At 35.8% G+C, this 371,130-nt stretch carries 318 protein-coding genes, 1 tRNA gene, 8 pseudogenes, 1 riboswitch and 4 other annotated features (1 of these 332 running past the window's edge); of the genes and pseudogenes, 81 read left to right on the forward strand and 246 right to left on the reverse strand.

Going from position 1 to position 371,130, the window contains the following annotated elements:
* The 13 genes from AC4BBX_RS06840 to AC4BBX_RS06900 form a co-directional block, all read right to left on the reverse strand.
* A protein-coding gene (locus AC4BBX_RS06840) for a gluconokinase (RefSeq protein WP_490455691.1) crosses the window boundary here: on the reverse strand, positions 1-1,061 show its 5' portion. Its footprint begins 295 nt before the window's first position; 1,061 of the gene's 1,356 nt are visible here — the first part of the coding sequence; the start codon lies at positions 1,059-1,061; its stop codon lies beyond the left edge, outside the window.
* 154 nt (positions 1,062-1,215) lie between these two features.
* Complete coding sequence (trmB, locus tag AC4BBX_RS06845) at positions 1,216-1,869, reverse strand: tRNA (guanosine(46)-N7)-methyltransferase TrmB (protein ID WP_490455692.1); 654 nt, start codon at positions 1,867-1,869, stop codon at positions 1,216-1,218.
* Positions 1,870-1,913: 44 nt separating this feature from the next.
* Complete coding sequence (locus tag AC4BBX_RS06850; RefSeq protein ID WP_490455693.1) at positions 1,914-2,693, reverse strand: phosphotransferase family protein; 780 nt, start codon at positions 2,691-2,693, stop codon at positions 1,914-1,916.
* Between the two features lie 102 nt (positions 2,694-2,795).
* Positions 2,796-4,013, reverse strand: a complete 1,218-nt coding sequence (locus AC4BBX_RS06855; RefSeq protein ID WP_490455694.1) for an ABC transporter permease — start codon at positions 4,011-4,013, stop codon at positions 2,796-2,798.
* A gap of 3 nt (positions 4,014-4,016) precedes the next feature.
* A complete protein-coding gene (locus tag AC4BBX_RS06860) occupies positions 4,017-4,745 on the reverse strand; it encodes an ABC transporter ATP-binding protein (RefSeq protein WP_490455695.1) in 729 nt (242 codons plus the stop codon).
* A 624-nt stretch (positions 4,746-5,369) separates the two neighbouring features.
* On the reverse strand, positions 5,370-6,641 hold the full coding sequence (locus AC4BBX_RS06865) for an aspartate aminotransferase family protein (protein WP_490455696.1): 1,272 nt from the start codon (positions 6,639-6,641) through the stop codon (positions 5,370-5,372).
* A gap of 13 nt (positions 6,642-6,654) precedes the next feature.
* Positions 6,655-7,767: an iron-containing alcohol dehydrogenase family protein gene (locus AC4BBX_RS06870; protein ID WP_490455697.1), complete on the reverse strand. Its 1,113-nt coding sequence runs from the start codon at positions 7,765-7,767 to the stop codon at positions 6,655-6,657.
* Positions 7,764-8,717, reverse strand: coding sequence for a C-terminal binding protein (locus tag AC4BBX_RS06875; RefSeq protein WP_490455698.1), 954 nt, complete (start codon positions 8,715-8,717; stop codon positions 7,764-7,766). The genes AC4BBX_RS06870 and AC4BBX_RS06875 overlap by 4 nt, the downstream gene beginning before the upstream one ends.
* A 67-nt stretch (positions 8,718-8,784) precedes the next feature.
* Positions 8,785-10,425, reverse strand: coding sequence for a peptidase M20 (locus AC4BBX_RS06880; RefSeq protein WP_490455699.1), 1,641 nt, complete (start codon positions 10,423-10,425; stop codon positions 8,785-8,787).
* A 13-nt stretch (positions 10,426-10,438) separates the two neighbouring features.
* A complete protein-coding gene (locus AC4BBX_RS06885) occupies positions 10,439-11,281 on the reverse strand; it encodes a dimethylarginine dimethylaminohydrolase family protein (RefSeq protein WP_490455700.1) in 843 nt (280 codons plus the stop codon).
* 21 nt (positions 11,282-11,302) lie between these two features.
* Positions 11,303-12,154, reverse strand: a complete 852-nt coding sequence (locus tag AC4BBX_RS06890) for a transporter substrate-binding domain-containing protein (RefSeq protein WP_490455701.1) — start codon at positions 12,152-12,154, stop codon at positions 11,303-11,305.
* The gene (locus AC4BBX_RS06895) at positions 12,151-12,855 is read right to left on the reverse strand and encodes an amino acid ABC transporter permease (protein ID WP_490455702.1); all 705 of its coding nucleotides are present in this window, start codon (positions 12,853-12,855) and stop codon (positions 12,151-12,153) included. Before AC4BBX_RS06895 ends, AC4BBX_RS06890 begins: the two co-directional genes overlap by 4 nt.
* An 11-nt stretch (positions 12,856-12,866) precedes the next feature.
* Positions 12,867-13,610 (reverse strand): amino acid ABC transporter ATP-binding protein, encoded by a 744-nt coding sequence (locus AC4BBX_RS06900; protein WP_490455776.1) that lies wholly within the window; start codon positions 13,608-13,610, stop codon positions 12,867-12,869.
* A gap of 255 nt (positions 13,611-13,865) precedes the next feature.
* Between AC4BBX_RS06900 and AC4BBX_RS06905 the strand changes: the two genes are divergently transcribed.
* Entirely contained in the window at positions 13,866-14,747 is an 882-nt protein-coding gene (locus AC4BBX_RS06905; protein WP_490455703.1) for a LysR family transcriptional regulator, read from the forward strand.
* Between the two features lie 46 nt (positions 14,748-14,793).
* On the opposite strand, the gene AC4BBX_RS06910 is transcribed toward AC4BBX_RS06905, so the two are convergent.
* The 6 genes from AC4BBX_RS06910 to AC4BBX_RS06935 all read right to left on the reverse strand — a co-directional run bounded on the left by AC4BBX_RS06910 (position 14,794) and on the right by AC4BBX_RS06935 (position 20,313).
* Complete coding sequence (locus AC4BBX_RS06910; RefSeq protein WP_490455704.1) at positions 14,794-16,665, reverse strand: ABC transporter ATP-binding protein; 1,872 nt, start codon at positions 16,663-16,665, stop codon at positions 14,794-14,796.
* Entirely contained in the window at positions 16,662-18,389 is a 1,728-nt protein-coding gene (locus AC4BBX_RS06915) for an ABC transporter ATP-binding protein (protein ID WP_490455705.1), read from the reverse strand. The genes AC4BBX_RS06910 and AC4BBX_RS06915 overlap by 4 nt, the downstream gene beginning before the upstream one ends.
* Complete coding sequence (locus AC4BBX_RS06920) at positions 18,386-19,048, reverse strand: TetR/AcrR family transcriptional regulator (RefSeq protein ID WP_490455706.1); 663 nt, start codon at positions 19,046-19,048, stop codon at positions 18,386-18,388. Before AC4BBX_RS06920 ends, AC4BBX_RS06915 begins: the two co-directional genes overlap by 4 nt.
* Positions 19,049-19,187: 139 nt before the next feature.
* Positions 19,188-19,427 carry a hypothetical protein gene (locus tag AC4BBX_RS06925; RefSeq protein WP_490455707.1) on the reverse strand — a complete coding sequence of 80 codons (240 nt, stop codon included), beginning with the start codon at positions 19,425-19,427 and terminating at the stop codon, positions 19,188-19,190.
* Between the two features lie 107 nt (positions 19,428-19,534).
* Positions 19,535-19,738: a hypothetical protein gene (locus tag AC4BBX_RS06930; protein ID WP_490455708.1), complete on the reverse strand. Its 204-nt coding sequence runs from the start codon at positions 19,736-19,738 to the stop codon at positions 19,535-19,537.
* Positions 19,739-19,821: 83 nt separating this feature from the next.
* On the reverse strand, positions 19,822-20,313 hold the full coding sequence (locus tag AC4BBX_RS06935) for an AAA family ATPase (protein WP_490455709.1): 492 nt from the start codon (positions 20,311-20,313) through the stop codon (positions 19,822-19,824).
* A 172-nt stretch (positions 20,314-20,485) separates the two neighbouring features.
* Here AC4BBX_RS06935 and def point away from each other — a divergent pair, with 172 nt between their 5' ends.
* Positions 20,486-21,049: a peptide deformylase gene (def, locus tag AC4BBX_RS06940; protein ID WP_490455710.1), complete on the forward strand. Its 564-nt coding sequence runs from the start codon at positions 20,486-20,488 to the stop codon at positions 21,047-21,049.
* Positions 21,050-21,094: 45 nt separating this feature from the next.
* Here the strand turns inward: def and AC4BBX_RS06945 are convergent, their stop codons facing one another.
* The 11 genes from AC4BBX_RS06945 to AC4BBX_RS06995 form a co-directional block, all read right to left on the reverse strand.
* A complete protein-coding gene (locus tag AC4BBX_RS06945) occupies positions 21,095-22,300 on the reverse strand; it encodes a M20 family metallopeptidase (protein ID WP_490455711.1) in 1,206 nt (401 codons plus the stop codon).
* 39 nt (positions 22,301-22,339) lie between these two features.
* Positions 22,340-23,191, reverse strand: a complete 852-nt coding sequence (locus AC4BBX_RS06950; RefSeq protein WP_490455712.1) for a MetQ/NlpA family ABC transporter substrate-binding protein — start codon at positions 23,189-23,191, stop codon at positions 22,340-22,342.
* Between the two features lie 26 nt (positions 23,192-23,217).
* Positions 23,218-23,898, reverse strand: coding sequence for a methionine ABC transporter permease (locus AC4BBX_RS06955; protein WP_490455713.1), 681 nt, complete (start codon positions 23,896-23,898; stop codon positions 23,218-23,220).
* A gap of 1 nt (position 23,899) precedes the next feature.
* A complete protein-coding gene (locus tag AC4BBX_RS06960) occupies positions 23,900-24,967 on the reverse strand; it encodes a methionine ABC transporter ATP-binding protein (protein ID WP_490455714.1) in 1,068 nt (355 codons plus the stop codon).
* Between the two features lie 88 nt (positions 24,968-25,055).
* Positions 25,056-25,285 (reverse strand) — a binding site (T-box leader).
* A 33-nt stretch (positions 25,286-25,318) separates the two neighbouring features.
* Positions 25,319-25,556 (reverse strand) — a binding site (T-box leader).
* 317 nt (positions 25,557-25,873) lie between these two features.
* Complete coding sequence (locus tag AC4BBX_RS06965; RefSeq protein WP_490455715.1) at positions 25,874-26,545, reverse strand: hypothetical protein; 672 nt, start codon at positions 26,543-26,545, stop codon at positions 25,874-25,876.
* Positions 26,523-27,392, reverse strand: a complete 870-nt coding sequence (locus tag AC4BBX_RS06970) for an ABC transporter ATP-binding protein (protein WP_490455716.1) — start codon at positions 27,390-27,392, stop codon at positions 26,523-26,525. The genes AC4BBX_RS06965 and AC4BBX_RS06970 overlap by 23 nt, the downstream gene beginning before the upstream one ends.
* 21 nt (positions 27,393-27,413) lie before the next feature.
* Positions 27,414-28,871, reverse strand: a complete 1,458-nt coding sequence (locus AC4BBX_RS06975) for a hypothetical protein (RefSeq protein WP_490455717.1) — start codon at positions 28,869-28,871, stop codon at positions 27,414-27,416.
* Positions 28,872-28,968: 97 nt separating this feature from the next.
* Positions 28,969-29,379, reverse strand: a complete 411-nt coding sequence (locus AC4BBX_RS06980) for a hypothetical protein (RefSeq protein WP_490455718.1) — start codon at positions 29,377-29,379, stop codon at positions 28,969-28,971.
* A gap of 270 nt (positions 29,380-29,649) precedes the next feature.
* Entirely contained in the window at positions 29,650-30,186 is a 537-nt protein-coding gene (locus AC4BBX_RS06985) for a transcription repressor NadR (protein ID WP_490455719.1), read from the reverse strand.
* 2 nt (positions 30,187-30,188) lie between these two features.
* Positions 30,189-31,028 (reverse strand): chorismate mutase, encoded by an 840-nt coding sequence (locus AC4BBX_RS06990; protein ID WP_490455720.1) that lies wholly within the window; start codon positions 31,026-31,028, stop codon positions 30,189-30,191.
* Between the two features lie 47 nt (positions 31,029-31,075).
* Positions 31,076-31,783, reverse strand: coding sequence for an NAD-dependent protein deacylase (locus tag AC4BBX_RS06995; RefSeq protein ID WP_490455721.1), 708 nt, complete (start codon positions 31,781-31,783; stop codon positions 31,076-31,078).
* Between the two features lie 372 nt (positions 31,784-32,155).
* Here AC4BBX_RS06995 and AC4BBX_RS07000 point away from each other — a divergent pair, with 372 nt between their 5' ends.
* The 5 genes from AC4BBX_RS07000 to AC4BBX_RS07020 all read left to right on the forward strand — a co-directional run bounded on the left by AC4BBX_RS07000 (position 32,156) and on the right by AC4BBX_RS07020 (position 39,332).
* On the forward strand, positions 32,156-32,452 hold the full coding sequence (locus tag AC4BBX_RS07000; protein ID WP_490455722.1) for a hypothetical protein: 297 nt from the start codon (positions 32,156-32,158) through the stop codon (positions 32,450-32,452).
* 77 nt (positions 32,453-32,529) lie between these two features.
* A riboswitch (Lysine riboswitch) is annotated at positions 32,530-32,701 on the forward strand.
* Between the two features lie 97 nt (positions 32,702-32,798).
* A complete protein-coding gene (locus tag AC4BBX_RS07005; protein ID WP_490455723.1) occupies positions 32,799-34,382 on the forward strand; it encodes an ABC transporter permease subunit in 1,584 nt (527 codons plus the stop codon).
* Between the two features lie 6 nt (positions 34,383-34,388).
* A complete protein-coding gene (locus tag AC4BBX_RS07010) occupies positions 34,389-35,126 on the forward strand; it encodes an amino acid ABC transporter ATP-binding protein (protein ID WP_490455724.1) in 738 nt (245 codons plus the stop codon).
* A 127-nt stretch (positions 35,127-35,253) separates the two neighbouring features.
* Positions 35,254-36,594, forward strand: coding sequence for a branched-chain amino acid transport system II carrier protein (brnQ, locus tag AC4BBX_RS07015; protein WP_490455725.1), 1,341 nt, complete (start codon positions 35,254-35,256; stop codon positions 36,592-36,594).
* Between the two features lie 575 nt (positions 36,595-37,169).
* Positions 37,170-39,332, forward strand: a complete 2,163-nt coding sequence (locus AC4BBX_RS07020; RefSeq protein ID WP_490455726.1) for a heavy metal translocating P-type ATPase — start codon at positions 37,170-37,172, stop codon at positions 39,330-39,332.
* Between the two features lie 57 nt (positions 39,333-39,389).
* On the opposite strand, the gene AC4BBX_RS07025 is transcribed toward AC4BBX_RS07020, so the two are convergent.
* The 7 genes from AC4BBX_RS07025 to AC4BBX_RS07055 form a co-directional block, all read right to left on the reverse strand.
* Positions 39,390-40,769, reverse strand: a complete 1,380-nt coding sequence (locus tag AC4BBX_RS07025) for a helix-turn-helix domain-containing protein (RefSeq protein ID WP_490455727.1) — start codon at positions 40,767-40,769, stop codon at positions 39,390-39,392.
* 17 nt (positions 40,770-40,786) lie between these two features.
* Positions 40,787-41,917, reverse strand: coding sequence for a class C sortase (locus AC4BBX_RS07030; protein ID WP_490453180.1), 1,131 nt, complete (start codon positions 41,915-41,917; stop codon positions 40,787-40,789).
* Positions 41,914-43,128, reverse strand: coding sequence for a class C sortase (locus AC4BBX_RS07035; protein WP_490453181.1), 1,215 nt, complete (start codon positions 43,126-43,128; stop codon positions 41,914-41,916). Before AC4BBX_RS07035 ends, AC4BBX_RS07030 begins: the two co-directional genes overlap by 4 nt.
* 87 nt (positions 43,129-43,215) lie before the next feature.
* The gene (locus tag AC4BBX_RS07040) at positions 43,216-44,901 is read right to left on the reverse strand and encodes a SpaH/EbpB family LPXTG-anchored major pilin (RefSeq protein ID WP_490453182.1); all 1,686 of its coding nucleotides are present in this window, start codon (positions 44,899-44,901) and stop codon (positions 43,216-43,218) included.
* A 45-nt stretch (positions 44,902-44,946) separates the two neighbouring features.
* The gene (locus tag AC4BBX_RS07045; RefSeq protein ID WP_490453183.1) at positions 44,947-45,705 is read right to left on the reverse strand and encodes a pilin N-terminal domain-containing protein; all 759 of its coding nucleotides are present in this window, start codon (positions 45,703-45,705) and stop codon (positions 44,947-44,949) included.
* Positions 45,706-49,440 (reverse strand): SpaA isopeptide-forming pilin-related protein, encoded by a 3,735-nt coding sequence (locus AC4BBX_RS07050; RefSeq protein ID WP_490453184.1) that lies wholly within the window; start codon positions 49,438-49,440, stop codon positions 45,706-45,708. It lies immediately after the preceding gene.
* A gap of 179 nt (positions 49,441-49,619) precedes the next feature.
* The gene (locus AC4BBX_RS07055; protein ID WP_490453185.1) at positions 49,620-49,895 is read right to left on the reverse strand and encodes an XRE family transcriptional regulator; all 276 of its coding nucleotides are present in this window, start codon (positions 49,893-49,895) and stop codon (positions 49,620-49,622) included.
* Between the two features lie 122 nt (positions 49,896-50,017).
* Here AC4BBX_RS07055 and AC4BBX_RS07060 point away from each other — a divergent pair, with 122 nt between their 5' ends.
* The 3 genes from AC4BBX_RS07060 (at position 50,018) to pepG1 (ending at position 51,336) form a co-directional block, all read left to right on the forward strand.
* Positions 50,018-50,389, forward strand: coding sequence for a helix-turn-helix domain-containing protein (locus AC4BBX_RS07060; RefSeq protein WP_490453186.1), 372 nt, complete (start codon positions 50,018-50,020; stop codon positions 50,387-50,389).
* A 373-nt stretch (positions 50,390-50,762) separates the two neighbouring features.
* Complete coding sequence (locus AC4BBX_RS07065; protein ID WP_490453187.1) at positions 50,763-50,921, forward strand: hypothetical protein; 159 nt, start codon at positions 50,763-50,765, stop codon at positions 50,919-50,921.
* A 274-nt stretch (positions 50,922-51,195) separates the two neighbouring features.
* On the forward strand, positions 51,196-51,336 hold the full coding sequence (pepG1, locus tag AC4BBX_RS07070) for a type I toxin-antitoxin system toxin PepG1 (RefSeq protein ID WP_490453188.1): 141 nt from the start codon (positions 51,196-51,198) through the stop codon (positions 51,334-51,336).
* 193 nt (positions 51,337-51,529) lie between these two features.
* On the opposite strand, the gene AC4BBX_RS07075 is transcribed toward pepG1, so the two are convergent.
* From AC4BBX_RS07075 to AC4BBX_RS07125, 11 genes are all read right to left on the reverse strand, one after another.
* A complete protein-coding gene (locus AC4BBX_RS07075) occupies positions 51,530-52,072 on the reverse strand; it encodes a DUF2179 domain-containing protein (RefSeq protein ID WP_490453189.1) in 543 nt (180 codons plus the stop codon).
* A 284-nt stretch (positions 52,073-52,356) separates the two neighbouring features.
* Positions 52,357-53,814, reverse strand: a complete 1,458-nt coding sequence (gene gtfA, locus AC4BBX_RS07080; RefSeq protein WP_490453190.1) for a sucrose phosphorylase — start codon at positions 53,812-53,814, stop codon at positions 52,357-52,359.
* 75 nt (positions 53,815-53,889) lie between these two features.
* Positions 53,890-56,073 (reverse strand): alpha-galactosidase, encoded by a 2,184-nt coding sequence (locus AC4BBX_RS07085; protein WP_490453191.1) that lies wholly within the window; start codon positions 56,071-56,073, stop codon positions 53,890-53,892.
* 72 nt (positions 56,074-56,145) lie between these two features.
* Positions 56,146-57,456: an alpha-glucosidase/alpha-galactosidase gene (locus AC4BBX_RS07090; protein ID WP_490453192.1), complete on the reverse strand. Its 1,311-nt coding sequence runs from the start codon at positions 57,454-57,456 to the stop codon at positions 56,146-56,148.
* A 26-nt stretch (positions 57,457-57,482) separates the two neighbouring features.
* Entirely contained in the window at positions 57,483-58,307 is an 825-nt protein-coding gene (locus AC4BBX_RS07095; protein WP_490453193.1) for a carbohydrate ABC transporter permease, read from the reverse strand.
* Between the two features lie 15 nt (positions 58,308-58,322).
* Entirely contained in the window at positions 58,323-59,219 is an 897-nt protein-coding gene (locus AC4BBX_RS07100) for a carbohydrate ABC transporter permease (protein WP_490453194.1), read from the reverse strand.
* Between the two features lie 69 nt (positions 59,220-59,288).
* A complete protein-coding gene (locus AC4BBX_RS07105; protein WP_490453195.1) occupies positions 59,289-60,548 on the reverse strand; it encodes an ABC transporter substrate-binding protein in 1,260 nt (419 codons plus the stop codon).
* Between the two features lie 138 nt (positions 60,549-60,686).
* On the reverse strand, positions 60,687-61,706 hold the full coding sequence (locus AC4BBX_RS07110) for a LacI family DNA-binding transcriptional regulator (protein ID WP_490453196.1): 1,020 nt from the start codon (positions 61,704-61,706) through the stop codon (positions 60,687-60,689).
* Between the two features lie 171 nt (positions 61,707-61,877).
* Positions 61,878-62,204: a hypothetical protein gene (locus tag AC4BBX_RS07115; RefSeq protein WP_490453197.1), complete on the reverse strand. Its 327-nt coding sequence runs from the start codon at positions 62,202-62,204 to the stop codon at positions 61,878-61,880.
* A 217-nt stretch (positions 62,205-62,421) separates the two neighbouring features.
* Positions 62,422-63,234: a MetQ/NlpA family ABC transporter substrate-binding protein gene (locus tag AC4BBX_RS07120; protein WP_490453198.1), complete on the reverse strand. Its 813-nt coding sequence runs from the start codon at positions 63,232-63,234 to the stop codon at positions 62,422-62,424.
* 220 nt (positions 63,235-63,454) lie between these two features.
* Positions 63,455-64,108 carry a deoxynucleoside kinase gene (locus AC4BBX_RS07125; RefSeq protein ID WP_490453199.1) on the reverse strand — a complete coding sequence of 218 codons (654 nt, stop codon included), beginning with the start codon at positions 64,106-64,108 and terminating at the stop codon, positions 63,455-63,457.
* A 233-nt stretch (positions 64,109-64,341) separates the two neighbouring features.
* Here AC4BBX_RS07125 and mvk point away from each other — a divergent pair, with 233 nt between their 5' ends.
* The 4 genes from mvk to fni all read left to right on the forward strand — a co-directional run bounded on the left by mvk (position 64,342) and on the right by fni (position 68,687).
* On the forward strand, positions 64,342-65,322 hold the full coding sequence (mvk, locus tag AC4BBX_RS07130; protein ID WP_490453200.1) for a mevalonate kinase: 981 nt from the start codon (positions 64,342-64,344) through the stop codon (positions 65,320-65,322).
* Positions 65,323-65,566: 244 nt separating this feature from the next.
* Positions 65,567-66,559, forward strand: a complete 993-nt coding sequence (mvaD, locus tag AC4BBX_RS07135) for a diphosphomevalonate decarboxylase (RefSeq protein WP_490453201.1) — start codon at positions 65,567-65,569, stop codon at positions 66,557-66,559.
* Positions 66,556-67,647 carry a phosphomevalonate kinase gene (locus AC4BBX_RS07140; RefSeq protein ID WP_490453202.1) on the forward strand — a complete coding sequence of 364 codons (1,092 nt, stop codon included), beginning with the start codon at positions 66,556-66,558 and terminating at the stop codon, positions 67,645-67,647. The genes mvaD and AC4BBX_RS07140 overlap by 4 nt, the downstream gene beginning before the upstream one ends.
* Positions 67,644-68,687 carry a type 2 isopentenyl-diphosphate Delta-isomerase gene (gene fni / locus AC4BBX_RS07145; RefSeq protein WP_490453203.1) on the forward strand — a complete coding sequence of 348 codons (1,044 nt, stop codon included), beginning with the start codon at positions 67,644-67,646 and terminating at the stop codon, positions 68,685-68,687. The genes AC4BBX_RS07140 and fni overlap by 4 nt, the downstream gene beginning before the upstream one ends.
* A 63-nt stretch (positions 68,688-68,750) precedes the next feature.
* On the opposite strand, the gene AC4BBX_RS07150 is transcribed toward fni, so the two are convergent.
* The 9 genes from AC4BBX_RS07150 to tgt form a co-directional block, all read right to left on the reverse strand.
* Positions 68,751-69,683, reverse strand: a complete 933-nt coding sequence (locus tag AC4BBX_RS07150; protein ID WP_490453204.1) for an ABC transporter ATP-binding protein — start codon at positions 69,681-69,683, stop codon at positions 68,751-68,753.
* Positions 69,664-71,154 (reverse strand): ATP-binding cassette domain-containing protein, encoded by a 1,491-nt coding sequence (locus tag AC4BBX_RS07155; protein ID WP_490453205.1) that lies wholly within the window; start codon positions 71,152-71,154, stop codon positions 69,664-69,666. Before AC4BBX_RS07155 ends, AC4BBX_RS07150 begins: the two co-directional genes overlap by 20 nt.
* A gap of 7 nt (positions 71,155-71,161) precedes the next feature.
* The gene (locus tag AC4BBX_RS07160) at positions 71,162-72,061 is read right to left on the reverse strand and encodes an ABC transporter permease (protein ID WP_490453206.1); all 900 of its coding nucleotides are present in this window, start codon (positions 72,059-72,061) and stop codon (positions 71,162-71,164) included.
* Positions 72,062-72,073: 12 nt separating this feature from the next.
* Positions 72,074-73,003 carry an ABC transporter permease gene (locus AC4BBX_RS07165; protein WP_490453207.1) on the reverse strand — a complete coding sequence of 310 codons (930 nt, stop codon included), beginning with the start codon at positions 73,001-73,003 and terminating at the stop codon, positions 72,074-72,076.
* Positions 73,004-73,070: 67 nt separating this feature from the next.
* Positions 73,071-74,648 carry an ABC transporter substrate-binding protein gene (locus AC4BBX_RS07170; protein ID WP_490453208.1) on the reverse strand — a complete coding sequence of 526 codons (1,578 nt, stop codon included), beginning with the start codon at positions 74,646-74,648 and terminating at the stop codon, positions 73,071-73,073.
* A 252-nt stretch (positions 74,649-74,900) separates the two neighbouring features.
* On the reverse strand, positions 74,901-75,389 hold the full coding sequence (locus AC4BBX_RS07175) for a hypothetical protein (RefSeq protein WP_490453209.1): 489 nt from the start codon (positions 75,387-75,389) through the stop codon (positions 74,901-74,903).
* 466 nt (positions 75,390-75,855) lie between these two features.
* The gene (gene adhE / locus AC4BBX_RS07180; protein ID WP_490453210.1) at positions 75,856-78,450 is read right to left on the reverse strand and encodes a bifunctional acetaldehyde-CoA/alcohol dehydrogenase; all 2,595 of its coding nucleotides are present in this window, start codon (positions 78,448-78,450) and stop codon (positions 75,856-75,858) included.
* A gap of 629 nt (positions 78,451-79,079) precedes the next feature.
* On the reverse strand, positions 79,080-79,379 hold the full coding sequence (gene yajC, locus AC4BBX_RS07185; RefSeq protein WP_490453211.1) for a preprotein translocase subunit YajC: 300 nt from the start codon (positions 79,377-79,379) through the stop codon (positions 79,080-79,082).
* Positions 79,380-79,462: 83 nt separating this feature from the next.
* Positions 79,463-80,608 (reverse strand): tRNA guanosine(34) transglycosylase Tgt, encoded by a 1,146-nt coding sequence (gene tgt / locus AC4BBX_RS07190; RefSeq protein ID WP_490453212.1) that lies wholly within the window; start codon positions 80,606-80,608, stop codon positions 79,463-79,465.
* A 687-nt stretch (positions 80,609-81,295) separates the two neighbouring features.
* Between tgt and AC4BBX_RS07195 the strand changes: the two genes are divergently transcribed.
* Positions 81,296-82,003 (forward strand): DUF975 family protein, encoded by a 708-nt coding sequence (locus AC4BBX_RS07195; RefSeq protein ID WP_490453213.1) that lies wholly within the window; start codon positions 81,296-81,298, stop codon positions 82,001-82,003.
* Positions 82,004-82,069: 66 nt separating this feature from the next.
* Here the strand turns inward: AC4BBX_RS07195 and AC4BBX_RS07200 are convergent, their stop codons facing one another.
* From AC4BBX_RS07200 to AC4BBX_RS07210, 3 genes are all read right to left on the reverse strand, one after another.
* Positions 82,070-84,700 carry a calcium-translocating P-type ATPase, PMCA-type gene (locus tag AC4BBX_RS07200; protein ID WP_490453214.1) on the reverse strand — a complete coding sequence of 877 codons (2,631 nt, stop codon included), beginning with the start codon at positions 84,698-84,700 and terminating at the stop codon, positions 82,070-82,072.
* 653 nt (positions 84,701-85,353) lie between these two features.
* Entirely contained in the window at positions 85,354-85,608 is a 255-nt protein-coding gene (locus tag AC4BBX_RS07205; protein WP_490453215.1) for a hypothetical protein, read from the reverse strand.
* Between the two features lie 160 nt (positions 85,609-85,768).
* Positions 85,769-86,014 (reverse strand): GlsB/YeaQ/YmgE family stress response membrane protein, encoded by a 246-nt coding sequence (locus tag AC4BBX_RS07210; RefSeq protein WP_490453216.1) that lies wholly within the window; start codon positions 86,012-86,014, stop codon positions 85,769-85,771.
* A 960-nt stretch (positions 86,015-86,974) separates the two neighbouring features.
* On the opposite strand from AC4BBX_RS07210, the gene AC4BBX_RS07215 reads away from it, so the two are divergent.
* Complete coding sequence (locus AC4BBX_RS07215) at positions 86,975-88,450, forward strand: helix-turn-helix domain-containing protein (protein WP_490453217.1); 1,476 nt, start codon at positions 86,975-86,977, stop codon at positions 88,448-88,450.
* A gap of 107 nt (positions 88,451-88,557) precedes the next feature.
* On the opposite strand, the gene AC4BBX_RS07220 is transcribed toward AC4BBX_RS07215, so the two are convergent.
* Positions 88,558-88,827, reverse strand: coding sequence for a hypothetical protein (locus tag AC4BBX_RS07220; RefSeq protein WP_490453218.1), 270 nt, complete (start codon positions 88,825-88,827; stop codon positions 88,558-88,560).
* A gap of 200 nt (positions 88,828-89,027) precedes the next feature.
* Complete coding sequence (gene queA / locus AC4BBX_RS07225; protein WP_490453219.1) at positions 89,028-90,062, reverse strand: tRNA preQ1(34) S-adenosylmethionine ribosyltransferase-isomerase QueA; 1,035 nt, start codon at positions 90,060-90,062, stop codon at positions 89,028-89,030.
* 280 nt (positions 90,063-90,342) lie between these two features.
* Between queA and AC4BBX_RS07230 the strand changes: the two genes are divergently transcribed.
* From AC4BBX_RS07230 to AC4BBX_RS07245, 4 genes are read left to right on the forward strand one after another with little or no spacing between them, the layout of a single operon-like run.
* The gene (locus AC4BBX_RS07230; RefSeq protein ID WP_490453220.1) at positions 90,343-91,515 is read left to right on the forward strand and encodes a betaine/proline/choline family ABC transporter ATP-binding protein; all 1,173 of its coding nucleotides are present in this window, start codon (positions 90,343-90,345) and stop codon (positions 91,513-91,515) included.
* 4 nt (positions 91,516-91,519) lie between these two features.
* On the forward strand, positions 91,520-92,158 hold the full coding sequence (locus AC4BBX_RS07235) for an ABC transporter permease (RefSeq protein WP_490453221.1): 639 nt from the start codon (positions 91,520-91,522) through the stop codon (positions 92,156-92,158).
* Positions 92,158-93,081 (forward strand): osmoprotectant ABC transporter substrate-binding protein, encoded by a 924-nt coding sequence (locus AC4BBX_RS07240; RefSeq protein WP_490453222.1) that lies wholly within the window; start codon positions 92,158-92,160, stop codon positions 93,079-93,081. The genes AC4BBX_RS07235 and AC4BBX_RS07240 overlap by 1 nt, the downstream gene beginning before the upstream one ends.
* Positions 93,082-93,083: 2 nt before the next feature.
* Complete coding sequence (locus tag AC4BBX_RS07245) at positions 93,084-93,746, forward strand: ABC transporter permease (RefSeq protein ID WP_490455777.1); 663 nt, start codon at positions 93,084-93,086, stop codon at positions 93,744-93,746.
* Positions 93,747-93,807: 61 nt separating this feature from the next.
* Here AC4BBX_RS07245 and AC4BBX_RS07250 read toward each other — a convergent pair whose 3' ends face one another.
* Together AC4BBX_RS07250 and AC4BBX_RS07255 are read right to left on the reverse strand one after the other, a co-directional pair.
* Positions 93,808-96,516, reverse strand: a complete 2,709-nt coding sequence (locus AC4BBX_RS07250; RefSeq protein WP_490453223.1) for a YhgE/Pip family protein — start codon at positions 96,514-96,516, stop codon at positions 93,808-93,810.
* 194 nt (positions 96,517-96,710) lie between these two features.
* Entirely contained in the window at positions 96,711-97,028 is a 318-nt protein-coding gene (locus AC4BBX_RS07255; protein WP_490453224.1) for a hypothetical protein, read from the reverse strand.
* 686 nt (positions 97,029-97,714) lie between these two features.
* Between AC4BBX_RS07255 and AC4BBX_RS07260 the strand changes: the two genes are divergently transcribed.
* The gene (locus AC4BBX_RS07260; protein WP_490453225.1) at positions 97,715-98,506 is read left to right on the forward strand and encodes an ABC transporter ATP-binding protein; all 792 of its coding nucleotides are present in this window, start codon (positions 97,715-97,717) and stop codon (positions 98,504-98,506) included.
* A 74-nt stretch (positions 98,507-98,580) separates the two neighbouring features.
* Here AC4BBX_RS07260 and proC read toward each other — a convergent pair whose 3' ends face one another.
* The 23 genes from proC to AC4BBX_RS07375 all read right to left on the reverse strand — a co-directional run bounded on the left by proC (position 98,581) and on the right by AC4BBX_RS07375 (position 120,185).
* Entirely contained in the window at positions 98,581-99,375 is a 795-nt protein-coding gene (gene proC, locus AC4BBX_RS07265) for a pyrroline-5-carboxylate reductase (protein WP_490453226.1), read from the reverse strand.
* Positions 99,376-99,390: 15 nt separating this feature from the next.
* Positions 99,391-99,663, reverse strand: a complete 273-nt coding sequence (locus tag AC4BBX_RS07270) for a hypothetical protein (protein ID WP_490453227.1) — start codon at positions 99,661-99,663, stop codon at positions 99,391-99,393.
* A gap of 5 nt (positions 99,664-99,668) precedes the next feature.
* A complete protein-coding gene (locus AC4BBX_RS07275; RefSeq protein WP_490453228.1) occupies positions 99,669-100,007 on the reverse strand; it encodes a type II toxin-antitoxin system PemK/MazF family toxin in 339 nt (112 codons plus the stop codon).
* A 5-nt stretch (positions 100,008-100,012) separates the two neighbouring features.
* Positions 100,013-101,128, reverse strand: coding sequence for an alanine racemase (gene alr, locus AC4BBX_RS07280; protein ID WP_490453229.1), 1,116 nt, complete (start codon positions 101,126-101,128; stop codon positions 100,013-100,015).
* Positions 101,129-101,143: 15 nt separating this feature from the next.
* Entirely contained in the window at positions 101,144-101,497 is a 354-nt protein-coding gene (gene acpS, locus AC4BBX_RS07285) for a holo-ACP synthase (protein ID WP_490453230.1), read from the reverse strand.
* A 168-nt stretch (positions 101,498-101,665) separates the two neighbouring features.
* Positions 101,666-103,240, reverse strand: a complete 1,575-nt coding sequence (gene cshA / locus AC4BBX_RS07290) for a degradosome RNA helicase CshA (RefSeq protein WP_490453231.1) — start codon at positions 103,238-103,240, stop codon at positions 101,666-101,668.
* Between the two features lie 591 nt (positions 103,241-103,831).
* On the reverse strand, positions 103,832-104,398 hold the full coding sequence (locus AC4BBX_RS07295) for a hypothetical protein (protein WP_490453232.1): 567 nt from the start codon (positions 104,396-104,398) through the stop codon (positions 103,832-103,834).
* Between the two features lie 88 nt (positions 104,399-104,486).
* Positions 104,487-105,824, reverse strand: a complete 1,338-nt coding sequence (locus AC4BBX_RS07300) for a UDP-N-acetylmuramoyl-tripeptide--D-alanyl-D-alanine ligase (protein ID WP_490453233.1) — start codon at positions 105,822-105,824, stop codon at positions 104,487-104,489.
* Positions 105,825-105,899: 75 nt separating this feature from the next.
* Entirely contained in the window at positions 105,900-106,973 is a 1,074-nt protein-coding gene (locus AC4BBX_RS07305) for a D-alanine--D-alanine ligase (RefSeq protein ID WP_490453234.1), read from the reverse strand.
* 106 nt (positions 106,974-107,079) lie between these two features.
* A complete protein-coding gene (locus AC4BBX_RS07310) occupies positions 107,080-107,526 on the reverse strand; it encodes a YaiI/YqxD family protein (RefSeq protein WP_490453235.1) in 447 nt (148 codons plus the stop codon).
* 135 nt (positions 107,527-107,661) lie between these two features.
* Positions 107,662-108,675: a sugar kinase gene (locus AC4BBX_RS07315; RefSeq protein ID WP_490455778.1), complete on the reverse strand. Its 1,014-nt coding sequence runs from the start codon at positions 108,673-108,675 to the stop codon at positions 107,662-107,664.
* A gap of 9 nt (positions 108,676-108,684) precedes the next feature.
* A complete protein-coding gene (dagF, locus tag AC4BBX_RS07320) occupies positions 108,685-109,425 on the reverse strand; it encodes a 2-dehydro-3-deoxy-phosphogluconate aldolase (protein ID WP_490453236.1) in 741 nt (246 codons plus the stop codon).
* A gap of 4 nt (positions 109,426-109,429) precedes the next feature.
* The gene (locus AC4BBX_RS07325) at positions 109,430-110,536 is read right to left on the reverse strand and encodes a DgaE family pyridoxal phosphate-dependent ammonia lyase (RefSeq protein ID WP_490453237.1); all 1,107 of its coding nucleotides are present in this window, start codon (positions 110,534-110,536) and stop codon (positions 109,430-109,432) included.
* Positions 110,526-111,632: an amidohydrolase/deacetylase family metallohydrolase gene (locus AC4BBX_RS07330; protein WP_490453238.1), complete on the reverse strand. Its 1,107-nt coding sequence runs from the start codon at positions 111,630-111,632 to the stop codon at positions 110,526-110,528. Before AC4BBX_RS07330 ends, AC4BBX_RS07325 begins: the two co-directional genes overlap by 11 nt.
* 11 nt (positions 111,633-111,643) lie before the next feature.
* Entirely contained in the window at positions 111,644-112,732 is a 1,089-nt protein-coding gene (locus AC4BBX_RS07335) for a DUF871 domain-containing protein (RefSeq protein WP_490453239.1), read from the reverse strand.
* A complete protein-coding gene (locus AC4BBX_RS07340; RefSeq protein WP_490453240.1) occupies positions 112,732-112,989 on the reverse strand; it encodes a hypothetical protein in 258 nt (85 codons plus the stop codon). Before AC4BBX_RS07340 ends, AC4BBX_RS07335 begins: the two co-directional genes overlap by 1 nt.
* 109 nt (positions 112,990-113,098) lie before the next feature.
* A complete protein-coding gene (locus tag AC4BBX_RS07345; protein WP_490453241.1) occupies positions 113,099-114,388 on the reverse strand; it encodes a PTS sugar transporter subunit IIC in 1,290 nt (429 codons plus the stop codon).
* Between the two features lie 222 nt (positions 114,389-114,610).
* Positions 114,611-115,312, reverse strand: a complete 702-nt coding sequence (locus AC4BBX_RS07350) for a GntR family transcriptional regulator (protein ID WP_490453242.1) — start codon at positions 115,310-115,312, stop codon at positions 114,611-114,613.
* Between the two features lie 60 nt (positions 115,313-115,372).
* On the reverse strand, positions 115,373-116,332 hold the full coding sequence (locus AC4BBX_RS07355; RefSeq protein WP_490453243.1) for a Gfo/Idh/MocA family protein: 960 nt from the start codon (positions 116,330-116,332) through the stop codon (positions 115,373-115,375).
* A gap of 622 nt (positions 116,333-116,954) precedes the next feature.
* Complete coding sequence (gene udk, locus AC4BBX_RS07360) at positions 116,955-117,578, reverse strand: uridine kinase (protein WP_490453244.1); 624 nt, start codon at positions 117,576-117,578, stop codon at positions 116,955-116,957.
* 82 nt (positions 117,579-117,660) lie between these two features.
* Positions 117,661-118,341, reverse strand: a complete 681-nt coding sequence (locus AC4BBX_RS07365; RefSeq protein ID WP_490453245.1) for a YjjG family noncanonical pyrimidine nucleotidase — start codon at positions 118,339-118,341, stop codon at positions 117,661-117,663.
* 20 nt (positions 118,342-118,361) lie between these two features.
* Positions 118,362-119,072, reverse strand: a complete 711-nt coding sequence (locus tag AC4BBX_RS07370; RefSeq protein WP_490453246.1) for a pseudouridine synthase — start codon at positions 119,070-119,072, stop codon at positions 118,362-118,364.
* Between the two features lie 192 nt (positions 119,073-119,264).
* Positions 119,265-120,185, reverse strand: a complete 921-nt coding sequence (locus AC4BBX_RS07375) for a DUF7916 family protein (RefSeq protein ID WP_490453247.1) — start codon at positions 120,183-120,185, stop codon at positions 119,265-119,267.
* A gap of 334 nt (positions 120,186-120,519) precedes the next feature.
* Between AC4BBX_RS07375 and AC4BBX_RS07380 the strand changes: the two genes are divergently transcribed.
* The 3 genes from AC4BBX_RS07380 to AC4BBX_RS07390 all read left to right on the forward strand — a co-directional run bounded on the left by AC4BBX_RS07380 (position 120,520) and on the right by AC4BBX_RS07390 (position 122,454).
* A complete protein-coding gene (locus AC4BBX_RS07380; protein WP_490453248.1) occupies positions 120,520-121,140 on the forward strand; it encodes a 50S ribosomal protein L25/general stress protein Ctc in 621 nt (206 codons plus the stop codon).
* A 280-nt stretch (positions 121,141-121,420) separates the two neighbouring features.
* Complete coding sequence (locus AC4BBX_RS07385; protein ID WP_490453249.1) at positions 121,421-121,726, forward strand: hypothetical protein; 306 nt, start codon at positions 121,421-121,423, stop codon at positions 121,724-121,726.
* A gap of 320 nt (positions 121,727-122,046) precedes the next feature.
* Positions 122,047-122,454 carry a DUF3267 domain-containing protein gene (locus tag AC4BBX_RS07390; RefSeq protein WP_490453250.1) on the forward strand — a complete coding sequence of 136 codons (408 nt, stop codon included), beginning with the start codon at positions 122,047-122,049 and terminating at the stop codon, positions 122,452-122,454.
* A 120-nt stretch (positions 122,455-122,574) separates the two neighbouring features.
* On the opposite strand, the gene AC4BBX_RS07395 is transcribed toward AC4BBX_RS07390, so the two are convergent.
* The 7 genes from AC4BBX_RS07395 to AC4BBX_RS07425 all read right to left on the reverse strand — a co-directional run bounded on the left by AC4BBX_RS07395 (position 122,575) and on the right by AC4BBX_RS07425 (position 126,083).
* Complete coding sequence (locus AC4BBX_RS07395; protein WP_490453251.1) at positions 122,575-122,907, reverse strand: hypothetical protein; 333 nt, start codon at positions 122,905-122,907, stop codon at positions 122,575-122,577.
* Between the two features lie 18 nt (positions 122,908-122,925).
* Entirely contained in the window at positions 122,926-123,237 is a 312-nt protein-coding gene (locus AC4BBX_RS07400; RefSeq protein WP_490453252.1) for a hypothetical protein, read from the reverse strand.
* Positions 123,238-123,240: 3 nt separating this feature from the next.
* Positions 123,241-123,564: a PadR family transcriptional regulator gene (locus AC4BBX_RS07405; protein ID WP_490453253.1), complete on the reverse strand. Its 324-nt coding sequence runs from the start codon at positions 123,562-123,564 to the stop codon at positions 123,241-123,243.
* A 154-nt stretch (positions 123,565-123,718) separates the two neighbouring features.
* Positions 123,719-124,057, reverse strand: a complete 339-nt coding sequence (locus AC4BBX_RS07410) for a glycine cleavage system H family protein (RefSeq protein WP_490453254.1) — start codon at positions 124,055-124,057, stop codon at positions 123,719-123,721.
* Position 124,058: 1 nt separating this feature from the next.
* Positions 124,059-124,412 carry an arsenate reductase family protein gene (locus AC4BBX_RS07415; RefSeq protein ID WP_490453255.1) on the reverse strand — a complete coding sequence of 118 codons (354 nt, stop codon included), beginning with the start codon at positions 124,410-124,412 and terminating at the stop codon, positions 124,059-124,061.
* Positions 124,413-124,417: 5 nt separating this feature from the next.
* Positions 124,418-125,602 carry an FtsW/RodA/SpoVE family cell cycle protein gene (locus tag AC4BBX_RS07420; RefSeq protein ID WP_490453256.1) on the reverse strand — a complete coding sequence of 395 codons (1,185 nt, stop codon included), beginning with the start codon at positions 125,600-125,602 and terminating at the stop codon, positions 124,418-124,420.
* Positions 125,603-126,010: 408 nt separating this feature from the next.
* Positions 126,011-126,083, reverse strand: a tRNA-Thr gene (locus tag AC4BBX_RS07425).
* A gap of 128 nt (positions 126,084-126,211) precedes the next feature.
* Here AC4BBX_RS07425 and AC4BBX_RS07430 point away from each other — a divergent pair.
* The gene (locus AC4BBX_RS07430) at positions 126,212-126,445 is read left to right on the forward strand and encodes a hypothetical protein (protein ID WP_490453257.1); all 234 of its coding nucleotides are present in this window, start codon (positions 126,212-126,214) and stop codon (positions 126,443-126,445) included.
* Positions 126,446-126,543: 98 nt separating this feature from the next.
* On the opposite strand, the gene upp is transcribed toward AC4BBX_RS07430, so the two are convergent.
* The 7 genes from upp to AC4BBX_RS07465 all read right to left on the reverse strand — a co-directional run bounded on the left by upp (position 126,544) and on the right by AC4BBX_RS07465 (position 134,538).
* Positions 126,544-127,173: a uracil phosphoribosyltransferase gene (gene upp / locus AC4BBX_RS07435; protein WP_490453258.1), complete on the reverse strand. Its 630-nt coding sequence runs from the start codon at positions 127,171-127,173 to the stop codon at positions 126,544-126,546.
* A gap of 157 nt (positions 127,174-127,330) precedes the next feature.
* Positions 127,331-128,716 (reverse strand): helix-turn-helix domain-containing protein, encoded by a 1,386-nt coding sequence (locus AC4BBX_RS07440; protein ID WP_490453259.1) that lies wholly within the window; start codon positions 128,714-128,716, stop codon positions 127,331-127,333.
* 200 nt (positions 128,717-128,916) lie between these two features.
* Positions 128,917-130,158, reverse strand: a complete 1,242-nt coding sequence (gene glyA, locus AC4BBX_RS07445) for a serine hydroxymethyltransferase (protein ID WP_490453260.1) — start codon at positions 130,156-130,158, stop codon at positions 128,917-128,919.
* A 277-nt stretch (positions 130,159-130,435) separates the two neighbouring features.
* Positions 130,436-131,473: an L-threonylcarbamoyladenylate synthase gene (locus AC4BBX_RS07450; RefSeq protein WP_490453261.1), complete on the reverse strand. Its 1,038-nt coding sequence runs from the start codon at positions 131,471-131,473 to the stop codon at positions 130,436-130,438.
* A gap of 200 nt (positions 131,474-131,673) precedes the next feature.
* A complete protein-coding gene (prmC, locus tag AC4BBX_RS07455; RefSeq protein ID WP_490453262.1) occupies positions 131,674-132,504 on the reverse strand; it encodes a peptide chain release factor N(5)-glutamine methyltransferase in 831 nt (276 codons plus the stop codon).
* Positions 132,497-133,570, reverse strand: coding sequence for a peptide chain release factor 1 (gene prfA, locus AC4BBX_RS07460; protein ID WP_490453263.1), 1,074 nt, complete (start codon positions 133,568-133,570; stop codon positions 132,497-132,499). The genes prmC and prfA overlap by 8 nt, the downstream gene beginning before the upstream one ends.
* A 398-nt stretch (positions 133,571-133,968) precedes the next feature.
* Positions 133,969-134,538, reverse strand: coding sequence for a thymidine kinase (locus tag AC4BBX_RS07465; protein WP_490453264.1), 570 nt, complete (start codon positions 134,536-134,538; stop codon positions 133,969-133,971).
* A gap of 436 nt (positions 134,539-134,974) precedes the next feature.
* Between AC4BBX_RS07465 and AC4BBX_RS07470 the strand changes: the two genes are divergently transcribed.
* Entirely contained in the window at positions 134,975-136,123 is a 1,149-nt protein-coding gene (locus AC4BBX_RS07470) for a peptidoglycan-binding protein (RefSeq protein WP_490453265.1), read from the forward strand.
* A 130-nt stretch (positions 136,124-136,253) separates the two neighbouring features.
* Positions 136,254-136,962, forward strand: a pseudogene (locus tag AC4BBX_RS07475) (glucosamine-6-phosphate deaminase).
* A gap of 90 nt (positions 136,963-137,052) precedes the next feature.
* On the opposite strand, the gene AC4BBX_RS07480 reads toward AC4BBX_RS07475, so the two are convergent.
* The 14 genes from AC4BBX_RS07480 to lepB form a co-directional block, all read right to left on the reverse strand.
* Positions 137,053-137,907 (reverse strand): prolyl oligopeptidase family serine peptidase, encoded by an 855-nt coding sequence (locus AC4BBX_RS07480; RefSeq protein WP_490453266.1) that lies wholly within the window; start codon positions 137,905-137,907, stop codon positions 137,053-137,055.
* 12 nt (positions 137,908-137,919) lie between these two features.
* Positions 137,920-138,546, reverse strand: a complete 627-nt coding sequence (locus AC4BBX_RS07485) for a GDSL-type esterase/lipase family protein (RefSeq protein ID WP_490453267.1) — start codon at positions 138,544-138,546, stop codon at positions 137,920-137,922.
* Between the two features lie 661 nt (positions 138,547-139,207).
* Positions 139,208-140,530, reverse strand: a complete 1,323-nt coding sequence (locus AC4BBX_RS07490) for a glycoside hydrolase family 30 protein (RefSeq protein WP_490453268.1) — start codon at positions 140,528-140,530, stop codon at positions 139,208-139,210.
* Positions 140,530-141,147 carry a DUF624 domain-containing protein gene (locus AC4BBX_RS07495; protein ID WP_490453269.1) on the reverse strand — a complete coding sequence of 206 codons (618 nt, stop codon included), beginning with the start codon at positions 141,145-141,147 and terminating at the stop codon, positions 140,530-140,532. The genes AC4BBX_RS07490 and AC4BBX_RS07495 overlap by 1 nt, the downstream gene beginning before the upstream one ends.
* Before the next feature lie 19 nt (positions 141,148-141,166).
* Positions 141,167-142,786 carry a type 2 periplasmic-binding domain-containing protein gene (locus tag AC4BBX_RS07500; RefSeq protein ID WP_490453270.1) on the reverse strand — a complete coding sequence of 540 codons (1,620 nt, stop codon included), beginning with the start codon at positions 142,784-142,786 and terminating at the stop codon, positions 141,167-141,169.
* Between the two features lie 26 nt (positions 142,787-142,812).
* Entirely contained in the window at positions 142,813-143,697 is an 885-nt protein-coding gene (locus AC4BBX_RS07505; RefSeq protein ID WP_490453271.1) for a carbohydrate ABC transporter permease, read from the reverse strand.
* Positions 143,698-143,711: 14 nt separating this feature from the next.
* Entirely contained in the window at positions 143,712-144,575 is an 864-nt protein-coding gene (locus AC4BBX_RS07510) for an ABC transporter permease (RefSeq protein WP_490455779.1), read from the reverse strand.
* Positions 144,576-144,725: 150 nt separating this feature from the next.
* Complete coding sequence (locus tag AC4BBX_RS07515; protein WP_490453272.1) at positions 144,726-145,691, reverse strand: ROK family protein; 966 nt, start codon at positions 145,689-145,691, stop codon at positions 144,726-144,728.
* 5 nt (positions 145,692-145,696) lie between these two features.
* Complete coding sequence (locus AC4BBX_RS07520; RefSeq protein WP_490453273.1) at positions 145,697-146,707, reverse strand: LacI family DNA-binding transcriptional regulator; 1,011 nt, start codon at positions 146,705-146,707, stop codon at positions 145,697-145,699.
* Between the two features lie 151 nt (positions 146,708-146,858).
* Positions 146,859-148,298: a 6-phospho-beta-glucosidase gene (locus AC4BBX_RS07525; RefSeq protein ID WP_490453274.1), complete on the reverse strand. Its 1,440-nt coding sequence runs from the start codon at positions 148,296-148,298 to the stop codon at positions 146,859-146,861.
* 143 nt (positions 148,299-148,441) lie between these two features.
* On the reverse strand, positions 148,442-149,176 hold the full coding sequence (locus AC4BBX_RS07530) for a MurR/RpiR family transcriptional regulator (protein ID WP_490453275.1): 735 nt from the start codon (positions 149,174-149,176) through the stop codon (positions 148,442-148,444).
* Positions 149,177-149,210: 34 nt separating this feature from the next.
* Positions 149,211-150,956, reverse strand: a complete 1,746-nt coding sequence (gene recQ / locus AC4BBX_RS07535) for a DNA helicase RecQ (protein WP_490453276.1) — start codon at positions 150,954-150,956, stop codon at positions 149,211-149,213.
* A gap of 209 nt (positions 150,957-151,165) precedes the next feature.
* Positions 151,166-151,558 (reverse strand): OsmC family protein, encoded by a 393-nt coding sequence (locus tag AC4BBX_RS07540; protein ID WP_490453277.1) that lies wholly within the window; start codon positions 151,556-151,558, stop codon positions 151,166-151,168.
* Between the two features lie 51 nt (positions 151,559-151,609).
* Entirely contained in the window at positions 151,610-152,182 is a 573-nt protein-coding gene (lepB, locus tag AC4BBX_RS07545) for a signal peptidase I (RefSeq protein WP_490453278.1), read from the reverse strand.
* A 735-nt stretch (positions 152,183-152,917) separates the two neighbouring features.
* Here lepB and AC4BBX_RS07550 point away from each other — a divergent pair.
* Positions 152,918-154,324, forward strand: a complete 1,407-nt coding sequence (locus tag AC4BBX_RS07550; protein WP_490453279.1) for a TrkH family potassium uptake protein — start codon at positions 152,918-152,920, stop codon at positions 154,322-154,324.
* A 135-nt stretch (positions 154,325-154,459) separates the two neighbouring features.
* Here AC4BBX_RS07550 and AC4BBX_RS07555 read toward each other — a convergent pair whose 3' ends face one another.
* The 4 genes from AC4BBX_RS07555 to AC4BBX_RS07570 form a co-directional block, all read right to left on the reverse strand.
* Positions 154,460-155,821: a TrkH family potassium uptake protein gene (locus AC4BBX_RS07555; protein WP_490453280.1), complete on the reverse strand. Its 1,362-nt coding sequence runs from the start codon at positions 155,819-155,821 to the stop codon at positions 154,460-154,462.
* Between the two features lie 223 nt (positions 155,822-156,044).
* Entirely contained in the window at positions 156,045-157,658 is a 1,614-nt protein-coding gene (locus AC4BBX_RS07560; protein ID WP_490453281.1) for an ABC transporter permease, read from the reverse strand.
* A gap of 17 nt (positions 157,659-157,675) precedes the next feature.
* Positions 157,676-158,560: an ABC transporter ATP-binding protein gene (locus AC4BBX_RS07565; protein WP_490453282.1), complete on the reverse strand. Its 885-nt coding sequence runs from the start codon at positions 158,558-158,560 to the stop codon at positions 157,676-157,678.
* Positions 158,561-158,823: 263 nt separating this feature from the next.
* A complete protein-coding gene (locus AC4BBX_RS07570) occupies positions 158,824-159,192 on the reverse strand; it encodes an MmcQ/YjbR family DNA-binding protein (protein WP_490453283.1) in 369 nt (122 codons plus the stop codon).
* Between the two features lie 329 nt (positions 159,193-159,521).
* Between AC4BBX_RS07570 and AC4BBX_RS07575 the strand changes: the two genes are divergently transcribed.
* The 6 genes and pseudogenes from AC4BBX_RS07575 to AC4BBX_RS07600 all read left to right on the forward strand — a co-directional run bounded on the left by AC4BBX_RS07575 (position 159,522) and on the right by AC4BBX_RS07600 (position 166,034).
* Entirely contained in the window at positions 159,522-160,871 is a 1,350-nt protein-coding gene (locus AC4BBX_RS07575) for a MurT ligase domain-containing protein (protein WP_490453284.1), read from the forward strand.
* Positions 160,864-161,523, forward strand: coding sequence for a type 1 glutamine amidotransferase (locus AC4BBX_RS07580; protein WP_490453285.1), 660 nt, complete (start codon positions 160,864-160,866; stop codon positions 161,521-161,523). Before AC4BBX_RS07575 ends, AC4BBX_RS07580 begins: the two co-directional genes overlap by 8 nt.
* A gap of 221 nt (positions 161,524-161,744) precedes the next feature.
* A complete protein-coding gene (locus AC4BBX_RS07585) occupies positions 161,745-163,340 on the forward strand; it encodes an alpha-glucoside-specific PTS transporter subunit IIBC (protein ID WP_490453286.1) in 1,596 nt (531 codons plus the stop codon).
* Between the two features lie 72 nt (positions 163,341-163,412).
* Positions 163,413-164,745 (forward strand): annotated as a pseudogene (locus tag AC4BBX_RS07590) (6-phospho-alpha-glucosidase).
* Between the two features lie 63 nt (positions 164,746-164,808).
* The gene (locus AC4BBX_RS07595) at positions 164,809-165,579 is read left to right on the forward strand and encodes a MurR/RpiR family transcriptional regulator (RefSeq protein ID WP_490453287.1); all 771 of its coding nucleotides are present in this window, start codon (positions 164,809-164,811) and stop codon (positions 165,577-165,579) included.
* Entirely contained in the window at positions 165,576-166,034 is a 459-nt protein-coding gene (locus AC4BBX_RS07600; RefSeq protein ID WP_490453288.1) for a hypothetical protein, read from the forward strand. The genes AC4BBX_RS07595 and AC4BBX_RS07600 overlap by 4 nt, the downstream gene beginning before the upstream one ends.
* A gap of 119 nt (positions 166,035-166,153) precedes the next feature.
* On the opposite strand, the gene AC4BBX_RS07605 is transcribed toward AC4BBX_RS07600, so the two are convergent.
* Together AC4BBX_RS07605 and AC4BBX_RS07610 are read right to left on the reverse strand one after the other, a co-directional pair.
* Complete coding sequence (locus AC4BBX_RS07605) at positions 166,154-166,345, reverse strand: hypothetical protein (RefSeq protein WP_490453289.1); 192 nt, start codon at positions 166,343-166,345, stop codon at positions 166,154-166,156.
* Positions 166,346-166,471: 126 nt separating this feature from the next.
* Positions 166,472-167,299, reverse strand: coding sequence for an endonuclease/exonuclease/phosphatase family protein (locus tag AC4BBX_RS07610; RefSeq protein ID WP_490453290.1), 828 nt, complete (start codon positions 167,297-167,299; stop codon positions 166,472-166,474).
* 279 nt (positions 167,300-167,578) lie between these two features.
* Here AC4BBX_RS07610 and AC4BBX_RS07615 point away from each other — a divergent pair, with 279 nt between their 5' ends.
* The 6 genes from AC4BBX_RS07615 to AC4BBX_RS07640 all read left to right on the forward strand — a co-directional run bounded on the left by AC4BBX_RS07615 (position 167,579) and on the right by AC4BBX_RS07640 (position 175,742).
* Positions 167,579-169,852, forward strand: coding sequence for a glycoside hydrolase family 65 protein (locus AC4BBX_RS07615; protein WP_490453291.1), 2,274 nt, complete (start codon positions 167,579-167,581; stop codon positions 169,850-169,852).
* A 65-nt stretch (positions 169,853-169,917) separates the two neighbouring features.
* A complete protein-coding gene (locus tag AC4BBX_RS07620; protein ID WP_490453292.1) occupies positions 169,918-170,928 on the forward strand; it encodes a LacI family DNA-binding transcriptional regulator in 1,011 nt (336 codons plus the stop codon).
* 631 nt (positions 170,929-171,559) lie between these two features.
* On the forward strand, positions 171,560-172,423 hold the full coding sequence (locus AC4BBX_RS07625) for a DUF8171 family membrane protein (protein WP_490453293.1): 864 nt from the start codon (positions 171,560-171,562) through the stop codon (positions 172,421-172,423).
* Between the two features lie 2 nt (positions 172,424-172,425).
* Entirely contained in the window at positions 172,426-174,132 is a 1,707-nt protein-coding gene (locus AC4BBX_RS07630; RefSeq protein WP_490453294.1) for an ABC transporter ATP-binding protein, read from the forward strand.
* Entirely contained in the window at positions 174,122-174,943 is an 822-nt protein-coding gene (locus AC4BBX_RS07635; RefSeq protein ID WP_490453295.1) for an energy-coupling factor transporter transmembrane component T family protein, read from the forward strand. Before AC4BBX_RS07630 ends, AC4BBX_RS07635 begins: the two co-directional genes overlap by 11 nt.
* A 13-nt stretch (positions 174,944-174,956) precedes the next feature.
* A complete protein-coding gene (locus tag AC4BBX_RS07640) occupies positions 174,957-175,742 on the forward strand; it encodes a PHP domain-containing protein (RefSeq protein ID WP_490453296.1) in 786 nt (261 codons plus the stop codon).
* Between the two features lie 438 nt (positions 175,743-176,180).
* On the opposite strand, the gene AC4BBX_RS07645 is transcribed toward AC4BBX_RS07640, so the two are convergent.
* The 10 genes and pseudogenes from AC4BBX_RS07645 to AC4BBX_RS07690 form a co-directional block, all read right to left on the reverse strand.
* Entirely contained in the window at positions 176,181-176,306 is a 126-nt protein-coding gene (locus AC4BBX_RS07645; RefSeq protein ID WP_490453297.1) for a hypothetical protein, read from the reverse strand.
* Positions 176,307-176,456: 150 nt separating this feature from the next.
* Positions 176,457-177,407, reverse strand: coding sequence for a mannose-6-phosphate isomerase, class I (gene manA / locus AC4BBX_RS07650; RefSeq protein WP_490453298.1), 951 nt, complete (start codon positions 177,405-177,407; stop codon positions 176,457-176,459).
* Between the two features lie 19 nt (positions 177,408-177,426).
* The gene (locus tag AC4BBX_RS07655) at positions 177,427-178,407 is read right to left on the reverse strand and encodes a serine hydrolase domain-containing protein (protein WP_490453299.1); all 981 of its coding nucleotides are present in this window, start codon (positions 178,405-178,407) and stop codon (positions 177,427-177,429) included.
* A 130-nt stretch (positions 178,408-178,537) separates the two neighbouring features.
* Positions 178,538-179,338, reverse strand: coding sequence for a VOC family protein (locus tag AC4BBX_RS07660; RefSeq protein ID WP_490453300.1), 801 nt, complete (start codon positions 179,336-179,338; stop codon positions 178,538-178,540).
* Between the two features lie 128 nt (positions 179,339-179,466).
* Positions 179,467-180,379 (reverse strand): annotated as a pseudogene (locus tag AC4BBX_RS07665) (ROK family protein).
* A gap of 205 nt (positions 180,380-180,584) precedes the next feature.
* Complete coding sequence (locus AC4BBX_RS07670; RefSeq protein ID WP_490453301.1) at positions 180,585-182,135, reverse strand: ClC family H(+)/Cl(-) exchange transporter; 1,551 nt, start codon at positions 182,133-182,135, stop codon at positions 180,585-180,587.
* 664 nt (positions 182,136-182,799) lie between these two features.
* Positions 182,800-183,714, reverse strand: coding sequence for a hypothetical protein (locus tag AC4BBX_RS07675; RefSeq protein ID WP_490453302.1), 915 nt, complete (start codon positions 183,712-183,714; stop codon positions 182,800-182,802).
* A gap of 320 nt (positions 183,715-184,034) precedes the next feature.
* Positions 184,035-185,141 (reverse strand): annotated as a pseudogene (locus AC4BBX_RS07680) (IS4 family transposase).
* A gap of 177 nt (positions 185,142-185,318) precedes the next feature.
* Positions 185,319-186,179 (reverse strand): ABC transporter permease, encoded by an 861-nt coding sequence (locus AC4BBX_RS07685; RefSeq protein ID WP_490455780.1) that lies wholly within the window; start codon positions 186,177-186,179, stop codon positions 185,319-185,321.
* A gap of 438 nt (positions 186,180-186,617) precedes the next feature.
* Positions 186,618-188,771 (reverse strand): glycoside hydrolase family 3 N-terminal domain-containing protein, encoded by a 2,154-nt coding sequence (locus AC4BBX_RS07690; protein ID WP_490453303.1) that lies wholly within the window; start codon positions 188,769-188,771, stop codon positions 186,618-186,620.
* A gap of 229 nt (positions 188,772-189,000) precedes the next feature.
* Between AC4BBX_RS07690 and AC4BBX_RS07695 the strand changes: the two genes are divergently transcribed.
* The 3 genes from AC4BBX_RS07695 to AC4BBX_RS07705 all read left to right on the forward strand — a co-directional run bounded on the left by AC4BBX_RS07695 (position 189,001) and on the right by AC4BBX_RS07705 (position 190,875).
* Positions 189,001-189,435: an HIT family protein gene (locus tag AC4BBX_RS07695; RefSeq protein ID WP_490453304.1), complete on the forward strand. Its 435-nt coding sequence runs from the start codon at positions 189,001-189,003 to the stop codon at positions 189,433-189,435.
* Positions 189,428-189,781 carry a YtxH domain-containing protein gene (locus tag AC4BBX_RS07700; RefSeq protein ID WP_490453305.1) on the forward strand — a complete coding sequence of 118 codons (354 nt, stop codon included), beginning with the start codon at positions 189,428-189,430 and terminating at the stop codon, positions 189,779-189,781. Before AC4BBX_RS07695 ends, AC4BBX_RS07700 begins: the two co-directional genes overlap by 8 nt.
* A gap of 119 nt (positions 189,782-189,900) precedes the next feature.
* Positions 189,901-190,875, forward strand: coding sequence for a peptidylprolyl isomerase (locus tag AC4BBX_RS07705; RefSeq protein WP_490453306.1), 975 nt, complete (start codon positions 189,901-189,903; stop codon positions 190,873-190,875).
* A gap of 80 nt (positions 190,876-190,955) precedes the next feature.
* Here AC4BBX_RS07705 and bglS read toward each other — a convergent pair whose 3' ends face one another.
* The 16 genes and pseudogenes from bglS to AC4BBX_RS07785 all read right to left on the reverse strand — a co-directional run bounded on the left by bglS (position 190,956) and on the right by AC4BBX_RS07785 (position 212,093).
* Positions 190,956-192,236 (reverse strand): beta-glucanase, encoded by a 1,281-nt coding sequence (gene bglS / locus AC4BBX_RS07710; RefSeq protein WP_490453307.1) that lies wholly within the window; start codon positions 192,234-192,236, stop codon positions 190,956-190,958.
* A 66-nt stretch (positions 192,237-192,302) separates the two neighbouring features.
* A complete protein-coding gene (locus tag AC4BBX_RS07715; protein WP_490453308.1) occupies positions 192,303-193,667 on the reverse strand; it encodes a glycoside hydrolase family 1 protein in 1,365 nt (454 codons plus the stop codon).
* Between the two features lie 67 nt (positions 193,668-193,734).
* Entirely contained in the window at positions 193,735-194,322 is a 588-nt protein-coding gene (locus AC4BBX_RS07720; protein ID WP_490453309.1) for a DUF624 domain-containing protein, read from the reverse strand.
* A 32-nt stretch (positions 194,323-194,354) separates the two neighbouring features.
* Positions 194,355-196,013, reverse strand: a complete 1,659-nt coding sequence (locus tag AC4BBX_RS07725; protein WP_490453310.1) for a type 2 periplasmic-binding domain-containing protein — start codon at positions 196,011-196,013, stop codon at positions 194,355-194,357.
* Between the two features lie 27 nt (positions 196,014-196,040).
* Positions 196,041-196,916: a carbohydrate ABC transporter permease gene (locus AC4BBX_RS07730; RefSeq protein WP_490453311.1), complete on the reverse strand. Its 876-nt coding sequence runs from the start codon at positions 196,914-196,916 to the stop codon at positions 196,041-196,043.
* A 16-nt stretch (positions 196,917-196,932) separates the two neighbouring features.
* The gene (locus AC4BBX_RS07735) at positions 196,933-197,865 is read right to left on the reverse strand and encodes an ABC transporter permease (RefSeq protein ID WP_490453312.1); all 933 of its coding nucleotides are present in this window, start codon (positions 197,863-197,865) and stop codon (positions 196,933-196,935) included.
* 20 nt (positions 197,866-197,885) lie between these two features.
* On the reverse strand, positions 197,886-198,821 hold the full coding sequence (locus AC4BBX_RS07740) for an ROK family protein (protein WP_490453313.1): 936 nt from the start codon (positions 198,819-198,821) through the stop codon (positions 197,886-197,888).
* A gap of 1 nt (position 198,822) precedes the next feature.
* Positions 198,823-199,842: a LacI family DNA-binding transcriptional regulator gene (locus AC4BBX_RS07745; RefSeq protein ID WP_490453314.1), complete on the reverse strand. Its 1,020-nt coding sequence runs from the start codon at positions 199,840-199,842 to the stop codon at positions 198,823-198,825.
* A 401-nt stretch (positions 199,843-200,243) separates the two neighbouring features.
* Positions 200,244-201,131: an ABC transporter ATP-binding protein gene (locus AC4BBX_RS07750; protein WP_490455781.1), complete on the reverse strand. Its 888-nt coding sequence runs from the start codon at positions 201,129-201,131 to the stop codon at positions 200,244-200,246.
* Positions 201,132-201,959 (reverse strand): annotated as a pseudogene (locus tag AC4BBX_RS07755) (ATP-binding cassette domain-containing protein); the annotation flags it as partial. It lies immediately after the preceding gene.
* 146 nt (positions 201,960-202,105) lie between these two features.
* Positions 202,106-203,923 carry an ABC transporter substrate-binding protein gene (locus tag AC4BBX_RS07760; RefSeq protein ID WP_490453315.1) on the reverse strand — a complete coding sequence of 606 codons (1,818 nt, stop codon included), beginning with the start codon at positions 203,921-203,923 and terminating at the stop codon, positions 202,106-202,108.
* Between the two features lie 32 nt (positions 203,924-203,955).
* Entirely contained in the window at positions 203,956-205,404 is a 1,449-nt protein-coding gene (locus AC4BBX_RS07765; protein WP_490453316.1) for an ABC transporter permease, read from the reverse strand.
* A 24-nt stretch (positions 205,405-205,428) separates the two neighbouring features.
* A complete protein-coding gene (locus tag AC4BBX_RS07770) occupies positions 205,429-206,841 on the reverse strand; it encodes an ABC transporter permease (RefSeq protein ID WP_490453317.1) in 1,413 nt (470 codons plus the stop codon).
* A gap of 427 nt (positions 206,842-207,268) precedes the next feature.
* Positions 207,269-208,213: a 3'-5' exoribonuclease YhaM family protein gene (locus AC4BBX_RS07775; RefSeq protein ID WP_490453318.1), complete on the reverse strand. Its 945-nt coding sequence runs from the start codon at positions 208,211-208,213 to the stop codon at positions 207,269-207,271.
* A 32-nt stretch (positions 208,214-208,245) separates the two neighbouring features.
* Entirely contained in the window at positions 208,246-210,909 is a 2,664-nt protein-coding gene (locus tag AC4BBX_RS07780) for an ATP-binding protein (protein WP_490453319.1), read from the reverse strand.
* Positions 210,906-212,093: a metallophosphoesterase family protein gene (locus AC4BBX_RS07785; RefSeq protein ID WP_490453320.1), complete on the reverse strand. Its 1,188-nt coding sequence runs from the start codon at positions 212,091-212,093 to the stop codon at positions 210,906-210,908. The genes AC4BBX_RS07780 and AC4BBX_RS07785 overlap by 4 nt, the downstream gene beginning before the upstream one ends.
* A 249-nt stretch (positions 212,094-212,342) precedes the next feature.
* Here AC4BBX_RS07785 and AC4BBX_RS07790 point away from each other — a divergent pair, with 249 nt between their 5' ends.
* A complete protein-coding gene (locus AC4BBX_RS07790; RefSeq protein ID WP_490453321.1) occupies positions 212,343-212,903 on the forward strand; it encodes a hypothetical protein in 561 nt (186 codons plus the stop codon).
* Between the two features lie 98 nt (positions 212,904-213,001).
* Here AC4BBX_RS07790 and AC4BBX_RS07795 read toward each other — a convergent pair whose 3' ends face one another.
* The 3 genes from AC4BBX_RS07795 to AC4BBX_RS07805 form a co-directional block, all read right to left on the reverse strand.
* Positions 213,002-214,759, reverse strand: coding sequence for a DUF2207 domain-containing protein (locus AC4BBX_RS07795; RefSeq protein WP_490453322.1), 1,758 nt, complete (start codon positions 214,757-214,759; stop codon positions 213,002-213,004).
* A gap of 349 nt (positions 214,760-215,108) precedes the next feature.
* A complete protein-coding gene (locus AC4BBX_RS07800; RefSeq protein ID WP_490453323.1) occupies positions 215,109-215,450 on the reverse strand; it encodes a YlbF/YmcA family competence regulator in 342 nt (113 codons plus the stop codon).
* Positions 215,451-215,515: 65 nt separating this feature from the next.
* Positions 215,516-217,672: a transglycosylase domain-containing protein gene (locus AC4BBX_RS07805; protein WP_490453324.1), complete on the reverse strand. Its 2,157-nt coding sequence runs from the start codon at positions 217,670-217,672 to the stop codon at positions 215,516-215,518.
* Between the two features lie 221 nt (positions 217,673-217,893).
* Between AC4BBX_RS07805 and AC4BBX_RS07810 the strand changes: the two genes are divergently transcribed.
* Positions 217,894-218,748 (forward strand): RluA family pseudouridine synthase, encoded by an 855-nt coding sequence (locus AC4BBX_RS07810; protein WP_490453325.1) that lies wholly within the window; start codon positions 217,894-217,896, stop codon positions 218,746-218,748.
* 37 nt (positions 218,749-218,785) lie between these two features.
* Here AC4BBX_RS07810 and AC4BBX_RS07815 read toward each other — a convergent pair whose 3' ends face one another.
* Positions 218,786-218,992 (reverse strand): hypothetical protein, encoded by a 207-nt coding sequence (locus tag AC4BBX_RS07815; protein WP_490453326.1) that lies wholly within the window; start codon positions 218,990-218,992, stop codon positions 218,786-218,788.
* Between the two features lie 115 nt (positions 218,993-219,107).
* Positions 219,108-219,731, reverse strand: a complete 624-nt coding sequence (locus AC4BBX_RS07820) for a hypothetical protein (protein WP_490453327.1) — start codon at positions 219,729-219,731, stop codon at positions 219,108-219,110.
* A 271-nt stretch (positions 219,732-220,002) separates the two neighbouring features.
* On the opposite strand from AC4BBX_RS07820, the gene AC4BBX_RS07825 reads away from it, so the two are divergent.
* The gene (locus tag AC4BBX_RS07825) at positions 220,003-221,175 is read left to right on the forward strand and encodes an IS256-like element IS256 family transposase (protein WP_049055330.1); all 1,173 of its coding nucleotides are present in this window, start codon (positions 220,003-220,005) and stop codon (positions 221,173-221,175) included.
* Between the two features lie 143 nt (positions 221,176-221,318).
* Positions 221,319-221,837: a helix-turn-helix domain-containing protein gene (locus AC4BBX_RS07830; protein ID WP_490453328.1), complete on the forward strand. Its 519-nt coding sequence runs from the start codon at positions 221,319-221,321 to the stop codon at positions 221,835-221,837.
* Positions 221,838-221,895: 58 nt separating this feature from the next.
* Here the strand turns inward: AC4BBX_RS07830 and AC4BBX_RS07835 are convergent, their stop codons facing one another.
* The 3 genes from AC4BBX_RS07835 to AC4BBX_RS07845 all read right to left on the reverse strand — a co-directional run bounded on the left by AC4BBX_RS07835 (position 221,896) and on the right by AC4BBX_RS07845 (position 225,533).
* Positions 221,896-222,852: a peptidoglycan DD-metalloendopeptidase family protein gene (locus AC4BBX_RS07835; RefSeq protein ID WP_490453329.1), complete on the reverse strand. Its 957-nt coding sequence runs from the start codon at positions 222,850-222,852 to the stop codon at positions 221,896-221,898.
* A 161-nt stretch (positions 222,853-223,013) separates the two neighbouring features.
* On the reverse strand, positions 223,014-223,736 hold the full coding sequence (locus tag AC4BBX_RS07840; RefSeq protein ID WP_490453330.1) for a pseudouridine synthase: 723 nt from the start codon (positions 223,734-223,736) through the stop codon (positions 223,014-223,016).
* A 150-nt stretch (positions 223,737-223,886) separates the two neighbouring features.
* Positions 223,887-225,533 carry a putative polysaccharide biosynthesis protein gene (locus AC4BBX_RS07845; protein WP_490453331.1) on the reverse strand — a complete coding sequence of 549 codons (1,647 nt, stop codon included), beginning with the start codon at positions 225,531-225,533 and terminating at the stop codon, positions 223,887-223,889.
* Between the two features lie 178 nt (positions 225,534-225,711).
* Here AC4BBX_RS07845 and murE point away from each other — a divergent pair, with 178 nt between their 5' ends.
* The 3 genes from murE to AC4BBX_RS07860 all read left to right on the forward strand — a co-directional run bounded on the left by murE (position 225,712) and on the right by AC4BBX_RS07860 (position 228,057).
* Positions 225,712-227,211 (forward strand): UDP-N-acetylmuramyl-tripeptide synthetase, encoded by a 1,500-nt coding sequence (gene murE / locus AC4BBX_RS07850; RefSeq protein ID WP_490453332.1) that lies wholly within the window; start codon positions 225,712-225,714, stop codon positions 227,209-227,211.
* Between the two features lie 109 nt (positions 227,212-227,320).
* Entirely contained in the window at positions 227,321-227,545 is a 225-nt protein-coding gene (locus tag AC4BBX_RS07855; protein WP_490453333.1) for a hypothetical protein, read from the forward strand.
* A gap of 98 nt (positions 227,546-227,643) precedes the next feature.
* A complete protein-coding gene (locus AC4BBX_RS07860; RefSeq protein WP_490453334.1) occupies positions 227,644-228,057 on the forward strand; it encodes an Ohr family peroxiredoxin in 414 nt (137 codons plus the stop codon).
* Positions 228,058-228,149: 92 nt separating this feature from the next.
* Here AC4BBX_RS07860 and AC4BBX_RS07865 read toward each other — a convergent pair whose 3' ends face one another.
* On the reverse strand, positions 228,150-229,259 hold the full coding sequence (locus AC4BBX_RS07865; RefSeq protein WP_490453335.1) for a glycerate kinase family protein: 1,110 nt from the start codon (positions 229,257-229,259) through the stop codon (positions 228,150-228,152).
* A 194-nt stretch (positions 229,260-229,453) separates the two neighbouring features.
* Here AC4BBX_RS07865 and AC4BBX_RS07870 point away from each other — a divergent pair, with 194 nt between their 5' ends.
* Complete coding sequence (locus tag AC4BBX_RS07870) at positions 229,454-230,983, forward strand: TPM domain-containing protein (protein ID WP_490453336.1); 1,530 nt, start codon at positions 229,454-229,456, stop codon at positions 230,981-230,983.
* A 159-nt stretch (positions 230,984-231,142) separates the two neighbouring features.
* A complete protein-coding gene (locus tag AC4BBX_RS07875; protein ID WP_490453337.1) occupies positions 231,143-231,679 on the forward strand; it encodes a helix-turn-helix domain-containing protein in 537 nt (178 codons plus the stop codon).
* 64 nt (positions 231,680-231,743) lie between these two features.
* Here AC4BBX_RS07875 and leuS read toward each other — a convergent pair whose 3' ends face one another.
* The 3 genes from leuS to AC4BBX_RS07890 all read right to left on the reverse strand — a co-directional run bounded on the left by leuS (position 231,744) and on the right by AC4BBX_RS07890 (position 237,591).
* A complete protein-coding gene (leuS, locus tag AC4BBX_RS07880) occupies positions 231,744-234,158 on the reverse strand; it encodes a leucine--tRNA ligase (protein ID WP_490453338.1) in 2,415 nt (804 codons plus the stop codon).
* A 66-nt stretch (positions 234,159-234,224) separates the two neighbouring features.
* Positions 234,225-234,432, reverse strand: a binding site (T-box leader).
* A gap of 46 nt (positions 234,433-234,478) precedes the next feature.
* Positions 234,479-235,390: a LysR family transcriptional regulator gene (locus tag AC4BBX_RS07885; RefSeq protein ID WP_490453339.1), complete on the reverse strand. Its 912-nt coding sequence runs from the start codon at positions 235,388-235,390 to the stop codon at positions 234,479-234,481.
* Positions 235,391-235,539: 149 nt separating this feature from the next.
* Positions 235,540-237,591 (reverse strand): LysM peptidoglycan-binding domain-containing protein, encoded by a 2,052-nt coding sequence (locus AC4BBX_RS07890; protein WP_490453340.1) that lies wholly within the window; start codon positions 237,589-237,591, stop codon positions 235,540-235,542.
* Positions 237,592-237,832: 241 nt separating this feature from the next.
* On the opposite strand from AC4BBX_RS07890, the gene AC4BBX_RS07895 reads away from it, so the two are divergent.
* Genes AC4BBX_RS07895 through mnmM form a run of 3 tightly spaced genes read left to right on the forward strand, consistent with a single transcriptional unit; the run spans position 237,833 to position 240,004 of the window.
* Complete coding sequence (locus tag AC4BBX_RS07895) at positions 237,833-238,474, forward strand: phosphatase PAP2 family protein (RefSeq protein ID WP_490455782.1); 642 nt, start codon at positions 237,833-237,835, stop codon at positions 238,472-238,474.
* Positions 238,475-238,479: 5 nt separating this feature from the next.
* Positions 238,480-239,466 carry a tRNA modification radical SAM protein MnmL/YtqA gene (gene mnmL, locus AC4BBX_RS07900; RefSeq protein WP_490453341.1) on the forward strand — a complete coding sequence of 329 codons (987 nt, stop codon included), beginning with the start codon at positions 238,480-238,482 and terminating at the stop codon, positions 239,464-239,466.
* Positions 239,441-240,004 carry a tRNA 5-(aminomethyl)-2-thiouridylate-methyltransferase MnmM gene (gene mnmM, locus AC4BBX_RS07905; protein WP_490453342.1) on the forward strand — a complete coding sequence of 188 codons (564 nt, stop codon included), beginning with the start codon at positions 239,441-239,443 and terminating at the stop codon, positions 240,002-240,004. Before mnmL ends, mnmM begins: the two co-directional genes overlap by 26 nt.
* A gap of 158 nt (positions 240,005-240,162) precedes the next feature.
* Here mnmM and AC4BBX_RS07910 read toward each other — a convergent pair whose 3' ends face one another.
* From AC4BBX_RS07910 to AC4BBX_RS07925, 4 genes are all read right to left on the reverse strand, one after another.
* Positions 240,163-240,654, reverse strand: coding sequence for a helix-turn-helix domain-containing protein (locus AC4BBX_RS07910; protein WP_490453343.1), 492 nt, complete (start codon positions 240,652-240,654; stop codon positions 240,163-240,165).
* A gap of 122 nt (positions 240,655-240,776) precedes the next feature.
* Positions 240,777-241,448 carry a MerR family transcriptional regulator gene (locus AC4BBX_RS07915; protein ID WP_490453344.1) on the reverse strand — a complete coding sequence of 224 codons (672 nt, stop codon included), beginning with the start codon at positions 241,446-241,448 and terminating at the stop codon, positions 240,777-240,779.
* On the reverse strand, positions 241,441-242,055 hold the full coding sequence (locus AC4BBX_RS07920) for an Hsp33 family molecular chaperone HslO (RefSeq protein ID WP_490453345.1): 615 nt from the start codon (positions 242,053-242,055) through the stop codon (positions 241,441-241,443). The genes AC4BBX_RS07915 and AC4BBX_RS07920 overlap by 8 nt, the downstream gene beginning before the upstream one ends.
* 55 nt (positions 242,056-242,110) lie before the next feature.
* On the reverse strand, positions 242,111-242,506 hold the full coding sequence (locus AC4BBX_RS07925) for a DUF4809 family protein (RefSeq protein ID WP_490453346.1): 396 nt from the start codon (positions 242,504-242,506) through the stop codon (positions 242,111-242,113).
* Positions 242,507-242,668: 162 nt separating this feature from the next.
* Between AC4BBX_RS07925 and pcp the strand changes: the two genes are divergently transcribed.
* Positions 242,669-243,316 carry a pyroglutamyl-peptidase I gene (gene pcp / locus AC4BBX_RS07930; RefSeq protein ID WP_490453347.1) on the forward strand — a complete coding sequence of 216 codons (648 nt, stop codon included), beginning with the start codon at positions 242,669-242,671 and terminating at the stop codon, positions 243,314-243,316.
* A 100-nt stretch (positions 243,317-243,416) separates the two neighbouring features.
* Here the strand turns inward: pcp and AC4BBX_RS07935 are convergent, their stop codons facing one another.
* Positions 243,417-243,794: a helix-turn-helix domain-containing protein gene (locus AC4BBX_RS07935; protein WP_490453348.1), complete on the reverse strand. Its 378-nt coding sequence runs from the start codon at positions 243,792-243,794 to the stop codon at positions 243,417-243,419.
* Between the two features lie 356 nt (positions 243,795-244,150).
* On the opposite strand from AC4BBX_RS07935, the gene AC4BBX_RS07940 reads away from it, so the two are divergent.
* The gene (locus tag AC4BBX_RS07940) at positions 244,151-244,588 is read left to right on the forward strand and encodes a helix-turn-helix domain-containing protein (RefSeq protein ID WP_490453349.1); all 438 of its coding nucleotides are present in this window, start codon (positions 244,151-244,153) and stop codon (positions 244,586-244,588) included.
* A gap of 1 nt (position 244,589) precedes the next feature.
* Complete coding sequence (locus AC4BBX_RS07945) at positions 244,590-244,946, forward strand: hypothetical protein (protein ID WP_490453350.1); 357 nt, start codon at positions 244,590-244,592, stop codon at positions 244,944-244,946.
* A gap of 131 nt (positions 244,947-245,077) precedes the next feature.
* On the opposite strand, the gene AC4BBX_RS07950 is transcribed toward AC4BBX_RS07945, so the two are convergent.
* Positions 245,078-247,027 (reverse strand): GTP-binding protein, encoded by a 1,950-nt coding sequence (locus AC4BBX_RS07950; RefSeq protein WP_490453351.1) that lies wholly within the window; start codon positions 247,025-247,027, stop codon positions 245,078-245,080.
* Positions 247,028-247,194: 167 nt separating this feature from the next.
* Between AC4BBX_RS07950 and AC4BBX_RS07955 the strand changes: the two genes are divergently transcribed.
* Positions 247,195-247,923, forward strand: coding sequence for a DUF554 domain-containing protein (locus AC4BBX_RS07955; RefSeq protein WP_490455783.1), 729 nt, complete (start codon positions 247,195-247,197; stop codon positions 247,921-247,923).
* Between the two features lie 83 nt (positions 247,924-248,006).
* The gene (locus AC4BBX_RS07960; RefSeq protein ID WP_490453352.1) at positions 248,007-249,488 is read left to right on the forward strand and encodes a DUF1958 domain-containing protein; all 1,482 of its coding nucleotides are present in this window, start codon (positions 248,007-248,009) and stop codon (positions 249,486-249,488) included.
* Positions 249,489-249,828: 340 nt separating this feature from the next.
* Here AC4BBX_RS07960 and AC4BBX_RS07965 read toward each other — a convergent pair whose 3' ends face one another.
* From AC4BBX_RS07965 to AC4BBX_RS07980, 4 genes and pseudogenes are all read right to left on the reverse strand, one after another.
* Positions 249,829-250,125, reverse strand: a complete 297-nt coding sequence (locus tag AC4BBX_RS07965; protein ID WP_490453353.1) for a hypothetical protein — start codon at positions 250,123-250,125, stop codon at positions 249,829-249,831.
* Positions 250,126-250,129: 4 nt separating this feature from the next.
* Positions 250,130-251,653 carry an ABC-F family ATP-binding cassette domain-containing protein gene (locus AC4BBX_RS07970; protein WP_490453354.1) on the reverse strand — a complete coding sequence of 508 codons (1,524 nt, stop codon included), beginning with the start codon at positions 251,651-251,653 and terminating at the stop codon, positions 250,130-250,132.
* Between the two features lie 348 nt (positions 251,654-252,001).
* Positions 252,002-252,481, reverse strand: coding sequence for an S-ribosylhomocysteine lyase (locus tag AC4BBX_RS07975; protein ID WP_490453355.1), 480 nt, complete (start codon positions 252,479-252,481; stop codon positions 252,002-252,004).
* A gap of 31 nt (positions 252,482-252,512) precedes the next feature.
* Positions 252,513-253,604, reverse strand: a pseudogene (locus AC4BBX_RS07980) (5-methyltetrahydropteroyltriglutamate--homocysteine S-methyltransferase).
* Positions 253,605-253,672: 68 nt separating this feature from the next.
* Positions 253,673-253,906: a binding site (T-box leader), on the reverse strand.
* 269 nt (positions 253,907-254,175) lie between these two features.
* On the opposite strand from AC4BBX_RS07980, the gene AC4BBX_RS07985 reads away from it, so the two are divergent.
* On the forward strand, positions 254,176-256,227 hold the full coding sequence (locus tag AC4BBX_RS07985; RefSeq protein WP_490453356.1) for a methyl-accepting chemotaxis protein: 2,052 nt from the start codon (positions 254,176-254,178) through the stop codon (positions 256,225-256,227).
* A 161-nt stretch (positions 256,228-256,388) separates the two neighbouring features.
* Here the strand turns inward: AC4BBX_RS07985 and rpoC are convergent, their stop codons facing one another.
* Both rpoC and rpoB read right to left on the reverse strand, forming a co-directional pair.
* Entirely contained in the window at positions 256,389-260,039 is a 3,651-nt protein-coding gene (rpoC, locus tag AC4BBX_RS07990; RefSeq protein WP_490453357.1) for a DNA-directed RNA polymerase subunit beta', read from the reverse strand.
* A 108-nt stretch (positions 260,040-260,147) separates the two neighbouring features.
* Positions 260,148-263,750 (reverse strand): DNA-directed RNA polymerase subunit beta, encoded by a 3,603-nt coding sequence (rpoB, locus tag AC4BBX_RS07995; RefSeq protein ID WP_490455784.1) that lies wholly within the window; start codon positions 263,748-263,750, stop codon positions 260,148-260,150.
* Positions 263,751-264,933: 1,183 nt separating this feature from the next.
* On the opposite strand from rpoB, the gene AC4BBX_RS08000 reads away from it, so the two are divergent.
* Genes AC4BBX_RS08000 through AC4BBX_RS08010 form a run of 3 tightly spaced genes read left to right on the forward strand, consistent with a single transcriptional unit; the run spans position 264,934 to position 267,551 of the window.
* On the forward strand, positions 264,934-266,253 hold the full coding sequence (locus AC4BBX_RS08000) for a DUF1576 domain-containing protein (protein ID WP_490453358.1): 1,320 nt from the start codon (positions 264,934-264,936) through the stop codon (positions 266,251-266,253).
* Positions 266,231-266,578, forward strand: a complete 348-nt coding sequence (locus AC4BBX_RS08005; RefSeq protein ID WP_490453359.1) for a hypothetical protein — start codon at positions 266,231-266,233, stop codon at positions 266,576-266,578. Before AC4BBX_RS08000 ends, AC4BBX_RS08005 begins: the two co-directional genes overlap by 23 nt.
* Before the next feature lie 16 nt (positions 266,579-266,594).
* Positions 266,595-267,551: a biotin--[acetyl-CoA-carboxylase] ligase gene (locus tag AC4BBX_RS08010; protein WP_490453360.1), complete on the forward strand. Its 957-nt coding sequence runs from the start codon at positions 266,595-266,597 to the stop codon at positions 267,549-267,551.
* 58 nt (positions 267,552-267,609) lie between these two features.
* On the opposite strand, the gene menA is transcribed toward AC4BBX_RS08010, so the two are convergent.
* Together menA and AC4BBX_RS08020 are read right to left on the reverse strand one after the other, a co-directional pair.
* Positions 267,610-268,554 (reverse strand): 1,4-dihydroxy-2-naphthoate polyprenyltransferase, encoded by a 945-nt coding sequence (gene menA / locus AC4BBX_RS08015; RefSeq protein ID WP_490453361.1) that lies wholly within the window; start codon positions 268,552-268,554, stop codon positions 267,610-267,612.
* Positions 268,555-268,589: 35 nt separating this feature from the next.
* The gene (locus AC4BBX_RS08020) at positions 268,590-269,696 is read right to left on the reverse strand and encodes an FAD:protein FMN transferase (RefSeq protein WP_490453362.1); all 1,107 of its coding nucleotides are present in this window, start codon (positions 269,694-269,696) and stop codon (positions 268,590-268,592) included.
* Positions 269,697-270,275: 579 nt separating this feature from the next.
* Between AC4BBX_RS08020 and AC4BBX_RS08025 the strand changes: the two genes are divergently transcribed.
* From AC4BBX_RS08025 to AC4BBX_RS08040, 4 genes are all read left to right on the forward strand, one after another.
* Entirely contained in the window at positions 270,276-272,192 is a 1,917-nt protein-coding gene (locus AC4BBX_RS08025; RefSeq protein WP_490453363.1) for an FAD-dependent oxidoreductase, read from the forward strand.
* Between the two features lie 352 nt (positions 272,193-272,544).
* Positions 272,545-272,961, forward strand: a complete 417-nt coding sequence (locus AC4BBX_RS08030) for a NusG domain II-containing protein (RefSeq protein ID WP_490453364.1) — start codon at positions 272,545-272,547, stop codon at positions 272,959-272,961.
* Between the two features lie 12 nt (positions 272,962-272,973).
* Positions 272,974-273,528: a Gx transporter family protein gene (locus AC4BBX_RS08035; protein ID WP_490453365.1), complete on the forward strand. Its 555-nt coding sequence runs from the start codon at positions 272,974-272,976 to the stop codon at positions 273,526-273,528.
* Positions 273,529-273,546: 18 nt separating this feature from the next.
* Positions 273,547-274,533, forward strand: coding sequence for a polyprenyl synthetase family protein (locus AC4BBX_RS08040; RefSeq protein ID WP_490453366.1), 987 nt, complete (start codon positions 273,547-273,549; stop codon positions 274,531-274,533).
* A gap of 518 nt (positions 274,534-275,051) precedes the next feature.
* Here the strand turns inward: AC4BBX_RS08040 and AC4BBX_RS08045 are convergent.
* The 18 genes from AC4BBX_RS08045 to AC4BBX_RS08130 form a co-directional block, all read right to left on the reverse strand.
* A complete protein-coding gene (locus AC4BBX_RS08045) occupies positions 275,052-275,885 on the reverse strand; it encodes an energy-coupling factor transporter transmembrane component T family protein (RefSeq protein WP_490453367.1) in 834 nt (277 codons plus the stop codon).
* Positions 275,882-277,588, reverse strand: coding sequence for an ABC transporter ATP-binding protein (locus AC4BBX_RS08050; protein WP_490455785.1), 1,707 nt, complete (start codon positions 277,586-277,588; stop codon positions 275,882-275,884). The genes AC4BBX_RS08045 and AC4BBX_RS08050 overlap by 4 nt, the downstream gene beginning before the upstream one ends.
* Before the next feature lie 67 nt (positions 277,589-277,655).
* Positions 277,656-278,288: a DNA alkylation repair protein gene (locus tag AC4BBX_RS08055; protein WP_490453368.1), complete on the reverse strand. Its 633-nt coding sequence runs from the start codon at positions 278,286-278,288 to the stop codon at positions 277,656-277,658.
* A 394-nt stretch (positions 278,289-278,682) separates the two neighbouring features.
* Positions 278,683-279,237: an ECF-type riboflavin transporter substrate-binding protein gene (locus tag AC4BBX_RS08060; RefSeq protein WP_490453369.1), complete on the reverse strand. Its 555-nt coding sequence runs from the start codon at positions 279,235-279,237 to the stop codon at positions 278,683-278,685.
* Between the two features lie 17 nt (positions 279,238-279,254).
* Positions 279,255-280,115 carry an SAM hydrolase/SAM-dependent halogenase family protein gene (locus AC4BBX_RS08065; protein WP_490453370.1) on the reverse strand — a complete coding sequence of 287 codons (861 nt, stop codon included), beginning with the start codon at positions 280,113-280,115 and terminating at the stop codon, positions 279,255-279,257.
* Positions 280,116-280,397: 282 nt separating this feature from the next.
* Positions 280,398-281,741: a glutathione-disulfide reductase gene (gene gor / locus AC4BBX_RS08070; RefSeq protein WP_490455786.1), complete on the reverse strand. Its 1,344-nt coding sequence runs from the start codon at positions 281,739-281,741 to the stop codon at positions 280,398-280,400.
* Positions 281,742-281,805: 64 nt separating this feature from the next.
* Positions 281,806-282,255, reverse strand: coding sequence for a GNAT family N-acetyltransferase (locus AC4BBX_RS08075; RefSeq protein ID WP_490453371.1), 450 nt, complete (start codon positions 282,253-282,255; stop codon positions 281,806-281,808).
* Positions 282,256-282,298: 43 nt separating this feature from the next.
* Positions 282,299-282,712 (reverse strand): hypothetical protein, encoded by a 414-nt coding sequence (locus AC4BBX_RS08080; protein ID WP_490453372.1) that lies wholly within the window; start codon positions 282,710-282,712, stop codon positions 282,299-282,301.
* Positions 282,713-282,804: 92 nt separating this feature from the next.
* The gene (locus tag AC4BBX_RS08085; RefSeq protein ID WP_490453373.1) at positions 282,805-284,046 is read right to left on the reverse strand and encodes a peptidase U32 family protein; all 1,242 of its coding nucleotides are present in this window, start codon (positions 284,044-284,046) and stop codon (positions 282,805-282,807) included.
* Between the two features lie 14 nt (positions 284,047-284,060).
* Entirely contained in the window at positions 284,061-284,981 is a 921-nt protein-coding gene (locus AC4BBX_RS08090) for a peptidase U32 family protein (protein WP_490453374.1), read from the reverse strand.
* Between the two features lie 375 nt (positions 284,982-285,356).
* Positions 285,357-285,998, reverse strand: a complete 642-nt coding sequence (locus AC4BBX_RS08095) for an HAD family hydrolase (RefSeq protein WP_490453375.1) — start codon at positions 285,996-285,998, stop codon at positions 285,357-285,359.
* A 3-nt stretch (positions 285,999-286,001) separates the two neighbouring features.
* Entirely contained in the window at positions 286,002-288,743 is a 2,742-nt protein-coding gene (locus AC4BBX_RS08100; RefSeq protein WP_490453376.1) for a sigma 54-interacting transcriptional regulator, read from the reverse strand.
* Positions 288,744-288,883: 140 nt separating this feature from the next.
* Positions 288,884-289,861 carry an SIS domain-containing protein gene (locus tag AC4BBX_RS08105; RefSeq protein WP_490453377.1) on the reverse strand — a complete coding sequence of 326 codons (978 nt, stop codon included), beginning with the start codon at positions 289,859-289,861 and terminating at the stop codon, positions 288,884-288,886.
* A gap of 72 nt (positions 289,862-289,933) precedes the next feature.
* Positions 289,934-290,743 carry a PTS system mannose/fructose/sorbose family transporter subunit IID gene (locus AC4BBX_RS08110; RefSeq protein WP_490453378.1) on the reverse strand — a complete coding sequence of 270 codons (810 nt, stop codon included), beginning with the start codon at positions 290,741-290,743 and terminating at the stop codon, positions 289,934-289,936.
* Between the two features lie 63 nt (positions 290,744-290,806).
* Entirely contained in the window at positions 290,807-291,592 is a 786-nt protein-coding gene (locus tag AC4BBX_RS08115; protein WP_490453379.1) for a PTS mannose/fructose/sorbose/N-acetylgalactosamine transporter subunit IIC, read from the reverse strand.
* Positions 291,593-291,608: 16 nt separating this feature from the next.
* A complete protein-coding gene (locus AC4BBX_RS08120; protein ID WP_490453380.1) occupies positions 291,609-292,079 on the reverse strand; it encodes a PTS sugar transporter subunit IIB in 471 nt (156 codons plus the stop codon).
* Entirely contained in the window at positions 292,076-292,495 is a 420-nt protein-coding gene (locus AC4BBX_RS08125) for a PTS sugar transporter subunit IIA (RefSeq protein ID WP_490453381.1), read from the reverse strand. Before AC4BBX_RS08125 ends, AC4BBX_RS08120 begins: the two co-directional genes overlap by 4 nt.
* 226 nt (positions 292,496-292,721) lie before the next feature.
* A complete protein-coding gene (locus tag AC4BBX_RS08130; RefSeq protein WP_490453382.1) occupies positions 292,722-293,708 on the reverse strand; it encodes a sugar isomerase in 987 nt (328 codons plus the stop codon).
* 157 nt (positions 293,709-293,865) lie between these two features.
* On the opposite strand from AC4BBX_RS08130, the gene AC4BBX_RS08135 reads away from it, so the two are divergent.
* Together AC4BBX_RS08135 and AC4BBX_RS08140 are read left to right on the forward strand one after the other, a co-directional pair.
* Positions 293,866-294,573: a GntR family transcriptional regulator gene (locus AC4BBX_RS08135; RefSeq protein ID WP_490453383.1), complete on the forward strand. Its 708-nt coding sequence runs from the start codon at positions 293,866-293,868 to the stop codon at positions 294,571-294,573.
* 350 nt (positions 294,574-294,923) lie between these two features.
* Positions 294,924-296,252 (forward strand): annotated as a pseudogene (locus AC4BBX_RS08140) (ISL3 family transposase).
* Between the two features lie 93 nt (positions 296,253-296,345).
* On the opposite strand, the gene AC4BBX_RS08145 reads toward AC4BBX_RS08140, so the two are convergent.
* Both AC4BBX_RS08145 and AC4BBX_RS08150 read right to left on the reverse strand, forming a co-directional pair.
* Complete coding sequence (locus AC4BBX_RS08145) at positions 296,346-297,176, reverse strand: endonuclease/exonuclease/phosphatase family protein (protein ID WP_490453384.1); 831 nt, start codon at positions 297,174-297,176, stop codon at positions 296,346-296,348.
* A gap of 36 nt (positions 297,177-297,212) precedes the next feature.
* Complete coding sequence (locus AC4BBX_RS08150; RefSeq protein WP_490453385.1) at positions 297,213-299,381, reverse strand: PTS transporter subunit IIBC; 2,169 nt, start codon at positions 299,379-299,381, stop codon at positions 297,213-297,215.
* Positions 299,382-299,671: 290 nt separating this feature from the next.
* Here AC4BBX_RS08150 and AC4BBX_RS08155 point away from each other — a divergent pair, with 290 nt between their 5' ends.
* The 4 genes and pseudogenes from AC4BBX_RS08155 to AC4BBX_RS08170 all read left to right on the forward strand — a co-directional run.
* The gene (locus AC4BBX_RS08155; protein ID WP_490453386.1) at positions 299,672-301,966 is read left to right on the forward strand and encodes a glycoside hydrolase family 65 protein; all 2,295 of its coding nucleotides are present in this window, start codon (positions 299,672-299,674) and stop codon (positions 301,964-301,966) included.
* Positions 301,959-302,624, forward strand: coding sequence for a beta-phosphoglucomutase (pgmB, locus tag AC4BBX_RS08160; RefSeq protein WP_455322071.1), 666 nt, complete (start codon positions 301,959-301,961; stop codon positions 302,622-302,624). Before AC4BBX_RS08155 ends, pgmB begins: the two co-directional genes overlap by 8 nt.
* Entirely contained in the window at positions 302,617-303,624 is a 1,008-nt protein-coding gene (locus AC4BBX_RS08165; protein WP_455322070.1) for an aldose epimerase family protein, read from the forward strand. Before pgmB ends, AC4BBX_RS08165 begins: the two co-directional genes overlap by 8 nt.
* A gap of 24 nt (positions 303,625-303,648) precedes the next feature.
* A pseudogene (locus AC4BBX_RS08170) lies at positions 303,649-304,182 on the forward strand (LacI family DNA-binding transcriptional regulator); the annotation flags it as partial.
* A gap of 204 nt (positions 304,183-304,386) precedes the next feature.
* Here AC4BBX_RS08170 and AC4BBX_RS08175 read toward each other — a convergent pair.
* Positions 304,387-304,689, reverse strand: a complete 303-nt coding sequence (locus tag AC4BBX_RS08175) for a nucleotide pyrophosphohydrolase (protein ID WP_490453387.1) — start codon at positions 304,687-304,689, stop codon at positions 304,387-304,389.
* Positions 304,690-304,850: 161 nt separating this feature from the next.
* On the opposite strand from AC4BBX_RS08175, the gene AC4BBX_RS08180 reads away from it, so the two are divergent.
* On the forward strand, positions 304,851-306,137 hold the full coding sequence (locus tag AC4BBX_RS08180; RefSeq protein WP_490453388.1) for a DNA cytosine methyltransferase: 1,287 nt from the start codon (positions 304,851-304,853) through the stop codon (positions 306,135-306,137).
* Between the two features lie 27 nt (positions 306,138-306,164).
* Here AC4BBX_RS08180 and AC4BBX_RS08185 read toward each other — a convergent pair whose 3' ends face one another.
* The 13 genes from AC4BBX_RS08185 to AC4BBX_RS08245 all read right to left on the reverse strand — a co-directional run bounded on the left by AC4BBX_RS08185 (position 306,165) and on the right by AC4BBX_RS08245 (position 318,739).
* On the reverse strand, positions 306,165-307,670 hold the full coding sequence (locus tag AC4BBX_RS08185) for a Sau3AI family type II restriction endonuclease (protein WP_490453389.1): 1,506 nt from the start codon (positions 307,668-307,670) through the stop codon (positions 306,165-306,167).
* A gap of 23 nt (positions 307,671-307,693) precedes the next feature.
* Positions 307,694-308,812, reverse strand: coding sequence for a hypothetical protein (locus AC4BBX_RS08190; protein ID WP_490453390.1), 1,119 nt, complete (start codon positions 308,810-308,812; stop codon positions 307,694-307,696).
* A gap of 203 nt (positions 308,813-309,015) precedes the next feature.
* Entirely contained in the window at positions 309,016-309,894 is an 879-nt protein-coding gene (locus tag AC4BBX_RS08195; protein WP_490453391.1) for a caspase family protein, read from the reverse strand.
* 128 nt (positions 309,895-310,022) lie between these two features.
* Entirely contained in the window at positions 310,023-310,895 is an 873-nt protein-coding gene (locus tag AC4BBX_RS08200; protein WP_490453392.1) for an Rgg family transcriptional regulator, read from the reverse strand.
* Between the two features lie 302 nt (positions 310,896-311,197).
* Positions 311,198-312,160 carry a CehA/McbA family metallohydrolase gene (locus AC4BBX_RS08205; RefSeq protein ID WP_490453393.1) on the reverse strand — a complete coding sequence of 321 codons (963 nt, stop codon included), beginning with the start codon at positions 312,158-312,160 and terminating at the stop codon, positions 311,198-311,200.
* A complete protein-coding gene (locus tag AC4BBX_RS08210; RefSeq protein WP_490453394.1) occupies positions 312,157-312,600 on the reverse strand; it encodes a hypothetical protein in 444 nt (147 codons plus the stop codon). The genes AC4BBX_RS08205 and AC4BBX_RS08210 overlap by 4 nt, the downstream gene beginning before the upstream one ends.
* An 81-nt stretch (positions 312,601-312,681) precedes the next feature.
* Positions 312,682-313,581 carry an ABC transporter permease gene (locus AC4BBX_RS08215; RefSeq protein WP_490453395.1) on the reverse strand — a complete coding sequence of 300 codons (900 nt, stop codon included), beginning with the start codon at positions 313,579-313,581 and terminating at the stop codon, positions 312,682-312,684.
* Positions 313,578-314,741 carry an extracellular solute-binding protein gene (locus AC4BBX_RS08220; RefSeq protein WP_490453396.1) on the reverse strand — a complete coding sequence of 388 codons (1,164 nt, stop codon included), beginning with the start codon at positions 314,739-314,741 and terminating at the stop codon, positions 313,578-313,580. The genes AC4BBX_RS08215 and AC4BBX_RS08220 overlap by 4 nt, the downstream gene beginning before the upstream one ends.
* 27 nt (positions 314,742-314,768) lie before the next feature.
* On the reverse strand, positions 314,769-315,725 hold the full coding sequence (locus tag AC4BBX_RS08225; protein ID WP_490453397.1) for an ABC transporter ATP-binding protein: 957 nt from the start codon (positions 315,723-315,725) through the stop codon (positions 314,769-314,771).
* A gap of 38 nt (positions 315,726-315,763) precedes the next feature.
* Entirely contained in the window at positions 315,764-316,600 is an 837-nt protein-coding gene (locus AC4BBX_RS08230) for an ABC transporter permease (protein ID WP_490453398.1), read from the reverse strand.
* Positions 316,566-317,240, reverse strand: coding sequence for a glycerophosphodiester phosphodiesterase (locus tag AC4BBX_RS08235; RefSeq protein ID WP_490453399.1), 675 nt, complete (start codon positions 317,238-317,240; stop codon positions 316,566-316,568). The genes AC4BBX_RS08230 and AC4BBX_RS08235 overlap by 35 nt, the downstream gene beginning before the upstream one ends.
* A gap of 215 nt (positions 317,241-317,455) precedes the next feature.
* Positions 317,456-318,061, reverse strand: a complete 606-nt coding sequence (locus AC4BBX_RS08240) for an NAD(P)H-dependent oxidoreductase (protein ID WP_490453400.1) — start codon at positions 318,059-318,061, stop codon at positions 317,456-317,458.
* Positions 318,062-318,073: 12 nt separating this feature from the next.
* Positions 318,074-318,739, reverse strand: coding sequence for an NUDIX hydrolase (locus AC4BBX_RS08245; protein ID WP_490453401.1), 666 nt, complete (start codon positions 318,737-318,739; stop codon positions 318,074-318,076).
* A gap of 345 nt (positions 318,740-319,084) precedes the next feature.
* Here AC4BBX_RS08245 and AC4BBX_RS08250 point away from each other — a divergent pair, with 345 nt between their 5' ends.
* Positions 319,085-319,630, forward strand: coding sequence for a PRD domain-containing protein (locus tag AC4BBX_RS08250; RefSeq protein ID WP_490453402.1), 546 nt, complete (start codon positions 319,085-319,087; stop codon positions 319,628-319,630).
* A gap of 5 nt (positions 319,631-319,635) precedes the next feature.
* Here AC4BBX_RS08250 and AC4BBX_RS08255 read toward each other — a convergent pair whose 3' ends face one another.
* From AC4BBX_RS08255 to AC4BBX_RS08270, 4 genes are read right to left on the reverse strand one after another with little or no spacing between them, the layout of a single operon-like run.
* Positions 319,636-320,868, reverse strand: coding sequence for a DUF2399 domain-containing protein (locus AC4BBX_RS08255; RefSeq protein ID WP_490453403.1), 1,233 nt, complete (start codon positions 320,866-320,868; stop codon positions 319,636-319,638).
* Positions 320,861-324,925, reverse strand: coding sequence for a TIGR02680 family protein (locus AC4BBX_RS08260; protein WP_490453404.1), 4,065 nt, complete (start codon positions 324,923-324,925; stop codon positions 320,861-320,863). The genes AC4BBX_RS08255 and AC4BBX_RS08260 overlap by 8 nt, the downstream gene beginning before the upstream one ends.
* The gene (locus AC4BBX_RS08265; protein ID WP_490453405.1) at positions 324,918-326,033 is read right to left on the reverse strand and encodes a TIGR02678 family protein; all 1,116 of its coding nucleotides are present in this window, start codon (positions 326,031-326,033) and stop codon (positions 324,918-324,920) included. Before AC4BBX_RS08265 ends, AC4BBX_RS08260 begins: the two co-directional genes overlap by 8 nt.
* The gene (locus AC4BBX_RS08270) at positions 326,030-327,514 is read right to left on the reverse strand and encodes a TIGR02677 family protein (RefSeq protein WP_490453406.1); all 1,485 of its coding nucleotides are present in this window, start codon (positions 327,512-327,514) and stop codon (positions 326,030-326,032) included. The genes AC4BBX_RS08265 and AC4BBX_RS08270 overlap by 4 nt, the downstream gene beginning before the upstream one ends.
* Before the next feature lie 443 nt (positions 327,515-327,957).
* On the opposite strand from AC4BBX_RS08270, the gene AC4BBX_RS08275 reads away from it, so the two are divergent.
* Positions 327,958-329,109, forward strand: a complete 1,152-nt coding sequence (locus tag AC4BBX_RS08275) for a cobalamin-independent methionine synthase II family protein (RefSeq protein ID WP_490453407.1) — start codon at positions 327,958-327,960, stop codon at positions 329,107-329,109.
* A gap of 205 nt (positions 329,110-329,314) precedes the next feature.
* On the opposite strand, the gene AC4BBX_RS08280 is transcribed toward AC4BBX_RS08275, so the two are convergent.
* From AC4BBX_RS08280 to AC4BBX_RS08310, 7 genes are all read right to left on the reverse strand, one after another.
* Positions 329,315-329,836: an ATP-binding protein gene (locus AC4BBX_RS08280; protein ID WP_490453408.1), complete on the reverse strand. Its 522-nt coding sequence runs from the start codon at positions 329,834-329,836 to the stop codon at positions 329,315-329,317.
* Positions 329,837-329,905: 69 nt separating this feature from the next.
* Entirely contained in the window at positions 329,906-330,184 is a 279-nt protein-coding gene (locus AC4BBX_RS08285) for a hypothetical protein (protein WP_490453409.1), read from the reverse strand.
* On the reverse strand, positions 330,181-330,501 hold the full coding sequence (locus AC4BBX_RS08290; RefSeq protein ID WP_490453410.1) for a type II toxin-antitoxin system RelB/DinJ family antitoxin: 321 nt from the start codon (positions 330,499-330,501) through the stop codon (positions 330,181-330,183). Before AC4BBX_RS08290 ends, AC4BBX_RS08285 begins: the two co-directional genes overlap by 4 nt.
* An 84-nt stretch (positions 330,502-330,585) precedes the next feature.
* The gene (locus tag AC4BBX_RS08295) at positions 330,586-330,918 is read right to left on the reverse strand and encodes a nucleotide pyrophosphohydrolase (protein WP_490453411.1); all 333 of its coding nucleotides are present in this window, start codon (positions 330,916-330,918) and stop codon (positions 330,586-330,588) included.
* Positions 330,915-332,678 carry a DUF2075 domain-containing protein gene (locus AC4BBX_RS08300; protein ID WP_490453412.1) on the reverse strand — a complete coding sequence of 588 codons (1,764 nt, stop codon included), beginning with the start codon at positions 332,676-332,678 and terminating at the stop codon, positions 330,915-330,917. The genes AC4BBX_RS08295 and AC4BBX_RS08300 overlap by 4 nt, the downstream gene beginning before the upstream one ends.
* Before the next feature lie 196 nt (positions 332,679-332,874).
* Entirely contained in the window at positions 332,875-333,777 is a 903-nt protein-coding gene (gene rarD, locus AC4BBX_RS08305; protein WP_490455787.1) for an EamA family transporter RarD, read from the reverse strand.
* Between the two features lie 167 nt (positions 333,778-333,944).
* Positions 333,945-334,895, reverse strand: coding sequence for a tRNA dihydrouridine synthase (locus tag AC4BBX_RS08310; protein WP_490453413.1), 951 nt, complete (start codon positions 334,893-334,895; stop codon positions 333,945-333,947).
* Positions 334,896-335,086: 191 nt separating this feature from the next.
* Between AC4BBX_RS08310 and AC4BBX_RS08315 the strand changes: the two genes are divergently transcribed.
* Positions 335,087-335,557: a nucleoside deaminase gene (locus AC4BBX_RS08315; protein WP_490453414.1), complete on the forward strand. Its 471-nt coding sequence runs from the start codon at positions 335,087-335,089 to the stop codon at positions 335,555-335,557.
* Here the strand turns inward: AC4BBX_RS08315 and AC4BBX_RS08320 are convergent.
* From AC4BBX_RS08320 to AC4BBX_RS08355, 8 genes are all read right to left on the reverse strand, one after another.
* Complete coding sequence (locus AC4BBX_RS08320) at positions 335,547-336,035, reverse strand: CatA-like O-acetyltransferase (protein ID WP_490455788.1); 489 nt, start codon at positions 336,033-336,035, stop codon at positions 335,547-335,549. The two genes, AC4BBX_RS08315 and AC4BBX_RS08320, sit on opposite strands and share 11 nt — an antisense overlap.
* A 216-nt stretch (positions 336,036-336,251) precedes the next feature.
* Positions 336,252-337,229, reverse strand: a complete 978-nt coding sequence (locus AC4BBX_RS08325) for a dipeptidase (protein WP_490453415.1) — start codon at positions 337,227-337,229, stop codon at positions 336,252-336,254.
* Between the two features lie 839 nt (positions 337,230-338,068).
* A complete protein-coding gene (locus AC4BBX_RS08330; protein ID WP_490453416.1) occupies positions 338,069-338,569 on the reverse strand; it encodes a Fic family protein in 501 nt (166 codons plus the stop codon).
* Between the two features lie 118 nt (positions 338,570-338,687).
* Positions 338,688-338,885, reverse strand: coding sequence for a hypothetical protein (locus tag AC4BBX_RS08335; RefSeq protein ID WP_490453417.1), 198 nt, complete (start codon positions 338,883-338,885; stop codon positions 338,688-338,690).
* A 224-nt stretch (positions 338,886-339,109) separates the two neighbouring features.
* Positions 339,110-339,967 (reverse strand): HNH endonuclease, encoded by an 858-nt coding sequence (locus AC4BBX_RS08340; RefSeq protein ID WP_490453418.1) that lies wholly within the window; start codon positions 339,965-339,967, stop codon positions 339,110-339,112.
* A 50-nt stretch (positions 339,968-340,017) separates the two neighbouring features.
* Positions 340,018-341,922, reverse strand: coding sequence for a DrmB family protein (gene drmB / locus AC4BBX_RS08345; RefSeq protein WP_490453419.1), 1,905 nt, complete (start codon positions 341,920-341,922; stop codon positions 340,018-340,020).
* A 13-nt stretch (positions 341,923-341,935) separates the two neighbouring features.
* Positions 341,936-345,397 (reverse strand): helicase-related protein, encoded by a 3,462-nt coding sequence (locus AC4BBX_RS08350; protein ID WP_490453420.1) that lies wholly within the window; start codon positions 345,395-345,397, stop codon positions 341,936-341,938.
* Positions 345,378-347,807, reverse strand: coding sequence for a hypothetical protein (locus tag AC4BBX_RS08355; protein ID WP_490453421.1), 2,430 nt, complete (start codon positions 347,805-347,807; stop codon positions 345,378-345,380). The genes AC4BBX_RS08350 and AC4BBX_RS08355 overlap by 20 nt, the downstream gene beginning before the upstream one ends.
* Positions 347,808-347,937: 130 nt before the next feature.
* Between AC4BBX_RS08355 and AC4BBX_RS08360 the strand changes: the two genes are divergently transcribed.
* Positions 347,938-349,203: a DNA cytosine methyltransferase gene (locus AC4BBX_RS08360; protein WP_490453422.1), complete on the forward strand. Its 1,266-nt coding sequence runs from the start codon at positions 347,938-347,940 to the stop codon at positions 349,201-349,203.
* A gap of 622 nt (positions 349,204-349,825) precedes the next feature.
* Positions 349,826-351,058: a DNA cytosine methyltransferase gene (locus AC4BBX_RS08365; RefSeq protein ID WP_490453423.1), complete on the forward strand. Its 1,233-nt coding sequence runs from the start codon at positions 349,826-349,828 to the stop codon at positions 351,056-351,058.
* 110 nt (positions 351,059-351,168) lie between these two features.
* On the opposite strand, the gene AC4BBX_RS08370 is transcribed toward AC4BBX_RS08365, so the two are convergent.
* From AC4BBX_RS08370 to AC4BBX_RS08390, 5 genes are all read right to left on the reverse strand, one after another.
* Entirely contained in the window at positions 351,169-352,392 is a 1,224-nt protein-coding gene (locus AC4BBX_RS08370) for an MspI family type II restriction endonuclease (RefSeq protein WP_490453424.1), read from the reverse strand.
* A 176-nt stretch (positions 352,393-352,568) separates the two neighbouring features.
* A complete protein-coding gene (gene rpsI, locus AC4BBX_RS08375) occupies positions 352,569-352,961 on the reverse strand; it encodes a 30S ribosomal protein S9 (RefSeq protein WP_490453425.1) in 393 nt (130 codons plus the stop codon).
* Between the two features lie 15 nt (positions 352,962-352,976).
* Positions 352,977-353,423 carry a 50S ribosomal protein L13 gene (gene rplM, locus AC4BBX_RS08380; protein WP_490455789.1) on the reverse strand — a complete coding sequence of 149 codons (447 nt, stop codon included), beginning with the start codon at positions 353,421-353,423 and terminating at the stop codon, positions 352,977-352,979.
* A gap of 178 nt (positions 353,424-353,601) precedes the next feature.
* The gene (locus tag AC4BBX_RS08385; RefSeq protein ID WP_490453426.1) at positions 353,602-354,087 is read right to left on the reverse strand and encodes a Dps family protein; all 486 of its coding nucleotides are present in this window, start codon (positions 354,085-354,087) and stop codon (positions 353,602-353,604) included.
* A gap of 96 nt (positions 354,088-354,183) precedes the next feature.
* On the reverse strand, positions 354,184-354,885 hold the full coding sequence (locus AC4BBX_RS08390) for a DUF5105 domain-containing protein (RefSeq protein WP_490453427.1): 702 nt from the start codon (positions 354,883-354,885) through the stop codon (positions 354,184-354,186).
* A gap of 191 nt (positions 354,886-355,076) precedes the next feature.
* On the opposite strand from AC4BBX_RS08390, the gene AC4BBX_RS08395 reads away from it, so the two are divergent.
* Positions 355,077-355,757, forward strand: coding sequence for a prepilin peptidase (locus AC4BBX_RS08395; RefSeq protein ID WP_490453428.1), 681 nt, complete (start codon positions 355,077-355,079; stop codon positions 355,755-355,757).
* Positions 355,758-355,810: 53 nt separating this feature from the next.
* On the opposite strand, the gene AC4BBX_RS08400 is transcribed toward AC4BBX_RS08395, so the two are convergent.
* The 15 genes from AC4BBX_RS08400 to AC4BBX_RS08470 form a co-directional block, all read right to left on the reverse strand.
* Positions 355,811-357,154: a C40 family peptidase gene (locus AC4BBX_RS08400; RefSeq protein WP_490453429.1), complete on the reverse strand. Its 1,344-nt coding sequence runs from the start codon at positions 357,152-357,154 to the stop codon at positions 355,811-355,813.
* 157 nt (positions 357,155-357,311) lie between these two features.
* Positions 357,312-357,821, reverse strand: a complete 510-nt coding sequence (mreD, locus tag AC4BBX_RS08405; protein ID WP_490455790.1) for a rod shape-determining protein MreD — start codon at positions 357,819-357,821, stop codon at positions 357,312-357,314.
* A gap of 2 nt (positions 357,822-357,823) precedes the next feature.
* Positions 357,824-358,681 (reverse strand): rod shape-determining protein MreC, encoded by an 858-nt coding sequence (gene mreC / locus AC4BBX_RS08410; RefSeq protein WP_490453430.1) that lies wholly within the window; start codon positions 358,679-358,681, stop codon positions 357,824-357,826.
* A gap of 183 nt (positions 358,682-358,864) precedes the next feature.
* Positions 358,865-359,506 (reverse strand): thiamine diphosphokinase, encoded by a 642-nt coding sequence (locus AC4BBX_RS08415; RefSeq protein ID WP_490453431.1) that lies wholly within the window; start codon positions 359,504-359,506, stop codon positions 358,865-358,867.
* Positions 359,507-360,157 carry a ribulose-phosphate 3-epimerase gene (gene rpe, locus AC4BBX_RS08420; protein WP_490453432.1) on the reverse strand — a complete coding sequence of 217 codons (651 nt, stop codon included), beginning with the start codon at positions 360,155-360,157 and terminating at the stop codon, positions 359,507-359,509. It abuts the gene before it with no gap.
* A gap of 56 nt (positions 360,158-360,213) precedes the next feature.
* The gene (gene rsgA, locus AC4BBX_RS08425) at positions 360,214-361,101 is read right to left on the reverse strand and encodes a ribosome small subunit-dependent GTPase A (RefSeq protein ID WP_490453433.1); all 888 of its coding nucleotides are present in this window, start codon (positions 361,099-361,101) and stop codon (positions 360,214-360,216) included.
* Positions 361,102-361,260: 159 nt separating this feature from the next.
* Positions 361,261-361,977 (reverse strand): HAD family hydrolase, encoded by a 717-nt coding sequence (locus AC4BBX_RS08430; protein ID WP_490453434.1) that lies wholly within the window; start codon positions 361,975-361,977, stop codon positions 361,261-361,263.
* A 65-nt stretch (positions 361,978-362,042) separates the two neighbouring features.
* Complete coding sequence (locus tag AC4BBX_RS08435) at positions 362,043-362,753, reverse strand: HAD family hydrolase (protein ID WP_490453435.1); 711 nt, start codon at positions 362,751-362,753, stop codon at positions 362,043-362,045.
* Positions 362,754-362,839: 86 nt separating this feature from the next.
* Complete coding sequence (tkt, locus tag AC4BBX_RS08440) at positions 362,840-364,837, reverse strand: transketolase (RefSeq protein ID WP_490453436.1); 1,998 nt, start codon at positions 364,835-364,837, stop codon at positions 362,840-362,842.
* 65 nt (positions 364,838-364,902) lie between these two features.
* Complete coding sequence (locus AC4BBX_RS08445; RefSeq protein WP_490453437.1) at positions 364,903-366,177, reverse strand: class II D-tagatose-bisphosphate aldolase non-catalytic subunit; 1,275 nt, start codon at positions 366,175-366,177, stop codon at positions 364,903-364,905.
* A 36-nt stretch (positions 366,178-366,213) separates the two neighbouring features.
* A complete protein-coding gene (locus AC4BBX_RS08450) occupies positions 366,214-367,263 on the reverse strand; it encodes a PTS fructose transporter subunit IIC (RefSeq protein ID WP_490453438.1) in 1,050 nt (349 codons plus the stop codon).
* A 21-nt stretch (positions 367,264-367,284) separates the two neighbouring features.
* A complete protein-coding gene (locus AC4BBX_RS08455) occupies positions 367,285-367,599 on the reverse strand; it encodes a PTS fructose transporter subunit IIB (RefSeq protein ID WP_490453439.1) in 315 nt (104 codons plus the stop codon).
* 14 nt (positions 367,600-367,613) lie between these two features.
* Positions 367,614-368,087, reverse strand: a complete 474-nt coding sequence (locus AC4BBX_RS08460; RefSeq protein ID WP_490453440.1) for a PTS sugar transporter subunit IIA — start codon at positions 368,085-368,087, stop codon at positions 367,614-367,616.
* The gene (locus AC4BBX_RS08465; RefSeq protein ID WP_490453441.1) at positions 368,062-370,008 is read right to left on the reverse strand and encodes a BglG family transcription antiterminator; all 1,947 of its coding nucleotides are present in this window, start codon (positions 370,006-370,008) and stop codon (positions 368,062-368,064) included. Before AC4BBX_RS08465 ends, AC4BBX_RS08460 begins: the two co-directional genes overlap by 26 nt.
* Positions 370,009-370,213: 205 nt before the next feature.
* Positions 370,214-371,104, reverse strand: a complete 891-nt coding sequence (locus tag AC4BBX_RS08470; protein WP_490453442.1) for a hypothetical protein — start codon at positions 371,102-371,104, stop codon at positions 370,214-370,216.
* Positions 371,105-371,130: the final 26 nt, after the last annotated feature.

A 371,130-nucleotide genomic window follows, 5' to 3' on the forward strand; every position in this document is an offset into this window, starting at 1 on the left:
TGAATGATTCGCAAATTTTCAAAACTTCCCGAAACATCTTCTTGCCATAAGGGCGCTCGTTCACCATTGATAAAGGGTAAAAAGCGTAAACCTTTTGCACCAATGTCTGATTCAGCTAATATCTCTGGTAACTCTTCAAAGAATTCTTCAGGATATTTGCTAAAGATATGACTTGCCCATTCTAAAACACATCCTCCATTATTTGAAGGTGCACCAGTGACATAATAATTATCTTTCAAATAGTAACAGAAATTTTGGTGTTGATTGAAGGTCGGTGTATTCGTCACTCTACGAACAGCCGCACTCGTACCAATTGTTAAACTATTAGGAATTCCAGTTGCTACATAACTTGCAAAAGCAGCTAAACAGCCATCACTCGCTCCAATTACCACTTCTACTGTTTCTGAAAGTTTTAATTCTTCAGCTACACGAGCCTGAATAGCAAAACTAGCAGTTGTATCAACTAATTCAGCGAATTGATCTCTTTGAACATCCAGATAATCTAAAATTTCTTGATCCCAATCTCTTGTTTCCAAATTAAAGAGTCCCGTGGCGGAAGCTGTTGAATAATCAACAACAAAATCTCCTGTCATATAATACATAACTAATTCTTTGATACCATAATATTTTGTTTGTCTTTTAACGTTTTGTTGATTAAAATGAAGAATTTTTGCAAAAGGAGACATTGGATGCAGTGGCGTGCCTGTCTTTTGGTAAAAATTTTCTGCCATCGGTTCTTTTTTAAAGGCTTCCATCCTTTGAGCAGCTTGCGTATCTGACCAAAGATAAAGTTCATCAGAGTATAGATCTTCATAGGGTAACAAGCTATGCATAGCTACACTAAAACTTATTTTTGTAATTTCATTTCGAGTATCTTTGGGAATCGTTTGAATCCCTTGTTGTAATATAACTAAAAGTTCACTCCAACGTTGATAACACTTACCTTCTTCTTCGCGATAAGTCGTAACTGGACTAGACTGTTGAAATTTAATTTTTCCTTCATCAATCACAGCAAATTTCATTGCTGTTGTACCGATATCAATCCCTAAAAACAACGTCATCCCTCCTTGTTTATCCATTTTAGCATAGAAATACTAAAAACGAGGCTCTAACACAAGTAAAAAATCAAACAAAAAAATATTCGAGAGATAGAAGATATTCACTACAAGTTCTCTTCTATCCTTCGAATATTTTGCTGTCGTAATCTAGTTGTTCTTATTTTTTAGTTTTATCTGGAAATCTCGCTTCCACTCGATAGATTCGTTGACCTCTTGAAGAGAATTTTTCTTCATATTCCGTCATAATGTTGCCTTCAAAAGTACTAGTATGCAAATCTAACCAAACTTTTTGAATGATTAATCCATATTGAGAAAAACTAGCTAACGAATATTCAAATAGTCCTTGATTATCCGTTTTAAAATGAATTTCACCTGCCGGACGCAAAATCTGTTCATCTACTTCTAAAAATGTTTTGTAAGTTAAGCGACGTTTTTCGTGGCGGGATTTTGGCCATGGATCTGAAAAATTCAAATAAATCTGATCGACTTCACTGTCTGCAAAATATTCTGTTAAAGCTGAGCCGTCCACATGCAATAGTTGTAAATTAGGAATTTCTTCATCAATTAATTTATCCAGTGCAAAAGAAACCACACTGATCTGCATATCAATTCCGATATAATTGATTTCAGGATGTGCTTTTGCCATTTTGGAGATAAACTGTCCTTTTCCCATGCCAATTTCGATATGAATTGGTTGGTCATTACCAAATCGTTCTTGCCAGCGTCCTCGCCATTCCTGTGGTTGATCCACAACAAATTGTGGATGAGAGGCAATCAATTCTTCTGCACCTGTACGTTTTCTAACTCTCATAATTCTTCCTTTCCATAAAACAAGACGGCTATTACACCGTCTCTTTATCCCGTATAAATTCGTTTTAATTGTAAAATTTCTTGATTCATTTCTTTTGATGCATTGCGTTTATAATACTTTTTAATTTCTTGTAGCATACTCAGTAATGCATACCAGTAAATTTTTTCCATATTTTCGGTATTTCCATGAATACCATAGCTCATTAACCAATGATTCCAACTAGATAAAGGTAAATAATGTCCTAAAATGATGCCGATATCTACTGCTGGATCGGCAAACATCACAGAATCCCAATCCACTAAATAAAGATAGTTTTGGCAAACTAACCAGTTTCGATAATTGACATCTCCATGCACGACTACTTTTTGACTTTCCTTGAACTCAGGGATATTCTGACCTAAGTAACGATGAACCAACGCTAAAAAGGAATTATTCATCAAAGCCTGTGGTAAGCCCTTTTCATACTCAAGTAACATCTTTTGAGGAGTCATAACTACGCCACCTATTTTTTCAAGCATATCTTTTAGTGAATGAGAGTGATGCAGATGATACAAAACATCAATCACATCATTTCGTTGCCCGATTTCTTCTGGATCGAGGATACGACCTTCTAACCATTCTTGTGCAGTCAGTGTATCGCCATTCCCCGTACGTTTCGTCCAAACTAATTTAGGTGTGATTCCTTCTTTAGATAAGGCAGCAAGCATTGGCGTCGTATTGCGTTTGATAAATACTTTGCTTTCTGCTTTTAACCCAACGTAAGCTTTTCCAGTATCGCCTTTAATTGGATGTAAATCCCAGTCATTATCTAAACGAATCGCCATCTTACTTCCCTCCTTCTTTTTTTTACAGTAATTATTATTCTATAGCCCTAACTAGCAGTCGTCAAGCACATGTATGTTCGTTTTTCCATTCTCAGCAAATTTTTAGTTTGAAAGCGTCTTTTTTATTCGATATGGCAGATAAACTTCGACAAACAAACCCAAAATAATCCAAAAACCCAATATAACGATGCCTCGATCCAACCAGTTTGGCAGAACCAACAAACTAATCAAAGAAAAAACAGCTACAGATACACTAAGAATCACGCGTAATAATTGTTTGATAGCCACTAATTTTTGCGCTTCAGGAACAGGATAAAGCTGAGTTGCGGTCATATAACGAAATTGCTGATATAAGGGAAGCATTTGAAAACCAATCAAATAAATAAACAAAGCTCCGATTGTTAAAGCAAACCAGCGATCGCCAATAAAAAACAAAGCCAAGCTTCCTATTGCAGTCAGTCGCAAGTACAACCCACTATATTCAGTCCCTCTCAAAAATCTTCGGACATATAAATAAAGATACGTATGGTTGAAACTATACGTAATTTTTTTCAAGATTACATCAAAATATTTTCGACGTTTAATTTCTGGTGTAATTTCGGGTACATCTGTAAATAAATTAATAAAACGATACAAACGATGTAGGCGATGCTCTTCTACTGCAATCATTTTTTCCCAATCTAACGGAGCGTACATTCTTCTCCAGCACAGATTATGAAATAAATAGATCTGTAGCCCAGACATAATCAGCCCAACAATTGGATGCAGAAAAATACTTAAGCCTAAGATAGCAATACTGACAATCGTCCATAAAATATAAGCATTTTTGGTGGCTTTTTCCATATCTTGAAATAAAGCCATTCGTTGAATTTCTAGCTGACTAAATTTCAACCCCCAAAGCATCAATAGATAAAAAATAAATAAAGAAAACCTCTGATTTAGAGAGACAACCAACAATGGCATCATCGCTCCACCAATCAACAATAACACGACAAAAGGAAAGTAACAGCTATATTGAAAAGCTTTGACCAAATACTCTCGCATTTGTTGCTCTTTTGGTAATAAAAAAACTTTGTCTGCTGGTTGAGTCAAGGTAGTAAATTGACCTACATGTAAGGCAATCAGCCAAACAAGTAATACAATCACTCCACCCCAAGTAAAGTTTGTTGGTAAAGCTTGTAAGGAGTTGGAATAATATAGACCTAATCCCCCTACTAAAAAAGTCATTGTTAAAGCAAAATGATCATTCACAACATATTTTAAGTAACGTTGCATCTTCTTTTGATGCCCACTCACCCTTTGCTGAAAAAATTTCCGCATACTTTAAGCCTCCCTTGTTAATGCCAGATAAATATTATCCAAGGAAGCATTTTCTAAATGAAATTCTTGTTGTAACTCGGCCATCGTCCCTTGCGCTCGAATTTCACCATTATGCAACATAATAAAACGATCACAATATTTTTCTGCCGTAGCTAATACATGGGTAGACATTAGGATAGATGCCCCGCCATCTTTCATATCTTGCATTAGTTCTAAAAGTGCATGAATTGCTAAAGGGTCCAAACCCAAAAAGGGTTCATCAATAATATATAAGCTTGGCTGAACTAAAAAAGCACATAAAATCATTACTTTTTGTTTCATTCCTTTAGAGAAATTCGCAGGGAACCACTCTAAACGATTTTCCAAACGAAATGTTTTTAGTAAGATTTCTGCTCTTTGTAAGGCTGTTTCTTTAGGAATATCGTAAGCCATCGCCGTTACTTCTAAGTGCTCTCTAAGTGTTAATTCTTCATATAATGCCGGGCTTTCTGGTATGTAGCCAATTTTTTTACGATATTCTTCCGGATTGTCCTTTAAAGTCAATCCGTCAATTTCAATCGTTCCTTTTTGTGGTAGCAATAAACCAATAATTTCTTTAATAGTCGTGCTTTTTCCTGCACCGTTTAAGCCAATTAAGCCAATTAATTCACCATTATTTATTTCAAAGTTAATATCTTTTAAGACAGGAAACTGGCCGTAACCACCTGTTAAGTTTTTAATCGTTAATGTCATTTGTGTTCCTCCAAAAGTTGGTGAGTCTATTATAACACGAACCTTTAGAGAAATAATTTAAAGAGTGAAGTTATTTTTATTTCAATCTTTACAGCTATGTTATTCAAGATTATTTACAACCAAACAAACTTCCAATCCATCTGTCCGTAAAGAACAGACATTGTGAGAGACCGGTCTGAGTCTCAAACCTTTCGGCGTTCAAACGCAATGTGAGAAAGTAGCAATACACTACTTTCCAAACTGCATAATTCATCCTCATCTTTAGCTCACGATGTCTGTCTTCTCTCCCAAATGGATTTCCAATTTTGACAGATTGTTCTAATCGAATACAGCAATAAACCCTTCACTAAAACTGAAAGAACAAAACAGAGAAACTCATTGGTCGTGTCTTACAGAGCTGAATGAATTAAACTGACTTAGTGCGATTAGCGCTTAGTCAGTGTTTGAACGTCAGCAGCCAAAGAGACTCTACAAGATGCTCGTGGCGGTCTCACACGACCAATGAGCTTTCGGAGTTTTGTTCTGGAAGTTTCATGTAGAGTTTCGGCTGTAAATAATGTCTAATCAAGAACTGTATTTTCATAAAACGAGACTATCAAACGGTAAAAACAAACTGAGCAGCGTTTATACGCTGCCCAGTACTTCATCTAGTATTTTCAGTGCTTCATCAATTTCTTCCACCGAAACAGTTGTTGGTGGGATAAAACGTACTGTGTTTTTTTGAGGTCCGCAAGAAAGTAAAAGCAGTTTTTTTTCCAAACATTGGGCAATCACTGTTTTTAAAATTTCTTGTGAAGTGGTTGTAGCTGTGTCCTTAAATTCCATCGCAAGCATCAAACCAACTCCCCGTATCTCAGAGATGAAAGAATATTTCTCTTTTAAATGGTGAAGCTGCTCAATAAAGTAACTTCCTTGCTTTTTGGCATTAGTGATTCCTTCTTCTTCAAGCACTTCGATAGTCGCTAGAGCAGCCGCACAGGCCACTGGGTTCCCACCAAAGGTTCCTCCATGAGCACCAGGTTCCCATTGATCCATGATTTCTTCTTTGGCTAAAATCGCACTTAACGGAAAACCATTGGCGATTCCTTTAGCAACTGTACGAATATCTGGTTCCACTTCAAAATATTCCGAAGCAAACATATAACCCGTTCTACCAAAGCCGGTTTGAATCTCATCAAATATTAGAAAGATTCCATATTTATCGCATAGTTCTCTCAAATATTGAACAAACTCTTTTGTCGGAACCACATAGCCACCTTCTCCTTGAATTGGTTCTAAAATAATTGCAGCAACTGAATAAGGATCAATCAAAGAGTGAAACATCTCCTCAAACTGATCAAAATACGGCTGAGGTGTCTCATCATCAATGACAGGATAGGGACTTTTGGATAAATTAGGAAATTCGGCGAAGTAAACACTTGGCATCATCCCTTCGTAATTTTTGCGATAGGCAGCATTTGAAGCTGTAATCGACATTGCTCCGATTGTTCGCCCATGAAAACTATTCTTAAAGGAAATAATCGCTGGTCGTTTGGTCACATATTTCGCCAACTTTATGGCACCATCATTGGCTTCTGCACCACTATTACTAAAATAGACTTTTGTAGGTACCTTGGAAATTGCCACTAATTTTTCAGCTAGAGCGACATAACTTTCGTAGTAAACAACATTGTGTCCGCCATGAATTAATTGATCCATCTGAGCTTTGGCAGCCTCAATAACTTTTGGATGGTTATGCCCCAAGTTATTTACCGCAACACCGCTGGCAAAATCCAAAATCTTACGACCATCTTCTGTAAATACATAGCTACCCTTTCCTTCAGTAACGCCCAGTGTCGTTGCCCGACTCGAGACAGGTGATAAGACTTTTTGTGCTCGTTCATATAAAGATACCATCGACTTCCTCCTTCTAACTACTTGTTACCAAATTTGTCTTAGCCCACAAAGAAGCAACTACTTCTTCTGTTACTTCTCCAGCAGTATTAGAAAGACTTCTTGCTTGGATCATTGTTTTTGTTGTGTAGGTCGTAATTTCTTCCGCCGTTAGCGTCCTCGGCCTACCAATCAGTCTTTCAATTTGTGATAAAAACTCTTCCGTTTCAGGAAACCCCATGATATTCATTGCCCGTTGAATTTTATCTTTTTTAAATTTTTGTACATAATCCAAATAACTCCGCAGTAAAAAAGCATTTGCTTGTCCATGAGGAATTCCTTGATAGTAAGTATAACAATAGCCCATTCCATGAACACTCGTTACTCCCGTATGGGTAATGACAATACCACCCACTAAAGAAACGTACATTAATTTCTCACGAATTTCTGTTGAGAACTCTTTATTGAGGAGAGCTGGCAGACATTGCCCAAAGACCTCTATAGCACTTAAAGCTAGAGCATCACTCAAAGGTGTTGCACGTTTGCTCAAATAACCTTCGAAAGAATGAGTGAAAGCATCGACTGCGGTAAAAAGAATAGTTTCTATCGGAGCAGCCTCTGTATATTTTGGATCAACCAATGCTAATTTTGGAAAAGTCCATTCATTTCCGAAACTAATCTTGGTTTCAATATCATTTTTTACTAAAACACTATACGGTGTCACTTCGCTACCAGTTCCAGCAGTTGTTGGTACAGCAACAATTGGTAAAGCACGGGTGAATGTATTTCCCAATAATGTCTCTGTATCAAGATTATTGACTGCTAAAACAGCAATCGCCTTGGCTGCATCTAACGGGGAACCTCCGCCAATTCCGATTACAAAATCCGCTTGGTTTTCTTTTGCGTATACTGCACCTTCAAGAACTGTCTCCAAAGAAGGATTATTCTCTACTTTATCAAATAAAACATAAGAGACTTCTTCAGCCTTCAATACGTTCACGACATCCTCATAAGCACCACTAAGTTTTGCAGAAGATCTCCCCGTTACAATTATTGCTTTGGTTCCAAAGTTTTTTAAGGGAGCTGGTTGTTTTTGAATAATATTTTCTTCTAAGAAAACCTGTGTCGGCATAAAAAATGGGACATTCATTCTACTACCTCCAAATTTTCTACTAAGTTTGATACTGATTGCAATTGCAGACTTCGCAAGGACTCTTCAGAATAAAAAGAAGCATGTGGTGTGATAATTACATTCTCTCTATAAAGCAAGGGTTCATCCTTCAAATCAGGCTTTTCACTGAAAAGAACATCCAAGCCTGCCCCACGAATCCATCCTTTGTCTAAAGCTTGGAGTAACGCACCTTCCACCACATTTTCCCCACGTCCGAGATTTAAAAACAGCGGACTTTTCTCTAAATTTTCAAAAAATTTATGATTGAAAAGCGCTTTATTTTCTGACGTCGTTGCTACATGATTGCTGATAATATCTGCTCGTAATTGGATTTCAGACCAATCTACTTTTTTGATTCCGAACTGTTTTAATTCAGCTTCTGTCTTGTAAGGATCATAACCAATTATTTCCATCCCAAATACTTGTGCTCGTTTTGCTACAGCACAGCCTATTTTACCGCAACCGATAATTCCAAGTGTTTGTGTGGATAACCGATGCATTGATCCAACAGATTTATATCGCCAGACATGATTTTGTTCAATTTGTTTCGTATATGCTTTTAACTTGCGATTTAAACTTAAAAGTAGAGCTAGTGTATGATCTGCAACATCCTCCGTACAATAATCAACTAAAGGGACGACCTGAATATTTTTATTTGCAGCAGCTTCTAAGTCTACTTTATCAAAACCAGTTGCGTTGATTGAAATACATTGAAGTTTCAAATTATTTTTAAAAAAAGTAGCATCTAAATCCAGAAAAGCTGTAAGTAAGCCATCTGCTGTCTGTGCTTTTTGAATAAATTCTTGGTAACTCTGATAAGGATAGACTTCCACTTCAATACGATTGTCAAAATCATGAATTGCCTGAATTTCAACAGCTAAATCTCTACTTGCTAAAACATCTGGATAATCACTAATTAATATCCTCATAAAAATACTCCCCTTGTCTTCTTCCCTTAATTTCGTTAACGAACAATCAAACAATAGCGGAAGACAACTATTCTGACTTTTTCAACATTGTTAAAACTTCTCGAATCAATACTGGGAGTACTTCATAAGAATAGGGTTTGTAGATTCGTTCTTTCCATGTATGTGCTCCTTTACCAAAAACACCCAAATTGACTGCTGGGATGGATAGTTGTTGAATCGTTTGAACGGGTAAAGGATAAATATCAGCCATTCCAGGAAAATTCTCCTCGATTGCCTTAATTTCTTGATCCGTCTCATTCATCGCCAAATAACTACTATCAGATAAAAATGGGAAAAAGCGTCGTTTCTTGAAAACTTCTCCCGTTCTCTCAGCTATTTTCTCTGCAGCTGATGTCACAGCGACATCTAAACGTGTATTCTGTTCAATTTCGTTATGAGGACAGAAGGGTGGTGCTAGAAACAAAATAACTTTAGGAGAGTCATCCCCTGTGGCTTGTTCCAATGCATCGATAAAAGCAAACCCTAATTCTCTTTTATCTAATTTTTCCGTTTTTGTCAGTAGCGTCTGCAAGATAGCATCTGGATCGATTTTTTCACGACAAAATGCTACATACTCTTCAAAAAGATAGATTTTGACCGAGTGCTCGATACTCCCTTGAGGTACATGAATGTTCTTTCGATGGGCTGTCAAACGTTCATCTAACATACTAATGACTTGATCTACCGCCTGTTTTGTCGCATCTAATAAGGTGTCTAAAACATCTTTGGCTGATTTTTCATATAAAAAAGTATTAAAATACAAATGTGCCGTTTTCGCTGTCTGAACATTATAAAAATCTTTTTGATCTCTTTGATAAAGTGCTGACGAAGGAAGAATTTCTTCATCATCAATTTCTTCACATAAAGCAGGGTTCGTATTAATCGCCAAGTTAATCGCACTAGACAATAACGTAGGATCAATCCCTTGGAGTGTATTTCCTACATGGGCTTCTCGTCCTTTAATATAAAAACATGACAGCATTTTGCCGGCAGCTCCCGTATAAAGATAACGAGTAGTGTCTGCTTCGTGTAAAGGAGACACAAAATCCGTATTAATTGCTGCGATAAATTCATACCCTTGTTGCTTGAATTTAATCAATTCAGGCAAGGATTCAATCATCCCTGTATGATCATTTTCTTCTACAGGATTTCCCATAAATAAGAGGTTAAATGGCAGTTCTTCTAAATGCTCGGTATAAAACAACAAATTCATCAAATGAACCGCCATACCACTCTTCATATCTAACATTCCTCTGCCAAATGCCCAATCACCTGATAAGGCTTCTTCCTTAACCTCAGAATCTTCTTCATACTCTTTGAAAAAATCTAATAGTTTATCCGGATCAAAAGCCATTGATTTTATTTTCCCAAAGTCCTCGACGCCTACTGTGTCCATATGGGCATGGAGTAATACTGTTTGTTTAATCCCTTGTTTGGGTAGAAAAGCAAACACATTTTTTCTTTGATAAGGATCTGCTGGAAGGTCTGTCGTCCAAACAAGATCTGAATTTTGTTCAAAATAAGGAAACGATAATAGAATTTCTTTAATTTTTTCGCTGGCATCCGCTTCTCCATGTAAAGAATTATTGATACTAGGAATTTTTACCAACTCTTGTGCTATTTTTTCGATTTGCTGGGGCATTGATAACTGACTGATTTGTTGATACATTTGTGGTCACCTCCTAGATTCGTTTCAAAGGAAATGTCATACAATGTATGCCTCCTCCAAGTTTAAGTGTTTCAGTGATATCTATCTCATGTACTGTGATTCCTTTTTGACACATCGCCTGATTAATGGTTGTATTTTGTTTTAAAGAGATCACTTGTTGATTACCTATGGCTTGAACATTGTATCCATGATTGAATACTTCTGATTCGCCCGCTTCAATTAAAGTGATTCCCAAATCCTCTAGTACATGTAAAAAGTCCAATGGTAATCCTTTTTTATAGGCAATCGCCGTGTCTGAGGTAACTAAATTGAAGCACATATCCAAATGAAGATATTCCGATTTCATGGGAACTGGATGAACAACGTATCCCAAAGGCTCCAAGATTGATCGTACTTGCTGAAAGCCTGCTTCATTGGTTCGATCCAACAATCCAACTGCGATTGTTTTTTCATTTAGAAAAGCAAAATCGCCCCCTTCAAACGTTCCCTCACCAACAACTTTACCAATAATCGGAATCTCTAATTCTTCTAAGACAGATTGAAAAAATTGTGTTTCTGCTTTACGAATCTTTCGCTTAAAATTACCCAAAACGACACCTTCTTTAACACAACCACCTAAATCACGAGCAAAAACCGCATGAGGCATAGTTTCAGGTGGTGTAACAACTTTAACTTCAATTCCTAACTTGACGTACAATTCCTTTAATTGACGGAATTCTTGTTTAACAAGCCTTTCGTCAATGGCTTCCATTTCCCATTTTTTAGCTATTTCATTCAACTGTTCTGCTTTCTGAACATTACTTGGTTCAGATAAAAGGACTTGTTTTAATTCATCGGTTCCACTGATAACATACATATAATCTACCTACTTACTTATTTATTCACTCGCTGTTTTAGCTGATTCTGCAGCAATTTCTGAATACTCTTCTATCCACTTATCAAAATCACCATTTGCTTGGCTTTCTTCAATAACTTTATTAATCGCATCCACTAATTCCTGATTTCCCTTTTTAATTGCTACAGCTGTTTCTTTATAACGATATTCTTCTGGAATCTCCACATCAGTAAATACAATATCTGGATTAGAAATCAAGTACTGTTGTGCTACAGTGTCTTCAATCACAACACCGTCAATTTTTTCTGTCAATAATTCTAAAATCAAATCTGGAATTTTCTCCAAGGTGATCACTTGTCTTGGAGACATCGCTTCTCTAATAATTGTTTCCTGTGTTGTAGACTGTTGTGCACCCAAACGAGTATCATCCAAATCTTCAAGTGTCTTAAATTTATCTGCATTTTTACTTAGCGCAATTACACGATTCTCTGATTTTAAATATGGTTCTGAAAAATCTACTGACTGTTTTCTTTCCTCAGTAATACTCATTCCAGCAATCCCAACATCTACTGCACCTTGAGTTAATGAACCTAGAATTGAGCCAAAAGTCATATCCTGAACAATCAATTCCACACCTAGTTCTTCAGCAATTTTTGCAGCAAAAGCCATATCCACACCAACCACTTCTGTTGAAGAGGAATTCAAATCAATAAATTCATACGGAGCATAACCTGAAGATGTAGCAACTCGTAATTCTTTTCTTTCCATAATTTTATCAAAATCTGCATTACCTGTCCCTGCATTCTCTGAATCATTAGTACTTCCAGAACCACATCCTACCAAAACACCGATACTTAACATAATCAAAAAACTATTTACAATAAACTTTTTCATGTTGATGTTCCTCCTTTATTTGTTCGTTTTAATTTAATTTCCATGAACACCGTCAATCTTGTAATGACCACAGAAAGAATTAAATAAATGATTGCGATTGCTAGAATTGGAGTAAAAGGTTGATAACTGATTCCTCGTATTACATTTGCTTGATACATCAAATCAGCGATTCCAATAACTGATGCTTGAGAAGATGCCTTGATTGTACTCGCAAATTCATTACCCAAAGCTGGTAAAATGTTTCTCAAAGCTTGTGGAAAAACAATAAAGTACATTGTTTGAAAACGAGAGAATCCAATAGAACGACCACCTTCAAACTGTCCGTGATCAATTGATTGGATACCTGAACGAAAAATCTCTGCAATATATACAGAACTTCCGATTGACAATGCGATTAACGCCGCAATGAAACGACTCATTTCTACTCCGAAGATAATTGCTTCAGGAAACCTAACTCCTGTCAGCGGGATTCCATAAAAACAAATCGATAGTAAAACCAAAATTGGTAATGCACGAACAATTTCAATGTAAAGAACTGCGATACGTTTTATCCACCTATTTTTACTCATTCTCATCGCTGCAACAATCATCCCCAAAAAAATCGCGAAAATCATGGTAAGAATACTCAAGGACAATGTCATTATCGTTCCCTGTATAAGATAATTGCCAAATCTTTCTAAAAACACCATAGTTCGTTCCATATTTCCGCCTCCTAAAGAATTTTTTGTAGAAAGTTAGCGATACGTGGGTTTTTATGCGCAGAGTTCAACTCATCTGGTGTCATCTCTTCTACTATTTTCCCTTCATCCATAAAGATGATACGATCTGCCACTTCTTTGGCAAAGTTCATTTCGTGAGTGACAATCACAGCAGTCATACCATCTTGCACCGTTTCTTTCATAACATTTAACACTTCTCCAACCATTTCCGGGTCCAAGGCACTTGTCGGTTCGTCGAACAAAATTACTTTTGGTTTCATGGCTAGTGCCCTTGCAATTGCAATTCGTTGCTTCTGTCCTCCTGAAAGACTCTCAGGATAAAAATCTTTCTTTTCATATAAACCAACACGATTTAACAAAACTTCACTCAATGTATCCAATTCTTCTTGAGATAAACCGCGTAGTTTTTCCGGCCCAATCGTTATGTTCTTTTTCACAGTCAAATTTGAAAACAAATTAAAATGTTGGAACACCATAACAACTTTTTCTCTAATCGAATTGTTGTTGATTTGTTTTCGATAAATGTCTTCCTCTTCAATAAAAATTTTACCTTGATTAATCTTTTCTAATTTATTCATACATCTAAGCAAGGTCGATTTTCCAGAGCCTGAAGGTCCAATGATCACCACTACTTCGTTTTCACGAACAGATAGTGATACATCGTCTAGAACAACATGTTCATCAAATTTCTTTTGAATATTTTGAATTTGAATAACTTCTTTTCTTTCTGTATTCATCATGTGATATCACCTTTCGCCTCTTGATGTATCTAAGTATATTTCCCCAAAAAGGAGACGTCTAACCTACGTCATATCAAGTAAAACGCTCTCACGCTTTTGAAATATAAGAATATTCAGAATAAAAAAAATTTCTCCTCTCCCAAATTTATGTTATATTTCATAACACTGAACAACGCTAATATTTATTAATTGCTTTATTTATAATTAAAAGTTATATTGTATGTTATAAAACCTTACATGGAGGTCCTTGCGATGGACATGATCAACTTAAAAACCTTTCATTATTGTGCGACTTACTTGAGTTTTTCCAAAGCAGCCCAGTATTTAAACATCAGCCAACCAGCAGTAACGAATCAAATCAAAAAAATAGAACAGAATCTGGATCACGAATTGTTCATCCGTGCTGGCAGAAAACTGTTCTTGACCGATACAGGCGAGATTTTGTTCGCCTGCTCGACAAATATTTTTGATTTGCTGGATACCGCACTCAACGAAATGGATACTCGTTCAAAAGAAATGCTTCGTTTACGAATCGCAGGAGATTTGAACTATCTTTCTATGCATTTAGCTAATTTTGTCCCTAAATTATATGAGATTTTACCCCATATCCAGATTGAAGTTAGCGCTGTAGAGCATTCAAAAAAGATTTTTGATGGGGTACGCGATTCCAAATATGACATCGGAATTATGAGTGGAAACTACTCTACCTTTGGCATTCGTCAGCGGCTTCTTAGTGAAGACAATGTTTCTTTGGTCACTTCAAAAAAAATAGCCCTTGCTTTAAAAGAGAATCCTACTCTAGATTTTCCCTTACTTGAATACCAATCAAAATCCTCTTACAGCAGTTTTCTGATGGATTTTATGATTCAAAATAAACTAAGTCAGAAAAAACGGATCACTTTCAATAATTTAGAATTAGTTCGAACCGCTCTTTTGAATGATGCTGGAATCGCTATTTTATCTGAAGATGTTTTAAAAAAAGATCTTCTTAACGGTAAGATTCAAGTACTACCCACAAAAAATTTTAAAGAAGTGAAAATCAAAACTCGTTTAATTTTTAGAACAGATAATCCTATGCACAGCCAAATCGAACGTTGCTCCGAATTAATAATGAAAGAAATCAGTCTTGTTTGAAAAAAGAGCCATGTCCCCTCAATCAATGAGTAGACATAGCTCTTTTTTATGCAGCTTCTTCAGAAAACTGACTATTGTACAAATCAGCATAGAAGCCATTTTTTTCCATTAATTCATCATGATTCCCTGTTTCGACAATCGAACCATTGTTCATTACGATAATGTTATCGGCATCACGGATCGTAGAAAGTCTATGGGCAACTACAAAACTTGTCCGATTTTCTAATAAGCGTTGCATCGCTTGTTGAATCAAGATTTCAGTTCTTGTATCCACGCTAGAAGTTGCTTCATCTAAGATAAGAACCTCTGGATTCGCTAGAAATGCTCGGGCAATCGTAATTAATTGACGTTGTCCTTGAGAAATATTGCTGGCTTCTTCATTCAAAATCGTGTCGTAGCCATCTGGTAATTTGCGGACAAATTCATCCACGTGAGCTGCTTTTGCTGCAGCAATCACTTGCTCATGAGTCGCTGATTCATATCCATAATGAATATTCTCATAAATGGAACCAGTGAATAACCAAGTATCTTGAAGTACCATCGAAAGATGACTACGAAGTTCTTCACGAGTTAAATCGCGAGTGTCTTTCCCGTCATAACGGATACTTCCTCCAGAAACATCATAGAAACGTTGCAATAAATTAATTAAGGTTGTCTTCCCTGCACCAGTTGGTCCAACGATTGCAACCATTTCACCTTCTTTGACATCTAAACTAAAATCAGTCATCAATAACTTATCAGGTGAATAACCAAATTGTACGTTTTCAAAACGAACTTTATACTCGTCAGATTCAACCGGCAGACCGCTTGCTTCATTGATCATCTCTTCTTCATCCAACACTTCAAATACCCGTTCAGCAGAAGCAATTGTCGATTGTATCGTATTGATTAAACTAGCAATTTGAGTGATTGGTTGTGAAAATTGGTTGGTATATTGCAAGAAAGCTTGAACATCCCCAAGATTCATATTCCCATTTGCTACCTTAATCCCACCAAGAACTGCCACGAAAACATAACCTAAGTTTTTGACAAAGTTCATTAGCGGCATAATCATCGCTGAAATAAATTGTGCTTTCCAACCTGATTCATAAAGACGTTCATTTTCTACTTCAAAAACTGCTTGATCGGCAGCTTCATGATTAAAGGTTTTAACTACCATATGACCGCCATAAGTTTCTTCTACTTGGTCATTTAGCAATCCCAAACTCTTTTGTTGGGTAGCAAAATGTTTTTGAGATTTTGGTGCAACTAACATAACTACGATTAGACTCAATGGTACCGTTGCTAAAGCGACCAATGTTAATTGACCACTGATTGATAACATCATCCAAAAAACCCCTATAAAAGTCACAATACTAGTAACAAACTGAGTTAAATTTTGTTGTAACGTTCCAGCAATGTTGTCCATATCATTAATCGCACGAGACATGATATCTCCATTTGAATGCGTGTCAAAGTAGGAAATCGGTAAGCGATTCATTTTTTCTTCCAAGTCTCGACGCATTTCATAAACTGTTCGTTGTGACACTCGGGTCATAATGTATTGTTGTAAAAAGTTAAAGGCAGCAGATATTAAATACATACCAATAACAATCAAAATAATGTTAAGGATTTTCTCGAAATCAATCGGAAAAGAGGTAATTTGTTCACCTTCTTGCATTTGTCGAACCCCAGCCATCACACCATTAAAAATTTCTGTAGTGGCACGACCCAATACTTTTGGTGTTTGGATTTGGAAAACAACTGCAGCAATCGCTAAGACAAAGACCAATAGAATCGCGTAAGAACGCGTAGACATATAACGTAACAAACGTTTCATTGTTCCCCAGAAATTATCAGCTTTTTCAGCCTTCATTCCTACGCCATGTCCCGGACCTTGCGGACCACGTTGAGCAGGTTTATTTTTCTCTTCACTCATACCAAATCCTCCTCTCTTAATTGTGAATGAACGATTTCTTGATAAGTTTCGTTCGTAGCTAATAAAGTTTTATGTGTTCCTTTACCCACGACTTCACCTTCATCTAAAACTAAAATCAAGTCGGCATCCATTACTGTACTAACTCGTTGTGCAACAATGACCATAATTCCATCCCTCATTGATTCGCTTAACGCTTTACGTAAGTTTGCATCTGTTTTAAAATCTAGCGCTGAGAAGGAATCATCAAAGACATAAACATCCGCTTCTTTAATCAACGCTCTAGCGATGGCTAGACGTTGACGTTGCCCACCAGAGAAATTGCCTCCACCTTGTTCCACATGGCTATCTAAGCCATCAGATAAACCAGAAACAAACTCCTTAGCTTGCGCAATTTCCAATGCTCGCCAAATCTCTTCATCAGTCGCTTGCGGACGACCGTAATGCATATTTTCACGAATCGTTCCGGAGAATAACACAGCTTTTTGAGGTACAAAACCAATCATTTCTCGTAAGTCATGTTGCGTTACTTTAGAAATATCTTGACCATTTAATAAAATAGTCCCTGATTCTACATCATACAAACGAGGCAATAAATTAACCAAGGTTGTCTTCCCAGAACCAGTTCCTCCGATAATCGCAACGGTTTCTCCAGATTTCACTGAAAAATCAATGTTTTCTAAGGCTAATTTTTCCGCCCCTTCAAAACGGTAGTTGACTTGGTTAAAAGCTAAAGTTGCATTTTTACCAAGCAGTTCAATTTTTTCAGGCTGAGGAACATCTGTAATTTCTTCTGTTTCATCCAAAATTTCATTAATCCGATCAGCAGATGCTTGGGCTCTTGGCACCATAATAAAAATCATGGAAAGCATCATAAAACTAATCAAAATTTGCATTGCATAAGTCATAAAGGCAATTAAATTACCAACTTCTAAAGTCATATTCGCAATGTAATGCCCACCAAACCAAGTGATAGCAATATTAGTACCACTCATAATCAAAGTCATCAACGGCATCATTATCGCCACAATCGTATTTACTTTGACAGCTGTTTGTGTGTAATCTTTGTTGGCAGCATCAAAACGATTTTCTTCATAACCGGCTTTGTTAAAGGCGCGAATAACACGAACACCAGTCAAACCTTCACGAAAGACTAAATTCAATTTGTCTGTTTTTTTCTGCATGCTCTTAAATAATGGAACCGCAAAATACATAATTCCACCAATCGCGATAATAATTATTGGAATAACTACTAGGAAGATACGTGTTAGTTGCGGATCTTTACGATAGGCTAAAAAACTAGCTCCAATTAAAGTAATCGGTGCATTAATCATCATGCGTAAAAACATTTGAGTCACCATTTGAATTTGGTTAACATCGTTAGTTGTACGCGTGATTAATGATGCTGTTCCGTATTTATCAAAAGTTTTCGTTGACGCATTTTCTACTTTTCGGTAAATATCTGTGCGTAGCTCTTTTCCTAATTTTTGAGATTCTCTTGTAGCAAAAAAAGTATTTCCCACAGCTGCTACAATACTTAATAATGAAAATCCAATCATATAGAATCCAGTTTGCCAAATATAATCAATATCCCCTAAGGCAACTCCTTTATCTATAATATTAGAGGTTAATGTTGGTAAATATAAATCCGAAAGTACTTGAACAATCATAAATACTACTGCCATGATTGCAGAAGTGATGGAAATCTTTTTCCATATTTTTATCATTTATCCGGCTCCTTTCCTGCACCATTTTTTAACCAGCTCAATTTGAGTTGGTATTTTTTGATTGCTGTCTCTACATCGTAATTACCATCCAATTTTTGGCAACGATAACCATCGGCAATCGAAGTAAAACCGATATGCATTAACATCTGTAGCAGCAGTTGTAACTCTTCTGTTTGGTGTATTTTCAAATTGCTTACATCAATACTATCCAATAACTCCTTCTGATCCTTTTTAAATTCGACTCTTCTTTTTTCTGGAGAATTTTGATTTTCAATATGAGGAGCAACACGATGAAATCCATGATAGTCCATATTCATAAAAAGATTTTTATAGAACAAAGCATCTTCTCCACTAAAAACAGCAGGAATCAAGTGAGAAAAATAGGCTTCAAATCCCTTAAAAACATCTCCATCATTTTGTTGAATCACTTGGATTAAAAAACGATGGCTGTCCCTTCGAAGTGTTTTAAAGTAGTAATAATACAAATCATCTTTATCTTGAAAATACTGATAAAAACTACCTCTAGGAATCCCTGCTTCTTTGATAACATTCGCAATTGAGGCTTCATTCAAAGATGCACGAGAAAATTCTTTTCTAGCAGCTGACAAGATGCGCTGCTGTTTTTCTTTGGATAAATTAAAAAATGTTTCACTTGGCATATCTTCTATACTCCTTTCAATGAGTGACAGACTGTCATATGACACTGTGTCATTATATCTTAAAATAAAAAAGATGCAAAGAAAAAAGACTGAAAAAAAGTATGAACTCTTTCATCACAAGAATTCATACCTTCCATTTTTAAAAATAACCATTCTCTTCATAAAATTCTTTTGCCAGTCTTTCACCATGCTGATCAAAGAAAATTGTTGCTTGAGAAATATTATCAGAAACTCCCCTTTCCAAAACGCTTTCTCCATTTGAAAAACTGATAAAAACTACCGCAGATTCATTGACCGTTTCCCTATCTCCCCACCAGTAAGGATAAACAACTAAGAATTGGTTCTGTTGATCGTCAATATAAGCGGCAATTCCTCTCATCAAAGCAACTACTGAGAGAATCTGTCCAAAATTTGCATCAATATGCAGATGAAAAAATTGAATGCTCTTGGTTGATACATCGTAATGATACTGAATACCAGCTTCTTTTAATGCCTCTTCTGTCGTAGTATCAATCGTTTTCCTATTTTCCCCACCAGTAATTGAGGATTACTAATCATTCTTTCTTCAGCACTCAACCAAGGAAGCCAGTCATGGTAATTTTCAATTTTTTGACTAGGGCTTTTAAGAAAATTTGTAAGATTGGCTTTACTAATTGACGCTTCAAGATACAAAGAAACAAATTCACTCATCTTAATTCCTCCCTTTTATTAACACCTTTAACTGGGGGTAAAGTCAGCTTTATTCTTAGCTTTTTCTTCTCAAAGCTAAACTACTACTGAATAACCTCCAAAATCATCTGCATGATTTCTTTTTCTGTCTTTGCTTGCGGGATTCTTTTTTCAAATTCAAAATTTAGGAGGTCATTGTCATTCCACCAACGTTTCAAGTCTTCTCGACTAATTTCTTGTGCATTTGGACGTTGACTGTGTCTACGAACCGTTTCTTCAAAAGGCAAATCAAAGTAATAACAGTAAGTTTGATCAAAAATTGCGAGTAATTCTTCAAAGAAATTTTTGTAAACTTCCTTACGAGTAATGCCTTCGATAATGACATATTCACAGGTTTCATTACCATACAAAGCCATTCTTTTCATCAATTCAATAGCTAGATTGTCAGGATAATCTTTGACACGCAACATTTCTCTACGGACAACATCTTGTGAAATCAATAAAGACTGTTTTTCAGAAAGTGCTTGTTTGAGATTTTTAGCCGCCGTTGTTTTCCCACTACCAGAGTTGCCTCTTAAGATGATTAATTTGGTCAATTTTCTCACATCCTTAACAAATAGGAACCCTTTATTGATAGTAAAGCACGTTCTTTTCATGCAGCTTTGGAATAACAAAACATTCTATACACTTCCTAGTTTGTTTTGTGTTAAACTAATGGATGGGAATCATCGAATTCTAGGTAAATATTTGAAGGGGGATTTGTCATCAATGATTACTATGGATGATATTATTCGAGAAGGTCACCCTACGTTACGTAAGGTAGCTGAAGAAGTCTCTTTTCCATTGAGTGAAGAAGATCGTCAATTAGGAAAAGATATGATGGAATTTTTAGAAAATAGTCAAGATCCTGAAAAAGCAGAAGAATTACAATTGCGTGGTGGTGTAGGTTTAGCCGCACCTCAGCTCAACATCGAAAAAAGAATGACCGCAGTCTTAATTCCAAGCTCAGATTCAGAGCGAGAAGAACCAGATTTTAAAGCGGTTCTTTATAATCCTAAAATTGTGAGCCACTCTGTTCAAGAGGCTTGCTTAGGAGAAGGCGAAGGTTGCCTTTCTGTAGATCGTGAAGTACCCGGCTACGTTCCGCGTGCTGCACGAATTACGTTAACTTACTTCAATGAAGAAGGCGAAAAGCAAAAAATTCGTTTAAAAAATTATTCAGCGATTGTTGTTCAGCATGAATTGGATCATTTAAATGGGATAATGTTCTACGACCACATCAACGAAAGTAATCCATTTGCGTTAAAACAAGGTATTTTAGTCATTGAATAAACAAAAAAACAAGGACTTCCATCGTTTGGAAGTCCTTGTTTTTGCTTAATTTCCTTTTGCTAAGCTTTCTTTGTGCTCTGCTTTAATTTTTTCTAGCAACTCTGGTTCTTCAATTAAATCTAAGGCTGTTTTTGCTAAAAGTTCGGCAGCAATTGCAATCGAATTTAACCCTTTTTCACTACGAGCGGCTGCTTTAAATTCAATTGAATGTCCAGCAATATAATCATCAGAAATTGAAACAGTTGGTTGAATAGTTGGAACTACTTGACTAATATTACCCACATCAGAAGATCCTAGACTTGGACGAATCTTTGTGTCAATCTCCTCTGCTGGAACGCCAGCTGCTTCTGCATGGCTAAAGAATACATCATCAAAGCTTGGGGTCAAAATAATATCATCCACTGAATTTTGGAATAAACCAAATTCGTAAGTTGCTCCTGTTGATAATGCCGCTGCTTTCACAATATTTTCAACTTTTTTATAAACATCATTTAAAGTAGAACGATTCGCTGCTCTTAAATAAAAACGTCCGGCAGCATATTCAGGAATAACATTGGCAGCTACCCCACCATCAGTAATAATCCCATGAATATTGACATCTTTCGGTAAATACAAGCGTAAACCATTAATGCCATTAAAAACTTGTAGCAAGGCTTCCAAGGCACTAATTCCTTTTTCAGGAGAGCCAGCCGCATGAGAAGCAACACCATAAAATTTAATATCAACAGGATCATTTGCTAAGCCTTTTGATGTGTAACTATATAAGTGAGCTGGATGGACACACAAGGCTGCATCTACATCATCAAGGAAACCTTCACGAACAAAACTTCCCTTCGCTGAACCATTTTCTCCACCTTCTTCACCAGGTGTACCATAAACACGGATTTCTCCACCGACTTCATCGATTACTTGCTTTAAAGCACTTCCTGCTAAAACAGCATAAGTACCAAATAGGTTGTGTCCACAAGCATGACCGATTCCTGGTAAAGCATCATACTCCGCTAAAAATGCAATGGTTGGACCAGCTTTTTCTGCTTTATAGCGTGCATCAAAACCCGTGTGGTGACCAGCGACATCTTTAACTACTTCGAATCCTTCTTTTTTCAACTGATTAATTAAGGCATCGGATGAATACACTTCATAGTTACTAACTTCTGGATGATCGTGAATATCTAAGGCGATTTCTTTGTATTGTGTTAATCTTTCTTGAACAAATGACTTGATCGTTGCGTATTTTTCTTCTCTTGCCATAATTATTTTTCTCTCCTTTATTTTCTCAACAATAACGTATTATTTCGTACCAAAAGTTTCCCAAGCTGGAATACTTGAACCTTTTGATGTTTCTTCAATAACTTTCGCTGTTTCATCTGTTTGGTAAGCTGCAACAATTTTTTTGTAGACTTCATTTTCTGCATCTTCTGAACGGGCAGCGATAATATTTACATATGGACGAGAAGTATCATCTACTGGTTCTAAATAAATGGCATCCTCAGTAGGAATAAAGCCAGCATCTACAGCCATCCCACTGTTAATAACTGAAATATCGACATCTTGTAAGGCACGTGCTGTTTGAGAAGCTTCCAATTCTTCAATCACTAAGTTTTTAGGATTTGAAGTGATATCTGAAACAGTCGGTGCTTGCGATTTCGCTTCATTTACTGTGATTAAACCAGCCGTTTGTAATAATAACAAGGCACGTCCACCATTTGTTACATCATTAGGAATTGCTACAATTCCGCCATCTTCTAACTCATCCACAGAAGTCAACTTGTCAGAATAAATTCCTAACGGAGCATTGACTGTGTTTCCAATTGATACTAAGTCTGTATCATGCTCAGCATTAAAATTATCCAAGAAATATTGATGTTGGAAAGAATTTATATCAATGTCTCCATTTGCTAAAGCGGTGTTTGGTTGACTATATTCAGTAAATTTCACGTATTCAAGATTAATTCCTTCATCTTTCAAGCGCTCTTGCACACTATCCCAAACATCAGTGTCTGCACCAATCACACCTAGTTTTACTGTTACTTCTTCTTCGGATGAGCCACTTCCGCTAGTACTTGTTCCTCCGTTGCCGCATCCTGCTGCAAATGCCAATACTGCTAAACCTGCTGTTGCTAATTTTATCCATTTTTTCATTGTAATTTCCCCCATTTTTTATTATTTTAATGACTAATTTTTTTAACGATCCAATTACTGATTGACTGACTAATGAAGACTAAAATTAAAATAATAATCATCGCTACCCAAGTTACATCTGTTTGGAATCGATTGTACCCTCTTGTTACGGCTAAACTTCCTAATCCACCTGCACCTACAGCACCCGCCATCGCTGTCAGACCAATGACATTGATAATCGTTAGGGCAGATACTCGGACAATTCCTGGTAATCCTTCTAATAAATAGACTCTGAAAATAATTCCAAATGGACTAGTTCCCATGGCTTCCGCTGCTTCAATTACCCCTGGATCAACTTCCAGTAAAGCAATCTCAATTTGTCTGGCAAAGAAAGGAATCACTCCTACTGTCAAAGGAACAATCGCAGCAGTTGGTCCAATAGATGTTCCCACGATTGCTCGTGTCATCACAACTAATAGAGAAATCAAAATAATGAACGGAATCGAGCGGAAAATATTAACGACTTTGTCCAAAAAGCCAAAGATTAGTTTATTTTCTAAAATCCCTCTCTCCCGGGTAACTAACAAAACAACTCCAAAAAATACGCCTAACACACCACCAATTAAAGAAGTGAAAAATGTCATATATAAGGTATCAATGGTTGCTTCAATAAACTCATTTGGTATTTCAATAACATTTGGTAAAAAACGTTCTAATATAGCCTGCATCCTAATATTCTCCTTTCACTGTATCTTGATTTTCTTCAGCTTTTTTCAATATATTTACGTAAACTCCTTGCGCAATCAAGTAGTCAAAAGCTTCATAACGTTTTTCTAACTCACCTGCAAGAGTAACTACTAAACTACCTAGTGGAACCTCTTGAATGATTTCGACATTTCCATATAGAATATTTGTCGTAATTTGATACTCTCGATAAAGTTGAGCAATCAATGGTTCACTGGTTGAATCCCCTACATAGGAAAGTTCTACCAACCACTCGTTAGTCTCTAAATGAGAGAAGCTTTCGCTACTTAAAATGGTGTCTAAGGCTTGGTCAATATGAGTCGCTGTCCGAATGAAATCTCTGGTTAATGGTTCTTCTGGAGAGCTAAAGATTTGAACACTGTCACCTTGCTCAATAATTTCTCCATCCTCCATCACAGCTACCTTATTACAGATTTCTTTTACTACTTGCATTTCATGGGTGATTAAAACGATTGTCAAACCTAATTTTTTGTTCAAATCACGAAGTAAAGCTAAAATTTGTAAAGTTGTTTTTGGATCTAGCGCACTGGTCGCTTCATCACAAAGTAAAATTTCAGGATCATTTGCTAAAGCACGGGCAATCGCTACCCGTTGTTTTTGACCTCCAGAGAGTTGGCTCGGATAAGCATCAATTTTATCCGATAAACCAACTAACTCTAGTAAATCCGTTACTTTTTGACGAACCTCCTGTTTTGATTTTCCTTGATATTTCAAAGGGAAAGCAATGTTCTCAAAAATTGAACGACTTTTCATTAAATTAAAGTGCTGGAAAATCATCCCAATTGATTTTCTTTTAGCTCTTAGTTCTTTGGGACTCAATTCTGTATATTCCACACCATTTATTTGGACAGAACCTTGTGTGGGTGGTTGTAGTAAATTAATTACCCGAACCAGAGTACTTTTCCCTGCTCCTGAATAACCTACAATTCCATAAACATCTCCTGGCTCTACCAGCAAGTTAACGTTTTTTACCGCGAATACATCTCGATTTCCTTGATTAAATGTTACGGAAATATCTTTTAATTCAATCATTTTTTGTTTCCTCCTATTTTTTCACTTTCTTGAAAGATCGCTTCTACAAAAAAAAGCATCCTCAAGAAAACAAAGCTTCGCTTGTTTTCTTGAGGACGCCTTTTTGCGTGGTACCACCTCAGTTTGAGCTGACAGACAGCTCCTCTACGAGTACAAAATACTCTGGCAATATAACGGTTGCTCCCGTCATTTCCTAACATTTGCTCAGAAATGAATACTCAATAGCCATTTTCAAAAAGTGTTTACTTGCTTCTTTTCAGCTACCGAAGCTCTCTGTTAAAGTATCTGCTTTTTTACTTCCCATTTCAACGTATTATTGTATAAAAAAAGTCCTTTTACTAGTCTAACTAGTAAAAGGACGATTGTATCGTGTTACCACCTTTGTTCGGAAGTTTCCTTCCCTCAGCCCAACATTTCTCTTATCAGAAAGATTGGTGTTCCTTTTAACGGTAGAACGCTCCGAGAATGCCTACATATCGACATCCTTTCCTCCAAGGCCATTTTTCAACTTATCTGAACTTAACTCTTCTCACCAACCAGAGTCTCTCTTAAAAGCATCCAAGTTTACTTTCCTTATCTTCGGAAGTTTTATATGTGTTATTGTGATTAATTTACAGTAACTAACAACAAAAGTCAACAGCATTGTTCTAAATTTTTTGATTATTTTCCCATTACAGTTATCTGTCTCATCTCTTCGCTATACGATACAACGAAATCTGCTTTTGTCTATACTGAAACCAACTTGAGCTTATCCTCTTCAAGTCTGCCCGCCTTTTATTGAAGGGAGACGATCTTTGATTTAACACTTTTTACGCAAATGTTTCACTTTTTTTTTAAACATTTTCAAAAATGATTGATACTTAGATATAATCAAGAATCGTTGGTTTTAGCTAAGTGGTGAGTAGTTCACCTCTCTCTAAAACGCTCTGTATAAAGCCAAAGTTTTGCTCGAGAACCTACATAAAAAAGAATCATGCTGACCAATAATATAAAAGAAGTATTTCCACTCCAGTTTGTTTTATAAGAATGAATACCTAGAGAAAATGGCCCAAATACTCTAGCGTTCATAAAATAATCAAGTAAAAGATAGGAGGCAATTATAATAATACACTGCACAGAATTTTTTAATATCATATTCAAGCATAAAATTAAACTATTCAAAAAAATAATGTTAGGAACAAAAGACAATGCTAAGGAAATAACTTTCGACATACTTCCCGTATCTATATAAAAAAGATAGGCTCCTACAAATATAAATAAAGAGGACCAAATTGTATAAAAACAGGATAAATAAATTATTGTTGGAAAGGATTTTCGATTGCTTAAAAAAAACAGCGTATTTATAATCCCACTTTGATTGTACGGCATAAGCGCAATCACAAAACTTAATGAGAACAGGAATGGGGCAATATAATCATAAAAATACGAGTTTCCAATGTCGTTGCCATCAAAACTTAAATATCCAATAGGAGCCTTATTAATCACTCCATAAGAAATGACAATTAATCCAGCAAGTAACAGAGTATACTTATTCCATTTCTGAATTCCAATTAGTTCAACTTTTCTGATAGTAAACATAGGCGTTCTCCAAAGTAACATCATGATTCTGATGGCTCTTATCTAAAACCTTTCCTGCTTTAGGAATATACTTTATACTAACTTCTTCATTATTTATACGTTTTTTTTCGACTATCTGTTCAGGATTAATTCTATCTATTTCATTAATTGGCAAAGTGATCGAATAAATATGAGCTTTTGATTGATTGATGAACAAATTTATATCTCCTTGGAAAGATATGCGATTGTTTTTTAATAACAACAGATTAGCATTAAATATTTCAACATCTTCAATAATATGCGTTGAAATCAATGTAGTTGTGGATTCGGATAACTTCATCAAAAGGCCTCTAAAATACTCTCGTTGTTCCGGATCTAATCCCACAGTAGGTTCATCCAAAATAACAAATTTCGGATCGCCAATATATGCCTGAGCAATCCCTAAACGTTGTCTGAAACCTCCTGAATATTTTCCTATTTTTTTATTTATAACAGATTCTAGACTCAATACTTGAATAATTGTATCCAAATATTCTTTTTCCTGTTCCTTTGGATAATTTTTCATTCGATAAACATATTTCAAAAAATCTTTTCCTGTTAAAGTATGAAACATATCAAAATTTTGAGATAAGAATCCTACTTGTCCAATTGGGTAATTCTCAAAGTTAATTTGTTTATTATTAAACAGAATCTTTCCATCAAAGTTTTTGTCTAAACCAGCCAGTATATTAATTAGTGTAGTTTTTCCTGCGCCATTAGGTCCTAATAATGCATTGATTCCTTTATGACAAGTGAAAGAAACACTATCTAAAACTTTTTTCCTGCCATATGATTTACTTAACTGATCAACTTGGACTAAAAAATCCATCTAGATACCTCCTTTTAAATTTTAGAAAATAATTAATGTCTCATTTTCTATATAGTAATAGGTATTTTCCAAATAAATTGCCGCAATTATTACTTTTTCAAATGAATGCTCTTCATCCTTCAATTCATCCACAATATTGAAAATATTTTCTTTCATAAATGAGGTAGCAAGGGTCGGGACAACAAACTCTATTCCTTCCCTTTCAAACGTGCTATAAGCTCCTGCAAAGATACTAATTCCATCTTTAAAATTGCTACTAGTATCTATTGTAGTATATACAGGAAAACTACTATCAAATTCCATTTCGACCGTAGGATTGGTATTCGTTTCAATAATAGGATACCAAGCAATATTATAGGCTGGAAAATTGATATTATCCCCAGATGAGTATACAATCGGAAATCCCAAAGAATCAATTTTATAAGGAGATCCTTGATAGCTAATAGTCAGAATGAAACTATTTTCTGGAATAATTGATAGATCAATTATATAACTATCCTTAATATTATTGAATGGTATGGTCTTCTCATTCACTTTTATAGTTGAAATTGTAAAGGATTCATCTAAAAAAAACTCTAACTCTTTTGAATGAGATTTGTTCATCTCAATAGATACACTATTTTCAAACCTATTCCCTATTTTCCCTGTCATTTTATACGTTTCAATTTCGATGTCTTGTGAGACGATTGGACTTGTTCTCTCTTGTACTGAGCTAAATTTTCCTAAAGACAAGTGATAAATAATCCCTCCCGAAAGTAAAAGAACGTTTATAATTAATAAGCTATATTTAAGAAATGATTTTTTTCTTTGAACAATGACTATAGCTAGTTGATAAATTAAAAACAAGAATAATAAGATTAACACATGCTTAAAGAAATAGGTCTCATTCCATATTAGTCCAGAAATAAAGTTATTAGAAATTATTGTCGTTGGGTCAAATATATTTAGAATGTAGTGAATTGGAGATACAGGAAACTCAAATGCAAAAGAAATGAACAGTCCGTATGTTAAATAAGATAGAACATATACCATTAAATTAGGAAGAACAGAGGCGTAGAGTAATCCAATTAAAATGGATAACATATTAGTTTCAGTGAATATTAATACAAAATTTAAAATCCCTCTAAGATTGTAAATAAACGGGACTGATTTATCCACCCAAACAACTAAGATACAGAAAAAAATAATTCCTATCATTATATTGAGTGTTGCGAAAGACACTAGTACATTTTTCAATTTTAATACACGATTTCTCTCTAAAAATTGGATTTCTTCGTAAGAATGTCTATACGCATGTATCGGGTAACTAATAAATAAAACATTCATTGCTATAAACCCGTACAAACCGGACTGACTTATTTGAAATGCTGAATGAATAGGCATTGTTAATAAGCGACCAAAGATAAATAGAGTAAATGAGAATCCCATCCAAAAAAACAAACTTTTTACCAGTAGTTTCATATAAAATGATTGTTTCAATTAACAGACATCCTTTCAATTAGTAATAATTCGAGCTCGGAATACATCCGAGCTTGCATATTAATTATTTGTTGTTTACAGAATATTCGACACATTTCTAATCAGTAAATTTAACTGTTGCAGAAGAAGTATTTGTCCCTTTCCATCTAATATAGTAACTCTGGTTTGCTCCACTAGATGTTGTTCCCACTGAAGTAAAAGATTTAGATTTCTCTCCTTGACCATTAGTAACACCCGACAAAGTAGCCACAGATACATCGGGAGCCCAAGCATTAATTTTAAAAGCATAGGCAGAACCATTTGAATAACTGGCTTTAGCTTTTAAATATCTAGTACCGCTACCAAGCTTTACGTAACTAGTTGTCTGATCAACACCACCAACAGTTCGCTCTAAATAAGTTGTAGCACTAACCGATAGTGTTGGTAAAAAAACAAATCCCAAAGATAAAATAGCAAAACATCGTTTAAAGTTGATTTTTTTCCTCCTAAATATAAGCATTTCTAACATATCTCTGCAATACAACAAATAATTGAAGAAATAGTAACACAGAAAATGAAAAAGAAACCATTTTTATCCTAAACGTTGAATATTTTGTCCTGAACGCTAGAAAATTTCAGAATAAAACAATAATTTCCCTTATGTTCTAATCATCCACCTGAATAATTCACGAAAAACAGGTTTCTCTCGAGAAACCTGTTTTTCGTGAATTATTCGTACGCCAATCGACTGTTTTCAGCTCAGATAAATTAATGAAGAATAAATTTAAGCTGAATCGCTTCAGATGCTAGCATCGGCTTTTTCATTCCCTTGGTACAAAATACCTTCTTTAGTTAAAGACTCCTTGATATTTTCCAATACACTATCTTCTGTATAGCTGATTGTGTGTAAATGAATGCCATTTGTCAGCTGGGATAATAAGGAGGCCTGACTTCCTTCATAAGTAAGCATAAAGGCCTCCACATCTTCTTGTGTACTTATATGCAGTCCACCTACCAGTTCACCATAAATATCATGTTCCACAATCACATCGATAATCTCGCCACCTAAAGAGACAATCGTTTCTAATTCTTGTCTCGTTTGATCTGCTCGATGTTGCACCGCAATTTTACTGATTTTTTTTCCTGAAGTATCTTCTTTCTTATACCCTCTAGCAGTTGCGATGATTTCTTCTCCGCTCGCTCTTAGTAGCGCAATGTCGCCTACAATCACTTGACGACTCACCCCAAATTGTTTTGCAAAGCGACTAGCGCTAATGGGCTTTGTTGTTTCAGCTAATTGACTTAAAATTTCCTGTCGACGTGCAGCTCCCTCCATAACTACTCCTCCATTTGTTGATTTTGATAATTTCTAGAATGTTTCATCACATCTTTAAATGTTTCAACAATCGTTTCTGTATAAGCTTGATTACTAACTGTCTGGCGAATATTGTCCAGCACTCGTTCTTCACGGCTTGTATCTAAGACTTCTGTTTGTGAGGCTTTTTTGATATTGGCAATTTCTGCTACCGCATCCATTCGTTCTTCTAATAAAATCGCTAATTTTCGATCCAAGTCGTCAATTTGTTTGCGTTGAACCGTCAATGGATCTTCCGTCATTTTCAAATCGATTTCTTTAATCACTCTAGCTGGATTTCCGGCAATCACTACATTATCTGGAAATGATTTCGTCACAACACTACCTGCTCCGACAACAACATTATTTCCTAAAGTTACACCAGGAATAATCACTGAACCGCCGCCTAGCCAGACGTTGTCCCCAATTGATACGGGTGCTCCATTTTCTAACCCACTATTTCTTTTCACTGGATGCAAGGGATGGGATGCTGTATAAATTTGAACACTTGGTGCCAGCATACAATTATCTCCAAAGGTAATTGGGCAAACATCTAATAATACACAATCATAATTCGCATAGAAATTTTTCCCTACTGAAATATTATACCCATAATCAAAACGAAGATTTGGTTCTACATAAGGTCTATTCCCAGAATAACCAAATGTTTCTTCTAAAATTTGACTACGTATTTCCGTATCAGCCATTTCATTAATTAAACGCATTTGCTCTCTCGCATATTTACGATCGGCAATCAATTCTGGATCTGCAGAAAAATATAATTCTCCAGCAATCATTTTTTCTTTTTCGCTACGAATACTCATATAACATTCTCCTCTTAGTGCTTGTTTTAAGTTTAATTTTCAAAATGCTAGTAATTAAGACTAGCAAATACTGTTTGGGCATCTTCTTTTAGAAAAGAAAAAGGATACGGCAAATAAATATTTTCTTGGTTAATCACTAAAATTTCTGCGGAAGAATTTTTGTAGTGAATCAAATCGCAAAATGGATGCACTTGAAAACTCGTTCCCACGATAATAATTAACTCCGCTCGTTGAACAGCCTCAATCGCTTGCTCCACACAAATTTGAGAGATTCCTTCGCCGTATAAAACAATCCCTGGTCGTATTTGTCCCAAACATTTCTGATGTTGGTCACTTTGCATGTAGTCTTGCCATGAAATTTTTTCGCCACAGTTTCTACAATAACAATCATATAATGAACCATGAAAATGTACACAGTTTTTGCTTCCAGCTTGTTCATGTAAACCATCAATATTTTGCGTGACCACATGAATATTCTTTTCCTTCGCTAACTTCGCAATTCCCTTGTGAATAATATTTGCTTGAGCCTCAGGATGATATAACTGTTGGACAAACGTATAAAATTTCTGTGGTTCATTTTCCAAACAGTCACTACTCAATAAATATTCCGGTGTTTCCATTCCTTGATAGACACCTTGCAAAGATCGATAATCAGGAATACCCGATGGTGTAGAGATACCTGCACCAGTTAGAAAGGTAATCCTAGAGGTTTGCTTGATTTTGTCTACTGCCGCTTTTCGTGAACAAGTTTGCATTACCTCACCTCATTAATACTTCTAATACCTCCTATTATACGTGGTAAAGCATCGTTTGTGGGAACAAAATCTATTTCTCCCTTTCTTTGTTTCATAACAGTAAAAAAATTTAAAGCATCTCTCTATGTCATCGCTAAATTAGGCAGTATACATGTCAAAAAGTTTAAATTATCTAGAAAAACCAGTCTCCTACAGCGAGGGATTTTCTGGACAGATGAGTTGAATATGTTTAATTTTCTTATTTGGTTATGAGTAATAAGAATGAATATACATTTTTTCACAAATTAAGGAGTTTTTTGCGATTTTTTCATGACACCTCTTCAGAAACGTGGTAAAATAGTTTTTGATTGAACAAAGTGAGGTGAAAATTACATGTTAGCATCTATTATTTATTGGGCTATTATTTTGGTTTGTATCGCATGGACTGCGCTAAGCGTATGGTTCACTATCTTCTACTTATCTCGTAAAGAAAACGGCAATCTTTGGGCATTTTCACTATTTAACGTGATTGCAGCAATCGTTCTTGCTATTTCTTTATTTGTTTTCCGTACTTGGAAATTTGGTGTGACACAATACTCAAGCTTAATTTACGTGATATTAGCTGTTATGTTAGTTTTATCTGTAGCTCAAGCAATTCTTGGTCGTGAACCAAAAACAAAAGCTGCTTAATCATCAAATTATCGGTTGACAAATATGCACGATTCTTCTAAAATCGTAAAGAATAAAAATTTAAATACGAAATACCTTCACCAGGTAGAGGTCGCGAGGTTCATTAACACTGTGGAGTGAAGTAACACGCCGAAACAGAACTAGGGAACATCGCCGAAACCATCCTTTTTTACTTAAAAGAAATGGTTGGGTCACAAGTGAAAAATTTGTGAACTGTCTTAGCAATTGCTAAGGTGCGCTATGTTTTGTGAGAAGTTTGTTGACGATGTCTACAGCCGTTTTCCAATCATGGAGTACGGCTGTTTTTTTGTTTGTATTCGTATGAAATAGAAAGAGGGAAATAAAAATGAGAAAAAAATCGATTGTATTTTTGTTGGTAGCTCTATTTGCTTCATTGTTTACAGCAGCAACGCCAACTTTTGCAGACGAGGAGGACAATGGTGTCTTTCGCGTAGGAATGGAGACGGCTTATGCGCCATTTAACTGGACGCAAACAACGGATGCCAATGGCGCTGTTCCAATAACAGGTAACAATGCTTATGCTGGTGGTTACGATGTGGAGATTGCTAAACGAATCGCAGAAGGATTAGGCAAAGAATTAGAAATCATCCCAATTCAATGGGAAGGACTGGTTCCTGCTCTTCAATCTAATACGATTGATGCCATTATCGCAGGGATGTCTCCAACTGAAGAACGTAGAAAAGAAATTGATTTCACTGATTCTTACTATGAATCACATTTGGTCGTAGTTGTTCAAAAAGAGAGCGACTATGCAGATGCAAAAAGCTTAGAAGATTTAGAAGGAGCAAGAATTACTGCTCAATTAAATACTTTCCATTACACAGTTATTGATCAAATCCCTGGTGTCGATCGCCAGCAAGCACAACAAAATTTTTCTGCTATGCGTGTAGCTTTAGGCTCTGGTGTAATTGATGGTTACGTAAGTGAACGCCCTGAAGGGGTGACTGCTACGAATGTAAATAAAAATCTAGCAATGGTTGAATTTGATGAAGCGGACGGTTTCCAAACTGAACCTGAAGATGTTCAAGTTGCTGTTGGGTTACGTAAAAACGATGCGATGCTGGAACAAATCAATGCTATTTTAGCTGAGATTCCACAAGAAGAACGCAATGACATTATGGATGCTGCGGTTGCTAATCAACCCTCTTCCTCAGATGAAGAAGAAACAACTTTCTTCCAACGTTTGCAACAAATCGTTAAACAATATGGTAATTTATTCTTACGCGGTGCTGGAATTACCGTCTTTATTGCCATTTTCTCAACAATTGCTGGTACCTTAATCGGTTTGTTAGTCGGTGTATTTCGTAGTTTACCAAACTCAGAAAATCCACTAGCTCGTTTCTTGCAAAAATTAGTGAATATCTTATTAACTGTCTATATTGAAGTTTTCCGTGGTACACCGATGATGGTACAAGCAATGGTTATCTTCTATGGATTAGCTCAAGCTTTCCAATTTGATTTAAACCGAACTGTAGCAGCCTTATTAATTGTTTCGGTTAATACCGGTGCCTATATGGCTGAAATTGTACGAGGTGGTATTTTCGCTGTTGATAAAGGGCAATTCGAAGCAGCTCAAGCAATGGGGATGACTCACGCTCAAACAATGACTAAAGTTGTCTTACCTCAAGTCATTCGTAATATTTTACCAGCCATCGGAAATGAAACTGTGATTAACATTAAAGATACTGCTGTATTGAGCGTTATCAGTGTAGGAGACTTATTCTTCCAAGGAACAGCTGCCTCAGGTACAACGCTATTGTTCTTTGAAACATTTACGATTATCGGTATCATCTATCTAGTCTTGACAATCACTGCCACTCGTCTATTACGCTTAATGGAAAAAAGAATCGATGGGCCATCCGCTTATGTACAAGCTGATGAATCATTAGAAAAACAAGCCAAGGGGTGAACGTAAATGTCAGCAATTATTGAAATCAATCATTTGAAAAAAAGCTTCGGTAATAATGAAGTCTTAAAAGATATCAACGCAACTGTCAATAAAGGAGAAGTTCTGACAATCATTGGTTCTTCTGGTTCAGGAAAATCAACTTTATTACGCTGCATTAATTTATTAGAAAAACCAACAAGTGGTGAAATTCGTTACGAGGGAACCAATGTCTTAGAAAAAGGCTATAGTTTAACCAAATATCGCACACACTTGGGAATGGTGTTTCAATCCTTTAATTTATTTAACAACATGAACGTCTTAGAAAATTGCCTTTCTGGACAATTGACCGTTCTTAAACGTAACCGCCAAGAAGCCAAAGAAATTGCTTTGGAAAACTTAAAAAAAGTTGGAATGGAACGTTATGTCAATGCCAAACCTTCTCAACTTTCTGGTGGACAAAAGCAACGGGTAGCTATCGCTCGTGCCTTGTCAATGAATCCTGATGTTATGCTTTTTGATGAACCAACTTCTGCACTAGATCCAGAAATGGTCGGCGAAGTTTTAGCCGTAATGAAATCTTTAGCTGAAAACGGCATGACTATGGTTGTTGTAACACATGAAATGGGCTTTGCTAAAGAAGTCTCTGATCGTGTCATCTTTATGGATCAAGGTGTCATCGCTGAAGAAGGAACACCAGAAGATATCTTTGTTCATCCAAAAGAAGTCCGCACCAAAGCATTTCTTCATCGAGTATTAAACGACTAAATTTTTAATAACGCAAAAGGGAGAAGAAGGACTTCGGTTCTTCTTTTTTTATACAAATAATTCCATTGCTATCCTCGCGATAATTTGTTATTTTTATTACAGTCATTTATTAGAAAGTGAGTTTATTATGGAAAAAAAATTACAATTTAAAGATTATCTAACCATTGGCTCGATGTTATTTGGTTTATTTTTTGGTGCAGGAAATTTAATTTTCCCTGTACATATGGGACAAGAAGCTGGCTCAGCAGTGTTGCTTGCCAATCTAGGCTTTTTAGTTACCGGTATCGGTCTACCCTTTTTAGGTGTTATCGCTATTGGAAGTTCTCAAAGCAATGGATTGTTTGATTTAGCTTCTAAAGTCAACAAACGATATGCTTTTATTTTTACTATTTTATTGTATTTAGTGATTGGTCCTTTTTTTGCGCTACCACGTTTGGCCACTACTTCTTTTGAGATTGGTCTGTCGCCTTTTATTCCAAAAGAATTTACAACATTGGGTCTAGCCATTTTTAGTGTTGCTTTTTTTGTTGTTGCTTGGTTATTTTCCAGAAAACCATCTAAGCTATTAGATTATGTAGGAAAATTTTTAAATCCTTTATTTTTAGTCCTGCTTGGTATTTTATTAGTTTTGGCATTTACTCGCCCCATGGGGTCTGTCGCTACTGCTCCTGTACAAACAGCTTATGAAAACACACCGTTTATCACTGGTTTTATCGAAGGGTATAATACTCTAGATGCCTTGGCTTCATTAGCCTTTGGAATTATTATTGTTACAACCATTCGACAACGTGGAGTAACAAAACCTAGCACTGTCGCCTTAGATACGATTAAATCTGGTGCCGTGAGTATTTTGTTGATGGGCTTAATCTACAGTCTGTTAGCTTATATGGGAACGATGAGTCTGGGAACTTTTCCTTTGAGTGACAATGGCGGCATCGCCTTGGCACAAATTGCAAATCATTACTTAGGAACTTTTGGCAGTCTCATCCTTGCTTTAATTGTGATTGTCGCTTGTTTAAAAACTGGTATCGGCTTGATTTCTGCCTTTTCTGAAACCTTTATCGAACTTTTCCCTAAACAAAATTATCTCTTTTTTGCAACGGGTGTAAGCATTATGGCTTGTCTATTTGCCAATATTGGACTAACCAAAATCATTGAATTTTCGATTCCCGTTTTGATGTTTTTGTACCCATTAGCAATGACTTTAATTTTATTAGCTATTCTTGGACCCTTGTTTTCACATAGTTCTCGTGTCTATCAAATGACCACCTACTTCACTCTGATTGCTTCAGTCGTGGATGGATTAAATGCCAGTCCAGCTTTTATTTCAACTTCCACAGTAGCAAAAACAATTATTTCATTTGGAGAAAACTATTTACCACTCTTTTCAATTGGTATGGGTTGGGTACTCCCTGCTAGTATTGGTTTTGTGATTGGATTATTGTGGCATTTTATAAAACGTCGTTAAAAAACCTCCAGAAGCTTTCTGACAGACAATGTTGGAATTCTTCGGGTGGTTTTTCTTTTTTGTGAAGTTGAATAAGTTCTGCGTTTGATTTTCCTTTTTTTCAAACAGTGGATCTTTCCCGCGTTTGATTTTTCACTTTTTTCGAACAGTGGATCTTTCCACCGTTTGATTTTTCACTTTTTTCGAACGGTGGACCTTTCCCGCGTTTGATTTTTCCCTTTTTTCGAACAGTGGATCATTCCACCGTTTGATTTTTCCCTTTTTTCGAACAGTGGATCATTCCACCGTTTGATTTCCCCTCTTTTTCGAACGGTGGACCTTTCCCGCGTTTGATTTTTCCCTTTTTTCGAACAGTGGATCATTCCACCGTTTGATTTCCCCTCTTTTTCGAACGGTGGATTACAATTCTATTTTTTTCTTAAGAAAAGGTTGTGACATTCACTTTTTGCTATCAATTAAAAAAATCATCGAATAATTTAATTACCACAATTGCTTTTGTTTGACACAAATGAAAATCAGTCTTACAATTTAATCACAACGACTACATACGTAAACATAAAAGGAGGAATTTACAAATGAATCATGACAACCACAAAAATGATACCAATCAATCACACATGAATCACCAGCATTCAGATGAACACACGCATCACCATGAGGATCATATGAATCATAACCATCATGAAATGCATGATATGGATCATTCCATGCATACAGGCAATAAACAGAGTCATGAAGGACACATGAATCATGATCACCACGAAATGGGTGGGATGGATCACTCTATGCATATGGGTAACTTTAAACAAAAATTTTGGCTTTCGTTAATTTTGGCAATTCCGATTATCGTTCTTTCGCCAATGATGGGGATGGAACTGCCTTTTCAATTTACTTTCCCTGGTTCTGACTGGGTCGTTTTAGTTTTAGCAACTATTTTATTTTTCTATGGTGGACAACCATTCTTAAGTGGCGCAAAAATGGAATTACAACAAAAAAATCCTGCTATGATGACTTTGATTTCTATGGGGATTAGTGTTTCCTATATTTATAGTATTTATTCATTTATTGCTAATAATTTTTTACATCAACACGTAATGGATTTCTTTTGGGAATTAGCAACGTTGATTGTTATTATGTTGCTAGGACATTGGATTGAGATGAATGCTGTATCAAATGCGAGTGATGCTTTAAAAAAATTGGCAGAACTACTCCCTGATGAAGTCACTCGATTATTAGCAAATGGAAAAGAAGAAAAAGTCTCTCTACAAGAAGTCCAAAGCGGAGATCATTTGGTAGTCAGAGCTGGCGATAAAATGCCAACTGATGGCAAAATTATTCAAGGAGAATCGATTGTCGATGAAGCTGCTGTTACAGGAGAATCTCGTGGAGTTGCCAAAAGTAAAGGTGATTCGGTAATTGGCGGATCGGTCAATGGGGATGGAACCATTCAAATCGAAGTTACAGCAACTGGCGAAAGTGGCTACTTAGCCAAAGTAATGGACATGGTGCGAAAAGCACAGGCTGAAAAATCAAACTTAGAAGCCCTTTCTGATAAAGTCGCTAAATGGTTGTTTTATATCGCTTTAGTTACAGGATTAACTGCCTTTGTCTTATGGCTATTTTTTGATGATCTACCAGTCGCCCTTGAACGAATGGTTACCGTATTTATTATCGCTTGTCCTCATGCACTTGGCTTAGCCATTCCTTTAGTTGTTGCTCGCTCCACGTCAATCGCAGCTAGTAACGGTTTACTATTAAAAAATCGCAATGCCCTAGAAAATTCGCATGACATTGATATGGTGTTATTAGACAAAACTGGAACTTTGACTCAAGGAACTTTTTCAGTCACTGGTGTGGAAAGCATTAGCTCAGCTTATACCAAAGAAGAATCCTTAAAATACATCGGTGCATTGGAAGCTTCCGCAAACCATCCAATTGCAACCGGAATTATGAAATATTTAGCATCGGAAAATGTGGAGCATTACACCGCTCAAGATCAAAAAAATATTTCCGGTGTGGGACTTTCTGGTACTGTCGAAGGAAAAACAGTAAAAATTGTGAATCAAAAAGAATTGCAACGTCAAGAAATTAGTGTAGATACGACCCTTACTCAACAGTATCAAGAACAAGGAAATACGATTAGTTACTTAATGATTGAGAATGAATTAGTCGCTTTAATTGCTTTAGGTGACAAAATTAAACCTGAAGCTAAAAACTTTATCACCCAATTAAAAGAACGTGGCATCGAACCAGTCATGTTGACAGGAGATAACGAAGATGCTGCCAAAAACGTTGCCAATTATTTAGGTATTACTAATTATCGTGCTGGTTTACTTCCTGACGGTAAAGAAAAAATTGTCGGTGATTGGACTAAAGAAGGTAAGCGAATTATGATGGTTGGTGATGGAATTAATGACGCGCCTAGTTTGGCTAGAGCAACGATTGGTGTAGCCATTGGTGCCGGAACAGATGTGGCGATTGATTCTGCTGATGTGGTTTTAACGAACAGTAATCCAGAAGATATCCTACACTTCCTAGATTTGGCCAAAGAAACACGGAAAAAAATGATTCAAAATATTTGGTGGGGAGCCGGCTATAATATCGTTGCTATTCCATTAGCTGCTGGTGTGTTAGCACCAATCGGTATTCTATTAAGCCCTGCAGTCGGTGCCATCTTAATGTCATTGAGTACCGTGATTGTTGCCTTAAATGCGATGACTTTGAAAATCAAAAAATAAATCGTACTACAAAAAAACTAATGGCATTCATGACTACAAATGAATGCCATTAGTTTTTTAATTTTTTTTGAACCCACGAACAAAATCTTTCACAGTTTGAATATCTTTTTTAGTAAGAAGTGGAGAAACTGTAATAGTTGAATCGTTAGACGTTTCTGTCGAGAGAATTAAATCCGCCTTTTCTGCTTCATTCGTAAAAAATACATTTGCTTCCTTTTTCAATCTGTACTGAAGAATTTTCCCTATTTGACAAACATTCATCGTCGGCAAATTACTCTTCCAATAGATAGTAATAGTAGGTAATAACTCTTGTAAGGGTGTGTATTGGAAACTCCACGTCATTAGAATTTCTCTTATTTCTTCAGTTTCAAACTTTGGTAAAGAAAAGCTAAATTGTTGCCACATTTTTTCAAATACACACACAAAGTATGGTTGCGTTTCTTCGATTAAGAAACTATTTTGGGTACCAAATACCTGATGGATATCACTTAGAGTCGGAAGAATTCTCGCTAATAAGTCACATTTGTACATTCTTCTATAGAGTGTTTCTTTTTCTTTAGGTAATAAGGAACAAACATTTTTTTCAAACAAACTGATCCATTGTTTAACCATATTAGAAAAATGATTTTCATGGATGACTTCAAATGACGTTTTTGGAACAAAATCTGCAAAATCTAGCCCGTACATGATGAGTAAAACATACTTCCAAGAATTGATAGAAAAATAATTTTCTGGTAAATCAACAGAAAAATTTTCTTCAAAAAGATTTTCTTCTAAATAATCTCCATGATTGTCTGAATACTGATTAATAAATAACCACAAAGCAAATAATTCTGTCTGTTCCTCATCAATATAGAATGCTTCATAAACTAGTTTTGCTAACTTTAGATAGTGCTCTGGCTCCACCCAATCGACACTCATAATCCCTCGATGAATATAAAATAAAAACATAAAATAGAGCATTCTGATTTGACTTTCTTTTCCTGAAATACTTATCTGTAAGCCAGCTTTAATTGAAATTTGATAGGGTTCAACAGCATCATTCATTCGTCTAACAATTCTTCGAAGAGTAGAAAAACTGACTTCATGCTCTCTACAAAAATATTCTGTAGTAAAAGAACGGTTTAATATCAATAATCGAAAAATTTCATACACTAAGTCTTCTCTGTATATTTTTTCAAGTAAGTCATTCAGATTAGTTTCATTTCTATTTAAACGAATACCATTACGTGTATCTATTTGTAAATTCAGTTTATTTGTTGAATAATCTTTTGTAATTATTTTCCTGACATCTCTTAAATATTTTAAAATTGTTTGCTCTGTGACCGTATTATTAAGATGATGTTTTAATTCTTTACTGGTTACATATCGTTCTTGGCTATCTAAAAATAAAATTAACTTTCTTTTGATTTGTACTTCTTTAGAAAATCCAAACATCTCCACTCACCCCATGTTTATTTAATAACAAGAACTAACTCTTTACCCTTTTGTTCCAGTTGAACGACTCTGTGATTAACTTTTTTGACTATGACCAATTTTTTACTAGACAATTTCACTCTTATCAACCATTCTTCTTCAAGTTTGATTGTGTAACTATCCATTGGAATATTATTAAAAATCAACTGACTTTCACTGTTGATTGACTCCTGATAAAGTTTTTTATTTCTTAATTTTGGTTTTTTTCCAGCATAATTATACAATCCAAATAATTGAGTTGCTGTTCCATTTTTAATAGTAAAAATAAGATCCCTTGTTTTTTTACGACGACGATAATTTCGAACTAACATGGCAAAAATAATCAATGTCAGTAGAACAAGAAGGACTACAGAAAGAATAATCAGACATTGTTTTAATTTTCGTGCTTGATTGCCTTTGTCTTTTTCAATTTTAATTTCTGGTGAATAGGCTATTCGCTCCCCCGTCACTAATAGGCGATGGGAATTAATCATATATGGGGTACACGTCACTAAGGTTACCAAGTCTTTTTCAGCTACAATTTTTAGTGAAGAAGTTTCATGAGGTTCAACAACTTCAATCTCCCTGACTTCATAAGCTAATATTTCATCCAAAACTTCCAATAAAAAAATATCCCCAAAGGTTAATTTAGGTAGATTAGTGAATAATTCTCTTTGAGGTAAACCACGATGAGCAGAAATCACAGAATGGGTACTCCCCCCACCTACTGGATAGGACGTGCCTTGTAAGACAGTTGCACCTATTTCCAGTAATTCATTATTGGTGGTATCAAAAAGCGGAATTTCCAAAGCAAGCTTGGGAATATTTACTTTGCCGATCATATGTTGCTGATAATATTCTTCCGAGACCATTTGAGCCTCTTCTTCATTAAAAGGATCTGCTCCGGGATTAATGCCAGAATTTTTAAATTGCTCATTCTCTTCCAGCATACGTTGGCGTTCAGCTTTATATTCTTCTTGATTCTTTTTCAAACTACTCTCCATCCGTTTTTGATCCAAAAAATTGTTTAATTCATTGACATAAAAAGGATAGGTCATCGTTAATACTCCTGCAACAAAAAGCAAAAGAACCATCAACTGAGAAATTAATTGCTTGGTTTGTTTTTTCATTGTTTTCCTCGTTCAATTTGATAAATAATGTGTCCATTGCATTTTTTCTTAGTTAGCGATTTTCTTCGACTACGAATTCTAAATTGTTGATGCTTTAATAGATAAATGTAGCCTTTGATTTTAGGCAATGATTTTTGATTTTCTGCATGTGCCCAATAGATGCCGCCTCTAATTTGACTAAAACGCACCACACCTTGTTCATCACTTACTGTTGTGATGACTTTACCATCTTCAATCAGCGGTTCTTTCCGACGATTGACTAAAGTAAAGACAACGCCATTTTCTGGCTGACCATTTTTCATCAAGATAAAACAGAAATCATAATTGTATTTTCCACTTTGATAGAAGACAAATTTGCGCCACATCCAATAAAAGATTAGACCAAAGAAAATAGGAATACCTAACATAAATAAACGGAAACGATTTTTATGATAGACTTGCGTCTGCTCTTTTTCTTTCTCCATGACTTCTTCTACATACGGAATTCGTACCGCTGTAACTAACAAACGATGAGTATTAATCATATAAGGTGTACAAGTTAGTAAGGTCACTAAATCACGTCCATCTTGGATAACTAAATCATCTATCTCGTGAGGTAAGACTGTTTTAAAACTCTCTATTTGATAGGCTAATTTTTCTCCGGCAATATCAATATAAAATTGATCACCTTTAACCAATTTTTCTAATTCTGTAAATAATAATTTGTTGGGTAGACCACTATGTCCAGTAATCACCGAATGAGTATTTTCTCCGCCAATCGGAAAAGAAGTGCCTTGTAAAACCGTTGCACCTTTTTCTAAAAGGGTATAATTGGTTTCATTAAATAAAGGCAAACTCACATGGATGGCGGGAATATAGATTGCTCCTACCGTATGTTCCTCAAAATATTCTCGACCAGGATTGGTATCTTGTCCTACGGCTGCTTCAAAAGGATCTTCTACCAAGCCCATTCCAGGAACATTGGTGGTTTGTTTATTTTTTAATAATTCTTCATTTTGGCGAGCCATTTCTGCCAGTCGCTCTTCCCTTTCTTGCAAAAAATTCTTTTCATTTTCTTGTTGAATACGTTCAATCATTTTTTGATCGTAATAATTATTAATGGCATCCACCACAAAAGGATAGCTAAAAATAACCGCTCCTGTCATGAACAAGATCGCCATCACTAGTTTTAATAGTAGGTTGATTCGTTCATTTTTTTGTCGCTCATTCATCGCTATCCCTAACTTTCTATGTAGAAGGGTAACTCCACTTGGAAGTTACCCTTTATAAACTTATTTGTCTGACATATATCTAGTGTCTTATACTTCAGCCTGAACTTTAGATCTTTTGAACCAGATATAAGAACCAATCATCAGTACCGCACCTACTGCTAGGAAAGCGTAAATTCCGTTACCACCTGTAGATGGAAGTAGGCCTTTAGGTGTATTCGGAACTGATTGTAATTCTTGCTCTTCATAGTTTCCGTGAGTTACTGTAAATGCAACATCTGCAGTATTTAATACATAACCATCTGGTGCAGTTACTTCTTCTAAGTTGTAATCGCCATTTTTAAGACCTTTCAACCAGAATGTACCTTTTGCTTTAGTACCAGAAACAACTTCAGTTGCGTCAGCTTTATCTGTTACCCATGAAACGAATACATATTCATCAGCATCATTTAATTCAAATGTTGCAAATTCACCAGCAGCATTTTTCACAACAAAACCTGCGTCATCCAATGCATCTGCTGTTTGAGAATCTTGTTTCACAAATTTACGTCCACCTGTACCAAATTGAACTGGTGGTGTTGGGTTTTCTGGATCTTCTGGTTTGTTTGGATCATTTGGATCTTCTGGATCATTTGGATCATTTGGATCTTGTGGGTCTTTCGGATCGTTTGGATCATTTGGTTCGTCCGGATCTGTTGGATCTTCTGGATCTCTTGGTGGTTTTGGACGAGTAATCATTTCTTTTTGAGGTACATTATTTACATGTACTTGTGCTTTATTTTCTTGTAAGTCATCAGGATTTACATCAGCAGTTAATTGCATTTTATAGCTAACAACAATTCCTCTACCTGCTAATTGATGAACTTTTGCACTGTTTGTGTTTAATGCCAATGAGAAGCCATTGCCAACTTCAGTTAGTGTATAGTCAACACCTGCTTCTAAATCTGCTGAAGCTAAGAATGTTGCAATTGATAAAGAATCAGAAATGTACGCTAAACCTTCTGAAGGTGTATCTGTCAATACATAAGAATCTTTTTGAGCAATATCAGTTGGGATAAATAAAGTTACATCAAAAGGTAACTCATCGCCAGTTGTTACGTTATAGTATGGTTCACCGTTAATTTCTGCTTGAGTAGCACCAACATTATTATCGAATTCTTTCGTATCAAACATTTTGATGTTTTTTGGATATAATTGAATATTTCTGTTAATTGTACCAGCAGCTTCGCCAGTAGATTCATAAGCAGTATAAATTGGCATTGCTACTACTACTGGAACTGATTTTGTTGTGATAGACACAGTATTTGGTGTTTTTGTTTCCACAAACACATATACTTTATCAGTTGTTCCATCCGTATCTTTTAAATCTAAATCTGCAAAGGTTACTTGTCCGTTTGCTCCTGTAGTTAGTGGAATTCCGACTTGTGTTGCTACTTCTGGTGCGAATGGAGTGTAATCATCTTGGATTGAAGCAATAACTGCTCTTTGTTTGTCTTTTAGAGAATCTCCAGATTGAGTTGCCATCCGTGTTCGATAAATTTCAGTTACATCATAGGCTGTAAATTCTGCACCTGCTAAAGGTGTTCCAGTAAAACCATTGTCAGTAACCCCATCATTTTCTGTCTCGTTTAAGGCTGTTTCATCATAAACAAGTTTGTGCAGAGTAACATCTGCAGTTCCAGTTTCATCAGCGTTGACTGTTGCAACACCAAAGACACTAACTAGCAATGGCAATACAAGTAAAGCCGCCATTACATTTCTCAAAATCTTTTTCATTCCTTTTCCTCCTAATTGTTTTTTCGATTTAAGTTTAAGAAAATTCTATTTTGGTGTAACTCTTTTTCTCCAGAAAATAATTGCTGTTGCAACCAATACAATTCCAACTAACCCTAACATTGTTTTTGCTTCCCCAGTTTGAGGTAGCGATGGTCTTTTTGGTTTTTCAGGTTTTGGTTGTTGTGGCTTCTCTGGTTTTGGATCTTTAGGCTTCTCCGGTTTTTCCGGCTCCTCAGGTTTTTCTGGAATCGGTTGGTAGCCTATATTTTTCGGATATAAATGAACTTCGTCTAGTAGCTGCTCACTGAAGCTGCCATCTGCGTTCATTTTATAAACAGGTAAGGTTAGAATTAACGGTGTTGCACGTTTAATGATGACGAAATCAGTTGGTAGCTGACTTTCGACAAACACATAGACTGCATCTTTTTCTCCATTTTTGGTAGGCAACGTAAAGTGTGCCTCACCTTGCGTATTAGTTGTGGCAGTCGCAAGTGCTTTAGCCTCTGTTAATTGCGCATATTTTGTTTGAAGATTTTCTAATGCTTCTCCCTGTGAAATTTTTGTTACTAAATCGTGATACTCATCCGTTACATCAAATACTTGAAACTCAACTTCTGCTAAAGGATTTCCTACAAAGTCTATCTTTTCGCCTGTATTTTGAATTTCTTCAGTGACATCTTCTTCAAGCAATTGTTTATGAATCGTTACTTGAATCGTGTCCGCTGATGTATCGGCAAAAACGGTTGTTACTCCGCTAAAGATGGTTGCGAGCATTAAAAGCACGCTTATGCGTAATCGTTTCATCTACTGCGCCCCCTTTCGATTGCGGTAGACATAGTAACCACCGATTAAACCGGTCATTCCTAAGATTGCGATAGAACCAATCAAGAAGATTTGACGACCTGTGCCACCTGTTGATGGTAGAAGTCCTTTTGGTGTGTTAGCAATGGTCAATTCAATTGTATTGTTTCCTTCATCATTTAAAGAAACATCAATTGTATCTTGATTCATTTGATCACCGTCATACGTAACCGTAACCTCGCCTTCATCAGACACTACAACTTGGAAAATACCACTTAGAACCACATAGCCATTTGGCGCAGCAATTTCTTGCAATGTGTACTCTCCTGGTTGTAATAAGAAGACCTCTTCTGGATCTGATTCAGAAACAATAAATTTGCCTAAACCATTCTCATCAGTTGTCAATGTAGCAAGAATGTCATCAGAGCCTAATTCACTCAGTTCAAATGTCGCATTTTGTAATAACTGATTTGATTGTGAATCTTTCTTAAGAATCGAAAACTCAAATTTGCGTAATTCATTAAACTTAGCAAAAACAAAAGTCGTCGTATCATTTGAATCGGAAATATACCAGCCATCAGATGTTGGACGAGTATCGGAACTTATTACATTTCCTTCTTCATCCTTTAATTCGCCTTCTAAGGTGACTTCAAATTTGTATAGTGTATCATCTTCCTGATAACCAGTCGGTACCGTTGTTTCTTGAAGGCTGTAATAACCAGGTTCTAATTCTTTTGTCAAAGTTGAATCATTGGCAATCAATTCATGTTCATCACCAACAACTACGCCGTCATCTTCCCAGTTTTCTGTATGTTTCTTAAGAGTTAGTCTCGCTCCATCAAGTTGCTCATCTGTTTCTTGAGCATATTTTTCCGTTGCAATTACTAACTTATCGAACTCGTTTTCAATGATATAGTTAATCGTATTATCTTCAATCACAATATCGGTATCTTCATCATTAATGGTGACAACACCCGTTTCACTGACTTTAATAAGCCACGGAGCTGTAGAAGCCTTATGACCAGCTGGCGGTTCTATTTCAGTTAAAGTATATTCACTATCTAATTGAAGCTTATCGCTTGTATCAGGTAATTCGTAAATCCCTTCGCCTTTGTCTTCCAGAATTATTCCCTCGTCCGGTAAGTCGACACCCGTCAATCTGAATGTAGCACCAGTTAGAGTTTCCTGGTCTTGATCTGATACTTTGATGATCTTCAAGCCAAGCGGGACAAAGATTTTAGTATTGGTCCAAATCGTACCATCATCATTTGGAGAAGATTCATATCCATCAGGTACATTTAATTCAGTAAAGGTATAATCAAAATTTGTTCCCTCGTTATTGAATTGAGGCAACCACATCTCAACTGCTCCACCTTCAGTTTTAGCCACTTGTTCAAACTCTTCTTGTTTCCAGTCGTTTTCGTCATCTAGTCGAACGTATCCTGTCCAATCACCGCTAACATTCGTCTCTCTTTCAACAGAGAAATCCAAGTACTCTGGCCGTGATGACTCATCGTTATCATACTCTTCCCAAAGTTTTTCTAGATTTAGTTTTATTCCAGGTGCTTTTGCAGACGGAACAGCAAAGTCTACTTGGTTACTTGGATTGTTACCATCAGGAGTCAGTTTCGTTGGACCGTTGATTTGATACCATCTTTCTGGAACAAAATCTGGATCCTCAGTATCTATTCTTACTTGATAATGAAATTGTAATTCTTGACCTTCACCTATAAACAATTCATCAACATTCATTTGACCATCTGTAATCGTCGGTTCTGGAAGATCAGTTATTTCGGTTTCCCCTACACTACGAACTGTCACATTGTTTGATTCATAAAAGAACTGATCACCTATTGGATCAGAGATTGAGCCATTGTGAATCGTAGCAAATTTTAAATATTTAATCAGTTGATCTGCTTGTCTCACCAAATAATCCGTAACATCTTGCGTTGATTCTGCATCTTCATACAAACCTGATGATGCGATTAAACTGGCTCTATCTCTTACTTGACCAGCATTCAAGTAACCCGTATCTGCTCCTAACTGAATTCCTAGAGTATTAACAGTTATTCCATCATCTTTTGCTATCTTGGCTTGTCCTAAAGTTGCTGCCCAAGTATCCCAAATTCTGACATTATTTGATGTATCATAATAATATCCAGTACTTCCAATTGCAGGATTCCATCCCGAAGAATATCCCGACCATGAACCCCATGCACCATATAATAACCTTGCAGTGCTTCCTGGCTCATCTTGATCTGATGAGTGGAAATCTGTACCATAAACAGTTCCATCTATAGTAGTGGCATTCATTACTCGTTTTGACCAAGTTGGTACACCATCTGTTATCACAATCATGATTTTGTCATTCGAGCTACTAGCTAACATATTATGAGCTACTTCAATCCCGTGTTGAGTAAACGTTCCACCACTAAACGTGGGACTTAATGCAGTATTAATGTTATTTACATGTGTAACGTCTGAAGCAGGCTTAATGGGTTCTTGGACTAAATCAATGTAGCCTGGACTAGAATATCCTACAAAACCAACATTGACATAATCCCCCATACTCTGACCAGCAATCTGTGTATTGTTTATGTTGGCAAAAAAGTCTTTCACACCATCCCGAACAGCTCCTGCACGGTCGTTATATCCGTTATTAGCAGAAGACTCCATACTTCCTGACATGTCGATAACTAGCACAATATCGATTGGTTCAATAGGTGTATATTGATTGCCTCGCACATTCAAATAAACATCATATAACCCTGGAGTAGCTGTTTCTCTGGCATATTTACGTAAGGAAAAAGCATTCTCTCCATCAGTATTGGCATATTCTATATAAGAGTCAGTAATATTATCAGGATTGCCATCCCAACTAATATTGCCATCCCAATTTTCTGTACCAAATTCTTTCCCTTGATGATTAATGACATCGGAATTTCCAGTTGGTGTCCAACTACTTGATGGATAAATTCCATCCTCATCATTTTCATAGTCGGGGACTACATTGGGATAGTCCATAGGTTCATAAAAAGGCACGATTCCACCGGCTAATGCTCGGCGATTGCTTGACTCATAAATATTTTGATTATTGATTTTTTCTTCTACTACTGTAGTTTCATTTACCAAGTCTTTTGACTCCTCAGTCTCACTTGGTTCAGTTGCTTCTTGTTGACTCTCAGTAGTACTTTCTGTCTCTTCATCAACCACAGAATCAACATCTTCTGTTGATTGTTCAATTACTGGAACAGCTAATTGATGTGGTCCTTCTGTATCAGATGAAAAAATATTTTTTTCTATAATAGCGTCAGTTTTTTCATCTTGTATTTCAGTATCTGCTTGTACCCTCAATGAAACCTTAGTAACTTCTTTGGTTGTATTTAAATTAATAGTTCCCGATGATTTTTCATTAAAATCATCCTGTACAAACCATGAATCACTATAATTCCATCCAGTTGATTGATTAAAAGCGATTGATTGACCATCTGCAGTAAATTCAAATTTTAAACGTTGACTCGTTTCAGAATCTGAATTAGCAGTATAATCAAACTTCCATTCAATTCCATCGTTTGTTTCTTTGGCAGTATAACCTATACTTACATTGGAATTATCTATGATAGTTCCAGATGTGGTATTTTGTTCATCCGCAAAAACGTCATACATTTGTTTGAACGGCATCAACACATTAGTAATCAGTATAAATAAAGCAATCCAAGCAAAGTGTTTTTTCTTCATTCTCATCCTCCTAACATTTCTTACAATCCTTAGTAACCATTTATCAGAAGACTGAGCATCCTCTGTAAATACTCCATTTAAAAAATCAAATCTACCTATTAGGTTTAGATTTCTTAACTATTTCGTAATTAAGCTCGTTTTATTTGCTCACATATCAAAAATTTGTTATTTTATATTACTTATGATAGATGTATTTCTATTTTAGAAACTTCTTTTTTAAAAATTTTTTCTAGAGGAATCTCTAAAACAAGAGCGACAACAGGTAATTCTTCTGGTTTAAAATTTACCTCACCTATCTCTCGCCTGTAGTATTTTGTTTTATCTAGAATCCCCATTAAATTAACCATTTTTTGAAGAGAATAACCTTTTCTTATTCTGATTCTTTTTATGTATTCTAAGTCTATTGTAAAGATTTCATCCACCTCCGTTTCGGTTTTGGAAACTCTTTTCACCATTATAAGGTTTCCTTTTCAGAATCGTCAATAGATTTAGTTTCTATTTAAGATATTTCTCGTATCTTTTTTAGATACGATGATAAAATTATCCTAGGATTATAATGAAAAGAGGCTTGATACCTATGGATACGAATATAACTTGTCGTCGAATTATTGATTTGCGAGAAAAAAGAGACTGGTCTCAAACAAAGCTTGCCTCAGAATTAGGTATTAGCAAATCCACAATGAGTAAAATTGAAAATGGTTCTCGAAAACTCTCTACTGAAGAACTAGATAAACTTTCCGATATATTTAATGTCACCGCAGATTATTTGTTGGGTAGAAGCGACTATCCTTTGAATCATCAGAAAAACATTCAATATGACTTGGAGCTGTTACTAAGTTCAGAAGCAAAGTTAACTTACTCTGATGAATATGTTATTTCTGAAGAAGAAAAGAAATTTTTTAACGATATTATTGCGGGACATTTCCAATTGTCCGACAAAAAAGAATAGATAGATGAGCGTTTATTCCACTCATCTATCTATTCTTTTATTTTATGATCTGTTCTAAATTAAAAATAAAATCTTTATATTTTCCCAAGTTTTTCGTCACAGTTAATTCATATTTATTCTTTATATTATATGTATACCACAAACACCCTAACACTTTTTCATTTTTAACTCCTTTGTCCACTGGTTCCCCGACCAGTGGACTATTTTTTTGTGGAGAATGTTGTAAAAGAGCACAAAAAAGAACTAGTGTTCCTATGTATTTTTAGTTATACTATAAATGACAGTAAAGTTTATGACGGTGGCGATTCTTTGAGAGGTGGTGGTGCTTATGTATGTAAGTACTAAAATCTATGAAAGGAGTAGCCTTTTGCAAATGGCAGAAATAATCGTTGTCTTAGTGACTATTATACCGCTACTAGTAGCCCTAGTTGGTTTACTAGAAGCGTGCGTAAAGTTAGTGACAACAATTATAGAAGCTCGTTCCGCTCGCTCTAAAAGCCAGCGGAAGACGAAAAAAAAGCAGAAAAAATAACCGTCTAACTTTGGCCAGTTACGGTTATTTTTTGAAATAATCACTATGCCACCATCTTAATCGGTGCTGTCTAGGGGAGTTGTTGATGCAACTCCTCTTTACACTTTTATTATAGTCAATGAAGTCAAACGATGTCAAACGTTATATTCAAATACTTATGTTTTGCCAATTAACAACAAAAAAAGAACTAGTGTTCCTACCCATTTTTAGATATACTAATAGATAACAGTAAAGTTTATGACGGTGGCGATTCTTTGAAAGTGAGGTGGTGCTTATGTATGTAAGTACTAAACTCTATGAAAGGAGTAGCCTTTTGTCTGCATTGGAAACAATTCAGCTAATCTTAGCATTTGGTACATTTACCATTGCTTTGATCAAACTGATTGTAGATTTGCTTAAAAACGACAAAAAATAACCGTCTACTTTAGCAGGTTACGGTTATTTTTTAACTAAACACTTGCCACCGTCTTAATCGGTGCTGTCTAGGGGAGTTGTTCGCGCAACTCCTCTTTACATTTTTATTATAGTCAATGAACTTGATAAACGTCAATTATTTTATCTAGTTTCCTTTAAACAAGTTCAGTGGTTAAGAAAATCGTAAAGAATTTTTACTTATTTTTCATTCTTCGTTTGACTCTTTTTGTCCAGAAACCACCTGAAATATTTTTAGGTTCGTGACTAACGATAAAGGCTCGTTTTTCGACTTCTTTAATAGTTTGATACAAACTTTTTTCTTTGCTTCTTGGAGATAAAATTTCTAGGATAATTCGTGGCCCTTCCAATCCTTCACCTTGAACAACGGTAACACCAAACCCTTTTTCTCTCAATATTTTGGGTAGATTTTCCTCTTCTTCTGTAGTCGTAGGTAATATAGCAGTGACCATGGTGTACCCTAACGCCAATTTATCTTCTATTTTGATTCCCACACTAATCCCAATTGCATATCCAAGTGCGTAGATAATCAAATTTAGTGGATTATCCAGTCTGTCCAATACCATGGACAATCCTAAAACATAAATGATAATTTCCACCATACTTACTAAAGGTGCAACTACACGATACCCTTTCATAGTCAATAAAAGGCGGATCGTACTCAAAGTGACATAGGCAAAGTTTACCAGAAAAATCATTGCTAACATTTTTAATTCCATTCAATATCCTCCTTTTTCTACTATAATGTGATCGTTCAAAAAACTCGCTTCCTAATCTTTTTCATAAAAATTTTAATCCAGTAATCATTGAAAGTATATAATAATACTAAATGACTATATATGAAAATAACAATATTTTGTTTGAGCGTATCTTTTACATTAAAATTTCCTTAATCACATTTATTGTAGATCTGCTTAAAAACAAAAAAATAACTGTCGACTTTAACAAATCACAGTTATTTTTTGATTAATTTAAATATTGTTCAGTGTCTTAAGCGGAGTTATTAGAAGGAGTTTTTTTGTTCTATAATAATGGCTTCACCATCTCCAACAACAAAATCCTTTGTTAAAAGATTTGCACTTAAGGTAGCAATAGCTGTACCTTCTCCATTGTTTCTAGTGATTGTTATTTCTGAATCACTGGGAGTGTTTACTTCAATGGATCCCTCTAAATCAAAAGCTTCGGACTGATTACGGAATTGCAAGAGTTTAAATAAATTCGCTACTACTGGACGCTCAACTTCTCCAGAAATTTCTTCTAAAGAATAATAATGTCGATTGATATTCCGACCTTCTTTGGTTGCTTCCAACAATTCAATATCATTTTTCCCAGCAAGTAGTCCTACATAATAAATTTGTGGGATACCTGGTGCAAAAATTTGGATTGCTCGCGCTAACAAATAGCTTCGGTCGTTGTCTCCCAACGCACTATAATAGGTACTATTAATTTGATAGATATCTAAATTATTATAATTAGCACTTGAATAGACTTTATTAACGTTTGCTCCTACTTTGTATAATTCTTCTGAGGTATAATCTAACTCTTCATCACTTAATAAATCTCTCGCATCGACTACTCCAATCCCATCGTGGGTATCTAAGGTGGTAAATTGTTTCATCGGACTCATTTTTAACCAATTTGCTAGGCGATTGGATTTGCCACTATATAAAGAATATAGAGTTACCATTGGCAAGGCAAAATCATAGATATAATAATCATGCTCAGCGATTTTCATTTGAATAGTGTAATGTTCATGAATTTCCGGTAACAATTCCACGTCATACTTCGCAGCTTCTTTCCGTACTTCGTCTAATAATTCCCAAATCTCTGGTTCAACAAAAAAATCATTCGTATCTAATTTTTTGATCGCATACGCGAAGGCATCCAAACGAATCAAAGAACACCCATGATTTGCCATATCCTGAATGGTTTCACGAATAAATTTTTTCACAACTTCCTTTGTCACATCCAAATCAATTTGTTCTTCACCAAAGGTATTCCAGACTTCTTCTGCCTTACCATCTGCAAATTCTACACTTTGAAAAGGCGCTTTGTCTTTTCGTTTATAGATTAAATCAATATCTTCTTGGGTAGGGCGTCCTTCTGGAAAAAATTCATGAATACGAATAAACATGTCTTTATAAGGAGAATTTTCATGATTGGCTTTAAAATCTTGGAAAAACTTGGATTCTCTAGAAATATGATTAATCATAAAATCAAACATCAAATAATACTCTTCTCCCAATGCTTCAACATCTTCCCAAGAACCTAAGTCAGAGTCTACTGAGGTATAGTCACTCGGTGCAAAGCCTCGATCTCCGGTTGATGGAAAAAAGGGCAACAAATGAACGCCTCCAATGACTCCTTGTAGATGTTCATCCAATACTTGTTTTAATTCTCCCATATTTTTTCCAAGACTGTCGGCATAAGTGATTAACATTGCTTCATTTTTTATTTTCATCTCGCTCATCCTTCCTACTAACATCTATTTTTCAAAAACAACCAACTCTGAAATATTCAAAGTTGGTTGATTCGTTTATATTTTTTTCAAATAAAATCTTTGAGTTGCATAATCGCCGTGCAATTCTGGATCAATATAAAAGCCGACATTCATCAATTCATCTCCACCAACTTGATCGTCTCCAAATTGATAGCTTGCTTCAGTATCCAAGCCCGCCAATTTTAGAGTAACTAATGGATGACTAGCTTCAGCTAATACACGGAAATAGAAAACCATCGCTTCTGATTGATCTTCAGAAACAAACATCCAAGCCGTATCATTCCCGTCAAAGGGACTCTTTAGTCGATAAAATTGTCCAAATTGTAGTAAGCGACGATGGGTTTTGTAGAAGGCTACTTGGTCTTTTATTTCATTTTTTTCATCAGTAGATAGTTCCGTCAAATCTAATTCATATCCAAAAACGCCTGACATGGCAACATTGCCTCGAATTTCCAAGCTTGTGTTTCTACCCGTCTGATGATTTGGTACGGCAGAAACATGGGCACCCATACTAGAGATTGGATAAACCAAACTTGTTGAATACTGAATTTTCAAACGAGCAATGGCATCTGTGTTATCACTTGTCCATGTTTGAGGCATATAATAAAGCAAGGCTGGATCAAAACGTCCTCCTCCACCAGAACAACTTTCAAACAAAACATTTGGAAAATCCTGCGTTAATTTTTCTAAAAACTCATAGAGTCCTAACATATAACGATGAGCAACTTCTCCTTGCATGGAAGCATCTAACAAGACGGAATAAACCTCAGTCATATTACGATTCATGTCCCATTTCACATAATCAATCGGCACACGACGAAAGAAATCTGCCATTTGTTTATAAATATGATCGCGCACGTCTGCTCTAGAAAAGTCCAATACATATTGATTCCGACTGATAGATCTCGGACGATCAGGAATACCTAAAGCCCAGTCAGGATGGGCACGGAATAGCTCACTATCCTCAGAAATCATTTCTGGCTCAAACCAAATACCAAATTTCATCCCTTTTGAATGGATTTCTTTAGCTAACTCTTCTAAACCATTAGCAATTTTACCTTCTGTTTCGACCCAATCACCTAAAGAAGTATAATCACTTTCACGATTACCAAACCAACCATCATCTAAAACAAACATTTCAATGCCTAAATCATTGGCTTCTTCCACAATATTCATGATTTTCTCTTCATCAAAATCGAAATAGGTCGCTTCCCAGTTATTAATTAACGTTGGTCGCTCTTGCAATTTATATTTCCCACGAACTAAATGATGATTGTATAAATCATGATAGGTATGAGACAAGGCATTTAACCCTGTTTCACTGTAAGTCATCACAACTTCTGGCGTTTGAAAAGCAGCTCCTTTTGCTAATTGCCAGCCAAAATTAAATGAATTAAGCCCCATAATCACACGCGTTTGATCAAAAGGGTCTTTTTGAATGACTGTCTCATGATTACCACTGTAGACTAAGCTAAAACCATACGCTTCTCCTTGGAACTCAGTCGTTTGCGGCTCCACTATTGCGACAAAAGGATTTTGTTGGTGGCTACTTGAACCACGTTTACTGTCCAATACTTTGATACCAGTTTGAACTTTTTCTCTAGTCAATTGACGTTCTTTCGCCCAAGTTCCATTTAAGTGTACTAATTCAAGTTCACGATTAGGAAAATCAAGCGACTGACTAGCTAAACGATTGATTTCTACTGATTCTTCTCCTTCATTGATTAATTGAGAAGAACGAATAATTGCTGGATAATCTTCAAAAATTGTATAGAAAAGTTTAAGGGTTAGTTGAGAAATTTCATCTTTCAAAAAGACAATTAACGTCTCTGCTTCTTCTGTCTGTTCAGTATAAAGAGCAGGTAAGCCTTCCAATGAAGGTTTGCCTGTTTCAACTTCATAATGATCGTAACGAAAATCGTGTACTCGACTCCCATTCGCTCCTTTAATATTATGAGCAGGCTCTCTAAAATCACCAAACCCGTGTCCAGGAAATTCTAACGGTAACGTATCTAATGACAACAGACGATCATTCGCTTTTGAATCATTGGGTGAAAACGAGCGATCCGTTCTAGGATAACGATAGCTCCCAGAATAATTTTTGACAGCCTTTCCAAAATAAAGATGTGCTAAATAGTTATTTTCTTCTATCTGTAAGATGTAACTAACTTTCTTGTTGCTTAAATGAAATGTTTTTTGTTCTGAATTAAAATCAATCATGTTTTCACTCCTTGCATTCTTAATCAGAAAAGAAGAGCCAGAGAACGGGTTCCCTCTCTCTTCTTTTCATTTTTATTTGTAAGTTGGTAAGTAATCTCCGTGTGCTTCAATTAAATCATCCACAAGATTTTTGATATCTTCTAAAGATAATTCAGAAGACAAATGTGGATCTAAATAAGCAGCTTGGTAAATTTTACTTTTCTCTAAGGTTAATGCAGCTTCTACAGTTAGCTCTTGCACATTAATGTTCGTACGGTTTAAGGCTGCTAATTGTGTTGGTAATTCTCCTACATAGGTTGGTTGAACGCCATTCTTGTCTACTAAACAAGGAACTTCCACACAGACATCTTCTGGTAAATTAGTAATCAAGCCTTTGTTTAATACATTACCTGCAATCACAGATGGTGTACCTGTCACAATCGAATCCATAATATAAGAAGCATATTCTCTACTTCTAATATGTGTTAAATCTCCATTATTGACAATCTCATCTCTCATCGCTTCCCAATCGGAAATTTGTTGTTCACATCTTCTTAAATATTCATCTAATGGAATGCTCAACTCATCAATTAATTCAGGATACTTAGACTTGATGAAGTATGGATGATACTCGGCATTATGCTCACTAGACTCCGTGATATAGTAACCAAAACGTTTCATTAATTCAAAACGAACCGAATCTTTGTGAGGATTGGGTTTTTCCTCTGCTAATTTTCGAATCGTTGGATAAAAATCTTCACCATTTTTAGTGATTTCTAACAAGAAAGCCATATGGTTGATACCAGCAATCTTCCATTGGAAATCATTTAAATCATATTCTTCCGCAATTCCTAAATGTTCAAATAACTCCGGGACACAAACTTGGACACTATGACATAAACCAACTGTTTTAATATTAGTTGCTTTTAAAACACCCATCGTTAGCATCGCCATTGGGTTTGTGTAGTTTAATAACCAAGCATTCGGACACAATTCTTCCATTTCTTTGGCGAATTCTAGCATTACTGGTAAAGTTCGTAATGTTCTAAAAATCCCTCCAATGCCCATTGTATCCCCAATGGTTTGTTGCAATCCATATTTTTTAGGAATTTCAAAGTCAATTACCGTGGATGGTTTGTAGCCACCAACTTGAATCGCATTAATTACAAAGTCCGCATCACGAAGTGCATCTCTACGATCATGATAAGAAACAATTTCTGCACGATTATCATTCGAATTTTTATTGATATTTTTTAACATTAATTCTGATTCATTCAATCTTTTTTCATCAATGTCATACAAGGCAATGTGTGCATCTGCCAGACTAGGCGTTAGCATTGCATCCCCTAAAACATTTTTTGCAAAGATTGTACTACCAGCACCAATAAAAGTTATTTTCGTCATTTTGTATTCTCCAATCCAACTGAGTTTTATAATTTTCCGCCTGTCGTTGCAATACCTTCGATAAATTTACGTTGAAAGACAATAAAGATAACCACCATTGGCCAAATAGCTAACAACGAACCTGCCATTAATTGAGGGAAATTGGTTGCATATTGTCCTTGTAAATTAGCCAATCCAGAAGCAAGTGGCATTTTATCAATAGAGGTATTCACAATCAACGGCCACATTAAGTCTTTGAAAGCAAACAATGCGGTAAAAATACCTAAAGCAATCAAACCTGATCTGGCCAATGGCAACATGATTTTAAAGAAAATCGTCCAAACATTAGCCCCCTCCATATAAGCGGCTTCTTCTAATTCATCTGGCAATCCCATAAAGAATTGACGCAATAAAAAGGTTCCAAAAGCACTGACAATCCCTGGCAAGATTAAAGCCGGCATCGAATTTAGAATTCCTAAATTTTGTGCCAATAAATATTGCGGAGTGATAAAAATCGAACCAGGAATCATCATTTGAATTAATACCATTCCAAAAAAGAGATTTTTCCCTGGAAAATTAAGTCTTGCACAGGCATACGCTGCCATTGCTGAAAAAATTACTGAACCAGCAACTCGGCCGAGGACCATAAAAAACGTATTTACATAAAATGCACCAAAAGGTAATAAATTTAATACATCTTGATAATTATCAAATTGAAACTTTTCAGGAAAAATCGTTGGTGGAATTTGCGTTGATTCTACCAGTGTTTTACCGGAAGTTAAAATCATCCAAATAAATGGCAGTGCCATAATTATTCCACCTAATATGAGCAGTACATGTGACCATATATTTGAAGTTGCTCTTTTTTTCATTCCTCCACACTCTCCTTAATAGTTTACCCATTTTTTCTGTAACTTCATTTGAATCCCTGTAATAACTAAGATAATCACTAGCAATAACATGACAATCGCAGAACCATAACCTTTATCATTCAAGATAAATGAGTGTTTGTAGAATAAATATGCCAGTGATTGCGAATGGAACATTGCTTCACTATTTGGAGTAATCATCATAAAAATTACGTCAAATACTTGAAAAGAGTTAATAACTGTTGTTACGACTACAAAGAATAAGGTCGGTGTTACTAGAGGTAAAGTGATATTAAAAAACTGTTGCACAGGACTAGCACCATCAATGTCAGCTGCCTCATAATAATCTTTAGGAATTTCTTGTAGACCTGCTAATAGCAAGACCATATTATGTCCAATCGCGCTCCAGACCCCAACAATAATGATGGAGTAAATCGCAATAGACGGATTGGTCAACCAAGAAGGACCGTCAATTCCAATTTTTGCTAACATATTATTAATCAATCCATAATCATTATTAAACATCCAACGCCAAATCATCGCAACAGCAGATGGCGCAGCTACAACCGGAAGAAAATAAATCGTTCGGTAAATAGATAAACCCTTGATTTTCTTATTCATTAATACTGCAACTAATAAAGATAAAATAACAATACTAGGGATAGATACAACTGCATAAATCAGCGTATTAATTAATGAACGAAATACTTCTCTGTCTGAAAATAATTTTGTATAATTTGCCAAACCGACCCATTGTGTATTACCAAAGCCCACTGTTCTTTGAAAACTTAAGATAGCCGTTTGAATTGCTGGCCAAATATTTAATAAAAGTAAACCTAATGCTGTTGGGAAAATAAATATGTAACCCCATATCACTTGGTCTTTGCGATATTTTCCAAAAAGTTTATTCTTCATAATATCCCCCTTTAAATTTAATCAATATTCGTAAAGATGAGCATTCTCATCTTTACGAATAACATTTACTTACTCTACGCCTAAAATTGTATTCACTTCTTGTTCAATTTGAGCGGTTCCTTCTTCTACACTGACACTACCTGACAAAATTCGATTAATAATTTGTACTTCTGCTTGCTCTGCACGCAAACCATCTTTATTGTAAGGACGAGGAACACCGTATTCCAACATTTGACCAAATGCACTTAAATCAATCGAATCAGAAGAATTTGCCCACACATCTTCAAATCCTTTTAAGGCAGGAATAGATGCACCTGTTTCAGCTTGAATTTGATTCGCTTCTTCACTTGCTAAAAATGTCATTAATTTTTTCACTTCGTCAGGATGTTTCGTATTTGAACTAGCTGCCCAACCTAAACCATTTGTAATGGTTGCATTGATTTTTCCTTTTGGTAAAACGGCAGCTGATGCATTTTCAACCATGTAGTCGTTTTTCAAGAAACCTGGTGCAAACCAGTTTCCTTCAACCATCATCGCTAGTCTTCCTGATTCAAAACGACTTAATTTGTCTGGATCTTGCAACTCTTGAATCGTTGGTGATGAATGATCAACTAAAGCAATATCACGATAAAATGCCAAAGCTTCTTGCGCTTCAGGAGTATTTAAACCTGAACGAGTATTATCATCAGCAAATACTTCTCCACCATTTTGGTAAATAAATGGCCAGTAACCTGTCTCTGTTCCAATATGAGAAGCAAAACCATAAATTCCAGCTGATTCATCTGTTAACTCAATCGCGGCTTCTCTTAGTGTTTCCCATGTCCAAGTATCATCTGGATAATCAACACCTGCATTATCAAAAATTTCTTTGTTATACCAAAGACCGACAACTGATGCATCTTTAGGAATCGCATAAAGTTCATCTTCTAAAGTATAGAAATCAGCCAACCCTTCAGTAAATTCATTCATATCAATATTGTTCTCTTCTACTACTTCATTTAATCCCATCAATACATCTTGAGACATGTATTTATATGATTCACTTGAATGCATGGTAACCACATCTGGCATATTGCCTCCAGTTGTTGCTGCTTCTAATTTCACCCAATATTGATCCCATGGTGTTGTTTCCATTTCTACTTTGATATCAGGATTTTGATTTTCAAATTCATCTAACATTGCTCTTAAACCAGGAGCTTGTTCTGTATCCCAGCTAGCATAACTTAACGTTACTTGATCACTATTATTACTACCTCCTCCACATGCAGCTAATAAAGTTGTTGCCACTAAAGCCATTCCCGTTAAAGCTAATCGTTTTCCACTTCTCATTTTGTTACCTCCTAAAATTTGAATGCGTTTTCTTTTATTAACAACAGTATAAATGTTAACTTAACGTTTAGTCAATATATTTTAGTAAAATAAATAAAAAAGTTAGTAAACACTACGTTTAGTGTTTACTAACTTTTTTTAAATTTCTTTTTCACTTTCTCTAACAATTACATTATTAGCAACGATTACTCGAATCGGGATGTCTCTTATTTTCTTTAATCTGGCATGCATTACACGAACAGCGATTTTCCCTAATTCCTCTGTGTTTACATTAACTGTACTTAAGGAAGGTGTTAAAAATTCAGCTACTTCGATGTTGTCAAAACTAGCAATCGAAATATCATCCGGAATTGTTAATCCTTGTTTTTGTAAAGCTCTATACGCTCCTACAGCTATAGGATCATTCCCAACAATTAGTGCTGTCGGAAGTTTATCTCGATTTCTTTGAAGCATTTCTTCTGTGGCTTTCATTCCATCCAAGGTGGTCCATCCTCTAAGATAGGTCTGAATTGATTCGCTTAAATTTTTTTCACTCATCCATTGTTCATAAGCAACTTTCCGGTAATCATCTTCCGAAGCATGACTCCGACTATTTTCATCTATTCGAACTCTACGACCACCAATAAAGGCAATATTTCGATGACCTTTATCATATAAACGATCTAAATGCTCTCTAGTCGCTTGTGCCAAATCTGTATAAACTGCGTCCCATTTAGAACTTGCACTTGGATCATCAATAATCACAATATTGTTATTAACAGTTGCTACCATTTCAATCACTGAAGACAACACTTGACCAATAATCAATACTCCTGAGCAATCTCTTAGTTCATCCACATGCAAGACATCTTCTGAAAGACGGATTGTTTTATACAAGTTCACTTTACTTTGTTCCGCTTCAAGTTGGATGCCTCTGCGAATCGCTCGGAAGTAAGGATCTTCTAATTCGTCAATTTCAGAAACTGTGGTAATTACCGCAATACTACTTAATTTTTTGCCTGAAGCCTTCTTAAGTGAGTAATTATAAAAATTTACAGATTCAGCTATTTTCTGACGTGTCTCTTCTGTCACAGAAAGGGTCGGATCTTCATTTAATACACGAGAAACAGTTGCAATAGATACTCCTGCTCTCTTGGCTACATCTCTTATACCCGCCATACCCTTTTCACCTTCTTACTCCGTTTACTAAAATATAAGCACAAAAAAGGTAAATAAGCAAATAGCAAAAGGCTAAAAACTGTAGAAATAACTGATATTATCGGTAATTTTCAATAAATTACTTAATCTCCTCATTAAACAAAGTTTCATCCGCTTGAAGATCAATTACTTTCAAACGACCTGTGTTTTTAACATAGAGCTTTTAACCACTTTTTGTCCTGTGGCGTTCTCAAATAGCATCACTCGATTATTTCGATTGTCCGTTACGACTTCATACTGTAAGGACTCAATTGGTGTAACCGCATTAATTGCTGACCATTCTTCCATCGCTTCATTTTCTTCATTCGTCGTAGCTTCTGTAAAATCAGAATCGACAACGGTTTCCTCTGTTGTTTGGTTTACACCTGATTGTTGAGTTTCTTCCAATGAGGAGGTTTGACAACCTACCAATAAAAGCAAACTCATTGCAACAGACACCATTCCCACTACTATTTTCAACTAACTCCAACTCCTTTTTTCTATTTACTAATAGGCTATTATAGTCCTTCTGCTCACCCAATTTATTTGCTAGAAAATGAAAAATAATTAGCGAAATGTTTTTTCTAGTACTCGGACGCCCTACCTGCCAATAACTATATTAAATTATGTGAATGATAAAAATAGGTAAAAAAAGTCCGACAATCCTATAGACTGTCAGACTTTACTTTCTGTTTTCTTAAAAAGAAGGAATCATTGTATCGCCATGTTTTTCTTCCATAAAATCGCGAACTTCTTTGCTTGTCATCGCTTTTTTCAAGACTTCTATTTTTTCAGAATCACGGATATCTTCACGAGTAACAATTTGTAGCGCAAAATGATCCGTTTTACTTTCCTCTAGAAATATTGCATCATCTGGTGTTAAATTCACTTTTTTGATATACGCTGGATAATTATATACAAGTGCTACACCAGGTTCATTATAACTTTCTGATAGGTTCAGTAAATCAACAGACAACCATTTAAAGTTTTTCGGATTTTCTACAACATCTCTGATGCGGCCTTCCACACCTACACCATCTGCTAATTTAATTAAACCTTGCTCTTCTAAAATAGCTAACGCACGACCTTCATTTGTTGGATCATTTGGAAGTGCAACTTGTACATTGTCAGGAATTTCATCTATTGTTTGATAGTCTTTCGAATAAAAACCAATTTTCACGTCATAAATTGGTTGTACCGCAACTAAATGTGCATTTTTTTCTTCGTTATATTGTTCCATAAATGGTTTATGTTGAGCAAAATTTGCATCTGCTTCTTCGTGTTCAACCATGTCATTGTAAGCAACGTTATCCGTTACAGACACATTTTTGATTTCCCAACCATCTTTTTCCGCGACTTCTGAAGCAATTTTGACCATCTCTGCACTCGTTTCAAGTTGAGTAGCAACAGTGATAACTTTCTCCTCAGATCCTTCGCTTTCTTGATTTCCACAAGCACTTAATGTTGCAATCGCGATTAATGAAAGCATCGCTCCATACCATTTTTTCATTTCTTTCCCCCATTATTTCTGAATTTTGTTTGTTAGACCAAACAAAATCAGTATAACATAACAAAAATCGACTAATCGATTTTTAAGCTCTCTCATAGAATCCCTAACTAATGAGATACTACTCTGAGTGGTATTGATTGATTTAAAAAAATTTTTCGTGGAACAGATTCACAAGCTAAAATAAATATTCTCTAAAAAAAAACGATTTGAGTTAATCTACTCAAATCGTCTCTTTGCGTACTTCTTTTAATTTTTCGTCAATCAATTCAATGACTTTCTTCGCTGCTTCTGTATCTTCGACGAAATTTAATACATCGCCATCGATTTGAATTTTAGGACTAGCATCATAGTCGTTATACCACTGATCGTAACGCCGATTTAACTCTTCATAGTAATCATATAGACTTGGATCATATGAGATTTGTTCAAAGTCACGACCTCGTTTTTCAATACGATCTAGCATAGTCTTAAAGGATACTCGAATATGGATTAATAAATCTGGATGCTTTTTGTGCGCGGCATAAGGCAGTTCTTCCAACATATTTTTTAATAGCTCATCATATACTCGGACTTCTGTTTCTGTCGCACGACCTAAATCGGCATTTAGATGAAATAATAACGAGTCCTCATAAATCGAGCGGTCCAAAATATTGTTATCATCTTTTAATGCTTGTTTGATACTATCAAAACGTTTATTTAAAAAATAAATTTGTAGTAAAAATGCATATTTATTTGGGTCTGCATAAAAAAGTGGCAACACTTCATTGTCATCTACAGACTCATAAAATGCCTGACTTCCCAAATGTTCTGCTAATAATGCCGTCAAGCTAGATTTTCCTGCTCCTATTGTTCCTGCTAATACAATCACACTCATTGCCTCCAACTCACTTATCACTAAATATTGTACTTTTTTTCAACTTATATACTTTAACCTACTATATCTAGTGGAGTCAAGAAGAATTATTGAAAGAATTTTATTAGGAAATCTCAAATAAAGTTTTAAGATTTCAATTTTTTTTATCGAATATGCGCGGAACCCTTAACGTGAGCACATTTATCTAGTAAAATAGCTAGAGGATTCGAAACTAGTATAGAAAGAGGCCAATCATGTCAACAAAAGGTATTGGTAAGGCTACCGGAAAAATTATTCTAATGGGCGAACACGCTGTTGTTTATGGAGAACCCGCTATTGCTTTTCCTTTTAGTGGAACACAAGTCACAGCGACTGTGCAATCAGCTAAGGAAAATTCTTTAACATCTATTTACCATATCGGACTTTTAGCAGATGTTCCTGAAGAATTAACAAATATCCAACAATTAGCTACTTGCTTACAACAAAAATTACATACTGAAAATTTCCATCTAGTGATTGAAAGCACCATCCCTTCAGAACGAGGCATGGGTTCTAGCGCAGCCGTGGCAGTTGCCATTACTAGAGCTTTTTTTGACTGGCAAAAAATAACTTTGTCACAAGAAGAACTATTGGACTATGTCAATTTTTCCGAAAATATTGCCCATGGAAATCCCAGCGGTATCGATGCAGCAGCAACCAGTGGAGAGCAACCCATCTATTTTAGAAAAGACCATGATTACCTTTCTTTTCCACTTAATATTGACGCCTACTTATTAGTTGCAGACACAGGTATCAAAGGACAAACGCGTTCAGCTGTTCGTTCAGTCGCAAAACTTTTTGAAAAGGCTCCTGATGAAATAAGTGTAGAAATTAAAGCATTAGGTCGATTAACCGAACAAGCCAAAGAAGCCATCATTTACAATCAGAAATCGCGATTGGGTAAAGCGATGAATCAGGCACAACAGCATTTGAAAAATTTAACCGTGAGTAACGAAGCTATTGATCAGTATATCCAATTAGCTCTAGAACATCATGCCTTAGGTGCGAAATTAACTGGTGGCGGCAGAGGTGGTTGCTTGCTTGTCTTACTTGAGAATAAGCAACAAGCAGAAGAATTAGCTAGCATCCTAAAAGACCAAGGCGTTAAAAATACTTGGTTACAAGGACTAGGGAGATTTGCCCATTCTGTTGAAACAACCGCTAATAAATACGAAGTGACACTTGAAGAAGCATAAAAATCGAACACAGGATTGCTCTTTTGTTCGAAAAATCAAAAATATCGAACACAAGATCAGCCTTTTGTTCGAAAAATCAAAAATATCGAACACAAGATCAGCCTTTTGTTCGAAAAATCAAAAATATCGAACACAAGATCAGTCTTTTGTTCGAAAAGCCAAAATTATCGAACACAAGATCAGCCTTTTGTTCGAAAAATCAAAATTATTGAACAAAAGATTATTTTAAAGGAGTTTATCATACATGTATCAAGGAAAAGCACGGGCGTATACAAATATTGCGCTCATTAAATACTGGGGCAAAAAAGATCAGGAACTGATTCTTCCGATGAATAATAGTTTATCTCTTACACTAGATGCCTTTTATACGGAGACGAGTGTCCGTTTTTCTTCTGAATATACGCAAGATAGCTTTTCACTAGATGGTGACATCCAAGATGAAAAAGCAACTAAAAAAATCAGTAAATTTTTAGATTTAGCCCGTAAAAAAGCTGGAATTCAACTTCATGCCCAGGTGCAAAGTCAAAATTTTGTTCCGACTGCAGCTGGTTTAGCTTCTTCAGCCAGTGGTTTAGCTGCTTTGGTGGGTGCTTGTAACGATGCCCTGCAATTAGGTTTATCCGAAAAAGAATTATCTATGTTGGCTCGTCGTGGGTCTGGATCTGCTTGCCGAAGTATTTTTGGTGGTTTTGTTGAATGGGAGAAAGGGGATTCTGATACGAGTTCTTTTGCTCAAGTTGTTCCTTCTGATGATTGGGAACAAGAATTAGCCATGATTTTCATTTTGATTAATGATCAACAAAAAGATGTTTCCAGTCGTGATGGTATGCAACGAACGGTGGAGACTTCTGATTTTTATGATGCTTGGTTGGATGCGGTCAGTCAAGATATACAAACTGCTAAAACGGCGATTACGAATAAAAATTTCCTTGCTTTAGGAGAAGTGACGGAAGCAAATGGTCTAAAAATGCATGCAACAACTTTAGCTGCTACACCTCCTTTCACTTATTGGTCTCCTGATAGTCTAAAAGCTATGAACAGTGTTCGTCGCATTCGTAATGAAGGAACTCCTTGTTATTTTACAATGGATGCAGGACCTAACGTTAAAGTTCTTTGTCAAAAACAAGATGTCTCAACTATTTTAGAAAAACTATCTGATGAATTTGCTAGTGAACAATTAACAGTCGCTTATGCTGGAAAAGGCTTAGAAACTTTAGAAATGGAAGTGTCAAAATGATTGAAGTATCGACACCTGGAAAACTTTATATTGCTGGAGAATACGCAGTCGTTGAACCTGGACATCCTGCTTTAATTATAGCAGTAGACCAGTTTATTACCGTTACGATTGAAAGTGCGACTCGTAATGGAAGTATTCAATCACAACAATACAGTGAATTACCCATTAAGTGGACCCGTAGAAATGGCGAACTGATTCTCGATCATCGAGAAAATCCTTTCCACTATATTTTGGCTGCCATTCGTCTAACAGAAAAATATGCATTAGAACAAGGCACACTTTTATCTTTTTATGATTTAAAAGTGACCAGTGAATTGGATAATTCTAACGGACGTAAATATGGTTTAGGTTCAAGTGGTGCGGTTACTGTCGGTACCGTCAAAGCTCTTAACCTCTTTTATGACTTAAAAATGGACAAACTTACACAATTTAAAATTGCAGCTTTAGCCCATTTGGAAGTGCAAGGAAATGGTTCTTGCGGAGATATCGCTGCTAGTTGTTATGGCGGATGGTTGGCTTTTTCGACCTTTGATCATAACTGGGTCAATGAAAAACGCAACAGCTGGTCCTTGTCTCATCTATTAGAAAATGATTGGCCGGAATTATCTATTCAGCCGTTAGAAACACCTAAAAATTTACGCCTATTAATTGGATGGACTGGTAGTCCAGCATCTACCTCAGATTTAGTCGATCAGGTAAATCAATCTACTCAAAATGAAAAAGAAAAACAGCTAGCTTATCAACAATTCCTAGAAAATAGTCGCGTTTGTGTAGAAGATTTAATCGAAGCTTTTCAAAATGAAGATGTTCGAACCATTAAAAAAATGATTACTCGAAATCGTCAACTATTATCTCAACTTTCTAGCATTACCGGAGTTCAAATTGAGACGCCTGCTTTAAAACAACTTTGTGATTTAGCGGAAGCTTGTGGTGGAGCTGCCAAATCTTCTGGTGCTGGCGGTGGCGATTGTGGCATTGTGATTGCCGATCAAAAAACAGGTATTTTACCTTTAATGAGTAGCTGGGAAAAAGCTGAAATCACGCCGCTTCCTTTACACGTTTATCACTATCGAGGAGGAACAAAATGAATCGCAAAGATGAACACGTTGGCTTAGCAAAAGCTTTTCATAAAGAAAAACCAAATGACTTTGATGCTGTTTCATTAATTCATCATTCTTTTCCAAATACACGAGTAGCAGATATTTCGATTGCTACTAAATTATTTGATCAAACACTGTCTAGTCCTTTTTTCATTAATGCCATGACAGGTGGTAGTGAAAAAACGAAGGAATACAATCAACAATTAGCTATTTTAGCTAGAGAAACAAATTTGATGATAGCTACAGGGTCCGTATCAGCAGCGTTAAAAAATCCTGACGTAGCAGATTCTTATAAAATCGTTCGCCAAGAATATCCAGAAGGTATTGTATTAGCAAATATTGGTGCAGGATCGACCTTAGATGACGCTCAACGTGCCGTAGAACTTTTTGAAGCAGATGGACTGCAGATTCATTTAAACGCCCCACAGGAACTAGTAATGCCAGAAGGGGATCGCGATTTTTCTCATTGGTTAAAAAATTTAGAAGACATCGCTACTCATCTAGATGTACCCGTAATCGTTAAAGAAGTCGGTTTTGGTATGACGAGAGAAACTATTCAACAATTGCTAGCTCTCGGAATTACAATTATTGATGTGGCTGGAAGCGGTGGAACTAGCTTTTCACAAATCGAAAATGCTCGTCGTAAAAAACGAGAATTTGATTATTTAAATAACTTTGGTGTTTCTAATGTAGCTTCTTTATTGGAAGCTAAAGAAGTACCTGTTCCATTTGAATTGATTGCTTCTGGTGGCATTCGAAATGCCTATGATATCTTCAAGGCCCTGTGCTTCGGCGCTCAAACTGTTGGAGTTTCTGGCACTATTTTGAACCACCTCCTTACCCATGGGTTGGAAAGTACGATAGAATTGGTTCAGCAATGGCAAACAGAACTAACTACGCTTTATGCAATGGTTGGTGCTAACGAGACCTCAAAGCTAAAAAAAGTCCCACTTTTAATCAGCGGGCATCCTAAAGAGTGGGCGGAAGCACGTAATATTGACTTACGAAGATATAGTATGCGTGCGTAATCATACTTATAACACAGCAAAAAAGAATCCCGAAAAACTAACCAGTTTTTCGGAATTCTTTTTTTATTTTGCAGTTGCAGCAACAAAATGATTTTTTCCAACTTCAATCCAATCAGGATCTGCTTCAGCATAATCTCTAAATCTTGAGAAATCAAATTGCTCACATTCACTGCTGTAGAAGTCTAACGTTTCATCATTTTTTCTTTGACGAATATCTGTCCTTAAGAAGGCCGCTAAAAGTCGTTTCGTGTAAGGATGATAAGCATGTTTGAAAATCTCTTTAATCGGAGCACTTTCCACAACTTTCCCACCATACATAACAATGACATCATCTGCCATTTGACTAATAACTCCTAAATCATGGGTGATAAATAAAATACTCGTATTCAATTCATCTTTTAAATCATTCATTAGTTTTAAAATTTCTGCTTGGATAATTACATCCAAGGCTGTCGTCGGTTCATCGGCAATCAATAGTTTTGGACTACAAGCCAAAGCCATCGCAATCATTACCCGCTGACTCATTCCCCCAGATAACTGATGAGGAAACTGTTTCGCTACTCGTTCAGGGTCAGGAATCTTTACCTCACCAAGCAATTCAATCGTTCTTTTAAGAGCAGCTTTATTGTCTAGCTTTTGATGAAGTTGCAAAGCTTCCATAATCTGAGCTTTCACGGTAAAAACAGGGTTTAAACTAGTCATTGGTTCTTGGAAAATCATCGAAATATCATTGCCTCGAATTTTCAGTAATTCCTTTTTAGAGTAAGCTAACATATCTTGCCCGTCAAAGGTAATTGAACCTTCTGCAATATATTGATTCTTTTGAAACAATTTTAGAATAGACATCGCCGTTTGGCTTTTTCCACTACCACTTTCACCAACGATTCCTAAAGTTCTTCCTTCTTCTAAAGAAAAACTTACACCATTTACTGCCTTGACTGTTCCTCGGCGAGTATCAAAATATGTGTGTAAATTCTCAACTTGTAATAAACTCATCTAATCGCTCCTCCCTTGTTTCATAGTAAGACTCACGATCTTTCAAGGTACATTTAACAAAATGATTCGGTTCTACTTCAATCCAATCAGGATCATTTTCTGCTTCACGAGAATATAAGAATTCAAAATCATCAAAGGTTTGAGTCGCATCCCATAAGCTATCTTCATCAACTTCCATTGATGGAATAGCATTCAATAATTGTTTTGTATACGGATGGATTGGATTATTAAAAATATCCTGTGCTGAAGCCAATTCTACTAAATGACCAAAGTACATTACACCAATACGGTCAGAGATATATTTAACTACCCCTAAATCATGAGTAATAAACAAGTAAGTCAAGTTTTGTTCTTCTCGTAAATCTTGAAGCAAGTTAATAATTTGAGACTGAATGGAAACATCCAGTGCAGATACAGCTTCATCACAAACAATAAATTTTGGACGTAGAGCTAACGCACGAGCAATCCCAATCCGTTGTCTTTGTCCACCAGAAAATTGATGAGGATAACGATGAATAAATTCTCGATTTAATCCACATTTTTCCATGATGTCCAAAATATACGGTTCATAAGCAGGATCATTTTTACTCTTAAAGAAATTATGAATCAATAAACCTTCACCAATAATCTCTCCGACACTCAAACGAGGATCTAAAGAAGAATATGGATCTTGGAAAATAATTTGCAAGTCTTTTCTCAAAATTCGAGTTTCCTTTTTGGTTAAAGCCGCTAAGTCAATTCCCTCATCCAAGTATTTTTCATAACGTTCAAATTTAGGTGTTCCTTGAAGTGGTGCTCTTAATTCATCCAATTGAGCGTTGACATCACGCAAATGACGTTCCTCCACTTCAATTCCTTGTTGAATTTTAGCAATCTCTTCTTTATCCACATCGATATTCATTGCTTGTCGTTGATTTTCAAACTCTAGTTCACGTCGATATTCAGCAAGTTTTGAAGCTGTTGCATAACGGGACAACAAAATCGTACTGACTTTTTGTAAATCATCATGAACGACTAAGCCACCCACCAAACGAAAAGTGTTTCCGTAAGAGTTATCAAAAGCAATTTTTTTCAAGCGAAGTTCTTCAAACAAGGCTTCTTGTTCTTTGCCCTCTAATTGCTCCAAACGACTTTCTAACTCTTCAATTTCATTTAAGTCTTGATCGTATTTATCTGAAGTTTTAGGTAAAGCACGATAAACTTTTTGAACGTACGCTGGCATAAAGTTTTCAATGGTATCGCCATAATAAAGTGTAGAACCACCTGTTTGACGTTGTAATTGAATAATAGTTCGACCAAAAGTTGATTTCCCGCATCCACTTTCTCCAACAATTCCCAACGTCTCACCTTCAAAGATATCAATCGTGATATCTTTATTGGCTTTTACATATTCTTTACCAATCTGGAAGAAGTTTTTCTTATTAACGGGAAAGTATTTTTGAAGATTTTTTATACTCATTAATGTTTTCATAAGCAAACTACCTTTCTCTCATCTTCGGATCAATCGCATCCCGAATTCCGTCTCCCAATAAATTGAAAGACAAAATAGTAATCATGATTACTAAACCTGGATATAAAGTTAGATAAGAATGAGTACGGATATAACCTCTTCCGGCATTTAACATGGTTCCCCACTCTGCCACAGAAGCTTCTAACCCTAACCCGATAAAACCTAATCCAACCGCAGACAAAATAGCCGTTGCAATACCCATTGATGATTGAACAATAATTGGAGACATGATATTAGGGAGAATGTGTTTAAAAATAATTAAACCATCACTCGCACCCAAGGCTTCTCCAGCTTCGATAAATTGTTTTTCTTTAACTGACATAACTCCTGCACGAATAATGCGGGCAAAAACTGGAATATTTGATAACCCAATCGCCATAATCATATTTTGCAGACTTGATCCTAAAGATGCGACAATCGCAATTGCCAATAAAATCGATGGAATCGAAAGTAAAATATCACAAAAACGCATGATTAAGGTATCAATCCAACCTTTGTAGTAACCAGAAAGTACGCCTAAAATCCCACCAACAATCAAGGCCACAAAAACTGCACTAACTCCAACTGTTAAAGAAATTCTTGTTCCATAAATTAAACGACTCAACACATCACGACCTAAGTCATCTGTTCCTAACCAATGAGTCATATTTGGTGATTGTAACGCATTAGACAAATTTTGTTGACGCATCCCATAAGGAGCAATAAAATTTGCAAAAACAGCAACTAGAACCAATAAAATAATGAATGTTAAACCGAGCATTGCACGTCGATTACGTCTTAATGCATGCCAAATTTCCCGCCAAGACCCTTGAGGAATATTCATCATTTCTTCTGTTGCTTGTATTTTCTTTTTATTAAAAAATAACATACTATTCCTCCTCTAATCGTATTGTGATCTTATTCGCGGATCGATATAAGCATACAAAATATCTACACATAAATTGACGATACTAAAGACAAATGCAATGAATAGTACGCCCCCTTGCACGGTCATCGAGTCACGTGTACGGATGGCATTTACCATCATTGTTCCTAATCCATTAATGCTAAAAATTGTCTCAGTTAATACGGCTCCTCCTAAAAGTGCGCCAAATTGTAAACCAATAACTGTCACTACTGGAATCAATGCATTTCTTAATGCATGATGGAAAGTCACCTTTCGCTCTGATACCCCTTTAGCATGAGCTGTACGAATATAATCTTGGTCTAATACATCCATCATACTCGACCGAGTAATTCTAGCAATGGTTCCAACTGAAGAAGTCGCCAAAGCAAACACTGGCATAATCATTTGTTGCCATGTTGTAAAACCTGTTGCAGGTAACCAGCCTAATGTAGATGTAAATAAAATAATTAATAATAACGCTTGCCAGAATGTTGGCATAGATACACCAATCAATGAAATAAACATCACGACATTATCCGTTTTTGAATAGGGACGTGTTGCAGAAATAACCCCCATAGGAATACCGATTAATGAAGCAAATAAAATACTCCAACTAGCCAAACGCATCGTGTTTGGTAAACGAACCAAAATTTCATCTAAAACAACCCTTCTTGAAACATAAGATCTACCTAGATCAAATTCTAAAAAGACTCTTCTAATATAGTTAAAATATTGTTCGATAAAGCTACGATCAAGGCCCATTTGCGCTCTTAACGCTGTATAGGCTTCTTCTGTTGCCCCCTCACCTAGAATCATTGTTACAGGATCACCTGGTGAAAGAAACATAATTGTAAATACGATAAATGAAACCCCTAGTAAGATCGGGATCAGCCATAAAATTCTCTTCAGAATGTACTGAAACACGAAACCACCTCCTAATTAAATAAAGGGCCGTTTTCAAGCGGCCCCCTAAAAACATTTCTAATTAATCTTAATCAAGAGTAACCACATCTAAGAAATAACTTCCTGTTGGATGGTGGTCGAAACCTTTCACCCAATTTCTATAACCAGTTACATTTTCACGAGTTTGTAAGAATACCCATGGAGCATCTTCAACAATCAACTCTTGAGCTTCACGATAGTACTCTAAACGCTCGTCTTGATCAGAAGTAAAACGACCTAACTCTAATAACTCGTCTACACGATCATTTTTGTAGAAAGTTCTATTTCCGGCTTGTCCAAAACTGCTTGAATGGAACAATGGGAATAGACCGTAGTCAGCATCTGTTGTTACAGTTGTCCAACCTAATAAGAACATATCAGGCTCACCTACTGCTGCTGCATCTAGGAATGCACCCCATTCCATTTGAGTTACTTCAACAGTAATACCAATTTCAGCCAATGCTTCAGCTACAACTTGAGAAACACGGATACGTTCTTGGTTATTGTCACCTACATATAATGACAATGTGAATCCATCTTCATAACCGGCTTCAGCTAATAATTCTTTAGCTGTTTCAACATCATATGGAGTTGGAGTTAAATCTTCGTTATAACCAAATACCAATTCATTGATTGGTCCAGCCATGTGGTCTCCGACATTCATATAAACAGTGTTAATAATTGCATCTACATCAATTGCATGAGAAATCGCTTGACGCACTTTCACATCTTGCAATGGTGTATCATTTTGAGTATTTAAACCTAAATACTCAGCACCTAAGTTTGGTGTGTTTAGTAGTGTTAAATCTGCATTGTCTTCAACTGCTGGTAAGTCAGATGGTGAAATATCGTATGCAATATCTACAGAACCGCTTTCTAGTTCGATTAAACGAACACTTGGATCAGCGATTGTTCTGAATTCGATACGTTCTACGCCTGCTTCATCTCCCCAATAGTCTTCAAAACGTTCAGCAACTACTTGAGTATCTGCTACCCATTCAACAAATTTAAATGGACCTGTTCCGACTACTTCAGAAATACCATAGTCTTCGCCAGCTTCTTCCACAGCTTTTTCATTTAAGATACCTACTGCTGGATGAGCTAAGTGAGTTAAAAATGGACCAAATGTATCGCTTGTTCCTACTCGAATTGTGTAATCATCTACCACTTCAATCGTAGCTGGATCAATTGATCCTACGATATGTCCGATAGTTGGAGATTCTACAGCACGAGTTAATGTATAAGCAACATCATTTGCTGTAAATGGTTCTCCATTATGAAAAACAACGCCTTCTCTTAATTTAAATTCGAAAAGATTTTCTTCCACTTCTTCCCATTCAGTTGCAAGACCTGGAACTAATTCTAGATCATTTGTTTGAACAATCAGAGTGTCGTAGATTTGTTTAGCTACACGAGTTGTCGCTTGGTCATTTGTAGCTTGAATATCAAATGTTACTGGATCTGCCCCATTCGCAACTACTAAGACCGTTGGATCTGCTTTCCCTGCAGACGTGCCTCCTTCATCTCCACTAGTACCACTTCCGTTATCCCCTGAACCTGAACATGCTGTTAAAACAGCTACAGTAGCTAACAACGCTAGCCACAATTTACTTTTATTCCTTTTCATAACATCCCTCCTCAATAATTAATTATTCTATCAGACTCATTACAGTATTTCAACAAAATAATGAGTAAATTATTAAAAAATTCTCAACGTATGTTAACTTTTGTAACACATAAATTACAAAATTCTCATAATATAAATATTTGTGCATTAAAACAAAGTTGAATTCATGCTCATTTTTATTATTTTCTGCTGAAAAAAAATAGAGCCTGTAATCACAGACTCTGTTTGATAGCTGGCTTAAATAGTAACCAATCATTGTTTTCTTCCAAAGATTCGTTGAAAAAATCCTTGCTTTTCATTCGTCTCAGAAATTGGTGCGGCTGACAAAGAGATATCTTTCATTCTTCTTTGAAAAGCTAGATTATCTTGAAGCATCAAACCGTTTAATTCTAAAATTCCTTTTAATCCGATTAATGTTCGTCGCAGTTCACCTTCTTGTTGCCCTAAGAATACTTGATCGTTTTCCACATTTTCTTCTATATGATGAAGGATTGTTTGCATCAATTGATTTTGTTCGCTTAATAAGGTTGATATCTCTGTTAAAACGACTTCTTTTGTTTCAACTTGTTCAACAAAATCTGTTATCAGTGACAAACTATCTACATAATCACGTAGCTCTAAAATAAACGTTTGATTTTCTTCTTGTTTCATCACAATTGACTGCTGACTTAATTTTTGTTGCAATTTACGTAAACTTGCTTGTGAATTAGCCAAAGCTTGTAATGATTCTTCAATTGTCATCTTTTAACCCCCAATCTACTCTACAAATCTGTAATTTCCTACTCTTTAAGTCTACCCTATCTACAGATTCCGTCAAGCAAAGAAAAACTCCTTCTAACAAACAATTATTCCTCAAGAGAAATAGAAGCTTCCAGAATAAAGCTCCGAAAAATGCCCTTATTGTGTGAGATCGCCACGAGCCTCTTAACAGAGTCTCTTTGGCTGCTGACGTTCAAACTCTGACTAAAAGTGCTAAACGCACTAAGTCAGAGTAATTCATTCAGCTCTTTGACACACAACAAGGGTATTTTGAGAGACTTGTTCTGGAAGTTTCAACATCTACCCAATTACTCTTGTTTTGATTGGAAACATAAAAACATCCAAACTTGTTAGAGTTTCAACTATTAGCGAAAATTTAAGCCACTAACAGTCGATTGCTCTAAAAAGTTCGGATGTTTTACTTATATAGTAATTTTAGTACAATTGATTAGCCTTTATAAGCATCCACGATGATTTGTTTTAATTCAGAAATCAATGGTTCTTTTGGATTTGCTGTTGTACATTGATCTTCATAAGCTAGTTCAGCCATACGATCAACTGTTGAATCCAAGATTTCTTGAGTTACGCCTTGAGCTTTCAAATTCATGTCGATACCAACTTTTTTCCCTAATTCATAAACAGCCGTTGCTAATGCTTCGACTAATTCTTCTGTCGTTTCACCTTTCAGACCTAAGAATTTAGCAATGTCTGCATAGTCAGTGTCTGCACGGAAGTAATCATATTTAGGGAACATTGCATGTTTTTGTGGATCTTTGGCATTGTAACGGATGATATGTGGCAATAGAATTGCATTTGTACGTCCGTGTGGAATACCATATTCTCCACCAATTTTATGAGCAACTGAGTGACAAATTCCTAAGAAAGCATTTGCAAAGGCCATACCAGCCATTGTTGAAGCATTATGCATTTTCTCACGAGATTCCATATCTGGTGTATTTGTTGATTTTTCTAAATAGTCAAAGACTAATTTAATCGCTTGTAAACTCAATCCGCGAGTATAATCAGATGCCATTACTGAAACATATGACTCAATCGCATGCGTTAATACGTCCATTCCTGTATCAGCTGTTACTGATGCTGGTACAGATAAAACGAATTGTGGGTCAATAATCGCCACATCTGGTGTCAACGCATAGTCAGCTAATGGGTACTTCACATGAGTATCGCTATCTGTGATAACCGCAAATGGCGTTACTTCAGAACCTGTACCAGAAGTTGTTGGAATACATACAAATTGTGTTTTTTCTGGTTTATCAATTTTGTAGGTACGTTTGCGAATATCTAAGAATTTTTGTTTCGCTCCAAAGAATGAAGTATCTGGGTGCTCATAGAACATCCACATTCCCTTAGCCGCATCCATTGCTGATCCCCCACCTAATGCAATCACTGTATCTGGTTTGAAGTTCGCCATCATTTCAGTTCCTTTGTAAACTGTGTTGGTAGATGGATTTGGTTCTACATCAGAGAATACTTCAATTTGAACAGCATTTTTACGACGAGCTAATACTTCTCTCACTGTATCTGCGTAACCAAATTGAACCATTCCTGGATCACATACAATCATGACACGCTCAACATTTTCCATTTTTTCAAGATACATTAGTGAGTTTTTTTCAAAAAAGATTTTTGATGGCAATTTAAACCACTGCATATTGTTTCTCCGTTTCGCTAAAGTTTTTACGTTAATTAAATTCACTGCAGATACGTTACGAGAAACTGAGTTTTTACCATATGATCCACAACCAAGCGTTAATGATGGAATCATTTCATTGTAGATATTACCAATTCCACCTTCTGCTGATGGAGTATTGACTAAAATACGACAAGCTTTCATTCGTAAACCAAATTGTACGTGTAATTCTTCATTTTCAGAGTGAATCACTGCAGTATGTCCTAACCCACCAAGATTTAACATACCTTCACATAATTTCAAACCATCTTCGGTATTTTTCGCTTTAATCATTGCTAATACTGGTGATAGTTTTTCACGAGATAGTGGATATTCTTCTCCAACACCTTCTAATTCAGCAATCAATAATTTTGTTCCTTCAGGGACTTTAATTCCTGCTAATTTTGCAATATCCATTGCAGAATGGCCTACGATCGCTGGATTAACAGCATATTTTCCTTCGTTCATTACTACGTCTTCTAATTTTTGTAATTCACTTGGTTTTACAAAGTACACTTGATGCGCTTGGAATTCAGCTTTTACTGCTGCATAAACTTCACGGTCAACAATCACTGCTTGTTCAGAAGCACAAATCATTCCATTATCGAAAGTTTTTGAAACGATTAAGTCATTGACTGCACGTTTGATTTTCGCTGTTTTTTCAATATAGGCTGGTACGTTACCAGGACCTACACCTAATGCTGGTTTTCCTGTTGAGTAAGCTGATTTCACCATGCCAGCACCACCTGTTGCTAAAACAATGGCAATTCCTGGGTGATTCATTAAGCCTTGTGTTGCTTCAATCGATGGATGTTCAATCCATTGAATACAATTTTCAGGAGCTCCCGCAGCAATCGCTGCATCACGAACTACTCGTGCAGCTTCAGCAGAACATTTTTGTGCACTTGGATGGAAAGCAAATACGATTGGATTACGTGTTTTTAAAGCAATCATCGCTTTAAAAATAGTTGTTGACGTTGGATTGGTTGTTGGTGTTACCCCACAGACAACTCCGACTGGTTCAGCAATTTCAATAATCCCTTTTTGCTTATCTTCACTAATAACCCCTACCGTTTTGTCATATTTGATACTATTCCAAATATATTCAGAAGCGTACATATTTTTAATAGCTTTGTCTTCGTAAATTCCTCGTCCAGTTTCTTCCACTGCCATTTTTGCTAAAGCCATGTGTTGGTCTAAAGCTGCCATTGCCATTTCATGCACAATGTGATCTACTTTTTCCTGATCAAAATTCTCCATTTCCTTCAACGCAGCGTTTCCCTTAACAGCCAAATCATCAATCATCACTGACACATCAATCGTTCCAACTTCTTTTTCTACTGTTTTAGCCATCGTAATCCTCCTAAAGATTATCTACTTTTATTTGTTAACTACTTCACATATAGAATAATACAGGATTCTTTTTTATTTGTAAACCCCTTTTAGTGATTTTTTTCACAATAATTTTTAAATCACAATATTTATTGATTAATGAATGTTTACGCAAACGAACAATTTTGTCACTTAGCTTCTTTCATGGTTTATTTCACGTTATACTCATTTCAAGACACATAGCTACACGAGATTGACTTGATTAAGTCAATTCGTACTTTTTCTAAGTTTCTACATAATTACCCTTTGTTAACGATTGATTTTAATAGATTAAAGGAGAACAATATGTTAAAAAAATATAAGAAACCCATCATACTAACTATCGTTACTTTATTTATTTTCTTTACACTATATGGATTAGTCCAGTACCTAAATCAACCACCTATCTCCATCTTAAAAGACTCGGTCTCTTTATTTTGGTATATTTGCTTGTTACTGATTGAATTCGGCACTTTGTTTTTTATTTCACGAAAAACAAAGTTATAAGTAATTAACAGCTAGGCACACAACCAAGAAGTTACCAAGGTTATAAAACAAAGCTTTTTACAAAAAAATGCTAGAACAGAGAATTCTCTGCTCTAGCATTTTTATTATTCATTGTTTTCTTCAACCGTCACTTCTACTTCGTCTTCCCCAACAAGAGCTGGTTTAACCGTACGAATCGCTGAACGATCAAATTCTAGATAGATTCCATCGCAATCAAGTTCTACTGTATCTTTGCCGGCATTCACTGCTGAAATAACGCCATGCAAGCCACCGATTGTGATTACTCGGCTACCAACTTCCATGCTATTTAATAAATCTTGACGTTGTTGTTGTTGTTTCTTTTGAGAACGTTGCATGAAAAACATCATCGCTATCAAAGGAACAATCATGATAAGTATTTGCATTTTTTTCACCTCAATATATTTAGCTATCTTAATAACTGTATCAGATACATATAGAATTCACTAGTCTTTTTTCATGAATTTTTTTAGAAATTTTTAGCGTTTTCTTTATTAAATCCATATTCTTCAAAGAAATGTTGACGGAATTCTAACAAATTATCATCCATAATTGCTTGACGGACTTGTTTCATTAAGTTCAACAAGAAATGCAAGTTGTGATAAGAAGTTAATCGAATTCCAAACGTTTCATCACATTTAATCAAATGACGAATATACGCTCTTGAATAATTGCGACAAGTGTAACAATCACATTTCTCATCAATCGGACGGAAATCACGGGCAAATTTAGCGTTTTTAACGACCAATCGACCTTTAGAAGTCATACAAGTTCCATTACGGGCAATTCTAGTAGGTAACACACAATCAAACATATCAATCCCACGAATCACACCATCAATTAAAGAATCGGCAGTTCCCACACCCATTAGGTAGCGTGGTTTATTTTCAGGAATTAATGGAGTTGTAAATTCTAGCACACGGTTCATTTCTGATTTAGGTTCCCCTACAGACAAACCACCTATCGAATAGCCTGGGAAATCCATACTAATTAGATCATGAGCACTTTGGCGACGTAAATCCTCAAAACCTGCCCCTTGGACAATCCCAAATAAACCTTGACGATCTGGATTGGCATGAGCTTTTAAACCACGTTCAGCCCAACGAGAAGTTCGTTCTACTGAATTTTTAACATAATCATAGCTTTCATCAAATGGTGGACATTCATCAAAACTCATCATAATATCAGAGCCTAATTTGTTTTGAATATCAATGGCTTTTTCTGGTGAAAGGAATAGTGGCGAACCGTTCAAATGATTTTTAAAATGAACGCCTTCTTCGACAATATTACGCATATCCGCAAGTGAAAATACTTGGAAACCACCAGAATCAGTTAAAATTGGCTGATCCCAATTCATAAATTTATGCAAGCCGCCCGCTTCTGCAACAATATCTTCTCCTGGGCGCAACCATAAATGATACGTATTACTTAAAATAATGCCCGCTCCCATAGCTTTTAATTCCTCAGGGGCAATAGTTTTAACAGTGGCTAAAGTTCCAACTGGCATAAACATTGGCGTTGGAAATGTTCCATGGGGAGTAATGATTTCGCCTAAGCGTGCACCAGTGTGTTTTTCTTTTTTTATTAAACGATAACGAATGGCAGGTTCCGACATTCATTTCCCTACTTTCTCTATTTAATCTACAGCTCTTCTAATGATAAAGGCTCAACTGTGATTTTGCAACATTATGGCTAATAAAGGAGAAAATTCTTAGTTATTATTTTACTAACTAGTCATAAACAAATTTGAGATTGAAACTTCCAGAATAAAGTTCCAAAAGTTTCTTTGTTGTGGAAGACCGCCACGATCCTCTTATGAGTCTCTTAGGCTGCTGACGTTCAAACTCTGACTATGTGCTATTCGCACTAACTCAGAGTAATTCATTCAGCTCTTTAGTACACAACAAGGAACTTTATCCACTTTATTCTTACAGTTTCTGCACTCTATTTTTGCAGATATCAACTGTATTTTTCTTGATATAAAATATCTATTGTCAAAACCGGAAGTTCAAATGGTAGAAAAAGACTTATTATAGACTAAAGATGAGGATGACTTACACGGTGTTTGAATGCTGAAAGCTTCGAAATTCCTAAAAGTAGGATCGGAATAGTCTTTTACACAGAGTCTCTTTTTTGAACAGATGAACTGATGGTTTCTAACTTAAAATCCAAAATGATAATGTTATTTTTTATTCTTCTATATAGGAAGTTATTTTTTCACTTTTATGTCAGAGCTGTAAAATACTAACTATTTTTTATGTTATCTGTTAAACTGTAGAAAAGTAAAGGAGGTTTTTTTTTATTGAAATCAAATGCTGAATTAAAAGCTGAAGCAAAAGAAATGCTACAAGGACGTTGGAGAGAAAGTATTTTATTAGCCCTTATTCCTACTTTAATTTCGCTAATTCTTTCATTTGTACTTATTATTGCTATTGCCATTCCAAGTTATGCATTATTTAGAGATAATATTAGTCAAATGGTAGATAGTGGAAATGTCTCTGTGAACGTAGATCTGGGTGGGGGAAATTCTTCTGGTGGTATCATTGGAGGTTTAATTGCAGCCTTGTTTACTGCTGGAATTAGTTGGACATTTTTGGATGTTTTACGCGGTAGAAAAATGGCTATCGAACCTTTTAGAGACGTTTTTCGAGGATTCCGTTCTCCTTATGCACTAGGAGTCATTGTTATCTTCATTATTTCTTATGTCTTCCAAACATTGTGGGCACTCTTATTCATTATTCCAGGAATTGTAAAAAGTTATGCTTATTCTCAAGCCTATAATATTTTTTACGATGCCTATGAAAGCACAGGACAAGTACCTAAATATGTTGATACAATTACAGCTAGTCGTCGTCTGATGGATGGTTATAAAGGACAGTTATTCATTCTTGATCTAAGCTTTATCGGTTGGCATATCTTGGCTGTCATGACGTTAGGTATTGGTTATTTGTGGTTAAATCCTTATATCTACGCAACTAAAGCTGCATTTTATAATAATCTACCAAAATAAAACCAATGAACAACAAAACCCCCGAAGGAAAGTGAACGCATCACTTTTCTTCGAGGGGTTTTTATATTATTCCTCATCTGGTAATTGATGGAATTTAATCATTTCGTTAACAAATACTGGAATAATCGATAATGCAATAGCTAACATCCAGTGATTTAAACTGATTGGCACTAGGTTAAACAAACCTTGTGTAAATGGTAGTAAAGCAATCAAAGTTGTAATGATAATTGCCAAAATGGCCATCTCAACCAATGATTTATTGGATGAAAGTTTGACTTGGAAAATTGATTTCCCACTACGTACATTAAAGACATGTAAAATAGAAGAATATGCCAAAACTAAGAAAGCAACCGTTTGTCCAACTGGTTGACTGGCACTAATCCAAGGACTCACGCCATCTACAAAAGTACTTAGGTAATAACCTAATAAAGTAACTACCGTGAATATTCCCGCATTGATCCCAATTTTTTGCCATAAACCACGTGAAAAGATACTTTCTTGTGGTGGAATAGGTGCTTGATCCATAATTCCTTCTTCCGCTGGTTCTCTACCTAAAGCAAAACCAGGTAGTCCATCGGCAACGACGTTCACAAATAGGAGTTGTACTGCCGTAAATGGTGATCCCCAACCAAATAAAATCGCTAATAATACAATAAAAATTTCTGAAATATTACAGCTCAATAAGAAGTTGACCGCTTTACGAATATTTTGATAAACAGTACGTCCCTCTTCAATGGCATCAACAATTGTCGCAAAGTTATCATCCGTTAAGACAATATCTGCGGCACCTTTTGCCACATCCGTTCCGGTAATTCCCATAGCACAACCTACATCACTAGCATTTAATGCCGGTGCATCATTCACACCATCACCTGTCATGGCAACAGTAGCGCCTGTTCTTTGCCAAGATTGCACAATTCTGATTTTATCTTCCGGTGTTACACGAGCATAAACTGAATTCTCTTTGACTGTTTGGTCTAATTCTTCATCAGACATTGCTTGGAGTTTTGCGCCAGTAACCGCCTTGTCTCCTTTTTCAAGAATCCCTAGTTCTCTAGCAATCGCACTGGCAGTCACCACATGGTCTCCAGTAATCATCACTGTACGAACACCAGCTTTTTTAGCACGAGCGATAGCATCTTTACTTTCAGGACGTGGTGGATCAATCATTCCTACAAGTCCAATCAAAGTTAGCTCATGTTCTAAAAACTCAGGAGTAATTTCGGTAGGTTCTTCATCAAATACCCGATAGCCTACTGCGATAACACGTAACGCTTTTTGTCCGAAGCGATCATTGACAATCGCAGCTTGTTCCACATCTCCAAAGCGGAAACGAGGTAAGAGTACATCGAAGGCTCCTTTGGTAATTGAAAGATATTTTTTACCACTTTTGTGTACGGTGGTCATCATTTTTCTAGTAGAATCAAAAGGTATTTCTGCAACTCTTGGCATTTGCTCTTGGAACTCTGCCAAAGAATGATAGTTTTCTTCCACTGCACGAACAATCGCGATTTCAGTAGGATTCCCGATATAATTTTTTTCATCATTTTCTTCGTCAATCACAACATCAGAATTTAAGGCTGCAGCTCTTAAAACTTCCATTGCACCTTCAGTCATGGTGTCCTCAATATCGATTACTTCATCCCCGCGTGTCCAAACACGTCGAACGGTCATCTTATTTTGAGTCAAAGTTCCTGTTTTATCTGAGGCAATGACACTTGCAGATCCCAAGGTTTCAACGGCTGGTAAACGACGAATAATCGCATGTTTTTTTGCCATTTTTTGAACACCAAATGCCAAGGCAAGAGTAACGATAACCATCAATGTTTCTGGCACCGCTGCTACAGCTAAAGAAACAGCTGTCATAAACATATCTAACAAAGGTTCGCCTTGCATATAGCCTAAAACAAATACAAGCGCAGCTGCTGCTAAAGCAATTAAACTAATTCGTTTCCCTAACTTATTTAAACGTACTTGTAACGGTGTTGCCCCAGCTGTGTTTTGATTCAACAATCCAGCAATTTTACCCATTTCGGTATCCATTCCTGCTGCTGTAACAATCGCACGACCACGACCATTCACTACAGTTGTTCCATTAAAGACCATATTCACTTGATCGCCTAATGGTTGATCTTCCGTCGCTACAAAATCAGCATCTTTTTCAACTGGTTCACTTTCACCCGTCAATGCTGACTCTTCTACACGCATCTGTGAACTTTGAATTAATCGTGCATCTGCTGGAATCAATGTTCCATTTTCAATAATCAACGTATCACCAACAACCAAATCTTCTGCATCAATTTCTATAACTTGATTGTCTCGAAAAACGGTCGCCGACTGTTTGTTCATATCCTGTAAAGCTGCTAATGCTCGTTCCGCATTTCCTTCTTGAACAATAGCTAAAACTGAATTAATAATGACAATCGCAATAATCAAAATACCTTCAAATAAATCTCCATGATCTGTAGCAATTGCTGTATAAAATGAAATTGCTGCAGCTACTAACAACACAATAGTCGTAAAGTCCGATAAGCTATGCAAAATTTTACTTAACACAGATTGTTTTGGCGCTTCATCAAAGCGATTCGGTCCGTTCTCTTTTAACCGTTTTTCCGCTTCTTGTCTTGTTAATCCCTCTGGACTAGTTGCATCTAATTCTTGACGTATTTCCTCTGCCGTTTTTTTGTATGTTTCCATCCTATTCCTCCTTTTTTTACTTGATAGAAAAATTGAGACAGCTAGCTATGTCATAGCTTAAGAAGTTCTCTCAGTCTTTCTAACAAGTCCTCTCAAAAAAAGCCATTTGATTGAATACTCAATTTTGAGTTTCAGTCTCATGACTGTAATAATACTATACCATGCATTTTCTACCAGAATCAATAAATTAACTTAGGTTTACCAAAAAAATTAAATTTTTTGGATTTTCTCCACAATTATGAATATTTTATTCGAAAAGAAAGAACTAAAATTTCATAGATTCTTCAATTTTTTAGAGCAAATTATTTGAAAGCGGTGTCATTTCATGGTAAGATTTAAGCATAAGGAAGGTAATCAACTTGATAGATTGTTTTTAACAATGAGTGTCAAAACAATAAACGTTGTCAAAGCTACAAGTTTTACTAAAGTATTTCAAGAGCAAAGTAATTCATGTTTCAAGTTATACCCTTCTGTTTAATGAATGAACCCCATTTAAGAACTAGAACAGAATAAGCGTCAAGTTTGTAATTCAAGGCAAAATTTTTTGTTTCGTGTAAAGTTAACATTGCTTTGCTAGTGTACCATGACAATCTACCAATACCTTCCGAAAGCAATAACCGCTCGTCAAGTAATCTCGACGAGCGGTCTTTTTTTTAACTAATTTTTTCAAATGGTTGTGGTACTCGATCTTCTTTCCATGTAAGAAGATGAATTCTCGTGTCCGTTTCTTTATATTCAGGACATGAAAATCCCAGTTCAATAATTTGTTCTTTTTTAACTAAAAAACGATTTAACTGTTGATCAACAAGAATCACTGTATTTTTTAAAAACTTCTCTACTTTACCAGAAACAGATTCTTCATTAGCATCTCTTGTTGATAATTTATCGCCGATTTTTAATTCCCGCATAATGTTCCACTTCCTTCTGATATTTTTTTAATGCTTATTCTAAGTATAAGAACAGACATCTTCTAATGATGAAAAAAGATGTCTGTTCTAGACGTTTCTATAAATTCTTTTTCCTGTTTAAAAGAATTTCTGGGGAAGATAGCTAAAAACGTCTATAGGTTTAAGCAGTTTTTCTTAAAAAGAATGATACGACTGCAATAACAATAATTGCTCCTAAAATTGATGGGAAAACTGCCATACCTGCGACAACCCAACCCCAAGAACCGAATAGAGCTTGACCAACTGCTGATCCAACTAATCCTGCAACAACGTTCGCAATGATTCCCATAGAACCACCTTTATTCATGATCGCTCCTGCAACTGCACCAATAACTCCACCTACGATTAATGACCATAATAAACCCATAAAACTCCACTCCATTTCTATTTTTTATTTATATATATAAATATATATGCTAAATTATTTATTGCTCTTGATTCTGCGATTCTCTTAACTTATAATCAACAAAACAAGAGACTTTTAAGACGATCCTTATATTCATTGTGTTGACTATTTTTTAGTCAGATTAAGGAAAATTCTACTATTATTATGAATAGACCACCAATTTCTTCTAATACATGATACAAGAATAGTATTTCGACATTTTGGATAACTTCATTCACAAGTTATAGATACCAAATTTAACGACTTTACATGATAAGATAAAACAAGATAGTACAAATATTGAAAACAATAGACAAGGTTGAAAGACGACGGACTCTTAAAAGGTTTTTTAAGCTATATCTTTGATCTATTGAAAGACGGTGTCAGAACCATCTTCTTAAAAATGGTGTGACGATAGATTTGTAGCAAGACTGATTCATTAGATCATAAGTAGATACAATTCATTGATTCTTTCAATTGTCCCAATTCGTATACGAATATAGTTATTGCAATAAAAGTGAAAACCCTTTGTCTTGAAATTCTTTTGTTCTTGTCTTGTCATCTCTATCGTTAATTCCATTTTACCTATTTTTTTTGTAAATAACCTTCAAATTTTAACCTACAGTGGACAATGAACTATTTGAAACTGAGAATTAGTCTTTTTTTTATTAAAAAAACACATGGGTAATTTTTGAGCATCTAATTACTATACAATGAATGCTGATATACCAGCATTTCAAGGATGGTATCGCTTTATTCCCAAACTATTTTATTTATTTTTTCGTTTTTTACTCCATAGTGGATAATTAGCAAAATAACTATCTTTTTTCATCAAACAGTGTCTATAATAGAGCGTGGCTTAGAACCAATAATTCGGCATTTTTGAATGCATTCGCCTAGTTATCAATCTAAAGCAATAAAATAGAAAGGAGACTACTTATTATGATGTACGGAATTTCTTCAAACGCATGGTTGAAACAGACTATTTTATTTGCTTTAGAAGAAGAAACAGAATTTATTTCTAGTCGAGAACTCACCTATATTGTAGGCGATTACAGCCAATCGACCATTAAAAAGATCTGTAGAGATATTCAAGAAGATATTGAGTCCCTCTACCCCAGCGACTTAGTAACTTTAATTATTGATCAACGAAATGGAATCAAACTAATTCGTAAACCTTATGTAAATCTTCAGAAACTTTTGTCTACCATTTTTTCTGCAGAACTTGGTTATGAATTATTACAACAACTACTCTTACAGCGGACAATTTCTACAATTGATTTTTGCAATACATACTATATTAGTGAATCACAACTTAGGAGAAAAATTAAAGATATTAATGCTTCTTTAGTGAAACACGATATCTCTATCTCTCTCTCTTCAACCATTACTATTTTTGGTGAAGAACATAAACTGCGAGCGTTTTTCTATGTTTTTCTTTTTGCTATTCATCGGCAGTTTTCACATATTGAATGGATTGAAAATAAGGAAGGTTTTGCCACCGTTGCAACACAAATTGCCCAAGAACTAGAAATTGAAACGGATAGTCGTACAATAGAGCTCCTATCTATTTGGTGTTTTATCACAATGGCATCGATTAAAAGTCATTTGTCGATTATTTTTAATGAAAATGAGCAACAGATTCTCCAAAGTATCTCTCTACCGCAGCGTCCTGACTTTCTAACAGATTGGATGGAAGAAGATTGGCAATTGTTAGTGGTTGCTATTTACGCTTCGGATATTATTGACTTTCATTTAACAGTCAATCTACAACAAATGGAAAAAGTTACTCACTTGGATGATGCCTCCATCTGGATTACGTTATTTGAATACCATTTTCTACCATTAACAGACGTTCAACAGGAATTTGTTTACAAAAAATTTGTTAAACAGCTGCTTTCCTATTATTTTTTTGAACCCGATGAGAATGTGCTAAATAATTTTACTGAACAATATGCAGAAGAACTCAAGGTCCATTATCCATTGCTGTTCTCCAAATATGAATTTTTATGGGATCAGTTTATTGAAAAAGTCTCTGAACCTGCCTACGAGTATTTCCGCATTGAAAGTCTATTACTTTGCTTCTATTTAGTTCCTAACGAAATTTATTATCCACAAATTAAATTATTTATCCTATCAGATTTGACTTTTTTGAATACAAAACACCTAGAATTCCGTGTCAGTACTCGGTTTTGTGACAAGTATTCCTTAAAATTTACCCGAGACATCCATCAAGCAGATATTATTTTAAGTACGGTATCTGTTAATGGAATGGAAGAGTACACAACAAGTTTTAAAAACCTAGTTCCTATTGTGCTAATTAATTCAAAAATTTCTGAAACTGATTTTGCTAAAATTGAAGCAGAGCTACTCACTATTACTCATAGTTTATTAGCAAACGAAAACGCCGCTGACTAGCAACGGCGTTTTTTATTTTAACTATACTTTGCTAAATGCTTGCTTGCGGCAGACAAAGATAATCATCATTGGGCGACGCCACTCATCTGGCATGCTCTCAAGATACTTTAATTCAGGGTAGGTTCAACAATACTATCCAAAATGAATCCTGGATCTTTTAGCAACTTAACAAGCGTGGTCAAAATACGATGAACTTTAGTAATTGTGTGACCAAGAAACTCAGATTGACGCTCACCATCTTTGAAGTATGTATCCACTGGCCAAACAATCTTTCCATCCTCCTTTTTCACCCAATTCTGAGAATCTTCAGCAGTAAAAATTGGATGTTCTATTGAAAATATGAACGAGCCTTCTTCTCGTAAAGCACTCATAATCATTTGAATACTTTACCTAAATCATTAATGTAATGAAAGGTCACTAGTCGTGTTCTAAAGAGCTGATTGAATTACGCTGACTTAGTGTCTTTAGCACTTAGTCAGCGTTTGAACATCAGCAGCCAAAGAGACTCTGAAAAGAGATTCGTGGCGGTCTCACACGACTAGTGAGTTTTCGAAGTTTTGACTGGAAATTATCAAACTCATTTTTTGACGAACATTGCATCACCAAAGCTAAAGAAGCGATAGCGTTCGTCTACAGCGTGTTTGTAAGCAGCCAAAGTTTGATCGCGACCAGCAAAAGCACTGACTAGCATGACTAAAGTTGATTTAGGTAAATGGAAATTAGTAGAAAAAGCATCAACCACTTTAAATTCATAACCTGGAGTAATGAAGATACTGGTCCAACCACTGTCCGCTTGGATAGCGCCATCGAATTTGCTACCAATAGTTTCTAAGGTGCGGATAGATGTCGTTCCAACAGCGACAATTTTACCACCATTTGCTTTTACTTGATTTAACTTATCTGCCGCCTCTTCCGTCAAACGATAAAATTCACTGTGCATTTCATGCTCAGCAATATTATCCACGCTGACAGGTCGGAAAGTCCCCAATCCAACATGAAGTGTCAAATAGACTAATTTAATTCCCTTTGCTTGAATTTTCTCTAATAATTCATTAGTAAAATGCAGACCTGCAGTCGGTGCTGCGGCTGAACCACTTTCTTTGGCATAAACCGTTTGATAACGATCTGGATCTTCCAAACGTTCTTTAATGTATGGCGGTAAAGGCATCTCTCCCAAAGATTCGATAATTTCTAAGAAAATTCCTTCATAACTAAACTGAATCATACGTCCGCCATGATTTAATTCTTCTGTGACAATTGCTTTTAAACGACCATCACCAAAACTAATTTTCGTGCCGACTTTTGCTCTTTTAGCAGGTTTAATTAAAGTTTCCCAAGTATCTCCCTCGGTATTGTTTAATAATAGAATCTCTAGATGCGCACCAGTTTCTACTTTTTCTCCATATAAACGAGCCGGTAACACACGAGTATCATTCATGACTAAAGCATCGCCTGGATGTAATTCATCAATAATATCGTAAAAATGTTTGTCTTCCATCTTTCCCGTCTGGGCATCTAATACTAATAATCGAGAACTTGCACGATCTTTTAACGGTGTCTGTGCAATTAATTCTTCCGGTAATTCAAAATCAAAATCTTCTGTTGTTAACATATTATCCACTCTTTCCTCTCATTGTGCTCTCTCATTTTAGCACTTTTTACTGAATTGTTTCAAAAAAATGAATTTTAATCTTAATTTTTTTTGTGAAATCGTTTTTTCCTTAGATACATATAGGTTTATCTATCATCAATCTACTCCGAAAATCCAATAAAAAGGCTATATCTCACGCTTATAAAGCGTTTTCTTAATCATTGTCATTTGAAATCTTTCGTGTTTTCCCTCATACTTATAGTATAGGATACGCAAAAATTGAACACGAGGTGAAGAAAAAATGATTGAATTTCAACAAGTATCAAAAATTTATAAAGGCGGAAAAATCGCGGTAGAAGACATTAATCTCTCTTTTGATAAAGGTGAGTTTATTTGTTTTATCGGAACCAGTGGAAGTGGTAAGACGACTTCTATGCGGATGATTAACCGAATGACTGAACCCTCAGAAGGAACCATCTTAATTGATGGTAAAGATATTCAATCCTTCAATCCAGTTGAGTTACGTCGTAAAATCGGCTACGTTATCCAAAGTATTGGACTAATGCCACATATGACGATTCGCGAAAACATCACACTCGTTCCAAAGTTACTAAAAGTATCTAAAGACGAACGGGATAAGATTGCCGAGCGAATGATTGACTTAGTCGAATTACCAAGAGAAATGTTGGATCGTTATCCCCATGAACTTTCTGGTGGACAACAACAAAGAATCGGTGTTATCCGAGCACTTGCAGCGGATCAAGATATTATTTTAATGGATGAGCCATTTGGAGCCTTGGACCCTATTACCAGAGATTCTTTACAAGATCTTGTTAAAGATTTACAAGAACGCTTAGGAAAAACCATTGTCTTTGTTACTCATGATATGGATGAAGCGCTAAAATTATCTAGCCGTATTGCAATCATGAGTGAGGGGCGTGTCATTCAATTTGATACACCAGACAATATCTTAAAAGCACCTGCTAATGAATTTGTTGAAGAATTAATTGGTGAAGATCGCTTAATGCAAGCCAAACCAGATACTACACCAGTTAGTGAAGTGATGCTAAATACCGCTGTCACTATCACTCCTGAAAAATCATTGCAAGAAGCAATTAGTTTGATGCGCCAAAAGCGTGTTGATACCCTTTTAGTTACCGACAATCAAAATATTTTAAAAGGTTATATTGATGTCGAATCAATCAATCAACGCCGAGGAAAAAGTAGTAGTGTTGGAGATATTTTAAAAACTGATGTCTTTTTCGTAAAAGAATCAGCACTGCTTAGAGATACCTTACAACGAATTTTAAAACGTGGCTTAAAATATGTGCCAGTAGTGGATGAACAACAACGTGTGGTCGGTATTATTACCCGTGCTTCTCTAGTGGACATCGTCTATGATGTACTATGGGGCGAAGAAAGTTCTATCTCAGAGGCAGCCGTGTCATTCGACCCTGAAATAGAGGAGGTCTAGTCTTATGCAAGCCTTTTTCTCAGAATATGGTACACAACTTTTTGAAAATATTATGCAACACATCTATATTTCGTTTATTTCTTTATTTTTAGGTGCTCTAGTAGCTATTCCGTTAGGGATTTTATTAACAAGAACGCCTAAAATTGCCAATGTTGTTATTGGTATTACAAGTGCCTTACAAACAATTCCTTCTTTAGCTTTGCTGACGTTAATGATTCCATTTCTAGGAGTCGGAACAGCTCCAGCAATCGTCGCTTTATTTATCTACTCGCTATTGCCAATTATGCGAAACACGTATATTGGCATGAAAAATGTCGATCCAAATTACCTAGATGTTGCTAAAGGCATGGGTATGACCAATTTTGAATCGATTTATAGTGTCGAAATTCCGATTGCTTTACCAACCATTATGGCGGGCGTTCGTTTAGCGGCCGTCTATGTCATTGCTTGGGCGACCTTAGCTTCGTATATTGGTGCAGGAGGCTTAGGGGTGTTAATCTTTAGTGGTTTAGACAACTATCAACCACCATTGATTATTGCAGGGACCATTCCAGTTATTCTTCTAGCAGTTATTTCCGATTTTCTTTTAGGTTTGCTAGAAAATAAATTAACCCCATCTGCTTTAAGGGAGGAGAATGAATAATGAATAAATTAAAAAAAATCTTCCTGACACTAGCAGGTGTCCTAATGCTATCTGCTTGTTCTCTTCCAGGGTTGGCTTCCAATAACGACGAAGATACCATTGCTGTGACTGGCGGAATTACTACTGAATCACAAATTCTCGGTAGCATGGTCGCAGGGATGATTGAACATTATACAGATAAACAAACCACGATTATCAATAACTTAGGAACGACCAACATCAATCATCAGGCAATGTTAAATGGTGATGCGGATGTTTCATCTACTCGTTATACAGGAACAGATATTGCTTCTACTTTACTTTTAGAACCTGTGATGGATCCTGATCAAGCAATGGAAGTAGTTCAAAAAGAATTTAAAGAACGTTACAATCAAGTTTGGTTTCCTTCTTATGGCTTTGATAATACCTATGTCTTTTTAGTCAGAAAAGATACGGCTGAAGAATACGGATTAGAAAAAGTCAGTGATTTAGAGCCAATTGCCGATGAATTGGTTGTCGGTGCAGACCGAGCTTGGATGACTCGTGAAGGAGACGGTTATGACGGCTTTACTCAAGCCTATGGATTTGAATTTAGCTCGATTTTACCCATGCAAATTGGTTTAGTATATGATGCAGTTGATGCTCATCGAATGGATGTCGTTCTAGGCTATTCCACAGATGGACGAATTGCCAGCTATGATTTGGTCATGCTAGAAGATGATCGACAATTTTTCCCACCATATGATGCTTCACCAATTGTCAATCAAGAACTTTTAGATGAAGTGCCCGAATTGTATGATGCTATTAATCGTTTAGCTGGAAAAATCGATACCGAAACCATGCAACGATTAAATTACGAATCAGACAATGATTTGGTCGAACCTTCTATCGTAGCGGAACGCTTTTTAGAAGAAAATAATTACTTTGAGGGGGATGCGCAATGAATATGAATGAGATGAATATATTCCAACAATTTGTCTATTATTTTCAAGAAAATGGCAGCTATGTCTTTTCACAATTCATTCGTCATTTTCTGATTTCAATTTATGGTGTATTGTTTGCGGCCATTGTCGGGATACCGATTGGCATTATGATTTCTCGTAGAACGAAATTAGCAGATTGGGTGATTCGAATTGCAAATGTCATTCAAACAATCCCATCCTTGGCTATGGTTTCGATTCTTATGTTTGCTTTTGGTCTAGGGGTTAATGTGGTAATCATCACCGTTTTTCTTTATTCTCTTTTACCGATTATCAAAAATACTTATACAGGCATGATTCAAGTTGATAAAAATGCCTTAGATGTCGGAAAAGGAATGGGTATGACTGCTTGGCAAAGACTCTATATGATTGAATTACCGCTTTCTATTTCTGTTATTATGGCAGGGATTAGAAATGCTTTAGTTGTCGCTATTGGTATTACTGCTATTGGTACCTTTGTGGGTGCAGGTGGTTTAGGTGATATCATTGTTCGAGGAACCAATGCAACGGACGGTGCTGCGATTATTTTAGCCGGTGCCTTACCAACTGCGGTAATGTCTATTTTTACCGATTGGATTTTAGGAATTGTAGAGAAACGTTTAGATCCAGCTAGTCACTCAAGTGAATAAAACAAAAACCTGTCTGAAAAATTTCAGACAGGTTTTTTCGTAATCAACTTTATACGTTTTATTAATGGAAAAAATGACTTTCTTTCGTTAAAGCATTCATTTTTTTCAACGGTTTCTCCATTAAAGGACTAACTAATGTACCCACTATTCCAAAAATAAGACCTAAAATCAGTAGAACACTGGCATTACGTACGGCATTTGGCCAATAGATTCCCCCTGCAGATTCTCTTAATAAATCAACAGCGTACGTAAATGGCAATAAAGGATTGATAAATTGAAAAAATTTTCCAGAAACTTGGATCGGGTAATTTCCTCCCCCACCGGAAATCGACAAGACTAACAAAATAATTCCTATGCCTTTACCAAGATTGCCAAATAAGCTGGCGAAAACATAAATCATAGTCATAAAGACCCATCCTACAAGTAGGGCAAAAAGAATACTATACACTGGATTTCTTACATCTACTCCTAAGACAAAATAATTTCCCAAAGTCACAATCAAGGATTGTGCCAAACCAATCGTCAAGAAGGTACCCATTCGAGCGAGGAACATTTCTCTTTGACTAAAACGTTGTCGGTCCTTTTTGTCTAAATGAAAATCAGTAGCTGCCACACTAGACAACAGCAAAGCACCCACCCATAAACAAAGCGCTGTATAAAACGGCGTGCTTGCGGAACCATTATTTTCCATAGGATACATCGCTGTGGTATTTAGTTCTACAGGTTGCGTAAAGAAATCACTCTCAGCTTGCACATCATTTTTTAGTAAAGAAATGATATCGTTCAAATCAGCAAATTCTTCTCCTTTATGAATGGCCATTGCTGCTTTGTGGATTCCTCGTTTCATTGATGGCCAATCTTCTTCAATTAATTGACTGGCTGTATTCAGTGCCGTTTCGACTTTTGGAAATTTCTCATCGACCATCTCCAAAGTAGTGACTACTTCGCTTTTTACTGTCGGATATTCATTCGTGACAAAATCAGCTGCTTTAGCTAATTTTTCTTGCAATTCGGGCAGTTCTTCATTATAAAGTGAAACACCTTTATTGATACCATTGACGATTTGATCCATATGTCCGTTTAGCAAAAGATTAGCGTCATGTATTTCTTTGCCAATTGCGGGCAGCTCTTCTTGATATTTTTCTAAAATTGTCACCGCATTACTAACTGTTTTTTCTGTCGCTTGAAGTAGAGCTTCTAAATCAACGTTTTTTGAGGCTTCTAATAACTCTTGGGTATTTTCTAAAGCTGGTAGTAGTTTGTTTTCTAACAATACATGTACCTGACGACTAACAGCTTCCACATCAATACTATTTCCCAAAGAAGCTAGACGTTCGGTTAACGACTGTAAATCATTTAGAAATTGTTGAAGTTCGGTTTTACTAATTGAATCGGTAATTTCAGCTAGTTGTGTGGCAGACTGACTAGTGACTGCCAATAATTCATTGACTTGGTTCAAATGTTGGATAATCTCACTAAAATCGCCTTCTAGTTGTTGTTGCAATTGTTGAAACCAATCAATTAAGTCACTGATCATTGCTTGTTGTTTTGCTAGAACATCGGCAATTCCTAGCAAAGTTTGTTTAATAATTGTTCGTTGCTCTGGCGTCCAATCTTCTGTTTGGCTTAATAAGGAATTCAAGGTTACTGCGTAATGATTGATCGTTTCAGCCAGACTAGTCACCATATTCAGATTGATTTGAACTGTTTGAGTAATTTCATCTAAATGCGTATCTAATTTTTCTCCAGCAGCGATTGTTTGATCTGTAAAATCTGAGGCATTGTCTCTTAGCTCTACTATCTTAGGTAATAAACTTTCCACTTCTTGCATAATCATTAAAGCTTGATTAGCCTCAGCAATTCCTTCGGTTAAAGTTGTTGATACTTGATCAAAATCTTCATCCACCATCGCTAACTGTTTGCCAGCATTCTGAATCTCAGGTATTTTATCCTGTAAAGTCAAAATAATTTTTGCTTCCTCAGTTATTTGAGGCATTTTTTGATTTAAAACAACTAATTTTTCTGCCATTTGATCAACTTCAGGTAAATACTCCGTAAACTCTTCTGCTTTATTAAATTTGTTTTTTATATCAGGCAATTTTTCATGTAACGCTAAAATTTCTTGCGTATAGCCTTCAATATTATCGCTATTTTGATCCATTTCTAAAATTAAATTTTTTACTTTGTTTATGGAGACTAAATTTGATTCTACTTCATACCCCACTAGATTAAACACTTCTAGTAGTGTAGAACTTGCTGTATTGATAAAATTTTCAGTAATTTGATCTTGTAAACTACTTGCTCCTTTATCGGTAATCTTTGGAGCAATCGCATTAATTTTTTCATTAAAATAATAATCAATTGTTGGTTTTTGAATTTCTCCGCTGGTAAAACTCAATAAGTCTTCTGAAAAATTAGTTGGTAAATAGATTCCTGCGTAAAATTTTCCTGATTGCACACCTTCTTTTAAGACCTTTTCAGATTTCACAAAACGCCAACCTAGTTGTTCATTTTTCTGAAGATTCTCGATGACTTCATCACCAACGTTAATCTTTTTCCCATTAAAATCTGTACCAGTATCACCACTAAATACAGCAATCGGAATTTCTTTCGTATTTCCATAAGGATCCCACAAAGCTTTAATGTTAAACCAAGCATACAAAGACGGTAGAAACATTAAGGCGATGACTAAAAAAGTGGTCATAGGATTTTTAAAAATTCGTTTCCAATCTAATCGATATAATTTTATTATATTTTTAAAATGTTGCATTTTATTCACCATCATTTCTTTGATATCGTTGGATAATTTATCATGATTTACCAAGACTTTCCAATGATGAACACGGTGATTTGTTGCTTTTTAGACAGATTCATCAATTTGTCTAAAAAATTACTTGGTATAAAGAAAAAAGGATAAAAAACTGTCGCTACAGTTCTTTACCCTTTTAAATTATTCTTAAATAGTTATTCTTCTTGATTTTTAGCCTCTAGAAAAGCAGTCAATACATTTTGAAACTCTTGGTCAAGAAAAGTTGGATCATCTTCACGTTTTAGCGTTTTGATGGGTGTCACAAAATTATCAAAATAGTCTGTAGCAACAAACATTGATTTTACTAATTTTAATGAAATTTGTGGATGATAATAAAAATCGCCACATTTTCCAAGTACTAGACGCGCAATTTGATAGTTTTTTTCATCAACTTTACGGAAACGATAGTAATTATCTTCAAAAAAGATTTTTTCAGAACTAGCCAAAGCAATAATTTCCTTTACATTTGCCAAAGTATTTCCCTTCTTTCCACGAATTTTTAGTTACTTTACAGTCAGACAAGCACATCACAAACTTCCAGTCCGTCTGTCCAGAAAATTTCTCATTGCAGGAGACCGCTATGAGCCTTCAAGAAGTCTCATAGCTTTCGGCGTTCAAACGCAGAGTAGGAAGTAGCGAATCACTCCTTCCAACACTGCGTAATTCATCCTCATCTTTAAGCCTGCGATGAGAATTTTCTTCCCAATAGGACTTCCAATTTGTGATGTTGATTACTTTTAAGTTTACACATAAGAAATCCTCTACTTAAAAGAAAAAAATTATCGTTAGAAACTGGAAGAACAAAGTGGAGAAAACTCACAGGTCGTGTTCTAAAGAGCTGAATGAATTACGCTGACTTAGTGCGACTAGCACTTAGTCAGTCGTTTGAACGTCAGCAGCCGAAGAGACTCTGGAAAAAGAGGCTCTTGGCGATCTTACACGACACCAGTGAGCTTTCGGAGCTTTGTTCTGGAAGTTATAACTTTCATTTTCTTACTTAACTGTAAAAAGTAACAATTTTATCTATTTTAACATATATCTATCTAAAAAAACTGGCTCACCTCTCTTTCAAACAATCAGGGTTGGTATATCCTAAAAAGACTGGTATGATAAATCAAAAGAAGTAGTCCCTATGTATTATTTTAAAAGGAGGGTTTTTATGGCAATTCTAACATTTGAAGAGGTTTCTTTCATTCGTAATCAGCAACCCTTGTTAGATCAAATTAACTGGCAAATTAATGAGGGCGAAAATTGGGCAATTTTAGGTTTAAACGGAGCGGGTAAAACATTACTACTACAATTAATTACAGGGAGCCTTTGGCCATCCAAAGGAAGATTAACCGTCCTAGATCAAGTGTTTGGGCAAACTTCTATTCCTGAATTATCGAAACGAATTGGTTGGGTTAGTACTGCCTTACAGTATCGTTTAAATGTTCAAGATACTGCGGAAAGAATTGTTTTGTCTGGAAAATTCGCCAGTATCGGTATCTATCAAAGCTTTACTGAGGATGATTTAAATAAAGCTAAGGACTTCTTAATTTCACTGGATGCTGAAAGTTTGATTGGTAAAAACTATCATTTCTTATCTCAGGGAGAACGTCAAATAGTTCTGATTGCTCGAGCTTTGATGGCGGAGCCTGAGTTATTGATTTTAGATGAGCCTTGTAATGGATTGGACCTATTTGCTAGAGAAGAGCTCTTGTTAAAAATCGATCATTTGATGAAACAAAAAGATGCCCCAAGTTTATTATTCGTCACCCACCATACAGAAGAAATTTTACCCTTAATCAGTCATGTCATGATGTTAAAAGACGGTGCTATTTTCCAAAAAGGGTTTCGAGAAGAAATGATGACTGCTGAGGTTTTACCAAAATTTTATGATAAACCAATTACGATGTATACTTTATCTGAACATCGTAAAATGGTACTGCCGATTAATCATTTGAATTGATTATCTCAAAAAAGACAAAAAAGAAGATTCTAGTTCTTCTTTTTTGTCTTTTTCATCTACTATTTTTTTGAAAACTAGATTTCTTGATTCTTTTTAGCTGCTGCTTGTACTGCTTGGATAACCGCTGATCGGAAGCCATTTTCTTCTAAGTTACGAACTGCCTCAATCGTTGTTCCTCCTGGTGAGCAAACTTGATCTTTTAATTCGCCAGGATGTTTTCCTGTTTCTAAAACCATTTTCGCTGCCCCAAAAACAGCTTGTGCAGCAAATTCATACGCATGAGGACGACTCATTCCTGATAGAACAGCTCCATCTGCTAAGGCTTCGATAAATAAGTACGCATAGGCCGGAGAAGAGCCACTTACGCCAACCACTGCATCAATTTGGCTTTCTGGTAGTACCACTGCTCGTCCAAAACTTTGGAAAATAGCAACCACTGTCTCTGTTTCTTCAGCACTGACTTCTTGATTTGTAGAGACAGAAGCCATACCCGCATTAACGGTAGACGGCGTATTCGGCATGACACGAATAATTTTTTTCTCACCTAATATTTCTTCCATTTGATGAATAGTCACGCCAGCAGCAATCGATACTAGTAATTGAGTGTCTATCCATTGGGCAACCTCTGGTAATCTTTTTAATAAAATAGCTGGCTTCACCGCAAAAATAACAATATCTACTTGTTGAAAAAATTCTTTCTCATCCAGAATAGGAATAATTTGAAACTGTTCTTCGACTTTTTTTAGTGTCGGTTCGTAACGATGGTTATAGACTAAAATATCTTCTTTTGCGTAACTATCTGTAGCAAGCATGCCATGAATAATGGCTTGTGCCATATTTCCTGCACCATAAAATCCAATTTTACTCATATCTGTCACTCCATTCTAATCAAACTGTTGCACTTTCCCTTCGATCACTCGTAGATATCCTCTGACTGGTTCCTGCAGACGAACATATAAATTGGCTGGTATTTCCAAAGTGAGTTCTTTCTCTCCTTGTTGAAAAATACCATAATAAATTCCTGCTTGTTCAAATTTACGAACCAATAAATAATAGCCTTCTTCTTCAGGTGGTCGGATCGAAAATTGATCTTTACGGCGATACAAAGTGAAAATCAATAAAATTACTGTCGCTATAACGATTAGATATCCAAACATTTTAGTTATAATCCTACACTAATTTTTAATGCCGAATTAACTGACTCCATAATAGAGTCTTCCAAACGACAAATTTTTTCTTTGAGTCGGGATTTATCAATGGTTCGGATTTGTTCCATTAAAATAACAGAATCTCGTCCTAAACCCGTTCCCTCCGCAGTAATTCCAACATGGGTAGGTAATTTAGGTTTCGCCATCTTAGCAGTAATTGCAGCGATAATTACTGTTGGGCTAAAGTGATTTCCCAAATCATTTTGAATAATTAAGACGGGTCTTACACCGCCTTGTTCTGAGCCAACAACCGGAGATAAATCGGCAAAATATATTTCTCCACGTTTGACCATGGACATCAATCCTTTTCTATTAAATATTCTCTAGGTATACGTTCTGATAACAAACAAATAACTTCATAATGAATAGTATCTAAATGATCAGCGATCGCTTGAAGGGTAATCTCTTCTCCACCATTTTTACCAATCAACGTAACTTTAGTGCCTACTTTGAATTCTTTTGGTAAACGAATCATCAACTGATCCATACAAACACGACCAACGATTTCACAGCGTTGTCCGTCAACAAGCACGCTAAAACCTTGCATTTTTCTAACATAACCATCTGCATAACCGATTGGTACCGTACCAATCCATTCTTCTGTTGGTGTCACATAGGTTTTTCCATAACCAATTCCCTCACCTACAGAAACTTTTTTCACTTGAATTAGTTCAGACTCAAGGGTTAATGCTGGTTGTAATGGATAAGTTTCCGATAAAGAGGTTCCTGATGGATTTAAACCATACAGAGCAATTCCGTAACGGACTAAATTACCCATATCTTCATGCCATAAAGAGGTTGCACTATTGCTACAGTGAATATACTTGGGTTTTTCCGTTAATACTGCTATCGCTTCTTTAAAACGATAATTTTGCTTTTCCCAATAATCTGTATCTGCTTGATCAGCAGTCGCAAAGTGAGTAAAAATCCCTTCTAATTCAAAACGTGAATCCATGTCAATTTGTTTGGCAACTTCTGAAACTTCTTCAGGACTCTGTAAACCAATTCTTCCCATTCCAGTATCTACAGCAATATGTACAGTTAAACAAGCTTCTTTTGACAGAATGTTTTGTGCTTCTTCAAACCATTCTTTGGTAGCTATGGGCAGAACAACTTGATATTTTTGTGCTAAGGAAAGAGCCGATAAATCCAATATTCCCAACAATAAGATGGGGGCTTCAATTCCTTGCTCCCGCAATTCAATCGCCTCATCAAGTGTGGCTACACACAGTCCTTTCGCCCCCGCTTCTAAAACGGTTCTTGCTACAGGTACTGCGCCATGCCCATAACCGTTGGCTTTGACTGCTACATAGACTGCCTTTCCCTGATTATGTTTGATCTCATTGACGAGATTTTGTTTAATTGCCTCTAAATCAACAATAATTTTGGTAGGACGATGATAAGATATTGCCATCTAAAAACCTTCCCTCTACTTCTCTAAAATAATTTGAGCAAAAGCCATATCCTCTGTATGCGTAATGCTTACAAAAACCTTGCCTTCTTTATGCGGTGACTTGGTCACAATTGGTGCACCAGCATTATCTGCCAGAATTTCTAATTCTTGAAAGGTAATTTTTCCAATCCCTGTACCCCAAGCTTTTGAAAAAGCTTCTTTACACGCATAACGTCCACCTAAAAATTCCACTTGTCTTTTCTCAGGTAAGCGGTCATAGATACGATATTCCTCTAATGTTAAAATTCTTGTGATGAACTTGGGCTTGTCTTGAATAAGTTTTTTTATACGATGCAAATCAACTGCATCAATACCAATTCCCTGAATCATGATCAATTACTCTTTTCTTTAAAGTTAGTCTTATTCTACCAAAGATTGGACAAAAAACCACTTAAAAACATAACCGAATCAGAAAAACATCTAAGAATATTTTATTCTTAGATGTTTTTTCTTATAACGTAAGACTTCGTAAAGACTTAGTTCAGTGTTAAGTTTTTATTAATCTTGATTGTTGCGGATAACGAAGCTACGTTTTTTATCGCTTGGACGACGACTAGGTTTGCGAGAACCTTCTTTGTTGCTACCATAACTTCCTTTGTTTCCATTACTACGACGGCTTCCATTTCCATCTCTGCTACCATCGCGGTCACGATTTCTACGATCGTCACGACCACCACGTCCGCCATCACGACGGCCTCCGCGATTGTTGTTACGACGATTTCCGCCACCTTTATTAAAGGATTTTTTCCCTTGTGGTAATGGACGTTCTGGCGTGATTTTTACAGGAACTAAATCAGCTGGATCTTTTGCTAAAGTTTTTAATAACAATGCAGCTAGATCTTGCGCTGAATAGCGTGCTACTAAATCATCAGCACCTTGCAAGTATTTATCTAAGCCATTTTCATCCATTTTTTCTTCAATTTTTTCCATCGCAGCACCAACTTGGCCTTTGAAGGCTTCTGTTTCGGTTGGTGGACGTAGAGGAGTCATACGTTTTTTCGTTAAGTTCTCGATAACGTGTAAGTAACTCATTTCATTTGGTGTTACAAAAGTAACTGACATTCCACCTTTTCCGGCACGACCTGTACGACCGATACGGTGAACGTAACTTTCTGGATCTTGAGGAATATCATAGTTATAAACATGGGTAACGCCTGAAATATCTAATCCACGGGCTGCAACGTCTGTTGCAACTAAAATGTCTAAGTTACCACTCTTGAATGAACGCAAGACACTCATACGTTTTTGTTGAGATAAATCACCATGAATACCTTCTGCTTTATAACCACGAGCTTCTAATCCACGGGCTAATTCATCTACACGACGTTTTGTACGACCAAAAACAATCGTCAATTCTGGTGTTTGTACATCTAATAAGCGAGTCATGATATCAAATTTTTCATAATCTTTTGAACGTACATAGTACTGATCAATCAAATCAGCTGTCATTTCTTTAGATTTAATTTGAACATGCTCAGGGTTTTTCATAAATTTCACGCCGATATTTTTAATTGCTGGTGGCATGGTTGCAGAGAACAATAATGTTTGTCTTTCTGCAGGGACTTGGGCAATAATTGTTTCAATATCTTCTAAAAAGCCCATATTTAGCATTTCATCTGCTTCATCTAATACTAACGTTTCAACCGTACCTAATTTTAAGGTGTGACGATTAATGTGATCCAACATACGTCCTGGTGTTCCTACAACGATGTGTGGACGATCTTTTAATTGGCGAATTTGACGGCCAATATCTGCTCCACCGTAAACAGCTTGTACGCGAATTTTTTTGTCTTTACCTAAACGGTATAACTCTTCTTGCGTTTGGATAGCTAATTCACGAGTTGGTGCAATAACTAAACCTTGTAATTGTTGTTTTTTCGGGTCAATTTTTTCTAACATTGGCAAACCAAAAGCGGCAGTTTTACCTGTACCTGTTTGCGCTTGGCCGATGACATCTTTTCCTGCCAAAGCCAAGGGAATTGTTGCTCCTTGAATAGGTGTTGCTTCTTCAAAGCCGGCACGCTCAACAGAAGTCAATAATTCTTGTGATAATTCTAATTCTTTAAATTTCAAATGGATCCTCCTAATTGTGATCGTAGATGATACTTCATCTCGTCTTTTTAAACCAATTTCTTGGTTTTTAATAGTTTGAAGTGTTCGTCTTTTCCACAAGCGACTAAACATGGTCCCTAACATATTTAGTTTCTTATTTCTCACCGAAAAACCACTTCTTGAAGGCATTAGAAAAGGCTATGACAAACACTACTTAATTTTTGTCTAGCCTCATTTTGAATTTATGATGACATTGTCAGTTCTTATATATCTAAACTTTTTCAAGTTCAGTTTATCCGTTATTCCAATTTTTACTTCATCTTTCGGCACTTAAATACTATAACATGAAACTATGTTTTCAGCAAGTTTCAGAACTTATTTCATTTGAAAGTTCTTAAACATTACCATCTAATCTAAAAAAAATTTAAAACTTCCATAATAAATCTCCGAAACCACCCTTGCTGTGAGAGACCGCCACGAGCCTCTTTACAGAGTCTCTTCGGCTGCTGACGTTTGAACGCCGAAAGGTCTAAGACTCTCAAAAGAGGCTCAGACCAATCTCTCGCAATGTATACTCTTTACGGACAGACGGAGTGGAAGTAGAAAAATAATTTATTCTTGTGTTAAGGAGTTCAAGATTGTTTCTAAATCTGTACGAGCTTCTTCTTCCACACTTTTTAGTGACCAGCCTATGCTTTGGACAAACTGTGTATCACTTTCAACGATGTCAAATATATACACTAAATTCATCCCTTGTATTTGTAAATCAAAGTTTTTACGAATACCATTCATTCCATTGATAGTGATCGCTTCTTCACTTAGGTTGGTTGCTTGTCCTTCTAAATTGCCTGTAACTAACTCAACATAGGTGTCTAAGTCTGCAAAATCAACTTTATTTTCAGCAATGACCATATAATAGGAGTTAAAATCTGATTTTTCTAAAGCAAATGACGCATCTGGATTTAGTTCTGTTGGATCTGCCAGTTCAGCCCATTCTTCAGGAATTGATACAGAATAGTTAGTTCCTTCTACACTGAAAGCTGATTCCCCTGATGATGGTTCTAAAACTTCGATACTATCACTGCTTTGTGGTGTTTCTGTATCAAAAGGCTCTCTAGAAGAAGTACAACCGGCTAACATTCCTACAAAAACAAAACCTAACATAACTATTTTTTTCATGCTTCTCATCCTTTCCTACTCTTTATATAAAGTATAACGAAAAAAAGAAGATTCCACACCTGATTTGGTCTAGGATCTTCTTTTCTTCTTACAATAAGGCCACGACTTCTGCTAAACCCATGCCGTTGCTACCTTTTAATAAAATACTGTCGGTTGGTTGTAATTCTTGTTTAATCTTACGAACTAAAGCTGATTTGTCTTCTGTTTTAAAATGATAAACTTCAACCGAATTTGCTAACTCTTCTTTTAATCCTTCCATCTCTGTCCCATATAAAAAAATAAGGTCATATTTGTCACCAATATGAGTTGCCATTGAACGATGCATCGCTGAAGAATCTGGTCCCAACTCTAGCATGTCCGCCAATACCGCAAAGCGACGTCCTGGTAATTCCAATTGTCCAAAACTATCCAATACTAAGCCCATAGCTGTTGGATTTGCATTATAGACATCACTAAGAATGTCCGCTCCATTTGAAGCTTTTAACCATTCTGTTCGATTTTTTGTTAGTTGAAACTCAGCTAATCCACGAGCGATTTCAGCTGTCGTCAAACCAAAGTAGCGACCTAAACCATAAGCAATCAATGCATTTTTAACGTTATATCCACCTAAAACTGGAATCTTAAAAATTTCTTCATCAATTTCGAATGTCGTTTGATTTTTGGTTTCTTTAATAATCGTTCCTTGAATATCTCCCTCATTTAACCCAAACGTCTCTACTTGCTGAGATAATGCCTTCGTCAAAGGAGTCAATAAGGGTTCATCAGCTGGAACTATCAATAGCCCTTCTGGATTTAGTCCAGAAGTAATTTCCATTTTAGCTTTAGCAATTCCTTCACGAGAACCTAAATTTTCAATATGGGCTTCACCTATTAAAGTAATCGCGGCAGCATCTGGTTGAGCCATTTTTGATAGAAAAGCAATCTCACCCGCATGATCCATACCCATTTCTAGAATCAACAGTTCGGTTGCCTCTGACATATGGAGAATGGTATAAGGCATTCCTAAATCATTGTTATAATTCCCTTGTGTTTTGTAGGTGGAAAACTTTTGGGCTAAAACAGCTTCCGTCATATCTTTAGTTGTCGTTTTTCCATTGCTACCTGTAATTGCTACAATTTTTGGTGCGATCTTTTCTTTATAATAAACGGCTAATTGCTGAAAAGCTTTGGTCGTATCTTCGACAGGTAAAAGGGTAACCCCTGCAGGTGCCAAGGCTAAATCTCTACTCCAAAGAGCCGCAATCGCTCCTTTCTCCATTGCTTGCTCAATAAATTCGTGTCCATCTCTTGTTCCAGGTAATGGTACAAACAAGCTACCGTCAGAAATTAACCGACTATCAAATTCTACACTAGTGATTACCGTCTCTAGATTACTTTGGATATCCACATCTAATGCTTCAGCGACTTCTTTAATGGTTAGATTCATTTTCCGAGTTCTCCTTCGATTAACAAAAACAAGGCACTTGAAGCCCTTCTGTCTCCAATGTGCCTTGTTAGTGATTTATTCCACATCTGTTAAAAAGCTTTGTCTTTGTTTGTAGCGATTTAAACCTAATTGAATTAACTCTTCGATTAAATCACCATATGGCAAGCCAGTTTTTTCCCATAAAGAGGGATACATACTAAATTGAGTAAAGCCTGGCATGGTATTTAGTTCATTTAAAAATAGTTCATTTTTATTCGTTAAGAAGAAATCACAACGACTCAAGCCACTACCACCCAACATTGTATAGGCTTTTTTAGCATATTCTTGGGCTTTTTCTTGTACTTCATCTGGAACTTGGGCTGGAATTTGCATTTCAATTTTATTATCAATGTACTTAGAATTATAATCATAAAAAGCGACATCTTTAACTATTTCTCCAGCTACTGTCGTACGAACATCTTCATTTCCCAAAATGGCTACTTCAATCTCACGAGCTTCAATTCCTTGCTCGATGATTGCTCGTGTATCATAACGATAGGCTTCTTCTAAAGCTTGTTGCAATTCTGCACGATTTTCAGCTTTTGAGACACCTACACTTGAACCCATATTCGCTGGTTTCACAAACATTGGAAACAGTAATGAACCCTCACAATGTTCGAAAATTTGTTTCGGATTTTCTTTCCATTGATTTTTCAAAACTGGAACATAAGGGACCTGAGGAATTCCTGCCGCCTGTAAGATGTATTTGGTCATGATTTTATCCATTCCACAAGCACTAGTTAATACACCTGCACCTACATAAGGCATGTCGATTGTTTCAAGGAAACCTTGAATCGTTCCATCTTCACCATTAGGACCATGTAACAGAGGAAAGACAATCGCATCCTCTTCTTGAATTTCTCCTGGCTGAATTTTTACACCTGTAAAATCACCAGGCTCATTATTTTTAGCCCAAGTTAAGTGCAATACCTCTTCACTGATTGGTTTATCTTCCAATAAAGGTCCTTTTACCCATTGCCCCTCTTTAGAAATGAAAACAAGTTGAACTTGATAGTAATTATAATATATTGCATTAAGTACAGAAAATGCCGATAAAATAGAGACATCGTGTTCCGCACTTTGCCCACCGTATAATAAGATTATTTTCAAGGTTTTTCCTCCTGTATATAAAAGCTCTTTTCACGTATGATTCTCACATATTTTAGCACAAAATGAAATTATCGAACAACCAAAACTGTGATTTTAAGAGAATTCATTACAAAGTTTCCTCTACAACTCTTTGCATAATCTCGTAAAACTGAGCACGATCCTCATTGGTAAAGGCTTTTGGTCCTTTTGTTCGTTTACCCGCCTTTCGCATTTGTGCACTCAAATAGCGTTGATTTAACAAATAATCAATGGTTTCAAGTAGATATTCTTTTCCAGAATGATGGAAAACCCGCGCCTTTTTAGGCAGTACTAATGAAGCCAAACCATAGTCTTGAGTAATTAGAATATCCCCTACTTCAATTTCTTTTACAATTTGATAATCTGCACGATCGGCTCCTTTATCTACATAAATAAATTCTACAAAATCAGGATATTCTTTAGTTGTATAATGGTCAACACTCGTGACGATTAATACAGGGATGGCAAATTCCCCTCCTAATTGAATAATCTTTTCTTTTACCGGAGAGCCATCGCCATCTATCACAAATCGCATATCTATCACCTTCTTTTCATTTGACCTTTTGATACTCTCTTACTAACTTAAAAATGCAAAAACACGTCTCATCTATTATCCTAAAAAACAGCCCTCTTGTCCAACGAACGCTTAGACAAATAGGACTGTTTTTATTTAACGTAAAATATCAATTCCAGGATTTTCAATCACTTGTTCCACTTGTTCTCTAGTAGTTAAAGACACATCTCCCATCATCGTATGTGCTAAGACTGTATTGGTAGTGGCAAATTTTGCTGTTTTTTCTAATGACCATCCCTCTGCATAACCTAGAAGGACTCCAGAAGCATAGGCATCACCTGCACCAATTCGATCGAGAACTTTTAATGAGTGAGGTTCCGTTTCAATGGCTTTATCTTTTGTCACAATTCTTCCAGCAATCAGTTGTTTATCTACTTGAAAAATTCGTCTAGTTGCAGCAAACCATTCAATATCATAAGACGCCAAAAAATTCTGAATTAATTGAATTTCTTCTTTTTCTGAAACCATAGGCTGATCGGATAACATTAATAATTCGGTCAAATCTCGAACTGAACCAAAAACCACGTCACAATAGGGTAAAATTTCTTCGTATCTTGCTTTCATGAGCGCTTTTTTACCTTCTTCAGTATTTAAACTTGGACGAAAATTAAAATCAAAACATACTTTTTTCCCTTGGGAATGGGCTGCTTTTGCCAAGTCTCTTGCCGAGAGCCAAGTTTCTTCCGTTAGACTTAAAGAGATCCCACAGATATGCACTAAATCCACTGTATTCAAAAATTCTTCAAAAGGATAGTTCTCCGGTTTTGACACACCAAAGGAACTACTATGACGATTTTGATAGGTTACATAGGTTGGACGAGCACCATAACCGACTTCTGCAAAATAAATCCCCATATGGTTATGATACTTCCCAACAAAATCTGTATTCATTCCTAACTGTCTTAAGTTTGCTTTGGCAGCATCCCCTAAACGATTATCTGGTACATTCGTCAACATCCAAGTTGAAAGACCAAAATGAGCCAAGTTTCCTAATATGTTGACTCCTGTCCCTGTATACTCCATACGGATAGTGTGGCCTTGTTCTAACAACAGATAATTTGGCGGTGTCAGTCGCAGCATCACTTCACCAAATGCGCCAATTTTCATAATTATCCTCCCTTATTTTAAGGTATTTTTCATCATCTCTAATAATGCTTTTACATCCTCAGTTTTAGTGTCCCCTGTCTCTGAGTCGATGATTGAACTGTATACATGAGGAATAATTTTTTTCACGCCAGCATCTACAGCAATTTGGACGATTTCTTCAAAGTTTTCTAAATCGATGCCACCCGTTGGTTCTAAGTAAAAATCATTGCGGGCACAGGCTTTAGCAACTTTCACATACTCGTCTTTGTGAGCTAATCCTTTCATCGGGAAATATTTAATTGAACTTGCACCTAGATCTTTTAACAAAGCAATTGCCGTATCAACAGGTACCTCTGCTGCTTCTGCTTTAGAACTAAGTGGACCAGTCGCAATATTTACATAACCTACTTTGCCTGTTGGTGAAACTAGCGCATTAACAACCGTTTCATCTTGACCTAATAAGGCACGAGAAGTCGCTGCTCCTGTAAAGACTTGGTTAACGTGTTGCGGTTGTAAAACAGCAGAAATTCGTGAAACCATCGCGCTTTGATTAGGATCCCCTGCACCTAAACCAACAGATAACGCATTTTCTGTTGCTTCTTGGTATTTTTTCATGTCTTTAATCGCTGCTTCATTGCTATCATAATTTTTTGATAATACACCTAAAATGACATGTCCTTCTGCTGCTTCGTAACATTCTTTCGCATTTTCCACTGAGTTAGCTAAAACATTTAAACAGATACGTTCTTCTAAATAATTTGGTGTTAATAACATAGTATTATTCTCCTTTTTTATCCATAATTTGTTGTAATCGTTGCACGATTTTATCCATTTCTTCAGCATTGACTGAGCGAATATCAAACTCGATAATCCCATTATTCGCTTGATATTCACGTGTATAAACTGCTGGATTCTCTGCTTTTAATTCAGCAATCACTTCCTTGGCTGTTTTAGCGCCACTCACTTTGACGCTACCACGATAGATATCTCGTCCAGCACCATCTTGCACAACTGTTGCGGTTAAGCCTGAAATTGCATTTACGCCTTCAATAAATGGTGCTAGGCGTGTTTTCATCGAATCTCCAGCTTCGCTCCCATTGTTTAGGTAATCTTCCACTGCTTGCGTAAACCCTAGAATATTATCTTTTCCAATTTTCATTGCACGACCGATACTCTTTCCTTGTAATCGAACCCATTCAATGAATTCTTTTTTACCGATCACTAAGCCGGCACTAGGGCCTTCAATGGCTTTCGCACCTGAATAAATGACTAAATCCGCACCAGCTTTTACATATTGGAATAAATCTTCTTCCGCAGCGGCATCAACAATTAGTGGTACCCCTGCTTTTTTAGCAACCTCAGCAGCTTCTCCAACAGTCAGCATGCTTTTTTGAACCGTGTGATGACTCTTGATATAAAGAATCGCTGCTGTATGTTCCGTAATCATCATTTCTAGATGTTCAGGTGAGCACATATTGGCATAACCAGCTTCGATAACTTTTCCACCACCTTGTTGAACCATCACTTCAACCGGTGTCCCATAATCAACATTATGGCCCTTGGGTAAAATGATTTCACGTTTCCTGATTTTTTCAGTGTACGGATGATAAGCATGATAGAGATTTCCTTCACCAATCACTGCCGCAACAGATTGAGCAATTCCAGCAGAAGCCGAGGAAACAATTTGGGCATCTTCGACTTTTAACAGCTTTGCTAAGTAAGCACCTGTTTGAACCGCTAAGTCAGCCATTTCAAAAAAATGTTCGCCACCAAAACGTTGTGCTTCTAACACGCGTTCTGAAACCTTGGATACGCCTAAAATCGTCATGCGACCAGAAGCATTAATGACTTCTTTTAAACCAAATTTTTCATAACTAATTGTCATAAATTGCGCCTCCAATAATCGTTTTAACTGGTTTAATCTGCTGTGTTGTTTGACGGATATTGCCATTAGAATCTGTCAATTCTTTTTCTTCATTGATAAATTCAAAAACCGTAATATCTGCATCATAGCCGACTTGTAATTTCCCTTTATTTGTTAAGTGGAAATATTTTGCTGGAGCAGTCGTTACTTTTTCAATAATTTCTGCCCATGTATAACCAACAACAAATAATTTTTCCATCGTTGTTGCTAAATCATAGACTGGACCATTCGTCCGATTGCGAATATAAATATCTGTGCTAATTGTCGTAGCCCGCATATTTTCTTTGAAAGCTGTCTCTGCAACATCAAAATTAAAACTATCTGTACCATGACCAATATCAAAAACAATGCCTTTACGATAAGCATCCCAAGCAAAGTCTTTGATCTTATGTTTTTCTCTGTCCAGAATACCATTCGCCTTGCCATTAAAACAATGGGTCAAAATATCCCCTTGCTCCATCGTTTCCAAAATTTCATGTAATTCAGGAGGAGCCGAGCCTACGTGAACCATTAATGGTAACTTTTGATTTTCTGCTTGAATTTTTTTTGCCAATTCTAAAGGAGCAATTCCATTTTCTCCAATAACGGTTTTACTCATACGTGCTTTGATACCTACGATAAACTGGGGAAGTTCATTCAACGCTTGTTTAATCAAATTTTCTTCAATTTTACTTAAATCAGCTAGCTCATCTTGTTCGACAATTCCCCATTTAGAAATATTTAACAAAGCATACACATTTGTTTTTGCTTGCATGGCTATTTTGTAAAATTGACCAATATTCTCCGCCCCGGTTGTTCCAGCATCAATCACCGTTGTTACACCTTTTTCTACTCCAATTTGATCTGGGTAGTCATAATACAAGGTCATTTCTTCATAACAATGCACATGGTCATCAATCCAACCTGCTGAGAGGTACTGATTTTCTGAAAGATAAATTGTCTGATTTGCTTCCTCTAAAATTTCTGTTTCGATCTTTTGGATTTGCCCATCTGCAATGCCAATTTCAAAAAATTGACCATCTACAGTTCGGGCTTTTTTTATCACTAAATCTAACATCTCTACTCAGCCTACTTTTCTGTAAATTTAAACTTCGACCATGGATGAACAAAAGGTAACAACAAATGTTCTGTCTCAACAATTCGTCCAACTTTATTTTTTCGTGAATCACTATGTGGTTCTAAAACTACTTGTAATTCATTCTTGTATTTACCAAAGTTATCGTTCCCAACGACTACATCACCAATTTCAAATTCTCCCTCATGATTATGCGTAGAATTCGCTTCATTTTTGTAGACCTTACGCACCTCTGTTGATCGGATAACTTGATGTGTAATATCTCCTCGTCGATAGTGTTGTGCATTTAGGACAATCTCTTTTTCAACTGGATTCACATCAGCAACAAATTCAATGGCAAATTCTGTTTGATAACGATTGACTTTGCTTAGGGCAGCAAGCTCTTCCTCTGAGGCATAGGCATTGCCAATAATGACATCATCAATTAAGTTTGTCGCAAATAAATGTTTTGCTGCCACTTCTACTGGTAGATGGCGATGCATCTCTAATGTTGGCAAGCCATCATTAATATCCCATGGACCAATGTCACCCGCTTGAGATGTAATAAAAGCTGCAGTTCGTATTCCTTGATTTTTAAATCGTTTACTGCATGCTTCAAAAAAATCATAAGGTAGCGCAGTACCCTCTTGAGGATAAAAATTATGGCAACCATATAAATAAGGACGATTCGCTTGATAGGTTAAAATATTATCCAAATAAGCGACATCATTACTCATATTCAACTCAATCGCCAAACCAAAAGAATTGTAAGTTAGCATTGCTTCTTTATTCCCATCAAAACCTAAATCTAAACGAATACCATCTGCTCCTAACTCATGGAAAAAAGTTAAATCATCGTATGAAATACCTAATTCTTCAAAAATATTTGGTGCAACGTCTAGAATTGTTTCAAAGCCTAGGTCTTTTGCAAATAAAATTAATTCTTTAAATTTTTGGGCAACCGCTTCTTTACCTTCTGTTACCTCTAACATACTCATAAAAATGCGAGAAAATCCATATTTACCAGCTAATTTTAGGTAATTTTTATCTTCTTGAATTTCACTATGGTCTGGGTAAACAGACACTCCTAGTTGACGTTTCATTATTTTCCACGCTCCATTTCTGCATATTTAAACTGAAATCGATAAATCAATAATGAACTGGACAAAACAGTTGCTGTCACAATCCAAAAATCACTAAATCCTACTAATTGCCCAAGTATTACTGAAAAAATAATAAGCGAGATAGCTAGTAATAAGTAATAACGAAACTTTACTGCTGCATATTTTTTCGGTAGGTGGGCTTTATTCAAATAAATCTGACTGCTAAAAAACAAAATTAATACATAAATTAATATCATACTCTCACCTTATAAAATAGTAACCGCAATTACTTCTTGCCTGCCACCTCATTTATTTGACGACAGGGAGACATGACACACTGGTTGTCACATCTCCCTTATCTAATTATTAAACTTCTTCTGCTTCACGTTCTAACTGTTGTTTTTCAAACACTTTGAAGAATGGATAGTAAATAGTTAGAGTAATTAAGAAGTTAATTACTACTAGGACACCTGCCATTATACTCCAGTTAGTACTCATCCAAGCTGCAATTGGGGCTGGAATAGCAAAACCTAAACGAGCCGCCATCATTGGAACCACTCCAGAAATAGTCAAGAAGTATGACAAAGTAGTTGTGACTAATGGCGCTACAAGGAATGGAATCCCTAAAATTGGATTCATCACAATTGGAGCACCAAAAATTACTGGCTCATTGATGTTAAAAATACCTGGCAAGAAGGAAAGTCGTCCTAATTGTTTCAAATATTTAGATTTTGAAAATAAGAATAATACAACTAATGCAAGGGTTGTTCCTGCTCCACCAATCCAGACAAACCATTGTAGAAATTGCTCTGTAAAGATATTTGGCAATTCATGTGCATTACCTGTCGCTTGGAAAACGTCCATATTTTCAGCAATCGAGATATCCCAGAATGGACGAATGACTGGACCTAGAATAGCCGGTCCATGAATCCCCAATACCCAGAAGAAACAGATAAGGAAAACTGTTAATAAACCACCAAATAAACTATTTCCTGCTAAAACGTCTTTTAAAGGCATTAAAATATTACTCAAGAACGCATTGATATCAAAACCAATGATATGACGAATAATCCAGAATAGAATTAAAATAGCTCCTCCAGGAATCAGTGCCATAAACGAATTAGTTACTTCTGGTGGAACACCATCAGGCATTTTAATCGTAATATTTTTTACAATAAATAAACGATAAATTTCTACAGAAACAATTGCTGTAACAATAGCACCAAACAAAGAACCAGATCCTAAATTAGCAATATTAATATATCGACCAGCATTGATAACACCTTCTACATTATCAAATACTCGTAGTGGTGGCGCAGCTGTGACTAAAAACGCCATCGTTGAGATAATTCCAGCAGTTAAAGAATCTAATTTATAATGTTTCGCTAAGGATGAAGCAATACCAAATGTTGAATATAACGCCAACAAACCGACTGTGTATCGGAACGGAATATCTAATACTTCGCGATAAGGTTCGATAAATGCAGCCACTGCATCAATTGGGAAATTTAAAAGCACTGTAAAAAATGATCCTACAATTGTTAATGGCAACGTAGCAATAATCCCTTTTCTAATAGCAACCATGTGTGGCTGCATCCCCACTTTATTAGCAATCGGCATTAATTTTCCTTCAATAAAACCAACAAAACCATTCATAACTATACCTCCATATTATATCATTATAATGTTTACAAGTGGATAATAGCATAGTTGTTTTATAAAGTAAATCGTTTTCTTAAACAAACCTTCTGATGCTAGCTTATTTACAAATTAAAAAATATCCAAACTATATAGAGTTTATTACTTCTTTTTAGCATATCCTCATCACAGATTTGCTAAGATTAACAGCCAAAGTTCTTTTATAGCTTGAATATTTTTTTAAACTTCATATTTAATCAAATAAGGATGTTGCTTGGTATCATAAATAGCTTCAGAATACTCAATAACATTCCCTTGTAAATCAATCGATTTACGTATACGAAGAATTCCTAAGTCTTCCTTAGTCGCTAATTTTTCTTTTTGTTCTTTTGTCAATATCACTGCAGAAAAGGCATCTTCGAAGGAAACAATTTCAAAGCCTTTTTGATTCATTAAACGGTACAATGAATCATCTTTAAATTCATTTTCCGATAGATCTGCTAATTGAAAAGGAAGAAAATGTTTAAAGTAAATGTAGGGTTGTTGGTCAAGTAAATACAAACGTTCCATACAGATGGCATCTTTTCCTAAATATTTATAAGCATTGTCTTCAGAAGTTAAAGTTATTTTAGAAACATCAATCATTAATTTTTGAACATTAAAATTAGAGGTTTCTAAAATCTGAGTGAAACTGTCTGCACGGGAAAGTTTGTTATAGGGACGATCACTTAAAACCGTTGTTCCTTTTCCACTTTTCTTTTGCACATACTCATCTGAAGCCAGTAGTTCAATGGCTTTTCGAACCGTAATTTTACTTACTTCAAATAATTCTTCTAATTCATTCTCCGTTGGTAGCATGGAGCCCACTGGATATTTACCAGAAAAAATATCTGCTTTAATTTTATCTGCTACTTCTAAATACAACACACGATTTCTTTTCATTTTTTCACCTTCGTCATTTATATATCTAAAGAATACCATGCTAGGAAAAGGTTTGCAAAATCACCCCTCAATTAACCACTGCGCATACAACTGATCTGCTAATTCTACCGACTGCAACGTCAGTTCTTTAGTCATAACTGGACTCTCAATCAGTCCTTTTTTCAAACATTCATTTACGTGGTTAATTTCGTAAACAAACTCACTTTCATAGTCGAATGAAAAGTTCTGAGTTTCCCCATTAATCTCGATTAGAACTTCACTGGCTTTCCAGAAATAAGGTACCACAATTTTTCCTTTGTCACCATAAATTGCCAACTCACTAGGAATGTCTAAATGAGTCGTCACAAAAATATTCCCTTGAACTTGGTTTTCAAACAAGATACTGACATCACACTGTGTATCGGTTTCTTTCGGCTGTCTCAAGACAGTTCCTGCCGCTTCCGCAATTTCTGAATCTGTCATGTAAAGCATATATTGAACGGGGTAGCTTCCTGAGCTACGCATCGCTCCTCCTCCTGCGTCAATTGAATGAAACCAACTAATGTGATCCACATTTGGATAGGCAGTTGTCGAACGAATATATTGCACATTACCTAATGCACCCGATTGAATCTTTTCTTTTACAAAATTAGTCGTTGGTAAAAAAAGCGCTTTTTGAGCTTCCATCAAAAAGACTGCTTGCTCCTTAGCCAAATGAAATAGTTCATCCGCCTCATCCCAAGTCAATGTAAATGGTTTTTCGACTAAAACATGCTTCCCTGCTAAAATTGCCTCTTTCGCGACTTCATAATGTCCTCGGTTATAGGTTGCCACATATACGATATCTACATTGTCGTCCTCTAGTAACTCTTGATAACTGCCATAAGCAGTTGGTATAGCTAACTTTTCAGCCATTTTCTGTGCCCTATCTAAGGTTCTAGAAGCAATTGCAGTCACTTCTCCTTCATCACTTTCACGTATTCCTGCAACAAATCGTGGAACGATTTGAGCAGTACTGATAATACCGTAACGAACAGTCATTGTTATTCACTCCTTGTAAAATATATTTTAGAAAGTAATAATAAAATATTAAGCTATTTCGTTTCAATGTAATTAAATTTTTAAAAACCAAAAATTTAAATTCGATTCTCTCCACTCATACCATCTCACTAGCTGGGAGGTCCTAGTAAGTGAGACTGGCAAATTTTAGTTTGATTGAAATGCCGTATACCATTCCACTAATTTGAAGGTCCTAGTAAGTGGAACTGGTATCCTTATTTCTAATTAAGCTATTTCGTTTCAACGTAATTAAATTTTCAAAAATCGAAAATTTACATTCGATTCTCTCTACGCATACCATCTCACTAATTTGGAGGTCCTGGCAAGTGAGACTGGCAACGAGTATTCTTTATTTTTCATTGTACTATAAACATAAACAAAAAAAGAGCGAAAATCCTGTAAACAAGATTTTCGCTCTTTTTTGAGACAGTACTATTGCTAGTAGACGATTCCATCTCCACAAAAGAATCATCCGACACCCTGCAAATCCGGCAGGTTGAGTTTCCTCGGTGTGCCTCTGTTTGAGTTGACTAGCAACTGCTAGTCGTCTCGGCTCATCGCATGAAACTTACTTTAGCACAATTTTTACTCGTTGGCTAGTTTTTTAATTGGCTAAAATAGAACTTACCTTGGTGTTGATTAAATCAATGGCTACATGATTTTTCCCACCCTCAGGTACAACTACATCTGCATAACGTTTAGTTGGTTCAATAAACTGATGGTACATTGGTTTTACCACGGTTAAATACTGATCGATTACTGAATCCAATGTACGGCCACGTTCTTCCATATCTCGCTTGATACGACGGATAATACGAATATCATCATCTGTATCAACGTACACTTTAATATCCATCATATTACGCAAACGTTCATCTTCCAAAATCAAAATACCTTCAAGAATAATCACATCTCTTGGTTCTTGAATCACCGTTTCTTCACTACGTGTGTGGTGCACGTAATCATACACGGGTTTCTCAATCGTTTCATAATTCAATAAAACTTCTAAATGTTCGATCAACAGATCCGTATCGAATGCAAAAGGATGGTCGTAATTTGTTTTTAAACGTTCCTCAAATTCTAGATGACTTTGATCTTTGTAGTAGGAATCATGTTCTAACATCATAATCGAATGTTCTGGAAAATGATTTAAAATTGCACGGCTAACACTGGTTTTCCCACTTCCTGATCCTCCAGTTACTCCAATGATAATCGGTCTTTTTTTCATCAACTTTCCCTCTTTCATTTCTTTTTCACGCTTCTTATAAATTATAGCGGAAATATCAAAAATTACTATAAAAAACCATAGATTAATTTGCTAAAATCGTATAAATTTCCTCTAAAGATTCAATTTGGAAGGTTGGCTGAATAGGTTCTGGTTTTTCAGTACTATTTAACCAAATCGTATCAATCCCTGCATTGTGCCCTCCTTGAATATCGGAAGTCAAAGAATCACCGATAATGACCGTCTCTGTTTTATTTAATTTTGGGATTCGTGCAAAGGCATAATCAAAAAACTCTTTTTTAGGTTTTTGTGCACCGGCTACTTCTGAAATGAAGATGTCTTTAAAATAAGGCAACAATTCCGAATCAGTCAATCGTTGCATCTGTGTCGCTTCTACGCCATTTGTAACAACATACAAATCAGCTTTTTGCGACAAATCTTGAATAATTTCTAAACTATTCCCCAGACGTTTGTGTCCTTGATTCAAATAATGACGATAGCGTTTTTCCATTGCTGGACTATCGACTTTTTTGTCTAGTTTTTCAAATAATAAACCAAATCGACCATTTACGACTTCCTCAGAGCTCATGTTTCCTTTTTCGTATTCTTGCCAACGTTGATGATTTAATGTTTTATAAATTTTTTCAATTTCTGGTGTTAAATGAATACCGACTTCTTTAAACAAAGAATGTAGGGCTTGGTTTTCTGCATCTTTAAAATCTAACAATGTGTCATCCACATCAAATAATAGTGTCTTATATTTCATCTTGCTCTCCTTAACTATTTTTAACGAAAATAGGCTTTTAACTGGTTTAACTCTTCTAAAGTTAGTGAACGATAGGTTCCAACTGGTAAATTTTGTAACTCTAACGGTCCCATAGCTATACGTTTTAAGTAAATCACTTTTTTTCCCGTTGTGAGAAACATCTTTTTCACTTGATGAAATTTGCCTTCACGAATCGTCAAATGCACCCGACTTTCTAAAGAGGTAGAAGTGAGTATTTTTAATTTAGCCGGCTGACAAGTGATTCCTCCATGAAAAGTAATTCCTTTAGCGAATCGCTCCACATCTTCTTCCGTCACCACTTCATTCACACGTACTTCATAAGTTTTTGTGACTTTCTTTTTCGGCTGCAATAGTTCATAGCTGAGTTGTCCATTACTTGTCAGCAATAACAACCCCTCTGTATCTCGATCCAAACGACCTACTGCCGTTAAATCTTCTCGCCAATCTTCTGGTTTCAGTAAGTCAAAAACAGTCGGTAATTGATCTTGATTCGCTGTTACCACACCTTGAGGTTTGTTCAACAAATAGTAGACCTCATTGGTAGATAGACTCTTTTTGTCCACTTCAATGACATGTAATGTACTATCCACATTTCTATTTTCCTGATAAATTACTTCTCCATCCACTTTGACCTTTCCCATCAGAAAGAGTCGCTTCATCTGCTTACGAGAAGTCTTTAAGTTTGTCTCTATTAATTTATCTAATCGCATGAGTCTTTCCTTTCTCAATTATTATAGCGTTTTTTGCTGGAAAATGAAGTCTCGTGTTTTTGATATCTTTATGGAGGTTTCATTCTATTCTATAAAAAGAAAGTATCTAAATACTCATTAAGAAAAACTTTAGGAAATCCGTAAAAAAGAATTTTCTAAAGTTTTTCACTGTTTGTTATTTTTCTGCTACTACTATCGTTTCACTGAGCGAGCAATTCTAGCGACGGTATGTCTAGCTCCACGAATGGCGTCAGACAAAACGGTAATATTGCGAATTCCGACCAATCCCATATTGGCATCACCAATATGTTGAATGTCTACCCCCAACGTTTTATTGTGCAAGGCAATTTGTTTGATAATATCTGGATCTGAACTTTCTTGACTAGTTCCAATCGCACTCATGACTAAAGCATCGGCTTCATGAGCCAAATCAATCGCTTTACGAACTTCTTCTTCACGTACACCCCAAACAGTTCCAACTGCTGGAACTAATAAAATATCTGCCCCACGTTCAATAAACTCTTTGGCAGCTTCTAAATTCACGACAGGTTCATTTACTCCTGCCCCGTGCATTTTTCCAGCAATAATAACTCCGTCAAAATGTTCTTTGGCTAAAGATACTGCCTGAGCGATTTCTTTATTCGTCACACCAGTTCCTGGATTTCCAGTTAATAAAACAAAATCAAAACCTAATTGACTGGCTTTTTTTAACGTTTCTGCACTTGCTTGACGCCCTTTTGCAATACTTGTTTGGTCTTCTGCCATTTCTGCATTTGGATCGATAGGTTCCAAATTCAATCCAACAGGGAGACCGATTAATTCTTTTAATTCACGGACAACATTTTCATTTGGTTTAGCATTAGCTAAATGAGATTGTCCGGGCATTCCTAAAATGATTGGATTATACACATCAAATACATTTAATAAAATCAGATCTGCTCCAAAGGCTTTGGCTAACTCACTGGACGTGATATCTCCAATAATTGGTTCTTGTAAGACGACATTTTCACTTAGAACGACACGTCCCTCACTAGCTTTAATACTTTGTTTTAAGTCTTCTTTAGTGAACTTAGCAACCTCACTAGCATTTGCACTTATCAATCGTTTCACCATCTAATTTTGTCTCCCTTACATTTTAATTTATTCCCCTTCAAGTATAACAAAAGAGCCTTCCAAGACAAAATCTTCAAAATCGTCCATATTCAAATCAGTTGACTTATTTCCAAATCATGCGTATGGTTAAAGAGTAAAGTAAATAAAGTTCTCACAACACACAGCGTTATAAACTGGTGGAGAAGGATGAAATTAACCTTTCTGGGTAGCTGTGTATTCATAGCTACCCTTTTGCGTGTTCTCAATCACGTACCCCTATTTAATGTGCATGAGTTAACGAAAATTTGCTTAAAAACACTGTCAAATGACAGAAAATTTTAGGAGGAATTAAGTTATGTCAGTATCATTGGAAGTAAGTAAGAGAGAAGTTCGCCCACGTTCTATTAGAAACAAATTACGTCACGAAGGAAAAATCCCTGCTGTAGTTAATGGGTATAAAGTTGAAAGTACCCCTATTTCAGTAGATGCTAAAGATTTTAGCCGGATTTTACGTGAAGAAGGTTTAAATACTGTTATTACTATCAAAATTGATGGTAAAAAAGTAAATACTTTAGTGCAAGAGTATTCATCTGATACTTTTACATCTGAAATTACCCATGTTTCATTTATTTCAGTAAATATGAAAGAAGAAACAGAAGTAGACGCGGATGTTGTATTAGTTGGTGACGCTGCTGGCGTTAAAGTTGGTGGTATCTTAGCACAAACTCTATACACAGTAACTGTTTCAGCAACACCTGATAAATTGCCTGAAAATGTTGAACTTGATGTTTCAGCATTAGAAATTGGTGACTCAGTAACCGTTGCAGATATTCCAGAATCAGATGACTATACTATTTTAAATGATCCAGAAGAGCAAGTTGCCTCTGTATCTGAACCTCGTGTTGAAGAGGAAGTAGAAGAACCAGGGGAAGAAATTACTCCTGAAGTAATCGGTGAAGATGCCGAAGAAGAATAACAATAAGTAACTACCTGACTCGAGGAACTTTTCCTCGAGTCTTTTTATATAGATTGAAAGGATTATTTTTCAAATAATAAGTAGCCTTGATATTTAGGTTTACTCTCAAACTAAACATCAGTTATTTTTACTCTCGATAAATTCAAAGAATATTTAGATAATTTTGATAATATGACATTATATGGTACAATAAATACATACATTTAGTTATTTGGACCACTTTTTCTACTACATAACTTATTTCCATATTTGAACAAATAGAAAGGAGGCTATTCATAAAATGAAGAAGATACTACGTATAATAAGAAATATTGTCATACACGATGAAGGTCGATGGTTAACAGATTTTTCAAAGACACACCCTGACTTAAACATTTATGAAAAAACACTCATTGATGTTACGGCTAAAAAATTAGAAAACCCGAAAGTTTCTCAGCAAAAAGAAGTATACATTGTCATTGACTCACTCCGTAAATTATCGCTTAGTGGCAATCTATCAGATGATGGTAAAACCTTATTAGCCAAGTTAAATCGTCGTCAATGGATTATGATACTTCCATATGCTGCTCCTTTTTTTGGTCGTTAAATTGATACATATCTGAAAATAGCTACTTTTCGAAACTGGCCAAAAATTGAATTGGTTTGAATACCTTATTGAACATATCGAACGATTGTCTCGAGGAGCGCTTCCTCGAGGCTTTTTTGATAGGCTCCAACTATAAATGTTGCTATACTAAAATAAAATCAACAATTACTATAAGGAGGTTTTGATAAATGAAACTCATTCAAAGAGTCAATCTACTTGAGAATAAAAAAGTGATTTTTTGGCTAAATGTTGTATCTATTCCTTTGATAGCACTTTTTTTCGTCTTGTTTTCTAGTATTTCGCTCTAAAAAAAAGACGCTATGTCTAATGAACTTCACTGGTTTGCTTACGTAATCATTCTTGCAGGTTTTTTCCTCCTGTTAACTATTCATGAACTGATTCATGGAATATTTTTCAAACTGTTTCAACCAGAAAGAAAAGTAAAATTTGGGTTCAAAAATGGGATGGCATATGCAACCAGTCCGAATTCTTTTTACACAAAGATCCAATTTAGTATCATCTGTCTAGCACCCTTTGTTTTGATTAGCTTAGCCTTGTTTATCTGCTATCTCAGTGGTTGGATTCCCACAAGCTCTTTTGTTTTTCTAAGTGCATTACACGGTGCTGGCTGTGTGGGAGATTTTCACCTTATTTATTTAGTTATAACTGCTCCAAAAAAAGCAAAAATAGAAGATACTGAACAAGGAATTAATTTGTATCAAGATTAAATAAAAAGGCTAAGCATCGCCCAAACGGTTGGTGCCTAGCCATTTTTCTATTCTTTCATTTTTTTCTAGCAGAAACTGGCCTAATCTTTTTAAACGAACACAAAAATATTCTCCTTAACTTCAAAGACTTTTTCTAAATAGGTAACCAGTTAACAATGCGATGGCTGCAATAATACCATATAAAATAAGATAACCAATAGCTGAACTATTCCAAACAACGAAGCAAGACACTAGATACAGAATAGTGATAATAACTATATTCAACCAATCCAGTCCGTACTTATACGTAATGTAACAAACGCCAAAAAAGACTGCTGCAGAATTGCCAAGAAGTATATTAATGATAATCAGACCGAATCCGTCGTCTACATATCCCCTTGCAAGAACCGGTATGATAAAAAATGCGAATAGATAAATGGATACAGGTAACCAATATTTACGAACTAAATTCATCTTAAACTTCCTCTCTTTTTAAGCAAAAACAAAGAATAACAACAGGTACAGCACGATGAGAAAAATAAAACTAGTGCTAAGAATAATCAACCAAGATTTACGATTAAGTGGTTTGATATGCGCTTGTTTCAATTCATCTTCCATTTCTTTAGACTCTCCAAAATGCTCAATACTCATTTTTAGAGCTTCTTTATGAGTATAACTTTCCTCTCTAAATTCTTCATAAGATTCCAATAAGTGTTGATAGATTTCGTTAACCGCTTCTTTACGCTCAATTGGATCATTGATTGCACTCGCCATTTTTTTGGCAACCTTTTTTAACTCCTTCATTACCTAACCTCCCAATACACTTTTCATCGCCTGTTCGAGATACTGCCACTTTTCGATTAACTCTGTTAAGGTTTGTTCCCCTTGTTTAGTAATCTGGTAGTACTTCCTTTTTCTACCACTCTCACTTTCTTCCCAATAACTCTTAATATCTTTTGATTGTTCAAACTTATGAAGAACTGGATATAAGGTTCCTTCTTTAATAGATATGAGTCCTTGTGTTTGATGATTTAGCTCTTTAACCAAAGCATAGCCGTACAAATTTTCATTACTAATCAGTTTTAAAACTAAAATTTTTAGAACTCCCTTTAACATTTCACTCTCAATCATATATACCACCTACCTAAGTATGTTGTATTACTATATACATAGTAATACGATGTATAAAACAAGTCAATCTCTATCTATTTAGATAATTAAAAAATCTATCCAATCAAACTCAATTCGGGTTTGATTGGATAGATTATTCTTGTATTATTCGTTTTTAAAGTGCTTCAAACTCAGCTGCATCTACGTCTTTTAAGCTAATAATCCAGGCAACCATTTCGTCTTCAGAATTTAAAACATCTATGTTTGCATCGATTTTTTCATTTACAGAAGAAACAACACCAGTTAACGGACTTACGTATTCATTGACTGCTTTTTCAGCTTCCAATTCAACTAAAGTATCACCTGTAGTAAAACTTTGCCCTACTTTTGGTACAGAAGCAAAAGTAATTGCCCCCAAATCATCTTGCGCTTCTTTCGTCAAACCAACTACATATTCTTTACCATTAAATAAAACCCATAGATTATCTTTTTTCTTCAAACATTTCTTTTCCATCTCAGAGGACGCCTCCATATTCTTTCTCTTTAAATCCATTCACTAAAAAATGACCATCTTTTACTAAAATTGGTCGTTTAATTAACATTCCATCCGTTGCCAATACCTGACAAGCTTCTTCTAGTGTATACCCGTCAATCTTATCTTTCAAGCCTAATGCTCGATATTTCACTCCACTTGTATTGAAAAAACGACGAATTGGTAAACCACTTTCTTGAACCCATTGTGCAAGTAACTCTGGACTAGGTACCTCTTGAATCATATCAATCGTTTCAACTACCTGTCCTTGTGATTCTAACCATTTTTTTGCATCTCTACAAGTACTACACTTCGGATACCAGTATAATGTAACCAATTTTTTCATCCTCTCGTTGTTTTTGGCACTGTTTCTGCCTGATAGCGCATGGAAAGAATCAAACCAATTCCTATCATATTACTTAACAATGCGGATCCCCCTTGACTAATAAAAGGCAACGGAATCCCTGTCAAGGGTAACAAACCAATGTTGGCACCAATATTTTCAAAGACATGGAATAAAATCATCATGATAATTCCTGTCGCAATATACGCATAAAATTCATTGTTTGTGTCAAAACAAACTCGAATCATTCGATAAATTAAAATAAAATAAAGTAAAATAACAAAGCTACTACCTACGAAACCAAAATTTTCACCAATCACAGAGAAAATCATATCTGATTCACGAACGGGTACATACACTTCACTAACGTTAAAGCCTTTCCCGAAAATTCCACCTGAACCAATCGCCATAATCGAACGAGCTACTTGGTTTCCCGGTGTACTAAAAGGGTCTCTCCATAAATCAATCCGTTCGAATTGATGAGGTCTTACCCCAACCATATTTAGTAGTTCTCGTCCAGTATCTGTTAGTGCTAGAAAAATTACCCCTGCCCCCAATAGACCTACAGCAATAAATACTGGCAAAACAATTTTCCAAGAAATTCCTGACATTAAAAATACGCCACCAAAAATAGCTAAAAAGACTAACATGGTACCAAAATCTTCTTGAATTAAAACAAGCGCTAAAACTGGAATTGTTGCAATCAACATTTTAGCAATTAAAATACCGTCCGTTTTCAAAGTACGGATCCGATTTTTGGCATTATGAGTGGTGATAATAAAAGCCAACATTAAAATTAAAGCAATTTTCATTAACTCCGCGGGTTGGACACTAAACGGACCAAAGCGGAACCAGTTTTTAGAACCAGTATTATTATAAGTTTCCTGATCGTAAAACTTCACTAACAAACCCATTACAATCAAACCTGCGCCATAGATATATGGTGTCAAACGCCAAATCCATTTTGATTTCATGTGCATAATAATGACCACAGCTACTACGCCCAATAAATACCATACACCTTGTTGCATCGCCCCTTTTAGAGGATTGGCATCATTTGCTGCTTGATCAATTGCCACATACAGGGAAGCTAAACCAACTAAACACAATAGAAAGACGGGTAAAATTACGCCATAATCTATACGGTTATCATTTCTAAGAACATTTCTATTTTTATTATTCATCTTCAATCTCTTTTCATGTTAAAAAATACTCTTTTCATTATATAGAGTTTCCCCTAGAAATGAAAGTATTCATCTGTGAGATTTAAAAATTCTTAGGAAGAAGAATGACTATCTACAGTTAAAACCAAACAAAAATTGAAAGCTTCATAACATGTCACACTATTCAAAATAAAAAATTTGGAGAGATACAAATTTTCCGTTTATGCCTCTTTTTCTTATTGTTTGGAATGATATTTTAGCGGTTTCCACTATCCCCACTCTTTTCACGAGTTTGAATGCAATGTCTACAAATGAAAAGGGATAAAAAAAACTATCATACTAAGCTCTTATCCCTTTGAAAATATATTTCCTTTAACGTCTAAAAAACCACTGGCATTCTTCTAGCAAAGAATATCAGCGGTTTAATTATGCCAGCTATAGGAATCGAACCTATGACCTACGCGTTACGAATGCGTTGCTCTACCAACTGAGCTAAGCTGGCAAAATTACACTGGAAATTATATGCCTCTTGTCAATTTTTGTAAAGGAAAATCACTGGACAATCCTACTTTCTGAAAAAATTCATAAAATGTGCTATAATTATTAATAGGAAAGGGAGGTTTTTTGAATATGTCTTTTGGTAAATTTGAAACAACTATCGTCCCGTCAGAAATTGGTGAAGCATTTACAGTCAACACACCTGTCGTTTTTAAGATTCATAATCATTTAGAAACAGGTACCGTCACGAAACAATTAAAAAATTCAGCCGTGGTGGAATTGGACGAAACAGCTGATAACCAACATTTAATGGTCCAAAGTAATGGTGTCGTAATTATCAACTATAAGCAAATGCGAAAAATATAGAAAATGTTGAAACATAAGTCTTCTAATTAAAAAATAGCCCCCACTTAGAGCATCTTTAGAGAATGTCTAAGTGGGGGCTATTTTTTAATTACTCTTAACTATTTTGTACCAAATAAACGGTCACCAGCATCGCCCAAACCTGGAACGATATAACCATGTTCATTCAAATGGTCATCTAAAGCTGCCGTATAGATGTCTACATCTGGATGAGCATCTTGTAAGGCCTTGACTCCTTCTGGTGCGGCAACTAAACAAACAAATTTAATATTTGATGCCCCACGTTTTTTCAATGAATCAATTGCCATGATTGCTGAACCACCTGTCGCTAACATTGGATCAACAACTAATAATTGACGACTATCAATATCTTCAGGTAATTTCATGAAATATTCATGTGGCTCTAAAGTTTCTTCATCACGATACATTCCCACGTGCCCTACTTTAGCTGCCGGAATTAATTCTAAAATACCATCAACCATTCCTAGACCTGCACGTAAAATTGGGATGATTGCCACTTTTTTACCAGCTAGTGTTTTTTGAGTTGTTTTAGTGATTGGTGTTTCAATAACCACGTCTTCTACTGGCATATCACGAGAAATTTCGTAAGCCATTAACATGGCAATTTCATCAACTACCTCACGAAAAACTTTTGTTCCACAGTCTTTATCACGAATGATTGACACTTTATGCTGAATTAACGGATGATCAATTACTTGAAATTTTCCCATTATAAAACTCCCCTTTTGGTTTTCCTTTATTGTAATTCAAATGAAATAATCATACAACTAATTTAAGTACATTTGACGATTTCTAACTCAAATCTTATCCGCATTTATAGTCAATACACACCTATACAAAAAAATCCTTCGCAATAGACAAGAGTCTTTACAGAGGATTAGTAGATAAAATAGTTTTCATTGATTGATCTAGTTCATTTAAATCGGTCATTGAAAGTACAGCATTTACCATCACAACCGTCTGATTTAGATCAACATTCTCCCTATTCATATATTCAGTCATAATCACCAAATCCGCCTCAATGCTTTCTTTAACAAACTCTAGATTAAAACGTCCTAAAAAACGCTGTTGAATTTTCAACTGAATAAACTGTCGATGCGTTTCTGGTAAAGAAGAATAAATAAATAATTGAATAGTTGGAAGTGTTTGTTCGATAGAAGTAAAGTTATAACACAATAAAAAGCTTTTCTTATGAACTAATTCGTCCTTTTGAGAGCTCACTCTATGAAATTCCGTCCAAAATGCTTCAAAGTGTTCTTCAAAAGGGGTATTTTTTAATAGTCGATCAAGTCTCCAAGGCTGAAGAATTTCATAAACATCTTGATGAAAAAAATGAAGTTTGCGAACACCTTCCATCTGATTAAATTGCTGATGAATGCTATTTTTTTCATAAGGAGTTAACGGACGAAAATACTTTTCAAAAATTCGAATCCAAATACTTCCAGTTTCAGATAAACCGAAGGATAATTTTGGCAAAGAAATAATCTCGAAATTTACTAAAATACAAACAAAAAAATACCAATTCCTTTCATTCCAGCTCTTAAGTTTCAGAGGGGGTGAGCAGTGAACCTCTTGTTTTGTGTAGGAAAGTTCAAAATCATACTCTATGGCAAACTGATTAATAAAATACCAAATGGCCAATAACTCAATAGTCAAATTGTTCGGTTCAAGCTTTAATTTTTCCGCAATTAACCATGCACTTTTCTGGCTTTCTAACTTCGATTCTTTCGGTATCATATCCAACTGATTGATTGGTAGGTAACAGGCAAATAAGAAAAATAACGTGCGAATACGTTCTTCCTCTCCAGTAATCTTTACCATATGAGAGACACTAATGTGTAAATTGAATTGATGAATAAAATCATTTATTCGAGCAACCGTTCTTCGGAGTTTGGATAGACTCACTTGGTTCTCTTTACAAAATGTTTCTGCTAGAAAATCCCGTGATTGAATTAACTGTTTGAATATTGCATAGGGTAATTCCTTTTGTAACAACACACCCACGATTGGATCAAAATTTACCTTAGTACGTATCAAACGAATCCCATATCTGGTCGACGTATCAATAATCATCTCACCATCAATTGTCAATTGCTTCAAATTTTCATTGATTTCACGACAATACTTTAAAACAGTCTGATTTTGGATATCTAATTGCTCAGCAATCAAGCTACTTTGAGTATAAGAAGCTTGTTCATCCAAATAGTGCAACATTCTTATTTTTTTTATAACATTATCTGGAAAACCGAACATAAATACCCCCCATTTCGTTTGTTTAAATCGGAATAAAGATACAAATAACTTTTACACCTGCTTGATAGATATCTATCCATATAATATGAAAAAAATAAAGAAGAAGACTACTCCAACTTTCACCTAACTGTTCTTCGTTTTTTGACTTTTTCTACAAAAAAACGAACATTTTTCTTTTTGAAAAATGCTCGTTTCTTCAATTATTTTGTATATAATGGGTGCGCATCCGTCAATTCTTTAACAGCTGCTCTTACTTCTTCTAAAATAGCTTCATTGTCTTTGTTTTCTAGAACTTTAATAATTAATTTTGCGATTTCTGCAGAAGCTTCTTCGCCAAATCCACGGCTAGTAATTGCTGGCGTTCCAATACGAATACCGCTTGTTTTAAATGGACTTAATGATTCAAATGGAATAGAGTTTTTATTCACGGTAATGTTAACTGAATCCAATAACTGTTCAGCTTCTTTTCCATTCATTTCAAAGCCAGTCACTTCTACTAGTAGTAAGTGATTATCCGTTGCTCCTGAAACCAAACGAGCTTGAGGTGCTTGATTAAAGACCTTTGCCATCGCTTGAGCATTTTTAATAACTTGCTCTCCGTATTCTTTAAAGCTTGGATCTAGAGCCTCTTTAAAGGCTACGGCTTTTGCAGCAATCACATGTTCCAATGGTCCACCTTGAATACCTGGAAACACGGCGCTATTGATTTTTTTCGCTAACTCTTCATCATTCGTTAAAACAAGTCCACCACGAGGACCACGTAACGTTTTATGAGTAGTCGAGGTTGTGATATCCGCATAAGGGACTGGATTTGGATGTAAGCCTGTCGCAACTAAGCCTGCAATATGAGCCATATCTACCATTAACTTAGCGCCCACTTCATCCGCAATTTCTCTGAATTTTGCAAAATCGATTGTTCGAGAATAGGCACTCGCACCAGCAACAATTAATTTAGGCTGATGTTTACGCGCTAAAATACGTAAAACTTCATAATCAATTACTTCTGTGGTTGGATCTACGCCATAGCTCACAAATTGATAAGTCTTACCACTAAAGTTTACTGGTGAACCATGAGTCAAATGACCTCCCGCTGAAAGGTCCATTCCTAAAACAGTATCGCCAGACTCAATCAATGCTAAATAAGCAGCTGTATTCGCTTGTGAACCTGAATGAGGTTGAACATTGGCAAATTTTGCGCCGAAAATTTCCTTTGCGCGTTCAATCGCCAAAGTTTCAACAACGTCCACATATTCACAACCACCATAATAACGACGGCCTGGATAACCTTCTGCGTATTTGTTCGTCAAAATACTTCCTTGAGCCGCCTGTACTCCTTCAGAAACAATATTTTCAGAAGCAATTAATTCCAAATTATTTTGTTGACGAGTTCCCTCTTTTTCAATTGCCGTCCATAATTCTGTATCAAAATTCTTATAATCCATTTTACACGAACACCCCTTTACTCTGATGTAAGCATTGTATCATAAGATTTTAGAGAAAGCTTTAAAAAATATCCACATTAAAAGATTCTCTTTTCAAAATAGCTCAAAACACGAACGAAAAATAAAAACTATACATAATTGTTCAATTAAAGTAAGTCTATTTTACTCATTTCGGCTTGATACAAAGTAAATATCAGTACAAACATCAAGATAACAAAAATGATTTCTTTGTTCATGAATTTTTCCTTCCGACAAACTAAAAAAGCCATGACCCTCGTCATAGCTTTTCAGATGGTTCAAAATATTGTTGGGCAGCAGCTTTTTTTAGACGATTCATATAAGCAACACCCAAATGATCTTCTGAGAAAGTGGCAACCAAAATTAAATCTAAATCAATAGTAGATTCATCTAAGGCACGTAAACCTGCGAATAGACCTCTCGTAGCTGCTTCCACAGAGTCATCTGTATACATAAACACTGCTGCTACATCTGATTGTAGAGATTCTGCAATGCTTGGCCCTGCCATGATACCTACTTTTAACTTATTCATCTGTGTATAAGTAATCGCTTGTTGCCAGTCATTCTCTCGAACCATCAATACTTTCGTATCTGGTGAATAGTGCTTGTATTTCATTCCTGGTGATTTTGGAGCTTCCGATTCTTTGATTAAATGTTTGTCCAAAAGAATTTCAATGCCTAAATCTTGTTCCAATTGTTCTTTAGTAATTGCCCCTGGTCGCAAAATCATCGGTGCTTGTTTTGGATCACTAATATCCAAGACCGTCGATTCGACACCAATTGCTGTCGCACCATCATCCAAAATTGCTTCAATTTTCCCCTTCAAATCATGATAGACATGGTCTGCTGATGTTGGGCTCGGTTTTCCTGAAGTATTGGCGCTCGGTCCCACTAAAGGTAAATGAGACTCCTTTAACAGACGTAAGGTTTTTTGATTGTTAGGCATTCGAAAAGAAATCGTTGGTAACCCTGCAGAAACTTCTTTTGGAAAAATTCCTGTTCTTGGTTTACAAATCAAGGTTAATGGACCAGGCCAGTATTTTTCAACTAAGGTTTCTATCAATGGATGAAATTCATCCACATATTCTTTTACTTGTTCAAAATTTGCTACGTGGACAATTAAAGGATTGTCACTGGGACGACCTTTGACTTCAAATACTTTTTTTACAGCCTTTGCTGATAAAGCATTTCCACCTAGACCATAAACTGTTTCAGTTGGAAAAGCGACTAAGCCATCCGCTTTTAAAAATTCAATTGCTTCTGAAAGTTGATTTTCATTTAAGCGTTTCGTTTCCACAGCTTATTCACATCCTTCCATTTATTTTCTTGTGAGTTATCAACATTTTTCAAGACTTTTCCACATTTTGTGGAAAACTATCCTTCAAATAGTGGATAACTCTGTGTATATCTGACTATTTCAACTTTTCTTTGATATTACTTGTTTTCATTTGTCTTATTTTCATAAAAAATAATTTTATCCACAAACTTGTGGATAACTTAGTACACATGGACCATTCGATCATTCCCTGATAAATCTTGGCGAATGTCTATTTGCTTATGTGGAAATTGCTTTTGAAAAATAGCTTTTACAGCTGTCGCTTGTTTAAATCCTATTTCCAAAAAGATTTCTCCATCTGGTTTCAATTTATCTTTGGCTTGTTCTGCCAACTTCTGATAAATAGCTAATCCTTGATTTTCAGCAAATAAGGCGATTTTAGGCTCAAAGCTACGCACACTCTCATCCATTAATTCCCATTCGTCTTCACTAATATAGGGTGGATTAGAAACCAACAAGTCTATTGGTTTGTCAATGGGAGCTAACGTATCGCCTAAATAAAAGGCCACATCAGCACATAGTCTTTGATTATTGTCCATTGCTACGGCTAAAGCATCTTCTGAAATATCTACTGCAGAAACTTGCCAATTAGGACATTCTAGGCTTAATGACACAGCGATTGCACCGGTTCCTGTACCCACATCGACAACATGTAAGGGTGAACTTTTACGAGTTTGTAAACACCACTCGACAAGCTCTTCGGTTTCAGGTCGTGGAATTAAGGTTGCTGGAGTGACTGTGAAGGTCCTTCCATAAAATTCCTCAAAACCAACTAAATACTGTGGTGGATGATTTTGGACTAATAACTCTAAATCTTTCTTGAGTTGTTGCTCTTCACTTTCAGAAATCTCTTGATTCATCTTTAAAAGCCAGTCCGTTTTATTCCATCCTTTGCGAGCAAGGAATACATATTGAATGCTGTAACCTTCTTTTCCTTGTTCTTCTAAAAAAGAAGAAGCCCATGACAGGACTTCTCGATAAGTTTTAGCCATTTTGCAACTCTTCTAACTTCGATGTTTGATCGTAAACAATCAAAGCATCAATAATTTCATCCATTTTCCCTGCTAAGATTTGATCTAATTTTTGAATCGTCAAACCAATTCGATGATCTGTCACACGGTTTTGTGGGAAATTATAGGTACGGATACGCTCAGAACGATCTCCAGTACCGACTGCTGATTTACGATTGGCATCGTATTCGCTCTGCGCTTCTTGTGAAATTTGATCATAGACACGGGCACGTAAGACCTTCATTGCTTTCTCACGGTTTTTCAGCTGAGAACGTTCATCTTGCATCGCTACAACGATTCCTGTAGGTAAATGAGTTAAGCGAACGGCAGATGCGGTCTTATTGACGTGCTGTCCACCAGCTCCTGATGCATGGTAAATATCTGTACGAATGTCTTTGTCTGCGATATCAATTTCTACTTCTTCTGCTTCTGGCATAACAACAACTGTTGCTGTTGATGTATGAATACGACCTTGTGACTCAGTAGAAGGAACGCGTTGAACACGGTGAGCGCCACTTTCATATTTTAATTTAGAAAAAACGTTATCTCCAGTAATCATCATAATCACTTCTTTGTAACCACCGATTCCAGTCACGTTAGCTTCCAGAACTTCTGTTTTCCAACCTTGAGACTCTGCATAACGCTGATACATGCTAAATAAATCTCCTGCAAATAAAGCAGCTTCATCTCCGCCGGCAGCTCCACGAATCTCCATAATGATATTTTTGTCGTCATTAGGATCTTTGGGTAGTAACAAGATTTTAATTTGTTCTTCTAATTGCTCTTTTTCTTTTTTTAAATCAGATAATTCTTCCTTCGCTAATTCTGCCATTTCATCATCTAAATTTTCACCCAGCATCTCTTCTGCATCTGAAATGCCTGTGACTACTTCTTTATAACGACGATACACAGCAACAGTTTCACGAGTATTCGCTTCTTCTTTTGAAAGTTCCATAAAGCGTTTTGTATCAGAAACCACTTCTGGGTCACTTAACAATTCGCCTAATTCTTCGTAACGGTCTTCAATAGATTGTAACTGATCGTACATAATTTCTCTCCTCTAGTTTTCTTTCTATTTTACTCTTGTTGGGGATACATTTTCTAGTTTTGCACCTTTTTTTCTGCTTTTTTGGTGCATAATTCCTAACTTTGCACCTTTTCTCTGCTTTTTTGGTGCATAATTCCTAACTTTGCACCTTTTCTCTGCTTTTTTGGTGCATAATTCCTAACTTTGCACCATTTTCCTACTTTTTTGGTGCATAATTCCTAACTTTGCACCATTTTCCTACTTTTTTGGTGCATAATTCCTAACTTTGCACCTTTTCTCTGCTTTTTTGGTGCATAATTCCTAACTTTGCACCTTTTCTCTGCTTTTTTGGTGCATAATTCCTAACTTTGCACCATTTTCCTACTTTTTTGGTGCATATCTCACTCTTTATGCAAAAATTAAATTTCTGGATGGTTGTAATGGTGACGACACACTGGGTAATAGGCTTCATTGCCACCGATTTGAACTTGTGCGCCTTCATAGACAGGTTTACCATCTATATAATGTAGATTCATAATTGCCTTTTTGTGGCAGAACCAACAGATTGTTTTCATCTCTTCAATTTTGTCGGCATATAATAGTAAATATTTTGAACCCTCGAATAATTCATTTCGAAAATCATTTTTTAAGCCAAATGCCATAACAGGAATTTGTAACTCATCGACTACGCGGGTAAAAGCAAGCACATGCTCTTTGCTTAGAAATTGGGCTTCATCAATTAACACACAATACGGTTTATAATCCAAAGCTTGAATCACATCAAAAACATTCGTTTCCTCAAAAATCGGAATGGCTTTTTCCTCTAAACCAATTCTACTGGACACTTGTCCTACACCTGAACGTGTATCTAACCCACTTGTCATCAAGACAACGGGCTTCTTTTGTTCTTCATAATTATGCGCGACTTTCAAAATTTCAATCGACTTGCCACTATTCATTGCTCCGTACTTAAAAAAAAGTTGTGCCATCTTCTTATCCTCCGTTTTCTCCTTTGATAGTATACTTGAAAATCACGATTTTTTACAGTATTAAATTTGCAGAGCTAGGACAAAATCTCACTTTTACCTAAATAAGATAAAATATATAACCAATATTGTTAATTTTTACGTTCAATAATAAAAAATTTATTTTTTCATTTGTCAGAAAAATAACACGCTTTCATTTCCTTCGCTTAAAACATATTCATTGAAAATATTTACACAAGTTAATAATTCAAAGATTCGGCAATTTCATTTAGTGAATAAATGAACTTTATATCGCTATAAAAATAACTAAATTCACATTATTATATATAAATAGATGGAAAATTCATATATTTTTTTTCACAAAATGTATTGCTATCATCCCACCCTCATGCTAAAATGTGAATGAATGAACAATTTATTTAATTTTAGGAGGATTACAATGAAAAAGAATCGAATTGCAACAGTTTTACTTTTGGCAAGTTTTAGTTTAGCAGCTTGCTCACCAGACTCATCAGGAGGGGAATCAACTGCTGAAACAACTACAGCGACAACGACTGTAGAAACAGCTGAAAGCTCAGAGACTGCGGCTCCAGTTGCAATTACTATCGCAGATGGATCAGACGCAAGTGCTGAAGTGCCAGCTGAAGGAACAGTTTATATGCGTCAAATGTACACTGCACCACATGGAACAAGATCTTTTGCAGTAGTAAACGTAATTATGAATGGCGACACAATTATTGACTCAGTATTAGATGAGTTCCAATATGTTGATCCAGCAACGAATACAGGTGTACCAAATTCTGATGGTGGTTTTGGAGAAGCTTATCCAGAAGGCGTGGTATTAGCAAGTAAAGTAGCTAACAACGAATCTTACTCAGCAATGATGGCTGAAAAAGGTGGCGCTACTCAAACATGGCAAGAAAGTGTAGACGCTATTACAGATTTCACTAAAGGTAAAACGGTAGAGGAACTTGAAACAGCTCTTACTGAATTAGATGCTTTAGGTGAAGAAGGCAATCCAGCAGACGTCGTTTCTGGTGCAACTTTCTCTGATACTCATGGTTACTTACAAGCAATTGTTGATACCGCTAAAAGTGGTAAAGTAACTGTTGGTGCAGAAACTTCTGCGACAGATTTAAAAGTAGCTCAAGTATATAGCGCTCCTCATGGCGATAAATCTTTCGCAGTGACAACTGTCGCTTTAGACGGTGACACAGTAGCTGCAGTTGTATTGGATGAATTCCAATTTGTAGCAGCTGATACTTTCGGCGGCGTACCAAACTCTGATGCAGATTTTGGTGAAGGCGTAGGCGAAGGTTTAGTATTAGCTTCAAAAATTGCTAATGATGATGCTTATTCAGCAATGATGGCTGAAAAAGGCGGTTCTACTCAAAACTATTCAGTAAACATGGGCGCAGTTCAAGACTTTACAATTGGTAAAACAGTTGCTGAACTTGAAGATGCACTTACTGAATTAGACGCTTTAGGTGAAGAAGGCAATCCAGCAGACGTCGTTTCTGGTGCAACTTTCTCTGATACTCATGGTTACTTAGCAGCTATGGTTGAAGCAGCAAAAGCAGCTGAATAAAATAGTAAAAAGTAGCGGATTTTTCCGCTACTTTTTTTTTCTATTTACAGAGCTGTCAGAACTTTTTCGTGTTTATTTTTGTTATACTAAAGAAAACGCTTTACGATTCAGTGAACAAGGATGAAACACAATGAAAATTATCAAAACAGCTAACGAAATAGAAATGAGCCAAGTTGCAACAGAAATTTTATTAGGAACCATGTATGAAGATTGACGGGTAAATTTATCGATTACTGCCGGAAAATCTCCAATCAAAACCTATGAATTATTGGCCCCCATTGTCAGTAGACGTGGACATTTCGATAATGTTCATTATTATAATTTTGATGAAATTCCATACAAACACGCACAAAGAGATGGAATTACTCTATCTGATTTAAGAAAGCTTTATTACTCTCCAGCAAAAATTGATGAAGAAAATATTCATATTCTAAATTGCGAAAATTATCAAGGGCAAGATCAACGAATTATAGAAGATGGTGGACTTGACTTGATGCTCTTGGGAATCGGAACTGACGGATATTATTGTGGAAATTTACCCGGTACAACTAAATTTGGTGATAAAACCACTTTGGTTCACATGGATGACTACCTAAAAAGTCGAGTGGCACCACATTTTTCTGATAAAAAACGAAGTACCTGATGTATATGTAACTATGGGACCAGCTAGTGTCATGCAAACAAAAAAATTAGTCATGATTGCCACCGGTAAACACAAAGCCGAGATAGTGAAAAGAATCGTCGAAGGTCCCGTAGATGAGCTTATACCCGCTACTTTATTAACTTTACATCCTAACTTTACTCTACTTGTTGACACAGAGGCTGGAAGTTTGTTGTAAGCTATCCTTGAATCTAAATGAACCATAAAAAATCCGAAAAAGAGAGCATTCTAGAATGAACCACATTCGTCTCTCTTTCGGATTTTTTGTTTATTTCAAATGCTTATCAAAAAAAGCTAAAATTCGTTCATGGACAGCTTCTGACCAAAAGTCAGCTTCATGATCAGCCTCTTCTACTAAAATTAAATCAGATTCAATCTCTGCACTTTGTAAGGCTTCATACATTCTAGTTGCTTGTTCATAGGGAACCAACTTATCTCCCGTTCCATGTAACAATAGCAAAGGTGTTGTGGTATCTCGATTAGGAATGACTGAAATCGGACTCATCTTTTGAATCAATTCTTTCTTTTCAGAGATTCCTCCGCCAATCATCATTTCATAATTAATTGCTCGTTCATTTCCAGCAGCTTTTAATTCCTCATAAAGCAAAGTTAAATCAGTTGGACCAAAACAAGACACTGCACAAGTTACTGCGTCAGATTGCTCCTGCCACTCTTTTGTTTGATACTCTTGATTATCTCCTGTTAAGCTGACCAATTGCGCGGTATTCCCTCCAGATGAAGTCCCCCAGAAACCAATACGTGTCGGATCAATACCATATTGATCTGCATGTGCTCGCAAATAACGAATCGCGGTTTTAGCATCTTCAAGAAAGGCTGGCATCGCATAGCCATCATGATAGTTGCGATGAGTAATTGTCGCCACAATATAGCCTTTGCGGGCATATTCACTTAGTTGCGGCAATTCATGGTAGACATCTGGAAAGGTCCAACCACTTCCTTGTAAGAAAACAATTGTTGGAAAATTAGTTTGCATTTTTTCTGCCGCTGCCCAAGGAAGTAAAATTTGCATTTTTAAACCTTGATCTACATTAGAAAACACAACATCTGGAAATAGGCGAGCATTTCCTTGTAACGTTGGATTGTTAGGTATTTTTTCAATCATTTTTTTGCCTCCTTATTTCTCTTGTTCAATCAATTTCGATAATTCATTGGCAATCAATCGATAGGCTTTTCGGTTTAAATGGATCCCATCTGTTGATAATTCACCTTGTAAATTGCCATCTTTGTCAACCAGCACATGATTGACAGAATAACTTTCATAGTCATACTCGGTCATTAATGCACGGATTTTTTGATTGGCCACCATTAGTTTTTGATTGGTTCGAAATGGAATTACTTCTTTTAACCAAGGAGTGTTTTCACCAATTTTTGCCATTTTATCTGGATAAACTGGATAAAATTCAAGAAACGTGACTCGAGTACTGGGTAACTTCTCTTTAATCTGTTGTAAAATAATTTGATAATTAGCGAGCAGCTCATCTAACTGATAGTCAGGATTATTCAAATCATTGGTGCCAATATTAATAAAAATCCAATTTGGTTTCAAATCAAAAATTAGTGTGTCCAACACTTGTAAATATTCAGGTGTCGTAAAGCCACTAACTCCTCGGTTATAAATATTTCCAGTTAAAAATTCTTCGACAGGAAATTGCTCCATTAATGAAGAACCAGTAAAGATAATTCCCTGTTTTTTTACTGTTTTATTTAAAATTTGATAACGTTCTACGACTTCATTTGTCAAAAAAAATCACCTCTCATCCATTATACACCTTCAAAAAGGGGCTGTGACTTAAGTAAAAACAAAATGAAGATATCCGAACAAAATAGAATGGTTGCCTTTAATCAAGGTCAAATTGCGACGAGGCCCCACAGGACCGCAGAAGCAATCTTCTATCGTTCGGATACTTCACTGTTAAAACGGTTATCATTCGCAACATATTTGACGCTTCACTGCTAGAGAGGCTTGCTTAGGTCAGCCCGGAACCGCTCCAAGCCTGTAGTCTTGGAGCTTTCAAGCTTCACACGCACAGTAAGCCAATCAATTGGCAACTGTGCGTTGTTCACATTGAATTCTTGACGTGGCTACAATACAAGCCTCTCTCTTCGTTACGCTAAGAACTGATTGATAAGCGTAATCTATTGCAATGATTTTTCCCTGCGTCACTAACTTTTGATAGTTAACTAGCGTAACAGAACAACGAAAGCTGCGGCGTCACCGTGAAAGAGGAGCCAATGTGAACTACTGTAACTTAGCGCTAATGCGATTAGTTACAGTTTGAAGCTTGGCAGACTGGAGACGAATGGCTCCAGTTGATCCCAGGTCGACAAAAGCAGATTTTGTTGTGGAGTAAAGCGCATAGATGAATAAGGTAGCTGCGAAAGGTAACGGTAAATTACTTATTTCATACCCCTTTAACAAATGTTCCTGCTGCTTTAGCTGGCAAACAAATTTTTCCTAAGGTTTGGTCTGCTTCAGCTAATTCGATTACTTGTTCTTCTTTTGAATCGTTAAAAATAATCCAGACCAGTGAACCATCAGTATTTTCAAAAGCAACATTTTTCATTTTATTGGTTTGTTGTGTTTGAATTCGTCTAGCTCCTGGATGCACAAATTTACTAAAATGTGCCAATCCATAATAATCTAACGTATATTCTAAAGTTTTTTCGACTTGATGAACTTTTAACAATCCACGACACGTACTTCTTCCAAAACCAGGTACAGCTGGACCATTATTTTCATCAAGGGCAATATTCCACAAAATAAAGGACTTTGATCCATTGCGTAAGATCTCAATTCCTGTTCGTAGCAAATTGCTAAAGGCTGGTTCAAAAGCTGGAATCCATTCCCCGCCAGAACCTTCTGTAAAATGAATCTCTTTTTCTGGAAATACATCGCCTACTCTCGATTGACTAATCGGACGGCCGCCATACCAATGCCAAGCAATTCCATCGAAAGCATCTTCCGCTTTGTCTAACAAATCAAAAGCATAATCGATACGATCCCAATTATGGTCGTACCCAAACACTTTGGTTGTTATACCTGCTTTTTTAAAAGCGGGCTTTAAGTATTCTCGAACAAATTTGGCTTCCGACTCTGCTGGAAAAAACATCCCTGGATAAGTTGGAGGCTCAAATAATGGCTCATTTTGTGGGGTCACGGCATAGACATCCAAATTTTCTTCTTGATAAGCCTGGATAAAACGCACAAAATATTCCGCATAAGCTTGATAGTACTCCGACAACAATTGTCCTGTCACCATTTTCCCTGTATCTTTCATCCAACCGGGAGCACTCCATGGAGATGCAAAAAATTTTAATTCAGGATTTAATTCTTTTGCCCATTTTGTTAAAGGTAAAATACTTTCACGATCATGGTCAATCGAAAAATCGTTTAACTCAGGATCAAAATGACCCTCAAACTGATCATCATAACTGTAAATAAAGCGGGCATAATCAGAAGCACCCATGGGATTTCGGATTAAAGACAAACCAATTCCTTCTTCGAGATCAAACAATTGAGTCATCGCTTGTTTTTTCTGTTCTTCGTCTAAGACTTTGTCTACTAAAAAAGCTGCTGAGTCAGTAAAAGAAGCACCAAATCCATCAATTGATTGTCCATAGATTCGCTCCTCTAGTTGAAGCGTTGCTGTTTTTTCTACTTCAGAAAAAGAAGTTTCTTCAAATAAATGTTGCTCATCGCTTGTTCTAAAAAATTGAGTGGTCACTATTCTTCTCCTTTTGGAAAATATTGGGTATTAAAACGTGCCATACAGGCTAAATAAATTTTCGTTTGAATAAATAAAGGTAAACTAAAAGCAAAAAAGAACCATAAAAACATTAATTTTGGCAAAAAAATGGGTACTAGTAAAGAAAGAACTAAACTGGTCAAGCTAAGACAAAATAGTCCCGTATATTTCATGCTCACACTGATAGCTGTAATCACTGTTTCTTTCAGAGTCAGTTGTTTATAAGCCACTGTTGTCAATAAATTCATCACCAAAATCAACATAAAAGCCGCCAGTAGCAAACTTAAAAATTGAAAAGGAGTCTGTAAGGTAGCTCTTACTAATAAGACGATTACTCCAAAAATAGCCAGACTTCCTAAAAATAAAAGCGTGCTTGATTTAAAATGCTGTTTGAAGTAATGATAAAACGTGCTGACAATTTTTGCTCCAGCGCCCTCTTCAGTATCCATCAATAAATGAAAGGCAGCACTTATGGCGCTACCCATCGTAATGATTGGGATGCTAAAAAGTATTACCAGCAGATTGATTAACAGCAAATCTGCCATTTTCGAAAGGAATTGGTAGACTCCACCTTCTAGTTGAAATACTTTTTTCATAAGTACTGCCTCATTTCTATTAGTTCAAGTTTAATTTTTCTTTGTTTTCTTGCATTTTTTCATCACGGATTGCTTCAATATCTTCCCATCCATTTTGATTCAAGAAGGATTGATGGTCTTCTAAAATTTTATCAAATTCTTCATCAGAAGAAGAACGAATCAAGCTTACTAAAGTAGTATACCAGTTCGTATCAATTCCTGATAAGTTACGTGATTCTGGTGTTCCTGTTTCTGGATTAATATTTTCTAAGATAAAGTGTGGATATAATTTTCCTACACCCCATGATCTTGGTTGAACCAAAGCAGGTGTTTGTGTTGACTCACTTGCTAGTGCTTGATATTTATCATGTCCGAAGAAGATAAATTCGCTTAAACGATATTCTTTTTTGAAACGATCAGAATCTGTGTCTTTGATTTCTTGCACTTCAGGTAATAAGGCAATTTTTCCATCGGCATCGTATTCAAATGTTTCGCCTTCTATACCAAAGGTTGTTAATATGCCACCTTCTTCACTTTGTAAGTAAGTAAAGATTTGCATTGCTTTTGCCGGATCCGAAGCTGTCTCACTGATGTAGTTAATCATCCAACCAGTAATTCCACTTTGATTTAATTTTGGCTCATTGCCTTCGCTGTGTTGTGGTCCATCGATTGCAATATACTGGCCATCAGGATTTCCAGCCATCCAGTTTTGTAAGAAACCACTCATTTGAGCTGTTCCTCCCGCCATAATTGTTGCATATTGACCCGATTTCACACGCTCTTCAAAAGCAGTACCGTCGTCAGAGAAACTATCATCAGAAATATTGCCATCTGAATGAACTTGACGGAACGTACGTAACCAGTCAATATATTCTGAATCTAAATTACGATTGTAGTATGCACCATCTTCTGTTTCTAAATCCACACCGATAAAGTCTTGGAAGACATCTCCTAATGAACCTGCACCATCACCAAAAGCGTTAAAGCCAAAAGGTATTAATTCAGGAAATTCCTCTTTAATTTTTTGCATCCCAGCTACAAATTCTTCTTGTGTACCAAAGCTTGGCTCACCAATCGCTTCATAGACATCTTTGCGAATCAAGAAATTAGTATTTGCCGGAATCAAACCACTATCATAGTCATCTGCCGTATTTGAATAGTTTGGATAACCATATGTGTTACCATCTGCTAATTGGAACCAATTAAACGTATCTTCTGCTGCTACTTCATACCAATAAGGATCGTATTTGTCAGCCAAATCATTTAGTGAAAATGCCCATGAATCTGCTTTTTGTGCTACTTGTGAGTTTGAATCAAAAATAGTAACAATATCTGCCATGTCGTTACTTGAAAACATGGTATTTAAGTTCGTATCGTCTCCTTTAATGAAGTTGATTTTTACATTTAAATCTTCTTCCATTTTGCGTGTAACTGTATCATTACCCCATTCATCGTTCCACCAATCGGCATTTACATACCAAGTTAATTCTGTGACCTCTTCTTTTGAATCTAGTTTCCATGCAGGAGTAGAAGCATCTAGTTCATAGCGTTCATCTAAGTCCACTTCCACGCTTTCTTTGTTGTCTCCTCCGCCACATGCAGCTAGTAAAAAGAATGAGCTAGCTAATGTCATACCACTTACAATTTTCTTGTAATTCATGTTGTTTGTCCCCTTTTCCTTATTTTTTATTCTTTTACAGCCCCAACCATCATGCCAGCAATAAAATGCTTCTGAAGTAGAGGGTAAATGATCAAGATTGGTACAGTTGTTACAATAATTGTTGCCAATTGAATCCCTTTGGTTGTTGATTGGGCAACAGTTGTTCCAATATTTTCCATTCCTTGTGTTTGTGATTGTACAATGATTTCATACAATTTCATTTGCAAAGGATACAATGATTTATCGGTAATATATAAACGAGCAGTCATAAAGTCATTCCACTGATTCACACCATTAAACAAAGCGATTGTTGCCAAAGCTGGTTTAGATAATGGTAAGAAGATTTGCAAGAACACACGCCAGTGACCTGCACCATCAATCATCGCTGATTCTTCCAACGAGCTTGGTACGCTACGGAAGAAGTTCATCAAAATAATTACGTCATAATAACTTAACAACGCTGGAATGATGTACACCCAGAAACTGTTTAACATGCCTAACTCCCGAAGTAACAAGTACATTGGAATCATTCCACCTGAGAAAAACATTGTAGTAATTCCCATTGCTGAATACAATTTGCGTCCTTTTAGATAGGATTTACTCATGGCATAGGCCATCATGGCACAGAAGAAGACGTGGGTCACTACACCAATGACTGTTTTTAAAACTGAGATCATAAAAGCTCTAAGCATTGAGCTATCTCGGAATACTGCACGATAGTTTTCCAAAGATAATTCTGATGGCCAAAAGATGAAATCTCCTTTTGCTAATGCCGGTCCTGAGGCAAAAGATGACACTAATACATTCCAAAGAGGAATCACAATAATAATGGTAAAAATAGATAAAATAGCTACGTTGACAATGTCGAAAATGCGACTATCCACGTCTTTTCTCATTGTTTTTCTTTCCATGGTTCTCCCTCTTTCTATAAGACTGATTGGTTATCATTCAAACGTTTTGTCATTTGGTTAGACGTTACCAGTAAAATAACTGATACAATCGAAACACCTAAACCAACTGCCGTTGCATAAGAGAAATCTCCTTGAGCAATCCCCATTCTAAACACATAGGAATTGATTACCTCTGCTTTGGCTTGGTTTTGGTTATTCATTAAAACCATTGTTTGATCTAAGTTGGAACCTAACAAACCACTAATGGTTAAAATTAAGTTCAAGCTGATAATTCCTTTTAACATCGGTAAAGTAATATTCAGCATTTGTTGCATCCGTGAAGCACCATCAATTTTGGCCGCTTCATAATAGGATGGATCAATCTTAGACAAGGTTGCTAGATACAAAATTGTCCCCCAACCTGTGTTCTTCCAAATATCAGAAAGAACAGCAATCCACCAATATTTATTAGCTGACAATAGATAGTTTTCATTCTTAATGGCAAATCCTAAACCTGACAAGATTGAATTCAATAGACCCGTCGTTGATAACCAGTTGATTAACATCCCACCTAAAACAATCCATGATAAGAAGTACGGCATATAAGAAATTGTTTGAACCAATTTCTTGAATGGACCTTGGCGTAGTTCAAAAATTAAAATGGCTAAAATTACTGGTAGAATGAAACCAATTGCCAATTTTAGAAAACTAATTCCCATCGTATTAACTACCGAATCCCAGAAGAAACGGTCTTTCATGATAATACGAAAATTCTCTAGTCCAACCCAGGGTGCAGTGTCCATTGTGTCGATTACTGTATACCGTTTGAAAGCCATTGTTAAGCCATAAATAGGAATAAAGTTGAAGATAATCATAAAGATCACTCCCGGCCAAACCATTGTTTGTAATTCCCATTGTTCAAAAAACTTTTGGAACCAATTTTTTGTTTTTTTTACTTGTAGTGTTTTGTGTGCTTCCACTATTGCTCCTCCTTTTGAGTATCAAGTGAGTTTTTCACCTTTCTTGATAGTTATTTCCTTTGTCAATTCTTATCGAACTTCAGAAATAAAAACGTTTTTAATTTTTTCATTAGCCAATAATTGATGTACCTGAAAGACTGCGCCAATCAATCCAGCATCGTTTTTCAATTTAGCTTGACGAATCGGTGCAATTGTTTGACCTTTCAAATAGGCAATACTTGAATGACGATTTCCTAATCGATCCACCTCTTCTTCTAAACGTTGGAAAAAGATTTCATTTTCACTAACCCCTCCACCGATTAAGACAACTTCTGGATCAAAGCAACTAATCAAGTTAAGTAAACCTGTTGCTAAATCTTCAAAAAATTGTCGAATTATTTCGGCTGCGATTGGATTTGTTGCTTCCTGTTCAAAAATACTTTTGGCGTCGTAAGTTGGTTCAAAGTCAGTATCTACAGCTTGCATCTTTTGGTTGAATCTCAAGCAAAGTCCGCCGACAATGGCTGCTCGCTGATTCAGAGAAACGCTTTCAAGTTCACCCTCAGCAGGTAAACGATCAATCATCATCCAACCAAACTCTCCGGCCATTCCATGACCACCTCGATAGATATCTCCGTTGATGACAATGCCTCCACCAATTCCTGTTCCTAACACAATACATAAATAATTTTCAATATTTTGAGCATTCCCAATCCAGCGCTCAGCAATCGCGGCTGCATTCGCATCATTTTCAATACAAACTGGTAAGTGAACTACTGACTCAATTTCTTCTTTCAAATTTGTTCCATACAGTGTTTTAATTGCTCCAGCAGTGGTCATTAAGCCATTTTTTTTGATAATACCTGGCGCACTGATTCCGATTCCACGAATGTCTGCACGTGCTCCTTGAAACTGTTGAATGAGTTGAATTAACTCTTGAATAAATGGTTCTTTCTGATGACTTGTGGACATTGCACCACGTTGCGTTACATTTCCTAATTCATCTACTAAACCGTATTTAACTTTTGTTCCTCCTATATCAATTCCAATATACATAAACTTCACTCTTTCTCTTTATACTTCTTAACAGATTGACCTTCTAACAGTTTTCCTGAAAGTTCAAATGACTGCCCTTCTTGTTCACCTGTGATTAAAGCAATCAGATGTTGTACGGCTAATTGAGCTTGTTGTTCAATCGGATTTTCAATCGTAGTCAATCTTGGTTCAAAATATTCTAATAGGTCAATCCCATCAAAGCCAATCACACTAAAATCTTGTGGCACTTGATAGCCTAAATCTCGTAATCCTTTAATCACACCAATAGCACTTAAATCATTTCCTGCTAAAAAAGCACTTGGCTTTTCAACTGCATCTTGCTTTAAAAATTCTTGTACTGCATGATAGGCATCCTTTTCTTCAAAACTACCTTGTAAGACAATATCTTTATCAAATGAAATCTTCGCATTTGCTAAAGCTGCCTGATACCCTTTAAATCGTTCATCACTATCATAAACGCCTTCGAAACCTAACACGAAAGCAATTCGCTGATGACCTTTAGTTAATAAGTAGTTGGTTGCAGTCTGACCTGTTTGAAAAGAATCAAAAACAACACTACCAATCGTCTCACTACACGTTCTTCGATCAATAAAGACTGCCTTGATTTTTTCACGTTTGATGGCCTCTAACTCTTGCTCATCAATTAAATCTTCAAAACCAATAATGCCATCCACCATGTTTCCTCGAATGCTATTGGTAATAATCTGTTTATCATTTGTAATAAAGACATTGATTCCATAACCTAGTCGTTCTGCTTCTTTCGCCATCGCCTCTACTAAAGGACTAAAGTACGGACCACTAATCGTATTCGTATAAAAGCCTAACATTTTTGTTCGACCAGATTTTAATTGTTTCCCCATCACATTGGGAACATAATGTAGTTTTTCTGCGGTTTCTAAAATTCTTTTTTTGGTAGCAGGTTTTACAACATCTACACCATTTAATGCTTTAGAAACGGTCGCTATCGAAACATTTGCTGCTTTTGCTACATCATGTATCGTTATTCTATTTGTCATATTGATCACCATAAAAACGTTTTTATTTTCTAACACAATCATAATTAAAACCGCTTTCATAATCAATAGTTTTTATGATTTAGGTTCATGTACCAATCAATTGAAACTTGTTTCCAAGCTGGTACATCTTGTACCAGCTTGGAAATACTTTCTATAACTCTTCTCCCTTAGAAGCAATCACTTTTTGATACCAATCAAAGGAATCTTTTTTCCGACGATTTAATGTTCCGTTACCTTGATTATCCTTGTCCACATGGATGAAGCCGTAACGCTTTTCCATTTCTCCAGTTCCAAAGCTGACAATATCGATAATGCCCCAAGGTGTATAGCCTAGTAAATCAACGCCATCTTCTAAAACCGCCAATTTCATCTGCTCGATGTGGGCTTTAATATAGGCTACACGATAGGGATCATGAATTTTGCCTTCTGGGGTCACTTCATCATAGGCACCAAAGCCATTTTCTACAATAAACATTGGTAATTGATAACGTTCATAAACGACATTTAAAGTATATCGCAAACCAACGGGATCAATTTGCCAACCCCAATCACTGGCTTTAACATAGGTATTTTTAATCATTTTTGCTTGCTCAAAATCAGGAATATCATAGCCTTCACTATCTTCTACCGTAGTGACTGCTCCTGACATGTAATAACTAAAGCCAATGTAATCGACCGTTCCTTCTTTTAACACTTGTTCTTCCTCAGCGGTAATGTCAATTTTATAACCTTTATTTGCCCATTCATTTTTGGCATAACTTGGCACGATTCCACGAGCATGAATATCACTATAAAAGAAGCGACGATTCATGACTTTCAACGCAGCCATTTGATCTTCTGGTTTGCTAGAGGCTGGATAAACCGGAACATAGGCCATCATACAACCAATTTGGAAGTCTGGATTAATTTCATGTCCTAATTTGACCACTTTCGCACTGGCAATCAATTCATTGACTGCTGCTTGGAAAACAATTTCTTCCCGAATTTCGCCTTCTTCAAAAAGAATTGCAGAATTCGTCCAGGTGTGTAGTTCATGTTGTCCATCTGCTTGATTGTTGATTTCATTAAAAGTCATCCAATATTTTACTTTGTCTTTGTAACGAGTCATGACTGTTTTTGCATAATGGGCAAAAAAGTCGATTAATTTTTTATTGCGGAAACCACCATATTCTTTGTACAAGTGATAAGGAATTTCAAAATGAGATAAAGTAATGACTGGTTCAATGCCATTTTTTTTCAATTCATCAAATAAATCATCATAGTACGCTAGACCTGCTTCGTTAGGTTCTGTTTCATCTCCGTTTGGAAAAATACGTGTCCAGTTAATTGATGTACGGAAAGCTTTTAAACCTAATTCTTTAAACAATTGAATATCCTCTTTGTAACGATGATAGAAGTCAATCGCTTCGTGGTTGGGATAATTTTCTCCCTCTAATACACCATCTGTAATGCGACGAGCCACTCCGTTCGCACCGGCTGTCATAACATCTGCCGTACTTACTCCTTTACCCTCGACATTCCAAGCACCTTCTATTTGATGGGCAGCTACTGCTCCTCCCCATAAAAAATTTTCTGGCATAGATTTATTCATCGACACTCTCTCCTTTACAACTAATCGTTACACTCAGTATAAAGAAATTATCCTTAAAGTGGTGCTTTTTTTTATGAATTGGTTATCGTTCCTAAAGAAAGAAAAAAACATCAGCATGGTACACGAAGTACCACACTAATGTTTTATTTATTCTCTTCTAACTGACTCACCGCTTCAGATAAAGTTTCAATCAAAAATAAACAAGGAATTTGACTCGTTAAATCTTCGTGACGATTCACACGCCGAATATCTACATCATATTCTAAAATATAATCAGACATCTTGGCTAATGTACTGTTAGCATCGCTAGTAATAGCCACCGTCGTACAATCTGGTTGATTCCAAAATCCATGGACCATCTCAACAATTTCTGTTGTTGTTCCTGTAATTGATAAGGTAATCAGCATATTGTCAGAGGTGTTTCGCAATTTCGAAAAAATGGGATAGGTCGAGTCAATCAAAGGATAGCTATTAAACCCTATCGTAGCAAAGCGTCTAGCAGCATATTCACACATCGCTCCTGAAGCTCCTATTCCAAAAAAGATGACATTCTCACATTCCGTCATTTTTTCAGCAATTTGCCAAATCTTTGTCTCAATATCTCGAGGGAAATTTTCTTCTTTTAAGCGTTCTAAACCGTTCAATAACGAACGATTTTCACTTTCAGGAACTTTGAATTGTGTTCGAAACTCGGTAAAACTCTCGTAACCAATTTTACGAATAAAGCGCATTACAGAAGATGCGGAGGTATGAGATTCACTGGCGATTTCTCGAACACGCATATAAGGAATTTTATCACTATGACTAGACATATAGTGATAAATAGCTCGATCTGTTTCTGATAATTCATTGAAGTCTAATTTTCCAAAAAAAGACACTATTACTCACCTCTCAATTATTGTTAACAATTTTTTATGAATTAAGGACAGCTAAAAATGCTTCTCCGTACTTGTCTAATTTATTTTGTCCCACTCCTTTGATTTGTAAAAATTCCAATGGATTTTTGGGTTGTTTTTCTGCCAGTTCTTGCAAAGTTTTATCAGAAAATATCACGTAAGGTGGTAGATTTTGTGTTTGTGCTAAGGATAAACGCAATTCTCGCAAGCGTTCAAATAATTCATTATCCATAACCAATTGTTTCACGGCTGTTTGTTTTCGATAGACTTTACTTTTACCCAATAAAATTTCGACACCTTCTGTGGACAGAGACAACAAAGGATACTGTCCTTCTGATGGTACTAAATAATGTTCTGCGGTTAAATAATCAATCAGTTGTACGACATCTTTTTGGGTCCAATCTTTCATAAGACCATACGTACTTAATTGATCAAAACGCCATTGAGTAATTTTTTTATCTTTTGAGCCTGTTAGTACTTTACCCACAAAAGATTTTCCAAATCGTTCACCCATTCGTTTGACACAGGAAAGAATTTTTTGAGCTTCCAAAGTAATATCGACTGCTTCCCGATCGTCTAAACAATTGCTACAACGTCCGCAATCCTGACCACTTTCACCAAAATAACGTAAAATGTAACTTTGCAAACAAGTTTGGGTATGCCCATATTGATTCATCTCTCGTAGTTTTAAATACTCATTTTGTTGGTATTCAATTGTAGATTCCGATTGTTCAATAAAAAATTGTTGGACTTGCAAATCTTGTGGTGCATACAGTAACACGGCCTCACTAGGTAGACCATCCCTTCCTGCTCGTCCAGCTTCTTGATAATAAGATTCTAAATTTCCTGGAATTTGAGCATGAATCACAAAACGTACATTACTTTTATTAATCCCCATACCAAAGGCATTCGTCGCAACCATTACTTGAATACGATCAAACAAGAAATCCTCTTGATTTTTAGAACGTTCTTGCTCCGACAAACCTCCATGATACAGTCCTACTGCAACATCATGATGCTTCAACAAATGAAAAATACGTTCAACTTCTTTACGAGTACTCGCATAAATGATTCCCGATTGACCCTTGTTCATTTTTAAATATTCCAAAAGATAGATATCTTTTTGTTCTTTTACCACTTGAAAAGCCAAGTTTTCTCGGGCAAATCCCGTTGTAATTAGGTTTTCTTTAGGAATAGACAATAGTTGGCAAATATCTTCTGCTACTTGGGGTGTTGCAGTGGCAGTTAAGGCAATAATTGTTGGTTTTTGAATAAAAGAATGAATGGTCTCTGTTAATTTTAAGTAACTAGGGCGAAAATCATGCCCCCATTGCGAAATACAGTGGGCTTCATCAATCGCAACTAAATCGACGGTCACATGACGTAACATTTCTAAAAAGTCACTGGTTTCTAATCGTTCTGGAGCCACATAGAGAAGTTTGATTTCTCCTCTTACGGCTAATCCTAAGCGATGCTGGATTTCTGGAAAAGTCAAAGTACTGTTGATATAAGTTGCGGACACACCCATTTCATTTAGACTATCGACTTGATCTTTCATTAATGAAATAAGTGGGGAAATGACAATCGTTAGCCCATCAAAAATCAAAGCTGGCAACTGATAACAAATAGATTTCCCTCCACCTGTCGGCATGATACCTAATACATCTTCTCCACGCAAAACTCGATCAATCATTTCTTCTTGTCCAGCACGAAAATGAGGGTAGCCAAATACTTCTGTTAATAATTGTGTACGTTTATCCATAAAAACTCCTTTTTTGCCCTCCTCCACAAGTGAATAAAGGGACTTTCACTAAAAAAGGCTGTAGCATAAGTCAAAACAAGACAAAAATATCTAAACAAAATAGAATGACTACCTTCAAATCAAGGTTAATTTGCGACGAGGACCCGCAGTAGCAATTCTCTATCATTTGGATATTTTACTGTTAAACGACCTTATGTCACAGTCCCTGCTTAAATAAATTTAACCTTTTTAGTTACTTCAATTGCTGGGTCCAAAGATTGTATTACAGGGCAATTTTTGGAAACTAATTTCACGCAACGTTCTGCTTTTTCATGTAGTTCATCTGAAATTTCTACAAAAAAAGTAATTGCTATTGATTGGACTGGTTGTGCTTGACGTTCCTCGTTGCGAGTATAACTAACTTCAATTTTTTCAAACGTATAAGGAATATGAGAATTATCTAAAACAGATTGGTAGACGTAACCCCCACAAGCAGCTACGGCACTCACTAACATTTGAACGGGAGAATAACCGACTTCTCTTGCTAAAACCCAGTTCCCATTTTCTCTTGGTAATTCGATTTTATCATTTCCTTGAATTAAGGTAATCGTTTCCACACTCATCTGTATCGCTCCTTCTTAAACTGATAACTATTATTCGTCAAATTGACTGGTTTATTTAACTAACTCGATTTGATTTAGTGGCCAATAACGGAGAAAAACTTCTCCTTGAATCAACGACTCATCCACAAAGCCAAAAATACGACTGTCTTTGGAGATTAAGCGATTGTCTCCCAAAACAAAATATTGCCCCTCTGGTACGACATATTCAAAATCATTGGTAAAACGATCTGCACGTTCTGCTACTGCTTGAAAATTCTCACTATATGCGTATTCATCTTGTAATTTATCTTCAGCAAATTTTGCTTGAAATTCAGCTAAATAAGTCTCTTCAATCACTTCTCCATTGACTGTCAACACATCATCTACCATGCTGACGGTATCGCCAGGTAATCCGATCACTCTTTTAACTGCCAATTTCTCTAATTCATCTGGTTCTTGCGTAGTAATTATATCCAAGCGTTCGATTTTAGGTAATTTGTAAACCATTAATTTTTGCCCATCTGCTAATGTTGGGTCCATCGAATGTCCATTCACCGAGACAGGTGTTATGATAAATAGGCGCAAAGCTAGAAAAAGTACAGCAAAAAAAAGAAATACGCCCCAATTTTTAATAAATTCTTTCAATAGATTCTCTCCCATCTGTATTGACTGATTATAACACTTTGTACGTAAGAAAAAAACAACTAGACCACTTTTCAACTACCTAAACATCCACAGCATTTACTATTTACAGTCGAACAAAAAACTGAAACTTGAAACTTTCAGAACAAAACTCCAAAAGCTAATTGGTCGTGTGAGACCGCCACGAGCCTCTTTACAGAGTCTCTTAGGCTGCTGACGTTCAAACACTGACTAAGTGCTGAACGCACTAAGTCAGTGTAATTCATTCAGCTCCTTAGAACACGACCGATGACTTTCTACGTTTGGTCCTTCCAGTTTCTTATCAGTATATTAGCTGAGAAAATTTGTCTAACCTGGAAAGCCATCTGGGAGCAAAGACAGACGTCGTGAGCTAAAGTTGAGGATGAATTATGCAGTGTTGAAAGTAGTGGATTACTACTTTCTTACACTGAGTTTGAACGCCGAAAGGTTTGAGACTCATAAGACGCTCAGACCGGTCTCTCACAACGTCTGTTCTTTACGGACAGATGACTTGGAAGTTTTGCCAAATTTTCTTATTCGACTATAAGTCATACAAGCACCTTCGAAAAACAGATTAATTTCACTTAAAAAGTTTGATTTGGAAGGTCAAAGGTTACCTCTAAGTAGCACTCTTTGAGCCAACTCTTCTTCTGCTTTCTAATTTATTTAGTTACTGATATACTGTGTGTATTCACATTTAGGATTGGAGAATTTATTATGAATTTAAGTCGGTTTCTTCGTCTTTACTCACGCCGAGGAAAATCATTTTTTTCAAAAAATATTTCCTCTATACAAGTTATTGTTTCTTATTATATCTTTATGACCTTATTATCTCTTGTCTTATTCTACCTGCCTTTTTTTAGACAACCTGATTCTAAAGTGGCCTTTATCGACATGTTTTTTATGGCTGTCAGTACCGTTAGTGTCACCGGCTTAGTCACTTTTCCAATTGCCGAAGTTTTTAATGAACATGGCATTCGACTTTTGGAACTTCTTTTTCAAATTGGTGGTTTAGGAATTATGATGATTTCTACCTTCTTTTTCATTGTATCTAGGCGTAAAATTTCTTTAAAGCAGCGACAATTAATTATGACTGATATGAATCAACCTCGATTAAGTGGGATTGTTCGCTTAATTCGAACAACTTTTACAATCATTTTAGTTTTTCAGCTAATTTTCGGCATTATTTTTTCTTTCTATTTCAAATCGAAAGGCTATTTTGACCAGTGGCCCGATGCAATCTTCCATGGATTTTATCAAGCTATTTCTGCTGTAACAAATGCAGGATTTGATATCACTGGCAATTCACTATTACCCTTTGCAAATGACTATTTATTCTTACACATTATTATGTTTTTAATTTTTGTCGGTGGAATTGGTTTCCCTGCGATTATGGATTTTCATGAATGGATTAAATTTCACCGGATAAAAGAACGCAGAAGACTCCCTTTTCGTTTTACCTTGTTTACTAAAATCGCTGCTCTTTCTTTTGTCATTTTATTTATCGGCGGAGCGATTTCTATCTTCTTTTTAGAACACAATCATTTGTTTAAAGACTTATCACCTCTTGGTAAATGGACCAGCAGCTTGTTTTATTCAATTACAACCAGAAGTGCTGGTATGCAAGTCCATAACTTAAATCAATTTCAAGTGACCACCTTACTAGTTCTTTCAGCATTAATGTTTGTTGGTTGTAGCCCTAGTTCCGTTGGTGGAGGAATTCGAACGACCACCTTGGCAATTATTGGCTTATACCTATTTTCTTTTTTAAAAGGAGAAAGTCATGTGAATATCTTCGGCCGTAAAATTGATGAAGAAGATGTCCGCAAATCAATTGTCGTCTTTATGCTCTCTTTATTAATGTGTTTTGCTTGTGTCGTCTTTTTATCAGCGATAGAAGAAGTTTCACTGATTTCAATTATTGTGGAGGTAGCAGCTGCCTTTGGTACAACTGGACTTTCATTAGGAATAACTCCCAGTCTATCCACTCTTGGGAAACTCGTAATTGCTTTATTGATGTTTATCGGAAGAATTAGTATGCTCTATACCCTGCAATTATTCGTACCAAAAGAAACTCGTGATTTAGGCTATGAATATCCTACTGAAAAAATCATTATTGGTTAGATACTATTAAACCTACTAATCAAAACATTTTATAAAAAATACCGTATGAAATCTATTTTTGTTTATAGATTTCATACGGTATTTACATTTCTATTATTAAGGTATAGCTACTCATACTTGCTTCTATTTCCTCATTTATCCAATAATTACTCGTTCTTCTGGATATTTAAAACGCGCCTCATTTTTATTGGCTTTAAGAGCAAAGGAATAAAAAACAGTCATTACACCAACTCTACCTAAAAACATCAGTAATAAAATAATTACCTTACCAATAACCGTTAAATCTGGTGTTAAGCCCATCGTTAAGCCTACAGTTCCGATAGCAGAAATGACTTCAAAGACAATGTATTCTAAACCCAACTGGTCAACATCTGGAATTGTTTCCGTCACAGACAAGATCATCGTACTGGTGATAATAACGGTTAAAAAGAGAAAGAATAAGGTCAATGCACTTGAAATCGTCTCTTCTTTAATCGTTCTTTCCCTAAACTCGGCATGGCTTCTTCCTCTGAAAATACTGCGAATCTTAAGTAAAAGTACTCCTAATGTCGTAGTTTTAAACCCGCCTGCTGTGGAACCTGACGTCCCACCGATAAACATCAGTACCATTGTCAAAACTAATCCAGCATGAGACATTGAAAAATAGTTCATTGAAAAGAAACCAGCTGTTCTAGGCGTCACTGCCATAAAAAGTGTATTAAAAAAACGATCCACCAAAGTTCCTTCAACCAAAAACTTCCCATTTGCTTCCGTAATCAAAAAACCAATAATCCCAAAAATCAGTAAGCCCGTCGTCATCAATAGTGCAATTTGACTATGAAGGCTTAAACGTTTTTTGGCTTTATCCATTTTTAAGACGTCATGCCAAACAAAAAAACCTAGACCACCTGAAATAATTAATAAACTAATTACTGAAAGTACCCATGGATCATTTTGAAAACCAATCAAACTGTTACCAAACAAATCAAAGCCGGCATTACAAAAGCTAGAAATTGCATGAAAAACACTATACCACAAGCCTTTACTCCAACCAAATAGAGGAATAAACCGGAAAGACAATAAAATAGCTCCCATTCCTTGAATAAAAAAAGCTATTTTTAGCATGTATAATAATAAATTCAGTTCCCCTGACATTTGTTGAGAATTCAAAGCTTCTCGTAAAATCATTCTTGTACTCAACGTGACTTTTCTTCTAGCTAGAATTGAGAAATAAACTGGGATAGACATAAAACCTAAGCCACCAATCTCAATCAATGTCAAAATTATGCCTTGACCAAATAAACTCCAATGTTGATTCGTCTGCAAAGTTGTCAAACCAGTGACACAGATTGCTGAAGTTGCCGTGAACAAAGCATCCAAAAAATGAGTGATTTCTCCACTTTTAGAGGCAAAGGGTGTCATTAATAATAATGTACCGACTAAAATCAAACTTCCAAAACCTAAAGTAATCATTTGTGAAGCCGTTAAACGAATCCTAAGTTGCTTCTTGCGTTTCATGTTCTATCTCCTTAAGACAATCCATCTATTTTTTATTTTACTAAATGTCTTTGCATAACAATTAAAATAAAAAAATTGATTACTCGATTCTTCCAGAAATACTCCTTCATTTGTTTGAAGAAAATAAAAAAAAGTTGACCAATCAATCCCTCTATTCCATAAATTTGATAATAGTATAGCAAAACAAATAAAAAAATCTAGTCTTTCACTTGTTTTTATTTTATTAAGCCCCCTCAATCAAATCACGTTGCTGATAACCAAGCAAACCAATAACTATGAGCACTAAGCTAAGAATTGAAATCACTCCGAAAATAAGCAAATTAAAATCTTCTACTGGAAGTGCCGGAATCCAATTTAAGATTGCCGTTTTTTTGAACCATTCTGGCAGATTAAGCAAATTACCAAAATAATTTAAAATAAATGTGTATACCAAATAGATGTACGTTAATTTGTTCCATTTTGGCAACCAGCCCAATAGTACCGAAGCAATTCCGATAAAGAAAAGCATGGCTGGTAAAAAATTATAGCCCGCCTTAAAAAAATCAGCAACGTTCAAACTGTTTGTATTTCCAATCGACAATACAGCAGCAGTACCCAGACTTCCTGCAGCAAGACAAATAGCCACTAAACCAACAGTCAACGCTAAACCAATCGCTGTACAAAAAACGCGGGTACGTGAAACTTTTGTAGCATACAATTGACTTAAGCGTAATTCTGACTCTTCTGTGAATAACTTATTGATTATTGCAATCGGTAATATGATGGTCAATAAAATTAAAATAGACATAATTGACTGAGTGAAAGAATCTTCTATAGATATTCCCGCTTGGGTGAACATTGCTTCAATCAGCTCATTACTCGAAAGAAATGTTCCCATATCGCCATAAATAGAACCATATGCGATTCCCATAAGAAAAAAGCCAACTGACCAACTTAGTATCATCCATCGATTCATGCGAAACAGTAATCCTCGAACAGACAATAAAGACTGCTTTGCTTCAGGTCGACCCATCCTTTCAGGTAAGTATCCCGCTCCCATATCTCGAAAATTTTCCAATAAATTTGCAATGAAAAACAACAGGATCATTAGAATAAAACTATACAGCAATGGACTTAAATTATTTTCTGTAAATGGATGAGTTAGATAAATCCAACTCATGGGATTAAATATGCTTAATTCAGGATAAGAAGTATCCGTTGCTGCTCTCCAAATATACAATACTCCAATAACTCCCAAAGTTCCACTCGTGGCACCAGAAGATGTTGTCATTAGTTGGGCAAAAACCAACGCTAGAACAGCTCCAAACATCCCTGCCATGCCGATTGAGCTAGCGAACAATAAACTTCCTTTTAAATCAATCCCCTTGATATTGAAAAAAATCATTAATCCAGTAATGAAACCTATTAACAGAAGGTTTATCACCACAGTTTCCTTAAGCACTGCCAAAGAATTAGCTTGTCGTCCTACACGAAAAGACCGAACCAATTCCGCCATTCCCAAATCTTCCTCTTTACGAGTATGGCTGATAACATGTAATCCAGAAATTACCATAGAGAATAAGCCACAAAATAATAACATTTCATGAGCATACATTGCTCCCAAAGTGTAATCAGCTACATTTTTTACAGGTGTCGGACCAATCATGGAAATCATCGCTGGGTTTTTTAAAGTTTCAAACATACCAACTAACCCATCTCCTTTGGCAATTTCTTCAAATGCAGGAACAAAGCCTCCACAAAAAACACCTAGTCCTAAGATCCAAAGTAGAATTTTTTTCCAATCACGTCTCATATACTGACTAAATAAAATGTTCCAACCAGTAAATTTTTCTTTCATTTTCCTCACTCCTTCGACTAACCTTCATAATGACGCATAAACAAGTCTTCAAGAGTTGGTGGAATGGATTCGAACTTTTCTACTCCCAGTTTAGTTGCCTCTAAAAGAATAGTATTAACAGCTTGACTGTCTACAGAAAAAGTCGCTTGTGATAATGACTTCAGCTTAAAATCATGAACACCAGGTATTTTAGCCATACTCTCTACTGGCTTTTTAGTCACTAAAGTCATTGTTGCACGTGTCAAGTGACGTAATTCGCTCAATGTACCGGTCTCAACTATTTTGCCTTGTCGAATAATTACCACTTTGTCTGCTAAGCGCTCCACCTCACTTAAAATATGAGAAGAGAGCAATATCGCCTTTCCTTCAGCTTTTAATTTCTCTACTTCCTCTTGGAAAACTGCCTCCATTAAAGGATCCAAACCAGAAGTGGGTTCATCAAATATATAAAGATCCGAATCCACAGACAATGCTGCAATCAAGCCTACTTTTTGACGATTTCCTTTAGAATAACCTTTCGCTTTTTTCTTTGGATCCAACTCAAATCTCTTAATTAAATAATCTCTTTTTTCTTTATTTCCTTTTCCATGCAGTTTGATAAATAAATCGATAATTTCACCACCAGATAAATTGCCCCACAAAGACACATCTCCAGGTACATAAGAAATTCTTTTATGAATTTCCAAACTTTCTTTCCAGACGTCCTTGCCGAAAATCGTAACCTCGCCTGCATTTCGTTTGATTATTCCTAACAAAGTACGAATTGTTGTAGATTTTCCTGCTCCATTTGGACCAATAAATCCTACTACTTCTCCAGAGTTCACTGAAAAGGACACATCCACAAGTGCCTCTGTTTTCCCAAATCTTTTTTGTAGATTTTGAATCTTTACAATTTCTGTCATCACGCAAAACTCCTTTTCTATTTGCTTGTAACGTGCTTTCCAGTCTAAAGCAAAGTATTCTATGGAAAACAAGATATCTTACTCTCTAGCTTTTCATCTAGCTACTTTGTTAACTAAAGTTCATTTACAAAATGATTATATCTAGCAGAAAAACTAGCGTCAATTTAAATAAGCAGTAGTTGCGAACTTTATCAGATTGATACTACCTATTTTCCCCTTTACAATATATGAAGAAAAATTGTCAGTGAATGGATTGGTATTAGTCAGTCGCTCAATTCTTTTCGAATTTTAGCAGGGAGGTTTTTCCAAACCAACTCATAGGACAACTTCAGCATTTGTTCTAACTCTTCATCAGACAATATTTGGCTTTTTAAAGCAATAGAATTCCAGTGCTTTTTATTCATGTGATACCCTGCTGAAATATCCTCGTAGATTTCTCTTAGTTCTTCATTTTTTTCAGGTAACCCTTTTACTGTCAGCGTGGCACTTTCATTAGGAGCAGGGCTCATTAACGCAAACATTTTTCCTTGTAACTCAAAATAAATAACTTCCCAATCTGTACGAAAATAAACCTTGGCAAATGGCAGAGAATTTCCGTAATGTTGTAATCTTTGCATTCGTTCTTTTAGCATATTTCCACCTCGTTTCTTTAGATCTTTTATAGTATATAACATCTCTTACTGCAAGCAGAACAAGCGTCAATTTGAATAAATGGCATTCTATGTTTTCAATTATTGTTTTTATAAATATTAAAATTGAAAATACAAATTTTAATACCTGAGGACTTATTTTTTAATGATCGAAGAAACTATTTTCTCTTCATTCACTTTAATATAGTTAAAAATACCTACGATTTTTTTCTTATTCTTTAAGAATGCTTCTAGCCATTTAATCTTTTTTCGAAGTTGTGTTATGATTAGATGAATTATTTTTAACTATGTATAAAATTTGGAGGCAGTCTATGGGAATCCGAAGTTATTTTGCCGCATTCGTTGGTAAAACCTCACAATGGATATTAAAGAACTTTTTTAAAGGTGGCTCTAGCTATCCTGGAAAATTAGCATTAAGTATTGATCCACATATTTTGGATTATTTAGCAAAAGATTATCAAGTGGTTGTTGTAACTGGTACGAACGGAAAAACCTTAACAACTGCTTTAACGGTAAATATTTTACGTCAAGAATTTGATAATGTCTTAACGAATCCCACTGGAGCAAATATGGTGCAAGGAATCGTCTCTACTTTTCTTTCTGCTAAAAAAACCAAAGGGAAAAAATTCGCTATTTTAGAAATTGATGAAGCTAGTTTAAGTAAGGTAACAGAGTATATCAAACCTGAACTTTTTGTGTTTACAAATATTTTCCGCGATCAAATGGACCGTTATGGCGAAATTTATACAACTTATAAATTTATTGTTGATGGGGCGGCTAAATCACCCAATGCCACTATTTTAACCAACGGGGACTCCCCAATTTTCGACTCAATTGAAACAGTGAATCCACGAAAATATTATGGCTTTGACCATCAAGAAGATCATGAACAGATGGCACATTACAATACCGATGGCGTTCTTTGTCCTAAGTGTGAGCATATTCTTCATTATAAAATGAATACTTACGCCAACTTAGGCAAATATTACTGTCCAAATTGTGATTTCCAACGTCCTGAGTTGGATTACAAACTAACTGAACTAAAAAACATGACCAATACTTCGGCAGAATTTGTGATTGATGGCAATGAGTACAAATTAGAAGTTGGTGGCATGTACAACATCTATAACGCTTTAGCAGCAACTGCCGTGGCTGAATACTATACGATTAACCCTGATAAAATCCGATCCGGTCTTGGTTATGACGAAAAAGTATTTGGTCGCCAAGAAGTCATTCAAATAGGCGATAAAAAATGTACCCTTGTCTTAGTAAAAAATCCTGTAGGCTTAAACCAAGTGATCGATATGATTGGTTTATCTCCTTATCCATTTTCTGTAGTTTGTTTGTTGAATGCCAATTATGCAGATGGTATTGACGTTAGTTGGATTTGGGATGGAGATCACGAAGCTTTTGCTGAAATGAATTTACCAAAAGTAATTGCTGGTGGTGACCGTCACAAAGACATGGCTTTACGATTAAAAGTAGCTGGTATTGAAGAAGACAAAATCACAGAAGTCCAAAGCTTAGATGCCGTGATTCAAGAAATTCAAAAATTGCCAACTGAAAATGTTTATATTTTAGCGACCTATACTGCTGTTTTGCAATTACGAAAAAAATTAGCAGAACAAGGCTTCATGGAGGGGGGAATGTCTCGTGACTAAGCAAGTCTTAAAGCTAGCCCATCTTTATGGTAATTTATTAAACACATATGGTGATAACGGTAATATCCTTATGCTAAAATATGTGGCAAAAAAAATGAACATTGATTTACAGACAGAAATCGTCAGTATTCATGAACCCTTTGAGCCTGAAAAATTTGACCTAGTCTTTTTTGGTGGTGGACAAGATTACGAGCAAAAGATCGTGTCTGAGGATATTCAATCGAAAAAAGATAGCTTGACAACCTACATTGAAAATAATGGCGTCATGTTAGCTATTTGTGGTGGTTATCAATTATTAGGTCATTACTACATGGGGGCTCAAGGAGAAAAAATCGAAGGCATCAGCGCCTTAGATCATTACACTTTAAGCCAAGATAACAATCGTTTTATTGGTGACGTAAAAATTTACAATGAAGAATTTGACGAAACCTATGAAGGTTTTGAAAACCACAACGGTCGAACTTTTTTAGGTAAAGGAGAACGACCACTAGGTAAAATCGTTGAAGGTTATGGTAATAATGGAGAAGATCAATCTGAAGGTGCCATTTACAAAAATACGTTCTGTTCCTACTTCCATGGTCCAATCCTTGCTCGTAATGAAAACCTAGCTACTCGCTTAATTCAGTTAGCTTTGGAAAATAAAGTCCTTTAAATTATGAAATATATACGTCCTGTAGCTGTGAATCGTTTATCGACTCCTTTTGCAGGGCTTTTTTAGTCTTTCTGTTTCTTCTCCAGGGAATTTTCCCACAGTCTGACACATTGTTCCAAAGTTTTTCTTCACTTCCCATAAATAACGAAATATATTGTAAACGCTAACATTTCGTTGTAAAGTTCATTTCGTAATACAAATTAGAAGGGAGTTTTATCGTTATGATGGAAAAAGTTCAACGTTTTGGCGGGGCAATGTTTACCCCTGTTCTACTCTTCTCGTTCTCTGGACTAATGGTCTCATTAGCTATTGTTTTCAAGAACCCGATGTTAGTAGGAAGCATTGCCAATGAAGGTACAGTTTGGTATGGAATTTGGTCAATCATTGAAGACGGAGCATGGACTGTCTTTAATCAAATGGAATTATTATTTGTTATTGGGTTACCGATTGGCCTTGCTAAAAAAGCCAATGCCCGTGCTGTGATGGAAGCCTTTGTTGTTTATGTTACCTTCCAATATTTTGTCGGTGGCATGTTAAATAACTTCGGTAGTTTCTTCGGTGTTGATTATGCAATGGAGGCTGGCGGAACAAGTGGCTTAAAAATGATTGCTAATATCAAAACACTAGACACTGGAATTATTGGAGCAATTGCGATTTCAGCAATTGTTGTGTGGCTTCATAATCGATACTTTGAAACAAAATTACCTGATTGGTTAGGTATTTTCCAAGGTTCATCCTTTGTTGTTATTCTTGGTTTCTTCTTAATGTTACCGATTGCTTTCCTTGTTGCTTTAGTTTGGCCAAGAATTCAAGGCGGTATTAACTCGATGCAAGGTTTCTTAGCTAGTTCTGGTGTGTTAGGTGTTTGGATCTATACCTTCTTAGAACGAATTTTGATTCCAACAGGCTTGCATCACTTTATTTATTCGCCATTTGTATTCGGACCAGCAGTGACTCCTGAGGGAATTACTCGAGCATGGATGACAAACTTAAATGATTTTGCGGCTTCTACCCAACCGTTAAAAACCCTTTTCCCAGAAGGTGGTTTTGCGATGCATGGGAACTCAAAAATGTTTGGCTCTTTAGGGATTGCGACAGCCTTCTACTTAACAGCCAAACCAGAAAACAAAAAACGCGTCATTTCTATTTTAATTCCAGTTACATTAACTGCCTTTTTAGCAGGAATTACGGAACCACTTGAATTTACTTTCTTATTTATTTCTCCTCCATTGTTTGCGATTCATGCTGTCTTAGCAGCAAGTATGACGGCAACTATGTATGCCTTTGGTGTAACTGGTGATATGGGTGGTGGTTTCCTAGACTTATTAGCAAAAAACTGGATTCCAATGTTTGCCAACCATAAAACGGAAATTTTCACGCAACTATTGATTGGTTTAGCTTTTACTGCTTTATATATCCTCATCTTCCGTTTCCTAATCAAAAAATGGGATTTACCAACTCCAGGTCGGGAAGCTGTTTCTGAAGACATTAAATTGTTTACGAAGAAAGATTACAAAGAGAAAAAAACAAGCGGAACTGAAGCTGGTGCAGCAACAGAAGGGAATCGTTACCGTGAATCAGCTGCAATTTATTTAGAAGCTTTTGGTGGAGCGGACAATATCGCCAAAGTCAATAACTGTGCCACACGTTTGCGTATTACCGTTAATGATGCCGCTATTGTTGCTGCGGATGACGTTTTCCGAGCTGGTGGTGCTCACGGTGTCGTAAGAAATGGCACTGCCTTCCAAGTCATCGTTGGTCTGGATGTTCCTCAAGTCAGAGATCAATTTGAACAACTTTTAAAGATTCAAAATTAATCCCTTCCACCTACTATTTTAAATAGTAGGTGGATATAAAAATTTTAATGAAAAATAAGGAGCTAAACTATTATGAAGAAATTTTCAATCGTCGTAGCCGGTGGAGGAAGTACATTCACTCCTGGAATTGTCTTAATGCTTTTAGACAATTTGGAACGATTCCCAATCCGTCAGATAAAATTTTACGATAATAATGAAGAGAGACAAAAACAAATTGCGGATGCCTGTGAAATTTTATTAAAAGAAAAAGCATCAGATATCAAATTTGTAGCAACAACTGATCCAGAAACAGCCTTTACGGATGTAGATTTTGTTATGGCTCATATCCGTGTAGGTCTCTATGCAATGCGTGAACAAGATGAAAAAATTCCATTAAAATATGGTGTCGTTGGACAAGAAACTTGTGGTCCTGGTGGAATTGCCTATGGTATGCGTTCAATTGGCGGTGTTTTAGAAATTCTAGACTACATGGAAAAATATTCTCCTGATGCGTGGATGTTAAACTATTCTAATCCAGCAGCAATTGTTGCTGAAGCCACACGCAAATTACGCCCAACTTCTAAGATTATCAATATTTGCGATATGCCTGTTGCTATCGAAGAATTAATGGCTCGTGCGATTGGTTTAAGCTCTCGTAAAGACATGGTCGTTCGTTATTACGGTTTAAATCACTTTGGTTGGTGGACTGATATTCGCGACAAAAAAGGCAATGATTTAATGCCACAAATTAAAGCACATGTTGCTGACAACGGCTATTCAATCCCGCCAAGTGGTGAATCTGCTCAACATGTAGACAATAGTTGGATGCATACTTTTGCGAAAGCAAGAGAAGTTTATGCAGTAGATCCCGATACCCTGCCAAACACTTATTTAAAATATTACTTCTTCCCACAAGATGAAGTCGCACATTCTAATCCTGATTTCACCCGTGCCAATGAAGTTATGGCTGGTCGTGAAAGACACGTCTTTGGCGAATGTAATTCGATTACTGCTAGAGGAAATACAGAAGGTACCACTTTAGAAATTGATGAACACGCAAGTTATATTGTGGATTTGGCTCGTGCGATTGCTTATAACACAGGTGAAAGAATGCTCTTAATCGTCCCAAATAATGGAGCTATCGTAAACTTTGATGAAACAGCTATGGTGGAAGTCCCTTGTATTGTTGGAGCAAATGGTCCTGAACCATTGACCCAAGGAAAAATTCCACAGTTCCAAAAAGGATTGATGGAGCAACAAGTTTCAGTTGAAAAATTAGTAGTCGAAGCCTGGGTGGAAGGCTCTTATCAAAAATTATGGCAAGCATTAACACTTTCTAGAATTGTGCCAAATTGCCCGTGTAGCAAAACAATTATTAGATGATTTAATTGAAGCTAATAAAGAATATTGGCCAGAATTAAATTAACATACAAACAACTTCTTCTCTCGCTTTCATTTTCAGTTATAATATAAAGAAAGGAGGCGGGAGATGAAACTTCAAAGTTTAATTCACCAACATTCAAATGAACTAAGTGATTCAGATTTAATTATCCTTCAGTATATTGTCGAAAACACAAAAGAAGTCAGTCAATTAAGCATTCTTGACTTGGCAGAACGAGTGCATTCTTCAAAATCATCGGTCTTACGTTTATCAAAAAAGTTAGGATTCACTGGGTATTCAGAATTCAAGTATTTCTTGCGTCAAGAAGAACAAAATGTTCTTTTAGAAGATAACGAACGATTTATTTATGATAAACAAGTGGATGATATTAAACGAACCTTGGATTATATTCAATCTGTTGATCTTAAACCTATTAATGAATTGCTAGACAGAAGTAAAACAATCTATTGTTACTCGACTGGTTTTTCACAGAAAAAACCTTTAGAAGAATTTTCCAAAATGATGCTGTCTTTAGGAAAACGAGTGCTAATTTTGCCAAATAAAACGGAGTTGGACATGGCCATGCCGATGATTACTCGTGAGGACTGTTTTTTAATCTCCTCTGTAAGTGGAGAAACAGAAGATGTAAAAGAAAATTTGACGACTTTTAACATGCGAAATATCCCTGTGGTTTCAATGACTACTGCGGGTAATAACTATTTTGCACGACATAGCACACATCATTTAAACTATTACTGCACGCCATTTACAATTGGTAAGCAGCACGGTGAGGTGATTTCTTTAGTTACCCTACATTGTTTAATCGATTACTTGTACCGTTCTTATGGAATATATCAGTTATTGGAGGCTGAAAAATGATTAAATGGCTCAATCAACCTAAAAAATTACAAACAATTCTGATGGGTTACTGGTTAGTTGCTCCGGTCTTATTTTATGCTTACCTGTTTTTGTCTAGCTTACAATCACAGGTATCGGTGCAAACACTCATTCAACAAGTCCCTGAAATTGCACTGGGCAATCTAACGATTAGTCTTATGCTCCTACAAGCTTGTTTGCTCTTTTTTATTAGTCGTCTTTCTCAAAGCAAGGACGGACTTTTGGGACACTTTATGATAATAGCAATCTTACAACAACTGATAACAGTTAACCTAATTGGTGTTGGTCTAGGTTTTCTATTCTACCGTTCATTACTTCCTGTAGATGAAAAAATAGAATCTAAAATCAAATTGATTTTCTATTTGTTAGCAGGATTTGTTTTATTGATTAGCGGTTTGCTTTTCTTCGTCATTCTACGATTAAGATTATTTAGTTAAAATAACAAAAAACATCAAGAACCGTCAGTTTGTTGACTGTCATGTTCTTGATGTTTTTATTTACGTTCTGACTGCAAAGGTGTGGGTACCCATTTCAATATTTTTGATATAGAAGAGCTCTATCTAAACTTAAGATATATTCCTCTAATAATTGCTGCTAAAAACAGAATTACTGATATATAAAATAATAATAACCCTAACGGACGATTGAGTGAACCAGCTTCAAGAATTTCTCTTTTTTGTTCGACACTCAGACCTTTAGGATTCACTGGAAGCCAATTTACAGAAAGAAACATACCTATGAATGCCATGATTATACTCAAGATAAACATTGTCCGAACTTTCAATATCTATCCACCAACTCTCTAATAGTCTATCTAAATTAAAAATGGGTGTAGGACTAGCCTCACACCCATTCATATTCTTCATTTTTTAAGTTATTCTTCTTCAAACTGAACAGCTACACCAAAATGATCGCTGACTACAGGACCACTAATTCCATCGAACATCACTTGATAATGAGCTGCTTTTAATTCTGGTGAAGCAAAGACGTAATCTATTCTTAACAATCCTTTGTTCTCACTCCAACCATCAATCGATTTGGCTACAGTAAAAGAACCTGTTTGCTCTTCTGAGGTAACAAAGGTATCTTGAATACCCAATTCACTATTAACGACTAACTGATAGCCTTGTGTGCCTTCTGGATTGTTAAAATCGCCCATCACAAGTAAGGGATAGTCAACATCTGCTAAAAACTGTTCTGTATGTTCCCACTCCACCTTAAAGCCTTCTTCGCTACCTCCAGCAGACCACCATGAATAGTGACCACTACAAGCACAAATCATTTTTCCATCGACTTCGGTCACACCTGTCAAAATAATGCGACGACGCACATCCTCTACATCATCGACTTTTGAAACTAAATGACTACTTGGCAAAATAGGATTCTTTGATAATAACGCCAAACCTTCTTGATAAATACCATATCCAGTGTGACTAAATTCCCACGTCCAATAATACTCTGCACCTAATACTTGCAAACGTTCCGCCAAGCGAAGAGCAAAATTATCTTCCAAAATAACGTAGTCCGTCACTGGGCAATAAAAATCATCGACAATCGCAGGCGCCGCTTTTTTAAGTTGATTGACCTCTTGTAAGGCAATCACATCATAGTCTTCTTCACTAATTTTCTTCGCTAACTGTTCTAATTTTTCTTCAGGGTCATCTTCTATCCAACTGTGTGTGTTTAACGTTAATACTTTCATTTTTCCATCCTTTGAACACTATTTTCCTACTCATTGTAGTACACTTACTTCTTTCTAACAACTCTCCAATTTATAAACCATACAAAATGCAACCGATTTCCTTTTTTCACGCTTTTGTTCCATTCCAGTTTTAATTTAATTTTTCATTAAATTCAACCTATTTATAATCCTAAATATCCTTTCTTTAAATTCTCTTTCAAAAAGCAATTTACTCCTTGACTAACGCAACCGTTTGCGTATACTATTAGAGTATAAAATAACCCTTTTGGAGGAGAAAAAATGAATCACATTCAACGTCTTTTTGACATCGACCCATGGAAAATTTCAACAACAACTTTAGATAAAGAAAATCGTCGCTTACAAGAATCATTAACTAGTATTGGTAATGGTTATATGGGCATGCGAGGAAATTTTGAAGAACAATATACTGGGGACCATCATTTAGGAACGTACCTTGCCGGTGTCTGGTTTCCTGATAAAACGCGTGTAGGTTGGTGGAAAAACGGATATCCTGAATATTTCGGCAAAGTGATTAATGCCGTTAACTTTTTAGCACTGGATATTACAGTAAACGGTGAAATCTTAGATTTAGCAACACTTGAACCGACTGACTTTTACTTAGAATTAGATATGGAAGCAGGAATTCTTTCTCGTCAATTTACCGTAACTATTGGTGGAGCAACCGTTCAATTTGCTTTCGAACGTTTTTTAAGTATTACCAAAAAAGAATTAGCTGCTATTCGTTTAGATGCAAAAGTTCTTAACGGTGAGGCAACTATTCAAATTGTTTCTAAACTTGATAACAATGTCCAAAATGAAGATAGCAACTACGAGGAAATGTTTTGGGAGGAAATTGGAAAAGATACCACTGATGAAGTCAGCCATTTAACTGCTAGAACTGTTGCTAACCCTTTTGGCATCGAACAATTTACCGTTACTTCAAGTATGAAGCACAATAGCCGCCCAACAACAATTGAAACTAGCCCATTAGCTATCAGCAATATTTTTGATTATACATTAGCAGAAAATGAAACACTACGCTTTGAAAAAGAAGTGATTATTCTGACTAGTCGTGATGTGCCGGCAGAGGCCCATGTTAATAAAGTCTTAGAATTATTTGCTGATTACGGGCAAGATTATGATGCCCTGCGGAGTGAACAAGTTGCTGCTTGGAAAAAACGCTGGAATTTAGCAGACGTTATCATCACTGGTGATGAAGCAGCACAACAAGGGATTCGTTTTAATCTCTTCCAACTATTCTCTACTTATTACGGTGAGGATGAACGCTTAAATATTGGACCTAAAGGTTTTACAGGAGAAAAATACGGTGGTGCGACTTACTGGGATACCGAAGCTTATGCAGTCCCTTTATACTTGGCACTTGCCAAACCAGAAGTTACTAAAAATCTCTTAAAATATCGTCACAATCAATTACCACAAGCACAACATAACGCTCGTCAACAAGGGCTAAAAGGCGCCTTATATCCAATGGTAACTTTCACGGGAATTGAGTGCCACAATGAATGGGAAATCACTTTTGAAGAAATTCATCGGAATGGTGCTATTGCCTATGCCATTTACAATTATACAAATTACACTGGCGATACTAATTATTTAAAAACACAAGGTTTGGAAGTTTTAAGTGAGATTGCTCGTTTCTGGGCAGATCGTGTGCATTATTCCAAACGTAAAGATGCCTATATGATTCACGGGGTGACTGGTCCAAATGAATACGAAAATAATATCAACAACAACTGGTACACCAACACCATCGCCACTTGGGTATTACGCTATACATTAGAAAACTACCTACGTTTCCAAAAAGAAACAACTGTGACTATTTCAGAAGAAGAACAAACCTATTGGCAAGAAATTATTGATAAAATGTATTTCCCTTACGATGAAGAATTAGAGGTTTTTGTTCAACATGATACCTTCTTGGATAAAGATTTAATGACCGTTTCTGATCTAGATCCTGTTCACTTGCCATTAAATCAAAAATGGTCTTGGGATCGTATTCTACGCTCTCGTTTTATTAAACAAGCAGATGTTTTACAAGGAATCTATTTCTTTGGGGATCAATATACAGAAGAAGAAAAACGCCGTAACTTTGAATTTTATGAACCAATGACCGTTCATGAATCTTCTTTATCTCCTTCTATTCATGCTATTTTAGCCGCGGAATTAGGAATGGAAGACAAAGCCTTAGAAATGTATGAACGCACTGCTCGTTTAGACTTAGATAACTATAACAACGATACAGAAGATGGTTTGCATATCACTTCGATGACTGGGAGCTGGTTAGGAATTGTTCAAGGCTTCGCTCAAATGAAAACTTTCAACGAACAGTTAAGTTTTGCACCATTTGTACCAAAAAAATGGGATTCTTATGCCTTTCATATTAATTATCGTGAAAGATTGCTTTCAGTCACAGTCAATCAAGAAATGGTTACCTTAGAATTACTTGAAGGAACACCTCTTCAGTTAACCATTTATCAAGAAAAGCATCTTTTAGAGAATACATTACAAGTACCACTTGCAAAAAATAACTAATTTATAAAAAACGAACTAGTCGCTTATCTAAGCCTGTGATAATATATACGAGAGGAGGGAAAACAATGAGCATAACTGTCAAAGAAGTAGCAAAAAAAGCTGGCGTGGCAACTTCTACTGTCTCTCGTGTCATTAATGACCACCCGAGCATTTCAGAAGAAACCAAGAAAAAGGTGCGCAAAGTTATGGAAGAGCTGGGGTATATTCCTAATCTAGCCGCCCGTAATTTAGGCAAACAAATTTCTAGTGCCTTAGGTGTCGTTTTGCCTCCACTGGATTCCAAAGAACGAATCGGTAATCCTTTCCATTTAGAAACCATTCAAACAATCAATGAAGAAGCCAGACACTACGGTATGTCCGTAGCAATTGCTTCTGCCAGAAATTTTAAAACCTTATTAGATCACGTAGAACGAATGCATCGCCAAAAACAAGTCGATGGTTTCATTCTAACTTATTCAGACAAAAGCGATCCTGTTATTCGTTACTTGTTGAGAAATGATATTCCATTTACAATTATTGGACAACCTTATCTGGACGAAGAAAAAATTGTTTACGTGGACAATGACAATCAATTATTAGGCAAACAAGCCACGGAATATTTAATTTCAGAAGGACATGAACGCATCCTTTTCGCTAGTAATATTACCCACGAGAATCTTTATTTCGAACGGTTCTTCGGGTATCAAAAGGCCTTGATGATGGCGGATTTGCCCACAGCTCCTGCAGCGACCTTTGAAACGCCTGAGGACTATGTCAATTTTGAAGATACCTTAAAAGAACTTCAACCAACCGCTCTGGTCGTGATTGACGATTTATTTGCAGTCAGAATGATGCAATTAGTTAATTTATATGGTTATCGTGTACCAGAAGATATTTCTGTTGTCAGTTTTAACAATTCGATCTTCGCAACCTTGATCCATCCGTATTTAACTAGCATTGACATTGATATTCCATCTTTAGGAAAGCTGGCAACCCAACGTCTAATGGAACAATTAAAACAAAAATCACAAAATGGTGTTCGCGTCGTCGTTCCTCATCGTTTAATCAAACGAGAGTCAGTGATGAAACGAAATTAATTCAAATCTTATCGCAGAAGTTTATTCAGAAGCTTCTGCGATTTTTTTGCTAAATATTCAATCTCTTCGGCAAAATACTTTTGCTTATAGAAAGTATTTACATCAAGCAGAGTTTGATAATTGAGTCAATTTCATAATTAATTGACCCTTCCAACAACTGGTAGAACACCCCTTTCAAAAGACACAAAAAAGGAACAACTAAATCATCGAGGGTATCAAAGTTGATCGGGTTCATAATATCAATGACTACTTTATTTACTAGCTCTTCCTCGTAGTTTGTAAGAGTCGATTTCACTGCAGTATAATGAACATCCAAAACAATCAGCTCTTCCAAGCCATTCTTTGGAGAAGTGGATTGAATATAAGTCACTTTATTACCGGTATCTTCACAATTCTTGCCAATTGCTACTCCCTATTCTCTTTACCAAAAATACTAATTTTAACCATCATTAATTTCCTTGACTAATTTATGATGTTAGCATACTCCCCTTACTTAAAGTAAAGGAGTAATCCGCTCATAGATTAAGTAATATGAAAATGAATAAAATTTTTACATTATTTTTACAGAAAGCGCGAGATGGAATTAATATTCATCTTATATAATGGTTACATAATTAAAGGAGGTTATTTAATGTCTAAAAACAAAGAAATTTATCGCTTAAGTCAATCAAAAAAAATGATGGTATTTGTGTTATCAATGTCGCTTTTTGGGATTGCAACACTATTTACTGAGTTAATACCATCAATCAATTTAGGTATTATTGAGTTTTCAGTCGAGTATCTCGCTTTTATTCCTTTGACCTTAGCGATTCTATTTGATCCTTTATCGGCCGCTCTAGGCGCTGCAACTGGAGAAGTGATTTTTAGCGAAATTATGTTAGGTCAGTTTGGTGGCTTTGGCGAAATTGAGAAGTTTATTTTATTCTCATTGGGAATTTATATTGCAGGTATGATGGTTAAGGATCCTTTGAATAAAAAACAAGTTGGGATCGCGGCTATTAGTGGTGTTGCTATTCATCAAGTTCTGGGCGCTATTGTTGATATTTTAAAAGTTGTCTTAGCAGTCGAAGAATTTGAAGTTGTTCCAGGTTTGCCCGAATCAATTTTTCTGACAGAAGGATTCTCGGCAGTGAATGATATTTTATTCTCAGGGATTTTATTTTGTATGTTGCCAACAATATACTTGGTGCCACGTTTGTATGGAAAAATCGAACCTTTGTTAGGAATGAAAAAAAGAACCCCAGCATTACGTCCTTTAATCAGTGACACTTTTAATGGAAAGTTTCTTTTGATTGGTTTTGCGTTACTTGTTTTGGCCTCTACGGCAGAACTACTCAGCACGAGAGGATTTAATGGAATAGAATTTGAAGCTTCTTGGGCAGAATCACCGATGGCTTTTGCAGTAGCAATTATTGTTGGAATAATTGTCTTACTCCTTGTACTAAATTGGATGAAAGGTAAGAATAAGGTAACTATTGAAGAGGAAGTACATTAATTATGATTGAATTAAAAAATGTCAGCTTCTCATACTCAGATACAGATAAAACCATTCTCGACGATCTTTGTGTTACCATTCCTACGGGTGCTTTTGTAGCCGTGGTAGGAGATAATGGGGCGGGAAAATCAACTTTTTGTAAGATGCTAAATGGTATTATTCCTCATTTTATCGATGGCGAGATTTCAGGAGAAATTTTTATCGATGAACAAGCCATTCATAACCAAACACCGGCTAAATTAGCTCATCAAGTAGGATATGTCTATCAAGATTTTGAAAATCAGCTTCTTCGTCCAAAAGTGTTGGATGACGCTTCTTATGGTTTATTAAATGAAGGCAATGAAAATTATCTAGAAGAAACATTGGCCGTGTTAGAAAACTTGGATTTAGCCCATCTATCGGATGATTTTATTTGGCAGTTATCAGGAGGACAAAAGCATTTACTTGCGCTAGCAGGAGTGATTGTGATGTCACCGAATACGATAGTTCTTGATGAACCAATTGCCCAATTAGATCCTCTTCATGCCAAGAAAATTTATGATACATTGGCATATTTAAATCAAGAATTAGGTAAAACAATCATTGTGATAGAGCATCACTCAGAATATATTGGGAAGTATTGTAATTATGTGCTGTTCTTGAAACAAGGAAAGATTCATTGGTTCTTACCGGTCAAAGAAGCCTTGCAAAAGGTGGATGAATTGATTTCCGGTGGGGTGTTTCCGCCACAAGTAACGTTATTAGCCCATGAGATGATAAAACAAGGGTACAGCCCAAAAACGTTATTACCGATTAATATGTCTGAAGCTGTGGAATATATGCAACAAAGACAAATAAAGTCCGAATTAAAGCCGGTTTCTACCGAGAAAAAAGAAATAGCAAAAGAACCCTTGATAGAACTAAAAGACTTACTAGTTAAATACCCTCGAATCAACGAAGACCCTAAAGTAGTCTTAGATCAGTTGAATTTAACGATTAATCAGGGTGAGAAAGTGGCAATTATTGGCAATAATGGTGCTGGAAAGTCTAGCTTGATGAAAGTAATTGTCGGTTTAACTAAGCCAATTAGCGGTCAAATTTCTATTGATCGGCAAGATGCAATGAAGATGAATCCAGAAGAAATTTCAGATATTATTGGTTATGTCTATCAAAATGCTGAGAATATGTTTATTGAAGATTCTATTGAAAAAGACATTGCATTTTCTTTGAAAGCCCGTGGTTTAGCTGATTATCAAGAAAGAACCAATCATCTATTAGAACAATTTGATTTAGTGGCTATTCGAAATCGAGATGGTCGCCTATTAAGCGGGGGACAAATGCGTCGTGCTTCATTAGCAGTCGGTATTGCTTGTTCACCAAAATGTTTACTTTTAGACGAACCAACGGCAAGTTTGGACATGGCCACTCGGAAAAGAATTACTTTGACCTTACAAGAGTTATCCAGTTCAATTGAAACAGTTGTGATTGCCACGCACGATATTCAATTAGTGGCTGAATGGGCGACTAGAGTCGTTGTGATGAGTCACGGGAAAGTGATTGGAGATGGAACAAAAGAAACCATCTTCCATGATGCCAACTTGTTGCAACGAGCAGGTGTGAAAGTTCCTGAAATGATTCAACTAGGCCAAGAACTAGATCGTCATCTAGGTTATAGTATTCCAGAATTCATAGCCCATTTAAAAAAGGAGGCGATTGCTGTTGGGAAGTAGCAAATTTCTAGACAAAATAAATGTGGAAACTATTAAAGGTCAAGTATTAAAAAATGCTTATGGAAACAATAATACTTTGATTGCCCGACTTGATCCACGGACGATGTTTATTTGGTATATTGCCTTTGGTGTGGTTCCTTGGTTTATCTCGAATGTGTTTGTCTTAGGGGCACTCTTCTTATTTGTCGCAGGGGTAACTAAACTAGCAAATACCGTTCCTTTAATTTTGGTTGTCTTTTGCTTAGGGATTTTTTCTCAAACAGGTTTTTTATTTCTCTTTGCTGTCTTTTTTAGTGGAGATTTCGCCAGCTTGCTCCCACTACTTAAGTTGACATTAAAAATAGCGGTAGTGTCTTTAGCAGCCATTTGTGCTTTTGCAGGGATGGATCCCGATAAACTAGCGAATGGCTTGATGGCAATTGGTTTGCCCGAAAAATTTGCCTTTAGTATTTCTTTTTCTTACCGAATTCTACCTATTTTAATCGAGGAATATCAATCGATTCTGATGTCCTACAAGATTCGTGGTATTCGCCCTAGTTCAAAGGGAATAAAAGGAAAAGGACATAATTTAGTCTATCAGGTAAAAATTATGATGAAAGCTTTTTATCCATTAATGTTAAATATGGCCAAACGGAGTCGAACCACAGTGGAAGTTTTGGAAATTAAAGGCTTTCATGAATCTCTAGAAAATAAAAAAGTTCGCAAAATGAAGCTTCAAAATTTATCTTTTCAAAGTAGAGACGGTCTATTCTTGTTTCTATCAGGCAGTTATTTTATTTTAGTTCTGCTGATATCAAATTCAATTATGTAAAGGAGTCCTTTTATTGTTAATCGACACACATACTCACGGAAAACTAGCAAAATATTTGCCCTTTTCAGAATCTTATACGAGAAATATTTACCAAGAAGCAAAGAAAAGAGGTCTAGATGCTCTTTGTTTAACTGAGCATTTTAATACGCAAGAATTTGATAAAATTTACGACTTTATCCATGATAACTATGAACAAGATGGTGATAGTTTTTTTGTAGAAGGTGTCCGGGTTTTCCCCGGTCTAGAAGTGGATATTCAAGAAGGTGGGCATAATTTAGTAATCGGAAATTATGAAACCATTCGTTCATTGCGAAAAGAAATTCTTGCGTTGAGTCCCAGTGATCAATTCTTACCAGCGGCTAAATTGTTTCCATTAATCAAGCAGTACGATGTAATCTTTGGTGCGGCACATGTTTATCGTAAAGGCATGCATAATCTAGATTTACCTGATGAACTAATAGCTTTTTATGATTTTTTTGATATGAACGGTAAAGATACCGGTCTGATGGGAGAAGAAAATTATCATAAAATTTTGCAGATTGCTCAGAAATATCAAAAACCCGTCCTAGCAGGAAGTGATACCCATCAATATCTTCAATTTGGTTCGGTTTATAATGATTTTAGTCGGGAATTTTCAACAATTGCCGCTTTTCGGGAAGAAATGATTGCAGGAAACTATAATTTATATGTGAATCCAGCAATTAGAGAAAAAATTGAAGGTGCTAATTTGTTGAAGAAAGCTTTAAAGTTATTACAAAGTCAAGGTGGCAGTTATGATACGCCATTAATAATTGAATAATATCTAGAAATAGCATTGATTAGATTGAATTCATTTTTCTATGAATTCAATCTAATCAACTTTTTTAACACTGCGTATACTTTTTGGTATTGTTTTACTAAAAAAAAGTAAACCAAAACGTTCTAAGCATTCATTGGTTATCATGGTGGTTAACAGCTACGAATAGCTATTCTGGTAATATTTTTGCTAGAACAGCTATTTTGTTTGCCCATGTTGGGTAAAGTCAAGTAGGAGGTGAGGAATTAATCCCCTCACAGACCTCTCACAGTACCGTTCCGTATACGGCGCTTCGGTAAATCAGTCTTTTTTTGCTTTCATTTCCGCTTCATTTACCCGCTACAACTATGCTCCCCACGAGTGTGCTTTTGATTTCTCATCTCTACTCGCACTATACCTCTATGAAGCGTTTCTTCTATTTTCTACACTACGTTTTCACGACTATAATGCTGCATTCGTCAGCATACTATAAACAAACCCTGTTCCGGCAAAAATTAATGCATAAATAATTGAAACAACAATATAAACAAGCAACTGCCATTTGTGGACTTTAAAATACGATTTCATGGTCTCTCCTTCTTTAACTCAAATACTAAGATAGCACCCATTCTTCTGTTTTCTGGATGGTGCTTCTTGAATATTTGGCTGAATGAGTTCTTTGAGCAGAAAAAACAGGCATTAAGTATGGGACTTATGTTACAGTCCCTGTGTTTTTGATTATTCCCTCCCTGGTTCAGAAGCGATTAAGCGTAAATCCCCTTCGATTTCCCAAGACTGAATTTGGTCAGGTAAGATAAAACTTGTTCCTAGTTCAAGCTCGTAAGCTACACCATCCACTAACAAACTTCCGTAACCTTCAATTACAGTTACCAAGGTGTAAGGTGCTTTTTTACTAAATGACAGATGCCCTTTCACTTGCCACTCATAGACAGTAAAGAATTCAGTTTCAACGTAAGTAATAACTGAAGATTGACCCTTTCTCACTTCAGAAATACTATTTTCTGGTTTCAAAGCAGGAACCGTTGTTACATCCACCGATTGTTGGACGTGTAATTCTCGCGTATTCCCTTGATCGTCTTTGCGATCATAATCATAGACACGATAAGTCGTATCTGAGCTTTGTTGCGTTTCTAAAATCAAAATTCCTTTACCAATCGCATGAATCGTTCCACTTGGAACAAAGAAGAAATCACCTTTTTTCACAGGGACATGAACAAATAAATCAGCCCAGCGTTCATCTTCAATCATTTCAGATAATTCTTCTTTGGTCTTAGCCGTATGACCATAAATAATTTCAGCTCCCGGTGCAGCATCGATTACATACCAGCATTCCGTTTTACCAAGTTCTCCTTCGTGTTTCAGTCCATAAGCATCATCTGGATGGACTTGAACCGACAAGTCATCTTCCGCATCTAAAATTTTTATCAATAACGGAAAAACGTCTTCTATAGGCTGGCCAAATAATTCTTTGTGCTCTTGCCATAATTGATCCAATGTTTTTCCTTTAAAATCACCATTTTTTACTACACTAACACCATGAGGATGGGCGCTAATCGCCCAATCTTCCCCAATTTTATCGCTAGGGATATCAAAACCGAAAACAGTTTTTAGACGGTTGCCTCCCCAAATTTTTTCTTGAAATACTGGTTCCATAAATAATGGTTGCATGTTGTTATTCCTCCTCTATTCAGATAGTTTCATTTAAAAATTCTTGTATAATTTCATCGCGATGTTGAATATAGGTTTCACGATAATCATTGGGATGGACACGATTTGATAAGAAAATAAAACTTTCTCGTCTTTCAGGATGGATCAGGATAAAAGTTCCTGTATAACCCGTGTGAAAAAGCCAACCTGATTTCAAATCCCAACCAAGGGAACGATTTCCTTTACGATTAGGGGTCTGATCTGTCATCAATTCTGTAATTGTACTCGCCTTTAAGAACTCATTACCGAAATAGGCGGTGGCAAATTTCGTCATATCAGATAAGTTGGTAAATAAACCTGCATTGCCTGCATGTTTTCCTAAAACACGTGCTTTCGGATCGTGGGTCACTCCTCGTAAAACCGTCCCATTCGTTAACTGCTGTGTAGGTACGACTTTATTTAGATCAATAATTGGCGGAAAATAACTATTTTTCATTTCTAAAGGGTCTAATACCTCTCGTTGAAAAATCGTCGTCAAATCGTCTTGATACCATTCTTCCAACATGAATCCTAATAAAATCGTCCCAGCATCCGTGTACTTTACCACCTTACCTAAATCTTTACCTGGTTGTAAAGTTAAATAGGCTTTTCGTAACTCATCAGCGTTTAACTGGTCACGATTGTTAATCCAAGTTTGAATATCTGATGTATGCGTCAGTAAATGACGAATCGTCAATTTTTTATTTATAAATGCTGGTAAATAACTATTTAATGGTTGATCCAAGTTGATTTCTTGTCGCTCCCACAAACGTAAAATGACACTAGTCGTACAAATTACTTTGGTCAAAGAAGCCACATCAAAAAGGTGCTCTATCGTCATTGCTTCTTCTTTTGGCAAAATAGCTGCTTTCCCTATAACTTCGGTATCCATCACATCATTCTGAATAAAACAAAAAACAGCACCTGAAAAAATCCCCGCTTGTTGTTTTTGTAAAATCAGTTTTTTGGTTTTAGGATACATGCTAATCACCACAATCCTTTATAGTATTCACGCTATTGTACAATAAAATATCCGAACTATTGGGGAGAATCCTACTTTTTTGTAGGCTTCAATGAATGACTCGCACCAGATATAGCTCGGATATTTAATTTTACTTTCTCACAAACCACCACTCAACGCCTACCGCATCATAAATCGTTAAGATTGATTTCTTTTTATCGATGAAAAAATCTTGTTTTAAATTTTGTAAATGACTCTCTAGGGCAAGAATTGTCTCTTCACTTATCAAAAATTTCAAAATTTCTAGTCCTAAAATTTTGTCACTATCCACTTGTACCACCGAACTATTGGATGGAGTTAAATTTACTTTTAAGGTTTGCTCACCAATCTCGAATTGTCCCTGATTATCTTCTAAACCTAAGATATCATTCAAAAATGCAGCTTGCGCTTCGACATCATCTACATTTAATTGAATTTTTTTGATATGAACATTTTTAGACAGACTAGGAAATTCAGCTGAATCTTGATCAAGTAAGGCTTTTTCATCTACGAGACTATTTGGTTCTTCTGTATAAATTTCTAATTGATTTTCTTCTGGATCAACTAATAAAATAACTACACTTTTTTCATCAATACTAATTTTTTTAACTGAGTATTCTGCTTTTTTTAAGCGAGCATAGATAGCTGCTATTTCAGTAATCGTCGGAATGTATACCGAAAAAGATTGTAGCTTTTTTGTCTCACCAAAATAATCATCCGCACGCGGACTTTCTTCTAACCAAATTTTTTCGCTATTATCTTCGACAGTACCCATAATTGCTAAAGCATTTTCTTCACCTTTTAAAACAAAGCCAATTAAATCACGATAAAAATCAATCATCTTGTCTCTGTCTTTTACCCGAATAGCTACAGTGGATAATTCAGCAACTTTACCTAAATTAAAACCAGTCATTTTCCTTTCTCCCCCTTGTTTCTTCTAAAGTAATTGTACTATAAAAAAACATTCACGCAACTACATTTCTTACTAATCAAGAAAAGAATCCTTAATCAAAACGATTGTTATTGATACTTGTTGTTGCGTTACTTTTGTACGAAGGGATACACTGCCCCAACAATTCCAGCATTGTTTGTCAATTTTGCTGGCAAAATTGGTGCCCATCCATATTTTTTTATTCCACGAATAGAATCATGTTTTTCTTCTAGAGTTGTTGCTTCTTGTTTTAATCGTTTAATGAATGCGTCGCTATTGCTAATTCCACCACCAATTAAAATCGCCTCTGGATCAAAATTTGCTGCTAAATTTAGTAATCCCACAGCCAAATCTTGATAAAATTGAGCAATGATTTCTTTGGCAATTGGGTCCACTGTCTCTCGCTCAAAAATAACACGAGCATCCATCGTTTGTTCAATTCCGAACGGTTAGCTACTAAGGCTTCATTGTACAAACGACATAGACCTCCGACCACTGCTGCTCGTTTGTTTAAAGAGGCATCTTCTACTCCTGAATCAGGAATATTAGCTACGACGGCTAACCCAAATTCCCCTGCAATGCCTCGTGCTCCTCGATAAACTTGACCATTAATCACTATCCCGCCACCGACTCCAGTTCCTAAAACCAAACAAATATAATGATCAAAGCTGGTGGCATTTTCTAACCAACGTTCCGCTATAGCCACAGCATTCGCATCGCTTTCAATAATGACTGGCACCTGACAACGCGCTTCCATTTCTTCTTTTAAATTGGTTCCATACAAAGAATAAATCGCTCCTGCCGTCGTCATCATACCATCTTTTTGAGTAATTCCTGGTGCACTAATTCCTACACCTTGAATTGTTTGTTCCTCTTTAAGCCCATTCACTAGCTCTGCCATCGTTCTTAAAAATTCTTCTTATCTTGAGGTGTCGGTACCGATTGGACACTAGAAACCTCACCTTTTTCATTTACAAAACCGTATTTAATGGTTGTTCCACCTACATCAATCCCTACATACATCTAAAAAAACTCCCCAACTTACATTTTTTTCTTAGTATAGAAGAAACAAAGCGCTTTAACAAGTTATTGTCTAAAAGCCTCTAGCGTAAGTTCCTTTCTATTTATAGTTAACGTAAGAAACAGCATTTTTAATAGAAAGCACCTGTATTCTCTCTTTATGAATAAAAAAAGACTTGCCACCATAGCAAGCCTTCTATTTTGTTAATTAATAATAAGTCAGTTGTTCTTTTGCTTGTAATTCTACTTTGATTTTTTGAGAAATACCCGAATCAGTTAAAATAATCAAGGTATCTCCACCTAAGATAAGGGTGTCTCCATGAGTCAGAAGCTCTTTTTCTCCTCGTCTAATAGAAGTTAGTAACATATCCTCTGGCCAGTCAATATCTCGAACCATACGCTCATCAAATCCACCTGTAGCATCCACTGGATATTCAACAAGTGTTTTTCTCCCAGAAATATCACCAAAATCAGGTCGAACAATTCTTTCAAGCAATGTTTCATATATCGGTTTTCCACCTAAGTAGTCTACTACGATATAACTAAATAACACAACCACTCCAATAGACATCAGATGGGTTAAATTCCCGACCATTTCAGTCACCAAAACCATAGCAGTTAGCGGTGCTTTCCCTATAGCCGCAAAATAACCAGCCATCGAAAAAATAATGAAGTTTTTAACAAAAAGGATTTCAATCCCCAGTGTATAATGCAAAACCATTCCATAAATAGCTCCTAAAATTGCTCCTAATGAAAGAATTGGCAGAAAAATCCCCCCAGGAAGATTGGAGCCGTAAGAAATCATTGAAAAAACAAAACGTAAAGCAAAAATTCCTAGTAAAAATAAGATTCCTGGCGAAGCTTCCGCTAAGTAAAAAACAATCTGACTTCCTCCACCTAAAAACTGTGGAGCAATCAAACCAATTGGAATAATTAATAAGAAAGGAATCATGCCATAATAATTAGGCGACAGCTTCGGAAGTTTGCCATAAATTTTTGGCAGGCTCAATAAAACTTTTTGGTACACCCAGCCTGCAACTCCTAAAAATCCTCCTAACACTGGTAACATCCAGTAGTATCCTAGTGGAAGTTTCTCAATTTCTCCTAAAAAAAGAACCGGCGTCAAACCAAAAAAATGCAAAGAAACAAAGTTAGCAGTAATAGCTGCCGAAAAAGAAGTCAACCAAATCAATGGGGAAAAAGAATGATGAATTTCTTCCAGTACAAATAATAATCCAGCAATTGGAGCATTAAAAGCTGCTGCTAACCCAGCGCTTGCACCACTTGAAATGAGAATTTTTTCTTCTGATTTTGTCTGTCCAAGTTTTTTACTCAAACCTTGCGCGACTACTGCTCCTAATTGAATCGAAGGACCCTCTCTACCAAGAAATAGTCCCGATCCAATCGACAATACACCACCAACAAATTTTTTCCAAAGAACAGAAAACCAATTCATCTCTAATTGACCATGCAACTGACCTTCTACTTGCGGAATACCACTTCCCTTAATATTTGGTTCGCTGGCGATTAATTTCCCAACAAACAAAGCAACTAAAAGAGAAACAACTGTCCAAGGAATCAACCACAAGGGTTGCTCTTGCATCAAGACATATCCTCGAATCACCCACTGAAAGACTTCTTCGACTAGTACTCGAAATAGACTAATCACTATTCCAACAACAGCACCCACAATAATTCCTTTAACGATAAATCTCGTTTTTGTTCCATCAAGTTTTGTAATCTCATTTTCAGAGTTCATATTATCCCCTACCTGTCCATGTTCTACTATACACCCCAATATTTTTTCATTCAAGAAATTTTCAGAAAAAAAGAGCTAACAAGTCCATACTTGTTAGCTCTCCTCAATTAAATTCATCTTTACAAGACTGCGTTTCACAGTCTTTACGTAAAAATAAATGGGGACACTCATTCCTAAAAGATACACCACTACAGGTAAATAGGAAAACAACACAAAATAAAAAACTGTGAAAATAAGTAGGATAAAGTCCTTATAATTGTGTAAAAGTAAAAAGGCCATATAACAGTCCTTTTACGGTACAATGTTTTTAACGACAAAAACATACCCAGGAGGACTTTATCGGAATTTACTTCATTTTTTATCTAAAAACTAGGATTTGTTTATTGTTTTTAGTTTAAGATAGATATACCTAACAATAGCTACTACGAAAAGAGCAATTGACCCATAAATTAAAAATAAACCTAAAGGACGGTTAATTGATCCTATTTCAAGTAGTTCTTTTTTCTGTTCGATTGTCAATCCTTTCGGATTAACAGGTATCCAATTTACAATGAGAAGAAAACCTACGAATCCACTAATAAAACTCAAAATTATCATTGTTCTAGTTCTCAATATTATCCACCTCTCACATAATTAAAAGAGCAATTTAACGTAAAGATAGAAATTATAGACGTGCAATTTCTCTTATAATTTCTATCTTGAAAGGCTTGATAACACCTAGCTCTTGCATAGCATAAGCGTAATTATTTCCGAAGCCTACTGCAATACTTTGATCATATCCATTTTTTTCCCATTCAAAGTCAAATATATCTGTGATTTTTATCTGTGTCCAATAATTACGATTTGCTTGACGTTTGTAGGTGATTGTGTAATTTACTCCTCTTAATGCTGTTAAAAGATGTCCTGAAGTAAATGTGTAACTGCTTGACCATGAACCAGACTCTCTTTCACCACTAAAAACTTCACTTTTCATTCTTGAGTAATAATGATGTATCAGCTCTGTACTATCTACAGTACGTGCCCATTCGTCATTTTTGTTAACATAGGTTGAAGGAGTCCAACTTGGATTGAATGTATAATCACTCAATGATACAATAGCGTGTTTCATATAATTTGCAGTTTGCCAATGTCCGGCCATATTGACTAATAAAATTCCAGCTTCATACGCAGATCTTGCCGCTGCATATGCAGGGTTAGCAGGTGGTTTTATGTCCGCATGTGGCATAATTGGAGTAGAAAAAGGGGTAAGCACTTCTAAATTATCTTGGGCTTGCCTTGTTTTTTCTTCTAATAAAATATCTTGTTCTGCATCATAACGTTTAAGTTCTGTTAAAGAATCCTTCAAGAACTCATTAAAATCTTCTTCTGAGTCATTTTCTCCTGGTACTGTCAAATACATTTCAATAACCCCATCGATATAATCTCTATTACCGGGTTCTCTTTCAACAGCTTCTTCAATTAATAATTCATTTTCATTATTAATATTAAAACTATTTTCTGAAGCATGAATCGTAGTACTCCAAAAAGTGACTAGTAATAATCCTACAAAAAACGGCCAACATTTCTTATTTTTTTTCATTTATTTCCCTCCTTGTTTCTTTAAAAACCGTACCATAAAAAAAATAATGATTACAAAAATACCCTGAACGTGGAATATCTTGTCCTGAACGTTACCTAAAGTTTAAGTTTTCCTAAAATAAACACAATTGATTTTTTTTAAATTTACTATAAAAATAAACACTAGTGTTGCACAAAAGTATTTTAGAATATTCTGAAAACTATTTTCTCTGGAAATAGGTCAAAAGAAACTGTGCTGACGCAGAGGATGACTTTTTCCAGAAAAATTTTTACCTGTTATTCAACTGAAAACCAAAAGTAACGGGCCATTTTTCTTTTTTCTCATGTGGGAATCAACTGTTCTAGCCAACATTCAAAGGGCTGAAACAGTAAATAACGAAAGAATCGTTTGATTTGGAACACCGATTTTTCCGTCTTCGTCTCCAATTTGATGAGAAACGTGAGGAGAGCGGAAATCATCGTTAAAATCAATTGATTCTGCACGCCTTTTTCGCTTTGAGAAAAGAAGGTTTTACTGGTCATGTGTTGTTTGATGTGTTTGAAAAACAATTCGATTTGCCAACGCGCGTGATACATATCAGAGATTTCTTTTGAAGAGACGTCCATTCGATTGGTGATAAATTGAAACACACGTCCGTTCTTATCTTGAACAGTGACTAGTCGGAAATTGGCGGTCAGACAGGTTTTAGATCCTAAACGAACCAGCTCGTCTCGTAGAATTTCTGTTTCTGGCGATGTTTCCAGAGTATCTATCACGTGAACTTTGGTGTTTTTTTTAATCCGAGTGACGAAGAAATAGCCATCCCAATGCATCTGATCCATCTTTTCAAAGTCCAAATACCCACGATCAAACACGTAAGTTGCCTCTGGTTGATTCACCAATACTGGCAGTTGATTGAGATCATGTTCATGGGCATTTGCTAAGGTAAAGTCAGCTAGATACATCGTAGTATCGTCCATATAAAAATAGTTTAAGTGTAACTTGACACCTGATTTTGTTTGACGGAAAGTCGCCCACTTATGACGGTTCAAGCTGAGCGAAAAGGTACTGGAATCAATCAAATACAGATGATTTCGCTTGGTCGGTTTTGTCTGATGTTGGACTTTTTCTAAAAGCCGTTGGAAGATTTCCTCTAATACTTTAGGTTCAAGGACATTAAATGCCCGAGATAATTGGCTATGACTAATCGTTGCCACATCGGTTTCTAGTTGAAGTGATTCGTTGATGAGAGACGTACTCAAGTCACGCAAACTTTCTTTTTCTTCGTTAATCGCGCAGAGAAAAAGCTTCAATACTGCTTCAAAAGAGAGTTTTTTCCGATAGGAATCGTAACTGGCAACGAACTGTTTGGAATAAACAGAAAGATTTTTTTAATTTATGGCAGAAAACCATTTATTAAATGCAGAATTTGTTTTATACTTATCCATGTTGTAGTCCTTTTTATTGGTCTTGGATAAGTCATCCAAGTGCTAGTATAAAGGATTTTTTTGTTTCATGGAATAGGTTATAAATTTAATGCAACACTAGTGAAAGATCACATTAAAAACATTAAATATTTTTTCGTCTTTTGAATACGCTAGTTTCAACAAAATTTCCCCCTCTCATTAGAATACCGATTCATCACTAATTTTCTTCGTTAACAAATGGCTTCCCACTACTAAAATTAACGATACGACAGATACAAACAAACCTATCGCAGTGGCATATGAAAAATCACCTTGACGAATTCCCATTTTGTAAACAAATGAATTAATAACTTCTCTTGCTTGATAATTGACTGAGTTTTGTAAGACCAAAGTTTGATCTAAGTTTGAACCCAACAATCCCCCTACGGATAATACGAAAGTTAACGCAATAATATGTCGAATTGAAGGAATTGTGATATTAATAATCTGCTGGATCTTACTGGCTCCGTCCATGCGTGCGGCTTCGTAAAGTGCTGGATTAATTCCGGTCATCGCAGCAATGTATAAAATTGTATTCCAGCCCACTTCTTTCCAAATATCTGAAATAACAGCAATTGCCCAATATTTATCTGGATCTGTTAAGAAACGGATTGGCATATGAATCAGCCCAAAATCTATCATTAAATTATTTACTAAGCCTGTATCAGATAACCAAGTAATAAACATCCCACCTAAGATAACCCATGATAAGAAATGGGGCAGATACGAGATTGTTTGAACAACTTTTTTCAAACGGACACTGACTATTTCATTGATTAATACCGCTAAGATAATGGCTGCTGGAAATCCGATTAATAATTTGAAAAAACTAATTCCTAACGTATTTTTCATCACGGTCCAAAATATTGAGTCAGCAAAAAATTCTTTAAAGTATTCTAATCCTACCCATTCTGAATTAGCGATTGTATCCAAAACAGAATAGTCTTTAAAAGCAATGATAATTCCGTATAATGGAATAAAATTAAAGATAATCATTAATAAGATTCCCGGCCACACCATTACTTGATAAAAACTTTGCCCTTTTAGCCGCTGCCAAATACTCTTTCTTTTTTTATTTGGTACAGGATTAACAGGTGAAACATTTTTACTTTGCATCTTTTTTCCTCCTCGTAAGCTATTTGTTTCTATTTACTAATCCAATAAATCTTGTTCTAAGTACTAAAAATTAATTACCCATAAAAACGTTTTTATTCGATAAGACAACTATATATAAAACCGTTTTCAATAACAATAGATTTTTCCATACTCGGTGATAGTGTCATTACATTGATACCGGAACCGCGATGGTACAGTTTGTACCGCAATGGTTCTCTACTTATTCTAAAAAACTAATTTCATACTACCGACGCTCTCCTCTATTCTTCTAATAGATGCAAAATAAGCCCTACAACTCGCTACCTTTCGAATTGTGGGGCTATTTCTAGAATTTCATTCGTATTATCCTAAATATTTCACGCGCTCTTCAATCAAACTTTCGTTACTATCATACCCTACATAGAGGATAAATTCTCCTGAATCTGCTATGCGATTTAAATCACTGTGAACATAGGCTATGTCTCTATTGTCTAGTGTAAAAATAATAGTTGTTTCTGATTGTGGATCTAATGTCACTTGTCGCCATTTTTTTAATTCTTTCATTGGTCGGGCAATTTTAGTCACACAATCTTGAATATATAATTGTACAACTTGAGTACCGACAATCTTACTAGTATTCTTGATTTTTACTGAAATTTCTAATGGTTTATCTACAGAAAATTCTTTGTCGATTTCGCTTAATTCCATTTCAAAAGAACTATAAGACAAACCATAACCAAATGGAAATAGTGCTTCATTTTCTTCGTCCATATATCGAGAAATATATTTTTGATCTTTATTGAATTCATTCATTGGACGACCGGTCGATAATTGAGCATAAGTCAATGGTAATTGTCCCACAGAATGAGGGAAACTCATTGGTAATTTCCCTGTTGGATTAGCCTCTCCGACTAAAAGATCGGCAATTCCATTTCCACCTTCAGAACCAGGGAACCAAACTTCCAATAGACCTTTTACTTCATCCACAATATTCGTTAATGCCAGTGGTCGGCCGTTAAATAAAATAACTACCACATTTTTATTTACTTTAGCTACTTCTTGGACTAATTTTTCTTGATTCCGCGAAAGAGAGATGTCTGCTAAACTTGCTGCCTCCCCTGACTCTTCACTTGTTTCTCCTATCGCTAATAAAACAATTTCCGTTTCTTTAGCTAATGCGACAGCTTTTTTTATATCTGTTTCGGAAATAGGTTCTCCGTCAGCCATAGACAAGACGGATAAATCTAATTCTTTTTCACCTAAGCCCTCAGCTAAAGAAACTGCTTCTTCTGTTTTCCCAATCCATGACCAAGCCCCTAAAAGATCTTTCGAAGTCGCTTTTGGTCCAATCAGTGCAATTTTTTGATTTTTTTGTAGCGGTAAAATGTTCTCCTTATTTTTCAATAAAACCGATGTTTGATGAATACTTTTTCGTATTGACTTTCTCAAAGTTGCTTCTGTCGTTTGTCTATTTACAAAGCTTTCATCGGTTAGTCCTCGATAAGGATCTTCAAATAAACCTAGACGATTTTTTAAGGTTAAAATACGCAACACTGCCTTGTCTAAGGCTTGTGTTTGTTCATCTGTCTGGATAATTTCTTCCAAGAATAGTTGGTAACAGTCACTCATCATATCCATGTCTACACCAGCTTCAAAAGCAAGTTCAGCGGCTTCTTTTTTATCGGCCGCCACACGATGGGCAACCATTTCAATCACCGCTGCCCAATCAGAAATAACGACACCATCAAATCCCAACTTTTCACGCAGAACGGTTTGCAACAATTCGCGATTTCCTGTTGCTGGCACACCATGGACGGTATTAAATGACGTCATGACTAATTCTACACCTGCTTCAATTGCTGCTTGGAAAGCCGGCAAATAGTTCTGAATCATTTCAACATCTGAAAAATCGACTGTATGATAGTCTCTTCCCCCTTGAGCTGCCCCATAACCAATAAAGTGTTTCACACAAGCCGCCATTCGGTGTTTTTCTTGAGTTAAATCTGTTCCTTGATAACCTCTAACATAGGCAGAAGTTAATGCTGAAGAAAGCGCTGGATCTTCGCCATTACTTTCCATTACTCGGCCCCAGCGTGCATCTCGCACATAATCGGCCATTGGAGAAAAAGTGACATGCACGCCAGCTTCTGTGGCTTCTCTAGCAGATAACTCTGCCACTTCCTCAATCAATTCTTCATTAAACGAAGAAGCCAAAGCTAGTGGCATGGGATAAATCGTTTCATAACCATGAATCACATCGGCCATAAAAACCAAAGGAATCTTTAAACGACTTTTTTCTAAATACTTCTCTTGAATTTGTTTGACTTGCTCGGCAGTGTGAGTACCTAAAACCGAACCAATTTGATATAACTTGTCAGAAGTCATATTCCATTCTTGCATTGGACCCGTAATCTCTCCTCCTGATGAGAAAAATTCTGGCGTTAATTGAACAAGTTGACCCACTTTTTCAGCAAGTGTCATTTGGTTTAATATTTTTTTTAATTCCATTGTTTTCATGATTATTTCCTTTCGTAGTGAGCTTTTAATTTAAGTATAACTATAGCTTTCAGTTGAGACAATCTCTCTTCTTAGTTCTGGTAATTGTTTCTAAAAGTTGTTACGTTATTCATGGTGGTACTGGATGTACCATTTTAACAAGCTTTTTACTCTCGTTTAGGTAACAGAAAATACAAGAATATGGTAAAGTAATTATATAGAAGTGAAATTAATTTTAGGAGGAACCTTAATGGACAATTGTATTTTTTGTAAAATCATTAATCAAGAAATTCCCAGTTATAAAGTATACGAGGATGATAAAGTTTATGCCTTCTTAGATATTACCCAAGTGACTAAAGGACACACACTAGTAATTCCTAAAAAACACGTGACTGATATCTTTGAATACGATCCTGAATTGGCTTCAGATATTTTTGCTCGTATTCCCAAAATTGCTCGTGGAATTGAACAAGCATTTCCTGATTTAGAAGGTTTAAATATAATTAACAATAACAAAGAAGTGGCTTACCAAACAGTCTTCCATTCTCATATCCACTTGATTCCTCGTTATAGCAAAGAAGACGATTTTTCGATGCATTTTGGTAAACATACAGATGACTATACAACAGAAGACATGAAAGAAATTGCAAAACAAATTAAGGAGCAGGTGAAAGAGAATGTTTAATTTTATCAAAGGTTTATTATTTGGTGCAGCTGTCGGTGGTGCTGGTGGTTTATTAATGGCTCCACGTAGCGGAAAAGAAACACAAAAGATGGTTGAAGTTTACATTGATGATGTAACCGATGCAACAAAAGAATTCAACGGAAAATTGCAAAACTTTCAAGAAGCCGTTTCTCATACCCAAGAGACCCTTCAAGAGACTATTCCAGTTATTACAACTTCTTTAAATAAGAGTATCGAAGCATTCAAATTTCAAGCAGAACCTAGAATCGATCGAATTACCGAACAAGTAGAACAACTACAAGGCCACATTGCGACACTCCCTGTCCAAGATGCTGATAAAAAGTGAAGAATCAGTTAAAACTATGAATTTTGTTTGAAAGATTCCTCCCAAACTTTCCATTCTAAAAAGGATTGTGGTATAGTTAGAGCTGTGATAATTTTGAAAAATGGGAGTGCATTTACAACATGAAGAAAAAAATAATTTTAGCTCTAGTGGGTGCCATGAGTATTTTTACACTAGCTGCTTGCTCTAACAATTCAGATGCAGAAATCGCTACAATGAAAGGTGCAAAATTAACCGTTTCAGATTTCTATGAAAGAGCTAAAACTGAACAAAGTAGCCAACAAGTCGTTTTTGATATGATTTTATCAGAAGTATTTACTTCAAAATATGGCGATCAAGTAACTGACGAGATGGTTGAAGACGAAATTACCAACGTATTTGGTGATAACTTTGAAGAACAACTAAAAGCTTCAGGTTTGACTCGTAAAGAAGTAGAAACTAGCATTAAAGAACGTCTAGCTTTCCAAGAAGGATTAAAAGCTCACGTTGAATTAACAGATGAAGATTTAAAAGCAGCTTGGGATAGTTTCCATCCAGAAGTAGAAGCACAAATCATCGCTGTTTTAGATCAAGATGAAGCAACTGAAATTCATAGCGATGTTTTAGCTGATGATGCAGACTTTGGCGCAATCGCTGCTGAAAAATCTTCTTTGCCTTCAGCTGAAGATAACGGTAATGTAACTTTTGATTCAAGTGTTTCTGTTAATGAAGTTCCTAGTGAAGTACAACAAGTTGCTTGGACTTTATCTGACGGCCAAGTATCTGATGTAATTCCTGTAAACTCAGCTTATGGAACAAGTTACTACATTATTAAAATGGTAAAATCACAAGCTAAAGGAAATGACATGGAACCATTTGAAGACACTGTTCGTCAAATCGCGACAGATGCAAAATTAAATGATTCTGCTTTTACCACAAAAGCAATCGGTCAAGAATTAGTTGATGCAAATGTTAAAATTAAAGACGAGTCTTTCTCTGGAATCTTAACAAACTTTATCGAAGCAGCTGAACCACAAACAACTGATTCAAGCGAAGCGACGGACGATACTGTTGAAGCAACTGATAATACAGTAGAAGCGACGGACGAAACTAATTAATTTTTATCAAAAGAAAGTTCCCCTCCTATTTACTAGAAATTTAGTAAGATGAGGGGAACTTTTTACTTGCTTTAAATTACTCAGTTTTTCTTCTCTTTCATTTTAAAGATTGCTAAAAATCCCACACTTGCCATAATAGTCATTCCCAAAATTGAAATTAATACACTATTTCGGTTGCTTTCACCGGTTTTAGGTAGTTCTCTTTCTTTAGTAGTTGGTTTTGACTTATCTTGTTCTTTAGACTTATCTTGTTCTTTAGACTTATCTTGTTCTTTAGACTTATCTTGTTCTTTAGACTTATCTTGTTCTTTAGATTTATCAATTCTAACTCCTTCATCTTTAGTGGAACTACTCTCATTGACTTCATTTTCATTATTATCTGTATTTACATTTGTTTCGCTACTTGTGCTATTTTCTTTTTCATCTGCATTTCCATTATTTTCATTTTCTGAAGGTCGTTCATTATCATCTGAATTCGATGTCTCTTCATCTATCGTCTCATCTACAACTCCGTCATCGCCAACTTCTTCAACTTCTGTTTCTTCATTCACTGTTTCTTCATCTGTTCCTAGAATTTCATACTGCGTAATTCTAAACCAATCATATTCTGCACTTAATGGTGTCTGTCCATCAAAAACTCCCAACCAGTCATCGACATTGATTCCTGGCCAAACGTTCATCATCAAGCGTCCTGGGGTACTAGGGATATTATCTGTCACACTATGCACAATTTCTCCATCTACAAACCACGTAATACCATCAGGTAACCATTCAAAAGCATAGGTATGAAACTCTTCTGAAGCGTCAAAGCCTAAGTCATGATAATACTCATTGTGTCCTCTTCCATCTGTGAAATAATTGAACTGAACTTTTGAAGTATCTTTACCAACAAACTCAATATCTATTTCATCCCATGGATTACCATCACTTTCGCCCGTATAGGTAAAGAATGACGAAACGACACCACTGTGATTAATAGGTTTCATACTTACTTCATACAAACCATAATGATAAAAATCATGGGTACGGTATTCAGCACCAGAATAGATATGCTCGCCACCTTCATCGTCAATATCAATACGAAGCCGCATCTTACCATCTACAAAAGTGACATTCTTTTCTCTCCACGTACAGTCAAACATTGAACCATTTGACCATCCATTTGAACGATACATCAATGCATCCACATGGTTATCTAAAGAAAAATCTAACACTGTCGCATTTTCTTTAGATATAATTATCTCCTGATCAAGTAGTTGATCCGAATCCTCATCTATATCATCCGCATACCCATTAGCTATACCAAAACCAGATAATATAAGACCACAAGTCAACATGACTAAACCTAACTTTTTCTTCAAGCTTTCTCCTCCATTTCTCTAAACCACTAAAAATACTATTTTTTTCAGCATCATGTCAGTAAAAAACTATAGATTACTTCCATTGGATTCAATTATTTTTTTATACCAAAAATAACTATCTTTTTTGATGCGATTCAAACTGCCTTCTTGTTTTTCATCTTGATCCACATAAACAAATCCATATCTTTTCTTGTAACCATTTAACCAACTCAATAAGTCTGTAAAAGACCACGCACAATAACCCAATACTTCACAACCATCTGTAATAGCTTCTTCAACAGCTTTAATATGAGTACTCAAAAAATCAATTCGATAGTCATCATGAATTTGATTTTTTTCTGTCAGAACATCAATTTCTCCCAGTCCATTTTCAGTAATCATAATTGGTAAATTATATCTACTAGTGATGCGTCTTAACGCAATTTTCAAACCAGTGGGATCAATTTCCCAATTCCATTTTGTCCTTTTCAAGAATGGATTGTTCACTTTACTATTTACTTGATTTTCTTTGTTTTGTTGATTCGTTGCGCTTTGATAATAGTTTACTCCCATAAAATCAGGTACGCCTGCTTTTAACAAAAGGAAATCTTCTGCTCTCGTTTCAGGTAGCCAACCATTTTTTTCCAAGTATTTCCAAGCATATTTAGGATATTCACCTCTTGCGTAAATATCCATCCAAAAATTAGCATTTAGTTCTTCTGCATTTTCAGCAGATAATACATTTTCCGGATGGGAATTTAAACTGTAATTAGGTGTATAAGCAAAACTTGGTCCAATTTTCCCTGGAATATTTAGCTCTCGGAATTTTTTGATAACTGTTGCATTTGCTAAATTTGCATAATGGTTTGCTTGGTACATTCGTTTAAGATCAGTCACACCCGGTGGATGTGAGGCAAAAGCATAACCTAATTGAATAAAAATATTTTGTTCATTCAAGCTCACCCAATACTTAACTTTCCCCTTAAAAGTTTCAAAGAGAACTGTCGCATAGTTTTCAAAATCTTGAATAACTTTTCTAGATTCCCAACCACCATACGCTTCTTGCAAAGCCTGTGGTAAGTCCCAATGATACAAAGTTAAAACAGGTTCAATCCCAGCTACTAACAATTCATCTACCAAATTTATATAGAACTCCAAACCTTTTTGATTTATTTCTCCACTACCTTCTGGAAAAATTCTGGTCCATGCAACTGAAAAACGATACGCTTTTAATTTTTGTTCTTTCATCAATTGTATGTCTTCTTTAAAGCGATTGTAATGGTCTACCGCAATATCACCATTGGATCCTTCGAATGTTTTTCCAGGAATACGCACAAATTCATCCCATACGGATTTGCCTTTTCCATCTTCATCCCAAGCACCTTCTATTTGATAAGCTGCGGAAGAAGCACCCCAAAGAAAATCTTTTGAAAAAACCGAATACTCTGACAATCATGCCACCCTCTTCTATTTCATATACTTCACTATAAAATTTTTAAAATTATGCCAAATAAACTATTTAATGAGGAATGATCCCTTTATATTGTTTCATACTAGTAATAAACACGGATTGAAACACATAGCATAATGTACCAATACCAAAGAAAATAACTGTGTTACTCAAAAATAAATCAATAATATAGCAAGTAATTCCTAGTACTAAAATAATCAGAAACACTCTATGAAAGGTCATAATTGTCCAAATGAATGCATTTCTAAACAGCCAAAAATAATTTTTCTGATTTGTTTCATTCTGAAATAAATAAATATTGATGTTATAAGCGAGTAAAAACAGACAGACAATCCCCAATAGTAATTGCATCACCAATGATTTTGTTTGTAATCCATATAAAATAGACAACATCGTAAAGAACGAAAAAATATTGACGAACCCTAAAGGAATGGTCTTAAAAAAATAATCTTTAAAATGCTTAAAATATCTACGCATAACGGAAGTCTCCTCTCCACTCAATGTATATAAAAGAGCAGAGATAGACGCTGGGATTGTCACAATTGGCAAACAAGTAATTAAGAATAAAAGATTTGCAAAAACCACCTTATAAATTACTGTTGTTGCTTGATAAAATTTACTTTCTATTCCAAACACAGCGTCCACTCCCTTATTCAAAACTAAATAATTTATTCCATTTTTTCTAGATTTTCTTTCACACGTTCATTACGAAATTCCGTAATTTCTTCCCAACCGTTAGTATTACGAGATTCAAGGAATTCATTCCAAATTGCCTGTCCCTCTTCTTCAGAGCTTGCTTGAATCACATTTACAATCGCTTGTACACGTTCCGTATTCACTTTTGTCAGATTACGGTTTGCAGTTCCTGTCTTAGGTTCAATATCTTCCATTTCAAAACGAGGCGCCAGTTTATCTGCTGCCCACTCAACCATTTGACGAATAGAAGTCGATGGTTTTTGCCCCATTTCAATTGCATAATTATCATTCGAAACTTGCCAGTATGAACCAAAACCAATTTCTTTGTCGAATTTAGCAATGTCAGAGTTTCTAATTTCTTCAATGTCTTCAGTATAAACTGCTTGTCCATCCACCATCGTATATGTTTCATCTTCAACACCAAATGCTGTGACCATTGTTCCATATTCACTTGCTAAATAAGTCAATAACTCAATAGCTTTTTGAGGTTCTTCGGTATCAGTTGTGATAAATGTTTGTGTCCATCCACCAATATTGCCACCTGAGAATGTATGGTCTTCACCTTGTGAGTTTTTAGGTCCGTCAATAGCAATATATGTTTCTTCATAATTACTACGGGCATTGTTTTCAGACATTACTTCGTTAATTCCCTTGGTATTAGAATGTAAGTATGCGAAATATTTCCCTTGAGCTAATTTTTCTTTCATCGTGTTGTCGTTATCAGAAAATTGATCGTTACTCATTAAATCATCGTTAAATGCTTTACGGAATACTTCCAGCCAAGCAACATATTCTGCATCACTATCACGATCATTTACTTCTCCATCAACTGAAGGAGCAATATTCAAGAAATCTTGCAATACCCATCCAAAAGCACCATCACCACCATTAGCAATGTCTAACGCAGTTGCTGCAAATGGGACTAAATCAGAGCCATCTTCCACTTGGGGTTGTACTTCTTTGGCTTTCTTCAATGCATCTAAGAATCCTTCTGGGGTAGACATATCTGGTGAACCAATTTTTTCATAGATATCTTTTCTTACGATAAAGACTTGGTCTCCTTGAACACCACCACTTTCATAATCTGCCGTCGTTGTAGAGAAACTTGGATAGCCATAAATATTACCATCTTCTAATGTGTACCAGTTAATTGTTTCTGATTTTGCTGCGTGTTCTAAGAAGTACGGATCATACTTTTCTGCTAATTTATTTAAAGGCAGAGCGAACTTAGCTGCTTCATTTGATGCTGATAAGTTTCTATCAAAGGTCATCAAATCTGGTAAATCTCCACCAGCCAACATTGTATTTAAGTTTTCATCGTTTCCATTGATGAATTCTACTTCAATATTCATATCTTCTTTAATTTTTTTAGATACTACATCCATTCCCCAATCTGCACGTGCGTACCAATCAAAGTTCATATACCATTTTAATTTCGCAGGTGTTTCGGTATCTAATTGCCAACTAGGTGTCTCAGCATCAGGTTCAAAACGAGCTTCAGGCGTTTCACCCATTGCTTTTTCTCCTCGTGAAGATCCACCTCCTGAATCTCCGTTGCTACCACCACAGGCAGCTAGTGTTAGTGCACTGATCAAAGTTAGTCCTAATAAATAAAATTTTCTTTTTTGCATATTCTATTTCTCCCTTATTTATAATTTTTATTCTTTTACTGAACCCAAAGTCATTCCTTGGATAAAGTATTTTTGTAGGAATGGATAAATCACTACAACGGGCACCGTTGTACAAACCATAGTTGCTAGCTGTAAAGATTGTGATGTTGTTTGTCTAACTACTCGAGTTCCTGTTGCTACTCCTGCAGATAGATTCTCTGAAACAATTCTATATAACAACATTTGCAACGGATATAAATCTCTGTCTTCAATAAAAATATTGGCTGTCATATAGTCATTCCATTGATACACACCATGGAATAAAGCAATTGTCGCTAACACTGGTAACGATAAAGGCAAAATGATTTTAACAAATACAACCAATGGATTTGCTCCATCCATCATTGCCGATTCTTCTAAAGAATACGGAATACTTCTAAAGAAATTCATTAAAATAATCATGTCATAAAATGAGAACGCTACCGGCAATATATACACCCAAAAGCTATTTAATAAGCCCAAGTTCTTAAATAACAAGAATGTCGGAATCAGACCACCTGAAACAAACATGGCTAAAACACCTAGTTTCATGTAAAATCCTCTAAAAACTAAATCTTTGCGTGAAATACCATAAGCTACACAAGCACAGACTGCTGTGTGAACAACAACACCTACAATCGTTTTTAACACAGATATAATAAACGCCTTGTATATAGAACTATCTTCAAAAACAGTATAGTAGCTTTCCAATGAAAATTTTCTTGGCCAAAAATAAATACCACCACGAATTGCATCTTTCGCATCATTAAACGACAGTGCCAAAATATTCCACAAAGGTAGTGCAATAATTGCTATAAAAAATATCATGAATATGACGTTAAATGCATTAAATATTTTCTCGTCTTTCGAAAAGTTTTTGTTCATTTCTTACACTCCCTTCTTAAAATACTGACTCATCACTGATTCGTTTGGTTACTAAATGACTTGTGACTACCAAAATTAGTGATACAACGGAAACAAATAAACCAACCGCTGTTGCATATGAGAAGTCCCCTTGTTGGATCCCCATTTTGTATACAAATGAATTTAATACCTCACTCGTTTGATAATTCACTGGATTTTGTAAGACTAGCGTTTGATCTAAGTTTGAACCTAGCAATCCACCCACAGATAATACAAATGTCAACGCAATAATATGTCTAATTGAGGGAATCGTGATATTGATGATTTGTTGGATTTTAGAAGCACCGTCCATTCGAGCAGCTTCATATAATGCAGGATTAATTCCTGTCATTGCTGCAATATATAAAATCGTATTCCAACCAACTTCTTTCCATACATCTGAAATAACTGCGATTGCCCAATATTTATCGGGGTCTGTTAAAAATCGAATCGGCTTATCAATTAAACCTAAATCACGCAAGAAATTATTGACCAATCCTGCATCAGATAGCCACATAATAAACATCCCACCTAATATTACCCAAGATAAGAAATGTGGTAGATAAGAAATTGTTTGAACTAATTTTTTTAATCTTACACTTACAATTTCATTAATTAAAACTGCTAGAATAATTGCTGCTGGAAATCCAATCAATAGTTTCAAGAAACTAATTCCTAACGTATTTTTCATAACAGTCCAAAACATGCTATCTGAGAAAAATTCTTGAAAATACTGCAACCCAATCCAAGGGGAACCGAAAATTCCATCAAAAACAGAATACTCTTTAAATGCAATAATAATTCCATACATAGGTACAAAATTAAACAGAATCATCAAAAAAATCCCAGGAAAGACCATCATTTGATAAAGACTTTGCTTTTTAAGCGTTTTCAAAATAGTTCCTTTTTCATCCTTTTTACGACGTGACATTTTAATGTATGCCTCCTTCTTCATTTTATGTTTTTAATTACTTCTTGTACTTGATACACAGCACCTAAAATACCCGCATCGTTTTTTAGCCCTGTAGCAATAACAGGCGGTAAAATTTTCCCAAGTAAAAAACTCATACTTTCATGACGAACTTCCATTTCGATTAATCGTTCATAAATTCTTTGAATAATTTCTTCACTACTACTAATTGCACCACCTATAAGAATAGCTTCAGGGTCAAAACAACCAATTAGATTCAACAGACCAATTGCTAGATCATCCAAAAATTGTTCAATAATTTCGGCAGCATGCCGGTCTCCAGAAAGTTCTTTTTTAAATATTTCTCGCGCATCAGTTAGCTCGTGAAGCCCATTTTTTCTAGCACTGATATTATATTGATTAATCAACCCACCCACTACTGCCGCTTTTTGTGTCATAGATTGTTTTTCAATCTCTTCAATGTCTTTTACGCCATCAATAATCATCCAACCAAATTCGCCAGCCATTCCATGCGATCCTCGATAAACTTGATTATTAATAACAATTCCACCACCTACTCCTGTTCCTAAAGTTAAACAAAGATAATTCTTGTAAGTCTTAGCATTTCCCAACCATTTTTCAGAAATAGCAACGGCATTGGCATCATTTTCTATCTTTGTTATAACTCCTGTTCTATCCTCTATTTCTTTTTGAAGATTTATCCCATAACAAGAACGAATAGCACCAGCTGTCAATAAAAATCCATCTTCTTGAACAATCCCCGGCATACTAATTCCAATTCCTTGAATAGGTTCGGTCTTATCTTTGGAATAATTTTTGATAATTCGGGTTAAAGAATCTAACAATGCTTCTTTTTCTACTTGAGTTTCAATTAATCCTTTATGAAGTATCTCTCCGCTTGAATTAACTAGTCCATACTTTATACTTGTGCCACCAACATCAATCCCGACATACATATCATTTATCACTTCCCATTAATTCTGCTGTTGTTTCTCGAATAATCAAAGTTCCTTTCACTTCAATTACATTACCTTCTGTCTTACCATCCATCATTTCTAACAAATGTTCAATCGCTTTTTTTCCTTGTTCTTCAGTAGAATTACGTATTGTTGTCAAACTTGGTCTGAAGTACTCTAAAATTTCTGCATCATCAAAACCAACTACACTAAAATCTTCTGGCACAGAAAACCCTTTCAATTTCAGAGCTTTAATTAAACCCACTGCACTCAAATCATTTGCTGCTAAAAAAGCAGTAGGCATTTCTTTAGGAGGGTTCTCTAAAAATTCAATTGAATAGCCGTAAGCATCTTCTTCAACAAAATTCCCTTGAATTGTATTTTCTTCTGAATATACAATTCCAGCTTTTGATAAAGCTGCCTTAAATCCTTGAAAACGTTGGTCATTATCATAAATTCCATCTGTACCATTAATATAGCCAATATTTTTATGTCCTAAACTCAATAGATACTTTCCTGCTAGGTATCCTTTTTCGAAAGAATCAAATACGACACTTCCAACTTTTCTATTTGCTACAATTTTATTAATAAAAACTGTTGAAATGCCATTTGAATTAATTGTTTCAATATCCTTTTGATTCAAAACATCTTCAACAATAATTGCACCATCTACAAAATTCCCTAAAAGACTACTCATAATGACATTCCGTTCATCTGTAACGATGACATTTAATCCATACCCATGTTTTTTAGATTCTAATGCAATTTCATCGATCAATGAATTAAAATACGGACCACGAATTCTGTTAGTATACACACCTATCATTTGGGTTTTTCCAGATTTTAGTTGTTTGCCCATTAGATTAGGTACATAATTTAAACGACTGGCTACATTTTGAATCATGATTCTTGTGTCAGCAGTTACTCCACCGACACCATTTAATGCTTTTGATACTGTAGAAATGGAAACACCTGCTTCTTTTGCAACATCTTTAATGGTCACTCGATTTTTCTCATCCATTCTTATCACCTCATAAAATCCATATTAAGAAAAACGTTTTTTTGTTTTCGATAATTGAATTGTATCATGTAGGATATTAACCAACAAGTCTTTTATGATGATTTCAATCAACTTTGGAATTTTCAGTTGCTTATAAGCATATATATCTAGCTTTAATCAATAAACTTTTTAGAAATAGTTGACTTTTTTAAGCTCTCTCCCTTCATTTTTCATTATAGAAAAAATATAAGAAAACGTTTTCTTCAAAATGAGTATACCATTTCACTTTTTAATTTACAAGCTATTTTAAATAAAAAATTTAAATCTCTATAGAATTTCCTAGAATAATAAAAAAAGAAAGCTAGAAATTTCTACTTTCTTTTTTTATAAGAATCACTATTTTTCAATTCATTTTACACTTATCACTCTAACACCCAGTGATGGGCATTGATTTCACGCCAATTTTCTCCCAAAGCAATGTCTGTAATACCAGAAACAGATTCATTAAAGACTGGATAGTGTGGATCTGGGACTGGGATAGCTGAAAGAAGTTTTTTGGTATATGGATGGATCGGATTTGCGAACAATTCTTCTGAATCCGCTAACTCCACAATTGTTCCCTTATACATAACGGCTACCCGATCTGAAATCTTTTTAACCATCGCCAAATCATGGGCAATAAATAGATAGGTTAGACTTAATTTGTTTTGTAGACTTTCCAATAATTCTACCACTTTGGCTTGAACAGAAGCATCTAAAGCAGATAGAGGTTCATCTAAAACGATAAACTCTGGGTCAACTGCTAAAGCTCTGGCAATTCCGATTCGTTGACGTTGTCCTCCAGAAAATTCATGTGGATAACGTTGGGCAAAGCTTGGATCTAATTCAACCAAAGTTAACAGTTCACGAATTCTCGCTTTTCGTTCTTCCCTTGTTGGTGTCAAATGATGAATATCTAAGGCTTCACCAATGATGTCCTCGATTTTTTTACGAGGATCAAGAGAAGCATATGGATCTTGAAAGACAATCTGCATATGTTTGCGCATATCTTTCATTTCGTCTTTATCCAAGCGATTCAAATCAAAACCTTCAAAATTGACTTCCCCACTTGAAGCATCTAATAATCGTAGAATCGTTCTTCCAGTAGTTGATTTTCCAGAACCGGATTCTCCCACTAATCCCAATGTCTCACCTTTATATATATCAAAGGAAATATCGTTGACTGCTTTAACAGTTAGATTGCGCCCCAGAGAAAATTCTTTTTTCAGATTTGTCACTTGCAATAATTTTTCACGTTTACCAGTGTGAATTTCTGCCAATTTTTCTTTTGCTTGCTTATTTTTTTGTTCGTAAAGATCTGGAATAGCGGCTAACAAAGTTTTCGTATAGGCTTCTTTTGGATGTTCAAAAATTTCTTGGGTTGAGCCTTTTTCAACGATTTTACCATGTTGCATTACCACCACTCGATTACACATATTGGCTACGACACCAAAATCATGGGTAATCAATAGGATGGACGTTCCTAATTGTTTTTGAATCTTTTTAAGTAGCTCTAAAATTTGAGCTTGAATCGTCACATCTAAGGCAGTCGTTGGCTCATCGGCGATTAATAATTTTGGATTGCAGGCTAAAGACAAGGCAATCATAATTCGTTGGCGCATGCCTCCAGAAAATTCATGAGGAAATTGTTTATAACGCTCTTCTACATTGGTAATACCAACTAATTCCATCATTTCTATTGCTCTTTTCTTAGCTGCCTTACGATTGATTTTCTCATGAAAACGAATCGTTTCAGCAATTTGAGACCCAACTGTCATCGTTGGATTTAACGAAGTCATTGGATCTTGGAAAATCATTCCAATGTCGTTTCCACGAATTTTTCGCATGGTTTCTTCCGATAAGGTTAATAACTCTTTGTCTTGGAAGATGATGTTACTTTCTGGATGGATATAGGCGTTACTTGCCAATAATTGCATGATAGAACGGGCAGTTACACTTTTACCACTGCCTGATTCTCCGACAACACCTACTGTTTCTCCCGGTAAAATATCAAAAGACACATCGGAAACGACTGTCTGAAGATCGTTCGCAGAAAAAGAGACGGATAAATTTTCTATTTGTAGTAATGGTTGTTTCATAAGGTCGCTCCTTGTACATGTCTGTTGAACTATTTGCGGCTACTTTCGACATGTTCATTGAATTCATGTGAATCAATTTATTCACTATGTAAAAGGAAAAGCACTTGAGAGCTCTCAAATGCTTCTTCCTCAATTCTACTTATTTTTTATTTTGATTCCAAGAAATTCGCATAAAATTCTTCCACTTTTTCTGGATCAGCAACTAAACGGTTACCAGTATCTACTAATGGTGATAAAGTGGTATACGCTGGTAATTTTAAGCCATTATAAGAAGCGTTGATATCTTCTTGATTGATCGAATACAATAATGCTTTTCGTAAATCAGCACTTGCAGCCACTTCACGACCTTCTGTATTCGTATTAACTAGCATATAAGTTACTCCGTTACTTGGCATATCTTGTAACGTTAAGTTGTCGTCCCCTTCAACGATTTCGTATTGTGTTTCAGGAACTCCATAAGTTAAATGCAATTCTCCTGCACGTAGAGCAGATAATTGACTGTCTGCATCGCCAATAAAGCGAACAATCACTTCAGAAATTTTTGCAGCATTATCTGTGTCTGCTTGATAAGCTGGATTTTTCTTGAAAACTGCTTGATAATCATTTTTTGATGCTAAGATATATGGACCACTTGCATACAAATGATTGTCAAAATTCGCATTTCCTTCTGTCACTGCACGTTGATCTCCGTAAGCAATATCTGTATCCACATTGTATGAATCAATATCATACGTATTAATTCGTTCTACTTGCGCTTGAGATACAATCCCTGCAGATTGATGCGCTAGGTAGTTTAATACTTGTGGGAATGGTGTAGTTGTCGTTAATTTAATAACTTGATAGTTACCAGCAGCGTTATCGACATCCGTTGCTGCATCAACAACTGAACTAATTGGTGTATCTAATCCATCGTTTAAGGCATCCAAGATTGAGCCATCACCTGTAGAGGTATTTACTTCTTCCAACTCACTTAAATCATTGACAATTTCAACCGTATCAATGTGTTCATGTAAGCTATAGGTACGATGATCCGGAACAGAAGTCGGATCGCTAGCACGATCTAATGAGAATACTACGTCTTGTCCACTTACTAATTCTCCTGTATCAACAGCTTCTCCGTCTTCGATACGAGCAAAATTAATATCATCTCTTAATACAAAGTAATACTCAGAGTTTCCTTCAGCAATTACGTGATTGTAACTCAATGAACCATCAGAAACAACTTGGTCATCATCTGTTAAGTTCACTAAACGAACATACATATTCGTATTTAATTGGTTGATTGAACCATCGTTTCCTTTAATTGGATCCAATGAAGTTAATTCTCCATTTGCTTGGGCTAAAACCAATGCTTGACTTTCATTTGCAGACGCATCATTAAATGATACTGGTTCCCACGCAAAGGCACGTGATTTAGACAAACGAATAGTCGCTGGATCTAAGTCGTTGTGGTTAAATGCTTGTCCTTTTAAAGACGTATACAATGGAATAATGTAGGCATTTTCAGTGACTAAAGCATCTTCCAAATCTTTGTAAGTTGAAGTGAACTCATCTGGCGTTTGTAAAGCAGCTTCATCAATTAATTGATCCACTCGGTCATCTGTGATGTTGCTATAGTTATAGTCTCCATCTGATTTGAATAGTGAACGTACCGCATAGTCTGGGTTACCAGTAACTGTCGTCCAACCAGAAATTGCTAAATCGTAATTCCCTGCATCACGTTGAGCACTGAATGCAGAAAAGTCAGGTTGTGTATTCAAATTCACTTTGAAACCATTCTGAATTAATTGATCACGAACAATGTTCATATCATTTTCATTGCTGGCCATTCCTAAAATTTCAATGGTTGTATCTTTATCGGTAATTTCAACTGAACCTCCACTTGAGTTGTTTTCAGTTTGAACATTACATCCTGCCAAAGTCACCGCAGAGACTAACGTTAATACGGATAGTGCTTTTTTCATAAATATTCCCCCATTTTTCTTTTTTTCTATTATTAAGCTTGAAACCTTGGATCTGTTGCATCGCGAACGCCATCCCCCATAAAGTTGAAAGACAAAACTAGCAAAATAATCGCTAATCCGGGATAAATGGCTAAGTGTGGTTGTGTTTCTAAATATTGACTACCAATTCGTAAAATATTTCCCCATTCAGGAACATGAGATTCCACACCTAAACCTAAGAAACTTAAACTACTAGTTGAAATAACAGCCGTTCCGATAGTCAGTGTTGCACGAACAATCATCGGAGCCATAGCATTCGGAATAATATGTTGGGTAATAATCTCCTTGTTACTTTGTCCCAACGCTCTTGAAGCTTCAATAAATTCATAATTGGTCACTTGCAAGACATTAGCCCGCATCGTTCTGGCATAAGCTGGAATCGAACCAATACTTAAGGCTAAAACCAAATTCGTTACTGAAGTGCCAAAAGCTGCCACAATTGTAATGGCTAATAAAATTCCTGGTATGGCATAAAGTACATCTAAAAAGCGCATAATGACATTATCTGTCCGATTGCCATAATAACCTGAAATTGCGCCTAGACCTCCGCCAATTACAAAAGGAACAACGGTGGTGACAAGTCCGACCGTCAGAGAAATGCGAGTACCAAAAACAATTCTTGAAAAAACATCACGTCCAAAATTGTCTGTTCCAAACGGATATTTCAAAGTTGGTGCTTGTAAAATCAAACCATAATTATTTTGTACAGCAAAACTATAACTAAAGGTTAAGTAACTCATTACTGCCAACATAATTAAAAAGGTGATAAAGGTTAATCCTAACAAAGCTGCCTGATTGCGAATTAATTTCTCGCGGATACTCGTCTCACGATAATCGGCTTCTTGATGTTTGCGACGATAATAAAAGGACATGGCAGTAAATAACGCTAAAATATTTCCTGTTAAACTACTCAGCGTTAATACTACTAATAAAAGGTTCTGGATTTTGTCCGAAAATTTTTCCCATCTGCCATGTAAAAATAAAATGCTAATATGAAACAACAGCACGATACTCAAAACAATCAGACCTAGAAAGAAATTATTAGCGACATAGGGTTTAAAGAAGTTAAGTAACGTAACAAAAATGACTAGTATATCGACAATTACCATATAAACGGCATAAATAAAATCTGATTTTCCACTTTTTTTCAAATAGACAATGCCTGATATGAGTCCTACTGGGTTTCCTAGTAAAATACCAAATACTAGTAGGATACCTAAAAATTTATTGTCTTTATTACGAGTGAATAAAAGATACAAAATTTGATGAATTCCCGCTAAAACAAGATTTGCCCCACCCAAACCAACAAGGATTGGATTTAATGCAAATGGCTGAAATTGAATCCCTAGAAATAGGAACAATAGCGCTAGTCCCCACATCAAACCATTGTTAAAGCGTAATTGGTTGTAGACATATCTTTCAGATGAAGTTTGGAACCTCAAGACAACGTCCCCTTTCTTTAAAAATTACGAACCACTCTTAATTCGTGAGCGAATTCTTGGGTCTAACAGATTGTATAACAAGTCAATCAATAAATTGACTAAGGAAATCGTAATCGCCACGTAAATCACGCCACCCATCACTGCGGGAGTATCCGGAATAAATTGACGATCGACAATAAAACTACCGATACCGTTGATGTTAAAGACTTTTTCAGTAATAGCCGCACCGCCCAACATACCACCAAATTGTAAGCCAATTAAGGTAATAATTGGAATCAAAGCATTTAACACTGCATGACGGAAAATAATCCGCATTTGTGACAAACCTTTGGAACGCGCCGTCAAAATATAATCCTCATGCATGACTTCCAACATAGATGAACGTGTCATCCGCGCTAAAGCAGCCATCAAACCCGTCCCTAATACCACTGCTGGCATTAAAAGTGATGTCCAGTTTCCTACATGATAAGTAGCTGGTAACCAGCCTAAACGAATAGAGAAGGTCAAAATGAAAACCAAGCCTTGCCAGAAACTTGGAATAGAAATTCCCACTAAGGCAACCAACATAAATAAATGATCAAAAACAGTATTCGTTTTTAAAGCCGCATAAATTCCAGCTGGTAAAGCAATCACAATCGAAATAATCAAAGCGAAAATCGTTAAATCCCAAGTAACAGGGAAACGTCTAAAGAGAATCGTTACTACACTCTCGTTCCCTACATAAGAATTTCCTAAGTCAAAAGTGAATACACCTTTCACTGTACGGAATAACTGCACCAGATATGGATCATCCAGTCCATGTAGACGATTGAAGTTTTCAATTTGTTGGGTCGTTGCTTGTTCCCCAATAATATTTTGTGCTGGATTAGAAGGAGACAAGTGCAATAAAGTAAAGACAATAATCGTTACCCCAATAATTACGATAAAGGTATAAAACAAACGATTCACTACATAATAAACTAACGGTCGTGAGTAGATAAATAATAAAATATGCATAGGAAAACCTAATAATACAGATAAAATAAAACCTGATGTGGTTTGCATATCCTTTATAGAAGCTTCTAAATGATCATAATATTTCGTTTGATCCTCTACAGTATTAGTTACCTCATCTTTAGCTAGTTGAGCATAATGTTCCCTTGCTTTTGCCTCAATGGACTGACTCGTACGCCCTTGTTTCAAAAAGTCATTTTTTCGTTCTTCTTCTTGAATCAATTTTTCTAACAAAGTTTTACCAGCTTCCGATTGATCGAACAAAGCTAGTTGTTCTTTAATATGTTGATTTTTTGTTGACGAATAACGTCGTCGATTTTTCAACCAAATAATCAATTGATACGGAAAGCTAAGTATCATTAAAATCGCTATTGATAAGCGACTGCGTAGATACATCTTTTTATATTCTTGAATTTGTTTATTTAGAAAAAAAGAATTCGACAATTCTTTCACCTCATATCTTTTTCTTGTCCTAAAAAAATGCAGAACAAATGATTGCCCGTTCATTTTACCAATATTTAAGATGGAACCCAAGAATTATCGACGCTCCTTGTGATAGAAAAAAGCTATATTTATTCTTGTTTATCTCTATCATACTTAGTTAATAAGTTTTTAGCTAATAAATAGTCCTTAAAATTCCTTGATTTCTGGCGTTATTTTGACTACTCTTTCATTTTTTCATGCATTTTCGATGATAGTTTTTATCTATATTTGTAAATTTTACTAAAAAAACCTAGATGAATTAGGCTGGCTTAGATGCGACTAGCGTTTAGTCAGCACTGGAACATCAAAAAAACAGACATCCTACTGATAGGAATGCCTGTTTTGTTTCGTATTTATCTTTGTTTGACTGACTGCTATCGAAAAGATCCTAAATATCTTTCGGAATATAAAAACTACGATTATCCATACCAAAAATACGATCGGTATATTCTCCAGGTTGTTTTTGTCGAATTGAGGTCAGCATCATTTGCATAGACGCATCTAAATTATCAATTTGATGGAGAATTTCAGCTTCCATAATTCGCGGACGAACAGGGGACCCGTATTCTAGTAATCCATGATGTGCCAATACCATGTGTCTTAATACTACAACATCTTCCGCTGCTTCATCGATCTTTAAAGCAACACATGCTTTGGTAATTTCTTCGTCTACTAACACTAAGTGACCCACTAAATTACCCACTAAAGTGTACTCTGTTCCCATTGCTCCACTTAATTCAATCACTTTCCCTAGGTCATGTAGGATAATTCCTGCATATAAAAGGGAAGCATTTAATTCAGGATATTCTTTAACAATCGCTTTTCCTAATCGTAGCATAGTGATTGTATGGTAAGCCAATCCACCGGCAAAAGCATGGTGATTGCGTTTAGCTGCTGGAAATTCGAAAAATTCTTGCTTATATTTTGTCATCAGATGACGCACAATTCGATTCCAATGTGGATTTAAAATTTCAAACAAGGTTTGACTAATTTCTTCTTCCATTTCTTCCTTACGTAAAGGTGCACGTTCCATATACAAACTAGGATCTCCTGGTTCTTCTGGACGGACATTTCTTAGCTGCATAATTTTTACCTGGGGATTCCCTTGGTAAACTTCTCTTTTTCCTGCTAGAAAAACTACTTTTCCGGCTTCAAAACGTTGAATTTCCTCTTCTGAAGCTCCCCAAAACTTCCCATCAATTGTTCCCGAAGTATCTTGGAATGTAAAGGCAATAAATTTTTTGCCATTTTTTGCCATGCGAACATCGGCATTTTTAATTAATACAAATGCTTGAAAATCTTCATCTACTGCTAATTCTCTAATTTTTTTCATTCATCAAACATTCTCTATCAGAAAATGTCTTCTCACATCCTTTGCTGAATTTCTGTGACTGGTTGCTGAATCTCTTGATAATAGCTTACCATTTCTTTGTCAGAAGACAAACAGATGACCTGATGTTTTTCACCGAATGTAGCCAATAGTTTAGCTAAATTCGCCTTTCGTTGACTGTCGTAATGTAACCAACCATCATCTATCATTACAGGACAAGCACTTGTTCCTTCTTGTAAAGACAAATAAGCAAAACGAATGGCCATGATTAGCTGATCTTTGGTGCCTGTTGATAAAGTATAGATATTCACTAGTTCTTGTTTAGATGAAACATGTAAAATCCCTTCTTTTAAAACTACTTGTTGATAACGGTCATTGGTTAAAATAGCAAAATAATAAGAAGCTTGCTGAATCAGTTGTGGTAATTGTTGTTCAGAAAGCTCTGTTGCTAAATCATTTAAAGTAGCCATCATGACTTGGTTTGTACTCCAAGTTACCGCTAATTCTTCAATTTCAGATAATAGACGACTTTCTGTTTGATACAATTCATCCAAGGTTCCACTATTCTGTAAATTTTCAATCTGTAGCTGAACACGTTGTTTCTCTTCTAGTACCTCGGTCATTTCTTGATTAAACTGTTGCACTTGATTTTCAGTTTTCATCATTTGATTAGATAGTTCCTGCCGCTGGATTTTTTCAGGAAAAATTTCTTGCAATAGTTGTGTTAATTCAGTTTTTCTGGCAATTTGTTTTTGCTCTTCCTCCCAACGCTTAATCCACCATGGAATATCCGTTGGCCGGTCCAAACCAAACATTGTAAATAATGTTTGATGCTCTTTAAACAAAGCTTGGCGGCTCTCTTTACTACGTTTTAATTGCTGAGCCAACAACGTACTTGGCTGTTGCAAACGAGTCATTTTGATAGCATTCATTTGATTGGCAAAGTCTGCCAACAAAGTAAACTTTTCTGATAATTTTTTGTTCCCTAGCGGCAGCCACTCATGATAACTTTCAAACTGACTCACTAACTTATTTATTTCTTTTACTAAAAGTTTTTGTTGCTCTTCAAGTAGGGCCATTTCTTCAGTTTGTTGACGAAAATCATTTGTCGCTTGTTGGTATGCCACTAAAGTCTGTCGCCAACTTAAATAATTAGTATTGTTGCCAAAAGAAGGTTGTAAGTATTTTATTAGTTGTTCCAACTCTGCTTGCATTTCTGCCAACTTGTCGCTTTCCGTCTGCCATTCATGATTTGCTCCATCTAATTGCACAAGTTTTTCTTGCCATAAGGATTTTTCCGTCGTTTTTTGTTTCTTAGGACTGTAAAAAATACTTACCATTCCACCAATAATCAAACCACTCCCTAAAAGAAGAAAGCCACTTTTTAAGATAGGGGTAAACCAAGCTACAATTAGTAAAAGTATCCCTGTCACAAGACTTACTATAGAAATAGGTGAAGTTTTTGAGGTCTTAAACCACTCTGGATGTTTTTTTTCTAATTTTGTGATCTCAGCTTCTAATAACTGAACTCGTTCTTCAAGCCATTGAATACGAGCCTTTTGTTGATCTGTCTGTTTTTGTAATTCTTCTAAACGATCTAATAATTCATATACTTGGTCATCCAATTCATCAGGTACCGAACGCCAGCCCCATTTATGAGCTGTTTCTTCTAGAATCTTCCCAATTTTTGCTTGTTGAACCACCAGACGTTGTTCTTCATCTGATAAGCGAGCTCCTTGTACTTCTTGACGCAACAATTCTTGAATTTCTGCCTCATGATCCAAGTAAAAAAAGTAACGATCCGATTCTTGCCCTTGTTCCAAACGAGCTAATTCATCTTCTTTTTTCTGAATTTCTTCGGTTAATTGCTGATACTCTTGATAAAAGTGCTTTAATTGGTTTTGTTCTTCGATACTATTCTGAGCAAACTTGATTTGTTGCAACTCTTGCCACTCTTCATACAACGACCAATAATGTTCTTGTTGGCGTAAAGCTTGCAGTTTTACTTGCAATTGATTTAAAGCATCATGAACATCTGCTTGCTTTTTTTGATAGGAAGAAAGTTGTTGATAGGCGCTTTGAATTCTTGCTTCTTGCGATTCTTGCTCGTGGATAATTTCTTTTAATTTTTGCCATTCATTTAACCGTTGATTCAATTCAGGTTTGTGAGCTCGCCGTTTATAAAGTTTGTCATTTTCTTTTTTATATTCCGCAATTTTGCCCATCCATTGTTGACTTCCAGTTATTCCTAAAGAAATCAAGGCATTGTGTAGCTCAGTTTCTTGTAGATGATCTACTGCCGTTAATTGTTCTTGTTGAAAAGTAAATACTTCCTGAAAAGTTTCCAAAGTTAACGGTGTAAGCAAATCTTTTAGCAATTCTTCATTGCCCTCTTGATTACCTAGGTAAACTTTAGCTTGTCCACGATTTTTTTGCTGGTAACGTTCCACGAGAATTTCGCCATGTGGGGCGATATCGATCCAAAGTTTCCCACCATAAGCAGCGCCATCTTGAGGTTGATAATCTCGCTTGCGACTATTTTTCTTGGGAAAACCAAATAACATTGTTTGAATGAAATGATATAAAGTTGATTTGCCCACTTCATTATTACCAAAAAAAAGTTGATTTCCAGATAAAAAATCAAACGTGCGTTGGCGATAATGACCAAATCCACTAATTTCTGCTTTAATTAATTTCATTTATCTGCCTCTCTCCAATGAAATTCACGGTGGAACTTCTCTTTAACTTGGTTTAATGTTGTTTCTTTTAGCTCTTCAATAGCTAGAGTACGTTGAATCAGTTGATGGCTTGCGAGTTCCTCAACAATCGTAGTAAACACCCTTTCATCTTGATAGGCAGCCAAAATCTGAGATAAAACCTCTTTTCCAGATAATTGAATGGATTCAAATTCCTCTCCCTTGATTTCGATTTGATAAACAATCGGGGGATTGGCTTTTTTCCTAACTACATCATTTAAATACGCAATAATTTCTGATTTTTCTTTATTATTTAACCAATTTTTTGGCAATTCTTCTGTATCGACTAAAATAATTTTTATCAATTGTTTGGCTTGATTCTCAAGGTTTTCGATAATGCTATCCAGAGCTGCTTGTTGTTTACGAATACTTTTTAGAGAAATTTTTGTCTCCGTCCATTGAATTGCCGCAACTTCTCGTGTCTCAAAAGTAGTCTCCATTTCATTTAATGTAACCAACTGAATGCCAGCGACTTGTTGTTCTTTTTGTGTATGACCTTGGGGAGTCCCTGGGTAAATAACTGGTGGCTGTTGTGAAAGTACAGTAGGAACATGGACGTGTCCCAACGCCCAGTAATCGTAATTTTTTTGTTTCATTTCACTGATTTGAAAAGGTGCATATTGGGCACCTTTATTATCCCCGTGATACATACCAATGTGATATTTTGCTTGTCTTGCTGGAAATTCACTTACTTTTGCTTCTTGAATCCAAGGATGTAAATAACTAAAGCCACTAATTGCATAAGACTCGCCACTAGTTGTTTGCCCCAAAAGAGTCGTAACCGTCTCATCAACAAACAAATGAACATTTTCTGGAAATTCAAACCAGTAACGTTCAGCCTCATAATAATCATGGTTGCCAAAAATCAAATACACGGGAATATCTTGCTGATTTAACCGTTGCATTTGTTGGAAAAATTGATGTTGGGTTTTTAAGGTCGGTCGATTTTGATGAAATGTATCTCCTGCAAATAACATGAAGTCCACTTCTTCTTCCAACGCAAGATTTACGATATTTTCTAAAACTTGACCGTTGCTGTCAGCTAAACTTTTTGTTTCTGAAACCAAGTGTAGTCCCTCAAACGAACGATCAAAGTGCAAATCAGCACAATGAATAAAACGTAGCATTTCTTCAAAACCTCCTTATGATGTCTCTTTATTTTAGCATTTTATTTTGTTTCCGTCAGCAAAATACGAAAATTTGTTCCCATGTTGATTTTTAAGAATTTTAATGAAAATGACTCTATCCCCTAGGTAAAACATCCCTTTCAAAGAAAAGAAGTATTTTTCAAGATTTATTTTAAAAAGTATGCTACACTTTACCTAATCAATACTTAGATAATACCTAAGTAATCACCTAGACAAGGAGCATTCTACATGACTGAAGAAAACGGCAAAACATTGACACAACTAGCAAACGAGCTAGGTGTATCAAGAGATAAAATTATCTATCGCTACAAAAAATTACCTAAGGATCACTATTTTAAAGAAAACAATACTATCTATATTAAAGAGGTCGGCGTACAACAAATCATCGAGGAGCTGGGAGATGATATTGGCGAATTAACGCCTAGTGAACAAAGCAGTGCTCCTTCCATTGATGCCTACTTAATCGAGCAATTAAATAAAAAAGATGAGCAGATCGAACAATTACAAAAATTAATTGATCAGCAACAACAATTAAATGCTGAAGACAAAAAATTGATCAAAGAATTACATCAATTCTTTGCTCTGGAAGCACCAAAAGAAAAAGAAGCACCTCTTCCTGAAGAAGATACAGAAGTTGTTGAAGAAACAGAAGACCACTCTTACGAAGAACAACTAGCTAAACTGGAAGAGCAGCTGGCAAAAGCAGAAAAATTAAATGCTGAAAAAGCATTGTTAGAGAAAGAATTAGCTGATTTAAAACAAAAAAAATGGTTTCAATTTTGGAAATAAACACACACTAACATTCATAATAAAAAAATCCAAACGATATAGAAGGAATTGCACTTACATCGCCTTCTATCGTTTGGATATTTTTTCGTTAATTTTTATTAGCGGGCGCCACCGCCACCACCTCCGCCGGCACCTCCACCTCCGCCACCAGAGGTAGATCCTCCAGCGCCTGATGAGCCGTAACCACTACTACCAAATCCTTGAGAGAAACTATTATTAAAGCCATGATAGCCATGAAATCCTCCGTAAAAATAAGGATATTCCTGTGACCATTCTTGCCAGACTTCAGGATAAAATGATTCTAACTGCTTAACGATCAATTCTGCACGTCCATATAAGGCTGCCCAGATAACTAAATCTTCCCAAGGCATATTTTGTTTATATGTCGCAGCCTCTTTCAGATTCATTTGTTTCAAATAATTTTCAAATTGTTTTAGACGAACTGCTAATTCTTGACCTTTCTCAGTTGGAGAAACAATCGGAATTTTAATTCCTAAAACTTTGGTCTCATTATTGATTACATAGCCTTTACGCTCCAGTGCTTTCATTGAATACTCTGGTAATTTTCGTTCTAATTCTTGAATTTCTTCACCGTGTTTTTCTGCCCATTTTTTCATCGCCTTGTCAGTAACAATCCCTTGCTCATCCGCCGCTTCTAAAACCGTACGCCAGACAGCTGACTCGAAACTTAACTCCCCTTCACTTGCTAGTACGTGTTCGATATAGCCATCCAAGAAGCTTTCTACAGCCTCCATTTCTGCTTCATAATTCAAAATACGAATCGTTGCTTCTGATTTACTAGATAAGAATTTTTTAACTTCTTCCGTTTCGATATGAATTCGGTCTTCTCGTGCCCATTTTAATAGATAGGCAAAGAAGTATTTATCAAAGGAACCTACATAAGAACGATGGAGTAGGTAAGCAATATCCGCAATATCATCTTCATAAGGAACTTGGTCATAAATAAGACCTTTGTTCTCTTTGTTTAGTTTCCGTTGGGATTTAAATTGAGGAATACCTTTTGTCTTTACCCGAATCAATCGAACAAAAGCAATATATAATACAGTGACCACACCAATAATTGAAAGGATTACTCGTAAAACAATATTAGCTGTATTTCCCGAGCTGCTTTGATTATAAGCTGATCCATCCATCGCTTTTTCTCTTTGTTTTTCCAAAGTTGTTCTTTCTGATTCCTCTGGAGAAAAAATTTCTTCAGAAAATTGGGCTAAAACTGTCGCATAACTGCTGCGATTCAAGACGCCTGTTGAACGCCAAATGATCTTTCCGTTTTCTAGTTGAATATCTCCCGGTAAGCCATAACCCCAAATTTTCGTATTCTCCATCGTAAAAGGTTCTGGACCTTCAATTTCCATCGTAAATTCTGATGGAGGGATATCACCAAAACTATTAAAATCCCATAACAAGCTTTGCCCATCTCTTAATTGTCGAACCAGATTGGATAAAGTATAGGTCAATTCATATTCATTTACCCCATATTCACCAATTCCCCACACTAACTCATGACCTTTTCTTTTATCAATCACTCCGTAGTGACCCGCTTTATCTTCTCTGCTATCATTACTATTCCATTCTTCTTGCAATTGAAAGCCAGTCACTTCAAAATCAAGTAACTCTGCTTTTTGTAAATTTTCTAAAACGATGTATAGTTCGGTTCCTTCTTGCATATCCATCTCACGTTGCTCCGTGATAATCCCCGTCCCATTTTCCAACAATTGAACATGAATATTCATACGAGGCATGCTATTACTTGCAGCATTCACCTCATGATTCATCACAAAGAAACTTAAGAAAAATAGGAAAAGAAAACCGCTTGCTCCTAACATTTTTTTCATTTTTTTGTCCTCCTTCGTTCTTTTTGTTGTATTCAAATGCCTGATTTCCCTCCTCTAATTTAGTGTGAAGCTGGCATTTTTTGTTTTATCAATCAAACTGATATTACCTTAATTGTACCATAGATAGAAAAACAGGAATATTTTGACAGATTTCTATATTAGTAATATTTACGAACTCGAATAAAATGAATAGTAAAAAATTTTATCTTTTTTTACTTAGCGAAGAGATTAGAAAGATAACTGTGAATAGTAACTACCTAGGAAATCACTAGGTAATTTTTCACTTTAAAAACTTGTTTTCTTTCACAAAAAAAGCTGTAGGTCTCCCTACAGCTTTAAGTGACTATTCTTATCCTTCGTACAACTCTCTTAATGGAGTCATGATAATGCGGTTTAAATCGTTAATAACTAAGCTAAATGCTTGTTCTGTTTGCATTAAATCAGCAATCAGTGGTTCTTGTTGAATGCTTTCTGATAAACTTTGTGCTTGTTCAGCATCTGCATCAGTCATTTCTTCCCCTGCTTGCATTTTTTGTTGCACCGCCATTTGGAACTCTTGAAATTCTTTAAATAATCCGTACGCTTTTTCATCTGCTTTTAGGTTAGTAAAAGAAGTGGCTAAAGCTTGAAATTGTTCCATTTCACGAATTTCACGTTCTAGTTGATTGGCTGTGTCATAAATGTTAGACATATTGGTTCCTCACTTTTCTTTGAATTATATTTATTGTAACATGTTCTATTTCTGTTGGCTAATGCTTAACGGAATCGATCTCTAAGTCCACGTAAAATATCCTTCGTTTTTTCCACGGCTTTGTCACCAAATTCTTGTAAACCATTTTTGGCTTTTTCCGCAAAGCGATCAATCTCTTCTTGCCAGTCAGTACCATTGTTATTGCTTTCTCCCTCGGTAGGTACTTCATCGACTGCCATTACTTTACCATCCGTCCAATAAGCATCTGCTACTTTAAAGGAGTTTCCTTGTGTATAAGGTAAAATTCGCTCGGCGGCGGCTTTAAAAGCCACTCCTACACTGACAGAGGAACTATCCAAATAGTGTTGCTCCGATGTTTGTTCAAATCCTAACCAAGTGGAAATTACGACATCAGGTGTATAACCAATTAACCATTGGTCATTAATTTTATTTGCATCAAAATCTGTTTCAGTTGTTCCTGTTTTTCCGGCAATTGTGTAGCCGTAAGGATTGGCAGAAATAGCAGTTCCGTTAGAGAAAGTACCAAGCAACATACTAGTCATTTCATCAGCCGTTTCTTGAGAAATAACTCGCTTGCCTTTCGGATTGGTTTTATCTACAATCACTGCTCCCGTAGCATCGACAATTCTCGTAATCAAGAATGGTTCGTATAGCGTACCTCCGTTAGCAAATACACCATAAGCGCCTGCCATCGTCATTGGCGAAGCACCACGTTCTAAACCACCTAACGCAACGCCCCAATATTTATCAGACTCCGTTAAATTTAGTCCAAAATCTTTGGCTTTATTATAGCCTTTGTCTAAGCCGATTTCATGCAATAACCAAATAGCCGGTAAGTTCAAACTACGAGCAACCGCTTGATACATTGGAACTTCCCCTTGATAAGTGCCATCATAATTTTTTGCTTCATAATAGTCTTGTGGCTCATCTTTCAAGAGACTGTCTGGCATATAGCCTGATTCAAGAGCTGGTGCATATACACTCAAAGGTTTGATCGTAGAACCCGGCGAACGAGTCATGTCTGTCGCAAAATTATAACCAGTAAATACGTAATCCTCACGACGACCTACTAATGCTCGAATACCACCAGTATTAGGATCAACTGCAATTGATGCCGACTCTACCACTGTACCGTCTGCAGCATTTGCTGGAAAATAACCTGCATTCGCATAAACTTCTTCTAAACCTACTTGATAATTTTGATCTAAATTCGTATAAATTTTATATCCGCGATTTAATACTTCATCCATTTTTAAGCCATACAAACGCTCTGCTTCTTTTAACACAGCATCAAAATAATGCGGATAGAAATAACCACTAGCTGCTGGATCATGTGTATCGTAAAGTAGAGAAGTCATATCAATCTGATTTTCTTGATCTGCAATTCCTTGATCTAATTTCTCATTATCAACCATTAATGCCAATACAGTTGCTCGACGATTTGTCGCTGCTTCTGGTTCATCAATAGGATTAAAGATAGTCGGTCCTTTTAACAAGCCCACCAATGTCGCTGCTTCACCTACAGATAAATCCGTCGCATCAACACCAAAGTATTTTCTAGAAGCATCTTGGATTCCCCAAACCCCATTACCGAAGTAAGAGGTATTTAAATACATTGATAAAATTTCATCTTTGGAGTATTTTTTTTCAATTTCAATCGCCAAAAATAGTTCTTTCGCTTTTCGTACAAAGGTTTGATCCAATGCTAGATAGGCATTTTTCGCCAACTGCTGAGTGATGGTACTTCCGCCACCCCCGATAGTACTGCGATTAATCACTAATCGAACACCCGCTCGGGCAATCCCTTTTAAATCAAATCCTGGATGGGTATAAAAACGACGGTCCTCGGTAGAAATCAACGCATCAATGACATAAGGAGAGATTTCTTCCAAGTCAACATAGGTTCCCTTACTTTGACCAGCTGCTCGACTAGCCTCTTCTCCGTTAATATCATATAGTACCGTTGTTTCTCGTAAACCGGCATCTAAATCCTCTACCTTGGTTGATTTTGCCAAGAAGTACAGATAGACACTAGTAACTAGAATCGCAACCAAACTAATTAATATAATGATTTTATTAACATGGTATTTTTTCCATATCCGTTTTCTCCATTGGTGGAACTGAATCAAATACGGTTTTACCCATTGCCAAAAAATAAGCCAATATTCTTTTACTTTATTAAAAAAATGCCGAAAGTCCACGGTATTCTCCCCGTTTCTGTAGTTTTCTTATGTATAACAGTGCTAGAACAAAGTCTAACACACTTTTTTTGATTTGAAATACAACTTAAGATGTAACTTTTCATAAAAAAAATCATAATCTGTTACAATCTTGCTTATTTTACCACCGAAATATCATGAATCCATTATTTTTTCCTTAAAAAAGAGTAAAGATGGTATAATTTTAGCGAAAGGAGTGCGTTATGGACTATTCAATAACTTTACCCAACAATCAAAAAACACTCACTCTAAGAGATTTACTTGAAAAAGAATGGCTCGTTCCTCGTAAGGTTCGTCATTTTCTTAGAATACGCAAAAACGTTTGGATAAATGGCGAACAGGCTATGTTTCATCAAGAGGTTCACGCAGGAGATGTGATTACTTTACGAGTGGAAGAAAGTGATTATAGCTATCAGCCGATTCACCTAGGTAATCCCGATGGAATACAACTACTCTACGAAGATGAACATTTACTTGTCGTTAATAAATCAGCTGGTATTAAAACTCATCCTAATCAACCAGACGAAACAGATACTTTACTAAACGATGTCGCAGCTTATTTGGCTGAGTCCAACGAGCGAGGATACGTGGTGCATCGCCTAGATAAAGAAACCAGTGGTGCGATTCTTTTTGCCAAAAACCCTCTAGTTTTACCGATTTTAGGACGTTTATTAGAACAAAAAGCAATTCGTAGACGGTATCAAGCAATCGTTTATGGGAATGTAAAACAAAATCAAACCATCAATAAAAAAATTGGACGAGACCGTCATGATCGTAGAAAACGAGTGATTGATGAAAGAAAAGGCAAACCAGCAGTTACACATATTAGTGTACACAAAAATAGTCAACGGACCAGCGAAATCTATTGCGAACTTGATACTGGTCGTACCCATCAAATCCGTGTACATCTAACGAGTATCGGTCACCCGATTGTCGGTGATCCTTTGTATCAAAACAAAGCAAGCGAACGTCTTATGCTTCACGCCTATGAAATGACATTTCCTCATCCTTTTACTCAAGAAACGATTACCGTCACCGCTTTACCGGGATTATGGTAAATACTCATCAAACAGAAAAACCTAAGAAAATCAGTGCTTAAACACCGATTTTCTTAGGTTTTTGAAATTTGTAAGTTGTTTCCACCTTAATAATCGTTTCTTTATACCAAAAGTAGATTAAACCGATGGCTGTCACTAATGCTAAGACAATTGTAAATCCTTTTCTTAGCGAACTTTGTGGTAATAAATAGAGAATGAAAAATAGTGGAAAAACAATCATCGAAAACTTGGTAGATGTTCTCATTTTTGTCACTTCCTAAAAAAGTATTTAACCCTCTGTTCACTATCTAAGTACTATTATATCTTAGCTTCGAGTTCTGTTCAAATTGAATAAGTAGGAAGATAAATCACCTAGGTAATTAGTTAGAACCATCTTTACTATCTAATTTGCTTATCACTTGCTTACTTAGTTCTATTGCTTCGAAGTAATCAACACTATTTACAGTATCTTGCAATGTAGTTAGAATAATAATATTTTCATACGTCATAACTAACGGCACCGCATAAACTTCTTTTTCAGCATACAACCAATCAGAACCTTGAAAGTCATTTCCGATATACTGATCATTAATCATTACAGCAACCGTAAATATTTTAGAACCATTAACATATGAAAAAGTTTTCTCTGTTGAATTTTCTTTTGCAAGATCAATTTTTCCTGTTGTAGTTAAAATCTCTCGCTTGTTAAATGATAATTCTTTATTCATCGCGCGTGCTGATGCGCCAAAATTACTTAACTCCGATGAAAATTCATAGTCCATCAAGTCCATCTCTTTAAAAATTGATGCCCATTGATCAAAGCTTTCTTGATTTACAATTTCTTGGTGCACTTCAGTATCTTTATCATTTTCTAAATTTTCTACCTTATCCTTATTTTCTGTAACTGATTTTTCTTTATTTGAACCAATGTTAAAGAATGTACCTACAACAAATCCAAACAAAACTAATGAAAATATGACTAAATATTTTTTTATCTTTTTCAATGCACTTTCCCCCTTTAATTTACTTTTATACTACTAATAGTTACTTAATAAAAAAAGAACCTATTCATTTACATAGATAAAAAGTTCAAAAAACTTGATGTAAACCAGCAGTTACCCCCATGTAAACAAAAAAATTCTTTTTATCTTTAGGAATCACTAGTATATTTAAAGATAAAGTCCGTATAATTGTGTAAAAGTAAAAAGGCCATATAACAGTCCTTTTACGGTACAATGTTTTTAACGACAAAAACATACCCAGGAGGACTTTTACATGACCCAAGTACATTTTACACTGAAAAGCGAAGAGATTCAAAGCATTATTGAATATTCTGTAAAGGATGACGTTTCTAAAAATATTTTAACAACGGTATTTAATCAACTAATGGAAAATCAACGAACAGAATATATTCAAGCAAAAGAATATGAACGAACAGAAAACCGACAAAGTCAACGAAATGGCTATTATGAGCGCAGCTTTACGACACGTATAGGCACGCTAGAATTAAAAGTACCCAGAACACGTGATGGCCATTTTTCACCCACAGTGTTTGAACGTTATCAACGAAACGAAAAAGCCCTCATTGCTTCAATGTTGGAAATGTATGTATCAGGCGTTTCAACTCGTAAAGTATCAAAAATTGTGGAAGAACTTTGTGGTAAATCCGTCTCTAAGTCCTTCGTTTCTAGCTTAACAGAACAGCTAGAACCAATGGTTAACGAGTGGCAGAATCGTTTATTATCAGAAAAAAATTATCCTTACTTAATGACCGATGTACTCTATATAAAAGTACGAGAAGAAAATCGAGTACTCTCAAAAAGCTGTCATATAGCGATTGGAATAACCAAAGATGGCGACCGTGAAATTATCGGCTTCATGATTCAAAGTGGCGAAAGCGAAGAGACCTGGACAACATTTTTTGAATACCTAAAAGAACGCGGTTTACAAGGTACGGAACTCGTTATTTCTGATGCGCACAAAGGATTAGTCTCTGCCATTAGAAAATCCTTCACCAACGTAAGTTGGCAAAGATGCCAAGTTCACTTCCTAAGAAATATCTTTACCACCATTCCTAAAAAAAATTCAAAATCTTTCAGAGAAGCTGTTAAAGGAATTTTTAAGTTCACAGATATTAACTTAGCGCGTGAGGCTAAAAATCGATTGATTCATGATTATATCGATCAACCAAAATATTCAAAAGCTTGCGCATCATTGGATGATGGATTCGAAGACGCCTTTCAATATACCGTACAAGGAAATTCCCACAATCGACTAAAGAGTACCAATCTAATTGAACGACTGAATCAAGAAGTACGCAGAAGAGAAAAGATTATTCGCATCTTCCCCAATCAAACATCAGCCAATCGCTTAATTGGAGCCGTTCTTATGGACCTGCATGATGAATGGATTTATTCTTCAAGAAAATACATCAATTTTGATAAGTAGAAATGGTAAAAACATTGTATAGCATTTTACACAGGAGTCTGGACTTGACTTATTTAAAGTAATTAAAATATAGAACATTATAATTACAGCAACCATATCTAATGGTAAACTAACAGTAAAATAAAACAATGAGGTGAATCTATATGTCACTTGCGTCACAGTTAAAAATACATCGAATTGAAAGCGGTCTATCACAAAATGACGTAGCTAGCAAACTAAATCTATCCCGACAGTCCATTTCTAAGTGGGAAAATGGTCATAGTGTTCCAGACATCGAACATTTGCTTATTTTAAGTGATCTGTATCAAGTTTCTATTGATGACTTATTACGTGAAAATGAAGCCTTATCTAATCAAATAGAGTTAAACAATGAAGAAATAAAAGATAAAAAGAAAGAAATTCGTTTTATCAGACAAAAAATAGAACAAAAAAATGACGAAGGTTTGATGTTGCTCGTTTTAGCAAGTATCTCTTCATTTATCTTTCCTCTAGGACTACTCACAAGTGGATTCTGTATATGGAGAAATAAAAAAACAAATTCTTTTTATAAATTAGTTTATCTTGTGTGCATTGTTGCTATCTTTTTTAATTTATTTGCAGCGTACGGTCATATTGCAAATTATTTAGATTGGGGAGAGGTCCAAATCGAAAAAATAAACTAACCTAAAAAAACCAATCCTCACAATCAGGATTGGTTTTTAATCTATATATAGTTACTCTCTATCCCAAACCAATCAATGACGTTGGATCAACATAATCACTCCACATGCCTCGGCTCAAACCAAAGTGTAGATGAACACCTGTTGATGAACCGGTTGTCCCCATGGTTCCAACTTGTTCGCCTACAGAAACAGTTTGTCCAACAGCGACTGAAATATCTGTTAAATGCATATAATACGAGTAATAACCATTGTCGTGTTGGATAATTACGCAATTTCCTTGAGAATAACCAAATTCTGCCTCTACTACCACGCCATCACGTGCCGCCAAAATCGGTGTCCCCATAGCACCCGTAAAATCAATACCATTATGCATAACTGTCCCATAACCAAAAGGATCTTGACGGTAACCAAAGGGACTACTGATTGGTAATGTCCCTGCAAAGGGTGGTTGAAAAACCATTTCAGCTAATTTCTTCTGCTTCGCTTTTAATTCTGATAGAAGCGTTTCTTCTGACTGATATTCTTTTTCTAATACTTTTGCATCGTCTATCAAATTTTCTTGGCGATTTTGAATTGTACGTATTTGCTCAGTAATCAATGTCAGCGTACTTTGTTCTGTCTGTAGCGCTTTTCTCGTGTCGATATATTCAGCTAACACTTCTCTAAAAGCTGCTCTACGAAAGAAATTCACTTTAAAATCTGCAACTTCCGCATCCAAACGAATGTCTTCAATTTCGGTTGGAGAAAGATACGCTTCTAACTTTTCTGTTAAAGTGTCCAAAGTTTCTACTAAGGCTTGAATACGCTCTTCATTTACTTCAATAGTATCTGTTTTTTCTAGTAATTGATTTTCTGTATGCTCAATTTCATTGGCAATTGTCTCTTGTTTGGTTTCAATAGTGACGATATTTTGTTCAATAGCCACAACTTCCTCATCAAGCTCTGTAGCTTTGACAGTTGTCGGCAAAAGAAAAGCTGCGATGACCGCAGCGAATAAGATTGATTTGTTTTTCAATACGAACGCTCCTCTGTTTTTATAGCTTACCCACTTTAGCACTTATTTTGGATAAGTAAATAACAGAGAATTAACAATTTTGTTTCAGGTCAATCTCTTTGTTACAATGAGAGCGTTTTTCTCGTAACATCATAACAAGTATTACGAAAAAAAGTCAGAAATCAAGTCTTTCGATACTCCAATAATTGAAGTTCTTCAGCTGTCAATACTCGATATTCTCCTAAAGATAATGATTCATCTAAGCTTAAATTACCCATACGAATCCGTTTTAAATAGATAACTTCTTTGCCGACAAACTGGACCATTCGTTTTACTTGATGAAATTTTCCCTCGTGCAAAATCAAACGAATGACTGATGTTTCATTTACTTCATCCACTGAATCAATCATTAGTTTTGCCGGTAAACACATTTCTCCGTCCAAGGGAATTCCCTCGGTAAACTGTTGAATGTCTGCTTCGGTCATCATCCCTGCTACCTCGGCATAATATTCTTTTTCCACGTGACGTTTAGGCGAAAGCAATCGGTGAGCTAATGCTCCATCATTGGTAATCACTAATAAGCCTTCTGTATCTTTATCCAAACGCCCAACAGGAAATAGATCCTCTCGATAGGCTTCATCGTCAAATAAATCCAAAACTGTTTCATCATAATCATCAATCGTTGCTGAAATGACGCCAGCAGGTTTGTTCAGTAGGTAATAAAAATCTTTTTGATAGGTAATTAGTTCCCCGTCAAAAAGCACTTCGTCTATCATTTCTTTCACTTGAAATTTATCTGACTTAACTACTTCTCCATTCACTGAAACTAAGCCTTTTTTGATAAAGGTTTTAACTTCTTTTCGTGAACCTAAATCCATGTCAGCTAAATATTTATCTAAACGCATCTTCTTTGCTCCTCATATAAAAAAAGATTGCGACTTAAGTCTATTTAACAACAAAATATCCAAACTTTAGAAAGTTGCTTTTCAGAGCAGTCTCATCTATTTTTATTCAGATATTCTATCTTATTTTGACTTAAGCCACAGTCCTCTTAATTATTTAATTCTTAATCTTGCTCTTAATTGTTGCATTCTAGAACCTAACAATTTATCCGCTAAGCGAATTTTTAATCCCATATAAACATAAACAATGACACCAACTAAGCCAACAATTCCACTTAAAACAAAGGCTTGGAATTTGCTGTCTTGATTTAAAAACAGACCAAAGATTCCTTTTGTGATAGCTGCAGCTAAGACCATAACCACGGACATTAATAGGATTAAGACCGTTCTTCTAACAGTTAAGCCTAAATTAAAATTCGTTTTTTTGCGAATTTTTCTGATATTTAAGTAACAAGTAACCCCAAGTCCAATTGTTGTTGAAAGAATTGGGCCATATGATTCTAGTAAATGAATACTCAACGATTGTGTTAACAACTTAACGACTAATCCAATCGCAAAAAAGATGACTGCGGATTTATTTTCATAAATTCCTTGTAACATCACAGAAGTAACCATAAATAAACCTTGAACTAAACCTGATAGACAAACCGCGATTAATAAGTTTGCTCCTAAACGATTTGGATCATAAAAAACAGTATTTAAAGGGTAAGCTAACAGCATCATACCAAAAGTAGCTGGTAACATAATGAACGTATACAATTGGAGATTATTACTAACTAATTTAGCTAGTTCTCTACGATCGCCTTTTGCGTAAGTTTCAGTAATTAACGGTAAGCCCACAATCGCTACCGATGTTGCCAAACCAATCACGACCATTGACAATTTATCTGGATTTCCGTTAAACAAAGCTATCAATCGTAATAACTGTGTGTTTGAATACTCGGTAAAGCTACTCATCACTCGGACAAAAGTAAATTGATCGACTAATTTATAAATCGTAATCCCTGCACCTAAAATAATGAACGGAATCGCTTCTTTGATAATTGATATAAACAGTCTCATTGTGTCGATTTCAACTGTTTCTGTACTCATTTCTGCAAGAACATCCATTTTTACTTTTTCTTTTCGGAAATAATAAAGTAAAATACCCAGACCTGCAATGGCTCCAACAAACGCACCAAAGGTCGAATGTGTGACTGCAGTTACATAATTTCCACTACCCATTCTCATGATAATAAACGTTGAAAGTAAAATATAAGCCACTCGTACAATCTGTTCTATTAATTGAGAAATAGCATACGGAGCTATGTTATGTATCCCTTGGAAATATCCTCTGATTACACTCATTACAGGGATAACAAGTAAGGCAATACTCAATGATTTCATTGATGGAATCAAATCGTCTCCACCGCCTGCTCCGTGCGCTAGAGCGGGAGCTAATAAATACATAAGTAAAGCGCTAATGACACCTAAGCCAATCATAAACTGAACTGTCCGATTAAAAAGAACCTGACTAGTTCGATATTCTTTTCTAGAGTTATGAAAAGCAACTTGTTTGGCAATCGCTGCTGGAATTCCGGCTGTTGAAATCATGATAAATAGTGCATAAACAGTATATCCCATGTTAAACAGAGTATTACCAACTTCTCTATTTTCTCCTAGCCAATGATACCAAGGTAAAATATATACAATTCCCAACAAACGAGAACCAATATTACCAATCGTCATCCAAGCGGAACCTTGAGCCATCTTATCCTCATTGGTTAATTCGGGTGATGCTTGTGTTGTAGTATTTGTCATTGAATTCTTCTCTACTTTCTTTTATACATATCTACCATTTTAATGCGAAAAGGCGATTGTCGCAATCAATTTTTTGATTAGTTACGTTGATTTAACAAATGTAACAGACAAAAGCCCAGATTTTTCGATCCTATGCTATAATTATTTAGAAATTTAAGACAAGGAGTAGGGAAAGCGAATGTATAATTTAACACTCAATCAACTTTACAAACTTTTGAATAAACATCAGCTTCTAGCCAGTCAACCACAGCGGGAAACCTCAAATCAAGAGTTGGAGGCTACCACATTTACTTATCTTTCTTATGATTCAAGAAATATTAAAGGACAGACTTTATTCTTTTGTAAGGGAGTAAATTTTAAAGAAGAATTGCTCACTTCGGCTGTCAAAGAAGGAGTCACTGTCTATCTGTCTGAAGTAGCTTACTCTGTAAATGCTAAAGCTATTCTAGTCACTGACATTCGAGAGGCTATGGCTGTTGTCGCACAAGCTTTTTATCAAAATCCCCAAGACAAATTGTATAAAATTGGGATTACTGGTACGAAAGGAAAAACAACTGCTGCTTATTTTATCAAAAAAATATTAGATACAGCTTATGAAAATAAGGTGGCTTTATTTTCTTCAGAAGAAACCACTCTTGATGGAACGACCTTTGAAGCATCTAAATTAACCACTCCGGAAGCGTTAGATTTATATCGACAAATGGCATTAGCTGTTTCCAATGGTGTGACTCATTTAGTCATGGAGGTTTCTTCTCAAGCCTATAAAACAAAACGTGTGCACCAACTGACTTTTGAAATTGGCATTTTCTTAAATATCAGCCCTGACCATATCAGTCCTATTGAACATGCAACGTTTGAAGAATATTTAGAATGCAAACGACAACTGCTCCTAAATAGTAAACAAATGATTATTAACCATGAGACGGATCACTTTGATATTTTGAAAGATACATGCGAAACAGAAAACATTTCTTATGTAACTTTTGGGAGAAATGCAGGAGATTATTTGATTCAGGAAACAAATGAACCAAGAGAATTTGAGCTCACTACTGAAGAGGATACCTCTCATTTGAATGGGTCCTATCAAATCAGTCAATTCGGTCGTTTTAATCATGACAATGCAACTGCCGCTATTTTGACGGCAGGCTTTGCTAAAGTATCAAAAGAAATCATTCAAAAAAGTTTACCCCACGCATATATTCCAGGGAGAATGAACTTACTAGAAAAAAATAATGGCGCATTTATCTTTGTTGACTATGCCCACAATTACCTAAGTATTAAAGCCATGGGTGATTTGGCCAGAGAATTACGCCCTGAAGGAAAAGTCATTATCGTGACTGGAAGCGCCGGAGACAAAGCTTTGTCCCGTCGTCCAGATATTGGCAAAGCTTTGTCTGAAACTGCAGACATCGCCATTCTAACCAGTGATGATCCAGGATTCGAAGATGCGGCGGATATTGCTAAAGAAATTGCTGCTCATATTACGAATTCCAAGCTACAGGTACAAACAGAATTAGATCGATCAAAAGCAGTAACAATGGCCTTCCAGATGGCTGACGCAAAAGATACTGTCATTCTTGCTGGAAAAGGAACCGAACAAATGATGAAAGTACGTGGCAAAGAAGCTTCTTATGAAGGAGATTTTCATATTACACAGCGCTTAATCCAAGAATCTTAATTTTTTTATTTCAATAATGTTACAAATTTTACTTTATGAAAACATTCATTTTCTTTCATTTATTTTTCTGTATAATGAGTTGAATAATGAAATAAAGGGGATCTATTTCATGAGTAGAACACAAAAGAAACTGCTGTTTTTTTCAGGAGTCGGCTTAATCGCAATCACTAGTCTTTTCCTATTTTGGAAATTACTGATAGCTCTTGGAGTTGTCGGTATATCCACAACACCTTATACTCGTTCCGCAGCTCCACATGGCTTTATCTGGGTACTTTTCATACCAGCCGTGGCGACGAGCACACTTTTCTTAGGAATCGCACGAACAAAAAAGTAAGGAAGTCTTTAGGCTTTCTTTTTTTGTGCAGTTTATTTTTCATTCTCGGTCTTTTGTACTATAGTTAAATTAGATACAAAAGAAAGGGTGATAGCTTTATGAGTAAAAAAATGGGCGTTGCAACTGTAATTAACGAAGGTGGTCGTGAAGGTGTTAGTAAATCACTAAATGGCGATTTCGAAGTTAAAACAACTGGAACGAAAAAATCTGGATATACAAATCCGGAAGAACTTTTTGCAGCAGGATTTTCCGCTTGCTTCAACGGAGCTTTAATTTTTCCTTTAGAACGTGACGGACACGGTGATTTACCAAGATCGATTCGTGCAGAAGTTACCTTGCTAGGAGATTTACCAGATTTTAATACTTTACATTTGGCTGTACATTTAGTTGGTAAAATCGAAGGACTTTCTAAAGAAGAAACTCTTAAATATATGCAAGAAACAGAGGATATCTGTCCTTATTCTAAAGCAGTTAAAGGAAATGTTGAATTAACTTTTGAGGCAGAAGAATAACCATAACGTCTAAAAAATAAAGAACAGTCAAATACCCGAGCAAAGAGGAGCTTACTCGCAAAATGAGCGAACCTTCTTTGTTCGGGTCTTTTTTATTTTATAAAAATTGCTGCCAAATCACTTGCGATATCAGCTATATTTTTTAAAGTTTGTTGCGTATCCAGCGCTTCTTCTAAAGAAATCGGCCCTTTTTGGATACTAAATGCTCCGATTAACAAATCCTCCATCTCACCTAGGGAATCCCCTCGACTTCCACACAAAGCGATTACTGGAATATTGTATTTTTTTGCCAAAGAAGCCACACCAAAAGGAACTTTACCTTGATTCGTTTGTTCATCCAACATCCCCTCACCAGTAAAAATTAAATCCGCATCTTTTATTGAATGTTCTAAACCAATCATTTCTTGAATTGCTTGAAATCCTGGAATAATTCTTCCACCCATGCTAATAATAGCACCGCCTAAACCACCAGCAGCCCCTGTACCAGAAATATTCCCTAGGGAATGTCCTGTTTGTTCTTGAATAATTTGAGCAACTTTAGCTGCTTGTTGATCCATTTTGAGAATCGTTTCTTTCGAAGCGCCTTTTTGTTTAGCAAACACTTCTGCAAAACCTTTTTCACCAAAGTATGTATTGGTTACATCTGCCAAAGCGACTATCTCTATTTGTTGTAACTCTTCCAATAAAGAATCAAAGTTCAACTTTTCGACAGACAACAATGGATTCGCTTTTGTTTTAGGATTTAATTGTACTCCCAATGCAGATAACATGCCTAATCCTCCATCAGAAGTGGCACTTCCACCTAAACTAACATAAACTTGTTGGACTTTTTTACCTAGGACATCTTTAATCACCATTCCCAGACCATACGAACTTGCTTGCTGAATCGTTGAATCAGAAGGAGTCACTAAATGCAAACCAATAAAACGGGCAGACTCAATGATAGCTACTTTTTTCTCTTCTATTTCAGTAATTAAATACGAATCCTTCAATGGGTTTCCCAGAGGATCACAGCTCTCTACTTGAATCCAGTCACCAGCTAATGCTGATTGAATAGCCGTTAAAGTTCCCTCACCACCATCTGCAATCGGAAGGTTTACTTTCTCGGAAAATTCTTTCGGTAGCTTAGATAAGACCGCTCTATTTAATTCTTTTGACGTAGCACAACCTTTAAAAGAGTCAATCACAGCAACTGCTTTCATTCTTATCTCTCCCTTCTGTCTTCTCTCCTTATTATAACATGGCGAAGAATTTCCTAACCTATTTACCTTTACCTAGGTAATTACAGAGATACTGAATTTCATCTGGAAACTTCCCTCAATAGGACCTAGGACCAATGACAACTGGTCTTTCACAAGATACAATAAGGATAAATAACTTGTTAGGAGGCGTTAAAATGAAAAAATTCGGACTCTTTATTGCCTTATTATTTACCAGTTTTATTTTAGGAACAAAAATTGTGGCTGCAGATTCTTCTGTATTAGACCAAGCGACCGTTTTGTCAGAACAAACCATTCAACAATTAAATCAAATAAATACAGAAAAATTTGGAACTCTTTATGGACAACCTGAATATGCCGTTGTTACTTTGTCCAATCTGAATGGAGATTCTATTGAAGAAGTGACTCAGGCGCTTTTTGATCAGTATGGCTTTGGAAATCCTGAATACAATAATGGATTAGTATTTGTTTTTGCCATTGAAGATCGAGAATTTCGTTTAGGATATGGAGATGGTTTAGCATTTGTCTTTGAAAATCTGACAGAAGATGACTTGGTAGATAATCAAGCCAAGGATATGTTGCGAGACGAAAACTATGACGGTGCTATTTTAAGAGCCTCAGAAACAGTCTATAACTATCTTTTAGAAGCCGATAAACAAACAGGATTGGCAACTATTTATCAAGAGGGCGCTTATTTACTTCAAGTACAACGAGATGCGATCAGACAGCAAAATCGCCAAATCTTCTTTAGTTTTGTAGGTGGTTTTCTAGCTATCGTGACCGGTTTACTAAGCTTGTTTGGAGTCAATCGTTTTAAGATCAAAAGACGTTGGTTAAACAATCACGAGCTCCCTCGATGGATTATAAATGATCCACTCTTTGATCAACAAGAATTTATTACTTGGGGTTATAAAAACCGAAAACAATTTGACGCTTATAAAACACAAGATGATGTCAATGCTGGTGCCCATGCTTATTTATTAGAAAGTTTCTTACCAAAGAAAATCAAGCAGTCACCCCTCTCTTCTGAAAGTCGACAACTCTTATTCAAAGGCTTGAAAAACGAAGAGATAGAACTCTATTTTGCAGACAAAGCTCTGATTGATTCCAACTATATGAAACAAATGGAAACCGAGCTAACTTTTGCACAGGATGAGTTAGGTAATTTCTACCCATCCTTGCAGTCGGCATTAAACCAAAATATCAAACACTATGATTTATCTGCTGATATTTTAAATGAAAATAAACATTTGATTCCTGATTATAAACAAAAAATCAAAGAACTAGCAGCTCAACAGCTAAAAGAAAAAATTAAGCAAGGTGAATATCTAGCAGCTATTCTTTTACATGGAGAAACCTACGGAACATTGCAAGAGAAAAAAACAAAAGAAGTTTCTGACGCAATTGAACAAGTAAAAGATAACGCTTTGTTTGAAGTTGACTTGGAAAAACTTTACCAAGTACATCCTGATTTGAAAGAACGAATGGATCAATTTGAAAACGATGATTACCAAGAAGTGCTTGGAAACGTTCATCGTCAATACCACTCTTCTTCAACAGATACCGCATTACTCTATTTAATGATGACAAATCAAGTCACTCAACAAGAGGAGAGTATCGCTGCTGCAACGACTAATAGCTCTGGAGATTTTGGTGGCTTCAGTGGTGGTGGAAGTAGTGGCGGAGGTGTTTCAGGTAGCTGGTAAGCAAAAAACTATCTAGGGAGTACCTAGGTAGTTTTTGTTTTTGGTGGAAAATGAGCTTGTCCGTGATTTGGACAAGGGATTTCTTTATATTTGCTATCTATTTTTATGCTATTTTGTATACTTTAAATAGGGTTTATTTTATTATGTGAGGGGAAACAATTGTCGACTATCGGAGAACAAATTAAAGAATTACGCAACAAACATCACTTAACTCAAAGTGAGTTAGGCGAAAAGCTACATATTTCTCATTCGACTATCGCAAATTGGGAAAGTAATCAAAATTATCCCGACATTCAAACGAAAAAAATAACTGTACTTTATGTATTAGCTACTATGCTACTTTCAGTCATATTACTTTTCTTATTACCAAGAATTATTAACAAAGACATAACCGATGATAGCATGATTGCATCTGCAAAAATCGAAAATAATATTCTCATAGTAGAGACAGATTTACCCTTCTACCGTTCGTATAGTGGATATATGATGGGAAGTTCCACAACAAATAATGCCGTAGAACTAGTAATCAGTACGACATTAGATTTATCAAAAGATGAAAACAAAATAATCGAAATTCCTTTAGAACATGAATGGCTAAAAGAAATAACTACAATTGAACTTACGAGTTCCACATTTGGCTATAGAAAAATTTATTCTACAGTAGAAAGAGACACAGTTGACTCTAATAATCCCTAACCCGATAAATACAAACTCAAATAAAAACACCTCCCTAAGTATTACCTAGGGAGATGTTTTTTGTCTAATTTGCTACAATATTTACCAATTTACCAGGTACTGCAATCACTTTACGGATTGTTTTACCAGCAATATTTTCTTGAATGACTTCATTGTTTTTAGCAATTTCTTCTAGTTCTTCACGAGTAGCTTTCGCAGGAACATTGACTTTGGCACGAACTTTTCCGTTGATTTGTAGGACAATTTCAACTTCATCTTCTACCAAGGCTGCTTCATCAAATGTTGGCCATGTAACATAACTAATGCCTTCATCATTTCCTAGGATTGCCCATAGTTCTTCACCAATATGAGGTACGATTGGTGCTAACAATTGAACAAAACCTTCAACATATTCGTATGGCAATGCATCTGCTTTATACGCTTCATTAACAAAAACCATCATTTGAGAAATCGCCGTGTTAAAGTGTAGTTGCTCATAATCTTCTGTTACTTTTTTAACTGTTTGGTTATAAGCTTTTGTCAGTTTACCGTCATTCACAGTCGTAATACGATCACGCATTTTGCCGTTTTCATCAACAATCAAACGCCACACACGATCCAAGAATTTACGGCTTCCTTCCAAACCATTTTCACTCCAAGCAATGGATGCATCCAATGGTCCCATAAACATTTCATACAAACGTAGAGTATCTGCTCCATATTGTTCAACAACATCATCTGGATTGACAACATTCCCACGAGATTTAGACATCTTTTCATTATTTGAACCCAGGATCATCCCTTGGTTGTATAGTTTTTGGAAAGGTTCTTTTGTTGGAACCACACCGATATCATACAAGAATTTATGCCAGAAACGGGCGTACAATAGATGCAAGACCGCATGTTCAGCTCCACCAATATAGATATCCACTGGCAACCAACGTTCTAGTTTTTCATAGCTTGCCAATTCTGTTTTATTATGAGGATCGATAAAACGTAGGAAATACCATGAACTTCCTGCCCATTGTGGCATTGTATTCGTTTCACGACGGCCTTTTTTGCCTGTTTCAGGATCAACAACATTTACCCAATCATCAATATTTGCCAGTGGAGATTCTCCTGTACCACTTGGACGAATATCCTCTGTTTTTGGTAAACGCAATGGCAATTCTGATTCTGGAACAGTCGTTGTTGTGCCATCTTCCCAATGAATAACTGGAATTGGTTCACCCCAGTAACGTTGACGAGAAAACAACCAATCACGTAGGCGATAACTAATTTCTTTTTTCCCAACCGCTTTTTCTTCCAACCACGCAACAATTTTTTCGATTGCGTCTTCTTTATTCAATCCATCCAGGAAATCAGAATTGATGTGTAGTCCGTCTTCGGTAAAGGCCGCTTCTTCGACATTGCTACCTTCAAGAACTGGAATAATTTCCAAATCAAAGGTTTTTGCAAATTCATAATCACGTTCATCATGGGCTGGAACTGCCATAATTGCTCCTGTACCGTAAGTTGCTAGTACATAGTCGGCAATCCAAATTGGAATTTCTTTACCATTGACTGGATTAATAGCATAAGCTCCTGTAAAGACGCCTGTTTTTTCTTTCGACAAATCCGTACGATTTAGGTCTGATTTTTTCGAAGCTTCATCGACATAAGCCTCAACTGCTGCACGTTGTTCATCAGTTGTAATTGCTTGAACCAAATCTAATTCTGGAGCCAAGACAGCATAAGTTGCACCAAACAAGGTATCTGGACGTGTCGTAAAGACTGTAAAATCTTTATCTGATTCTGCCACTTTAAAGGTCACGTTAGCCCCAACTGAGCGACCAATCCAATTACGTTGCATATCTTTAATGCTTTCTGGCCAATCTAGCTCTTCCAAGTCGTCAATCAAACGATCCGCATAAGCGGTGATTTTTAGCATCCATTGACGCATTGGACGGCGAATAACATCATAGCCCCCACGTTCACTCTTGCCATCAATCACTTCTTCATTCGCAATAACTGTGCCTAATTCTGGTACCCAGTTTACTGGAACTTCTGCTTCATAAGCCAAGCCATGCTCATATAGCTTAGTAAAAATCCATTGCGTCCATTTGTAATATTCTGGATCAGTTGTATTAATTTCACGATTCCAATCATAACTGAAGCCCAATGAATTGATTTGACGGCGGAAGGTTTCAATATTTTTTTTCGTAAATTCAGCAGGATCATTTCCTGTGTCTAGGGCATATTGCTCCGCTGGTAATCCAAAGGCATCCCAACCCATTGGATGCAATACATTATAGCCCTGGCTACGTTTGAAACGAGCTAAAATATCCGTTGCCGTATAACCTTCAGGATGACCTACATGTAGCCCTTGCCCTGATGGATATGGAAACATATCTAATGCGTAAAATTTTGGTTTTCCTTCTTTATCAAGTGTATTGAAGGCATTTGTTTTGGCCCAATTTTTTTGCCATTTCTTTTCAACTTCTTTGTGATTATAATTCACCACTGACTCCCCCTAATTGCAATAGTATAAAATTAAAAAGCCCTATAAGAAGCACAAAAAAGCCTCTTATAGGACGTAATTACGTGGTACCACCTATCTTCACTGGAATATCCAGCCTCAAACGTTTTAACGGTCGTCACCGTATTTTCTCTACTATTCGTTCAAGAAAACAATCACTCAAAGGCGAGTTCAAAAGGTCTTTTGCACATTTCCACCACCCATGTGCTCTCTGTAAAAAGATCGCTATTTACTATTCCTTCTCAAGCGTGAGATTATCATTGAATACATACTATCAAAAATAAGTAGTGAATTCAATTTATTTATTTAGATTGCGAAAATTCATCTAAATATTGCTTTAAATTCGTTAAAAAAGCCGTCCCGATGGCTGAAATTTTACGTTTTTTCTTTTTAATCATCACCATCTTATTCTCAGGAGAGTCCACCAGTGGAATTAATACAATTCCTTGGTTTTGAGGATTTTCCACTAGTCCTGAACCAGATCCATAGGCATTGGTTCGTTGTAAGATTCCCGTCAGTGTTGCACGATCACTCGTATGAATGACTTGGGAAATCCCTGGGAAATCAATTAAGTCCTCCGCAAAGTAAGTATAATTATTGGTTTCTTGCGTAAAACGAACTTGAGCAAAATCATGTAAGTCATCCAAATGAATTTCTTTTTTTGTTGCCAATGGATGCTGAACCCCCATAAAAATATGCGTGCGAAAAGTTGTTAATTCTTCATACTCTAACTCTCCGTTTTCTAGTAAGCGGCTTAAACCAGCTTGGTTGGATTCATTAAAGAGCAAAATGCCAATTTCACTACGGTATTGCTCAACATCTTTGATAACATTCAATGTTGTACTTTCAAAAATACGAAAGTCCTCATACTCGGGGAAATCATGAATCATTTGACTCATAATAATCGCTAAGAAATCATAGTGTTGACTAGAAATCGAAAAATGTTTTTCATTGGAATCATTGGCTAAATAACGATTCTCTAAGAGCTCTACTTGTGCCAGTATGGGTTGAGTATACTGGAAGAAGTCCATCCCCTCAGAAGTTAAAGAGGCTCCTTGTCTCGTCCGCTCAAAAAGTTGGACATCCAACTCTTTTTCCAATTCCTTAATCGCATGAGACAAGCTCGGTTGAGAAATATATAACTTTTTAGCTGCTTCTCTAAAACTCCCATTATTGGCAATCGCTGCTACATAACGCATTTGTTGGATATTCAATTTCTCTTCCCCCTGCTTCATTGATTTTAACTAATATAGTACGGTGTGAATCAAGGAAGGTCAATGTTTTTATGAATTTAATAAAAAATCCAAACAATATAGCGTCCGAAAACTACTATATCGTTTGGATATGTTTAAACTACCATTCACTATTTTACTCTTAAATTTTGACCAACATAAATCGTATCTGATTTCAAATTATTCCATGATTTCAATTGATTGATTGTTGTTCCATTACTTTCAGCCAGTGACCAAAGACTATCTCCACTTTTTACACTATATCTTCCATTCGAGTTACTATTTGTTGAAGTAGAATTAGAAGCTTGTGGTGTAGAAGGAGTCGATGTTCCTTGTTTCACCACTAATTTTTGCCCTGGGAAAATCAAATCACCACTTATATTATTCCAGTTGCGTAGTTGAGTTAACGTGATTCCATGTCTTGAAGCAATTGTTGATAAGAAATCGCCAGACTTCACTGTATACGTTTGGGAACTTGTATTATTGTTCGTATTTGTATTCGTATTATTGTTAGTATTTGTCGGTGTTGATGGTGTGCTTGGTGTCGTGCTACCACTGGCACTACCTTGTTTCACCACTAATTTTTGGCCTGGGAAAATCAAATCACCACTTATATTATTCCAGTTGCGTAGTTGAGTTAACGTGATTCCATGTCTTGAAGCAATTGTTGATAAGAAATCGCCAGACTTCACTGTATACGTTTGGGAACTTGTATTATTGTTCGTATTTGTATTCGTATTATTGTTAGTATTTGTCGGTGTTGATGGTGTACTTGGTGTCGTACTACCACTGCTACTACCTTGTTTTACCACTAATTTTTGCCCTGGGAAAATCAAATCGCCACTTATATTATTCCAGTTACGCAGTTGAGTTAACGTGATTCCATGTCTTGAAGCAATTGTTGATAAGAAATCGCCAGACTTCACTGTATACGTTTGGGAACTTGTATTATTGTTGGTATTTGTATTTGTATTCGTATTATTGTTAGTATTTGTCGGTGTTGATGGTGTGCTTGGTGTCGTGCTACCACTGGCACTACCTTGTTTCACCACTAATTTTTGGCCTGGATAAATTAAATCACCAGAAATGCTATTCCAACTTCTCAACTGACTTAACGTAATTCCATGTCTTGAGGCAATCGCTGACAAAGTATCCCCAGAACTTACTGTATAAGTAGTACCATTTGTTGGTGTAGACGGTGTATTCGTACCAGAATTTCCTGAACTACCTGATCCACCTGTACCAGTATTGGTCATCCCACCCGGTACACCTGAAGCTGGAGAATCAAAACGAGTTAAATTATACTGAGAAATCACTCGATTCAAAGTAGTATTGTAATTTGGATCTGTAGCATAACGTCCTGTTAACCAAGCAGTTGCATCTTGATAAGAATTTGTATTACTTTTCCATGCACCCGCATAATAATAAACACCAGATTGGAAAGAAACAGTTTTAATCGTTCGTGCATTATCTTGGAAAGATTCTAGGAAAGAAGGATACTTTCTAAATGGTTCTTTCATCGTAACAAATTGACCATTAAGATACTCTTGAGTATTCATATACACACTTTCGCCGTTATAACTTCCTTTAATTCCAAATAAGTTATGGTATGGAGCTCTAGATAATAAGCTTTGTCCCCACGCACTTTCAATAATAGCTTGAGCAATCATTACAGATGCATATAAATCATTGGCATCAGCAATCGGTTTGGCATGAACCGCCATATCTTCAATAAACGCAGCTGGGCTTGGCGCAGAAAAAGCAGTTAGTGTTGCTGTAACTGGTGCAGCAACAACCTCCACGAGCGCATCTTCGGCTGTTTCTTCTTCAACTACTGAAGATTCCACAACTGTTTCAACAGTCTCCTCTACCGGTGCTTCCGCTTGATCTTCTACACTCTCTTCAATAATTTCTTTTGCAGTATCTATGTTTTCGGATGATTCAACTGGGACTTCACTAGTAACGATTTCTAATTCAACGGTGGATTCCTCTGTATCAGCAGGAGTAACAATTTCTGTATCAATTTCATCTGCATGAATTTGTACTAATGGTAATAAGGGCGTAACAACAGAAGAAGCAGTAACAGTTAAACTTAAAACTGTGGCACTTTTTTTCATATTCTTCTGAAATTCTGTTTGTTCAGCAAGCTTTCTTCGCTCTTTTCTTGATAAATTCTCTCCCATTATTAAACCTCCGATATTTATATAATAATGATGAACTTAGTATACATGGTTCTGTGATTGAATTAAAGATTTACAACAACAATTTCATAATTGTAAAGTGTCTGTAATATGCTTTTCTTTTTACTCTTTCTTGAACATAAAAAAAAGGCACGCAATTTACTTATAATTTTTCCAGAACCCGCACACTTAGTCGTCTGTGGTATAATAATCGGATGAAAAATAAATGTTTAAAGGAGCTGCTATGAAAAATAAAACTCACTTTTACTTATCTGGAATCATCGCTTTAACTGTCTTTGCTTTTTTTAGCTATCTCGTTAGGTTCTCTACAGATCGGCTATCTTCCATCGATCAATCATTAACTGATGCCATTCGATATTTCTATCCCATTGGAACTTCTTTTTTCCTAGGAGTAACTAAATTTGGCAATCCTGCAGTCGTCATTATTATCTTTCTGATTATTCTGCCTCTACTCATTTACAAAAAATATTCGATTGAAGCCATCTGGTTTGGTGCTGGCGTAGTTGGTATTGCTGGAATTTTAAATTTTTTGATTAAATTGATATTTATGCGTGAACGACCAACTTTAGAACATTTGGTTACTGAACATAGTTATAGTTTCCCTAGTGGACACTCGACTGGTAGTATGGTCCTTTACGGAACCCTGATTTTTTTACTTCCAATTTTTATCCAAAATAAAACCTTATTACGCAGTTTACAGTTCTTTTTGGGTCTTTTTATTTTGTCAATTGGTGTTAGTCGAATCTTCATTGGTGTCCATTTTCCAAGTGATGTTCTAGGAGGTTTTTCTTTAGGTCTTGCTTGGTTACTACTGACCTATCCTATCTATAAAAATGCTAAAGACAAACATATAATAAAGGAGTAAGCCCTGTGAATTCTTTTCTTTATTCAGATGATAAAAATAAACGTTACCATTCTTGGAATTACGCCTTACGAAACGAATTTGGTGGAAAAATATTCAAAGTCGTAATTGATGGTGGTTTTGATTGCCCAAATCGTGATGGAACAGTGGCTCATGGCGGTTGTACCTTCTGCAGTGTTTCTGGTTCAGGAGATATGATTATTGCTCCTGAAGATCCACTTCCGGTGCAATTTCACAAAGAAATTAATCGTATGCATAAAAAATGGCCTCAAGTGGACCAATATATTGTTTATTTCCAAAATTTTACTAATACCCACGCACCGTTAAAAGATATCAAAGAACGTTTTGAACAAGTGATTAATTTACCTGGAGTCGTTGGCCTATCAATCGGTACTCGTCCTGATTGCTTACCTGATGACGTAATAGACTATTTAGCCGAACTAAATGAACGCCTTTACCTTTGGGTAGAATTAGGTCTACAATCTACTTTTGAAGAAACCAGTCATTTAATCAATCGTGCCCACGACTATCAAACATATCTTGATGGTGTGGAAAAATTACGCAAGCATAATATCCGTGTCTGCACTCATTTAATCAATGGTTTACCTGGGGAAACGGATGAAATGATGTTAGAAAATGTCCGACGAACGATTTTAGATAGTGATATCCAAGGAATAAAATTACATTTACTTCACTTGATGCGCAATACACGTATGCTCCGTGATTATCACGAAGGACGTTTGCAATTATTGTCTCGTGAGCGTTATGTCAATTTAATTTGCGACCAGCTAGAAATGATCCCTCAAGAAATCGTGATTCACCGTTTAACAGGGGATGCTCCAAGAGATACCTTAGTTGGTCCAATGTGGAGTTTGAAAAAATGGGAAACATTAAATGCCATTGATGCTGAAATGTTACACCGAGGTTCTTACCAAGGTAAAAATGACATACGAAAGGCAGGTAACATTCATGTTACAAACAGCCTTACATTTTAGCCACACACTTTTAAAAGAATGTATCCAACCGGGTAATCATGTAGTAGATGCAACGATGGGCAATGGGAATGACACCTTATTATTAGCTGAATTAGTTGGAAAAACAGGTAAAGCATTTGCTTTTGACGTTCAAGAACAAGCAGTCACTACCACTACAGAACGATTAAAAGAGCAAAAATTGCTAGAAAGAGTTCGCGTCATTCATGATGGGCATCAAAACCTAGGTGATTACCTAGAGACTACCGAGGAAATCCAAGCGGCTGTTTTTAACTTGGGTTATTTACCAAAAAGTAACAAACAAGTGATCACTTTACCTGAAACAACAAAACAAGCCTTGGATATTTTACTAAAACATCTTGCCCGCCGAGGTCGGATTATTATCGTTGCTTATTATGGACATGAGGGTGGATCTGAAGAATTGTCCACTATCCGTGACTATTGTGAAGCTCTACCACAAAAAGAATTCAATGTTTTAAACTATCAATTCATCAATCAACAGAATCAACCACCCATTTTATTTTGTATTGAGCGGAAGTAGTTAGTTTTATAGTAAAAAAGACAAAAGTAACGAGTACTAATGTCTTTTTTGCTATTTTTTTGAATAATCTTTGACTTTAGAAATTGAATAGAGTTAAAAAACATCTACTACGATTTTTACGCTTCCTTTGTCTGAAGCAGGTATCTATTTTGATTTAATCAATAATCATATTTTTCATCGAAGAAAGCAACAATATCTTTATATTTGTGAAGATCATATTTTTTTCTATAAAATTGTATTGGTATTGTGACTATTACAGCAAGAATCAATATAAAAATTGGAATCAAAAACCAAAACCCATCAAAATATGTATACACAGGATACGCCAGTAATGCACCTACAAATACTAATATAAATCTTAAAAAGTTTAGGCGATTTAATACTTCTCTATCTTTATTTTTAGCTCTTTTCTTTGCTTTTTCATCAGCATCCAAACTCTCTCTCATAATTTCAACATCCTCCTTTATCAAAACTTCTATAGAGACATTAAACAAATTGCTTAATATAGTAATTTGTTTAATACTTGGATATGTTTTGCCATTTTCCCAACTTGAAATAGTTTGCCTAGAAGTATCTAACTTTTCAGCTAAGTCTTCTTGGGACAAACCACTTTCCATTCGGCAAGTTTTAATTTTTTCTCCTATAAACATTTTTAATCCCCTCCAATCTCTACGTTCAAGATAGCCAAAATACTTTAAGAAGTCTATCAAATTTTCTTTACATCGTATAAAAATGAGCCATCTCAACATTTGAGTTGGCTCATTTTTTCAATTTATTGTGCTTCATTCAACCGTTTAAGTAAATATTGATACCATTCGGCTTTCATTCCATAGGCTTCATTTGGATGCTCAGCATAATAGTTTTCGGCAAACTCTGTCCATTCAGACGCAGGAGCGAATGACAATACTGTCCGCCAATAAGAAAGACACTTTTGTACTTCGGGATGCTCCAATGGCAAGTCCTTTTCATAACACATTTCTAATCTTTCAAAAAAATTCTGTGCTTGTTGCAAATCAAAATTTGTCGAGACAGTTTCTATTTCAGTCAGGACTTCATCCGAGAAATCACTTTCACCCAAAATAGTGATTAATTCAGGAGTGACTTCTTTTCCTTCCTCCAAATAATCCGCAATTTTCGTTAACTTCATTAAACGATGGTGGATTTCCATTAATTCCGTTTCAGTTCTTTGTTTCTCTTTTAAAATAAAATCTGCTAAAGACGTTCCTTCATTCAAAACATTTTGAATATCTTTTAGAGACATACCAATTCTTTTTAGCGAAGCAATCATAAATACTTTCGAAAAAGAAGCATCATCATATAATCGATGACCTTGTTTGGTAATTTTAGCAGGCTTCAATAAGTCAATTTCATCATAATATTGCAGTGTTCTAACACTAAGTCCAACTAAATTGCCAAAATTTTTTATTTTTACGTAATTAGTCATTTACTTCGATCCTTTTTTGCCAAATTTGTTCACCAAACTTCGTGGAATTTTCTTGCCACCATTTAAATGTGTGTTTATCTAGATCTTTCATACGATTCAATAACTGATCCACAGCTTCTTGCTCTGTAAAGGGTAATTCTTGTAAAAGGGTCCCTTTCGATTTAGAAGAAATCACATAATGACTATTCAATTGCTCACTTTGTTTAGAAAAAAATGTCAACATTTCCGCAGGTTTATTACTAGTAATTGGCACTGTTCCAGTATGCAAACCTATCGACCAATCACCTACAGTCACGGATAATAAGCCTTGATTCAAGTTCCATTCTTCCATAGATTGTCCGTTTTTTGGATAACTCAAGGAAACTTCTTGATTTTTCAGTTCACAAAAAATAGTTTTTCCTTTACCAAAATGGAACAACATGCTGACTTTTGTATAAAAATCATTGACTGCTGCAAACAATACTACTACAGTTACTAATTCTTCTAAGAAATTACGCATTGTTGGTGTTCCGGCAAAGTCTGCCAGTAATTTTTCATTGATTTTAGAAGTATCGGCTACAACCATTCGAAAATCTTTTTCTTGGGATAATAATTTTAAACAATTCATTTTCTTCACCTCATATTTACCATACTCTATCACGTAACGTGAGGTGCAAGAAAATTTATTCTATTACTTCAAATTCCACTGTCGCTAAGTGAAAGATCTCAGTCAGAACTTGATTGACTTTTTCAAATAATTTTTCATTATTTCCAAATTTTTCTGATGTTTGAATCATCTTGTCTATTGTTTGATAATGAAGAACACCGTAATCTTCTTTAACTTCTACTTGCTTATGCTCTTTTTCGAAAATTACATACTCATCCATAAAATCCATCACTAACTTCTGACGGTAACCCTTTTTTAAAGCAATCGCCATTACTAATGAAGAAACATTTAAATCCTCCAGTGGCGTGTTCATTCCATCTATTTCCAATGTATAAGAGGTTGTTGCCACTGTAGGACAAGCATTACAACCACCATTTATTAAATCCGTGGAACTACTAATTACTGCTTTCATTCCAATCCCCCTATCTTGATTAACATTTCACATGCATCTTCATTTTAACTTTTTTCTTCCCTTCCATGCAACCTTAAACAATCACCTAGGTAATTACCTACTTGATAAAGTTTATCGAGCAAGCTATCATTGAGATTAGCTATAGGAAAGGAATTTTTCCAAATGAAACTATTAATAACAGGTTTTGATCCCTTTGGAGGAGAAACAATCAACCCTGCATGGGAAGCCATCAAGAATTTACCTAATCAAATAGATAAAGCCACCATAATCAAACTTGAAATCCCTACTGTTTTTCATCAATCTGCCGAGGTAGTCAAAAAGGCTATTCTCAAGCACCAACCCGATATTGTTTTAAATATCGGACAAGCAGGTGGACGTCATTGTGTGACACCTGAACGATTGGCTATCAATATCGATGATGCACGCATTCCAGATAACATTGGCAATCAACCAATTGATCAGAAAATCCAGCCAACAGGTGATGCTGCCTACTTTAGTCAACTGCCAGTCAAAGCCATGGTACAGAAAATCAAAGAAGCTGGCTTACCTAGTAGTTTGTCCAACTCAGCTGGAACTTTTGTCTGCAATCACATTATGTATCAAGTTCAATATTTAATTGCAACGGAATTTCCAGCACTAAAGGGTGGTTTTATCCACGTTCCTTTCATCCCCGCACAAATAGTTGATAAACCTCAATACCCTTCGATGAGTCTTGAAGATATCACACAATCTTTACTTGCTGCGATTAAAGCGATTATTGCATTCGATCAACAAGCAGATTTAAAAACAGTTGAGGGGACAACGCATTAAGAATTGTACTACCTAAAAACATCCAAACGAGAGAGACTAGAGTATCATTTCAGCTCGTTTGGATGTTTTTATGATTCTTCTTACTGGAAATATCCCCTTTTCACTTCATCTTTTCAAAATCCTCTTTTTCAACGAAAAATTTTACTTCGCCAGTTTCCATATTCACATTCGCTTTTACTTCTACTCCTTTAGAAGTCCACAAGCTTTTACCTGTGTCTAATCTCAATGGGGTAATTTTATTATTATACGTCATCATTTTAAATGTTTTTGTTGTCATCACTTTATCCTCCTTCAATAATTCGTCTATGCTACAACCAAAAAGCACACTTAATTTCAACATATTTGATACATCTGGAATGGTTCGATTACTCTCCCAATTGGAAATCGTTGGTCGGCTAACACCTAATTTTTCTGCCAGATATTCCTGACTCCATTCCAAATGTTTTCGCTGATTTTGAATCTGCTTACCTAACTCCATTGACTTCCTACTCTGCTTTTATCATAAAAATACTTTTTGAATGATTTCAGCTCAAATCCTTTTCATTTAATGTCTGTCAAAGGAATTTTACAAAGCACTCAAGTATCTTCGGTGTCTCTTGTAAATCCCCTGATAAGATACCTTCTATTTAAACAATGTTCCTTCTGATATTTACCTAGGGAATAACCAAGGTAAACTTTAAATTTCAATTATCACTGTTGGAAGAACTTTTCTTTATTTCTTACATCCTCAACAAATTATTTTTAAAATGTAAAATATATTGGCGCAAATGATAATGACATTTGATAGAATCTAATTAATAGTTTACCGTATTATATGGCTAGGAGGCGATCAAAATGAAAAATTTTGGCGAAGGTATCTATCATTTAAGAAAAGCATATGGTTTTTCTCAAGAAGAAATCGCTGAAAAACTACAAGTATCAAGACAAACAATCTCTAATTGGGAAAATAATCTAGCAACACCTACCATTGACAAGGCTGTTGATTTGGCTAATCTATTTGAAATATCTCTAGATGAACTGGTGGGGAAACAAAAAGTTGTACAAAAAGAATCTAGTCAACTGCTACTAAGCTTGTTACACCAACCACTCATCATTTATCTAAAGCCTGGTTCCACTACATGGATTTCGATTACAAAAACTACCCTAAAACATTGTGAAATCACCGAGGTAAGTCCCTATAGTATTCGGGTAATCACTTTAGAGAAAAAACAGCGAATCGAACGACTCATCTTTTTGAAGGATGTCATTGGATTTCAAAGAGAGGAGAATTAATATGTGGTGGTTAGTCGGTATTTATGTAGCAATCATACTCTTTTCAAGATTAGATGATTTGATTGAACTTTTTAAAAGCAAGGATCCAAACTATCAAAAAATAAAGCAACAAGAGCAAACCGATTCTGACTTGGAACGACAGGAAATTTTGCAACAATTAAAAGATTTTCAAGGTTGTGACTGTCAGATTAGAGGAACTTATTTACACTTGATGAATGAGTCTAACCAATTGAACGGAACAATTGTTAATATAGAGCAGGATTGGGTGGAAATCACTTCGAATAAAGGAAAGAAAACCAAGCACTACATCATCAATATCAATGATATTGACAGTATTTCCAGAGTACTTTCGCAATAGATCACAGAGTATCTGTTCCTACTTAACAAACTGTAATCTAACTTGATTACACAATTAAAATCCGAACTATAGAAAAAAGAATATATTTCATCCAATATAGTTCGGACACCCTGTTTTTATTACCTAAATCGTTACCTGTCTTTCAACTGAATATGACACTTACTATCCACATCCTGCCATTTCACATCGTATCCTTTGCCTTTGGTAAAAAAGATTGAATTTGGTGTATGATACAAGTCACTTTCTGGATCATAATTAAAAACAGCAACGACTTCATCTTGATTATGACAAGGATAATAACCTTTGACAATTGCAGTTAAGCGTCCTTTATTTTTAGTAAATGAAGCAAATTCAATTGGATAATCCATAAATGTTGCTACAGGGACCAAAGCTTCAATTGTGGTCATTTCTTCGTCAACTTCTTCAATCGGTAATAACTCTCCTTGATTCTTTTGAATATCCGTCACGACTTTACCGACCATTTCGGTAGGTACAGCAATTTTCACTTGATACCATGGTTCCAACACTTGGTTTTTGGCTTTCATCAAACCTTGGCGAACGGCACGATAAGTAGCTTCTCGAAAATCCCCGCCTTTGGTTTCTGGATTGTGTGCAGCTCCTGCCAATAAAGTAATCGTTACGTCCGTTAAAGGAGCCCCAATTAACACACCTCGATGAACTCGTTCTTGTAGATGATGGAGAATCCCTTTTTGATAGTTTGCTGATAATTGTTCTAAGGTACAATTATTTTTTAACACAATTCCTTGACCTATTTCTCCCGGTTCCATCCATAATGCTACCTCTGCATAATGTCGTAAGGGTTCATAATGTCCATTTCCACGAGTAGCAGATACAAGCGTTTCTTTATAGAGAACACTTGGTTTAGAAAAAGTGATGGCTTGATTAAAACGTGATTGATAACTCTCCTGCAAGTATTCCATCTGAATAGGCCCAACCACTTGGACAAAAATTTCTTTGGTTTCTTCGACATAACGAACATGCAAAGAGGGATCTTCCATTTCTAACCATTTGAAATTTTGTAGCAGTTCATCTACTTCCACTTCCGACAACACCTGGACTTCTAAAGCTGGTTCTCGTGTTAGTTCAACTTTTGCTGGTACTTTTTCCATTGGAACATCCATTGAAGCAATTTTATCGCCAATTACCAACTCACCTAGCCCTTGAATACCCACAATATCACCAGCTTTTGCTGACTGAGTGGGAGTGACTTTCTCACCATTAAGAATAAATAATTGATTGACTTTTAACTCAACCTCTTTGTGTTGTGGACTGTAAATTTTATCCTTTACAGAAAATTCTCCTGATACTGTTTTAACTAAGTGGTAACGTTGGTCTTTAGTGGTCGCAATTTTATAAACCTGCCCTACATTCCCAAGCTCTGATTGAGGAAGCTCGATGAAAGATAAAGCATCTAATAACATATCTACCCCTATCGTCTGGGCTGCCGAACCTTTAATAACTGGAAATATTTTGCGCGCTAATACGGATTGATTAAACTCTTCTTTTTGCTCTTCTGGCGTACTCTCTGCCATTTTTTCAAACCAATCTTCATCTAACAGCGCCCAATTTTCTTGAAACTCTTGACTAAAAGTTAGATGATCCATTTCTATAAATCGTTCATCTAAAGCCTCTAATTCTTGTAAAACTTTTTCTGGTCGGCTGGTGTCTAAATCACATTTATTCATAAAAACAAGGAGCGGAATTTGATAGATTTGGCACAATTCAAAAATAGTTTCAGTATAACCTGTAACTCCCTCTGCTGCACTGACTAATAATATGGCTAAATCCGTTACTTGCAGACTTCGCTCCATCTCAAAAGTTAAATCAATGTGTCCAGGTGTATCAATTAATGTAACTTCCGCCTCTTCTAAAAAAATCGGTTTACTTAAAAAAGTAATTCCTCTTTTTCGCTCAATTGGATTGTGGTCAAAAAAAGTTGTTCCTTTATTAACATTTCCTAATTCATTAATTTGTCCACTTTTATATAATAAAGCTTCTGTTAGTGTTGTTTTTCCTGCATCTACGTGAGAAAAAATACCGACTACCTTTTTTCTATTCATCGCTTTCCCTCATTCAGTTAGTTTATTCCTCTATTGTATAGTAAAATAGCAAAAACTTCTCGCCGAACTAAAGAATACTTACTTTCGTAAATAATAAAAAAGAGCTTCAGGTATATTTAAAATTTGTTATACTGGTAACAATCGTAGCAAAGAAAGGTCGAATGAAAATGCCAGTAGGAATCATTATTAACACATTGTCTATCTTTTTAGGAGGAATTTTGGGTGGTCTATTAGGCCAACGCTTGGATGAGGATTTAAATAATAATCTAACGATGATTTTTGGTGTGTGTTCGATGGGAATGGGGATTTACGCCATTACTCCGATGCAAAATATGCCTGCAGTTATTTTTGCTGTCGTCATCGGAACAGGATTGGGACTATTAATAAATTTAGGAAAGCTGATTAATCAAGGAGCTGCACTTATGCAAAAACCAATCGCTAAGCTTTTTCCGGTTGAACAATCAGCTATCTCAGAAAAGGAATTTTTGCAAAGTTTAGTCACTATCATTGTCTTATTCTGTGCCAGTGGAACAGGAATTTATGGAAGTTTGGATTCAGGCATGACTGGAGACCATTCTATTTTAATTTCAAAATCAGTATTAGACTTTTTTACAGCTGCTATTTTTGCCTGTAATTTAGGCTTTGTCGTTTCTATAATCGCCATTCCGCAATTTATTATTTTTTATATTCTATTTTTAATGGCAAAAATTATTTTCCCAATGACCACGCCAGACATGATTCTTGATTTTAAAGCTTGTGGAGGCTTTTTGATGTTAGCAACAGGCTTTCGAATGATTCAAGTCAAAATGTTTCCGACTGCAGACATGATTCCAGCCATGATACTGGTTATGCCTTTTACCTGGATCTGGGTGAATTGGTTTTTACCTCTTATGTAAGTCAATAACTCAACTCAAAAATTCTTTTTTTCGAAAATTATGGTAAAATAAGGAATACATTTCACCGATAAAGGAGAACACTTTTGAAATCACATACTCTTAAATTATTCGTTGGTCTAGTCGCTTTTTTCTGCTTCTTTAGCAGTTCTGTGGTTCTTGCGGATGACTTGTTGGAGAAAACACAACAAGCCGGTTATGAAGTTCCTGAAAATGATCTTCCAGAAGCAGCCATCGTTTTCGAAGCTACACACGGTCAAATACTTTATGAAAACAATGCCGAACAAATCATTGATGCAACGGATCTTTCTAACTTAATGACCATTTATCTTGTTTTAGAAGCTATCCAGAATGGTACGTTAAGCATGGATACTCCGATAGTCGCGACTGCCAATCATGAAGCAATTTCAAATTTAAATATGAAAAACAAACCCATCTATGCTGGAGTTGAATATACGATCAAAGATTTGATTCAACTCGCATTGATTTCTTCAGCCAATGCTGCCAGTGTAATGCTATCTAACGCTTTAGAGGAGCAAGATGGTGCTTTTGTCGTTAAAATGAACGAAAAAGCCGAAGAACTGGGCATGACAAACACTACTTTTAATACAGCAACTGGCTTATCTGCCGTTCAATTTGAGGGCTATTATCAACCTGAAGGATTTGATATATACACTGGTAATCAGACGACTGTCACAGATTTAGCTATTTTGACATACCATTTGTTGGATACTTTCCCAGATATTTTAGACCTTTCCAAACAAACAGCCTTTACAATTTTGCCAGATTCTTTGTATCAAGTCGAAATATTTACCGATAACGAATCTTTATTTGGACAAGACTTCGCTCAAAAAGGAGTAGATGGTCTTAAAACTGGAACTAGTCCTGACTCGGGTTTTAGTTATATTTCAACAGCTCGTCAAAACGGTTTAAGAATTGTCACGATTTTAACTGGCGTGGGCGATGCTTGGAATATTGAAAGTAAGTCTTCACTCTTTAAAATTAGTAACACGTTAACTCAAGAAATCTATAATACCTATGAATATAAAGACCTGTTAGAAGCTGGAGAACAAGTGCTTAATGATGAAGAGATTATTGTAGAAAAAGATTTGTATGGTGTTCTAAAAATTAATGAAGAGCCTTCCTTCGTTGCAAGTGATGGTTTAGTGGAATGGATGAATCACCTTCCATTAATTTCCGAAGATTTAGCGGAAACGACCGTTGCTTACCAAGCAGCAGCTGAAGAAGTTCCTGTTGAATTAGAACGGTATACCTTCCTTGCTTTCTTAATCGAAACGGTAGAAATTACAAAACTCACAATTGTCGCGTTAGGAATGTTATTGTTATCACCAATTTTACTATTGATGTCCTTATTCATTCCCCGTAAAAAAACTGATACCACAGATGATTTTGAACATCTAGAAATGGAAGAAGAAGCATTCTCTCGTTCAGATAAACATCAGAAAAAAACAACTAGTCTTGTGCCATATAAATCAATTGTGGCTTGGACCGGTGTATGCTTACTATTAGCTGGAGCTGGAATCTTAATTATTCAGTATTTATTATAATAGAACCTTCAAAGGATTGTGACGCAGTTTGTCACAGTCTTTTTTTCGACTAGAATACATCTTCTTTTTTTAGTATATTCATGCTCACTAGTGTTGCATTAAAATTATAAACTTATTCCATGAAACGACCCTTAAAAAATTTGATTTTGGTCGGGTTTAGTTCAGTGCGCTTCAAAACTAAGTAATCATGGAAAATCTTTTGATATTTTATCTTGACTTATTACCACTAGACTTTATTGTTTGTGTGGTAACTTCAATAATAAATGAATTTTTACGATGACGTTTTTAATGCTCAGACCTGGCTAAGTTCATTATAAAATACGAGTTGAATGACCTAGACTCATTTATCCGTGTCAATTTCGAAACCATCAAAGACTTCACCATCATAATATTTCAATAATTGATCAATTGATAATAAAGAAGAGGTCATTTCTTCCGTGGATTCTTCTACTATTTGGCTTTCAGCATACTCTTGATAGTTTTCTAACAACTGTCGGTACATTTCTTTTTTCGAGTGACCACTACCTGTAATAAAAGGAAGCTCTCGTAAATAACCACTATATAACGGTACATCTTCTGTAAATTCAATCGGTAGTTCCATAACGGTTAAATGTAATTCGTTAAATTGTTCGTTCATTTGCTTACCCCTCGATTTCAATCACACGTTCAACAAAGGTTTCATAAAATTCTTGTTCATGAGAAACCACAATAACAGTTCCTGGATAAGCTGCTAAACTCTCTTGCAGGCTTTCCTTCGCTTCTTGATCAATATGGTTGGTCGGTTCATCTAAAATCAATAAATTACCTTCCGTCATTGTCATTTGCGCTAACTTGACCTTCGTTTGCTCCCCACCACTTAACATTTTTAATGGTTCTTGTGCCAACTGATTGACTAATCCCGCTCGTGATAATTGGCGACGCAAATCTTTAATGGTTGCTTTTTCGTAAAGGTTTCCTAAATACTGCAAAGGTGTTTCTAATGGTGATTCCCAAACCAATTCTTGAGAAAAATAATTGACTTTCGTGTTTGCAGGAAAATGAAATTCTCCAGAAATAGCTGGAATTTCTCCGATTAAGGTTTTTAATAAAGTTGATTTCCCAATTCCATTAAATCCTCGAATCGCAATCTTTTCTCCATAACGAATCGTCAAATTGATTGGATTTAACAATGGTCGATCATAACCAACCACTAATTGATCCGTTGTCAAAGCCAAAGTGCTGACAATTGGTTTGTATGGAAATTGAAAATTCGGTTTTGGCGCTTCTCCTGGAGGCGTTAAACGCTCAATTTTATCCAATTGTTTTTCACGACTTTTTGCCATTGTTGAGCGAGAACCTGCTTTGTATTTACGGATATAAGCTTCGGTTTTTTCAATATGACGTTTCTGTGATTCGTACTGACGCAAATAGCTTTCACGATTGGCTTCTTTTTGTTTCAAGGCCTTGGTTAGATTCCCCGTATATTTAGTCATTTTTCCAAACTCAATATCGGCAATATGGGTTGTGATTTCGTTCAAGAAGACACGGTCATGGGAAATAACCAAAAAGGTACCATTAAACTCTTTCAAAAAGTCCGTCAACCATTGAACATGAGTATCATCCAAGTGATTCGTTGGTTCATCTAAAACCAGAACATCTGGTTTTTCTAGTAATAGTTTAGCCAAAATTACTTTTGAACGTTGCCCACCACTTAAGTTTTTCAGCAAACTATCTAAACCTAAGACATCAATTCCTAAACCTGTCGCCATTTCTTGAATCAACGTACCCATTTGGTAAAATTCTCCTTGATCCAATTCCGTTTGCAGACGACCCGCTCTTTCTAATAACTTATCTTCAAAAGTTTCACTGTAATTTGTATATAATTCAGTAATTTCTTGTTCAATATCTAATTCTTTTTGGAAAGCCGTCTTTAAAAATTCTTCAATTGTCAGGGTTTCATTGACTCGAACATATTGATCCAAATAACCTAAGTGACAATTTTTCGCAATTTCTACCCGACCTTCATCAGGTAATTGTTCTCCGGTAATAATTTTAATTAGGGTAGATTTTCCCGCACCGTTTTGTCCAATCAGTCCGACATGTTCCCCGCGATTTACTTGTAAATTCAAATCCTCATATAAAATTTTATCTCCAAATTGTTGCGTAATTCCATTTAAACTTAGCATTTCTCTCTCCATTTCTTAGCAAATAAACAGCCGCAGACGCATTGTCTACGGCTTCGCTACACATTATCTAATTCATCAAAAAAGGCCAACTTAAAGAAGCTTAGTCTTTTTTGATGAAGGCAATAGCTCGCTTTTAACAATGCTTCATCTCTAATTGTTAAAAGTAGCTTCTCTTACAAATTTCAAATAGGATTTAAAAAACATCTTCAACATCCTTTCTGTCATTGGTAAGTCTAACATGCAGGTTTGAAAAAGTCCACTTGGTAAGACTAAGATATTGTCAGGAAATCCCTAACCAATAAAAACATCCCTCTGACTAAATCAAAAGAGATGCTTTACTCTTATTTATTAAATTTTGACTACATGTCTTTCAAACGCATCATCACTAATTCCTGCTTCAAGCACTAATTTAGCATATTCTTTTGCACCAAACAAAGAATGATCGCGGAAATTTCCACATTCTTTTTCTGATACGCCTTGAATATCTTCAAATTTTGTTTCGTTCGCAATAATTGTTAATACTTCTGTTAGCACTTTGGCTACCTCGGTAGAGCTAGGTACTCCCCAGGTAATTAAATGGAAGCCTGTACGACATCCAAAAGGAGAAATATCAATAATTCCTTCTAAACGATCTCGCATTAAATCAGCTAATAAATGCTCTAGTGTATGGATTGCACCAGTTGGCATTTCTTTTAGATTCGGTTGTAAAAAACGTAAATCGTAATTCGCAATTACATCTCCTTTACTTCCTGTCTCCTCGGCAATTAGTCGGACATACGGTGCTTTTACCTCGGTGTGATCTAGTGTGAAACTTTCTACTTCTGCCATTCTTTGTAACCTCCTATTTTTAGTGATAAGCTTATGCTTCTCCCCAAACTTCTTTTGCTACTTCAATAATCAAAGCAAATTTTTTCCATTGATCTTCTTCACTTACTTTATTTCCTTCATGTGTTGAAGAAAAACCACATTGTGGACTTAAACATAATTGATTTAATGGAACATATTTTGTCGCTTCTTTAATGCGTACCTTTAGTTCTTCTTTATCCTCTAATTCTGGTGTTTTAGTCGTAACTAACCCTAAAACAATTCGTTGATCTTTGATATTTTTTAGTGGTTCAAAACTACCTGAACGTTCATCATCAAATTCCAAAAAGAAACCATCGAATTGTGTAATTGACAATTAACACTCTGCAATTTTATCATAGGAACCATTGTAAAGCCAATGAGACTGGAAGTTTCCTTTGCAGAAATGGAAGGTTACAGTTAAATCAGCTGGCTTGTCTGCCAAAACAGCTTCCATAATGTCGCCAAACTCTTGAATTAATTCATCAGGATTGTAACCATTACTGGCAATCAAACCACGGAAACGATCATCAAACAAACCACCCCAACTTGTATCATCTAACTGTAGATAACGGCAACCTGCATCATAAAAAGCTTGAATAGCTGCACGATAATTCGTAATCAAATCAACTACAAAGGCTTCTTTCGTTTCGTACACAGGATTTTCATGGTAGTGTTTAGATAAGATAAATGAATCCAGATAAATCATATTTGGCCCAGGAATGGTTTGTTTCGCATCCACCTCTCCTGCATGTTCTTTAGTAAATCGAAAATGATCTAAAAAGGGATGCTCTTCATTAAATGACAAGTCTCCACTCACATAGGTTCCTTGTGCTTCAGTCGTAATACCAAAAGCAGTCGTTTCAAAATCGTAAACTGTAATTCCATTTAAACCAGCAATAAAATCTAAATGCCACCAACGACGACGAAATTCACCATCAGTTACAGCTTTTAAGCCGATTTCCTTTTGCTTAGCAATTAATTCAATAATTGCCGCGTTTTCCATTTCTGTTAGTTCGTCTTTTGTAATTGTTCCTTGTTTATAGGCTTCTCTAGCTTCCTTCAATTCTTGTGGACGTAAAAAACTACCCACTTGATCCAACGATATGGTCTAGTTATAAATACCAGTCTCCTTCTTTTATTAAATAAAAAAGCCCTTAGACATCTTAAAAGACATCTAAGGGCTACACGTTACCACCTTAATCTATAGTATTTTCACAAATACTACCTCATTCAGTACCCAAATCATTTGGAGACTGTGGTTTATTAACGGAACCGACCGTATTCTCTTAATTATTCAGAGAATCCACTCAAAAGCCATTTTCAAACAATTCTTTTTTATCTCTTTTCAGCAAACCGAGACTCTCTAAGAAAAAATAATTGATTTACTTTCTTTCTCACTGTGTTTAGTTATAAATTTGTAATGACTATATCAGAAATAGAGAGACAAAGTCAAGTCGAAAAAAAAGACTTTCAAAAAAACACAGCTGAAATTATAGCGCTCTTCTTAAATAAATTCGTACGATTTGCTGCAACGATGATTATCTTGGGAGGGAAATAGCAGAATTTTTTTCTATATTATGGTAAACACTATTATCTATTTGATTAAATTTTCTGAAAGTTCAGCCGATTATCTTAATAGGTATTTATCTTTGTATTAAGAGAAGGGGAACTACACTATGAAGCAAAAAAGAAAAAGTATTGGGGGACTCATTACGACGGTGTTATTATTAACTGCTTTGATTCCTTTGATCATTATGTTTTTAATCAGCTCCGCTAGTACAAAAAGTTTATTACAAGAACGGAATCATTCTGCACAAATCAGTGCAGCTAATACCGTGATGGCTATTCAAGAAGATTTAATGGAATCAACTACTTATCGTATCGAAACACTAGCTGCTACACCTGAATTACAAAATGCATTTGATTTAGAAGCTATCGACCAATTACTGAAAACTTCTGGTGCTGCCGATAAAAATGTAAAATACATGATTTTTGCTACTACGGATAATCTTTATGTGGAAAGTATTGATTATCCCTTTGATCCTACTTACATTCCTGATGAAAGACCTTGGTTTATCGAAGCCATGAAGCATAAGGGCGAAGTCATTCAAACGCAACCTTACTTAAGTGAAGGAACAGATAAAAGTGAATATGTCACCACTTTGGCAAAAGTCATTACAAATAATGCCGGAGAAGAAGGAGTACTAGCAATTGATGTTTCTTATCACACTGTTAGTGCGGCAATCAATAACCAATCCGTTGGCCGAACTGGCGAAATATACTTTACCTCATCGGAAGGAATTGTTTTAGATGCTACAGATCAATCCTTAATCGATGCAGATATTTCTGATTATGAAAATTTTATTGCTATCCGTGAATCTTCAGAAATCTCTGGGAATCTGGCAGCAAATAATGGTTCAGACGCGGTTTATTTTGAAAAAGGCAACGAAAATAATCCAACATGGGTCTTTATTACTTGGAAAAGTAATGAATACCAGGCAGAAAGTCTTTCTCTTTTATGGAACTCTGGAATTGTTGGACTAGGTATGACGATTGTTCTAATCATTATGGTTATTTTCGTGGTTGCTTTTGTCCGAAATATTCTTAATTCAATTTCTATTGAATTTGAAAAAATTAGTCAAGGTCGTTTAGAAACGATGAAAAAATTAGATAAAAAAGAAAAAGGTCGTGGAATTGCTGGCTTAGCTAGAAAAGTAACCTATCCGGATAAACAAGGTAATGAAATTCAACAATTAGTGGCGCAATTTAACGGAATGGTTGAAATAGTTGGTTCACTGATTGGACGAGTACAAGGTGAAAGTTTACATGTCGCAAGCATGTCGGATTCTTTATTAGAGCTATCTAAACAAACGAGCAGTGCCACAGAAGAAGTGACTGAGACAATCACTGGTATTGCCGAGGTAACAGGTAGTCAAGCACAAGAAACAGAATTAAGTGTTACGCAAGTCCATCAACTTTCGGACATCGTTCAAGAGCTGCTAACCAATGTGACTCACATGAATCAACAATCAAGAGAGTCGGCTGGAATCAACCAGCAAAGCTTGGAAGTCATGGATGAAGTGAATCATAACTGGCAAACAGAGCTTTCACAAATGGGTCAACTGATGGGTAATATGAACGAGATGAATGGTAATATTCAAAATATCAATCAAATCATTAGTGTTATTAACGATATTTCTTATCAAACAAATCTTTTAGCTTTGAATGCCTCGATTGAAGCTTCTCGTGCGGGTGAGTCTGGCAAAGGATTTGCTGTCGTCGCTAGTGAAATTCGAAAATTAGCGGAGCAAAGCAAAGCTTCAACTCTAGAAATCGAAACGATTATTGCTAAAATCCAAAATCAATCCAAAGAGATGGTCACTCAAACGTCCCGTTCATTGGATGGCGGAGAGAAACAATCTCAATTGATTCAACAAGCAATCACTTCTTCGAACGAAGTCTTTACCCACAATAGCAACTTGATTACTAGTATTGGAACCATTCAACTAGCGACTGATCAAATTGTCGGAATTCAAAATATTGTATTAGAAAATTTAGAGAATATTTCTGCTTCTACAGAAGAAAATGCCGCTGGTACCCAAGAGGTCTCTGCCAATGCAGAAGAAGTTTTAGCAACTATGGAAGAATTTATTGGACATGTGTCAGAATTACAAGCTATTTCTGACGGGTTAAAAACTTTGACCAATCAATTTATTATCGAAAAATAGGTTTCCCTAATCATTTCATTACAAAAACTCCTTTATCAAGTGGCTTCAGCTGCCTTAAACATGATAAAGGAGTTTTTTTAATTTATAGTCAGAAAATTTACTGATTATATAATAACATTCAAAAAAAGCCTCTCGCAAAAACGAGAGGCTTTTCATTAAGTTTATTTTAATTCATTCAAGGCATCTTCAGCAGCCATTTGGGCTTCGATGTCTGAAATGCTATAAACATTTTCGCTTGCAACTGTTACTTCTTTTGGCTCCATGTTACGGTAGCGAGGCATACCAGTACCAGCTGGAATGATTTTACCGATAATAACATTTTCTTTCAAGCCTAGAAGTGGGTCTTTCTTACCACGGATTGCCGCATCAGTTAACACACGAGTTGTTTCTTGGAAGGAAGCAGCAGATAAGAAGCTGTTTGTTTCCAATGATGCTTTAGTAATACCTAGTAATACTGGACGAGAAGTCGCAGGTACACGACCTGAAACAATCGCTTCATAGTTACGATCTTTAAAGTCAGCAATATCTAATAAAGTTCCTGGTAAGATATCTGTTTCACCTGGATCCATGATACGAACTTTACGCAACATTTGACGAACCATTACTTCGATATGTTTATCGCCGATTTCTACCCCTTGCATACGGTACACGCGTTGTACTTCACGCAATAGATAGTTTTCTACTGTCAACACATCACTTACTTGTAGCAAGTGTTTTGGCTCAATTGAACCTTCTGTCAATGCTTCACCACGTTCGATCATATCACCTTCAGCGACTTTCATACGCGCTGTAAATGGTACGACATACGTACGAGTATCAGTTTCACCTTTGATAGTTACTTCTTTCGTACGAGTTGCTGCATCTTCAGAAATATCAATAACGTCACCTGTTACTTCAGTAATAACAGCTTGACCTTTTGGATTACGTGCTTCGAAAATTTCTTGGACACGAGGTAGACCTTGAGTGATATCATCTCCGGCAACCCCACCTGTATGGAAAGTACGCATTGTTAACTGAGTACCAGGTTCACCGATAGATTGGGCAGCGATAGTACCAACTGCTTCTCCCACTTCAACTTGGTTACCAGTTGCTAGGTTACGACCATAACAATGTTTACATACACCATGTTTTGTATTACATGTAAATACAGAACGGATTGAAACTCTTTCAATTCCTGCATCCACGATTTGTCTTGCAATATCTTCGGTAATTAATTCATTAGCGCCAATCATTACTTCACCAGATTCTGGATGAGCGACTAATTTACGAGTGTAACGTCCAATTAGACGTTCTTCTAATGATTCAATAATTTCGTTACCTTCACGAATTGCTTTAATATCTAGTCCACGGTCAGTACCACAATCGTCTTCACGAATGATAACATCTTGGGCTACGTCTACCAGACGACGAGTCAAGTAACCTGAATCGGCTGTCTTCAAGGCTGTATCGGTCATTCCTTTACGAGCTCCATGGGTAGAGATAAACATTTCCAAGACGGTTAATCCTTCGCGGAAGTTTGAGATGATTGGTAATTCCATGATTTTACCACTCGGAGCGGCCATCAATCCACGCATACCAGCAAGCTGAGTAAAGTTGGAGATGTTACCACGGGCACCAGAATCAGACATCATGAAGATTGGGTTTTTCGCATCTAAAGATTCCATCAGTTTTAATTGAATTTCATCTTTGGCTGTGTTCCAAACACCAATAACACGTTCATAACGTTCGTCATCTGTAATCAAACCACGACGGAATTGTTTAGTAATATTTTCTACTTGTTTATGGGCAGCATCGATAATATCATGTTTTTCAGTTAAAACCATGATGTCAGCAATACCTACAGTAATACCTGCATGAGTAGAATGTTTGTATCCTAAGTCTTTCATACGGTCCAACATACGAGATGTTTCAGTTACACGGAAACGTTTGAAGACTTCGGCAATAATATTTCCTAAGTTTTTCTTTTTGAATGGTCCAACTAGTTCTTGTTCTTTGATAAATGCTGGAATATCAGTTCCAGGTTTAACAAAATACTTATCAGGAGTTTGAACTGTTAAGTTAAAGTCTGTTGGTTCGTTCAAGTAAGGGAATTCTGGTGGCATAATTGAGTTAAAGATAATTTTACCAACTGTTGTCACCATCAAGTTTTGTTTTTGTTCTTCAGTGAATGGTTTTTCACCTAAGTTTGCTGGATTTACAGCAACACGAGAGTGTAAATGGACATAACCATTACGCCATGCAGTAACTGCTTCATCCATATCACGGAAGATCATACCTTCGCCTTCACGATCGTCTTCTTCCATTGTTAAGTAATAGTTACCCAAGACCATATCCTGAGATGGTGTAACAACTGGTTTACCATCTTTTGGATTTAAGATGTTTTGAGCAGCTAGCATTAACATACGAGCTTCAGCTTGTGCTTCTTCGTTTAATGGTACGTGAACCGCCATTTGGTCTCCATCGAAATCGGCATTGTAAGCTTCACACACAAGTGGATGCAAACGAATCGCACGACCTTCAACTAAAACTGGTTCAAAGGCTTGGATACCTAATCTATGCAAAGTAGGTGCCCGGTTCAATAGAACTGGATGTTCTTTGATTACGTCTTCTAATACATCCCAGACGTCATCTTCTCCACGTTCAATTTTACGTTTCGCATTTTTGATGTTTGATGCTAATTCACGTTGAACAAGTTCGCGCATCACAAATGGTTTGAACAATTCAATTGCCATTTCTTTTGGCAATCCACATTGGTACATGTTCAAGTTTGGTCCAACTACGATAACTGAACGACCAGAGTAGTCAACACGTTTACCTAGTAAGTTTTGACGGAAACGACCTTGTTTCCCTTTCAACATATGAGAAAGAGATTTTAATGGACGGTTACCTGGTCCAGTAACTGGACGGCCACGACGACCATTATCAATCAAAGCATCTACTGCTTCTTGAAGCATACGTTTTTCATTTTGAACAATGATATTTGGTGCATTCAAATCTAACAAACGTTTTAGACGATTGTTACGGTTGATTACACGACGATATAAATCGTTCAAATCAGATGTTGCAAAACGTCCACCTTCCAATTGAACCATCGGACGCAAATCAGGCGGGATAACTGGAACAACGTCCATAACCATCCAACTTGGTTTGTTTCCAGAAGTACGGAAAGCTTCTAAAATATCTAAACGACGAATCGCACGTGTACGTTTTTGACCAGAAGCTGTTTTTAAGTCTTCTTTTAATTCAACAACTTCACCATCTAAGTCAACAGAATCAAGTAATTGCTTAATTGCTTCTGCACCCATTGCTGCATTAAATTCTTGGCCATATTGATCACGTTTTTCACGGTATTCACGTTCTGTTAATAATTGTTTTTTCTCTAGGCTTGTATTTCCAGCATCAATCACGACGTAAGAGGCAAAATAGATGATTTCCTCTAAAGCACGAGGGCTCATGTCTAAAACTAGACCCATACGTGATGGAATACCTTTGAAATACCAGATGTGAGAAACCGGAGCAGCTAATTCGATATGACCCATACGTTCACGACGAACTTTTGAACGAGTCACTTCTACACCACAGCGATCACAAACAATCCCTTTGTAACGGATACGTTTGTATTTTCCACATGCACATTCCCAGTCTTTTGTAGGACCGAAAATACGCTCGTCAAACAACCCTTCACGTTCAGGTTTTAAAGTACGATAGTTAATAGTCTCTGGTTTTTTTACTTCACCATAAGACCAGCTTCTGATTTTTTCTGAAGAAGCTAAACCTATTTGCATACTTTCGAATTTATTTACATCGATCAAAAGGGGTTCCCTCCATTTCATTTCATGGCTACATACAGACTAACAAATTTCCAATTGAAAGGATGGGTATTAGGGGAAACCTAATACCTCTCCTTAAAAGGGACTTGTTTAATCTAACGGAGCATCTACAGGTGCATTTTCTTCATCTGCAGGTTTCTTTGTTGCGTTTTGTTCTGCTTCACGGGCATTTTGTTGTTCCGCAAACTTAGTCAACGCATCTACAGTAATCAAATCATCATCGTCATCGTCCATGTCACGAAGTTCAATTTCTTGTTCTTCGATGTCTAACACACGCATGTCTAACCCAAGTGATTGTAATTCTTTCACCAATACGCGGAATGATTCCGGTACGCCTGGTTTTGGAATTGGTTCACCTTTGACAATCGCTTCGTATGTTTTCACACGTCCAACCACGTCATCAGATTTGTAAGTTAAGATTTCTTGTAAGGTATAAGCAGCACCATATGCTTCCAATGCCCAAACTTCCATCTCTCCGAAACGTTGTCCCCCAAATTGAGCTTTACCACCAAGAGGTTGTTGAGTAACCAATGAGTAAGGTCCAATTGAACGAGCATGAAGTTTATCATCAACCATGTGAGCAAGTTTAATCATGTACATAACCCCAACGGAGATACGTCCATCAAATGGCTCACCGGTACGTCCATCATAAAGAACAGTTTTTGCATCGCTAGCCATGCCAGCTTCACGAACAGTGTCCCAAACGTCATCATCGTCAGCACCATCAAATACTGGTGTTGCTACGTGAATACCTAATTGACGTGCTGCCATCCCTAAGTGCAATTCTAATACTTGACCAATATTCATACGAGATGGTACCCCTAATGGGTTCAACATGATATCAACTGGTGTTCCGTCTGGTAAGAATGGCATATCTTCTTCAGGCATAATACGGGAAACAACCCCTTTATTACCATGACGACCCGCCATCTTATCTCCTTCGTTAATTTTACGTTTTTGAACAATATACACACGAACTAACATGTTAACGCCTGGTGATAATTCATCGCCAGCTTCACGGGTAAAGATTTTCACATCATGAACGATACCGCCACCGCCGTGAGGTACACGTAGAGAAGTATCACGTACTTCACGTGCTTTTTCACCAAAGATAGCATGCAATAGACGCTCTTCAGCAGATAATTCTGTTACTCCTTTAGGCGTAACTTTCCCTACTAATAAATCACCATCTTGCACTTCCGCACCAATACGGATAATACCCATTTCATCTAAATCTTTTAATGCGTCTTCCCCAACGTTAGGAATTTCGCGCGTAATTTCTTCAGGTCCTAATTTTGTATCACGAGCTTCTGATTCGTATTCTTCAATATGAACAGAAGTGTAGACGTCATCTTTTACTAAACGACGACTCATGATAACGGCATCCTCGTAGTTGTAACCTTCCCATGTCATGAAGGCAACCAATACGTTTTGTCCTAGCGCCATCTCGCCACTTTCCATTGAAGGTCCATCAGCTAAGATATCGCCTTTGTCTACTTTTTCGCCTAATAAAACTAATGGGCGTTGGTTGTAGCTTGTTCCTGAGTTTGAACGACGGAATTTTGTTACGTGGTATACATCTAATGCTCCATTGTCACGACGAACGCGAACTTCAGAAGCATCTACATATTCTACAACTCCATCATGTTTACATAGTAATGCAGCACCTGAGTCATGAGCTGATTTGTATTCCATACCAGTTCCTACCCATGGAGCTTGAGGATTAATCAATGGCACAGCTTGACGCTGCATGTTGGCACCCATCAAGGCACGGTTGGAGTCATCGTTTTCCAAGAAAGGAATACATGCTGTCGCAACGGCAACTACCTGTTTAGGTGATACGTCCATATAATCCACTTTATCAATAGATACTTCGATGTTTTCACTTGTTGCACGAGCCATAACAATATCGTTCACAAATTTTCCATCTTCATCTAATAAACTGTTTGCTTGGGCCACAACATAGTGGTCCTCAGTATCCGCTGTTAAGTAGTCAATTTGATCTGTTACACGACCAGATTCACGATCTACACGACGGAATGGTGTTTCAATAAATCCATAACGATTTACTTTTGCGTAAGAAGCCAAACTATTAATCAAACCGATATTCGGTCCCTCAGGCGTTTCGATTGGACACATACGACCATAGTGGGAATAGTGAACGTCTCGAACTTCATATCCAGCACGGTCACGAGTCAAACCACCAGGTCCTAAGGCAGAAAGACGACGTTTATGAGTCAATTCTCCTAGAGGATTTGTTTGGTCCATGAACTGTGATAACTGAGAAGAACCAAAGAATTCTTTGATACTTGCTACTACTGGACGGATATTGATTAATTGTTGTGGTGTTAACGTTTCTGTATCTTGAATAGACATACGTTCACGTACAACACGTTCCATACGAGCTAAACCGATACGGAATTGGTTTTGTAATAATTCACCAACCGAACGAATACGACGATTTCCTAAATGGTCAATATCATCCACGTTTCCGATATTTTCCATTAAGTTGAAGAAATAGTTCATTGAAGCAACGATATCTGCTGGACGCACGGTGCGTACTTCAGATGTTGGATAAGCATTACCAATCACGTTCACTTCACGTTCTGGATCTCTTGGTGAAAATACTTTAATCACTTGCACGGTCATTGGATCAGTAACTACACCGTCTTCTGATGGATAATAAGTTACAGAATTCAAGCCATTTACCAAGTAATCTCCTAAAGTATCTTCCATTACTTGATGTGTTAGAACTGTTCCTTTTTCAGCAATGATTTCGCCTGTTTCTGGGTCTACCAATGTTTCTGCTAAAGTTAAGTTCAACAGACGTGTTCTAAGGTCTAATTTTTTGTTGACTTTGTAACGTCCAACAGCAGCTAAATCATAGCGGCGTGGATCAAAGAAACGAGCATTTAACAAGTTACGAGAACTGTCTGCTGTTTTTGGTTCTCCTGGACGAAGACGCTCGTAAACATCTTTTAAGCCTTCTTCGGTACGAGAATCACTTGCGTTTTTATGCAAGTCTTTTTCAATCGTGTTGCGTAATGATTCGCTATCGCCAAAAATTTCAAAAATTGTATCATCTGAGCCAAAACCTAAGGCACGAACTAATACAGTCAATGGGATTTTACGAGTACGGTCAATACGTACGTAAGAAATATCTTTGGCATCTGTTTCCATTTCTAACCATGCGCCACGGTTAGGAATCACAGTTGAACCAAAACCTTCTTTTCCGTTTTTGTCTACTTTTCCATGGAAATATACACCAGGTGAACGTACTAATTGAGATACAATTACACGCTCTGCTCCGTTAATGATGAATGTTCCTTGCTCAGTCATTAGTGGGAAATCTCCGAAGAATACTTCTTGTGATTTGATTTCACCAGTTTCACGGTTTGTTAAACGTAAAGTTACGTGTAACGGTGCAGAATAGTTTGCGTCATGTGCGCGTGCTTCTTCTACTGTGTATTTTGGTGTTTTCAACTCATAATCTACAAATTCCAAGGACAGGTTTCCATTAAAGTCATCAATTGGCAAGATGTCTTCAAACATTTCTCTTAGCCCTTCGTCTAAGAACCATTGGTAAGAGTCTGTTTGAATTTCAATCAAATTCGGTAATTCCAACACTTCACTGATACGTGCGAAACTTCTACGTTCGCGATGCTTTCCGTATTTTACTACGTGTCCAGCCAAGTTCTTCACCCCTCTAAAAAGTCTTTCAAAATACATATCCAAATATTACGTTTCAGTTACAAATATTAAACATGTGTAACATCGAACATTTTTTGCGGCATTTGAGCAAAAAAAAACCAAAAATAGACTTGCTTCTTTTTTGAAGTTCTACTTTTGTTTTCCCTATTCCCAAGCCGAAACGGACAATATTTCGTTTCTGCTCATTCGTTATTAGATAGTTTTTGCAACTATTAATTATACATACTTTTTCTTCTTGCGTCAAGGTCTAACCTTCTCGTTGTCAAGTGCTATTTTTTGTCATTTTACTATTCATGGCAAACTTGACGCTTCACTACGAGAGAGTCTTGCTTAGGTCAGCCCGGAACCGCTTCAAGCCTGTAGTCTTGAAGCTTTCAAGCTTCACACGCACAGTAACCAATCAATTGGCAACTGTGCGTTGTTCACATTGAATTCTTGACGTGGCGACAACACAAGCCTCTCTCTTCGTTACGCTGTAGGTTGCTTGACAAGTGGTACTATTGAATTCATTTCTGCAATTACTTTTAACGTACGTGATAACTTTATTATTGCATTTACGAAAATTTTGACATCTATCTAGCGTAACGGAACAACGAAGACTGCGCTGTCACCGTGAAAAGGAGTCAATGTGAAATACTGTCACTTAGCGCAGCAATTAGTGACAGTTTGAAGCTTGACAGACTGGAGACTACAGGCTCCAGTTGGTCCCACGGTCGACAAAAGCAGACTTCGTTGTGCAGTGTAGCGAAGAGATTAGAAAGATAACTGGGAATGGTAACTTTGTCATTTTTCTTGTAACTATTTAAAACTCAACGAAGCTTGAAAACTAAATGAGGCTCAAAAACTGGAAGATCAACTGGGAAAAAAATCCTCATCGCATACTAAAGATGAGGATGAATTACGCAGTGTTGGAAGAAGTGATTACCTACTTCCTACTCTACGTTTGAACGCCGAAAGTTTTGAGACTTCTAAAAGAAGGCTCAAAGCGGTCTCCTGCAATGAGGAAGTTTTGACTGTTAACAAATGAAACATTACTGGTTTAAGTCACGCATTCGATATAACAAGAACGTTTTCAAAAATTAATCAAGTTACGTAAAATTCGATTGGCGAAAGCGAAAAAATCTTATATAGTAGATATAACCTATTTTAGGAGTGGAAGTGACTTATGAAAAGCAACTCTGTTATTCTTCATACGGAAAACAAAAGTCTTGATTTAAAATCACAAATTTCCAAATACCGATTATTAATTGGTTTTTGTTTACTTTTGATTGGGGTAGGTCTTATCAGTGAAACACCTTTGGAAATTTGGCAAGGAACCTTGCGCATCTTAGCTTCACCGAGTAACTTAATCACCGACTATTTCGAAGTAGGCAACTTTGGTAGCGCCTTTGTCAATAGTGGTGTATTGACCTTGACCAGTGTTTTGCTAGCGAAAGCAAGAGGAGCGACGGTCAGCGGTCCATTAATTGCTGCTTTCTTTACCGTATCTGGTTTTTCTTTTTTCGGAAAAAATTTCTATAACTCAATACCGATCTTTGTCGGTGTTTATCTTTATTCTCTCTTCGTTAAAAAGCCCTATTCTCAACATATCTTAGTTGCCTTATTTGGTAGCGCCATTTCTCCGGTCATCAGCTACTTAACTTTTGGTACGAATCTACCTTTATATTTAGGTATTCCCTTAGGCTATAGCATCGGAATACTAATCGGTTTTATTCTTCCACCCTTGGCTGCACAATTCTTACTCTTTCACCAAGGTTTTTCTTTATACAATATTGGTTTTACAGCAGGTATTGTAGGCATGATTTTTACCAGCCTCTATCGTTTGACTGGCAACGAAATCAGTACGGTATCTATTCTATCTACAACGTATCATCAAGAGTCGACGATTTTTTTACTTGTTTTATTCTCAATTATTTTTGTTCTTGGTTTTTATTTTAATAAAAAATCTTTCAAGGGCTTAAAAATCATTTCTGAATCCTCTGGTACGCTAGTGACCGATTTTGTAGCAATTGCCGGATTTGGGGCTTCTTTAATCAATATGGCTTTACTTGGTTTTATGTTACTTGCTTTTGTGTATTTAATGGGTGGAATCCTTTCTGGACCTATTGTTGGTGGAATTTTTACCGTTATTGGTTTTGGAGCTTTTGGGAATCACCTCAAAAACAGTATTCCAGTATTAATTGGAGTAGTATTAGCTGCAACCTTCGCTCCCAGTGAGACCTATAACCCTTTTAGTATCATTCTAACTGCTATTTTTGGGACAACGCTTGCGCCAATTAGTGGTTACTATGGTCCGTTGTTTGGAATTTTAGCTGGGTATATTCATATGACTTTAGTTCCGAATATTGGTTACTTACATGGTGGATTAAATTTGTATAACAATGGATTTTCTGGTGGTTTTGTAGCGGCGTTTATGGTACCTTTGTTAGACACAATTACTAAAGGACGTAGGGGGAAAAAGAATGCTAGAAAGAGAAAAGTCTAGACGAATTGTTGATGAGTTATTGACCTATTTCTTTTCCAATGATATCGATCAAGTTTCTCTTGAATTAAGTTTTTCAGAAGAGGGGTTTTTAGCTTCTATTGAGGGTTACTGTGAAGAGTTACCTGAAGATGTCTATCAATTTGCTGAAAACCTAAATATTCCTAGAAATTTAGATATCGAATCTTATTACGATGAACTTTTAGGAGGACACCAAAGTCTTCACGAGGAAAAAGATTATCAGCTATTAGGAATGATGATTGATAATGCAGATATTATGTACGAAGATGAAAAACTAATGGTAGAAGTTTTTCGCCGTAGTTACTAATAAAGGAGGCTTTTGAATGAATACCAAACAAAAAGTCTTGCAATTACTCAAGCAGACACAAGAAGTCTTATCTGGAGAAAAATTAGCTCAAGAAATCGGTGTTTCTCGTACAGCCATCTGGAAATCAGTACGAGAACTAGAAAAATTAGGATATCAGATTGAACATCATCCAAATGGTTATCAGTATCTAACTTCTGATGTTTTGGAAGCATCCTCGATGGCCCAAAAGCATTTGCCTGATCAACAAATTTTTATCATGGATGATACAGACTCTACTATGAAAGATGCAAAATTAGCCGCGATTAATGGGCAAAAAACACCTGCCTTATATCTTGCAGAGACACAAACTGGTGGACACGGACGTTTTGGACGGCCTTTTTTCTCACCAAGAGGGCAAATTTATATGAGTTTGTTGCTTAATCCTAACCAATCCTTTGAGGAGCTGCCACAATATACTTTGTTAGCTGCTGTCGCGGTTTCACTAGCAATTGATGAAGTAACGGGACAAAAAAGCGACATCAAGTGGGTAAATGATATTTATCTGAATGGCAAAAAAGTCTGCGGTATTTTATCAGAAGCAACTAGCGATTTTGAAACTGGACGCATTTCCCACGTGATTTTAGGTATGGGGATTAATTTTGCGATTGCGCCAGAAGATTTTCCAGAAGAGCTAGCCAATAAAGCTGGTTCACTTTTCCCGAATGGTGCTGAGATAACTAGAAATCAACTGATTCAACTTATCTGGCAAAACTTTTTCGAACTTCTAGACGGCCTACCTGCCAATGATTACTTACGTATTTATCGAGAAAAATCTTTTGTTTTAGGAAAAACTGTTCATTTTGTTCAACAGGGTACTTCTTATACCGGAATTGCTCAAAGCATTTCGGACACTGGAGAATTAATTGTAGCTACATCCGAAGGGAATAAGGTACTCTCTTCTGGTGAAATTAGTCTGCAAGCCATTGAACTTTAAAAAATAAGTCCAACAACTCTTGCGATAAAATGATTGCGAGAATTGTCGGACTTTTTTATTAAAAGAAAATACTTAACAACAATCCTAAAGCATAGCTACTATTAAACAGAATCATGTTTTTAATGGAGTAACCAAAGCTTTTTGGATGAGGCAAACTTGCTTTATGCTCCTGCAAATTTTTATAAATCTTCGGTAAAGTCAAGAAAGTAACTAAAATCGGCCAATGATAAGTACCAAATAATAGTCCCAAGATAATCACTAGATAACAACCATACATCAAGCCTTGAAATAAATAAGTCCCTGTTTTACGACCAATATAATAAACGAGGGTGTAGCGATGGTTTTTGATATCTGTTTCTAAATCTCGTAAATTGTTGGCTAACATAATATTGGCAATCGTAAAAATCAAAGGCAAAGAGGCCCAAACAATGGCTAAAACTGCCCAGAAATTTCCTGAAAGCAAGAAGGTACCTGCTTTAAAATCAAGTGTTAGGAAAAAGACCTTTTGTTTGAGAGTGTTTAAATAAATGGTGATTGCGAAAATACCTAAACCCATTGTTACCCCACTAAAAATTTCACCCAAAGGCATCCGAGACAAAGGAATCGGTCCAAATGTATAAAAGACACCAATAAAACAAACAATAAAGCCCATAATCAAGAGTAACCAGCCCGTTTTCCAACTTAAAAATAGCCCTAAAAGTAGCGTAAATCCTAACATACCTAAAATTAAATTACGAACTAACGTTGGCGATAGATCTTCTCGACCAATCACATTTTGTTGATACTTGTATTCATCTACTTTGGCTTTTTGAAAATCCATGTAATTATTAATGGCCGTTGTGGTCATATCAAAGACTAACATCGCAATAAAAAATAGCAGAGTATAACCCCAGTGTACTTCATTAAAGTAGGTAATTGAGAATAAAATTCCCATGACAAATGGGAAAAAACTCGCTACTTTCGTACGAATCTCAACTAATTCCAAAAAACTTTTTACAGACATCTTATCCTCCTTTGTTAAATAGTATAGTAATTTTTTTACTCTAATTCGCTACGATCACCCATGGTATAACCTGATTCATCGGACAAAACAAACGTATCTTGAATCGCTTCTGTTACATAAACTTTACCCTCTTTTGTAACAAAAACAGCGTCTGTACCTTCAGGTGTATTTTGTTCAATATAGGCTAAACCTTCTTTAACTCCCTTGTCGAAAATCACTGTCGTTAAACCATCCCCATCAATTGAATGGTCTGTAATTACCGTCACACTCGCAATGTCATTGTCGTAAGGATAACCTGTTTTAGAATCAAAAATGTGATGATACTGTACACCATCTACTTCTAAATAACGTTCGTAAATTCCTGAAGTAACGACAGTCTTGTCGGTTTCTTTGATTGAACCTAAGATGGTTCCCCGTGCATTGTTTGGATCTTGAATCCCAATATTCCAAGGTTCATCTGTTCCACGCCAACTATGACCCAGTACTAAAACATTTCCTCCTAGGTCAATAACAGCTGAAGTTACACCATTTTCTTTCAATACTTCGGCCACTTCATCCGCGATATACCCTTTAGCAATCGCTCCTAGATCCAAAATCATTTCAGGTTCTTCTAAATAAACCGTTTGTTCAGCATCATTTAATTGAATTTTTTGATAATCAATATGTTGTAAGGCTTCGTCTATCTCTTCTTGACTTGGTTTACGGGCATCATCGAAACCAATGCGCCACAATTGAGTAATTGCTCCAATCGCTAAGTTATAGCCTCCCTCTGATTCCACGGTATAATCATAAGCTTGTTTGATTAATCCATAAATGTCATCAGAAACTTGTACGGGAGCAACACCGGCTTGCTCATTAATCGCATCAATTTCAGAGCCCGCTTGGTTAATGGTAATGCGATCCCCTAAGTCACGAATGCGATCAAACGCAGGTTCTAAGGCCGCTTCTTTTCCCTCGTCATATACGCGAATACGGGTGTAGGTTCCTAATAAAAATTCTTCCCCTGCATAAGGGTCTTTTTGTAATCCGGGAGCAACACCGGTTTCTGATTGGTTCGTATTGGTTGTGTCTTCATCTTTGTTACAAGCAACTAAACCCGTTGTTAGCAACAAAGTCGTGAGAAGTAATAGTACTTTTTTCATAACAATCCTCTTTCTATTTTGATTACTAGTGTATTTATCATAGCTTTTTTTGTAGGTTTTGAACAGTTTTTCAAAAAAAGAAATAACTAAATGTATCCCCACCCTCTGCTCAAAAGCAAGTTGAAAAGAGGATACATTATTCATTTTTTCACAAGTTTTGTGATACATCTAACATTCTATCTAAATGTTTAAATAAGTCAATAACTTGTCTTTAAAAACAAGTATTACAAGGTCTTTCTTCATTCAAATCCAATCACCAATTACATGAAAATAAAAAATCATTTTTTCCAACATCTCAGGACCCGTCTAAGTAGATAACTAAGAACAAATTTCTCTGGAAAGTATGATTAATTGCTCATTTAATACTCTTTTGTGAACTTTACAAAAGGTTTAATCTAACGGTTTGTGTGGCTCGTTTCCATCCTGTTTTATTCTTGAACAACGAAATTCATTTTTTTCTGATCACTTTTTTTGTGAAAGTTTTAAAAAAGTTTAGACAAATGAGGAATTTCCTTATATAATGTAATAGATTGTGTAATTATTACTTTTTATTTTTTATCTATTAAGGAGAGATTTTCAATGACTAAGAAAAATATTGTCGTTGTCGGTGCTGGGTATGCGGGCGTTTCAGCTACAAAGCATTTAGCGAAAAAGCTAAAGAAAGACAATGACGTAGCGATTACTTTAATCGACCGTCACTCTTATCATACGATGATGACTGAACTTCACGAAGTTGCCGGTGGCCGTGTGGAACCTGAAGCCATCCAATATGATTTGCAACGTCTTTTTTCTCGTAAGAAAAACGTTCAGTTGGTAACAGATACTGTCACTGCAATTGACAAAGAGAACAAAGTAGTTCAAACAAAATTAGGTTCATATCCATTTGATTACCTTGTATTAGGTATGGGTGGCGAGCCAAATGACTTCGGTACTCCAGGTGTGAAAGAACATGGATTCACATTATGGTCATTTGAAGATTCTGTACGTATTCGCGAACACATTTTAACAACTGTTCAAAAAGCAGCGATTGAACCTAATGCCGCTTTACGTAAGGCAATGTTAACTTTTGTTGTCTGTGGATCTGGATTTACAGGAATCGAAATGATCGGTGAATTAATTGACTGGAAAGATCGTTTAGCAAAAGATTACAAACTTGATCCAAGTGAAATCACTCTTAAAGTGGTTGAAGCAATGCCAACTATCTTAAACATGTTAGGTCGTAACGATGCTGCCAAAGCAGAACGTTATCTAAAAGAAAAAGATGTTGAGCTAGTATTAAACGCACCAATCGTTGAAGTAGCTCCTGACCACATCAAATTAAAAGATGGTTCACAAATCCCAACACATACCTTAATTTGGACCGCTGGGGTAAAAGGAACTACCGATGCTGCTGACTTTGGTTTAGAATCAGCACGTGGAAATCGCTTGATTGCAAATGAATTTATGGAAGCAAAAGGATATGAAGACAAAAACCTTTATATCATTGGTGACTTAGTGTACTACGAAGAATTTCCAAATACACCAACACCACAAATCGTTCAAGCAGCAGAGCAAACTGGTCATACTGCAGCAACAAATATCGTTGCTGACATTAAAGGTGGCGAAAAACACAAGTTCAAAGGAAACTACCAAGGTTTCATGGTATCAATCGGTGCCAAATGGGGTGTTGCGAACTTATTCAACAAAATTCACTTAAGTGGTTTCTTAGCAATTATCATGAAACACATTGTGAACTTGAAATACTTCTTTGACATTCGTTCTGGATATTATATGTTCCAATACTTGATGCACGAAATCTTCCATATTAAAGATGATCGTACAGTTGCTCGTGGACATACTTCTCGTTACGGTAATGTGCTTTGGAGTGTGCCATTACGTGTTTTCTATGGATTAACTTGGTTCATCGAAGCCTTCAAGAAAATTGTTGGTGAAGGTGAATGGTTAAAACCTAGTACTTGGTTTGGTGAAGGTTCTTGGTTCACTGGTAACAGCGTATTCCCTTGGACTTGGGATTATGCGGCTGATGCGGCAAGTGGCGCGACTGACGCTGCTAGTGCTGCTAGTGGTGCTGTTGACGAAACCGTTGAAGCAGTTGCTCATTTCGGTTTAAGTTATGCTTATGGTGAGGAACCAATGGCTGTTTTAGATGCTGCTCCAGACTGGTTCTCAAGTGTCATGAAAGTCTTTATGCCAAATATGGAAGTCGCTATGTTCTTCCAAAAAATGATGGTATTTGTTGAAATCGGTATTGCTCTTGCATTAATGGCAGGATTATTTACTTGGTTATTCAGTGCTTCAACTATTGTATTGGTTGTTACTTTCTGTCTATCAGGTATGTTCTTCTGGGTAAATATCTGGTTCATTCCAGTTGCCTTTGCTCTAATGAACGGTTCTGGTCGTGCGGTTGGTTTAGACCGTTGGGTAATTCCATGGTTACAACGCACATTAGGAAAATGGTGGTATGGAACACCTAAATCCATGTACGGACAAAAATAATCACTTAAAAATGAGAATGGAGGGGGTGTGACGATTGGCTGTCACACCCCTTTTTATCCACATTTGCTAACTAACAAATATAGCGATTTTCTTGATTTAGGTGATTGCTACGGTTCCTTTTGAAATGCCGTATTTAGACAAAAAAACTAGGAAATTTACTTTTGGCAACTAGTACCCACGTAACGTTTTTTACTCGTGTTTCTTTTTGAAATCTTTATACAGAAAAGGTCATTTATGCTAGAATGAGGAAGAATATAACGAAATTGGTGATTTTATTTTTCTTAGCCTTTTATGCGAGTATGCCTCTAAATAGGTTTGTGAAAAAAAGTCATTAGTTAAAGGAGGACCACTCATGAATATCAAACAATTTATTAAAGATAGTCATTTAAAACCATGGGATGGTGTCATTATTTTTCTACTAATTCTCAGTTCATTCTTACCTATTATCGTATTTGGCATGCAACAGACGCCAGAAAATGTGGCAAAACAAGCTGTACTAAGGGTGGATGGCGAAGAAATTCGTACATTTGATTTATATGAAGGACAAGAAAGTTATACATTCTTATATGAAGATCCTCATGGTGATTATAATTTAATTGAAGTTGAGGGTGAACGTGTACGTATTAAAGAAGCTGACTGCGGTGATCAAATTTGCGTCAGACGAGGTTGGGCATCCAAACATGGTGAAACCATTGTCTGCCTTCCTCACAGAGTAGTCATTGAAATCCAAGCAATAGATGGGAGTGACAGTGGCGATTATGATGTATAAATCGCTGGTTTTATGAATCGTTTAAGAAAAATTATTTTTATCGCATTATTAGTGGCCCAAGGTGTCATTATCGGACTTATTGAAAATATGATTCCCTATCCTTTTGCTTTTGCTCCAGGAGCAAAATTAGGTTTAGCCAATCTGATCACGATCATTGCTATTTTTACGATGCCTAAAAAAGAAAGTTTTCTTTTAGTTTGGATGCGTCTAATTTTGACAACTTTACTCGGAGGAACCGTCTCAACTTTCCTATATAGTATGAGTGGCGCCTTACTTAGCTACTTTAGTATGTTGTTAGTAAAAAAATTGGGACCTAAAAGAGTCAGTATTATTGGTATCAGTGCCACAGGTGGTTTTATGCATAACGTTGGACAGTTAGTGACTGCTTCATGGATTGCACAATCTTGGTCGGTTATGCTCTACCTACCCATCCTATCTTTCTTGGGCATTCTATCAGGAATTGCCATTGGGATTGCTGCAAATTATCTACTACAAAGAGTCGATACCTTGCGTCGTTTCCAAACAGAATATGAAGAACAAACCCACGTCTCATGGAAAACCGATTGATTAACAAAGGAGCTTTTTATGAAAATTCATCCAATGTGGAAAGACTATCCGCAACTCCAATCAGAATTAGCACAAACCTTAACTTTGATGGAAGACTCTATTCAACTTAAAAATAAACCTGTAGAAAAAGCAATTTTACGTATGATTCAAGCAGGCGGCAAATTGTTGCGTCCTGCTTACCAACTATTGTTCGCTCAACTTGGGACTGAACAAGACCGAGATAAAACCGTGGCTTTAGCGGCTGCGGTTGAAATGTTGCATACAGCAACATTGATCCATGACGATATTGTGGACGAGGCAGACTTACGTCGCAATTTACCTACAATTCGCTCAACCTTTGGCAATAGTACGGCAGTTTATGCTGGCGATTACCTCTTTGTGACTTGTTTTAAATTAATGGCTGATTATGCTAGTTCAATGCATGGCCTGCAAAAAAATTCTCGTAGTATGGAGAAAATTTTGTCTGGCGAACTAGGTCAGATGGATTATCGTTACAATTACAATGTTTCATTAGAAGCATACTTAGATAATATTTCTGGTAAAACCGCAGAATTGTTTGCACTCAGCTGTTCAATGGGTGCTTTAGAAAGTGGCGCTAATTCCTTATTAACCAAAAAAGCGTCCGATATTGGTCATAATATTGGAATGGCTTTTCAAATTATTGATGACGTTCTTGATTATACTCAATCAGAAACTTCGATTGGTAAACCCGTTTTGGAAGATGTAAAACAAGGGGTGTATTCTCTCCCGCTCATCTATGCCTTGGAAAACGGTCGCCAAGAACTCTTACCTTTGTTGGAAAAACGCGAGGCTTTGTCTAACGAGGAAGCCAATGAAGTTTACCGTCTCGTTCATGAGTTTGATGGTGTAAAAAAAGCTCAAGCTTTAGCCGATGATTATACACAGCAAGCACTAAAAAAAATCAACAGCTTACCAAAAAACCAAAATCAAACAAAAGAGACACTATACACCATCACCGAAAGTATTCTTACCAGACAAAACTAAAAGAGAGCTGCTGACAATCGTCACAGCTCTCTTTTCTCATTTAAGTTAAAGTAACAGCGTAAACTTCCAAACTAAGCGTCCAACTGTCCGTATAGAACAACCATTGCGAGAGACCGGTCTGAGCCTCTTTAAAAAGAGTCTCAAACCTTTCGGCATTCAAACACAGTGTAGGAAGTAGAAACCCACTACTTCCAACGCTGTGTAATTCATCCTCATCTTTTTGCTCGCGATGGTGTCTTTTCTACCAGTTGGACGTTTAGTTTTTAATAAGATGTTAGCGTTACTCAATCAAATAGAGAGACATGTCTAGCAGATACTGGAAGAACAAAATGGAGAAAACTCCCTTGTAGTGAGCTAAAGAGCTGAATGAATTACTCTGAGTGAGTGTGACTAGCACTTAGTCAGAGTTTGAACGTCAGCAGTCGAAGAGACTCCTTGGAGGCTCTCGACGGTCTCTCACAACAAGGGAGTTTTTGGAAATTTGTTTTGGAAGTATCATTAACATTGCTCTCTAAGTACTAGGTAAATGGATTGTAGAATCTGCCTCCGTTTAGGTAGATTAAGGCTAAAGTGGTGCCGCATAGTAGGATACCTAGAGCTATTAAGCAGTAGTCTTTGAATTGGAAGGGTTCTTCTACATACCAAGTACGTTTTTTCTTTTGCCCGAAACGACGCAGTTCCATCGCAGTACTTATCGTTTCAATTCGATCTAAGCTTGAAAAAATTAAAGGTAAAACAATTTGCGCCATCCCTTTTAATCGTTGCGTCAACTTACCTTTTTTAGACATCTCTAAACCACGCGCTTGTTGGGCTTGAGAGATATTAAAAAAATCTTCTTGAATATCTGGAATATAACGCAAAGCTAAAGCGACAGCATAACTAATTTTATAACTCACGCCGATCTTACTTAAACTAGAAGCAAAGCTGCTTGGATTGGTGGTCATTAAAAAGGCAATCGCCAAAGGAATCGTACAGAAATACTTCAATGCCAAATTAGCTAAATAAAATAATTCCTCTTGTGTCACAGTATAACGTCCCCATCCTTCTACCAAGACATGACGTGTTCCATATAAACGAACACCAAATTCCGGCTCAAAAATATAGGACGTAATTAAATTTAACACGGAAAAAAAGAAAATAAATTTCATTACAAAAGAAATTTGATGCCACTTTATATTCCCTAATTTAAATAACAACGGGGAACCCAGAGCAACAAGCAATAAGAAGCGAGTATCATAGGTTGTCATTGTTGCCACAGTTGCCAGTAATAAAAAGAGCATTTTAGCTGTGGCATTCAAGCGATGAAGTAAGGTGTTGTCTTCATGATAGCCTAATGTTTGATAATTATTCATTTTTGACGCACCTCACGATCATATTGAATAAATTTGCGAGTAAAGGCAACGGGATCAGGTAAGCCGATTTTATTCGCAAAAGTAAACAAGCTAGTCTCTTTTAATGACGCTTGCTCTACTAAAGAGACGTCCGTTAAAATTTGGATCGGGCTAGCATCTGCAATAACTTGCCCGCCACTAATAACCAAAGCACGGTCTGTATATTCTAACATCAAATGCATATCGTGAGTAATCATGACAATCGTTTTACCTAGTTGATTCAATTCTTCTACAAATGCCATCATTTCTGAGTAATTACGGAAATCTTGCCCCGCAGTCGGCTCATCCAATACTAACATTTCTGGTTCTAAGACTAAAATTGCTGCAATAGTTACTCGTTTTTTCTGCCCATAACTCAAGGCTGCAATCGGCCAATTTCTAAACGGGTACAACCCACAGATGGTCAGTACTTTGTGGACACGCTCTTTTACCTCCGTTTCAGGTACTACTCGTAATTGTAAGCCTAATGCCACTTCGTCGAAAATCATTTTTTGCGAAATCATTTGATTCGGATTTTGCATGACATAGCCAATCTTATCCGCTCGTTCTTTGATTGACTCTTGCCCTACATCTTTCCCTTCCCACAGTAAATTACCTGTTGGACGGATAAAACCACATAATGCCTTAAACAAGGTCGATTTTCCCGCACCATTTTTCCCAACGATACTAATTTTTTCCCCTTTTCGAAAGGTAGCGGTTAGGTCATTTAGTACCAAAGGATCTTGTTTACGATAACGATAATTCAAATTTTTTAATTCAAACAGTGGTGCTTCTTCTGCCGGTTGTTCTAAATCAAATAAGCCACTTTGCCAAGTCAACATTTTTTCAGATAATCCTGTACCTGATAATTTTTCTAAATCAGATATATGCTGAACTGTTTGCAAATCAACACCTGCATACTTTAATGCTGTTACATACAAGGGTTCACGAATCCCATTTTCTGCTAAAATTGGTGAAATCAAAAGCTCATCTGGGGTTTGATTGGCAACAATTTGCCCATCATTAAAAACAATAATTCGATCCACCGGCTTAGCTAACGCATCTTCCAAGCGATGTTCAATGATTAAAACTGTCGCATCTGATTGTTGGTGAATCGTGTCAATCAAGCCAATTGCCGCTTTTCCTGCAGCAGGATCTAGATTGGCTAAAGGTTCATCAAATAATAAAATAGGTGCCTCATTAATCATGACTCCCGCCATGGAGACCCGTTGTTTTTGCCCTCCCGATAAATCTTGAGGACGTTTATTCAAATGATTCGCCACATCAACCATTTCAGACCATCTATGGACTTTTTCACGCATTTCTTGTTGAGACACTTCATCATTTTCTAAAACAAAAGCAATATCTTCTGCCACAGTTAAACCAATAAATTGTCCATCGGTATCTTGCAAAACAGTACTAGTAACAAAAGATAAATCAAATAAAGACGTTTCTGCGATGTTTTTGCCATCAATCAAGGCTTCCCCTGTCACTTGTCCTTGATATTGATTAGGAATCAAGCCGTTAATACAATGAGCAAAGGTCGATTTGCCACTACCAGAAGGTCCTACGATGAGAATTTTTTCCCCTTGATAAATTGTCAAATTCAGATTTTTTAAAGTAGGCTCTGACTGACTATCGTATTGAAATGAAAAATTTTTAAATTCAATCATCGGTCTCATAATTTGCTCCTCGTTTGTGTAAATATAAAAAGTGATACTAGCTAAATGTTGCTAGACTCTTTAAGTGTTCTCATTTGTTTAGTTTGGCTACTTGCATTTCAATATATTGTGGTAAATAATTTGGCGTACAATTTTTAGAGACCATTTCATCTTTGAAAAGCCCCGTCTCTTCTCCAAGTCGAACACAACGCTGACGGTATTCTTCCTGGAAAATGCCAATTTGTGCAGCGGTAAAATTCATCGCCCATTGAACCAAAGGATTTTCTTCCAAAATTCTTTCTTCAATTTTTTCTATTAAAAATTCAGTGTTAGACGGTGGTGTTTGACCCATCCAGCGCAAACGACCTTGATAATACCAGTAAATTCTTCTTTGCAAAGGAGAATGACTATCCATCCAAGATTCCATCAAAAGTTTGGTTGATTTACTCTTCGCTAGTTGATTCGCCATTAACCAGTCAATCAGTTGTTTGCTTTCTTCTTCAGGATGCTCTTGCATATCTCGATCCAATGCATCAATCACTTCTGCGGTTAATAATTTTTTATCCATAATCAAAATCGCCAACTGACGAGCTAAAAATTCTTTCGATTGCCACAATTCCATTGCCAACTGATGATCTGTTTTGATTTCTTTGGCTATTTTTCGTAAATCACCTAGTCTGGTATTTGGCTCACTAATTTGTTGAAGTATCTCAGATGTATTCATTATTTCCCTCCTTATTTCTATTTATGTAATAAAATTTCTAAAGAACAAAATTTTAGTCGGATTGAAATGCCGTATACCATTCCACTATTTTGTAGTTCCTAGTGCTATTTCGTTTTAGAGTAATCAAATTTTCATTACCCATATCATTCTACTAATTTGAAGTTTTGGCTAAGTAGGACTCAAAGTGGAACTGGTATCCTTATACAGTCTATCTTCATTAAGTAATCTTACCAAAATTTCAAGGAAATTGGTATGTCTTCTTCTCTAAAAAAATAGAACTGTGACGTAAGTAGGTTAACAATAAAATATCTGAACAATAGAAAACTAGATTTGAGGTGATTCATTCTCTTTTGTTCAGATATCTTTGTTTCTACTTATGTGACAGTTCTAAGTTCTATGCGTCTTTTGATAAACTTCCTTTTTTCGTTTGGGTAGAAGCATAAACTTTCATCAATAATGTTCCAACCACACCTACTGCTATAGAATTAACAATCGCTGAAACGCCACCTTGGGCAAATACACGACTTGCGGGTTCTGCATAGAATAGGATATCCAATAATGGCGCAAGTAATCCCCAAATAACTCCATTTGCAACAATTTGTACAACATTAAAATAAATCATTTCTCGAAGGGTGAACTCGCCTTTTTTCAAATCAATTTTACGCAAAGCCCAACCATAAATAAAACCAATAATTCCTGAACAAATAATCCATGACCACCATGGAGAACCGTAAAAAATTAAATCCTTTAAAGCATGTCCAATGAAACCAATCAATGCTGCTGCCACTGGTCCGAACAATGCCGCCATCAATGCTAAAAATGGATATGTCATTTCGGCAAAAGTATTTGGTATCGGTACCGGCACTGAAGCAAAACGTCCTAAAATAACAAATACCGCTGAACCAATCCCAATTGCAACAATCGTTTTAACAGAAAATTCTTTTTTCATCTCATTCTTTCCTCCTCTTAATCTTCAAAAATAATTTTTGGTGCTTTTCGTAACTGAATTTGCCATTGGGTACCAGTACCAATATGATATAAATCTGAAAATGAGTCCTGATTAACTGCTACACCAATATTCACTAGTGAATTGACATACACTAAAGGTTCGCCTACTTGCACGTCGGCAAAAGAGCGCGCAAATTGCAAAATATTTTGATAAATTTTCTTTCCTTGATGGAAAATAGTGACTTGTAAAGAATCGCCATGAGCAATTCCCGCTTCTTGTAGAAAAGCCAAAGGAATATTTGTCCATAATGATCCAAAACGAATATCTAAGACATCAATACTTCCTTTTAATACATGATTTTGACTAGTCGCTTCAACAATTTCTAAATATTCAATACTCGCTGTAGAAACAACCTCTCCCAAGTCTTCAAAAGTGATTTCTCCACTCGCCAAACGTGCACCATTATAAGCGTAAATATCTCTACCATGAAAGGTATGACTTTCCTCTGAATGAGGTAGTCGACTTTTCACTTCATTGATGACACGAACTTCTTCAATACCATCATAGTGTTGAATATGAGTCAACGAACCATTGTCAGGAGTGATCACCACATGACCTGACTTGGTTTTACAAGCGATACTTTGACGTTCACTTCCTACGCCAGGATCGACGACCGATACAAAAACCGTTCCCTTAGGCCAATATTTAACAGTCTGATATAAACGATACGATGCCACCCAAATATCATAGGGGGGAATATCGTGAGTTAAATCATGAATCGTAATTTCCGGACTAACCATATGTCCGACCCCATGCATCGCACTCACTGCACCATCACTTAAACCAAAATCTGTTTGTAATACCAAATACTTCTCCATTTTATTCCTCCTTTCTGACTAAGCCTTGGAAATATCCTACAATTTTTAACTCTAAAGGTCAATCTATCAGAGAATCTTCTGTTATAGAAAACCGGAGAATGTTCGTAAACAGCAAAAAAAGGACTGCGACATAAGTAATTTAACAGCAAAATATTTGAACAATAAAAGATTACCTCTGTGGTCCAATTGGTCTACGTCGCAATTTCGCCTCGAATGGAGGAAATTCATTCTATTTTATTCGAATATTTTTTGTTTTTACTTATATCACAGTCCCAGACTATTTTAGCGCATCGTTACAAATTCTTCTGAACCTGTTGGATGGATAGCTACTGTATTGTCAAAATCTGCTTTGGTAGCACCCATTTTAATGGCCACTGCAAAACCTTGTAGCATTTCATCCACACCAATACCAATGCCATGTAAACCAATAATTTTTTCTTCTTTCCCTAAACAAACTAATTTCATTTCACATTTTTGACGGTATTCATTCAAAGCAAAGTACATTGGTGTAAAACGTGAACGATATACTTTGACTTGATCGCCGTACTCTTCCACAGCTTCTTCTTCTGATAAACCAATCGTTGCAATTGGTGGATGAGTGAAAATGACTGTCGGAACAAGATTGTAATCTAAATACAAATCTGTTTGACCATTAAACAAACGTTCAGATAAGCGACGACCAGCGGCAATTGCGACAGGTGTTAAATCAAGTTTGCCAATCACGTCCCCTACTGCGTAAATCCCTTTAGCTGTTGTGTTTTGGAATTTATCCACCTCAATATAACCTGCTTCAGTTAAGGAAATATCCGTATTTTCTAAGCCTAAGTTATCCACATTTGCTTGACGACCACCAGCAAATAAAACACAATCTCCCGTCAAAGTTTCTCCATTTTCAAAAGTAACTGTGTATAAGTCGTCTGTTTTTTCAATTTTTTGAGGAACATAGTGTGCATAAGTTTTTAAGCCGGCTTCTTGATAGATCTCAAGTAAATTATCCGAAAGCATTTTATCGAAACTACGCAATGGACGCTCTTTACGGAAAGCCCAAGAAACTTCACTGCCTAAACCATGAATCACTCCCGCAATTTCTGCAGCAATATAGCCTGCTCCCAATACAATCATCTGCTTAGGTGCTGCCGTTAGCTCAAAGAAACCATCGGAATCAATCGCATATTCCCCACCAGGAATATCTAAATGACTCGCTTTTCCACCTGTCGCAATCAAGATATTCTCAGCTGTAAATTGTTCTCCAGCAACTTCGACAGTTTGGTTATCCACAAACTGTGCATAACCTTTAATAACTTCAACTTTATTACTATCAAGCCCTTTTTGATAGGCACCATGTAGGAAATCAATATATTTTTCTCGTTTATCCACAAGTTCTTTGAAATCAAACTTTTCCACTTGTGGATAGATGCCATAGCTAGATGCATCTCGACGAAGTGTCTCAAAAATTTCACTCGCTTGCCACATCACTTTTTTTGGCACACAACCCACATTGACACAGGTGCCACCTAATTCGTTTCCTTCAATTAGTAATACCTTTGCTCCATGCATTCCTGCACGATTCGCAGAAGCAATCCCGCCACTTCCGCCACCAATGACTATATAATCAAATGTTTTCACCATGATTCCTCCATTCTTTTTCTTATCTTCAAGCTATCACTGGGAATTTCTTTCGTCAAGAAATTCAAATATCTAAGGATAAACGTACCATATCTCGCAAAACCAACCCATTTTCCACAATAGGTTCTGAATAATGTCTGACAAAAAAATCCCGATCAATATGTGTCATACGAAAGCCACATTTTTGGTATAAATAAAGCTGTTCGACACCCGTACTACCAGTACCAACTTCCACGGTTTTTATCCCTTTTTTACGAGCCATCTCTAAGGTATGAGCAATCAATTGTTGGGCAATTCCTTGACCACGATATTCCACAGCTACCGCTAGATTAACAATCTCCAATGTATCCGGACGAGTTGGCAATAATACTAAAACACCCACTAGCTTTTCTTTTTTCGCTTCTAGTAAAGTACCTCTTTGTAAGTAATTATCCACCAATTCCTTGGATGGATCAGCATCCAGCAGCAGTCCATAGTGCTCTGAAGTTATTTCATTCGTCATCCTAATTTCCATTTTTGTTCACCTTATTTCCATTCTCTCTGTGCAGACCATCTTACTATTCTGAATACTCTATTAAGTAGGAGTACAAGCTCTTGATTTCATCATACACGAAAGCTTGATAAAAAACAGTCCTCTCACTATTCGACTCAATTCTATTCAATTTTTTTGGATTTTTGTCAGTAGTAAGGTTTTTGCACTGTTTTTCTTTTTTTTTTTGGTGCATATCTTCTTCTTTTGCACCATTTCGTCTGAGTTTTAGTGCATATTTTCTTCTTTTGCACCATTTCGTCTGAGTTTTGGTGCATATTTTCTTCTTTTGCACCATTTCGTCTGAGTTTTGGTGCATACTTTTCTGTTTTGCACCTTTTTGTCTGGATTTTGGTGCATACTTTCCTTTTTTGCACCATTTCGTCTGAGTTTTGGTGCATATTTTTCTGTTTTGCACCTTTTTGTCTGGATTTTGGTGCATATCTCTATTTTCACCAGCCTGTTTTTAGTCAAATTGGTTCGATTGCTCAAAAAAGCTAAAGTCGATTCTACTCGACTTTAGCTTTCAAATAATTATTTCTTCTTACGCATCATATCGCCGATTTGCACGGGTTCTGCAACGGGCATGGTCACAATCATCATTGGATTTGGCGCTCGGTCAATGCTTTCGCCGGTTTCATCCTGCATTTCGGTTACTGTTTGCTCAAAATGATGGAAATTTGGTCCGTAAAATTCAATTTCATCGCCGACTTCAAATAAGTTTCGTTGACGAATCGTTGCCATTTTAGTGTCTTCGTCATAACTTAATACTTCACCAATAAATTTGTATTCAGGAATTTTTCGACGTGCACCAAATAATTGTTCATTTTCAGAAGGAGTATTGTAGTAGAAACCAGTTGCTAACTCACGTTGAGCGACTTTCCACAATTCATCCACCCATTCTTGCTTACAGACATAATTTTCGGGATCTTCCATGTAGCTATCGACTGCAGCTTTATAAACATTTGCCACCGTTGACACATAATGAATCGACTTCATACGCCCTTCAATTTTAAAACTGTCTACACCATTTTGAATTAAGTCTGGAATATGTTCGATCATAGACATATCCACTGCACTCATGGAATATTCTTCCGCCACGGCACCATTTTCCGTTAAACTGCGACGTTCTCCACCGAAAGGCATATCGAATAAATCATATTTCCAACGACAAGACTGAGAGCAACCACCACGATTGGCATCCCGCATGGACATGTGATTAGATAGCGTACAACGACCTGAGTAAGAAATACACATCGCTCCATGAATAAACGCTTCAATTTCGACATCGGTATTTTGACGGATTTCTGCAACTTCTTCCATCGATACTTCACGAGCTAACACCACTCGTTCCAAGCCTTCTTCTTTCCAAAATTCTAAAGTTTCAAAATTGGTTGCTGAAGCTTGTGTCGATAAATGAATCGGTAGTCCTGGTGCTTCTGTGGCACAAATCTCAATTAAAGCTGGATCAGACACAATCACAGCTGAAATACCTACATCACGTAATTCACGGAAAAATTCTCCCGCGCCTTCTTGGTTTTGCTCGTGGGTCACCATGTTCGCTGCCACATAAACTTTTGCATTATGTGCTCTGGCAAACTCCACACCTTCTGCCATTTGTTCATAAGTAAAATTTCCTGCGCGACTGCGTAAGCCATAGGCATTCCCACCAATGTAAACTGCATCTGCTCCATAATGAATCGCTGTTTTTAATTTTTCCAAAGTCCCAGCTGGAGCTAAGACTTCTGGGCGTTTTAAAGCTGTTTTGACTGTCATTTTATCTGCTCCTCTTATTTAATTTTACTTGGTTCAATATAGTAAAAACCAGTGTCCAATTCACGATTTTCAGGATGTAAGATTTGCACTTTTTCGTACAAATCTTGCGCCAAGGCTTCAGACCACTCACCCGCAATAACACGTTGTCTTGCTTCATTGTACAAACGAGCAATCTCGACAAAATCTTTGCCTGGCGTGAAAATTCCATCTAACTTCCACGTTTGATAGCCCACTTCATTCAAATGGGATAACTCTTGGATTAAGCAAACATCATTGCTGGCAAAAATATGCGTTCCGTGACTGTCTTCAAAAATAGAATAATGCGTATGCTCTTTTTTCGGTTCAGATAAGAACAAACCACGCTCACGATCTTTTTCTTCTTCTTGTTGAGTAAAGTTATAGTAGTTTTGTAACAGTGGACGTTTTGATTGATGAATACAAGTCGCCCCATAAACCAATACTTCTACTGGAACTTTGACTGTTTGAATCAATACTTCCATTTCTTGCATAGGAACTTCTCTGGCTAAGACTGCTCCTGATGCTCCTTTTTTATGCCAAAAATTGATTTGACGAGCACTTGTCACCAAAGTTTCTCCATCATAAACAAAAGGCAAATTCCATTCTGGATGCTTGTTTAACACGTAAACCACACCTGCATCTCCCACGGAAATTTTATCTGCCTTGATATCATTTAAAAATGCTAAATATTCTGGTACAAGTTTCATTTTTTCCGGATGCATTAAGCCATTGACCGCAACCATCGCCCTTTTTCCAGATTGATGCGCCAACTCTACTAATGCTTTTTGTTCCTCTCTTGAAAAAGAATGGGGCAAGCGTAGGCCAAACGTTTCTTCTCCAAAGAAAATCGTATCGACAATTGGTAATAATTCTTGCGCTTGTGCTAGTGATTCCACTGTAGCAATCAACTCAATCATTTGATTACCTCCTTGATTAAATAATTGTTCATTTTCGTTGTATATCTTTTCACTTGATGTACTAAAAGTGTCTTTAAATCCTTGCAACTCTATCATATTATCATAGGAAATAATCTTTTCCAATAGGTTTAGTGTTTTTTTTCACTAAATTTTCACGTAGAGAAATAGTAGTATGTAGATTAAATCATTAGGAATCACTCATATAACTAGGGATAATTCGGTTTAATAAGGGAATTTTGAAGAATAAATCACGTTTTAAATTATTCTAATATGTGAAAAAAGAGGTAAAAATAGACAAACGATGTAGAAATGGATTAAGAGAGTCCTTTCAACATCGTTTGGGCCTACTAATATAACTATCTTTTAGTGGATCCATTATGAAAGTAATGGTAGTTCCAATAACTGGATTAGGTTTTCTATTACTATATCTGCCTCCTGCTGATTTAGTGGATATCTCTGAGCCAATGCGACCGTGTATGCCCCTGAAGCCTTAGCAGCCTTAATTCCTATAGGAGAATCTTCAACTGCAATATAGGTTTCACAACCTAATTCGGCCATTGCTTTCAAATATATTTCTGGATTAGGTTTGCTTTCCTTAAAAGATTCCCCACTTATCACATAATCGAAGTAATTCGACAAATTAGTAGCTCGCATCATTTTTTCAATTTCGAATATTGCTGCAGATGAAGCTAGACCAATTGGAATGTTCTTTTCTTTTAAAATAGTTAGTATTTTTTTAACATCATCATTTAAAGCTTCTATATAATCAATCGGATGCTCTTCTCGATAAGGTAAATATTCCTTATGCAATTTACTTCGCAAAGCTTCATCGTCGGGAACCAACACTTCCCAAATTCCCTGATCTGTTTTTCCTACATAATCCAAGAGATTAGACGATCCAGGTTTCAGTCCTTTTTTTTGTAAAAAATTTAATCTACGTTGGAGATAAAAAGATTCGCTGTCTACCAATACACCATCCATATCAAATATCACACCGATTTTGAGATCTTTCATCATTTTCTATTCCCCCAAAATTATTTCATGTATTAACCGTAATTCATAGATAGGTATCTCAATTTTATATTCATTTTCTAAATTTGAGAAAGCACGATGAATGAGTTCTAGTTCATGACCGAAATTTTGTATATATTCCTCAATATCCACCTGTTCATCAATCCCTTCCTTACGTAAAATTCTTTCAACCATACAGCTACAATGTAGGTATAACAAGAAGAGTTGACTGTTATTTAGTTCCATATCCATCAAAGATTGAACTGAATCTATGGCTTTTTGAACAAATCTTAATAACTTAGTTCCGTCAAGTATTGTCAGATTTTGGACAATTTTACTTATTGAGAAATTAAACAGTACTTCATTATGAATATCTTTTTCATTTATCGTGAAATATTGTTGAAGAATCGTAATAAATTCTTCAATCTTTTCTCCATTAATCAATTGATCTAAGCCAATATACGGAATATTAGGGATCTGAGGATTTTCAGTCCCAACAATCATTAGCACATCATACATTTGAAAAGGTGTTTCATACGTCTTATTTTGTACTAATTTTTTATAGTCATATGGAATAATCATACACTCACTTGCACTTTGTCTGAGACATTCCTGTAAAATCTCCTGAATTTGAATAGCACTACCAATTCCAGTATAACAACAGGTCAATATAGCTTTTGTTTTTTCCAGTTGAGGCAAAATTAATTGTTTCTGTATATGCAAATTCTCTTCAATTGCCATATCAATTTTTTGAAGGCTTTGCTCTTGAAGGATTAATTGTCCTACTTCTAACACTAACGGTGTTGAGACATGGTCAATAATCAGTAATGGACATGTTAATCGCTTTTCTAAGCGCTTACCAAGCTGATTTAGAGATCCCATATCTACCAACAGAACTAAGCCAGTTTCCAATAGATTATCATTTAAATAGCTAATCAACAATTTTTCAATTTGATCTAGAGTAATATCAATCGGCATATCGTATGCTTGAAAAACATTCTTTTTAAGCATTCGATTTGCTACATTCGCTAAACTGCTAGCTGTGGAATATCCATGAGCTAATACCAAACCTTTTATCTCTGTTTTTATATTCGAAAACTTTAAACTTTGAAAATAGAGAGCAATAAAAATTACATTATTTAATTCTACCTCTTGATCTAACTGTTGAGATAATTTTGTTAATAATTGTTTCGAATACCAATATGAAGTACCTAAAATATCCGAAAAGTACTCATTTAGCTCTTCTTGAAGCGTATATTCAGGTAACTCTTCTTTGGGTAGTGTTTTATTACTATTCACATATAAATAATTAGCCAAAGCTACAATCAAATTGCCATCATGATTAAATCCATGCGTATCAGACATATACTCAAATGTCTGACGAACCTGATGAGTTAACATTGAGTATAAATTGTCTTGCTTCTCGTAAGAACCGTTAAACATAAACTCATCCATTAAGATAACTGCATTTTTTTGACTTCTTTCAATAAAATCTTTAGAATCTAGCTCTCGTTTCCTTACTTTTTGAAAATCAACATAAAGTAATTTATAAAAATTAGTCATTAACTGTTCTTCTCTAGTTGTTAGATATACTTGGGTTTCTTCATGAGGTAGGTATCTACGTTTTTCGGAATCTTCGCGAAGATTTTTAAATCGAACCATTTGAATCTTCTCAATATATTCTTTAGGAATATCCAGCAATCTTACGCTTATAATTTCTTGATCTTTTTGATGAACATAGGCGTTTCCACAGGCATATTTAATAATATTTTTTATTTTACCGACATTTCCTTCTAAATCCGCATTAATTAAAAATTCCAGTAGTTTATCAGAAACTTGTACTTCTCTATTCAAGATATTACTTTCTCGAATAAAGAAGCTATCAATCAATTGTAACCTTTCTACTTGTGGACGATTTTGAAACTTTGGCAAACTAACTATTACCGGAATACGACGCAAAAATGTTGGCAAAAACGAAGAATAAATATTTTCTGTCGTTGCAAAGACGAGTCGAACATTCGATCTGTATTTAATTGAATTATCGCCTACTGGTGAAAACTCTCCCGTATCCATAAATGTAAAAAGTTTTTCTTGGCCTTCCTCTGATAAGCGATGAACTTCATCTAAAAAAAGAACGCCTCCATCTGCTTTTTCAAATAATCCCGCCTTTGTTTCATCCGCACCAGTAAAAGCTCCCTTTGTATGACCAAATAATACAGAAGATAATAATTCAGGATTGCTATAATATTGTGCACAATTGTAAGAGATGAAAGGTGCGTCTCCTGGAATAACTTTCTCTTCTTTGGCAAACTCATATACTTTACTTGCCAAAAAAGTTTTCCCCGAACCACTAGACCCAATTAAAAGTACTGGTAACCCTTTATCAGGGTATAAAACAGCAGTCTTAATCTGGTCAATTGCTTCTCTTAAACTTCGATTTGCACCAATAATATTGTCTAAAACACTAGTATTTTTCTGTGGACTAACAAATAGTTCATCTAACGTGTCATATTCTTCCTGACTCGCTAGAATTCCTAAATCACTAAGAACTTTTTTGCTGAAAAAAAGTACAGGATATTGTTTGATTTTGACTAGTTTTCCCTCACGACATCCTTGATTCAAGTAACTACTTACCGTGCTCCTATTCAATCTCATATGAGCACTGATAGACTGAGCAGAAAACTTTTCAAGAGAAGTATCGGGATATTTAGAGGTTATCTGGCAAATATAATCATAAATTTCTTGCTTCATTTTCTCACCTTCTTAGATGTTTGCTTACTACTTTTCCCCTTTTTTATTATCATACTTTTTCACAAGCCAATAATGCAAGTAAAACCAAAGCAGTTAATGATAAAACTGCTTTGGCTATAAAATTTAATACACGAATCTGTTTAATACTCTAATTTCCACATATAACGACGTTTAGTCAGTGGATGCTCTCTCGCAATTGATAGCTCCTCTGCATAAACACGGAAGACCGCAGACAGTACAAATGGGTTAAAGTAATCAATGACTGATTTATCCACAGCCGATGCCAATCCCCAATCCAATGCATCCACTGTTTCCACTTTAGCATCAAAACGATTTAAGAATGTTAACGCACGTTGGTCAATTGGGCGAGTTTTCCCATCATTCATTAATAGAATAAATGGAACATCTTTATCCACAATTTCAAATGGTCCGTGGAAAAATTCTCCTGCATGGAACGTACCAGAATTAATCCATTGCATCTCCATCATTAAGCAGATAGACGTTGCATAAGCTACTTCATGTGTTGCTCCACTACTCATTACATAAATATTTGTGTCATCTTTGAATCGTTCAGCGAATTGTCTACCAACTTTTCTAGCCTTATTGGCACAAGATTCAATAAATGAATAGATATTTTGGAAGCCATCCATCATTTTATCGTAATCTTCATAACCTTCCACTTGGTTTAATAATTCAACAGCTAATTCCAAGCAATAACCCATTTTTTCCAGTTTAGCTCCATAATTTTCCATAAATCCATGGACAATTACTTCATCTGCATCTTTAGTCAAAGCCGAACCTGCACTCATAGTCAAACTAATCACATGTGCATTTTTTGCCTTCGCAACTGCATTTGCTTCAACTGTCTCAGGAGTTGTCCCACCTAAAGATGCTGAGATTACTACTGTACTTTCATTTACATCTACTGGAGTTGAATAGTTAAATTCATTTGCCGTATAATGACTGACACGTAATTTCTTCGCATTTTGATCTAAAAAATACTTCGCAGGATACAAATCTGCTTTTGAAGCACCACAACCTACAAAAATGATATGATTGATATCTGCTTTCTTAACAATACTTTCGATTATTTCTTTTGGTTTAATATTTGAATTCATTATAGAATTCCTCCTCATTTATTTTAATTTTATTATGAACCATTCAAAAATATTTCTTGCTTCTCAGTTTACCTAGACGAAAATACCTAATAAGCTAAGAACCAAACCTCCGACAATACAAATGATTAACATAAGGCTGGTATTTACTTTTTTCTGTAGTAACCAATACATAAACATTGTTAAGCCTAGTGGTAGCATCTGCGGTAAAATATTATCTAACACATCTTGTAAAACAAATGTTTCCCCAAATTTTAACGGTGTGGTAATTCCAATCATACTTGCAATCATCGCACCAATTACCATTAATCCGACAATCGAACAAACATACATTAAACGATCCATTAATCCGCCTTCATACAATTTAGTTAAGTACTTCTCTCCTAAATTGTAGCCAAATTTTCCACCATAGTAGGTTACTAAGAATGAAGGGATGAACGAAATAATCATAGCTAGGATTGGGCCTAAAATACTTCCTTGTTGTGCTAAATTAATACCTAATCCAAAAGCTAATACACGGATGGTCCCTTGGAAGAAAGAATCTCCAATCCCTGACAGAGGGCCCATTAACGATGTTTTTACTGAACTAATTGTTTCAGGATTAAAACCTTCTTGATCTTCGTAATATTGCTCCTCCATCGATGCTGCTAATCCAAGAACAAAAGCACTAGTTTGCGGTGTGCAATTGTAGTACAACATATGTCGATTGTATGCCTCTTTTTTTAGTTCAAGATCTTTAGGATCTGAATAAATTTTATCTAATGTTGGGGCTATTCCATATAAAAATCCCATATTCATTGCGCGTTCGTAGTTCCAAGAGTCCTGGATTGCCCATGATCTCCAAAAAAATTGCCAATATTTTCTTTGATTTGGATCTTTTGCCATTTTTTGTCTTCCTCCTTTGTTCTGTTAAAAATACTTTTTTCGTTAATCACCAACTAGTTTTGCTTATAAATCATCTAATGGATCAAGTTCATCTGTTGAACCACCACTTCCATTACCAAATTTATTAGACTCAATTAAATACATGACATATGCAACGATACAAGCGAATAAGGCTACTGGCATAATACCTAAACCTAGATATGCAGTAAGTAAGAATCCTAAGAATAGGAATGGCATCATCTTAACTGAAAGCATCGTTTGTAGTAATAAAGCAAAACCATACGCTGGTAATAATTTACTTGCTAGATTTAATCCATTGGTAATCCATTCCGGAATTGCTTCAACAATAACTTTTACCAAATCTGTTCCAAAATACACAGCTAAAAATACTGGTACAAAATACATCAACGAGTAAATGATTGTTCCCCAAACGATATGAATATGTTGTGCTCTTTTGAATTTCGCTTCTTCAATTAAAACATCTGCTCGGTGAGTTAAACTGGCTAAAATTGTACGCATTAGAATCCCTAGTAATTGTCCTAATACAGCCACTGGAATCGCGATAGTTAAGGCAGTCTCAGCATTCGTATTTGATAAAATAGCAAAAGCAGTAGCGATGATTGCTCCTAAAGTCATATCTGCTGGTACAGCAGCACCTACTTGAACAACCCCTAGCGAAATTAATTCAATCGCCGCACCAACCATTAATCCCTTTTCTAAATCTCCCAAAGCCAAGCCAACCATTGTCCCAACAATTAATGGACGTTCAAAGTTCAATCGACCCAACAAACGTGAATCTAACATTGCGAATACTGCTACAAGTCCTAAAACAATTGACTGAATCAACATCTATATTTCCTCCTTTTTATAACATCTTATTTAAGTCTTCTAGTTTTGAAGTTGGTACTTGTTGAATGTACTGTTTAATTCCCATTTCTTTTAATTTCATTGCATCTTGTTGCTCTTCCTGGTTTAAGAAAATGGCACTACCAAATTGTTTCGCATCTCCGCTTTTTGGAATTCCACCATAATTGATTTCTTTAATTTTTGTATATTGTTGGCAGAAAGCCAATGTTTCCTTCGTATTTCCAAAAATCATCATAATATTTTCATTTAAAGCATCCACTTTTTCCATTCGTGCTAAGGTGTCTTCCACACTGAAAATATTCAATTTAACTCCTGATGGTTTAGCTAACTTCAAAGACATCTTTTTAAATTCATCTTTTGCTGCTTCATCATTAACAACAATAATTCGATTAATTCCTAATGATTTTGTCCAAGAAAATACTACTTGTCCGTGCAACAGTCGATAATCAATTCGTGTAATCTTAATCATAGGTCGTCTCCTTCATCTTTTATTTTTGTAGAAAGTAGTTTTTTACAATCAATTATTCCTTGACGGCTTTCCTCTAACATCTGATCTAACTGATTTTGACTAATTTTGTCTGATTGTGTTGCGATTGAAATGACTAATGGTAGATTCATTCCTGCGATTAAATGAATATCTGGATACTTATTTTGTAATACCAACAACTCATTATTGACACTTCCACCAAAGATATCTGTCAGAATATAAAGACTTTCAGTTCCAATCTTGCTAATAAGGTCTTCTGCTCCCTTTTCAATGGACTCATCCTCATCTCGAAAAGCTGATAAAGCAAAAACATTCTCACAATCACCTAATAACATCGATACTGTCTGTTTTAGTCCTTGAGACATTTCACCGTGACTTGCCAAAATAATATTATTCATTAACTCCCCTCCTTAATCATTTGTTTTTTCATTTTTATATAAAGCAATAACCGTGCCAAAGTTTGTTTTCTTTTATAAATCAAGGTTTTCACTTCTTTCTCAACACTTTTCTAAACAAAAACAAGAGTGTGGATGAACAGTGTTGAAACTTTCACAAGCAATAAGACGAACATACCAAGAATAGATAACTATTCTTGGTATGTTCGTCTTATAAACTAAAAATTTTCTATTCGTATCTTGCTTTCCACATATAGGTGCGCGTATTATAATCTTTTTTAATCTGATAAGCCAGTTCTCTCATAAATACATTGTTTAGAATCGGAGAATAAATTAAATGATTAAAATACTCACTTACTTTTTCATCAAATTTATTAATTCCAATCTCCTCAGCATCTAATAAGAAGACTTTGTTACCACCAAAATCATTTAAAAATCTTACGACACGTTCATCATTCGGTTTTCCACGACCATGACCCACTAATACGAAGATAGAAGTACCCTCATCGACAACTTCAAATGGCCCATGAAAAAATTCACAGCTATTAACGGTAGGTGAATCGATCTGCAACATCTCCATTACATTGCAGATAGAGAAAATATATGCTGCTCCATACGTTGCTCCACTGCCTAATACATGAATAGATTGAGATTTACGATTTTGTAATCCCCACTTAATTGCTCGCGGATGGATATCAGTAACTGCTTGTCGATAAATAGCATCAATTTTCTCAAACTCTGCCAAAGCAATGTCAATGAAAGGGTATCCTTCTACTTTATCCAATAACACCATTGCAATTTTCAGAGCAAATGCTGAGTTTGTTTTTGAAAAATCACTACTATCAATAGCAACAGATTCATAATGTATTTTGTAGTCGCTGATTGCTGTTAATTCTGACTCATCGACATACAAGGCGATCGTCGAAGCACCTAGTTTTTTTGCAAGTCTGGCAGCTTCAATCGTCTCAGGTGTTCCTCGCATCGAACAAGCAACAACCAACGTACTCTCGTTAACAAAAGCAGGAGGCATAGCTACAAATTCATTACTTGTCATATTTTTAGAACGAAGAACTTTTGCTTCTGAATCAATAAAAAATTGTCCCGGATAAAAACCACCATGACTACCACCTGCTGCTACCCAAACAACATCTTTAATCCCACCAATACTTGCCTTTTCTCCAACAACCGCTTCGATAATTTCTTCTACTTTCATCATAAGCCTCCTGATTAGTTAATCAAAACTCATTTTTACAATACAACTATAATACAAATTACAACAAATGTAAATACGTGTTTAATACAATTGTCCGGTAGTTGTATTGAAGTTGATTTATTTAATATTTAATCTATAATAAAAAAAGGAGCGTGATTGCATGATTTCAAAAGATATGACTAGTAAGAAGCCACTTTATATACAATTAAAAAACACAATTATTCAACAGATTGAAGAAAAGAAACTATTACCTGGAGATAGATTACTTTCTGAAGCACAATTTCAAAAAGAGTTTCATATTAGTAGAGTGACCGTTAGAAAAGCGATTGATGAATTGATTTCAGAAGGATATCTAACTAGAATTCATGGGAAAGGGACCTTTGTAAAGCAGAACGAACAGAGTATGCAAAGAACACTATCTTTGACCGATGTCTGTCAAATGCAAGGAAAATCTTTATCATCCGAAGTTCTGTATGCTGATTTAGTTCCCACATCCGAAGAATTAAGTACAACTTTTTCCACTGATCAGCTGATAAAAATTGAACGAATTAGAAAAATCGATGGTGTGGCTATTATGCTTGAAACATGTTTTTTCACTAATGAATTTTCATTCTTACTTGATCAGGATTTAACAGGCTCTCTGTATCAGATTCTTGAAGAAAATGGTATTAAGCCAGAATATAAAGGAATGAATCAAGTAACTATAAGCGAACTAAATTCTTCTCAATCTAAATTGTTTAATGTCCAAGACGGTATCTCAGTTATTCGCCACAAGGGCACTGTCTATGACTCAAATAATCACCTTGTACTTGCAACTGAGGAATTAGTTCGTGTGGATTTGCCAGATTTGTTTAAGTATTATTTGTGAGTTTAGAAAGAAGAAAATGGATATTTATAAATAGCTTTCGCCGATTCCTAATTTTTTATTTTATCCGAACGGGAAATTAAAAAGCAATTTCCGGCAAATGCTCACATGTCCGCTTGAATAATTACTTAAAATCCTTTCTTCCGCATTTTTGTTAAGCTAAAAAGTTATTAGAATAGATTTTTTCTAATTATACACAAAGAGATAAAAATAGGTTCTATAATATTTAGTGTTGATGGAAAACTTTCTGGTTTTCTCTCAACACTTTTTTACTAGTCAAAAAAATAGAAAAGAGATATCCAACTTGATAAAATGTTAATCACCACAAAAAACATTCAAGAAAGGATATCTCCATGGATAATCATACTAGAAAATTGACTGGCTTAACAGATAAACATATTATTTTTGAAGAAAATTGGTTGGAGGAACAAACAATCGACGGACAAAGAACTTTTATCATTCACGGAAAATTGACCTATATACCCACGTTCTGTCGGAAATGTGGCTGTAAAAACTAAGGATAAATCGTTAAAAATGGCACCCATCTCACTCGTTCACAACTCGTCCCTTTTCGTGGTAGAAAAACGGTCCTACACTTGAAACGTTCTCGTTTTATGTGCAGTGAGTGCGGATCGACCTTCAATGCACAAACACCGTTGATTAAAGAAAAGCATCATCTGTCGAGAGAATTGGTGTACAAGATTGCCAGAGAACTTAAAAAGAACCGTAGCCGGAAAGAAATCGCCGAAGACAACTTTGTCTCTGACGTGACAGTGATGCGGGTATTGCGTTCATTTGCCAATGAATTCAAGCCCAATTACAAGTACCTTCCCAGCGTTCTATGTATTGATGAATTTCGTTCGTTGAATGCGTCCGATTCACCCATGAGCTTTATTTTTATGAACGGACATATGAATAAAATCATCGAAATTCTTGAAAGTCGCCGATTGGCTTTTTTAAAGACGCATTTTATGCGTTATTCACGTAAAGCTCGGTTAAACGTTCGCTATCTAGTCATGGACATGAATGCGCCTTACACCGAATTAATCAAAGTCGTCTTTCCAAATGCACAAATTGTTACGGATCGTTTCCATATTGTCCAACATATCAATCGCACGTTGAATCAGTTTCGCACACAGGTGATGAACGGCTTTTCCAAAAGAAAAACGGAGGAGGACAAGAAACACTATCGGAGATTAAAACGTTTTTGGCGATTATTTCTTAAAGACTCAGAAGAACTCAACAGTTCTAATTATCATTACGATCGTAGTTTCCGAAGACCCATGACACAAAAAGCAATCATGGACGAAGTACTTTCTTATAATAAAGAGTTGAAATTAGCATATTATACCTGTCAACTTCTACTTTATCATTATCGCCGAAGACAAACGAATCATTTTTTCAACTTAATCAATCAACTGGATAAACAGCTACCTGAATGGTTTCGTATAAAGCTGACCTTCTTTAAAAGATATAAACAAGGGATTACGAACGCCTTCAAACTTACCTACAACAACGGCGCTGTGGAAGGAACAAACAATAAAATCAAGGTCATCAAACGTGTCGCCTATGGGTATCGCAATTTTCAAAACTTTCGAGCAAGAATCTACTTTATACAAGGATTGATTTTTAAAGAGTTTACTACAGAGACAAAAAATCAGACGGCTTTGACAGCCGCCTGATTGACAAAGAGCCAAAAACTACCGACCAAAGGTTTCTAGTCAGTAGTTTATTTGTTATTGTTTCTTGTTTCATTTCATCAACGCGTGTGCTGCTTAAAATTTAGTAATTTCTATTTCAACACCAAAATGATCACTAACAACTGGCGCATTTTTACCATCAAATACGACTTGGTATGCGTCAACAATACTAGTTGCCGGAACAAAAATATAATCAATTCTTAGTTTCCGAGTATTTTCTTTCCAACCATCAATGGCTTGCTCTACCGTTGCTTCACCGCTCTTTACTTTTGCTATAGAATAGCTATCTCTTAGAGCAAGTGGACTTTTTTCAACGAGTGAGTAGCCTGCTTCTTGCGCTGGATTATTAAAATCACCAAGTAAGAAAAGAGGGTTAGTTTCTGTTAATAATCGTTTTTCTAACTGATGCCATTCGAAAGCAAAGCCAGAATTTTCATCCTGCCACCAAGAAAAGTGAGTACTTACGACACAAATTTCTTTTCCTTGGAATAACGTATTGCCAATCAGTAGTTTTCTCGTTCGATAATCTTGATAATTACTTGTTTCAGACACAACAATTGCTTCACTTGTCAAAGGATTTTTTGAAAGCAGAGCATTTCCTTCTTCATAAATATCATAGCCAATATGACTCATGTCCCAGCTCCAATAATAGGTCCGCCCTTTCATTGCCAACTTTTTGACTAAACAATAAGCAAAGTTATCTTCATGAATACTTTTTTGCCCACTTACTGGGCAAAAACCAATAAGCTCACTTTGAGAAACAATAACTGAATCCACTAATTGATTCACTTCTTGTAATGCAATCACCTCATAATCAGCTTCGATAATTTTCTCAACTAATTGTTGTAACTTTTGTTCAGCCTCTTTTTCTAGCCAGCTATGTGTATTTAGTGTGAGCAAATTCATTTGTCTGACTCCTTTTTTATTCCACAGATTTTCCCTTTAAATATGGATAGTTCCAACCACTTCGTTCGCTTGAACTTTTCCAAAACGTGGGATTTCTAACGTTTCAATTTTATCACTGTTAGTGAAAACTACCATAATTGTTTTTTCTTTACCCGCTTTTTCGACAACAGCTAGATCCATCGATGCAAGTTTTGTTCCTGCAGTAACTGTTTGTCCTTCTTTAACAAAAACTTCAAAAGCTGTTTCCGTTAATTCAACTGTATCAATCCCCATATGAATTAAGATTTCAATGCCGTCTGTTGTCTGCAAGCCCATTGCGTGTTTGCTTGGGAAAATAGTAATGACTTTCGCATCAACTGGTGCTACAACAGTTTCTTGTGCTGGAATAATAGCTAATCCTTCACCCATCATTTTTTGAGAAAATACAGGATCATCAACATCTTCTAGCGCAATCAGTTCTCCTGTTGCTACCGCATGAATCGCTTGCTCTTTGCCTAAAAAAGTCGTTTGTTCTTCTGTTGAACTTACTAGATTATTTTTTGGTAAAGGAATAGTTGCACCAGATTGTAACAAATCTTCAATATCAGATTTCAAAACATCTGCTTTTGGTCCATAAACGGCTTGCACTCCATTGTCTTTTACAATCAATCCCATTGCTCCAGCACGTTTCCAAGCATCTTCTGCTCCGACCTTTTCGCGATCATTGACACTCACACGTAAACGAGTCATACATGCGTCTACTTCACTAATATTTTCTTTACCACCTAACAAATGAATGATTTGAATAACTTGTTCGCTTGCTACACCTTCACTTGTAGTTGCCGTTTCCGTTGCTTCCCCGCTGTTATTGTCATAATTTCCATTACGTCCAGGTGTCGCAAAATTGAATTTTTTGATTAAAAAGTTTGCTAAGAAATAAGTTCCTACACCAAACACTACGACACACAGAACAAAGTTAAGTAGATCGCCACCTAATCCTGCCTTGATCGCTAATGGTGTCCGTGTCAATAACTCAATATTCCCAAAAGAATGTACTCGTAATGGCAAGATATCTGCCATTGCAAAAGCTGCCCCTTGGATAAAAGAATACACAATATATAAAGGCATTGCTGCAAACATAAACATGAACTCAAGTGGCTCTGTCACACCTGTCAAGAAAACTGCCAATGCTGCTGAGAAATACATTGATTTATATTTTGAGCGTTTGTCAGCATCCACATTACGATACATTGCCAAAGCCAAGCCCATTAAAATACCAGACGAACCAATCATTTGTCCGACTTTAAAACGTGCAGGTGTCCAATTTTCTAATACAAAAGCATATTGTGATGTGTCACCAGCACCTTTAAGGTTGACTAAGTCCGTTGCCCAAGCAAGCCATAATGGATCTTGACCAAATACTTGAGTTCCAGCTTGTGCACCAGATAAAATTTCATACGTTCCGCCCAATTGTGTGTAATTGATTGGGATCGTTAACATATGATGCAAACCAAAAGGTAAAAGTAATCTTTCAAGTGTTCCGTATAAGAATGGTGCTAAAATTGGCGCACTATCTTTTGATTGAGCAATCCATAGACCAAAGTTATTAATCCCTGCTTGGATATTTGGCCACACAATAGCAAGAATCAAAGCAACAATTGTAGACCATAAGATTACAACAAATGGGACAAAACGTTTCCCATTGAAAAATGATAATGCATCAGGTAATTTTCGATAATTGTAATATTTATTGTAAGCCATCGCACCAACAAATCCGGCGATAATCCCAACAAAAACCCCCATATTTAAAGCAGGCGATTCTAAAACACTAGTGAAGAAACCTTTAACCATGATTTTTGTACCAAATAAGGTATGAGTAAATGCCTCTTCATTCGCCAACATATCAGTAGTAACACCAAAAATTGCTCCAGTGATTCGATTGATTAATACAAATGAAATCCCTGCAGCAAATGCACCGCCTGCACGATCTTTTGCCCAACTACCTCCAATAGCTAATGCAAATAAAAGATGTAGATTTCCAATAATTGCCCAACCAATACTCTCAACTACACCACCAGTTGTAACTAGTAGTGAAAAATCTGGATTGATTAGTGGTAGTGACTTCCCAATACTAATCATTAACCCTGCAGCTGGCATCACTGCAACAACAACCATCAATGCTTTTCCGAATTTTTGCCAAAACTCAAAACTAAATAATTTCTTCATGTTCTCTCTCCTCTACGCAATCGGTTTCGCTACATTGCCATTATAGCTCGGGGTTTATTTTTTGTAAATACTTTATTTTTAATCAGTGCCAAAAAAATTTTCCTACTTCTATTAGTCTCTTTCCCTGCTAATCACATTGTTTTTTCAAAATAACCGTAAACGCTCAGTATTCCGTGCTTTTCTCTTACTCCGTTTAAAATAAAAAGATTTCTTGAATTATTTTTATTGACTAAAGCAATCGGTTGCGTTTATTATGGACGTATCAATATGAATTATCTAGGAGGCAAATCATGAAACAAATCAAACGTCTTTTTCAAATCGACCCATGGAAAATCAAAACGAATCAACTAAACAAAAATGAACTACGTCTACAAGAGTCCCTTACTAGTATCGGAAATGGTTACATGGGTATGCGTGGCAACTTTGAAGAAAGCTATTCTGGCGACCATCACCAAGGAACATATCTTGCAGGGGTTTGGTATCCGGACAAAACGCGAGTTGGTTGGTGGAAAAACGGCTACCCAGAATATTTCGGTAAAGTAATCAACGCCGTGAATTTTATCGCAATGGATCTACTGATTGATGACCAACCAATCGACTTAGCGACACACCAGCCAGAAGATTTTTATCTAGAATTAGATATGAAGAACGGGCTACTATCACGTCAATTTACGATCACTACTGACACAAATAAAGTACGCTTTTCTTTCGAACGTTTTCTAAGTATATCTAAAAAAGAAGCTGCGTTTATTCACTTGACTGTTGAAATGCTTGAAGGCACAGGTACAATCAAGCTTCGTTCAAAATTAGACGGAGATGTTCAAAATGAAGACAGTAATTATGAAGAACATTTTTGGTTGCCAATAGCTGTCGGTTCAAAAGAAGCGATTGGCTATTTAACTACCGAAACAATCCCTAATAACTTTGGAATTGAAACTTTCACTGTAACTTCTGCCATGCGTCATTTAATTGATGGTGAGCTAGCTTTACCAACATATGAAGAAACTGAATTGACTTTATCAGCAACATTCACCAAAACATTACAAGCTGGCGAATCGTTCACTATTGATAAAGAAGTCATTGTTTTAACCAGTCGCGATGTCGAAAAAGAAAAACAAGTTCAACGAGCAATCGAGATGCTTACTCAGCTTGATCAAACCTATGCACAAGAAAAATCAGATCAAACAGCAGCATGGGCAAAACGTTGGGAACTGGCTGACGTTGTCATCAAAGGTGATGATGAAGCACAGCAAGGAATCCGTTTCAATCTTTTCCAACTATTTTCAACTTATTATGGAGAAGATCAACGATTGAACATCGGACCAAAAGGATTTACTGGTGAAAAATATGGTGGTGCAACTTATTGGGACACTGAAGCTTACGCTGTACCACTTTATTTAGCTTTAGCTAAACCAGAAGTAACAAAAAACCTTTTGAAATATCGTCACAACCAATTGCAACAAGCTATTCACAACGCGCAACAGCAAGGATTAAAAGGCGCACTTTATCCAATGGTTACCTTCACAGGTGTCGAATGCCACAATGAGTGGGAAATCACTTTCGAAGAAATCCATCGAAATGGCGCGATTGCTTATGCTATTTATAACTATACAAATTATACTGGCGATCAAGAATACTTGAAAAAAGAGGGCTTAGAAGTCTTAGCTGAAATCGCACGTTTTTGGGCAGATCGCGTTCACTTCTCAAAACGACAAAATAAATACATGATTCATGGAGTTACTGGACCAAACGAATATGAAAACAATATCAATAACAACTGGTACACGAACACGATTGCTGCTTGGGTCTTACGTTACACAGCTGAAAAGTATTCTGAGTTCAAAAAAGAAGCGACTGCAACGATTTCTGACGAAGAGTTAGCGAAATGGACAGAAATTGCCACAAACATGTACTTCCCGACAGATCAAGAATTAGGAATTTTTGTACAACATGATACTTTCTTAGACAAGGATCTACAACCAGTAACAGCCCTTTCTCCAAATGACTTACCTTTGAATCAAAATTGGTCTTGGGATAAAATTTTACGTTCTTGCTTCATCAAGCAGGCAGATGTTTTACAAGGAATCTATTTCTTCAATGATCAATTCACAACTGAAGAGAAACGTCGTAATTTTGATTTTTATGAGCCAATGACCGTTCATGAGTCATCTCTTTCTCCAAGCATCCATGCCATTTTGGCTGCAGAATTGGGGATGGAAGATAAAGCAGTTGAAATGTACCAACGTACTGCACGTTTAGATCTGGATAATTATAATAATGATACCGAAGACGGGCTTCACATTACTTCAATGACCGGCAGTTGGTTAGCGATCGTTCAAGGTTTTGCGCAAATGAAAACAGACCACGAAACATTAAGTTTTGCACCATTTTTGCCTAAAACTTGGGAAGCCTATTCTTTCCATATCAATTATCGGAATCGTTTGATCTCTGTTGTTGTTGATAACAATCAAGTCACTTTCACTTTACTAGAAGGTGAACCGTTAACTTTCGTTGTCTATAACAAAACCTATGAATTAGCAAATACACTATCTCTATCACTTAGAAAGGAAGATGAAAATGTTTAAGGGAGTTTTATTTGACCTAGACGGCGTTATTACTGATACAGCTGAGTATCACTATCACGCTTGGAAAAAACTTGGTGAAGAAATCGGTATTTCAATTGATCGCTCATTCAACGAGCAGTTAAAGGGTGTTAGCCGTGAAGACTCTTTATCTTTAATGCTACGTTATGGAAATAAAGAGAACGATTTTACAGCTGAAGAATTTGCTGAGCTGGCTCAAAGAAAAAACGATTATTACTTGGAAATGATTCAAGCAATTACGCCCAAAGACGTTTATCCGGGAATTTTAGAACTACTAGCAGACTTGAAAACAGCAAAGATTAAAATCGCTCTTGCTTCAGCAAGTAAAAACGGGCCTTTCTTACTTCAAAAAATGAACTTAACTTCTTATTTCGACGCAATCGCAGATCCTGAGAAAGTTGCTCATGGTAAGCCAGCACCAGATATTTTTTTGCTGGCTGCTAAAGAAGTAGGCTTAACAACAAAAGAATGTCTTGGTATTGAAGATGCGCGAGCTGGAATCCAAGCAATTGTGGCGAGTGGCGCTCAACCCGTGGGCGTTGGTCAAAAGAAAGACCTGGGTGAAAATATTCCAATCGTTTCTGACACAACCGAATTAACACTAGCTTACCTTAAAGAAGTGTGGCGAGAACATGAATAAACCGAACATCCGCGTTACACCAATTACTCACAATTTAAAAAAAATCACTTTGAAGAACGACTTTTTAACAGTCGTTCTTCTCAATTATGGCGCTCGTCTTCATCAAATATTTGCACCTGACAAAGAAGGAAACGTTGAAAACATCTTGTTAAGTTATGATAACTACGAAGATGTTTTAGCTGATAAAAGCTTTTTTGGTGCAACTGTCGGTCCTGTCGCGGGGAGAATCCGCGACGGCAAATGGAAAAATCACCAACTTGAAAAAAACAATGGCACACATCACATTCACGGCGGAACAAATGGCTGGTCTTTTCAATATTGGGACATCGAAATTTTTGAAGAACCTGATGCAATCGGCGTGGTCTTTTATTTAAAAGATACTTTTTCTGGTTACCCAGGCCCAATAAAAGCTACCGTAACGTATCGTTTACAGAATAATCAGCTTGAAATGACCACGAAAACAACCAGTAACGTGACCACCATTACTAATCCAACCAACCATGCTTATTTCAATCTTTCAGGTAATGGACAAAGAGATATTTTAACGCATTCTTTGACGCTAAACACCTTAGGAATGTTGGAGTTAGATTCTGACAAATTACCCACAGGAAATTTACTCGAAGAAAGCGACTTATGTATAAACTTCAAGAAAAAAAATTCGCTAAAACAAATTCTCGATGCTTACCCAGTTGGTTTGGATGATGTTTTTTTATTACGTTATCCTAAAGTAACTAAACCTTCACTTCTTCTAGAAGAAAAGCAATCAGGTAGACAGATGGCTGTAGCAACTTCTAACAAAAGTGTGGTATTATTTTCTACGACTGGTTTTCATGCTGATTTTAAATTGAATGGTCAGAAAATGCATTCAAACTACGGATTAGCTATTGAACCACAGGAAGTACCCGACATCGTTCACTTTCCAGAATGGGGATCTATTACACTACATCCTGGTCAAGAACGCGTTACCCAAACAATTTATCAATTTATGACTACCTCATAGTTACAAGAGAGGCGTGGCAAAATAATAGCTATCACTGTAAAAGATGTCGCAAAAAAAGCAGGCGTTGCTACTTCAACCGTTTCGCGTGTAATCAACGATCACCCAAGCATCTCGGAAACAACCAAGAAAAAAGTCCGTAAAGTGATGGATGACCTTGGCTATGTTCCAAACATGACTGCCAGAAATCTCGGAAAGCGGACATCCAATGCCGTTGGTGTTATTTTGCCCCCACTGGATTCTAAAGAAAGACTTGGCAATCCGTTCTATCTTGAAATTATGGAAGCAATTAATGACGAAGCTCGGCTTTATGACATGACAACAGCGATTGCAACAGCTAAAAGTTTTGAGCTTTTGCTCGAGAACGTCAAACGCATGCACCTCCAAAAGCAAGTTGATGGCTTCATTCTCGTTTATTCAGATAGCGCTGATCCAGTGATTGAGTATTTATACGAGAACCAGATTCCGTTTACCTTGATTGGACAACCTTATCAACATGAAAATAATATTGTTTATGTCGATAACGACAATCAACTACTTGGAAAACAAGCAACCTATTTTTCGTTTCAAACATATCTTATATGTACAATAAATAGTTAGAAATTAACCATCTATTTAAGCATAATCAATATTTTTTCAATTAAATTGCATAATAAATCACTTTTGAAACAATTCTAATATGTGAAAAAAGAAGTAATGATGATAGATTTGATAATAATTAAAAAAAACTGGCTAATCCGCTTAAATGGATTAGCCAGTTACTTATTATTTTTCTATAGGATACTTAATAGTATTCTTAAGTAGTTTTTCTTCGATGATTCCTTCCACATCCAAATTTAGATTAGATGCCAACATCAATGAATAGATCAGCACATCTGCTAATTCTTCTTTAATATTTTCTAAGTTTTCAGCAATTCCTTCATCAGAAGACACCCACTGGAAATCCTCCAATAACTCTGCAGCTTCAATCGAAATAGAAATAGCCAAATCTTTTTCCCTATGTTCATGGTTCCAGTTGCGTTCTTCTCTGAATTTATTTACTTTGTTAGTGATTTTTTCTAGTGACAATGGTGGACCTCCGATTAAATAAAATTTTTAACTAAATCTTTCAACAAAATTAAAGTTTTTTGCGTATATATTTTATGAGCTGATTGATTTCAATCTTGTTGATCTTTTTCTTGTTTTAGTGTATAATTGCTTTAGTCAAAACGAAAGGATGTTCGCTTCACATGACAAAAAAATTAAATGTTCTAGAATTGTTTGCTGGCGTAGGTGGATTTAGAGTCGGTTTAGAACATTCCAACCCAGACTTATATGTTACAAAATGGGCTAACCAATGGGAACCATCAAGAAAATCTCAAGATGCTTTTGAAGTTTATGATTACCATTATTCAGAAAGCGACAATATTAATATTAGCATTGAAGAAATTTCAGATAAAACTTTTTCCGAAATGAATGCCGACATTATCGTTGGCGGATTTCCCTGTCAGGACTACTCTGTGGCAAGAAGTAAGAAAAATGAAATGGGGATTGAAGGAAAAAAAGGCGTACTATTTTGGCAAATTATTCGAGCAACACGAATTATTCAACCAAAATATCTAATTTTAGAGAATGTGGATCGGTTATTAAAAGCTCCTTCTAAACAAAGAGGACGGGACTTCGCTATTATGTTAGCTGCATTCAATGAATTAAACTACTCGGTCGAATGGAGAGTAATTAATGCTGCTGATTATGGAAGGAGTCAACGACGTAGACGTGTATTCTTCTTTGTCTATAGAAATGATACTCCTTTTGCACAGAAAATTGAAAAGAAATTTGAGAAAAAAAATGACCTAGATTTATTCGATGAGATTCATCGATATGATGAGTATATCTATCGTGAAGGTCTATTTGCTCGTCAGTTTCCGATTAATAATACACCTTATAAAGGAAGATATGCTTCCTATGAACTTCCTGAAGATATCGTGCAAATCTCGAATGAATTTTCCGGAACTGTATGGAATACAGGCATTATGCGTAACGGAAAATATTATACAATCGATACTGAGCCATCAAAAAAAGAAAAACCCATCGCTCTTGGAGAAATTCTACAAACAGAAGATAATATTGACGAAAAATATTACGTGACAGATACTCATAAACTTGAAAAATTTAACTATCTTCGTGGGCCAAAAAAAATAGAGCGTACTTCTGTTGATGGTCACACATACACGTTCTCAGAAGGCGGAATGTCTCCTTATGACGATCTAACATTACCAGGTAGAACCATGCTAACTTCTGAGGGTTCTGTCAATCGCTCAACACATTTTCTAAAGATAAATAATCGTTATCGACTGCTAACACCTATTGAAGCTGAAAGATTACAAGATTTTCCAGATGATTGGACAAAATTCAAAAAGCTATCTACCGGAGAAGTTGTAGAAGTCAGCGATAGAATGAGAATGTTCTTTATGGGAAATGCCTTAGTTACAGAAATTGTAAAACGCATTGGCGATGAATTACAAAACCTACAATAAGATTTCTTATTGTAGGTTTTGTTATATTTACAGTAAGTCGGATATTTGAGACAGGACATAATCATTGTTTAGCCAAAAACATTGTTTGGTCATCCAATCATCAGCGTAGCTAATAGGTTTATTACGCCATTGTGCAGGTACTGGAAGCTGATCAGCATTTGAATTATTTTCTTCGTAGGAAGCTACACTCGCATGAGGTCTCACATGGATAATTCTTCGCTCTGTTTTTTTAATAAAATTATTCTCTACTCGACTGCGCTTAATATTATAAGAAAGCTCTACTCCATCGTTCAAAGACTGAACCGTTTCTTCCCACGCTGCTTTCACTACCCCATCTAAGTCATGTTCAGGCATTGTCCAAAATTTAGCACCTTTAAAAATATAATCTCCATCTTCCTGCTCTTCAAAAACCACGAACAAAAATTTTGCTACATCTAATAAATCTCTAAGAGTGGAGTCTAACCATTCTTCTCTAGCTAATTCTTTAAATTTAAAGGCTGGGAAACTCATGCTCTCTCTGATATTACCTTTAGTACTGATACGAATGGTCTTTAAAGTGATGTTTGCTTTAATAAACTCTTCCGTTCTTTGCAAATTTCCATGAATACCTAACATTCGACTAGTAATCATTGCATTTACAGCTTTTGGTAACTGACCTTTTTTAGTTGGTTGAATTCCAAATTGTTTTACCAGTTTACTAACTGATTGTTCTTTATAACGATTTAACCGTTTTAAAATAAAGTGTTCCAAAGTTTCATTTTCAAGAATACGAATATCTTTAACAACACTCTCTACTGTCGAATAATCCGAATCTTCCTCAAATACCTCTCCTGGTAAAAAAGGGCTAACCCTGATATTTGGATTTTCATCCTTACCAAATACATATTTTCGCAAAATATAAGTCATGTAAGTACTTTTTAGAGAATAGGCTCGTTGCATCGCTCTCGGTGCTTCTAATCGTGAATGCTGGTCTCTCAAAGAGTTCTTATTAGCTCCTTTAGAACAAGCTCCTAGATACATAGTTAAACCTTCCGATAATTCATGTGCTTTGCCTGCTTTAATATAACCATGAATTTTCTCCCAATCTTGCCTAATGATTAATAAATCTTTTCTAGGATATGTAAATAAGACCGATTTCAGCAGTTCCCATTCTAACCACGACTTACTCTTATCATATCCATAAAAGCCTAATTCCATATATCTATTTTTCTTCCAAAAGGAGCTTGTTTCAAATTCTTTATCAATTTCTTCAATGAAATTGATAATGTTTAAAACTAAACGTTCCTTAGCTGAGGGACCATTTTTGGTCATTTTCACCCCAGTAGCTTTTAATTCTACACCAGCTTCTGGTAAATCTGCTCCTGCAATACTATTTTTTTCAATACCAAACCAAGATTCCCAAGCATCCCCTACTTGAGATTTTTTACCAGAAATTTTCATATCCATCTCTCTTACTAAATCAGAAACTGGTTTTCCTACAGCTTCTAAACCTCTATTATGAACTTTTTCTTTTGTATTATAGAGTGACGACATATTTAAACCACCTTTCTGAAAAATCAAACAATTTCTATAAACTCTAAATCATTATTAGAGGTAATTTTATATTTAAAGAGTCTCAGATTCTTCCAAGTTCTATTCATAGCAGGTTTGTCTTTAGTAAAATTCCTCAACGCAATTTTTTTACTCTCTTTGATGACTTCATCCGAAAATTCGTATCCAACTATATATGCTTCAATCATTTCAAAGTCGCCGTGAGCGTATTCTTGGTTGATCCAATCAACATATTTCATAACTTGATTTAGTACTTCAATTCCGACAAAATTTCTTTTAAGCTCCATTACTAAATACTTACTAATCGTATTATAGCCTTGAATGTTCCTGTATCCAAATATATCCATTTTATCCATATAATCAATAGGTTTGAAAGGGGAAGCTATAACTTGATGACTTAAATAATCCCAATTACCAAAAGGATAGTCATTACTCATTAAATATGAAATCATAGCTGCTTCAAAACCCATTTCTCTTCTAAAGGAATCATTATTAATGATATCTTTAGTCTGACTAATAATTTTTTTTGAAGAAATATTAAGCATTGTACTAGAAATACTTTCTATTTTATTGTGTAGTTCATAGTTAAATACCTTATTTCCATCTGTACTATTTAGAGCCCTCTGATTTTCTCTAAGAAGTATGTCAAAGAGAGCTTTGTCTTCGATTTCATCAACTTTAATGAATGAAACTTTCCAAAATGCTCGTAACATTCGAAAAGCTGATGGATTAGAATGTAGGACAACGTCCATATCCAGTCCTTTAACAAAAAAAGATGGATCTGGTTTAAATGTGCATATAAATCTAATATTTTCATTTGGAATAATCATTTTTTCAGTGCTTTCATTAGAGTATCTTGCAAAATCAGCATCTTGAAAATTAAGTATCTTACAATCATGATTTCCCAAATTTACTAATCTACCAACACCATAAATCTTTCTTTTTCTAAAAAAATAAATATGATCTCCGGGCTTCATAGAGTAGTAATCAGCTAATGTTCCTTCTATTGTACTACTCCATTGCTCATTTTTTATTTTTAGTTTAGTCCCATATACTCCTTTAGAGATATAGTTAAGTAATTCAGATTCACTCATATCTCCCATAGAAATAACATATCCTGCCATTAATTTCTCCCATCCAAAGCTTACTATTTAGCTCATGTTTCTGCAGTAATTAAGTACAGCTTGTTTTTATTATAACGTAAAAACCTTTTCAATATCTAGAAAATTTAATTTCAAAAATTTATGATTCAAAATAACTTATTTTATCCAAAAAACCACTCCAACATCTCTGCCAAAGTGGTCATACTATCTATCTAATTTTCCCCTCACAACAACCCACTACTCACAAATCGCCAGTAGCGTCGCCATCTGTTGTTAGTGATATCTGTGGAATGGGGACATTTATTTTGTTTTTTGCGTTTTTGTTTTTCAATCGTAATATCATGAAGGTATTGAAGGTTGGAGTAAAATTCTTTCTTTTCAAGATCTGGTTCGTAGTGAATTTTTCCTTCGATATTGCCTCGATGATTGAGCGCTTTTCCATAGACACTTCTTAACAAGACAAATTCACTGACATTGGTCTTAAATAATGGTCGTTGTTCGTCTTTGTTTAGAGATTGAGTAATGTAATCATAGACACTACTTGGTGAAATATACCCTGATTTATTTGCAGCTGCACCTGCTAGGGCTCTGCATAATAAAGTGGTAAAACGCTCCTCCTCTTCTTGATATTTTTTGTAAGAGATAAGTAAGGTTGTCCCTTCACTAATTTGTAAATTTTCAGATACAGGAGTGGTCCCTTCCATAGAAATCGAATGAAACAAGTCTAAGATGATAATTTTGTTCTTTGCTTTGGATTTATTGGATAACATGAGTAAATCATCTGTAGAAACACCATCAATTGCGCGCAAACAATCGGAAGTAATTATATAACCTGTTTGATGATCGAAATATCCATAACCACTATAATAAAACAAAGCTGTTTCTGTTGCTTCTAAAAACAATTCCATTAAGCTAATTTTTAAGTGCCGTCCTGAAAGACGGGAGTTCTCTTCTTTACCAATCATTAAGGAAGTGGAAAAATTTTCTATTCCATTACTATTCTTTTTTAAAAGTGCTTCCACACGTTGAGCATCCGAAACACAGGTCGGCAACATATTTCTCGTATCATAATAATTAAGTCCCACAATAAGAGCTTTTCTCATCTTCCTCACCTCTTAACTTTTAGCTCAATCTAATTATATTCCTAATTTACACTATACAGAAAAACTTTTCGGAAAAACAAAAAAACGTCGCATACAACATACATGTTCGTATACGACGTAATTATTAATTATTTTTCTAATTTAAAGTCAACATTAAACATTTTTTCAATATAGCGGAGTAAATCGACATTCATCTTATAATGCTGATTGGAAGATAAAAACTGGCAGACTTGTAACGACTGATGTACTTTTTCAATCCCTTTATTATTCCCTCTAATCGTATCCCAAACCCCATTTAACAGTAGGCGCACGTTTTTTTCAAAATACATGTCCTCTTCTAAATAAAATTCGCCTAATTTCTCTAAATATTTCCAAGCAAAGGTTCGTTGGTTGTGTTGAATAAAATAAATGACTGAGTTAGATAACATACGAAAACTTTCACTTCGTCCTTGTCGACTGTCCTTGTATACTGACAAGCTAACTAAGGCTCTCTCCAAAATCATTTCAACAAATTCAGGCGTAAAAGCATACATACTATTATTAAACAAAACAAGTTCATATCGTGTCCAAGTTTGAGCATTGATTAAATATTGATACACACTAGAATTTTGAACGTCTACTTGCTCATTATTCAAACGAGCAACCATCATCTCACATAGACTAATCAAGTGCTCTTCTCGTTTAGAAAGCATACTCTCTTTATCACGGCAAAAGTCAGCAATCCGCTGCAATTCTTCGGTGTCTCGACTCATAAAAGCAACAATCATTTCTTCCATCATTCGTTGGATAATGTTGGTTTCTTTCGGATAATTGAAGATTTTCAATTCATCATAATCTAAGTTAATTCGTTGTAGAAAATAGGTGAATTTTGTGACAGTTGTATCGGCCGTATTTTTGACAAAGCGCTCATAAACGGATCGACTGACTTCATCACCACAGACTTCGTTAATTGATATTCCTTTTTGCCTTCTTACTCGATCGACAATTTCCCATACTTCCATCTCTTCTCTCTCCTTTACTACCTCCCATCCCTCGAAAACGACGAAAAAAATTTTTTTCCGCTATATAGTGAAAAAGTTTATCCTATTAGAGTTATTATCTAATTAAGGAAAACAACAAACTACTAAACCGAGGAGGTGAGCACTATGTGGTGGTGGCTTTTTCTAAATTTCTAAACCAGATAGTCTCATAAGGGAACCATATAATTAAATTCTATATTTACGCAACAATCATAACACCAAATAAGATATAGTTCATCTTTTAAGACAAAAAAAGTGCTATCCGAGGATAGCACTTTTTTGCATTAAATAATATAAAAAGGATTACTAATTGCTAATCTTTTTTCAGTCTTCCCCTTCCCTTTTCCAAATAATTCTACTCGGATATAGCCTTTTTCTAGCTTTACAGGGATGGTTATTTCTTTGCCTTCTTGAATGGCTTCACAGCCAAGAATCCTATCGTTAAGCCAAATAACTGCATGTGTAACTTCAAAACCAAACGTTCTTAACTTCGCTTGTTCTGTAGGAAAAGCTGTTAATTTTAATTGGGCCTCACCCTCAGTTACCTCTTGTCCCATGTGGTAGATTTCTTGCCCTATTTGTAGAAAAATAGTCATTTTTACACCTAAAGTAATATAAAAGTTGCCTACTTTTAGACTTGTCAAAATGGCTTCCTCTGACTCATTTTCAGCACCGACATAAGTTAAGGCGGTATTATCTGTCGCTTCCTCCATGTGATGCCAATCTCTCCCTGCACTACAAGAAATACGATAGCCTTGATTCAATAAATCGATCCACAGTTCATACGCTTGTTGGCTACGGAAATCATCATCAGGATTCAACCGATTCCAAACTTCAATAAAATCAACTAAATGATAATCTTCAATATGAAAATCCCAATGACAACCGGTACAAATGGGACTGCCGATCGAAAAAGGATGGGCAATTCCAGCTATTCCTCCTGCAGCTTTCACTTCACGCAAAGATTCGTCAATTGTATCCACGGTTGCTTTGCGCCAATCGACCACTCGATTCGCACCAATCACCAATAAATGACCAAAAAACGTGGTCCATTCCATACCGGGCAAGACTAATAAATTTTTGGTATCCAATGTGGGTACTTCATCCACAGGTGCCATCGTATTGTGGTCAGTAATTGCCAATACGTCATAACCAAAAGCATTGGCTTCGTTCAATAATTCTTGGGTAGAAAATCCACCATCACTATGACGGGTATGGGCGTGTAATTCTGTCATATAATAGTTCATGCTTCCAGCACTCCTCTCACATCTAAATGAACAGAAACTTCTGAGCGCACACAGTGTAGATTTAATTGAATCTCCCAAACACCTGCTTTAATTTCATGAGGGATAAATCCTAAACTGCTTTGTTCTGGTGCAACACGAATAGTTTGCTGGGTTTCTTTGTTATGACGGCAACCAATGTATTCACTCTCACAAGAAAGCGAAACAGTGATTAAATTAACCAATGGCAAAAATTCATCCACTGCTGTTTCTGGAAGATTATAAAGTGGCAATGCCTCACGAATATACTCTTTTGCTTGCTCAGTCGGAACTTCTTGCGGACCATAGGAAAAGTTAATTTCCAAAGCTTGATAAGTGTGATCAAGTTCAAGCACAATTTTCCGATGAGTTTGATGATCTTCGGGAACTAGTGCAATTTTTTTGTTTAGTAATTGTTCTTTCAAAGTGACATCTCCTTTTTAAAAAATAAGAAAAAGACTAGTCTCAAACCCAAGGGGGAGGTTGGCGACTAGTCTTGGAAAAAGCTACTTTTTCTGTTTTAAATTACTCGCAATATAAAAACTTGCGGATACAGAACATATTAGGAACATAATCACCGACAGAGCCGCTGTGCGCTCATAGTCCATGTAACTGTTAAATTGATCGTACAAAGAAATTCCAAGCATTTTCGGATGATTTCCTCCCATTAAGAAAGGTGTCGTAAAGGAGCCAACATTCCCCATAAAGACAAACGTCATGGCAACTAAAATTTCTTTGTAGGTCACAGGTAAAATAATCTTTTGGAAAATCAGCCAATGATTGCCACCGATATCTCGAGCAGCTTCAATCGAGGAATCTTTAATCGCTGACAAACTGGCTAGAATTAATAGAGACACAAAGGGGATATTAAACCACAAATTCATCAACACAATCCCTGTCTCATTAAACATCCATCCCAGTTTAATATCATAACCAAGAAGTTGACTGATACGATTAATTACACCTGAATCACGAATAACCATAATAACTGAATAGACTGCCACGAGTCCGGGAATAAATCGTGGAACTAGGTTTAGCGTACTAATTATTTTACTCGCACGAGAATTACTAAAGCGGATGTATAAGGCTAACAAGTAACCAAAAACAAGCGCTAAAACGACGGTAATTACCACAATTTTTAAAGTATAGAACAAATTATCTAACTGAATGGGATCGGTTAAAAAATATTGATAATTTGCCCATGTAAATGCCTTGGTTTCCCCATCTTGAAAACTTCTAACAACTGTCGTCAAGATAGGGTAGACAATAAATAAAACAACAATACTAAAGGCTGGCAAGATTAAAAGATATGGTAATAAAACTTGTTGAATCTTTTGGGTATTGATAGTTTTAGTGCGTACTTTGTGAGTTGTCGTTTCTTGTTGAAGGGCCTCTTTGCTAATCATTGAGGTAAAGTCCCAATCTTTTGATCCCATTCTTCGTTTAGTTCACTTCCAAGATTACCAATACTGATCGTACGGAAAGATTCGATGTTTAATTCTGATAAATATTTTGAATTATCAGAAGAAACGTTGGCACTGTCAATTACTGGAATAGCTGCCATCGCATCTAATAGGATTTGTTGCGCTTCTTCCGTTAAGAAGAAGTTCATTACTGCTTGAGCACCTTCAGGATTCGAACCAATACTTGGAATTGCTAAACCGTCTACGTTTCCAGTAAATCCAGGATCAATTTGTGTCATTTTCACTGACTCTGATAACGTCCCATTAGCTAAGTTAGTAATCATCATATCTGCCCAAGTTGGAATCATATCGACTTCCCCATTGATTAATAAATCTAATGTCCCTTGGTTTTTATTGGGATAAATTACTTTACCACCAGATTGATACATAGAATCATGTAATTCAGCTAATAAGTCAAAGCCTTGGTTCCATTCTGCTTTCCATGTTTCATCAGTAGAACTCATTGCTTCTTCCGGTAAGAAGTTGTAGATCGCTGTTTGAACAAATGAACCACCGGCACCACCAGAGCCTGGTGTATTGTAAGAGAAACGTCCCGGATTGTCTTTAATCCATTGATACAATTCATCTGCCGTTTGCGGCGGATTAGCTACTTTGTCAGAGTTGTATGCCAATACAACAGTTGTTCCACGGTAAGGCACTAAAACACCTTCACCTGTTGAAATTTGTGTTTGTACATTCGCTAAATTAGGAATATTGCTTTCATCATAAGCAACGAATACATCATCCCCACCTTCTTGTACATAAGTGCCATATTCTGCATCAGAAACTAAAATCAAATCGTAATCCGTATCTTCTTGGTCGGCTTTTTTTGCAGCAATAATACGATCACTTAAACTTTGTGAGCCAGCACCTGACATAATGAATTCTAATTTTAGCTGATAGTCATCACCTTTTTCACTTTCGTTAAAAGCCGCTACCACTTGTTCCATCCCAACTTTTACGTTGTCTGAACCACCTGCCCACAGTGTCACGGTTGTTTTACCGTCTGCTGCTGCCTCATTATTTGAACCACACGCTGCTAAAAAAGTTGTTGCCAAAGTTGCTGTCATACCAAATGTTAGCCATTTTTTCCAAGTTTTCATGATAATCCTCCTAATAGATATCGTGTTTTAATAGATTTTAAATTTATTAATCGTAAAATGGATTGCTTGTTGTTTTTGATAATTTTTTGCGTCTTCTTTATTGATATAAAGCTTCATTTGTTGATTATTATGCGTTACATAAACAACTGAATAATGCCCAGCATTCATAATTTCTTCAATCGTTCCTTGATACTCACCTGCAACATCCGATAGCGTCACGTCTTCGGGACGAAAGGCTTTGACTTGTTCTCCCATAGGTAAGAAATTCATCTCACCGATAAAAGAAGCCGTATAACGATTGATGGGATTTTCATAAATTTCTGATGGACTGTCGATTTGAGCGATTTTCCCTTTTTCCATTACGACAATTCGATCGGACAAAGACATTGCTTCTTCTTGATCATGGGTCACAAAAACGATAGTTACTTTAGTTTCTGCTTGAATTCGTTTTAACTCTTCTCGCATTTGTTGGCGAATTTTGGCATCCAATGCTGAATAAGGCTCATCCAATAATAAAACAGCAGGCTCTAACAAAAGTGAGCGACCAATCGCAATCCGCTGTTGTTGTCCTCCAGATAATTGGCTCGGGTATTTTTTCTCCACGCCAGGTAATTTCAGCAAAGCCAACATGTCTGTAATTTTTTGTTTCATTTCAGCTTTGGAAAATTTGCGAATTTTCAAACCAAAGGCTAGGTTTTCGTAAACAGTCATATGACTCCACAAATTGTAGCCTTGAAAAACCATACTTGTCGGACGCTTGTCTGCAGGTAATTTGGTAACATCTTGGTCATCAATTAAAATCTGACCCCCGTCAATCGGTTGAAAACCGCCCAAGCAACGTAAAATGGTACTTTTCCCACAGCCGGATGGTCCTAGCAAAGTCAATATTTCTCCAGAACGAATGTCCAAATCAATATTTCGGATGCCGTCACCATTGTCATAAACTTTTGAGATATTCGCTATTTTTACTTTTACATCATTCACTGGTTTAAGACTCCTTTAATGTATTAAATTTATTCGTATTAGAGTGAAATTCCTCTTGAGAACAAATCTTTTCCAAAAATTTTCCGAACAATCCATAATAAGATAATCGTTGGAATGATTAATAATAGTGAAAAGACTGCTCCTGCCATCGGTGGATAATCCAAAATCACACCGTACATCGATGTCGCCATCGTTTTGATTTCTGGAAAACCGACTAATAATGTTCCTTGCGCTTCTTCTAAAGAACCTAAAAAAGTATACATCGCTGATACAGCAATTCCCGGCACCGCAGCTGGTAACGTAATCTTCATAAATGTTCTAAACGGTCCCGCACCGACATCTCGAGCAGCTTCTTCTTGTTGGATATGGATATTTCGGAAAGAACTTGAAGGAATCCAAATCATAAAAATCATCGTGTTTAAAATATGCACAATGATCACCCCAGCTAAAGTTCCCATTAAATTAAAACGATAAAATAAAATTCCCAAAGCCGTGTACAAACCAATTTTAGGAAAGGCATTTGATAGTAAGAAGGAAAACATGAAAAAGCTTTTCCCTTTAAATTCAAAGCGTGCCAACGCATAGGCTGCTGGAATACAAATCAGCATTGAAATCCCTGTTGCTAATAAAGCAATAAAAAAGGAATTAAAAATCGACTGAATTAGATTGTTTTGAGCAAAAATGTATGCCCACCATTGAAAGCCCCATTTTGTTGGTAACACATTCGGTACTTGATATTGTTCCGCAAAAGCTAACATAAATGTATTCAGTAACGGTCCATAGAAAAAAAGTAAAAAGATAGAAAAAATCAGTGTGTCAAAGAAAAATTTCTTACCAAAACTATGATACAGACGTTTGGGATTTAGATATTTCATCCGCTGTCCTCCTTTGTAAATATGCCCACGCTTGACGTGATGTCACGTTATAAATATTTTTAGCAACTAGTTCTTCGATTCGGTTTAAATCATTAACTGTCCACAAGGAAAAATCTACCGCTAATGCTTGTCCTGTTTCGTAGATTTTTTCTGTGAAAAGTTGCTCGGGCATATTAATAATTTTTGCCCCTTGTTTGGCTAGATGTTCCATTCCTTCAATCACAGTCTCTTCATCCCATTCAGCATAAGACTTCCTAAGATCAACGGCATTTTCAATGTTCATCAATAATTGAGTGGGCCATTTTTTCAGATATTTTGGATCGACATTACCACTTAATAAAATATCTGACCATTTATTGTGACGTTGGGCTAATTCAAATACCCCTATTTCTAAGTTCGATTCTTTTAAATCACAATTTAGTTTTAAAGACGTGCCTTTCATCGCTGTTAAGAAAGTATTGAGCGAAAGATAGTCTTCTCCAACTACTAACTGGTCATGGTTTAATACCAATTGTCCGCGAGAATTTTTTCTCACATCAATTTCTAGAGCATCAACTGGCTTATCTCGAAAAAATTCTACAAAACGTAAACTATTCTCTTCTGTCTGGTCACTTCCTGAATGTGCAGTGATATATGTCATGGATTTTCACATCCTCCTTACCTGTATGATTGTAGAACTTGAATATTAATTTTGAAGCAAAATCCTGTAAATATGATGTAAAAATAAAAGGAGATATGTAAATTTTCTGAAAATAAATAGATTCTTATCCATGGAACATTCAAATTTTTAGATGAAAATTTTTTCCTACCAAAAAAACAGTTGCAGCGTAAGAATTTTCTCTACGCTACAACTGTTTATATTTTTTCTTCAATTAATTTTTCGGTTGCTAATAAATATTGCTCTAATTCTGCTCTCGTTAGATAAGGAACTCTGCCATAAAATACATGATCAATAATTTCCACATCAATACTATTAAACAACCATTCCGATGTTAGTGTTTTAATCGCGCGTGTCAACTTGGTATCTTCACCCTCGATATTTTGTGGCTGACCCGTGGGTGTTAAGAATAATGCTCGTTTACCCGCAAATCGTTTTTTAGGCTCATCCGAAGTAAAACTATAAGCAAAACCATGTTGAAAGACACGGTCAATATAACCTTTCATGATTGCCGGCATCCCATTCCACCAAATAGGGAATAGATAAATCAGCACATCACTTTCTTCAATTAACGCTTGTTCTACCTGAACATCTTCTGGATAATCGTCATTTTCACGAATAAATTCTCCTTGATTTGTATGTATCATATCCGGTCCATCTAAAATCGGATGAAACTGCATTTGATACAAATCTCTGACTTCCACTTCTATCTTTTTCTTTTCTAGCGCATTGACAACTCTCTCTAATAAGGCATAAGAAAAATTTTCTTTTCTTGGATGTGCATAAACAATTAAAGCTTTCATACGAACTCCCTTCTACTTGCTATTTGTCATTTGTTTAACAAAATCAACAATAATTTCGGCGGTAATTCCCCAAATCGTTTCTCCATTCACTTGATAAACGTAAATTTTACGGTCAATATTGCCCCATGGTTCAAAATAACGCTCCGGCAAATTCAATTCTTCAGCGGGTAAATAAACTTCTTTTTCACCAGAATCGCCGTTTATACTATAGGGATGAATCAGTATCTTACTATGATACTCTTCTGGCTGATTGTTCATAAAATACGAAACCGGCACCGTATAAATCTTCTCCACCTCAGCAGGAGAAATTTCTAACTCTTCTAAAGGTTGATGAAAGACACCTACATATGGATAAATCATCGCTCCAGTAGGAATTAAAACTATTTTTAAATTCCCCAAAACCTCTAACTTCTCTGGCTGACAACCTAATTCTTCACAAGTTTCACGAATAGCCGTTACTTGGGGAGTTTCATCAGTCGGATCAATTTTCCCACCTGGAAAACAAATCTCGCCACCTTGTCGAATGGTTGCGGCACGCTTTTCAAAAATAAAATGATATTCGTCCTCTATCAAAATGAGTGGGACAAACACTGCAGACTGAAAAAAATTTTCCAATCCACTCAATTCTTGATGAAAATTAAATCTAGATTTTAAATGGTTTAGTTGTGATTGATTCATAGTTTCCCTCTTTGCAAAATATGGATGGTTTTATTATAACTAGGTTTTGATGAGAATCAAAAGAAAAATGGAAAAACTTTCTTAAATCAATAAGCTAAAAATTTGTAAAATCAGAATATCGAAAATTATTGAACGATCACCACTAATCAACACCTTAATTTCAACTCTCATTACCTCCTCCCTCCAACAAATTGACAATCGTTTTCATACATGATAAGATGCTGTTAGAGTTAGGATTGTGACTTCAATGAAGGCAAGACCTAAGCCAAGCGACTAATTGTAGTGGCTTTGTTTAGGTCTTGCCTTTTTTGTTGTACCCAATAATAAAATCGAGGAGGTGAAACAATGAAAATCGCCAAAGTATTGAATAACAATTTGGTTTTTTCGAAAAATAGTAATGGTGAAGATATTATAGTTGCTGGGTTGGGAATAGGATTTCAAAAAGTCAAAGGTAACGAGATTGATCAAGAAAAAGTCGAAAAAATCTTCCAAAATGTGGCTAAAAAGGAAAGCACAAAACTCATTCAAATGTTGAATGAGATACCTATCACTTACTTCAATTGCACTGAAGAAATTCTTAGACAAAATCAAGGTTTTTTTGAAAATAAAACAACTAACTCGACTATTCTTTCACTTACGGATCACATCTATTTCCTAATCAAACGTATCCATAATGAACAGTATCTACCAAATCAATTCGGTTGGGAAATTCAGCGCTATTATCCAAAAGAATATAAAATTGCATTGCATTCATTAGAAATTATTGAAAAACATTTTCAAGTAAAGATTCCTGAAGAAGAAGCTAGTAATCTAGTTTTGCATTTCATGTCTATTCAATTAGAAGGTCATTCTATACGATATAGAACCCAAATATCAGTTATCTTATATTAATTTTTTTAAAACTTCTCCATCACTTGCCAAATCAATTCCTCAATAAACCCTTCTTGAAGTGCGACTTGATGTGTCTCGCAAATTTGATTGGCCACTTCTTTTAATTTAGAATCTTTAACCAGACGTAACTGTTTTAAGCGTGTCTCGCTCAATGCCGACGCATGACTAGCTAATGCAAAGCTTGTCAAATTCATCGCAATCGTATGCCCATGATCTGGGAACGTTTGTAAGACTTGCTGCGCCATCACTAAACCTTCAGGATCCATATCGCCTACATAATAAATTTGAATGCCCGATTCAGTTAATTTTCTCAAAATCTTCCATACTGCATAAGTAAACTGACCGCTTGAACAAATCATCGGAACTTCAGGTAATTCATCTAACAGAATAGAATAGACACCTGAATTTTCTACCACCAAAATTTTATCCCCTTTTTCTGGATAAATAGTCTTCATGCGTAAAATTTCTTTTAAGGGGATTTTCCAAGAACATGCTTCCTTACAAGCCCCTTGCCACATGTCACTGACTGTTTCAGTTTTAGCCAAGAGACCTCTAGCAGCCACATCATTATTGATATCATCCTTCAAAAGATAAAATTCATCCAATACACTATTTTTTCGCTCAATATTTGAAAGTAGTTCTTCTTGCTTTGCTTCGGATGAACTTGCAGTTAACATTTGCAGTAAAAGAATGCCTGCTGGTTGATTATCGTCAAAAGCATGGGGATTTCCAGTCTGCTGATAAGAAAAAACTGGTAAACGCGTATAACTTGTTGGTAAATTTCGCAAAGCATGAGAGACGATTTGAAAAACAGAAATTATATCTTCTTGCTTTTGCCAGTATTTCAGCTGTTTTTCGCTCAATTGCTGTATAAATATCGCATCAACTTGAGTGACTTTTGCTAGGAAATCTTCATACAACTTTTGTTCGTACTTTAGAACATCTATTTTTAAAACTAATTCTTTTTGAGTAGTAAAACGAACAAATTCTTCTAAAGACCATTGAAGGGCACTTTCCTGTAGCGCAGTTGCAAACTCTGTAATTTGCACTCTTTTTCTCTTCGACCAATCAAGATTAGTATACCCTAACAAACTTCTTAAAGGATCTGTATCAACATCTCCTAAACTTTTTATACCAATTGCAGAACCAAACTCTCCCTTCAAATAATAGCGGCGAGCCAGTTCTTTCCCTATTGATAAAAAGACTGGAGCTTTAAAAAAGTTGGTCCGTTTACTCATTTTCAACACCTTCTAATAATAAATGTTTCTGATGACCATCCCAATAATATTGAATTGGTGTAACTAGATTAATATTCTGTGGACGCAATAATTCATAAATCATTAGCTTAGATACAGTTGGATAATCCCCAAATAAAGCTTGCGAATTCATTACATAGTTAAAGCCTAATTGTTCACAGGCTTTAAAGAGCTCCGCGATATTCAAATCGTCAATACCAGCAAAAGCTTCATCCAATGTAATCATTCGAGGACAAAAATCTTCCGCATCTAAATAGCGAGAGTAAACTGCAGCGAATAAAGGTAAATACATGGCTATCGCTTTTTCCCCTCCACTGAACTGATTAAAACGTCGATCAGTCAAAGCTTGTGCCGAATATCCTTCGTTAGATCGTTTAAATTTTAATTCAAACTCAAACCAATCTCGATAATCCAAGACTTGAGAAATGGCTTGAAACAGGGTACTTTGATCCTCTGAATTTTCACGAACTTGCTCTTGCGCATAGTATACCCGCTCTTGGAAATGACGAGTAATGGCTTCGCGATCTGCTTCGGACAATAAATTCGTTGGTTTTTGCATCAGTGCTACCAGACGATTCGTTCCTAGATCTTGTTCCGACGTACTCGGAATCCCTTTCCATTGAATGGATAAAGACAAGCCTGAAGAATTTTTTTGAGATTGTAGCAATTGATTCATTTGATCTACCCAAGCCATGGCCTGATTGATTCTCGAACGAAGAATATTACCTACAGACTCTAAGATAATCGTCTTAAATAATTGTTCATCGTCTTGTTTTAGTAAATCTTGTAACATCATTTTTTGCTCTGTTAAGCGCTCAAGTAGGTCAAAAGTTGTTTGTCTTTGTCCATCCACTACAAAGACAGGTAGTTTATAGTTATTGTAATTACCAAAATCTCCTAAGCGTAACTCTTCTTCTTCAGATAATTCAATCCCATTTGCATTCAATAATTGCGGTTGGTAATTTTGTAAACGATCCGCCAAGTAATTAAATTGCGTCAACACACTACTTTCACGTTCCTTCAATTTTTTCACATTCGGTTCTTGCTTTTGCGTCTCTGCTTGTTCAGTAAAAGATAACTGGTCATCAAAGTTCGTTTCTGCTTTAAAGAGACTTTGCCAATGTGCTTCTGCGTTAGTCGTCATTAGAAATTCTTCGTTTACTCGTAGCAAATCATTTTGATTGACTGCTAAACTACTAGTCAACTCTGTCACTTTTTCATTGGCGATTTCTTTGGCTGCTTCTCGGTCACGTTGTTCATGAATAGCTGCGGACAACTGAGCTTGTAGTTCTTCTACATGAATTAGTTGCTGTTGTTGTAAATTATCTTCTACTAAGCGAGTCTCTCGTTGCATCTTGCTTTGCCACTCACTACGTTCAAACAACAAGTCCTCCTGTTCTTCTTGTAAAATAAGCTCATGTTGCTTGCCACTGACAATCGTTCGCCGTAAGCCTTGCATTTCGATATAATTAGGATAAGCTTCATCTAAATTTTGTTCATAATTATCTGCATATTGCCGTGCGTCTTGATAAATTTCCACTTCTAAAGCTAGTCCATTTTGAGCAGTCATGCGATGTAAATTGGTTTTTTCTTCATGAATGCTGTTGGTTAGTTCATTCACTTGTACTTGTTTTCGTTCCAATTGTTCTTTTTGCAATTGATAACTGCTAGCAATTTGTTCCATTTGACGAATCGCTTCATAGACTTCAGAACCACTTGGACGATTTTGATAGTCCCGCATAATTTTTTGATGTTGCTGATGTTTTTCAGCAATTCGTTCATCTAATTCGACAATCTTTTGATTCAATTCACTAATTTCTTTTTCAAGCGTCGCAATCATCGCCTGGCGATATCTTTCTTGACTGGCCACTCCAATATAAGACGCTTGATATCCAGCCGGCATTGCTCCCCGTAAATTAGCAATTTGATAGGAACCATTTTTAAAAAGATTCGGTAACTTCTCATCCATCTCATCTACAGTGATACTTTGTAACACATCCATCACAATCGCTTGCAACTTCAGATCTACAGTTGGAACAACTTCTAAGTAATCGGCTAAAGTAGAGGCATAATACTTAGGATCGGGTATGATTTGTTGGTCATCAGACAAGTGTAAACCTTCCTCAGAAATTAAACTATCTAAAATTCCCGACGCATACAACGCTCCCTCTAGCTGATTACGTTCCTCTTGAGAGACACCCCTCAAAAAATCAATGCTTTGATAAAAAGGGATGTACGACTTATCCGTCAAACTATTACGATTCATTTCTCTAGAGAGGCGTTGATCAACCTTAGGCATTTTTTGATTTTGCCACTCTTTGATTTCATTTTCTTTTTCCTGAATCGTTTTTAGATGGGTCCTCTTTTCATTTACTAGCGGAATAGTTTCTGTTTGATTTTCTTGTAGCGCTTGTTGATAGGCATTCGTTAAAGGAGCAATAATTTCTTCTTCCCTTAAGTAGTCTTCTTGTAGCTGATCCATGAGATGCAGTACTCCCCCATACTCTCCGGAAGTCATTTGGAAAGATGCAGCTTGCTGCCATTTATCCAGTTCGTTTTTCCAACGTTCTACTTCTGACTGTCTGGTTTGTTGCCATTGACGCAAGTCCCGCATTAACCCATCAACGATTTGCTGCTGACTGCCTAATTCTCTATCCGCAATCACTAATTGCTCTTCTCGATAAGATAATTGTACCAAGCGTTCAACAATTTGTTGAAAATGCTTCTGTTTGATTTGAACTTGATTTTTCCAATAAGAAAATTCCTCTTTGGTAATCTCCGTCCTCATTTTTTGACTATACACTTTATCTAGATCGTCTAAGCGTAAGTAGGCTAAGTATTGTTGATTATCGTCTAATAAGTCCTCTAAATCCTTTTCTTTTTCTGACAGTTCACTTTCTTGACCTTCAAGCTGTTGTTTTTGTGCTGCTAGTTGCTGTTGCTTTCGAGTTAAATGATCTTGATTTTTTCGTAAATCCTCTTTGGTTTGCGCTAACTGATCTTGTAGCTCTTGTCCTCTTCGCACTAAGTCCATACCTTCGTGCTGATTTAATTCTTGGATACTTTGAACAAGCGCTTTTAATTGAGCATCATTTTCCTGAATCCATTGTTTTTGTTCTTGTAGTTCTTGATCCCATTGACGGTTTTCTTTTTCTTTTCGATTCTTTTCCTTCTCTAAACCACGCTTGTCTTTGACCAAAGTTAGCCATTTTTGGGCGATTTGTCCCACGAATTCATCTCGCCAACGACCATAACTTTTCGAAAACTTTCTAAGTTCGTTTAATTCGATATCCAAATCTTCTAAACGCTCTCGGTGACCATCCAATTGTTCAATGGTTTTCGACAAGGTTAACAGTTCATCGTCTTTCAACTTGGGTAAAGAGTCTCGTAAAATCCCATAAATCACCGACGGACGAAATTCTTTGGATAATTTAGGACTGCGTAAATTGATTAACAAAGCAATTAATTCATCAAATTGTTCAATCGTTTCAAAGCCAAAAATTCTACGGTTCACAAATTCTTTATAGGCTCGTTGTGTTTCAAAAATTTTCCCTTTTCCTTCCAAGCGATTTCGTAATTTTTTCTTGGTAAGTGGAGTAAATTCGCCTTTACGCAGTTCTTCATAAAGCTCCATATCAATCCCAACTCGTTGATTGTTCTCAATAGCGAAAAACCATTTATTTAACTTACCACCTCGATTAGCATGCATACCAATTCCGACTGTTAGATATTCTTCTCTTGCTTCTCTTTTTACTTCTAAAAATAAGTAACCGACACCTTCATCCCGTGTAGATACTCCTTTTTCACCTAAAAGATAATCTTCCATTTTACGGTCTCTGGAACCAAAAGAATCTAGGCGATAGGCACTTGTATCACCATCAAAGAGCACAGGAAATAAACTTTGCATAGTTAGAGACTTTCCTGAACCATTTGTCCCTCGCAGCAGCATTTTTCCATCAGCTAATTGAAAAATTTGATTCTGATAATACCAGAAATTCAATAAACCTACTCGATTGATTACCCATCTATTATTATTCATCGTCTTTCCTCATTTCTGCAACAAGTCGTCCAAAGACCGCTTGGACAATAATCGTATTTTCTAATTGAGTAAATAATTGCCAATCAGTCCCTCTTTTTAATAAAGCATCTGAAAGTTGTTGCTCACTCATATCCGTAAATTCTTTTGACCAATATCCGTCGTACGTCTCTTTTAATTCTTTTAAAAGCAATTTCCATTCTTCCATTGAAAAACGAATTTCTCCATATTCATTTTCTTGCACATTTTCTTTGCGAATAATTGTGGCCAACTGAATAAGCACTTCATCACTAACCTTACGACTTGGAAACAATTCCCACTGATCTCTTTGTTCCAAGGTAAAAGCAGCATAATCACGATATAGCTCAAAATAAAAAGGCGTATTGGTTTCTACGTATTCTTGCATATGGTGGTAGTTCTTGCGTAAACGGACAAACAACTCTTCATTATCGCTTGTTCGCTTAATCAAGGGTTCCTCCATTAAACGTTGATACAAGATTTGATTTCCTTCCAAATTAAGACTTTCTTGGTAATCTTGCCAGTAATCATGAAAAGACGCATATTCTGAATAAGACTGTGGCGCTCGGGCTAAAAACGCTCGCGCTTGAATAGTCGTAACAAATAAAATTTCCTGATTGAATTCTGATTGCTCAAAACCATCTGTAATTCCTTGGATGACCTCAATGATTCGTAAATCCTCCAGTTTATTGATAACTCGAACTAAACTTTTCCGTTGATTGTAATTCGTCCAATCGATTTTCAGCTCTTCAGGCGCAATCAATTCGATATCTCGTAATAATTCATCCAACATAAAAGGAGTCTCAGCTTCTAATCCTTCTACATATGCCATACAACAGCAGAAAAGTGCATAATCTATCGTACTAACAAAATCAATATCTCCCATCCAGCTTTGTAAAGCCATTGGACGTTTCAATAGTTGGATGTATTGTGGTCGTACCAGTAGATTCATGCCAAAACGTTGGCGTAATTCTTTTTGTAATTCTACCTGATGACGACGCAAAAAAGCATAGTTATCTGGGGTATCTTTACGAATAATCCAAAAGTTTTCAAACACAAGTCGTAAAGCTTCTGCTAAATCTTCAGGTTTCACACACGATCCTCCCTCTCTATTTTCACTTTGGGCATCTCGATGTCTCCATCTTCACAGGAAACACGGATACGTTCTTTTAAATGAATCGATACAATAACTTCAAAATCTAATTCTGTAGTTATTTTTTGCCTAATCTCACTATTCTGAAGAGTTTGCATTGAATCCGGTACATAGGTAGACATTGCTTGGCTAATCCACTTTAAAAAAACTTTGCGTGAAGAGCTATCCAAATTCTTCAACTGAGAAAAATCCAGTACGCCTGCTCGAAAATATTTCTCTACTTGTTTTCGCTGTTGCTCTAAGTCTTTTCGATAAATTTCTACTTGCCTTTGTTGTTCCGCTACATCGATTGTAAAACTTTTAGCCTTGCGTTCCAATCGAGCATTTCGGCCACGTTCTCGCATAAACAAAATCCCTGGTTGAAGCTCCCAACTGTTTTCTCTCGTACTGGTTGCATCGCTACCTTCACTCACAAAATAATGACGCGTATGCGCTAAACCAAAAATACCACTAAACATTTTTTGAGCTTCTGCCAGTGATTCTGCCTCTGCAAACCATTTAGCAATATGCTTATAATCTTTTTTTCTACTCTGATACTGATGCACTTCTTGACCAAAGTAATAAATCAAACCAGTCACTTTCGTAATCATCTGATCCGTTTGTTCCATCAAGTTGGAGTATTCACTCGAACGACTTTCCTGACCTTTAAACCAAATTTTTAAAGCTTGTAGTTCCCCTAAAACCTGCTCCTCGACTTCCTCACGACTCACATCATCCATCATGGGAATCTCTAATTCTTTTTCATACATGCCATCCACTAAAAGCGTCAAATCCAATTGTTCTAATTCCTCAATCATTGCTAAGAATTGATGATATAAGCTCTGCAAAGTACTGATAAAATCACGTAAATAGTTTACAAAACGATCCTTATAAATTAAAAATTGTTCTGTTTTCATGCGACTATCCACTTCCGGACTAGTAATATAGCCAATATAATTAGCTGTATCTTCCCCTAATTTACGGAACTCTTCTCTAATTTTCGGCCATAAATCAACAATATCTGCCCCGTCTTGCACAATATCTTGTAACAAATGATACAACCGTCGAACACTTTCTTCATCTAAAGCCCCACGAGCTGCATGTTTTTGATGTGTTAACTGAAAAACCATCTCCTCCACCAAAATACCTGCTTCAGTAATTTGATAACGAAAATTTTTATTTCGATATTCCTCAATATTCTTCGGTCGAATCATTTCTTGTTGCCGTTGTAGATTTCCCCAAGTCACTAAACTTTCTAAATCCTGATCGACTTCCGTTTCACTATAGTTTTCGGAATACACTTGTTTCATCATCTCTAAAATATCTGGCCGATACAAAGTCCCTTGCATTTGCCGATGTCGTTTATAAAAATGACGCATAATCAAACGATAGCGAGAGACATTTTCCACAACAAGATAATTCGTTGACATTATTTTTTCCATTTATTATCCCTCATTTCATAGATTAACTCGTCTTTTCTTTGATTTTATCAGAAAAAAATAGTTCTGTAGTGTTTGTATTAAGAATACTTTACTTAAAAACTAGCTCTTACTCTAAAGTACGCAAAATTGATAAAAATTTTTTTAAAGAGTCTTTTATCAGAATTTGCTAAAAATCCCATTCATCTTCCATTTCCGGTAAATTTTCGACAGTTTCTAATAATTGCTCTATCTCCATTTGAACAATTTGTTTCATATTCCTCAAATGTCACTTATAAAACCTATTATACCAGTCACAAAATCTATATTCAGCAGATAAAAGGAAATTTATTTTTAGGATGAGGTTATAGGTAAAATCTATTACCAAACCCAAATAAAATGTATTATCTATTCCATTTCTTTCTTGTTATCATGAATTCACTACTTAAATATCGGAGGAATTATTTATGGCGACAGATAAATTTCAATTAGTTGGATCATTATTACGACCAGAGGACTTATTAGTTTACAAAAATCAAATCGAGCATCGTGAGGATATTCAATATCCATTCTACGATTCTTTTCCAGGTTATAAAGAAACAGAAACCGCAGCTTTAGAAAAATCTGTTTCCGAACAAAAAGAACATGGACTATCTGTTTTAACAGATGGTGAGCAAGGACGTTCTTTATGGCATCTAGATTTCCTTTGGGGCTTAAATGGTGTGGAACGCTTTATTGATAAATCAGGATACGTTTTCGAAGATTTTGATGGTGGACAATTTGAAACTCGCAAAGATGTTGGTATTCGCATCACTGCTCCTCTATCAGGAAAAAATCATCATTACTTAAACTTGTTTAAACAAGTCAATGAATTAAAAGAAGACCGTGATGTCAAAATCACTGTCGTAAGTATTGCCCATGCATTTACTGAATTGTTTCTTTTCAAAGAATTGTTTGGCGAAGACCAAGTCTACAAAACTAAAGAAGAACTACGTGAAGGCTTAATTAATGCTTATAAAGAATTTTTAGTGGAGTTCAAAGAAGCTGGTGGCGAAATCGTTCAGTTTGATGACTGTCTGTGGGAATTATTCTCAGAAGATAACGAAAAGAGCTATTTTGAAGAAGGAAACGGTGGCTTAGTTGGCCTAGCAGACGAGTTTGTTGACTTAAACAATGAAGTAGCCGATTTTGCTCATGAATTAGGTTTGAAAGTATGGACACACAACTGTCGTGGAAACTATCAAAGTCGCCATGCAGCAGGTGGAACGTATGAATCTATCGCGAAAAAATTCTTAGGTAATCAACATTATGATCGCTTCTTCTTAGAATGGGATGACGATCGTGCAGGTGATATTTCAGCCTTAGAAGTCTTAAAAGATAAACCAGAAGTTGAAGTCGTTTTAGGTTTATTATCAAGTAAAACTTCTACTTTAGATGATGAAGAACGTGTCTTAAGTTTATTAGACAAAGCGAGTGCAATCTTACCAAAAAGCCGTTTATTCCTTTCACATCAATGTGGATTCGCATCTTGTGACTGCGGAAACAAATTATCGATTGACCAACAATGGGCAAAAGTTGACCAAGGACAAAAGATCGCTGAAGGCTATTGGGCAGAGTAAATAAAATAAAAATTCCAGAGACAGAAGAGCTGTCTTTGGAATTTTTTTGTTAATAATACTTTCAGATTTATTCGATAGTCTATCTCCTGATTTCTGTTGATTGATTTATGAGAAACTACTAGAAACTACTAGAAACTTTTTACTAGTAAAAAATACATATCTCCTTAAATGTACATTAGAACAAAAGCTAAACGCACTTGTATCTCTAAATTTTTTTGGGTAATGTATAATACTGAGTTGGATCTTTAGAACTAACACCATGCCATTCAATATAACCATCCTCTAGTAACTTACGTAATATTTTACGTGTATAAACTAGACTTTTATTAATTATTTCTGATGCTTGTTTTACCGTCAAAGTTTTGTGGTTGTACAAATGAGCAATGATTCTCATTTCTATTTCAGTAAATTTATTCTCATTTAACTTAGCTACATATTCTTCAAAACGATCATTTTCACGTAAATATCGTGATGTATAACTATTTTCTAAAATTAATAGAACAGCATTTTTATTCGGTTCACTATATTTAGGCTCGTTTAAAAAGGATAGTTGCATTTCATCATAAATACGGTTAACTCCTTCATTCATCTCTTTAACCCATCCAAACTCTGATAAAGTTCGAGCAATCCTCGGATTACGAGCATATCTAGTATGACGCATATTTTCTAATGTCACTATATTAGGTAGTGCCCCTGGACTAAAAATTTCTAGACGATCATCATACATGATAACTCTGACATAATCGCCTCGATAAGAATAGTCCCTATGAGTCAGAGCATTGACTATTCCTTCAAACTAAGCAAATTCAGGATACTCAGGTATAGATGTAAATTTACCATCTTCCTTTAAAAACTGAAATTCTCGTAATTGTGATTTAACATCTTTTGTCATTTTTTCAATTAATACAGGAATTGGTCCTTCATAATCAAATTCTTTGATTATATTTAATCGTCGGCCAGTTTCATTCTTTTCTCCATCGTAACGAAGAAAACGAATTCGAGAATGAGGCATATGAATAAATGTGTCTCTTCCGAATAGTAGCGCTCCCGCATTCGTTAAGCAGCCATCTTTCATAAGCCCTCTACAGTTATTGTTTCGTCAACTACTCCCACACCAAACTCATCATCAACTCTAAAATTTCCAGTGACTATCGTATAAGCATCCATTAATTCATCTTCACTAATATTTAGCATTTTTTGTTCAACTATTTCCTGAAGTGTGGTAACTTCAGGTAATTTTAATTCAAATGGAAAGCCTTTAGAATTTACTGACATTTTCAAAAAAATTTTGATAGCTTCGTTTGTTGTTGTTCCCAATTCACTAAACACTTCATCTGCTTTTTTTTCAAGGACTCTTCTACACGCACTTGAATATTTTTCATCTCCATACACCTCATTAAATATTATTTATATATGAATTACATTGCATGATTGAATTATAGTCAATGAAAAAGCAGAGCGAAACCACCCTGCTTTTCACAACTCATTATATTTCATTTTACTTCCAAAACTCTTTTCAACAGGATATTTCCGATTATTCTTCTCCAATTTACGCTCGATAATTTTATCGATATCCATTTCCAAATTATTCGCCAACATATATGAATAAATCAAGACGTCTGCTAATTCCTCTTCAATCCGTTCCCGCTTACTATCAATTACCTCTTCTGGAGATTTCCATTGGAATAATTCCAGTAATTCTGATGCTTCCAATGAAATAGAAATTGCTAGATCTTTTTCATTGTGGTATTGTCGCCAGTTCCGTTCGTCACGAAACTGATTTATTTTTTTCATGCTAGATTCTTTCATAAGTCAAGTACTCCATTCTGTGCTTCCATGAGTTTTTCTTGTAATGCTTCATCCACGGCATATAAGTATAGTCCATTAACTCCTCTGGTCAAAAGAACATTAAGTTCATTTTTAAGTAAAGTATCTGATAAATAAGCTTTGCCATTCTTTAAGGTTCTCTTTTGTGTCGCTTTTTTATTTTTACTAGCTGTCCTATCAAAAACAATTTTTCCATCTCGATATTTTACAGACGGACCAATGATGACACCTGCATAATTTAAATCAAAACCTTGAATTGTAAAAGTAGAACCGACTTCATCAATTGTTTGTTCTTGCTCTGCCCAAGCCAGTTTTCTATTTTTTCGCTTTAAGCTCTTAGTTTGAGAAATCTGTAAATTCCAAGGTAATGAAAAATCACCGACTGTCACATCCCAATATTCTTTATTCGAAGGTTTTTTCTTATCAATATACTCCCAGTCAAATGTTGCTAACATTCGAGAAATACCGGAATCCTCATTTTTAGCTTTTTCTTTTATACTACGATACATTTCTCCTGGGGAGCTAAACACACGTAAATCATACTTGTGATCTTTAGGGATATTCTCTATCTCATGCTCATCAATCAAATTGCGAATCCAGTTCACCGTTTCCTGATTTCCATTAATACGCATCTGATTTTTCAATTCAATATAATTACCATAGATATTAGCCTGATTGACTAAATCATGAAATTCTTCATTCTCCCAATATTGTTCTCGAGAGAGTACTTGGTTTTGGTCAAAAACTGCTACTACAACCTTCGCTCGCTCCAAAAGATCTTTTAATTGATTCTCTCCTTGATAGGCCTGCTTACCCTGTGTCCAAAGCAAATGAGCTTCATCAACAATTAACACATCTACTTTTTTATCTGGTGAATGTCTTGTAATAAATGGTGTTGGCTTACTGACAGTATCAGGAGTTTTTTTAGAAAGAATACCTAATTTCTCAGATATTTGCTGATAAACTTTTAGTTGTTGTTCATGATTTACTAACAAATAATGCGAAGTATTTTTTAAAATGACGTTATCACTATCTTTTTCTGATAGCTGAAATAAATCATAAAATAAACTACTCATCAAAACAGTTTTCCCCGATCCAGCTTCACCGCCAACTAAGATTAACTGGCTGTCTTTTTTTCTATTCAAAGCTTCTTCGATTTTCATAATAATTCTATCTTTCGCCTCAAATTGCTCTCTTGTCAATTTGTGAAAAGGGGACGCTTTGAATAATGCTGAATCGCGGATTGCTCGCTCTAATGGGAAAAGCTCTGCGTTTTTCTTATGAAGTTTGCGCCAAATTTTTGTAAAAATTGTTTCCATCTCATCAGAAGAATAATAATCCTGTTGTTCATTTGTTCTACGATTATAGACGTGCTTAACTGATGCAACACTGGATAGATAGTGCATCAATTTATTTTCAATGTCTAATGTCAAAGACTTATTAAAATGATCATGTCCAATAACAAACATTTTCGTATCGTGAGACGTAGCTAATTTTTCCCAATCGTCTCTTACTCTACTGTCACTTTGCAAATGCTCCAATGTCCGACGCTTAATATTTGTAGTTTCTCCGATGTAGATTGAATAATTCCTATCCTGTAACTTATCATTCACAATATAAACTGTAGGAAAACGTAACAAGTATCTTTTATGCTGTTCATTCTCCAAATTACTCTCTAATGTAGCGATTATTTCTTTTGAATAATCCAGCTCATAAATAATTGGTGACGAAATATTTTTCAAATAATCACTTCCTTATCAAACTTTGCTACTTTAATCATACACTTGTAGAAGGATTGTTGGAAGAGAATAATATTTGAAAAATGAATATTATTGTTTCAAGAAAAATTATTTTTAGCTTCAGTTAACTGAAAAAACTCCCTACAAAGCATCCAGAATTTTCCTGCCTACTTTATAGAGAGCTTACTATCTAATATTTTTAGTTTTCTAATTTTTTTATTGATTTCCGTAGTTTTATTCCCTCACGCAAGGTTCCGTAGGTGAAGACACCAATTCCAAACCAAATGAAACCAAAGGCGGTAAATTGAGCAACTGAATAGGTTTCTTTAAATAAAAAGACCGCTAGCAATAACATAATGGTTGGGTTGATATACTGAATAAATCCTAAGGTGATATAGGAAATACTCTTCGCTGCTTCTGCAAATAGTAGCAAAGGAATCGCAGTGACTACACCTGCTCCCATCAACAATAGATTCGTTTGTATTGGGTAGTGCATGAAACCAACTGGTGATAAAAATAGGATATATAATAAGGCAAAAGGAAATATAATAAAGGTTTCAACCGTTAAACCAGTTGTTGAACTAATTGGAATACGCTTTTTAATTAATCCATACAAACTAAATGAAAATGCCATAATTAACGACGGATAAGGAATTCTCCCCGTTTGAATCGACAGTAACAACACGCCGATAACAACCAAAACACACGCAATTTTACCACTACGACTCAACTTCTCTTTTAAAAATAATGTAGCTAACAAAACATTTACCAAAGGATTGATATAATAACCGAGACTTGCTTCTGTTACCCGACCAATATTCACAGAATAAATAAATGTGAACCAATTAATTGAAATTAAGATTGCTGCTAAAACTATTAAGAAAGTTTGCTTTTTATTCTTCAATAATTCCTTCAATTCATCTATAAATGAGGACCATTTTCCACTAATGAACAAAAATAGAATCATAAAAACAAACGACCAAATAATACGATAACAAATCGTTTCAAGTGGTGAAACACCTTGAATCAATTTCCAATAAAGCGTAATTAATCCCCATAAAACATACGCACCTATACCTAACAAAGTCCCTTTATTTTTCATCGCTCTTCTTACTTTCCTTAATACAAAAGTAACTCCTCCTTGATTGTCTATGGAATTACTATACCAGAAAAATAAACTTTTCATAGAATTTTCTGTAAAAGATTGTAATTTAAAAGACGTTTCCCGAAAATAGAAAACGTCTTCTAGTATTTATACCTATAGTTGTCCTAAAACTCATCCAATATCGCTCGAACCTCATCTGTAGACTTGGTATTCATCAATCGTACACGTAAATCACTTGCCCCTGGAAATCCTTTAACATAGATTTTAAAGAATCGATGCAAGCCAACGATTGAACGTGGCACTAATTCTGCATATTTATCTTGCAAATCTAGTTGCATTCTCAAAAGTCCTAACAATTCTTCAGAAGAATGTTCTTTCGGTTCTTTTTCGAAAGCGTATGGATTTTTGAAAATTCCTCGACCAATCATGATTCCATCCACACCATATTTTTCAGCCAAAGCTAAACCAGCTTCACGATCCGCAATATCACCATTAATCGTGATTTTTGTTTGAGGAGCAATGCGGTCACGAATTGCCATAATTTGCGGAATCACTTCGTAATGAGCATCAACTTTACTCATCTCTTTCCGTGTACGCAAGTGGATGGACAAGTTGGCGATATCTTGCTTCAAAATATGGGTAATCCAAGCTTCCATCTCTTCAAGGTCCTTAAAACCAAGTCGGGTCTTCACGCTAACTGGTATTCCTCCAGCTTTAGCCGCTTCAATCAATTCCACTGCCACTTCAGGACGCAAAATCAAGCCACTTCCCTTGCCACGATCCGCCACGTTTGGTACCGGACAGCCCATATTGATATCGATTCCTTTAAAGCCCATCTCGGCCATACCAATACTCATTTGGCGGAAAAATTCTGGTTTATCTCCCCAAATATGCGCCACCATCGGCTGTTCATCCTCTGTGAAAACCAAACGACCACGGACGCTTTGAATACCATCTGGATGGCAATAGCTGTCTGAATTCGTGAACTCTGTAAAAAAGACATCTGGTGCGCCTGCTGCTTGAACAACATGACGAAAAACAACATCCGTCACATCTTCCATCGGTGCTAATACGAAAAAGGGTTTCGGTAACTCTTCCCAAAAATTTTTACTCACTTTATATACTCTTCCTTCCGTTATGCTCGAATCCTCGAACAACACTTTACAAAAACATGATTATTATACTAGGAAAGAACAGGAGATGCAAAAAAGTCGTTTTCCCACAAAAACATAGGTATTCGTACTTTCTTCTCTACTAAACCACCCTCACTTATCCTATACTAAAGAAAAAGAGAGGAATGACACTAATGCTTACAAAAAACTTAGATGAAACATTTATGTTGGAAGCACTGGCTTTGGCTGAACAAGCTGTTCAAAAAGGAAACGAGCCCTTTGGTTCCGTTCTAGTGAAGGATAACCAAATCGTGTTCACCAATGAAAATCAAATTCATTCGTTAAGCGATCCTACATTTCATGCTGAACACGGACTTATTCGTAGCTTCTGCCAACAGCAACAAATCATGGACCTTTCTGACTATACGCTTTATAGCAGTTGTGAACCTTGCTTTATGTGCTCAGGTGCAATGGTCTGGACAAAATTAGGTCGTCTCGTTTTCAGTGCTTACGCCAAAGACTTAGATGCCATTTTAGGAGAAAAAGGCGAAGAACCTAGTCGCTTAGTTTTCGAACACTCGGGCTGGTCACCAACTGTAACTGGCGGAGTGTTGCAGCAAAAAGGGATAGAGATTTTGGAAAACTACTTTTCTACTAAAAAATAGTTCCATTAAAAGAGGACAAGCGGCCACATTGGCATTGGCTACTTGTCCTCTTTTTATTCACTAACTTAAATTTAATCATCCAACTATCCACATCATTGGTAAAATCTTGTAATTTTTGTACAAATTTTCCCACATGATAGCCATCACAGACTGCATGATGTACTTGAATCGCCACTGGCAACATTATTTGTTCTTCCTTACGCTTAAACTTTCCAAGAGTAAAAATGGGCGGTAAGTGCGGATTCGTTGATTGAATATTTAAGTTGAAAGCAGAAAACTCCACCCAAGGAATACTTGAAATATCAAATAAGTTACTTGGCCCTTCTTTTTTAGGAAAGAGCGTTTTACTCTGTTGATAAGTTTCCATATCTTCCCTACAATCTATATAAAATTTAGAGAAATCAGCTTGGTATTTCGTCCAAATACCTGAAAAAGTTTCCGTTTCTTTGTTAAAAATAGTGTAAGAGGGATGGACAATCTCCTAATAACCAACCTTGCCTTCTTCGGAGATACCCATCTTAAAAGGTTTTAGTTGATTAACCACTGTTGACAACCGTTTGGAGAAATAAATTGGTAGAACTTTTGACAGATTAACGTTATTAAGAAGAGCGGATTCTGTGTGAAAGAAAATCTGCTCTTGCTCATTATAAAAAGCACCTTCTCAACAACGAGAAAGTGCTTTTTATAGTATATTTTAAACCAAAAATTCTTTATACAAGCGCAATACATTCTTATAAAAAATTTGGTCCACTTCATCCATCGTAAAACCAGCGTCTATTAAGGCCTGATAAATCTTTGGAAAGACTCTAGCATCTGGTAAGTCCTCATGTGGTCTGATACCATCAAAATCGGAACCCATCCCTACAACCTCAATCCCTCCAATTTTTTTCAAATGTTTAACATGTGTCACAATTTGCTCAATTAAATGTGTAGAATCACTTTCATCTTTAAGAAAACCATCACTGAAATTAATGCCAATAACTCCCCCGCGATCCGCAATTTCCTTAATTAATTCATCTGAAAGATTACGAAAATGATGTTGAACGCTTCGTGCATTAGAATGACTAGCTACAAATGGACGATTGCTATACTTCAAGACATCTTTAACCAATTGATCGGAACCATGAGAAACATCAATCATCATTCCCAGTCGATCCATCTCTTGCACAATCTCGATACCAGCCGGAGTCAGACCCTTTTGATCAGCTAAAAGCTGTCCTTCTTCATCGGTAAACATCGCATTTGGAAAGCCAATTTCATTCGGATAATTCCAAGTAAGAGTCAACATGCGGACCCCAGATTGATAAAATTCGTGAAGCTTCTCAATACTTCCTTCTAATGGCGCACCTTCCTCCATTGTCAGTAAAGCACTAATGATGTTGTTTTCATTATTCTCCAAAATTTCTTCGTAACGTGTAACTGGACGAATCGTGTCCGTATTCTTTTTCATTTCTTCATAAAAACAAGCAATCATCGCCTTAGCAGTAGCATAAGCCGATTCTTCTGTTTCCTTATCTAAGTAAATAGCAAAATTTTGTAGTAGGTATTCTCCTTGCTGCATCTTTTCAATATCAATTTGAAAATCATTCTTTTTCAATTCGGCCGAAGAACCTTCTCTACCAGCATCAAAAATTCTCATAATCGTGTCACAATGCATATCAATAACGTTCACAAAAGCACCTCCAGGATGTCGATTCTATTTTTTTCGTTCGTTTGGTTAGTGATTAGTATATTATAGCTTAAAAGTTGGATTAGGTGAAATTGGTGAGAACAGGAAAAAGACACCTTTCAGGATTTGAGAGGTGCCTCGTTGGATATTCAAATTCTTAAAGTTGAGCCTTCTGTAAATGGAACGGTAAAGTATCAATATTTGAGTTTAAGAGTACTACGAATATCTTGCAAGTTAGAAAATAAAATATTTAGGGAACAATTCCTTTTTGTTCACAAAATCCCATAAAAACTAAGCTAGCGTATTTTTTTATTTCTTGTTAGAAGAGTATCATGTATAACAGTCTTTTCATAACACAAAGTACCTAAATAACGATTCATAATATTGGCTACTTTTCTGTCATAAAAGACCCAATTCATAAACACATCACTTCGAATAAACATACTAAGCATGATTAAATACACTATCACTACAACTCCAAGTACTATAATCATAGGAACCAATTTTAAAATATTATTTATGTATTCGTCCAAGTTTGAAGTAACAGCACTCCCTTCTAAAGTAAAACCAAAAGATAGCAAAAATCCCACTGGGGCAAGTAACAGTACACTACTTAATTTATAAATAAAAGATAAACTTTTATCGAATTCTTTAGAACACTGATAAATTATTTACGGATATATAAATTCAGAAAGGAACAGTCAAATATTTAGTCGATTATCGGCAAAAAACAAGTTGAAAAATCGTCGTAACCAAAATAAAAAGACACCCTCCCCTACAATGAGAAAGTGTCTTGGAAACTAGAACACAATTACTTTAATAATTAATCAATTATCTTTATACTAAAAATCGTTAATTGCATCAGTCATAATTCTTAAGAAGTGCTCCTGTTCAGGTGCTTCTTCAACACAATATAAAACCAGTGACTTTCTTACATAACTAGCATGGTCACGTAATAGTTTTGAATTTAAAGGAAACCCTTTAGCATTTGCAAATAACCCGGCAAACCGCATAACTGCTCGAGTATTCCCTTCTCTAAACGGATGGATTAGCCATAAGCGAGCAATCAAATCTGACAACAACGGAATCATATCTTTCACACTAATCTCAGACCATTCTACTTGATTCAACTCATGGATGATTGTCTCAATTTGAAGCTGGATTGATTGGACATCCCCATAATTTAAAGACACGCCACCTAAAACTGCCTCTTCTTTGTAAATAGGTATTGTTCTGATTGTTCCTGCCCATTCATAAAAATCACCAAAAATGTATTTATGAACAGCAAGAAATGTTTCATAATTAAGTGGCTTATCTTCAAACCAAGCATCAATATCTAACAATTTAAAATAAGTAATATCCGCTTCGGCTTTTTCAAGTAACTCTTTATCTGATATATCAAGTTTATTTTATAAAACATCAGTATTTGGAATTAAATAAGGATTATACATTTTGCAACCCCTAAGAACGATATTTTTCAATAACGGTTTCTAGAGCATCAGCAATTTCGATATTTCCTGCTACATATTCCTCTACCAATTTCATTGCATCTTCCGAAGGTTCTGCAGCATCTAGAGTTGAATAGCTCAGAGCAACATTACGAAGCTTCTCACGCTCGATTTTAGTCGTATTTTTTACTGAGTATTTGTAATCAGACATATTGGTCAACTCCTTATAGAATGTTTTCTATTGATTATTATACCATGTTTGAATAGGAATTTCAGGTATTGGGAAATGATGGTATAATCGAAAGCAGCTATTAAAAAGGCAAATTTTCCAAAAAGGATTTCTGCCCTCTCACAACAATCTATATATGCGCTTGTAGATATATACATGCTTTTTCAACTGCAACCTTCAAAAAGAAAGATAGCTACTATAAATAATCAGATGATTCCATAAAAACTCAATAGTAATTTTTGATTTATCTCAATACCGTGCTGTCTATATGTTGACTCACGCTCTCCAAATAGTTTGTTTATAGCTATTTCCCGTTCTCGATAACCTGCATGATGAACCAATCGATGACAGTTCGGACACAATGTCGTAACATTATCTGTAAAATCTAGTGTGTAAAGATAATAGTCTTGAACTGCCATAGGTATCAAATGATGGGCTTCTACAAAATTTTTACCATCTGCTTGTGTAATGAACGATCTATGCCTTGAATCAAGATTACAAGACCATTTACTTCTGACTTTAGCCAAATAACTCACATTCAAGTTTCTAGGATAGCTATCAAATCCTTTGTATAACGACTTTTTAGGTCGTACTACCAATTTGTCTGCTTGAAATTCTGCATTCTCTTCAGATATCAGAATACCTTCCTCCGTTGTTAACGATGCAAGTTGAAAATTCAAAAAATTATCTGATGGAGCTTCCTTCAATGCTTGTCGATTAGTTAAATAAGCAGCGAAACAATTGATTGTCGCACTATAAAAATTGTGTTCTTTTCTGTTAAACGTTCGAAAGTCCGGAAGGTTCTCAATTAGTTTAAGTTTTTTTAATGCTACAAAAGAATCCAACAAACCAAATTCTTCTTGAAAAATCTCTTCATACAAAACAGTTAAATATAGTAAGAATCGGGTGTAATGAGTCCCCTTACTCGATGATTTTTTAATATTTCCCGCTTCAATAGATAATTTTTCAGCATATATTCTGAAGTCTTGTAAAATCCGAAAATATCGTTCTCTATTGCGCACAACATGTGGTTCCTTTGAAAATACTTTTCTAAGAGTAATCACAATAGTCCTCTCTTTCAAAATAAGAAATTATTAATTATTACATCAACAGATTAGATTCCTTTCATTGCTTCTGTGAAGAACCCAAATTCGGGATTATTCAACGTTCCTATCAGTACTCCTCTATCTAGGAAAACATTCATTTTTTCACAACTTGTTTCAGAAATAAGTGAGCATGCATGACAAGCAGAAGCATTAAGCGAATCACGTCCTTGTGAATCGCTTTCGATACATACAGGGTCAAAGCTGCACCACTGCGCCTTTTCAAGCGCACTACTCATCAATGCAAACAATCTCTCTGGAACCCCTTGTTTAACTAGACCACCAAGCGTTCCTTCAGAATCCGAGCTTGAGGTATAGATTAAGACACCATACATTTCTTCATCTTGACTATTTGAATAATATATTCTTTCTTTCAAGGCAGAAGATGAATACCCACTACTCATATTCAGTTCTCTAATAAGTAAGTGCGACAATGTATGAAGTAAATAATAGTCCGGTTTAATATAAGACAGTTCATCATCAAATCTTACGTTTTTTTCTTTCGCCACAATTCTATTGTAGACGGATTTATCTTTTACTTTCTTCAACCAATAACTAACTTGCTTAGGATCAAGTGAAAAGAAAATTCCTTCACCTAATGATCGCATCCCGACATAATAACCGTCTTTTCTTTTTAATGAAACTTCATTAATTCCACCTTTAGATTCTTCACCTTCCAAAGCACGTTCTCGCATCAATTCAGAGTCAGTTGACTCAATTCGGCTATAGGAACGAAGTGCACTCACAACTTCTAATTGATGCACTAAGGTAATTTTAGAGATAAACTGATTAAAAGGAGATTCATCCAATTCATTTTGATCAAAAACTTTTATTTTAAGTCGCTCTGATTCTTTGTCAAAGTCTTCTTTCCCAGTCAACACTTCAAATTCTGGTCTCCTGTAATCCATGACATCACCAGTCGATTCAGAGGTAGACTGTTCAAAAAAATAAAGAGATACAGCATTTTTGACTGCGGCAGAGTCTTGCACCAATTCCTCTGAAATATAATCAATCAAATTTTGAACTTTTTTATCTCCATTTAATTTATTAATTCCCTCTTCTCGGGACATACTCCTGAGGGAATTTTGTAAAGATAAATAGTCAGTGGCACGCTGAACTGCTTCAATTAATTTGTTTTGTTTAAAAGGTATATTAACCGAACTTGAAATATTTGGAAAAAAGAAATTATTAGCATTTTTCAACAAAACCCGCAAATGGGTTCCTTCCGAACATACTTCACCATAATCTGATTTTTTCCATTTATATTGTCCCTTACACTGTATTCCTAATTCTTCCATTTTTTTTGAAAATTGATTTTCATCAAATACTCCGCCAAGTGATCTTTTCTTTCCACAAGTTTCACATGACACTATCAAATCAGCGATAGAGCCTGTTTGTGCTACACTTTCCAATTTTATTTTATGGTCTTTAAACTCATCAATGGACATATTTGGATGTGGCCATTCCAGCCATGGAAACTCTTGCGCATGTCCGTTTTTACATGCACAAATTACACGAACTGGTACAAGTTCAGTACCTTTATGTCGTGGATCATACGGTCGTTTATCAAATAAATTAACTCTGGAAGGAATTCCTTGAGCCACTACAGACTCACGCCACCTACTTAGTGGTTTTAAAAATCTGTCATATGGAGAAAAGTACCAGCTTGGGAATCTGACACCAATGATTTCTTCAGCCTCTTTTATTGGAGGCTCAATGAATCCATTGGCATTCATCTCTGTTTCCAATCTGATATCATGAACTTTTTCGCATTTATTCGAATTCCAGTATTCGGAATCTGCGACCATCACAGATTGATTATTGATATCCATCAAAGCACCTATACCAAACGGCGTAAGTAGCTGTGACCTCCTTACATTAAATTCTGGGTTTGCGCTTGTTTTATCGTAAGCCATTTCCGCACCTCAATCAGTCAATTATTCGCATATATGCGGTATCTTCAACACTTCTCATCGTACCCATAACTCTTGTAGCTTCTTCATGATGGCTTCGATCATCAAATGATTTGAGAAGTAATTTACCAAAAAATTCTTGAGTTTTCGTTCTATACAAATAGTACCTTGTTTCGTTCTCTGCTCCTTCTGATAATTCAGCGTCTTCTGCCAATTCCAGCCAAGAATTTGCAAATTCCTTCATAATTATTTCAGCATCTTCACTATATAATTTATATTTATCTTCACTATCCCCGACCCGCTCCATCAAATATTCAATAATACCATCGAGATGGCTTTCATCATTCAAAATGTTTATAGGTGTTTTATCGCCGGAAAGTTCTTCAACACTATTGCGTAACATTGCAACAATTACTCCTGCAACAGCCTTCTTCAATGCAGGAACAGAAAATGGTGTGACACTGCTCGCTTCAACAAACCGGTAGAGACTCTGATGATAAGATTGAAATGTTTCATAATGCGATCTATCTCTGCTCCGGGAAGAATTATATAATGTGCACACTAAACCGAGTGAACTACGACCTACACGACTTGTAGCTTGGATGTATTCAGAAGTCAGCTTAGGCTGCCCCACTACGAACATGGCATTGAGTCTACTGATATCTACTCCGACTGAAAGCATATTGGTTGCAATAAGAGTATCAATAGGATATATTTTTTTCTCTTTTTCATTTGCAGTGTGTTTAACTTCCAATTTTTTTAGAATTTCTGGAATTTCAACTCCTGACTTTCTCGAAGTAAGCTCTACACTCGTATTGTCCCAAATCTTACGTTTCTTCGTATTATTTCTACGATTCAGCTGATTAATGTATTCTTTTATATCGTCTCGAATCAAGCCTGATGCTTTTCCTAATTCCCTAATACTGTTGAAATACCCAGTAACAGTCCAGAATAATTCTTCCTCGTCAGGTTCTAGACCAAGCTCTGTAATAACTTGCAACATAGCGGATACTAATCTAATTTCAGTTGTAACTTGTGACTTTCCTGTAGACATGATACCCAGATAAGCTCTGCCTGGTTCAGTAGCATTTTCTTTTACGAAAAAGTTATCTGCGACTTCGATACCATTAGGTGGAAATTGAAATACTTTTCTTCCAAAAATTGACTTAACTTGCTCCTCTGCATTTCTAATTGTAGCCGTTGAAGCAATATATTTTGGAGATACTGTGCCTTCTCCGCTTTTGAAAATATAATCAAATCCTGCTTCATATAGTCCAACAATGCTCCCCAGAGGTCCCGAAATTAAATGCAATTCATCTTGAATAATCAATTCAGGACGGCGGTACTTAGTTAAATCATCTGAACCAAACAGGTGTTGTGTTTCTTCTTTCAGAGGTACTTGCGCAAATTTATCAACAGTTCCAAAAAGCAAAGTCGGACGGACATCGTAGATACTTTCATCGACAACATAAACTGGAAGACCTTTTGAAAATTCACAGTTTCTGTTGTTACATTTCATATTATAATTAGATTTAGACTTTTTAATCGGTGAGTAACCCCATTGTCTTGGAACCTTACGATTTTCTTCACTTGGAATGATACTATGTTCTTCTTTACACCAAGGACATTTCAAAACTTGGAATGTATTTTTTCTTTTTGCCTCTTCAATAGTACGTGCGCTTACCATATCTTCAAAATCCGCCTTAGCCGCCTTCAAATAATTTTGCGTTCCTTCACCAATCCACAGTCCTATCGTTATCTCGGTATCACCCAAGCCACTCACACGTCTTCTGATGAATTCCAGTGAGCAAATTAGCTGCGAAGCTCTCTCAAACTGTTGGGCCGTCAAAAGTCTCAAAGTATAGCGCATTATTACACTTACACCATCTGAATTACTGTAATTCATTCTTCGGTAGATGATTACCGCCGCAATCGCGAATAAATAGGCCTCGGTTTTCCCACCGCCGGTACTGACCCAGATCAAATCTAGAATCTCTCGATCATCACTGTTTTCATTTAGAATAGATTCCAAAGAATGCAATACAAAGGCTAACTGGAATGGTCTCCAATTAAAAGCAACATTTTGAAAATCGGATGTCTCAAAACAAGATACTTTTTGCTTAGCGTCATCAATCCTTTGAAGTAACATTGCTTTGTTGGCAAGATTAAAGGCTTCAAAAGCTTTATCATTTTCTTCAAGAAATTTTATGGTTTTCTTCATACGTAAACTGCATTCTTGGCATTTTTTTATGTTTTCCAGAGCATATTTTTGAAATTCTGGGATTAAATTAAAAACAGATTCCTCCAATTTTCGAATCCAATTATCATAGGCCACAACGAAAGAATTTAATTTACTTATTTGAACTTCTTTTTCCATATCAATATAACTATCCGCCCTTAAAATATCCGCAGTCAGTTCAGGAATCTCAAATGATATTGGCAACAGTTCATAACTAGGTAGATAACTCGTCTTAATCTCGCTTACATTTCCATTCACTTCTTTCCAAACAGCAGATACCCCTCGACCATGGGCGTAAGTTTTTTTCTGACGATATAAAAATAAATTCATTGCATCTTCTGGGTCCAGCCGAGCTAAATCAGGAATTTTAATGTCCTCGGATGCAACAAAAGTGATTCCTACTTGAGAAGGTATTTTTATCTCTGTTTGAAAAAAGTGATTTTTTGAAATATTCTTCACTACAAGAGTAATAGCTGCTACAATTTCATTTGCCACTTTCAACTCTTTTATTTTTGAAAATAATTGAACTGAATATTCTTCATCAAATTTAATTTCTTGAGTTCTCACTCCTTCACGCAATTCAAGTAGTACGCTACTTTCAAGTGGTTTACGTTGAAAGCAATTTTTTTTGCCATAAGTGATATTTTTAATTTTATTGACCAAAAATTTGGCATCCACATCTAAATTTTCACTCTTATACATTTCCTTAGATAGATCATTAACTATCCTATCAGTCTCTTCGTTATAGCTTTTTAAACGAATTCTTTTCCCCTCTGAGTCTATTTCAAAAAGTTGGTCAACCTTTTCTACTTTTGATTCAAGTAAATAATACTGCAACGTCTCTAAATTTTTTGTTGTTGTTTCAACATAAGGATTTTTAAGGGGGTCATAGCGCGCAGTGGTTACAGAGAGATTCAATTCTTTAATCTTAGCTTTGCAATAAAAAGAGATTCCAATAGATGAAGGTAAAAAACTGTTATCGATTTCAATCGAGTCTTCTTTATCAAATCCATCTTGGGTATCTAAGACAGCATCTTCTAACTCATGTTCACCGATATCATCTTTAAAAGGATATAAAATTCCAGTTGCATAACGTGATTGAGGCTTCTCTGAGATAATCTCTTCAGAGAAATTTGCATTGATTTTCTCAGAACCAGGTCCTAATAATAATGCACTGATTGCTTCGATATATTTATCTCGTACTGCTTTTTGTTTTCCTTTATCTTCCTGAATACTCAACTGTATCCCTCCCAATGATTCTATTTGTAAAGTTTCTAGGAATTGCTTTCAAAGAAACTTGATTAATTTGAGTAACTTTATCTGTTACATATCCTGTAACAGTCGGCTCTAAAATTACATCCTCTAGATGTTTTCCATCAATACTCATGATAAAACGATCTCTAGTCCCTGTTAATCTTCGCTTTACATTTTCACTAGCAATAGCATACTGCTCATAATTATTAGCGATATCAACATTACTAATCATCAAACCAATAAATTTTATAAATTCTCGGTTTTGCGGAACTATTTGAATAGTTTCAAAAGAAGACCATCTTTTATAAAAATGAAGTGATTTTTCTTGAAACCCTAACTTTTCAAGTTTAATTTTCAACTGTTTTGTGTTCAAATTGTTTTCATTTATAAATGTTATAAATTCACGCTTCCATACATAATCATAATATTCAAATATATCTATATCATTATAACGATTCATTTCTCGGTTGACTTCATCAATTTTTTTCAATCTTTGACGATAAAATTCATCCGAGTAAGGTATAAAAATTTCTAGTACTTCTTGATTGATCCTAATTTCCGAAGAGGTAATTCTTTTAATTTCCCCATTTTTTTCTAGTATAAATAATTTTCCATAGTTTGTAGTCATTATGGTATTTCCCGATTGCAAATTTATCTGTAACGAAACATCTCCAACAGTATTATCATAATCTCCATGATAGATTTCAGCCGTAGATGTACTTTGATTTATATCATCCTTTTCTATAATGTCCAAAGCATCATATTCTTCAAAATTAACTTCTGGGATAACCTTTAGTTTTCTTTGAGACAGGTACTTATTAATTGAATGTAGGTATGCTGATGATTCTACGTCCTGTCTAAAAAAATCAATTTCATATAATTTTTCCAATATCTTCTTTTCTCTATTTAAAGAAAATGGTAAATATTTTTCCTGTAGTCTAGGAATAATAATCTCAACTTGCTTACAACAATAACTAGAAAGCCATTTTTTTCTATCAGATGCATATGGCGATAATAGTATTATTTGATCAAATTGATCATATAAGTCTTCTGTAATTACGGCTTTATAGGAAATCACAGTCAATTGTTTTTCATTTCGATATAGTTCAGAAATTTCTGATACCATTTGATTCATAACGATTATTGCACATTTTAAATTTTTATGTCTAACTTGTTCAATTTTTTTCTTAACTTGGTATCCAAATCGATTTTCATAAATATCAATTAAAATCTCTGGCAACTCATCAAGATCTGAAATATCTTTTTTTTCAAGATATTCCAGTATATTTATCAACTGATTTTCTAATGTTTTAGATTTTCCTGTTGTCAAGCTATAATTCATTTTCAAAAATATCTTCAACATTTTATCTAAGTATTTTAAATATGGCTCTAATTTAATTTCTGCTAATATTTCGTTTAACCGATTAATAGCTTTTTCGAAATCATGGTTATTTTCAACAAAATGATAACTAAATTGATAATTTTCTGCTATTAAGGGTTCAAGCCAAAAATATTCACCTTCAAGAGAACTAATAAAATCTAATGCTTCCCACTTCATAACCATCGGAATACTTGAATAAATTCTTAGCGGAATTTGATACTCACGACACACATCTTCTAAATTATTCAAGTTAGACATTTGACTTTTTTTAAACCATTTATCTCCAAGAACAAACACTGTTTGTTCTTTCACAACTCCGTCATTATCTTCTAAATAATCAACAACAGCTTGCGGGCTAGAAGAAAATAACACCATAGGTTCTTCTACACTATTCATTTTAGGCAGTGAACCAAATTCCATATCATTTTTTAAATAATTACTGCTACATACTTGATCAAATGTATATTTACCACTTCCAATGCTAACATTTGCTAATAAAAGCTCATCTATATACTTTCTTTCCATCAATATTATAATTGCCTTGTCACTTGCCCAACTAACCTTCTTAATTTTCAAAAAATTAGCAAAATCTTGTCGTGCAGATGGAATTTTTCGTTTTTTTGCTCTTTTAATTATACTTGCTTCATTCTCTAATTTTTCACGAGCTAAGATAAGCTCATATGTATGTTTCTCATGTACAGTTTCAATCCTATATTTTTCAGTGTAACTATCCTTTCCTTTGTACCTATAGATCTGATTCTGAAATTGAATTTCCTGATCTATTTCCAGACTATCCAAATTCAACTTCACATTACTAGTAACATTCTCAGCAACAATCCACATACAAATAGCATAAGCTAGATTCTTATAATAGTTGCCATTTAAATACTGATAATTGTAGGATTGGTTCTCAATATCATTTAAAGCAAAAAAATCAGAAATAATTTTTTTTACATTGTTAGAAATATAACCAAACGGACTATTTAGAAAAACTAATTTTTTTACTAATTCCATAACTAGCACCCCTACCTAGATTTATCTTAAATTATACAACACCTTAAGTTACTTGACTAATATGATCTTTAATGATTCTTACAGTAGCCTATTCATTCCAAACCTGGTATAATACACTCGAGGTGTAAGTATGTTAAATATAATTGATTTATTTTCTGGTGCTGGCGGTCTAACAGAAGGTTTTCGAGATACAAATTTTTTCAATTTAATTGCCCACGTAGAAATAGATTCCTCTGCCAGCAAGACACTTAAGTTAAGAGACGCATTTTATTATCTAAAAGAAAAAAATAATCTTAACCTGTATTATGATTATATAACTGGAAAAATTTCCTCTGACATCTTTTTTTCAAAGATTCCTGAACAGGTGGTATCCAAGATTATCAATATTGGTATCGGAGAAGATACAATTGAAAATATTTTTTCTATCATAGATGTTAATAAGGGTTCTAAAAAAATTAATGGGGTTATTGGTGGACCCCCTTGTCAAGCTTATTCTACTATTGGTCGTTCTCAAAATAAAAAAATCAAAGAACAAGATGAGCGCATCTATTTATATAAGTATTATATTAAGTTTTTAGAACGTTACGACCCAGATTTTTTTATTTTTGAAAATGTAAAAGGTCTATTGTCTTTTAAAGATCTAGATGGGCAAAAACTTTTGGATAAAATTATCAATGAATTTTCTAATATCAATGGAATTGACCACTATAAGATTGAAAAAAAGATGATCAATTGCTCCGACTATGGTGTTCCTCAAACACGTGAAAGGCTTTTTATTTTCGGTCAAAAGAAAAAAAAGAAAAATGAAGATTTCTTCAACTGGATTGAGAAGTACAAGGAAACTCCTCCGATAGTTAATCAACTATTTCAAGATTTACCTTTAATAAATGCGGGACAAATAAACAATGAGTATTCTAATACGCCTGCTGATAGGTTTGTCAAAAAAAATCTTCGTAAAGGTAACGTACCTTTAACACAAAATATTTGCCGCCCAAATAAAGAGAATGATTTAGCTATCTATAGAATCGTCGCTGAAGAAAAGAAAAAGAATAAAAATGTTAAGTATTCCGATTTACCTACTCATCTTATTACGCATAAAAAAACCGATATATTTTTGGATAGGTTTAAGGCTATAAATGGTACAGGCTTCAGCCATACAGTTGTTGCACATATAGCTAAAGATGGACATTATTATATTCATCCAGATGTTAAACAAAATCGCTCAATAACAGTTAGGGAAGCTGCACGAATACAGACATTTCCTGATGATTTCTACTTTGAAGATTCTAGAACTGCAGCTTTTAAACAAATCGGGAATGCAGTTCCTCCTTACTTTTCCGAAGTAGTCAGCAAAGCTATTCGTGAAAATCTATATGGTAAACTTAAAAAGGATTAATAGAACACAAAGTTTTACCTTGAGTTTCCGTTAAAATAATTAGGAACATCTCCATACAAGGTCCCGCTCTAAATAAGCATCCTAAGTGGAGATGTTCCTATTTTAAACAGATGTTTAAACACTTATATAGCAACCTTTCTCTCAATTCACACTGGAACACTTAGTTTATTATCAGAATACAACTTTATTCTTCCAGCGACTAATTAAAAAATCCTTAATTTCACTACATCTTTAATAAATGGCACTAACAATATATTTTTTAGATTTTGTCCTTTAAGTAGTCGATAGACTATTCAACAAAAGTATATGACGCATGTAAATGATATTATTAAATTTAAATCGGCCTTGGTGGTATATGTCGGCTAATCTCTCCAAAAATATTTTCCCTTCTAAATTTTATTGTTCTATTTATATCAGTTAGAATGATTCAATTTTTACTTCTAACTAAATTCATATGTGATATTTCTACTGTCACTTTACTAGTTTTTATAATGTAAATCTCTTGCTTAAAAAACAAACATATGTTCTAATTGATGTACGGGTAAATTTGAAAAAACAAATTGAAAAATCAATTTTTTTATATTATACTTTCCGTATTATAACTTTTAAGGAGATGTTCATAATGCGTGGTGGCTTTCGAGACGGTGCAGGTAGAAAAATTTCTCCACAATCAAAAAAAAAGATTAATAAAAACGTGTATATCGCAAATGACTTACTAAAAAAAATTGAGGATATACATTTTGATGATTGTAATAGCTTTAGTCAAAAATGTGTAAAACTCATAGAAATAGGAATGGATACTATGGAGAATAATACTCAAGAGATAATAGATTCGACATCTAAAGAAGAGAAAACAAATAGAAAAAAATTTGCCCGTTCCAATGATTACAGCCATAATTTGACATTTATTGACCTTTTTGCGGGAATCGGGGGCATCAGACAGGGATTCGAGGACGACCATACTCGCGCTGTATTTAGTTCTGAATGGGATAAATACGCTGCTCAAACTTACGAAGCTAATTTTGGCGAAGTTCCATTTGGGGATATTACAAAAATAAATGAAGATGATATTCCTAATCATGATGTCTTATTGGCCGGTTTCCCCTGCCAACCATTCAGTCAAATTGGGAAAAGACAAGGATTCGCTCACGAAACACAAGGAACATTGTTTTTTGATGTATTAAGAATTTTAAAAAGAAAACAGCCAAAAATGTTTTTACTTGAAAACGTAAAAGGATTACTGACAAATGATAATGGAAATACATTTCGCATTATACTATCCAATCTTGAGGAACTAGGATATTCAGTGTTTCACAAGGTTTTGAATGCACAAGATTTTGGCTTACCTCAAAGAAGAGAACGTATTGTTATAGTCGGTTTTCACCCAGATTTACAAATTGATAGTTTTGCATTCCCTCACGGAAACTCAGAATTAATTACACCTATTAATTCAATACTAGAACACAATCCTAAGGGATATTCTATTTCCGAACATCTACAAGAAAGTTATCTTTTTAAGAAAGATGATGGCAAACCTCAAATTGTAGATTTTAATAGTACGATTCAAGTCAATACATTAGTAGCTAGCTACCATAAAATACAAAGATTGACTGGTACTTTTGTGAAAGATGGATCTACTGGATTAAGACTATTTAGTGAGCTAGAAGTTAAAAGATTAATGGGTTTCCCAGACGAATTTATTATCCCTGTTTCTCGGACACAAATGTATCGACAATTCGGTAATTCTGTGGCTGTGCCCATGATAAAGGCAGTTGCTGATGCAATGAAAGAAGAACTTTACCTGGCAATGTCCTCACAAAAAAGAAATAAGGCATACGCTTCATTAGTTCTATAACTGGTCCATCCTTAAAATAATGTATATTCATTAAAAAACTCAAACAAAGTATATGTATTCTAATAAATACACACTCTTTGTTTGAGTTTTCTTTTAGAATAATGATAAATTTAATTATTAGTGAACCCTTTGATTTGAATTTTTTTTCCTCTATTACCACTTGGATATGTCCATTTAAACGGAGTATTTAATTGACCTCGTCCTTGATATTTGTTGAGATAATAATCCACAAATTCATCTATAAGCTGGACTTCAAATTTTTGATTGTACAATATCATATCAGCTATTTGATCTTCTTCGGTTATTAGTGGACTTTTTTCTCCAAAAAAGAAAAACTTTACTAATTCTCTACTATAATTTGGAAGTTCTCTTTCAATAATATAAAGTGAATTTATATTTATCTCCCTTAGCTTCTTAACACTCCCGACACTCTCAAATAATAATAAAGCATTTGCAAGTTCTTTATCAATTTGAAGCGCCTCGATAACATCTGACATTTGCCCCTCATGAATAGTAACTTCTTTTTTATTTGTATTTTTTATCGTGATGTTATGTTTTTGTTCCTCATCTAGAGTTTTTACAGTAAATGTTACATCGGTTTTTGGACTACCGGCATTTTTTAACTTGGTATTATACCTTTCAGCTTTTACTTCTTCCACTCGATCCACATTCATTTTTAGCCCGATTTTTTCCATTATAATTTTAAAGCGTCTAAATGATTGAGTCTTATTTGATGCTTTATTTGCTGTATAGTCATTCCACAATAAGCAATTTTTTTTATTATTTAAAGCTTGAACTGTATCATTTTCTGCTAATAGCCCCAGTATATTAGAACGAACATGAACAGAATAGTTTTGCAGTGCATATTCTATAATTAACCATTTTAGTTCATAGACAGTAACTACATCCGTCAAAAAAGAAGTCACTTTTGGATCCTGTGTTCTATCCGAGTAATTTCTTGCAGATTTTAACTCTTTTTCATCAATTGAATCTGGAATAGTTAGATAAATTCTTCCTACAGTATTATCAAGTAATTGAATATTTTGAGCAAACCACTCATTGCCCATAACTCTATCACTTCTAATCGAGCTAGTTGTTTTTATCAGCCATCTTTCAGAGTCAAAATCATTAAAGATGATTTCTTTATCCATATAAAACATTGGTATATGTCCTGGATAACCTACTTTTTCATTCTCAATAACAGTTATATTGATTTGAGGAATAGTCATAATCTCTTCAATCATTTCAGTTACTAATGTCTTTGCATTAACTCCTGACACTGATTTATTCTGATTATCCTCACTAATTGTAAAAGACATGCTTGAATCACTCATTTCTCCGTGTATATTCTATGTTACTGGAAAATTATAAAAATGTACTTGAATTTTATTTTAACATACGATTAAATTTATTTCTTTACCTCTTCAGTATATTTTTGTGTTCTAAAACAAAAAAAGACACTCTCCAAAGATTGGAAAGTGCCTTGAAACGTTGATATATATAAAATCTATTAACGTTTTGAGAATTGTGAAGCTTTACGAGCTTTCTTAAGACCTGGTTTTTTACGTTCAACCATACGTGCATCACGAGTAAGTAAGCCTGCACGTTTAAGAGCTAAACGGAAATCAGGATCTACTTCTAGTAAAGCGCGAGCGATACCATGACGGATTGCGCCAGATTGTCCAGCGTATCCACCACCATTAACGTTTACGAATACATCGTAAGCGCCTTTTGTTTCAGTAACGCCGAAAGGTTGATTGATTACTTCACGCAAGTCAGCGTGTGGAATATATTCAGTAACATCTTTTTTATTTACAGTAACTTGACCAGTTCCTGGTACTAAACGTACACGAGCAACTGCATTTTTACGACGGCCTGTGCCGATATATTGAGCTTGTGCCAATGAAATTCCCTCCTATTAGATTAAGTTAGTGATATCTAAAACTTCTGGTTGTTGAGCTGCATGTGGATGAGTTCCCTCAGCATATACATGCAATTTCATGCCTTGAGCACGACCTAAAGTGTTTTTAGGTAACATACCTTTAACAGAAGTTTCGATTAAACGACGAGAATTTTTAGCACGTAGTTCACCAGCAGTAACAGATTTTAATCCGCCTGGGTGCATTGAGTGACGGTAGTATACTTTATCAGTCGCTTTTTTACCAGTTAATTTAATTTTTTCTGCATTGATTACAATTACAAAATCGCCTGTATCCACATGAGGTGTGAATGTTGGTTTATTTTTACCACGTAGTACAGATGCTACAACTGCTGAAAGACGTCCTAAAGGAACATCAGTTGCATCTACTACGTACCATTTACGTTCTACTTCGCCAGCTTTGGCCATATATGTTGTACGCAAGATTTTTTCCTCCAATTTCATGTTCGAATGTTTGACATACACTTGAGTTTCCGGGGCTCTTGTGGGGCAAACAATACCATTTAATATAATACTTGGTATGTCGCTTAATGTCAACGTTTTTCTACTGAGAAAATGAAAAAAAAGCAAGCTTTCTGAAAAGCTTGCTTTTTTGGCTTAAAATTTAGTTTACTTTTTCATGTGCTGGATCGATATTTGGTGCAAAACCTAATTTTGCTTGAATCATCCAGATTTTTTTCTCAACATCGGTATTAAAACCAGTGAAGATGTCTTCAGTGCTTGCATCGCCTTCTTCAGAAGCAACTTCGATTCCTTCTTGGTATAAGTCAGCTAAATAACGGTAACCTTCTACCAGTTTTTCCATACGTTCTGGAATCGTACGGTCATAAGTACCAATCTCATCTTTAATTCCAGTATGGTCAGCAAATTCTTGTAAAGTAGAATAAGGAGCACCATCTAAAGTAATCAAACGCTCAGAAACCACGTCTAATTGTTCGTTCACTTCATCCATAAATTCGTCCATTAATGGGTGTAAAGTCAAGAATTCAGGACCTCTCATGTACCAGTGTGTTTGGTGAATCACCACTGAGAATTGGCTTAAGTCAGCGACCAATTGATTTAAAATTTCTTTTGTTTTTTCGTATTTCATTACTGTTTCCTCCTTCATTTTTCTATATATTTAGCATAGTACGAAAGGGAAAAAATGTACACTAATAACTGTTATTTGAGAAAGTTTCTCATATTTTTATTCTTCCGATTGACTATTTATTTCTGCAACAGCGGTTTGTAAATCTTCCTCCAATTGCTCTTGACTTGAAACACCGGCAATAAAACTTAAATAGATAGCACCAATGGCATCTTCTTGTCCGCTCAATAAACGCCATTGACCTTTTTCTTGTTTCATTTGTAAAGAAACGGTTGTGGGCTCTTCTTTAATCGGTGTGGTAGGGATTTGTTCTTTTAAGATGGCGATGGTCGTTTCCACCAGCCGCGTCTCCTCTTTTACGAGTTGATTGTCTGCGTCAATGGCAACCAATAACTCAGAAGTAGTTGTTTGGACTAGATCTTCAATCGATATTCCTTGAATTTCATAAACAATATTAGCGATTTGATCTGTTTCACTTACTTGTTTCACCTCATAAGTTGTATCATCCAAGCGTTGCATCAACAATCGATAAATTTCATCGGCTTGTTCTTCCTCAATTTCTTCATTTACTCCAATGATTCCTGTAACAAAATGCTCTTGAAATAATTCTTGTTGCTGTTGGAAAATTTCACCTAACTCTGTACCATTAGCAAAATTTTCTTCAAAAGTTTCAATCTCTTCTTGATAGACTAGACGATTAATAAACAACGGAGCGGCTTCTTCAGCGGGTATCCCTTGATTACAACCTGCAGCAAATAATGCTACAACAAATAGCATGGGTATGAACCATAATTTTTTCATATAGATTTCTCCTTATTTCTTTTTAAGCGGAACTGACATCCTTCCACAAAAAATATCGCATTTACATTCTTTATTAACTTACATCTTTATGTGATATTTTTGTGGCACGCTTCCATTATTCAGAAAAAAAGAAAGATTGTCTAGTTTGACGCTTTTTTGCGTAACTATACTATGAAAAGGAGGAAAATATTATGGTAAATTTTATAATTGGTAGTTTTATAGGTTCTTTCTTGTGTGTCGTTGCCCAACGTGTTCCTGTAAATCGCTCATTTGTTTATGCTCGTTCCGAATGTGATCACTGCCACAAGCAACTACGTTTTTGGGAAATAATTCCGGTTCTCTCTTGTCTTTTTCTACGATTTCGTTGTCGTCGCTGTCGCAAGAAAATCTCGATAACTATTTGGTTGGCTGAAATCATTTATGGCGGATTAATGGTGTTGATTTTCTTACAAACTACAGAAAAAGGGCAGCTATTGAGTTTTATTTGGTTAACTAGTGCATTTTTGCTTTCTTTGACTGACTGGTTTTATGGCATCGTAGAACCAAAAATTTTATATCCCTCTCAATTTCTGATGTGGGGAGCAATGTTTTATTATCAGGAGCCCTTTTACATCTGGTCCTGTGCACTTCTACTCGGTTTGATTCTATGGTTTTCTTTTTATCGTAAAGAGGTATTAGGATTAGGTGATTTGATTCTACTCGCTTTTTGGGTTCCTTGGTTATCGCTACAGCAATTAGGCTTATTACTACTTATTGCTAGTAGTTTGGCGCTCTGTGTTTTTGGCATCTACTATTTATGGAATAAAAAACCGCTAGAACGTCTGCCATTTGTTCCTTTTCTGAGTATAGGTTTAGTCGTATTGTTTTTCTAAACAAAAAAGCAGAGACGTGATTGTCTCTGCTTTTGATTATTTAAAATTTGAAATTACATACGTACAGCAAAACTTGGAGCCCAGTAAGCAACAGATGATACTGTTACGCTTTGTCCTGGTTGAGGTGAGTGGATGTATTGTCCGCCACCTAATGAGATTGCTACGTGAGTTGTTGCTCCGCGACCACCCCAGAATAATAAATCTCCAGCTTGTGCTTCAGATACTGAAATAACTGTTCCAGCTGATTCTTGAGGAACTGTCCATCCGCCAATTTCGCGGCCAGTTGCTTGACGATATACATAGCTAGTAAATCCAGAACAGTCAAAACCACTTGGGTTTTTTCCGCCCCATACATATGGAACACCTAAATATTTGTAAGCTTCAGCTACAACTGATGAACCATTACCAGACGGTGCTGGTGGAGTAGTTGCTACAGGTGGTGCTGTTACTGTCGGAGTACTTGGAGTGCTCGGCTCACTTGCAGGACTCTCTGTTGGAGTATTATTACTACTATTATTATTATTTGTATTTGTTGTTGGAGTTGAAGAACTATTTGATGAACCTTGTGAACTTCCACTTCCGCTTGTAGCATTATTATTGTTAGTAGTTGCTGATGCTACTTGGCTTCTTTCTTGTGTAGCTTGTGCTTCCGCTGCTGCTAAAGCTTCTAAACGAGCTTCTTCTGCTTTGCGTTCTTCTTCAGCAATACGAGCTCTTTCAGCTTCTGCGGCTGCTTTACGTTCTTCTAAGTTAGCTTTTTCGCCTTCTTTTGTTGATTGTTGTAAAGCTAAGTCCGCTTTCAAGTAATCTAATTCAGCTTGGCTACCTAGGATAGAACCTTTTTGTTGTTCAAGAACACCTTGGTTTACCATGATCTCTTCTAATTTTTCTTGGTTTTCAGCAGTTTTGTCTACTACTGCTTGTTGGTCTGCTTTTTGTTGAGCAACTAATTCGTTATTTGCATTAACAATAGTTGTCATAGCAGAAACACGATTAATCGCATCAGAAATAGATTCTGCATTTAATACAGCTTCTACAAGGTTTGCATCGCCACCATTTTTTTGTACGTCACGTGCTTGGTTGCGGATTGCTTCTTCACGTTTTTCGATACGTGCTTCTAAATCCTTGATTTCTTGCTCTAATCTTTTTGTGTCAGCTAATAATTCTTCTTGTTTTTCAACTAATTCAGCCGCTTGACGATTAATATCAGCAATTTGGCCTTCTAACTCGTTGATTTGTGTTTGAAGACTAGCTTGTTGGTTTTGTAATTCAGTAATTTCTTTATTTGTTTGTTCAATTTGTTGATCAAAGTCATCTGCAAGGACCACACTTGGAGCTGCTAGAGCAGTGATTGTTAATGAACATGTTAATAATGCTGTAAGTACACGTTTCTTCACTTTGTTTTCCTCCGACAGGTTTTTTATTTAATAGAAACATAAGATTGTTTAAAAAAGTTTAAACTCTTATCGTTAACAATCGAATTGTAACATAATCATATGACATTAAAATAAAGGAATTGTTACAAATATATTTCATTTAAGCAAAAAAAAGAAGTTATTCACGAGGAAATAACTTCTTTAATGGGTAATATAAAATGAAAAAGAGAACAATATTAATAAATAAAGTCGGTGCTAAAAATCGAGTAATGAAAAATACGAATTGAACACCGGTTAATTGAAAGAAATATTGAATCCCTAACGTGACAATTTCAAAACCAGTTATCAGAATAATCATCCCGAAAAAATAAGTAAAAAAATTGCGATAAAGCGTGTCGTAGAGCAGATACATCATCCAAACAACGAGAGGTAAAGTGACTGCATAGATACCTAAAACACCGATATAGTATAAATCAAAGATACTCCCCAAAACTAATGATAAAATAACCATAAAATTTTTGGGCATAGAAGCGGCACTAAATAGCAATAACAATAACAAAAAGTGAACACTCCAGATATAGTCTCCTTGACTCCAGTCTGTAAATATTCTCGTAGAATGTGCATCAATTAACATCAACAAAAAACATGACGTAGCGGTTAAAATTTTGTACAGTTGTTGGTTTCTCATCATCACTCGTCTCCTAGCGTTCGTTCAATGATGGTCACTACTGATAAATCATGAGTATCTGCGTAGGGTTGGATATAAATCTTTTGATCCAAACCAAATTTATCGACTACTGATTCAATCACTGTTCCGATTCGTAAGCCACCTGGAGAATTTCCACCTAAACCAGAAGTTTGAACCACATCATCTGCGGCCACGTTGGTTTGACCAGCAACTTGTTCCACAACAAAGGCTTCACGCTCAACATCGTAGCTCTTCAAGATACCAAAAGCTTCACCACTGTCCGTACTAACACGTACAGGATAGTGATTACTATTTTGATTCGTTGATGTGAGTAACTCAATTTTAGATGACGTAGTATTCACTTCAATAATACGACCAATTAAACCTTGCTTAGCCATCACTGCCATATTGACTTCAATGCCATCTCTTGATCCTTTGTCTACTACTAAAATGTCTTGCCAAGTATCCGGAGAACGTGTAATCACATTAGCTGTAATTTTTTCGTAGTTTTCCAACGTAGCATTTAACTCTAATTCTTCTTTTAAGTTAATTAATTCTCGTTCTTGATTTTTATTCATTTGAACAATTTCGTCATACGTATCTAATTGAGCCTTCAAACGTTCATTTTCTTCGTAAGTAGTAAATAAGTTTCCAATCGATTCTACACCATTTTCCATCCATCGAACGGGTGTGTATAAGACACGATCCACAACAGCCACTGTGTCATTGACCACCGCTTGAACAAAAGATGTTTGTTGTCCAACTGCACGTCTGGCAATGGTTACACTAAGGACTGTTACGGCTATCATAACTAATATTAAAGTAATAATTATATTTTTATTAGGATTAAATTTTTTCACTGAGGGCACCTCTAAAGTTTTAAACTGATAAACTGAATTGTATCATTAATTTCTTATAAACAAAAGGCAAGACACCACTCTTAATGCTTTTTTTGAAATTTAATTTTGCTAGCTAGGATAAAGCACAAAAAGCTCTCTTGTCATGTGCTAAGAAACGTACACAACAAGAAAGCTTTTTTACATTTAATTCTTATCTTTACTCTGAATAACTGCAACAAGCCCTTTAGTAAAAGAGACTTTTGCTTGATCCGTGAGAAATTCATTGCTGGCATAGGATGTCGGTTGTTTGACTTCCTGATTATCTAAGGTATATTTACTTTCCATCAACGTTAAATTAACCACTGGTGTTAAGCAACAATAGGCTAAATAACGCATCCCTGTTTCTTGATAGACTGTGTGTTCCCCAGGTAATAAGAATTGAATCGTATTTTGGTTGTCTTTTATCCAAATTTGCTGACTAAAAGATTGGAAACGAGGTTCTAAGACCATCCATAAATTTGCCAAGAAATGATCTATTCTACCACCAGTAGCGCCAATTAAAGTAATTTCTGCCTCAGGAAAAACTTCTAAAGCAACTGCTAGTCCGAGCTGCGTATCCGTGTCATCTTTTTCTGCTGGCGCTTTGTGGACATCCTTTGCTTGCTGAAATACCTGCTGCTGTTCTTCTTCATTTAGTGAATCAAAATCCCCCACTGCAATATCCAAGGGAAGATTTTTTTCCAATAAGTACAAGCTTCCACGGTCAATGCCGATATAATGATCATAGGTGTCAGAAAGTTTTGGCCAAGTAGAAACGGGTGCTCCTCCAACAAGTAATACTTTCATCTATTTAATCGCTTTTTTCAATAATCGAATTCGTTCTGCAGGTTGTTCTGCATCATAAATATAACTACCCGCTACAAAGACATTTGCCCCAGCTTCTTTACAACGCAAAGCCGTTTCAGGGACTACACCACCATCTACTTGAATATCATAGTGATATCCTTTTCCAGTTTTGATTGTAGCTAACTCACGAATTTTATCTAAGCTTTCTTCGATAAAGGATTGTCCGCCAAAGCCTGGATTGACCGTCATCACTAGGACTTGATCCACCATTGATAAGACGTGCTTAATCGCGTCCACAGGTGTACCAGGGTTAATAACAACTTCCGCTTTCACTCCTTTGGCCTTAATCATTTGAATGGCACGATGAATATGAGGCGTTGCTTCAACATGTACCCCAATAATATCTGAGCCCGCTTCAATAAAATCCGGAATATATTTCTCAGGGTCTACAATCATCAAATGAACATCCAAAGGTAATTTAGTCACTGGTCGAATAGCTTTTACTACATTCGGTCCAAAGGTAATATTGGGCACAAATTGACCATCCATCACATCTACATGGATATAATCTGCTCCATGTTTTTCTACGAATTCAATATCTCTCTGTAAATTAGCAAAGTCTGCACTTAAAATTGACGGTGCGATTTTCATAAGCTTCCTCCTTATTTCTACTAAAGTATTACTATTTCTCATAACGATATTGCCAGCTAGTTTTTTCTACGATAAATCGGTTTTCTTTTTTCAATTTCTTCTAGGAATTGTTGATAATCTTCATAACGAGTCGTGGCAATTTTGCCTTCTTCCACTTGTTTTTTCACTTCACATTGTGGTTCATTGATGTGCATACACTCTCTAAAACGGCAGTCTATAGAAGCTTCGACAAATTCAGGAAATTGCTTGGGTAATTCCCTAGTTTCAATCTCTAAAAAATCAATCGAACTAAATCCTGGAGTGTCTGCGACTAGTCCATCCGCAATTGGAATTAATTCTACATGGCGAGTGGTATGTTTCCCCCGACCTAGAGATTCCGAAATTTCAGCCGTTTCCAAGTCCAACTCTGGCATAATTAGATTTAACAAAGTTGATTTACCTGCACCTGATTGTCCCATAAAGACCGTCAGACGTTCTGGGAAAAGTCGTTCTAATTCACGCAAGGAAGCTTCATCTTCTGTGGCAGGAATCACTGTATAACCAATCTTTTGGTAACAGTTAACAACTTCTTGAATTTTTTCTTTGTCCTCAATTAAATCCGTTTTACTTAGGTAAATAATCGGTTCAATATGCTTATATTCTAACGTCACTAAAAAACGATCCAACAAGTTATAAGAAAAATTCGGTTCCACCATACTTGTCACAATGACACCTTGATCTACATTGGCAACTGCCGGTCTAACCAACTCGTTTTCTCTAGGTAAAACCTCTAATAAATAACCGTCTGTTAAATTACTACTTTCAAAAACGACCTCGTCTCCTACCAAGGGAGTGATTTTTCGATTGCGAAAATTCCCCCGTGCTCTAGTTTGATATAATTCTCCATCTGCTTCTGACTGTACATAGTAAAAGCCACTCAATGCTTTTCTAATTTGTCCTTTCAAAAATTCGCCTCCTCGTCTTTTTGTCTATTGTATCATAGAATGGAAGCGGTGTTGGTGGTTTACGAAAACTTGGTTTCAGTTCTTACCTAACCTACAAAAAAGAGGCGACCTTTTGCGTCACCTCTACAAGTTTTCATTCAGTTAATTTCTGTAAAACCTTTATTTTCTGAAACTCTCTGACAAAAGTTCTGCTAATAATGGCACCAACTGTTCATCCTCTTCAATAACAAAATCGGGCTGAATACTCCCCTCAGGTTGCACACGTCCTCGTCGATTTTGCCAAATCGTTTTCCAACCCGCACGATTGGCACCAACAATATCATTATCAAAAGAATCACCGACATAGTACGTTTCTTCTTTCTCTAACTCCATTTGTTTTTCTGCCAATTCAAAAATTTTTACATCAGGTTTCATTAGTTGAACGGCTCCTGAGATAATCATGTGTTGTTTAGGAATCCATTTTTCTAAATGTAACTGTTGGATTTTTTGCGCTTGGTATTCTCTCGGACCATTGGTAATTACTCCTACAGTCAGTTGGTTTTTCACGCAAAATTCCAAGGCTGCTTCCATTCCAGCTGTCAATTCAATCGTCTGCTGATAACCTCGGTAACTTTTTTGAAAAGCTAGACCTTCACTATCCGTAATTTTATAATCATAATGCTCTAAAGCCTTACGAATCCGATAAATATGCATCGCATCCATACTCATTTCGCCACTTTCTGACAGTTCAAAAACCTCATCACTGTATTTACGGCTTAACTTAAAGACTTCATTTACAGATACATTTTCTAAATAAAAATGCTCTTGAAAAGCTCGACGAAATGGTTCCAATTGATCATATAACGTATCATCCATATCAAATATTACTGCCTTCATCACGTACTCCTTACATATTTATGTTTCTATTATACGGTTGATTCGACTTTCAGGCAATTTTGCATCTATTTTTCTACAATATTTTGAATCGTCGCATATAATTTCACTGGCGAAGAAACCACATAATCAGCAAGACAGTCATCAGGTATAGAATAAGAACGATAATTCACCCAAATCGACTGCCAAGCTACAGATTTTGGTCCTACAACATCGTTCAAATAATCGTCCCCTATATAATAGATGTCCTCTTTAGTGATCCAGGGTAGCTTTTGTTCAAAGAACTCAAAAATCGCTCTTTCTGGTTTAGAAATTCCCACTGTTTCCGAAATAACTATTAGGTCTTCCGGAATCCACTTGTTTAGTTTTAGTTTATCAACCTTTTGTTTTTGTTTATATAAGGTACCATTGGTAATAATTCCCAATTTTTGTTGTCTAACTTTTAAATAATCAAATAGTTCGGTCATCATTGGAAAAAATTGGATATTCGTCTGATACTTTTCAAAATTCAACTGGAAATTTAATGCTGTTTGGTCAGAAATCTTTACATCAAAATCTCTTAAAGCTCTTTGAATTCGATCGACTTGCATCGTTCTTAATTTTTCTAATTCAAAACCAATCGAAAAAGTCTCATCCCCATAAACTTTCATTAATTGATAGAGTTTAACCGTATCTATCTTTTTTCGTGCATCAATCTCTATCTTTTCTACTGCCTTTTCAAATGCTTCTTGCTGATCGTATAAAGTATCATCGATATCAAAAATAAATAGTTTGGTCATATTAAAGTCCTTTCTACTTATAAAAAATACGATAGGTTTCTTGCAAATAGTACTCACTAAGCAATAATTGATACTAGTCTTTTTTATTACAAGGATTGATACAGTTCAATAACTTTTTCAACTGTAAAACCATATTCTTTAATTACCGTTTCTCCTGGTGCGCTGGCACCGAAACGATCGATTCCCATTACTTTTCCTTTAAGACCAACATAACGCTCCCAACCAAAACTTGCGCCCATTTCAATAGCTACTCGTTTTAAAACATCTGAAGGCAAAATAGATTCTTTATAAGCTTCATCTTGAGCATCAAATAGATCAAAACATGGTAGAGAAACGACCGAAACATCTTTTCCTAGTTCGAATAGTTTTTTCTGTGCTCGAATAGCTAGATTTACTTCCGATCCAGTCGCAATTAAAATTCCTTCAGGTTTTGTGCCTTGTGAGTTGGAAAGAATATATCCACCTTTGGCAACACCTTCAGTCGCAGCTGTGGATGTTCCTTCAATCACGGGTAAATTTTGACGACTTAAAACTAAAACAGTCGGTGTTTCTTTGGACTTTATTGCTATTTCCCAAGCTGCAACTGTTTCATTACCATCGGCAGGACGAATGACATGGACATTAGGCATACAGCGTAGACTAGCAAGCTGTTCAACAGGCTCATGGGTTGGTCCATCTTCTCCAACAGCAACTGAATCATGGGTCAGGACATAGGTAACAGGTAATTTTTGCAAAGCACTTAATCGCAAAGCTGCCCTTAAATAATCAACAAAGACAAAGAAAGTTCCGCCGTAGACTCGACTTCCACCATGTAATTGAATTCCATTCATCATTGCAGCCATCGCAAACTCTCTTACACCAAACCAAATATTTCTACCACCATAATTTTCAGCAGAATAATCTGTCTCTGTGGTAATCATTGTATTATTAGAAGCCGATAAATCCGCCGATCCACCCCACAAATAAGGAATTTTTTCTGCTAATGCTTGAATCGTTTCTTTACCAGTTACCCGACTTGCTGCACTCGTTCCTAATGTGTAGGTTGGCAACCCCACTTGCCAATCTTTTGGTAGTTGATGATTGAAAGCAGCTTGATACTCTGCAGCTAATTGAGGGTATTCTTTTTCATACTTAGTAAACAATTCGTGCCAATTAGCTTCAGACGTTGCTCCTTTATCTGTGATTTGTTTTTTGAAATGTTCTCGCACTTCGTCTGATACATCAAAATTTTTAGTATTATCCACGCCGTAAAAAGTCTTCACATTGGCTGAGTCTTCTTTTCCTAGTGGAGCGCCGTGAACTTTAGAAGTTCCTTGACTTGCTGAGCCATAACCAATTACAGTTTTGACTTCAATTAACGTTGGTTGATCAGTTGTTTGCTTCGCCAGTTCGATTGCTTGAGAAATAGCAGTTAAATCATTACCATCTTCTACAAGGAGATGTTGCCAACCATATGCCTCAAAACGTTTTCCGACTTTTTCGGTAAAAGCTTTGCTCGTAGGTCCATCCAATGAAATATCATTGGAATCATATAGAACAATCAATTTTCCTAATTTCAAATGTCCCGCTAATGAGCAGGCTTCTTGAGAAACACCCTCCATTAAGTCACCGTCTCCACATAAAGCATACGTATAATGATCAACTATTGGAAAATTTTCTTGATTGTAGGTCGCAGCTAGATGCGTTTCTGCCATTGCCATACCAACAGCCATAGCAATTCCCTGCCCTAAAGGTCCCGTAGTTGCTTCTACTCCATCGGTATGATTAACTTCAGGATGGCCAGGTGTTAAAGAATCCCATTGTCGAAAATTTTGCAAATCTTCTAATGATAGCTGATAACCGGATAGATGCAACATACTGTATAACAAAGCGGAACCATGTCCTGCTGACAATACAAAACGATCTCGATTATGCCATTTTCTAGAAGTTGTCGGATTAATGTTTAAAAATCTACTCCATAATACATAGGTCATTGGTGCCGCACCCATGGGTAGTCCGGGGTGCCCTGAGTTAGCTGCTTCCACAGCGTCGATACTTAAAGTGCGTATAGTATTAACTGCTTTTTGATCTATTTCTGTAAACATTGTTCTCCCCTTTTCTTTAAAAAGAATAGCTAACCTTGCGATTAGCTATTCTTTATTTTCAATTATTAACCAATACGGCGAATGCGTGTAGTAACGCCTTTTAAGTTGTAACATTCTGCGTAGTCACGAATCGGACGTTTGATATGGTCAATGACATAACGTTGACCGTCAATATTGTGAGCACTTAGATTTGCATATAGTTTTTCGATTTCTGCTTTTACTTCATCGTCATTAAAGGTATAATGTCCAGCAATATCCAAAATATCAGCTTGCAGTTCTTCATCACCGGAATCTAAAATCTGGTCTACAGTTAAATCTTTCTGTTCCCCAACCATCCATTTTCTCCAACGTTCACTCTTAATTGCGTGAATCAGTAATGTTTCTCTAATGTTAGAAGCTTCTGCTACTAATCCATTTTCAACTAAACGATCCTCAACTGCTGCTAAATTTAAATAAGCTCGTGTTTCTTCTGTACCGTATTGAGGAGCTACATTTGTTGCAGTGATTTCTGATGGAATGTGTTCTAATAGAGTGACATCATCTAAATAATCTCCATTATGCTCTTTTAGTCCCACACCATATTGCTTAGCCATTTGTGCCAAATCATAAGCATTTTTGAAATTAAACGTCCCTACTTGTTCGGTTTTACGAGTCAATGTTCCTGTTTGACCAACAATAAATGTTGGCATTGGTAAACCACGTTTTTCTAACTCCTCTTTTAATCGCAAAATAAAAGTTTCGTAGGTTTCAGTAGATGTTAATCCACCATTGGTTTCCTCTGTTCCTACTTCATATCCAATTTCTGGTAAGTTTCTAGCTTTCCGTTCTTGCTCACAAAACTCTATTAATTCCACAGTACGATCCAAAACCGTATCTAAAGGAATCACTTTACCTACTTCAAAAGGATCTTTTGTTGGATCAATCATTAACAAATCAAAACCCGCTTCGATATCTGCGACATAAGATTTTTTCCCTAACTCCATCGCAATTTCTGTTGCTAAATGATCATTTCTTTCTTGGTCACGTTGCCAAGGCCCACCATGGTCACGACATAGATAGTACAAGTTATCATAACCAATCGTTTCTGCTACTTCTTCAACAGCTTGAGCAAATGTAAATTGATTCCAGCCATTTACATAACCGCCACCCAATTCATCTGCGTCTACTTGATTTCGACTTGCGATGAACATTACGGGATAGTCATCTTCTTTTGATAGCTCTAAAGTTGCTTGAACACAATTTTTAGACATTGGTCCTATACCTAGCAAAGTGGCACTTTCTCCAGTTTTTTGTAACGTTAATAAACCTTCCACTACTGTTTTGATTGGTAATTTTTCCATCTTTTTTCCATCTCCAATTTTTTTGATTTCGATTATTTATTTTTCGACTTCTTCAATATTTGGTTTGGTAAAGTGTAAAATGGCAACTGACACTAATGTACCCACCAACATAGCGATAACAAACCATAATTTACCATTAACGACTGGTAAGATAATCAATCCACCATGAGGAACCAAAGCTTCTACTCCGTTTGCCATGCTGAGTGCTCCACCTACCGCACTACCAATAATAATTGCGGGTAATACTCGTTTCATATCTTTCACTGCAAACGGAATCGCTCCTTCTGTAATTCCAATTAAACCCATAAAGAATGCTGAAATACCTAAGTCTTTATCTTCTGAAGTATATTTTTTACGATCAATAAAAGTTGAAAGTGCCATCGCCAATGGTGGAATTGCTACTGCTACTCGATGAGCGCCATTAGGTGAATAAATTCCTTCTGCCATTAAAGCTAGCGTAAAAGCTGTTGCAGTTTTATTAATAGGTCCACCCATGTCAACTGCAGTCATTGCACCAATAATCAAGCCTAATAGAATGGCACTACCACCTTGCATGTTACCCAGTGCTTCAACTAACCAATCCATTGCTGCACCAATTGGAACGGCAATTACATAAATATAAAGCAAACCTAGAACAAAAGTAGTAATAACCGGTACGATAAGAATCGGCATAATAGTGCGAATTGTTGCTGGCACTTTCCAGGTTTTCACCCAACGCACAAAGTAACCAACGGCCACACCCATAATCATGGCACCTAAGAAACCCGTTTGTACTTGCCCAGAACCTATTGGATTATTAGCGATATAACCTAAAATCATTGCGGGTGCCAAGGCTGGTTTACCAGCTAAAGAATTAGCAATGTATCCAGAAAGAATTGGAATCATCATAGCAAAACCTGCAGATCCCATATCAAGTAAGTTTTTCATAAAGGGATTAGTTACTTCCATCCCTGCATCAGTTGCTTCTCCTGTTGCTAAAGACACCGCTAAAAAGATACCACCGACTACAACAGCTGGTAACATAAATGAAACACCAGTGTTAAAAGCTTTTTGTAAATCCTTCAAAAAGGAATTTTTGTTTTTCATCTCTTCTACTCCTCATTCAATTTAAATTTTTTCTGCACGATCAATCACTTCTGCTGGATGCTTAATCACTTCTCCAGGATCAACTTCAATCACTTTGCCTTCTGCTTTTTTTTCTTCAAAACGTTCTTCGCCTTCAATACCAATTGCTACTGCTAGAATAAGTACATCTGCTGCATCTACTTCTTCTTGCTCTAATTCATTTTCAATACCCATGCTTCCTTGAGTCTCTACTTTTACCTCATAACCACGTTTACGGCACTCCTTTTCAATCGCCTCTTGTGCCATATACGTATGGGCAATTCCTGTTGGACATGCTGTTACTCCTACAATTTTCATCTTTATTTCCTCCTCTAAATTTCAATTGAATTTAATTGTTCATAAATAGTTTGTTCATTGTCTTCTGTTAATAAACGATCTCTAAATGCATCATCAAGCAGTTTTTTGCTTAACTGAGAGATGAATTTTAAATGTAACTTTCCTTCACTCTTTTCTGGCACACCGATTAAAAAGACCAATCGAACCAGCTCTTCATTTTTATCCGTCCATTTCATTGGTTGAGTAGTCCGTAAAAAAGCAATAAATGGATGAGAAACAGCGTCTGTCTTTCCATGTGGAATTGCAATTGAATAACCAATAGCTGTCGAAACTTCTTGTTCACGTTTCTTTACAGCTTGATAAAGAGCTTGCTCATCTGATACATAATCTTGTTTTTCCGCCTGTTGAACGATGAATTGAATAATTTCATCTTGATTTGTTAGTTCTTGATTCAATAAAATTAACTGTGGTGAAATCACATTTTTACTGTCTTGTTGCGTATTTTCCATTCTGGTCACTCCTTGAATTATTCAACAAAAAACGTTTAATCGAATTTTCTCTCATTTGTTTTAAAATAATCGGGCTATCAATTGTATGATAAATATCCGATAGTATTCCTCGTGTTTGTAAAGTATCTTTCTTTGAGATACAAATTAGAAAGATAATATCTACATAATATTTATCCCATTTAAATTTTTTCTTATTCTTAATCACCACAATTACTGTTTTTTTCACATCATTTGGGCTACCATGAGGAACGGCTGTACCTGATGGTAGATCAGTTCCCCCCAACCCTTCTCGAAGAATCAAACTTGAAGTGAAAGCCTCTTCAACATAGTCTTTTTCAACTAATTTCTTTCCAATTGTTTCAAATAACTCTTCTTTAGAAGAGAAATTGGTGTCCTCTAAAATAAACTCTGCCTGTAAAAATGGTTGTAAATGTCGTAAGGTAACATTGGGAATGGCTCGATTAATGTTACTAGATTGGTAACCTGACTGAGTAATTTTTTTAATATCACGATCTGTTAAAAATGGTGAAACAAAAACAACATTGTACTCAGATAAATCAATTTTGATAGTAGAGATAATTAAATCAAATCGCTCTAAATCTAAATGTTCTAGCTCTGCAACCGAAGCTACTTCTAAAACATCCAATGAAGGTAAGATATTTTTAATACGATTCATTAAAAGTTCCGAAGTGGCAATCCCCATCTGGCATATAATTAAAATTCGTCTATTCATTTTTGCCCGTTCAATGGCGGATTGAAAATAAATAGTTAAAAAAGCAATCTCATCTTCATTAAATGCAAATCCGAGTTCTTGTTCATATTCACTTAGTACCACCCAAATAACATTAAAGGTTAAAGAAAACTCAGTTTTAATTTGTGCCGTAAAAGGATTTTCTGTTTTATTATTAGAACGCAAACGATAAATCATTGGTGGGATATGATTCCTTAACTGTTCTTCCAATTTTGTATCATTTGAGAAATCAATATCCAGAGCTTCAGAAACTTGTTGAATTAGTCTATTTACTAAATTACTATCTACATTTTCTTCAGGAAATGACTCAAAACGATTGGAAATTAAATGCTGCGATAGATGCTTTACATCTTCATTGGTATATGAAAAATCTAAACGTGAAGCAGCTTTGTGCATTAGACGAACAGCACTTTCTTCAAAAAACGATGTGTACTTTGAAATTTCAGTTTCGGTATTTTCTTGGATATGATGATGATTCAAGATACGATAAACTAAAATGATAAAAATATTTAGTACATTTTGAACATAATAATCTGATATTGCATTGATGTTTGTTCGAATATAGCTATACAAAATATTTGAACAAACTGATATCAGCTTTTCACCATAGTAAGGCTCAAGTAAACTCATTTTTTTTGAAATTTGTTCTTCATAATAAATATCCGAATTACTCAAAATATATCGATTAAACTGTAGGTACGCTTTTTGAATATCTATTTCTGTACCAGAAATTCTCGTACCATGATTGTCTCCTCTGAGTTTAATATTGGATCCTACTTGAAGAATATTCATAATAAACTCAAAATCTTTGACGATTGAAGTTTTACTGACCATAAATGCTTCAGAAAGTTGATTGAAACTAATCGTTTGTTCTTCAAATAGTAATTTACGCATGATTTCAATACGTCTAGTCACCGTGTCATAAACATCTGAAATTTCATCATTTTCTCTAACAAAACTTCTTTCTTTTAACTCTCTAAGGGCTATACCCACTCCTCTCTTTTTTTCTAAATACTGACCTAAACTTTGAATATATTCCTCTACTAGTTTCAATTCTGAATGTATTGTTCGTTTAGATACACCTAACTGACTCGCCAAAAACTCTACTGTCTGAAATACGCCTGTTGTCTCTAACAATTCCAATAATTCTTTTTGCCTTTTTGTTAACATCTGATACGCACATCCTTAAAAATACTATTGTTAGCGTTATCATGAATATGTTTTCATTATATTCAGATATCTAATCGTTGAATATTACATTTCTTTGCAACAAGTATAACAGTTCATTTGTCTAGTTGTTGCAAACAAGTGAATTTTGCCAAAATAAAAAAACAGTATACTTTCTAAAATCTAAGAAAGTATACTGTTTTATATATTAACTAACCTCTTCTAAAAGAGCCACCAGCTGATTAATTCGTTCTTCAATCATGGCTAGATTAAATTGATCGACTTGTGTGTCTACTAACACTTGATTATTTTTTTCAATCCCTGAAGCAATTAAAATGTCACCGATAATTGCTGCTTCTTTTCGTGGATGAAGAAAAACATCAGGTTGCTTTGTTTTTACACGTTTATTCGTAAATATATGTGTATCTGTAGAAGCAGCTACTGCATCTAAATTGATGATTTTTACTTTCTTATCCTCTAATAATGAGGCTAACATCTTTTCCCCGTTACGGTTAGTTGTACCAGCATCAACAAAAGCAAAGGCATATTTGGACTCTCCTTGATGTAATTCAGCAAAACGTCTCAATGCCAAAATACTAGACGTGTTTCTGACATAATTTTCTCTTCTAGGTAATCCTGAACGATAACGTGTTAACAACATAAAGCCTAAGAAAAAGAAAACAAAAGCAACTGCTCCACTGAAACTTAACATGCCTGCTTCTTTAATCATCGGGTACAATAGAAAATAAAAACCCGCAAGTAAGATAATCGAAATCAATAAGGTAGGTAGGAAAACACTTAAGAATGATGTTCGTTTTAAATTAAAAGGCTGATACGGATCTTTGTTAAAATCTCTAGCCGGCGTATCATAGTAAGTAACAAAAACTGTTTTAGCTTGATTCAAATCTCCTGCATATAAGTTTTGATAGAGAACTTTTTCTCCCATCATTCGCGTTTGATCTTGAACCACTTTTGTTGGATAACCAAAACTGTCCATTTCTTTTTTTAATACGGATAAAAATAATAACTTCTCTCGTTTAAAGAATCGTCTTCCTCTAAAAACATTGTATTCTGTAAAGACATTTTCAAATGGTATCATGTTTTAATCGAACCCCTCTCCTTTTT

It is taken from the genome of Enterococcus sp. AMC1157 (assembly GCF_058216555.1).

Bases quoted from the DNA above. Each gene is read 5' to 3' on its own strand.
- trmB (WP_490455692.1), bottom strand. From the start codon at position 1,869: ATGAGAGTTAGAAAACGTACAGGTGCAGAAGAATTGATTGCCTCTCAT.
- AC4BBX_RS06850 (WP_490455693.1), bottom strand. From the start codon at position 2,693: ATGGCGATTCGTTTAGATAATGACTGGGATTTACATCCAATTAAAGGC.
- AC4BBX_RS06855 (WP_490455694.1), bottom strand. From the start codon at position 4,013: ATGCGGAAATTTTTTCAGCAAAGGGTGAGTGGGCATCAAAAGAAGATG.
- AC4BBX_RS06860 (WP_490455695.1), bottom strand. From the start codon at position 4,745: ATGACATTAACGATTAAAAACTTAACAGGTGGTTACGGCCAGTTTCCT.
- AC4BBX_RS06865 (WP_490455696.1), bottom strand. From the start codon at position 6,641: ATGGTATCTTTATATGAACGAGCACAAAAAGTCTTATCACCTGTCTCG.
- AC4BBX_RS06870 (WP_490455697.1), bottom strand. From the start codon at position 7,767: ATGAATGTCCCATTTTTTATGCCGACACAGGTTTTCTTAGAAGAAAAT.
- AC4BBX_RS06875 (WP_490455698.1), bottom strand. From the start codon at position 8,717: ATGAGGATATTAATTAGTGATTATCCAGATGTTTTAGCAAGTAGAGAT.
- AC4BBX_RS06880 (WP_490455699.1), bottom strand. From the start codon at position 10,425: ATGTATCAACAAATCAGTCAGTTATCAATGCCCCAGCAAATCGAAAAA.
- AC4BBX_RS06885 (WP_490455700.1), bottom strand. From the start codon at position 11,281: ATGTATGTTATCAGTGGAACCGATGAATTAAAACAAGTCCTTTTATCT.
- AC4BBX_RS06890 (WP_490455701.1), bottom strand. From the start codon at position 12,154: ATGAAAAAGTTTATTGTAAATAGTTTTTTGATTATGTTAAGTATCGGT.
- AC4BBX_RS06895 (WP_490455702.1), bottom strand. From the start codon at position 12,855: ATGGAACGAACTATGGTGTTTTTAGAAAGATTTGGCAATTATCTTATA.
- AC4BBX_RS06900 (WP_490455776.1), bottom strand. From the start codon at position 13,610: ATGAATACAGAAAGAAAAGAAGTTATTCAAATTCAAAATATTCAAAAG.
- AC4BBX_RS06905 (WP_490455703.1), top strand. From the start codon at position 13,866: ATGGACATGATCAACTTAAAAACCTTTCATTATTGTGCGACTTACTTG.
- AC4BBX_RS06910 (WP_490455704.1), bottom strand. From the start codon at position 16,665: ATGAGTGAAGAGAAAAATAAACCTGCTCAACGTGGTCCGCAAGGTCCG.
- AC4BBX_RS06915 (WP_490455705.1), bottom strand. From the start codon at position 18,389: ATGATAAAAATATGGAAAAAGATTTCCATCACTTCTGCAATCATGGCA.
- AC4BBX_RS06920 (WP_490455706.1), bottom strand. From the start codon at position 19,048: ATGCCAAGTGAAACATTTTTTAATTTATCCAAAGAAAAACAGCAGCGC.
- AC4BBX_RS06925 (WP_490455707.1), bottom strand. From the start codon at position 19,427: ATGAGAGGAATTGCCGCTTATATTGACGATCAACAGAACCAATTCTTA.
- AC4BBX_RS06930 (WP_490455708.1), bottom strand. From the start codon at position 19,738: ATGAGTGAATTTGTTTCTTTGTATCTTGAAGCGTCAATTAGTAAAGCC.
- def (WP_490455710.1), top strand. From the start codon at position 20,486: ATGATTACTATGGATGATATTATTCGAGAAGGTCACCCTACGTTACGT.
- AC4BBX_RS06945 (WP_490455711.1), bottom strand. From the start codon at position 22,300: ATGGCAAGAGAAGAAAAATACGCAACGATCAAGTCATTTGTTCAAGAA.
- AC4BBX_RS06950 (WP_490455712.1), bottom strand. From the start codon at position 23,191: ATGAAAAAATGGATAAAATTAGCAACAGCAGGTTTAGCAGTATTGGCA.
- AC4BBX_RS06955 (WP_490455713.1), bottom strand. From the start codon at position 23,898: ATGCAGGCTATATTAGAACGTTTTTTACCAAATGTTATTGAAATACCA.
- AC4BBX_RS06960 (WP_490455714.1), bottom strand. From the start codon at position 24,967: ATGATTGAATTAAAAGATATTTCCGTAACATTTAATCAAGGAAATCGA.
- AC4BBX_RS06965 (WP_490455715.1), bottom strand. From the start codon at position 26,545: ATGTTTACTATCAGAAAAGTTGAACTAATTGGAATTCAGAAATGGAAT.
- AC4BBX_RS06970 (WP_490455716.1), bottom strand. From the start codon at position 27,392: ATGGATTTTTTAGTCCAAGTTGATCAGTTAAGTAAATCATATGGCAGG.
- AC4BBX_RS06980 (WP_490455718.1), bottom strand. From the start codon at position 29,379: ATGTTAGAAATGCTTATATTTAGGAGGAAAAAAATCAACTTTAAACGA.
- AC4BBX_RS06985 (WP_490455719.1), bottom strand. From the start codon at position 30,186: ATGGAGGGAGCTGCACGTCGACAGGAAATTTTAAGTCAATTAGCTGAA.
- AC4BBX_RS06990 (WP_490455720.1), bottom strand. From the start codon at position 31,028: ATGAGTATTCGTAGCGAAAAAGAAAAAATGATTGCTGGAGAATTATAT.
- AC4BBX_RS06995 (WP_490455721.1), bottom strand. From the start codon at position 31,783: ATGCAAACTTGTTCACGAAAAGCGGCAGTAGACAAAATCAAGCAAACC.
- AC4BBX_RS07000 (WP_490455722.1), top strand. From the start codon at position 32,156: ATGTTAGCATCTATTATTTATTGGGCTATTATTTTGGTTTGTATCGCA.
- AC4BBX_RS07005 (WP_490455723.1), top strand. From the start codon at position 32,799: ATGAGAAAAAAATCGATTGTATTTTTGTTGGTAGCTCTATTTGCTTCA.
- AC4BBX_RS07010 (WP_490455724.1), top strand. From the start codon at position 34,389: ATGTCAGCAATTATTGAAATCAATCATTTGAAAAAAAGCTTCGGTAAT.
- brnQ (WP_490455725.1), top strand. From the start codon at position 35,254: ATGGAAAAAAAATTACAATTTAAAGATTATCTAACCATTGGCTCGATG.
- AC4BBX_RS07020 (WP_490455726.1), top strand. From the start codon at position 37,170: ATGAATCATGACAACCACAAAAATGATACCAATCAATCACACATGAAT.
- AC4BBX_RS07025 (WP_490455727.1), bottom strand. From the start codon at position 40,769: ATGTTTGGATTTTCTAAAGAAGTACAAATCAAAAGAAAGTTAATTTTA.
- AC4BBX_RS07030 (WP_490453180.1), bottom strand. From the start codon at position 41,917: ATGAAAAAACAAACCAAGCAATTAATTTCTCAGTTGATGGTTCTTTTG.
- AC4BBX_RS07035 (WP_490453181.1), bottom strand. From the start codon at position 43,128: ATGAATGAGCGACAAAAAAATGAACGAATCAACCTACTATTAAAACTA.
- AC4BBX_RS07040 (WP_490453182.1), bottom strand. From the start codon at position 44,901: ATGAAAAAGATTTTGAGAAATGTAATGGCGGCTTTACTTGTATTGCCA.
- AC4BBX_RS07045 (WP_490453183.1), bottom strand. From the start codon at position 45,705: ATGAAACGATTACGCATAAGCGTGCTTTTAATGCTCGCAACCATCTTT.
- AC4BBX_RS07050 (WP_490453184.1), bottom strand. From the start codon at position 49,440: ATGAAGAAAAAACACTTTGCTTGGATTGCTTTATTTATACTGATTACT.
- AC4BBX_RS07055 (WP_490453185.1), bottom strand. From the start codon at position 49,895: ATGGTGAAAAGAGTTTCCAAAACCGAAACGGAGGTGGATGAAATCTTT.
- AC4BBX_RS07060 (WP_490453186.1), top strand. From the start codon at position 50,018: ATGGATACGAATATAACTTGTCGTCGAATTATTGATTTGCGAGAAAAA.
- AC4BBX_RS07065 (WP_490453187.1), top strand. From the start codon at position 50,763: ATGGCAGAAATAATCGTTGTCTTAGTGACTATTATACCGCTACTAGTA.
- pepG1 (WP_490453188.1), top strand. From the start codon at position 51,196: ATGTATGTAAGTACTAAACTCTATGAAAGGAGTAGCCTTTTGTCTGCA.
- AC4BBX_RS07075 (WP_490453189.1), bottom strand. From the start codon at position 52,072: ATGGAATTAAAAATGTTAGCAATGATTTTTCTGGTAAACTTTGCCTAT.
- gtfA (WP_490453190.1), bottom strand. From the start codon at position 53,814: ATGAAAATAAAAAATGAAGCAATGTTAATCACTTATGCCGACAGTCTT.
- AC4BBX_RS07085 (WP_490453191.1), bottom strand. From the start codon at position 56,073: ATGATTGATTTTAATTCAGAACAAAAAACATTTCATTTAAGCAACAAG.
- AC4BBX_RS07090 (WP_490453192.1), bottom strand. From the start codon at position 57,456: ATGACGAAAATAACTTTTATTGGTGCTGGTAGTACAATCTTTGCAAAA.
- AC4BBX_RS07095 (WP_490453193.1), bottom strand. From the start codon at position 58,307: ATGAAAAAAAGAGCAACTTCAAATATATGGTCACATGTACTGCTCATA.
- AC4BBX_RS07100 (WP_490453194.1), bottom strand. From the start codon at position 59,219: ATGAAGAATAAACTTTTTGGAAAATATCGCAAAGACCAAGTGATATGG.
- AC4BBX_RS07105 (WP_490453195.1), bottom strand. From the start codon at position 60,548: ATGAGAAGTGGAAAACGATTAGCTTTAACGGGAATGGCTTTAGTGGCA.
- AC4BBX_RS07110 (WP_490453196.1), bottom strand. From the start codon at position 61,706: ATGGCGGGTATAAGAGATGTAGCCAAGAGAGCAGGAGTATCTATTGCA.
- AC4BBX_RS07120 (WP_490453198.1), bottom strand. From the start codon at position 63,234: ATGAAAAAATGGTATGGAGCGATGCTTTCATTAATCGCGATTGCAACA.
- AC4BBX_RS07125 (WP_490453199.1), bottom strand. From the start codon at position 64,108: ATGAGTGTGATTGTATTAGCAGGAACAATAGGAGCAGGAAAATCTAGC.
- mvk (WP_490453200.1), top strand. From the start codon at position 64,342: ATGTCAACAAAAGGTATTGGTAAGGCTACCGGAAAAATTATTCTAATG.
- mvaD (WP_490453201.1), top strand. From the start codon at position 65,567: ATGTATCAAGGAAAAGCACGGGCGTATACAAATATTGCGCTCATTAAA.
- AC4BBX_RS07140 (WP_490453202.1), top strand. From the start codon at position 66,556: ATGATTGAAGTATCGACACCTGGAAAACTTTATATTGCTGGAGAATAC.
- fni (WP_490453203.1), top strand. From the start codon at position 67,644: ATGAATCGCAAAGATGAACACGTTGGCTTAGCAAAAGCTTTTCATAAA.
- AC4BBX_RS07150 (WP_490453204.1), bottom strand. From the start codon at position 69,683: ATGAGTTTATTACAAGTTGAGAATTTACACACATATTTTGATACTCGC.
- AC4BBX_RS07155 (WP_490453205.1), bottom strand. From the start codon at position 71,154: ATGAAAACATTAATGAGTATAAAAAATCTTCAAAAATACTTTCCCGTT.
- AC4BBX_RS07160 (WP_490453206.1), bottom strand. From the start codon at position 72,061: ATGTTATTTTTTAATAAAAAGAAAATACAAGCAACAGAAGAAATGATG.
- AC4BBX_RS07170 (WP_490453208.1), bottom strand. From the start codon at position 74,648: ATGAAAAGGAATAAAAGTAAATTGTGGCTAGCGTTGTTAGCTACTGTA.
- AC4BBX_RS07175 (WP_490453209.1), bottom strand. From the start codon at position 75,389: ATGACAATTGAAGAATCATTACAAGCTTTGGCTAATTCACAAGCAAGT.
- adhE (WP_490453210.1), bottom strand. From the start codon at position 78,450: ATGGCTAAAACAGTAGAAAAAGAAGTTGGAACGATTGATGTGTCAGTG.
- yajC (WP_490453211.1), bottom strand. From the start codon at position 79,379: ATGCAAATACTTATCATGATTGTTCCTTTGATAGCGATGATGTTTTTC.
- tgt (WP_490453212.1), bottom strand. From the start codon at position 80,608: ATGTCGGAACCTGCCATTCGTTATCGTTTAATAAAAAAAGAAAAACAC.
- AC4BBX_RS07200 (WP_490453214.1), bottom strand. From the start codon at position 84,700: ATGGAAACATACAAAAAAACGGCAGAGGAAATACGTCAAGAATTAGAT.
- AC4BBX_RS07205 (WP_490453215.1), bottom strand. From the start codon at position 85,608: ATGCGGGAATTAAAAATCGGCGATAAATTATCAACAAGAGATGCTAAT.
- AC4BBX_RS07210 (WP_490453216.1), bottom strand. From the start codon at position 86,014: ATGGGTTTATTATGGTCATTAATCGTAGGTGGAGTTATTGGTGCAGTT.
- AC4BBX_RS07215 (WP_490453217.1), top strand. From the start codon at position 86,975: ATGATGTACGGAATTTCTTCAAACGCATGGTTGAAACAGACTATTTTA.
- AC4BBX_RS07220 (WP_490453218.1), bottom strand. From the start codon at position 88,827: ATGATTATGAGTGCTTTACGAGAAGAAGGCTCGTTCATATTTTCAATA.
- queA (WP_490453219.1), bottom strand. From the start codon at position 90,062: ATGTTAACAACAGAAGATTTTGATTTTGAATTACCGGAAGAATTAATT.
- AC4BBX_RS07230 (WP_490453220.1), top strand. From the start codon at position 90,343: ATGATTGAATTTCAACAAGTATCAAAAATTTATAAAGGCGGAAAAATC.
- AC4BBX_RS07235 (WP_490453221.1), top strand. From the start codon at position 91,520: ATGCAAGCCTTTTTCTCAGAATATGGTACACAACTTTTTGAAAATATT.
- AC4BBX_RS07240 (WP_490453222.1), top strand. From the start codon at position 92,158: ATGAATAAATTAAAAAAAATCTTCCTGACACTAGCAGGTGTCCTAATG.
- AC4BBX_RS07245 (WP_490455777.1), top strand. From the start codon at position 93,084: ATGAATGAGATGAATATATTCCAACAATTTGTCTATTATTTTCAAGAA.
- AC4BBX_RS07250 (WP_490453223.1), bottom strand. From the start codon at position 96,516: ATGCAACATTTTAAAAATATAATAAAATTATATCGATTAGATTGGAAA.
- AC4BBX_RS07260 (WP_490453225.1), top strand. From the start codon at position 97,715: ATGGCAATTCTAACATTTGAAGAGGTTTCTTTCATTCGTAATCAGCAA.
- proC (WP_490453226.1), bottom strand. From the start codon at position 99,375: ATGAGTAAAATTGGATTTTATGGTGCAGGAAATATGGCACAAGCCATT.
- AC4BBX_RS07270 (WP_490453227.1), bottom strand. From the start codon at position 99,663: ATGTTTGGATATCTAATCGTTATAGCGACAGTAATTTTATTGATTTTC.
- AC4BBX_RS07275 (WP_490453228.1), bottom strand. From the start codon at position 100,007: ATGGTCAAACGTGGAGAAATATATTTTGCCGATTTATCTCCGGTTGTT.
- alr (WP_490453229.1), bottom strand. From the start codon at position 101,128: ATGGCAATATCTTATCATCGTCCTACCAAAATTATTGTTGATTTAGAG.
- acpS (WP_490453230.1), bottom strand. From the start codon at position 101,497: ATGATTCAGGGAATTGGTATTGATGCAGTTGATTTGCATCGTATAAAA.
- AC4BBX_RS07295 (WP_490453232.1), bottom strand. From the start codon at position 104,398: ATGAAAAAAATAGTTATGTTAGGTTTTGTTTTTGTAGGAATGTTAGCC.
- AC4BBX_RS07300 (WP_490453233.1), bottom strand. From the start codon at position 105,824: ATGAATCTAACCATTAAAGAAGTCGCTGAAGCATTAGATGTGGATATC.
- AC4BBX_RS07310 (WP_490453235.1), bottom strand. From the start codon at position 107,526: ATGCGATTTGTGATAGATGGCGATGGCTCTCCGGTAAAAGAAAAGATT.
- dagF (WP_490453236.1), bottom strand. From the start codon at position 109,425: ATGTTATTAACACCAAATTATTTAGAAGAACGTATCTGTTTAAATGTT.
- AC4BBX_RS07325 (WP_490453237.1), bottom strand. From the start codon at position 110,536: ATGACAATTAGTTATGAAAAATTTGGTTTAAAAGAAGTCATTAATGCT.
- AC4BBX_RS07330 (WP_490453238.1), bottom strand. From the start codon at position 111,632: ATGTTAGATTTAGTGATAAAAAAAGCCCGAACTGTAGATGGTCAATTT.
- AC4BBX_RS07335 (WP_490453239.1), bottom strand. From the start codon at position 112,732: ATGAAACGTCAACTAGGAGTGTCTGTTTACCCAGACCATAGTGAAATT.
- AC4BBX_RS07340 (WP_490453240.1), bottom strand. From the start codon at position 112,989: ATGATATTAATTTATGTATTAATTTTGTTTTTTAGCAGTCAGATTTAT.
- AC4BBX_RS07345 (WP_490453241.1), bottom strand. From the start codon at position 114,388: ATGAATGGTTTTGTTGGTTTTATTGAAGGAAAATTAATGCCGATTGCT.
- AC4BBX_RS07350 (WP_490453242.1), bottom strand. From the start codon at position 115,312: ATGAAAAGAAATCGTGTGTTGTATTTAGAAGTAGCAGATAAAATTAAA.
- AC4BBX_RS07355 (WP_490453243.1), bottom strand. From the start codon at position 116,332: ATGACTGTTCGTTACGGTATTATCAGTACTGCTCAAATCGTTCCACGA.
- udk (WP_490453244.1), bottom strand. From the start codon at position 117,578: ATGAAAAAAAGACCGATTATCATTGGAGTAACTGGAGGATCAGGAAGT.
- AC4BBX_RS07365 (WP_490453245.1), bottom strand. From the start codon at position 118,341: ATGAAATATAAGACACTATTATTTGATGTGGATGACACATTGTTAGAT.
- AC4BBX_RS07370 (WP_490453246.1), bottom strand. From the start codon at position 119,072: ATGCGATTAGATAAATTAATAGAGACAAACTTAAAGACTTCTCGTAAG.
- AC4BBX_RS07375 (WP_490453247.1), bottom strand. From the start codon at position 120,185: ATGGTGAAACGATTGATAAGTGCAAATGCTAGTGAGGTTGCTAAGTTC.
- AC4BBX_RS07380 (WP_490453248.1), top strand. From the start codon at position 120,520: ATGTCAGTATCATTGGAAGTAAGTAAGAGAGAAGTTCGCCCACGTTCT.
- AC4BBX_RS07385 (WP_490453249.1), top strand. From the start codon at position 121,421: ATGAAGAAGATACTACGTATAATAAGAAATATTGTCATACACGATGAA.
- AC4BBX_RS07390 (WP_490453250.1), top strand. From the start codon at position 122,047: ATGTCTAATGAACTTCACTGGTTTGCTTACGTAATCATTCTTGCAGGT.
- AC4BBX_RS07395 (WP_490453251.1), bottom strand. From the start codon at position 122,907: ATGAATTTAGTTCGTAAATATTGGTTACCTGTATCCATTTATCTATTC.
- AC4BBX_RS07400 (WP_490453252.1), bottom strand. From the start codon at position 123,237: ATGAAGGAGTTAAAAAAGGTTGCCAAAAAAATGGCGAGTGCAATCAAT.
- AC4BBX_RS07405 (WP_490453253.1), bottom strand. From the start codon at position 123,564: ATGATTGAGAGTGAAATGTTAAAGGGAGTTCTAAAAATTTTAGTTTTA.
- AC4BBX_RS07410 (WP_490453254.1), bottom strand. From the start codon at position 124,057: ATGGAAAAGAAATGTTTGAAGAAAAAAGATAATCTATGGGTTTTATTT.
- AC4BBX_RS07420 (WP_490453256.1), bottom strand. From the start codon at position 125,602: ATGAATAATAAAAATAGAAATGTTCTTAGAAATGATAACCGTATAGAT.
- AC4BBX_RS07430 (WP_490453257.1), top strand. From the start codon at position 126,212: ATGTCTTTTGGTAAATTTGAAACAACTATCGTCCCGTCAGAAATTGGT.
- upp (WP_490453258.1), bottom strand. From the start codon at position 127,173: ATGGGAAAATTTCAAGTAATTGATCATCCGTTAATTCAGCATAAAGTG.
- AC4BBX_RS07440 (WP_490453259.1), bottom strand. From the start codon at position 128,716: ATGTTCGGTTTTCCAGATAATGTTATAAAAAAAATAAGAATGTTGCAC.
- glyA (WP_490453260.1), bottom strand. From the start codon at position 130,158: ATGGATTATAAGAATTTTGATACAGAATTATGGACGGCAATTGAAAAA.
- prmC (WP_490453262.1), bottom strand. From the start codon at position 132,504: ATGGCTAAAACTTATCGAGAAGTCCTGTCATGGGCTTCTTCTTTTTTA.
- prfA (WP_490453263.1), bottom strand. From the start codon at position 133,570: ATGTACGATCAGTTACAATCTATTGAAGACCGTTACGAAGAATTAGGC.
- AC4BBX_RS07465 (WP_490453264.1), bottom strand. From the start codon at position 134,538: ATGGCACAACTTTTTTTTAAGTACGGAGCAATGAATAGTGGCAAGTCG.
- AC4BBX_RS07470 (WP_490453265.1), top strand. From the start codon at position 134,975: ATGAAAAAGAATCGAATTGCAACAGTTTTACTTTTGGCAAGTTTTAGT.
- AC4BBX_RS07480 (WP_490453266.1), bottom strand. From the start codon at position 137,907: ATGATTGAAAAAATACCTAACAATCCAACGTTACAAGGAAATGCTCGC.
- AC4BBX_RS07495 (WP_490453269.1), bottom strand. From the start codon at position 141,147: ATGAAAAAAGTATTTCAACTAGAAGGTGGAGTCTACCAATTCCTTTCG.
- AC4BBX_RS07500 (WP_490453270.1), bottom strand. From the start codon at position 142,786: ATGAATTACAAGAAAATTGTAAGTGGTATGACATTAGCTAGCTCATTC.
- AC4BBX_RS07505 (WP_490453271.1), bottom strand. From the start codon at position 143,697: ATGGAAAGAAAAACAATGAGAAAAGACGTGGATAGTCGCATTTTCGAC.
- AC4BBX_RS07510 (WP_490455779.1), bottom strand. From the start codon at position 144,575: ATGGTTTGGCCGGGAGTGATCTTTATGATTATCTTCAACTTTATTCCT.
- AC4BBX_RS07515 (WP_490453272.1), bottom strand. From the start codon at position 145,691: ATGTATATTGGAATTGATATAGGAGGAACAAAAGTTAAATACGGTTTA.
- AC4BBX_RS07520 (WP_490453273.1), bottom strand. From the start codon at position 146,707: ATGACAAATAGAATAACGATACATGATGTAGCAAAAGCAGCAAATGTT.
- AC4BBX_RS07525 (WP_490453274.1), bottom strand. From the start codon at position 148,298: ATGAATAAATCTATGCCAGAAAATTTTTTATGGGGAGGAGCAGTAGCT.
- recQ (WP_490453276.1), bottom strand. From the start codon at position 150,956: ATGGATAAACGTACACAATTATTAACAGAAGTATTTGGCTACCCTCAT.
- AC4BBX_RS07540 (WP_490453277.1), bottom strand. From the start codon at position 151,558: ATGAGTGTGGAAACGATTACCTTAATTCAAGGAAATGATAAAATCGAA.
- AC4BBX_RS07550 (WP_490453279.1), top strand. From the start codon at position 152,918: ATGAATTTAAGTCGGTTTCTTCGTCTTTACTCACGCCGAGGAAAATCA.
- AC4BBX_RS07555 (WP_490453280.1), bottom strand. From the start codon at position 155,821: ATGAAACGCAAGAAGCAACTTAGGATTCGTTTAACGGCTTCACAAATG.
- AC4BBX_RS07560 (WP_490453281.1), bottom strand. From the start codon at position 157,658: ATGAAAGAAAAATTTACTGGTTGGAACATTTTATTTAGTCAGTATATG.
- AC4BBX_RS07565 (WP_490453282.1), bottom strand. From the start codon at position 158,560: ATGACAGAAATTGTAAAGATTCAAAATCTACAAAAAAGATTTGGGAAA.
- AC4BBX_RS07570 (WP_490453283.1), bottom strand. From the start codon at position 159,192: ATGCTAAAAGAACGAATGCAAAGATTACAACATTACGGAAATTCTCTG.
- AC4BBX_RS07575 (WP_490453284.1), top strand. From the start codon at position 159,522: ATGGGAATCCGAAGTTATTTTGCCGCATTCGTTGGTAAAACCTCACAA.
- AC4BBX_RS07585 (WP_490453286.1), top strand. From the start codon at position 161,745: ATGATGGAAAAAGTTCAACGTTTTGGCGGGGCAATGTTTACCCCTGTT.
- AC4BBX_RS07595 (WP_490453287.1), top strand. From the start codon at position 164,809: ATGAAACTTCAAAGTTTAATTCACCAACATTCAAATGAACTAAGTGAT.
- AC4BBX_RS07600 (WP_490453288.1), top strand. From the start codon at position 165,576: ATGATTAAATGGCTCAATCAACCTAAAAAATTACAAACAATTCTGATG.
- AC4BBX_RS07605 (WP_490453289.1), bottom strand. From the start codon at position 166,345: ATGGCATTCATAGGTATGTTTCTTTCTGTAAATTGGCTTCCAGTGAAT.
- AC4BBX_RS07610 (WP_490453290.1), bottom strand. From the start codon at position 167,299: ATGAAAGTATTAACGTTAAACACACACAGTTGGATAGAAGATGACCCT.
- AC4BBX_RS07615 (WP_490453291.1), top strand. From the start codon at position 167,579: ATGAATCACATTCAACGTCTTTTTGACATCGACCCATGGAAAATTTCA.
- AC4BBX_RS07620 (WP_490453292.1), top strand. From the start codon at position 169,918: ATGAGCATAACTGTCAAAGAAGTAGCAAAAAAAGCTGGCGTGGCAACT.
- AC4BBX_RS07625 (WP_490453293.1), top strand. From the start codon at position 171,560: ATGTCTAAAAACAAAGAAATTTATCGCTTAAGTCAATCAAAAAAAATG.
- AC4BBX_RS07630 (WP_490453294.1), top strand. From the start codon at position 172,426: ATGATTGAATTAAAAAATGTCAGCTTCTCATACTCAGATACAGATAAA.
- AC4BBX_RS07645 (WP_490453297.1), bottom strand. From the start codon at position 176,306: ATGAAATCGTATTTTAAAGTCCACAAATGGCAGTTGCTTGTTTATATT.
- manA (WP_490453298.1), bottom strand. From the start codon at position 177,407: ATGCAACCATTATTTATGGAACCAGTATTTCAAGAAAAAATTTGGGGA.
- AC4BBX_RS07655 (WP_490453299.1), bottom strand. From the start codon at position 178,407: ATGTATCCTAAAACCAAAAAACTGATTTTACAAAAACAACAAGCGGGG.
- AC4BBX_RS07660 (WP_490453300.1), bottom strand. From the start codon at position 179,338: ATGACTGGTTTTAATTTAGGTAAAGTTGCTGAATTATCCACTGTAGCT.
- AC4BBX_RS07670 (WP_490453301.1), bottom strand. From the start codon at position 182,135: ATGAACTCTGAAAATGAGATTACAAAACTTGATGGAACAAAAACGAGA.
- AC4BBX_RS07675 (WP_490453302.1), bottom strand. From the start codon at position 183,714: ATGAAAAAAAATAAGAAATGTTGGCCGTTTTTTGTAGGATTATTACTA.
- AC4BBX_RS07685 (WP_490455780.1), bottom strand. From the start codon at position 186,179: ATGGTGTGGCCGGGAATCTTATTAATGATTATCTTTAATTTTATTCCA.
- AC4BBX_RS07690 (WP_490453303.1), bottom strand. From the start codon at position 188,771: ATGAAAACAATGGAATTAAAAAAAATATTAAACCAAATGACACTTGCT.
- AC4BBX_RS07695 (WP_490453304.1), top strand. From the start codon at position 189,001: ATGGACAATTGTATTTTTTGTAAAATCATTAATCAAGAAATTCCCAGT.
- AC4BBX_RS07700 (WP_490453305.1), top strand. From the start codon at position 189,428: ATGTTTAATTTTATCAAAGGTTTATTATTTGGTGCAGCTGTCGGTGGT.
- AC4BBX_RS07705 (WP_490453306.1), top strand. From the start codon at position 189,901: ATGAAGAAAAAAATAATTTTAGCTCTAGTGGGTGCCATGAGTATTTTT.
- AC4BBX_RS07725 (WP_490453310.1), bottom strand. From the start codon at position 196,013: ATGCAAAAAAGAAAATTTTATTTATTAGGACTAACTTTGATCAGTGCA.
- AC4BBX_RS07730 (WP_490453311.1), bottom strand. From the start codon at position 196,916: ATGAACAAAAACTTTTCGAAAGACGAGAAAATATTTAATGCATTTAAC.
- AC4BBX_RS07735 (WP_490453312.1), bottom strand. From the start codon at position 197,865: ATGTCACGTCGTAAAAAGGATGAAAAAGGAACTATTTTGAAAACGCTT.
- AC4BBX_RS07740 (WP_490453313.1), bottom strand. From the start codon at position 198,821: ATGTATGTCGGGATTGATGTTGGTGGCACAAGTATAAAGTATGGACTA.
- AC4BBX_RS07745 (WP_490453314.1), bottom strand. From the start codon at position 199,842: ATGGATGAGAAAAATCGAGTGACCATTAAAGATGTTGCAAAAGAAGCA.
- AC4BBX_RS07760 (WP_490453315.1), bottom strand. From the start codon at position 203,923: ATGAAAAAAGCACTATCCGTATTAACGTTAGTCTCTGCGGTGACTTTG.
- AC4BBX_RS07775 (WP_490453318.1), bottom strand. From the start codon at position 208,213: ATGAAAAAAATTAGAGAATTAGCAGTAGATGAAGATTTTCAAGCATTT.
- AC4BBX_RS07780 (WP_490453319.1), bottom strand. From the start codon at position 210,909: ATGAAATTAATTAAAGCAGAAATTAGTGGATTTGGTCATTATCGCCAA.
- AC4BBX_RS07785 (WP_490453320.1), bottom strand. From the start codon at position 212,093: ATGCTACGTTTTATTCATTGTGCTGATTTGCACTTTGATCGTTCGTTT.
- AC4BBX_RS07790 (WP_490453321.1), top strand. From the start codon at position 212,343: ATGACTGAAGAAAACGGCAAAACATTGACACAACTAGCAAACGAGCTA.
- AC4BBX_RS07795 (WP_490453322.1), bottom strand. From the start codon at position 214,759: ATGAAAAAAATGTTAGGAGCAAGCGGTTTTCTTTTCCTATTTTTCTTA.
- AC4BBX_RS07800 (WP_490453323.1), bottom strand. From the start codon at position 215,450: ATGTCTAACATTTATGACACAGCCAATCAACTAGAACGTGAAATTCGT.
- AC4BBX_RS07810 (WP_490453325.1), top strand. From the start codon at position 217,894: ATGGACTATTCAATAACTTTACCCAACAATCAAAAAACACTCACTCTA.
- AC4BBX_RS07815 (WP_490453326.1), bottom strand. From the start codon at position 218,992: ATGAGAACATCTACCAAGTTTTCGATGATTGTTTTTCCACTATTTTTC.
- AC4BBX_RS07825 (WP_049055330.1), top strand. From the start codon at position 220,003: ATGACCCAAGTACATTTTACACTGAAAAGCGAAGAGATTCAAAGCATT.
- AC4BBX_RS07830 (WP_490453328.1), top strand. From the start codon at position 221,319: ATGTCACTTGCGTCACAGTTAAAAATACATCGAATTGAAAGCGGTCTA.
- AC4BBX_RS07840 (WP_490453330.1), bottom strand. From the start codon at position 223,736: ATGCGTTTAGATAAATATTTAGCTGACATGGATTTAGGTTCACGAAAA.
- AC4BBX_RS07845 (WP_490453331.1), bottom strand. From the start codon at position 225,533: ATGACAAATACTACAACACAAGCATCACCCGAATTAACCAATGAGGAT.
- murE (WP_490453332.1), top strand. From the start codon at position 225,712: ATGTATAATTTAACACTCAATCAACTTTACAAACTTTTGAATAAACAT.
- AC4BBX_RS07855 (WP_490453333.1), top strand. From the start codon at position 227,321: ATGAGTAGAACACAAAAGAAACTGCTGTTTTTTTCAGGAGTCGGCTTA.
- AC4BBX_RS07860 (WP_490453334.1), top strand. From the start codon at position 227,644: ATGAGTAAAAAAATGGGCGTTGCAACTGTAATTAACGAAGGTGGTCGT.
- AC4BBX_RS07865 (WP_490453335.1), bottom strand. From the start codon at position 229,259: ATGAAAGCAGTTGCTGTGATTGACTCTTTTAAAGGTTGTGCTACGTCA.
- AC4BBX_RS07870 (WP_490453336.1), top strand. From the start codon at position 229,454: ATGAAAAAATTCGGACTCTTTATTGCCTTATTATTTACCAGTTTTATT.
- AC4BBX_RS07890 (WP_490453340.1), bottom strand. From the start codon at position 237,591: ATGGGAGAGAATTTATCAAGAAAAGAGCGAAGAAAGCTTGCTGAACAA.
- AC4BBX_RS07895 (WP_490455782.1), top strand. From the start codon at position 237,833: ATGAAAAATAAAACTCACTTTTACTTATCTGGAATCATCGCTTTAACT.
- mnmM (WP_490453342.1), top strand. From the start codon at position 239,441: ATGTTACAAACAGCCTTACATTTTAGCCACACACTTTTAAAAGAATGT.
- AC4BBX_RS07910 (WP_490453343.1), bottom strand. From the start codon at position 240,654: ATGTTTATAGGAGAAAAAATTAAAACTTGCCGAATGGAAAGTGGTTTG.
- AC4BBX_RS07915 (WP_490453344.1), bottom strand. From the start codon at position 241,448: ATGACTAATTACGTAAAAATAAAAAATTTTGGCAATTTAGTTGGACTT.
- AC4BBX_RS07920 (WP_490453345.1), bottom strand. From the start codon at position 242,055: ATGAATTGTTTAAAATTATTATCCCAAGAAAAAGATTTTCGAATGGTT.
- AC4BBX_RS07925 (WP_490453346.1), bottom strand. From the start codon at position 242,506: ATGAAAGCAGTAATTAGTAGTTCCACGGATTTAATAAATGGTGGTTGT.
- pcp (WP_490453347.1), top strand. From the start codon at position 242,669: ATGAAACTATTAATAACAGGTTTTGATCCCTTTGGAGGAGAAACAATC.
- AC4BBX_RS07935 (WP_490453348.1), bottom strand. From the start codon at position 243,794: ATGGAGTTAGGTAAGCAGATTCAAAATCAGCGAAAACATTTGGAATGG.
- AC4BBX_RS07940 (WP_490453349.1), top strand. From the start codon at position 244,151: ATGAAAAATTTTGGCGAAGGTATCTATCATTTAAGAAAAGCATATGGT.
- AC4BBX_RS07945 (WP_490453350.1), top strand. From the start codon at position 244,590: ATGTGGTGGTTAGTCGGTATTTATGTAGCAATCATACTCTTTTCAAGA.
- AC4BBX_RS07950 (WP_490453351.1), bottom strand. From the start codon at position 247,027: ATGAATAGAAAAAAGGTAGTCGGTATTTTTTCTCACGTAGATGCAGGA.
- AC4BBX_RS07955 (WP_490455783.1), top strand. From the start codon at position 247,195: ATGCCAGTAGGAATCATTATTAACACATTGTCTATCTTTTTAGGAGGA.
- AC4BBX_RS07965 (WP_490453353.1), bottom strand. From the start codon at position 250,125: ATGAACGAACAATTTAACGAATTACATTTAACCGTTATGGAACTACCG.
- AC4BBX_RS07970 (WP_490453354.1), bottom strand. From the start codon at position 251,653: ATGCTAAGTTTAAATGGAATTACGCAACAATTTGGAGATAAAATTTTA.
- AC4BBX_RS07975 (WP_490453355.1), bottom strand. From the start codon at position 252,481: ATGGCAGAAGTAGAAAGTTTCACACTAGATCACACCGAGGTAAAAGCA.
- AC4BBX_RS07985 (WP_490453356.1), top strand. From the start codon at position 254,176: ATGAAGCAAAAAAGAAAAAGTATTGGGGGACTCATTACGACGGTGTTA.
- AC4BBX_RS08000 (WP_490453358.1), top strand. From the start codon at position 264,934: ATGAAAAGCAACTCTGTTATTCTTCATACGGAAAACAAAAGTCTTGAT.
- AC4BBX_RS08005 (WP_490453359.1), top strand. From the start codon at position 266,231: ATGCTAGAAAGAGAAAAGTCTAGACGAATTGTTGATGAGTTATTGACC.
- AC4BBX_RS08010 (WP_490453360.1), top strand. From the start codon at position 266,595: ATGAATACCAAACAAAAAGTCTTGCAATTACTCAAGCAGACACAAGAA.
- menA (WP_490453361.1), bottom strand. From the start codon at position 268,554: ATGTCTGTAAAAAGTTTTTTGGAATTAGTTGAGATTCGTACGAAAGTA.
- AC4BBX_RS08020 (WP_490453362.1), bottom strand. From the start codon at position 269,696: ATGAAAAAAGTACTATTACTTCTCACGACTTTGTTGCTAACAACGGGT.
- AC4BBX_RS08025 (WP_490453363.1), top strand. From the start codon at position 270,276: ATGACTAAGAAAAATATTGTCGTTGTCGGTGCTGGGTATGCGGGCGTT.
- AC4BBX_RS08030 (WP_490453364.1), top strand. From the start codon at position 272,545: ATGAATATCAAACAATTTATTAAAGATAGTCATTTAAAACCATGGGAT.
- AC4BBX_RS08035 (WP_490453365.1), top strand. From the start codon at position 272,974: ATGAATCGTTTAAGAAAAATTATTTTTATCGCATTATTAGTGGCCCAA.
- AC4BBX_RS08040 (WP_490453366.1), top strand. From the start codon at position 273,547: ATGAAAATTCATCCAATGTGGAAAGACTATCCGCAACTCCAATCAGAA.
- AC4BBX_RS08045 (WP_490453367.1), bottom strand. From the start codon at position 275,885: ATGAATAATTATCAAACATTAGGCTATCATGAAGACAACACCTTACTT.
- AC4BBX_RS08055 (WP_490453368.1), bottom strand. From the start codon at position 278,288: ATGAATACATCTGAGATACTTCAACAAATTAGTGAGCCAAATACCAGA.
- AC4BBX_RS08060 (WP_490453369.1), bottom strand. From the start codon at position 279,237: ATGAAAAAAGAATTTTCTGTTAAAACGATTGTTGCAATTGGGATTGGT.
- AC4BBX_RS08065 (WP_490453370.1), bottom strand. From the start codon at position 280,115: ATGGAGAAGTATTTGGTATTACAAACAGATTTTGGTTTAAGTGATGGT.
- AC4BBX_RS08075 (WP_490453371.1), bottom strand. From the start codon at position 282,255: ATGGAAATTAGGATGACGAATGAAATAACTTCAGAGCACTATGGACTG.
- AC4BBX_RS08080 (WP_490453372.1), bottom strand. From the start codon at position 282,712: ATGCACCAAAATCCAGACAAAAAGGTGCAAAACAGAAAAATATGCACC.
- AC4BBX_RS08085 (WP_490453373.1), bottom strand. From the start codon at position 284,046: ATGACAGTCAAAACAGCTTTAAAACGCCCAGAAGTCTTAGCTCCAGCT.
- AC4BBX_RS08090 (WP_490453374.1), bottom strand. From the start codon at position 284,981: ATGATTGAGTTGATTGCTACAGTGGAATCACTAGCACAAGCGCAAGAA.
- AC4BBX_RS08095 (WP_490453375.1), bottom strand. From the start codon at position 285,998: ATGATGAAAGATCTCAAAATCGGTGTGATATTTGATATGGATGGTGTA.
- AC4BBX_RS08100 (WP_490453376.1), bottom strand. From the start codon at position 288,743: ATGAAGCAAGAAATTTATGATTATATTTGCCAGATAACCTCTAAATAT.
- AC4BBX_RS08105 (WP_490453377.1), bottom strand. From the start codon at position 289,861: ATGAATTCAAATATTAAACCAAAAGAAATAATCGAAAGTATTGTTAAG.
- AC4BBX_RS08110 (WP_490453378.1), bottom strand. From the start codon at position 290,743: ATGGCAAAAGATCCAAATCAAAGAAAATATTGGCAATTTTTTTGGAGA.
- AC4BBX_RS08115 (WP_490453379.1), bottom strand. From the start codon at position 291,592: ATGTTGATTCAGTCAATTGTTTTAGGACTTGTAGCAGTATTCGCAATG.
- AC4BBX_RS08120 (WP_490453380.1), bottom strand. From the start codon at position 292,079: ATGATTAAGATTACACGAATTGATTATCGACTGTTGCACGGACAAGTA.
- AC4BBX_RS08125 (WP_490453381.1), bottom strand. From the start codon at position 292,495: ATGAATAATATTATTTTGGCAAGTCACGGTGAAATGTCTCAAGGACTA.
- AC4BBX_RS08130 (WP_490453382.1), bottom strand. From the start codon at position 293,708: ATGATGAAAGTAGAAGAAATTATCGAAGCGGTTGTTGGAGAAAAGGCA.
- AC4BBX_RS08135 (WP_490453383.1), top strand. From the start codon at position 293,866: ATGATTTCAAAAGATATGACTAGTAAGAAGCCACTTTATATACAATTA.
- AC4BBX_RS08145 (WP_490453384.1), bottom strand. From the start codon at position 297,176: ATGAATTTGCTCACACTAAATACACATAGCTGGCTAGAAAAAGAGGCT.
- AC4BBX_RS08150 (WP_490453385.1), bottom strand. From the start codon at position 299,381: ATGAAGAAATTATTTAGTTTTGAGTTTTGGCAAAAATTCGGAAAAGCA.
- AC4BBX_RS08155 (WP_490453386.1), top strand. From the start codon at position 299,672: ATGAAACAAATCAAACGTCTTTTTCAAATCGACCCATGGAAAATCAAA.
- pgmB (WP_455322071.1), top strand. From the start codon at position 301,959: ATGTTTAAGGGAGTTTTATTTGACCTAGACGGCGTTATTACTGATACA.
- AC4BBX_RS08165 (WP_455322070.1), top strand. From the start codon at position 302,617: ATGAATAAACCGAACATCCGCGTTACACCAATTACTCACAATTTAAAA.
- AC4BBX_RS08180 (WP_490453388.1), top strand. From the start codon at position 304,851: ATGACAAAAAAATTAAATGTTCTAGAATTGTTTGCTGGCGTAGGTGGA.
- AC4BBX_RS08185 (WP_490453389.1), bottom strand. From the start codon at position 307,670: ATGTCGTCACTCTATAATACAAAAGAAAAAGTTCATAATAGAGGTTTA.
- AC4BBX_RS08190 (WP_490453390.1), bottom strand. From the start codon at position 308,812: ATGGCAGGATATGTTATTTCTATGGGAGATATGAGTGAATCTGAATTA.
- AC4BBX_RS08195 (WP_490453391.1), bottom strand. From the start codon at position 309,894: ATGAGAAAAGCTCTTATTGTGGGACTTAATTATTATGATACGAGAAAT.
- AC4BBX_RS08200 (WP_490453392.1), bottom strand. From the start codon at position 310,895: ATGGAAGTATGGGAAATTGTCGATCGAGTAAGAAGGCAAAAAGGAATA.
- AC4BBX_RS08205 (WP_490453393.1), bottom strand. From the start codon at position 312,160: ATGAACTATTATATGACAGAATTACACGCCCATACCCGTCATAGTGAT.
- AC4BBX_RS08215 (WP_490453395.1), bottom strand. From the start codon at position 313,581: ATGATTAGCAAAGAGGCCCTTCAACAAGAAACGACAACTCACAAAGTA.
- AC4BBX_RS08220 (WP_490453396.1), bottom strand. From the start codon at position 314,741: ATGAAAACTTGGAAAAAATGGCTAACATTTGGTATGACAGCAACTTTG.
- AC4BBX_RS08230 (WP_490453398.1), bottom strand. From the start codon at position 316,600: ATGAAATATCTAAATCCCAAACGTCTGTATCATAGTTTTGGTAAGAAA.
- AC4BBX_RS08235 (WP_490453399.1), bottom strand. From the start codon at position 317,240: ATGACATATATCACTGCACATTCAGGAAGTGACCAGACAGAAGAGAAT.
- AC4BBX_RS08240 (WP_490453400.1), bottom strand. From the start codon at position 318,061: ATGAAAGCTTTAATTGTTTATGCACATCCAAGAAAAGAAAATTTTTCT.
- AC4BBX_RS08245 (WP_490453401.1), bottom strand. From the start codon at position 318,739: ATGAATCAATCACAACTAAACCATTTAAAATCTAGATTTAATTTTCAT.
- AC4BBX_RS08250 (WP_490453402.1), top strand. From the start codon at position 319,085: ATGAAAATCGCCAAAGTATTGAATAACAATTTGGTTTTTTCGAAAAAT.
- AC4BBX_RS08255 (WP_490453403.1), bottom strand. From the start codon at position 320,868: ATGAGTAAACGGACCAACTTTTTTAAAGCTCCAGTCTTTTTATCAATA.
- AC4BBX_RS08260 (WP_490453404.1), bottom strand. From the start codon at position 324,925: ATGAATAATAATAGATGGGTAATCAATCGAGTAGGTTTATTGAATTTC.
- AC4BBX_RS08270 (WP_490453406.1), bottom strand. From the start codon at position 327,514: ATGGAAAAAATAATGTCAACGAATTATCTTGTTGTGGAAAATGTCTCT.
- AC4BBX_RS08275 (WP_490453407.1), top strand. From the start codon at position 327,958: ATGGCGACAGATAAATTTCAATTAGTTGGATCATTATTACGACCAGAG.
- AC4BBX_RS08280 (WP_490453408.1), bottom strand. From the start codon at position 329,836: ATGTATGATGATCGTCTAGAAATTTTTAGTCCAGGGGCACTACCTAAT.
- AC4BBX_RS08285 (WP_490453409.1), bottom strand. From the start codon at position 330,184: ATGAAAGATGGCTGCTTAACGAATGCGGGAGCGCTACTATTCGGAAGA.
- AC4BBX_RS08295 (WP_490453411.1), bottom strand. From the start codon at position 330,918: ATGAAAGAATCTAGCATGAAAAAAATAAATCAGTTTCGTGACGAACGG.
- rarD (WP_490455787.1), bottom strand. From the start codon at position 333,777: ATGAAAAATAAAGGGACTTTGTTAGGTATAGGTGCGTATGTTTTATGG.
- AC4BBX_RS08315 (WP_490453414.1), top strand. From the start codon at position 335,087: ATGCTTACAAAAAACTTAGATGAAACATTTATGTTGGAAGCACTGGCT.
- AC4BBX_RS08335 (WP_490453417.1), bottom strand. From the start codon at position 338,885: ATGTCTGATTACAAATACTCAGTAAAAAATACGACTAAAATCGAGCGT.
- drmB (WP_490453419.1), bottom strand. From the start codon at position 341,922: ATGGCTTACGATAAAACAAGCGCAAACCCAGAATTTAATGTAAGGAGG.
- AC4BBX_RS08355 (WP_490453421.1), bottom strand. From the start codon at position 347,807: ATGGAATTAGTAAAAAAATTAGTTTTTCTAAATAGTCCGTTTGGTTAT.
- AC4BBX_RS08360 (WP_490453422.1), top strand. From the start codon at position 347,938: ATGTTAAATATAATTGATTTATTTTCTGGTGCTGGCGGTCTAACAGAA.
- AC4BBX_RS08365 (WP_490453423.1), top strand. From the start codon at position 349,826: ATGCGTGGTGGCTTTCGAGACGGTGCAGGTAGAAAAATTTCTCCACAA.
- AC4BBX_RS08370 (WP_490453424.1), bottom strand. From the start codon at position 352,392: ATGAGTGATTCAAGCATGTCTTTTACAATTAGTGAGGATAATCAGAAT.
- AC4BBX_RS08385 (WP_490453426.1), bottom strand. From the start codon at position 354,087: ATGAAATACGAAAAAACAAAAGAAATTTTAAATCAATTGGTCGCTGAC.
- AC4BBX_RS08390 (WP_490453427.1), bottom strand. From the start codon at position 354,885: ATGAAAAAATTATGGTTCATACCCATGCTATTTGTTGTAGCATTATTT.
- AC4BBX_RS08395 (WP_490453428.1), top strand. From the start codon at position 355,077: ATGGTAAATTTTATAATTGGTAGTTTTATAGGTTCTTTCTTGTGTGTC.
- mreD (WP_490455790.1), bottom strand. From the start codon at position 357,821: ATGAGAAACCAACAACTGTACAAAATTTTAACCGCTACGTCATGTTTT.
- AC4BBX_RS08415 (WP_490453431.1), bottom strand. From the start codon at position 359,506: ATGAAAGTATTACTTGTTGGAGGAGCACCCGTTTCTACTTGGCCAAAA.
- rpe (WP_490453432.1), bottom strand. From the start codon at position 360,157: ATGAAAATCGCACCGTCAATTTTAAGTGCAGACTTTGCTAATTTACAG.
- AC4BBX_RS08430 (WP_490453434.1), bottom strand. From the start codon at position 361,977: ATGAAGGCAGTAATATTTGATATGGATGATACGTTATATGATCAATTG.
- AC4BBX_RS08435 (WP_490453435.1), bottom strand. From the start codon at position 362,753: ATGACCAAACTATTTATTTTTGATATCGATGATACTTTATACGATCAG.
- tkt (WP_490453436.1), bottom strand. From the start codon at position 364,837: ATGTTTACAGAAATAGATCAAAAAGCAGTTAATACTATACGCACTTTA.
- AC4BBX_RS08445 (WP_490453437.1), bottom strand. From the start codon at position 366,177: ATGGAAAAATTACCAATCAAAACAGTAGTGGAAGGTTTATTAACGTTA.
- AC4BBX_RS08450 (WP_490453438.1), bottom strand. From the start codon at position 367,263: ATGAAAAACAAAAATTCCTTTTTGAAGGATTTACAAAAAGCTTTTAAC.
- AC4BBX_RS08455 (WP_490453439.1), bottom strand. From the start codon at position 367,599: ATGAAAATTGTAGGAGTAACAGCATGTCCAACAGGAATTGCCCATACG.
- AC4BBX_RS08460 (WP_490453440.1), bottom strand. From the start codon at position 368,087: ATGGAAAATACGCAACAAGACAGTAAAAATGTGATTTCACCACAGTTA.
- AC4BBX_RS08465 (WP_490453441.1), bottom strand. From the start codon at position 370,008: ATGTTAACAAAAAGGCAAAAAGAATTATTGGAATTGTTAGAGACAACA.
- AC4BBX_RS08470 (WP_490453442.1), bottom strand. From the start codon at position 371,104: ATGATACCATTTGAAAATGTCTTTACAGAATACAATGTTTTTAGAGGA.